Origin of the sequence: Streptomyces sp. NPDC053474, from assembly GCF_044544845.1 — a bacterium.
Classification (GTDB): Bacteria; Actinomycetota; Actinomycetes; order Streptomycetales; family Streptomycetaceae; genus Streptomyces.
Genome location: NZ_JBITXV010000007.1, coordinates 1 through 456,876, shown reverse-complemented (window position 1 = coordinate 456,876; position 456,876 = coordinate 1). Strand labels below are relative to the sequence as shown.

397 protein-coding genes, 6 tRNA genes, 2 pseudogenes and 2 riboswitches (1 of these 407 only partly in view) are annotated in these 456,876 nt (G+C 72.5%); of the genes and pseudogenes, 148 read left to right on the top strand and 257 right to left on the bottom strand.

What is annotated here, in order from left to right:
- The 10 genes from ACIG3E_RS19725 to rpsB form a co-directional block, all read right to left on the bottom strand.
- Positions 1-293, bottom strand: the 5' end (the start) of a protein-coding gene (locus ACIG3E_RS19725) for a maleylpyruvate isomerase family mycothiol-dependent enzyme (protein ID WP_399617698.1). The gene continues 487 nt to the left of window position 1, outside the view; 293 of the gene's 780 nt are visible here — the first part of the coding sequence; the start codon lies at positions 291-293; its stop codon lies off the left edge, out of view.
- A gap of 9 nt (positions 294-302) precedes the next feature.
- On the bottom strand, positions 303-1,382 hold the full coding sequence (locus ACIG3E_RS19720) for an ABC transporter ATP-binding protein (protein ID WP_399617695.1): 1,080 nt from the start codon (positions 1,380-1,382) through the stop codon (positions 303-305).
- Complete coding sequence (locus ACIG3E_RS19715) at positions 1,382-3,079, bottom strand: ABC transporter permease (RefSeq protein ID WP_399617692.1); 1,698 nt, start codon at positions 3,077-3,079, stop codon at positions 1,382-1,384. The genes ACIG3E_RS19720 and ACIG3E_RS19715 overlap by 1 nt, the downstream gene beginning before the upstream one ends.
- Positions 3,055-4,143 carry a thiamine ABC transporter substrate binding subunit gene (locus ACIG3E_RS19710; RefSeq protein ID WP_399617689.1) on the bottom strand — a complete coding sequence of 363 codons (1,089 nt, stop codon included), beginning with the start codon at positions 4,141-4,143 and terminating at the stop codon, positions 3,055-3,057. Before ACIG3E_RS19710 ends, ACIG3E_RS19715 begins: the two co-directional genes overlap by 25 nt.
- An 82-nt stretch (positions 4,144-4,225) precedes the next feature.
- Positions 4,226-4,342: riboswitch (TPP riboswitch) on the bottom strand.
- A 26-nt stretch (positions 4,343-4,368) separates the two neighbouring features.
- Positions 4,369-5,475, bottom strand: coding sequence for a 23S rRNA (adenine(2503)-C(2))-methyltransferase RlmN (gene rlmN / locus ACIG3E_RS19705; RefSeq protein ID WP_399617685.1), 1,107 nt, complete (start codon positions 5,473-5,475; stop codon positions 4,369-4,371).
- A gap of 146 nt (positions 5,476-5,621) precedes the next feature.
- Positions 5,622-6,764 carry a phosphatidate cytidylyltransferase gene (locus ACIG3E_RS19700; RefSeq protein ID WP_399617682.1) on the bottom strand — a complete coding sequence of 381 codons (1,143 nt, stop codon included), beginning with the start codon at positions 6,762-6,764 and terminating at the stop codon, positions 5,622-5,624.
- A gap of 57 nt (positions 6,765-6,821) precedes the next feature.
- Positions 6,822-7,379: a ribosome recycling factor gene (frr, locus tag ACIG3E_RS19695; RefSeq protein ID WP_399617679.1), complete on the bottom strand. Its 558-nt coding sequence runs from the start codon at positions 7,377-7,379 to the stop codon at positions 6,822-6,824.
- 187 nt (positions 7,380-7,566) lie between these two features.
- A complete protein-coding gene (gene pyrH, locus ACIG3E_RS19690) occupies positions 7,567-8,325 on the bottom strand; it encodes a UMP kinase (protein ID WP_242724292.1) in 759 nt (252 codons plus the stop codon).
- Between the two features lie 234 nt (positions 8,326-8,559).
- Complete coding sequence (gene tsf, locus ACIG3E_RS19685) at positions 8,560-9,396, bottom strand: translation elongation factor Ts (RefSeq protein ID WP_399617674.1); 837 nt, start codon at positions 9,394-9,396, stop codon at positions 8,560-8,562.
- Between the two features lie 98 nt (positions 9,397-9,494).
- Complete coding sequence (gene rpsB, locus ACIG3E_RS19680) at positions 9,495-10,385, bottom strand: 30S ribosomal protein S2 (protein WP_399617671.1); 891 nt, start codon at positions 10,383-10,385, stop codon at positions 9,495-9,497.
- Between the two features lie 268 nt (positions 10,386-10,653).
- On the opposite strand from rpsB, the pseudogene ACIG3E_RS19675 reads away from it, so the two are divergent.
- Positions 10,654-11,190, top strand: a pseudogene (locus tag ACIG3E_RS19675) (murein hydrolase activator EnvC family protein); the annotation flags it as partial.
- 187 nt (positions 11,191-11,377) lie between these two features.
- Here the strand turns inward: ACIG3E_RS19675 and ACIG3E_RS19670 are convergent.
- The 18 genes from ACIG3E_RS19670 to proS form a co-directional block, all read right to left on the bottom strand.
- Positions 11,378-11,935, bottom strand: coding sequence for a TetR/AcrR family transcriptional regulator (locus ACIG3E_RS19670; protein ID WP_399617863.1), 558 nt, complete (start codon positions 11,933-11,935; stop codon positions 11,378-11,380).
- A 174-nt stretch (positions 11,936-12,109) separates the two neighbouring features.
- Positions 12,110-12,955, bottom strand: coding sequence for an RNA polymerase sigma factor WhiG (whiG, locus tag ACIG3E_RS19665; RefSeq protein ID WP_138962076.1), 846 nt, complete (start codon positions 12,953-12,955; stop codon positions 12,110-12,112).
- Positions 12,956-13,266: 311 nt separating this feature from the next.
- The gene (gene dprA, locus ACIG3E_RS19660; RefSeq protein WP_399617667.1) at positions 13,267-14,448 is read right to left on the bottom strand and encodes a DNA-processing protein DprA; all 1,182 of its coding nucleotides are present in this window, start codon (positions 14,446-14,448) and stop codon (positions 13,267-13,269) included.
- A gap of 179 nt (positions 14,449-14,627) precedes the next feature.
- A complete protein-coding gene (locus ACIG3E_RS19655) occupies positions 14,628-16,253 on the bottom strand; it encodes a YifB family Mg chelatase-like AAA ATPase (protein ID WP_399617664.1) in 1,626 nt (541 codons plus the stop codon).
- A complete protein-coding gene (locus ACIG3E_RS19650) occupies positions 16,253-16,615 on the bottom strand; it encodes a YraN family protein (protein WP_399617660.1) in 363 nt (120 codons plus the stop codon). The genes ACIG3E_RS19655 and ACIG3E_RS19650 overlap by 1 nt, the downstream gene beginning before the upstream one ends.
- Before the next feature lie 204 nt (positions 16,616-16,819).
- Positions 16,820-17,128: a DUF2469 domain-containing protein gene (locus ACIG3E_RS19645; RefSeq protein WP_003965949.1), complete on the bottom strand. Its 309-nt coding sequence runs from the start codon at positions 17,126-17,128 to the stop codon at positions 16,820-16,822.
- Positions 17,129-17,183: 55 nt separating this feature from the next.
- Positions 17,184-17,693, bottom strand: a complete 510-nt coding sequence (locus ACIG3E_RS19640; RefSeq protein WP_399617657.1) for an NUDIX hydrolase — start codon at positions 17,691-17,693, stop codon at positions 17,184-17,186.
- On the bottom strand, positions 17,683-18,429 hold the full coding sequence (lepB, locus tag ACIG3E_RS19635) for a signal peptidase I (RefSeq protein WP_399617654.1): 747 nt from the start codon (positions 18,427-18,429) through the stop codon (positions 17,683-17,685). The genes ACIG3E_RS19640 and lepB (ACIG3E_RS19635) overlap by 11 nt, the downstream gene beginning before the upstream one ends.
- Before the next feature lie 168 nt (positions 18,430-18,597).
- Complete coding sequence (lepB, locus tag ACIG3E_RS19630) at positions 18,598-19,611, bottom strand: signal peptidase I (protein WP_399617651.1); 1,014 nt, start codon at positions 19,609-19,611, stop codon at positions 18,598-18,600.
- Entirely contained in the window at positions 19,496-20,578 is a 1,083-nt protein-coding gene (gene lepB / locus ACIG3E_RS19625; RefSeq protein ID WP_399617648.1) for a signal peptidase I, read from the bottom strand. Before lepB (ACIG3E_RS19625) ends, lepB (ACIG3E_RS19630) begins: the two co-directional genes overlap by 116 nt.
- Positions 20,571-21,293, bottom strand: a complete 723-nt coding sequence (lepB, locus tag ACIG3E_RS19620; RefSeq protein ID WP_399617645.1) for a signal peptidase I — start codon at positions 21,291-21,293, stop codon at positions 20,571-20,573. Before lepB (ACIG3E_RS19620) ends, lepB (ACIG3E_RS19625) begins: the two co-directional genes overlap by 8 nt.
- Positions 21,294-21,338: 45 nt before the next feature.
- Complete coding sequence (gene rplS, locus ACIG3E_RS19615; RefSeq protein WP_399617642.1) at positions 21,339-21,689, bottom strand: 50S ribosomal protein L19; 351 nt, start codon at positions 21,687-21,689, stop codon at positions 21,339-21,341.
- A gap of 178 nt (positions 21,690-21,867) precedes the next feature.
- Positions 21,868-22,689 carry a tRNA (guanosine(37)-N1)-methyltransferase TrmD gene (trmD, locus tag ACIG3E_RS19610; protein ID WP_399617640.1) on the bottom strand — a complete coding sequence of 274 codons (822 nt, stop codon included), beginning with the start codon at positions 22,687-22,689 and terminating at the stop codon, positions 21,868-21,870.
- Positions 22,689-23,312 (bottom strand): ribosome maturation factor RimM, encoded by a 624-nt coding sequence (gene rimM, locus ACIG3E_RS19605; protein ID WP_399617637.1) that lies wholly within the window; start codon positions 23,310-23,312, stop codon positions 22,689-22,691. The genes trmD and rimM overlap by 1 nt, the downstream gene beginning before the upstream one ends.
- 109 nt (positions 23,313-23,421) lie before the next feature.
- Positions 23,422-23,661, bottom strand: coding sequence for an RNA-binding protein (locus ACIG3E_RS19600; protein ID WP_138962065.1), 240 nt, complete (start codon positions 23,659-23,661; stop codon positions 23,422-23,424).
- A gap of 2 nt (positions 23,662-23,663) precedes the next feature.
- The gene (rpsP, locus tag ACIG3E_RS19595; RefSeq protein ID WP_399617633.1) at positions 23,664-24,092 is read right to left on the bottom strand and encodes a 30S ribosomal protein S16; all 429 of its coding nucleotides are present in this window, start codon (positions 24,090-24,092) and stop codon (positions 23,664-23,666) included.
- A 314-nt stretch (positions 24,093-24,406) separates the two neighbouring features.
- Positions 24,407-25,039: a hypothetical protein gene (locus tag ACIG3E_RS19590; protein ID WP_138962063.1), complete on the bottom strand. Its 633-nt coding sequence runs from the start codon at positions 25,037-25,039 to the stop codon at positions 24,407-24,409.
- Positions 25,040-25,282: 243 nt separating this feature from the next.
- Positions 25,283-26,698 carry a proline--tRNA ligase gene (gene proS / locus ACIG3E_RS19585; protein ID WP_399617630.1) on the bottom strand — a complete coding sequence of 472 codons (1,416 nt, stop codon included), beginning with the start codon at positions 26,696-26,698 and terminating at the stop codon, positions 25,283-25,285.
- Between the two features lie 214 nt (positions 26,699-26,912).
- Here proS and ACIG3E_RS19580 point away from each other — a divergent pair, with 214 nt between their 5' ends.
- On the top strand, positions 26,913-27,767 hold the full coding sequence (locus tag ACIG3E_RS19580; RefSeq protein ID WP_399617628.1) for an SAM-dependent methyltransferase: 855 nt from the start codon (positions 26,913-26,915) through the stop codon (positions 27,765-27,767).
- 178 nt (positions 27,768-27,945) lie between these two features.
- Here ACIG3E_RS19580 and ftsH read toward each other — a convergent pair whose 3' ends face one another.
- From ftsH to ACIG3E_RS19550, 6 genes are all read right to left on the bottom strand, one after another.
- Complete coding sequence (ftsH, locus tag ACIG3E_RS19575; protein ID WP_399617625.1) at positions 27,946-29,877, bottom strand: ATP-dependent zinc metalloprotease FtsH; 1,932 nt, start codon at positions 29,875-29,877, stop codon at positions 27,946-27,948.
- 128 nt (positions 29,878-30,005) lie between these two features.
- Positions 30,006-31,565 carry a signal recognition particle protein gene (gene ffh / locus ACIG3E_RS19570; protein ID WP_399617622.1) on the bottom strand — a complete coding sequence of 520 codons (1,560 nt, stop codon included), beginning with the start codon at positions 31,563-31,565 and terminating at the stop codon, positions 30,006-30,008.
- Between the two features lie 225 nt (positions 31,566-31,790).
- Entirely contained in the window at positions 31,791-34,241 is a 2,451-nt protein-coding gene (locus tag ACIG3E_RS19565) for a [protein-PII] uridylyltransferase (RefSeq protein WP_399617619.1), read from the bottom strand.
- An 82-nt stretch (positions 34,242-34,323) separates the two neighbouring features.
- On the bottom strand, positions 34,324-34,662 hold the full coding sequence (locus tag ACIG3E_RS19560; protein ID WP_138962057.1) for a P-II family nitrogen regulator: 339 nt from the start codon (positions 34,660-34,662) through the stop codon (positions 34,324-34,326).
- On the bottom strand, positions 34,659-36,029 hold the full coding sequence (locus tag ACIG3E_RS19555) for an ammonium transporter (protein ID WP_399617616.1): 1,371 nt from the start codon (positions 36,027-36,029) through the stop codon (positions 34,659-34,661). Before ACIG3E_RS19555 ends, ACIG3E_RS19560 begins: the two co-directional genes overlap by 4 nt.
- Before the next feature lie 376 nt (positions 36,030-36,405).
- Complete coding sequence (locus tag ACIG3E_RS19550) at positions 36,406-37,890, bottom strand: hypothetical protein (protein ID WP_399617612.1); 1,485 nt, start codon at positions 37,888-37,890, stop codon at positions 36,406-36,408.
- 509 nt (positions 37,891-38,399) lie between these two features.
- On the opposite strand from ACIG3E_RS19550, the gene ACIG3E_RS19545 reads away from it, so the two are divergent.
- Positions 38,400-39,182: a bifunctional DNA primase/polymerase gene (locus tag ACIG3E_RS19545; protein ID WP_399617609.1), complete on the top strand. Its 783-nt coding sequence runs from the start codon at positions 38,400-38,402 to the stop codon at positions 39,180-39,182.
- Positions 39,183-39,404: 222 nt separating this feature from the next.
- Here ACIG3E_RS19545 and ftsY read toward each other — a convergent pair whose 3' ends face one another.
- Positions 39,405-40,634, bottom strand: coding sequence for a signal recognition particle-docking protein FtsY (ftsY, locus tag ACIG3E_RS19540; protein WP_399617606.1), 1,230 nt, complete (start codon positions 40,632-40,634; stop codon positions 39,405-39,407).
- Positions 40,635-40,837: 203 nt separating this feature from the next.
- Between ftsY and ACIG3E_RS19535 the strand changes: the two genes are divergently transcribed.
- From ACIG3E_RS19535 to ACIG3E_RS19525, 3 genes are all read left to right on the top strand, one after another.
- Positions 40,838-42,289 (top strand): purine-cytosine permease family protein, encoded by a 1,452-nt coding sequence (locus tag ACIG3E_RS19535; protein WP_399617603.1) that lies wholly within the window; start codon positions 40,838-40,840, stop codon positions 42,287-42,289.
- A gap of 300 nt (positions 42,290-42,589) precedes the next feature.
- Complete coding sequence (locus ACIG3E_RS19530; protein WP_399617600.1) at positions 42,590-42,946, top strand: hypothetical protein; 357 nt, start codon at positions 42,590-42,592, stop codon at positions 42,944-42,946.
- 126 nt (positions 42,947-43,072) lie between these two features.
- On the top strand, positions 43,073-44,101 hold the full coding sequence (locus ACIG3E_RS19525) for an LLM class flavin-dependent oxidoreductase (protein ID WP_399617597.1): 1,029 nt from the start codon (positions 43,073-43,075) through the stop codon (positions 44,099-44,101).
- Here the strand turns inward: ACIG3E_RS19525 and ACIG3E_RS19520 are convergent.
- The 4 genes from ACIG3E_RS19520 to ACIG3E_RS19505 form a co-directional block, all read right to left on the bottom strand.
- Positions 44,098-45,525 (bottom strand): sugar porter family MFS transporter, encoded by a 1,428-nt coding sequence (locus ACIG3E_RS19520; protein WP_399617594.1) that lies wholly within the window; start codon positions 45,523-45,525, stop codon positions 44,098-44,100. The two genes, ACIG3E_RS19525 and ACIG3E_RS19520, sit on opposite strands and share 4 nt — an antisense overlap.
- 218 nt (positions 45,526-45,743) lie before the next feature.
- Complete coding sequence (gene smc, locus ACIG3E_RS19515) at positions 45,744-49,304, bottom strand: chromosome segregation protein SMC (RefSeq protein WP_399617860.1); 3,561 nt, start codon at positions 49,302-49,304, stop codon at positions 45,744-45,746.
- Positions 49,305-49,699: 395 nt separating this feature from the next.
- Positions 49,700-49,903, bottom strand: a complete 204-nt coding sequence (locus ACIG3E_RS19510) for a hypothetical protein (RefSeq protein ID WP_399617592.1) — start codon at positions 49,901-49,903, stop codon at positions 49,700-49,702.
- A gap of 394 nt (positions 49,904-50,297) precedes the next feature.
- Positions 50,298-50,579: an acylphosphatase gene (locus ACIG3E_RS19505; RefSeq protein WP_399617589.1), complete on the bottom strand. Its 282-nt coding sequence runs from the start codon at positions 50,577-50,579 to the stop codon at positions 50,298-50,300.
- A gap of 160 nt (positions 50,580-50,739) precedes the next feature.
- On the opposite strand from ACIG3E_RS19505, the gene ACIG3E_RS19500 reads away from it, so the two are divergent.
- Positions 50,740-51,753, top strand: a complete 1,014-nt coding sequence (locus tag ACIG3E_RS19500; protein ID WP_399617586.1) for a CAP domain-containing protein — start codon at positions 50,740-50,742, stop codon at positions 51,751-51,753.
- Between the two features lie 61 nt (positions 51,754-51,814).
- Here the strand turns inward: ACIG3E_RS19500 and ACIG3E_RS19495 are convergent, their stop codons facing one another.
- The gene (locus ACIG3E_RS19495; RefSeq protein WP_399617583.1) at positions 51,815-52,405 is read right to left on the bottom strand and encodes a flavodoxin family protein; all 591 of its coding nucleotides are present in this window, start codon (positions 52,403-52,405) and stop codon (positions 51,815-51,817) included.
- A gap of 132 nt (positions 52,406-52,537) precedes the next feature.
- On the opposite strand from ACIG3E_RS19495, the gene ACIG3E_RS19490 reads away from it, so the two are divergent.
- Entirely contained in the window at positions 52,538-52,951 is a 414-nt protein-coding gene (locus ACIG3E_RS19490) for a winged helix-turn-helix transcriptional regulator (RefSeq protein ID WP_399617580.1), read from the top strand.
- On the opposite strand, the gene mutM is transcribed toward ACIG3E_RS19490, so the two are convergent.
- The 9 genes from mutM to ACIG3E_RS19445 all read right to left on the bottom strand — a co-directional run bounded on the left by mutM (position 52,918) and on the right by ACIG3E_RS19445 (position 62,252).
- Entirely contained in the window at positions 52,918-53,784 is an 867-nt protein-coding gene (gene mutM, locus ACIG3E_RS19485; protein ID WP_399617577.1) for a bifunctional DNA-formamidopyrimidine glycosylase/DNA-(apurinic or apyrimidinic site) lyase, read from the bottom strand. The two genes, ACIG3E_RS19490 and mutM, sit on opposite strands and share 34 nt — an antisense overlap.
- A 133-nt stretch (positions 53,785-53,917) precedes the next feature.
- A complete protein-coding gene (rnc, locus tag ACIG3E_RS19480) occupies positions 53,918-54,745 on the bottom strand; it encodes a ribonuclease III (protein WP_242724188.1) in 828 nt (275 codons plus the stop codon).
- Positions 54,746-54,752: 7 nt separating this feature from the next.
- Positions 54,753-54,926: a 50S ribosomal protein L32 gene (gene rpmF / locus ACIG3E_RS19475; protein ID WP_030676011.1), complete on the bottom strand. Its 174-nt coding sequence runs from the start codon at positions 54,924-54,926 to the stop codon at positions 54,753-54,755.
- 2 nt (positions 54,927-54,928) lie between these two features.
- Positions 54,929-55,603 carry a YceD family protein gene (locus tag ACIG3E_RS19470; protein ID WP_399617857.1) on the bottom strand — a complete coding sequence of 225 codons (675 nt, stop codon included), beginning with the start codon at positions 55,601-55,603 and terminating at the stop codon, positions 54,929-54,931.
- Between the two features lie 165 nt (positions 55,604-55,768).
- Positions 55,769-56,869, bottom strand: a complete 1,101-nt coding sequence (locus ACIG3E_RS19465; RefSeq protein ID WP_399617572.1) for a cell division initiation protein — start codon at positions 56,867-56,869, stop codon at positions 55,769-55,771.
- 60 nt (positions 56,870-56,929) lie between these two features.
- Positions 56,930-57,409, bottom strand: coding sequence for a pantetheine-phosphate adenylyltransferase (gene coaD, locus ACIG3E_RS19460; protein ID WP_212767913.1), 480 nt, complete (start codon positions 57,407-57,409; stop codon positions 56,930-56,932).
- A gap of 26 nt (positions 57,410-57,435) precedes the next feature.
- Positions 57,436-58,029, bottom strand: coding sequence for a 16S rRNA (guanine(966)-N(2))-methyltransferase RsmD (gene rsmD / locus ACIG3E_RS19455; protein ID WP_399617569.1), 594 nt, complete (start codon positions 58,027-58,029; stop codon positions 57,436-57,438).
- A gap of 156 nt (positions 58,030-58,185) precedes the next feature.
- The gene (recG, locus tag ACIG3E_RS19450; protein ID WP_399617567.1) at positions 58,186-60,405 is read right to left on the bottom strand and encodes an ATP-dependent DNA helicase RecG; all 2,220 of its coding nucleotides are present in this window, start codon (positions 60,403-60,405) and stop codon (positions 58,186-58,188) included.
- A gap of 104 nt (positions 60,406-60,509) precedes the next feature.
- Entirely contained in the window at positions 60,510-62,252 is a 1,743-nt protein-coding gene (locus ACIG3E_RS19445; protein ID WP_399617564.1) for a DAK2 domain-containing protein, read from the bottom strand.
- 258 nt (positions 62,253-62,510) lie between these two features.
- Here ACIG3E_RS19445 and rpmB point away from each other — a divergent pair, with 258 nt between their 5' ends.
- Positions 62,511-62,696, top strand: a complete 186-nt coding sequence (gene rpmB, locus ACIG3E_RS19440) for a 50S ribosomal protein L28 (protein ID WP_030195073.1) — start codon at positions 62,511-62,513, stop codon at positions 62,694-62,696.
- Positions 62,697-62,859: 163 nt separating this feature from the next.
- Here the strand turns inward: rpmB and thiD are convergent, their stop codons facing one another.
- Both thiD and ACIG3E_RS19430 read right to left on the bottom strand, forming a co-directional pair.
- A complete protein-coding gene (gene thiD / locus ACIG3E_RS19435; RefSeq protein ID WP_399617561.1) occupies positions 62,860-63,708 on the bottom strand; it encodes a bifunctional hydroxymethylpyrimidine kinase/phosphomethylpyrimidine kinase in 849 nt (282 codons plus the stop codon).
- Positions 63,708-64,676 carry a thiamine-phosphate kinase gene (locus ACIG3E_RS19430; protein WP_138962034.1) on the bottom strand — a complete coding sequence of 323 codons (969 nt, stop codon included), beginning with the start codon at positions 64,674-64,676 and terminating at the stop codon, positions 63,708-63,710. The genes thiD and ACIG3E_RS19430 overlap by 1 nt, the downstream gene beginning before the upstream one ends.
- 206 nt (positions 64,677-64,882) lie before the next feature.
- On the opposite strand from ACIG3E_RS19430, the gene ACIG3E_RS19425 reads away from it, so the two are divergent.
- Positions 64,883-65,116 carry an Lrp/AsnC family transcriptional regulator gene (locus tag ACIG3E_RS19425; protein WP_016642988.1) on the top strand — a complete coding sequence of 78 codons (234 nt, stop codon included), beginning with the start codon at positions 64,883-64,885 and terminating at the stop codon, positions 65,114-65,116.
- A gap of 20 nt (positions 65,117-65,136) precedes the next feature.
- Positions 65,137-65,622, top strand: a complete 486-nt coding sequence (locus tag ACIG3E_RS19420) for a DUF3515 domain-containing protein (protein WP_399617556.1) — start codon at positions 65,137-65,139, stop codon at positions 65,620-65,622.
- Between the two features lie 127 nt (positions 65,623-65,749).
- Here the strand turns inward: ACIG3E_RS19420 and ACIG3E_RS19415 are convergent, their stop codons facing one another.
- From ACIG3E_RS19415 to ACIG3E_RS19405, 3 genes are all read right to left on the bottom strand, one after another.
- Positions 65,750-66,928: a D-alanine--D-alanine ligase family protein gene (locus ACIG3E_RS19415; RefSeq protein ID WP_399617553.1), complete on the bottom strand. Its 1,179-nt coding sequence runs from the start codon at positions 66,926-66,928 to the stop codon at positions 65,750-65,752.
- A gap of 99 nt (positions 66,929-67,027) precedes the next feature.
- The gene (locus tag ACIG3E_RS19410; protein ID WP_399617550.1) at positions 67,028-68,035 is read right to left on the bottom strand and encodes an NAD(P)H-dependent glycerol-3-phosphate dehydrogenase; all 1,008 of its coding nucleotides are present in this window, start codon (positions 68,033-68,035) and stop codon (positions 67,028-67,030) included.
- Entirely contained in the window at positions 68,032-68,841 is an 810-nt protein-coding gene (locus ACIG3E_RS19405; protein WP_399617547.1) for a lysophospholipid acyltransferase family protein, read from the bottom strand. The genes ACIG3E_RS19410 and ACIG3E_RS19405 overlap by 4 nt, the downstream gene beginning before the upstream one ends.
- 208 nt (positions 68,842-69,049) lie before the next feature.
- Here ACIG3E_RS19405 and cofC point away from each other — a divergent pair, with 208 nt between their 5' ends.
- Both cofC and ACIG3E_RS19395 read left to right on the top strand, forming a co-directional pair.
- Positions 69,050-69,685: a 2-phospho-L-lactate guanylyltransferase gene (gene cofC / locus ACIG3E_RS19400; protein WP_399617544.1), complete on the top strand. Its 636-nt coding sequence runs from the start codon at positions 69,050-69,052 to the stop codon at positions 69,683-69,685.
- A 14-nt stretch (positions 69,686-69,699) separates the two neighbouring features.
- Entirely contained in the window at positions 69,700-69,903 is a 204-nt protein-coding gene (locus ACIG3E_RS19395) for a hypothetical protein (RefSeq protein WP_242724107.1), read from the top strand.
- 171 nt (positions 69,904-70,074) lie between these two features.
- Here ACIG3E_RS19395 and ACIG3E_RS19390 read toward each other — a convergent pair whose 3' ends face one another.
- From ACIG3E_RS19390 to leuC, 4 genes are all read right to left on the bottom strand, one after another.
- Positions 70,075-70,779, bottom strand: a complete 705-nt coding sequence (locus tag ACIG3E_RS19390; RefSeq protein WP_399617539.1) for an HU family DNA-binding protein — start codon at positions 70,777-70,779, stop codon at positions 70,075-70,077.
- A gap of 162 nt (positions 70,780-70,941) precedes the next feature.
- Positions 70,942-71,178 carry a hypothetical protein gene (locus ACIG3E_RS19385; protein WP_138962026.1) on the bottom strand — a complete coding sequence of 79 codons (237 nt, stop codon included), beginning with the start codon at positions 71,176-71,178 and terminating at the stop codon, positions 70,942-70,944.
- Positions 71,179-71,449: 271 nt separating this feature from the next.
- A complete protein-coding gene (gene leuD, locus ACIG3E_RS19380) occupies positions 71,450-72,043 on the bottom strand; it encodes a 3-isopropylmalate dehydratase small subunit (RefSeq protein WP_399617536.1) in 594 nt (197 codons plus the stop codon).
- 6 nt (positions 72,044-72,049) lie between these two features.
- A complete protein-coding gene (gene leuC, locus ACIG3E_RS19375) occupies positions 72,050-73,474 on the bottom strand; it encodes a 3-isopropylmalate dehydratase large subunit (RefSeq protein ID WP_399617533.1) in 1,425 nt (474 codons plus the stop codon).
- Between the two features lie 187 nt (positions 73,475-73,661).
- Between leuC and ndgR the strand changes: the two genes are divergently transcribed.
- Positions 73,662-74,378: an IclR family transcriptional regulator NdgR gene (gene ndgR / locus ACIG3E_RS19370; RefSeq protein WP_138962023.1), complete on the top strand. Its 717-nt coding sequence runs from the start codon at positions 73,662-73,664 to the stop codon at positions 74,376-74,378.
- A gap of 126 nt (positions 74,379-74,504) precedes the next feature.
- Here ndgR and ACIG3E_RS19365 read toward each other — a convergent pair whose 3' ends face one another.
- Complete coding sequence (locus tag ACIG3E_RS19365) at positions 74,505-75,005, bottom strand: DUF4188 domain-containing protein (RefSeq protein ID WP_399617528.1); 501 nt, start codon at positions 75,003-75,005, stop codon at positions 74,505-74,507.
- Positions 75,006-75,091: 86 nt separating this feature from the next.
- On the opposite strand from ACIG3E_RS19365, the gene ACIG3E_RS19360 reads away from it, so the two are divergent.
- Positions 75,092-75,736: a MerR family transcriptional regulator gene (locus ACIG3E_RS19360; protein ID WP_399617525.1), complete on the top strand. Its 645-nt coding sequence runs from the start codon at positions 75,092-75,094 to the stop codon at positions 75,734-75,736.
- 91 nt (positions 75,737-75,827) lie between these two features.
- On the opposite strand, the gene ACIG3E_RS19355 is transcribed toward ACIG3E_RS19360, so the two are convergent.
- From ACIG3E_RS19355 to ACIG3E_RS19315, 9 genes are all read right to left on the bottom strand, one after another.
- Positions 75,828-75,900, bottom strand: a tRNA-Glu gene (locus ACIG3E_RS19355).
- Between the two features lie 38 nt (positions 75,901-75,938).
- Positions 75,939-76,010: transfer RNA gene (locus ACIG3E_RS19350), tRNA-Gln, on the bottom strand.
- A gap of 21 nt (positions 76,011-76,031) precedes the next feature.
- Positions 76,032-76,104: transfer RNA gene (locus tag ACIG3E_RS19345), tRNA-Glu, on the bottom strand.
- Positions 76,105-76,166: 62 nt separating this feature from the next.
- A tRNA-Glu gene (locus ACIG3E_RS19340) sits at positions 76,167-76,239 on the bottom strand.
- A 21-nt stretch (positions 76,240-76,260) separates the two neighbouring features.
- Positions 76,261-76,332: transfer RNA gene (locus ACIG3E_RS19335), tRNA-Gln, on the bottom strand.
- Between the two features lie 87 nt (positions 76,333-76,419).
- Positions 76,420-77,181: an HAD family hydrolase gene (locus tag ACIG3E_RS19330; protein ID WP_399617523.1), complete on the bottom strand. Its 762-nt coding sequence runs from the start codon at positions 77,179-77,181 to the stop codon at positions 76,420-76,422.
- A gap of 127 nt (positions 77,182-77,308) precedes the next feature.
- Positions 77,309-78,787: a glutamate--tRNA ligase gene (gene gltX, locus ACIG3E_RS19325; RefSeq protein WP_399617520.1), complete on the bottom strand. Its 1,479-nt coding sequence runs from the start codon at positions 78,785-78,787 to the stop codon at positions 77,309-77,311.
- Positions 78,780-79,556, bottom strand: a complete 777-nt coding sequence (locus ACIG3E_RS19320; protein ID WP_399617517.1) for a fumarylacetoacetate hydrolase family protein — start codon at positions 79,554-79,556, stop codon at positions 78,780-78,782. Before ACIG3E_RS19320 ends, gltX begins: the two co-directional genes overlap by 8 nt.
- A 120-nt stretch (positions 79,557-79,676) precedes the next feature.
- Positions 79,677-79,832 (bottom strand): hypothetical protein, encoded by a 156-nt coding sequence (locus ACIG3E_RS19315; protein WP_399617866.1) that lies wholly within the window; start codon positions 79,830-79,832, stop codon positions 79,677-79,679.
- A gap of 586 nt (positions 79,833-80,418) precedes the next feature.
- Here ACIG3E_RS19315 and ACIG3E_RS19310 point away from each other — a divergent pair.
- The 8 genes from ACIG3E_RS19310 (at position 80,419) to ACIG3E_RS19275 (ending at position 91,356) form a co-directional block, all read left to right on the top strand.
- Entirely contained in the window at positions 80,419-84,438 is a 4,020-nt protein-coding gene (locus tag ACIG3E_RS19310) for a nitrate- and nitrite sensing domain-containing protein (protein WP_399617514.1), read from the top strand.
- Positions 84,439-84,447: 9 nt separating this feature from the next.
- Positions 84,448-84,861 (top strand): roadblock/LC7 domain-containing protein, encoded by a 414-nt coding sequence (locus ACIG3E_RS19305; RefSeq protein ID WP_030676095.1) that lies wholly within the window; start codon positions 84,448-84,450, stop codon positions 84,859-84,861.
- Positions 84,862-85,019: 158 nt separating this feature from the next.
- Positions 85,020-85,424, top strand: a complete 405-nt coding sequence (locus ACIG3E_RS19300; protein WP_030676098.1) for a DUF742 domain-containing protein — start codon at positions 85,020-85,022, stop codon at positions 85,422-85,424.
- The gene (locus ACIG3E_RS19295; RefSeq protein WP_366790039.1) at positions 85,405-86,007 is read left to right on the top strand and encodes an ATP/GTP-binding protein; all 603 of its coding nucleotides are present in this window, start codon (positions 85,405-85,407) and stop codon (positions 86,005-86,007) included. The genes ACIG3E_RS19300 and ACIG3E_RS19295 overlap by 20 nt, the downstream gene beginning before the upstream one ends.
- A gap of 341 nt (positions 86,008-86,348) precedes the next feature.
- Positions 86,349-89,636 carry a nitrate- and nitrite sensing domain-containing protein gene (locus ACIG3E_RS19290; RefSeq protein WP_399617509.1) on the top strand — a complete coding sequence of 1,096 codons (3,288 nt, stop codon included), beginning with the start codon at positions 86,349-86,351 and terminating at the stop codon, positions 89,634-89,636.
- Between the two features lie 10 nt (positions 89,637-89,646).
- Positions 89,647-90,060: a roadblock/LC7 domain-containing protein gene (locus ACIG3E_RS19285; RefSeq protein WP_030676106.1), complete on the top strand. Its 414-nt coding sequence runs from the start codon at positions 89,647-89,649 to the stop codon at positions 90,058-90,060.
- Positions 90,061-90,122: 62 nt separating this feature from the next.
- Positions 90,123-90,791 (top strand): DUF742 domain-containing protein, encoded by a 669-nt coding sequence (locus ACIG3E_RS19280; RefSeq protein ID WP_399617506.1) that lies wholly within the window; start codon positions 90,123-90,125, stop codon positions 90,789-90,791.
- Positions 90,772-91,356: an ATP/GTP-binding protein gene (locus ACIG3E_RS19275; RefSeq protein WP_030361923.1), complete on the top strand. Its 585-nt coding sequence runs from the start codon at positions 90,772-90,774 to the stop codon at positions 91,354-91,356. The genes ACIG3E_RS19280 and ACIG3E_RS19275 overlap by 20 nt, the downstream gene beginning before the upstream one ends.
- Positions 91,357-91,444: 88 nt before the next feature.
- Here the strand turns inward: ACIG3E_RS19275 and ACIG3E_RS19270 are convergent, their stop codons facing one another.
- The 4 genes from ACIG3E_RS19270 to ACIG3E_RS19255 all read right to left on the bottom strand — a co-directional run bounded on the left by ACIG3E_RS19270 (position 91,445) and on the right by ACIG3E_RS19255 (position 95,074).
- Entirely contained in the window at positions 91,445-91,642 is a 198-nt protein-coding gene (locus tag ACIG3E_RS19270) for an acyl-CoA carboxylase subunit epsilon (RefSeq protein WP_138962012.1), read from the bottom strand.
- A gap of 44 nt (positions 91,643-91,686) precedes the next feature.
- Positions 91,687-93,279, bottom strand: a complete 1,593-nt coding sequence (locus tag ACIG3E_RS19265; protein WP_138962011.1) for an acyl-CoA carboxylase subunit beta — start codon at positions 93,277-93,279, stop codon at positions 91,687-91,689.
- A 342-nt stretch (positions 93,280-93,621) separates the two neighbouring features.
- Positions 93,622-94,461, bottom strand: coding sequence for a DUF4097 family beta strand repeat-containing protein (locus ACIG3E_RS19260; protein WP_399617502.1), 840 nt, complete (start codon positions 94,459-94,461; stop codon positions 93,622-93,624).
- A gap of 85 nt (positions 94,462-94,546) precedes the next feature.
- Positions 94,547-95,074 (bottom strand): toxin-antitoxin system HicB family antitoxin, encoded by a 528-nt coding sequence (locus ACIG3E_RS19255; protein WP_172382179.1) that lies wholly within the window; start codon positions 95,072-95,074, stop codon positions 94,547-94,549.
- Between the two features lie 352 nt (positions 95,075-95,426).
- On the opposite strand from ACIG3E_RS19255, the gene ACIG3E_RS19250 reads away from it, so the two are divergent.
- Positions 95,427-96,038 carry a YceI family protein gene (locus ACIG3E_RS19250; protein WP_399617497.1) on the top strand — a complete coding sequence of 204 codons (612 nt, stop codon included), beginning with the start codon at positions 95,427-95,429 and terminating at the stop codon, positions 96,036-96,038.
- A gap of 97 nt (positions 96,039-96,135) precedes the next feature.
- Here ACIG3E_RS19250 and ACIG3E_RS19245 read toward each other — a convergent pair whose 3' ends face one another.
- The 11 genes from ACIG3E_RS19245 to ACIG3E_RS19195 all read right to left on the bottom strand — a co-directional run bounded on the left by ACIG3E_RS19245 (position 96,136) and on the right by ACIG3E_RS19195 (position 109,856).
- Positions 96,136-97,461 (bottom strand): hypothetical protein, encoded by a 1,326-nt coding sequence (locus ACIG3E_RS19245; protein WP_399617494.1) that lies wholly within the window; start codon positions 97,459-97,461, stop codon positions 96,136-96,138.
- Positions 97,462-97,503: 42 nt separating this feature from the next.
- Positions 97,504-99,111, bottom strand: a complete 1,608-nt coding sequence (gene cimA, locus ACIG3E_RS19240) for a citramalate synthase (protein ID WP_399617492.1) — start codon at positions 99,109-99,111, stop codon at positions 97,504-97,506.
- Positions 99,112-99,420: 309 nt separating this feature from the next.
- Positions 99,421-100,674 carry a TolB family protein gene (locus tag ACIG3E_RS19235; protein ID WP_399617490.1) on the bottom strand — a complete coding sequence of 418 codons (1,254 nt, stop codon included), beginning with the start codon at positions 100,672-100,674 and terminating at the stop codon, positions 99,421-99,423.
- 183 nt (positions 100,675-100,857) lie between these two features.
- Positions 100,858-101,952: a hypothetical protein gene (locus ACIG3E_RS19230; protein ID WP_399617488.1), complete on the bottom strand. Its 1,095-nt coding sequence runs from the start codon at positions 101,950-101,952 to the stop codon at positions 100,858-100,860.
- 26 nt (positions 101,953-101,978) lie between these two features.
- Positions 101,979-103,058 (bottom strand): TolB family protein, encoded by a 1,080-nt coding sequence (locus tag ACIG3E_RS19225; protein ID WP_399617485.1) that lies wholly within the window; start codon positions 103,056-103,058, stop codon positions 101,979-101,981.
- A gap of 178 nt (positions 103,059-103,236) precedes the next feature.
- Positions 103,237-104,490, bottom strand: a complete 1,254-nt coding sequence (locus tag ACIG3E_RS19220; RefSeq protein WP_399617482.1) for a TolB family protein — start codon at positions 104,488-104,490, stop codon at positions 103,237-103,239.
- A 114-nt stretch (positions 104,491-104,604) separates the two neighbouring features.
- On the bottom strand, positions 104,605-105,162 hold the full coding sequence (locus tag ACIG3E_RS19215) for a TetR/AcrR family transcriptional regulator (protein ID WP_399617852.1): 558 nt from the start codon (positions 105,160-105,162) through the stop codon (positions 104,605-104,607).
- 87 nt (positions 105,163-105,249) lie between these two features.
- Positions 105,250-106,275, bottom strand: coding sequence for an agmatine/peptidylarginine deiminase (locus ACIG3E_RS19210; RefSeq protein WP_399617479.1), 1,026 nt, complete (start codon positions 106,273-106,275; stop codon positions 105,250-105,252).
- 26 nt (positions 106,276-106,301) lie between these two features.
- Positions 106,302-107,990 carry an urease subunit alpha gene (locus ACIG3E_RS19205; RefSeq protein WP_399617477.1) on the bottom strand — a complete coding sequence of 563 codons (1,689 nt, stop codon included), beginning with the start codon at positions 107,988-107,990 and terminating at the stop codon, positions 106,302-106,304.
- Positions 107,987-108,706: an urease subunit gamma gene (gene ureA, locus ACIG3E_RS19200; protein ID WP_399617474.1), complete on the bottom strand. Its 720-nt coding sequence runs from the start codon at positions 108,704-108,706 to the stop codon at positions 107,987-107,989. Before ureA ends, ACIG3E_RS19205 begins: the two co-directional genes overlap by 4 nt.
- Before the next feature lie 217 nt (positions 108,707-108,923).
- Entirely contained in the window at positions 108,924-109,856 is a 933-nt protein-coding gene (locus ACIG3E_RS19195; protein WP_399617471.1) for a zinc-binding dehydrogenase, read from the bottom strand.
- A gap of 99 nt (positions 109,857-109,955) precedes the next feature.
- On the opposite strand from ACIG3E_RS19195, the gene ACIG3E_RS19190 reads away from it, so the two are divergent.
- Positions 109,956-110,618 carry a TetR/AcrR family transcriptional regulator gene (locus ACIG3E_RS19190; protein ID WP_399617468.1) on the top strand — a complete coding sequence of 221 codons (663 nt, stop codon included), beginning with the start codon at positions 109,956-109,958 and terminating at the stop codon, positions 110,616-110,618.
- A gap of 79 nt (positions 110,619-110,697) precedes the next feature.
- On the opposite strand, the gene ACIG3E_RS19185 is transcribed toward ACIG3E_RS19190, so the two are convergent.
- Both ACIG3E_RS19185 and ACIG3E_RS19180 read right to left on the bottom strand, forming a co-directional pair.
- Positions 110,698-111,786, bottom strand: coding sequence for a branched-chain amino acid aminotransferase (locus tag ACIG3E_RS19185; RefSeq protein ID WP_399617465.1), 1,089 nt, complete (start codon positions 111,784-111,786; stop codon positions 110,698-110,700).
- Positions 111,787-112,064: 278 nt separating this feature from the next.
- Positions 112,065-113,105, bottom strand: coding sequence for a 3-isopropylmalate dehydrogenase (locus tag ACIG3E_RS19180; protein WP_399617461.1), 1,041 nt, complete (start codon positions 113,103-113,105; stop codon positions 112,065-112,067).
- A gap of 151 nt (positions 113,106-113,256) precedes the next feature.
- Between ACIG3E_RS19180 and ACIG3E_RS19175 the strand changes: the two genes are divergently transcribed.
- The gene (locus tag ACIG3E_RS19175; RefSeq protein WP_399617457.1) at positions 113,257-114,834 is read left to right on the top strand and encodes a purple acid phosphatase family protein; all 1,578 of its coding nucleotides are present in this window, start codon (positions 113,257-113,259) and stop codon (positions 114,832-114,834) included.
- Between the two features lie 11 nt (positions 114,835-114,845).
- Here ACIG3E_RS19175 and ACIG3E_RS19170 read toward each other — a convergent pair whose 3' ends face one another.
- Both ACIG3E_RS19170 and ACIG3E_RS19165 read right to left on the bottom strand, forming a co-directional pair.
- Complete coding sequence (locus tag ACIG3E_RS19170) at positions 114,846-114,974, bottom strand: hypothetical protein (RefSeq protein WP_278194243.1); 129 nt, start codon at positions 114,972-114,974, stop codon at positions 114,846-114,848.
- A 188-nt stretch (positions 114,975-115,162) separates the two neighbouring features.
- Positions 115,163-116,083 (bottom strand): LysR family transcriptional regulator, encoded by a 921-nt coding sequence (locus ACIG3E_RS19165; RefSeq protein WP_399617453.1) that lies wholly within the window; start codon positions 116,081-116,083, stop codon positions 115,163-115,165.
- 130 nt (positions 116,084-116,213) lie between these two features.
- Here ACIG3E_RS19165 and ACIG3E_RS19160 point away from each other — a divergent pair, with 130 nt between their 5' ends.
- Positions 116,214-117,221 (top strand): NADP-dependent oxidoreductase, encoded by a 1,008-nt coding sequence (locus tag ACIG3E_RS19160; protein WP_399617450.1) that lies wholly within the window; start codon positions 116,214-116,216, stop codon positions 117,219-117,221.
- Between the two features lie 30 nt (positions 117,222-117,251).
- On the opposite strand, the gene ACIG3E_RS19155 is transcribed toward ACIG3E_RS19160, so the two are convergent.
- Entirely contained in the window at positions 117,252-117,812 is a 561-nt protein-coding gene (locus tag ACIG3E_RS19155; protein WP_399617447.1) for a GNAT family N-acetyltransferase, read from the bottom strand.
- 52 nt (positions 117,813-117,864) lie between these two features.
- On the opposite strand from ACIG3E_RS19155, the gene ACIG3E_RS19150 reads away from it, so the two are divergent.
- The 4 genes from ACIG3E_RS19150 to ACIG3E_RS19135 all read left to right on the top strand — a co-directional run bounded on the left by ACIG3E_RS19150 (position 117,865) and on the right by ACIG3E_RS19135 (position 121,519).
- A complete protein-coding gene (locus tag ACIG3E_RS19150) occupies positions 117,865-118,467 on the top strand; it encodes a CDP-alcohol phosphatidyltransferase family protein (protein WP_399617444.1) in 603 nt (200 codons plus the stop codon).
- The gene (locus ACIG3E_RS19145) at positions 118,464-119,327 is read left to right on the top strand and encodes a phosphatidate cytidylyltransferase (protein WP_399617441.1); all 864 of its coding nucleotides are present in this window, start codon (positions 118,464-118,466) and stop codon (positions 119,325-119,327) included. The genes ACIG3E_RS19150 and ACIG3E_RS19145 overlap by 4 nt, the downstream gene beginning before the upstream one ends.
- Before the next feature lie 114 nt (positions 119,328-119,441).
- Positions 119,442-120,707: a lysophospholipid acyltransferase family protein gene (locus ACIG3E_RS19140; protein WP_399617438.1), complete on the top strand. Its 1,266-nt coding sequence runs from the start codon at positions 119,442-119,444 to the stop codon at positions 120,705-120,707.
- An 80-nt stretch (positions 120,708-120,787) separates the two neighbouring features.
- A complete protein-coding gene (locus ACIG3E_RS19135) occupies positions 120,788-121,519 on the top strand; it encodes a nitroreductase family protein (RefSeq protein WP_399617435.1) in 732 nt (243 codons plus the stop codon).
- On the opposite strand, the gene ACIG3E_RS19130 is transcribed toward ACIG3E_RS19135, so the two are convergent.
- The gene (locus ACIG3E_RS19130; protein ID WP_399617432.1) at positions 121,498-122,625 is read right to left on the bottom strand and encodes an alkene reductase; all 1,128 of its coding nucleotides are present in this window, start codon (positions 122,623-122,625) and stop codon (positions 121,498-121,500) included. The two genes, ACIG3E_RS19135 and ACIG3E_RS19130, sit on opposite strands and share 22 nt — an antisense overlap.
- A 166-nt stretch (positions 122,626-122,791) precedes the next feature.
- Here ACIG3E_RS19130 and ACIG3E_RS19125 point away from each other — a divergent pair, with 166 nt between their 5' ends.
- Positions 122,792-123,667 carry an alpha/beta fold hydrolase gene (locus ACIG3E_RS19125; protein WP_399617429.1) on the top strand — a complete coding sequence of 292 codons (876 nt, stop codon included), beginning with the start codon at positions 122,792-122,794 and terminating at the stop codon, positions 123,665-123,667.
- A gap of 80 nt (positions 123,668-123,747) precedes the next feature.
- Here the strand turns inward: ACIG3E_RS19125 and pruA are convergent, their stop codons facing one another.
- Both pruA and ACIG3E_RS19115 read right to left on the bottom strand, forming a co-directional pair.
- Positions 123,748-125,379, bottom strand: coding sequence for an L-glutamate gamma-semialdehyde dehydrogenase (pruA, locus tag ACIG3E_RS19120; protein ID WP_399617426.1), 1,632 nt, complete (start codon positions 125,377-125,379; stop codon positions 123,748-123,750).
- 54 nt (positions 125,380-125,433) lie between these two features.
- Complete coding sequence (locus ACIG3E_RS19115) at positions 125,434-126,360, bottom strand: proline dehydrogenase family protein (protein WP_399617423.1); 927 nt, start codon at positions 126,358-126,360, stop codon at positions 125,434-125,436.
- Between the two features lie 259 nt (positions 126,361-126,619).
- On the opposite strand from ACIG3E_RS19115, the gene ACIG3E_RS19110 reads away from it, so the two are divergent.
- Entirely contained in the window at positions 126,620-127,789 is a 1,170-nt protein-coding gene (locus ACIG3E_RS19110; RefSeq protein ID WP_399617420.1) for a PucR family transcriptional regulator, read from the top strand.
- Here ACIG3E_RS19110 and ACIG3E_RS19105 read toward each other — a convergent pair.
- Positions 127,775-128,371 carry a TetR/AcrR family transcriptional regulator gene (locus tag ACIG3E_RS19105; protein WP_399617417.1) on the bottom strand — a complete coding sequence of 199 codons (597 nt, stop codon included), beginning with the start codon at positions 128,369-128,371 and terminating at the stop codon, positions 127,775-127,777. The two genes, ACIG3E_RS19110 and ACIG3E_RS19105, sit on opposite strands and share 15 nt — an antisense overlap.
- Before the next feature lie 97 nt (positions 128,372-128,468).
- On the opposite strand from ACIG3E_RS19105, the gene ACIG3E_RS19100 reads away from it, so the two are divergent.
- Positions 128,469-129,971 (top strand): MFS transporter, encoded by a 1,503-nt coding sequence (locus ACIG3E_RS19100; protein ID WP_399617414.1) that lies wholly within the window; start codon positions 128,469-128,471, stop codon positions 129,969-129,971.
- A gap of 105 nt (positions 129,972-130,076) precedes the next feature.
- On the opposite strand, the gene serA is transcribed toward ACIG3E_RS19100, so the two are convergent.
- From serA to ACIG3E_RS19070, 6 genes are all read right to left on the bottom strand, one after another.
- On the bottom strand, positions 130,077-131,681 hold the full coding sequence (serA, locus tag ACIG3E_RS19095) for a phosphoglycerate dehydrogenase (protein WP_242724014.1): 1,605 nt from the start codon (positions 131,679-131,681) through the stop codon (positions 130,077-130,079).
- Between the two features lie 311 nt (positions 131,682-131,992).
- A complete protein-coding gene (gene ilvC / locus ACIG3E_RS19090) occupies positions 131,993-132,991 on the bottom strand; it encodes a ketol-acid reductoisomerase (RefSeq protein ID WP_399617410.1) in 999 nt (332 codons plus the stop codon).
- Positions 132,992-133,077: 86 nt separating this feature from the next.
- Entirely contained in the window at positions 133,078-133,602 is a 525-nt protein-coding gene (gene ilvN / locus ACIG3E_RS19085) for an acetolactate synthase small subunit (protein WP_242724007.1), read from the bottom strand.
- A 35-nt stretch (positions 133,603-133,637) separates the two neighbouring features.
- Positions 133,638-135,500, bottom strand: a complete 1,863-nt coding sequence (locus ACIG3E_RS19080; protein WP_399617407.1) for an acetolactate synthase large subunit — start codon at positions 135,498-135,500, stop codon at positions 133,638-133,640.
- A 264-nt stretch (positions 135,501-135,764) separates the two neighbouring features.
- Positions 135,765-138,839, bottom strand: coding sequence for a putative bifunctional diguanylate cyclase/phosphodiesterase (locus ACIG3E_RS19075; RefSeq protein WP_399617848.1), 3,075 nt, complete (start codon positions 138,837-138,839; stop codon positions 135,765-135,767).
- A 768-nt stretch (positions 138,840-139,607) separates the two neighbouring features.
- Entirely contained in the window at positions 139,608-140,558 is a 951-nt protein-coding gene (locus tag ACIG3E_RS19070) for a 2-hydroxyacid dehydrogenase (protein WP_399617404.1), read from the bottom strand.
- A gap of 126 nt (positions 140,559-140,684) precedes the next feature.
- On the opposite strand from ACIG3E_RS19070, the gene ACIG3E_RS19065 reads away from it, so the two are divergent.
- Entirely contained in the window at positions 140,685-141,677 is a 993-nt protein-coding gene (locus ACIG3E_RS19065; RefSeq protein WP_399617401.1) for an aldo/keto reductase, read from the top strand.
- Between the two features lie 353 nt (positions 141,678-142,030).
- Positions 142,031-143,170 carry a PQQ-dependent sugar dehydrogenase gene (locus ACIG3E_RS19060; RefSeq protein ID WP_399617398.1) on the top strand — a complete coding sequence of 380 codons (1,140 nt, stop codon included), beginning with the start codon at positions 142,031-142,033 and terminating at the stop codon, positions 143,168-143,170.
- 107 nt (positions 143,171-143,277) lie between these two features.
- On the opposite strand, the gene ACIG3E_RS19055 is transcribed toward ACIG3E_RS19060, so the two are convergent.
- The 11 genes from ACIG3E_RS19055 to gatC all read right to left on the bottom strand — a co-directional run bounded on the left by ACIG3E_RS19055 (position 143,278) and on the right by gatC (position 156,853).
- The gene (locus ACIG3E_RS19055; RefSeq protein ID WP_399617395.1) at positions 143,278-143,580 is read right to left on the bottom strand and encodes a DUF6191 domain-containing protein; all 303 of its coding nucleotides are present in this window, start codon (positions 143,578-143,580) and stop codon (positions 143,278-143,280) included.
- A 73-nt stretch (positions 143,581-143,653) separates the two neighbouring features.
- Complete coding sequence (locus ACIG3E_RS19050; RefSeq protein ID WP_399617392.1) at positions 143,654-146,782, bottom strand: AAA family ATPase; 3,129 nt, start codon at positions 146,780-146,782, stop codon at positions 143,654-143,656.
- A 22-nt stretch (positions 146,783-146,804) separates the two neighbouring features.
- Complete coding sequence (locus ACIG3E_RS19045) at positions 146,805-147,002, bottom strand: hypothetical protein (RefSeq protein ID WP_399617389.1); 198 nt, start codon at positions 147,000-147,002, stop codon at positions 146,805-146,807.
- Between the two features lie 174 nt (positions 147,003-147,176).
- Positions 147,177-147,752, bottom strand: coding sequence for a hypothetical protein (locus tag ACIG3E_RS19040; RefSeq protein WP_399617386.1), 576 nt, complete (start codon positions 147,750-147,752; stop codon positions 147,177-147,179).
- Positions 147,753-147,787: 35 nt separating this feature from the next.
- Positions 147,788-148,345: a GNAT family N-acetyltransferase gene (locus ACIG3E_RS19035; RefSeq protein ID WP_399617383.1), complete on the bottom strand. Its 558-nt coding sequence runs from the start codon at positions 148,343-148,345 to the stop codon at positions 147,788-147,790.
- A 26-nt stretch (positions 148,346-148,371) separates the two neighbouring features.
- Entirely contained in the window at positions 148,372-150,591 is a 2,220-nt protein-coding gene (locus ACIG3E_RS19030; RefSeq protein WP_399617380.1) for an MMPL family transporter, read from the bottom strand.
- 326 nt (positions 150,592-150,917) lie between these two features.
- Entirely contained in the window at positions 150,918-153,002 is a 2,085-nt protein-coding gene (locus tag ACIG3E_RS19025; protein WP_399617845.1) for a phosphocholine-specific phospholipase C, read from the bottom strand.
- Positions 153,003-153,278: 276 nt separating this feature from the next.
- Complete coding sequence (gene gatB / locus ACIG3E_RS19020; protein ID WP_399617377.1) at positions 153,279-154,796, bottom strand: Asp-tRNA(Asn)/Glu-tRNA(Gln) amidotransferase subunit GatB; 1,518 nt, start codon at positions 154,794-154,796, stop codon at positions 153,279-153,281.
- Between the two features lie 18 nt (positions 154,797-154,814).
- Positions 154,815-155,060 carry a hypothetical protein gene (locus ACIG3E_RS19015; RefSeq protein ID WP_144321085.1) on the bottom strand — a complete coding sequence of 82 codons (246 nt, stop codon included), beginning with the start codon at positions 155,058-155,060 and terminating at the stop codon, positions 154,815-154,817.
- Positions 155,057-156,550, bottom strand: a complete 1,494-nt coding sequence (gene gatA / locus ACIG3E_RS19010) for an Asp-tRNA(Asn)/Glu-tRNA(Gln) amidotransferase subunit GatA (RefSeq protein ID WP_399617373.1) — start codon at positions 156,548-156,550, stop codon at positions 155,057-155,059. The genes ACIG3E_RS19015 and gatA overlap by 4 nt, the downstream gene beginning before the upstream one ends.
- Positions 156,551-156,556: 6 nt before the next feature.
- Positions 156,557-156,853 carry an Asp-tRNA(Asn)/Glu-tRNA(Gln) amidotransferase subunit GatC gene (gene gatC / locus ACIG3E_RS19005; protein WP_016642027.1) on the bottom strand — a complete coding sequence of 99 codons (297 nt, stop codon included), beginning with the start codon at positions 156,851-156,853 and terminating at the stop codon, positions 156,557-156,559.
- A gap of 488 nt (positions 156,854-157,341) precedes the next feature.
- Between gatC and ACIG3E_RS19000 the strand changes: the two genes are divergently transcribed.
- A complete protein-coding gene (locus tag ACIG3E_RS19000; RefSeq protein ID WP_399617368.1) occupies positions 157,342-158,679 on the top strand; it encodes a glycosyltransferase 87 family protein in 1,338 nt (445 codons plus the stop codon).
- Between the two features lie 21 nt (positions 158,680-158,700).
- Here ACIG3E_RS19000 and ACIG3E_RS18995 read toward each other — a convergent pair whose 3' ends face one another.
- The 5 genes from ACIG3E_RS18995 to ACIG3E_RS18975 form a co-directional block, all read right to left on the bottom strand.
- Positions 158,701-160,782 carry a putative bifunctional diguanylate cyclase/phosphodiesterase gene (locus tag ACIG3E_RS18995; RefSeq protein ID WP_399617842.1) on the bottom strand — a complete coding sequence of 694 codons (2,082 nt, stop codon included), beginning with the start codon at positions 160,780-160,782 and terminating at the stop codon, positions 158,701-158,703.
- Positions 160,783-161,762: 980 nt separating this feature from the next.
- On the bottom strand, positions 161,763-163,946 hold the full coding sequence (gene ligA, locus ACIG3E_RS18990; protein ID WP_399617365.1) for an NAD-dependent DNA ligase LigA: 2,184 nt from the start codon (positions 163,944-163,946) through the stop codon (positions 161,763-161,765).
- Positions 163,947-163,977: 31 nt separating this feature from the next.
- Positions 163,978-164,994, bottom strand: a complete 1,017-nt coding sequence (locus ACIG3E_RS18985) for a methionine synthase (RefSeq protein WP_399617362.1) — start codon at positions 164,992-164,994, stop codon at positions 163,978-163,980.
- 8 nt (positions 164,995-165,002) lie between these two features.
- Complete coding sequence (locus ACIG3E_RS18980; protein ID WP_399617359.1) at positions 165,003-165,692, bottom strand: SDR family oxidoreductase; 690 nt, start codon at positions 165,690-165,692, stop codon at positions 165,003-165,005.
- Between the two features lie 168 nt (positions 165,693-165,860).
- On the bottom strand, positions 165,861-166,400 hold the full coding sequence (locus ACIG3E_RS18975; protein WP_399617356.1) for a TIGR00730 family Rossman fold protein: 540 nt from the start codon (positions 166,398-166,400) through the stop codon (positions 165,861-165,863).
- Between the two features lie 113 nt (positions 166,401-166,513).
- On the opposite strand from ACIG3E_RS18975, the gene ACIG3E_RS18970 reads away from it, so the two are divergent.
- Positions 166,514-166,855 (top strand): DUF427 domain-containing protein, encoded by a 342-nt coding sequence (locus ACIG3E_RS18970; RefSeq protein WP_399617353.1) that lies wholly within the window; start codon positions 166,514-166,516, stop codon positions 166,853-166,855.
- Here ACIG3E_RS18970 and ACIG3E_RS18965 read toward each other — a convergent pair.
- Positions 166,822-167,841 (bottom strand): GlxA family transcriptional regulator, encoded by a 1,020-nt coding sequence (locus ACIG3E_RS18965; protein ID WP_399617350.1) that lies wholly within the window; start codon positions 167,839-167,841, stop codon positions 166,822-166,824. The two genes, ACIG3E_RS18970 and ACIG3E_RS18965, sit on opposite strands and share 34 nt — an antisense overlap.
- A 116-nt stretch (positions 167,842-167,957) precedes the next feature.
- Between ACIG3E_RS18965 and ACIG3E_RS18960 the strand changes: the two genes are divergently transcribed.
- Complete coding sequence (locus tag ACIG3E_RS18960) at positions 167,958-168,929, top strand: NADP-dependent oxidoreductase (protein WP_399617347.1); 972 nt, start codon at positions 167,958-167,960, stop codon at positions 168,927-168,929.
- A gap of 35 nt (positions 168,930-168,964) precedes the next feature.
- Here ACIG3E_RS18960 and ACIG3E_RS18955 read toward each other — a convergent pair whose 3' ends face one another.
- The 3 genes from ACIG3E_RS18955 to mnmA form a co-directional block, all read right to left on the bottom strand.
- Complete coding sequence (locus ACIG3E_RS18955; protein ID WP_399617344.1) at positions 168,965-169,699, bottom strand: hypothetical protein; 735 nt, start codon at positions 169,697-169,699, stop codon at positions 168,965-168,967.
- Positions 169,693-170,424, bottom strand: coding sequence for a hypothetical protein (locus tag ACIG3E_RS18950; RefSeq protein WP_399617341.1), 732 nt, complete (start codon positions 170,422-170,424; stop codon positions 169,693-169,695). The genes ACIG3E_RS18955 and ACIG3E_RS18950 overlap by 7 nt, the downstream gene beginning before the upstream one ends.
- 119 nt (positions 170,425-170,543) lie before the next feature.
- On the bottom strand, positions 170,544-171,680 hold the full coding sequence (mnmA, locus tag ACIG3E_RS18945) for a tRNA 2-thiouridine(34) synthase MnmA (protein WP_399617338.1): 1,137 nt from the start codon (positions 171,678-171,680) through the stop codon (positions 170,544-170,546).
- A 61-nt stretch (positions 171,681-171,741) separates the two neighbouring features.
- On the opposite strand from mnmA, the gene ACIG3E_RS18940 reads away from it, so the two are divergent.
- Positions 171,742-172,479 carry an N-acetylmuramoyl-L-alanine amidase gene (locus ACIG3E_RS18940; protein ID WP_399617335.1) on the top strand — a complete coding sequence of 246 codons (738 nt, stop codon included), beginning with the start codon at positions 171,742-171,744 and terminating at the stop codon, positions 172,477-172,479.
- Positions 172,480-172,507: 28 nt separating this feature from the next.
- Here the strand turns inward: ACIG3E_RS18940 and ACIG3E_RS18935 are convergent, their stop codons facing one another.
- The 3 genes from ACIG3E_RS18935 to ACIG3E_RS18925 form a co-directional block, all read right to left on the bottom strand.
- A complete protein-coding gene (locus tag ACIG3E_RS18935; RefSeq protein WP_399617332.1) occupies positions 172,508-173,677 on the bottom strand; it encodes a cysteine desulfurase family protein in 1,170 nt (389 codons plus the stop codon).
- An 85-nt stretch (positions 173,678-173,762) separates the two neighbouring features.
- Positions 173,763-173,981: a DUF4190 domain-containing protein gene (locus ACIG3E_RS18930; protein ID WP_399617839.1), complete on the bottom strand. Its 219-nt coding sequence runs from the start codon at positions 173,979-173,981 to the stop codon at positions 173,763-173,765.
- 211 nt (positions 173,982-174,192) lie between these two features.
- The gene (locus tag ACIG3E_RS18925; RefSeq protein WP_366790096.1) at positions 174,193-174,345 is read right to left on the bottom strand and encodes a hypothetical protein; all 153 of its coding nucleotides are present in this window, start codon (positions 174,343-174,345) and stop codon (positions 174,193-174,195) included.
- Positions 174,346-174,455: 110 nt separating this feature from the next.
- On the opposite strand from ACIG3E_RS18925, the gene ACIG3E_RS18920 reads away from it, so the two are divergent.
- Positions 174,456-175,100, top strand: a complete 645-nt coding sequence (locus tag ACIG3E_RS18920; RefSeq protein WP_399617328.1) for a TetR family transcriptional regulator — start codon at positions 174,456-174,458, stop codon at positions 175,098-175,100.
- Between the two features lie 168 nt (positions 175,101-175,268).
- A complete protein-coding gene (locus ACIG3E_RS18915) occupies positions 175,269-176,135 on the top strand; it encodes an alpha/beta fold hydrolase (RefSeq protein ID WP_399617325.1) in 867 nt (288 codons plus the stop codon).
- On the opposite strand, the gene ACIG3E_RS18910 is transcribed toward ACIG3E_RS18915, so the two are convergent.
- Positions 176,129-177,097 (bottom strand): helix-turn-helix transcriptional regulator, encoded by a 969-nt coding sequence (locus ACIG3E_RS18910; protein WP_399617322.1) that lies wholly within the window; start codon positions 177,095-177,097, stop codon positions 176,129-176,131. The two genes, ACIG3E_RS18915 and ACIG3E_RS18910, sit on opposite strands and share 7 nt — an antisense overlap.
- Before the next feature lie 190 nt (positions 177,098-177,287).
- Here ACIG3E_RS18910 and ACIG3E_RS18905 point away from each other — a divergent pair, with 190 nt between their 5' ends.
- The 3 genes from ACIG3E_RS18905 to ACIG3E_RS18895 all read left to right on the top strand — a co-directional run bounded on the left by ACIG3E_RS18905 (position 177,288) and on the right by ACIG3E_RS18895 (position 179,919).
- Positions 177,288-178,193, top strand: coding sequence for a LysR family transcriptional regulator (locus tag ACIG3E_RS18905; protein WP_138961946.1), 906 nt, complete (start codon positions 177,288-177,290; stop codon positions 178,191-178,193).
- Between the two features lie 104 nt (positions 178,194-178,297).
- Complete coding sequence (locus ACIG3E_RS18900; RefSeq protein WP_399617318.1) at positions 178,298-178,873, top strand: cysteine dioxygenase; 576 nt, start codon at positions 178,298-178,300, stop codon at positions 178,871-178,873.
- Positions 178,873-179,919: a YeiH family protein gene (locus ACIG3E_RS18895; protein ID WP_399617315.1), complete on the top strand. Its 1,047-nt coding sequence runs from the start codon at positions 178,873-178,875 to the stop codon at positions 179,917-179,919. Before ACIG3E_RS18900 ends, ACIG3E_RS18895 begins: the two co-directional genes overlap by 1 nt.
- A gap of 43 nt (positions 179,920-179,962) precedes the next feature.
- Here ACIG3E_RS18895 and ACIG3E_RS18890 read toward each other — a convergent pair whose 3' ends face one another.
- The 10 genes from ACIG3E_RS18890 to ACIG3E_RS18845 all read right to left on the bottom strand — a co-directional run bounded on the left by ACIG3E_RS18890 (position 179,963) and on the right by ACIG3E_RS18845 (position 191,208).
- Entirely contained in the window at positions 179,963-180,823 is an 861-nt protein-coding gene (locus tag ACIG3E_RS18890; protein WP_399617312.1) for a thioesterase family protein, read from the bottom strand.
- 87 nt (positions 180,824-180,910) lie between these two features.
- Entirely contained in the window at positions 180,911-181,573 is a 663-nt protein-coding gene (locus ACIG3E_RS18885) for a trimeric intracellular cation channel family protein (RefSeq protein WP_242723937.1), read from the bottom strand.
- A gap of 210 nt (positions 181,574-181,783) precedes the next feature.
- Complete coding sequence (locus tag ACIG3E_RS18880) at positions 181,784-182,989, bottom strand: ABC transporter ATP-binding protein (protein WP_399617837.1); 1,206 nt, start codon at positions 182,987-182,989, stop codon at positions 181,784-181,786.
- 56 nt (positions 182,990-183,045) lie between these two features.
- Positions 183,046-184,143 (bottom strand): ABC transporter ATP-binding protein, encoded by a 1,098-nt coding sequence (locus ACIG3E_RS18875; RefSeq protein WP_366790107.1) that lies wholly within the window; start codon positions 184,141-184,143, stop codon positions 183,046-183,048.
- Complete coding sequence (locus tag ACIG3E_RS18870; protein ID WP_399617306.1) at positions 184,140-185,141, bottom strand: ABC transporter permease; 1,002 nt, start codon at positions 185,139-185,141, stop codon at positions 184,140-184,142. Before ACIG3E_RS18870 ends, ACIG3E_RS18875 begins: the two co-directional genes overlap by 4 nt.
- Before the next feature lie 162 nt (positions 185,142-185,303).
- Positions 185,304-187,076, bottom strand: coding sequence for an ABC transporter substrate-binding protein (locus tag ACIG3E_RS18865; RefSeq protein ID WP_399617303.1), 1,773 nt, complete (start codon positions 187,074-187,076; stop codon positions 185,304-185,306).
- 101 nt (positions 187,077-187,177) lie between these two features.
- A complete protein-coding gene (locus tag ACIG3E_RS18860; RefSeq protein ID WP_399617300.1) occupies positions 187,178-188,182 on the bottom strand; it encodes an ABC transporter permease in 1,005 nt (334 codons plus the stop codon).
- 391 nt (positions 188,183-188,573) lie between these two features.
- On the bottom strand, positions 188,574-189,350 hold the full coding sequence (locus ACIG3E_RS18855) for an enhanced serine sensitivity protein SseB C-terminal domain-containing protein (RefSeq protein ID WP_399617297.1): 777 nt from the start codon (positions 189,348-189,350) through the stop codon (positions 188,574-188,576).
- A 237-nt stretch (positions 189,351-189,587) separates the two neighbouring features.
- A complete protein-coding gene (locus ACIG3E_RS18850) occupies positions 189,588-190,373 on the bottom strand; it encodes an enhanced serine sensitivity protein SseB (protein WP_399617294.1) in 786 nt (261 codons plus the stop codon).
- Between the two features lie 70 nt (positions 190,374-190,443).
- The gene (locus tag ACIG3E_RS18845) at positions 190,444-191,208 is read right to left on the bottom strand and encodes an AAA family ATPase (RefSeq protein WP_399617291.1); all 765 of its coding nucleotides are present in this window, start codon (positions 191,206-191,208) and stop codon (positions 190,444-190,446) included.
- A gap of 134 nt (positions 191,209-191,342) precedes the next feature.
- Positions 191,343-191,445, top strand: a riboswitch (glycine riboswitch).
- 150 nt (positions 191,446-191,595) lie between these two features.
- Between ACIG3E_RS18845 and gcvT the strand changes: the two genes are divergently transcribed.
- The 4 genes from gcvT (at position 191,596) to ACIG3E_RS18825 (ending at position 196,061) form a co-directional block, all read left to right on the top strand.
- Positions 191,596-192,720, top strand: a complete 1,125-nt coding sequence (gcvT, locus tag ACIG3E_RS18840) for a glycine cleavage system aminomethyltransferase GcvT (protein WP_399617290.1) — start codon at positions 191,596-191,598, stop codon at positions 192,718-192,720.
- A gap of 110 nt (positions 192,721-192,830) precedes the next feature.
- Entirely contained in the window at positions 192,831-193,208 is a 378-nt protein-coding gene (gcvH, locus tag ACIG3E_RS18835; protein WP_399617288.1) for a glycine cleavage system protein GcvH, read from the top strand.
- Between the two features lie 25 nt (positions 193,209-193,233).
- Positions 193,234-194,496 (top strand): serine hydroxymethyltransferase, encoded by a 1,263-nt coding sequence (glyA, locus tag ACIG3E_RS18830; protein WP_399617286.1) that lies wholly within the window; start codon positions 193,234-193,236, stop codon positions 194,494-194,496.
- Between the two features lie 194 nt (positions 194,497-194,690).
- Positions 194,691-196,061, top strand: coding sequence for an L-serine ammonia-lyase (locus ACIG3E_RS18825; protein WP_399617282.1), 1,371 nt, complete (start codon positions 194,691-194,693; stop codon positions 196,059-196,061).
- Positions 196,062-196,170: 109 nt separating this feature from the next.
- Here the strand turns inward: ACIG3E_RS18825 and ACIG3E_RS18820 are convergent, their stop codons facing one another.
- Complete coding sequence (locus ACIG3E_RS18820; RefSeq protein WP_399617279.1) at positions 196,171-197,046, bottom strand: phosphatidylinositol-specific phospholipase C; 876 nt, start codon at positions 197,044-197,046, stop codon at positions 196,171-196,173.
- A 183-nt stretch (positions 197,047-197,229) separates the two neighbouring features.
- On the opposite strand from ACIG3E_RS18820, the gene ACIG3E_RS18815 reads away from it, so the two are divergent.
- Positions 197,230-197,781: a glycoside hydrolase family 25 protein gene (locus ACIG3E_RS18815; RefSeq protein ID WP_399617276.1), complete on the top strand. Its 552-nt coding sequence runs from the start codon at positions 197,230-197,232 to the stop codon at positions 197,779-197,781.
- 21 nt (positions 197,782-197,802) lie between these two features.
- Here the strand turns inward: ACIG3E_RS18815 and ACIG3E_RS18810 are convergent, their stop codons facing one another.
- Positions 197,803-198,804, bottom strand: a complete 1,002-nt coding sequence (locus ACIG3E_RS18810; protein ID WP_399617273.1) for a zinc-dependent alcohol dehydrogenase family protein — start codon at positions 198,802-198,804, stop codon at positions 197,803-197,805.
- Positions 198,805-198,905: 101 nt separating this feature from the next.
- Between ACIG3E_RS18810 and ACIG3E_RS18805 the strand changes: the two genes are divergently transcribed.
- Positions 198,906-199,850, top strand: a complete 945-nt coding sequence (locus ACIG3E_RS18805; protein ID WP_399617271.1) for an AraC family transcriptional regulator — start codon at positions 198,906-198,908, stop codon at positions 199,848-199,850.
- A 60-nt stretch (positions 199,851-199,910) separates the two neighbouring features.
- On the opposite strand, the gene ACIG3E_RS18800 is transcribed toward ACIG3E_RS18805, so the two are convergent.
- Positions 199,911-200,570, bottom strand: a complete 660-nt coding sequence (locus tag ACIG3E_RS18800) for a GNAT family N-acetyltransferase (RefSeq protein ID WP_399617268.1) — start codon at positions 200,568-200,570, stop codon at positions 199,911-199,913.
- Between the two features lie 81 nt (positions 200,571-200,651).
- Here ACIG3E_RS18800 and ACIG3E_RS18795 point away from each other — a divergent pair, with 81 nt between their 5' ends.
- Positions 200,652-200,867 (top strand): EF-hand domain-containing protein, encoded by a 216-nt coding sequence (locus tag ACIG3E_RS18795; protein ID WP_242723917.1) that lies wholly within the window; start codon positions 200,652-200,654, stop codon positions 200,865-200,867.
- 52 nt (positions 200,868-200,919) lie between these two features.
- Here the strand turns inward: ACIG3E_RS18795 and ACIG3E_RS18790 are convergent, their stop codons facing one another.
- Together ACIG3E_RS18790 and leuA are read right to left on the bottom strand one after the other, a co-directional pair.
- The gene (locus ACIG3E_RS18790) at positions 200,920-201,771 is read right to left on the bottom strand and encodes an ABC transporter ATP-binding protein (RefSeq protein ID WP_399617264.1); all 852 of its coding nucleotides are present in this window, start codon (positions 201,769-201,771) and stop codon (positions 200,920-200,922) included.
- Entirely contained in the window at positions 201,768-203,513 is a 1,746-nt protein-coding gene (leuA, locus tag ACIG3E_RS18785; RefSeq protein WP_399617834.1) for a 2-isopropylmalate synthase, read from the bottom strand. Before leuA ends, ACIG3E_RS18790 begins: the two co-directional genes overlap by 4 nt.
- Positions 203,514-203,643: 130 nt before the next feature.
- Between leuA and ACIG3E_RS18780 the strand changes: the two genes are divergently transcribed.
- Positions 203,644-204,345, top strand: coding sequence for a FadR/GntR family transcriptional regulator (locus ACIG3E_RS18780; RefSeq protein ID WP_399617831.1), 702 nt, complete (start codon positions 203,644-203,646; stop codon positions 204,343-204,345).
- On the opposite strand, the gene ACIG3E_RS18775 is transcribed toward ACIG3E_RS18780, so the two are convergent.
- The 6 genes from ACIG3E_RS18775 to ACIG3E_RS18750 all read right to left on the bottom strand — a co-directional run bounded on the left by ACIG3E_RS18775 (position 204,342) and on the right by ACIG3E_RS18750 (position 211,107).
- A complete protein-coding gene (locus tag ACIG3E_RS18775; RefSeq protein WP_399617261.1) occupies positions 204,342-205,529 on the bottom strand; it encodes a YncE family protein in 1,188 nt (395 codons plus the stop codon). The genes ACIG3E_RS18780 and ACIG3E_RS18775 overlap by 4 nt on opposite strands.
- On the bottom strand, positions 205,529-206,281 hold the full coding sequence (locus ACIG3E_RS18770; RefSeq protein WP_399617259.1) for a polysaccharide deacetylase family protein: 753 nt from the start codon (positions 206,279-206,281) through the stop codon (positions 205,529-205,531). Before ACIG3E_RS18770 ends, ACIG3E_RS18775 begins: the two co-directional genes overlap by 1 nt.
- A gap of 554 nt (positions 206,282-206,835) precedes the next feature.
- Positions 206,836-207,339 (bottom strand): ATP-binding protein, encoded by a 504-nt coding sequence (locus ACIG3E_RS18765; RefSeq protein ID WP_399617255.1) that lies wholly within the window; start codon positions 207,337-207,339, stop codon positions 206,836-206,838.
- A gap of 264 nt (positions 207,340-207,603) precedes the next feature.
- Positions 207,604-208,374, bottom strand: coding sequence for an enoyl-CoA hydratase/isomerase family protein (locus ACIG3E_RS18760; protein ID WP_399617254.1), 771 nt, complete (start codon positions 208,372-208,374; stop codon positions 207,604-207,606).
- Positions 208,375-208,464: 90 nt separating this feature from the next.
- On the bottom strand, positions 208,465-209,706 hold the full coding sequence (locus tag ACIG3E_RS18755; RefSeq protein ID WP_399617251.1) for an Ig-like domain-containing protein: 1,242 nt from the start codon (positions 209,704-209,706) through the stop codon (positions 208,465-208,467).
- A 177-nt stretch (positions 209,707-209,883) separates the two neighbouring features.
- On the bottom strand, positions 209,884-211,107 hold the full coding sequence (locus tag ACIG3E_RS18750; protein ID WP_399617248.1) for an Ig-like domain-containing protein: 1,224 nt from the start codon (positions 211,105-211,107) through the stop codon (positions 209,884-209,886).
- Between the two features lie 208 nt (positions 211,108-211,315).
- On the opposite strand from ACIG3E_RS18750, the gene glgX reads away from it, so the two are divergent.
- The 7 genes from glgX to ACIG3E_RS18715 all read left to right on the top strand — a co-directional run bounded on the left by glgX (position 211,316) and on the right by ACIG3E_RS18715 (position 224,272).
- Positions 211,316-213,652: a glycogen debranching protein GlgX gene (gene glgX / locus ACIG3E_RS18745; RefSeq protein WP_399617245.1), complete on the top strand. Its 2,337-nt coding sequence runs from the start codon at positions 211,316-211,318 to the stop codon at positions 213,650-213,652.
- A gap of 55 nt (positions 213,653-213,707) precedes the next feature.
- Positions 213,708-214,661 (top strand): LysR family transcriptional regulator, encoded by a 954-nt coding sequence (locus ACIG3E_RS18740; protein ID WP_399617243.1) that lies wholly within the window; start codon positions 213,708-213,710, stop codon positions 214,659-214,661.
- A 197-nt stretch (positions 214,662-214,858) separates the two neighbouring features.
- Positions 214,859-216,244 (top strand): carbohydrate-binding protein, encoded by a 1,386-nt coding sequence (locus tag ACIG3E_RS18735; RefSeq protein WP_399617240.1) that lies wholly within the window; start codon positions 214,859-214,861, stop codon positions 216,242-216,244.
- A gap of 351 nt (positions 216,245-216,595) precedes the next feature.
- Positions 216,596-218,440 (top strand): ABC transporter ATP-binding protein, encoded by a 1,845-nt coding sequence (locus tag ACIG3E_RS18730; protein WP_399617237.1) that lies wholly within the window; start codon positions 216,596-216,598, stop codon positions 218,438-218,440.
- On the top strand, positions 218,437-220,251 hold the full coding sequence (locus tag ACIG3E_RS18725) for an ABC transporter ATP-binding protein (RefSeq protein WP_399617233.1): 1,815 nt from the start codon (positions 218,437-218,439) through the stop codon (positions 220,249-220,251). Before ACIG3E_RS18730 ends, ACIG3E_RS18725 begins: the two co-directional genes overlap by 4 nt.
- Before the next feature lie 416 nt (positions 220,252-220,667).
- On the top strand, positions 220,668-222,344 hold the full coding sequence (locus ACIG3E_RS18720; RefSeq protein WP_399617231.1) for a M4 family metallopeptidase: 1,677 nt from the start codon (positions 220,668-220,670) through the stop codon (positions 222,342-222,344).
- A 287-nt stretch (positions 222,345-222,631) separates the two neighbouring features.
- Entirely contained in the window at positions 222,632-224,272 is a 1,641-nt protein-coding gene (locus ACIG3E_RS18715) for a M4 family metallopeptidase (RefSeq protein WP_399617228.1), read from the top strand.
- Between the two features lie 60 nt (positions 224,273-224,332).
- On the opposite strand, the gene glgP is transcribed toward ACIG3E_RS18715, so the two are convergent.
- The 5 genes from glgP to ACIG3E_RS18690 form a co-directional block, all read right to left on the bottom strand.
- A complete protein-coding gene (glgP, locus tag ACIG3E_RS18710) occupies positions 224,333-226,975 on the bottom strand; it encodes an alpha-glucan family phosphorylase (protein ID WP_399617225.1) in 2,643 nt (880 codons plus the stop codon).
- Positions 226,976-227,101: 126 nt separating this feature from the next.
- A complete protein-coding gene (locus tag ACIG3E_RS18705) occupies positions 227,102-229,450 on the bottom strand; it encodes a protein kinase (protein WP_399617222.1) in 2,349 nt (782 codons plus the stop codon).
- Positions 229,451-229,518: 68 nt separating this feature from the next.
- Positions 229,519-232,185, bottom strand: a complete 2,667-nt coding sequence (locus ACIG3E_RS18700; protein WP_399617219.1) for a protein kinase — start codon at positions 232,183-232,185, stop codon at positions 229,519-229,521.
- Positions 232,186-232,324: 139 nt separating this feature from the next.
- Complete coding sequence (locus ACIG3E_RS18695; protein ID WP_399617217.1) at positions 232,325-232,840, bottom strand: hemerythrin domain-containing protein; 516 nt, start codon at positions 232,838-232,840, stop codon at positions 232,325-232,327.
- Positions 232,841-233,232: 392 nt separating this feature from the next.
- Positions 233,233-233,703, bottom strand: coding sequence for a nuclear transport factor 2 family protein (locus tag ACIG3E_RS18690; RefSeq protein ID WP_399617215.1), 471 nt, complete (start codon positions 233,701-233,703; stop codon positions 233,233-233,235).
- A gap of 670 nt (positions 233,704-234,373) precedes the next feature.
- On the opposite strand from ACIG3E_RS18690, the gene ACIG3E_RS18685 reads away from it, so the two are divergent.
- From ACIG3E_RS18685 to glgB, 6 genes and pseudogenes are all read left to right on the top strand, one after another.
- A complete protein-coding gene (locus tag ACIG3E_RS18685) occupies positions 234,374-235,570 on the top strand; it encodes a S8 family peptidase (RefSeq protein WP_399617213.1) in 1,197 nt (398 codons plus the stop codon).
- 309 nt (positions 235,571-235,879) lie between these two features.
- Complete coding sequence (locus tag ACIG3E_RS18680) at positions 235,880-237,049, top strand: S8 family peptidase (RefSeq protein WP_399617211.1); 1,170 nt, start codon at positions 235,880-235,882, stop codon at positions 237,047-237,049.
- Positions 237,050-237,348: 299 nt separating this feature from the next.
- Positions 237,349-239,387 (top strand): annotated as a pseudogene (locus ACIG3E_RS18675) (alpha-1,4-glucan--maltose-1-phosphate maltosyltransferase); the annotation flags it as partial.
- Position 239,388: 1 nt separating this feature from the next.
- Positions 239,389-241,116 carry a maltose alpha-D-glucosyltransferase gene (treS, locus tag ACIG3E_RS18670; protein ID WP_399617209.1) on the top strand — a complete coding sequence of 576 codons (1,728 nt, stop codon included), beginning with the start codon at positions 239,389-239,391 and terminating at the stop codon, positions 241,114-241,116.
- A 145-nt stretch (positions 241,117-241,261) separates the two neighbouring features.
- Complete coding sequence (locus ACIG3E_RS18665) at positions 241,262-242,692, top strand: maltokinase (RefSeq protein ID WP_399617206.1); 1,431 nt, start codon at positions 241,262-241,264, stop codon at positions 242,690-242,692.
- Between the two features lie 50 nt (positions 242,693-242,742).
- Positions 242,743-245,181, top strand: coding sequence for a 1,4-alpha-glucan branching enzyme (gene glgB, locus ACIG3E_RS18660; protein ID WP_399617203.1), 2,439 nt, complete (start codon positions 242,743-242,745; stop codon positions 245,179-245,181).
- 9 nt (positions 245,182-245,190) lie between these two features.
- On the opposite strand, the gene ACIG3E_RS18655 is transcribed toward glgB, so the two are convergent.
- From ACIG3E_RS18655 to ACIG3E_RS18625, 7 genes are all read right to left on the bottom strand, one after another.
- Positions 245,191-247,443, bottom strand: a complete 2,253-nt coding sequence (locus ACIG3E_RS18655; RefSeq protein WP_399617201.1) for a HelD family protein — start codon at positions 247,441-247,443, stop codon at positions 245,191-245,193.
- Positions 247,444-247,631: 188 nt separating this feature from the next.
- Positions 247,632-247,976, bottom strand: coding sequence for a thioredoxin family protein (locus tag ACIG3E_RS18650; RefSeq protein ID WP_399617198.1), 345 nt, complete (start codon positions 247,974-247,976; stop codon positions 247,632-247,634).
- Positions 247,973-248,410 (bottom strand): MerR family transcriptional regulator, encoded by a 438-nt coding sequence (locus tag ACIG3E_RS18645; protein ID WP_399617196.1) that lies wholly within the window; start codon positions 248,408-248,410, stop codon positions 247,973-247,975. Before ACIG3E_RS18645 ends, ACIG3E_RS18650 begins: the two co-directional genes overlap by 4 nt.
- Before the next feature lie 54 nt (positions 248,411-248,464).
- The gene (locus ACIG3E_RS18640; RefSeq protein WP_399617193.1) at positions 248,465-249,349 is read right to left on the bottom strand and encodes an NAD(P)-dependent oxidoreductase; all 885 of its coding nucleotides are present in this window, start codon (positions 249,347-249,349) and stop codon (positions 248,465-248,467) included.
- 86 nt (positions 249,350-249,435) lie between these two features.
- Positions 249,436-251,079, bottom strand: coding sequence for an AAA family ATPase (locus ACIG3E_RS18635; protein ID WP_399617191.1), 1,644 nt, complete (start codon positions 251,077-251,079; stop codon positions 249,436-249,438).
- A 91-nt stretch (positions 251,080-251,170) separates the two neighbouring features.
- Positions 251,171-253,588, bottom strand: a complete 2,418-nt coding sequence (locus tag ACIG3E_RS18630) for a hypothetical protein (RefSeq protein WP_399617189.1) — start codon at positions 253,586-253,588, stop codon at positions 251,171-251,173.
- Between the two features lie 67 nt (positions 253,589-253,655).
- Positions 253,656-255,332: an MFS transporter gene (locus ACIG3E_RS18625; RefSeq protein WP_399617186.1), complete on the bottom strand. Its 1,677-nt coding sequence runs from the start codon at positions 255,330-255,332 to the stop codon at positions 253,656-253,658.
- Positions 255,333-255,471: 139 nt separating this feature from the next.
- Here ACIG3E_RS18625 and ACIG3E_RS18620 point away from each other — a divergent pair, with 139 nt between their 5' ends.
- Positions 255,472-256,149 carry a TetR/AcrR family transcriptional regulator gene (locus tag ACIG3E_RS18620; protein ID WP_399617184.1) on the top strand — a complete coding sequence of 226 codons (678 nt, stop codon included), beginning with the start codon at positions 255,472-255,474 and terminating at the stop codon, positions 256,147-256,149.
- Here the strand turns inward: ACIG3E_RS18620 and ACIG3E_RS18615 are convergent.
- Entirely contained in the window at positions 256,146-256,508 is a 363-nt protein-coding gene (locus ACIG3E_RS18615; RefSeq protein WP_399617181.1) for an ATP-binding protein, read from the bottom strand. The genes ACIG3E_RS18620 and ACIG3E_RS18615 overlap by 4 nt on opposite strands.
- A 255-nt stretch (positions 256,509-256,763) precedes the next feature.
- Here ACIG3E_RS18615 and ACIG3E_RS18610 point away from each other — a divergent pair, with 255 nt between their 5' ends.
- Together ACIG3E_RS18610 and ACIG3E_RS18605 are read left to right on the top strand one after the other, a co-directional pair.
- On the top strand, positions 256,764-257,645 hold the full coding sequence (locus ACIG3E_RS18610) for a helix-turn-helix domain-containing protein (protein WP_399617178.1): 882 nt from the start codon (positions 256,764-256,766) through the stop codon (positions 257,643-257,645).
- 4 nt (positions 257,646-257,649) lie between these two features.
- Positions 257,650-257,883, top strand: a complete 234-nt coding sequence (locus tag ACIG3E_RS18605; RefSeq protein WP_399617176.1) for a DUF397 domain-containing protein — start codon at positions 257,650-257,652, stop codon at positions 257,881-257,883.
- Here the strand turns inward: ACIG3E_RS18605 and ACIG3E_RS18600 are convergent.
- Together ACIG3E_RS18600 and ACIG3E_RS18595 are read right to left on the bottom strand one after the other, a co-directional pair.
- A complete protein-coding gene (locus ACIG3E_RS18600) occupies positions 257,854-258,078 on the bottom strand; it encodes a hypothetical protein (RefSeq protein ID WP_399617174.1) in 225 nt (74 codons plus the stop codon). The genes ACIG3E_RS18605 and ACIG3E_RS18600 overlap by 30 nt on opposite strands.
- A gap of 91 nt (positions 258,079-258,169) precedes the next feature.
- A complete protein-coding gene (locus tag ACIG3E_RS18595; RefSeq protein WP_399617170.1) occupies positions 258,170-259,603 on the bottom strand; it encodes a cation:dicarboxylate symporter family transporter in 1,434 nt (477 codons plus the stop codon).
- A 185-nt stretch (positions 259,604-259,788) separates the two neighbouring features.
- On the opposite strand from ACIG3E_RS18595, the gene ACIG3E_RS18590 reads away from it, so the two are divergent.
- From ACIG3E_RS18590 to ACIG3E_RS18565, 6 genes are all read left to right on the top strand, one after another.
- Positions 259,789-261,438, top strand: coding sequence for an ATP-binding protein (locus ACIG3E_RS18590; protein ID WP_399617167.1), 1,650 nt, complete (start codon positions 259,789-259,791; stop codon positions 261,436-261,438).
- Complete coding sequence (locus ACIG3E_RS18585; protein WP_399617165.1) at positions 261,435-262,130, top strand: response regulator; 696 nt, start codon at positions 261,435-261,437, stop codon at positions 262,128-262,130. Before ACIG3E_RS18590 ends, ACIG3E_RS18585 begins: the two co-directional genes overlap by 4 nt.
- 139 nt (positions 262,131-262,269) lie before the next feature.
- Positions 262,270-263,628: an extracellular solute-binding protein gene (locus ACIG3E_RS18580; RefSeq protein ID WP_399617163.1), complete on the top strand. Its 1,359-nt coding sequence runs from the start codon at positions 262,270-262,272 to the stop codon at positions 263,626-263,628.
- A gap of 98 nt (positions 263,629-263,726) precedes the next feature.
- Positions 263,727-264,533 (top strand): carbohydrate ABC transporter permease, encoded by an 807-nt coding sequence (locus ACIG3E_RS18575; protein ID WP_399617829.1) that lies wholly within the window; start codon positions 263,727-263,729, stop codon positions 264,531-264,533.
- A complete protein-coding gene (locus tag ACIG3E_RS18570) occupies positions 264,533-265,363 on the top strand; it encodes a carbohydrate ABC transporter permease (protein WP_399617160.1) in 831 nt (276 codons plus the stop codon). Before ACIG3E_RS18575 ends, ACIG3E_RS18570 begins: the two co-directional genes overlap by 1 nt.
- Positions 265,364-265,555: 192 nt before the next feature.
- A complete protein-coding gene (locus tag ACIG3E_RS18565) occupies positions 265,556-266,182 on the top strand; it encodes an XRE family transcriptional regulator (protein ID WP_399617826.1) in 627 nt (208 codons plus the stop codon).
- A 102-nt stretch (positions 266,183-266,284) separates the two neighbouring features.
- On the opposite strand, the gene ACIG3E_RS18560 is transcribed toward ACIG3E_RS18565, so the two are convergent.
- Positions 266,285-267,310: an ATP-dependent 6-phosphofructokinase gene (locus ACIG3E_RS18560; protein WP_138961886.1), complete on the bottom strand. Its 1,026-nt coding sequence runs from the start codon at positions 267,308-267,310 to the stop codon at positions 266,285-266,287.
- A gap of 199 nt (positions 267,311-267,509) precedes the next feature.
- On the opposite strand from ACIG3E_RS18560, the gene pta reads away from it, so the two are divergent.
- The 3 genes from pta (at position 267,510) to pyk (ending at position 272,319) form a co-directional block, all read left to right on the top strand.
- Positions 267,510-269,609: a phosphate acetyltransferase gene (pta, locus tag ACIG3E_RS18555; protein ID WP_399617157.1), complete on the top strand. Its 2,100-nt coding sequence runs from the start codon at positions 267,510-267,512 to the stop codon at positions 269,607-269,609.
- The gene (locus ACIG3E_RS18550; RefSeq protein ID WP_399617155.1) at positions 269,606-270,814 is read left to right on the top strand and encodes an acetate kinase; all 1,209 of its coding nucleotides are present in this window, start codon (positions 269,606-269,608) and stop codon (positions 270,812-270,814) included. The genes pta and ACIG3E_RS18550 overlap by 4 nt, the downstream gene beginning before the upstream one ends.
- A 74-nt stretch (positions 270,815-270,888) precedes the next feature.
- A complete protein-coding gene (gene pyk / locus ACIG3E_RS18545) occupies positions 270,889-272,319 on the top strand; it encodes a pyruvate kinase (protein ID WP_399617152.1) in 1,431 nt (476 codons plus the stop codon).
- A gap of 65 nt (positions 272,320-272,384) precedes the next feature.
- Here the strand turns inward: pyk and ACIG3E_RS18540 are convergent, their stop codons facing one another.
- The 4 genes from ACIG3E_RS18540 to ACIG3E_RS18525 all read right to left on the bottom strand — a co-directional run bounded on the left by ACIG3E_RS18540 (position 272,385) and on the right by ACIG3E_RS18525 (position 276,860).
- Positions 272,385-273,782 carry a hypothetical protein gene (locus ACIG3E_RS18540; protein WP_399617149.1) on the bottom strand — a complete coding sequence of 466 codons (1,398 nt, stop codon included), beginning with the start codon at positions 273,780-273,782 and terminating at the stop codon, positions 272,385-272,387.
- A complete protein-coding gene (locus ACIG3E_RS18535; RefSeq protein WP_399617147.1) occupies positions 273,772-274,347 on the bottom strand; it encodes a DUF6114 domain-containing protein in 576 nt (191 codons plus the stop codon). The genes ACIG3E_RS18540 and ACIG3E_RS18535 overlap by 11 nt, the downstream gene beginning before the upstream one ends.
- Before the next feature lie 209 nt (positions 274,348-274,556).
- Positions 274,557-275,186: a DUF6230 family protein gene (locus tag ACIG3E_RS18530; RefSeq protein ID WP_399617144.1), complete on the bottom strand. Its 630-nt coding sequence runs from the start codon at positions 275,184-275,186 to the stop codon at positions 274,557-274,559.
- 705 nt (positions 275,187-275,891) lie between these two features.
- Positions 275,892-276,860: a tetratricopeptide repeat protein gene (locus tag ACIG3E_RS18525; RefSeq protein ID WP_399617142.1), complete on the bottom strand. Its 969-nt coding sequence runs from the start codon at positions 276,858-276,860 to the stop codon at positions 275,892-275,894.
- A gap of 391 nt (positions 276,861-277,251) precedes the next feature.
- Here ACIG3E_RS18525 and ACIG3E_RS18520 point away from each other — a divergent pair, with 391 nt between their 5' ends.
- Entirely contained in the window at positions 277,252-277,896 is a 645-nt protein-coding gene (locus ACIG3E_RS18520) for a TetR/AcrR family transcriptional regulator (protein WP_399617139.1), read from the top strand.
- Positions 277,897-278,085: 189 nt separating this feature from the next.
- Here the strand turns inward: ACIG3E_RS18520 and ACIG3E_RS18515 are convergent, their stop codons facing one another.
- Entirely contained in the window at positions 278,086-279,081 is a 996-nt protein-coding gene (locus tag ACIG3E_RS18515; protein ID WP_399617137.1) for a GDP-mannose 4,6-dehydratase, read from the bottom strand.
- A complete protein-coding gene (locus ACIG3E_RS18510) occupies positions 279,078-280,286 on the bottom strand; it encodes a UDP-N-acetylglucosamine--N-acetylmuramyl-(pentapeptide) pyrophosphoryl-undecaprenol N-acetylglucosamine transferase (protein ID WP_399617135.1) in 1,209 nt (402 codons plus the stop codon). The genes ACIG3E_RS18515 and ACIG3E_RS18510 overlap by 4 nt, the downstream gene beginning before the upstream one ends.
- A 64-nt stretch (positions 280,287-280,350) precedes the next feature.
- Here ACIG3E_RS18510 and ACIG3E_RS18505 point away from each other — a divergent pair, with 64 nt between their 5' ends.
- The gene (locus ACIG3E_RS18505; protein ID WP_399617132.1) at positions 280,351-281,103 is read left to right on the top strand and encodes a response regulator transcription factor; all 753 of its coding nucleotides are present in this window, start codon (positions 280,351-280,353) and stop codon (positions 281,101-281,103) included.
- Positions 281,100-282,500: a sensor histidine kinase gene (locus ACIG3E_RS18500; RefSeq protein ID WP_399617129.1), complete on the top strand. Its 1,401-nt coding sequence runs from the start codon at positions 281,100-281,102 to the stop codon at positions 282,498-282,500. The genes ACIG3E_RS18505 and ACIG3E_RS18500 overlap by 4 nt, the downstream gene beginning before the upstream one ends.
- A gap of 199 nt (positions 282,501-282,699) precedes the next feature.
- On the opposite strand, the gene ACIG3E_RS18495 is transcribed toward ACIG3E_RS18500, so the two are convergent.
- The 3 genes from ACIG3E_RS18495 to ACIG3E_RS18485 form a co-directional block, all read right to left on the bottom strand.
- On the bottom strand, positions 282,700-284,400 hold the full coding sequence (locus ACIG3E_RS18495) for a methylmalonyl-CoA mutase (protein WP_399617126.1): 1,701 nt from the start codon (positions 284,398-284,400) through the stop codon (positions 282,700-282,702).
- Positions 284,401-284,472: 72 nt separating this feature from the next.
- Entirely contained in the window at positions 284,473-284,805 is a 333-nt protein-coding gene (locus tag ACIG3E_RS18490) for a DUF3817 domain-containing protein (RefSeq protein ID WP_399617123.1), read from the bottom strand.
- 66 nt (positions 284,806-284,871) lie between these two features.
- The gene (locus ACIG3E_RS18485) at positions 284,872-285,381 is read right to left on the bottom strand and encodes a MarR family winged helix-turn-helix transcriptional regulator (RefSeq protein ID WP_138961873.1); all 510 of its coding nucleotides are present in this window, start codon (positions 285,379-285,381) and stop codon (positions 284,872-284,874) included.
- Positions 285,382-285,762: 381 nt separating this feature from the next.
- Here ACIG3E_RS18485 and ACIG3E_RS18480 point away from each other — a divergent pair, with 381 nt between their 5' ends.
- Both ACIG3E_RS18480 and ACIG3E_RS18475 read left to right on the top strand, forming a co-directional pair.
- A complete protein-coding gene (locus tag ACIG3E_RS18480; RefSeq protein WP_399617120.1) occupies positions 285,763-286,788 on the top strand; it encodes a glycoside hydrolase family 6 protein in 1,026 nt (341 codons plus the stop codon).
- Positions 286,789-286,843: 55 nt separating this feature from the next.
- Positions 286,844-287,596 carry a 2-phosphosulfolactate phosphatase gene (locus tag ACIG3E_RS18475; protein WP_399617118.1) on the top strand — a complete coding sequence of 251 codons (753 nt, stop codon included), beginning with the start codon at positions 286,844-286,846 and terminating at the stop codon, positions 287,594-287,596.
- Between the two features lie 18 nt (positions 287,597-287,614).
- On the opposite strand, the gene ACIG3E_RS18470 is transcribed toward ACIG3E_RS18475, so the two are convergent.
- From ACIG3E_RS18470 to ACIG3E_RS18430, 9 genes are all read right to left on the bottom strand, one after another.
- Positions 287,615-289,594, bottom strand: coding sequence for a galactose oxidase-like domain-containing protein (locus tag ACIG3E_RS18470; protein WP_399617115.1), 1,980 nt, complete (start codon positions 289,592-289,594; stop codon positions 287,615-287,617).
- Positions 289,595-289,598: 4 nt separating this feature from the next.
- The gene (locus tag ACIG3E_RS18465) at positions 289,599-291,374 is read right to left on the bottom strand and encodes a glycosyltransferase family 2 protein (protein ID WP_399617823.1); all 1,776 of its coding nucleotides are present in this window, start codon (positions 291,372-291,374) and stop codon (positions 289,599-289,601) included.
- A 314-nt stretch (positions 291,375-291,688) separates the two neighbouring features.
- Entirely contained in the window at positions 291,689-292,996 is a 1,308-nt protein-coding gene (locus ACIG3E_RS18460) for an MFS transporter (RefSeq protein ID WP_399617113.1), read from the bottom strand.
- 284 nt (positions 292,997-293,280) lie between these two features.
- Positions 293,281-296,280 carry a BTAD domain-containing putative transcriptional regulator gene (locus ACIG3E_RS18455; protein WP_399617111.1) on the bottom strand — a complete coding sequence of 1,000 codons (3,000 nt, stop codon included), beginning with the start codon at positions 296,278-296,280 and terminating at the stop codon, positions 293,281-293,283.
- Positions 296,281-296,746: 466 nt separating this feature from the next.
- Positions 296,747-297,379: a TetR/AcrR family transcriptional regulator gene (locus ACIG3E_RS18450; protein ID WP_399617109.1), complete on the bottom strand. Its 633-nt coding sequence runs from the start codon at positions 297,377-297,379 to the stop codon at positions 296,747-296,749.
- A complete protein-coding gene (locus ACIG3E_RS18445; RefSeq protein WP_399617106.1) occupies positions 297,376-298,056 on the bottom strand; it encodes a DUF4166 domain-containing protein in 681 nt (226 codons plus the stop codon). The genes ACIG3E_RS18450 and ACIG3E_RS18445 overlap by 4 nt, the downstream gene beginning before the upstream one ends.
- Positions 298,053-298,775 (bottom strand): hypothetical protein, encoded by a 723-nt coding sequence (locus ACIG3E_RS18440; protein ID WP_399617104.1) that lies wholly within the window; start codon positions 298,773-298,775, stop codon positions 298,053-298,055. Before ACIG3E_RS18440 ends, ACIG3E_RS18445 begins: the two co-directional genes overlap by 4 nt.
- A 184-nt stretch (positions 298,776-298,959) precedes the next feature.
- Positions 298,960-299,256: an MTH1187 family thiamine-binding protein gene (locus ACIG3E_RS18435; protein ID WP_138961865.1), complete on the bottom strand. Its 297-nt coding sequence runs from the start codon at positions 299,254-299,256 to the stop codon at positions 298,960-298,962.
- Positions 299,253-299,597 (bottom strand): DUF3817 domain-containing protein, encoded by a 345-nt coding sequence (locus ACIG3E_RS18430; RefSeq protein ID WP_399617101.1) that lies wholly within the window; start codon positions 299,595-299,597, stop codon positions 299,253-299,255. The genes ACIG3E_RS18435 and ACIG3E_RS18430 overlap by 4 nt, the downstream gene beginning before the upstream one ends.
- Before the next feature lie 145 nt (positions 299,598-299,742).
- Here ACIG3E_RS18430 and ACIG3E_RS18425 point away from each other — a divergent pair, with 145 nt between their 5' ends.
- The 4 genes from ACIG3E_RS18425 (at position 299,743) to ACIG3E_RS18410 (ending at position 302,452) form a co-directional block, all read left to right on the top strand.
- The gene (locus ACIG3E_RS18425; protein ID WP_399617098.1) at positions 299,743-300,381 is read left to right on the top strand and encodes an AIM24 family protein; all 639 of its coding nucleotides are present in this window, start codon (positions 299,743-299,745) and stop codon (positions 300,379-300,381) included.
- Between the two features lies 1 nt (position 300,382).
- Positions 300,383-301,033, top strand: coding sequence for an AIM24 family protein (locus tag ACIG3E_RS18420; protein ID WP_366790192.1), 651 nt, complete (start codon positions 300,383-300,385; stop codon positions 301,031-301,033).
- Entirely contained in the window at positions 301,030-301,857 is an 828-nt protein-coding gene (locus ACIG3E_RS18415) for an AIM24 family protein (RefSeq protein ID WP_242723223.1), read from the top strand. The genes ACIG3E_RS18420 and ACIG3E_RS18415 overlap by 4 nt, the downstream gene beginning before the upstream one ends.
- Positions 301,858-301,975: 118 nt before the next feature.
- Positions 301,976-302,452: a MarR family winged helix-turn-helix transcriptional regulator gene (locus ACIG3E_RS18410; protein ID WP_399617095.1), complete on the top strand. Its 477-nt coding sequence runs from the start codon at positions 301,976-301,978 to the stop codon at positions 302,450-302,452.
- 50 nt (positions 302,453-302,502) lie between these two features.
- Here ACIG3E_RS18410 and ACIG3E_RS18405 read toward each other — a convergent pair whose 3' ends face one another.
- Positions 302,503-304,146: a sensor histidine kinase gene (locus tag ACIG3E_RS18405; RefSeq protein WP_399617093.1), complete on the bottom strand. Its 1,644-nt coding sequence runs from the start codon at positions 304,144-304,146 to the stop codon at positions 302,503-302,505.
- A complete protein-coding gene (locus tag ACIG3E_RS18400; protein WP_399617091.1) occupies positions 304,143-304,817 on the bottom strand; it encodes a response regulator transcription factor in 675 nt (224 codons plus the stop codon). The genes ACIG3E_RS18405 and ACIG3E_RS18400 overlap by 4 nt, the downstream gene beginning before the upstream one ends.
- A gap of 138 nt (positions 304,818-304,955) precedes the next feature.
- Here ACIG3E_RS18400 and ACIG3E_RS18395 point away from each other — a divergent pair, with 138 nt between their 5' ends.
- Positions 304,956-305,678, top strand: coding sequence for a PepSY domain-containing protein (locus ACIG3E_RS18395; RefSeq protein ID WP_399617088.1), 723 nt, complete (start codon positions 304,956-304,958; stop codon positions 305,676-305,678).
- A gap of 285 nt (positions 305,679-305,963) precedes the next feature.
- On the opposite strand, the gene meaB is transcribed toward ACIG3E_RS18395, so the two are convergent.
- Positions 305,964-306,920, bottom strand: coding sequence for a methylmalonyl Co-A mutase-associated GTPase MeaB (gene meaB, locus ACIG3E_RS18390; protein WP_242723199.1), 957 nt, complete (start codon positions 306,918-306,920; stop codon positions 305,964-305,966).
- Between the two features lie 86 nt (positions 306,921-307,006).
- On the bottom strand, positions 307,007-308,209 hold the full coding sequence (locus ACIG3E_RS18385; protein WP_399617084.1) for an acetyl-CoA C-acetyltransferase: 1,203 nt from the start codon (positions 308,207-308,209) through the stop codon (positions 307,007-307,009).
- 148 nt (positions 308,210-308,357) lie between these two features.
- On the opposite strand from ACIG3E_RS18385, the gene mce reads away from it, so the two are divergent.
- The 7 genes from mce to ACIG3E_RS18350 all read left to right on the top strand — a co-directional run bounded on the left by mce (position 308,358) and on the right by ACIG3E_RS18350 (position 318,718).
- Positions 308,358-308,798, top strand: coding sequence for a methylmalonyl-CoA epimerase (mce, locus tag ACIG3E_RS18380; protein ID WP_030688367.1), 441 nt, complete (start codon positions 308,358-308,360; stop codon positions 308,796-308,798).
- 249 nt (positions 308,799-309,047) lie between these two features.
- Entirely contained in the window at positions 309,048-313,097 is a 4,050-nt protein-coding gene (gene scy, locus ACIG3E_RS18375; RefSeq protein ID WP_399617082.1) for a polarized growth protein Scy, read from the top strand.
- A 183-nt stretch (positions 313,098-313,280) separates the two neighbouring features.
- Entirely contained in the window at positions 313,281-314,216 is a 936-nt protein-coding gene (locus ACIG3E_RS18370; RefSeq protein WP_144320964.1) for a cellulose-binding protein, read from the top strand.
- Between the two features lie 123 nt (positions 314,217-314,339).
- Positions 314,340-315,317, top strand: coding sequence for an ABC transporter ATP-binding protein (locus tag ACIG3E_RS18365; protein ID WP_399617820.1), 978 nt, complete (start codon positions 314,340-314,342; stop codon positions 315,315-315,317).
- A 6-nt stretch (positions 315,318-315,323) separates the two neighbouring features.
- Positions 315,324-316,094 carry an ABC transporter permease gene (locus tag ACIG3E_RS18360; RefSeq protein ID WP_399617079.1) on the top strand — a complete coding sequence of 257 codons (771 nt, stop codon included), beginning with the start codon at positions 315,324-315,326 and terminating at the stop codon, positions 316,092-316,094.
- A 432-nt stretch (positions 316,095-316,526) separates the two neighbouring features.
- Entirely contained in the window at positions 316,527-317,693 is a 1,167-nt protein-coding gene (locus ACIG3E_RS18355) for an ATP-binding cassette domain-containing protein (RefSeq protein ID WP_399617077.1), read from the top strand.
- A gap of 182 nt (positions 317,694-317,875) precedes the next feature.
- A complete protein-coding gene (locus tag ACIG3E_RS18350) occupies positions 317,876-318,718 on the top strand; it encodes an ABC transporter permease (protein ID WP_399617817.1) in 843 nt (280 codons plus the stop codon).
- Positions 318,719-318,859: 141 nt separating this feature from the next.
- Here ACIG3E_RS18350 and ACIG3E_RS18345 read toward each other — a convergent pair whose 3' ends face one another.
- Positions 318,860-319,192: an ATP/GTP-binding protein gene (locus tag ACIG3E_RS18345; RefSeq protein WP_399617075.1), complete on the bottom strand. Its 333-nt coding sequence runs from the start codon at positions 319,190-319,192 to the stop codon at positions 318,860-318,862.
- A 212-nt stretch (positions 319,193-319,404) separates the two neighbouring features.
- Between ACIG3E_RS18345 and ACIG3E_RS18340 the strand changes: the two genes are divergently transcribed.
- Positions 319,405-320,454 carry an LLM class flavin-dependent oxidoreductase gene (locus tag ACIG3E_RS18340; protein ID WP_399617073.1) on the top strand — a complete coding sequence of 350 codons (1,050 nt, stop codon included), beginning with the start codon at positions 319,405-319,407 and terminating at the stop codon, positions 320,452-320,454.
- Between the two features lie 183 nt (positions 320,455-320,637).
- On the opposite strand, the gene ACIG3E_RS18335 is transcribed toward ACIG3E_RS18340, so the two are convergent.
- Entirely contained in the window at positions 320,638-321,030 is a 393-nt protein-coding gene (locus tag ACIG3E_RS18335) for an SCO5389 family protein (RefSeq protein ID WP_030685118.1), read from the bottom strand.
- A 255-nt stretch (positions 321,031-321,285) separates the two neighbouring features.
- On the opposite strand from ACIG3E_RS18335, the gene nucS reads away from it, so the two are divergent.
- Entirely contained in the window at positions 321,286-321,957 is a 672-nt protein-coding gene (gene nucS, locus ACIG3E_RS18330) for an endonuclease NucS (RefSeq protein WP_399617070.1), read from the top strand.
- 66 nt (positions 321,958-322,023) lie between these two features.
- Here the strand turns inward: nucS and ACIG3E_RS18325 are convergent, their stop codons facing one another.
- The 4 genes from ACIG3E_RS18325 to ACIG3E_RS18310 form a co-directional block, all read right to left on the bottom strand.
- Positions 322,024-324,717 (bottom strand): ATP-binding protein, encoded by a 2,694-nt coding sequence (locus ACIG3E_RS18325; RefSeq protein ID WP_399617067.1) that lies wholly within the window; start codon positions 324,715-324,717, stop codon positions 322,024-322,026.
- A gap of 297 nt (positions 324,718-325,014) precedes the next feature.
- Positions 325,015-325,338 (bottom strand): STAS domain-containing protein, encoded by a 324-nt coding sequence (locus ACIG3E_RS18320; RefSeq protein WP_030361223.1) that lies wholly within the window; start codon positions 325,336-325,338, stop codon positions 325,015-325,017.
- Between the two features lie 172 nt (positions 325,339-325,510).
- Complete coding sequence (locus ACIG3E_RS18315) at positions 325,511-326,359, bottom strand: 3-hydroxyacyl-CoA dehydrogenase family protein (RefSeq protein ID WP_399617064.1); 849 nt, start codon at positions 326,357-326,359, stop codon at positions 325,511-325,513.
- Positions 326,360-326,530: 171 nt separating this feature from the next.
- The gene (locus ACIG3E_RS18310) at positions 326,531-327,166 is read right to left on the bottom strand and encodes a TetR/AcrR family transcriptional regulator (protein WP_399617062.1); all 636 of its coding nucleotides are present in this window, start codon (positions 327,164-327,166) and stop codon (positions 326,531-326,533) included.
- An 84-nt stretch (positions 327,167-327,250) separates the two neighbouring features.
- On the opposite strand from ACIG3E_RS18310, the gene ACIG3E_RS18305 reads away from it, so the two are divergent.
- Genes ACIG3E_RS18305 through ACIG3E_RS18295 form a run of 3 tightly spaced genes read left to right on the top strand, consistent with a single transcriptional unit; the run spans position 327,251 to position 329,463 of the window.
- Complete coding sequence (locus ACIG3E_RS18305) at positions 327,251-328,033, top strand: ABC transporter ATP-binding protein (RefSeq protein ID WP_399617059.1); 783 nt, start codon at positions 327,251-327,253, stop codon at positions 328,031-328,033.
- A gap of 59 nt (positions 328,034-328,092) precedes the next feature.
- Positions 328,093-328,842: an ABC transporter permease gene (locus ACIG3E_RS18300; protein ID WP_399617056.1), complete on the top strand. Its 750-nt coding sequence runs from the start codon at positions 328,093-328,095 to the stop codon at positions 328,840-328,842.
- A 48-nt stretch (positions 328,843-328,890) separates the two neighbouring features.
- A complete protein-coding gene (locus ACIG3E_RS18295) occupies positions 328,891-329,463 on the top strand; it encodes a cob(I)yrinic acid a,c-diamide adenosyltransferase (RefSeq protein WP_399617054.1) in 573 nt (190 codons plus the stop codon).
- Here the strand turns inward: ACIG3E_RS18295 and ACIG3E_RS18290 are convergent.
- Positions 329,460-330,092, bottom strand: coding sequence for a hypothetical protein (locus tag ACIG3E_RS18290; RefSeq protein ID WP_399617051.1), 633 nt, complete (start codon positions 330,090-330,092; stop codon positions 329,460-329,462). The genes ACIG3E_RS18295 and ACIG3E_RS18290 overlap by 4 nt on opposite strands.
- 170 nt (positions 330,093-330,262) lie before the next feature.
- Here ACIG3E_RS18290 and ACIG3E_RS18285 point away from each other — a divergent pair, with 170 nt between their 5' ends.
- The 3 genes from ACIG3E_RS18285 to ACIG3E_RS18275 all read left to right on the top strand — a co-directional run bounded on the left by ACIG3E_RS18285 (position 330,263) and on the right by ACIG3E_RS18275 (position 334,224).
- Positions 330,263-331,474, top strand: coding sequence for a sensor histidine kinase (locus ACIG3E_RS18285; RefSeq protein WP_399617049.1), 1,212 nt, complete (start codon positions 330,263-330,265; stop codon positions 331,472-331,474).
- On the top strand, positions 331,471-332,118 hold the full coding sequence (locus tag ACIG3E_RS18280) for a response regulator (protein WP_399617046.1): 648 nt from the start codon (positions 331,471-331,473) through the stop codon (positions 332,116-332,118). Before ACIG3E_RS18285 ends, ACIG3E_RS18280 begins: the two co-directional genes overlap by 4 nt.
- Positions 332,119-332,367: 249 nt before the next feature.
- Entirely contained in the window at positions 332,368-334,224 is a 1,857-nt protein-coding gene (locus ACIG3E_RS18275) for a glycosyl hydrolase family 18 protein (RefSeq protein ID WP_399617044.1), read from the top strand.
- A gap of 133 nt (positions 334,225-334,357) precedes the next feature.
- On the opposite strand, the gene ACIG3E_RS18270 is transcribed toward ACIG3E_RS18275, so the two are convergent.
- Complete coding sequence (locus ACIG3E_RS18270; protein WP_399617041.1) at positions 334,358-336,655, bottom strand: MMPL family transporter; 2,298 nt, start codon at positions 336,653-336,655, stop codon at positions 334,358-334,360.
- A gap of 243 nt (positions 336,656-336,898) precedes the next feature.
- Here ACIG3E_RS18270 and ACIG3E_RS18265 point away from each other — a divergent pair, with 243 nt between their 5' ends.
- Positions 336,899-338,083, top strand: coding sequence for a sensor histidine kinase (locus ACIG3E_RS18265; RefSeq protein ID WP_399617038.1), 1,185 nt, complete (start codon positions 336,899-336,901; stop codon positions 338,081-338,083).
- Positions 338,080-338,751, top strand: coding sequence for a response regulator (locus tag ACIG3E_RS18260; protein WP_399617035.1), 672 nt, complete (start codon positions 338,080-338,082; stop codon positions 338,749-338,751). Before ACIG3E_RS18265 ends, ACIG3E_RS18260 begins: the two co-directional genes overlap by 4 nt.
- A gap of 150 nt (positions 338,752-338,901) precedes the next feature.
- Here ACIG3E_RS18260 and ACIG3E_RS18255 read toward each other — a convergent pair whose 3' ends face one another.
- From ACIG3E_RS18255 to ACIG3E_RS18130, 26 genes are all read right to left on the bottom strand, one after another.
- Positions 338,902-339,360, bottom strand: coding sequence for a DUF2550 domain-containing protein (locus ACIG3E_RS18255; RefSeq protein ID WP_138961836.1), 459 nt, complete (start codon positions 339,358-339,360; stop codon positions 338,902-338,904).
- Positions 339,361-339,519: 159 nt separating this feature from the next.
- Positions 339,520-339,894, bottom strand: a complete 375-nt coding sequence (locus tag ACIG3E_RS18250) for a F0F1 ATP synthase subunit epsilon (protein WP_399617031.1) — start codon at positions 339,892-339,894, stop codon at positions 339,520-339,522.
- 131 nt (positions 339,895-340,025) lie between these two features.
- Complete coding sequence (gene atpD / locus ACIG3E_RS18245) at positions 340,026-341,462, bottom strand: F0F1 ATP synthase subunit beta (RefSeq protein WP_399617029.1); 1,437 nt, start codon at positions 341,460-341,462, stop codon at positions 340,026-340,028.
- Positions 341,462-342,379 carry a F0F1 ATP synthase subunit gamma gene (locus ACIG3E_RS18240; RefSeq protein WP_399617027.1) on the bottom strand — a complete coding sequence of 306 codons (918 nt, stop codon included), beginning with the start codon at positions 342,377-342,379 and terminating at the stop codon, positions 341,462-341,464. The genes atpD and ACIG3E_RS18240 overlap by 1 nt, the downstream gene beginning before the upstream one ends.
- Positions 342,380-342,401: 22 nt before the next feature.
- Positions 342,402-343,991 carry a F0F1 ATP synthase subunit alpha gene (gene atpA / locus ACIG3E_RS18235; RefSeq protein WP_399617024.1) on the bottom strand — a complete coding sequence of 530 codons (1,590 nt, stop codon included), beginning with the start codon at positions 343,989-343,991 and terminating at the stop codon, positions 342,402-342,404.
- Between the two features lie 124 nt (positions 343,992-344,115).
- On the bottom strand, positions 344,116-344,937 hold the full coding sequence (locus ACIG3E_RS18230; protein WP_399617021.1) for a F0F1 ATP synthase subunit delta: 822 nt from the start codon (positions 344,935-344,937) through the stop codon (positions 344,116-344,118).
- Positions 344,934-345,491 (bottom strand): F0F1 ATP synthase subunit B, encoded by a 558-nt coding sequence (locus tag ACIG3E_RS18225; protein WP_399617019.1) that lies wholly within the window; start codon positions 345,489-345,491, stop codon positions 344,934-344,936. Before ACIG3E_RS18225 ends, ACIG3E_RS18230 begins: the two co-directional genes overlap by 4 nt.
- Before the next feature lie 38 nt (positions 345,492-345,529).
- Positions 345,530-345,772, bottom strand: coding sequence for an ATP synthase F0 subunit C (gene atpE, locus ACIG3E_RS18220; RefSeq protein ID WP_040248304.1), 243 nt, complete (start codon positions 345,770-345,772; stop codon positions 345,530-345,532).
- 79 nt (positions 345,773-345,851) lie between these two features.
- Positions 345,852-346,622, bottom strand: coding sequence for a F0F1 ATP synthase subunit A (atpB, locus tag ACIG3E_RS18215; protein ID WP_399617814.1), 771 nt, complete (start codon positions 346,620-346,622; stop codon positions 345,852-345,854).
- 276 nt (positions 346,623-346,898) lie between these two features.
- Positions 346,899-347,360, bottom strand: coding sequence for a hypothetical protein (locus ACIG3E_RS18210; RefSeq protein WP_399617015.1), 462 nt, complete (start codon positions 347,358-347,360; stop codon positions 346,899-346,901).
- A gap of 261 nt (positions 347,361-347,621) precedes the next feature.
- Entirely contained in the window at positions 347,622-348,992 is a 1,371-nt protein-coding gene (locus ACIG3E_RS18205; protein WP_399617013.1) for an MraY family glycosyltransferase, read from the bottom strand.
- Between the two features lie 102 nt (positions 348,993-349,094).
- Positions 349,095-350,369: a serine hydroxymethyltransferase gene (glyA, locus tag ACIG3E_RS18200; RefSeq protein WP_399617010.1), complete on the bottom strand. Its 1,275-nt coding sequence runs from the start codon at positions 350,367-350,369 to the stop codon at positions 349,095-349,097.
- Between the two features lie 242 nt (positions 350,370-350,611).
- Complete coding sequence (locus tag ACIG3E_RS18195; RefSeq protein WP_399617007.1) at positions 350,612-351,310, bottom strand: protein-tyrosine-phosphatase; 699 nt, start codon at positions 351,308-351,310, stop codon at positions 350,612-350,614.
- A complete protein-coding gene (locus ACIG3E_RS18190) occupies positions 351,307-351,954 on the bottom strand; it encodes an L-threonylcarbamoyladenylate synthase (protein ID WP_399617004.1) in 648 nt (215 codons plus the stop codon). The genes ACIG3E_RS18195 and ACIG3E_RS18190 overlap by 4 nt, the downstream gene beginning before the upstream one ends.
- A 107-nt stretch (positions 351,955-352,061) precedes the next feature.
- Positions 352,062-352,901, bottom strand: coding sequence for a peptide chain release factor N(5)-glutamine methyltransferase (prmC, locus tag ACIG3E_RS18185; protein ID WP_399617001.1), 840 nt, complete (start codon positions 352,899-352,901; stop codon positions 352,062-352,064).
- A gap of 81 nt (positions 352,902-352,982) precedes the next feature.
- A complete protein-coding gene (prfA, locus tag ACIG3E_RS18180; protein WP_242723059.1) occupies positions 352,983-354,059 on the bottom strand; it encodes a peptide chain release factor 1 in 1,077 nt (358 codons plus the stop codon).
- 135 nt (positions 354,060-354,194) lie between these two features.
- Positions 354,195-354,419: a 50S ribosomal protein L31 gene (gene rpmE / locus ACIG3E_RS18175; protein WP_138961823.1), complete on the bottom strand. Its 225-nt coding sequence runs from the start codon at positions 354,417-354,419 to the stop codon at positions 354,195-354,197.
- A gap of 171 nt (positions 354,420-354,590) precedes the next feature.
- A complete protein-coding gene (locus ACIG3E_RS18170) occupies positions 354,591-355,715 on the bottom strand; it encodes an LCP family protein (RefSeq protein WP_399616997.1) in 1,125 nt (374 codons plus the stop codon).
- A gap of 350 nt (positions 355,716-356,065) precedes the next feature.
- Entirely contained in the window at positions 356,066-358,102 is a 2,037-nt protein-coding gene (gene rho, locus ACIG3E_RS18165; RefSeq protein WP_399616994.1) for a transcription termination factor Rho, read from the bottom strand.
- Positions 358,103-358,489: 387 nt separating this feature from the next.
- The gene (gene thrB / locus ACIG3E_RS18160) at positions 358,490-359,407 is read right to left on the bottom strand and encodes a homoserine kinase (protein WP_144320931.1); all 918 of its coding nucleotides are present in this window, start codon (positions 359,405-359,407) and stop codon (positions 358,490-358,492) included.
- A 311-nt stretch (positions 359,408-359,718) separates the two neighbouring features.
- Entirely contained in the window at positions 359,719-360,777 is a 1,059-nt protein-coding gene (gene thrC, locus ACIG3E_RS18155; protein ID WP_399616991.1) for a threonine synthase, read from the bottom strand.
- 6 nt (positions 360,778-360,783) lie between these two features.
- A complete protein-coding gene (locus ACIG3E_RS18150) occupies positions 360,784-362,073 on the bottom strand; it encodes a homoserine dehydrogenase (protein ID WP_399617811.1) in 1,290 nt (429 codons plus the stop codon).
- Between the two features lie 141 nt (positions 362,074-362,214).
- Positions 362,215-363,606 carry a diaminopimelate decarboxylase gene (gene lysA, locus ACIG3E_RS18145; protein WP_399616988.1) on the bottom strand — a complete coding sequence of 464 codons (1,392 nt, stop codon included), beginning with the start codon at positions 363,604-363,606 and terminating at the stop codon, positions 362,215-362,217.
- 22 nt (positions 363,607-363,628) lie between these two features.
- Positions 363,629-364,726, bottom strand: coding sequence for an ArgS-related anticodon-binding protein NrtL (gene nrtL / locus ACIG3E_RS18140; RefSeq protein ID WP_399616986.1), 1,098 nt, complete (start codon positions 364,724-364,726; stop codon positions 363,629-363,631).
- 160 nt (positions 364,727-364,886) lie between these two features.
- A complete protein-coding gene (locus ACIG3E_RS18135; RefSeq protein WP_399616983.1) occupies positions 364,887-365,387 on the bottom strand; it encodes a response regulator in 501 nt (166 codons plus the stop codon).
- An 82-nt stretch (positions 365,388-365,469) separates the two neighbouring features.
- Positions 365,470-366,117, bottom strand: a complete 648-nt coding sequence (locus tag ACIG3E_RS18130) for a TetR/AcrR family transcriptional regulator (protein WP_399617808.1) — start codon at positions 366,115-366,117, stop codon at positions 365,470-365,472.
- A gap of 605 nt (positions 366,118-366,722) precedes the next feature.
- Here ACIG3E_RS18130 and ACIG3E_RS18125 point away from each other — a divergent pair.
- The 3 genes from ACIG3E_RS18125 to ACIG3E_RS18115 all read left to right on the top strand — a co-directional run bounded on the left by ACIG3E_RS18125 (position 366,723) and on the right by ACIG3E_RS18115 (position 370,082).
- The gene (locus tag ACIG3E_RS18125; protein WP_399616981.1) at positions 366,723-367,709 is read left to right on the top strand and encodes an isopenicillin N synthase family dioxygenase; all 987 of its coding nucleotides are present in this window, start codon (positions 366,723-366,725) and stop codon (positions 367,707-367,709) included.
- Between the two features lie 278 nt (positions 367,710-367,987).
- On the top strand, positions 367,988-369,373 hold the full coding sequence (gene pcaB / locus ACIG3E_RS18120; protein WP_399617804.1) for a 3-carboxy-cis,cis-muconate cycloisomerase: 1,386 nt from the start codon (positions 367,988-367,990) through the stop codon (positions 369,371-369,373).
- A gap of 493 nt (positions 369,374-369,866) precedes the next feature.
- Positions 369,867-370,082, top strand: a complete 216-nt coding sequence (locus ACIG3E_RS18115) for a hypothetical protein (RefSeq protein ID WP_399616978.1) — start codon at positions 369,867-369,869, stop codon at positions 370,080-370,082.
- A 59-nt stretch (positions 370,083-370,141) separates the two neighbouring features.
- Here the strand turns inward: ACIG3E_RS18115 and ACIG3E_RS18110 are convergent, their stop codons facing one another.
- The 3 genes from ACIG3E_RS18110 to ACIG3E_RS18100 form a co-directional block, all read right to left on the bottom strand.
- Positions 370,142-370,561 carry an NUDIX domain-containing protein gene (locus ACIG3E_RS18110; RefSeq protein ID WP_399616975.1) on the bottom strand — a complete coding sequence of 140 codons (420 nt, stop codon included), beginning with the start codon at positions 370,559-370,561 and terminating at the stop codon, positions 370,142-370,144.
- Between the two features lie 188 nt (positions 370,562-370,749).
- Complete coding sequence (locus tag ACIG3E_RS18105; RefSeq protein ID WP_399616972.1) at positions 370,750-371,142, bottom strand: hypothetical protein; 393 nt, start codon at positions 371,140-371,142, stop codon at positions 370,750-370,752.
- Between the two features lie 33 nt (positions 371,143-371,175).
- On the bottom strand, positions 371,176-371,496 hold the full coding sequence (locus ACIG3E_RS18100; protein ID WP_399616969.1) for a hypothetical protein: 321 nt from the start codon (positions 371,494-371,496) through the stop codon (positions 371,176-371,178).
- A 117-nt stretch (positions 371,497-371,613) separates the two neighbouring features.
- Here ACIG3E_RS18100 and ACIG3E_RS18095 point away from each other — a divergent pair, with 117 nt between their 5' ends.
- Positions 371,614-371,754, top strand: a complete 141-nt coding sequence (locus ACIG3E_RS18095) for a hypothetical protein (RefSeq protein WP_399616967.1) — start codon at positions 371,614-371,616, stop codon at positions 371,752-371,754.
- 141 nt (positions 371,755-371,895) lie between these two features.
- On the opposite strand, the gene ACIG3E_RS18090 is transcribed toward ACIG3E_RS18095, so the two are convergent.
- Together ACIG3E_RS18090 and ACIG3E_RS18085 are read right to left on the bottom strand one after the other, a co-directional pair.
- Positions 371,896-371,967, bottom strand: a tRNA-Arg gene (locus ACIG3E_RS18090).
- Between the two features lie 114 nt (positions 371,968-372,081).
- The gene (locus ACIG3E_RS18085; protein WP_399616964.1) at positions 372,082-372,900 is read right to left on the bottom strand and encodes an SAM-dependent methyltransferase; all 819 of its coding nucleotides are present in this window, start codon (positions 372,898-372,900) and stop codon (positions 372,082-372,084) included.
- A 255-nt stretch (positions 372,901-373,155) separates the two neighbouring features.
- Between ACIG3E_RS18085 and ACIG3E_RS18080 the strand changes: the two genes are divergently transcribed.
- Complete coding sequence (locus ACIG3E_RS18080; protein WP_399616961.1) at positions 373,156-373,950, top strand: class I SAM-dependent methyltransferase family protein; 795 nt, start codon at positions 373,156-373,158, stop codon at positions 373,948-373,950.
- A 100-nt stretch (positions 373,951-374,050) separates the two neighbouring features.
- On the opposite strand, the gene ACIG3E_RS18075 is transcribed toward ACIG3E_RS18080, so the two are convergent.
- The gene (locus tag ACIG3E_RS18075; protein WP_399616958.1) at positions 374,051-375,115 is read right to left on the bottom strand and encodes a Ku protein; all 1,065 of its coding nucleotides are present in this window, start codon (positions 375,113-375,115) and stop codon (positions 374,051-374,053) included.
- A gap of 50 nt (positions 375,116-375,165) precedes the next feature.
- Here ACIG3E_RS18075 and ligD point away from each other — a divergent pair, with 50 nt between their 5' ends.
- Positions 375,166-376,059, top strand: a complete 894-nt coding sequence (gene ligD, locus ACIG3E_RS18070; protein WP_399616955.1) for a non-homologous end-joining DNA ligase — start codon at positions 375,166-375,168, stop codon at positions 376,057-376,059.
- A gap of 186 nt (positions 376,060-376,245) precedes the next feature.
- On the opposite strand, the gene ACIG3E_RS18065 is transcribed toward ligD, so the two are convergent.
- Positions 376,246-377,049: a nuclease-related domain-containing protein gene (locus ACIG3E_RS18065; RefSeq protein ID WP_399616953.1), complete on the bottom strand. Its 804-nt coding sequence runs from the start codon at positions 377,047-377,049 to the stop codon at positions 376,246-376,248.
- 275 nt (positions 377,050-377,324) lie between these two features.
- Between ACIG3E_RS18065 and ACIG3E_RS18060 the strand changes: the two genes are divergently transcribed.
- The 7 genes from ACIG3E_RS18060 (at position 377,325) to ACIG3E_RS18030 (ending at position 383,832) form a co-directional block, all read left to right on the top strand.
- Positions 377,325-377,603, top strand: a complete 279-nt coding sequence (locus ACIG3E_RS18060; RefSeq protein WP_399616950.1) for a hypothetical protein — start codon at positions 377,325-377,327, stop codon at positions 377,601-377,603.
- A 50-nt stretch (positions 377,604-377,653) separates the two neighbouring features.
- Positions 377,654-378,301, top strand: coding sequence for a class F sortase (locus ACIG3E_RS18055; RefSeq protein ID WP_399616948.1), 648 nt, complete (start codon positions 377,654-377,656; stop codon positions 378,299-378,301).
- Between the two features lie 57 nt (positions 378,302-378,358).
- Positions 378,359-379,141 carry a hypothetical protein gene (locus ACIG3E_RS18050; RefSeq protein ID WP_399616946.1) on the top strand — a complete coding sequence of 261 codons (783 nt, stop codon included), beginning with the start codon at positions 378,359-378,361 and terminating at the stop codon, positions 379,139-379,141.
- Positions 379,138-380,463: an ATP-binding protein gene (locus ACIG3E_RS18045; protein WP_399616943.1), complete on the top strand. Its 1,326-nt coding sequence runs from the start codon at positions 379,138-379,140 to the stop codon at positions 380,461-380,463. The genes ACIG3E_RS18050 and ACIG3E_RS18045 overlap by 4 nt, the downstream gene beginning before the upstream one ends.
- 107 nt (positions 380,464-380,570) lie before the next feature.
- A complete protein-coding gene (locus ACIG3E_RS18040; protein ID WP_399616940.1) occupies positions 380,571-380,927 on the top strand; it encodes an SH3 domain-containing protein in 357 nt (118 codons plus the stop codon).
- A gap of 98 nt (positions 380,928-381,025) precedes the next feature.
- Positions 381,026-382,378 carry an FtsW/RodA/SpoVE family cell cycle protein gene (locus ACIG3E_RS18035; RefSeq protein ID WP_399616937.1) on the top strand — a complete coding sequence of 451 codons (1,353 nt, stop codon included), beginning with the start codon at positions 381,026-381,028 and terminating at the stop codon, positions 382,376-382,378.
- Positions 382,375-383,832, top strand: coding sequence for a penicillin-binding transpeptidase domain-containing protein (locus tag ACIG3E_RS18030; protein WP_399616934.1), 1,458 nt, complete (start codon positions 382,375-382,377; stop codon positions 383,830-383,832). The genes ACIG3E_RS18035 and ACIG3E_RS18030 overlap by 4 nt, the downstream gene beginning before the upstream one ends.
- An 82-nt stretch (positions 383,833-383,914) precedes the next feature.
- On the opposite strand, the gene ACIG3E_RS18025 is transcribed toward ACIG3E_RS18030, so the two are convergent.
- From ACIG3E_RS18025 to ACIG3E_RS17985, 9 genes are all read right to left on the bottom strand, one after another.
- Positions 383,915-385,072 (bottom strand): C40 family peptidase, encoded by a 1,158-nt coding sequence (locus ACIG3E_RS18025; RefSeq protein WP_399616932.1) that lies wholly within the window; start codon positions 385,070-385,072, stop codon positions 383,915-383,917.
- A gap of 154 nt (positions 385,073-385,226) precedes the next feature.
- Positions 385,227-385,517: a hypothetical protein gene (locus ACIG3E_RS18020; RefSeq protein ID WP_399616929.1), complete on the bottom strand. Its 291-nt coding sequence runs from the start codon at positions 385,515-385,517 to the stop codon at positions 385,227-385,229.
- Between the two features lie 37 nt (positions 385,518-385,554).
- Positions 385,555-386,286, bottom strand: a complete 732-nt coding sequence (locus ACIG3E_RS18015) for a TetR/AcrR family transcriptional regulator (RefSeq protein WP_399616926.1) — start codon at positions 386,284-386,286, stop codon at positions 385,555-385,557.
- Positions 386,287-386,397: 111 nt separating this feature from the next.
- Positions 386,398-387,336, bottom strand: coding sequence for a diiron oxygenase (locus tag ACIG3E_RS18010; protein WP_399616924.1), 939 nt, complete (start codon positions 387,334-387,336; stop codon positions 386,398-386,400).
- 185 nt (positions 387,337-387,521) lie between these two features.
- Positions 387,522-388,757 carry a styrene monooxygenase/indole monooxygenase family protein gene (locus ACIG3E_RS18005; RefSeq protein ID WP_399616921.1) on the bottom strand — a complete coding sequence of 412 codons (1,236 nt, stop codon included), beginning with the start codon at positions 388,755-388,757 and terminating at the stop codon, positions 387,522-387,524.
- A 61-nt stretch (positions 388,758-388,818) separates the two neighbouring features.
- Positions 388,819-389,451, bottom strand: coding sequence for a GTP-binding protein (locus ACIG3E_RS18000; RefSeq protein WP_399616918.1), 633 nt, complete (start codon positions 389,449-389,451; stop codon positions 388,819-388,821).
- Positions 389,432-389,869 carry a DUF742 domain-containing protein gene (locus ACIG3E_RS17995; protein WP_399616915.1) on the bottom strand — a complete coding sequence of 146 codons (438 nt, stop codon included), beginning with the start codon at positions 389,867-389,869 and terminating at the stop codon, positions 389,432-389,434. The genes ACIG3E_RS18000 and ACIG3E_RS17995 overlap by 20 nt, the downstream gene beginning before the upstream one ends.
- Positions 389,869-390,471: a roadblock/LC7 domain-containing protein gene (locus tag ACIG3E_RS17990; protein ID WP_399616912.1), complete on the bottom strand. Its 603-nt coding sequence runs from the start codon at positions 390,469-390,471 to the stop codon at positions 389,869-389,871. The genes ACIG3E_RS17995 and ACIG3E_RS17990 overlap by 1 nt, the downstream gene beginning before the upstream one ends.
- Before the next feature lie 8 nt (positions 390,472-390,479).
- A complete protein-coding gene (locus ACIG3E_RS17985; RefSeq protein WP_399617801.1) occupies positions 390,480-393,233 on the bottom strand; it encodes a nitrate- and nitrite sensing domain-containing protein in 2,754 nt (917 codons plus the stop codon).
- Positions 393,234-394,645: 1,412 nt separating this feature from the next.
- Here ACIG3E_RS17985 and ACIG3E_RS17980 point away from each other — a divergent pair.
- The gene (locus ACIG3E_RS17980) at positions 394,646-395,491 is read left to right on the top strand and encodes a hypothetical protein (RefSeq protein WP_399616910.1); all 846 of its coding nucleotides are present in this window, start codon (positions 394,646-394,648) and stop codon (positions 395,489-395,491) included.
- A 169-nt stretch (positions 395,492-395,660) separates the two neighbouring features.
- Here the strand turns inward: ACIG3E_RS17980 and ACIG3E_RS17975 are convergent, their stop codons facing one another.
- Entirely contained in the window at positions 395,661-396,155 is a 495-nt protein-coding gene (locus ACIG3E_RS17975) for a MarR family winged helix-turn-helix transcriptional regulator (protein ID WP_399616908.1), read from the bottom strand.
- A 316-nt stretch (positions 396,156-396,471) separates the two neighbouring features.
- On the opposite strand from ACIG3E_RS17975, the gene ACIG3E_RS17970 reads away from it, so the two are divergent.
- Entirely contained in the window at positions 396,472-397,311 is an 840-nt protein-coding gene (locus ACIG3E_RS17970) for a lysozyme (RefSeq protein WP_399616904.1), read from the top strand.
- Positions 397,312-397,393: 82 nt separating this feature from the next.
- Here ACIG3E_RS17970 and lon read toward each other — a convergent pair whose 3' ends face one another.
- Positions 397,394-399,811: an endopeptidase La gene (gene lon, locus ACIG3E_RS17965; protein ID WP_399616901.1), complete on the bottom strand. Its 2,418-nt coding sequence runs from the start codon at positions 399,809-399,811 to the stop codon at positions 397,394-397,396.
- A 266-nt stretch (positions 399,812-400,077) separates the two neighbouring features.
- Between lon and ACIG3E_RS17960 the strand changes: the two genes are divergently transcribed.
- Positions 400,078-400,743: a GNAT family N-acetyltransferase gene (locus tag ACIG3E_RS17960; protein WP_399616899.1), complete on the top strand. Its 666-nt coding sequence runs from the start codon at positions 400,078-400,080 to the stop codon at positions 400,741-400,743.
- 433 nt (positions 400,744-401,176) lie between these two features.
- Here ACIG3E_RS17960 and ACIG3E_RS17955 read toward each other — a convergent pair whose 3' ends face one another.
- The 3 genes from ACIG3E_RS17955 to ACIG3E_RS17945 all read right to left on the bottom strand — a co-directional run bounded on the left by ACIG3E_RS17955 (position 401,177) and on the right by ACIG3E_RS17945 (position 403,696).
- A complete protein-coding gene (locus ACIG3E_RS17955) occupies positions 401,177-401,962 on the bottom strand; it encodes a hypothetical protein (RefSeq protein ID WP_399616897.1) in 786 nt (261 codons plus the stop codon).
- Between the two features lie 41 nt (positions 401,963-402,003).
- A complete protein-coding gene (locus ACIG3E_RS17950) occupies positions 402,004-402,354 on the bottom strand; it encodes a PadR family transcriptional regulator (RefSeq protein ID WP_242722899.1) in 351 nt (116 codons plus the stop codon).
- 424 nt (positions 402,355-402,778) lie between these two features.
- Positions 402,779-403,696 carry a rhomboid-like protein gene (locus ACIG3E_RS17945; RefSeq protein WP_399617798.1) on the bottom strand — a complete coding sequence of 306 codons (918 nt, stop codon included), beginning with the start codon at positions 403,694-403,696 and terminating at the stop codon, positions 402,779-402,781.
- A 512-nt stretch (positions 403,697-404,208) separates the two neighbouring features.
- On the opposite strand from ACIG3E_RS17945, the gene ACIG3E_RS17940 reads away from it, so the two are divergent.
- From ACIG3E_RS17940 to erm, 6 genes are all read left to right on the top strand, one after another.
- Entirely contained in the window at positions 404,209-404,958 is a 750-nt protein-coding gene (locus ACIG3E_RS17940; RefSeq protein WP_399616893.1) for a spermidine synthase, read from the top strand.
- Between the two features lie 66 nt (positions 404,959-405,024).
- Positions 405,025-405,765: a response regulator transcription factor gene (locus ACIG3E_RS17935; protein WP_016641312.1), complete on the top strand. Its 741-nt coding sequence runs from the start codon at positions 405,025-405,027 to the stop codon at positions 405,763-405,765.
- Positions 405,766-405,932: 167 nt separating this feature from the next.
- The gene (locus tag ACIG3E_RS17930) at positions 405,933-407,003 is read left to right on the top strand and encodes a HAMP domain-containing sensor histidine kinase (RefSeq protein WP_172383865.1); all 1,071 of its coding nucleotides are present in this window, start codon (positions 405,933-405,935) and stop codon (positions 407,001-407,003) included.
- 277 nt (positions 407,004-407,280) lie between these two features.
- Positions 407,281-411,048 carry a multifunctional oxoglutarate decarboxylase/oxoglutarate dehydrogenase thiamine pyrophosphate-binding subunit/dihydrolipoyllysine-residue succinyltransferase subunit gene (locus tag ACIG3E_RS17925; RefSeq protein WP_399616889.1) on the top strand — a complete coding sequence of 1,256 codons (3,768 nt, stop codon included), beginning with the start codon at positions 407,281-407,283 and terminating at the stop codon, positions 411,046-411,048.
- Positions 411,049-411,167: 119 nt separating this feature from the next.
- A complete protein-coding gene (locus tag ACIG3E_RS17920; protein ID WP_003961784.1) occupies positions 411,168-411,350 on the top strand; it encodes a DUF6104 family protein in 183 nt (60 codons plus the stop codon).
- A 436-nt stretch (positions 411,351-411,786) separates the two neighbouring features.
- Positions 411,787-412,590, top strand: a complete 804-nt coding sequence (erm, locus tag ACIG3E_RS17915) for a 23S ribosomal RNA methyltransferase Erm (protein WP_399616887.1) — start codon at positions 411,787-411,789, stop codon at positions 412,588-412,590.
- On the opposite strand, the gene ACIG3E_RS17910 is transcribed toward erm, so the two are convergent.
- On the bottom strand, positions 412,564-413,493 hold the full coding sequence (locus ACIG3E_RS17910; RefSeq protein ID WP_399616885.1) for a TIGR03620 family F420-dependent LLM class oxidoreductase: 930 nt from the start codon (positions 413,491-413,493) through the stop codon (positions 412,564-412,566). The genes erm and ACIG3E_RS17910 overlap by 27 nt on opposite strands.
- A 104-nt stretch (positions 413,494-413,597) precedes the next feature.
- Between ACIG3E_RS17910 and ACIG3E_RS17905 the strand changes: the two genes are divergently transcribed.
- Positions 413,598-414,224, top strand: coding sequence for a TetR/AcrR family transcriptional regulator (locus tag ACIG3E_RS17905; protein ID WP_399616882.1), 627 nt, complete (start codon positions 413,598-413,600; stop codon positions 414,222-414,224).
- Positions 414,225-414,274: 50 nt separating this feature from the next.
- On the opposite strand, the gene ACIG3E_RS17900 is transcribed toward ACIG3E_RS17905, so the two are convergent.
- Positions 414,275-415,126: a hypothetical protein gene (locus tag ACIG3E_RS17900; RefSeq protein ID WP_399616880.1), complete on the bottom strand. Its 852-nt coding sequence runs from the start codon at positions 415,124-415,126 to the stop codon at positions 414,275-414,277.
- A 207-nt stretch (positions 415,127-415,333) separates the two neighbouring features.
- On the opposite strand from ACIG3E_RS17900, the gene ACIG3E_RS17895 reads away from it, so the two are divergent.
- Both ACIG3E_RS17895 and ACIG3E_RS17890 read left to right on the top strand, forming a co-directional pair.
- Positions 415,334-416,299: a DUF4097 family beta strand repeat-containing protein gene (locus ACIG3E_RS17895; RefSeq protein ID WP_399616878.1), complete on the top strand. Its 966-nt coding sequence runs from the start codon at positions 415,334-415,336 to the stop codon at positions 416,297-416,299.
- Position 416,300: 1 nt separating this feature from the next.
- Positions 416,301-417,509: a helix-turn-helix transcriptional regulator gene (locus ACIG3E_RS17890; protein WP_399616875.1), complete on the top strand. Its 1,209-nt coding sequence runs from the start codon at positions 416,301-416,303 to the stop codon at positions 417,507-417,509.
- Positions 417,510-417,867: 358 nt separating this feature from the next.
- Here the strand turns inward: ACIG3E_RS17890 and ACIG3E_RS17885 are convergent, their stop codons facing one another.
- The 4 genes from ACIG3E_RS17885 to ACIG3E_RS17870 all read right to left on the bottom strand — a co-directional run bounded on the left by ACIG3E_RS17885 (position 417,868) and on the right by ACIG3E_RS17870 (position 421,431).
- On the bottom strand, positions 417,868-418,422 hold the full coding sequence (locus ACIG3E_RS17885) for a Clp protease N-terminal domain-containing protein (RefSeq protein WP_399616873.1): 555 nt from the start codon (positions 418,420-418,422) through the stop codon (positions 417,868-417,870).
- Entirely contained in the window at positions 418,422-418,631 is a 210-nt protein-coding gene (locus tag ACIG3E_RS17880) for a helix-turn-helix domain-containing protein (protein ID WP_030687611.1), read from the bottom strand. Before ACIG3E_RS17880 ends, ACIG3E_RS17885 begins: the two co-directional genes overlap by 1 nt.
- A gap of 82 nt (positions 418,632-418,713) precedes the next feature.
- The gene (locus ACIG3E_RS17875) at positions 418,714-419,676 is read right to left on the bottom strand and encodes a zinc-binding dehydrogenase (protein WP_138961753.1); all 963 of its coding nucleotides are present in this window, start codon (positions 419,674-419,676) and stop codon (positions 418,714-418,716) included.
- A 534-nt stretch (positions 419,677-420,210) separates the two neighbouring features.
- Positions 420,211-421,431 (bottom strand): NADP-dependent malic enzyme, encoded by a 1,221-nt coding sequence (locus ACIG3E_RS17870; RefSeq protein WP_399616868.1) that lies wholly within the window; start codon positions 421,429-421,431, stop codon positions 420,211-420,213.
- A 586-nt stretch (positions 421,432-422,017) separates the two neighbouring features.
- On the opposite strand from ACIG3E_RS17870, the gene ACIG3E_RS17865 reads away from it, so the two are divergent.
- The 3 genes from ACIG3E_RS17865 to ACIG3E_RS17855 all read left to right on the top strand — a co-directional run bounded on the left by ACIG3E_RS17865 (position 422,018) and on the right by ACIG3E_RS17855 (position 425,013).
- Complete coding sequence (locus ACIG3E_RS17865) at positions 422,018-422,983, top strand: ABC transporter substrate-binding protein (RefSeq protein ID WP_399616865.1); 966 nt, start codon at positions 422,018-422,020, stop codon at positions 422,981-422,983.
- Positions 422,984-423,307: 324 nt separating this feature from the next.
- Positions 423,308-424,252 (top strand): amino acid ABC transporter permease, encoded by a 945-nt coding sequence (locus tag ACIG3E_RS17860; RefSeq protein ID WP_138961750.1) that lies wholly within the window; start codon positions 423,308-423,310, stop codon positions 424,250-424,252.
- Positions 424,252-425,013, top strand: coding sequence for an amino acid ABC transporter ATP-binding protein (locus ACIG3E_RS17855; protein WP_399616862.1), 762 nt, complete (start codon positions 424,252-424,254; stop codon positions 425,011-425,013). Before ACIG3E_RS17860 ends, ACIG3E_RS17855 begins: the two co-directional genes overlap by 1 nt.
- A 99-nt stretch (positions 425,014-425,112) precedes the next feature.
- On the opposite strand, the gene ACIG3E_RS17850 is transcribed toward ACIG3E_RS17855, so the two are convergent.
- Positions 425,113-425,886 carry a class I SAM-dependent methyltransferase gene (locus ACIG3E_RS17850; protein ID WP_399616859.1) on the bottom strand — a complete coding sequence of 258 codons (774 nt, stop codon included), beginning with the start codon at positions 425,884-425,886 and terminating at the stop codon, positions 425,113-425,115.
- Positions 425,887-426,003: 117 nt separating this feature from the next.
- On the opposite strand from ACIG3E_RS17850, the gene ACIG3E_RS17845 reads away from it, so the two are divergent.
- Positions 426,004-426,633 (top strand): CGNR zinc finger domain-containing protein, encoded by a 630-nt coding sequence (locus tag ACIG3E_RS17845; RefSeq protein ID WP_399616857.1) that lies wholly within the window; start codon positions 426,004-426,006, stop codon positions 426,631-426,633.
- Here ACIG3E_RS17845 and sodX read toward each other — a convergent pair.
- Positions 426,537-426,998, bottom strand: coding sequence for a nickel-type superoxide dismutase maturation protease (gene sodX / locus ACIG3E_RS17840; RefSeq protein ID WP_138961747.1), 462 nt, complete (start codon positions 426,996-426,998; stop codon positions 426,537-426,539). The two genes, ACIG3E_RS17845 and sodX, sit on opposite strands and share 97 nt — an antisense overlap.
- Before the next feature lie 143 nt (positions 426,999-427,141).
- Between sodX and sodN the strand changes: the two genes are divergently transcribed.
- The gene (gene sodN, locus ACIG3E_RS17835) at positions 427,142-427,537 is read left to right on the top strand and encodes a superoxide dismutase, Ni (RefSeq protein WP_144320877.1); all 396 of its coding nucleotides are present in this window, start codon (positions 427,142-427,144) and stop codon (positions 427,535-427,537) included.
- Between the two features lie 326 nt (positions 427,538-427,863).
- Positions 427,864-429,870 carry a GTP-binding protein gene (locus tag ACIG3E_RS17830; protein ID WP_399617793.1) on the top strand — a complete coding sequence of 669 codons (2,007 nt, stop codon included), beginning with the start codon at positions 427,864-427,866 and terminating at the stop codon, positions 429,868-429,870.
- 37 nt (positions 429,871-429,907) lie between these two features.
- On the opposite strand, the gene ACIG3E_RS17825 is transcribed toward ACIG3E_RS17830, so the two are convergent.
- The 3 genes from ACIG3E_RS17825 to ACIG3E_RS17815 all read right to left on the bottom strand — a co-directional run bounded on the left by ACIG3E_RS17825 (position 429,908) and on the right by ACIG3E_RS17815 (position 433,080).
- A complete protein-coding gene (locus ACIG3E_RS17825; protein WP_399616852.1) occupies positions 429,908-430,834 on the bottom strand; it encodes a sigma-70 family RNA polymerase sigma factor in 927 nt (308 codons plus the stop codon).
- 286 nt (positions 430,835-431,120) lie between these two features.
- Entirely contained in the window at positions 431,121-431,783 is a 663-nt protein-coding gene (locus tag ACIG3E_RS17820; protein WP_399616849.1) for an HAD-IA family hydrolase, read from the bottom strand.
- A gap of 103 nt (positions 431,784-431,886) precedes the next feature.
- Positions 431,887-433,080: an EamA family transporter gene (locus ACIG3E_RS17815; RefSeq protein ID WP_399616845.1), complete on the bottom strand. Its 1,194-nt coding sequence runs from the start codon at positions 433,078-433,080 to the stop codon at positions 431,887-431,889.
- A gap of 25 nt (positions 433,081-433,105) precedes the next feature.
- On the opposite strand from ACIG3E_RS17815, the gene ACIG3E_RS17810 reads away from it, so the two are divergent.
- Positions 433,106-433,846 (top strand): CGNR zinc finger domain-containing protein, encoded by a 741-nt coding sequence (locus ACIG3E_RS17810; protein ID WP_399616842.1) that lies wholly within the window; start codon positions 433,106-433,108, stop codon positions 433,844-433,846.
- A 7-nt stretch (positions 433,847-433,853) separates the two neighbouring features.
- On the opposite strand, the gene ACIG3E_RS17805 is transcribed toward ACIG3E_RS17810, so the two are convergent.
- The 5 genes from ACIG3E_RS17805 to ACIG3E_RS17785 all read right to left on the bottom strand — a co-directional run bounded on the left by ACIG3E_RS17805 (position 433,854) and on the right by ACIG3E_RS17785 (position 439,378).
- On the bottom strand, positions 433,854-434,828 hold the full coding sequence (locus ACIG3E_RS17805; RefSeq protein ID WP_399616840.1) for a hypothetical protein: 975 nt from the start codon (positions 434,826-434,828) through the stop codon (positions 433,854-433,856).
- Between the two features lie 497 nt (positions 434,829-435,325).
- Positions 435,326-435,922: a dihydrofolate reductase family protein gene (locus ACIG3E_RS17800; protein ID WP_399616837.1), complete on the bottom strand. Its 597-nt coding sequence runs from the start codon at positions 435,920-435,922 to the stop codon at positions 435,326-435,328.
- A 56-nt stretch (positions 435,923-435,978) separates the two neighbouring features.
- On the bottom strand, positions 435,979-436,584 hold the full coding sequence (locus ACIG3E_RS17795; RefSeq protein WP_399616834.1) for a GNAT family N-acetyltransferase: 606 nt from the start codon (positions 436,582-436,584) through the stop codon (positions 435,979-435,981).
- Between the two features lie 181 nt (positions 436,585-436,765).
- Positions 436,766-437,842 carry a family 2 encapsulin nanocompartment cargo protein polyprenyl transferase gene (locus ACIG3E_RS17790; RefSeq protein WP_399616831.1) on the bottom strand — a complete coding sequence of 359 codons (1,077 nt, stop codon included), beginning with the start codon at positions 437,840-437,842 and terminating at the stop codon, positions 436,766-436,768.
- A 129-nt stretch (positions 437,843-437,971) separates the two neighbouring features.
- Complete coding sequence (locus ACIG3E_RS17785; protein WP_399616828.1) at positions 437,972-439,378, bottom strand: family 2B encapsulin nanocompartment shell protein; 1,407 nt, start codon at positions 439,376-439,378, stop codon at positions 437,972-437,974.
- Between the two features lie 230 nt (positions 439,379-439,608).
- Here ACIG3E_RS17785 and ACIG3E_RS17780 point away from each other — a divergent pair, with 230 nt between their 5' ends.
- The 4 genes from ACIG3E_RS17780 to ACIG3E_RS17765 all read left to right on the top strand — a co-directional run bounded on the left by ACIG3E_RS17780 (position 439,609) and on the right by ACIG3E_RS17765 (position 444,244).
- Complete coding sequence (locus ACIG3E_RS17780) at positions 439,609-442,206, top strand: phosphatidylglycerol lysyltransferase domain-containing protein (protein ID WP_399616825.1); 2,598 nt, start codon at positions 439,609-439,611, stop codon at positions 442,204-442,206.
- 84 nt (positions 442,207-442,290) lie between these two features.
- Complete coding sequence (locus tag ACIG3E_RS17775) at positions 442,291-442,524, top strand: hypothetical protein (RefSeq protein WP_242722809.1); 234 nt, start codon at positions 442,291-442,293, stop codon at positions 442,522-442,524.
- 162 nt (positions 442,525-442,686) lie between these two features.
- Positions 442,687-443,277 carry an N-acetylmuramoyl-L-alanine amidase gene (locus ACIG3E_RS17770; RefSeq protein ID WP_399616821.1) on the top strand — a complete coding sequence of 197 codons (591 nt, stop codon included), beginning with the start codon at positions 442,687-442,689 and terminating at the stop codon, positions 443,275-443,277.
- A gap of 31 nt (positions 443,278-443,308) precedes the next feature.
- Positions 443,309-444,244 carry a 1-aminocyclopropane-1-carboxylate deaminase/D-cysteine desulfhydrase gene (locus ACIG3E_RS17765; protein WP_399616819.1) on the top strand — a complete coding sequence of 312 codons (936 nt, stop codon included), beginning with the start codon at positions 443,309-443,311 and terminating at the stop codon, positions 444,242-444,244.
- On the opposite strand, the gene ACIG3E_RS17760 is transcribed toward ACIG3E_RS17765, so the two are convergent.
- Complete coding sequence (locus tag ACIG3E_RS17760) at positions 444,223-445,821, bottom strand: Na+/H+ antiporter (RefSeq protein WP_399616817.1); 1,599 nt, start codon at positions 445,819-445,821, stop codon at positions 444,223-444,225. The genes ACIG3E_RS17765 and ACIG3E_RS17760 overlap by 22 nt on opposite strands.
- Before the next feature lie 45 nt (positions 445,822-445,866).
- Between ACIG3E_RS17760 and ACIG3E_RS17755 the strand changes: the two genes are divergently transcribed.
- The 3 genes from ACIG3E_RS17755 to ACIG3E_RS17745 all read left to right on the top strand — a co-directional run bounded on the left by ACIG3E_RS17755 (position 445,867) and on the right by ACIG3E_RS17745 (position 447,962).
- Complete coding sequence (locus tag ACIG3E_RS17755) at positions 445,867-446,127, top strand: UBP-type zinc finger domain-containing protein (RefSeq protein ID WP_399616815.1); 261 nt, start codon at positions 445,867-445,869, stop codon at positions 446,125-446,127.
- 243 nt (positions 446,128-446,370) lie between these two features.
- A complete protein-coding gene (locus ACIG3E_RS17750) occupies positions 446,371-446,784 on the top strand; it encodes an anti-sigma regulatory factor (protein WP_138961726.1) in 414 nt (137 codons plus the stop codon).
- The gene (locus tag ACIG3E_RS17745; RefSeq protein WP_399616812.1) at positions 446,781-447,962 is read left to right on the top strand and encodes an RNA polymerase sigma factor SigF; all 1,182 of its coding nucleotides are present in this window, start codon (positions 446,781-446,783) and stop codon (positions 447,960-447,962) included. Before ACIG3E_RS17750 ends, ACIG3E_RS17745 begins: the two co-directional genes overlap by 4 nt.
- A gap of 69 nt (positions 447,963-448,031) precedes the next feature.
- Here the strand turns inward: ACIG3E_RS17745 and ACIG3E_RS17740 are convergent, their stop codons facing one another.
- Entirely contained in the window at positions 448,032-448,484 is a 453-nt protein-coding gene (locus ACIG3E_RS17740) for a hypothetical protein (protein ID WP_138961724.1), read from the bottom strand.
- A 104-nt stretch (positions 448,485-448,588) separates the two neighbouring features.
- On the opposite strand from ACIG3E_RS17740, the gene ACIG3E_RS17735 reads away from it, so the two are divergent.
- On the top strand, positions 448,589-449,557 hold the full coding sequence (locus tag ACIG3E_RS17735; RefSeq protein ID WP_399616810.1) for a diacylglycerol/lipid kinase family protein: 969 nt from the start codon (positions 448,589-448,591) through the stop codon (positions 449,555-449,557).
- Between the two features lie 320 nt (positions 449,558-449,877).
- Positions 449,878-450,135 carry a WhiB family transcriptional regulator gene (locus ACIG3E_RS17730; RefSeq protein ID WP_003992873.1) on the top strand — a complete coding sequence of 86 codons (258 nt, stop codon included), beginning with the start codon at positions 449,878-449,880 and terminating at the stop codon, positions 450,133-450,135.
- A 231-nt stretch (positions 450,136-450,366) separates the two neighbouring features.
- Here the strand turns inward: ACIG3E_RS17730 and ACIG3E_RS17725 are convergent, their stop codons facing one another.
- Both ACIG3E_RS17725 and ACIG3E_RS17720 read right to left on the bottom strand, forming a co-directional pair.
- Positions 450,367-451,833, bottom strand: a complete 1,467-nt coding sequence (locus ACIG3E_RS17725) for a sensor histidine kinase (protein WP_399617790.1) — start codon at positions 451,831-451,833, stop codon at positions 450,367-450,369.
- 443 nt (positions 451,834-452,276) lie between these two features.
- A complete protein-coding gene (locus ACIG3E_RS17720; RefSeq protein ID WP_399616808.1) occupies positions 452,277-452,894 on the bottom strand; it encodes a TetR/AcrR family transcriptional regulator in 618 nt (205 codons plus the stop codon).
- A gap of 95 nt (positions 452,895-452,989) precedes the next feature.
- Between ACIG3E_RS17720 and ACIG3E_RS17715 the strand changes: the two genes are divergently transcribed.
- Positions 452,990-453,856: an SDR family oxidoreductase gene (locus tag ACIG3E_RS17715; protein WP_399616805.1), complete on the top strand. Its 867-nt coding sequence runs from the start codon at positions 452,990-452,992 to the stop codon at positions 453,854-453,856.
- A gap of 66 nt (positions 453,857-453,922) precedes the next feature.
- On the opposite strand, the gene ACIG3E_RS17710 is transcribed toward ACIG3E_RS17715, so the two are convergent.
- Positions 453,923-454,993, bottom strand: coding sequence for an SIS domain-containing protein (locus ACIG3E_RS17710; protein WP_399616802.1), 1,071 nt, complete (start codon positions 454,991-454,993; stop codon positions 453,923-453,925).
- A gap of 920 nt (positions 454,994-455,913) precedes the next feature.
- On the opposite strand from ACIG3E_RS17710, the gene nagB reads away from it, so the two are divergent.
- Positions 455,914-456,699, top strand: a complete 786-nt coding sequence (gene nagB / locus ACIG3E_RS17705) for a glucosamine-6-phosphate deaminase (protein WP_399616799.1) — start codon at positions 455,914-455,916, stop codon at positions 456,697-456,699.
- Positions 456,700-456,876 lie beyond the last annotated feature (177 nt).

Genomic DNA, 456,876 nt, shown 5'->3' with positions numbered 1-456,876 from the left:
TCGAACATCTCCGCCGACTCGGCCAGCCACGCGTCGAGCGCGGCCACGCCCCCGCCCTCGGGCCCGTCGAAACCGGGCACCCGCGCGTCGGGGATGTGCTCCGTCGCCCGGGTCCGCACGTGCAGCTCGACCCAGCGCACGGCACCGCCCGTGTGCCGTACGAGCCGGTCGAGGGTCCAGTCGGGGCAGGTGGGGACGGTCACCGACAGATCGGCGCCGTCCAGGGTCGCCCGCAGACTCTCCAGCTGCGCGGCGACCTGGTCGCGGTAACGCTCGTACGGAAGGCTGGTCATGGGCCGAGCCTAGGCCGTCGCTCCCCGCCGCAGCACGACGATTTCCTCCACCGCGAAGCGCACGCCCACGCGCGCGCCCGGCTCCGGCGCGTCGCGCAGTCCGCACGCGGCCTCCAGACGGGGCGCGCCCTCACCGCCGACCGGCTCCAGGCGCACGGCGACGTGCGTGCCCCGGAACGTCCGCCCCGTCACCACGCACGCGAGCCCGTCGTCCGCCCCCACGAGCCGCACTCCGGCGGGGCGTACGAGCAGTCGGCAGGGGCCGTCCGCCGTGCCGTCCGGCACCGGCACCTTGCCCCACACGGTCGCGGCGGCCGGTCCCGTGACCGTCGCGTCGACCACGTTGTCGAAGCCGAGGAAGCGCGCCACGAACTCGTCGGCGGGCCTGCGCCACACCTCAAGAGGCGTACCGGACTGGGCGATCCGGCCGTCCCGCATCACCACGACCCGGTCGGCGAGCGCGAACGCCTCGCCCTGGTCGTGCGTGACAGCGAGCACCGTCGTCCCCAACTCCTGGAACAGCTCCCGCAGTTCGGCGACCAGGCGCTCCCGAAGGGACCGGTCGAGCTGGCCGAGCGGCTCGTCCAGCATCAGCAGGCGCGGCCGGGGCGCGAGCGCCCGCGCGAGCGCGACCCGCTGCTGCTCACCGCCCGACAGCGAGGCGACCGCCCGCTTCTGCGCCCCCGGCAGGCCCACCAGATCGAGGAGTTCCGCCACCCGCAGCGCCTGCTCGGCGCGCGGGACACCGCGCATGCGCAGGCCGAAGGCCACGTTGCCCGCCACGTCGCGCTGCGGGAAGAGCTGGTGGTCCTGGAACATCAGGCCGACGCCCCGCTTGTGCGCGGGCACCCCGGTCTGGTCGCGGCCGCCGAGCACGACCCGCCCGGAGTCGAGCGCCTGGAGCCCGGCGACCACCCGCAGCAGGGTGGACTTGCCGCTGCCGCTCGGCCCGAGCACGCACACGATCTCGTGCTCGGCGACATCGAGGCCGACCCCGTCAAGGGCGGTGTGCGCGCCGAAGCGCACGGTCGCCTCGTCGAGCCGCAGCAGCGCGCCCGGCACGGCGTCCACGGAGGCCGTGGCGGTCATCAGAACTCTCCCGTCGTACGGTCCGTGCGCAGCCGCTCCAGGAGCAGGAGCGACACCGCGCACACCACCATGAGAATCGTCGAAAGGGCCATGGCCTGCCCGTAGTTGAGGTCACCGGGGCGACCGAACAGGGTGGCCACCGCGACCGGCAGGGTCGGGTTGTCCGGCCGCGCGATGAACACCGTCGCGCCGAACTCGCCGAGCGACACCGCGAAGGCGAACCCGGCCGCGATGAGCAGCGCCCGGCGCACCAGCGGCAGGTCGACCTCCCGCCAGGCCCGCAGCGGCGAGGCCCCGAGCACGGCCGCCGCCTCGCGCAGCCGCTCGTCCACGGCGCGCAGCACGGGCAGCATCGTACGGACCACGAACGGCACGCCCACCAGGGCCTGGGCGAGCGGCACCAGGAACCAGGACGCCCGCAGGTCGAGCGGCGGTTCGTCCAGGGCGATGAGGAAGCCGAAGCCGACCGTCACGGCGGACACGCCGAGCGGCAGCATCAGGAGCGCGTCGAAGCCGCGCACGAGGCGGCCCGCGCGCCGGGTCAGCGCGGTGGCCGCGAGCCCCCCGACGACCAGGGCGATGACGGTGGCCACGGCCGCGTACGTCAGGGAGTTCCCGATCGCCTCGACGGGCGGCACCAGGAAGGCCCCGCCCTCCGTCGAGGTCAGCTGCCGGTAGTACGCGAAGCCGTACCCCTGTGGGCCGTCGAGGGAGCGCTGCACCAGGACGCCGAGCGGCAGCACGATCAGCACGGCCACGGTGAGCAGCACGAAGCCGAGCAGCCCCCACTGCCCGGCCCCGCGCGGCCTGCGCGCCGTGGTCGCGGCGTCGACGAGGCGGAGCGTGCTCTCGCGCCGGCGCACGGTCCAGGCGTGCACGGCCAGGACCCCGCCCACCGCCGCGAACTGCACGAGGGTGAGGACGGCGGCCGTCGGCAGGTCGAGCAGGTTGGCCGTCTGCCGGTAGATCTCCACTTCGAGCGTCGCGTACGTGGGTCCGCCGAGGATCTGCACGACGCCGAAGGACGTGAACGTGAACAGGAAGACCATCAGCGCGGCGGCCGCCACGGCGGGCGCGAGCGCGGGCAGCGTCACCGTGCGCCACGCGCGCGTGCGCGAGGCCCCGAGCATCCGCGCGGCCTCCTCCTGGCGCGGGTCGAGCTGGGCCCACAGCCCGCCGACGGTGCGCACGACGACGGCGTAGTTGAAGAAGACGTGAGCGAGCAGGATCGCCCACACCGTGGTGTCCAGACGGACGCCCCACAGCTCGTCGACGAGCCCGCCGCGCCCGATCAGCGCGAGGAAGGCGGTGCCCACGACGACGGTCGGAAGGACGAACGGCACGGTGACGACGGCCCGCAGCACCTGTTTGCCCCGGAAGTCGAAGCGCGCGAAGACGTACGCGCCGGGGAGCGCGAACAGCAGGGTGAGCGCCGTCGACGCGAGCGCCTGCCAGGTGGTGAACCACAGCACGTGCTGGATGTCGGACTGCCCGAGCACGTCCGCGATCCGCCCGAACTGCCAGGCGCCGTCCACCTTCAGGCCGCGCGCGACGATCGCGGCGACCGGATAGGCGAAGAAGACGGCGAAGAACGCGACGGGCAGGGCCATGAGCCCGAGCCGCGCCGCGCCTCCCCGCGACGGCCGCCAGCCCTTACGGGCCGGGGCCTTCGCTACTTCAGTACGAGCGAGGTCCACGACTTGACCCACGGCTCACGGTTGTCGGCGATCTTCTTGGGGGCCATGGTCCGGGGGGCGGCGACCTCGACGCCGTGCTCCTGGAAGAGCTTCGGCACCCGCGCGCCCTCCCGCACGGGGTTCACGAACATCTGGAGCGGCATGTCCTCCTGGAACTCCTTGCCGGACAGGAAGTCGAGCAGGGCCTTGCCGCCCTTGGCGTTCTTGGCGTTGCTGAGCAGGCCCGCGTACTCGGTCTGCCGGAAGCAGGTGCCGGTCGCGACACCGGTCGGGGCCTGCTTCGGCTGCGGCTTGGCGTACAGGACCTCGACGGGCGGCGAGGAGGCGTACGACACGACGAGCGGCCGGTCGCCCTTGGCCTTCCTGCCGCCCGCGGAGCCGGAGAACTCCTGGTTGTAGGCCTGGTCCCAGCCGTCGACGACCTTGACGCCGTTGTCCTTGAGCTTCTTCCAGTAGCCCTGCCAGCCGTCGTCACCGTACGCGGCCGCGGTGCCGAGCAGGAAGCCGAGGCCGGGCGAGGACGTGGAGGCGTTCTCGGTGACCAGGAGGTTCTTGTACGCGGGCTTGACCAGATCGGCGAAGGTCTTCGGCGGCGCGAGCTTCTTGTCGGCGAAGTACTTCTTGTCGTAGTTCACGCAGATGTCGCCGCTGTCGACGGGCGTCACGCGGCGCTCGCCCTTCGCGAGCCGGTACTCCGGCTTCACCAGGCCCGCGTCCTTGGCCTCGTACGGCTGGAAGAGGCCGTTGTCGAGGGCGCGCGAGAGCAGGGTGTTGTCGACGCCGAAGAAGACGTCGCCCTGGGGGTTGCCCTTGGTGAGGATCGCCTTGTTGACGGCCTGGCCCGCGTCGCCGTCCTTGAGGACGCGGACCTTGTACCCGGAACGCTTCTCGAAGTCCTTCAGGACGTCCTTGGAGACGTTGAAGGAGCCGTGGCTGACCAGCGTGACGTCCTTGGACCCCGACGAGGAACCGCCGGAGTCGCCGCCGGAGCCGCACGCGGAGACGGCGACGAGCCCGAGGCCCACCGCGACCGCGGTGAGCGTGGCCTTCTTGGTGGTGCTCACGTGAGTTCATTCCTCCTGGAGTGACCAGGAGAAGACGCGGCCCTGCCCGCGGACCGGGCGGTTCGCGGGCAGGGCGCAACAGCTTGAGTGGTGACCGAACTTCCTACCCGGAATGACCCGGGCGAGGTTCAGAGGGTCTGCGGCCGGCCTGTGTCAGGTGCCGCACTCTCAGCGCTGTGGCGCTCCCCTGTCGGAATATGCAGATGTTCCGGCCAGCGTACCGCGCTAGCGTTCGGCAGCCGCGAGCTGTCCACAGGCGCCGTCGATCTCCTGACCTCGGGTGTCGCGGATGGTCACGGGCACGCCGTGGGCGGCGATGGCCTCGACGAAGGCCTTCTCGTCCTCGGGGCGCGAGGCCGTCCACTTCGAGCCCGGCGTGGGGTTCAGCGGGATCAGGTTGACGTGCACCGGCTTGCCCTTGAGGAGGCGGCCGAGGCGGTCACCGCGCCAGGCGTGGTCGTTGATGTCGCGGATCAGGGCGTACTCGATGGAGAGCCGCCGCCCGGACTTCGCGGCGTACTCCCAGCCCGCGTCCAGGACCTCGCGGACCTTCCACCGGGTGTTCACCGGGACGAGGGTGTCGCGCAGCTCGTCGTCGGGGGCGTGCAGGGAGATCGCCAGGCGGCACTTGAAGCCCTCGTCGGCGAAGCGGTGGATGGCGGGCACCAGGCCGACCGTCGAGACGGTGATGCCGCGCTGGGACAGGCCCACGCCGTCGGGCTCGGGGTCGGTGAGGCGGCGGATCGCGCCGACCACCCGGTTGTAGTTGGCCAGCGGCTCGCCCATGCCCATGAAGACGATGTTGCTCAGCCGCGCGGGGCCGCCCGGGATCTCGCCGTCGCGCAGGGCCCGCATGCCGTCCACGATCTGGTGCACGATCTCGGCCGTGGACAGGTTCCGGTCGAGGCCCGCCTGGCCCGTGGCGCAGAACGGGCAGTTCATGCCGCAGCCCGCCTGGGAGCTGATGCACATCGTCACCCGGTCGGGGTACCGCATGAGCACGGACTCGACGAGCGTGCCGTCGAAGAGGCGCCACAGGGTCTTGCGCGTGGTGTCGTCGTCACAGCTGATGTGCCGCACGACGCTCATCAGCTCGGGAAGCAGCGCCTCCTGGAGCTTGCCGCGAGCCCCGGCCGGGATGTCCGTCCACTGCTCGGGGTCGTGCGCGTACCGCGCGAAGTAGTGCTGCGAGAGCTGCTTGGCGCGGAACGGCTTCTCGCCGATGGCGGCGACGGCCTCCTTGCGCTCGGCGGGCGTGAGGTCGGCGAGATGCCGCGGCGGCTTCTTGGCTCCGCGGGGCGCGACGAAAGTGAGTTCTCCGGGCTTGGGCATGATGACTCCATTGTCCCAGAGATACGACAAGGAGCCCGCCGCCTGTGGACAACGGGCTCCTCACGCAAGAAACACCAGGTCAGCCGAGCTGGACCAGTGGGGTTGCGCCACCCCGGGGAGGCAGGGCCACCCCGGGAGGGCAGGGATCACCCCGACCCGACGAACACCACCAGCAGCAGCCACACCACCGGGGCCGTCGGCAGCAAGGAGTCGAGCCGGTCCATGATGCCCCCGTGGCCCGGCAGCAGCGTGCCCATGTCCTTGATGCCGAGGTCCCGCTTGATCATGGACTCGCCGAGGTCGCCGAGCGTCGCGCTCGCGGCCACCGCGAGGCCGATCAGGAGGCCCTGCCACCACGTGCCGTCGTCGATCATGAAGTGCATGCACAGCGCGCCCGCCGCCATGGCGAAGGCCACCGCGCCGAGCAGGCCCTCCCGGGTCTTTCCGGGGCTGATGCGCGGCGCCAGCTTGTGCTTGCCGAACCGCCAGCCGACCGCGTACGCCCCGGTGTCGCTGACCACGGTCAGGATCAGGAAGGTGAGCACCCGCTGCGGGCCGTCGTCGGCGGTGAGCATCAGCGCCACGAAGGTGGCGAGGAAGGGCACGTAGAAGGCCGCGAAGACGCCCGCGGTGACGTCCTTGAGATAGCCCTCCGGTGGCTCCGTCATACGCCAGACGAGTACCGCGAGCGCGGTGAGCGCCATCGCCACCCAGGCGCCCTCGGCGCCGCGCACGTACCCGGCGACGACCATCGCCGCGCCGCCCACGGCCAGCGGCACCAGCGGCGCCTTGATGGCCTTGCGCTCCTGCAGACGGGAGGTGAGCTCCCACAGGCCGACCACGACGGCGACCGCTATGACGCCGACGAAGACGGCCTTCTCGAAGAACAGCGACGCGAGGATGACGGCACCGAGGCCCACGCCGACCCCTATGGCCGCCCCGAGGTCGCGCCCCGCGCTCTTCTTCTGGGGTGCTGGGGCGGGCTGTGGTGCGCCGGTCATGGGCTCCTGCGGCTTCTGCGCGGGGTTCGAAGAGTGCGCCGCGTGCGCTGCGTGCGCGGTCTCGTCACGGAACAGGGGGCCGCTCGACTGAGCAGCCCCCCGGTCGTCGTCCTGGTGTCCGCCGCTCGCGGCTACGTCGGGAACGATGGGCATGGGCTGAGTCTCTGACGGATTCAGCGCGTGCGCATCGTGTGCGGGACCCACCGGGGCAGCACCCTGGAGCGGCCCCTGGTCGGGCGCCCCCCAGTACCCGGCTCTGGACGGCGCCCCCCAGGAAGTGTCGTTCACGGAATCGGATTCCTCAGACCTAGATCAGACGTCGCTCGACTCGGCAGACCCCACGGGTCAGACCTCGAGCAGCTCGGATTCCTTGTGCTTGAGCAGCTCGTCGACCTGGGCAACGTACTTGGCGGTGAGCTCGTCCAGCTCCTTCTCCGCGCGGCGGCCCTCGTCCTCGCCGATGTCGCCGTCCTTGATGGCCTTGTCGAGGGCCTCCTTGGCCTTGCGGCGCACGGAGCGGATCGACACCTTCGAGTCCTCGGCCTTGCCCTTGGCGACCTTGATGTAGTCGCGGCGGCGCTCCTCGGTGAGCTCGGGGAACGTCACCCGGATGATGTTGCCGTCGTTGCTCGGGTTGACGCCGAGGTCGGAGTCGCGGATCGCCTGCTCGATGTTGCGCAGCGCGGTCTTGTCGAACGGCGTCACGACCGCCATGCGCGGCTCCGGCACCGAGAACGAGGCGAGCTGGTTGATCGGCGTCAGCGCGCCGTAGTAGTCGGCCACGATCTTGTTGAACATCGCCGGGTGCGCACGGCCCGTGCGGATCGCGGCGAAGTCCTCCTTGGCGACCACGACGGCCTTCTCCATCTTCTCCTCGGCCTCGAGGAGGGTCTCTTCGATCACCACTTGCTCCTGCGTGTCTTGAGTGGGCCCGGCTTCCATGGATCGGCCGGCTGCGTCGCGTCTCTTTCCTGCACGGTGTCCGACCGGCAGGGCTTTGTCCATCCCTCAGCGGCGCCTCGGAGCCCCGTGGAACCCCGGGGAGCCCCCGGAGCCCGGTGGGGCCCCGTGCGGGACGGACGTCCTCGGCTCAGGCCCGGGAGTCCTGGTCGCCGACGAGCGTGCCGATCTTCTCACCCTTGACCGCCCGGGCGATATTGCCCTCGGCGAGCAGCTCGAAGACCAGGATGGGCAGCTTGTTGTCCCGGCACAGCGTGATGGCGGTGGCGTCGGCGACCTTCAGGTCGCGGGTGATGACCTCGCCGTAGCCGAGGGAGTCGAACTTCACCGCGTCCGGGTTCTTCTTGGGGTCGGAGTCGTAGACCCCGTCGACGCCGTTCTTGCCCATGAGCAGGGCCTCGGCGTCGATCTCCAGAGCGCGCTGGGCGGCGGTGGTGTCGGTGGAGAAGTACGGCATGCCCATGCCGGCGCCGAAGATCACGACGCGGCCCTTCTCCAGGTGGCGCACGGCGCGCAGCGGGATGTACGGCTCCGCGACCTGGCCCATGGTGATGGCGGTCTGGACGCGGCAGTCGATGCCTTCCTTCTCCAGGAAGTCCTGGAGGGCGAGGCAGTTCATGACCGTGCCGAGCATGCCCATGTAGTCGGAGCGGGCCCGGTCCATGCCGCGCTGCTGGAGCTCGGCGCCGCGGAAGAAGTTGCCGCCGCCGATGACGATGGCGATCTGCGCGCCGTCCCGCACGACGGCCGCGATCTCGCGGGCGATGTTGTGCACCACGTCGGGGTCGACGCCGAGGCCGCCGCCCCCGGCGAACGCCTCACCGGAGAGCTTCAGCAGGAAGCGCCCGGCCACTTTGCCGTCGTCAGTCTTGGTGTCGGCCTTGGTCATGGAGTTCTCCTAGTGGTGCACATACGAAGAGGCCATTGCCGGTGGGGTGGTGTTCATCCCATGCTCGGCAATGGCCTCCTCGTCAGATCTTGCGGTCGTCCGTCGCGTGCGAGGCGCACCGTCGCTCTCGGTACGGCCCTCGCGGTACGACGTCACGGCCGTCGCGCGCGCCGCTGCGCACGCGGGCGACCGCGGTAGACCCTAGCGGGGTCTACCGGCGATCGTGGTGCGGACTCAGATGCCGACCTTGATGCGCGAGAAGCGCTTCAGGGTGACACCGGCCTCCTGCAGGACCTTCTCGACGGACTTCTTGTTGTCGAGGGCGTAGGGCTGGCCCAGGAGGGTGGCGTCCTTGAAGAAGCCGTTGAGGCGACCCTCGACGATCTTCGGCAGGGCGGCCTCGGGCTTGCCCTCGGCGCGGGTGGTCTCCTCGGCGACGCGGCGCTCGGCCTCGACGACCTCGGCCGGGACGTCCTCCTTGGAGAGGTACTTCGGCGCGAAGGCGGCGATGTGCTGGGCGACGCCCCGGGCGACCTCGGCGTTCGGCTTGTCCAGCTCGACGAGGACACCGATCTGCGGGGGCAGGTCGGGCATCGTGCGGTGCATGTAGGCGGTGACGTAGCCGTCGGAGAACTGCGCGAAGCGGTCCAGGACGATCTTCTCGCCAAGGTTGGCGTTGGCCTCGTCGACGAACGCCTGGACGGTCTTGCCGGCCTCGATCTCGGAGGCGAGCAGCGCCTCGATGTCGGCCGGGTTCGTCTTGGCGACGTGCGCGGCGATCGCGGCGGCGACGGCCTGGAACTTCTCGCCCTTGGCGACAAAGTCCGTCTCGCACTTCAGCTCGACGATGACACCGGTGGAGTTGTCGTCGGCGATCAGGGAGACGATCGCGCCGTTCTCGGCGGAGCGGCCCTCGCGCTTGGCGACGCCCTTCTGGCCCTTGATGCGCAGCGCCTCGACGGCCTTGTCGACGTTGCCGTCGGCCTCGTCGAGCGCCTTCTTGCAGTCCATCATGCCGGCGCCGGTGAGCTCGCGGAGCTTCTTGACGTCAGCGGCGGTGTAGTTCGCCATGATTCTCTGAAGTCTTTCTCGAAGTCGAAGATCTACGGGTGAACGGCGGGGGCCGCGCTCGTGGCGCGGGCCCCCGCCGTCAGCATCCGATGCTGAGGTCAGGCCTGCTCGGCGGCGTCCGCGGCCGGAGCCTCGGCGGCCTTCTCCTCGGCCTTGGGGGCCTCATCAGCCTTGGGGGCCTCGGCGTCAGCGGCCTTCTCGTCGGCCTTCTTCTCGCCCTCGAGCAGGTCGCGCTCCCACTCGGCCAGCGGCTCGCCCGCGGCCTTCTCGCCCGGCTTCGAGTCGCCGGTGGCCACGCCGGAGCGGGCGATGAGGCCCTCGGCGACGGCGTCGGCGATCACGCGGGTGAGCAGGGTGACGGAGCGGATCGCGTCGTCGTTGCCCGGGATCTTGTAGTCGACCTCGTCGGGGTCGCAGTTGGTGTCGAGGATCGCGACGACCGGGATGTTCAGCTTCCGGGCCTCGCCAACCGCGATGTGCTCCTTCTTGGTGTCCACGATCCAGACGGCGCTGGGCACCTTCTGCATCTCGCGGATACCGCCGAGGGTCTTCTCCAGCTTGGCCTTCTCGCGGGAGAGGACCAGCAGCTCCTTCTTGGTGAGGCCGGAGGCGGCCACGTCCTCGAAGTCGATGGCCTCAAGCTCCTTGAGGCGCTGCAGGCGCTTGTAGACGGTCGAGAAGTTGGTGAGCATGCCGCCCAGCCAGCGCTGGTTGACGTAGGGCATGCCGACGCGGGTGGCCTGCTCGGCGATGGCCTCCTGCGCCTGCTTCTTCGTACCCACGAACATGACCGTGCCGCCGTGGGCGACGGTCTCCTTGACGAACTCGTAGGCGCGGTCGATGTACGACAGCGACTGGAGCAGGTCGATGATGTAGATGCCGTTGCGCTCCGTGAAGATGAAGCGCTTCATCTTCGGGTTCCAACGACGGGTCTGGTGACCGAAGTGGACGCCGCTTTCCAGCAGCTCCCGCATCGTGACGACGGCCATGGCCGTACTCCTTGGTTTTCTCGGTTGTGTCCTGACGCCCTGCGCGCGCCGTGCCACGCACTCGCGTGCGGGACCGAAAGGCGCTGACACCTGCGGCTCAAAGAGCCCGGTGCCGGGGCGTGCGAAGTCGACCCGGTGACCCGGATCGCCACATGAAGTGTACGGGACCCGCGAGGTGCTGGGTGACGCCGCTGTCCACAACCGGCTGGTAGTCCACAGTTCCCGGCCAAGATCCCTGCGGATCGCGGCGGCGCGGGACGGTTCTGGCATGTCACGTCTGCGACGCTTCCTGACCTCGGCCGTGCTCGTGCTCCTCGCCGCGCTGCCGCCCCCGGGCGCCCTGGCGGCCGCCGACCCGGTGCCCGCCGTGGGCGGCGCCTGGCCGGTGGGCGCGCGCCCCTGGATCGTCCGGGGCTGGGAGCCCCCGGCGACGGCGTACGGTCCCGGCCACCGGGGCGTGGACCTGGCCGCGCCCCCGGGCTCCCCCGTGCGGGCGGTGGCGCCGGGGCGGGTCTCCTACGCGGGCCGGGTGGCGGGCCGAGGCGTGCTCACGGTGGAGCTCACGGGCACGGGGGATCCCCCGCTGCGCACGACCTACGAGCCGGTACGGGCGTCGGTGCGCAAGGGCGCCGAGGTCTCCACCGGCGACCTCCTGGGCACGGTCGAGGTCTCGGCCCGCTCCCACTGCCCCATGGCGTGCCTGCACTGGGGCCTGCGCCGGGCCGAGGCGTATCTGAACCCCTTGGGCCTGCTGCCGCCGTGGCTGCTGGGCGGAGGGCCGTCACGACTGCTGCCGCTGACGGGCGCCGGGGTGCTGGCCGGGGCGCTGCTGCCGGTGTGGCCGCCCTGGCTGTGGGCGGCCGTGCCGCAGGGCGAGGGGCGCCTTCCCCGGCCGGGCGAGGCCGGGGCTTCGGGGAGGGGCGGGCACGGCCCACCGCCGCCGAGCGCCGCTGCGGCCCGGCCGGGCCTCGGCCGCCCGTCGGGCCCGGGGCTCAGCCCCGCACGCCCCGCAGGGCCATGGTCACCGCCGCTTCCGTGATGGCCTCGGGCTCCTCGGCCACACCGAGCTCGATGCGCCGCACCGCCGCGTCCACGACGCCCTGGAGCAGCATGGCCGCGAGCCGGGGCTCCTGATGCCCGAGGGCGTCGAGGGCCTCCACGATCATGGCCACCAGGCCCCCGTGCGCGGCCCGGATCTTCTCCCGCGCCCCGGCGTCCAGCTCGCTCGCGGAGATCGCGACCACGGCCCGGTGCCGCCGGTCCCCGACCAGCGCGAGCTGCTGGCGCACATAGGCCTCGACTTGCCCCTCGGGCGTTTCGGCCCGCTCCATCGCCGCCGAGACCTCCGCCGCCCAGACCGGGAAGTCGACCTCGCAGAGCTCTTCGACGACGGCCGCGCGGGAGCGGAAGTACTCATAGACGGACGAGCGCGCGAGTCCCGTGCGCTCGGCCAGCGCGGGGAACGTCAGCGCCTCCGTCCCGCCCTCGGACAGCAGGGTGCGCGCGGCGTCCAGCAGGGCGCCGCGCTGCATCGACCGGTGCTCGGCCACAGAGGCCGCTCGAATCCTTGGCACGCCTCCACTTTACGGACGCGCCCCGCGCCAGGGGAGGCCGCCAGGCAGGCACTCTTCCTGGCCGCGAGGGCGCGGCGAGGCACATCCGCGGCGCGGACGGAGGGAGCGAGCGGTGGAAAGCGCCGCCCAGGAAGGGACGATTCAGCTCACTCAGCGACCGAAACTGGCCAGCTTCGCCCGCAACTGGAGCACCGACTTGGTGTGGATCTGACTGACCCGGCTCTCGGTGACCCCGAGCACATTGCCGATCTCGGCCAGCGTGAGGCCCTCGTAGTAGTACAGCGTGACCACGGTCTTCTCGCGCTCCGGCAGCGTATTGATGGCGCGGGCGAGCAGCCGCCGCAGCTCGCGGTCCTCGGCGACCTCGACGGGGTTGTCGGCGGCGGTGTCCTCCAGGGTGTCCATCAGGCTCAGCCGGTCGCCGCCCTCGCCGCCGACGTGCAGCAGCTCCTCCAGGGCGACGACGTTGGCCAACGACAACTGGCTGAACACCGCGTGCAGTTCCTCCACCTGGATGCCCATCTCGGCGGCCACCTCGCCCTCCGAGGGCGTGCGCCTGAGCCGGGCCTCCAGGGTCGCGTAGGCCCGCTCCACATTGCGCGCCTTCTGCCGCACCGACCGGGGGATCCAGTCGAGCGCCCGCAGCTCGTCGATCATGGCTCCACGGATGCGGGTGATCGCGTACGTCTCGAACTTGATCGACCGCTCGATGTCGAACTTCTCGATCGCGTCGATGAGCCCGAAGACGCCGGAGGAGACGAAGTCGGCCTGCTCGACGTTGGACGGAAGGCCCACGCTGACGCGGCCCGCGACGTATTTCACCAGGGGTGAGTAGTGCAGGATCAGCTGCTCGCGCAGCCGCCCGTCGCCCGTCGACTTGTACGACCGCCACAGCTCGTCCAGCGACGAGGGCGCGGGAGGCCGCCGCTCCTGCTCGCCGCTACGGGCGGCTGGGGGAATGGCCGCCCGGTCGGACCCGGAGGTGTGCTGGGGCATGCGTCGCCTTGAGCCGTTCTGCCGTGGATCTGAGAGGTTGTCGGAACTGGTTCGGGTGGGGGTTTGCGTGAAGTGAATGAGGTTGTCCGTCTGATTGCCTGTCCGCACCGGATTCGTCGCGAGCGTAGCGTGACTGAAGTGTCGCGGTGAGCGAAGAGTATGGGATCGCGCGTACGCAGATACGTTCCGCTTTACGTCCGAGCGGTCTGCCGCCGTCGCTCTGTGTAATGGATCTAAGGCGCCAACTGCGCCGTTTCCCAAGGCCGTCAGGTGGACACCGCACCGTCATCCATCCGGCGGAATACGCACAGTCACGTATCACCCCCCTCGGGAAAGGCCGACAGAAACGCCTGGCGTGTCAACTGCCATCCGTCGCCCTCTCGTTCGACGAACCCCAGCGAGCGAAGTTCGTACAACCTGGCGACCGCGTCGTCCGCACTGGTGCCCGCACCCCGCGCCACCTCGGAGACCGCTGCCGCACCGCGGGCGGGCAGTGCCGCGAGCACCCGGGCCGCGCCGGGGGCGAGCAGGTCGCGCGGCACGACGGGGCCGCGCCGCCGCGGGGCGAGCTCGCCCATGTCCCCCACCAGCTCGGCGACTTCGGCGGCGTCGGTGACCAGGATCGCGTCCCCGCGCAGGAGTTCATGGACGCCCGCCGACAAGCCGCTGGTGGCGGGCCCCGGCACGCCCATCGTGAACCGCCCGAGCTCCCGCGCGGCCCGCGCCGTGACGAGCGCCCCGCTGCGATAGGCGGCCTCCACGACGACGGTGCCGCGGGTGAGGGCCGCGATCACGCGGTTCCGCAGGACGAATCTGCTCGGCGTCGGGTGGTCGCCCGGGGGCAACTCCCCCACCACGAGGCCCTGTTCCGCGATCCTGCCGATCAACTGGGTGTGGCCGCGCGGATAGGGTCGGTCGACCCCGCACGCGAGCACGGCCACGGTGGCGCCGCCCGCGCCCAGGGCGCCCCGATGCGCGGCGCCGTCCACGCCGTACGCACCGCCGGACACCACCACCCAGCCGCGCTCGGCGAGTCCCGCGCCGAGGCTCGCCGCCATGTGCGCTCCGTACTCCGTGCAGGCCCGCGCCCCCACGAGGGCCACCGAGCGCAGCGCCCAGATCCGCAGTGAGGGCCGCCCTCGCACCCAGAGCCCGACGGGCCGCGCGTCCCCCAGGTCGTCGAGCTGCGCAGGCCACTCCGCGTCCGCGGGCGTCACGAACCGCGCCCCTGCCGCGGCCGCGACCTCCAGGTCCCGCGCCGGCCGCACCCGCCCGGCCCGCGCCCGCAGCCCCTCCCAGCGCCGGGCGCTCACCCCGGGCAGCATCTCCTCGCCCTCCTCAAGGCGTCCCAGCACCGCCGCGGCGCCCCACTCGCGCAGCCACCACCCGCCCACGGGATCCCCCGGCTCAAGGACCCGCGTCAGGGCGACCCGGGCGAGCCGCTCCTCGTCCGGCACGGGGTCCCGGCCCGGGGAAGGCCCCTGGTCTGGCACGGGGCCCGGCCCCGGGGAGGGACCCTGGTCCGGCCCCGGGCCTGGGGAGGCGCCTGTGCCCGGGAGGGCGCCCCGGTGCGGGTCAGGCCCCGCGGACGGCTCCCCCGGTGCCGCCGGGCCCGAGGGCGATCCGGCCTGCGCCCCCGGGACGGCCTCCCGACCGCTGCCCCGCTCCGCGCTCACGTCCGGGCCCCGACCACCATGGGCACCCCGCGCGGCACCCCCGTGCGCAGCTGCAGCGCCAGGCCCACGTCGCCCTCGTCCGGGCGGTCGTGGCCCGCCAGGTCCGCGATGGTCCAGGCGACCCGCAGGACCCGGTCCAGGCCGCGCGCGGTCAGCAGTCCCCGCTCCAGGCTGTGCTCCGCCTCGCTCAGCGCGCCCGGCAGCGCGTGCCAGCGGGTGCGCAGCTCATGGCCGGGTACGTCGCTGTTCGTGCGCCACGGTGTGTCCTTGAACCGCGCGGCCGCCCGCTCACGGGCCGCTCGCACCCGCTCGGCCACCACGCGCGTGGTCTCGCCCCGCGCTCCCTGCGCCGTCAGCTCGGCGCGCGTCACGGGCTCCACCTCGACCCGCAGGTCGATCCGGTCGAGGAGCGGCCCGGAGAGCCGGGCCTGATAGCGGCGGACACTGCTGGGCGAGCAGTCGCAGGCATCACCGGTCAGGCTGAACCGGCCGCACGGGCACGGGTTCGCAGCGAGGAGCATGAGGAACCTCGACGGCAGCCGCACGACCCCGGCGCTCCGGGCGATCACGACGTGCCCGGACTCCAGCGGCTGCCGCAGGGCGTCGAGCGCGTGGGTGCTGAACTCCGGCGCCTCGTCCAAAAACAGGACGCCGCGGTGCGCCAGGGAGACCGCTCCGGGGCGGGCGACGCCTCGGCCGCCGCCGACGAGGGACTGCATGGTCGAGGAGTGGTGCGGCGCGCAGAACGGGGGGATGTCCACGAGGGGCTTGCCCGGCGGCAGCATGCCCGCGACCGAGTGGACCGCCGTCACCTCCAGGGACTCCGCCCTGGTCAGCCTGGGCATGATGGTCGGCAGCCGCTCGGCGAGCATCGTCTTGCCCGCGCCCGGTGATCCGTGGAGGAAGACGTGGTGCCCGCCCGCGGCGGCCACCTCCATCGCCGTGCGCGCCGACAACTGGCCCACCACGTCCGCCAGATCGTGCGCGTGGTCGTGGCCGTGCGCACCGACGCCGCCCACGTCCACACCGAGTCCGGCGCCCGGCAGGCTGAGACCGGCCATCAGCCGGTCCGGTCGCCCGGTGTCGTCCGGCGCCTCGTCCGGCACGGGCTCGTCGGTGAGCACCGCGATCAGCTGGCGCAGGCTGCGCACGCCGAGGACGGAGACGCCGGGCACGAGCGCGGCCTCCGCCGCCGTGCACTCGGGGACGACCACCTGCTCATACCCCGCGTCGGCGGCTGCGAGGACGGCGGGCAGTACGCCGCGCACCGGGCGCACCCGGCCGTCGAGGCCCAGTTCGCCGATCATCACGATGTCGGCGAGGACTCGTGGGTCGATGCGCTCCGCGGCGCCGAGGACCGCGCAGGCCACCGCCAGGTCGAAGCCGCTGCCGCCCTTGGGCACGGACGCGGGGCTCAGGCCCACCGTGAGCTTCTTCTGGGGCCACTCGCCGCCCGAGTTGACGACGGCCGCCCTGACCCGGTCACGGCTCTCCGTGAGGCTCTTGTCCGGGAGTCCCACCAGCGTGAACGCCGCGACACCCGGCTCCAGATCGGCCTGCACCTCTACCACGACGCCCTCCACCCCGACGAGGGCCACCGAGCACGTACGCGCGAATCCCATCAGGACACCCCCCGCACGTGCTCCACCACGGGTGCGCCGCGCTCGGGCAGCAGGACGCCGACCAGGTCGATCCGCACGCCGCCCGGTGGGGCTCCGCCGTGCTCCTGCACCCAGCGCTCGGCGAGCCCGCGAAGGCGCTCGGCCTTGGCGGGTGTCACCGCCGCCATCGGATGCTCGAAGGACACCGCCCTGCGGGTCTTCACCTCGCAGACCACCAGCACGTCGCCGTCACGGGCGACGATGTCGATCTCTCCGGTCCTGCCTCCGCGCCAGTTGCGCTCCAGGACCGTCATTCCGGCTTCGGCGAGCCGCCGGGCGGCCAGTTGTTCGCCGTACTTGCCGAGTGCGCCTCGTGCGTTCATGTCGGCACCACCTCCGACATCAACGGTCGCGAGGCGGGCCGCACGTTGTGGATCTTGGTGTGCTACCGACGGGTTGTGGACAACTTCGTCACCCACACGGGGAGCCACCCGCAAGGGAAGCCACATCCGCAGAGGGCCACACCGATGAGGCCGCACGCGCAGAGGGCCGCGCCCACGCCGAGCTCCGGCCACCCCGCCCCGGCATCAGCCGCCCGGCAGCTCCAGATCGCTCTTGTTGAGCTCCTCGATATTCACGTCCTTGAACGTGAGCACCCGTACCTGCTTGACGAAGCGGGCGGGTCTATACATGTCCCACACCCAGGCGTCCGCCATGGAGACCTCGAAGAACACCTCACCCTGGACCGAGTGCACCTGCATCTCGTAGTCGTTCGTGAGGTAGAAACGCCGCTCGGTCTCAATCACGTATTTGAACAGACCGACGACATCTCGGTACTCCCGGTAGAGCTTCAGCTCCATCTCGGTCTCGTACTTCTCGAGGTCCTCGGCGCTCATGGCATGTTCCCCTTCAGCCGTGCGTCCCCCTATTGTGCGCCAGCCCCGGAGGCCTCTACACGATTTCCGTGTCCAGGGTCTCGGGCCGTTGCGGAGGACCCTCGTCGAGCAGCTTGCGCAGCAGCTCGGCGAGCCTGGTCGGGTACACCGTCTCATGCGCCCGGGCCAGTTCCGGGCACGTCCACCAACGCGCTCCGGCGACGCTGCTCCGCTCCAGGTCGGTCAGGCCCGTCGCCCGGACCGCCGTCTGGGACGTCCGCCCCAGGTAGTACCACTCGTCCTGGTCCCAGCGCCGTCCGGCGAACGGGAAGGAGCACACGCGCCGCCACAGCACCGGGCCGAGCTCGACGTCCGTGATGCCGGTCTCCTCGGCGAGCTCCCGCAGCGCGGCCTGTTCGCGCGTCTCGTCGCCCTCCAGGCCGCCGCCCGGGGTGAACCACCAGTCGTCCGCCCGGTCGCCCGGCTCATGGCCGTGCAGCAGCAGGATCCGGTCGCGCTCGTCGAGCAGCACGACCCGGGCCACCTTCCGCAGCGGCCGCCCGGCCACCGCGTCCTCAGCCGACACCGGCGGTCTCCGTGACCCCGCTGCGGCCCCGGCCGCCCCGGCGCACCAGACCGGCGACGGGCCCGTACGCGGCCCCGCCGAGCACCAGTGCGGCACCGGCCACGACCGCCCCCACGAGGAGCCGCAGCGGGCCGGGCTCGGACGTGCCGCCCGGCAGGGCGTCGAAGCCGGTGGGCCGGTCGAGCATGCCGTCCAGCGGCCAGGCGACGGCGTCCACGCGGCCCTTCACGGCGCTGCGGGGCACGGAGCCGCTACCGGCCTCCTCCAGGTGGGCGGTGGAGTCCAGGGAGCCGTTGCGCTCGTCGCCGAGCAGGAACAGACGCCCCTTGGGGACGGTGGTGGACGGGATGGCGCTGTCCATGCCCCGGGAGAGATACGGTTCTGCGATCTGCTTGCCGTTGACGGTCAGCTTGCCGTCCGTGCAGCAGGCGACCTTGTCACCGCCGATGCCGACGACCCGCTTGACCATGGGCAGGTTGCCCCAGGACTTCTGCCGGAAGACGACGACGTCACCACGGCGCACGTCGTCCCCGTCGATCCGCTGGGCGAGCACCCGGTCGCCCGCGCCGATGGTTGGCGTCATGGAGCCGGTGGGCACGGTGTACGGCTGGTAGAGGACGGCGCCCCAGACGAAGCCGCCGAGGAAGAGGACGCAGCCGAGGGCCACGGCGACTCCCGACAGCACGCTGCCGAGCCGTCCGTGGCCCTCGTCCGTACGACGTGTCCTGCTGCTCATCCCAGTGCTCCCCCGGCTCGGAGACGACCCCGTCGCCCCGCCCCCGGCGGCGGACCGGCATACGGGGCCGACGGGCGCGCTGACGGGACCGGACCACGGAAGATCGGCGATCTGGGACGGCAGACTACCCGGCGGTACCCCCGCCAGAAACCCTGGTGCCGCCGGGTATCAGGCGGTGCGGGCCGTGCGGCGGCGGCGCCACAGCACCAGCGGCACGGCGCCCGCGAGGCCGAGGGCGGCGGGTGCCGCGCTCATCGCCTGGCTGATGCCGGGCTGGTCGAAGGTGTCCGGGACCGGCAGCGTTCCCCAGCGGGTGGGGGGCCAGGCGATGACGAAGGCGCGGCCGACGACGTTGCCGACGGGGACGGCGCCGCCGCCCGCCTGGTTCTGGTGGTAGCGGGAGTCCAGCGAGTTCTGCCGGTGGTCACCCATGACCCAGATTTTGCCCTTGGGCACCGTGATCTTGAACTGGCCGCCCTGGTCGTCGTCGGTGCAGGGGGTGTTGCCGGGGTAGACGTACGGCTCGTTCAACGCCTTGCCGTTGACCTTCAGGGGGCCGGTGCCCTTGCACTCCACGGTGTCACCGCCGACGCCGATGACGCGCTTGATGAGGTCCTTCTCGTCGGCGGACGGCATCAGGCCGATCCAGCCGAGCACCCGCTGCACGGCGTTCGGGTCGGGCGTGGGCTCGCCGTCCAGCCAGTGGCCGGGGTCCTTGAAGACGACGACCTCGCCGCGCTCGGGCTCGGAGCCGAACCACGGCGTCAGCTTGTCGACCAGGACCCGGTCGCCCTGCTGGAGCGTGTTCTGCATCGAGTCCGAGGGGATCGAGAAGGCCTGGACCAGGAAGGTCTTGATGATCAGGGCCAGGACCAGCGCGATGCCGATGAGGAGCGGCAGCTCCTTCCAGAAGGACTTGTGCTTCTTGGCCTTCGCGGGCTCGGGCGGCTTCGGCGGCTCGGCGCCCGCCGCACCGGGCTGCTGCTCCGGCGTCCCGGGCGCGGCGCCGGGGGGCGGGCCGGGCGTACCGGGCTCCGGCGCTCCGGCGTCCCCCGGGGCCGGGGTGTCAGGAGCGGCGTTCACGCCGCCCGCCGGTGGCGCGGGCGCGGGCTCCCCGGAGTGCCGCGGCCGCTCCTCGGGCCCATCGTGTCCGGATCGTGCGCCGACCGCCACATCCCCCACATCCACTCCTCAGTCCGTGCCGCTGCCTGCCCCGTATGCGACGCAGGCCCACCACTCCCATAACGAGCGGGAGTTCCGCAGGGGTCGGGAGCCCGGTCATTCCATTGCGATCGCCGGGGGCCACCCTATGCGACGTACCTGTGGCCGTGTCCGACCCGTCGGGCGCGTCGGGCACCGACGCGTACGTATCGGGTTCCTCCAGTTTGCGCCAGTGGCCGAACGGCCAGGCGATGACGAGCGCACGGCCGACGACCTCGTCCTCGGAGACGGTGCCGCTGAACTTCTCGTTGCGGTGGAAGCGGGAGTCGGCGGAGTCCGCGCGGTGGTCGCCCATGACGAACAAGCGCCCCTTGGGGACCTTCACTTCGAAGGCGAAGTCGGACGGCTTGTTGCCCGGGTGCAGATACGGCTCGTCGAGCGGGACGCCGTTGACGGTGACCTTGTCGTTCTTGTCACAGCACTTCACGGTGTCGCCGCCGACGCCCACGACGCGCTTGATCAGGTCGCGCTCGTCGTCGGACGGGAGCAGGCCGATGAAGGTCAGGCCCTGTTTGACCTGCTTGACCACCACGGGGTCGTCCTGCTTCTTGCCCCGCTCCTCCTCCAGCCAGTTGCCGGGGTCCTTGAAGACGACGACGTCGCCGCGCTCGGGCTTGTTGCCGAACCACGGGGTGAGCTTGTCCACCAGGACGCGGTCCCCGATGCGGATCGTCTGCTCCATGGAGCCCGAGGGGATCACGAAGGCCTGCACCAGGAAGGTCTTCAGGACCAGGGCTATGAGCAGGGCGACGCCTATGAGGAGGGGTATCTCCTTGATCGCGGAGCGCTGTCTGCGGCGCTTGACCTTCTTGGCCAGTTTGCGCCGCTCGGCCCGGCCGGGCAGTACGGGGCCGCTGGTTGGGCGGGTGCCGGTGGGCAGGCCGGTGTCGTCCTGCTGGGGGGACTTCGCCCGGCCGCGGCTACCCATGGGCGCCGCCGGGTGCGGGCACGCGCGCGTACACGTCGGGGCGCTTCAGCGAGGTCCAGCGGCCGAGCGGCCAGGCGATCCAGTCGGCTCTGCCGATGACGTCGTCCACGGGGATCATCCCGCCGCCCGGGGACCCCAGGTGGTCGCGGGAGTCGCTGGAGTCGCTGCGGTGGTCGCCGAGGACGAAGATCCTGCCGTCGGGCACGACGACGTCGAAGGCCACCGTGGAGGGCTTGTCCCCCGGGAAGAGGTAGGGCTCGTCGACCGGCTGGCCGTTCACCTTGATCCTCCCCCGCTTGTCGCAGCAGACCACCCGGTCACCACCGACGCCCGCGACCCGCTTCACGTAGTCGGCGTCTCCGAAGTAGCCGCTGCCGTCGAAGACGACCGCGTCACCGCGCTGCGGTCCGGATCCGAAACGGTACGCCAACTTGTTGACGAGTATCCGGTCGCCGACCCGGAACGTGGGCTCCATGGAGCCGCTCGGGATCTCGTAGGGCTGCACCACGAAGGTGGTGACGAGCAGCAGGACGGCCACGCTGAACAGCGCGCCCAGGGTGAGGCGGCCGCCGGGCAGCCAGGCCACGAAGGACGCGAAAGCGGAGCGCGACCGCTCCTCCGTGCCCTCCGTGTCCGCTGCGCCCGCGCTCGCGGGGGTGGACTCGGGGGGTGTGGAGGAGCGGTCGCGCTCCGCGTCCTGTGCTTCGGTGTCCATCGGGGCCAGATGCTATCCGGCCCCGCTGTGGACCCGCGCCAGAGCTCAGCTCTCGCGCTTCTCCTTGATCTTCGCGGCCTTGCCGCGCAGGTCGCGCAGGTAGTACAGCTTGGCGCGACGCACGTCACCGCGGGTGATGAGCTCGATCTTCTCGACGATCGGGGTGTGCACCGGGAAGGTGCGCTCGACGCCGACGGAGAAGGAGACCTTGCGGACCGTGAAGGTCTCGCGGACACCGGCGCCCTGGCGGCGGATGACTACGCCCTTGAACTGCTGCACACGGGAGCGGTTGCCCTCGATGACGCGGACGTGGACGTTGACGGTGTCACCCGGGCGGAAGGCCGGGATGTCGCTGCGCAGCGACGCGGAGTCGACGGAGTCGAGCAGGTGAGACATGATCGTCTGCTTCCTCGCTGATGCCACAGGTCATCAGCGGTATGTCGGGATGAGTTCGGGGTGCTTCCGTACGCGCATGCGTTTCCGGGGAAACTCGCGGCACGGAGGCCGCTGGACGCGTCGGGCGAGCGTCGTGTCCCCCTGTGGCAGGGGCGCACGCTGGACGCACAGCAGCTGCCTATTCTTCCACGTCCTGGGCCTTGCGCCAAAATCGGCCGCCGGGCTCGGGCTCCCAGCCCAGGATGGAGAGCATCTCCCGGTCCTTCTTGTCGAAGGCGGAAGGCTCGCAGCGCTCGATCAGGTCGGGCCGGTGGGCGGTGGTGCGGCGCAGCGCCTCGTCCCTGCGCCAGCGCGCGATCTTGCCATGGTGGCCGCTGAGCAGGACGTCCGGGATGCCGCGGCCGCGCCACTCGGGGGGCTTGGTGTAGACGGGGCCCTCCAGGAGGTTGGCCATGGCCCCGGGGGCGAAGGAGTCGTCGCGGTGGGACTCGGCGTTGCCGAGCACGCCCGGCAAGAGGCGGGCCACGGCCTCGGTGACGACCAGGACGGCGGCCTCGCCGCCCGCGAGGACGTAGTCGCCGATGGAGACCTCGTAGACGGGCATCCGGGTCGCGTACTCGTCGATGACGCGGCGGTCGATGCCTTCGTAGCGCGCGGGCGTGAAGACCAGCCAGGGGCGCTCGGACAGCTCGACGGCGAGTTCCTGGGTGAAGGGGCGCCCGCTGGGCGTCGGGACGACCAGGGCGGGCTGTGAGCGGCCCGCCTCGTAACCGTCGGCGAGGACCTGGTCGAGGGCGTCGCCCCAGGGCTCGGTCTTCATGACCATGCCGGGACCGCCGCCGTAGGGGGTGTCGTCGACCGTGTTGTGCCGGTCGTACGTCCACTCCCTGAGGTCGTGCACGTGGACGTCGAGGCTGCCACGCGCGCGTGCCTTGCCGACGAGCGAGACGTTCAGGGGTTCCAGGTACTCGGGGAAGATCGTGACGACGTCGAGCCGCATCAGGCGTCGCCCTCGCTCCGGGCGTCCCGCTCGGCCGCGGAGCCCTCGCGCGCGTCACCCTCGGAGGCGTCCTCCGGGGTGCTCTCGGCGTCCCTGCTGGAGGCGATCTCGGCGCGGTCGTCGATGAGGCCGGGCGGCGGGTCGATGACGGCCCGCTGCTCCTCCAGGTCGATCTCGGTGACGATGGACTCGACGAACGGGATCATCACCTCGCTGCCGTCGGGCCGCTCGACGATGAAGAGGTCCTGCGAGGGCAGGTGCGAGATCTCCGTGATCCGGCCGACCTCGGTGCCGTCCGTGGTGACGACGTCGAGGTCCATGAGCTGGTGGTCGTAGAACTCGTCCTCGTCCTCGGGCAGCTCTTCCGGGTCGACCTCGGCGATGAGGAGGGTGTTGCGCAGCGCCTCGGCGCCGGTGCGGTCGCTGACGCCCGCGAAGCGCAGCAGCAGCCGGCCGCTGTGCACCCGGCCGCTCTCGATGGTCAGCGGTCCCCGGGCGGCGGGGTCGGTGGCGAGCACGGCGCCGGGGCCGAGCCGCAGCTCCGGCTCGTCGGTGCGCACCTCGACGGTGACCTCGCCCTTGATGCCGTGGGCGCGGCCGATCCGCGCGACTACGAGCTGCACTGGTGTCTCTCCTGTCCCTACCTGCGACTGGGGCCGGGGCCCGGAACGAGCTCGGGCCGGGGAGGGCTGCAGAGCCCTCCCCGGCCCGAGCCGGTGCTACGTGCGGTTATCAGCGAACCTGATCCACGTCGACGAGGTCGACGCGGACACCACGGCCGCCGATGGCACCCACGACGGTGCGCAGGGCGCGTGCGGTGCGGCCGTTGCGGCCGATCACCTTGCCCAGGTCGTCCGGGTGGACCCGGACTTCGAGGACGCGCCCGCGGCGCAGGTTGCGCGAGGCGACCCGCACGTCGTCGGGGTTGTCGACGATGCCCTTCACGAGGTGCTCGAGAGCCTCCTCGAGCATGCTCAGGCCTCGGTCGACTCGGCGGAGTCGGCCTTGGCCTCGTCCGCCTTCTTGTCGGCCTTCTTGGCCTTCTGGGTGATGGCCTCACCCTTGGGCTCGTCCTCGGCGCTGACGGCCTCGAAGGACGGGCGCGCGGACTTGACCTCGGGCTGCAGCAGCGGCGCCGGGGCGGGCTCGCCCTTGAACTTCTGCCAGTCGCCGGTCTTCTTCAGGATGGCGAGAACGGGCTCGGTCGGCTGGGCGCCGACGGAGAGCCAGTACGCCACGCGCTCGGCGTTGACCTCGATGCGCGACGGGTTCTGCACCGGGTGGTACAGACCGATCTCCTCGATGGCCCGGCCGTCACGGCGGGTACGGGAGTCGGCGACGACGATGCGGTAGTGAGGCGAACGGATCTTGCCCAGACGCTTCAGCTTGATCTTGACTGCCACGGGAGTGGGTTCTCCTGGTTTGACGTGGGTGGGCACAACGAGATGCCGCGTGGGGTTGCGGTACCCGAGTGGCCCGATGGACGCGTCAGCCGGAGGAGAGAGGGGTCCTGTGCGGCTGTCGAGTACAGCTAGCCATTGTGCCACACGCTGGCGTGGGCGCCCTCAGCCGACCGCGCCCCCCGCCCCCGGCTGCTTCCAGCCCGTCCGGCGTTCGAGGACGGGGCCGAAGGCCGATTCGGGTGCCGCACGGGCAGGGGCACCCCCGGGGCACGGGGCCCACCCCGGGGGAAGGAGACCACCCTCTGCACAGGGGGTCACCCCGCGCCCACGCCCACCACTTCCGGGATGCGGAAGGGCTTCCCGCAGCCACCGCACATGATGGGGGCTTGGGCGAGCACCGACGGCACGACGCGGACGTTGCGCCCGCAGTCGCAGACGGCCTTCACGCGCACTCCGCCTCCGGAGGAGCCGTGCCGGGCGGCCGGGCCGCGGAAGGTGCGGGTGGTGTCCGCCGTGGTCGCGGCCGTGTGCGCCTTGAGGGCGCGCTGGAGCCGGTCCATCGTCGGGCGGTAGCGCTTCTTCGCCTCGGGGTTGAGCGTGACCAGGGAGAAGCCGCTGCTCGGATGCGGCTCCTCGGGATGGTCGAGGCCCATCTCCTCGGCGATCGCAAGGAATCTGCGGTTGTGGTAGCGGCCCGCGCGTGAGGTGTCGCGCACACCGCGGGCTGCGGCGATGCCGTGGACTGCTTCATGCAGCAGTCGCTCGAAGGAGAGCTCGGCGCCACAGGCGGACGACGACTCTCCGATCAGGGATTCGGGCGCGGCTAGGTCCGGCAGCTCAGGGTGGTGCCGCTGAATATCGGCCCACGCCTGTGCCAGCTCTGCGGCGAGAACAGGTGGTGTCGTGCTCACGTCGTGACAACGAGCCGAGGTGCCTCCGGGTTCCATTCCGGGGCATCTCAAATATTTTGCACTTACCCGTCAGTTGCCGTTGATGCGTCCGGACGAGGGCGGGTGCGCTGATCTGCGGAGAAGCCTCACAGCTCGCATCAATCCTGTACGTAGCGGCGCGTACGCCCCGGCGCTCGGGTCAACTCCGCGCGCCGGGGCGCCTGTTGCGCAGGACGCAAGGCGTCGCCCAGGAGAAGCCCCGAAGGCGCCTCGACGGCAGCCCGACCGGAACCCCAAGTCTCAATAGGCGCGCGCTACGAGGGCGACGTTACCGGGTGTCTCATCGGCGTCCGGCACCGCCCCGTCCTCCGTGACCAGACACCGTACGGTCACGCCGCGCTCGGCGAGCCGGGCCTCGCCGTCGGGGCCGAGCGCGGACCACGGAACACGCGCCCAGCCGCCCGCCGACGCCACCTCCACGGCCTCCTCCACGCCGGTCACCTCGCTCGTACGGGACTCGCGGCGCTCCCGGGCCCGGGTCAGGAGCAGGTCCTGGTCCTCCTCCAGGACCGTGGGCAGCAGCGCGGCGAGGGCGTCCAGGGCCACGGGCTGCTTGCCGCCCGCGATGCGGCGCACGAGCATCGCGGTGCCGCCCGCCAGATCGCGCGGGCCGACCTCCACGCGCACCGGCACCCCCTTGAGCTCCCAGTCGACCGCGCGGCGCCCGAACGGCACGTCCGTACGGTCGTCGACCTGGACGCGCACACCCGCCGCCGTCAGCCGCTCGCCGACCTCGCGAACCTTCGCGAGCACGGCCTCGTCGTCCTTCACGGCGAGCACGACGACCTGCACGGGCGCGAGGCGCGGCGGCACGCACAGCCCGTCGTCGTCGCCGTGCATCATCACCAGAGCGCCCACCAGACGCGTCGTGGCGCCCCAGGAGGTCTGCCAGACGAGTTCCTGCGTGCCCTCCTTGGACAGGTACTGGGTCTGGAAGGCACGCGCGAAGTTCTGGCCGAGTTCGTGGCTGGTGCCGAGCTGGAGGGCCTTGCCGTCGCCCATCATCCCTTCGAGCGTGAGGGTGTTGATCGCCCCGGCGAAGCGCTCCTTGGCGGTCTTGCGGCCGAGCACGAAGTCCATCGCGAGGACGTCCCGCATGAAGGCCCCGTAGACGTCCCGGTGGACGCGGGCGGCGAAGTCCCGTGCGTCCTCGTACGTCGCGTGGGCGGTGTGCCCCTCCTGCCACAGGAACTCCGAGGTGCGCAGGAACAGCCGGGGGCGCAGCTCCCAGCGGACCACGTTGGCCCACTGGTTGATCAGCAGGGGCAGGTCGCGGTAGCTCTGCACCCACTTGGAGAAGTACTCGTTGACGATGGTCTCCGAGGTGGGCCGGACGACGACCGGCTCCTCCAGCTCCTTGCCGCCGCCGTGCGTGACGACGGCGAGCTCCGGGGCGAAGCCCTCGACGTGCTCGGCCTCCCGCGTCAGATACGACTGCGGGATGAGCAGCGGGAAGTACGCGTTCTGCGCACCAGTGCCCTTGATGCGCGCGTCCAGCTCCTGCTGCATCCGCTCCCACAGGCCGTAGCCGTACGGGCGGATGACCATGGTGCCGCGCACCGGGCCGTTGTCGGCCAGCTCCGCCTTGCTGATCAGGTCCTGGTACCAGCGGGGGAAGTCGTCCCCGCGGGGCGTGAGTACGGGTGCCTTTGCCATGGCGCGCATGGTACGTCCGAGCCGTCTGAAGGGTCCGGAAATATCGCTGCGCGGGGGCGCACGACGGGGGCACACAAGCATTGCCTGACAACCCCTGGACGCCACGACGGAAGCGGAGTTCCCTGGCATACGGGGGAGAGCGAACGCACGTCCTGGGGGCGGACGCATCGTAAGGAATCAGCTGGACAACTCTCAGCGGATTGGGGCGCTTTCGATGACACCTACGCTCGTGCACCCACACCTCCCGCGCGCGGGTGCACCCCCACGTGTGGACCGGTGCGCACGCGCGCGTGACTGGGCGGAGATCCAGGAGCGGATGCTGGTCCCCCTCGTGGACGCGGTGTACCGACGACTCGAAGTGGGCGCGGGCACCCGCCTGCTCGACCTGGGCTGCGGCTCCGGGCTCGCCCTGCTGATGGCCGCCTCGCGCGGCGCGACGGTGACCGGCGTCGAGCCATCGGCGCCCGAACGGCTCGCCCTGGCCCGCGAACGCCTCGCGCCCGAGGGGCCGTTCGCCGCGCGCGCCGGCACCCGCCTCCTCCAGGGCTCCCCCGGGGACGCCGCCGCGCCGGACGTGCCCGCGTACACCGTGGTGACCGCGTTCCAGCCGATCGGGTGCAGGGCGGGCGACGCCGACGACCTGGCGGCCCTGCTCGACGCCGCGGCGCCGCTCGTCGAGCGCGGCGCGCCGGTGGTCCTGGTGGGCTGGGGCCCGCCGGAGCGCTGCACGACCTCGTCGGTGCTCCGGGTGGCGACGAAGCTCGCCGACCCCCTGCGCGGTTCCGTCGGCTGGCGCGCCGCCCGCCGGGACGACCTGGAGGACGTCGCGCAGCGCGCGGGCCTCCGCCCCGACGGCTCGGGCCGCGTGGCCTGCCCCTTCGGCTACGCCGACATGGACAGCGCCGTCCGCGGACTCCTGTCCACGGGCCTGTTCGACGCGGCGGTCGGCGCGACGGACCAGGCGCAGGTCGACAAGGAGCTGACCGAGGCGCTCCACCCGCACCGGCGCCGCGACGGCACGATATGGATGCCGAACGTCTTCCGCTACCTCATCGCCCGAACGCCATAACCGTCGTCTCCATAGACACACCCGTCATCCCCGTAGACCACGACTCGTCTCCGTAGACCATGACCTGTCTCCGTAGGCCACGACCCGTCCTCGTGAACCACGACCCGTCTCCGTAGGCCACGACCCGTCTCCGTAGACCACGGCTGGCCCGCACACCGTCGTGGCTGCCCCCGCGGCCTCAACCGTCCTTCGTGAGGCGGGTGATCCCGGCCACCCGGTAGGCGTCCGCCTCCTCCAGGGTCTCGTTCTCCAGCAGGGCGTCGGCCAGGGCGTCCAATTGGCCGCGGTGGTCGCGCAGTTGGCGGCAGGCGCTCTCGTAGCACTCGTCCACGATGCGGCGCATCTCGCCGTCGATGGTGTCGAGGGTCTCCGGAGCGGCGGCGAGGCCGTACGCCTGCTGGGCGTCGTTCGGCAAGGCCGAGAGTCGGCCGACGCGCTCGCTCATGCCCCAGCGGGCGACCATCCCGCGCGCGATGGTGGTGACCTGCTCCAGGTCGTTCTCGGCGCCCGTGGTGACGACCCCGTAGACGACGTGTTCGGCCGCCATGCCGCCGAGCGCGCCGATGATGCGGCCGCGCAGATACTCCTCCGTGTACGCGTACCTGTCGGAGTCCGGAGTGGAGAGCGTGACGCCGAGGGCACGGCCGCGCGGCACGATGGTGATCTTGCGGACGGGGTCGGCGCCCGGCTGCAACATGCCGAGCAGGGCGTGCCCGCTCTCGTGGTACGCCGTGCGGCGCCGCTCCTCGTCCGGCATGACCAGCGGCCGCTCGGCACCCAGCTGGACCTTCTCCAGGGCCTCGGAGAGGTCGGACTGGGTGACGGCGGACTGCTTGCGCTTCACCGCGAGGAGAGCCGCCTCGTTGGCGAGGTTCGCCAGGTCCGCGCCGGTCATCCCCGGTGTGGTGCGGGCCACCTGGGCCAGGTCGACGCCCTCCGCCAGCGGGATCGCCCGCGTATGGATCTTGAGGATGGCCTCGCGGCCGCCCCGGTCGGGCGGCGAGACGTTCACGATCCGGTCGAAGCGGCCGGGGCGGGTCAGGGCCGGATCGAGGATGTCGGCCCGGTTCGTGGCCGCGATGACGATGACGCCCTCCGAGCCGGAGAAGCCGTCCATCTCGGTCAGGATCTGGTTGAGCGTCTGCTCGCGCTCGTCGTGGCCGCCCATGCCGCTGCCGCCGCCGCGCGCCCGCCCGATGGTGTCGATCTCGTCGATGAAGATGATCGCGGGCGCGACCTTGCGGGCCTCCGCGAACAGCTCACGCACCCGCGAGGCGCCGACGCCCACGATCATCTCGATGAACTCGGAGGCCGACGCCGAGAAGAACGGCACCCCCGCCTCCCCCGCCACCGCCCGCGCGAGCAGCGTCTTGCCCGTGCCAGGCGGCCCGGCGAGCAGCACGCCGCCGGGCATCCGGGCGCCCATCTTCCGGTACTCGTCGGGGTTGCGCAGGAAGTCGACGACGTCGTTCAGCTCGCCCTCGACCTCGTCGATGCCCGCGACGTCCGCGAACGTGGTGCGCTTCCTGCCCGGCTCCAGCTCCACCGGCTTCGGCGGCTGCTTGCGCCCGAGCATCCCGCCCGCACCGCCCATGCCGGACGCCATCCGCCGCGCGATGAAGATCCACAGCGCCACCAGGAGCAGCATCGGCGCCAGCGAGATCAGCAGGTTCGACAGGAAGCTGCGCTCCTGCACCACCGGCTCGGCCGTGACCGTGACCTTGTGCTTGGTCAGGTCCTGCCACAGCTTGTCGTCCGCGAACGCGGGCCGCTGGGTCGTGAACTTCGTGTAGTTCCCGTCGCCGCCTGGGTCCTTCCGCTCCTTCTTGAGCTGCCCCTGGATCGCGTCGCCCTTGGAGTAGATCTTCGACACGTTGCCGTCGTCGACCTGCTTGCTGAATTCGGTGTACGAGATGGTCGGCTCGTCGCCGTCGTTGAAGAAGGAAAGGACGAGGTTGGCGATCAGGTACACGATCAGGGCCGTGAGGATGAGCCCGCCCCAGCCGCCCGGCATCTTCCGCTTGGGCGGCGGTGCGGGCGGCGGCTCCGGAGCGCCCTCGGAGCGCCAGGGCTGCTCGGGCTTCTGGCGCGGCGGCACGGGGTTGCTCATAAGCGGACGTTACGTCACAAAAACCTGCACGGCACCCGCGCGGACACCCGCGAATCCGCCGCCGAACGCGCCCGGGGCGCCCCTCCTCACGAAGGGGCGCCCCAGCGCACTGTCACGGCGAGTCAGGCTCAGCCCATGAACTTCTTGAACTCGTCCGGCAGCTCGAAGTCCTTGCCGCCCTGCCCGGCCGGCAGGCCGAACGCACCGCCCGCGGCGGCCCCCTCGGCCGCGGCCCGGCGCGCTGCGGCCTCGTCCTCCTGCTGCTTGCGCTTCATCGGGTTGCCCGAGCGCTGCTTGCCCTTGGCCTGCTTCTGCTTCTTCTTCTGCCGACCGGGGCCGCCACCCATGCCCGGCATCCCGGGCATCCCCGGCATGCCGCCGCCCTGGGCCATGCGGGACATCATCTTGCGGGCCTCGAAGAACCGCTCGACCAGGCCCTTCACCGCGCTGACCTCGACGCCGGAGCCCTTGGCGATACGGGCGCGACGCGAGCCGTTGATGATCGTCGGGTCCTGGCGCTCGCCCGGCGTCATCGACTTGATGATCGCGGCCGTGCGGTCGACGTCCCGCTCGTCCAGGTTGTTGATCTGGTCCTTGATCTGGCCCATGCCGGGCAGCATGCCGAGAAGCTTGGAGATCGACCCCATCTTCCTGACCTGCTCCATCTGCGCCAGGAAGTCGTCGAGCGTGAAGTCCTGGCCCTTCTTGGAGGCCAGCTTCGAGGCCATCTTCTCGGCCTCTTGCTGCGAGAAGGTCTGCTCGGCCTTCTCGATCAGCGTGAGCATGTCGCCCATGCCGAGGATGCGGGACGCCATGCGGTCCGGGTGGAACGCGTCGAAGTCGTCCAGCTTCTCGCCGTTCGACGCGAACATGATCTGGCGGCCGGTGACGTGCGCGATCGACAGGGCCGCACCACCGCGGGCGTCGCCGTCGAGCTTGGAGAGCACCACGCCGTCGAAGCCGACGCCGTCGCGGAAGGCCTCGGCCGTGTTGACCGCGTCCTGACCGATCATGGCGTCGACGACGAACAGGACCTCGTCCGGGCTGACGGCGTCGCGGATGTCCGCGGCCTGCTGCATCAGCTCCTGGTCGATGCCGAGGCGACCGGCGGTGTCGACGATGACGACGTCGTGCACCTTGGTCTTCGCGTACTCGATGGAGTCCTTGGCGACCTGCACCGGGTCGCCCACGCCGTTGCCCGGCTGCGGGGCGTACACGGCGACGCCCGCGCGCTCGGCGACGACGCTCAGCTGGTTCACGGCGTTCGGGCGCTGGAGGTCACAGGCCACGAGCAGCGGCGAGTGGCCCTGCGACTTCAGCCAGTGGCCGAGCTTTCCGGCGAGCGTGGTCTTACCGGCGCCCTGGAGACCGGCGAGCATGATGACCGTCGGCCCCTGCTTGGCGAAGCGCAGGCGGCGGGTCTCGCCGCCGAGGATCGCGACCAGTTCCTCGTTGACGATCTTGATGACCTGTTGGGCGGGATTCAGGGCCTGCGAGACCTCGGCCCCGACCGCGCGCTCCTTGACCTGCTTGATGAAGGCACGGACGACGGGCAGCGCCACGTCGGCTTCCAGCAGGGCGATACGGATCTCGCGCGCCGTGACGTCGATGTCCGCCTCGGACAGCCTGCCCTTGCCCCGAAGGGTTTTGAAGGTGGCTGCGAGGCGATCGGAGAGAGTATCGAACACGGCGGAGTCGGTCCTCAGGGTCGGCGATGGTAAGCGTTGCACCCCAGGGTATCGGGCCCGGCAAGCCACGCGTCCCTGCCTGCCGTCACCCGACGGACGAAGTGCCGTCGGGCGCCGGATGGAGTGGCGCCGGGCGCCGGGTGGAGTGGCGCCGGGCGCCGGGCGCAGGCGGAGCCCGGGACGGCGCGGAGGCCGCCCCAGCCGCGCAGCACCCCTGTCGCCACCTCAGCCCCGCAGCGCTCCCTCCACCCCCCGCGCCACCTCGACCGCCCGCTCCCCCGCCAGCGGCCCCCCGTCGGCCCCGGTCACGTAGAACGCGTCCACCGCGTTCGACCCGAGCGTCGACACGTGCGCGCTGCGCACCCGCACCCCGGCCGCCTCCAGGGCAAGGCCGATCCGGTGCAGCAGGCCAGGCGCGTCCTGGGCCCGGACCTCGATGACGGTGGCACGCCGTGAGCCCGCCGACGCGACGGTCACGCGCGGCGGCGGGGCGGGCACCCCGCGCCGCCGGGGGTAGGCCGCGTCGCGTTCGGCGAGGCGACCGGCGATGTCCAGGGAGCCGTCGAGGGCCCGTACGAGGTCGGCGCGGAGCCGGGCGGCCTGCGGCAGGGAGCCGTACTCGGCGGCCACCCGCCAGTCGAGCAGCAGCACCGAGCCCCCGACCTCCGCGGGCAGTTCCAGGACGCGCAGCTCGGCCGTGCGGACGGTCAGGCGGTGGGTGGCGAGCACCCCGGCGGCGGCCGCGAGGATCCCGGGCCGCTCCGGCACGGCGATGAGCAGCTCCACGCCGAGGCCTTCGGCGGGCCCGTCCGGGTCCGGCTCGGCCCGGGAGCACAGCGCCAGGACGGGCCCGCCGGTGCGGAACGCCTCCAGGGCGAGCCGCTCCTGCTCGGCCGACGCGGGCGGCTCGGCGCGCTGGAGCGGCTCGTTCCCGGCCAGGACCGCGTCGACGCGGCGGACGAGGTCCGCGACCAGGGAGCCGCGCCAGGAGGACCAGGCGGCGGGCCCGGTGGCCAGGGCGTCGGCCTCGGTGAGCGCGTGCAGCAGCTCCAGGGTGCTGCGGGTGCCGACGGCTTCGGCCACCGTCTTCACGGTGGCGGGGTCGTCGAGGTCGCGCCGGGTCGCGGTCTCGACGAGCAGCAGATGGTGGCGGACGAGGCGGGCGAGTACGGCGGCGTCGCCCTTCTCGAAGCCGATCCGGGTCGCCACGTCACGGGCGATGATCTCCCCGGCGACGGAGTGGTCGCCGGGCCAGCCCTTGCCGATGTCGTGCAGGAGCCCGGCCATGAGCAGCAGATCGGGCCGCCCGACGCGGCGGGTGAGCGCGGAGGCCCGTACGGCGGTCTCGACGAGGTGGCGGTCCACGGTCCAGGTGTGCACGGCGTTGCGCTGCGGCCTGCACCGCACCCGCTCCCAGTCCGGCAGGAGCCGGGTGATCAGGCCTTCCGCCTCCAGGGCCTCCCACACCTGGACGGTGGGGCGGCCGGCGCCGAGCAGGGTGACGAGCTGTTCGCGGGCTTCGGCGGGCCAGGGTGTCGGCAGCGGCCGGGCCGTGGCGGCGAGGCGGCGCACGGCGTGCAGGGAGAGCGGCAGGCCCGCCTGGGCGGCGGCCGCGGCGGCGCGCAGCGGGAGCACGGGGTCGCGCTCGGGGCGCGCGGCCCGGGCGAGGACGACCTCGCCGTCCTGCTCCACGACGCCCTCGGCGAGCGGTGAGCGCTCGGCCGCGGTGGTCCGCGCGCCGCCGAGCAGGCCGCGAAGGCGTGGCCGGGCGGCGCGTGACCGCAGCACGCGGGAGACCTCGCGCCAGGTGACGTCGCCCGCGTAGGCGATGGTGCGGGCGGCCTCGTAGACCTGGCGCAGCAGCGTGTCGGCGTCGAGGAGGCCCAGGTCGGCGGCGACCTGGGCCTGCTCCTGGAGGGCGAGCCGGTCGGTGGCGCGGCCGGTGGTCAGATGCAGTGCGTCGCGTACGTCGAGCAGGGTGCGGCGCGCCGCGTCGAGGCCTTCGCGGGGCGCGTCGGCGAGCCAGGAGGCGGCGACGGCGCGCAGGGCGGTGGTGTCCCTCAGGCCGCCGCGCGCCTCCTTCAGGTCGGGTTCGAGGAGGTGGCTCAACTCGCCCTGGCGCTCGGCCCGTTCGTCGCACAGCTCGCGCAGCTCGGGGAGGCGCTTGGGCGCCTGGTTGCGCCAGTCGGCGAGGATCGTGGCGCGCAGGGCCGTGGTGAGGCCGAGGTCCCCCGCGACGTGCCGGGCGTCGAGGAGGCCGAGCTGGACCTTGAGGTCGTCGGCGGCCGTCCGGCGGGCTTCGGCGGGGGTGCGGACGGAGTGGTCGAGGGAGAGCCCGAGGTCCCAGACGGGGTACCAGATGCGGTCGGCGAGGGCCGCGAGGGCGCCGGGCTCGGCGCTGCCGTCGTGCAGGAGCAGCAGGTCGAGGTCGCTGCGCGGGGACAGTTCGCCGCGGCCGTAGCCGCCGACGGCGACGAGGGCGGCCCCGCGCGGCGCCGCGAGGTCGGCGGTGCCCGCGGCGAGGAGGCCGCCGAGCCAGCCGTCGGTCAGCTCGGCGAGGGCCGAACGGCGCGGCGGCCCGGACTGCGCCTCCTGGTGCAGGAGGCGCAGCCGGGCCGCCGCGTAGCCGCTGGGTCCGGAGTCTTCGGTCTCGGTTCGTACGTCCACACTCGTCACCCGGCGGCTCCTGTTCTCCACGGTGTCCAGGGCGGTTACGGCACGGTGTCCAGGGGCGCCGCCGACCCGGCGCCCGTGGGGGTTAGAGCGCGTCGGGGCCGCGTTCGCCGGTCCGGACGCGGACGGCGGTCTCGACGGGCAGCGTCCACACCTTGCCGTCGCCGATCTTGCCGGTGCGGGCGGCCTTCACGATGACGTCGACGAGCTGCTCGGCGTCGCCGTCCTCGACGAGGACCTCGATGCGGATCTTGGGGACGAGGTCGACGGTGTACTCCGCGCCGCGGTAGACCTCGGTGTGGCCGCGCTGGCGTCCGTAGCCGCTGGCCTCGGTGACGGTCAGGCCCTGGACGCCGAAGGCCTGGAGGGCTTCCTTGATCTCGTCGAGCCGGTGCGGCTTGACCACCGCGGTGATGAGCTTCATGCGTCCACCTTCTTGTTCTTCGGCTCCGCCGCGGCGGAGGCGGCGGTCTGCGCTACCGGGCCCGGCACGGCGGCGGTGCGCGGCGCCGTGCCGCCGCCCGCGCCGCTGAAGTCGTACGCCGTCTCGGCGTGCTGGACCTGGTCAATGCCGCTGATCTCCTCGTCCTCGCTGACGCGCATGCCGATCGTCTTGTCGATGAGGAGGGCGAGCACGGCGGAGGCGAGGAAGGAGTACGCGAGGACGGCGCCGACCCCCGCGGCCTGCTTGCCGAGCTGGTCGAGGTTACCGCCGTAGAAGAGGCCCTTGGCGTCGGACTGGCCGCCGCCGGTGGCGAAGAGGCCGACGAGGAGGGAGCCCGTGATGCCGCCGACGAGGTGGACGCCGACGACGTCGAGGGAGTCGTCGAAGCCGAACCTGAACTTCAGGCCGACGGCCATGGCGCACAGCAGTCCGGCCACAGCACCGATGGCGAGGGCGCCGAGCGGGGAGCAGGAACCCCCGGAAGGAGTGATGGCGACGAGGCCCGCGACGGCGCCGGAGGCGGCGCCGAGCGTGGTGAACGCGCCGTGCCGCAGCTTCTCGTAGACGAGCCAGGCCAGCATGGCGGCGGCGGTGGCGACCTGGGTGTTGAGGAACATCAGGGCGCCGACGCCGTCGTCGTTGCCGAGCCAGGACCCGGCGTTGAAGCCGAACCAGCCGAACCACAGCAGACCGGCACCGAGCATCACGAGCGGCAGGCTGTGCGGGCGCATGGGGTCCTTCTTGAAGCCGACGCGCTTGCCGATGACGAGGATGACGCCGAGGGCCGCGGCGCCCGCGTTGATGTGCACGGCGGTGCCGCCCGCGAAGTCGATCACGCCGAGTTCGAAGGCCCAGCCGCCGGTGCCCCACACCCAGTGGGCGACGGGGAAGTACACGAGCGTGGCCCACAGCGTGACGAACAGGGCCCAGGCGGTGAACTTCACGCGGTCCGCGAGGGCGCCGCTGATCAGGGCGGGCGTGATGATCGCGAACATGAGCTGGAAGACCGCGAAGACGTAGACGGGGACGGTGTAGCCGTCCCAGAGCTCGGTGAGGCCGATTCCGCTGAGCCCCACGTAGTCGGCGTCCCAGGCGATGAGGCTGCCGTGGTCGCTGCCGAAGGCGAGGGAGAAGCCGTAGAGCACCCACAGGAGGGTGACGATCCCCAGGCTGATGAAGCTCATCATCAGCATGTTCAGGGTGCTCTTGACGCGGACCATGCCTCCGTAGAAGAAGGCGAGACCCGGCGTCATGAGCATCACCAGGGCGGAGCAGATGAGCATGAACCCGGTGTTGGCGGCAGACAGCTCCGGGGCGTCTGCGGCAAGCCGGATGCCTGGGGGCATCGCAGTCTCCTCGTCGTCGGATGCGGCCCGTGCGGTCCGGCCTCTGCGGGGCGAGGACGGTGGACCGGTGATGCGGCACGAGGTTGGCGCAGCGCGGTTTCGGCCAGTGCCGCTCGATGTTTCGCGCCAGTGACGAAGAGGTCGGGCGTGTTACGCGTGCATGAATTCGACGGTGTGGACAGGGGCGCGGTCCTACCCTGCCGGACCGCCGCGGCACCCGTACGGGGGAACCGTCGGGGCACGGCCAACCGGCCGCGGCGCCATCCGGATGACCTGGCATGGGGGAGCCGAGTCGGGCTGTTCGGGATGGGCTGCCGCGACCGGAGTCCTGGGGCGTCGGGCCGGGGCCCTGGAGGGTCGGCGGGTCCGCGGACCGTCAGACGGCCTCCGCGGTTTCCGGCATCTCCTGGGCGAGCTGCTCGGTGAAGTGGACGACCTCCGGGACGTCGCCGAAGTCCCGCACGGCGTTGGCGACGGTCTTGCGCAGCCGGGTGTTGACCCGCTCGGAGCGGACCTTCTTGGCGATGTCCAGGGTGTTCCTGGCGAGGAGCATGCTCTGCTCGGGCTCCTTCTGGAGCAGGTGGACGGTGGCCATGCCGATGAGGTTCAGCGCGTACGACCGCTGGTGTTCGGGGTCCTTGCGGAAGAGCTCGACGGCGCGCTCCATGACGGGCTCGGAGAGGGAGGCGTAGGTCGGGCTGCGGCCCGCGACGTAGGCGAGGTCGCGGAAGGAGTGGGCGTTCTCGCCGTTGAGCTCGGCTTCGGAGAAGAAGCGGATCCAGTCCGGCTCGGGCTCGTCCCAGTCGTCCGCGTCGGTGAAGGTGTCCTCGGCCATGCGCACCGCCCGTTTACAGCGGCCCGGTTGGCCCATTCCGGCGTAGGCGCGGGCCTCCATCGCATACAGCATCGCCTGGGTGCGCGGGCTCGCGCAGTCGCGGCTGCCGTACTGGGCGAGGTGGATGAGCTCCAGGGCGTCGTCGGGACGGCCGAGGTGGATCATCTGGCGGCTCATGCTGGAGAGGATGTACGAGCCAAGCGGCTTCTCGCCCGCTTCCTTGGCGGCGTGCAGGGCGAGGACGAAGTACTTCTGGGCGGTCGGCTGGAGCCCCACGTCATAGCTCATCCAGCCCGCGAGCTCGGCCAGTTCACCGGCGACCTTGAACAGGCGCTTGGCGGTGGACTCGGGCTGGGGCTCCTGGAGCAGGTCGGTCACCTCGTGCAGCTGGCCGACGACGGCTTTGCGGCGCAGGCCGCCGCCGCACTGGGCGTCCCACTGGCGGAACATCACCGTGGTGGACTCCAGGAGGTCCATCTCCGGCTTGGAGAGGCGGCCGGGGCGCCTGCTGGGGTACTGCTGGGGCTCGGGCTCCGCCACCACCTGGGCGGTGGAGGGGCCCGGCACCAGCCAGCGCTGCATGGGCTCGATCAGGGCGGGGCCCGCGGACAGGGCGAGCGAGGCGCCGAGGAAGCCGCGCCGGGCGAGCATCAGGTCGCTGCGGCTGAACTCGCTGATGAGCGCGACCGTCTGCGGCCCGGTCCAGGGCAGGTCGACGCCGGAGACGGAGGGCGACTGGTGGGCGGCGCGCAGGCCGAGGTCCTCGACGGCGACGACGCAGCCGAAGCGCTCCGAGAACAGCTCGGAGAGGATGCGCGGAATGGGCTCGCGCGGATTCTCCCCGTCCAGCCAGCGCCGGACGCGGGAGGTGTCCGTGGAGATGTGATGAGCGCCCAACTGCCTGGCTCTGCGGTTCACTTGGCGCGCCAGCTCGCCCTTCGACCAGCCACTGCGCACGAACCAGGAGCTGAGCATCTCGTTCGGGCGCTTCTCGGCGTTAGTACCGCCACCGCTACTGCCGCCCACTGGAACGCCCCCATCCCTCAAGACACTTGTACGCGGTCCTCGGTCAAGCCCTAACAGAATGCCGCGTGTCGCGGCCGCCCGTCCGGAGAATGTCACCCATCGAACGGGAAGCCGACTTGCCTCCGGCATACCCGCGAGCGCGCACCGCTCCCGACTCCATGCACTGAAAGTAATCCTACGATCACCCCTCCGGCGAGGGCGATCCCAGAAACGCCACCATTCGCCACCCCTTCGAATGAACTCCCAGACCGCCGCACGCGATTCACTTGACACAGAACAACCGAGAGTCGGCGGAACGGAGCACACAGGGGCGCGGGCCGCGGGGCACACCACCCCCGAATCCCCCGAGCGCCGCGAGCACGCGGCGGCGGAAGTCGGCGAAAGTCAGCGAAAGTCGGCTTGAGACGTCCAAACAGCGACGCCGGGCGACTCCCAAGACAGCTTAAGACAGAGAGTCACGATCCGATTCCGTCACGTAACCACGGCGCACTCGACCCGTTGGAGGGGGCATGGGCTTCACGATCGGCGGCATCCGGGGGACCAAAGAGCCCCGTTCCGGTGACCGCGGAACAAAGGATTCGGGACTCCCGGAGGCGAAGGACACGGGCGGGAAGGACCGGGGCGCGGGCGACCGTGAGCCCGGCCGCGCGAAGGAGCCCAAGGAGCCGCGTGCCACGTCGCGGCGGCGGGGCCGCGCCGCGTCCGACTGCACGGCGGTGGCGGAGTACACGGGCCTGTGGGGCTGGGCCGTGGTGCCCGGGGCGCGCGCCCAGGACGGCCGCTGCTCCTGCGGCGCCGCCGGGTGTCCGGCCCCCGGCGCACACCCCCTCGACTTCGCGCCGGAGGTTCCGGCGGGCGCCACCCTCGACGAAGTGACCGACGCCTGGGGGCAGTTCCCCGGGGCGGCCGTGATGCTGCCGGTCGGCCGCGCGTTCGACGTCATCGAGGTCGCGGAGACCGCCGGGCGCCGGGCCCTGGTGCGCCTGGAGCGGATGGGCCTGCCGCTCGGCCCGGTGGCGGCCACGCCCGACGGCCGCACGCACTTCCTGGTCGCGCCCGGCGCTGCCGCCGAACTCCCCCAGCTGCTCTACCGCATGGGCTGGGACGACGCGGCACTCGACCTGCACGGCATCGGCCCCGGCAGCCACATCACCGCGCCGCCCTCCGACCGCGGCGGGCTCGGCCCGGTCCGCTGGCTGCGCGCCCCCGACCCGGACTCGGCGACGAGCCCCCCGCACGCCCGGCTCGTGCTCGGCACGCTGGCGTACGTGGCCCACCGCTCACCGGCGTAGCGCCCCGCTCGCGCGCGGGGGCGCACTCCCCGCGCGGGACGCCGCATACGGAAGGGCCCCACCCCCGGCTGCACCCCGGGAGGCGGGGCCCTTCCTCGCGTACGCGCGCGCCTACGGCAGTGTCCCGGGGGCGCCCCGAAGGGGCGCGGGGAACTGCGCGCCCAGCCACGACGCAGTCACAGATGGACGACGGCACGGCGCGGCACCCGCCCTGCGGAGCGCTCAGTCGCCGATAAGGGCATCGACGAAGGCCTCGGGCTCGAAGGGCGCGAGGTCGTCCGCGCCCTCGCCCAGGCCCACCAGCTTGACCGGCACGCCCAGCTCGCGCTGGACGGCGACGACGATGCCGCCCTTGGCGGTGCCGTCGAGCTTGGTGAGGACGATGCCGGTGATGTCGACGACCTCGGCGAAGACCCGGGCCTGCACCAGGCCGTTCTGGCCGGTGGTGGCGTCCAGGACGAGCAGCACCTCGTCGAGCGGGGCGTGCTTCTCGACAACGCGCTTGACCTTGCCGAGCTCGTCCATCAGGCCGGTCTTGGTGTGCAGGCGGCCCGCGGTGTCGATGAGCACGACGTCGGCGCCCTCGGCGATGCCCTCCTTGACGGCGTCGAAGGCGATGGAGGCCGGGTCGCCGCCCTCGGGTCCGCGCACGGTGCGGGCGCCGACGCGGTCGCCCCACGTCTGGAGCTGGTCGGCGGCGGCGGCGCGGAAGGTGTCGGCGGCGCCGAGGACGACCGAGCGGCCGTCGGCGACGAGGACGCGGGCGAGCTTGCCGGTGGTGGTGGTCTTGCCGGTGCCGTTCACGCCGACGACCATCACGATGCCCGGGGTCTCCAGGCCGGACTCGGTCTTCACGGCGCGGTCGAAGTCCGTGCCGACGAGCTGCAGGAGCTCCTCGCGCAGCAGGGTGCGCAGCTCCTGCGGGGTGCGGGTGCCGAGCACCTTCACGCGCTCGCGCAGCCGCTCGACCAGCTCCTGGGTGGGGGCGACGCCGACGTCGGCGGTGAGGAGCGTGTCCTCGATCTCCTCCCAGGTGTCGTCGTCGAGGTGCTCGCGGGAGAGCAGGGTCAGCAGGCCCTTGCCGAGCGCGTTCTGCGAGCGGGACAGGCGGGCGCGCAGCCGCACCAGGCGGCCCGCGGTGGGCTCCGGGGTCTCGATCTCCGGGGCTTCGGGGGCCTCGGGAGCCGGGGGCTCCTCGACCACGACGGGGGCGGACGCCGACGGCTCGGCGACCGGCAGGTCCACCTCCTCGATGGTGCGGCGCGGCTCGTCGCGCGGCGTCTCGGCCTCGTCGCCGACGTGCGGCTCGGCGGGGGGTGCGGTGATGGTGGGCGTGCTCGACGGGGCCTGGGACGGCGGCAGCTGCTTCTTCTTGCGGCTGCCGACGACGAGCCCGCCGATCGCGCCGACCACGACCACGGCGATGACTACAGCGAGGATGACGATTTCCATAACCCACCCAGTATCAGTCATGGCCCGCCAACGGGCCCCCCTTGTGGCTTCCTCCAAAAGACATAGGCCACTAGCCGGGATTACTCGGACTAAAGTACGATGGAAGAGGCTGCGTCAACGCGCGTAGAGTCCATCCGACGAAAACCCCCACCGGCTGCGACAACGTCGACGCAGGCCGAGCGAGAGGCACGGAACTCCCCCTCATGAGCACCACCGCCCAGCCCTCCACGGACGGCGCACCCACCCGTGAAAGCACGCTCGAGGTACGCGGTATCGAGCCCGTTCCCGATCATGAACGACACGGCCAGGTCAGGGAGCTGTTCCCGACGTGGGTAGCCGCGAACATCAGCGTGCTACTGCTCACCATGGGGGCTGCTCTTGCCGTCAACAACGGCCTGAACTTCTGGCAGATCTTGATCTGCGCCGCAGTTGCATCAGTCATCGCCTTCGGGATGGTCGGCGTGCTGTCGGTCTCGGGCAAATGGGGCGGCGCACCCGGAGCACTGCTCTCACGCGCCACCTTCGGCGTTCGGGGCAACTACTTCCCAGGAGCGATTCTGTGGGTGGCTCGATTCGGCTGGGAAACGATCAACGCCGTCACTGGCGCCTACGCCATCCTGACCATTCTGGACCTGCTGTTCGACGTCAAGAGCAACAACGTCCTCATCGTGGTCACCTTGCTGGCCTTTGTCGCAGTTACGTTTCTTGTGAGCGGCATGGGCCGCAAGGTGCTCAACATCTGCAACAAGTGGTCCACCTACCTATTCGGCCTGTTCAGCGTGCTGGTGCTGATCTACCTAATCGCCAACGTGGACTGGAGCTCGGTCTTCGACAAAAAGCCCGGAAGCATCGCGCTGCTGATCGCAGGCATCGGCACCATCGCAGCGGGCGGCATCAGCTGGGTGCCCACCGGCCCTGACTTCGCCCGCTACCTCCCGCACTCCGCATCTGGCCGGAAGATCGTCTCCACGACGGTGTCCGGGGCAGCACTCGTCCTGGTGCCCATGGTGCTGATGGGCGGCGTCATGGCCGCATCCAACCCGAAACTGGCCAGCCAGAACACGGATCCCATGTCCTTCCTGGGCGGCATGCTGCCGACCTGGCTCGCAGTGCCATATCTCATCACCGCGTTGGTAGGCATGCTGTTGATCAATAGCCTGTCGATGTACTCTGCGGGCTTCACGGCTCAAACCATGGGAGTGAAGCTGCCACGCGCGATGGCCGTGTCCATCAATGCGGCCATCAGTCTGATCGGCGGCCTCTTCATGATGCTGGTGGCCAAGGACTTCATTGGTCAGTTCATCACGTTCCTGACCCTGCTCGCCGTCTCGTTCTCCGCGTGGATCGGGGTGTACGGGGTCGACATGGCCCGCCGCTCCCGCCGCACTGTCCGGTATCACGCCGAGGACCTCATGAACACCAGCCGCACAAGCCGCTACTGGTACACCGGTGGCTTCTGCTGGCAGGCAATGGCGGCCTGGGCCGCAGCCCTGGCCGTGGGCCTTTGCCTCACCAAGGTTCAGTGGTTCACTGGGCCGCTCGCTACTACCTGGGTCGGACGCCACGGCCTGGGCTGGGCAGCGACGATTGCCGTATCGGCCACACTCTTCGCCCTGCTGCCGACACCACGCGAGGCTGGCCGCGAAGGGCTTTGATCGTGACGTGAAGCTGTCGCCCAACGGCGGCGAATCACCAACCTTCAGGTCACGCAGCCCCTGTTGGACATGTCCACGATGCGGGACATAGGGTCCTTTATGATCATGGATCTACAAGACCAGAAGGGCGCCAGCATGTCGACCAGGAGCGTTTCACGGATCACCGCGATAGGCGCAGCAGCTGCCAGTTGCCTCCTCCTGACCCCCGCATCGGCGCATGCCGCAGCCGGGACACCCAAGACGGTTCCACACAAGAGCATCTTCAAGGACTGTCCGAACTCTGGTCGCATTTTGGCGTGGATGACCACGATGACCATTGGCACCTGTTCTTCGCTCTCAAACGGCAAGCTCTACTTCTCCATGGCGCAGGTCCTGGAATCAGGGCGACCCCAGAAGCTCACCACCACGTACGACAAGCGCGGTGGCAGCAAGGCGAAGATCGCCTTGGGCTACAAGCAGAACAACAAGCTGCACTGGACAAAGGCCCGTTGGGTTAAGAAGGGCCAGGCCGTGGAGTTCTCTTGGAAGAACAGCCGTGACAAGTTCCAGCCGAGCCGTGGGTACCTGAAGATGTACACCAGCTCCGGGACCAAGGTCTACAAGACGCCTCTCTTTAAGTGCGACGGCCCGGCTGGATGCGGAGCCGTCGGACACTGATCGGACAGCTACACGCCTCACTGGCTGCACGTAGCAGTACCTATCTGACATCAGGTCAGGTACCGTCCCCCTTCGCCGCCCACGGCCCGCCACCGAGGCGGGCTCCGGTGAAGGGGGACGTCGCGCATGCCCGTCACAGTCGTCCGCTTCAACCTCGTCGACCCGGCGTCGCGGGAGCTCGGCGCGCGCTACCGGGCCGCCGTGGAGATGGCCGCCTACGCCGACGCCCGCGGGGTCAGCACGGTCCAGACCGAGGAGCACCACGGCGCGGCCGACAACTGGCTGCCCTCGCCGCTGACCTTCGCGGGCGCGGTGTTCGGCGCCACCCGGCGCGTCCTCGTCACCGTCTCGGCCGCCATCGGTCCCCTGTACGACCCGCTGCGGCTCGCCGAGGACATCGCCGTGCTCGACCTGCTCAGCGGCGGCCGCCTGGTCACGGTGGCGGGCATCGGCTACCGGCCCGAGGAGTACGCGGCCCTCGGCGTCGACTTCTCGCGGCGCGGCGCGCTCCAGGACGAGCTCCTTGAGACCCTGCTGCGGGCCTGGACCGGCGAGGAGTTCACCTTCCGCGGGCGCAGGGTCCGCGTCACGCCGCGCCCCGGCACCCGGCCCCATCCGCTGCTCCTGGTGGGCGGCTCCTCGCGGGCGGCGGCGCGCCGCGCGGCCCGGCTCGGCCTGCCCTTCTTCCCGAGCGCGCACCTGCCGGACCTTGAGGCGTACTACCGGCACAAGCTCACGGAGTACGGCACCGAGGGCTGGACCACGATGCCCGCGGCGAAGACCCCGCTGCTGCACCTCGCCGAGGATCCGGACCGCGCCTGGGCGACGTACGGCGAGCACGTCCTGCACGAGGCGCGCGCCTACGCGTCCTGGCAGTCGGGCGGCGTCCGCTCGGCCGTGCGGTCGACGGCCACGACGGTCGAGGAGCTGCGCGCGGAGGGCGTGTACCGCATCCTCACGCCGGAGGAGTGCGTGGCGCTCGCGGCGGGCGGCGCGCCGAGTCTCGTGCTGCATCCGCTGGTCGGCGGGATGCCGGTGGAGGAGGGCTGGCGCGGCCTGCGCCTGTTCGGCGAACGCGTACTACCCCGGCTCCAGGACGTCGGGTCCGGGAGCCGGGGCAGCTTTCCGCAGGAGGAGGGGGCAGCGGGGTCTTAGCCCATCTCCTCCAGGGTCTTGCCCTTCGTCTCCTTGACGAACTTCAGGACGAAGGGGATCGAGAGGGCCGCGAAGGCGCCGTAGATGATGTACGAGCCGCTCAGGGACCACTCGGACATGCTCGGGAAGGTCTTGGTGATGGCGAAGTTGGCCAGCCACTGGGCGGAGGCGGCCACGCCGAGACCGGCGGCGCGGATGCGGTTGGGGAAGATCTCGCCGAGGAGCACCCAGACCACCACGCCCCAGGAGAAGGCGAAGAAGAGCACGAAGGCGTTGGCGGCGATGATCGCGACCAGGCCCTGCGCGTGCGGCAGCGAGACGTCGTCACCGGAGCCGCTGCGGTAGGAGAACGCCCACGCCATCGTGAACAGGGCCGTCGCCATGCCCGCGGAGCCGACCAGGGCCAGCGGCTTGCGGCCGATGCGGTCGACCAGGACCATCGCGATCACCGTACCGACGATGTTCACGATCGAGGTCTCGAAGGAGTACAGGAACGAGCTGGACGGGTCCTTGCCGATCGACTGCCACAGCTGGTTCGAGTAGTAGAAGATCACGTTGATGCCGACGAGCTGCTGGAAGACCGAGAGCCCGATGCCGATCCAGATGATCGGCAGGAAGCCGGCCTTGCCGCCGAGCAGGTCCTTGAACGTGGACTTGTGCTCGCTGCGCATGCCCATGTGGATCTGCGCGATGCGCTGGTCCAGGTTGACGTCCTTGCCCTCGACGTCGGCGAGCACCTTGCGGGCCTCGGCGTCGCGGCCCACGGAGATCAAGAAGCGCGGCGACTCGGGGATCGCGAGGGACAGCAGGCCGTAGAGGACGGCCGGGACGACCATGACGCCGAGCATCCACTGCCAGGCCTCCAGGCCCGCGAGCTTGCCGCGCTGATCGCCGTCGGCCATGTTCAGGATGCCCCAGTTGACCAGCTGCGACACGGCGATGCCGATGACGATGGCGGCCTGCTGGAAGGAGGCGAGACGGCCCCGGTAGGCGGGCGGCGCGACCTCGGCGATGTAGGCCGGGCCGATCACGGAGGCCATGCCGATGCCGATGCCGCCGATGAGGCGCCACATCGTCAGGTCCCAGGCCGCGAAGGGCAGCGCCGAGCCGACGGCGCTGGCGGCGAAGAGCACGGCGGCGATCTGCATGCAGCGGATGCGGCCGATGCGGTCGGCGATGCGACCGGCGACCGCGGCGCCGACGGCACAGCCGAGCAGCGCGGTGGCGATGATCCAGCCGAGCAGGTTGGCGTCCACGTCGAACCGGTGCTGAATGGCCACCGTGGCGCCGTTGATCACGGAACTGTCGTAACCGAAGAGGAATCCGCCCATCGCGGCTGCCGCCGTGATGAAGATGACATGGCCGAGATGGTCCGGGTGGGCCTCCCGGGCCCGTGGTGTCGGCGGCTGCGCTGTGCTGGTCACGTGTACTCCTCGGGCCACCGGCGTCACTGCCGGGGTGGGGGCGAGCTCTTCAAGTGGCGCACAACTTCACGCCGCCCACCACCTGAAGGTAAAAGCAACGTTGCAGAGACTATGCCTTCAAGTTTCGAAGTCAATAGCTCGCAGAGAACCAGTTGAATCCGCACTGGTCACAGTTTGACTTCAAGAGTTGAAGAAGAATGAAGTTGATCAAGAAAGGCTCAGCGGAGCCGCTGACTGATCACCTTGGAGACGCCGTCGCCCTGCATCGAGACGCCGTACAGCGCGTCGGCGACCTCCATCGTGCGCTTCTGGTGCGTGATCACGATGAGCTGCGAGGCCTCCTGGAGCTCCTGCATGATGCGGATGAGCCGCTGGAGGTTGGTGTCGTCGAGCGCCGCCTCGACCTCGTCCATCACGTAGAACGGGCTGGGCCGCGCCTTGAAGATCGACACCAGGAGCGCCACGGCCGTCAGCGACCGCTCGCCGCCGGAGAGCAGCGAGAGCCGCTTGACCTTCTTGCCGGGCGGACGGGCCTCGACGTCGACGCCCGTGGCCAGCATGTTGTCGGGATCGGTCAGGATCAGCCGTCCCTCACCGCCCGGGAAGAGCCTGCTGAAGACGCCCTCGAACTCCCGGGCCGTGTCCCGGTAGGCCTCGGTGAAGACCTGCTCGACGCGCTCGTCGACCTCCTTCACCACCTGGAGGAGGTCGGCGCGGGTCTTCTTCAGGTCCTCCAGCTGCTCGGAGAGGAACTTGTGGCGCTCCTCCAAGGCCGCGAACTCCTCAAGGGCGAGCGGATTGACCTTCCCCAGCTGCTGGTACGCCCGTTCGGCTGACCTCAGCCGCTTCTCCTGCTCCGCGCGGACGTACGGCCGCGGCTGGTTGCGCGGATGTCCGGGGTCCTCCGGCAGCTCCTCGCCCTCGGCGGGGGGCGAGGGCGGCACGAGCTGATCGGGCCCGTAGTCGGCCACGAGCCCCGCCGGTTCCACACCGAGCTCCTCCAGCGCCTTGGTCTCCAGCTGCTCGATCCGCAGCCGCTTCTCCGCGCCGAGTACCTCGCCCCGGTGAACCGAATCCGTCAGTTTGTCGAGCTCCGCCTTGAGGTCGCGCCCCTGGTTCCGCGCGGCGGCGAGGTCCCGCTCGCGCGCCTCCCTGGCCCGCTCGGCCGCCACCCGCTCCTGATCGGCCCGGACCAGGGAGACCTCGACGTGCGCGAGCAGCTGGCGGGCGCCGGAGGCGACGGCCCCGGCGACCGCGGCCTCGTGCCGCAGCCTGGCCCGGTGCCGCTCCGCACGCGCGCGTGCCTCGCGCTCGGCGCGGGCGGCCCGGTCGAGCGATTCGGCCCGCCCGGCGAGCCCCTTCACCCGCTCCTCGTGCGTACGGACCTGGAGACGGGCCTCCATCTCGGTCTGGCGCGCGTTGGCGCCGTCGGCCGCGAGGCGGTCCCGCGCCCCGGTGTCCGGCTCCTCGTCCGCGGGCATCTCCTCGGCCACGGCGAGCCGCTCGGCCAGCTCCTCGACCTCCCACCGCGCCTTCTCCAGGGCCTCCTGGGCCTGGGCGGCGGCCGCGGCGGACCGCTCGGCCTCACCGGCGGCGCCGCGCGCCTGGCCCGCGAGGCTGCCGAGCCGCTGCGCGACGGCGGACTTCTCCCGGTCGGCGGCGCGCCGCCGCTCCCCCAGCTCCTCGACGAGCGCGGCGCACTCCCGGCGCCGCTCGTCGGCGGCCCGCTGCTCCCGCGTCAACTCCTCGCACCGCACGCCGAGTTCTTCGAGCTCGGCGGCGGCCTCGGCCACCGAGGCCTGCACCTCAAGGAGGCTGGGCGCGCCCGCGGAGCCGCCCTGCGCGAAGTGCGCCCCGAGCAGGTCGCCCTCGGCGGTGACCGCGGTCAGCTCCGGGTGCGCGTACACCAGGTCCTCGGCGTCTTCGAGGGTGCCGACGACGACGATGCCGCGCAGCAGCCGCCGCACGGCGGGCAGCAGTTCGGCGGGGCCGCGCACGAGGTCGGCGGCGCGGGGCGGCCCGTCCCCCGCAGCCTCGGGGGCGGGCCCCTCGGTGTCGGCGGCCCCCGCGAGCAGCAGCGCGGCCCGGCCCGCGTCCTGCTTGCGCAGCAGGCGGATCGCTTCTGCGGCGGACGCCGGTGTCGTGACGGCGATGGCGTCGGCGGCCGCGCCGAACGCCGCCGCCACCGGCACCTCGAAGCCCGGCGCGACGGAGAGGAGTTCGGCCGCGGGACCGAGCAGGCCCGCGAGCCGGTCCCGCGCGGCGAGCAGCGCGCCCGAGCCGTCCTTGCGGCGGAGCCCGAGCGCGAGCGCCTCGTGCCGGGCGGCGACGGCGGCCCGCTTCCGCTCGGCGGCGGTGGCCGCTTCCCGGGCCGCCGTCAGCGCGGCCTCTGCTTCGGCGAGGGCCCGGCGGGCCTCCTCGTGCCGCTCACCGAGCTCGGCGTCGCCCGCGTCGAGCCCGTCGACCTCGGCCTTGAGCTGCTCGTACTCCTCCTGCGCGGCCCTGGCCCGCTCCTGGGCCTCGTCGCGCGCCAGGGCGAGCCGGTCGATCTCGGCCTGGGCGGAAGCGGCCCGCGAGCGCGCCGCGTTGACCTGGCCGCCGAGGCGCGCGAGGCCTTCGCGCCGGTCGGCGATGGCCCGGGCCACGTCCTTCAGGCGCCGCTCCTCGGCGGCGAGGTCCCGCTCCAGGTCCGCCCGGTGCGCGACGGTGTCGTCGAGGGCGTGCTGCGCGGCCTCCAGGGCGGCGGCCAGCTCGGCCTCCTGCTCGCGGATGCGGGCGGCCTCGCGCTCCAGGTCCTCCGGGTCGCGGCCGCGCCGCTCCTCCGCGGGCGCGGAGGTGGCGCTGGTGACCCGGGCGTCGGCGAGCGAGATGGTGCCGCGCACCCGCTCGGCCAGCTGCGACAGCTCGTACCAGGTCTGCTGGGCGCGCTGGAGGCGCGGCGTGAGCTGCCGCACTTCGTCCTCCAGCTGGGCCTCCCGGGTCAGCGCGGCCTTCAGCTCCGTCTCGGCGGCGTCCCTGCGGGCCTTGAGCGCGGCCTCGTCGGCGACCTCCGTGTTCAGGGCCTCGCGCAGACCGACCAGGTCGTCGGCGAGCAGCCGGAGGCGGGCGTCGCGCAGATCGGCCTGGATGACGGCGGCGCGGCGCGCGACGGCGGCCTGCCGCCCGAGCGGCTTGAGCTGGCGGCGCAGCTCGTCGGTGAGGTCCTGCACCCGCGCGAGGTTGGCCTGCATCGCGTCCAGCTTCCGCAGCGCCTTCTCCTTGCGCTTGCGGTGTTTGAGGACGCCCGCGGCCTCCTCGATGAAGGCCCTGCGGCCCATGGGGTCGGCGTGCAGCACCGAGTCGAGCTGGCCCTGGCCGACGATGACGTGCATCTCACGGCCGATGCCGGAGTCGGAGAGCAGCTCCTGGATGTCGAGAAGGCGGCAGGTGTCGCCGTTGATCTGGTACTCGCTGCCGCCGTTGCGGAACATGATCCGCGTGATCGTGACCTCGGCGTACTCGATGGGCAGCGCGCCGTCGGAGTTGTCGATGGTGAGGGAGACCTCGGCGCGGCCCAGCGGCGGGCGGCCGGTGGTGCCCGCGAAGATCACGTCCTCCATCTTGCCGCCGCGCAGCGACTTGGCGCCCTGCTCCCCCATGACCCAGCTCAGCGCGTCCACGACGTTGGACTTGCCGGAGCCGTTGGGTCCGACGACGCAGGTGATGCCCGGCTCGAACTTCAGCGTCGTGGCGGACGCGAAGGACTTGAAGCCGCGCAGGGTGAGGGCCTTGAGGTGCACGCCGCTGGACTCTACCTTTCGCCGAGAGTTCACCGAGGGAACGTACGGGCCGTTTCACGGAGGAAGGTGCAGGGCACATCAGAGTCAGGAAACGACCTCGCACCGGGGCATGGACAGCCAAGTTCTGGGCACGGCTTGACCGTTCGGCGTCCCCCTCCTGATCGCCCCCCCCGCACGGCGCGCCCAGTACGACACGGCGGACGACAAAAGAAGAAGGGACGCCGAAGCGTCCCTTGCAGATCTCTTGAAGCAGAGCTCTTGGGTCAAGCGGTTGATACGGGCATCTTGACCACGTCGCACCGAGCACGCGGCCGCTCTGGCATTCCCGCGTACGTGGCCATACGCGGGAGTACGTCACAGGGACGCACGGGGTGCCGGGCCCGGGGTGGCGTGGGTCAGGTGAGCGCAGGCTCCGCCTGGGGTACGTCGATGCTCTCCAGGAGCGATTCGCGAGAAGCGGCGACGGTCAGCGCGTCGTTCTCCGCCTGGATCCTGACCAGCTCGGATTCCAGGTCCTGGACGCGCTGCTGGAGCCGTCGCATCTCGGCGAGAAGTCGCGGGTCGCTGCCGCCGACGTAACCGAGAAGCGCCTTTGCCATGATGGATGGTCCTCCACACTGAGTGACCGACCGAATCGGTGTGGGTCGTGAGGGAATCGCACCCGCGGTGCCTGGCACTCTTCTGTTCTTGCTGGGTCTTACTTGGCCGTTCTCACATGCCAAACAGCGAGGATGCGCGGGGCTTCCAGCGTCTCACCAAAAAGTTTGACGGTCAACACGATCACACCCCGTATTGACGGGCAGCCCGGGGGCACACGGCGGTCGAATCCGCTGCGGTGCCGCTCCTTCGGGGCCCTGGGGGTGTGGAGATCATCCTTACCCGCGGAGCCTGCCAGGGCAAGGGCTTCTTGGCAATCACCAGGCCTTTTTTGCCCCAGGGGGCCGTCGCGCCCCCAGCAGGACCACGCGTGCGCCGGCTCCCGGGGGCGCGGCGTCAGCGAATCGCGAACGAGTCGTAGCCGCCCCGCGGCGTGTCCCAGATCTCAGTCACACCGTCGACCCGGCCGGGAGTGTCGCCCCTCTCGAGCCAGTCCAGGAGCGCCTCGCACCCCGCCCGGGGGCCCTCGGCGACCACTTGTACGCGGCCGTCGTCGAGATTGAGAGCAAAACCACTCAGGCCGCCGATCTCCAGGGCCCTGGCCCGCGTGAACCAGCGGAATCCCACGCCTTGCACACGGCCGCGCACCCAGGCGGTGAGCCGGACTTCTTCGTTCATAAGGTGCACGCTAACCGGCCAATTGCACAGGGAGCACTTCGCCCCCTTGTGCCATCGCGTACAGTCGCGACTCGACGCGCCTCACCCGTACGGGCGAGCCACGTGGACCGTCAGGACGACGCCGGGGCACATGACCGGGCGTCTCGACGAAAGGCCAGACATGGGACGCCACCGACGCTCCGCCGCCGGCCGCGCCGCCACCGGCCGCGCCGATCACGCGAACCCGTCCGACTCCGCCGGAAGCCCTGCTTTCCCCGATACCCCGGTGGGGCCGTTCCACACCCCCGGCCCCGACACCACCTCGGGCACCGGGCCCCGGCCGCGCTCGCACCGCCGCAAGGCCCGTGCGGCCACGCCGGTGCGCACCGGGCTCCTCGGGGTCTCCGCCGCCGTCGCCATGGGTGCCGTCGCGGTCGCCTCGGGGCTGCTGCCCGGCGGCGACACCTACACCTTCGGCGGGAGCGACGGCGCGGGCGCCATGAGCTCCGCCAGCTCCCCCTCCGGCCTGGACCCGCAGGGCGGCGACTCCGGCACCGCCGAGCGCGGCCCGGCGCCGACGCCCGGCACGGGCCGCGCCGAGCCCTCGGCCCCGACGCCCGCGCCGACCAGCGACAAGCCGTCCGCGAAGCCGTCGAAGAAGCCCACGGCCGAGCCGTCCAAGAGCGCGGAGCGCGGCGACGCCGACCGGGCCGACCGCGACGAGGCCCCGGAGGGGCAGACGAAGAAGCCCGCCCCGCCGCGCGCCGACGAGCCGAAGCCCACCCCGCCCGCGCCCCGGCCCGAGCCGTCCACGGGGGACAGCTCCGCCGAGGCCCAGGTGCTCGCGCTGGTCAACGAGGAGCGCGCCAAGGTGGGCTGCCGCCCCGTGAGCGCGGACGGCAGGCTGGCCGCGCTGGCCGAGGGGTTCAGCGCGGACATGGCCGAGCGCGGCTTCTTCTCGCACACCGACCCGGACGGCGCGACCCCGTGGGACCGCGCCGAGAAGGCCGGGATCAAGGACCTCGGCGGGGAGAACATCGCCCGTGGCCAGGCCGACGCGCAGGCCGTGATGGACGCCTGGATGAACAGCCCGGGCCACCGGGCGAACATCCTCAACTGCGACTACAAGACCCTCGGCGTCGGCGCGCACTTCGCGCCGGGCGGCCCGTGGTGGACGCAGGACTTCGGCTTCTGAGGTCCCGCGCCGCTGGTGGCCCGCCGCACCCGGGCGGGCGGCGGCCCTGACAGGCGGCGGCTCAGGCCGCGACGGCCGCCCGGCCCGCGACGAAGGCGCGCGCGGTCTCCGTGACGCGGCGGCCGAGGTGCTCGGCCGTGGCGATGTCCGCCTTGTGGACGGCCTCCGGGCCCTCGTCCGAGTTGGTCTGGGCGGCGGCGCCCGAGAAGAAGCCGAGGCGGTTGAGGTCGTTCTCGGAGCCCGTGGAGGAGTTCCAGCCCGGGAACAGGCCGAGGTTCACCCAGTGCATGCCCTGCTGCGCGGCGAGCGTCTGGAAGTACTGGAGCGTGTGCAGCTTGTCGCCGCTCTTGGACGCCGAGTTGGTGAAGCCCGCGGCGATCTTGTCCTGCCAGGCGCGGGTGAACCAGCGCTTGGAGGAGGCCTCCGCGAAGACGTGGAAGGCGCCCGACGCGGTGCCCATGTAGGTGGGCGAGCCGAAGACGATCGCGTCGGCGGCGTCCAGGAGCTCCCACTGGGCCTCGGTGATCTCGTCGACCTTGATCAGGTGCACGGTGGCACCGGCGTCGGCGGCACCGGCGCGCACGGCCTCGGCGACGACAGCGGTGTGGCCGAAGCCGGAGTGGTAGGCGATGGCGACGACGGGGCTGGTCATGGGGGTGCTCCTTGGATGGGCGCGTTCGGGGACGACGGCGGCACCCAGGTGCTCACCGCTGCACCAAGGAAAGCACTAACTTCTAGTTAGCGCAATCTCCTGGCTAGCGCTGCGTCCGAGTACGCTTGTGGTATGGACTCCACCGCACCCGCCGAGAAGGCCTCCGATCCGGAGCTGGCGTACGACGTGTTCGCCCGGGACTGTCCCTCGCGGACCACGCTGGAACACGTGACGGGACGCTGGGGCGCGCTGACGCTCGGCGCGCTGCACGACAGCACGTTCCGGTTCAACGAACTGCGCCGCCGCGTCGACGGCGTGAGCGAGAAGATGCTGTCGCAGACGCTGCACGCCCTGGAGCGGGACGGCCTGGTGCACCGTGAGGCCCAGCCCACCAACCCGCCGCGCGTGGACTACCGGCTCACCCCGCTCGGACGGCAGATCTCCGAGCGCCTGCTCGCGCTCATCCACTTCGTGGAGGGCGCCCAGGACGCCGTCGGCGAGGCCCAGCGGGCCTATGACAGCCGCGACGGCCTGGGCGGCCGCTGACAGCGCGGGCAGAAGTAGCTGGAGCGGTTCATCCAGGGCCGCCGGCGCATGAGCGTGCCGCACCGGCGGCACGGCTCGCCCTCGCGGCCGTACGCGTCCAGGGACCGGTCGAAGTACCCCGACTCCCCGTTCACGTTCACATAGAGGCTGTCGAAGCTGGTGCCGCCGACGGCGAGCGCCGCGTTCATCACGTCCCGTACGTGGCCGAGGAGTTCCAGCGTGCGCGGGCGGGTGAAGGTGGCGGTGGGGCGCTCGTAGTGCAGCCGGGCGCGCCAGAGCGCCTCGTCCGCGTAGATGTTGCCGACGCCGCTGATCAGCGACTGGTTCAGGAGCGCGCGCTTGATGGTCGTACGGCTGCGGCGCAGCGCCTCGTGGAAGACGTCGGCGTCGAAGTGCTCGTCCAGCGGATCGCGGGCGATGTGCGCGATGACGTCGGGCAGCCCCTCCGCGGCGGTGTCGTGCAGCGAGAGGCCGCCGAAGGTGCGCTGGTCGACGAAGCGCAGCTCCGTGCCCACGTCGTCGGCGAAGCGGACCCGGATCCTCAAGTGCTTCTCGTCCGGGGCCTCTTGGGTCTTCACGAGCAGCTGCCCGCTCATGCCCAGATGGGCGAGGACGGCACTGCCGGTGTCCTCGACGGGGAGCCAGAGATATTTGCCCCGGCGGCTCGGGGCGCCGATGCGCTGCCCCTTCAGGCGGTGCGCGAAGTCGTCCGCGCCCGCGATGTGCCGCCGCACGGCACGTGGGTGCAGCACCTCTACGTCGGCGACGGTCCGGTGCGCCACCCAGCGCGCGAGGCCCCGCCGCACGACCTCTACCTCGGGCAGCTCGGGCACGGCTCTCCTCGGGTGGGACGCGCTGATGGTTCCGGCAGCGTACCGCGCGGGCGCGGGGCCGCCGCCGCGGGATCCCACGACAGAGCGCACCCCCGCGGGACCTAAGTCCTACGGGGGTGTGCTGAGCCTGTGGTCAGGCGGTCGCGGCGCCCGGGGACGACGAGCCGTCGTCCTCGTCCGGCTTGCCGCTCTCGGCGGCCTTGGCACGCTCGTCCGCGGCCGAGCGGATCGCACGCCACGCGGACTCCGCGGCCTGCTGCTCCGCTTCCTTCTTGCTGCGGCCGGTGCCGGTGCCGTACGAGACGCCTCCGACGCGGGCGGCAGCAGTGAAGGTCTTCTCGTGATCCGGTCCGCTCTCCGAGACGAGGTACTCGGGCACGCCGAGGCTCTCCATCGCGGTGAGCTCCTGGAGGCTGGTCTTCCAGTCCAGGCCGGCTCCGAGGTTCGAGGACTTCTCGATCAGCGGGTCGAAGAGCCGGTGCACCAGCTCGCTCGCCGCGTCGAGGCCCTGATCCAGATAGACCGCGCCGATCACCGCTTCCAGGGTGTCGGCGAGGATGGAGGCCTTGTCCCGGCCGCCCGTGCCCTCTTCGCCCCGGCCGAGCCGGATGAAGGAGCCCAGGTCGAGCCCGCGGCCCACCTCCGCAAGCGCACGCGAGTTGACCACCGCGGCCCGCAACTTGGCCAGCTGGCCTTCGGGCAGGTCGGGGTGGGTGCGGTACAGCGTGTCCGTGACGACGAGGCCGAGCACGGAGTCCCCGAGGAACTCCAGACGCTCGTTCGTCGGCAGACCGCCGTTCTCGTACGCGTACGAGCGGTGGGTCAGTGCGCGCACCAGAAGGGCGGACTCGAGTCGGTACCCGAGCCGCCCTTCCAGAAGCGTGTGGGACGAGGCCGCGTTGTTGCTGTCTGCCATCTTGGCGTCTTCCGCCTTCTTAGGGCTAGACACAGCGCCTCTCACCAGCCGCTCAGACCTCGAGGACCTGGCGCTTGTTGTAGGTGCCGCAGCTCGGGCACGCGATGTGCTGCTGCTTCGGCTCCTGGCAACGCTCACACGAAACCAGGGGGGTGACCGCAGCCTTCCACTGCGACCGGCGGTGGCGCGTGTTGCTGCGCGACATCTTCCGCTTCGGAACAGCCACGGCTACTTCTCCTGCTTCTCGTCGGCGTGCGCTGATCGAGGCGCGCCGCCGCTCATCTCGTCCTTCTCGCCGCCCTTGATGGAATCGGCGAGTCCCTGCAGTGCCGCCCAACGGATGTCGACGGCATCGTGGTGGTGGTCCGGGTCGTCCGTGAGCCGCGCTCCGCATTCGGAGCACAGACCCGCACAGTCTTCCTGGCACACCGGCTGCATCGGCAGTGCGAGCACCACCGCATCACGCAGCACGGGCTCGAGGTCGAACATGCCGTCCTCGATGAAGAGCCTGTCCTCGTCTTCCTCGGCGTCGTCGGCCGGTTCCGCTGCGCGGCCCCGGTCGTCGGCGTCAGGGTACGAGAACATCTCCTGGAAGTCCGCGTCGAGCTCCAGCTCGAGCGGCTCCAGACACCTTACGCACTCCCCCTTGGCCGATGCACGGGCGGTGCCTGTGACAAGCACCCCTTCCATGACCGACTCCAGGCGGATCTCCAGCTCCACCGGAGCGCCCTCGGGCACTCCGACGACACCCTCGACACCGAACGGCGCCGGGGCGCCGGGAGCGTCGATGGTGCGGGTCAGCCGCTGCATGGCACCGGGACGCCGACCCAGCTCGTGCGTGTCGAACACGAGGGGGTTGCGGTGGTCGAGGCGCGTACTCAGGGCTTTTCCTGCTTTCGAGATCCTGGGATGGGGCAAGGGGGCCACCACGCGGACGCCCCGGAACCGGGGCCTGAGCGGGCAGCGCTGATCGCGGACATAGCGCGACCGAAGAGCCAGGATACTGGACCATTCGCTCTCGTCCCAATCCGGCCCCGGCGAACCGGCCGGACCCGGGCGCGAGGGGCCCTAGCGTCCCTGCTCGTACTGGCGCAGCTGCTCCGCGCTGATCATGGTGGTGTCGAAGAGGCTGGTCTCGTCGAGCACCGCGGGGGCCTGGCTCTGCTGGCCGTAGCCCTGCGCCTGCTGCGGGGCGTACTCCTGCCGCTGGTAGCCGTACGGGTCCTGTGGATAGCCGTACGGATCCTGCTGGCCGTAGGGCTGCTGGTAGGCGTACGGGTCCTGCCCGCCGTACTGGTCCTGGTGACCGTACTGACCCTGCTGGTCGTAGGCGTACGGATCGGGCTGGTGGTCGGGGCGCGGCGGGGCGTACGGCTCCTGGGCGGGGACGCGGGGTGCGGAAGGGGCGCCCGAGGCCGCCGGTGCGCTCCCCGCGCGCGGGGAGTCGGGGGTCTCGGCGAGGTCCGCGAGGTAGTCGGCGTCGGAGGTGTGGCCCGTGCGCCCGGCTTCGGCGTGCGCGCCGAGCTCGCTCAGCTCGTCCGCGGGGGCGCGGCCCTGGAGCTTCTGACGGCCCCGGCCGACGGCCTCCAGGGTCTTGGCCAGGACCGCCTCGAAGGCGCCGAGCTTGGCGTCCACGTACGCGTCGGCGTCGCGGCGCAGCGTCTGCGGGTCGTGGCTGCGCTCGGGGGCGTCCTCGTCCGCGAAGCCGTGCTCGTCCAGGCCGGGGCCCGTGCCGAGCAGCTTCTCGCGGCCGCGGCCGACGGAGCCGAGGGTCTTGGTGAGGACGACCTCGAAGTTGGCGAGCTTGGAGTCCACGTAGTCGTCGGCCTCGGCGCGGATCTCCTCGGCCTCCCTGCGGGCCTCGGTGACGATGCGGTCGGCCTCGCCCTGGGAGCGGCGCGCGACCTCCGTGTCGGAGATCAGCGAGCCGCGCTCCGCGTGCGCGGACTCGATGATCCGGTCCGCCTCCTGCCGGGCCCGCTCGACGAGCTGCTCGCGGCCGCCGATCAGCTCCTGGGCCTGGGCGAGGGAGCCCGGCAGGGCCTGGCGCACCTCCTCCAGCATCGACAGGAGCTGCGCGCGGTTGACCACGCAGGAGGCCGACATGGGCATGGACTTGGCGCTGCCGACCGCCTCGGCGATCTCGTCGATCTTCTTCTGCACGTCCACCGCGGGCTCGCCACTCTCTACAGCTTGTTGGGAGACGGACGGGACGACTGTAGCCGCTGATCAGCCCTTGGCGAGGCGCTTGTTGAGGGCTTCGAGCACGACCGGGGGAACGAGGTGCGCGATGTCGCCGCCCCAGGACGCGACCTCCTTGACGAGCGAGGAGGAGAGGAAGCTGTAGGCCGGGTTGGTGGGCACGAACAGCGTCTCGACGCCGGAGAGGCCGTTGTTCATCTGGGCCATCTGCAGCTCGTAGTCGAAGTCGCTGACCGCGCGCAGGCCCTTGACGATGGCCGGGATGTCGCGCTCCTTGCAGAAGTCCACCAACAGGCCGTGGAACGACTCCACTTCCACGTTGCCGAACTCGCGGGTGACCTGACGGATCAGGTCGATGCGCTCCTCGATCTCGAAGAGGCCCTTCTTCGACATATTGATCATCACCGCGACGTGCACGACGTCGTACAGCTTGGAGGCGCGGGCGATGATGTCCAGGTGTCCATTGGTGATGGGGTCGAATGACCCCGGACAGACGGCGCGGCGCAACGGAAGTCCCTCGCTCTCCGGTCGGGTCATGGCGCGATTTCTTGTTCGTCGCACGTAGAGGCGGCGCGACCGTACCAAAACGTGCCTTCGCCGTAGCGACGGGACCTCAGTGCCTCGAAGCCGTCGGGCCAGTCGAAGACTCCGCCTCTCGTACTGCGTTCAACGGTGACGAGCGCGTCGTCCGCGAGCCAGCTTCCCGAGCGGAGTGTGAGCAGGATCTCCCGGAGATCGTCATCTCCCACGGCATAGGGGGGGTCGAGGAACACCAGGTCGTAGGGGGCACTAGGGGTGCTTTCCCGGATGACGTGAGCGGCTTTGCCTGCTCGGACGTCGGCGCCGGGCAGGCCGATCGCCCGGACGTTCTCCCGGATCGTGCGCACCGCGCGGGCGTCGGTCTCGACGAGCAGGGCGTGCGCGGAGCCCCGGGACAGCGCCTCCAGGCCGACGGCGCCGGAGCCCGCGTAGAGGTCGAGGACGCGGGTGCCGTCGAGCGTGCCCAGGAGGGCCTGCCAGGTCGAGAACAGGCCTTCGCGGGCGCGGTCCGAGGTGGGCCGGGTGCCGTTGCCCGGCGGAACGGAAAGGCGGCGCCCGCCGGCCGTACCGGCGATCACGCGGGTCATCTGGGTCTCTGCGTCCTTCGGCTGCGAGGGGAGCCCGGGGCGGGGCCCGGGAGCGGGCCCCGGAGCCGCTGGCGGGCTCCGCGGCGGAGCCCGGGGGCGGGCCCTGCCGGGGGCCCCGGGGCGGGGCCTGCCTTCACGATAGGTCGTTTCGGCGCGTCACCCCTTGTCGAGGTACTGCTCGCGCTCCTCGTCCAGGAGGGCGTCCAGGGTCATGCGGAGCTCGGGCAGGTGCTCCAGGTCGGGGTCGCGGGAGACCACGGCGGTCGCCTCCTCGCGGGCCGCCGCGATGATCTCCTCGTCGTCGATGACGGCGAGCATCCGCAGCGAGGAGCGGACGCCGGACTGCGCCTGGCCGAGCACGTCGCCCTCCCGGCGCTGCTCCAGGTCGATGCGGGAGAGCTCGAAGCCGTCCAGGGTCGCCGCCACCGCGTTCAGCCGGGCGCGGGCCGGGCTGGCCTCCGGCATCTCGGTGACGAGCAGGCACAGGCCGGGGGCGGATCCCCGGCCGACGCGGCCGCGGAGCTGGTGCAGCTGGGAGACGCCGAAGCGGTCGGCGTCCATGATCACCATCGCCGTCGCGTTCGGCACGTTCACCCCCACCTCGATCACCGTGGTGGCGACCAGGACGTGGGTCTCGCCCGCGGCGAAGCGGCGCATCACCGCGTCCTTGTCGTCGGGCTGCATGCGGCCGTGCAGGACCTCGACCCGCAGGCCCCGCAACGGGCCGCGGGCGAGCTGCTCGGCTACGTCCAGGACGGCGAGTGGCGGCCGCTTCTCGGCCTCCGCCGCCTCGTCCGCCGCGGACTTCTTCTTGCCCCTCTTCGCGCCCGCTTCCTTCTCGTCCTCGTCGTCGCCGATGCGGGGGCAGACCACGTACGCCTGGTGGCCGTTCTCCACCTCCTCGCGGACGCGCTCCCACGCGCGGGCGAGGAAGTGCGGCTTGTCCTGGGCCGGGACGACATGGCTGGAGATCGGCGAGCGCCCGGCGGGCAGCTGGTCGAGCACGGAGGTCTCCAGATCGCCGAAGACCGTCATCGCGACCGTGCGCGGGATGGGCGTGGCCGTCATCACCAGCAGGTGCGGGGGCTGCTTGCCCTTGCCGCGCAGGGCGTCGCGCTGCTCCACGCCGAAGCGGTGCTGCTCGTCGACCACGACCAGGCCCAGGTCGTGGAACTGCACCTTGTCCTCGATCAGCGCGTGCGTCCCGATGACGATCCCGGCCTCGCCGGTGACCAGGTCGAGCAGCGCCTGCCGCCGCGCGGCCGCGCCCATGGACCCGGTGAGCAGCGTGACCTTGGTGGCGTGCTCACAGCCGCCGAGCATGCCGCCCTCGGCCAGCTCCCCCATCATCTCGGTGATCGACCGGTGGTGCTGCTGCGCGAGCACCTCCGTGGGCGCGAGCATCGCGGCCTGGCCCCCGGCGTCCACGACGGCGAGCATGGCGCGCAGGGCGACCATCGTCTTGCCGGAACCGACCTCTCCCTGGAGGAGGCGGTGCATCGGGTGTTCCGTGGCGAGGTCGGTGAAGATCTCGGTGGTGACGCGGCGCTGGCCGTCCGTGAGCTCGAAGGGGAGCTTGGCGTCGAAGGCGTCCAGGAGGCCGTCCGGGCGGGGGGTGCGGGCGACGGCGGGCAGTTGGGAGTCCGCGAAGCGGCGGCGGGCCAGGGCGACCTGGAGGACGAAGGCCTCGTCCCACTTCAGGCGGTCGCGAGCCGTCGCGACGTCCGCCTTCGCGTGCGGCCGGTGGATCTTGAGGAGGGCCTCGGGGAGCGGGATGAGACCGCGGCCCTCGCGCAGGGCGGGCGGCAGCGGGTCCAGGGCCTCCCGGGCGCTCGGCAGCACCGCGTCGATCGACTTGGCGATCTTCCACGACTCCAGCTTCGCGGTGGCCGGGTAGATCGGGATGAGCGCGCCCGCCCAGGAGTCCACCGCCTCGGCGGCGGACTCGCCGTCGGCCCGCAGCAGCTCGTACGCGGGGTGGGCGAGCTGCATCTTGTGGTTGAACACGGAGACCTTGCCCGCGAACATCGCGCGCGTGCCGGGGAGCAGGTCCTTGTGCGGCTTGTGGATGCCACGGCCGAAGAAGACCAGCTGGAGCTGGCCGCTGCCGTCCGTGATCGTCACCTCAAGGCGCTGGCCGCGCCCCGCGTTGAACTTCAGGACGCGGGCGCTCGCCACCTGGGCCACGACCGTGACGTGCTCGTCCAGCGGGAGGTCGGAGAGGCGGGTGAGCTCGCCCCGCTCGGCATAGCGGCGGGGGTAGTGGTGCAGGAGGTCGCCCACCGTGTGCAGGTCGAGGTGCTCGGCCATGACCTTGGCGGTGGCTTGGCCGAGGGCGTTCTTCAGCGGTTCTTGGAGCGCGTGCACGAGATCCATTGCACACCACGCCACTGACATTCCGGGGCCGGGCCCGCAAACCCGGGCCCCGCTTGGGCGTGGGGCGGCTCCGGGGCTACTCCACGCCGACGACGGCCCCGGGGCTACTCCACGCCGATGAGGAGGAGGGCCGACTGCGGGCCGCCCCGGTACAGGACCGTGTCCACGGCGAGGTGGCCGTCGCGCACGTGCTTCTGGAGGCGCTCGGCCACGTCGTCCGGGACCTCCTCGCCCAGGACCAGCGTGACCATCTCGCCGCCCGCCGCCAGCATCCGGTCCAGGACGACCTCGGCCGTGGCCGGGACCTCCGTCCCGATGACCGCCACGTCGCCGTCGATGAGGCCGAGGACGTCCCCGGCCTGGCAGATGCCCGCGGTCGTCCACGACTGGCGCTCGGCGATGGCCAGTTCCGCGTACCGGGTGGCCCCGGCCGCCGCCGTCATCGCGACGACGTCCTCGTCGAAGCGCCGGTCCGGCTCGTGCACGGCGAGCGCCGCGATGCCCTGCACCGGGGAGCGGGTCGGGATCAGGGCGACGCGCACGCCTTCGGAGCGGGCCTGTTCGGCGGCCGCGGCCGCGGTGTGCCGCAGCTCGGCGTCGTTGGGCAGCAGCACCACCTCGCGCGCGTGGGCGCGGCGGACTGCCTGGACCAGCTCGCCGCTCGCGGGCGGCTCCCCCGCGCGCGCGACGGTGGTCGCGCCCGCCTCCGCGTACAGGCCTCCCAGGCCCTCGCCGCGGACGACGGCCACGATGCCGCGCTGGGCGCGCTCGCGCGGCGGCTGCGCGGCCCGGACGGCGTGGGCGTCGCCGAGGCCGAAGTGCGTGATGCGGATGCGGTACGGCCTGCCCGCCTCGACCCCCGCCTCGACGGCCGCGCCCGCGTCGTCCACATGCACGTGCACGTTCCACAGCCCGTCGCCGCCGACGACGACGAGGGAGTCGCCGAGGGCGTCGAGCCGCGTCCGCAGCCGGGCGACGGCGTCGTCGTCCGCCTCCAGGAGGTAGATCACCTCGAAGGCGGGACCGGAATCGGCGCCTTCGGCGCACTCGGCGGCTGGGGCAGCCGTGCCGTCCGCGCCCTCCGCGCCCTCTACGCGCGCGTGGCCGTCCGTCCGCGGCCCGCTGTTCGCGGAGGTCCAGGCGTTCCAGGCGGCGGGGTTCCGGGTGCCCACGTGCTCCCCCGACAGGGCGCCGACGAGCGCCCCGAGCACCGCCACGAGCCCGCGGCCCCCGGCGTCCACGACGCCCGCGCGGCCGAGCACCGCCAGCTGGTCCGGCGTCGCGGCCAGGGCCGCGCGGGCGCCGTCGTAGGCCGCGCGGGCCACCGTGGCGCAGTCGTCCGCAGGCTGCCCCGCGGGCCGCCCGGCCCCGGCCGCCTCCGCGGCCGCCCTGGCGACCGTCAGGACCGTCCCCTCCACGGGGTGGGCGACCGCCTGGTACGCGGACTGGGCCGCGCGCCGCAGCGCCAGCGCCAGGCGCTCCCCGTCCGCGTGAGGTGCGTCACCCGCGGGGCCCGGCGCGCGCTCGTCGTCGGCCAGCACCTGCGCCATGCCCCGCAGCAGCTGCGCGAGGATCGTGCCCGAGTTGCCGCGGGCCCCGATCAGGGCCCCGTGCGCCAGCGCGCGCACGGCCTCGGCCCGGGTGGGCCCGGCGGGCTCCAGGCCCGTGAAGACGGCGTCGACCGCCCGGGTCGCCGACTCCATGGTCAAGTAGAGGTTGGTCCCGGTGTCCGCGTCCGCGACCGGATAGACGTTGATCGCGTCGATCTCCTCGCGGGCCTGCCCCAGCGCGTCCAGAGCCAGTGCGCTCCAGGCGCGGATCGCGACCGCGTCGAGGTCCTGCGGCAACTGTCGCCTCCTAGAGAGCGTCCGGAACGGCCGGTTCAGCGGGATGAGACGCAGCGTAGACCCGGTGCGGGAGGGGAGCGCGGGGCGGGCCCCGGGCGAGACATGGTAGTTTCGTTGTACCGAAGCAGTCGTTGTATGCTGCTCCGGTTGCCCGATACACATCGGGACATTCCCCTGGCACCGCCACCCAGATCATTCGCTCTGATCCCGGCATGCCGGGTTTAACCGTAAGTGCATCTGAAGTCTTTGGAGTGACCCGTGGCTGCCAACTGCGACGTCTGCGGCAAGGGGCCGGGCTTCGGCAACAACATCTCGCACTCGCACCGCCGTACGCCCCGTCGCTGGAACCCGAACATCCAGCGCGTGCGTGCCGTGGTCGGCGGGACGCCGAAGCGGCTCAATGCCTGCACCTCGTGCATCAAGGCCGGCAAGGTCTCGCGCTGACGCTAGTTCTGCGCGGCCACCTGGCCGGTTACCGGAAGGCCGGTCCCCTCGGGGGCCGGCTTTTTCGCGCGCCGACGTCAGTACTTCCCGTACGCGCACCAGCACGCTCCGTGCGCACAGGGCGCGGGCGGCGCTGGTGTGCGCGCACGTCCTCGTGGGTGGCTCAGGAGCCGTCCCGGAATCGCCAGCCGTGATCCACGGGGCCGATGCCGTCGCCGAGGGCGAACCCGGCGGCGATCGCCCCGGTGACGTACTCCTTGGCGGCCCGCGCGGCCTCGGGCACGGAGCGGCCCTGGGCGAGGTGGGCCGCGAGGGCGCTGGCGAGGGTGCAGCCGGTGCCGTGCGTGTGGCGGTTGTCGTGGCGCGCGGACCGCAGCCAGTGCTCCTCGGAGCCGTCGGTGAGCAGGTCCACGGCGTCCTGGCCGCCGGGCAGGTGGCCGCCCTTGACGAGCACCCACCGGGGCCCGTACGCGAGTAGGGCCGCGGCGGCCCGCCGCATGTCGCCCTCGGACTCCACGCGCAGGCCCGTGAGTTGCGCCACTTCGTCCAGGTTCGGCGTGGCGACCGTGGCGACGGGGAGCAGCTTCGTGCGGACGGAGTCCAGGGCGGAGGCGGCGAGCAGCGCGTCGCCGTGCTTGGAGACGCCGACGGGGTCGACGACGGCCGGGGCGTCGGTGCCCGCGAGCAACTCGGCGACCGCCTCGACCAGTTCGGCCGAGGCCAGCATGCCGGTCTTCACGGCCTGTACGCCGATGTCGTCGACGACGCTGCGGTACTGGGCGCGCACCGCCTCGACGGGCAGCTCCCAGGCTCCCTGGACGCCCAGGGAGTTCTGCGCGGTCACGGCGGTGAGCACGCTCATGCCATGGGTGCCGAGCGCCAGCATGGTCTTCAGATCGGCCTGGATCCCGGCCCCGCCGCCGGAGTCGGAGCCCGCGACGGTCAGCACCCGGGGCGGCGCGAGGCCCGGCCGCCTCGGCGACTCCCCCCGGGGCTCGCTCAGCGGCTCCATCAGTCGTGGCCTCCGTTGTCCCCGAAGTGGTCCCAGCCCTTGCTGGTCCACGGCGCGCCGTCCACGGTCACCTGCGGCATCGCCGAGGGGTTGAGGACCTCGCCGATGACCTTCCAGCGGGCGGGCAGCTTCACGTCGGAGGGGAACGTGGCGACGATCGCGTGGTCCTCGCCGCCGTTGAGCACCCACTGGAGCGGGTCGATGCCGACCGCCTGGGCGATGTCGTTCATCTGCGAGGGCACGTCCACGTCCCCGGAGCGGACGTCGATGCGCACCTTGCTGGCCTCCGCGATGTGGCCGAGGTCGGCGATCAGGCCGTCGCTGACGTCCGTCATGGCGGTGGCGCCGAGCCCGGCGGCCGCGGGGCCCGCGTGGTACGGCGGTTCGGGCCTGCGGTGGGCCTCCACGAAGGCGCGCGGCGAGCGGAAGCCCCGGGAGAGCACCGCGTGGCCCGCGGCGGACCAGCCGAGCCAGCCCGTGACGGCGACCGTGTCGCCGGGCTGCGCGCCCGCGCGCGTGACGGGTTCGTGGTTGCGCAGATCGCCGAGGGCGGTGATCGAGACGGTGATGGTGTCGCCGCGCACGACGTCGCCGCCGACGACGGCGGCGCCCGCCACCTGGCACTCGTCGCGCAGGCCGTCCATGAGCTCGGTGGGCCAGCTCGCGGGGAGTTCGGCGGGGACGACGAGGCCGAGCAGGATCGCGGTCGGCACGGCGCCCATGGCGGCGATGTCCGCGAGGTTCTGGGCGGCGGCCTTGCGGCCCACGTCGTACGCCGTGGACCAGTCGCGGCGGAAGTGCCGTCCCTCCAGGAGGATGTCGGTGCTCGCCACGACCCTGCGGTCCGGGGCGGCCACGACCGCGGCGTCGTCACCGGGGCCGAGGCGTACGGCCGGAGTGGAGGTGAGCCGCGAGGTGAGCTCCTTGATGAGCCCGAACTCCCCCAACTCGCCGACGGTGCCCTTCATGCGCGTGCTGCTCCTTCTGCCGCGGTCCGCTTGCGGTCGCGAGCCGTCCCTGTCGTCGGTACGGTCGACGTGACCGTCAACCTCTGTTGTCCGTCCGCCGTGATGTGCGCGGCGCGGCTCCCCCGGGTCTCCCCGTGACGAGCGGCGACGCGGTACCGTGGCGTCCCTTCTCCCCACATGATCCTCGTGGCCGCCCTGGAGGTTCCGTGGTACAGGCGTACATCCTGATCCAGACCGAGGTCGGCAAGGCGTCGACCGTCGCCGAGCTGATCGGCAAGATCCCGGGAGTGATCCAGGCCGAGGACGTGACCGGTCCCTACGATGTCATCGTGCGCGCCCAGGCGGACACGGTGGACGAACTCGGCCGCATGGTGGTCGCCAAGGTCCAGCAAGTGGACGGCATCACCCGCACCCTGACCTGCCCGGTCGTGCACTTGTAGCCCCCGTCTACCCTTGGCCGGTGAACGTTTCCCGCCGGCTCCGCCTCCCGCTCGGGCTGTCCGCCCTCGCACTGCTGATCGCATGCGCGGGCTGCTCCTCAACGGACGACGGGGGGACGGCCGCGGTTCCCTCGCCGGGCGCCGGCGTCACCGAGCTGTGCCGGAACTTGGACGAGCGACTGCCGCGCGAGGTGGACGGGCTCGACCGGCGTGACCCGAAGCCCGCGTCGCCGCTCACCGCAGGGTGGGGGGACCCGGCGATCATACTGCGCTGCGGGGTGCCGCGACCGGCGAAGATGAACGATCCCGAAGCCGACGGCGTGACCGTGAACGGCGTGGGCTGGCTGCTGGAGAAGCAGACGGACGGTTCGTTCCGCTTCACCACGACGCTGCGCAAGGCCTACGTCGAGGTGACCATCCCCGAGCAGCGGACGGGGGCCGGCGTGAGCCCCCTCACGGACTTCGCCGCCCCCATCAAGAAGTCAATCCCGGAAGGAATCGCGTAGCAAGGGCACTCTCCTACGGGAAGGCGCCCGGTACAGGAGCGCCCCCGAAGGGGCGCGGGGAACTGCGCGCCAAGCCCGAGACGGCCCGCAGTCGCCCCGAGAGGCGAGCCGCCCCCGACGCCGCGCGCTAGCGCAACCCCGTGGAGCGCCGCAGCGCCGCCTGAATCAACCGATCCACGAGTTCCTCGTAGGAGACCCCGCTCTTCTCCCACATCTGCGGATACATGGAGATCGGCGTGAAGCCAGGCATCGTGTTGATCTCGTTGATCACGAACCGGCCGTCCTCGGTGAGGAAGAAGTCGGCGCGCACCAGCCCCTCGCAGGAGGCGGCCTCGAAGGCCTCGACCGCGAGCCGCTGGACCTCGGCGGTCTCCTCGGGCGTCAGCGGGGCGGGCACGATGCCGGGCGTCGAGTCGATGTACTTCGCCTCGAAGTCGTAGTAGTCGTGCGCCTGGACCGGCGGGATCTCGGCGGGCACGCTGGCGCGCGGTCCTTCCTCGAACTCCAGGACGCCGCACTCGATCTCGCGGCCGCGGAGCAGGGCCTCCACGATGATCTTCGGGTCGTGGCGCTGGGCCTCCGCGATCGCCTCGTCGAGGCCCTCGAAGGAATCGACCTTGGTGATGCCGATCGAGGAGCCCGCGCGCGCGGGCTTGATGAACAGGGGCCAGCCGTGCTCGCCCGCGAAGTCCGCGATCCGCGCGCGGGCGCCCTTCTCGTCGCTCTCCCACTCGCGCGGCCGGATCACCAGGTACGGGCCGACGGACAGGCCGAAGGAGGTGAAGACGCGCTTCATGTACTCCTTGTCCTGGCCGACGGCCGAGGCGAGCACGCCCGCGCCCACGTACGGCACGCCGGACAGTTCGAGCAGGCCCTGGAGGGTGCCGTCCTCGCCGTAGGGTCCGTGCAGCATCGGGAAGACGACGTCCACCTCGCCGAGCGCCTTGGGCACGGAGCCGGGCTCGCTGTAGACGACCTCGCGGTTGCCGGGGTCCAGCGGCAGGACCACGCCGCCGTCGGCGGACTCGGCCAGGTCGGCGACGTTGGGCACCTTGCGGTCGGTGATGGCCATCCGCTCGGGCTCGTCGGCGGTCAGCGCCCAGCGGCCGTCCGTGGTGATGCCGATGGGGAGCACGTCGTACTTGCCGCGGTCGATGGCGCGCAGGACGGCACCGGCGGTGACGACGGAGATGCCGTGCTCCGAGCTGCGGCCGCCGAACACGACGGCGACGCGCGGCTTCCGGGTCGGCTCGGCGCCCGGCTCGGGGCTCCGCTGAGGGCTCTGGGGGAGGTTCTCGCTGCTCATATCGCGTTGAGCGTACCCGCTGCCCCAGGCAACGTGAGCGCGCCGCCCACGGCATGCGCCCCGAAGGGGCGCGGGCCCGGCGCCGCTCAGGCACAGCGCTCAGCGCTCCGGTTTGGCGCTGCGCGCCATCAGCTCCTTGAGCGCGACCATCGGCGGGGTGCCCTCGTGCACGATGCCCACGACGGTCTCCGTGATGGGCATGTCGACGCCGTGCCTGCGGGCCAGGTCCAGCACGGACTCGCAGGACTTGACGCCCTCGGCGGTCTGCTTGGTGACCGCGATGGTCTCCTCCAGGGTCATGCCCTTGCCGAGGTTGGTGCCGAAGGTGTGGTTGCGCGACAGGGGCGAGGAGCAGGTGGCCACCAGGTCGCCGAGGCCCGCGAGCCCGGCGAAGGTCAGCGGGTCCGCGCCCATCGCGAGGCCGAGCCGGGTGGTCTCGGCGAGCCCGCGCGTGATGAGGGAGCCCTTGGTGTTGTCGCCGAGCCCCATGCCGTCGGCGATGCCCACGGCGAGCCCGATGACGTTCTTCACGGCGCCGCCCAGCTCGCAGCCGACCACGTCGGTGTTGGTGTACGGCCGGAAGTAGGGGGTGTGGCAGGCGGCCTGGAGCCGCTGGGCCACGGCTTCGTCGCGGCAGGCGACGACGGACGCGGCGGGCTGCCGGGCGGCGATCTCGCGGGCGAGGTTCGGCCCGGTGACGACCGCGACGCGCTCGGCGGCGGCCTTGGTGACGTCCTCGATGACCTCGCTCATCCGCATGGCGGAGCCGAGTTCGACGCCCTTCATCAGGGAGACGAGGACGGTGTCGGGCGCGAGCAGCGGCGTCCAGGCGGCGAGGTTGGCGCGCAGCGTCTGCGAGGGCACGGCGAGCACGGTGAAGTCCGCGCCGTCGGCGGCCTCGGCGGGGTCGGTGGTGGCGCGCAGGTTCCGCGGCAGTTCGACGCCGGGGAGGTAGTCCGGGTTCGTGCGGGTGGAGTTGACCGCGTCGGCCAGTCCGGCGCGGCGGCCCCACAGGGTGACGTCGCAGCCCGCGTCGGCGAGGACCATGCCGAAGGCCGTCCCCCACGACCCCGAGCCGAAGACGGCGGCCTTCAGGGATCGGGTCACTTGCTCTCCTCCGCGCTGCCCTGCTGTGAACTGCCCTGCTCCGTAAGGCCGCTGGGGCCCTGCCCGGCGTCGGCGCCCCGGGCCTTGCGGCGCTGCGCGATCCGCGCCTCGCGCGGGTCGTAGCGCTTCTGCGGGGCCTTCTCGCCGCGCAGTTCCTCCAGGAGGGCGGTGATGTCCGTCATGATGGCCTCCGTGGCCTCCTTCAGGAGGTCGGGGGTCATCTCCTTGTCGTAGAAGCGCGCCAGGTCCACCGGCTCGCCGACGAGGACCTGGTGCGTCTTGCGCGGCAGGAGCCGGGGCTTCTTGGCGTACGGCGGCAGGACGTGGTTGGCGCCCCACTGGGCGATGGGGATGACCGGACGCTTCGTCTGGAGGGCGACGCGTGCCACACCCGTCTTGCCCGTCATGGGCCACAGGTCCGGGTCGCGGGTGAGGGTGCCCTCGGGGTAGAAGGCGACGCACTCGCCGCGCTCGACGGCGTCGATCGCGGCCCGGAAGGCGCTGAGCGCGTTGGTGGTCTCGCGGTAGACCGGGATCTGGCCCGTGCCGCGCATGACCGCCCCGACGAACCCCTTCTTGAAGAGGCCGTGCTTGGCGAGGAAACGCGGGACCCGCCCGGTGTTGTACTGAAAGTGGGCGTAGACCAACGGGTCCAGATACGAATTGTGGTTCACGGCGGTGATAAAACCGCCATCGGCCGGGATGTTCTGCATTCCCCGCCAGTCCCGCTTGAACAGAACCAGCAGCGGCGGTTTACAGATCACGGCCGCCAGGCGGTACCAGAAGCCGATTCTGCGGCGGGACACTCGGACACCTTCCTCCATGAGCCTGGTCGGCCGCACAAGTGTCGCCCCAGGCTGCCGTCCTGTCGAGAACACCGTACGCCCACCCGTCCGCCGCCACCGCCTCCACGCCGCCCCGGCACCTCGCTGACCGGCCATTTCGTCGACCCCGGCCCCTGGCGCCGCACTCCCGGCAGGCCACAATGGGCGCGACGCGAAGGACGGAGCGCCCGTGCACTGGACCCTGGTGATACCGCTCAAACCCCTGGCACGGGCCAAGAGCAGGCTCACTCCCGCCGCGGGCGAGGGGCTGCGGCCCGCGCTCGCCCTGGCCTTCGCCGAGGACACGGTGGCGGCCGCCCTCGCCAGTACGGCGGTAAGGGATGTGGTGGTCGTCACTGATGACGCCAGGGCGGGCCGTGAACTGGCCGCACTCGGCGCCCGCATCGCCCCCGACACTCCGGGAACGGGGCTCAACGCCGCCCTCGACCACGGCACCGCGGTGGTCCGCGCGGCCCGGCCCGATGCCCCCGTGGCGGCCCTGAACGCCGATCTGCCCGCCCTGCGCCCCGCCGAATTGACCCGCGCCCTCGACCGTGCCACCGCTTTTCCCCGCGCGTTTCTCCCCGATGCCGCGGGAATCGGCACCACGCTCCTGTGCGGATCCCCCGGCACGGAATTGCGGCCCCTTTTCGGCCCGGATTCCCGGGCCCGGCACACGGCGTCGGGGGCCGTGGAACTGGCGCTCGCCGACGTGGATTCCGTACGCCAGGACGTGGACACCGGAGGCGACCTGCGGGCCGCGCTCGCGCTCGGCGTGGGCCCGCGCACGGCCGCGGCGGCGGCCGGGCTGCTCATCGCGGACTGAGTACGCTTCTGCTCATGCAGGCCACCGCGTACACGTACGACTCCGACACCCGCACCGGCAGCGTGCTGCTCGACGACGGCACTCCGGTGCCCTTCGACGCCCCGGCCTTCGACGCGGGCGGGCTGCGCCTGCTGCGCGCGGGGCAGCGGGTGCGGATCGAGGTGACCGGCGAGGGCGAGGCCCGCCGGATCACGCTGGTCACGCTCCAGACGTTCTGAGCCACGGCCCGGAACGCCGCGCTTCGTAGACGCCGCGCTTCATAGGCGCCGCACTTCGTAGACGCCGTACTTCGTAGGCGCCACACTTCGTATACGTTCGCCGCTGTGCACGCGCCGCGGGCCGGGCTCCCCAGCGGGAGCCCGGCCCGGCGCGTGAGTACCCCAGTGCCCCTAGCGCTTGCGGGCAGTGGTCTTCTTGGCGGTGGTCTTGCGCGCCGTGGACTTCTTGGCGGGCGCCTTCTTGGCCGTGGCCTTCTTGGCGGGGGCCTTCTTCGCCGCGGCCTTCTTGGCGGTGGTGGCCTTCTTGGCCGGGGCCGCCTTCTTCGCGGTCGTGGCGGCCTTCTTGGCCGGGGTCGCCTTCTTGGCCGTGGTGGCCTTCTTCGTGGCCGTCGCCTTCTTGGCCGTCGTGGCCTTCTTGGCGGTGGTGGTCTTCTTCGCCGCCGTCGCCTTCTTGGCCGTGGTGGTCTTCTTCGCCGCCGTGGCCTTCTTGGCGGTGGTGGCCTTCTTCGCGGCGGCCTTCTTGACCGTCGACTTGGTGCTGCCGCCGGACAGGCTGCCCTTCGGGGCCTTCTTGACCGCGACGTCGTTCTTCGGGAGCTTCTTCGAGCCGCTCACCAGGTCCTTGAAGCCCTGGCCCGCGCGGAAGCGCGGCACCGAGGTCTTCTTGACCCGCACGCGCTCACCGGTCTGCGGGTTGCGGGCGTACCGGGCCGGGCGGTCGACCTTCTCGAACGAGCCGAAGCCGGTGACCGAAACCCGGTCTCCGCCGACCACGGCACGGACGATGGCGTCCAGAACCGCGTCCACGGCGTCGGCGGCCTGCTGACGGCCACCGACCTTGTCGGCAATCGCTTCTACGAGCTGCGCCTTGTTCACGTCTTCCCCTTCGGAGACATTGCCTGAAGCGAATGCGCCAGGCTTTTTCGCACGTTAGGCAGATATATACCGCAAATCAAACACGAAACGGGCTAATCACCCTTGTGCCGCAACGTTCTGGACTCTCGAGGAGTTCCTCGAAGGTCCGTTGAGGCTTGACGCTCAGTCGTCTTCGGGGATTCGGCCCTCGTCGCCCTCGTCGAGGTACGCCATCAATCGCTCCAGACGCCTTGCCGCATCGGCGAGATCGTGTTTGGCCGCGGCCGTAATGACCAGCAGCTTCCGGGTCAGCGCCATCCGTACGCCCTCCGGGACTTGCAGTGCGCGCACTCGGGAGTGCGCTTCCTTCAGCCGGTCCGCGACGAGTCCGTAGAGCTCGAGTTGGTCGTCGCGTCCCATGCACCGATTGTGCCATCTGGGGCGAGTTGTCGCCTCCGCAGGGGGTAACTACCCCCGCCCGGCGCCTTCCTGAGGATACCCGCACCCACGGTGTGCAAGGGGATTTCCAGCCTCTTCTTCCCTTCGCTTCAAGGCAGTTGAGACCACCCGTTCAGGTCATCGGGGGTCAAAGGGGACCGGAAAGGGGCCGGACACGGATGTACCCCCAACCGTCCACGATTGGGGGTACATCGGGTGGGTCGCGGCCCGCGCGGCCGTCGGCGAGGGGGTGTCAGACCCGCGCGGTGCTCGGCTTGTGGGTGGGGCGGAGGGCTTCGTAGGCCGCGATGTCCGCCTCGTTCTGGAGCGTGATGCTGATGTCGTCCAGGCCGTTGAGCAGCCGCCAGCGGGCGTTCTCGTCGAGCTCGAAGTCCGCCGTGATCCCGGGGGCCCGAACCTGGCGATCCCGCAGGTCAACGGTGATCTCGACGGCGGGATCCGCCTCCGTCAGGGCCCACAGGGCGTCCACGGTCTCCTGCTCGAGGACCACCGTGAGCAGCCCGTTCTTGAGCGAGTTGCCCCGGAAGATGTCGGCGAAGCGGGAGGAGATGACGGTCTTGAAGCCGTAGTTCTGGAGCGCCCAGACGGCGTGCTCGCGGGAGGATCCGGTGCCGAAGTCGGGGCCCGCGACCAGGACGGTGGCTCCCTGGCGCTCCGGCTGGTTGAGGACGAAGTCGTCACTCTTGCGCCAGGCCTCGAAGAGCCCGTCCTCGAAGCCGTCGCGGGTGACCTTCTTCAGCCAGTGGGCGGGGATGATCTGGTCGGTGTCGACATTGCTGCGGCGCAGCGGGACGGCCCGGCCGGTGTGGGTGGTGAAGGCTTCCATGGCTGATCAGACTCCGGCGGTCGCGGGGGTGTCGGTGAGGTCGGCGGGCGCGGCCAGACGGCCGGTCACCGCGGTGGCGGCGGCCACCTGGGGCGACACCAGGTGGGTGCGGCCGCCCTTGCCCTGCCTGCCCTCGAAGTTGCGGTTGGAGGTGGAGGCGGAGCGCTCGCCGGGCGCGAGTTGGTCGGGGTTCATGCCCAGGCACATCGAGCAGCCCGCGTGCCGCCATTCGGCGCCCGCCGCGGTGAAGACCTTGTCCAGGCCCTCGTCGACGGCCTGCAGGGCGACCCGCACCGAGCCGGGCACGACCAGCATCCGTACGCCGTCGGCGACTTTGCGCCCCTCGATCACGGCGGCCGCCGAGCGCAGGTCCTCGATGCGCCCGTTGGTGCAGGAGCCTACGAAGACGGTGTCGACCTCGATGTCCCGCAGCCGCTGCCCTGCGCTCAACCCCATGTACTCCAGGGCCTTTTCGGCGGCGAGGCGCTCCGAAGCGTCCTCGTACGAAGCCGGGTCGGGGACGCTCGCGGACAGCGGCAGGCCCTGGCCCGGGTTGGTGCCCCAGGTGACGAACGGCGCCAGGGAGGCGGCGTCGATACGGACCTCGGCGTCGAAGACGGCGTCGTCGTCGCTCCGCAGGGTCTTCCAGTACGCCACGGCGGCGTCCCAGTCCGCGCCCTGCGGGGCGTGGGCGCGGCCCTGGATGTAGGCGAAGGTCGTCTCGTCCGGGGCGATCATGCCGGCGCGGGCACCCGCCTCGATGGACATGTTGCAGATGGTCATGCGGGCTTCCATCGACAGCTTCTCGATGGCGGAGCCGCGGTACTCGATGACGTAGCCCTGGCCGCCGCCGGTGCCGATCTTCGCGATGATGGCGAGGATGAGGTCCTTGGCCGTGACGCCCTCGGGCAGTTCGCCGTCGACGGTGATGGCCATCGTCTTGGGGCGGGCCATCGGCAGGGTCTGGGTGGCGAGCACGTGCTCGACCTGGGAGGTGCCGATGCCGAACGCGAGGGCGCCGAAGGCGCCGTGGGTGGAGGTGTGGGAGTCGCCGCAGACCACCGTGGTGCCGGGCTGGGTCAGGCCCAGCTGCGGTCCCACCACGTGGACGACGCCCTGCTCGACGTCGCCCAGCGGGTGCAGGCGCACCCCGAACTCGGCGCAGTTCTTGCGCAGGGTCTCCAGCTGGGCGCGCGAGACCGGGTCCGCGATGGGCTTGTCGATGTCGAGGGTGGGGGTGTTGTGGTCCTCGGTCGCGATGGTGAGGTCGAGCCGCCGCACCTTGCGGCCCGCCTGCCGCAGGCCGTCGAAGGCCTGGGGGCTGGTCACCTCGTGCAGCAGGTGCAGATCGATGAAGAGGAGGTCGGGCTCGCCTTCGGCGCGCCGGACGACGTGGTCGTCCCAGACCTTCTCCGCGAGTGTCCTACCCATCGCTTTCCCTCCGACCGGCGTCGTGCGCCGGCCCAACTAGAGAATGAGTTCGCCGCCGCCGGCTCCCTCTTCACGCATGCCGGACGTCGGTCGCGGATCCGTTGGTCGGCGGATCGCTCCTCCAGGGTGGCGGGTTCCTGGGAATTTTGAACTTGCGTTTCACAGAGTGAGACGCAAGTATCGTTTCATGGACAACTCTAGCGGCGTAGGCGTCCTGGACAAGGCAGCCCTTGTCCTGGGCGCTCTGGAGTCCGGTCCGGCCACCCTCGCGGGGCTGGTCGCGGCCACCGGACTCGCACGACCCACGGCGCACCGGCTCGCCGTGGCTCTGGAACACCACCGGATGGTGGCGCGGGACATGCAGGGCCGGTTCATCCTCGGCCCGCGCCTGGCCGAGCTGGCTGCGGCGGCGGGCGAGGACCGGCTGCTCGCCACGGCGGGCCCGGTGCTCACGCATCTGCGCGACGTCACGGGCGAGAGCGCCCAGCTCTATCGCCGCCAGGGCGACATGCGCATCTGCGTGGCGGCGGCCGAGCGCCTCTCGGGCCTCAGGGACACCGTCCCGGTCGGCTCGACGCTCACCATGAAGGCGGGCTCGTCCGCGCAGATCCTGATGGCCTGGGAGGAGCCGGAGCGGCTGCACCGGGGCCTGCAGGGCGCGCGCTTCACGGCGACGGCCCTGTCCGGGGTGCGCCGCAGGGGCTGGGCCCAGTCGATCGGTGAGCGGGAGCCGGGCGTCGCCTCGGTGTCCGCGCCGGTGCGGGGCCCTTCGAACCGCGTGGTGGCGGCGGTCTCCGTCTCGGGCCCCATCGAGCGCCTGACCCGGCACCCGGGCCGCATGCACGCCCAGGCCGTCATCGACGCGGCCGGCCGCCTCTCCGAGGCCCTGCGCCGCACCAACTGAGCCGCGCGACCGTCGTACGACCTCAGGGAGAGGGCCCGCCTCAACGCCGCGGCGGGCCCTCTCCCCTTTTCACGACACCGTCAGCACAAGGCCCGTACAGCACGCCGTCAGCTCTGCGGCACGCCGTCAGCCCGACCGGTACGCGAGCCGGTCCTTCGCCTGCCGCCCGCGCCGCTCCACCGGCACCTGCCCGTGCGCCGCCGCGAGGCCGAAGGCGGGCATGTCCATATAGATCGCCTCGTACGCGCCCTCCGGCACGATGTACGTCTCGTGCCACAGGCCCACGTGCCCACGCGCCTTTCCCGCCCGCTCCTTGCGGTTGGCGATCGCCCAGGCCTTGTGGTGGAACATCCGCGGCGAGTGCGCGTACGCGTACAGCTGCTCCTTCGACTCCCAGTACTGGACGACGTAGTACGTACGGGGCGACGCGGTGAGCAGGACGTGCCGCAGCAGCCCCAGGCTCTTGTCCCGGCCCAGCTCGCGCAGCATGCGGACCATCGCGAGGAACACGGGGCCCCAGTGGTGCACGGCCCAGAAGCGGTTGACGCGCATGCCGATCAGGAGCACCACCACCTCCCCCCGGGCGTCAGCGGTGGTGCGTCCCGCGGTGACGGACCTGCCTGGCATGGCTCCCCCTGAGACCTGTTGGTGAGCGGCACTATCCGACCGGCTCATGCTTGGATAGTGCCACTACCCGATAGGAGGCGCAAGAGATGCGGCTGGCCGAGCTGAGCGAGCGCAGCGGTGTGTCCACCGCGACGATCAAGTACTACCTGCGTGAGGGCCTGTTGCCGCCCGGCCGTCAGGTCAACGCGACGACGGCGGAGTACGACGACGAGCACCTGCGCAGGCTGCGTCTGGTGCGGGCGCTCATCCAGGTGGGCCGGGTGCCGGTGGCGACCGCGAAGGAGGTCCTCGGGCACGTCGACGACGAGTCCCTGGGGCGCACGATCCGCATGGGCGCGGCCCTGTGGGCGCTGCCGCAGGGCCCGGAGCCGGACGAGGCCGATCCGACCGTGGCCGGGGCGCGCGCCGAGGTGGACCTGCTGCTGCGGCGGCTCGGCTGGGAGACCTCGCGGGAGCTCGCCGAGCTCTCCCCCGTGCACCGCTCCCTGGTCGCGGCGGTGGCGACGCTGAACCGCCTCGGCTACGCCTGGGACGCCGAACGCCTGGCGCCGTACGCGGAGTTGATGCACGCGGCGGCGAAGCTGGATCTCGACTTCCTGGAGACGCACGGCTCGGAGGCGGAGCGGGTCGAGACGGCGGTGGCGGCGGCGGTCCTGTGCGAGCCGGTGCTGCGGGCGCTGCACCGGCTCGCACAGGAGGAGGAGTCGGCGCGGCGGTACGGCATCGAGTAGGCGCGGCCCGGCCCCACGGCCGGGCTCCGGCGGGCCGGGGCCCCGGGAACGCCGAAGGGCCCCCACCGTGGTGGAGGCCCTTCGGTCTCTGTACCCCCGACCGGATTCGAACCGGCGCTACCGCCTTGAGAGGGCGGCGTGCTAGGCCGCTACACAACGGGGGCGAGGATCTTGCAAGCGTTGATACCGCCGCAGATCCGAGCTGGTCTACCAGGACTCGAACCTAGACTAACTGAACCAGAATCAGTCGTGCTGCCAATTACACCATAGACCAATGATGGTTTAGACCAGTTTGTACCCCCGACCGGATTCGAACCGGCGCTACCGCCTTGAGAGGGCGGCGTGCTAGGCCGCTACACAACGGGGGCCCTAGCGATCCTGCATCAAGGTCGGTGGGAGCTACCCATACCGTCCTCGCGGGAAGGATCTGTACCCCCGACCGGATTCGAACCGGCGCTACTGCCTTGAGAGGGCAGCGTGCTAGGCCGCTACACAACGGGGGCTTTGCAGATGAGCTCTGCGAGCTGGCCTACCTGGACTCGAACCAAGACTAACTGAACCAGAATCAGTCGTGCTGCCAATTACACCATAGGCCACTGGAACGCAACCCCCGGGAGGGGTTCTGTTCCGGTTGCGCTTTCCGGCCGGACCTTTCGGCCCTCTCGGGCGGCGCAGGAAGAACATTACCCGAAGGTGGACGGCGCTCCAAAACGGGTATCCGAGCGCAGCAGCGCGGGGAGCTCCGTGAGGCTCGTGATGCGGTGGACTCCCGACGGGCCGTCCCCCCGCGCGCCGTTGCGGTCGAGCCAGATGCCGAGCAGGCCCGCGTCGCGGGCGCCGCGCGCGTCGATGTCCGGTTCGTCGCCGACGTAGGCGATCTCCCCGGGGGCGAGGGCGAGCGCCTCGCACACCGCCCGGAAGGCCTCCGGGGCCGGTTTGGCGACGCCGAGGTCGGCGGCGCACAGGACGGCCTCGAAGCGGTCGCGCACGCCGAGCGCGCTGAGCTTGTACTCCTGCACGGAGAGCGCCGAGTTGGACAGGACCGCGTGGCGGTAGTCCCCGGCGAGGGCGTCCAGGGTGGGCACGGTGTCCGGGAAGAGGGCCCAGGCGGCCTCGTAGTGCCCCAGGTAGCGGCCGAACCAGGCGTCGGCCTCCGCGTCGTCGAGGGCGGCGCCGAGGAAGTCGCGGACGCGGTCCCTGCGCTGCGCGTAGTACTCCACCTCACCGGCGCCGAAGCGGGCCCAGTGCCGGTCCGTGACCTCCTTCCACAGGGCCAGGGCGCGATCGGCGCTGTCGTACCGGGCGAGGAGGCCCTCGGCGGCGAGGTGGGCCCGCATGCCCGCCAGATCGGCGGACGCGTAGTCGAAGAGGGTGTCGTCGACGTCCCAGACGACGGCCCTGACCGGTCCGGCGGCGCGCTGCGGCTCAACGGCGTTGATCGGCATGTTCCGAACGTACGCGAAAGGGCCCGGAAGCCGTGATGGCTTCCGGGCCCTTTCGTCCGGACCGTACGGGCCGTGCGCGCGGGCCGCCACGCGCCGTGCGCGCGCCGGTGCGCGGGGTCACGCGGCGTTACGCGCCGAGCTTCGCCAGCGCCGCGTCGATGCGGGCCAGGGCGCGGTCCTTGCCGAGGATCTCCAGGGACTCGAAGAGGGGCAGGCCGACCGTGCGGCCGGTGACGGCGACGCGGACGGGGGCCTGGGCCTTGCCGAGCTTGAGGCCGTGCTCCTCACCGGCGGCCAGGACGGCCTCCTTGAGGGCCTCGGGGGACGACCAGTCGGCCGCCTCCAGCTTGGCGCGGGCGGTGGTCAGGAGCGCGTCGGAGCCCTCCTTCATGGCCTTGGTCCAGGAGGCCTCGTCGAAGACCGGCTCCGGCAGGAACAGGAAGTCGACGTTGTCCGTGATCTCCGAGAGGACCTTGAGCCGGGTCTGGGCGTGCGGGGCGATCGCCTCCCAGACGGCCGCGTCGAAGTCCTCGGGCGCCCACGGGGCGTGCGGGGCGCGCAGCCACGGCTCGCAGGCCGCGGCGAACGCCTTCACGTCCAGCATGCGGATGTGGTCGGCGTTGATGGCCTCGGCCTTCTTCAGGTCGAAGCGGGCCGGGTTGGAGTTCACGTCGGCGAGGTCGAACTTCGCGACCATCTCGTCGATCGAGAAGACGTCCTGGTCGGCGGAGAAGGACCAGCCGAGCAGGGAGAGGTAGTTGAGCAGGCCCTCGGGCAGGAAGCCGCGCTCGCGGTAGAGGTTCAGGCTCGCCTGCGGGTCGCGCTTGGAGAGCTTCTTGTTGCCCTCGCCCATGACGTACGGCAGGTGGCCGAACTGCGGGATCGTCTGGGCGATGCCCAGCTCGATCAGCGCCTTGTAGAGCGCGATCTGGCGCGGGGTCGAGGAGAGCAGGTCCTCGCCGCGCAGGACGTGGGTGATCTCCATCAGGGCGTCGTCGACCGGGTTGACCAGCGTGTACAGCGGGGCGCCGTTCGCGCGGACGATGCCGTAGTCGGTGACGTTCTCGGCCTGGACGGTGATCTCGCCGCGGACCAGGTCGGTGAAGGTGGTGGCCTCGTCCGGCATCCGGAAGCGGACGATGTGGCTGCGGCCCTCGGCCTCGTACGCCTGCTTCTGCTCGGCGGTGAGGTCGCGGCAGTGGCCGTCGTAGCCCGACGGCTTGCCGGCGGCGCGGGCGGCCTCGCGGCGGGCGTCCAGCTCCTCGGTGGTGCAGTAGCACGGGTAGGCGTGCCCGGCGGCGAGGAGCTTCTCGGCGACGTCCCGGTAGATGTCCATGCGCTGCGACTGGCGGTACGGCGCGTGCGGGCCGCCGACCTCGGGGCCCTCGTCCCAGTCGAAGCCCAGCCAGCGCATGGAGTCCAGGAGCTGCTCGTAGGACTCCTCGGAGTCGCGGGCGGCGTCCGTGTCCTCGATGCGGAAGACCAGGGTGCCCTCGTTGTGCCGGGCGTAGGCCCAGTTGAACAGGGCGGTGCGGACCAGGCCCACGTGCGGGTTGCCGGTCGGGGAGGGACAGAAACGTACGCGTACGTTCGTCGCGTTAGCCACGCTTGATCACCTTGTTGGTGAGAGTGCCGATGCCTTCGATGGTGACGGCGACCTCGTCGCCGACGTTGAGGGGGCCAACCCCCTCGGGGGTGCCGGTGAGGATGACGTCGCCGGGCAGCAGCGTCATGGCCTCGGAGATGTTCACGACCAGGTCCTCGATGGAGTGCACCATCTCGGAGGTGCGGCCGAGCTGGCGCTGCTGGCCGTTGACCGTGCACTGGATCGTGAGGTCGCTCGGGTCGAGCTCCGTCTCCACCCAGGGGCCGAGCGGGCAGGACGTGTCGAAGCCCTTGGCCCGGGCCCACTGCTTCTCGCGCTTCTGCACGTCGCGGGCGGTGACGTCGTTGGCGCAGGTGTAGCCGAAGATCACGTCCTTGACGCGCTCGCGCGGGACCTCGCGGCACATGCGGCCGATGACGACGGCCAGCTCCGCCTCGTGGTGCAGTTCCTCGGAGAACGGCGGGTACTGGATGGCGTCGCCGGATCCGATCATCGAGGTGGCGGGCTTGAAGAAGGCGAACGGGGCCTCCGGCACCTCGTGGCCGAGCTCCTTGGCGTGCGCCGCGTAGTTCCGCCCGAAGGCCACGATCTTGTGGCCGATGACGGGGGCGAGGAGGCGGACCTTGCTCAGCGGGACCTTGACGCCGCTCAGCTCGAAGTCGCCGTACGGGCTGCCCTTGATGATGTCGACGACGAGCTCGTCCGGCTTGTCGCCCTCGACCGCGCCGAAGGCGACGTTGCCGTCGATGGAGAACCTGGCGATACGCACGTGGACGGTGCCCTTTGCTTGTGCGGGTGATCTGGGTGGGCCCAGTCTATGGGGCTTCGCCCCGCTTCCCCTTTTCGCCGCTTCGCGGCTCGTCCTCAGTCGCCGACGGGCTGTGTACGCCTACGGGGCTTCCATGAGGATCGTGCGCTTGGGGTTGGCGGTCTGCGTGGGGAGCTCTACCGCGTGCTCCGGCTGCTCCGCCGCGGGCTTCAGCTCCTCGGCGTCCTTGAGGTGCGCGAGGGTGGTGCGGCGGGGGTTGGCTATGTTGCGGAACATCAGCGTGGACTTCATCTGCCGTTGTGGCCCTGTCGATCGGGGCGCCGCCGAGTGGACGCCGATTGTCGGATTCCCCATCCCTGTAAAGCGTCAGGCTAAACATGCAATTCCCGCGCAATGTCGAGAAGAGGCCATGATCTTCATGTGAGTTTGCTCACGAGGGGATGGATAAATGGGTCAATTCCGGCTGCCCATACGGCCCTTGAAAACGGACATTGCCCCCCTGAAGCTCCCATTCCGCTCCTGATCATGAAGACTGGGACACCGACTCCGGCCTCGCGTCTCGTACGGGAAAGTCCCATTTGGGCGGATTGAGTTTCTACGTCTCGTGACGCGGTCCTCACGTGCTGTCACAGGGAGGTCGGCCTGGACCACGGGCCTTGTTGGAGATCCTGCACTGTGCTGGAATTCCCGGGACCGCCGCGGGATCGAACCGGCGCACAGGGGCGCAACGCAGCGCCGAGGGCGGCGGGAAGGGGGAGCAGCGCCGGTCTCACGACCACCATGGGGTGCCTGACGCCCCGAGACGCCGACACCGTCCCGCCGTCCACGCGGCAGGACGCCTGGTCCAGAGGTTGCGACGCTAGTGCAGGGACGTTTCAAGAGGGATGGCAGCGCTGCGGCGGAGCCGGAGCGCGGCGGAAGTGACCGCGGCTCCTCGGCCCAGCACGCCCAGAACCCCGCATCGGTACAGTCCGGCGACGGCCCCGGAGCCGCGCGTACGGGCGCGCCGGGCGGCGGTACGCCCGCCGACGAGACAAAGGCGAAGGGCGCCAAGACACCCCCCGGTCCCGGCCCCCGAATAGCCCTGCGCAACTGGCGCATCTCGACGCGTCTGGTCTCGCTCCTCGCGCTCCCCGTCATCACGGCGACCTCGCTGGGCGCGCTGCGCATCAACTCGTCGATGGACGAGATCCAGCAGCTCGACAACATGAAGCTGCTGACCGATCTGACGGAGGACGCCACCCGCCTCGCCGTCGCCCTCCAGGAGGAGCGCGACCAGTCGGCGGGCCCGCTCTCGCACGGCGCCAGCGACACCGACTTCACCGTCAAGAGCGTGCGGGAGAAGACGGACCGCGCCTACAAGAACTTCCTGTCGGGCACCCAGAACGTCGACGACAGCGACGGCGACAAGGGCTTCCTCGGCATCCGGCAGAACACGGTCCAGATCACCCGACAGCTCCAGAAGATCAAGGACGTCCGCCGGGACGCGTACCAGAAGAACGTCCCGTCCTCGCAGACGGTCGACGGCTACAGCCAGCTGATCCAGCAGCTCCTCGCGCTCTCCGAGGACATGGCGCAGGCGACCAGCAACCCGGACATGATCCAGCGCACCCGCGCCCTGGCGGCCTTCTCCTCCGCCAAGGAGTTCGCGTCCGTCCAGCGGGCCGTCATCGCGGCCGCGCTCCCGGCGAACAACCGCGAGTTCGGCAAGCTCTCCGACCTCGACCGCCGCTACGCCCTCACGGCGCTCGAGAAGGAGACGGACGAGCTCCAGTCCTTCAACCGGATCTACGTCGGCAACGGCGCGAAGCTGCTCGCTCCCATCAGCCGCGGCAACCAGACGATCCAGGGGGCCGACGCCTACGCCCAGCGCGTGCTCGAACAGCCCAACGGCATCAAGCTCCGCGGCAAGCGCTCCTACAAGGACTGGGTGGACGCCGACTCCACCAAGATCTCGGAGATGGGCAAGATCGAGCTGACGCTGCTCGACGAGATGGAGCAGAAGGCCCGCTCGCTGCGGAACGAGTCCGAGCAGCAGGCGATCCTCAACGGTGCGCTCATCCTGCTGGTGCTCGGCGTCTCGCTCGTCGGCGCCTTCGTCGTGGCCCGGTCCATGATCCGCTCGCTGCGCCGGCTCCAGGACACCGCCACCAAGGTCGCCCAGGACCGCCTGCCCGAGCTGGTCAAGCAGCTCTCCGAGTCCGACCCGCAGGACGTCGACACGTCCGTGGAGTCCGTCGGTGTGCACTCCCGGGACGAGATCGGCCAGGTGGCCGCGGCCTTCGACGACGTGCACCGCGAGGCCGTCCGCCTCGCCGCCGAGCAGGCCCTCCTGCGGGGCAACGTCAACGCGATGTTCACCAACCTCTCGCGCCGCTCCCAGGGCCTCATCCAGCGCCAGCTCTCGCTCATCTCCGAGCTGGAGTCCCGCGAGGCCGACCCGGACCAGCTGTCGTCGCTGTTCAAGCTCGACCACCTCGCGACCCGCATGCGCCGTAACGGCGAGAACCTCCTCGTGCTCGCCGGTGAGGAGCCCGGCCGCCGCTGGACGCGGCCCGTGCCGCTCGTCGACGTCCTGCGTGCCGCCGCCTCCGAGGTGGAGCAGTACGAGCGCATCGAGCTGTCCTCGGTGCCCGCCACCGACGTCGCGGGCCGCGTCGTCAACGACCTCGTGCACCTCCTCGCCGAGCTGCTCGAGAACGCGACCTCGTTCTCCTCGCCGCAGACCAAGGTCAAGGTGACCGGTCACGCGCTGCCCGACGGCCGCGTGCTCATCGAGATCCACGACACCGGCATCGGCCTCTCCCCCGAGGACCTCGCCGCGATCAACGAGCGGCTCGCGTCGCCGCCCACCGTGGACGTCTCCGTCTCCCGCCGCATGGGCCTGTTCGTGGTCGGCCGCCTCTCGCAGCGCCACGGCATCCGCATCCAGCTGCGGCCCTCGGACTCCGGCGGTACGACCGCGCTCGTCATGCTGCCCGTCGACGTCGCCCAGGGCGGCAAGAAGGGCCCGGGCCAGCCCGGCGCCCCGGCGCCGACCGGCGGTCCCGCCGCGGCCCAGGCCGCCGCGGGTGCCGCAGCCGCGCGCCGCGGAGGCGGTGTGGCGGCCGGTCTGAGCGGCGCGGCCCGCGCCCGCCAGAACAACCAGGTCGGCCCCGCCGCCGGTGCCCAGCGCGGCCAGGTCGCGGGCTCGGGCCCGCGGGCGGCGCTGCCCTCGCGCGGCAACGGCCAGGGCGCGCCCTCGGCCGGGTCCCCGGTGGCGCCGGGCGGCCTCGCGAGCGGTCCCGGTGCCTTCGGCCAGGGCCAGGGCGGCAACCGTGCCGGGGCGGGCAGCATGCCGCAGCCTCCGGTGCCTCAGCAGCGGACGAACGACGCGGGTCAGGCCGTCGGGTCCGGCCCGGGCGCGGGCTCTGGCGCGGGCTCCGGCCCGGGTGAGCAGGACCGCAGGCCGCAGCTGCCGCCGCGCGGCGGCCCTCGGGCCGAGCTGCCCGGTGGCAGCCCGCAGCAGCCCCGCGTGCCCAGCTGGAGCGACGAGAACGCGCAGCCGCAGGTCTCGCGCGAGCCCTTCGACGCTCCGCGCGGCCACGAGGAGCCCGAGTCCACCGGCCAGTTCGCGCAGCCCGCGGGGATCGCCGACGACCTCCAGGGCCCGGGCTCGACCGCGCAGTTCGACCGCCCCGACTTCGACGGGCCGCCGCCCGGCACGCAGGGGGCCGCGCAGAGCGGCGCCACCGGCGAGTTCGTGCGCTCCGACGTCTTCGGCGGCCCCGCGGGCCCGGCCCCGCAGGCGCCCCAGCCGCCGCAGGCGGGCCAGTCGCCGCAGGCGGGCCAGTCGCCGCAGGCGCCCCAGTCGCCGCACGCCACCGGTGAGTTCTCGGTGCCGCGGCCGCCCGCGCCCCGCCGCGAGCAGGCCCCGCGCGCCGATCTGGACCAGGGCGGGCAGCAGGCGCAGCGCCCCCAGGCCCAGCTTCCGCAGGCGCCCGAGCCGCAGCAGACCGAGCCGGAGGCCCTGCCGCCCGCGTCCGGTCCGCTGGACGGCCGTACGCCGCTGTACGACACGCTGGAGACCAACTGGTTCTCGCAGCAGGCGCAGGCGCAGGCCGAACAGGAGCAGCGGGCCCAGCAGGAGCGCGCCGAGCAGGAGCGCCAGGCCCGGGCCGAGCAGGAGCGCCAGCAGGCCGAGCGCACCCGGCAGGGCGAGCAGGGCCACCGCCCCGAGCTGCCGCAGCGCGGCCAGGAGCCGGGGGGCCGCCGCCCGGACGCCGGTGCGCCGCAGGCCCAGCAGCCCCAGCAGTCTCAGCAGCTTCCGCAGCGCGGGGCCCGGCTGCCCCGCCGGGAGCCGCAGCTCCCGCAGCGCGAGCCGCAGCGGCCGCTCGACGGCACGCGTCCCCAGGGCGCCCGCCCGCAGGGCGCGCGTCCGCCGCAGCAGTCCCCCGGGACCCCGCCGCCGTCCCCGCGTCCGGGCGGCTTCCAGGCCCCGGGCCCGCAGGGGCAGCAGCACGCCCAGCCCGGCCAGAGCGGCCCGGGCGCCCCCCAGAACCAGCAGAACGCGCAGCACCAGCAGCACCCGAACAGCACCACCGGCAACACCGCTTGGCGCGCCACGCCGAACGACGAGCTGGGCCGCCAGGCCGAGCGCGTCCGGCAGCCCTCCGCGGGCGGCGTCACCACCTCCGGCCTCCCGCGCCGCGTGCCACGGGCGAACCTCGTGGCGGGCACCGCACAGCAGGCGCAGGACAGCTCGGGTCCGCAGGTCTCGCGCGCGCCCGACGACGTGCGCGGCCGGCTGACCAATCTCCGTCGGGGCATTCAGCAGGGTCGCCAGGCCGGTACCGGCCAGACCGGCAGTTTCCCTCGCCCCACTCACCAGCAGGAGCGTTAGTTGAGTCCGATGAGCCAGGCGGCACAGAACCTGAACTGGTTGATCACCAACTTCGTGGAGAACACCCCCGGGGTGTCCCACACGGTCGTGGTCTCCGCCGACGGCCTGCTTCTCGCGATGTCCGAGGGCTTTCCGCGCGACCGCGCCGACCAGCTCGCGGCCGTCGCCTCCGGCCTGACCTCCCTCACCGCCGGGGCCTCCCGGATCTTCGAGGGCGGGGCGGTCACGCAGACCGTCGTGGAGATGGAGCGCGGCTTCCTGTTCCTCATGTCCATCTCCGACGGCTCGTCCCTGGCGGTGCTCGCGCACCCGGAGTGCGACATCGGCCTCGTCGGGTACGAGATGGCGCTGCTCGTCGACCGTGCGGGCACCGTCCTCACCCCGGACCTGCGCGCCGAGCTCCAGGGCAGCCTGCTGCACTAGCCGGCGCGCGGGCCAGGCCCGCCGCAGCCCCCGGCCACCCCACAGGCCGGGGACGTCCGATCCGTACCCAACCACCCACCGTCCGGCCGCCACTCATGCCCCCACCAGGCTGGTGTCAGACGGAACGCAGACGAACTGCTGTCCCGCCCGGAGGATCCATGAACCCGCCCACCGCCTCTCATGACCCGTACGGCGCCCAAGCCGGATACGGCTACGAGGGCGACCAGCCGCTGGTGCGCCCGTACGCGATGACCGGTGGCCGGACCAGGCCCCGCTACCAGCTCGCGATCGAGGCGCTGGTCAGCACCACGGCGGACCCGGCCCAGCTGATGGGGCTGCTCCCCGAGCACCAGCGGATCTGCCACCTGTGCCGCGAGGTCAAGTCGGTGGCCGAGGTGTCCGCGCTGCTCTCGATGCCGCTCGGCGTCGCCCGCATCCTGGTGGCCGACCTGGCCGAGGCCGGGCTCGTCGCGATCCACCAGCCCGGCGGTGACGAGAACACCGGTGGCCAGCCAGACGTGACTCTGCTCGAAAGGGTGCTCAGTGGACTTCGCAAGCTCTAGCGCGGGCGGCTTCGCGGACTCCGCCGCCGCGGGCCGGTCCACCACGTCGGCCAAGATCGTGGTGGCGGGCGGCTTCGGCGTGGGCAAGACCACGTTCGTCGGCGCGGTCTCGGAGATCAATCCGCTGCGCACCGAAGCGGTGATGACGTCCGCGTCAGCGGGCATTGACGACCTCACGCATACCGGTGACAAGACCACCACCACGGTGGCGATGGATTTCGGCCGCATCACCCTTGACCAGGATCTGATCCTGTATCTGTTCGGCACCCCGGGCCAGGACCGCTTCTGGTTCATGTGGGACGACCTGGTGCGCGGCGCGATCGGTGCCATCGTCCTGGTCGACACCCGGCGCCTGGCCGACTGCTTTCCCGCTGTGGACTACTTCGAGAACTCCGGGCTGCCCTTCGTCATCGCCCTCAACGGCTTCGACGGCCAGCAGCCCTACACTCCAGACGAGGTCCGCGAAGCGCTGCAGCTCGGCCCGGACACCCCCATCATCACGACAGATGCCCGACAGCGTGCGGAAGCAAAGAGTGGCCTGATCACGCTGGTCGAGCACGCGCTCATGGCACGACTCAAGTAGGCGGGACCATACGGAAGTTGCCGTACATCGCACGGAACGATCTGTGTCCTTTGACACGGACGGCTGCCGTGTTCATAACGTTTCGACAGAGAATTCCGCCGACGCGGCCACACATCGCGGTCGGCCGGTATCACTGTGCTCACAAGGGCCCCGCCTTTTGGCGGGGCTCGCTCTTTATGACCGATTTATCTGAGGCTTGCACCACTCGGATCGCCGCGCTCCTACTGTTTGGAGGAGCACCACCTGACGTGCTGGAATGCGCTGAACTGCCCAGTAGCACGGGCCTTTGGAGACGACAGCGGCACCAGCGCGGGAGCCGCCGCCGAGAGGTTGTTGGTCGAGTGAGGCGAAGCAAGACGAGCCCCGCACCCCCGGACCGGGACACGCGGGGCAACTTCACCCCGCCCCCGCGAGCGGCGACGCCGTCGTCGTCCGCGGACGTACCCGGCGGCGAGCCACAGCCCGCCTCCGGCGGGCGGCTCTCGCCCCGGAACTGGCGCGTGCCGACCCGCCTCAACGCGATCCTCCTCATACCCGTGCTCGTGGGTCTCGTCATGGGCGGCTTCCAGGTCAAGGGCGCCATCGACACCTGGGACGAGGCCCGCGACGCCGAGGCCACGGCCCGTCTGGTGCGCGCTTCGCTGGACTACGGCAACCGCCTCATCGAGGAGCGCGACGTCTCCGCCGCGCCCCTGCTGGGCGGCAAGAAGAACGACCCGGACGTGGCCAAGGCCCGCAAGGCCACCGACCGGGCCGCCGCCGTCTTCGCCGACGCCGCCGAGGACATGCCGCACAAGGAGGGCCTGGAGCGCCGGCTCGCCACCTTCAAGAAGGTCGAGCCCAAGCTGGAGGGCCTGCGCCAGGCCGCGTACACCAGCAAGCTGCCCGGTGTGCGGACCGAAGAGGGCTACGTCGCCATCCAGCACCCGCTGATGGAGTTCGCCAACGAACTCGGCCTCGGCACCGGCAACATCACCTCCTACGGCCGCACCGTCTACGCGGTGTCCCTGGCCAAGGCCGCGCTCTCGCTGCAGCGCTCCATCGGCACCCACCTGCTGGAGAAGCCGGGCCCGACCCAGGGCGACTTCACCAAGCAGAAGGTCTCCTTCTCCTCGTACGCCTACCTCGAGCGCATCGCCATCGAGGAGTACACCGGCGGCGGCACGCCCTCGGACGTGCGGAAGCTGGAGGAGGCCAGGAAGCGGCTGATCGCCGACGCCGCCAAGCAGGCCGAGCAGAGGGCCGCCGAGGCGCGCGCCGCGGGCAAGAAGTACGTCCCGCCGCCGCAGGGCGAGAAGATGCTCGAGCTCATCCTGAGCATGCCGGACACCCGGCCGAGCTCGCGGGTCGAGCTTGCGGGCAAGGGCGTCGACAGCAAGGTGCTGTGGGCGGCCACCACCGCCAAGTTCGGCGCGTACCGCGCCATCGAGGCGGACCTCACCGACAAGGCCGTGAGCGAGGCCTCCGGCATCGCCGACGACGCCAAGACCGACGCCTTCATCACCGGTGCCGCCGTCGTCGTCGCCCTGCTCGCCGCCTTCGTCCTCGCCGGGCTCATGGCCCGCCAGATGAGCCGCTCGATGCGCTCCCTGCGCACGGCCGCCTTCGGCATCGCCGAGCAGCGCCTGCCGATGCTGGTCGACCAGCTCTCGCGCACCGACCCGGGCCGCGTGGACACCCGCGTCCAGCCGATCCCGATCACCACCACGGACGAGATCGGCGAGGTCGCCCGCGCCTTCGACCAGGTGCACCGCGAAGCCGTCCGGCTCGCCTCCGAGCAGGCCCTGCTCCGCGGCAACATCAACGCGATCTTCACCAACCTCTCGCGTCGCAACCAGTCGCTGATCGAGGGCCAGCTGACCCTCATCACCGACCTGGAGAACAACGAGGCCGACCCGGACCAGCTGGAGAGCCTCTTCCGCCTGGACCACCTGGCGACCCGCATGCGGCGCAACGGCGAGAACCTCCTCGTGCTGTCCGGCGAGGAGCCGGGCCGCCGCTGGGACCAGCCGGTGCCGCTCGTGGACGTGCTGCGCGCCGCCTCCTCCGAGGTGGAGCAGTACGAGCGCATCGAGCTGTCGGGCGTCCCGGAGGCCGAGATCCACGGCCTGGCCGTGACCGACCTCGTGCACCTGCTCGCCGAGCTCCTGGAGAACGCCACCACGTTCTCCTCGCCGCAGACCAAGGTCAGGGTCACCGCGACCCGGCTCCCCGACGGCCGCGTGATGGTCGAGATCCACGACAAGGGCATCGGCCTGACCGCCGAGGACTTCGCGGACATCAACCACCGGCTCGCCAACCCGCCGACCGTGGACGCCGCGATCTCGCAGCGCATGGGCCTGTTCGTGGTCGGCCGCCTGGCGGACCGGCACGGCATCCGGGTCCAGCTGCGCCCCTCGGGCGAGCAGGCGGGCACCACCTCGCTCGTCATGCTGCCGGAGGTCATCACGCACGGTGGCGGCGGCGAACTCCACCCGCAGGACAACGAGTTCACGGTCTCCTCGATCATCCCCGAGCAGCAGGCGCAGGCGGCCGAGCCGCTGCGCACGGCCGCCGAGCTGGGCTTCGACGACACCGCCTACCACGGCGAGGGCGCCGAGGGGCAGGGCGGCCAGCTCGACCCGGTGGGCCGTTCCCTGATGCGCGAGGAGCGTCGCGCGGCCCTGGAGGCACAGGCCCAGTCCGGCCGCCCGCTGTACCCCGAAGAGCCACAGGGTGGCCAGGAGGCGTACGGGCAGCCCCAGGCGTACCAGGACCAGGGCGCGTACGAGACGCCCCGGACCGGTTACGAGGAGCAGTACGACCCCCAGCAGGCGTACGACGGCGCGCAGGCGTCCGGCTACGACCAGGGCCAGGGCGGTTACGACACCGGCTACGACGGACAGCCGACGTACGACCAGGGCCAGGCCGCGCAGCCCGCACAGGCCGGGTACGACGACGCGTACTACACGACGCAGGACGGCTACCAGGACGGCGCGTATGCGGAGCCCGGTCAGGGCGGCCACGAGGCCGCCGCGGGGGGCAAGGAGGAGCCCTTCGCCACCTACCCGGCCCGTTCCCACCAGGACGACTGGCCGCTGCGTGACAGCTACCAGGAGCCCTACCAGGGCGAGTACGCTCCCGAAGCGGAATCGGCTCCGGCGGCTGCCGCGGCCGAGCCGGAGCACGTAGGCTTCGACCGTCCGGGCCCCGCCCAGACGCCCCCCTCGGCCGGTCACGAGCTGACCGACGCGGGCCTGCCGCGCCGGGGCGGCACCGCGGCGAACGGCAACGGCAGCGCCCCCGCCGCGCAGGACGAGGAGGGCCGCGAGGGCGAGAGCCCGGACGGTGAGCCGAACAGCTGGCGCACGGCCAACGACGAGCGCTGGCACCGCGCCGAGCAGCTGCGGGAGCCCAAGGCGGGCGGGGTCACCCCGTCCGGTCTTCCGCGGCGGGTGCCCAAGGCCAACCTGGTCGAGGGCACGGCGGAGCAGACCCCGCAGGGCGGCCCCCAGGTCTCCCGCGACCCCGAGGAAGTACGCGGCAGGCTGAGCAACCTGCGCCGCGGCGTCCAGCGGGGCCGCAGCGCGGGCAGTGACACGAATGGCCAGGGCTTCAGCCCTGATAGCACCTACAACCAGGAGCGTTAGTGTGAGCCCGATGAGCCAGGCGGCGCAGAACCTGAACTGGTTGATCACCAACTTCGTGGAGAACACCCCCGGGGTGTCCCACACCGTGGTGGTCTCCGCCGACGGACTCCTTCTGGCGATGTCCGAGGGTTTCCCGCGCGACCGAGCCGATCAGCTCGCCGCGGTCGCGTCGGGTCTCACCTCCCTCACGGCCGGGGCCTCCCGGATCTTCGAGGGCGGCTCGGTGACCCAGACCGTTGTGGAGATGGAGCGAGGATTTCTCTTCATCATGTCCATCTCCGACGGGTCCTCCCTTGCCGTACTCGCCCACCCAGAAGCGGACATCGGCCTCATTGGGTACGAGATGGCACTTCTCGTCGACCGCGCCGGGACCGTCCTCACTCCGGACCTGCGCGCGGAGCTTCAGGGGAGCTTGCTCAACTAACAGACAGACGGTGCGTATTCGCGTCCCGGGGCCGTAAGGTTTCGGGACGCGGCTCCACAGCGATGGCGCCGGGCACAGTTTCGGAGGAGGAGTACGTGGCTGCAACACCCCCAGACGGTTCGTCTTCGGCCAACTGGCCTTCGGGCCGTGGCCAGGGCCAGGGTGACGGTTCGCAGAACCGGTACAACTTCCCCTCCGCGCCCAGCCACCGCCGCCAGGCGCCGTACCGGCAGCCCGGCCCGTACGACCAGCCCGCTCCGGGCGCGTACGAACAGCCGGGTCCTTACCACCAGCCCGCCCCGGGCGCGTACGACCAGCAGCGGCCGTACGCGCCGCGCGTCCAGCCCGCGCCGTCGCAGCGCCGCTCCCCGGAGCGGGCGCCCGTGGCCAGCAACCCGCTGGTGCGTCCATACGCCATGACCGGCGGCCGCACCAGGCCGCGGTACCAGCTCGCCATCGAGGCGCTGGTGCACACCACCGCACAACCGCATCAGTTGCAGGGCCAGTTGCCCGAGCATCAGCGCATCTGCAACCTGTGCCGCGAGATCAAGTCGGTCGCCGAGATCTCGGCACTGCTCTCCATCCCCCTCGGCGTAGCCCGGATCCTCGTCGCCGACCTGGCGGAGGCCGGTCTCGTCGCCATCCATCAGCCCGGCGGGGACGAGTCCGCCGGCGGTCAGCCAGACGTGACACTGCTCGAAAGGGTGCTCAGTGGACTTCGCAAGCTCTAGCGGAGGAGCAACAGCCCGCTCCACCACCAGCGCGAAAATCGTGGTGGCGGGCGGCTTCGGTGTGGGCAAGACCACATTCGTCGGGGCCGTCTCGGAGATCAACCCGCTGCGCACCGAAGCCGTGATGACGTCCGCGTCGGCAGGCATCGACGACCTGACGCACACCGGCGACAAGACGACCACGACGGTCGCCATGGACTTCGGCCGCATCACGCTCGACCAGGACCTGATCCTGTATCTCTTCGGCACCCCGGGCCAGGACCGCTTCTGGTTCATGTGGGACGACCTGGTGCGCGGCGCCATCGGAGCGGTCGTCCTGGTCGACACGAGGCGGCTCGCCGACTGCTTCCCCGCCGTCGACTACTTCGAGAACTCCGGGCTGCCCTTCGTCATCGCCCTCAACGGCTTCGACGGGCACCAGCCGTACACCCCGGACGAGGTCCGCGAGGCCCTGCAGATCGGCCCGGACACGCCCATCATCACGACGGACGCGCGCCACCGCGCCGACGCGAAGTCCGCGCTGATCACCCTGGTCGAGCACGCCCTGATGGCCCGCCTCCGCTAGGCCCCCGCACTGACGCCCGTGGGCCCCGTACTCGCTGGAGTACGGGGCCCACGGGCTTGTCGGTGGCCGGGAAGGCGAGCGGCGGGGCTCAGCCCTGCCAGCTGTGCGGGGCGCGGAAGCCCGGCGTGCGCTCCAGGCGGCGCCACCCGGCCTTGTCGCGGCCGAAGCCCACGGAGGGCACGGCGGCGGGCTGAGCGGCGGCACGGGCCAGCAGGATCGCCGTGAGGGCGGCGACCTCTTCGGGCTCGGCGTGGCCCTTCTCGACGCGGATGTCGGGAGTAGTCATGTGCGGCGTTCTCCTTGTGGGAAAGCGAAGGGGGCGGCGCGGCGCTACTGCGGCGGGTTGCCGTGCTTGCGCGAGGGCAGGTCGGCGTGCTTGTTGCGCAGCATCGCGAGCGAGTTGATCAGCACGGACCGGGTCTCGGCCGGGTCGATCACGTCGTCGACGAGCCCGCGCTCGGCGGCGTAGTACGGGTGCATCAGCTCGGCCTTGTACTCCTTGACCATGCGGGCGCGCATGGCCTCGGGGTCCTCGGCGGCGGCGATCTGGCGGCGGAAGATGACGTTGGCCGCGCCCTCGGCGCCCATGACCGCGATCTCGTTCGTCGGCCAGGCGTAGGTGAGGTCGGCGCCGATGGACTGGCTGTCCATCACGATGTACGCGCCGCCGTACGCCTTGCGCAGGATGAGGGAGATGCGGGGCACGGTCGCGTTGCAGTACGCGTACAGGAGCTTCGCGCCGTGGCGGATGATGCCGCCGTGCTCCTGGTCGACGCCGGGCAGGAAGCCGGGCACGTCGAGCAGGGTGACGATCGGGATGTTGAAGGCGTCGCACATCTGGACGAAGCGCGCGGCCTTTTCGGAGGCCTCGATGTCGAGGACGCCCGCGAGGGTCTGCGGCTGGTTGGCGACGATGCCGACGACCTGGCCGTCGAGGCGGGCCAGGGCGCAGATGATGTTGCGCGCCCAGCGCTCGTGGACCTCCAGGTAGTCGCCGTCGTCGACGAGCTCCTCGATGACCTTCGTCATGTCGTACGGCCGGTTCCCGTCGGCGGGGACGAGGTCGAGCAGCACGTCGGAGCGGCGGTCGGCCGGGTCGTCGCAGGCGGCGACGGGCGGGTTCTCGCGGTTGTTCTGCGGGAGCATCGCGATGAGGTAGCGCACCTCGGCGAGGCAGGTCTCCTCGTCGTCGTACGCGAAGTGGCAGACGCCGGAGGTCTCGGCGTGCACGTCGGCGCCGCCCAGGCCGTTCTGGGAGATCTCCTCGCCGGTCACCGCGCGGACCACGTCGGGCCCGGTGATGAACATCTGCGAGGTGTCGCGGACCATGAAGACGAAGTCGGTGAGGGCGGGGCTGTACGCCGCGCCGCCCGCGCACGGGCCGAGCATCACGCTGATCTGCGGGATGACGCCGGAGGCCTTGGTGTTGCGCTGGAAGATGCCGCCGTAGCCCGCGAGGGCGGAGACGCCCTCCTGGATGCGGGCGCCCGCGCCGTCGTTGAGGGAGACCAGCGGCGCGCCCGCCGCGATGGCCATGTCCATGATCTTGTGGATCTTCGTGGCGTGCGCCTCGCCGAGGGCGCCTCCGAAGATCCGGAAGTCGTGGGCGTACACGAAGACCGTGCGGCCCTCGACGGTGCCCCAGCCGGTGATGACGCCGTCGGTGTAGGGCTTCTTCGCCTCCAGGCCGAAGCCGGTCGCCCGGTGCCGGCGCAGCTGCTCGACCTCCTGGAACGAACCCTCGTCGAGGAGAAGCGCGATCCGCTCGCGTGCCGTCAGCTTGCCCTTGGCGTGCTGGGCCTCGGTCGCCTTCTCGCTCGGTCCCGCCAGGGCCTGCGCGCGGATCCCGGCCAATTCGGCCACTCGGCCCCGCGCGTCGGTGGGCTCACCCGCTGAAGATCCAGCTTCGTCCAAAACGGTCATGCTCTCGACCTTACGAAGTACACGCGCGAAAACGGACCGTCGACTCTGAACAGTCTCGGGACCGTTTTCCTGGCACCCCCGGACAGAAGTTCTGTGCGGTGCGGGCGAAGCCACTGCTCAGGGCCCCATCCGGCTGTAGGGATTCCACAAGGTGCCCAATGAGACTCGGATCACATTCCGGCCCCGGAATGGGTGATTCCGGGCGGAGCCCTCACGTCCGGCGCGGGGTGGCGCGGGCGCCCGGAGCGGGGCGGAATTAGTGGGGGCCGACAATGCCCCACCGCGATTCCAGCCAGCGAGGGACGGGGCCGGACGGCCCGCTCCCGGGCCTTGCCGCGGGTCTCAGGCGCGGTGGATCACGATGTCGCCGAGGCCGGTGCGCGCGCGCACCTTCACCGTCTCCCCGGAGTCGCCCGGGCCCGCCGACGAGCCGAGCGACTGGCGCACGGAGCCGTACTTGGTCTGGACGTCGAGCCAGGCGGCGGTGCCCTCGCTGATGCCGATGTCGACCCGGCCGGTGCCGGTCTCCAGGACGGCGGTGCCGCGCGTCACCTCGCCGATCTCGATGGCGCCGGTCGCGGTCCTCGCGGTGACGTCGGCGCGGGCCCGGGTCACGACGATGGCCCCGTTGGCGGAGCGGACCCGCAGCTCGCCGGCGACCTCGCCGATCTCGGTCGACCCGTTGGAGTTCTTGACGACGGCCGCGCCGCCGATGGCGCCGAGCCGCACCTCGCCGGAGGCCGTGGTGACGTCGGCCGGGCCGTCCGTCCGGTCCACGTAGACCCGGCCGTGTCCGGTGTCGAGGCGCACCGAGGTCGCGCGGACGACCCGGATCTCGCCCATGGACGTCTTGACCTCGCACTCGCCGACGCGGCCCTCGACGGTGCAGTCGGCCATGGAGGTGGTGACGTGCACGTGCGAACCCTCGGGCAGCGCGACCTCCACGTCGACCGAGGAGCCCCGGCCGAAGAGCGAGCGCTCCTTGGGGCCCTTCACCAGGAGTCTGCCGGTGGCGTACTCCACCCGGGTCCGCTCGGCGGCGCGGACGTCGGCGGCGCGGGTCTCGCTGGTCGGGCGCACGTCGACGACGGTCTCGGCGCGGTCGCCCGCGATGATCCGCACCGTCCCGCTCTCGATGGTCACTGAGGCGTTGATGGGCTTGGCGGTGTCGAAGGTTGGCATGGCTGTCCTCGTCGTCGTGGTCCCGGTCCTGCTGATGGTGGAGTCCGCTGCCGCGGGGGCGCCGCGCCGCCCCGTCGGGCAGGCCCTAGCGGGCCCAGCCGGTGAAGCTGTTCCCCACGCCCTCGCCGCGGGCGAGGGGCTGCGGGCTCTCGCTGGGCCTGAGGGCCTCGGCGACGGTGCGGACCAGCCAGGCGTTGACCGACAGGCTCTCGGCGGCGGCGGCCTCCTCGGCCTGGGACTTGAGGTGCATCGGCAGCCGGAGGTTGATGCGGGCGGTGCCGCCCTCCTCGGCCTCGGGAACGGGCGCGGGGGCGGGCGCGGAGCGCGTCACGGGCGCCTCCATGACCGGCGCCTCGAACGCGTCGGCCAGGGGCGGCGGCGTCACCACGAAGTCCGGGTCGCCCCCGCGCAGGCGCACGTCGACCGAGCCGGGGGCGAGGTCTCGGGTAACCTCGTCCATGGCCGCGGACAGCACGTTCAGCAACGTGAGCCGGGTGGCCGACTCGAGCGGGGCGATCAGGCGCTCGGCGACCGCGCGAGCCTCCTCACCACCGGCCTCGGCGGCGACCGCGAGCTCCTGACGGAGTTGGTCGACATACGGCGTGAGATTCATGGCATCACTATGGCACCACAATGGCGCCATGGCAAGTTCCTAGCGCACCTCCACGCCCCGGATTCCCGGATTCTCAGCAGGTCGGGCCGCCCCCTTCGCCATCACTACCCCCTCGCGCCCCGGCGCAGCGCACACCTCGCCCACCCCGCCGGGCACCACACCCTTCCCCTCTCATGGCGCCACACATGGCACCACTCCCCCACACGCCCACACCTGGCGTAATCGAGCCACCACGGAACGATCACGGTTGAACATTGAACCGACCAGCGCTACAGTCGATGTTGTTGAACATTAAACCGCTCATGGTTGCGTCTCCCCCGTGGTCCGCAGCCCGCCCCCCAAGGAGCACGTCATGGGTCTCTTCGGCCGCAAGAACGACAACGCCACCCCCGCCGCCGCGCCCGCCTCCGTCAGCCCTGAACTCGCCGCGGTGACCGGCGACTACGAGCTGGACCCCGCGCACAGCAGCATCGGCTTCGTCGCCCGGCACGCGATGGTCACGAACGTCAAGGGTTCCTTCCTCGACTTCAGCGGCTCGCTGCACCTCGACGGCACCGATCCGGCCAAGTCGACGGCCGTCATCGACGTGACGATGGACAGCATCGACACCGGCAACGCGGACCGCGACGGCCACCTCAAGAGCGCGGACTTCTTCAAGACCGAGGAGTTCCCGAAGATGACCTTCCGCTCCACCAAGGCCGAGGCGCTCGGCGGCGACGACTACCGCGTCACCGGCGACCTGACCATCCTCGGCACCACCCGGCCGCTCACCATCGACCTGGAGTTCAACGGCGCGGCCACCGACCCGTTCGGCAACCAGCGCGTCGGCTTCGAGGGCAAGGCCGAGCTGCTGCGCTCGGAGTGGGGCCTGACGTGGAACGCGGCCCTGGAGACGGGCGGCGTGCTGGTCTCCGACAAGATCAAGCTCACCTTCGACATCTCGGCGATCAAGAGCGCCTCGTAAGGACCCGTTCGAGGCGGGCGGGCGGCCCGCGCCGCCCCCGCCGCCCTGGGACCCGCCGCCCGGGGATCCGCCGCCCTGGGACCCGCCGCCCGCCGTCCTAGAACCCGCCGCCGAAGTCGCCGCCCCCGCCGAAGTCCCCGCCGCCCCCGAAGTCGCCGCCGCCGAAGTCGCCCGCGTCGAAGTCCGCGCCCGTGACGTCGCCGCCGTCGGCCGCGGGGACGCCCGCCGACGCGGCGTACGCCGGGGACGACAGGGCCGAGCCGAGCAGGGTGCCGACGAGGAGGCCGGGGAGCAGGCCGCCGCCGAAGTAGCCGCCCGCCCAGGGGCCGTAGGCCGGGCCCGCCTCCCAGTAGGGGCGGCGGTCGCCGGTGTCGGTGGTGACCGTGCGGGTCATGGGCGCCTCGCCGTCGGCGAGGCGCACCGCGTCGGCCGCGCACACCGGCACCTCGCGGGGCGCGCCGCCCGCGGGGGTCCACTCGGCGTCCTTCACGGAGGGGCCGTGCCGGGGGTCGAAGAAGCACGGCGGCCGCCGCTCGGGCAGCGCGCGGCCCTCGCGGCGCGCGGCGAGCAGGGCGAGCGAGAAGCGGCCGTCCTCCAGGGCCTGAGTGACGGCCCGGACCTGCTCGGGCCGCTCGGCCGCGGCCATGAAGGACTTCGCCTTCTCGTACGCGTCCAGCGCCCGCTCGTAGTCGGCGCGCATGGCGTCGTCGGCACCGGCCTCCGCGGGGTGGAAGTCGAGCCGGTCCAGCTCCTCGCCGAAGGCGGTGATGTCCTCGTCGACGACGACACGCAGCTTCTCCAGGGCCGCGCGCTCCTCCTCGGCGCGCTTGCGGCGGCGGCTCCGGGCCACCGCGTAGGCGCCCGCGCCGCCCGCGACGACCACCGCGCCGACGCCGATCAGCGCCCCGACGGGCGCGCCGTCGTCGCCGGTGTCGCCCCAGGAGGCGGGCGCGCTGCCCGACGTCTCGGCGACGGCCCGGTCCACGAAGTCGTTGAGCTGCTGCTTCGCGGGCTCGCCCCGGACGAGCGTGGTCAGGTTCCGCACGGCGTTGGGCGACAGGGCCGCGCTGTCGGCCTTCGCGTCGAAGGCGTCGCCGAGGCGGATCGCGTACACGCCCGTGACTCCCGTCGCCGTCCGCAGGTTCCGGAACAGGTCCTGCTTCGGGAACGACTCCGGGAGCACGGCGACGAAGACCGGCTTGTCGGCCTTCTTGATCTTGTCGGCGAGGGCGTCGGCGTCGGCGCGGGAGAGCTGGGACGCCGCCGCCCCGTCGACGTACACCGGGTTCTCGCGCAAGGCGTCGGCCACCGTCGTGACGTCCGTGGCGGCCCGGGCCGGGGGCGCGAGCGTGGCGCCCAGGGCCAGGAGCAGTCCGGACAGGATGACGGTCAGCCGCGACGCCGCCTGCCTGGTGGGCCTCATACTTCACGCTAACCCAGGCCGGGCGCGAACGTGCCCCCGCGGCTACTCGGCGGGCTCGACCCCGGCCCTGAGCAGGCCATAGGTGACCGCGTCCTCCAGCGCCTGCCAGGACGCGGCGATCACGTTGTCCGCGACGCCGACGGTCGACCACTCGCCGTCGCCGTCCGTGGTGGAGACGAGCACGCGGGTGGTGGAGGACGTGCCGTGCTTGCCCTCCAGGATGCGGACCTTGTAGTCCACCAGCTCCAGCTTGGCCAGCTCCGGGTACATCCGCTCCAGGCCGACGCGCAGGGCCCGGTCGAGGGCGTTGACGGGGCCGTTGCCCTCCGCCGTCGCCACGATGCGCTCGCCCTTGGCCCACACCTTCACGGTGGCCTCGTTGGCGTGCGAGCCGTCGGGCCGGTCCTCGACGATCGCGCGCCAGGACTCGGTGCGGAAGTAGCGCCGGGCGCGCCCCTCGGCCTCGGCCCGCAGGAGCAGCTCGAAGGAGGCGTCGGCCGCCTCGTACGTGTAGCCCTTGAGCTCGCGCTCCTTGACGCGCTCCACGACGCGGCCGACCAGTTCGCGGTCGCCGCCGAGGTCGACGCCCAGCTCCTTGCCCTTGAGCTCGATGGAGGCGCGGCCCGCCATGTCGGAGACCAGCATGCGGATGCGGTTGCCGACGAGCTCGGGGTCGATGTGCTGGTAGAGGTCCGGGTCGACCTTGATCGCGGAGGCGTGCAGGCCCGCCTTGTGCGCGAAGGCCGAGACGCCGACGTAGGGCTGGTGGGTGGCCGGGGTGAGGTTGACGACCTCGGCGATGGCGTGCGAGACCCGGGTCATCTCGCGCAACGCGCCCTCGGGCAGGACCCGTTTGCCGTACTTCAGCTCCAGGGCGGCGACGACCGGGAAGAGGTTGGCGTTGCCCACGCGCTCGCCGTAGCCGTTGGCGGTGCACTGGACGTGGGTGGCGCCCGCGTCGACGGCGGCGAGGGTGTTGGCGACCGCGCAGCCGGTGTCGTCCTGGGCGTGGATGCCGAGCCGGGCGCCGGTGTCGGCCAGGACGGTGGCGACGACGGCCTGCACCTGGGCGGGAAGCATGCCGCCGTTGGTGTCGCACAGGACCACGACGTCCGCGCCCGCCTCGTGCGCGGCCCGCACGACGGCCTTCGCGTACTCGGGGTTGGCGCGGTAGCCGTCGAAGAAGTGCTCGCAGTCGACGAAGACGCGGCGGCCCTGCTCGCGCAGGTGGGAGACGGTGTCGCGGACCATCTCCACGTTCTCGTCGAGCGTGGTGCGCAGGGCGAGTTCGACGTGCCGGTCGTGCGCCTTGGCGACCAGCGTGATCACCGGGGCGCCGGACTCCAGGAGCGCCTTGACCTGGGGGTCATCGGCGGCTCTGGCGCCCGCGCGCCGGGTGGCGCCGAACGCGACGAGCTGCGCGTTCTTGAAGGTGATCTCTTCCTTGGCGCGGGCGAAGAACTCGGTGTCGCGCGGGTTGGCGCCGGGCCAGCCGCCCTCGATGAAGCCCACGCCGAAGTCGTCCAGATGCCGGGCGATGGTCAGCTTGTCCGCGACGGTCAGATTGATGCCCTCGCGCTGCGCGCCGTCGCGCAGCGTGGTGTCGAACACGTGGAACGAATCGTCGGGGCTGCTGGTTTCCGTCGTCATCTCTCTGGCTCCTGTGTCGGATCTCGGTCTACCGGATGACCGGCTCCACCACCCTCATGATCCCCCGCGCCCTGGTCCTCCGGCCGGGGTGGGCCGGAAAACGAAAAGACCCCTCGCGGGTGCGAGAGGTCTGCGCGCGGGTCGAGGACGGTGCCGCCCCGTACGGTCCGTACGGGCGCGGTCACTGCGGACCGGCGCGCCTGCTGCCCATAATCACGGCGGTAAGCATGGAGGCAGCCTGCCACACGCCGCGCCGCGTCGGAACGGTCGTCTCACCATGCGGGCGACCGTTCCCACGCGGCGCCGCCGTCAGCGCAGGTAGCGCACGAACGCGTCGTAGCCGTCGTTCGTGTCGCCGCGCAGCAGGCCCGCGTCCGCCGACAGGAAGGCGACGCGCCTGCCGTTCGCCGAGATCGCGCCCGGGGCCACCTTGGCGGACGCGGTGCCGCCCGTGGCGTCGGGGGTGACGAGGGCGGCCTTGCCGGTCTTCAGGTCCCGTACGTAGACGGGCCATTCGGTGCCGTACTGGCTGCCGGGCTCCTTCACCTCCGTCACGTAGGTGAGGCGGCGGCCGTCGGCGCTGATGGCGGGGGCGCGGGTGTAGGCCGCGCCGGGGCCGCCCTGGGTGCCGTGGACGCGCTGGTTCTTGCCGGTGGCGAGGTCGTGGACGAAGACGTTCCAGGCCTTGTCGTCGTCGTTCGGCACGAGGTGGGTGTCGCGGGACTCGAAGACGACCGTGCGGCCGTCGCCGCTGAGGGACGGCTCCAGGGACTCCTTCTCCGTCGTGGAGCCGTCGTGGGAGCGGTCGACCTGGGTCAGGCGTCCGGTGGCGCGGTCGCGCAGCCAGACGTCGCTCCAGTCGTCGCCCCGCGGGCCGTTGGTGTAGTTGTGCGCGTAGACGACCTTGCGGCCGTCGTCGCTGACCGTCGGGGTGTGCGCGGAGCGCGGCTCCCAGCCGGGGTTGGGGTGGCTGATCCGCTCGGTGGTCTTCTTCACCCGGTCGCGCAGGAACACGACCTGGCCGTCGGAGCCCTCGCGCTGCCGGGTGTCGAAGACGGCGTAGCGGGCGTCCGGGGTGAGGGCGACGGTGCCCGCGCCCTTGCCGTCGAAGCCGCTCGGCAGCTCCACGTCCAGGCGCTGGAACTTCTTCGTCCTGCGGTCGTAGAGGCGGACGTCGGACGCGCCGTAGTCGTCGGCCGGGGCGGTGATGACGGCGACGTAGCGGCCGTCGCCGCTGAGCGCGGGACTGCGGAGCTGGCGACCCGGGAGGGCGACGCGCTCCGTGCGTCCGGTGGCCAGGGTGCGGACGAACACGTCGGAGCGGCCATTGGTGTCCCCGGCCACCAGGTCGCTCGCCTCCGAGTCGAAGGCGACGACCTTGCCGTCGCGGCTGATCACCGCGGCCGCGGCGGGCGCGTTGCCCGCCGTGCCGCCGGGCGTGACGCTCACGCCGACCGTGCGGGGCGCGGCGGGCGCCGCGGCGGCCGCGGGCAGGGCGGTCGCCGTGACCGCCGCGACGACGGCCGCGGCGGCCAGGGCGGCGCGCTGGGTGCTGTGGCGCATGGTTCGGTTCCCCCGTGTGGTGAGTGGTGCGGATCCGGCAGTCCTTAAGGGCACCGGTGTCGGTGTCCGTGTCGGTGAGGACTGCCGTACGGGCGCTGATGGTTGCCGACACGACTGTTCGCCCCGGGGGCGCGCGGGGGCACGTCCGACACGCCGTTCACGTCCCCCTCACCGGATCGGGCGTCAGCGGACGCGGCGCACGAACACGTCGGACGTGCCGTTGGTGTCGCCCGGCACCAGGTCGGAGGCCGTCGACGTGAAGACGGCGGCGCGGCCGCCGGAGGTCACGGTGACCGCACCGGCGCGGGTCTCGCCGGGGCCGAGCGCCGTGCGGCGGCCCGTGCGGACGTCGAGCAGGACGAGCCGCTCGCCGCCGGTGCCCTCCTGGGGGAGGACGGCGTACCGCGCGTCCCTGCTCGCGGACCGCGCGGGCGTGTCGGCGACCTGCCGGGCCGTGCCCCCGCGCACGTCGTACGCGTACGTCCTGCCTTCGGCGGCGAACAGGACGCGGCGGCCGTCCCCGCTGATCCGGACGAACTCCGCGTCGCTGTCCCCGAGTCCCCCGTCGGCCCGCGCGGTGGTGCCGGTGGCGCGGTCCTCGACGAAGACGTCGCCGCCCTCGGGCCCGGATCCCGTCTTCTGGTAGGCCACGAACCTGCCGTCCGCGCTGAGCGAGGCGGCACCGAAGCGGGTGGTGGTCGCGTCGCCCTCGATCCGCTCGGCGGTGCCGGTGGCCATGTCCCGTACGTACACGTACCGGTCGGTGACGAAGCGGTCGTCGCCACAGGTGTAGAGGACGTACCGGCCGTCGGGCGTGAGGTCCTGGATCCGGGCGGCCGACGCCACGGGGGTGCTCTCGCCCGTCGCCAGGTCGTCGACGCGGGCCGAGGGGCCCTTGGTGCCCTCGGTGTAGCCGACGTAGCGGCCGTCGCCACTGAGCACAGGCGGGCCCCAGTCGAATCCGCCGCCGTGCGCGATCCGGGTGAGCCTGCCGGTGTCCCGGTCCTTCACGGCGAGGCACACGTACGTCTGCTGCTCGCAGCCCGGGAACCCCGGAGGCACGGACGTCTTCGTGGAGAACGCCACGTACCGTCCGTCGTCGCTGATGGCCGCGTGCCGCGACGCCCGCTCCAGCTGCGCCCCGTCGCTCGCCGTGCTCACGCGCTCGGTGAGCGGCTTGCCCGGCCGCGCGTCGGCCGCCGCGGCGGGCAGCGTCGTCGCGCCGAGTGCGGCGGCGAGAACCGCCGCCGCCAGGCCGCGTGGGGTGCGTCCGCGCATGGTGCGTGCCCCTTACGTGGGTCGGGTCATCGGGTGTGGCGTACGAAGACGTCGGCCTCGCCATTGGTGTCGCCCGGGACGAGGTCGGGCGCCGCCGAACCGAACGCGACCGCGCGGCCCTTGGCGGCCACCGCGCCGTGGCCCGCCTGGGCGTCGGGCGGGCCGACGGCTGTGTCACGGCCGGTGCGCAGGTCGAGCAGGTGCAGGCCGTCGGCCCGGGAGAGCACGACGTGCCGGGCGCCCGCGGTGGCCGCCCTGGCGCGGCCCTCGGCGACGCGCGCGGTCGTGCCGGTGCGCGCGTCGTGGACGTAGAGGCCGCCTCGGGCGTTGAAGAGGACCCGGTGGCCGTCGGCGCTGATGCGGACCAGTTCGGCCGTGCCGAGGCCGGTGTCGAGCTGGACGCGCCCGCCCGCGCCGCGCGCCTTGAGGAACACGTCCGCCGTGTCCTCGGGGCCCTCGCTGTAGCCGCCGGTCTGGTAGGCGACGCGGGTGCCGTCGCCGTTCACGGACGCCGCGCCCTTCCAGCCCTCCTCCGGGGGCGAGATCAGCTCGTCGGTGCCGGTGGCGGTGGAGCGGACGTAGAGGAGCCGGGAGCCCTGGGTGCCGTGGCGGTTGCCGATGGTGTACGCGACGTGCGTGCCGTCGGGGCTCAGGGACTGCACCGCGCCCAGCTCGTTGGAGCCGGGCGGGTTCTCGGGCCACAGGCGCCGCGTGGTGCCGGTGGCGGTGTCGTGGAGGTAGGGCGTCGCGAAGCGCGCGCCCGCCGTGAAGGCGACGCGGGTGCCGTCCGCGCTGAGCAGGGGCGAGCTGTAGAGGTGGCCACCGCCGAGGTCGATGCCGGTCAGGGCGCCGGTGGCCAGGTCCTTGACCTTCAGGCAGGGCAGGTACCGCGCGCAGCCGAGGCCCGGCGCCCGGGTCACGAACGCGACGCGGCGGCCGTCGCCGCTGAGCGCGGCGTCGCCGGAGGGCCCGTCGAGCTGGCCGCCGTCGGCCGCGGTGCTGACGCGTTCGGTCCGCGGTGCCCGCGGGGCGGCGTCAGCGGGGGTCGCGCCGAGCACGGCGACGAGGGCCGCGCTCAGCAGGGCTGTCGTGGGGCGGTGTCTCACCGGTTCTCCTGAGCGGTCGTGTGGCAGCGCCCCGAAGGGGCGCGGGGCTGTTCCGATATGCGGCTCCGCCGCGAAGGGGGTCCCCCCTGTTCGAGCGAAGCCGAGAACTTGGGGGAGCGACCAGCCACGACGGTCCGCAGGCGATCGACGGCCCATCGCGGCAACTCCAGCGAAGCGCTTAGCGCGGCGCGCGGACGAACACGTCCGGGACGCCGTTGGTGTCGCCCGGCACGAAGTCCTCGTCGTCGAAGCCGGTGAAGACGACGGTCCGCGCGCGGGCGTCCATGCGGGCGTCCACGGCGTTGGCGGGCCTGCCGTCCTTGTCCGGTGACACCAGGGCGTTGGCCCCCGTGTGCAGGTCGCGGACGAACTCGGCGTCGTCGGCGGTGCGGACCGGCCAGGTGTCGAGCAGCAGCTTCGAGCCGTGGGCGGAGACCGCGTCGACGGACAGCACGCCTTCGGGGCCGGGCAGGACCGCGTCGACGCGGGTGACCTCGCCGGTGCGCAGGTCACGGACGAACGGGTTGACGCTGTCGTTGGGGTCCGGGCCCGGGACGAGGTTGGCGGCGCTCGAGGTGAAGGCGAGCGTGGTGCCGTCCGCACTGAGCAGCGGGCCGGTGGCGGCCCCGTCCGCGGGGCTGCCGTCGTGGGTGGTGTCGGCCTGGGTCTCGCCGCCGGTGTCGCGGTCGTGGACGTAGACGTCGGACCAGTCGCCGCGCGGCGGGGTGCCGCGCACCGCCTGGTAGGCCACCCTGCGGCCGTCGGCGCTGATCGTCGGGGCGCGGAACCCACGGAAGCCCTCGTCCCCGTCGACGGGGAAGCTGACGCGCTCGGTGCGCTGGGCACGCAGGTCGCGCACGTAGACGGCCTGAGCCCCGGTGGTGGTGGAGTCGGTGTCGTCGACGGTGAAGGCGACGGTGCGGCCGTCGGCGGAGAGCGCGGGCGCGGAGCCGTTCTCGAACGGCATGGGCAGGTCGACGTCGGCGCGCTCGGTCGCGCCCGTACGCAGGTCACGGACCACCACGGCGGTCGTGTCGCCGTCCTGCGCGGTGTAGGCGAGGTAGCGGCCGTCCTTGCTGAGGGCCGGTGCGGCGAGCTCGCCGCCGGGGTCCGCGATCCGCTGGGTCCTGCCGTGGCGCAGGTCCCGTACGAACAGGTCCGCCCGGTCGTTGGTGTCGCCGCGCACGAGGTTGCTCGCCTGTGAGGTGAAGGCGGCGACGCGGCCGTCGGCGCTCACGACCGGGTTGCCGGAGGGGCCGTTCGCCGCGCCGCCGTCGAGGGCGGCGCTGATCAGCCGCGTGGTCCCGGCGGGACCCGCCGGTGCCCGCGGCGCCGGTGCGGCGACGGCCGCGGGCAGGGCCGCGGCCGCGAGCAGGAGGGCCAGGGCGCTCCCGGCCGCGCCGCGTCTCTTCTTCCGCTGGTCTGTGGCCATGCGTTCCCCCGGAAGGCAGGGGTCCCCGGCCCGGTGCCAGGGGCCCACCGGGGATGCAAGCGCACGCCGGGCGCGGGGGCAATCAGCCGTAACGCGTACAACCTGGACGGGGCGTCAAGCGTCCGCGACCGGCCCCGGGCCCACCGTCTGGTCGGTGAACTCCCGCGCGTGGTCGAGGACTTGGGGCCGGTCCGTGCCGCGCAGGCCGATCGCCAGATGGATGCTCAGACCGTCGAGGAGCGCCCGCAGGCGGGTCGCGACCCGGTCGGGGTCGACGGCGCGGAACTCGCCGCGCGAGACGCCCTCGGCGAGCAGCGCCACCAGGTCGCGGTGCCAGGCGCCCTCGATGGCGGCCTGCCGGTCGCGGCCGCCCGCGTCGGCGTTGAGCGAGCGGTTCCACACCTCAAGCCAGAGCGTCCAGTGCGGATCGCGGTGGCCCTCGGGGACGTACAGGTCGATGTACGCGTCCAGGCGCTCGCGGGCCGTGGTGTCCTGGGCGAGGAGCTGCCGCCGCCGGGCGCCGAGCCGTCCCTCGCTCCACTCCAAGGTGCGCAGCAGCAGTTCGTCCTTGGAGCCGAAGTAGTAGAGGAGGTGGCCGCTGCTCATGCCGACCTGGCGGCCGAGCGCGGCCATGGTGAGCTGCTCCAGGCCGCGCTCGGCGATCATCTCCATGGCCGCGGCGAGGACGTCCTCGCGCGGGGGCGCGTTCCTGCGCGCGCCGCGCGCGGGGCTCGCTCCGTCCACGTGGTGCTCCTGCCGCTAGATCCTTGGCTGCTGCTGGGTGACGCAGTGAATGCCGCCGCCTCCGGCAAAGATCGTACGGGCGTCGACGAGCGTGACCGTGCGGCGCGGGAAGAGGCGGCGGAAGAGGCCCGCGGCGAGCTCGTCGCGCGGGTCGTCGAAGCCGCACAGGACGACGCCGTCGTTGCACAGGTAGTGGTTGATATACGAGTAGTCGACCCAGCCCTCGTCGTCGGCGAGGACGGTGGGCGCGGGCACCTCGACGACCTCCAGGGCGCGGCCGCGCGCGTCGGTCCGTCCGCGCAGCAGGCCCGCGACCTCCTTGCTGACCTCGAAGTCGGGGTGCGCCGGGTCCCGCTGGCTGTGCACGAGGACCACGCCGGGCGCGGCGAAGGCGGCCACGATGTCGACGTGGCCGAGGGTGCCGAAGCCGTGGCCGGGGTAGTCGGCGGTGAGGCCGCGCGGCAGCCAGAGGGCCTTGGTGGTGCCGAGGCGGGCGTGGACCTCGGCCTCGACCTGCTCCCTGGTCCAGCCGGGGTTGCGCTCGGGGCCGAGCTGCACGGTCTCGGTGAGCAGGACGGTGCCCTCGCCGTCGACGTGGATGCCGCCGCCCTCGTTGACGAGCGGGGAGGCGTGCACCGGGGCGCCCACGAGGTCCGCGACGTGCCGGGCGATCTTCGCGTCGTGCTCCCAGGCGGCCCACTCCTGGGCGCCCCAGCCGTTGAACACCCAGTCGACGGCGGCGAGGCCCCCGGTGGCGGTGTCGCGCACGAAGGTGGGGCCGATGTCCCGCATCCAGGCGTCGTCAAGCTCCCGCTCGACGAGGTCCACGTCCGGGCCGAGGAGCGCGCGGGCGGACGCGCTCTGGCCGGGGCCGCACACCAGAGTGACGGGCTCGAAGCGGCGTACGGCACGGGCGACGGCGGCCCAGGCCCGGCGCGCCGCGTCCAGGTCCGCCGGGTCCTGGAAGGTGGTGTTGGGCCCGGGCCAGGCCATCCAGGTGCGGTCGTGCGGGGCCCACTCCGGGGGCATGTACAGCGTCATGGCGGGTCCTTGGCGGTGGGTGGGGCTCAGAGGAAGTACAGGCGGTTGAGGGACACCGAGTCGGCGGGCGCGGAGCGCAGCGGGTCGCCGTCGAGGGTGACGAGGCCGGTGCGCTGGTCCACGTCGACGGCGCCCGTACGGGAGTTCAGGCGCAGGTCGGCGGGGCCGATGCCGCGGGTGCCGCGCACGGCGACGCGGCGGCGGCGCGTGGGCATGAGGTCGTTGCCCTGGTCCACCGCGGCCCGGGCGACGAAGGCGACGGAGAGGTCGGCGGCGGTCGCGCCGTACGCCCCGAACTGCGGGCCGAGGACGAGGGGTTCGCAGGTGTCGGTCGCGGCGTTCGGGTCGCCGACGACACCGTAGGCGGGGAATCCGGCCTTCAGCACGAGCTGCGGCTTGGCGCCGAAGAACTCGGGCCGCCACAGCACGACGTCGGCGAGCTTGCCGGTCTCGATCGAGCCGACCTCGTGGGCGAGGCCGTGCGCGATGGCGGGGTTGAGGGTGAGCTTGGCGATATAGCGCAGGACGCGCGCGTTGTCGTCGCCGGGGCCGTCGCCTTCCATGGGGCCGAGCTCGGCCTTCATCTTCCCGGCCATGGCGAAGGTGCGGCGCACGGTCTCGCCCGCGCGGCCCATGCCCTGGGCGTCGGACGAGGTGATGCCGATGGCACCGAGGTCGTGCAGCACGTCCTCGGCCCCCATGGTCCCGGCGCGGATGCGGTCGCGGGCCAGGGCGGCGTCGCCGGGCAGGTCGGTCTTCAGGTCGTGGACGGAGACGATCATCCCGTAGTGCTCGGCCACGGCGTCGCGGCCGAAGGGCAGGGTGGGGTTGGTGGAGGACCCGATGACGTTCGGCACGCCCGCCATCTTCAGGACGTTCGGTACGTGGCCGCCGCCGCACCCCTCGATGTGGAAGGCGTGGATGGTGCGCCCCTGGAGGACCTTGAGGGTGTCCTCGACCGACAGGCACTCGTTCAGGCCGTCGCTGTGCAGGGCGACCTGGACGTCGTGCTCCTCGGCGACGCGCAGCGCGGTGTCGAGGGCGCGGGTGTGGGCGCCCATGTCCTCGTGCACCTTGAAGCCGGACGCCCCGCCCTCGGCGAGCGCCTCCACCAGCGGCGCCGGGTCCGAGGACGAACCCCGGGCCAGGAAGCCGATGTTGACGGGCCAGGCGTCGAAGGCGTTGAAGGCGTGCCGCAGCGCCCAGGGCGAGTTGACGCCCACGCCCCACACGGGCCCGAACTCCTGGCCGATGACCGTCGTGACGCCGGACGCGAGGGAGGCCTCCATGACGCGCGGCGAAAGGAGGTGGACGTGGGTGTCCACGGCCCCGGCGGTGGCGATGAGCCCCTCGCCGGACACGATGGACGTGCCGGTGCCGACGACGACGTCCACGCCGTCGAGGGTGTCGGGGTTCCCGGCCCGGCCGATGGCGGCGATCCGGCCCTCCCGGATCCCGATGGACACCTTCCTGATGCCCTGGACCGCGTCGATGACGAGGACGTTGCTGATCACGACGTCGCACGTGGCGCGGACGGCGGCGGCCTTGAGGTGCAGTCCGTCGCGGGCGGTCTTGCCGAATCCGGCGAGGAACTCGTCGCCGTACTTCTGCGCGTCGGACTCGACGCGGACGGTCAGGCCACTGTCGCCGAGCCGGACCCGGTCCCCGGCGCGGGGGCCGTGCGTGGCGGCGTACGCGTACGGGTCGACGCTCATGCGGTCGCTCCCAGGTAGCCGCAGGCGGCGGCCCTGCGCAGGGCCTCTGCCTTCGCGCCCGGCGCGTCGAGGGCGCCGTCGACCAGGCCCGCGAAGCCGATCGCGACGCGGTCGCCGCCGATCGGCAGGAGGCCGACCTCGACGCGCTCGCCGGGCCCGAAGCGCACGGAGGACCCGGCCGGGACGGCGAGCCGCATGCCGTACGCGGCGGCGCGGTCGAAGTCGAGCCGGGGGTTGGCCTCGAAGAAGTGGAAGTGCGAGGTCACCGAGACGGGGACGGTGGCGGTGTTGCGCACGGAGAGCTCCACGACCGGCGCGGGGTCGCTGTGCGCTGGCCCCGGGAGCAGGGCCCCCGGCGCCCGGTGGCCCGCGCCCTCGCCGTCTCTTTCGCCGCCGCCTTCGCCGTCTCCTTCGCCGCCGAGCGGCCGGGACACCACGGCGAGCCGGGAGCCGTCGTCGAAGACGGCCTCCACGTGCACCTCGGTCACCACGTCCGCGACGCCCGGGAGCACGTCGTCCGGGCCGAGCACGGCCCTGGCCCGCTCGACCGCCTCGGCGAGCCGGGCGCCGTCGCGCGCCGCCTCGCACACGGTGTCGGCGATGAGCGCGGTCGCCTCGGGCACGTTGAGCCGCAGCCCGCGTGCCCTGCGGGCCCGGGCGAGCTCGGCCGCGCCGAAGAGCAGCAGCCGGTCGCGCTCGGTGGGGGTCAGTCGCATGCCAGGCACCTCATATCCCTGCCGCATATTTGAACGACACTCTAAGCAAGGATTCGAGATCGCGGAAGCTTCCCCCATTGACGTGGCGGTGCGGCGTAGCCCACATTGAACGCCACTCAAACGCTATAAGGTCTTCAACCGCCGCGCGCGGGGCGGGGACGACGGTGGACCGGCCCGCGGCCTCGCCCCCGAACGCCCGACGGGCCCGACGTCCCGCTCACGCCAGGTCCAGGACCGCCTTGCCGTGCAGGCGCCGCTCGCGCAGGGCCTTCGCCGCCCGGGCCGCCTCGGCCCAGGGGCCGCGCCACGCCACCCCGGCGTCGAGCGCGCCGGAGGCCACCCGAGCGGCCAGCCAGGCCAGGTCCCGCCCCAGCGGGGCGCCGCCGCCCAGCAGGAAGAAGCTGACGACCGCCCGGTCGTGCCGCCCCAGGTTTCCGTAGAGCGCGCCGTACGGGAAGTGCTCGCCGTCGCCGCCCGCGTGCCCCACGGACACCAGCGTCCCCCCGGCCGCCAAGGTGCCGTACGCGGCGACGAGCTGGCGCCCGCCCACCAGGTCCACCACCCCGTCCACGTCAGGACCGGCGTCGGCGGGGTCGGCGAGGACCTCGTGCGCGCCGAGCTCCCGCAGCCGCTCCCCGTGCACCTCCGGGTTCCCCGTCGTGGCCACGACGTGCGCGCCGCCCTGCCGGGCGAGCTGCACCGCGTACCGCCCGACGCCGCCCGTCGCCCCGGTGACCAGGACGCGCCGCCCGAGCAGGGGCCCGATCCGGTGCAGGGCCCGCAGGGCGCTGGCCCCGGCGACGGGCACCGTGCTGAGGGCGCCGAGGTCCGCGCCCTCGGGCACGACGCCGAGCGAACCGGTGTCCACCGCCCGCAGTTCGGCCCATCCTCCGGCCTCCCCCACCGTCACCACCGGGGTGCCCGCCGCGGGCCCCGAGCCGTCGGCGGCCGCCCGCTCCACATACCCGGCCGCGTCCCAGCCGGGCACGGCGCCCGGCTCCGCGCCGGGCACGACATCGCTGACCTCGCCGTGGTTCAGGGAGGTCGCGGTCACCCGGACCAGGGCCTGGTGGGCGGCGGGCTCGGGGTCGGGGGCGGTGCCGAGGCGCAGCCCGGCGGGGGCGGAAGGGTCGACGAGCAGAGCGCGCACGAGGGCACCTCTTTCCAGTACGGGAGTGCGACGCGGCCATAGTGCCACTGAGTGGCATAAGCCATCAAGGGGCATTGGCTACCGGACTACACTTCCGTCATGGAAACCGCCCGGGCCGACGCCCCCCTCTCCCTGCGCGAGCGCAAGAAGCTCCGCACCCGGCAGGCGCTCGTCGACACGGCCCTGGAGCTGTTCACGGAGCGCGGCTTCGACCACGTCACGCTCGACGAGCTGTGCGAGGCCGTCGAGGTGTCCAAGCGGACCTTCTTCCGCACCTTCACCAGCAAGGAGGACGTGGCGACAGCACCGCTCCACGACCTGTGGACGGCGTTCCTCGACGAGTTGGAGGGGGCTGGGCCCGACGGCGGTCCGCTGAGCGAGCTCCTGCGCGACGCGCTGCTCGCCGCCCTCGGCCGGATGCCCGGCGAACAGTGGGCGCACCGCGCGCTGCTCAGCCGCCGCCTCGCCGCCCGCAACCCGTCGATGGACGCGCACGGCCTCGCCTTCTGCGACCGCACGGGGCGGGCCGCCCTGGACCTGGTCGTCCGCCGGTTCGACCTCGGCGGCGCCGCGCACGAGCCGGACCAGCTCCGCGCACACCTGGCCATCGACCTGCTGGTGGCCGCCTGGCACCGCGGCCTGGAGGCCTGGACGGCCGAGCCGGGCACGCCCGATCGCGCCGGTCTCGCCGCCGCCTTCCGCCGCGCCTGGGCGGCCCTGCCCGAGAGCCTGACGCTCACCGCGGGCCCCAAGTCGGCCTAGCGGGCCCGGACGCACCGAGGGCCGGGCCCGGCAGGGGTGCCGGGTCCGGCCCTCGGGGCGGACGGGTTCAGAGCGGGGCTCAGCCCAGGCGGTGCATCCAGCCGTGCTGGTCCTCGCGCACGCCGCGCTGGATGTCGAGCAGCGCCTCGCGGAGCTTCATGGTGACCTCACCGGGGCGGCCACCGCTCTGCTCCCACTCGCCGCGCCGCGACTTGACGGTGCCGACGGGCGTGATCACGGCGGCCGTGCCGCAGGCGAAGACCTCCGTGAGCGTGCCGTTCTCCGTGTCGGCCTGCCACTGGTCGATGGAGACGCGGGCCTCCTCGGAGGTGTAGCCGAGGTCGCGGGCGACGCTCAGGAGGGAGTCGCGGGTGATGCCCTCCAGGATGGAGCCGGAGAGGGACGGGGTCACGATCTTGTCCCCGTACACGAAGTACAGGTTCATGCCGCCCAGTTCCTCGACCCACTTGTGCTCGACGGCGTCGAGGTAGGCGACCTGGTCGCAGCCCTTCTCGGCGGCCTCGGCCTGGGCGAGCAGCGACGCGGCGTAGTTGCCGCCGGTCTTGGCGTCGCCCATGCCGCCGGGGACGGCGCGCACGCGGTCCTCGGAGAGCCAGATGGAGACGGGCTTGACGCCGCCGGGGAAGTAGGCGCCCGCCGGGGAGGCGATGACCACGAAGAGGTACTCGTTGGCGGGCTTCACGCCGAGGCCCACCTCGGTCGCGATCATGAAGGGGCGCAGATAGAGGGACTCCTCGCCGCCGTGGCCCGGCACCCAGTCGATGTCCTGGCGCACGAGGGCGTCGCAGGCCTCGATGAAGGTCTCGACGGGCAGCTCCGGCATGGCGAGGCGGCGCGCGGAGGACTGGAAGCGGCGGGCGTTGGCCTCGGGGCGGAACAGGGCGACCGAACCGTCGGGCTGGCGGTAGGCCTTCATGCCCTCGAAGATCTCCTGCGCGTAGTGCAGGACGTTCGTCGCCGGGTCGAGCGAGAGCGGGCCGTAGGGCACGAGCTGGCCGTCGTGCCAGCCGCGGCCCTCGGTCCAGCGGATCGTCACCATGTGGTCGGTGAAGTGGCGGCCGAACCCGGGGTTGGCAAGGACCGCCTCGCGCTCCGCGGCCTGGGCCGGGGTCGAGGAGGGCTTCAGCTCGATCGTGGGCGTCGTCATGGTTGCGTGTCCTTCACCGGTTTCGTGTGTGACGGACCGCGCTCACTTACGCCGTACGCGCGTGGTGCTCACGTCGTACGGGTGTGCGCCACTTCGCGGCCCCACGTCCGATTATCGCTCGTGGGGTTCCGTGGACGAAACGGCGGGATCTGCGGCCCCTGGGATCCGATGGTGACACCCGGCCCCCAGTGACGAGAAGCCGCCGGGTGCCCACGGGGACCCGGCGGCTTCAAAGAAACCTCACTCAGACTCGGGAAGGGCGGACACCCGCCGACGGATCAGCCCGCCACCCGTACGGCGAGCGCGTCGCCGATCTCGTCGGTGCTGCGGACGGAGGTCCCGCGGGCGCCGAGGTCGGCGGAGACGGCCTCCTCGACCCGGGCCGCCTCGGCGTCGTACCCGAGGTGGCGCAGGAGCAGGGCGACGGAGAGCACGGTGGCGCTGGGGTCGGCCTTGCCCTGGCCCGCGATGTCGGGCGCCGAGCCGTGCACCGGCTCGAACATCGACGGGAAGGCGCGGGCGGGGTTGATGTTGCCGGAGGCGGCGACGCCGATGCCGCCGGAGACGGCCGCGGCGAGGTCGGTGATGATGTCGCCGAAGAGGTTGTCGGTGACGATCACGTCGAAGCGCTCGGGCTGGGTGACGAGGTAGATCGTCGCCGCGTCCACGTGCATGTACTCGGTGGTGACGTCCGGGAACTCGGCGGCCACCCGGTTGAACACGTTCGTCCACAGGTGCCCGGCGAAGGCAAGCACGTTGTTCTTGTGGATCAGCGCGAGCTTCTTGCGCGGCCGGGCCTGGGCGCGGGCGAAGGCGTCGCGCACCACGCGCTCCACGCCGAAGGCCGTGTTGACGGACACCTCGGTGGCGACCTCGTGCTCGGTGCCCTGGCGGATGGTGCCGCCGTTGCCCGTGTAGGGGCCCTCGGTGCCTTCGCGGACGACGACGAAGTCGATCTCGGGCTGCCCGGCGAGCGGGGTGGCGACGCCCGGCAGGAGCTTGCTCGGGCGCAGGTTCACGTGGTGGTCGAAGGCGAAGCGGAGCTTGAGCAGGAAGCCGCGCTCCAGGACGCCGGAGGGTACGGACGGGTCGCCGATGGCGCCGAGCAGGATCGCGTCGTGCCGCTTCAGGTCGGCGAGGTCGGCGTCGGTGAGGGTCTCCCCGGTGGCGTGGTAGCGCCGGGCGCCGAAGTCGTACTCCTTGGTCTCCAGCTTCACATCCTGCGGGAGGACGGCGTTGAGGACCTTGAGCCCCTGGGCCACGACTTCCGGGCCGATCCCATCTCCGGGGATCACTGCGAGATTGATGCTGCGAGACATGTCGGCACCTTACCGTTCGTCCCATCCAATGACATGGCCCGTCCGGGATGTGGACACCCCGGGGTCGTCCGCGCGTACGCCACCCCACGGACACGCTCTCTTCACCCGCGGGTAGGGCGGGAGTTGGGCGTCGCTGGGAAGTTCCCAGGTCATGGACACCCCCAACGTCGGCATTCCCGAGCCGCTCGCGCGGCGGCTGAGCATGGCCGAGCAGCACGCGTACCTGCGCGCGAAGCTCTCCCGGCGCAAGGTGCTCGCCGGTTCCTTCGCGACCGCGGGCACCGCGGGCGGCCTCGGCCTGCTCGCGGGCAGTTCGGGCAGCGCGTACGCGGGCCGCCCTGCACCGGCGCGGCCGCCCGCGCCGGCGAAGGTGGACGGCAGGCACGTCGCGCCCTTCGGCCGTCATCTGGCCTTCGGGGCCGAGCCGAGGACGCAGATGCGGATCTCCTGGCAGGTGCCGTTCGCCGTCGACAACCCGTACGTGCGCGTGGGCCTGAGGCCCTGGGAGCTCAGCCAGAAGATCCCGGCGGAGGTGCGGGACCTGCGCACGCCCTCGCTGTCGAGGAAGCTGCCCGAGGTCGAGCAGTACTACCTGCACGCGGCGCTCGACCGCCTCGAACCCGGCACCACGTACTACTACGGCGTCGGCCACGACGGCTTCGACCCGGCATCGCCCGGACACGCGGGCACGGTCGGCACGTTCCGCACCGCCCCGGCCCGGCCGGAGGGCTTCGTCTTCACGGCCTTCGGCGACCAGGGCGTGAGCTATCACGCCCTGGCCAACGACCAGTTGATCCTGGGGCAGAACCCGTCGTTCCACCTGCACGCCGGGGACATCTGCTACGCGGACACCACCGGGCACGGCAAGGACACGGACACGTACGACGCCCGCGTCTGGGACACCTTCCTCGCGCAGACGGAGTCGGTGGCGAAGTCCGTGCCGTGGATGGTGACGACCGGCAACCACGACATGGAGGCCTGGTACTCGCCGAACGGCTACGGCGGCCAGTCGGCCCGCTGGTCGCTGCCCGAGAACGGCTTCGACCCCCAGGGCGCGCCCGGCGTCTACTCGTTCCGCTACGGCAACGTGGGCGTGGTGGCGCTCGACGCCAACGACGTGTCGTACGAGATACCCGCCAACAAGGGCTACTCGGACGGCAAGCAGACCGCGTGGCTCGACCGGCGCCTGGGCGAGCTGCGCGCGCACGCCGACGTCGACTTCGTCGTCGTCTTCTTCCACCACTGCGCCTACTCGACGGCGACGCACGGCTCCGACGGCGGGGTGCGCGACGCCTGGCTGCCGCTGTTCGCCAAGCACCAGGTGGACCTAGTCGTCAACGGCCACAACCACGTGTACGAACGGACCGACGCCATCAAGGGCGGCGAGGTCGGCAGGCCCGTGCCCGTCGGCGCGTCGACGGATCCGACGCGCGACGGCATCGTGTACGTCACCGCGGGCGGCGCGGGCAAGGACCTCTACAGCTTCCCGGCCGGGGTGAAGGACAGCTACGAGGGCCACGTGCAGGACCGCGACGCGGTCCACACCTTCCACTGGACGAAGTCGCGCCTGCCCGACCCGGACACGGTCGCGTGGTCACGCGTGCGCTACACCGGCTTCTCGTTCCTCGCGGTGGAGGTGACGGCCGGGGCGCGGCCGAGGCTGACGGTCTCCGCGCTCGCCGAGAGCGGCGAGCGCGTCGACCACTTCGAGATCGAGCGCGCAAGGTAGCGCGGGGCGGCTCAGTGCCCGGTGGCGCCGCCGTTGTCCCGGCGGTCGAGGGCCCGCTGGAGGGCGGCGGCGGCGTTCTTGCGCTCGGCGTCGCTGGTGCGGAGGCTGCGGCGGACTCGTCGGACGGTCGTCTCGGCCATGGGTGTTCGACTCCTTCGGTCCAGGCATCCGGAGAACAGGGGGATGCGCGGGGTTACGAGACGCCGGAAAGGGCGGGGAGCGGGGCCGCAGGGTTCGCCTGCGCGGGGCCGGGCTCACATCCGCCGTTCGCTTGATCGAGCGAGACGTTCGGCTCCTACAAAGCTAAGACAGCTTCCGCTTTCTGTCTCTACAAATACTCGGGCTTCCTACTATTTGAGACGGCAGCCTCCGCGGCGACCGCTCTCAGCTCCCGGATCAGCGCTCTGACCACGTGTGTCGCGGCCAGTTCGGGCGTGGTGACGTAGCCCACGGAGCGGGTCGGGCGGCCCGGGCCGAGGTCGGTGACCGTCACGCTCGGCGGCGCCCCCGTCAGCGACAGGGCGGGCATGACCGCCATGGCGTGCCCGGCGCTCACCATCGCGAGGACCGCGCCGTCGTCCTCGGTCCGCGTGGTGGCCCGCGGCAGCCAGTCCTGCCGCGCCCACCAGTCGCGGGTGTACGAGGTGCAGTTCTCCGCCCAGTCCACGAGCGGCAGCGAGCGCGGGTCCGGGTGCCCGGCCGGGTGCACGAACGCGTAGGGCTCCTCCACGAGCACGTCGCCGACGAGCCCGCGCGGCACCGGCGAGGTCGTGCCGAGGGTGGCGATGCCGAGGTCGGCGCGGCCGTCGGCGACCTCACCGGCGGTGCCGCGCCCCAGCTCCCGCACGACGCGGACCTCGGGCTCGACGCCGGGGTGGCGGGCGCGCAGGCCCGCGAGCGCGGCCGGGAGCAGATGCAGGGCGGCGCTGCGGAACGCGGCGACGCGCAGCGGCCCGGTGACCTCCCCGCCCCCGTCGGCGGCGCCGCGCGCCTCTGCGGCGAGGGTCTCCAGGAGCCGCAGCACGCGCCGGGCGTGGGCGACGGCGCGCTCACCCGCCGGGGTCGGCGCGGCGCCCCCGCGGCCCCGGTCGAAGAGCACCGCGCCGATCTTCTGCTCCGTGCCGCGCACCGAGTGCGAGACGGCCGACTGGGTCAGGCCGAGGGCCGCGGCGGCGCCGGAGAAGCTGCGGGCCTGCTCGACGGCCACGATGATCCGCAGCTCGTGCGGGGCGAGGTCTGGTCCGGCCATCGGTTCCCACTCGTCCTTCCGGCCCGCAAGGGCGTGTCACCTGCGTCCATGAGGAGCTCTCATGGTTCGTCGCGTTCCATGAGCCGAACCCTCTGCCCCGCGCCCGCATTCCCGCCGTACGGTGCCGGACATGAGCAGCGACACGGCCCTGACCGTCCACCAGACCGCCCGCCCGCACGGCTTCCCCACCCCCGCGCACTTCGCGTTCGTGGAGTCGGCGCTGCCCGGGCCCGTGCCCGGCTCGGCGCTCGTGGAGAACCTCTACTGGTCGGTGGACCCGTACCACCGCGAGATGATGGACGGCGACTTCGCGCTCGACGCGCCGCTGGAGGGCCGCACCCTCGGGCGGGTGATCGCCTCGCGCGAGCCGTCCCTGCCGGAGGGCGCGCTCGTCTTCCACCGCAAGGGCTGGCGCACGCACGCGGTGCTCACGCCGCAGGAGGCCCGCGTCCTGCCGGACTTCGCGGGGGTGCCGCTCTCCGCGCACCTGAGCATCCTGGGCGGCACCGGTCTGACCGCGTACGTGGGCCTGACCCGGATCACGCCGGTGCGCGCGGGCGACGACCTGTTCGTGTCGGCCGCGGCGGGCGGCGTCGGCACGGCCACCGGGCGGCTCGCACGGCTCCTCGGCGCGGGCCGGATCGTCGGCAGCGCGGGCTCGGCGGCGAAGGTCGCGTACCTCAAGGAGCACGTCGGCTACGACGAGGCCTTCGACTACCACGACGGACCCGCCGCGGACCTGCTCGCGAAGGCGGCGCCGGACGGCGTGGACCTCTACGTCGACAACGTCGGCGGCGAGCAGCTGGAGGCGGCGATCGAGGGCCTGCGCGACCGCGGCCGCATCCTCCGCGTCGGCACGGTCGCGCAGTACAACAGCACCCGGGCCCTGGCCGCGCCCCGCAACCTCTCCGAGATCGTGGAGAAGAGCCTGCGCATGGAGGGCTTCCTCGTGCGCGACTACTACGACGTGCAGGAGGAGTTGTACGAGTTCGTCGTCCCGCGGCTGCGCGACGGCCGGATCGGTCTCGACGAGACGGTGGTGGACGGCTTCGACCGGATCGTCGACGCCTTCCTGGGGATGCTGCGGGGCGACAACGTGGGGAAGATGATCGTGCGGGCCACGGGGGCACCGGCGTAGCCGAGCCGCCCGCCCGTCCGTGGAGGCGGCTCAGAACACGTCGCCGTCGCGCCAGTCGATGAGCAGCGTGTGCGCCGGGTCGAGGTCCCCGCCCCAGATCATGGGCGCGTCCTCGTCGGGCATCTCCTCCACGCCCCGTGGGCCGAGGGTGCCGACCGGGCCGGTCCAGGTCTGCCAGCCGTGCGCGCGGTACAGCTTCTCGCCCTCCTCGGACGGCGAGAGCACGCCCAGGTCGTAGGCCCGCTCGACGACGTCCTCCAGGGCGCCCATGACCTGCCCGCCGAGCCCCTGCCGCTGCCGGTCGGGGCGGGTGGCGACGGCTTCCACATAACCGACGCGCAGCGAACGGCCGTTGTGCAGGACGCGCCGCTGGACGACGGAGCCGTGCGCGAGCAGCTCGCCCTCGGCGTCGTGGACGAGGGCGTGCACACCGCCGAGGCCGTGGTCCCAGTCCTCGTCGGAGAAGTCCCCGTCGAAGGCGAGGTCCATGAGGGCGCGGGCGGCCGCGAGCTCGGTGGGCGTGAGGTCGGCGGTGTGTGCCGTGCGCAGGGTGGTCACAGGGGTCACGCGCCCACGGTACTCAGGCGGCATCTGAGTACGCATCCCGATTCGCGCGGGCCCGGGCGGCGGCAGAGTCGACGGCATGAACGGTTCCTCCGGCTCCCACGGCCTCGGCCTGTACGCCCTCAAGCCCTGGTACGCCCGGAAGTTGTCGGGCGTGCGCGGCGCGCTGGCCCGCCGCGCGGTGTCGCCGGACGCGCTGACGGCGGCGGGCGTGGTGTGCGCCGCGGGCGCGGCGGCGGCCCTCGCGTGGCTGCCCGCGCCGCTGGCCGCGCTCCCGGTGGCGGCGCTGCTCGCGGCCCGCCTGGCGTGCGCGAACCTGGACGGCGCGCTCGCCCGGGACACCGGCCGCAGCACGCGCCGCGGCGCCCTGCTCAACGAACTCGGCGACCGGGCGGCGGACTTGGTGATGCTCGCGGGCTTCCTGCCGCTGGCCCCGCTGTGGCTGGTGGCGACGGCGGCCCTGGCCGCGACGCTCCCGTCCTGGGTGTCCCTCGCGGGCGCCGCGGCGGGCGCCGGGCGCCTGAACGGCGGCCCGGTGGGCAAGACGGAGCGCTGTGCCCTCGTGGTGGTGGCCGCCGCGTCCGCCTGGGCGGCACCCGTGCTCGCGGTGATCGCCGCGGGCTCCGCGCTGACGGCGGCCGTCCGGTGCGGGCGGCTGTGGGGGGAGTTGGGCACCCGATGAGCGTCGCGTTCCTGGCGGGGGAGACGGCCGCGCGGGCCGTGCCGGTGGTGGCCGGGGCGCTCGGCGCGGGCGGCGTCGCCGTCGCCGCGCTGCCGTCCCGGCTGCGGATGCGGGCGGAGCTGCGCAGGCGCTGGCGGACCTGGGCGCTCGCGGCGCCGCTGTTCCTCGGCGCGCTCTGGGCGGGCGGGGCGGGGGCGTTCGCCCTGGCGGCCGGGCTCGGCGCGGTCGCCGTGGCGGAGTACGCCCGCATGGCCCACCTGGCGCGCGGCGAGCGGGCGGTGCTCGGCGTCGCGGCGGTCCTGCTCCCGGCGGCGGCGTGGCTGGCGCCCGACGCCCTCGGCCTCCGCGCGGCCGCGGCCCTGCTGGTCGTGTCGGCCCTGCCCGCGCTCCTGACCGGCGACACCGAGCACGGCTTCACGCGGGCGTGCCGCACGCTCTTCGGCGTGCTCTGGATCCCGGCCTCGCTCACCGGCCTGGTCCTCCTGGACGGCACGGCGGTGGCGGTGGGCGTGGCGGTGGCCTTCGGCGACGTCGGCGCGTGGTGCGCGGGCACGGCCCTGGGCCGCACGGGCCCGCTGGCCCACCGCCTCTCGCCGCTGTCCCCGAACAAGACGTGGGCCGGGGTCCTGGGCACCGCGGCGGCGACGGCCCTGGCCCTGGCGGCGGTCGGCGCCCTCACAGTCCCGCTGTGGGCGGCGGTCCTCGCGGGCTGCGTCCTGGGCGACCTCCTGGAGTCCATGGTGAAGCGCGAGGCGGGCGTCAAGGACGCTGGCACCTGGCTCCCCGGCTTCGGCGGCCTCCTGGACCGCGTGGACTCCTTGCTCCTGGCCCTGCTCCTGACGATGGCGGTGGGACTGTGAAGACGGAGAGCAGACACATCAAGCCCGTCCGGCGCTTGAGGACGGCGGTGGCCACGTGACGACAAAGAGCAAGCCCATCAAGCCCGTCCGGCGCTTGAGGACGGCGGTGGCCACGTGACGACGAAGAGCAAGCCCATCAAGCCCGTCCGGCGTTTGAGGACGAGGCGCGAAGCGCCAAAAGGGCGGGGGCCCGGGGGCGGCAGCCCCCGGTTCGGGAAGGGGCGGGCCTGGGGCGCCCCCGCGAGGGCAACCCTGTGGCGCACCCTGCTCACCCTCACCGGCGGCATCACCCGCAAGGGCACCCTGCCGGAGGGCGGCTGCGTGGTCGTGGCCAACCACTCCTCGCACGCCGACACCGCGGCCCTGCTCGCGGCCCTCGACGCACGCCACTCCCCCACCATCGCCGCGGCCGCCGACTACTGGTTCGCCTCGCCCTGGCGCCGCCGCGTCTGCGCCCGCCTGGCCGCGGGCTTCCCCGTACGCCGCACGGGCGGCGGCATGGAGGACCTCCTTGCCAGGGCGGACGCGCTGCGCGCGGGCCACGCGGTGGTGCTGTTCCCGGAGGGCACCCGCGCCCGCCGGGGCGAGCTCGGCACGTTCCACAAGGGCGCCCTGGTCCTGGCCAGGGAGGCGGACGTACCGGTCGTCCCCGTGGGCATCGCGGGCACGGACCGCCTGCTCCCGAAGCACGGCAGGCTGCGCCCGTCCCTGGTGCGCGTGACGATCGGCGAGCCGCTGCCGCCGACGGTGACGGCCGAGGAGGCGCGCGCGGCGGTGGCCGAGCTGCACCGGCGCACGGCCGCCGAGCCGCTGCGGGACTCCCGCGTCCGGAGGCGGGTCGCGGCGGCGGTCGGCTCCCGCTGGGGCCTGCCGCTGGCGTTCGCGTGGGCGTGCGCGGAGGCGCTGAGCTGGCCGCTGATGCCGGAGCTGTTCCTCGCGGTCGCGTGCGTGGCCCTGCCCCGCAGGTCCCTGAAGCTGGCCCTGACGGCTCTGGGCGGCAGCCTCACCGGCGGCCTCCTCGCCCTGCACCTGGCCGCGTCGGGCGTACAGGTGCCGCACCCACTCACCACCGACCGGATGCGCGCGGAAGTGCGCCAGGAGCTGGCGGCCGAGGGCGCGGCGGCGGTCCGCCACCAGCCGTGGAACGGCGTCCCGTTCAAGGTGTACGCGGCCGAGGCGGGCCGCGCGGAGGTCGCGGCCCCCGACTGGCTGGCCCGGGCGGCGCTCTCGCGCGGCTCGCGCACCCTCACCGTGGGCCTGGGCTTCGGGGCCTTCGGCTTCCTCGCGCATCGGCTCCGCCGCCACTACGGCGCCTATCTGGCCCTGCTGGGCGGCGGGTTCGCGACGGGCCTCGGCCTGATCATGGCGGGCTGGAGCTGACGGGCCCCGGCGGGCACGTCACGCGCATCGCATTGGTACGCACCATGGCGCGCAGGCGCCGCCGGTCCCAGAATCGAGGCATGCCTGATACCGAACAGCACGAGCCGGAGACCGGACACCCCGCCGCGCCCTGGACGCCCATCCACGGACAGCCGTACCGCTCCGTGCCGTACCGTCCCGCCCGCATGCCCGCGGCCGAATCCCTCACGCACGCGGCCGAGTTGAGGCAGCGGATGCAGCAGCGGCGCACGGTGCGGCAGTTCTCGTCGGACCCGGTGCCGCCGCAGGTCGTCCGGGACGCCGTCGCGTGCGCGGCGACCGCGCCGTCGGGCGCGCACCAGCAGCCGTGGACGTTCGTCCTCGTCCAGGACCCCGAGGTGCGCCGCCGCATCCGCGAGGCCGCCGAGCACGAGGAGCGGATCTCGTACGACGGGCGGCTCGGCGAGGAGTGGCTGGCCGCGCTGCGCCCGCTGGGCACCGACGAGGTGAAGCCGCACCTGACGGACGCGCCCGCCCTGATCGTCGTGTTCCAGCAGCGCTACTGGCTGGGCGAGGACGGCACCAAGCACAAGCACTACTACGTCGACGAGTCGGTCGGCATCGCGGTCGGCATGCTGCTTTCCGCGCTGCACCTGTCGGGGCTCGCCGCGCTCGTGCACACGCCGAGCCCGATGCGGTTCCTGTCCGAGGTGCTCGGGCGGCCGGAGAACGAGAAGGCGTTCGCGGTGATACCCGTCGGCTATCCGGCGCCGGACTGCCAGGTGCCCGACCTGGTGCGCAAGTCCCTCGATCAGGTGCTCGTGGAGGTCTGAAGCACCCGGGCCTCCGCCGCTTCCGGGGCGTCCAGGAAGGGGTAGTCGGTGTACCCCTCGGGGCCGCTCGTGTACAGGTGCGCCGCGTCGAAGTCGTTCAGCGGCGCGCCCACGGCGAAGCGGTGCGGCAGGTCCGGGGTGGTGAGGAACGCCCTGCCGTAGGAGACGAGGTCGGCGCGGCCGTCGGCGATGACGGCCTCGCCCGCCTCCTTCGTCGTCGGGTCGCCGTTCTCGCCGACGTTGGCGATGAGGGTGCCGCTCCAGTGCGGGCGCAGCTCGGCCAGGGCCGGGTAGCGGTCGTTGTCGGTGAGGTGCAGATAGGCGAGGCCGAGGCCGTCGAGCTCGTCGAGCAGGGCGCGGTAGACCGGCCCGGGGTCGGCCTCCTCCATGCCGAACTGCGGGTTGCCCGGGGAGAGCCGCAGCCCGAGCCGCTCGGCTCCGATGGCGTCGGCGACCGCGCGCACCACCTCCACCGCGAACCGGATGCGGTTCTCGACCGATCCCCTGCCGTACGCGTCGTCGCGGAGGTTCGTGTTGTCCGCGAGGAACTGGTGGATCAAGTAGCTGTTGGCGCCGTGCAGTTCGACGCCGTCGAAGCCCGCCGCGACGGCGTTGCGGGCGGCGGCCACGTGGTCGTCGACGGCGGTGCGGATGTCGTCGAGGGTCATCACGCGCGGGGTCACCGGCTCGGCCTTGCCGCCGTCGCGCACGTGCACCAGCTCGGGCGAGACCACGGCCGACGGGGCGGCGGGCGCGTCGCCGTCGATGCGGGACAGCGGGTGGCCGTGTCGGCCGCCGTGCATGAGCTGGGCGTAGATCCGCCCGCCCGCGGCGTGCACGGCGTCGGTGACCCGCCGCCAGCCCGCGACGTGGGCCGCCGTCTCCAGGCCGGGGATGCGCCAGCCGCTCTGGCCGCGGCTGCTGGGCCAGATGCCCTCGGTGACGATGAGCCCGGCACTGGCCCGCTGGGCGTAGTAGTCGGCGACGATCGGCTGCGGGGTGCCGTCCTCCTCGCCGCGGAAGCGGGTCATGGGGGCCATGACCATGCGGTTGGGCAGGTGGCCGAAGGGGGCGGAGTACGGGGTGAGGAGCGTGTGCTGCGTCATGCAGGAACGGTAGAAGCTGACACAGGTGTCAGTTTCAAGTCCTCCCGACTCAAGCCCCCCCCGGGATCCCACCTAACTGCTAAATATCCCTTGACTGGTTAGAGGCGGGCATGGTCCACTCGTCGTGCCGCGCCAACCGCCAAAGACGCCATGAGGGGTTAGAGGGATGAGCACCCAGGTCCACTACCGCACCACCACCGTCCGCGGGCACGAGGTCTTCTACCGCGAGGCGGGGCCCGCCGACGCCCCCGTGCTGCTCCTGCTGCACGGCTTCCCGTCCAGCTCGCACATGTTCCGGGACCTCATCCCGCGGCTCGCCCACCGCTACCGCGTCATCGCCCCCGACCACATCGGCTTCGGGCGCTCGGCGACGCCCGCCGCCGACGCCTTCCCGTACACCTTCGCCGAACTGGCCGATGTCACCGCCGAGTTCACCGAGCGGATCGGCCTGACCCGGTTCGCGCTGTACGTCCAGGACTACGGCGCGCCGATCGGCCTGCGCCTCGCGCTCGCCCACCCCGGGCGGATCACGGCGATCGTCACGCAGAACGGCAACGCGTACGAGGAGGGCCTCGGCGCCGCGGCCTGGGCGCCCGTGTTCGCGTACATCAAGGAGCCGAGCGAAGAGACGGCCGCGCCCGTGCGGGAGATCCGCTCCCCGGAGGGCGTGAAGTGGCAGTACACGCACGGCGTCCCCGCGCGCTACCGCGATCTGATCAGCCCCGACGCGTGGGAGCACGACGCCGCCTCCATGGCGCGCGAGGGACAGGCGGAGATCCAGCTCGCGCTCATCGGTGACTACGGCAGCAACATCGCGCTGTACCCGGACTTCCAGGCGTACTTCCGCGAGAGCCAGGTGCCGGTGCTCGCGGTGTGGGGCGCGCACGACGAGATCTTCGTGCGCGACGGCGCCACCGCCTTCCAGCGGGACCTGCCCGACGCCGAGGTGCACCTGCTGCCGACGGGGCACTTCGCCCTGGAGACGCACGCCGGGCAGATCGCCGGGCTGATCGAGGACTTCCTCGACCGCCGGGCGCGCTGAGCGGGGCGGGTGCGGGTACGACACCGCCCCCGGCTGGGGTGGGGCCCGAGCCGGGGGCGGGGATCACGAGGGGGCCGAGGTCAGCCCATGTGCGGGTAGCCGTACTCGGTCGGCGCGACCAGGGTCTCCTTGATGGCGCGGGTCAGGGTCCAGCGCATCAGGTTCTGCGGGGCGCCCGCCTTGTCGTTGGTGCCGGAGGCACGGCCGCCGCCGAAGGGCTGCTGGCCGACGACGGCGCCGGTCGACTTGTCGTTGATGTAGAAGTTGCCCGCGGCGTAGCGGAGCTTCTCCATCGTGTACGCGGCCGCGGCGCGGTCGCCCGCGATGACCGAGCCGGTGAGCGCGTAGGCCGAGACCGACTCCATCTGGGTCAGCATCTCGTCGTACTTCTCGTCCTCGTAGACGTAGACGGCCAGGAACGGGCCGAAGTACTCGTCCTTGAAGACCTCGTTGTCCGGGTCGGTGCACTCGACGACGGTCGGGCGCACGAAGTAGCCCTCGGAGTCGTCGTAGCTGCCGCCCGCGACGATCGTGCAGGTCTCGTCGGCCTTGGCGCGGTCGATCGCCGCCTTGTTCTTGGCGAACGCGCGGTCGTCGATGACGGCGCCGATGAAGTTCGACAGATCGGTGACGTCACCCATCTTGATGCCGTCGACCTCGGCCGCGAACTCCTCCTTGAACCCGTCGTTCCAGATGGACGCCGGGATGTAGGCGCGCGAGGTGGCCGAGCACTTCTGGCCCTGGAACTCGAAGGCGCCGCGGGTCAGCGCGGTCTTCAGGACGGCGCGGTCGGCGCTGGGGTGCGCCACCACGAAGTCCTTGCCGCCCGTCTCGCCCACGATGCGCGGGTAGGAACGGTACTTCTCGATGTTGGCGCCGACGGTCTTCCACAGGTACTGGAAGGTCTTCGTCGAACCCGTGAAGTGGATGCCCGCGAGGTCGCGGTGGTTCAGGGCCACCTCGGAGACGGCGATGCCGTCGCCGGTCACCAGGTTGATGACGCCCTTGGGCAGGCCCGCCTCCTCCAGGAGCTGCATGAGCAGCACCGCGGCGTGCGTCTGCGTCGGGGACGGCTTCCACACGACCACGTTGCCCATCAGGGCCGGGGCGGTCGGCAGGTTGCCCGCGATGGCCGTGAAGTTGAACGGGGTGATCGCGTAGACGAAGCCCTCCAGCGGGCGGTGGTCCAGGCGGTTCCACACGCCGGTGGAGTTCGCCGGGGGCTGCTCGGCGAGCAGGTCACGGGCGTACTTCACGTTGAAGCGCCAGAAGTCGACGAGCTCGCAGGGGGTGTCGATCTCGGCCTGCTGGGCGGTCTTGGACTGGCCGAGCATGGTGGAGGCGGCCAGCGTCTCGCGCCACGTCGTGGACAGCAGCTCGGCGGCGCGCAGGATGATCGCGGCGCGGTCGTCGAAGGACATCGCGCGCCAGGCCGGGGCGGCGGCCAGCGCGGCGTCGATCGCGTCCTGCGCGTCCTGCTGCGTGGCGCCGCGGCCGGTGCCGATGACGGCCTTGTGGTTGTGCGGCTGGACGACCTCGAACGGCTCGCCGCCGCCCAGGCGCTTCTCGCCGCCGATGGTCATCGGCAGCTCGATCGGGTTCTCGGACAGCTCCTTGAGCTTGGCCTCGAGCCGGGCGCGCTCCGGGGAACCCGGGGCGTAGCCGTGTACCGGCTCGTTGACCGGGGCGGGGACCTGGGTCACAGCGTCCATGAGTTCCTTGGCTCCTTTGTGTGCGGGGGCTCTGTACGGGAGGGTGCGGGCGGCTCAGCCCTTGGTGAGGATGGAACGGCCGAAGAACAGCAGGTTCGCCGGCTTCTCCGCGAGACGGCGCATGAAATAGCCGTACCAGTCGGTGCCGTAGGCGGTGTAGACGCGCATCCGGTGGCCCTCGGCCGCGAGCCGCAGGTGCTCCTCGCTGCGGATGCCGTACAGCATCTGGAATTCGTACTCGTCCAGTTTGCGCCCGGCGCGCCGGGCCAGCTCCTGGGTGATGGCTATCAGCCGCGGGTCGTGGGACCCGATCATCGGGTACCCCTTGCCGTTCATCAGGATCTTCAGGATGCGGACGTACGCCTTGTCGATCTCCGCCTTGTCCTGGTACGCGACCTCGACGGGCTCCTTGTACGCGCCCTTCACGATGCGCACGCGGCTGCCGTTCTCGGCCAGGCGGCGGGCGTCGTCCTCGGTGCGGAAGAGGTAGGCCTGGATGACGCAGCCGGTCTGCGGGAAGTCCTTCCGCAGCTCCTCGTGGATGGCGAACATCGAGTCGAGCGTCGTGTGGTCCTCGGCGTCGAGGGTCACGGTGGTGCCGATGGCGGCGGCGGCCTCGACGACCGGGCGGACGTTGGCGAGGGCCAGCTCGTGGCCGCCCTCCAGCGCCTGGCCGAACATGGAGAGCTTCACGGACATCTCGGCCTTCTCGCCGAAGCCCAGCTCCTTGAGGCGCTCGATGAGCTCCAGGTAGGCGTCGCGCGCGGCGTAGGACTGCTCGACGGTGGTGATGTCCTCACCGACGACGTCCAGGGTGACCTCCAGGCCCTTGCCGACGGCGTCCTCGACGATCGGGACGACCTGGTCGACGGTCTCACCGGCGATGAAGCGGTCGACGACCTGCTTGGTGCCCGGCGCCGCCGACACGAGACGGCGCATCTTGTCACTGCGCGACGCGGCAAGGATCACGGGAGCCAGCACGGGGCACCTCCACAGGAGTACGAACGAAGCCGCACCGACGTCATTTTTGCGACAAAACTGGTACGGCACGGAGAACCACCGTGAAACCTAAGGATCCCTCCGATCCTGTGCTATCGACACCTGTCACGCATCCGTGGGCTGGATCTCAGACAGATGTCTGAGCCCGGCCCGGGACTGCGCGAGAATGGCTTTCGAAAGCATTGACGACGAGGTATCCGGGTAAGGGCGACAGCCCGCACGGAGCGAAGGAAGGGCACGGGTGAAGGGCGACTATCAGGAACTGGTCGACGAGATCTCGGCCCTCCTCGGCGCGCCCGCGACCCTGGAGAACCGCGACTTCGAGCTGATCGCCTTCGGCGCGCACGACGGCGGCGACGGCTTCGAGGCGGCCGACCTCGACCCGGTCCGCACCCGCTCGATCCTCACCCGCCGCTCCACGGCGGCGGTCCGGACCTGGTTCGAGAGCTTCGGCATCACGCGCGCCACCGCGCCGGTCCGCATCCCGCCGACCCCGGAGGCGGGCGTGCACCGCGGCCGCATCTGCCTTCCGGTACGCCACCGGGGGTACGCCCTCGGCTATGTGTGGCTGCTCGACGACGAGCCGGGCCCCTCGGACGCGCGGCTGGGCGCCGCCATGGAGGTGGCCGCCCGCATCGGCACGCTGCTCGCCGACGAGGCCCAGGCGGGCGCCGACCTGACCCGCGAGTTCCGGTCGGTCCTGACCGCGGAGCGGGGCTGGCAGCGGGACATGGCGGTGGCCGCGCTGCGCACGGCGCTCGGGCCGCGCGGCGAGGGCCTGCACGCGGTGGTGTGCGTGGCGCCCTGGCCCGCGGCGGGCCCCGAGGACGCGCCCGCGCTGCGGACCGTGCCGGGGGCGACGGCCCTGTGCACGGTGCCGTGGAGCACGGCGGGCGCCGCGGGGCAGTCGCTCGCGGTGCTGGTGCGGCTGCGCTCGGCGGACGCCCTGACCCCCGCGGTCACGACGGCCTCCCGGCTCGCGGAGGCGGCGGGCGGCGGCGCGACGGCCGGGGTCGCGGGCGCCCGCCGCGGCCTGGAGGACCTGGGCGCGGCCTGGGCGGAGGCCTCGGCGGCGGCCCGCGCGGCGCTCGCCGAGCCGCGCTTCGGCCCGCTCGCCCGCTGGTCGGACATCGGCCCCTACCGCCTGCTCACCGCGCTGCCCGCGGAGGCCGCGCAGGACGCGGTGGCCCGCGCGCTGCTGACCCCCGCGCACCGCGAACTGGCCCGCACCGCCGAGGTGTTCCTCGACTGCGCGGGCCAGGCGGGCCGCGCGGCGGCGGAGCTGGGCATCCACCGCCAGACGCTGTACTACCGCCTCTCGCGCGTGGAGCAGCTCACGAAGCTGGACCTGGACGAGGGCGAGGACCGGCTGCTCCTGCACATGACCCTGAAGGCGTCACGGCTGCGGTAGCCGCTCGGCCTCGGCGGCCCGCGCCGCGATCCGCCGCAGCCCCTCGGTGAGCTGGGCGGCCGTGGTGGCCGATTCCGGGTCGAAGAGCCACTGGACCATGAGGCCGTTGAGCAGGGTGGTGTAGAGCCGCCCCTCGGTGTCCACGACGTCCTGCGGCAGGGCGGCCTCGTCGAGGTCGAGGAAGAGCGCGGCGAGGCCCGCGCGCCCCTGCTCCTGGGCCTTGACCATGATGTCCCGCACCCCGGCGAGCCGCTCGCCCTGCGTGACGAACTCAAGGGTCAGCAGCCAGATCCCGCGCGCCTGCGGGAACGACCGGACGACGTTCCCCCACACCTTCTCGAACCGTTCGATCGAGCCGCCCGCCCCGGCGTCTTCCGGCGGCGCCCCGAAGCCGTCGCCGATGTCCTCGATGAGCGAGATGTAGGCCTCGGCGAGCAGCGCGTCCTTCGAGCCGTAGTGGTAGCCGATCGACGCGAGATTCGTGCCCGACTCCTTGACGACGTCGCGGGCCGTCGTGCGCACGAAGCCCTTCTCCAGCAGGCAGCGCCTGGCCCCTGCGAGCAGATCCTCACGGTGTCCCATGCGTGCACCCTACGTCCGCCCCAGACAGCCGTACAAGACAAACGTCTTACACAATCGTTCTAGACAAGCGTCTTATACGCCCGTACAGTCCTGCTCCATGACCACGACAACCACACAGCCGTCCTCCCCCGCCACCGAGCGCGCGGGCCGCAAGGAATGGACCGCCCTGGCCGTCCTGATGCTGCCGCTGCTGCTCGTGTCGATGGACGTGTCGGTCCTCTACTTCGCGGTCCCCGCGATAAACGCCGACCTGGAGCCCAGCGGCACCCAGCAGCTGTGGATCTTCGACATCTACGCGTTCGTGCTCGCGGGCCTGCTGATGACCATGGGCTCGCTCGGCGACCGCATCGGCCGCCGCAAGCTCCTGCTGTTCGGCGCGGCCGCCTTCGGCGCGGCGTCCCTCACCGCCGCCTACGCCACCAGTCCGGGCATGCTCATCGCCGCCCGCGCGGTCCTCGGCATCGGCGGCGCGACCCTGATGCCGTCCACGATGGCGCTGGTCCGCACGCTGTTCCGCGACCCCGAGCAGCGGGCCAAGGCGATCGGCATCTGGTCCGGCGTCATGGTCGGCGGGGTCGCGCTCGGCTCGGTGCTCAGCGGCGTCCTGGTCGAGTTCTTCTGGTGGGGCTCGGTGTTCCTGGTCAACCTGCCCGCGATGGTGCTGCTCCTGCTCCTCGCGCCCGCCCTCATCCCCGAGTCCAAGGACCCGCACCCGGGCCGCTTCGACCTGCTGAGCGTGCCGCTCTCGATGGCCGCGGTGCTGCCCGCCGTCTACGGCCTCAAGGAGATGCCGTCCGAAGGCGTGCGGTGGCCGTACGTCGCGTCGCTCGTGGTCGGCGCCCTGTTCGCCGTGCTTTTCGTACGCCGTCAGCTCACGGCGTCCTCACCGCTGATCTCCCCCGCCCTGTTCCGCGGCGGCCGGGGCTTCGGCGCCGCCGTCGCGCTGAACCTCATCTCGTCCTTCGCGATGCTCGGCTCGGCGTACTTCACGACGCAGTACCTCCAGTCGGTGCTCGGCAAGAGCGCCCTGGAGGCCGCCCTGTGGGCGCTGCTCCCCTCGGTCCTCATCGGCTTCGCCGCGCCCCTCGCCACGGCGGCGGTGCGCGCGGGCGTGGCCAGGGCCCGGGTCGTCGCGGGCGGCTTCGTGCTCTCCGCCTGCGGCTACGGCCTGCTGTTCCTCGCCGGTACGGACGCGATGTGGACGGTGCTCGCCGGGGCCGGGGTGCTCGCCTGCGGGGCGGTGGTCGTGGGCTCCCAGCTGACGGACCTGGCGCTCGGCGCGGCCCCCGCGGAGAAGGCGGGCGCGGCCTCCTCCCTCCTGGAGACGGGCCAGGAGTTCGGCGGCGCCCTCGGGATGGCGGTCCTGGGCTCCATCGGCTCGGCGGTGTTCCGCCACGACATGCCGGACACGGCTCCGGGCGCGGCCCGCGAGACCCTGGGCGGCGCGGTGGCGGTCGCCTCAGACCTGCCGCCCACGGCGGCGGACGCCCTGACCGAGGCGGCCCGCGCCGCCTTCACCAGCGGCATGCACATCGCGGCCGTGGCGGGTGCCCTCGTCCTGCTCGCGGCGGCGGCCCTGGCGGCGAAGGCGCTCCGCTGAGCGGAGCACAGGCGAACGCCGGACGGGCTGGAGGAGTTCCAGCCCGTCCGGCGTTCGAGGACGAGGCAGCGGGCCGATCACCCGCGCCGACCCACCGAACAGGCCCTAGTCCGCCAGGTTCACCGAGCGGGCCGAGGTGGCGCCGATCTCGGCGGCGACCTCCGCGAGCACCGCGGGCGGCACGGTGTCGTCGACGGTGAGGACGGCCAGCGCCTCCCCGCCCACGTCGGCGCGAGCGACCTGCATCCCGGCGATGTTGATCCCGGCCTCCCCGAGGACGCGCCCGACGGTGCCCACGACGCCCGGCCGGTCCGCGTACCGCAGCACGGCCATGTGGTCGGCGAGCGCCAGGTCCACGTCGTACTCGCCGACCGCGACGATCTTCTGGTGGTTCTTGGGACCGGCGAGCGTGCCGGACACCGCGACCTCCTCGCCGTCGCCGAGCGTGCCGCGCACGGTGACCACGTTCCGGTGGTCCGGCGACTCGGAGGAGGTGGTGAGCCGCACCTCGACGCCGCGCTCCTGGGCGAACAGCGGCGCGTTCACGTACGAGACGGTCTCGTCGACCACGTCCTCGAACACGCCCTTGAGGGCGGACAGTTCGAGCACCTTCACGTCGTGCTGGGTGATCTCGCCGTACACCTCGACGTCGAGCCGCACCGCGACCTCGCCCGCGAGGGCGGTGAAGATCCGGCCGAGCTTCTCGGCGAGCGGCAGGCCGGGCCGGACGTCCTCGGCGATGACGCCACCCTGGACGTTCACGGCGTCCGGCACCAACTCGCCCGCGAGGGCCAGCCGTACGGACTTGGCGACGGAGATGCCCGCCTTCTCCTGGGCCTCGTCGGTGGACGCGCCGAGGTGCGGGGTGCACACGACCTGGTCGAGCTCGAAGAGCGGGGAGTCGGTGCACGGCTCCTTCGCGTACACGTCGAGGCCCGCGCCCGCGACGCGGCCCTCCTTGAGCGCCGAGTACAGCGCCTCCTCGTCGACGATGCCGCCGCGGGCGGCGTTCACGATCCGCACCGCGGGCTTGACCTTGTGCAGCGCCTCGTCACCGATGAGGCCCACGGTCTCGGGCGTCTTCGGCAGGTGCACGGTGATGAAGTCGGAGACTTCGAGCAGCTCGTCGAGCGAGAGCACCTTCACGCCCATCTGCGCGGCGCGCGCGGGCTGCACGTACGGGTCGTAGGCGACGACCTTCATGCCGAACGCGGACATCCGCTGCGCCACGAGCGCGCCGATGCGGCCGAGGCCGACGACGCCGAGGGTCTTCTCGGCCAGCTCGACACCGGTGTACTTGGAGCGCTTCCACTCGCCGTTCTTCAGGGCCGTGTTGGCCTGCGGGATGTTGCGGGCGGTGGCGAGGATCAGACCGCAGGCCAGCTCGGCGGCGGTCACGATGTTCGAGGTGGGCGCGTTCACCACCATGACGCCCGCCTTGGTGGCGGCGGAGACGTCGACGTTGTCGAGGCCGACGCCCGCGCGGGCGACGACCCGCAGCTTGCGGGCGGCGGCGATGGCCTCGGCGTCGACCTTGGTCGCGGAGCGGACCAGGATGGCGTCGACGTCGGCGATGGCGGGCAGCAGCTCCGCGCGGTCCGCGCCGTTGCAGCGCCGGATCTCGAAGTCCGGGCCCAGGGCTTCGACGGTCGCGGGCGACAGCTCTTCAGCGATGAGTACGACCGGTTTGCCGTTGGCAGCAGTGCTCACGTGAGTCCTCACAAGTCCAATGCGGACGGCCGTCCCGACGGCCGCAGGCGGTGGAGGTGGCTAGCCGCGTGGAAGACGCACGACGCTGTGGGCCTGACGCGAATGTGGTTTGCAGTGTAGTGGCGCCCGCGGGGCCCATATGCGCCTGACTGGAAGGATCACCCGGACGAGGCTGGACACCGCGGACAAGCACGGAGGGGCTGGGAAGATCCAGCCCCTCCGGCGTTTGAGGAGCGGGGTCCGGGGCGGAGCCCCGTGTCCTCACGCCTGGGGGGCCGGGGCGATGCACCCCGGCCCCGCAGGCATACGCCCTACTCGTCGTCGTTGACCCAAGACATGAGCTTGCGCAGCTCCTTGCCGGTGGTCTCCAGGAGGTGGTCCTGGTCCTGCTGCTTGTACTCGTTGTACTTCTTCAGGCCGCCGTGGTACTCGTCCATCCAGTTCTTGGCGAACGTGCCGTCCTGGATCTCGGCGAGGACCTTCGTCATCTCGGCCTTGGTGGCGTCCGTGATGATGCGCGGGCCCGTGACGTAGTCGCCCCACTCGGCGGTCTCGGAGACCGACCAGCGCATCTTCTCCAGGCCGCCCTCGTACATGAGGTCGACGATCAGCTTCAGCTCGTGCAGGCACTCGAAGTAGGCGATCTCCGGCTGGTAGCCCGCCTCGACGAGGGTCTCGAAGCCCGCCTTGACCAGCGCGGCGGTGCCGCCGCAGAGCACGGCCTGCTCACCGAACAGGTCGGTCTCGGTCTCCTCGGTGAAGGTCGTCTTGATGACGCCCGCGCGGGTGCCGCCGATGCCCTTGGCGTACGACAGGGCGAGCTCGAAGCCCTTGCCGGTGGCGTCCTGCTCGACGGCCGCGATGCACGGGACGCCGCGGCCCTCCTCGTACTGACGGCGCACCAGGTGGCCCGGGCCCTTGGGGGCGACCATGCAGACGTCGACGCCCGCCGGGGGCTTGATGAAGCCGAAGCGGATGTTCAGGCCGTGGCCGAAGAACAGCGCGTCGCCCTCCTTGAGGTGCGGGGCGATGGACTCCTCGTAGACCTGGGCCTGGATGGGGTCCGGGACCAGGACCATGATGACGTCGGCCTCTTCGGAGGCCTCGGCGGGCGTGACCACGCGCAGGCCCTGCTCCTCGGCCTTGGCCTTCGACGTGGAGCCCTCGTGCAGACCGACCCGGACGTCCACACCGGAGTCGCGCAGCGAAAGGGCGTGGGCGTGTCCCTGGCTGCCGTAGCCGATGACCGCGACCTTGCGGCCCTGGATGATGGACAGGTCGGCGTCGGCGTCGTAGAACAGCTCGGCCACTGGGAAACTCCTCTGTGTGCTGATGTTGCGTCCCACCGTACGGCGGGCTCGGACAGGAAGGTCGGGCGGTTCCGGCATGCGGAACGTCAGGCGGTGCGGTCAAGGGCACGCAGGCTGCGGTCCGTGATCGAGCGCGAGCCGCGGCCGATCGCGATGGTGCCGGACTGCACCAGCTCCTTGATGCCGAAGGGTTCGAGCATCTTGAGCATGGCCTCCAGCTTGTCGCTCGACCCGGTGGCCTCGATGGTCACGGCCTCGGGCGAGACGTCCACGGTCTTGGCGCGGAACAGCTGGACGATCTCGACGATCTGGGAGCGGGTCTCGTTGTCGGCGCGCACCTTCACGAGGACGAGTTCGCGCTGAACGGCCGAGCCCGGCTCCAGTTCGACGATCTTCAGGACGTTCACCAGCTTGTTGAGCTGCTTCGTGACCTGTTCGAGCGGCAGGTCCTCGACGTTCACGACAATGGTGATGCGTGAGATGTCGGGGTGCTCGGTGACGCCGACGGCCAGGGAGTCGATGTTGAAGCCGCGGCGGGAGAAAAGGGCGGCGATCCTGGCGAGGATGCCGGGGGTGTTCTCGACGAGGACCGAGAGCGTGTGCTTGGACATGACGGTCATGGCGGTCGTACCTCTTCCTGGTGCTCTCAGTCGTCTTCGCCGTCGCCGAAGTCGGGGCGCACGCCCCGGGCGGCCATGACCTCGTCGTTCGAGGTGCCCGCCGCGACCATCGGCCAGACCTGGGCGTCCTCGTGGACGATGAAGTCGATGACGACGGGCCGGTCGTTGATGGCGTTGGCCTCTTCGATGGCCTTGTCGAGGTCGGCCGGGTCCTCGCAGCGGATCGCGTAGCAGCCCATCGCCTCGGACAGCTTGACGAAGTCCGGGACGCGGGTGCCGGCGCTCGGCTGCTTGCCGTCCGCGCCCGGGCCGCTGTGCAGGACTGTGTTGGAGTAGCGCTGGTTGTAGAACAGCGCCTGCCACTGGCGGACCATCCCGAGGGCGCCGTTGTTGATGATGGCGACCTTGATCGGGATGTTGTTCAGGGCGCAGGTGGTGAGTTCCTGGTTGGTCATCTGGAAGCAGCCGTCGCCGTCGATCGCCCAGACGGTGTTGTCGGGGCGGCCCGCCTTGGCGCCCATCGCGGCCGGGACGGCGTAGCCCATCGTCCCGGCGCCGCCGGAGTTGAGCCAGGTCGCGGGCTGCTCGTACTGGATGAAGTGCGCGGCCCACATCTGGTGCTGGCCGACGCCCGCGGCGAAGACCGTGCCTTCGGGGGCCAGTTGACCGATGCGCTCGATGACCTGCTGCGGCGAGAGCTGGCCGTTGTCGGGGTGGTCGTAGCCGAGCGGGTAGGTCTCGCGCCAGCGGTTCAGATCGGCCCACCAGGCGGTGTAGTCGCCGGTGTGGCCCGCGGTGTGCTCGGCCTGCAGGGCCTGGACGAGGTCGGCGATGACCTCGCGGGCGTCGCCGACGATCGGCACGTCGGCGGCGCGGTTCTTGCCGATCTCGGCCGGGTCGATGTCGGCGTGCACGACCTTCGCGTGCGGCGCGAAGCTGTCCAGCTTGCCGGTGACGCGGTCGTCGAAGCGGGCGCCGAGGGCGACGATCAGGTCGGCCTTCTGCAGCGCGGTGACGGCGGTGACCGCACCGTGCATGCCCGGCATCCCCACGTGCAGCGGGTGGCTGTCGGGGAACGCGCCGAGCGCCATCAGGGTGGTGGTGACGGGCGCGCCGGTGAGCTCGGCCAGGACCTTCAGCTCGGCGGTGGCACCGGCCTTGATGACGCCGCCGCCGACGTACAGGACGGGGCGCTTCGCGGCGGTGATGAGCTTGGCCGCCTCGCGGATCTGCTTGGCGTGCGGCTTGGTCACCGGGCGGTAGCCGGGCAGCTCCTGCTGCGGCGGCCAGGAGAACGTGGTGCGCGCCTGGAGGGCGTCCTTGGCGATGTCGACGAGGACGGGGCCCGGGCGGCCCGTGGAGGCGATGTGGAAGGCCTCCGCGATCGTGCGCGGGATGTCCTCGGCCTTGGTGACCAGGAAGTTGTGCTTGGTGATCGGCATGGTGATGCCGACGATGTCCGCTTCCTGGAAGGCGTCGGTGCCGATGGCCTTGGAGGAGACCTGCCCGGTGATGGCGACGAGCGGCACCGAGTCCATGTGGGCGTCGGCGATGGGCGTGACCAGATTGGTGGCGCCGGGGCCCGAGGTGGCCATGCAGACGCCGACCCTGCCGGTGGCCTGGGCGTAGCCGGTGGCCGCGTGACCCGCGCCCTGCTCGTGGCGGACGAGGATGTGACGGACGCGCGTGGAGTCCATCATCGGGTCGTACGCCGGGAGGATCGCGCCTCCGGGAATGCCGAATACGGTGTCGGCCCCGACTTCCTCGAGCGAACGGATCAGGGACTGCGCACCCGTGACGTGCTCGACGGGCGCGGACTGCTGCTGTCCAGAGGATCGGGGCCGCGGCTGCGGATGGCTGGCCCCGGTGGCCTGCTCGGTCATCGGCATTCTCTTCTCGATGCTGAGGGTTTTCGCTGAGGTTCCGCCCCGACGTCGGGCGGAGATTTAGCGGGGTTTTTGCCTGGGTTTGGCAGTGCTGGTGCAACAAAAAACCCCTCGTGCCGTGGGGCAAGCGAGGGGAGCGCGCCGGGTGCGGTCGCTGGGTCTCTCCGGTGTCAGGAACCGGACTTCCCAGCTTCAGCCGACGCGCTTTCCAAGTACGAGAATTCGGGTGCGCATGGCACTGACCCTCCCCCCGGCGCGCCACACCTGTCAAGTAGGTGGGACGGGCGTCTCAGCATGTGAGCGGCTGAACGGGGTGGACCCGGCCACCGTCCCGGCCGCGTAGGCCGCGCCCGCGCCGCCGAAGGCGGCCGGGGGCGCCACGGCGGGGCCGCCCACGCACACCGGCTCCACGGGGCCGCGCGGCACCGGGTACTCCCCCATGGCGAGCGCCCGGCGCAGCCGGTACTCGTCGAGCGGGCCGGAGAACGCCATGCCCTGGCCGTGGGTGCAGCCCATCGCGCGCAGCGCCACGACCTGCTCGGGGTGGTCCACGCCGTCGGCGACGGAGTCCAGGCCGAGGTCGGTGGCGATGCGCAGGAGACCGGCCGTGATCTTGTGCAGGCGGGCGGACTCCACGACGCCCTCGACGAGCCCGCGGTCCAGCTTCAGCACGTCGACGGGGAGGCGCCGCAGGGCCGTGATCGCCGCGCAGCCGCTGCCGAAGCCGTCGAGCGCCACGCGGACGCCGAGGCGGCGCAGGGAGGTGAGGCGGCGCTCCAGCTCGTCGAGGGGGACCCGCGGGTCGCTGTCCGTGAGCTCGATGACGAGCGCGCCGGAGGGCAGACCGTGCCGGGTGAGCAGGGCCTCCAGGGAGCCGAGCGGCAGGGAGCGGTCGACCAGGCGGCGCGCGCCGATCCGCACGGAGACGGGCATCGCGTGCCCGGCGATGCCGCGCTCCGCGGCCTGCTCGACGGCCTCCTGGAGCAGCCAGCGGCCCAGCTCGGCGGTGCGGTCGCCGTCCTCGGCGGTGCGCAGGAACTCGGCGGGCGTGAACAGGATGCCCTGGGCCGAGCGCCACCGCGCCTGGGCGGCGACCGAGGTGATCCGGCCGCTGTCGAGGGCCACCACGGGCTGGTGCAGGAGCACGAACTCGCCCTCGTGCAGGGCGCTGCGCAGGCGCGTGGCGAGCTCGGCCTTGCGGGCGACGTCGGCCTGCATCTGGGGGGCGTACAGCTCCACGCGGCCCTTGCCCGCGGCCTTCGCGCGGTACATCGCCAGGTCGGCGTTGCGCAGCAGCTCGCCCGCGCCGACGCCCGGCTCGGCGAAGGCGACGCCGATGGACGCGGCGACCCGGACATCGTTGCCGCCGATGTCGTAGGGCTGCGAGAGTCTGAGCCGCAGCCGGTCGGCGAGCTCCATGATGTGCTTCTCGCGGGCGGACTGGTCGCGGGTGCCGTCGCCGACGATGAGGGCGGCGAACTCGTCGCCGCCGAGGCGCGAGGCGGTGTCCGACGCGCGGACGGCCTCCTGGAGGCGCTGGGCGGCCATCACGAGGAGTTCGTCGCCCGCCTGGTGGCCGATGGTGTCGTTGACGGCCTTGAAGCCGTCGAGGTCGATGAAGAGCACGGCCGTGCCTCGGTCGGTGACTCTGCGACCGCCGAGCGCTTGCGCGACTCGGCGGGTGAAGAGTGCCCGGTTGGGCAGGTCGGTGAGCGGATCGTGCTCGGCGTTGTGCTGCAACTGCGCCTGGAGGCGCACCCTTTCGGTCACGTCCCGGCTGTTGAAGATGAGACCGCCGTGGTGGCGGTTGACGGTGGACTCCACGTTCAGCCACTCGCCGCTGCCGGACTTGAAGCGGCATTCGATCCGCGTCGTGGGCTCCTCCACGGGGTTGGCGGCGAGGAAGCGGCGCACCTCGTGGACCACACGGCCGAGGTCCTCGGGGTGCATGAGCGTGGCCAGCTCCGAGCCGACGAGGTCGTCGGCCTCGCGGCCGTAGACCCCGGCGGCGGCCGGGCTGACGTAGCGCAGGATGCCGCTCGGGGCGGCGATCATGATGACGTCGCTCGACCCCTGGACCAGGGAGCGGAAGTGGTTCTCCTTCTGGGCCAGTTCCTGGGTCAGCGTGATGTTGTCGAGCAGCATGATGCCCTGGCGCACGACGAGCGCGAGCACGACGGTGCCCGCGGTGAAGAGCACGACCTCGTCGACGCTGCGCCCGTTCAGGACGTTGTAGAGGATGCCGAGCGTGCAGACCGCCGCGGCCAGGTACGGCGTGAGGGCGGCGAGCGAACCGGCGATGGGCCGCGTCGTCGCGTACCGTCCGTCGTCGCCCCGCTCGTGGTCGCGGGGGTCGCGCCCGTCGTGGGGAGCGAGCCCGCCCTGTGGATCGCGTACGTCCCGTGGATCGCGTACGTCGTGGAAGCCGCGGGCGCCCCGCACGTCGTGGAAGTCGCGGGCTCCTCGTACGTCGTGCACGCCCGCGACGCGCGTCCTGCCGTACGGGCGGTGGACCGCGCGCGGGGGGTCCGGTTCGACGCGTCCCTGCCGGGGTGCCGCCCACGGGGCGTACGCGAGGAGCAGGGAGCCCGCGAACCAGCCCGCGTCGAGCAGCTGGCCGGAACGGTAACTGGCGTGCAGCAGCGGCGAGGTGAACAGGGCGTCGCACATCACGGTCAGCGCGAGGGCCCCGATGGCGGTGTTCACGGCGGTGCGGTTCGCCGACGAGCGCCTGAAGTGCAGCGCAAGGACCATGCTGACGAGGGCGATGTCCAGGAGCGGATACGCGAGCGACAGCGCGGCGTGCGCGACGCCGGGCCCGTCGAACTGCGCGGTGTGCGCGAGGGCGAGGCTCCAGGAGAGCGTGAGCAGCGAGCCGCCGATGAGCCAGGCGTCGAGCCCGAGGCACACCCATCCGGCCTTGGTGACCGGGCGCTTGGCGAGCACGAGCAGCCCGATGATGGCGGGCGGCGCGAAGCAGAGGAAGAACAGGTCCGCGAAGCCGCGCTCGGGCACGGGCTGCCGCAGGACGACCTCGTGCCATCCCCACACCGCGTTTCCGCAGGCCGCCATCGCGGAGGAGAGCGCGAACAGCAGCCACGCGGGTCGAAAGCGGCTGCGCCGGGTGCGGGAGTAGAAGAAGCAGGAGACGGCGGCGGCCGCGGCGGCGGCGCTGAGGCCGAAGTCGCCCATGATGAGCGCGAGCCGGTCCGAGCCCCAGCCGAGGGCGGACCCGGTCGCATAGCCGCCGCAGATCAGCAGCAGGAAGACCTGGGAAAGCAGGCCCGTGCCGCCGCCGCTCGGCGCGGGGCGGCGGGCCATGGGCGCGCCCGGCGAGGCCATGGGGGCACCGAGGCCGCCTTCCAGGACGGACGCGGAGGCCGTCTGCCCGCTCACCGGGCCACCCCGCTGCGCGCGCCGGTGCCACGGCCACGGGGGCCGCGCCCACGCGCCGCGCGCGGGAGGCCCTTCGTGGCACCACGGGTTCCACCCGGCGCCGGGGCGCAGCACCCCGGTCCCGTCGACGGGACAGGCGGGGTACAGGGGCCCTGTCGCTGTCCGCCGGGGGGCGCCGGGTCCGTGGACCGGCGGCCGCTCGTCCGCCTTGATGGCTGCCATGCGCCGACCTCCGACCGCTGTGGACGGCGCCTGGCGGCGCGGTGCGGGTGCCGGTGCCGCCGGGCGCGGTGCCGACGGCAGCGGGCCGGTGTACGCGAGAGTCGCGGGCGGTGGTCCCGCCGCTTCGGATCGTTCGCCCATAGGCCGTGCATCGCCCGTCGCCCCCCTCGCAGTCTCGGTACTCGATCCCCGGCGCCGAACGGTGCACGGCGCAGCCCCTGTCGGGACGATACACCAGCCTCGTCACTCAGGGACAGGTCTGCTCTACGCTGCGTGACTGCGCCCGTCAATATGGACACGCGGCGCACACGAGTGAGTGCGGAGCGTGCAGAGAAGGCGCAACGCCGGTTCCAGGCGGTCACGGCACGCCGGATATCGACCGATCCTGACCGACTTGTGAAGCCGCCGCAGGCGGGAGGGGTGCGCTCCAAAGCCCTGAATATTGGGATTGCGACGGGTTACGACACCCTTGGGCTCACGAGGTCATCGGGGTCACGAGGTCGTCAGAACGACGTTGGCCAGCGGCTCCCCGGTGACGTACCGCCGCAGCTGGGCGGTCAACAGGCGCCGGGCGCGCGGCGCGAACGCGGACGACGAACCGCCCACGTGCGGGCTGATCAGCACCCCCGGGCTCCGCCACAGCGGGTGACCGGCGGGCAGCGGCTCGGGGTCGGTGACGTCCAGGGCCGCGGTGAGGCGGCCGCTCTCCAGCTCGGGGAGCAGGGCCTTGGTGTCGACCACCGGGCCGCGGGCCACGTTCACGAGCAGCGCGCCGTCCTTCATCCGCGCCAGGAAGTCGGCGTCCACCAGGCCGCGGGTGCCCTCCGTGAGGGGCGTGGACAGCACCACGACGTCTGCTTCAGGAAGCAGTCGGGGCAGTTCGTCGAGCGGGTGCACCACACCGCGCGCCGTGGTGCGCTCGGTGCGCGCGACGCGCGCCACCCGCGCGCACTCAAACGGCGCGAGCCGGTCCTCGATCGCGGCGCCGATCGACCCGTAGCCGACGATGAGGACGGACTTGTCGGCGAGCGCCGGATAGAACCCCGAGCGCCACTCCCGCACCCGCTGCCCCTCCACGAACCGTGGAACACCCCGCAGGGAGGCGAGGATCAGGGTCAGCGCGAGCTCGGCCGTGCTGGCCTCGTGCACGCCGCGCGCGTTGCACAGCTGGACACCGGGCCGCAGGAACCTCAGCCCTGGCTCCAGGGCGTCGATGCCCGCCGTCAGCGTCTGTACGACCCGGAGCGACGCCATGGCGGCCATCGGGGGCACCACGATGTCGGTGCTCTTCATGTACGGCACTACGTAGAACGCGCAGTCGGCCGGATCGGCGGGGTAGTCCGGACCGCCGTCCCAGTAGCGGTACGTCAGACCCGCCTCGGACGCGGCGGGCAGACCCTCGACGTCGGTCTCTTCGAACGGCAGCCATACGTCAGTTGTCATGGTCAGGAGGCTAGTGCGCACAGGGCGCACGCCGCGTGCCGGGACGCAGAGGTTACGTTTGGTGCCGCCCGGACGGAAGATCACGGACAGTCGAGGGATCACGGGACAGCGGGAGGGTTCGACCAGGTGGAGCGCAGGACGATCGGCGCCGGGGCGCTCGGGGTGGGCGCCGTCGGACTCGGCTGCATGCCGATGAGCTGGGCGTACTCCGGCTCGCGACAGCGCGGTGACGCCTCGATGCGGACCGTGCACGCGGCGCTCGACCACGGCACGACGCTCCTCGACACCGCCGACATGTACGGCCCGTTCACCAACGAACTGCTCGTCGGCCGGGTGCTCAAGGAGCGGCGCGGCGAGGCCTTCGTGTCGACGAAGTGCGGGCTGCTCGTGGGCGACCAGCACATCGTCGCCAACGGCCGCCCCGGCTATGTGAAGCGCGCCTGCGACGCGTCGCTGCGACGGCTCCAGACGGACGTCATCGACCTCTACCAGCTGCACCGCGCCGACCCCGAGGTGCCGATCGAGGAGACCTGGGGCGCGATGGCCGACCTGGTCACGGCCGGGAAGGTGCGGGCGCTCGGCCTGTGCGCGGTCGGGGCGCGGGCCCGGCGGCGGTCCGGCGCGGGGATGCACGACACCACGATCCGCCAGCTCGAACGGATCCAGCAGGTCTTCCCCGTGACGGCGGTGGAGGCCGAGCTCTCGCTGTGGTCGCCCGAGGCCCTCGACGCGCTGCTCCCGTGGTGCGCGGTGCGGGGCGTGGGCTTCCTGGCCGCGATGCCGCTGGGCAACGGCTTCCTCACGGGCACGCTGACGCCGGGGCAGGGCTTCGAACGGGACGACCTGCGGGCCCGGCACCCGCGCTTCACCGCCGAGATGATGGCCGCCAACCAGCCCCTGGTGGTGGGCCTGCGCCGGGTCGCGGCGCGCCACGGCGCGACGCCCGCGCAGGCGGCCCTCGCGTGGGTCCTCGCGCAGGGTGCCCAGGTGGTGCCCATCCCCGGCGCGAAGCGGGACCGCTGGGCGCGGGAGAACGCCGGGGCCGCGCGGCTCCGCCTCTCCCCCCAGGACCTGGCCGACCTGGCAGCCCTCCCCCCGGCCCAGGGCTCCTGGGACTGAGCCCACCTGGCCCCTGCCGGGGGCTCTCCCCCAATCCCGCCCCTTCCCGAAACCGGGGGCTCCGCCCCCGGACCCCCGTATCGCCGCTCCGCGGCTCGTCCTCAAACGCCGGACGGGCTACAAGGATCTCGGCTGCGGTCCGACGGACCCTTCCAGCCCGTCCGGCGTTTGAGGACGAGGCCGAAGGCCGATCAGGCGGGGTGGCCAGGGGCGGCAGCCCATGGTTTCGGGAAGGGGCGGGATTGGGGAGCCCCCGGCAGGGGCGTGGGAACCCCTGGGGCCCGGGCGGTGTATGAACAGGAGAAGCGCCGCGCCGAAGGGATCCCACCGTGCCGAGTCCTCAACGTTTCGCCGTGACAGCCACCTTGGCCACCACCCTCCTCCTGGCCACCGCCTGCTCGTCGGACGACGGCACCCCGGACGGCGGCAAGCGCACCGACCCCAGCGCGACCCGGTCGCACGACGGCGCGACACCACCCCCCGAGAAGGGCGCGGCCGAGGTCACCAAGACCCTGGCCACGGGCCTGAAGTCCCCGTGGGGCCTTGCCGCGCTCCCCGGCGGCGACCTGCTCGTCTCGTCGCGCGACGAGGGCACGATCACCCATGTCGACACCACCTCCGGCAAGAAGACCGAGGTCGGCACGGTGCCCGGCGTGGACCCCGGCGGCGAGGGCGGCCTGATGGGCCTCGCCCTGTCCCCGACGTACGCTTCGGACCACTTCGTGTACGCGTACTTCACGACGGCCTCCGACAACCGCGTGGCCCGGATGCTGTACGACGAGGCGAAGCCCACCGGCCAGCGCCTGGGAGCCCCCGACACGATCTTCAAGGGCATCCCCAAGGGCACGATCCACAACGGCGGCCGGATCGCCTTCGGCCCCGACAAACTGCTGTACGTGGGCACGGGAGAGACCGGCGACACCGGCCTCGCCCAGGACAAGAAGTCCCTCGGCGGCAAGATCCTCCGCCTGACCCCGGAGGGCGATCCGGCCCCGGGCAACCCCTTCGAGGACTCCCCGGTGTACTCGTACGGCCACCGGAACGTGCAGGGGCTGGCCTGGGACGAGCACAAGCGCCTGTGGGCCTCGGAGTTCGGCCAGGACACCTGGGACGAACTGAACGAGATCAAGGCGGGGGACAACTACGGCTGGCCCGAGGTGGAGGGCAAGGGCGACGAAGACGACGAGGGCGCCGAGGGCTTCCACGCCCCGGTGGCCCAGTGGAAGACGTCCGAGGCCTCCCCCAGCGGCGTCGCCTATGCCGAGGGCTCGGTCTGGATGGCGGGCCTGCGCGGCCAGCGGCTGTGGCGCATCCCGGTGCGCGGGGTGGACGGCGAGCCGAAGACGGAGGCGTTCCTCACCGAGGAGCACGGCAGGCTGCGCACGGTGCTCGCGGCGGGCGGCGACAAGCTGTGGCTGGTGACGAGCGAGACGGATTCACGGGGCACCCCGGAGAAGGGGGACGACAAGATCCTGGAGGTGCGGGTGAAGTAGCGGGGGAGGGCGCGGCCAGGACCGGAGGAGAACCGGAGGCACGCCCGGGCGGCAAGCGGAACCGGGGCCCGAGCCGGAGCCGAGCCGCACCGGAACCGGAGCCGGGCTCAGGCGGCGGGCGGGGCCTCGTCCGGAGCCGGAGCCGGGGCCGAGGTCGGGGTCGGGGTCGAGCTGGAATCGGGGGCTGTGGCCGGAGCCGAAGCCGGGGGCGAGCTGGAATTGGGGGCCGGGTGGGGCTCCTCCGTGCTCTGTTGGGGCACGCGGACGACCACCTTGCCGGAGGACAGGTCTATGGGCCCCCGGCCCGGGTCCCCGTCGTCCACGTCGACGCGCGACAGCTCAAGGCGCTTCTTCTCGTCGTCGGTGTGCTTGCGCCCGGGAGCGAAGAGCTGCTCGAACACGTTGAACACGGTGCCTCCCGAGGGCTGACGGCGGTCCTGTTCCCCAGGGTAAGCGAGCGCCCGGGAAGCGGGCCGGGGCCGGTCACCCGGCGGCCACGGGCTCCTCGTCCGCGGTGAAGAGGCGCAGCCGGTGCGCGAGGGCCGCCGCCTCGCCGCGGCCCGCGACGCCCAGCTTGGCGAGGATGTTGGAGACGTGGACGCTCGCCGTCTTCGGGGAGATGAAGAGCTCCTCGGCGATCTGGCGGTTGCTGCGGCCCGCGGCGACCAGGCGGAGCACGCCACGCTCGCGGGTGGTCAGACCGAGCTCCTCGGCGGGGTCGGCCGGAGTGGTGGCCGCCGCCCCCGTCAGGGAGAGCCGGGCCCGCTGGGCGAGGTGCGTGACGGCCTCGACGAGGGGGCGGGCGCTCAGGTGCTCGGCCACCGCGGCGGCCTGCCGCAGGAGTTCGGCGGCCCGGTCCCGGTCGGTGTCGCCGGTGGCGGAGGTCCTGCCGCCCGGGGCCCCGGCCGTGAGCAGCGCCTCCGCGAGGCGGTGGCGGACGCGGGCGAGGTCGTAGGGCCGCTCCAGCGGGGCGATCGCGGTGAGGACCTCCAGCCAGTCCTCGGCGCTCGCGCGGCCCTCGGCGCGCAGGAGTTCGGCGCGGACCCAGCGTTCGTACGCCTGCCAGACGGGCACGCGGGCGGCCAGGGACTTCATGGTGGTGCGGATCAGGTGCAGGTGCTCGTCGCGGCCCGGCGCGGCGATCGCGAGGCCGCGGGCGTCCGCCTCGGCGGTGGCGGCGGCGAGGAGCAGCGGCCAGCCGTACCGCTGGGTGCCGGGCGGCAGGCCGTCGGCGGCGGCCTGGCGGAGCTCGGCGCGGGCGTCGAGGATGCGGCCCTCGCCCGCGGCGATGCCGAGGGCGATGCGGGCCAGGGGCAGGGTGTTCTGCGGTATGGAGTCGTGCGTGCCGAAGTGGCGGCGGGCCTCGGCGTGGTGGTGGGCGGCCTCGGCCATGTCGCCGCGGGCGAGCGCGAAGTGGGCGAGGCGCACTCCGGCGCCGCCGCGCGGCTTGGCGCTCAGGACGGCGCGGCTCGCCGAGTCGACGGCCTCGTCCCAGCGGCCGAGCGAGTAGAGGGACTCGGAGCGGTTGGCCCACATCCAGGCCTCGGACTCGCGCAGGCCGTACCGCTGGGCGTGCTTGATGCCCTCGTCGAGGAGGGCGAGGGACTCGCGGTGGCGGCCGATGCCTTCGAGGACGGAGGGCAGGTTGATGTAGCAGCGGCAGAGCACACCGACGATCTCCTCGGCGGTGACCCGGTCCCTGACGGCGTACATCTCGGTGAGCCCGGCGTCGATGTCGCCGGTGTCGACGATCAGGCCGCCCAGGGTGAGCCGGGCGTTCAGCTCGATCTCGTGGGCGCCGACCATGCGGGCGTACTCGACGGCCCGCTCGGCGGCGGCGAGGCTGTCGGGGCCCGGCTGGTGCAGCATCTGCCACCCCGCGACCAGGGCGAACACCTCGGCGTGCACCTCCGACGGCGGATGGCCGCTGAGGAGCTCCTGCGCGGTGGCGAGTTCCTTCCAGCCGTCGCCGCGGGCGAGGCTCTGCACGAGGCGGGAGCGCTGCACCCAGAACCAGGCGGAGCGCAGCGGGTCCTGCTCCTCCTCCAGGAGGCGCAGGGCGCGCTTGGTGATCTTCAGGGCGCGTTCGCGTTCGCCGCACAGGCGGCCCGCGACGGCCGCCTCGGCCATCAGGTCCAGATAGCGCAGCGGCATGGTGGCGGGGTCGCAGCCGCAGGGCGGATAGACCTCGGTGTAGTCGACGGGGCGCAGCAGCGCGCGTACGTCGTCGGGGGCCGCGTCCCACAGCTCCATCGCGCGCTCAAGGAGGCGCAGTTGCTCGGCGTAGGCGTGCCGTCGGCGGGCCTCGACGGAGGCGTTGAGGACGGCGGGCAGCGCCTTCGCGGCGTCGTGGGCGTGGTACCAGTAGCTGGCGAGGCGGGTGGTGCGCTGGTCGGCGGCGACCAGGGAGGGGTCGGCCTCCAGGACGGTGGCGAAGCGGCGGTTGATGCGGGAGCGCTCGCCGGGCAGCAGGTCGTCGCCGACGGCCTCGCGCACCAGGGAGTGCCGGAAGCGGTAGCCGTCGCCGCCGGGCGAGGCGAGCAGGATGTTGGCGCCGACGGCGGCTCGCAGCGCGTCGATCAGGTCGTCCTCGGAGAGGTCGGCGACCGCGGCGAGCAGGTCGTACTCGACGGTCGAGCCGCCCTCGGCGACGATCCGCGCCACCTTCTGGGCGTCGTCGGGCAGGTCCTCGACGCGGACGAGGAGCAGGTCGCGCAGCGAGTCGGTGAGGGCGGCGCAGGTGCCGCCGTGGGAGGCGACGGCGAGTTCCTCGACGAAGAAGGCGTTGCCGTCGGAGCGCTCGAAGACGTCGTCGACCAGCTTGGGGCTGGGCTCGGCGGCGAGGATCCCGGCCATCTGCCGGGCCACTTCGTCCCGGCTGAAACGGGCGAGTTCGATGCGGCGGACCGTGCGGAGCCGGTCCAGCTCGGCGAGCAGCGGGCGCAGCGGGTGACGGCGGTGGATGTCGTCGGCGCGGTAGCTGGCGAGGACGACGAGGCGGCCGCTGCGCAGCGTGCGGAAGAGGTACGAGAGCAGGTGGCGGGTGGAGGCGTCCGCCCAGTGCAGGTCCTCCAGGACCAGGACGACGGTCCGGTCGGCGGCCACGTGCTCCAGGAGGCGCGCGGTGATCTCGAAGAGCCGCGCCATGGCCTCCTCGCCTGCCCTGCCGCCGGAGGACCGCGGGCCCTTGGCGCCTTCGCACAACTCCGGGAGCAGCCGCGCCAGTTCCTCCTCCTGGCCCGCGGCGGCCGCCGCGAACTCGGCGGGCAGCTGCTCGCGCACGATGCGCAGGGCGGCGGAGAAGGGGGCGAAGGGCAGTCCGTCGGCGCCGATCTCCACACAGCCGCCGACCGCCACGAGCGCGCCCGCGGCGATGGCCGCGGCCTCGAACTCCTCCAGGAGCCGGGTCTTGCCGACGCCCGCCTCGCCGCCGAGCAGCAGCGCCTGCGGCTCGCCCGCGGCGGGTGCGGCGGCACGGGCGAGCGCGTCGTTCAGGACGCGCAGTTCGTCGGCTCGGCCGACGAAGACGGGGCTGACGGACTTGGTCTCCACAGCGGTGAGCATCGCACAGAGCTGCGGTTTTGTGGGAGTGGGTTTCGCTGTGCGCGACATGGGCGGGTGGGCCGCAGCCCGGTCAGGCGGCCCGGGCGAAGCGGTCGGCCTTGCGGGCCGTGCCGGTGCGCTCGGCCGTCAGCCGGGCTTCGGCCTCTTCCCGGCCGAGCACCTGGCGGCGGGGCTTCACGGCCTTGAGCGCCTCCCGTACGAGGCGGTGGTGGGCGGCCTGGTGGGCGAGCTCGGCGGCGCGGAACTGGTGGAGTTCGTAGTCGAACATCTTCTTCTCCCCCTGGGTGGTGGTGTCTCGCTCTCTGCGATGACTCCACTTTCGTTTCCCAGGGGGGTCCGCCACATCGGGAAGGTTCCGCATCTTCCGGGGGTGGGGGGCCTTAGGTGTGAGGGGGTGCCTTATCCCCGACCCCGCCCCTTCCCTAAACCGGGGGTGCTGGCCCTAGCTCGTCGACGGCAAGCCCAGGAGCAGGTCCGTGTACTTGGCCACGGCCAGGATCAGGCCGAGGGTGCCGAGGGCGACGCCCGCCCAGGCGACCGACTTGATCCAGGGGGCCTGGACGCGGTCGGGGGCGCCGAAGGCCGGGCGCAGCAGGGTGGCGGCGCCGACCACCAGGGCGGCGAGGGCGAACGCGCCCGCCACCAGGGCCGTCGTCTTCCAGGAGTCGCCGTAGACCTCCTGGACCTGGCGGGCCACCCCCGCGCCCTGGGAGGTGTTGAGCTGGCCGATCAGGGACTCGCGGGCCGAGGCGACCGTGCCGAGCCACCCTCCGGAGAGGCCGATCAGGCCGAGCGCGGCGGCGACGAGGGCGGCCGCCCCCTGGCCGACGCCCGACGGCGCGGCGGCGGGTTCGCCCTCGACGAGCACGTCCTCGGGGGCCTCGTCCTCGGAGTCGTCTGCCTCGGGCTCGTGGGCCTCGGTAAGGGCCTTAGACGGCTCCGGGGTCTGAGGCGCCTCCTTAGGCGCCTCGTCCGTCGCTTCCGTGTCGTCCGTCTCGTTGGCGGTCTTCGTTCCCATGCTCCGCACCGTACGGACGGAGTCTGAGAAGGCCCTTAACGCGCGGTGCGGGCCGCTCGCCACTCGGGCGCGAGCACCGACCAGACCTCCATGTCGTGGCGGATGCCCTGCCAGGGGAAGCTCTCCCGCAGCACGCCGTCGCGGACGAAGCCGAGGCGTTCGGCGAGGGCCTTGCTGCGGTCGTTGCGGGAGGACACCAGCCACTCCACGCGGTGCATGCCGCGCTGGTCGACGGCCCAGTCGATGAGGACGCGGGCGGCGTTGGTGATGAGGCCGCGCCCGGTGGCGGAGGGTTCGAGCCAGACGCCGACCTCGCAGGTCTCGGTCGCGGTGTCGAAGACGCGGAAGAGGACGCCGCCGACGAGCTTTCCGTCGAGCCAGACGCCGTACAGGCGGCCGGTGTCCGAGGCCAGTTTGTCGACGTACCGCTGCAGGAGCTCCCGGGCGGACTCCAGGTCCTTGGCGATGACCGTCGCCGGCACCCAGGGGCCCGCGAACTCCCGGGCCCGGTCGACGTGTTCCAGGAACTCCTCGGCGTTCCACGGCTCCAGGGGCCGCAGTTCGGCCCCCTCCCCCACGGGTATGGCGAACATCCGGATCTCCCTCGGCGGCAGCGCGGCTAGCGCTTCTCCAGCGGTGCGTACGCGATCTCGTCGCGCGCGCGGTGTCCGGGGATCCTCGCACGTGTGCGGTGTTCGGGCACCTCAATACTGATCCGCGGCAGCCAGCGGTCCAGGCTGCGCGGCAGCCACCAGTTGGCCCCGCCGAGCAGGTGCATGAGGGCGGGCACGAGCAGCGTGCGCAGCACGAACGCGTCGAGCGCGACGGCCGCCGCGAGGGCGATGCCGAACATCGCGATCACCCGGTCCCCGCTGAGTACGAAGGCGAGGAACACCGAGATCATGATGACGGCCGCGGAGTTGATGACGCGGCTGGTCTCGGCGAGGCCGACGCGGACGGCCACGCGGTTGTCGCCGGTCTCCAGCCACTCCTCGTACATCCGGCTGACCAGGAAGACCTGGTAGTCCATGGAGAGGCCGAAGAGGACCGAGACCATGATGACCGGCAGGAAGGGCTCGATGGGGCCCGCGCGTCCCAGGCCCATCAGTTCGCTGCCCCAGCCCCACTGGAAGACCGCGACCACGACGCCGAAGGCGGCCGCGACCGCCGCGACGTTCATGACGGCGGCCTTCAGCGGTATGCCGACCGAGCGGAAGGCGAGGAGCAGCAGGACGCAGCCCAGGCCGATGACGACGCCCACGAACAGCGGCAGCTTGCCGACGATGATCTCCGCGAAGTCGTCGTAGCCCGCCGTGACGCCGCCGACGTGGAGGTCGAGGGCGGTGCCGCTCTCGGCGCGCGGCAGGACCTCGCCGCGGAGCCGGTCGACGAGGTCGCTGGTGGCCTCCGACTGGGGCGCGGAGTCCGGTACGACGGTGAGGAAGGCCGCGTCACCGCCGTCGGCGTAGGTGACGGGGCTCACGGAGGCGACGCCCGGGGTGGACTCCAGGGTCGTGCCGAGGTTGTCGAGGGCGAGCCGGTCGGGGGCGCCGCGGACGTCCGTGACGAGGGTGAGCGGGCCGTTCACGCCGGGGCCGAAGCCGTCGGCGAGCAGGTCGTAGGCCTGCCGCGTGGTGGCCGTCGCGGGGTTGTTGCCCTGGTCGGAGGTGCCGAGGCGGAGCGAGAGCGTCGGCACGGCGAGCACCGCGATGACCACGACCGCGAGGGCGCCGAGCAGCTTGGGGTGGCGCTCCACGAACGCCGACCAGCGGGCGGCGAGCCCGGTGGGCACCTCCGGCTCGGGCCCGCGCTCGGCGAGCCTGCGCCGCTCGCGGCGGCTGAGGGCGCGCGGCCCTATGAACGAGAGCAGCGCGGGCAGCAGCGTCACGGACGCGGCGACGGTGAGGACGACGGTCAGGGAGGCGGCGATGGCGACGCCGTTGAGGAAGCTCAGGCGCAGGATCAGCATGCCGAGCAGCGCGATGCAGACGGTGGCGCCCGCGAAGACGACGGCGCGGCCGGTGGTGGCGACGGCCCGCTCGGCGGCCTCGGCGACCGGCAGGCCGCGTTTGAGGCCCTTGCGGTGGCGCGTGACGATGAACAGGGCGTAGTCGATGCCGACGCCGAGCCCGATCAGGGTGCCGAGCATGGGTGCGAAGTCGGCGACCGTCATGACGTGGCCGAGCAGCACTATGCCCGCGTACGCCGTGCCGACGGAGACGACCGCCGTGGCGATGGGCAGGGCCGAGGCGGCGAGCGAGCCGAAGGCGAGGAACAGCACGACGGCGGCGACGGCCACGCCGACGATCTCGGCGGTCTTGGCGCTCTTGGCCTCCGTGAGGCCGACGGCGCCGCCGCCGAGGGCCACGTCCAGGCCCTTGGTCGCGGCGGCCTCCGCGGTCTCGACGACGGCGCGCGCCTCGCCGGGGGCGACGGATTCGAGCTGGTCGCGGAAGGTGACCGTGGCGTACGCGGTGTGGCCGTCCGCGCTGATCTGGGTGGCGCCGCGCTCGGTGTAGGGGCTGGTGACGGAGGCCACACCCGGCAGCTCGGCGATCTCGTCGAGCGTCTCGGTCATCGTCTGCTCGACGGCGGCGGCCCGCACGGACTGGTCGCCGCCGGTGTGCCAGACGACGGTGTCGCTGTCGCCGCCGAGGCTCGGGAAGCTGTCCTTGAGGAGCTGGCTCGCGCGGTTGGACTCGGTGCCGGGCACCTCGTAGTCGTTGGAGTACGCCGATCCGACGGCGGCGGCAGCGGTCGCCGTGCCGCCGAGTGCGAGGAGCCAGAGCAGTACGGCGACGAGGCGGTGCTGGACGCACCACCGGGCGAGTGCTGCCACTGACTGGCTCCCTGAGTGACTCGTGGATCCTCGTCGGGGCAGCCGGGAAGCATCGGAATTGACCCGAAAAGAACACGTCTACTTGCTTGAAGTACTACATGATCGGCATGGGCAGATGAAGATCATGTGGCCGCTTGTGCGGCGACATGACCGGGATGGGCCATGCGGGAGCCACTCTGACAGCCACCGGAGATCCTTAGTCCGTTTCGTGTCCAGCCTCACAGCGGCTCAGGGAAGTCCGCCCGGGCGCCCGGCGGCGCACCCGACACGCGGGGACACACGGGCCACACCCGTATGCCCCCGCACCACGCTCACCGGCCCGTCGGTCAGCCCGAGACGCTGGCGCGGCCGTTCTCGATGTGGCCCATCAGCCGCCGCCGGAAGGCCTTGTCGCCCGCGGCCGTCACCTCGACGTCGTACCAGCCGCGCTCGTCCGCCGTCCGCCAGGCGACGGTGCGGCTGCTGCCCGGCCGCACGCGCACGGTCCGGGTGCGCCGCCGGACCTCGTCCGCGTCCACGTAGCCGAGCGGCCTGACGGTGAAGACCAGCGGCTCCCTGCCCCGGTTGGCGACGGTGAGGTGCAGCTCGCGCCGGGTGATCGCCGAGGAGAGGGCGGCGGCGCCGTCCTTGCCGCCCGCGAACTCGCGGCGGAAGCCGTTCGGCCCGGTGACCGTGAAGCGGTAGGCGTCCCCGCGCAGCGGCACGGACCAGCGGCCCTCGTGCCGCACGTCCTGGTGCTGCGGTATCGGGAACTCCCCGGCGTACGGGTACAGCGCGAAGTGCGCGCTGCGCCGGCCGCCGTTGCGCAGCCGCACCGCGAGCGTGCCGTCCTTGGCGAGCCGGGCGTCGGCGTCCGGCTGGTACGGCAGCGGGCGGGCCCGGCGCACGCCCGGCTCCTGGCGGGGCATCGACTGCTGGACGGGCGGCTGCGGCTGCCAGCGGCCGCTGAACGGCGGGATCGCGCCGGGCTGCGCCACCTCCGGCTGCCGGTGGCCGCGGTCGAAGTCGAAGGCGCCGGTCAGATCGCCGGTGACCCGGCGGCGCCAGGCGCTGATGTTGGGCTCGCGCACCCCGGTCCAGCGCTCCAGGAAGCGGACCACGGAGGTGTGGTCGAAGACCTCGGAGGACACGTACCCGCCGACGCTCCAGGGCGACACGACGAGCATCGGCACGCGGGCGCCGAGCCCGGTCGGCAGGCCCTGCCAGCGCTCCTCGGCGCCGTCGGGGTCGTCGGCGGCGGGCACGGGCGGCGGCACGTGGTCGAAGAAGCCGTCGTTCTCGTCGTAGTTGATGAACACGGCGGTGCGCCGCCACACCTCAGGGTGCGAGGCGAGCGCGTCCAGGACCTTGTAGACGATGGTGGCGCTGTGGATCGGCGAGGAGACCGAAGGGTGCTCGGAGTCGACGGCGGACGGCACCAGGTAGCTGACCTTCGCCAGCTTGCCCCGGGCGACGTCCCGCGCGAAGGTCTCGGCGAGCTTGCCGGTCGGCACCCGCCTGAGGCCCCGCTCGAAGAGCGACCGCTCGCGCCGGGTCAGCGACGCCACGCCCTCGTCGAGCGCGGCGAGCAGCCGGGCCCGCTCCGTCTCGTCCGCGGCGTCGCGGACCTTCGCGTAGAAGGCCTCCATGAAGGTGAACCCGGTCGTGGCGAGCGCCTTGCGGGCGATGGCCTTGAAGGTGGTGAAGAACTCGATCTGGTTGTCGGTGAAGTTCTCCCACTCGGTGTACGTCTGCCAGCTCACGCCCGCCTTCTCCAGGCGCTCGGCGTACGTCCCCCAGTCGTAGCCCGGGTGCCGTCCCTCGTCGTACGCGTCGTTGTCGACGGCCCGCTTGCCGGACGCCTCGAAGCCCGTCTTGCCGCTCCACAGGTGGTTGCGGTTGGGGCTGGTGGAGGTGTGGATGGACGAGTGGTAGGCGTCGCAGACCGTGAAGGTGTCGGCGAGTTCGTAGTGCAGCGGGATGTCCTGGCGCGTGTAGTACGCCATCGTGGCGGCGGTCTTGGCCGTCACCCAGCCGTCCATCCAGCCGTCGTGCCAGGCCTTGGCGCCGCCGCTCCAGGAGTGGTCGAGGGCGCCGATGTACTGGAGGTCCTTCGCTTGCGTGGCGGCGGCCTCGCGCACCGGGAACGGCAGCACGGACCGCCCGGCGCCGGGCTGCTCGAACACGCTCTTGCCGCTGGGCAGTTGGACGGCGTTGCGGTCGCCGAAGCCGCGGACGCCGCGCAGGGAGCCGAAGTAGTGGTCGAAGGAGCGGTTCTCCTGCATCAGGATGACCACGTGCTCGATGGCGTCGAGCCCGCCCTTCGGCGGCTCCTTGGCGAGCGCCTCCTGAAGGGACGGCGGCAGGAAGGAACCGACCGTGGCGGCGCCGAGCGCGCCGCCGCCCACTGCCATCAACCGTCTGCGCGAGATCTCCGCTGCCACGCCCAACCTCCAGTCGACACCCAATGGTTGTCCGGTGATCCATTGGTCTGCTGAGCTGGGACGGTAGTGACTCCCGGTGGCAGAGGGAAGGCCACGGGCCTAAGTTGCAGTGAACGTCGTTGCCCGCGTCTGTCGTCTGCGGGTTTCGTTGTGGCTGAGCGCGCGGTTCCCCGCGCCCCTTGCGGGGCGCCACACCACTACGCAGAGAGGGGCGCCGCACCCTTGCCGGATGCGGCGCCCCTCTCTTGCGCGAAAGCCCTGGCGTCAGCCCTCGACGCCCAGCTTCTCCAGGATGAGCTCCTTGACGCGGGCCGCGTCGGCCTGGCCACGGGTGGCCTTCATGACCGCGCCGACCAACGCCCCGGCCGCGGCCACCTTGCCGCCGCGGATCTTGTCCGCGACGCCCGGGTTGCCCGCGATGGCCTCCTCGACGGCCGCCGACAGGGCGCCGTCGTCCGAGACGACCTTCAGGCCGCGCTTCTCGACGACCTGGTCGGGGTCGCCCTCGCCCTTGAGCACGCCGTCGATGACCTGACGGGCCAGCTTGTCGTTCAGGTCACCGGCGGCGACCAGCTCGCTCACCCGGGCGACCTGCTCCGGCGTGATGGGCAGGGCGCCGAGCTCGACGCCCTGCTCGTTCGCGTTGCGCGCGAGCTCGCCCATCCACCACTTGCGGGCGGACACCGCGTCCGCGCCCGCGTTGATGGTGGCGACGATCGGGCCGATCGCACCGGCGTTGAGGATCGCCTGCATGTCGTGGGCGGAGACGCCCCACTCCTCGCGCAGCCGGTTGCGCTGCGCCAGCGGAAGCTCCGGCAGCTCGGCGCGGAGCGCCTCGACCCACTCGCGGGACGGGGCGACCGGTACCAGGTCGGGCTCCGGGAAGTAGCGGTAGTCCTCCGCCTCCTCCTTCACCCGGCCCGAGGTGGTGGAGCCGTCGTCCTCGTGGAAGTGCCGGGTCTCCTGGACGATCGTGCCGCCGGAGGAGAGCACGGCCGCGTGCCGCTGGATCTCGTAGCGCGCGGCGCGCTCCACGGACCGCAGCGAGTTCACGTTCTTCGTCTCGGAGCGGGTGCCGAACTTGTCCCGGCCGTGCGGGCGCAGCGAGAGGTTCACGTCGCAGCGCATCTGGCCCTGCTCCATGCGCGCCTCGGAGACGCCGAGCGCCTTGATGAGCTCGCGCAGCTCGGCGACGTACGCCTTGGCGACCTCGGGGGCGCGCGCCCCGGCACCGACGATCGGCTTGGTGACGATCTCGATGAGCGGGATGCCCGCGCGGTTGTAGTCGAGCAGGGAGTGGGACGCGCCGTGGATGCGGCCCGTGGCGCCGCCGACGTGCGTCGACTTGCCGGTGTCCTCCTCCATGTGGGCGCGCTCGATCTCCACGCGGAAGATTTCGCCGTCCTCCAGCTGGACGTCCAGATAGCCGTTGAAGGCGATCGGCTCGTCGTACTGGGAGGTCTGGAAGTTCTTCGGCATGTCCGGATAGAAGTAGTTCTTCCGGGCGAAGCGGCACCACTCGGCGATCTCGCAGTGCAGCGCCAGACCGATCCTGATCGCGGACTCGACGCCGACGGCGTTGACCACGGGCAGCGCGCCGGGCAGGCCGAGGCAGGTCGGGCAGGTCTGCGAGTTGGCGTCCTGCTTGAGCTCGGTGGAGCAGCCGCAGAACATCTTCGTCTTGGTGCCGAGCTCGACGTGGACCTCAAGGCCCATGACGGGGTCGTACGACGCGAGCGCGTCCTCGTACGGCACCAGGTCGGGGGTGGTCGTGACAGTCACGGTGTTGGAACTTCCCTCTCAGCCGAGCAGAACGTCGTCGTCACCGATGCGCTTGAGCTCGCGCACCAGGATGGCGATGCCGGTGACGATGGCGGCCGCGGAGACGACGGCGTCGACGAGCTGCAGCGCGTCGTGCTCGGCACGGGCCTTCTTGACCTGCTTGAGCGTGCTGATCGCGCCGAAGGCGGTGGTGCCGATGGACAGATACGTGCCGGTCCTGGACTTCTTGAAGCCCTTGGCCTTGGCCAGCGTCTTGTTGCTCACAGCGACGGTGCCTCCTCAAGCAGCGGGTGGCCCCACCTTTCCACGAAGGCGGCCTCGACGGCTGCCCCCACCTTGTACAGGCGGTCGTCCTTCATGGCGGGAGCGATGATCTGCAGACCGACCGGAAGGCCGTCCTCCGGCGCGAGGCCGCAGGGCAGCGACATGGCGGCGTTGCCCGCCAGGTTGGTCGGGATGGTGCACAGGTCGGCCAGGTACATCGCCATCGGGTCGTCGGCGCGCTCGCCGATCGGGAAGGCGGTGGTCGGCGTGGTCGGCGACACGATGACGTCGACCTGCTCGAAGGCCTTCTCGAAGTCCCGCGTGATCAGCGTGCGGACCTTCTGCGCGGAGCCGTAGTACGCGTCGTAGTAGCCGGAGCTGAGCGCGTACGTGCCGAGCATGACGCGGCGCTTGACCTCGTCGCCGAAGCCCGCCTCGCGGGTCAGCGCGGTGACCTCCTCGGCGGACTTCGTGCCGTCGTCACCGACGCGCAGGCCGTAGCGCATGGCGTCGAAGCGCGCGAGGTTCGAGGAGCACTCGGACGGCGCGATCAGGTAGTACGCCGACAGGCCCAGGTCGAAGGACGGGCAGTCCAGCTCGACGACGGTGGCGCCGAGCGACTTCAGCAGCTCGACGGACTCGTTGAAGCGCTGGACGACACCGGCCTGGTAGCCCTCGCCGGAGAACTGCTTGACGACGCCGACGCGCATGCCCGCCACCGAGCCGTTGCGCGCGGCCTCGACGACCGCGGGGACCGGGGCGTCGATGGAGGTGGAGTCGAGCGGGTCGTGCCCGGCGATGGCCTCGTGCAGCAGCGCCGCGTCGAGGACGGTGCGGGCGCAGGGGCCGCCCTGGTCCAGGGAGCTGGAGAAGGCCACCATGCCGTAGCGCGAGACGCCGCCGTACGTCGGCTTGACGCCGACCGTGCCGGTGACGGCCGCGGGCTGGCGGATGGAGCCGCCGGTGTCCGTGCCGATGGCGAGCGGGGCCTCGTACGCGGCGAGGGCCGCGCTGGAGCCGCCGCCGGAGCCGCCGGGGATCCGGGTCAGGTCCCACGGGTTGCCGGTCGGTCCGTACGCGCTGTTCTCGGTGGAGGACCCCATGGCGAACTCGTCCATGTTGGTCTTGCCGAGGATGACGACCCCGGCTTCCTTGAGGCGCCTCGTCACCGTGGCGTCGTACGGCGGGATCCAGCCTTCGAGGATCTTCGAGCCGACGGTCGTCGGGACGCCCTCGGTGGTGAAGATGTCCTTGAGCGCGAGCGGCACACCGGCCAGCGGGCCGAGCTTCTCGCCCCTGGCGCGCTTCTCGTCCACGGCGCGGGCCTGCGCGAGCGCGCCCTCGCGGTCGACGTGCAGGAAGGCGTGCACCTTCTCGTCGACGGCCTCGATGCGGGCCAGGTGGGCCTCGGTGACCTCGACCGCGGTGAGCTCGCCGGAGGCGATCCTCGCGGCGATCTCGGCGGCGGTGAGCTTGATGATGTCCGTCATGTTCGGTTAGTCCTCCCCCAGGATCTGCGGCACCTTGAAACGCTGCTGCTCCTGGGCCGGGGCGCCCGAGAGCGCCTGCTCGGGGGTGAGCGACGGACGGACCTCGTCCGCGCGCATGACGTTCGTCAGCGGCAGCGGGTGCGAGGTCGGCGGTACGTCTTGGTCGGCGACCTCCGAGACGCGGGCGACCGCGCCGATGATGTCGTCGAGCTGTCCGGCGAAGTGGTCGAGCTCTTCGTCCTTCAACTCCAGACGTGCAAGGCGGGCGAGGTGAGCGACCTCCTCGCGCGTGATGCCAGGCATGCAGCGATCCTCTGGGGTGAGCGTGATGGATTTGGACCCAATCCTATGGGGCGCGCACAGCTGACCGCGAAACGCTTTCCTCTCGCGGGGGCGCGCTCGACGGATAAGGCCCGGGACTACCGCCCCGGACCGGGCGTCGCTCCGCAGGGTTTTTCCCACCCGCCCGCCCCTTCCACCGCGCTGACGCGCTTGTCCTCAAACGCCGGACGGGCTGGATGGTTGCCGGTGCGGGCCGGATCCCGTCTGCGGATCGCGTCTCGGCTGCCACCCGCAGACGGGATCCGGCCCGCACCGGGGACTTTCAGCCCGTCCGGCGTTTGAGGACGAGGCGCGGAGCGCCGATGAGGGCGGGGGCCCGGGGGCGGGCAGCCCCCGGTTCGGGAAGGGGCGGGTCTGGGGCGCCCCGCGAGGGATGTCGCGGTACGACAATTGCCCGGCCCCGGTGCGCTGCCCCAGCACCGGCCCCGCGGCAGCGCAGCATGCGCGGCATGCGCATGCACTTCCCCGGGGCGAAAGGCCCCTGGCCAGGCCCGGTGGCACTGGGAGCCGGGGCCCTCGCCCTGGCCCTGTCGCTCACCGCGTGGTGGACCCTGATCAACGACCCGACGTACGCGGCGCACCGCACCCCCGCCGACCTCAGCGTCTACCTGGACGCGGCAACCGCCCCGGAGCACGAGCTGTACGGCGGCAGGTTCGGCGTCCACTCCCTGCCGTACCTCTATCCGCCCGTCGCCCTGCTCCCCTTCCGCGCCCTGAGCGAGCTGGACCTGACCGTCGCAGCCCGGCTGATGGCGGGCCTCTCCCTCGCGGCGATGGCGCTCTCCGCCTGGGCCGCGGCCCGCATGGCGGGGCGGCGCCCGGGCCCGGCCACCGCCGGGTGCGCGCTCGCGGTGTGCGGCCTCGCGCTGTGGACCGAGCCGGTGCTGCAGAACCTGGACTTCGGGCAGGTCAACCTGGTCCTGCTCGCCCTCGTCCTCACCGATCTGGCCACGCCCGACCGCCGCCCGTGGAAGGGCGTGGGCATCGGCGTCGCGGCGGGCCTGAAGCTCACCCCGGGCCTGTTCGTGGTGTATCTGCTGCTCACCCGCCGGTACCGGGCCGCGGGCGTGGCCACGGCCGTCTTCGCCGGGACGGTCGCGGCGGGCTGGTGGGCGCTGCCCCAGGCGTCGGCGGACTTCTGGGGCGGCGCGTTCGCGGGCAGCGCGGGCGGCCGCGAGTATCTGGCGAACCAGTCCCTGAACGGGCTCTTCGTCCGCTTCGGCCTCGGCGCCGACGGCGTCGGCGGGCCCGTGTGGGGAGCGGTGTGCGGGGTACTCGCCGTGGCGGGCCTCGGCGCGGCGGCGCGGGCCTCGCGGCGGGGCCGGGAGCTGGTCGCGGTGTGCGTGGTGGGCGCCCTGACGCTGGTCTGCTCGCCGCTGTCGTGGACCCATCACTGGGTGTGGATCGTGCCCGGGTTCGTCCTGGCGGCGGACGCGGCGCTGCGGCGGCGCACGGCGTCGGCGTGGCTGTGGACGGCTGGCCTGTTCGCGCTGTTCGCGGCGTGGCCGATCCGTATCGATGGCTTCGGCACCTGGGATCCGTCCCGCCCGCTCCTGCCGTACGGCCTGCTCTGGTACGTGCCGCACTGGCAGCGCGAGCTCCAGTGGGATCCCTTCCACGTGGTCGTGGGCAACGCGTACGTGTGGCTGGGTGTCGGCTTCGTGGTGTGGGCCGCCGTGGCGTTCCGGCTGCGGTCGGTCCGGCCGGTCCCGGGCGGACGGACGAGCCGCGAAGCGGTGGCGGCCCCAGCGGGCCCGGTCCTTGAGGACGAGCGCGCGGCGCGCTGAACGCGGCCCGCGCCCGCCGGGTCACTGCACCGCGCGGCTGGGCGAGGGCGGCGCCGGGTCGGGCGCGGCGGGCCCGGGTGCCGGGTCGACGGGCCGGTGCGTGGCGCCCTCGCCGCGGGCGCGCAGCCAGGCCGTGGTCTCGCTGGGCGGCATCGCCGCGGCGACGAGCCACCCCTGCACCGCGTCGCAGCCGAGGTCCCGCAGGCGCTCCCAGGTCTCGTCGTCCTCGACGCCCTCGGCGACGACGAGCAGCCCCAGCGAGTGGGCGAGGTCGACGGTGCAGCGCACGATCTCGGCGTCCTCGGTGTCGACGGCGAGCCGCGCCACGAAGGAGCGGTCGATCTTCAGCTCGCTCACCGGCAGGCGGCGCAGGTGCACGAGGGAGGAGTACCCGGTGCCGAAGTCGTCGAGGGACATCTTCACGCCGTGCCCGGTGAGCCCGGCGAGGGTGTCCGCGGCGCGCTGCGGGTCCTCCAGGAGCACGTGTTCCGTTATCTCCAGCTGGAGCGCGCCCGCGGGCACCCCGTGGCGGGCCAGGCGCGCGGCGACGGCGCCCGCGAAGCCGGGGGTGTGCACGTCGCGCGGGGACACGTTCACCGCGACGGGCACGTTCAGGCCCTGGGAGCGCCAGCGGGCGACCTGGGCGAGGGCCGACTCCAGGACGTACTCGGTCAGGTGCGGCATGAGGCCCGACGACTCGGCGATGGCGATGAACTCGTCCGGCGGCACCTTGCCGCGCTCGGGGTGCACCCAGCGCACCAGCGCCTCCAGGCCCGCCACCTCGCCGTCGAAGCGGACCTTCGGCTGGTAGTGCAGCTCCACGTCGCCCGCGTCGAGGGCGCGGCGCAGATCGCCCAACAGGCCCAGGCGGTCAGGGGTGTTGGAGTCGCGCTTGGACTCGTACACCTCCACGCCCGTACGGTCCCGCTTGGCCTGGTACATCGCGACGTCCGCGCGGCGCAGCAGGCCCTCCGCGTCGAGCGCGTGGTCGGGGAAGACGGCGAGTCCGGCGCTGGCCTCCAGGACCAGGGTGAGGCCGTCGAGGTCCAGCGGGGAGCCGAGCGCGCCGACGAGCTGGCGGGCGACGCGCTGCGCGGACGTGGTGGAGTCGGCGACGGGCAGCAGCACCGCGAACTCGTCGCCGCCGAGCCGGGCCGCCTCCGCGCCGCGCGGCAGCGCGAGCCGGAGGCGGTCGGCGATCTGGAGCAGCAGTCGGTCGCCCGCGAGGTGCCCGAGGGTGTCGTTGACCGAGCGGAAGCGGTCCATGTCGATCAGCACCAGGGCGGCGCGGGCACCGATGCGCTCGGCGTCGTCCAGGGCCGTCCAGGTCCGCTCCAGGAGCCACTGCCGGTTGGGAAGGCCGGTGAGCGGGTCGCGCAGCTGCTCCTCCGCTCTGGCGCGGGCGATCCACAGCGTGGAGTCGAGCGCGACGAGCGGGATCGTGAACAGCGGCAGGAGCAGCGGAAGGGACATCGCGACGACGCAGATCAGCGGGGCGATGCCGAGCAGGGCCACGCCGAGCAGGCCCTGGCGGACCAGCGCGGTGCGGGTGACGGTGGGCAGCGCGCCGGTGCGCGGGGCGTGCACGTACCAGAGCAGGACGCGGGTGACGGCCAGGTACGCGACGGCGACGAGGCCCACCTCGGGGGCCGTGTACAGGTCCCAACTCTCGGGATTCCAGGGCGTGTCGGCGGCCGGTGCGGTGCCGAAGGCGGCCAGCGTGAGGGCGCCCGCGCCGATGCCCAGGATGTCGACGGCGCCGTGCAGCACCCCCTGGCGCCAGCGGTGGCGGCGCGCGACCCCGACGAGGACGACGACGGTGAGGCTGACCATGCCCGCGGGCATCCAGCCGTACAGCAGCAGGACCGCGACGGTGAGCGCGCCGCCGGAGCCGGTGCCGCCCCACCAGCGGTCGCGGCCGAGCGCGACGAGGTGGCCGACGATGAGGCCGGTGAGGACGGCGAGCGACCAGCCGACCGTGCCGGAGGGGAACAGCGGGTGGCCGCCGGTGAAGGCGTGGAAGAAGCCGGTGCCGAGGACGATCGCGGCGGCCGCGACGACGGCCATGGGCAGCAGCTGCCAGCCGCGGCCGTCGTGCTCCATGCCGTCGAGGCCGTCGATGCCGTCCAGGCCGTCCGGCTGGTCGGCGGCCCGCTCGTGCGCGCCGCGCCCGCCGCGCCACCGGCCGCGCCGTCCGGCCGTGCTCCCTCGCGCGGCGCCGGACCCGCCCGCGGCCGCGCTCACCGCGCCCCGCACCCCGGAAGGACCGGCGGCGGGCCCGCCTGCCGCGGTCCGCGCTCCCGGGGCGCCCGCACCCGTCGCACCGCGCACGGCGGGGGCGCCGTTCGTGCCACCCGCCACGTCCCGCGCGGGGGAAGGGCCCGCGGCGCCACCGGCCGCACTCCGCCGCGCGTCTTCGGCACTCGCCGTCACACCAGCCTCCGCCGGGCCTGACGTTCCTCGACCTCCGCCGCCCCGCCCGGGCGCGTCCCGCCCGCCTGCTTCCGGTCCCTCACCAACTGCCGTACCCCGAATGCCCGTTACTCCCCCCTGTACGGCACCAGCTGGGCCGGAAAAGCCCGTTCCGCAGCCGGGAGACGACCCCCAGGCCGCTGGAGCGCCGTCGTCGAGGAGGGTGCCGCCGTGGGTCCACGCCCGGTCCCTGGGGCGGATCTCGGGGGCCTGGGCGGGCCGTTCGGCCCGCTCGTCGGTGTCGGCGTGGGCGCCCGCGGCCGACCGGGCGGCGCGGCGGCCCCGCCACCCGCCGAGCCCGCGCCGCAGGCGCGACCGCAGCCATGAGTCCGGGGCGACGCTCTCGGTCGGTTCCATTCCCGTCCCTCTCACAGCCGGCGGTGCCCACGCCACGCGGACTCACGTCCTGACAGCCGCGTCCGAAAACCCTTCCCCCGGCTCTCCACGACACGAGCAGGGGAACACCCCGTCCGCATGCGGGGCACGGCAGGCGCACACCTCAACAGTAGGCCGCAGAAGGCTTCCACGGGCAGCGGTCGTCTACGGTTGCCCGAATGCGACCCGGCCACCCGTATGCATCTGGTATGCGCTGAACGGGTGGCCTTCAACCGCTATTCTTCGGTCGGAAGCGCGGCTTCCCGGGCGGCGTCCGCCCCTTGTTCCAGCAGGACCGCGAAGCCGTCCTCATCGAGGACGGGAACCTTCACTTGCATGGCCTTGTCGTACTTCGAGCCGGGGTTGTCCCCCACCACGACGAATCCGGTCTTCTTTGAAACGGAACCGGTGACTTTGGCTCCGCGGCTCTGGAGCGCCTCTTTCGCGCCATCCCGTGTGTAGTTCCGCAGCGTTCCGGTGACGACGACGGTGAGGCCTTCGAGGGGGCGCGGGCCCTCGTCCTCGCCGCCGCCCTCCTCCTCCATGCGGACGCCCGCGGCCCGCCACTTGCGAATGATCTCCTGGTGCCAGTCCTCGGCGAACCACTCCTTGAGCGAGGCGGCGATGGTCGGGCCGACTCCCTCGACGGCGGCCAGCTCCTCCTCCGTGGCCTGCTCGATGCGGTCGATGGAGCGGAACTCGCGGGCGAGCGCCTCGGCGGCGACGGGGCCCACGTGGCGGATGGACAGGCCGGTGAGGATCCGGGCCAGCGGACGCTCCTTGGCGGCCTGGATGTTCTCCAGCATGGCGAGGGTGTTCTTCTTCGGCTCGCCCTTCTGGTTGGCGAAGAAGGTCACGACCTTCTCCTCGCCGGTCTTCGGGTCCCGCTTGGGCAGGCCCGAGTCCTGGTCGAGGACGTGCGACTTGATGGGGAGCAGCTCCTCGACCTTCAGGTCGAAGATGTCGCCCTCGTCGAGGATCGGGGGCGTCGCGGGCTCCAGGGGGCGGGTGAGCGCGGCGGCGGCCACATAGCCGAAGTTCTCGATGTCCAGGCACTTGCGGCCCGCGAGGTAGAAGAGGCGCTCGCGCAGCTGGGCGGGGCAGGTCTGGCCGTTCGGGCAGCGGAGGTCGATGTCGCCCTCCTTCATGGCCCGCAGGGCCGTGCCGCACTCGGGGCACTCGGCGGGCATGACGAACTCGCGCTCGCTGCCGTCGCGCAGGTCGACGACGGGGCCGAGGATCTCCGGGATGACGTCGCCCGCCTTGCGGATCACGACCGTGTCGCCGATGAGGACGCCCTTGGCCTTGACCACGTCCTGGTTGTGCAGCGTGGCGAACTCGACCTCCGAGCCCGCGACGGTGACGGGCTCGACCTGGGCGTAGGGCGTGACGCGGCCCGTGCGGCCGACGCCGACCCTGATGTCGATCAGCTTGGTGTTGACCTCCTCCGGCGCGTACTTCCACGCGATGGCCCAGCGCGGGGCGCGCGAGGTGGAGCCGAGGCGGCCCTGGAGCGGGATCTCGTCGAGCTTGACGACGACGCCGTCGATCTCGTGCTCCACGGAGTGGCGGTTCTCCCCGAAGTACGTGATGAACTCGCGCACGCCGTCGAGGCCTTCGACGACCTTGTTGTGCCGGGCGGTGGGCAGGCCCCACTCGCGCAGCAGGTCGTACGCCTGCGAGAGGCGGTCGATGTCGAGGCCCTCGCGGGCGCCGATGCCGTGCACCACCATGTGCAGCGGGCGCGTGGCGGTGACGCGGGGGTCCTTCTGGCGCAGCGAACCCGCCGCCGCGTTGCGCGGGTTGGCGAAGGGCTTGTCGCCCGCCGCGACCAGGCGGGCGTTGAGCTCCTGGAACTTCTCCATGGGGAAGAAGACCTCGCCGCGGATCTCCACGAGGGCCGGGACGCGGTCTCCCTGGAGGCGGTCGGGGATGTCGGCGATGGTGCGCACGTTCGGCGTGATGTCCTCGCCGGTGCGGCCGTCGCCGCGGGTGGCGGCGCGGGTGAGCCTGCCCTGCTCGTACGTCAGGTTGACCGCGAGGCCGTCGACCTTCAGCTCGCACAGCAGGTGGTAGTCCGGGGAGCCGACGTCCTTGGCCACGCGGTCGGCCCAGGCGGCCAGCTCCTCGTCGTCGAAGGCGTTGTCCAGGGAGAGCATGCGCTCACGGTGCTCGACGGAGGCGAAGTCCGTCTCGTACGCACCGGCGACCTTCTGGGTCGGCGAGTCCGGGGTGCGCAGCTCCGGGTGCTGCTCCTCCAAGGCTTCCAGCGAGCGCAGGAGCTTGTCGAACTCGGCGTCGCTGATGACCGGCTGGTCCTTCACGTAGTACCGGAAGCGGTGCTCCTCGATCCGCTCGGCCAGCTGGGCATGCTGCTCGCGCGCCTTCGCGGGCACCGCGCCTTCCTGTTCGACAGCCACCGTCTCGTCCTCCCGTTACCTTCAGACCCAGTTACTCAGGGTTGTCCGCGAGTGATCTCGCCGCCCGGACGCAGTGCGCGAGCGCCGCCCGGGCATATGCGGGCGAAGCACCCGCGAGACCGCACGACGGCGTGACCGTGACCGACTCCGCGAGCGACCCCGGATTCAGCCCCAGCCTGCGCCAGAGCGTCCTGACACCCATGACGCTACCGGCAGGGTCTGACAATGGTCCTTCCGTGCCCGGCACGACACCGGCGAACAGCTTCGTCCCGGCCTCGACGGCCTCGCCCAGGACCTCGTCGTCACGCTCGGTGAGAAGCGAGAAGTCGAACGACAGGCCGTGCGCGCCCGCCCTGCGCAGCAGCGCGAAGGGAACGTCCGGCGCGCAGGAGTGCACGACGACCGGGCCGTCGTGCACGGCCATGACCTCGCGCAGGGCGCTCTCCACGACCTGGCGGTCCACGGCGCGGTGGGTGCGGTACTCGCTGGCGGTCTTGATCCGGCCGCGCAGCACGGCGGTCAGCGACGGCTCGTCGAGCTGGAGCACGAGCCGGGCGCCCGGCACCCGCTTGCGCACCTGCGCGAGGTGGGCGCGCAGCCCCTCGGCGAGGGACCCGGCCAGGTCCCGGCAGGCGCCAGGGTCGGAGACCATCGCCTCGCCGTTCCTCAGCTCCAGGGCGGCGGCGAGCGTCCACGGGCCGACCGCCTGGACCTTCAGGGGGCCTTCGTAGCCCTGGGTGAACTCCTCCAGGGCGTCGAGGTCCTCACCCAGCCAGGACACCGCGCGCCGCGTGTCCCGGCCCGGCCGGTCGCCGACCCGCCAGCCGCTGGGCTCCACGCGCGCGTAGAGCTCGACGAGCAGCCCCGCGGTGCGGCCGATCATGTCGGCGCCGGGGCCGCGCGCGGGCAGCTCCGGCAGGTGCGGGATGCCCTGCTCGGGGGTCTCGAAGGTGCCGGTGACGGTCTTCGCGGCCTCCCGGGCGTCGCCGCCGGGCATCGAGCCGACGCCGGTGGCCGGGCCCAGGGTCCAGGTGTCCTCGGTGCTCACCGCCGTGCTCACCGTCCGGGCCGCACCGTCAGGTCGTTGACCTCCGCGTCGCGCGGCAGGTCGAGGGCCATCAGGATCGTCGTCGCCACGGACTCGGGGTCGATCCACCGCGCGGCGTCGTACTCCTTGCCCTCCTGCTGGTGCACCTTGACCTGCATCGGGCTCGCGGTGCGGCCGGGGTACACGGAGGTGACGCGGACGCCGTTGCCGTGCTCCTCCTGGCGCAGGGAGTCCGCGAGGGCCTTCAGGCCGTGCTTGGAGGCGGCGTACGCGGACCACTCGGCGCCCGCGTGCAGGCCCGCGCCGGAGTTCACGAAGAGCACGTGGCCCTGGGAGACGCGGAGTTGGGGCAGGAAGTGCCGGGTCAGCTCGGCGGGCGCGATCAGGTTCACGTTCAGCTGGTGGCGCCAGGCCTTGGGGGTGAGGTCGCCGACCGGGCCGAGGTCGACGACGCCCGCGATGTGGAGCAGGGAGTCCACGCGGTCGGGGAGCGTCTGGTGGGAGAAGGCCCAGGAGAGCTTGTCCGGGTCGTTCAGGTCGCCGACGAGGGTGCTCGCGCCCGGGTACTCGGCGGCGAGCTCCTTGGCGCGGCCCGCGTCGCGCGCGTGCAGGACGAGGGCGTCCCCGCGCGCGTGGAGACGGCGGGCCACTGCGGCCCCGATGCCGGAGCCCGCCCCGGTGATCACATGAGTTGCCATGCGCTTATGGTCGCATTCCGGCCGCGCGCTCCCGGATGCGAGCCGGGGCGGGGCGCCCGGCGGCGGGGCGCGGCGGGCGGCCGGGAGCGAGCCGGTGGCAGCGGGCCGCTCCCGCCGGGCCCGCGTGCCCGTGTGCGCCGTCCGCGCCGCCCCGGGGCCCCCGGCGCCTCAGCGCACTCCCAGCGACTCCTCCAGGTACGCCAGGGCGCCCACCGGCTCCTCCGCGAAGAAGACCAGGTCGGTCAGCGGCACCGGCAGGAAGCCCTCGTCCTCCATTCGACGGAACTGCTCCTTCAATCCGTCGTAGAACCCCGCCGTGTTGAGCAGGACGACCGGCTTGGTGGTGCGGCCGTGCTTCTTCAGCTCCAGGATCTCCGTGGCCTCGTCGAGGGTGCCGGTGCCGCCGACCATGATCACGACCGCGTCGGCCCGCTCCAGGAGCAGCGCCTTCCGCTCGGCGAGGTCCTTGGCTATGACCATGTCGTCGACGCCGGGCCTGACCTTGGCGGCGAGGAAGTCCACCGACACGCCGGTGAGGCGGCCGCCCGTCTCGTGCACGCCGTCCGCCACGACCTTCATCAGGCCCGTGTCGGAGCCGCCCCACACCAGGGTGTGGCCGCCCTTGCCGAGCAGTTCGGCGAACTCGCGGGCCGGTCGGGTGTAGGTCTCGGACAGGTCGGCGGCGGAGAGGAAGACGCAGATGTTCATGCGCCCTACCGTACGTTCCGCCACGGACACCCCGGGGGCGGCGGAAGAAGTCCGCCGCCCCGCGTGCTGTACGAGGCGACCCCGGCACAGACGAGGCGACCCCGGCGAAAGGGATGACCGTGACCGCAGGACATCGCATCACCATCGAGCAGGGCACCCAGCACGTGCGCGTGGAGCACGACGGACAGGTCGTGGCGGAGAGCAAGCGCCCCCTGGTGCTGCGCGAGACGGGCTGTCCGGTGCGCTACTACCTGCCCCCGGAGGACGTGCGCACCGATCTGCTCACGCCGTCAGGCACGCACACGTACTGCCCGTTCAAGGGCACGGCCTCCTACTGGTCGCTGCCCGGCGGCGAGGACCAGGTGTGGGCGTATCCGGAGCCCAAGGCCGAGGTGGCCGAGATCAAGGACCACCTGTGCTTCTACGCGACCGAGGAGGTGGCGAAGGCCTCCTGAGGGACGGCCGCGAACGTCCTGCGGTACGCCGCCGGTGACACGCCGAGCACGGACCGCATGTGCTGGCGCAGGGAGTTGGCGGTGCCGAAGCCCGCGCGGTGGGCCACCAGGTCGATGGACAGGTCGCTGCTCTCCAGGAGGTGGCGGGCCACCTCGATGCGCTGGGCCGTGAGCCAGCGGCCCGGTGTGGTGCCCACCTCGTCGCGGAACCGGCGCGTGAACGTGCGCAGGCTCATGCGGGCGTGGTCCGCCATCTCGCCGAGCGTCAGCGGCTCCTGGAGGCGTTCGAGCACCCACGCGCGCGTGGGCGCCGTGGTGGCGACCGTGGGCTCCGGGACGGGCCGTTCGATGTACTGCGCCTGTCCGCCGTCGCGCCACGGCGGGACCACGCAGCGCCGGGCCACGTGGTTGGCGACGGCGCTGCCGTGGTCGCGGCGCACCAGGTGCAGGCAGAGGTCCACCCCGGCGGCGACGCCCGCGGAGGTGAGGATGTCGCCGTCGTCCACGAAGAGCACGTCCTCGTCGAGCCGCACGCGCGGGAACGCGCGCCGGAACTGCTCGGCGACCTGCCAGTGCGTGGTCGCGGGCCGCCCGTCCAGGAGACCGGCGGCCGCGAGGACGAACGAGGCGCTGCAGAACGACACCAGGCGCGTGCCCGGGCGCACCCGGTCGAGCGCGGCGGCCAGCGGCGCGGAGAGGCCGCCGGTGGCCGACGCCCCCTCGCGCGGGGGGATGGGCGGGATCACCACGGTGTCGGCGTCGTCGAGCACCTCGGGGCCGTGCTCGACGACCACGGAGAAGCCCGCGTCGGTCCGCACCGGGTGCCCGTCCACCGTGCACACCACGACCTCGTACAGCGGCCGTCCCGACGCGTCCTCCGCGTTGCCGAAGACGCGTGAGGGAATGCCCAGCTCGAAGGCGTAGACGCCGTCCAGGGCGAGGACGGCGACGCGGTGGGGGCGGTCGGGTGCGGAGAACGCGCTCATGGCCAGATCCTGTCACATGATGGCCAGACTGCCAGCACTGCGGCGGGCCGCGGGGCCGCACGCTGGTGGGCATCCGCCGGAACTCCGGCGTCCGTTCACCGCGAAGGACACGTTCAATGAGCTCGCCCAGCGACCGCCCGACCCGCCCGACCATGCGCGCCGTCAGCCCGCGCGCGTGGGGCGCCCCCGACGTCCTGGTCCCCGTGGAGGTGGACCGCCCCGTGCCCGGCCTGACCGAGATCCTGGTCAAGGTGCACGCGGCCGGGGTGAACCCCGTCGACTGGAAGACGCGGGCCGCGGGCGAGTTCGGCACCTGGGGCGACACGCCGATCCTCGGCTACGACGTCTCGGGGACCGTCGAGGCCGTGGGCCCCGGGGTGACCCTCTTCGCGCCCGGCGACGAGGTGTTCGGCATGCCGCGCTTCCCGGAGCAGGCGGGCGGCTACGCCGAGTACGTGAGCGCGCCCGCGCGCCGCTTCACGCGCAAGCCCGCCGCCGTCGACCACGTCCAGGCGGCCGCCCTGCCGCTGGCCGCGCTGACCGCCTGGCAGGGCCTGGTGGAGACGGCGGGCCTGCGCGCCGGGCAGCGGGTCCTGATCCACGCGGCCGCGGGCGGCGTGGGCCACCTGGCCGTGCAGATCGCCAAGGCGCACGGCGCGTACGTCATCGGCACGGCGCGGGCCGACAAGCACGACTTCCTGCGGGGCCTGGGCGCGGACGAGCTGATCGACTACACGACGACGGACTTCGCGGCGGCGGTGCGGGACGTGGACGTCGTCCTGGACGGCGTCGGCGGCGAGTACGGCCCCCGGTCGCTGCCGGTGCTGCGCAGGGGCGGCCACCTGGTCACCCTCCCCGACCCGGGCGGGCTCCCCGACGCCGCGCGGGCCGAGGCCCTGGGCGTGCACACCGGCTGGACGGTCGTCGAGCCCGACCGCCACGGCATGCTGGAGATCGCCCGCCTGGTGGAGCAGGGCAAGCTGCGCGCGGAGATCGCGAAGGTCCTGCCCCTGAAGGACGCGGCCGAGGCCCACGCCTACGGGGAGCGCGGCCGCACCCAGGGCAAGATCGTGCTCCAGGTGACCTGACCGGCCGCGCCCCCCTTCAGGCGGCGCTCAGCGGCTCAGCAGGGGCGCGACGAGGGGCCGTCGTAGCGCGCCCAGAGCGCCCGCCAGTCGCGGTCGTACAGGACCATGTTGCTGTCTTCCTGGATGCGCAGCCAGGCGCCCCGGCTGCCGCACCCGTGCGTCCCCAGGGACCACAGGGGGTTGCCCTGGCCGTCGTAGACGACGACGTTGCCGTCCCGCTGCATCCACAGCGACACGTTCCAGCCGCGGGTGTCGGTCTCCCAGATCGGGGTGTACAGGCCGAGGGAGTGGCTGTAGAGGACGACGTTGCCGTCGTCCTGGGCCCACAGCTCGTACCAGTGCCCGACGTTCTTCGTGACGTGGACGGCGATGTACTTGTTCTGGGTCAGGCACTCACCGGGCTTGAGGTAGTCGTGGTAGCCCCAGCCCTGCGGCGGCGTGGCGCAGCCGGAGTCAGGGAAGGCGAGCGGCTTCACCGCGCCCTTGGGGCGCACCGGTCCCGAGAGGAGCCCCTTCTTCCTGGCCTCCTGGAGGGTGGGGAGCCCCTTCAGGGGTGCCGACGGCAGCGTGGGGACCTTGTCGCCCTTCTTCGGGCGGACGGACTTCGGCGGAATCGGACGGGGCGCCGTGGGCGCGCTCGCCCGGGTGGCGTCGGGGTGCGGCTGGGCCGTGGCGGCGGGAGCCAGGGTCCCCAGGGCGAGGACGGCGGCGAGGGCCGTGGTGATCAGGGTGGTGCGGCGGTTCATGGGGATGTCGGCTTTCGTCAGCACGGGCGGGTGGAGGGGCCGTCGAAGCGCGCCCAGAGGGGGCCCCAGTTGCGGTCGTAGAGGACGAGGTTGGCGTCCGCCTGGACCCGCAGCCACGCTCCCCAGTCGCCGCATCCGTGCGTCCCCAGGGACCACAGGGGGTTGCCCTGGCCGTCGTAGACGACGACGTTGCCGTCCCGCTGCATCCACAGCGACACGTTCCAGCCGCGGGTCCTGGTCTGCCAGACCGGCCGGTAGCCCGAGTCGTTCTTGTAGAGCACGACGTTGCCGTCCTCCTGGACCCACAGCTCGTACCACATCAGGGTGTGGATGTAGGCGGCGATGAACTTGCCCTGGGTCAGGCACTCACCGGGCTTGAGGTAGTCGTGGTAGCCCCAGCCCTGCGGCGGTTCGGAGCAGTTCGCGTCGGGGAAGGCCAGCGGCTTCACCCCGCCCTTGGAGCGCACCGGCCCCGAGACGAGGCCCTTCTTCTTGGCCTCCTGGAGGGTGGGGAGCCCCTTCAGGGGTGCCGACGGCAGCGTGGGGACCTTGCTGCCCTTCTTCGGCTGGACGGACTGGGGAGGGCCCGGGTGGGGCGGCCTGGGCGCGGACGGCGACGCGGCGTCCGGGCGCGGGGCGGCCGCGGCGCCGGTCGCCAGCGGGCCGAAGGCGATGGTGGCGGCGAGGGCCGCGGCGAACAGGGACGCTGCGCGCCCGGCGGCACCCGCCGAGGTTCTGCTGAAGATCATGCGGTCATGTCACCGCATAGGGATCCACGGCCGGTCAACGCGCGATAAACGCGGCCCTCAGGGGTCAGACGGCCACCGCGGCCGCCAGGGGGTCAGACAGCCGCCGCCCCCAGGGTGGGTCAGACGGCCGCCGCCGCCCGGTCCGTCGTGGCGATCGTCGCCGAGCCGACCACGCGCGTGCCGTCGTACAGGACGATCGCCTGGCCAGGGGCGACGCCGCGGACCGGCTCGGTGAAGGAGACCCGCAGCTCGCCGTCGGGCGTCAGCTCCGCCGTGACCGGCGTCTCGTCGCCGTGGGCGCGCAGCTGGGCGGTGTACGCCCCCGCTCCGGTGGGGGCCGTGCCGCACCAGCGGGGCTTGAGGGCCGTGAGGGCGGTCACGTCGAGGGCGGCGGCGGGGCCGACCGTCACCGTGTTGTTCACGGGCGAGATGTCCAGGACGTAGCGCGGCTTGCCGTCGGGGGCGGGGGTGCCGATCCTGAGGCCCTTGCGCTGGCCGATGGTGAAGCCGTACGCGCCCTCGTGGGTGCCGAGGACGGCGCCGGACTCGTCGACGATGTCGCCCTCCGCCTTGCCGAGGCGGCTCGCGAGGAAGCCCTGGGTGTCGCCGTCGGCGATGAAGCAGATGTCGTGGGAGTCCGGCTTCTTGGCGACCGCGAGGCCCCGGCGCTCGGCCTCCGCGCGGATCTCGTCCTTGGTGGTGACCGTGTCGCCGAGCGGGAACAGGGCGTGCGCGAGCTGCCGGTCGTCCAGGACGCCGAGGACGTACGACTGGTCCTTGGCCATGTCGGAGGCGCGGTGCAGCTCGCGGGTGCCGTCCTCGCGCACGATCACCTGCGCGTAGTGGCCGGTGCAGACCGCGTCGAAGCCGAGGGCGAGCGCCTTGTCCAGGAGCGCGGCGAACTTGATCTTCTCGTTGCAGCGCAGGCACGGGTTGGGCGTGCGGCCCGCCTCGTACTCGGCGATGAAGTCCTCGACCACGTCCTCGCGGAACCGCTCGGCGAGGTCCCACACGTAGAACGGGATGCCGATGACGTCCGCGGCGCGGCGCGCGTCGCGGGAGTCCTCGATGGTGCAGCACCCGCGCGCGCCGGTCCGGAACGACTGCGGGTTCGCCGAGAGCGCCAGGTGCACTCCGGTCACGTCGTGCCCGGCTTCGGCGGCGCGGGCGGCGGCGACGGCGGAGTCCACGCCGCCGGACATGGCGGCGAGGACGCGGAGCGGGCGGCTGGTGCGCTGCGGGGTCTGCGAAGTCATAGCCCTAACAGGGTACGGGGCGGCGGGAACCTCTCGCCCGTGCGTATCCGTTCACGATCACATGGGGGACGTGAGCGAGAAGGACGAGAGCGGGACTGCGGAGCCGTCGTCGGAGCCCGGGCGCGGATCGCCCCGGCGCGCGCTGCTCATCGGCGGCGCCGCGGTGGGCATCGGCGCGGCCTTCCTGGCCCGCGACGAGCTCGGCCGCCTGTGGTGGCGCCTGCCCGGGGTCGTGAAGAAGCGCAGGGAGGGCGAGGTGGACGCGCCCGGCGCGCAGTGGATAGCGGCCTCCAGTGCGAACTGGCGGCGCGCCGACCGCCCCTCGGACTACACGATCGACCGCGTGGTGATCCACGTGGTGCAGGGCGGGTACGCCTCGGCGCTGAGGGTCTTCAAGGACCCCGGCCACGGCGCCGCCGCGCACTACGTGATCCGCAAGGACGGCCACGTCGCCCAGATGATCCGCGAGCTCGACGTGGCCTACCACGCGGGCAACAGGGACATGAACGAGCGCAGCGTGGGCATCGAGCACGAGGGCTTCGTCGACCAGAAGGCGTCGTTCACCGCCGCCATGTACGCGTCCTCGGCGCGGCTCACCGCCGGAATCTGCGAGCGGTACGACATCCCGGTGGACCGGAAGCACATCATCGGCCACGTGGAGGTCGAGGGCACGGACCACACCGACCCGGGCCCGCACTGGGACTGGGACCGGTATCTGCGCCTGGTGCGCGCGGCCCGCGACGCCCCGCGAAGACGGCCGGGGACAGACCGGACGCAGAGCCCGTCGGACAGGCCCTAGCCCAGGCCCTGGCTCAGGAGCTCAGGCCCTAGCTCAGGCCCGCCGACCGCGCCCGCCGCACCGCCGGGCCGATCGCCGCCGCCACCGCGTCCACGTCCGCCTTCGTCGACGTGTGGCCGAGCGAGAAGCGCAGCGTCCCGCGCGCGAGGTCGGGGTCGGTGCCGGTGGCGAGCAGGACGTGGCTGGGCTGGGCGACGCCCGCGGTGCAGGCCGAGCCGGTCGAGCACTCGATGCCCTGCGCGTCTAGGAGCAGCAGGAGCGAGTCGCCCTCGCAGCCGGGGAAGGTGAAGTGGGCGTTGGCGGGCAGTCGGCCCGCGGGGTCCGGGTCCCCGCCGAGGACGGCGTCGGGCACGGCGGCGCGGACGGCGTCGACCAGGTCGTCGCGGAGCGCCCCGACCTCGCGGGCGAACCACTCGCGGCGCTCGGCGGCGAGCCGCCCGGCCACGGCGAAGGCGGCGACGGCGGGCACGTCGAGCGTGCCGGAGCGCACGTGCCGCTCCTGGCCGCCGCCGTGCAGCACGGGCACGGGGCTGTAGGCGCGCCCGAGCAGCAGCGCGCCGATGCCGTAGGGGCCGCCGATCTTGTGGCCGGAGACGGTCATCGCGGCGAGCCCGGAGGCGCCGAAGTCGACGGGCACCTGGCCGAAGGCCTGGACGGCGTCGGCGTGCAGCGGCACGTCGAAGTCGGCGCAGACGTCGGCCAGTTCGCGCACCGGCTGGAGGGTGCCGATCTCGTTGTTGGCCCACATGACGGTGGCGAGGGCGACGCTGCCGGGGTCGCGGGCGATGGCCTCGCGGAGCGCTTCGGGGTGCACGCGCCCGTGCGCGTCGACGGGGAGGTACTCGACGGTGGCGCCCTCGTGCTCCCCGAGCCAGTCGACGGCGTCGAGGACGGCGTGGTGCTCGACGGGGCTGGCGAGGACGCGGGTGCGGGCCGGGTCGGCGGCGCGGCGCGCCCAGTACAGGCCCTTCACCGCGAGGTTGTCGGCCTCCGTGCCGCCGGAGGTGAACACCACCTCGCTGGGGCGGGCGCCGAGCGCGTCGGCGAGGGTCTCGCGGGACTCCTCGACGGTGCGCCGCGCCCGGCGGCCGGCCGCGTGCAGCGAGGAGGCGTTACCGGTGACGGCGAGCTGCGCGGTCAGCGCCGCGATCGCCTCCGGAAGCATGGGCGTGGTCGCGGCGTGGTCGAGGTAGGCCATGGTGGGCACGATTCTACGAGCCGCGCCCGGGCGCCCGGACCCCGGTGGCCCCTGCCCGGCCGGGATCCGCCGCGCTCAGGCCGGGTCAGCCCGCCAGGCTCCAGGAGACGGTGCCGTCCAGGGAGACGAGCGCGGCGAGAACCACGAGGTCGGCGACGCCGAGCCCGAGTCCGAGCAGAGCGCGGCCGCGCCGGGCGGTGCCCCGCCACAGCGCGACGCAGGCGAGCGCGATCGCGACGGGGCCGAGCACGATGTTCAACACGAGCAGCCCGAGCAGCCCGAGGACGAAGGAGGCGACGGCCATGCCGTCGGTGTCCCGGCGCCCGACGGGCCGCGTGCCGGACGGCTCAGCGGCCGCCGCCGCGAAGGCGTCGTCGGACGGGTCCGCCGCGGGCTCCTCGTACGGCTTCGCGGACGGCTTCAGCGCGGTGAGGTGCATGGTGTGCGACTCCTCAGAGTGAGGCGGATGTCGTACGGGGCAGAGGACGGGGCCGGGGGCCGGGGCGCGCACCGCGTCAGCGCGGGCGCGCGCGGCGCTCGCGCACCGCGAAGACCACGAGCCACAGCCCGATGACCGCGGCCAGGACGAGCGTGACGGACAGCGGGACGTGCGCCACGGTGCCCATGGCGACGCCGAGCAGCAGCAGTGCGGCGACGAGGAACAGCATGAGGAACGCCTCCCTTCGGTGAACGCTTGTGGTTACAACTGTTCACTGACTCCTGAGTCTACTCGCCTCCCGGCTTCCGAAACTGGGAGAACAGTTGTTAACTGCATGGCATGGCTCACATCCCCGGCGACCACCCCGTCGGCATCCGGCAGGCGCAGAAGCAGAAGACCCGGCAGGCCCTCCTGGACGCCGCCCTGCGCCTGCTGGAGGAGCAGAGCCTGTCCAGCCTGGGCCTGCGCGAGGTCACACGCGCCGTGGGCGTGGCGCCCACCGCCTTCTACCGGCACTTCCGCGACACCGCCGACCTGGGCGTGGCGCTCGTCGAGGAGGCCCTCGGCAGCCTGCACACGACGCTCGCGGCGATGCTCGCGGCCACCGGCGACGGCGAGGAACGCATCGCGGGCGCCGTCGAGTTGATCGCCTCCTACGTCCGCGCGTACCCCGCGCACGTGCGCTTCATCGCGCGCGAGCGGCACGGCGGCGTACGGGCCGTGCGGGAGGCCATCGGGGGCCAGCTCGCGCTGTTCGCGCGGGAGGTGGCGGCGCAGTTCGCCCGCGAGCCGGAGGCGGCGGGCTGGAGCGGGGACGACCTCCTGATGCTCGCGCGGATGTACGTGGACCACATGGTGATGACGGCCTCCGCGCTCCTGGAGACCGAGGACGAGGGCGAGGTCACCGCCACGGCCCGCAGCCAGCTGCGCCTGGTGGGCCTCGGCCGCCGCCACTGGCTCGACGCACCGGCGGAGGGCGCCTGAGCCGGGCGCACGCCGCGCACGCCGCGCACGCCCCTCACACCTCGCACACCCCACACGCCTCGTGCGCCTCTCATTCATCGCATGCCCCTCACACCCCACACGCCTCGTACGCCTCTCCCACCCCTCACGCCTCGACACACCGGTAAGGGGCAACTAGCCTCAACACCCATGACGCACACGCACGCCGACTGGGCCCTCGACCGGACCTTCGCCTCCTCGTCCGGCGCCGTCCGCTGGGCCGCGCTCGGGCCCGAGGGCGCGAGCCCCGTCGTCCTCGTCCACGGCACGCCCTTCTCCTCGTACGTGTGGCGGGGCGTCGCCCGGGCCCTCGCGCGCGACCACCGCGTGTACGTGTGGGACCTGCCCGGGTACGGCGCCTCCCAGATGCGCGCGGGGCAGGACGTGTCGCTCGCCGCGCAGGGCCGCGTCCTCACCGAACTGCTCGCCCACTGGGGCCTGGACGGCGAGCGGCGCCCGGCCGTCGTCGCCCACGACTTCGGCGGCTGCGTCGCGCTGCGCGCCCACCTCCTGCACGGCGCCCGCTACGCCCGGCTCGCCCTCGTCGACCCGGTGGCGCTCGCGCCCTGGGGCTCGCCCACGTACCGGCTGCTCGGCGCGCACGCCGAGGTGTTCGGGCAGCTGCCGCCCGCGCTGCACGAGGCCCTTGTGCGGGAGTACGTCGGCTCCGCGAGCCACCGCGGGCTGCACCCGGCCGTCCTGGACCGGCTCGTCGCGCCCTGGTGCACCGAGGCGGGCAGGCCCGCGTTCTACCGGCAGATCGAGCAGAACGACCAGCGCTTCACCGACGAGATCCAGGGCCGGTACGGCGAGGTGGAGCCGCCCGTGCTCATCTGCTGGGGCACCGAGGACACCTGGATCCCGGTGGCGCGCGGGCACGGGCTCGCCGGGCTCATGCCGGGCGCCGAGCTGCGCCTCATCGAGGGCGCGGGGCATCTCGTACAGGAGGACGCTCCGGCGGAACTCACCGGGGAGCTCGGTCGTTTCCTGGGTGCGGGCCTCTCCGGAGCTCACTGACGGTAGAGGTCAGTGACGGCCGCGGCGGCCCGCGCCAAGTCCTCGCGCACCTCCGGGGGTGACACGACCTCCACGGAGGCGGCGAAGGGCAGCAGCATGCGGGCCGCGCCCACCGCCTCCAGCGTGAGCACGACGGTGACCCACTCCCCCGCGCCGTCGTCCTCGGCCACCCGCGTGAGCGCGCCGACCTGCATCCGCAGGAACTGCTCGTAGCGCTCGCGGCGCACCCGCACGGTCACCTCGATGCCGCCCGCGCGCCGCTCCACCCGCCGCTTCAGCTCCTCCCACACCTGCGCGAGCTCCACGCCCGCCCGGCGCCTGACCGGCTCGTCCGTCAGCCGCGCCGCGCGCACCCGGTCGGCGCGGAACAGCCGCGGCCTGCCGCCCCGGTCGGCCACCAGGTACCAGACGCCCGCCTTGGACACCAGGCCGTACGGATCGAGGGTGTACGTCCGCGGCTCGCTCGCGCCGCTGTGCCGGTAGCGCACCCGCAGCCGCCGGTCCGCGAGGACGGCGTCCTGGAGCACCCCCAGGTGGTCCACGGGCAGGCCCGCGCCCGGACCGCGCGTCCAGCGCTCGGCGTCCACCAGGATGCGGCGGCTCGTCAGCTCGGCGGCGGGCCGGTGCGGTTCGGGCAGCGCCGCCATCACCTTGCGCAGGGCCGAGCCGAGCGCGGCGTCCAGGCCGAGCGCCGCGTGCGCGCCCCCCGCGGCGAGCAGGAACAGCGCGCGGGACTCGTCGGCGGTCAGCCCCGTGACGTCCGTGCGGTAGCCGGGCAGCAGGGCGATGCCGCCGTGCCGCCCGCGCTCGGCGTACACCGGGACGCCGGAGGCGGACAGCGCCTCGACGTCGCGGTAGATGGTGCGGACGGACACCTCCAGGCGCTCGGCGAGCTCGGGCGCGGACACCCGCCCCCGGGTCTGGAGCAGCAGCAGGATCGACAGGAGCCGGTCGGACTTCACGGGCACAAGGATCGCGCAGCCCCCGCCGGGACCCCGCGCGCGGCCCCGCGTCCACGGCGCCCCTGCCCCCCGGGCCGCACGCCCCGCGTGCCCTCGGTCCGCCGCGCGCCCCACCCGGTTCCGCGCGCCGGATCCAGAAGCGACGAGAAGCAGTCCTCAGCTCTTCCCAAATTCTGCTTATGATTCGGGAGTGTTCGACTCCCGGCACATCAGGTCCTTCCACGAAGTGGTCCGCACCGGCTCGTACTCGGCGGCGGCCCGCTCGCTCGGCTATACGCAGCCCGCGATCACCCAGCAGATGAAAGCGCTCGAACGGTCCGTGGGCACGGTCCTGTTCACCCGCGTCGGCCGCCGCATGCGCCTGACCGAGGCGGGCGAGGCGCTGTCCCGGCACGCGGGAGTCATCCTCGGCAACATCGACGCCGCCCAGCAGCAGATGAACGCGATCACGCGCCTGCGCACCGGCCGCGTCCGGCTCTGCGCGTTCCCGAGCGCCACCGCCACGCTGATACCGGAGGCCCTCGCCCGGCTCGCCCGCGGCCACCGCGGCATCCGCGTCGAGCTCCAGGAGTACGAGCCGCCGGAGTCGCTCCAGCGCCTCGTGCACGGCGACGCCGACATCACGCTGGCCTTCACCTACCCCGGCCTGCGCGAGGACGTGCCGGACGAGGTCGTCGAAGTACCGCTGATGGAGGACCAGCTGACGGTCCTGCTGCCGACCGGGCACCCGCTGGCCAGGCGCCGCTCGGTGCGCCTGGCCGACCTGTCCGAGGAGCGCTGGATCGCCGGGTGCCTGCGCTGCCGGGCCAACTTCCTGCACGAGTGCGCCGAGCAGGGCTTCGCGCCCGACATCGCCTTCACCACCGACGACAACCTCGTCATCCAGAGCCTCGTCTCCGAGGGGCTCGGCATCGCGATGATGCCGGGGCTCGTCCTCAACTTCCTGTGCCACCGCTCCGTCACGGGCCGCCCCCTGGACCCGGCGTCGCGGCGGCAGGTGTCCGCGTACGTCCTGCGCGAGCACCTGAGGATCCCCGCGACGGCGCTCGTCCTGGACGAGCTGAAGGCGGTCGCGGCGAACCGGGTGGGCTGCTGACCCCGGAATCCAGCCACCGGCCCCGCCATCCATAAGTGGTTTTTAACCCAACGCGAAGAAACTGTCGTTGGACGTGATGGATGGTGCGGGTCGACGCTGCGAGTATGACCACCCCCACCGCGCACCACGCTCCGCCCGCCCGCACGACCGAGCGGACCGACGCGCTCGTCGCCGACATCCGCGAGGCCGTCGGCCGCGGTCTGCCGCCGGACCTGACCGCCTACCTCGTCGGCGAGCGGCTCGCGCCGCACCTCGGCGCGGACGACCTGCTCACCGACGAGCAGTGCGAGGGCGACCCCGACCGCTACCGGCAGCACCTCCTGCACGCCGAGGCCGACGGCAGCTTCTCCGTCGTCGCGCTCGTCTGGCTGCCCGGCCAGCGCACCTCCGTGCACGACCACGTCTCCTGGTGCGTGACCGGGGTGCACGAGGGCGAGGAGCACGAGCGGCGCTACCGGCTCGTGCCCGCGGCCGGGCCCGGCACCTCCGCGCGGCTCATCGCCACCGAGGACGTCGTCAACCCCACCGGCGCGGTGTGCGGCTTCGCGCCCCCCGGCGACATCCACCGGGTGTGGAACGCGGGCACGGGGCGCGCGATATCCCTGCACGTCTACGGCGCGGACATCTCCCGGCTCGGCACCAGCGTGCGGCGGGTCTACGACCTCCCGGCCGACCGCTGATGGCGCTGCTCGGACAGCGCCCGGCGAAGACCGCGCCCCCCGCCGCCGGGCCCGCGGCCGGGCCCGGTCCCTGGCCGGGGCTCGCCCTCGCCGCGGCCGCGGTGGCGCTCGCCTGGCTGACGCACCGGCTGCTGCCCGGCGTGCCGATGCTGACCGTCGCCATCGTGCTCGGTCTGGTCGCCGCGCACGTGCCCGGTACGCGGACGTGGGTGCGCGGGCCCGCCAAGGCCGGGCTCACCTTCGCGGCGAAGCGCCTGATGCGGGTGGGCGTGGTGCTCCTCGGCCTGAAGCTCAGCCTCGACGACGTGCTCGGCGTGGGCTGGCAGACCGTGGTGATGGTGCTCGTGACGGTGGCGGCCACGTTCTTCGGCACGTGGTGGCTCGGCCGCAGGCTCGGGCTCCCCGGCGACCAGCCCCTGCTGATCGCCACCGGCTACTCGATCTGCGGTGCCTCCGCGATCGGCGCGGTCGGCGACGTGTCCAAGAGCGAGGAGCGGGACACCGCCGTGTCCGTGGCCGTCGTCACGCTGTGCGGCACGCTCGCGATCGCCGTGCTCCCGCTGCTCCAGGGGCCCTTGGGGCTCACCGACGCGGAGTTCGGGCGGTGGGTCGGGGCCAGCGTGCACGACGTGGGGCAGGTGGTGGCGACCGCGCAGACCGCGGGGGGTGACGCGCTCGGCGAGGGCGTGCTCGTCAAGCTGATGCGGGTGGCCGTGCTCGCGCCGCTCGTCGCGGCGGTCGCGGTCTCCGTACGGGCCCGGGGCGCGGCCGCGCCCGGCGAGCGGCGGCCCGCGGTGGTGCCGCTCTTCGTCGCCGGGTTCCTGCTGATGGTGGGCCTGCGCAGTACGGACCTGCTGTCCGGGTCCGCCCTCGACGCGGCCGGGCTCGGCCAGGAGCTCCTGCTGGGGGCGGCGCTCTTCGGGCTCGGCAGCGCGGTGGACCTGCGGTCGCTGGCCCGTACGGGGGGCCGGGTGGCCCTGGTGGGGTTGTGCGCGTGGGTGGTGGTGGCCGGGGTCTCCTACGCGGGGGTGTGCCTGACGGCTTGAGCCCTTGACCGGGCCCTGCCTCCCCGGGGGGGGCAGGAACCCCTCAGAGCCGGGCCCTGGCCAGTTGGCGGGACTGGGCTACCAGGCGGTCTGCCGTGTCCCAGACCTCGGCGTCCTCCTCCAGGAAGCCCCCGGCCAGGTTGCGCGTGGTGATGGCGACCCGCAGCGGCCCCGGCGCGGGCCTGGCCCGGATGTGCGCGGTCAGCTCGATGGTCGGCACCCAGCCGGAGAGCCCCAGCTCGAACGCCGTCGGCGGCAGCGCGTCCACCGCGAGGAGCAGCGACAGCGGATCCGGGTCGCGCCCGTCCGCGAGGCCGAACCAGCCGCGCATCTCGCCCTTGCCGGAGGGCGCGCCCAGCGCCCACCCGAGCGTCGCCGGGTCGAGCTTCAGCCAGAGCCGGTCCGCGATCGCGGAGCTGCCGGGCAGCGCCCCGCGGTCCGGCGCGTCGTCGGGCCCGAAGCACTGCTCGACGGGCGGCAGGTCCGGCGGCAGCGCGGAGGTGCGCACGTCGTCGGGGAGCGCGTCGAGGTCGCCGTACGAGGCGACGACGCGCAGCCGCTCGACCTCGCGCCCGCCCTCCTCCTGGTAGAGGGAGGCCTGCCCGGTGGACAGGCCGCGCCCGGCGCGCACGACCTGCGTACGGACGATCGCGGGCCCCGGCTCGGACGCCGTCAGATAGTGCGCCGAGACCGTGAACGGGTCGGAGTGCGGCAGCGCGTGCGCGAGCGCGCGGCCGACGAGCGCGAGGAGGTAGCCGCCGTTGACGGCGCTGATGATGGTCCAGCCCGCCGAGAGCTCGGTGTCGTAGACGCCGGGTGCGCGCGCGAAGACCTCGGTGTCGCGGTCGAACTCGCTGTTGCCGATCGTCGCGCGCGGCGCGGGCGCCGCAGCTGTTTCCGCCATGCCGACAACGTACAACACGAAACTACTAAGCGGTAGCTTTTTGATGTTTCCCCGCGCCGCGCGCGGACGCGGGCCCGGGCGCCGCCCTCAGGCGCCGTCCTCCGCCGCCGAGGACCGCCGGTTCCAGGCCCGCGGCGCCCGCCAGTGGTAGCGCATCGCGAGCAGCCGAAGGACGAACGCCGTGACGATCGCGAGCCCGGTCGTGAAGCCGTTCAGGGCGTCGTAGCGCAGGCACAGGGCGACGATCGCCGCGCCCACGATCGCGGGCACCGCGTACAGGTCGCGGTCCCAGCGCACCAAGGACGGCACCTCGTTGGCGACGATGTCGCGCAGGACGCCGCCGCCCACCGCGGTGGCGAGGCCGAGGGCCGCGGACGCGGTGAGGCCGAGGCCGTAGTCGTACGCCTTGGCCGTTCCGGTGACGCAGAACAGGCCGAGGCCCGCCGCGTCGAAGACGTTCACGGCGAGCTGGGTGCGTTCGACCTCCGGGTGCAGGAAGAACACGAGCAGCGCGGCGAGCAGCGGGGTGAGGAAGTAGCCGAGGTCCGTGAACGCGGCGGGCGGCACCGCGCCGATCACCAGGTCCCTGAAGAGCCCGCCGCCGAGCGCGGTGACCTCGGCGAGGACGGCGATGCCGAAGACGTCGAAGTTCTTGCGGACGGCGAGGAGCGCGCCGGAGATCGCGAAGACGAAGATCCCGGCGATGTCCAGGGCGTGCTGGACGGAGGGGCTGAACAAATCGTGAAGCACGAGCCATTCTCACCCGTCGGGTGAGCTCCTCTCACCCGGCCGCGCCCGGGCTCCCGCTGCCCGCTCGGCCCGCTTCGCCGCGCCCCCGTCGCGCTGCGCGCTCGTCCTCAATCGCCGGACGGGCTCGAACTGCCGCCGTCGCTCCCCTCCAAGGCGACGCCCGCCCGCCCCGTGCGGGGGCGGACGGGCGGGGGAACCCAGCGCGGTGGATCACTCCGGGTCCGCTGCCTTCTCGGGCGCGGGGGCCTTTGTCGCGGCGTCGGCCTTCTGCGAAGGCGCGGGCTCTGCTTCCTGCGAAGGCGCGGCCTCGTCCGCGGCCGTCGTGACCGTCACCACGTCGATCGCCTCCCGGGCCACCGAGAGGAGCTTCGTGTCCTCGGGCGCCTGGTCGTCCGCGTTCTCCGGGTGGTGGCAGGCCACCTGGTGGCCGGGCTCCAGGGAGAGCAGCGGCGGCTCCTTGACCGCGCAGATCTCCGTCGCCTTCCAGCAGCGCGTGTGGAAGCGGCAGCCGGTGGGCGGGTCGATCGGCGAGGGCACGTCGCCGCGGAGCAGGATGCGCTCGCTCTTGGCACCGCGCCGCTTGGGGTCCGGCACCGGCACCGCGGAGAGCAGCGCCTTGGTGTACGGGTGCATCGGCTTGGCGTAGAGGTCCTTGCGGTCCGCGAGCTCGACCATCTTGCCGAGGTACATCACCGCGATCCGGTCGGACACGTGCCGGATGACCGACAGGTCGTGCGCGATGATCACATAGGTGAGCCCGAGCTCGTCCTGGAGGTCGTCGAGGAGGTTGACGACCTGCGCCTGGATGGAGACGTCGAGCGCGGAGACGGGCTCGTCGGCCACCACCAGCTTCGGCTTGAGCGCGAGCGCGCGGGCGATGCCGATGCGCTGGCGCTGGCCGCCGGAGAACTCGTGCGGATAGCGGTTGTAGTGCTCCGGGTTCAGGCCGACGCGCTCCAGCATCTCCTGGACGGTCTTCTTGATGCCGCCCTCGGGCTTGACGCCCTGGAGCTTGAACGGAGCGCCCACGATCGTGCCGATGGTGTGGCGCGGGTTCAGCGAGGAGTACGGGTCCTGGAAGATCATCTGGACGTCGCGGCGCAGCGGGCGCATCCGCGCGGTGCCCAGGTGCGTGATGTCCACGCCCTCGAACTCCACCCGCCCGCTGGTCGGTTCGAGCAGCCGGGTGATGAGCCGCCCCATGGTCGACTTGCCGCAACCGGACTCGCCCACGACGCCGAGGGTTTCGCCGGACCGCACGTCGAAGGTGAGGCCGTCCACGGCCTGCACGGCCGCGACCTGGCGCTGGAGCAGCCCCTTCTTGATGGGGAAGTGCTTGACCAGGCCCTCGACCTTGAGCAGCGCCTCCGCGGACTTCGCCGTCGACGACTTCTTCGTCTGCTCCGGGATCGTCATCTGTTCGGCTTTCTCCGGCACTGCGGCGTCGTCCCGCGCCGCGTCACGTTTCTCGGTCACAGCTTCGGCGCAATCTCTTCGGTCCAGATCCGGGTGCGCTCCTCGCGCGACATGTGGCAGGCCGAGAAGTGGCCGGAGCCGACCTCGGTCAGTTCGGGGCGCTCCGTCCGCGTGATGTTGTCCTTGGGCACGTCGGCGTAGGGGCACCGCGGGTTGAAGGCGCAGCCGCTCGGCAGGTTGATGAGGCTGGGCGGGGAGCCCTTGACCGGGATGAGGCGCTCGGTCTCCTCGCGGTCGATGCGCGGCATCGAGCCGAGCAGGCCCCAGGTGTAGGGGTGCTGGGGCTCGTAGAAGACCTCCTGGGCCGAGCCGCGCTCGACGCAGCGGCCGCCGTACATCACGAGGAGTTCGTCGGCCATCTCCGCCACGACGCCCAGGTCGTGGGTGATCATGATGACCGCGGAGCCGAACTCCTTCTGCAGGTCGCGGATCAGGTCCAGGATCTGGGCCTGGACCGTCACGTCGAGCGCCGTCGTGGGCTCGTCGGCGATCAGCAGCTCCGGGTTGTTGACCAGGGCCATCGCGATCATGGCGCGCTGGCGCATGCCGCCGGAGAACTCGTGCGGGTAGGAGTCCACCCGCTTGTCCGGCTGCGGGATGCCGACGCGGTCGAGCATCTCGATGGCGCGCTTGCGGGCGACCTTCTTGTCGACGTCGTGGTGGACCCGGTACGCCTCGGTGATCTGCTTGCCGATGGAGTAGTACGGGTGCAGCGCGGACAGCGGGTCCTGGAAGATCATCGCCATCTCGCGGCCGCGCAGCTTGCGCACCTGGTCCGGGGGCGCGCTGAGCAGCTCGGTGCCGTTCAGCCAGATCTCGCCGGACAGCTGCGGCTTGCGGCGGCCGTACTGCCCGGCCGTGTGCAGCCCGAGGATGCCGAGCGAGGTCACGGACTTGCCGGACCCGGACTCGCCGACGATGCCGAGGGTGCGGCCCTTCTCCAGGGAGAAGGTAAGGCCGTCGACGGACTTCACCAGGCCGTCGTCGGTGGGGAAGTGCACCTTGAGGTCGCGGACCTCGAGGAAGGCGGTGGGGGCCGCGGAGCCGGTGGTGGGCTCGCCCACCGCGGCGCCGCTCTTGCTCAGTTCGGTCATCCCAGCCTCACTCGCGGGTCAATGACGGCGTACAGAAGGTCCACGACGAGGTTGGCGACGGCGATGGCGAGGGCCGCGCACAGGGTGACGCCGAGGATCACGGGCAGGTCCTTGCTGCTGATGGCCCTGACCGCTTCGAGGCCGAGGCCCGGAAGGTTGAAGGTGGACTCGGTGAGCACGGCGCCGCCCATGAGGACGCCGAGGTCGAGTCCGAAGACGGTGAGGATCGGCGTCATCGCGGAGCGCAGGGCGTGTCTGCGGATGACGACGGACTCGCCGAGGCCCTTGGCCCGCGCGGTGCGGATGTAGTCCTCGCCGAGGACTTCCATCATGGTGGCGCGGGTGAGGCGCGCGTACATCGCGGCGTTGAGGAAGGCGAGCACGATCCACGGCAGGATCAGCGTCTGGAACCAGACGTCGATGCTGTCCTCCGTCGAGAGGCTGTCGGCGATCTTCACCCAGCCCAGGTTGTGGACGAAGATGCCCATCGCGACCATGCCGGTGAAGAAGACGGGCAGCGAGACGCCGCCGAGGGCGGTGGTCATCGCGGCGCGGTCCCAGATGGTGCCCCGCTTGAGCGCGGAGACCACACCGGTGGCGACACCGGCGGCGAGCCACAGCACACAGGCGCCGGCGGCGAGCGCGCCGGTCACGGGCAGGGCGTCCTTGAGGGTCTCCCAGACGGGCGCCTCGGTGCGGAAGGAGTAGCCGAAGCAGGGCGCCGGGCAGTGCGTGACGTCGCTGCCGTTGGCGTAGTCCCGGCCCATCGGGATGCCCTTGATGAAGTCCCAGAACTGGACGATCAGCGGGTCGTCGAGACCCAGCTTGGTCCGGATGCCGGCGAGCTGCTCGGCTCCGGCCTGCTTGCCGGCGAAGAGGACGGCGATGTCCTGTCCAGCCCACTTGGGCAGCATGAAGAAGACGGTGAAGGTCGCGAGCAGTACGACCAGCACCATGATGATGACGGCGATCAGGCGCCGGATGAGGTAAGCAAGCACTGTGCGCGGCCCGGCGGTGGTTCCGCGGCCCCCTCGTGAGGGGTGCGGGACCACCGCCCGGGGCCATCACCTGCCCTTCGGACTGGCGGATATCGGCGGCGTTGTGACGGTTGATCAACTACGGGTGCCACGGCGGGGGCCGCCCGCCGTGGCGGTGGGGCGCTACTTGCTGCTGACGCCGAGCGAGACGTAGTCGTACCGGCCGTTGTAGGCGTCGGACATGTAGGCGTTGGTCAGCCGCGGTCCGCGCCAGGTGATGTTCTTCTCGTACAGGAAGGGCATCCAGTCGGCCTGGTCGAGGATGCGCTTGTCGAGCTGCTTGTAGATCTCACCGGCCTTGACCGGGTCGGTCTCGGCGATCGCCTTGTCGAAGAGCCCGTCGATCTTCTTGTCCTTGATCTGCGACTCGTTGTAGTTGCCGTTCTCGACCAGGAAGCGGGAGTCGAACAGCGGCTGCGCGTAGCCCTGGCCGGACGGGAAGTCGGGGCCCCAGCCGGACATCTGCATGCTGTAGCCGCGCTTCTTCACCACGGAGGGCGAACCGGTGATGCTCGCGGAGTCGGCGCCGTCGAGGGACTCGACGTCGACGTTGATGTTGGCCTTCTTCAGCTGGGCCTGGAGCGCCTCGGCGGCGTCGACCTCACCCGGGTTGTTGTTGCGGGCGGTCAGCTTGGCGCTGAAGCCGTTCGGCTTGTCGCACTGCTTGAGCTCGTCCTTGGCCTTGGCCAGGTCCGGCTTGCCCTTGCGCTCGAGCACGCCGTACGGGTCGTAGTCGCTGTAGCCCGGGATCGCCTTGGGGAAGGTGCTGTTGGCGATGTCACCGGCGGCCAGCTTGCCACCGCGGGTCTGCTGCAGGCTCGCGAAGTCCGTGGCGTAGAAGACGGCCTTGCGGCAGTGGACGTTGTCGAACGGCTTCGCCGTGTGGATCAGGGCGACGTAGCGCACGAAGGACGTGTGCATGTTGTCGACGCTGTCGCGGTGCTTCTGGACGGCGGTGACGCGGCCCGACTGGGTCATGCCGGTGCCGTTGAGGTCGACGTCGTAGTCGCCCGCCATCAGGCGCTTGTCGTTCTCCTCCAGGTTGGCGGAGATGGTGACGTCGATCTTGTCCGGGAGCGCCGGGCGGATCGGGTCCGAGGCCTTCTTCCACTTGTCGTTGCGCACGAGCACGATCTTCTTGCCGGGCTTGTACGTGTCGAACTTGTACGGGCCCGAGGAGAACGGCCGCGAGGTGTACTTCGCCTTGGTGTCCTTCGCGGCCTTCACCGGGGAGCCAGAGGGCATCGCGAGGAACTGCTCGAAGTCACCGTTGCGCTTGGGCAGCTTGAAGATGATGGTCTTGTCGTTCGGCGTCTGGATCGCCTTCAGACCGAGCTTGTCCGCCGACTTGTCCTTGTACGGACCCGGGTACTCGCCCTTGGGGTCGAGCGCCTGGCGCAGATAGCCGGGGCCACCGGTGATGGTGTCCTTGGCCCAGATGCGCTCGATCCCGTACTTGATGTCCTTGGAGGTCAGCGGCGAGCCGTCCTCCCAGGTCAGGCCGTCACGCAGCTCGTACGTGTAGGTCTTGCCGTCGGCCGAGATCTTCGCCGTGGACTTGGCGAGGTCCGGCACCAGCTTCGTGCCCGCCTTGCCCGGCTTGGTGTCGTACGACACCAGCTGGCGCGTGTAGAAGCGCATGAAGTCCCAGGACATGCCGTAGTACGCGCGCTGCGGGTCGGCGGAGTCGAGGTCCTGCTTGCCGACCATGCGCAGGGTGCCGCCGGTCTTCTTGGACGCCTTGGCGACCTTGTTCAGAGCGGCGTTGTAGCCGGCTCCCTTGCCGTCGCCGTCGCCGTCACCGTCGCCGCTGCCGCAGGCCGTGGTGGTCACCAGGGCCGCGACGACGAGGGCCGCGCCCGCGGCGAGCCGCCTTTTCGGGGGGAGTGTGGGCATTTTCTCGCAACCTTCCAGATTCGCGGTCCCTGGCTTATCGCTGCCGAAGAACCATGGAAAGAGCCACCTGACCAGCGGCAGGGGCAAGTCGGTCGGGTCTGCTAACGGGTTCCCTTGGGGTCGAGCGCGTCGCGCAGACCGTCCCCGAAGAGGTTGAAGGCGAGCACCGTGATGAAGATCGTCACACCCGGGAAGACCATGAACATGGGGTCGTGCTCGTACGTTTCGAGGGCGTCGCGCAGCATGCCTCCCCAGGAGGCGGTCGGCGGCTTGACACCCGCGCCCAGGAAGCTGAGGGCGGCCTCCGTGAGGATGTTCGTGGGGATCATCAGCGTCGCGTAGACGGTGATGGGGGCCACGAGGTTCGGCAGGAGTTCGCGGAACAGGATGTGGCGCCGGCCGCCGCCGAGGCTCTTGGCGGCCTCCACGTACTCGCGCTCCCTGAGCGAGAGCGTCTGGCCGCGCACGATGCGCCCGATGTACGGCCAGCCGAAGAAGCCGATGACCAGGACGAGGATCGAGACGCGCACGCTCGTCCCTTCAAGTCCCAGGAAGTCGTCGGGAAGGACCGAGACCAGGGAGATGATGAAGAGCAGCTGCGGGAAGGAGAGCAGCACGTCCATCACGCGGCTGATCAGGGCGTCGATCCAGCCGCCGAAGTAGCCCGCGATGATCCCGAAGAGGGTGCCGAGGACCACGGCGACGATCGCGGCGAGGAAGGCCACGAGCAGCGAGATGCGTGCTCCGTAGACGATCCGGCTGAACACGTCGCGGCCCTTGTTGGGCTCGACTCCGAAGAGGTAGTCGCTGCTCACGCCGCCGAACGAGCCCGTGGGCAGGTTCGTCAGCGGGTCCAGCTTCTCCTGGTGGAAGTCGTTCGGCGGGTGTCCGAGCAGGCCGACGATCAGGGGCGCGAACACCGCCACGAGGACCAGGAGGACCACCGTGATGCCGCCCGCGAGGGCGACCTTGTCGCGCTTCAGCCGGTTCCAGGCGATCTGGGTGAGGGACCGCCCCTCGACCTTCTTCCCCCCTGCACCAGCTGCGGGGGCGACTTCCTCCGTGGGTTTCGCGTCCGCAGGTGTGTCATGCAATGGCGCCGTCATCGTGGCAGGGACCCCTCTCAACCGGCGGTGACCGGCCCGCACTTGCCGCTGTAGCGACGTGATCAGTCCGTCGTACACAGGGGCGAAGGCCCCTTGGAGCGGGAGTCTTCAACGGGGTCGTGATCTGTTACCAGACTTGTCGGGGAATGGATGCGCAACCGTGATGCTGATCGAGGTGTTCCGTTATCCGGACGTCACTGAACGCCGGGCGAACACGGGGCAGTTGGGGGCACAGGAGCCACACACGTCCATACGCGCACTCCTGCCCCACAAGGGGACATCGCGCACGTCGACGCTGATCAGCTCACCGACGGCAGACGGAATCCAGCCACCGTCCGGTTCGCCGCGAGGGGCGCACGGTGGGGTTGCTCCGTCTTTCGTACGAGATGTCTCAGTACTGTGCGGGATAGCCGTATCCGCCCGCGGCGGGAGCGGGAGCCCCCTGCGCGTCGCGGTCGTAGAACGGCCGGGCGTTGGCGCGCAGCCACAGCGCCACCGGGTCGTGCGGGTCGGCCATCGCGACGGTCGACACGGGCAGGCCCTCGGGGACGGCGCCGATGGACTGCTGCATCATCGCGCGCACCGCGTCGACGGACGCGGGCGAGGTGTCGTACACGTCCAGGCCGATGGCCAGATAGGGCGCGCCGAGCACCGGCTGCACCCAGGCGCGGCGCAGCGCGCGGACGGCCGGGGTGCGGTGGGCGTTCTGGGTCAACAGCGCGTAGAACTGCGGGAGTTCGATGGTCGGGTCGGTCAGCCGCAGCGGGCCCGCGGGCTGGGTGGCGAGGCCGCCCGCGATGCGCCGCAGATCGAGCCAGGGGACGCCGACGCCGCCGCCCGGGGCGTGCGGATTGAGCCACAGGCCGTAGTGGTCCGGGTACAGCGCGCGGGCCACGTCGAGGCCGCCGACGACTTCGTAGCCGCGGTTCCAGCCGCTGGCGGAGAGCTCCTGGGCGGAGGTCACGCACGGCGCGTAGCCGTACCCCTCCACCTCCATGTTGCCGTACTGGGCGTCGGGGGATCCGGCCTGGCCGTGCCAGAGCAGCATCCACACCTTGCCGTCGGCGAGGGCGTGCAGGAGCGCCTCGTACGCGTCATAGCGCCCCGGCGTCACCTGGCGCAGCATGTGCTCGACCTGTCCGGCCGCAGCGGTGCCCGACGCGCTCACCCTAACCGCCCCTTCGCGACGTGCCCTGCGCGGTCGTTGCGCCGACCGCGTCACCGGGCACCAGCTTAAGCGGGGCGTGGCTACTTAGCGCTTGAACAGGTGGGCCGTGCTGTGCCTTGTTGTGTCGTGCGGTGTCTGCGGGGCGTCCGTGGCTGGGCGCGCAGTTCCCCGCGCCCCTTTGGGGCGCTGGTCCCCGGGGCGCTGGCTACTTTGGGGCGCTGCCCCCGGGGCGCCCTTCTATCGCGTGGTGAAGAAGGGGCGGAGTCTGGTTTTCATCCAGTCGCCTACCGGGTCCTGGGCCACGTCCAGGAGGACCAGGTTGACCGGCCACGGCGGGGGGGTGTGGCCTAGGGCCCGGCCCAGGGCCGCCATGGGCAGGTCCCGGGCGTCGCCCTCCCAGGAGGACAGCTCGACGCCGATGAACAGGGTGGGGGCCTCGTCCTCGACCGTGGCGAGACAGCGCCGCGCGCTGAGCACCGCGCCCGTCGCCTCGAACTCCCGCGCCGCGGCGGACAGGAAGTCCACCGGGTCGTCCTGCCAGTCCGGCTCGTAGAGCCGCACCCGGCCGCCGCTCGCGGGCCCGTCCAGCTCCGTGCGCCCCACCCGGCACAGCGCGGCCACCGCGGCGGGCGGCAGCGGCACCGCCACCGTGCCCTCCGGGTTGAGCGCGATGCCGAGCTCCGGCGCCAGCCCGCGCGCGAACTCCACCGCGGGCGCCACCGTGCAGCTCATCCGCCCCCCGGTGGCCTGCTGGAACTCCTGCTCCGAGGTGAAGACGGGCACGTACGCCTGCCCGTGGAGCTCCAGCGTCGGCAGGTCGAGCGTGCCGCTCTCGGGCCCACCCCCGTTCGGCAGCGGGATCCACAGCCTGCTGCGGCCAAGGACCTCGACCAGGCGGGCGCCCGTCTCCTCGGACGGCGGCGCGCCGAGCGAGGCGGCGAGCACCTCCTCCAGTTCGTTGGCGGGCCAGCCGCCGTAGGGATGGGCGTGCGCCTGTGCCGGTACGTCCCCCGGAAAGTCCATTTGTCTCGACCTCTGCTCTGCGTGCTGTCTGCGGCCCGACCCTAACGCCGCCGGTCCCGCGCGCCCCGCCCTACCCGCCCTGGCCCTCGAAGCCCAGCGCGCGCAGCGCCCCCGCCGCCTCCCGGTCGAGCAGCACCGCCGAGCCGCAGCCGCGCGGCAGGCTCCCGCTCTCGGCGGCCCGGACCAGGCGGCCGACCGTCCTGCGGTGGCGCGCGAAGGCGTACCGGGAGACGCCGCGCCCCCGGGCGCGCTGGCCGTCGAGGGCGACGGGGGCGGGCACGTCGAGCAGCAGCAGGTGCAGCGTGGCCCCGCGCCGGGCCGCCGCGCGGGCGAGCCAGCGGCGCACCCACGGCTGGGTGCCGCAGTCGTGGACAACGACGCCGGTGCCCGCGCGCAGCGTCCGGCGCAGGTGGGCGTAGTGCGCGAGGCGGACGAGGGGGCGGTAGAGCGCGTACGGGATCCGGCGCGGCACCCGGGCCGCCCAGCGGTCGCGGGTGTCCTGGGAGTCCACGCGCGGGCCCGCCACGGCGCGCCGCATCAGCGTGGACTTGCCGCTGCCGGGCAGCCCGGAGACCACCACGACGTCCCCGGCGGCGAACACCAGGCGGCGCGGGCCATGGCCGGAGCGGCCCCTGAGGTCGCGCACGACGGCCCGGCGGGAACCGGCGACGGCCTCCCGCGCGGGCGGCGCGGGGGCGCCCGGCTGCGGGGGCAGGGCGACGCCCGCGCCGGGCAGCACCGCCCCCGCCCTGGGCAGCGAGACACCCGTGGTCGTCGCGTAAGCACTGCTCCTGCGCACCGTGATCGGCCTCCCCATGCTCGTCACGTCACTCATCCCCAGTACTTCTCCGTGGTATGTAAAGAGAAGGTAATGCCCTACGAAGACGACAACCGGGGACTCCCTGGTTGCGACTGTTGTGCGACGGGGGCGCGTGCAATGATGTGCGCGCCAACTCCATACCGGCCGCTTGAATCCGCGCGGGAGAGTCCCCGGTGACGCAGGAGCGTCGTGGGGCGCCGAAGGAGCAAGTTCCTCCCTTGAATCTCTCAGGCCCCGTACCGCGCGGGCGAGGCACATCTGAAAAGCGAGCCGCCCCGGTGGCTCCACCCAAGGTGCAAGTCATGCCCCGTGGTACGCGTGGGCCTGGTGAACCTCTCAGGTTTGATGACAGATGGGGAGGGACGACCTCGCCCGTCATGCCATGCCTGGGAGCCACTACTCATGAGCCCTACCCCGCGCAAGACCGCCCTCGACGCCCTGCATCGCTCGCTGGGCGCCACCATGACCGACTTCGCGGGCTGGGACATGCCGCTGCGGTACGGCAGTGAGCGCGACGAGCACAACGCCGTGCGCACCAAGGCCGGCCTCTTCGACCTCTCCCACATGGGCGAGATCACGGTCACCGGCGCCGGGGCCGTCGACCTGCTGAACTACGCGCTCGTCGGCAACATCGGCTCCGTCGGCGTCGGCCGCGCCCGCTACACCATGATCTGCCAGGCCGACGGCGGCATCGTCGACGACCTGATCGTCTACCGCCTCGGCGAGACCGAGTACATGGTCGTCGCCAACGCGGGGAACGCCCAGGTCGTCCTGGACGCCCTCACCGAGCGGGCCGCCGGGTTCGACGCCCAGGTGCGCGACGACCGGAACGCGTACGCGCTGGTCGCCGTCCAGGGCCCCGAGTCCCCCGGCATCCTCAAGGCAGTGACGGACGCCGACCTGGACGGCCTGAAGTACTACGCGGGCCTGCCCGGCACGGTCGCGGGCGTGCCCGCCCTGATCGCGCGCACCGGCTACACGGGCGAGGACGGCTTCGAGCTGTTCGTGGCGCCGGAGCACGCCGAGACGCTGTGGCGGGCGCTGACGGAGGCGGGCGCCCCCGTCGGCCTCGTGCCGTGCGGTCTCTCCTGCCGCGACACGCTCCGCCTGGAGGCGGGCATGCCGCTGTACGGCAACGAGCTGACCACCGGTCTCACCCCGTTCGACGCGGGCCTCGGCCGGGTCGTGAAGTTCGAGAAGACCTCGCACGCGGAGGACTTCGTGGGCCACGACGCCCTCAGGGCCGCCGCCGAGCGCGCCGAGTCCGCGCCGCCCCGCAAGCTCGTCGGCCTGGTCGCCGAGGGCCGCCGGGTGCCCCGCTCGGGCATGGACGTTGTCGCGGACGGCCAGGTCGTGGGCCAGGTCACCTCCGGCGCCCCCTCGCCCACCCTCGGCAAGCCGATCGCCATGGCCTACGTCGACGCCGCCCACGCCGAGCCCGGCACCCCCGGCGTCGCCGTGGACATCCGCGGCACCCACGAGCCCTACGAGGTCGTGGCGCTCCCGTTCTACAAGCGCCAGAAGTGACGCCAGCAGCACATCGGCACCGTACAAGCAACGGTACAAACCGTCTCATTCCGCAAGACGGCCCTTCTCACGTGCATCAGCACACGCCCGCGTACAGGAGAATTCACGCCATGAGCAACCCCCAGCAGCTGCGTTACAGCAAGGAGCACGAGTGGCTGTCGGCCACCGAGGACGGTGTGGCGACGGTCGGCATCACCGAGTTCGCGGCCAACGCGCTCGGTGACGTCGTCTTCGCCCAGCTCCCGGCGGTCGGCGACACGGTCACCGCGGGTGAGACCTGCGGCGAGCTGGAGTCGACGAAGTCGGTCAGCGACCTGTACTCCCCGGTTTCCGGTGAGGTCGTCGAGGCCAACCAGGACGTTGTGGACGACCCGTCCCTGGTGAACTCGGCCCCCTTCGAGGGCGGCTGGCTGTTCAAGGTGCGCGTCGCCGAGGAGCCGGGCGACCTGCTCTCCGCCGACGAGTACACCGAGTTCGCAGGCAGCTGACCACGGCGTAAGGACTGATCTTCCGATGTCGCTTCTGAACACCCCTCTCCACGAGCTCGACCCGGACGTCGCCGCGGCCGTCGACGCCGAGCTGAACCGCCAGCAGTCCACCCTGGAAATGATCGCCTCGGAGAACTTCGCTCCGGTCGCCGTCATGGAGGCCCAGGGCACGGTCCTCACCAACAAGTACGCCGAGGGCTACCCCGGTCGCCGCTACTACGGCGGCTGCGAGCACGTCGACGTGGCCGAGCAGATCGCGATCGACCGGGTCAAGGAGCTGTTCGGCGCCGAGTACGCCAACGTCCAGCCGCACTCCGGCGCCTCCGCCAACCAGGCCGCCCTCTTCGCCATCGCCAAGCCCGGCGACACGATCCTCGGCCTGGACCTGGCGCACGGCGGCCACCTCACCCACGGCATGCGCCTGAACTTCTCCGGCAAGCAGTTCAACGTGGTCCCGTACCACGTGGACGAGGCCGGTCTGGTCGACATGGCCGAGGTCGAGCGCCTGGCCAAGGAGAACAGGCCGAAGGTGATCATCGCGGGCTGGTCCGCCTACCCGCGCCAGCTCGACTTCGCCGAGTTCCGCCGGATCGCCGACGAGGTCGGCGCGTACCTGTGGGTCGACATGGCGCACTTCGCCGGTCTCGTCGCCGCGGGCCTGCACCCGAACCCGGTGCCGTTCGCGGACGTGGTGACCTCCACCACGCACAAGACGCTCGGCGGCCCGCGCGGCGGCATCATCCTGGCCCGTAACAAGGACTTCGCGAAGAAGCTGAACTCCGCGGTCTTCCCCGGCTTCCAGGGCGGCCCCCTGGAGCACGTGATCGCGGCGAAGGCCGTCTCCTTCAAGGTCGCGGCGTCCGAGGAGTTCAAGGAGCGCCAGCAGCGCACCCTGGACGGCGCCCGCATCCTGGCCGAGCGCCTGGTCCAGGACGACGCCAAGGCCGTCGGCGTGGACGTCCTCTCGGGCGGCACGGACGTGCACCTGGTCCTGGTCGACCTGCGCAACAGCGAGCTGGACGGCCAGCAGGCCGAGGACCGCCTCCACGAGGTCGGCATCACGGTCAACCGCAACGCCGTCCCGAACGACCCGCGCCCGCCGATGGTCACCTCGGGCCTGCGCATCGGCACCCCGGCCCTGGCCACCCGCGGCTTCGACGCCGAGGACTTCCGCGAGGTCGCCGACATCATCGCTGAGGCGCTGAAGCCCGGCTTCGACGCCGAGTCCCTGCGGGGCCGGGTGTCCGCTCTGGCCGCGAAGCACCCGCTGTACCCCGGCCTGAAGTAGTTTCGTACGCTTTTATTGGTACGGACTTCCGGGGCACCGCGCACACTGGACCTGAGGACGGTGTGCGCGGTGCCCCGCACCGCGTGCCCGACCAGCAGACCCGCAAGCCCGTGTAAGCCCGCCGAGCCCGCGCAGCACCGCCCTCGCACGACCGGCAGACAACGGCGTCTACCACCCACCATTGGAGTTCTCTCGTGGCCATCTCGGTCTTCGACCTGTTCTCGATCGGCATCGGCCCGTCCAGCTCCCACACGGTCGGCCCGATGCGCGCGGCGCGCATGTTCGCCCGCCGCCTCAAGAACGAGGGCCTGCTGGCCCACACCACGGCCCTACGCGCCGAGCTGTACGGCTCCCTCGGCGCCACCGGCCACGGCCACGGCACGCCCAAGGCCGTCCTCCTCGGCCTGGAGGGCGAGTCCCCGCGCACGGTGAACGTGGAGACGGCCGACGACCGCGTCGAGGAGATCAAGACCTCCGGCAGGCTGAACGTCCTCGGCATGCACGAGATCGACTTCGACTTCGACGAGGACCTGGTCCTGCACCGCCGCAAGGCGCTGCCGTACCACGCGAACGGCATGACGATCTTCGCGTACGACCGCGAGGGCGCCCTCGTCCTGGAGAAGACCTACTACTCGGTAGGCGGCGGCTTCGTCGTCGACGAGGCGGCCGTCGAGGGCCAGAGCCCGATCGTGCCCGACGACACGGTCCTGAAGTACCCCTTCCGCACCGGTGACGAGCTGCTCCGCCTCTCCGCCGAGACGGGCCTGTCCATCTCCGCGATGATGCTGGAGAACGAGAAGGCCTGGCGCACCGAGGAGGAGATCCGCGAGGGCCTGCTCGACATCTGGCGCGTCATGCAGGCCTGCGTCTCGCGCGGCATGTCCCGCGAGGGCATCCTGCCCGGCGGCCTGAAGGTCCGCCGCCGCGCCGCCCACTCCGCCCGCCAGCTGCGCGCCGAGGGCGACCCGCAGGCCCGCGCGATGGAGTGGATCACGCTGTACGCGATGGCGGTGAACGAGGAGAACGCCGCGGGCGGCCGCGTCGTGACCGCCCCGACGAACGGCGCCGCGGGCATCATCCCGGCCGTCCTGCACTACTACATGAACTTCGTGCCCGGCGCCGACGAGGAGGGCGTGGTCCGCTTCCTCCTGGCCGCCGGCGCCATCGGCATGCTCTTCAAGGAGAACGCGTCGATCTCCGGCGCCGAGGTCGGCTGCCAGGGCGAGGTCGGCTCCGCCTGCTCGATGGCGGCGGGCGCCCTCGCCGAGGTCCTCGGCGGCTCCCCGGAGCAGGTGGAGAACGCCGCCGAGATCGGCATGGAGCACAACCTCGGCCTGACCTGCGACCCGGTCGGCGGCCTCGTGCAGATCCCGTGCATCGAGCGCAACGGCATGGCCGCGGTGAAGGCCGTCACCGCCGCCCGCATGGCCATGCGCGGCGACGGCTCCCACAAGGTGTCCCTCGACAAGGTCATCAAGACCATGAAGGAGACCGGCGCCGACATGAGCGTGAAGTACAAGGAGACGGCGCGCGGGGGTCTTGCCGTCAACATCATCGAGTGCTGACCGCGTCGCGCGGAAATCTGCGGGCCGTGGGTGGCTGGTCGCGCCCGCGCGGCGGAGCCGCATTTGAGCACAGCCCCGCGCCGCTTCGGGGCGCTCCCCCGCTGCCCGCTCAGTTGTGCGCGATCAACGACTGCACAAGGCCTGACCGCGTGTTCGGGTAGTCCATCGGGACGATCCCGAGCCCGCGCCAGGCCCGGCCCTCGGTGCCGTCGATCAGGGCGTGCACCCGGGGGTTCAGGTCGTCGGAGTTCCAGCGCGGGGGCAGCCCGGCCGCCGTGCTCACGAAGTTGACGTACTGCTTGCCGGGCTGGGCCACCGCCTTGCGGAAGTGCGCCTCGACCTTCGGGTACTTCGCCCCCGGGGCGGCGTTCCAGTCGTCCTGGAGGTCGAAGGTCGCGCTGTCGCCCCACCGGATGCCGCCCGGCAGGCCGCCGTTGTCGGCGATGAGGACGACGCGGCCGCGCACGTCGCCGAGGCGCGGCCAGGCCTGCCCGATGTGGAAGAGGGACCGCCATCCGCGCCGGTCCAGATAGTCGTCGAAGATCGCGCCGAACGCGCTGTCACCCTCCTGCGAGTACTCCTGCTTGACCCGCATGAGGACGGTCTCCGACGGCCTCGCGGCCAGCAGGTCCCGGCAGGCGCCGAGCACGTCGTCGAAGTTCAGGTTCTGGTAGAACGCCGCGTGGTGGATGGTGAAGGAGCCCTCGAAGGCCCGGCACCGGATGTCCAGGAACCGTATGCCGGAGGCCAGTTGCTGCCCGAGCGTGGTGTTCTGGCACTCCACCCACCAGCCGCCGAAGCGGGCCCCGGAGTCGTGCGTACCGGGAATCGTGAGGCGCTGGAGGGGAGTCGAGGAGTCGATCCCCGCCAGCCAGCCACGGCCGTCGAGGGGGCGGGCGACGGCCCGGGTCGCTGACGTACCGACGAGGGCGGCGGACGCGGTGGCACCGGCGGCGGCGAGGAAGGTGCGACGGCTGAGGGCCATGTGGGTTCCTGTGGGGGTGGGGGGCGTGGGAAGGGCCCTCAGTATGGATGGGAACGCCTGTCGTGGGGAACGGTCAATCCACAGTCAGCAGTTCACGTTTCACCGACCGCCGGGGCGAACCCCCCACCCCCCGTTCCCCGGCCGCGATCCGCTTCCCTCCCCCCCCACCTCCGGAGGCCATCCATGCTGCGCGGCATCGACGTCAGTTCCCACCAGTCGTCCTTCTCGACCGACGGCGTCTCCTTCGTCATCGTCAAGGCCACCGAGGGCCGCTCCTACATCAATCCACGCCTGTCGGCCCAGACGGAACGGGCCCGCGACGCCGACTGCGTCCTGGGCTTCTACCACTTCCTGTGGCCCGGCAACATCACCGCCCAGGCGGAGTACTTCGTGGCGAAGGCCCCGGAGCGGGCGGGCGACTTCCTGGCCGTCGACTGGGAGTGGACGGGCGACCACACGGCGGCGACGAACGCGGAGAAGGACCGCTTCATCAAGGAGGTGAAGCGGCTCCGCCCGAACCTGCGGACGCTCCTGTACACCAACCGCGACTTCTGGCTGAACCGGGACACGACGTCGTACGCGGGCGACGGCCTGTGGATCGCCGACTACGTGACGGCGGGCAAGCCCCGCATCCGGGCCGAGTGGCGCATCCACCAGTACACGTCGACGCCCCTGGACAAGAACGTGGCGGACTTCCCCGACAAGGACGCGATGCGGGACTGGGCCACGCCGTAGCCCGGTCCCGCGCGCCCCGCGCTAGGGCCGCACCACGATCTTGCCGGTGTGGGTGGTGGACTCCATCAGGCGGTGGGCCTGCGGCATCCGGTCCAGGCCGTCGAAGACCTCGGCGACCTCGGGCCGGAGGGTGCCGTCGAGCAGGCCCGAGGCCAGATAGGCCGCGGCGCGGCGGCGGGCCTCCGGTGTCGCGAAGACCGCCATGTTGGCGTAGCCGTGGACGGTCAGGGGCCAGTTCGTCGGCAGGACCGTGGGGCGGCCGTCGAGCCAGCCGTAGCTGACCAGGGTGCCGCCCGGGGCGGCGGCCGCGCCGAGGTCCTTGAAGCCGGGGCCGCCGATCGCGTCCAGGACGATCTCGGCGCCGCGTCCGGACGTCAGGCGCCTGGTCTCCCCCGCCACGTCCTTCTCGGAGTCCGTCACGACGACGTGCGCGGCGCCGAGGTCGAGCAGCCGCTGCCGCTTGGCCTCGGTGCGGGTGGTGGCGATCGGGACGGCGCCCGCGCGGCGCACCACCTGGATCGCCGCCGTGCCCACGCCGCTGGACGCGCCGGTGATCAGGACGTGGTCGCCGGGCCGCATCCCCGCGACCAGGTCGAGGGCTCCGTGGGCGGTGGTGTACGTGACCCACGCGGCGGCCGCCGTGACCGCGTCCACCTCGGCGGGGCGGGGCACGACCATGGCCTCGGGCAGCACCACGCGGTCCGCGTACACGCCGTGGGCGCTCAGGTGGAAGTCGGCGGCCACCAGGACGGGGTCGCCGGGCGCGAGGTCCGTGACGCCCTCGCCGACGGCCTCGACGACGCCCGCGGCCTCGTAGCCGTTGCGGGAGGCGGGCAGGGTCGGCTGGTAGTAGTACGCGCCGGAACGCAGCAGGGCCTCGGCCCGGTTGAGGCCGAGCGCCTCGACCTTCAGCTGGATCTCGCCCGGCCCCGGAGCGGGCAGTTCCAGGTCCTGTACGCGCAGGACCTCGGGCCCGCCGATCTCGTCGAAGAGCACGGTGCGGGCGGTGGTTGATGTCGTCATGCCCGAAACGCTATGCGGGGCACACCGATACGAACTATGCCTGTGGATCTTCCTTGTATATCTGTGCGTCTCATGACTGCGGCGCACGCTACCGTTCGGACATGGACGTACTCAGTGACGCGGTGGCCGCCATGCGGCTCGGGCGGCCGCACTCGGCGATCTGGGACAAGTACGGGGCGTGGGGCGTCCACTTCGGGACGCACGGCGGCGCCGGGTTCCACGTGCTGTTGCAGGGCTCGGCCTGGCTGCTTCCCGGCGGCGCGGACGCGGCGCCGCTCGCGCTCGCGCCCGGCGACATCGTCTTCCTCGCGCACGGCTGCGGGCACGCGCTCGCCAGTGCGCCCGGCGCGCCCCTGGAGCGGTTCGAGCTGAACCCGGACGGGAGCTGGCCCGCGCCGCCGCCGCGGGTGCCGCGCGCGGAGTCCGGCCCGGCGCCGTCCGCGGTGCTCCTGTGCGGGGCCTACCAGGTGGACCGGGCGCGGGCCCATCCGCTGCTCTCCGAGCTGCCCGACGTGGTGCACCTGCCCGCACGGGTGGGCGCCCACCGCTCCCTGCGCACCACCGTGGAGCTGCTGGGCGCCGAGCTTCAGGAACCGCAGCCCGGCTCCGACACCATCGTCCCCGCGCTCTTGGACACGATGCTCCTGTATCTGCTGCGCGCCTGGTGGCTGGGCGAGCGGCACGGTACGGAGCATCCGACGGGGTGGGCTGCGGCGCTCGCCGACCCCGGGGTCGCGGCGGCGCTCCGCGCGCTGCACGCGGACCCCGCGCGGGCCTGGACCGTGGCGGAGCTCGGGGCGCTCGGCGGGCTCTCCCGGGCGGCGTTCGCGCGGCGGTTCGCGGGGTCGGTGGGGGTGCCGCCGCTGGCGTATCTGACGTGGTGGCGCATGACGGTCGCGGGGCGGGCCCTGCGCGCGGGCGACGCGCCCCTGCGCGTGGTCGCGCAGCAGGCCGGGTACACCTCGGAGTTCGCCTTCGCCAAGGCCTTCAAACGCGAGTTCGGCGTGGCGCCGGGGCGCTACCGGAGGCTGGGCGCGACGGGGTAGCGCCGCGCGGCCCGTCCCGGAGGGCGGGTGTCGGCCCGCCCGGCTGCCCGGGGTGCCCCGCTACCGGGCGAAGAACAGGGCCTCCGCGCCCACGGGACGGAACCCCGCCGCCTGGAAGGCCCGGACGCTGCGGGCGTTGCCCGGGGCCTGCTGGGCCCACAGCGTGGCGCCGCCCGGCACGAGGGCCCGGGCCGCCGAGGCGAGCGCCCGCCCGAGCCCCCGGTGGCGTGCCGACTCGTCGACCTCCACGGACACCTCCCAGCGCCCCGCGACCCCGCGCCCGAGGACGACGACGCCGCCCGCGCCGGACGTCCACACCCGTACGTCGTCGCGCCGCTTGAGGGCCCGGGCCACGCGGGGGTGGTCGGGGTCGTCGAGGGCCCGCAGGCCGAGGGCCGGGTCCGGTGGTCCGGGCACGGCGGACGCCACGGTGACCAGGTCGATGGTGTCGACCGCGAGGCCGGTCCGCTGCCCGAAGGCGGTGAGGAAGCCCGGGTTCATCGTCGCGGCCAGCGGGTCGCAGCCGGTGCCCGCCACGGTGGCGCGCACCCACTCCGGGTCCTCGTCGGTGAAGACGACGGTGTGGGCCGTGAACGACATGACCCCGGCGTCGCGCGGCGACGGCTGCGGCACGACGGTGGTGGAGCCGTCGGGGGCGGGGAACTCCCCGCGCGCGGCGGCGGTGAGAACGGCGTCGAGCGACGCCGGTGCGCTGGCCATGGCCGTACTCCTTGCAATCGTCACCCGGACCGGCCGTTACCCTAACCCCCGTCAGTAGGACACGAAGAAGGGGCGGACCCGGTGGCGGACATCGAGGAAGCACGCAAGCAGTTCGACCGGTTCGACGCGGACGGCGACGGCTACATCACGGCGGCGGAGTACAAGACCGCCATGGCACAGATGGGGGACTGGAACGTCACCGAGTCGGTGGCCGAGGCCATCATCAAGTCCAAGGACCAGAACGGCGACAAGCTGCTCTCCTTCGACGAGTTCTGGGCCAGCCTGAACAAGGCCTGAGCAGACCTCGCACCCCTGGACGGGCCAGGACTCCCCTGGCCCGTCCGACGTTTCACACCCCGCGCCCACCGCCGCGCACGGACCACCGCCCCGCGCGCCGCTCCACCCGCACCGGGTGGTCGAAGCACGCGCTGACCAGCTCCGTCGTCACCACGTCCGGTACGGCACCCGAGGCGAACACCCGCCCCTCCCGCAGCAGCACCGCGTGGGTGGTACCGGCGGGCAGCTCCTCCAGGTGGTGGGTGACCAGGACCGTGGCCAGCCGGGGGTGCGCGGCCCGCAGCGCGTCGAGGCTGTCGAGGAGCCGCTCGCGCCCCGGCAGGTCGAGCCCGGTGGCGGGCTCGTCGAGGAGCAGGAGCCGCGGGTCCGGCATGAGCGCGCGGGCGATCAGGGCCCGGCCGCGCTCGCCCTGCGACAGGGTGGGCCAGGGGGCGTCGGCGCGGGCGGCCAGGCCCAAGGCCTCGATCAGCCGCTCGGCCCGCTCGCGCTGGGCCCGCGACGGCTGCCGGTGCGGCACGCGGGCCACGCTGTTGGTCAGGCCGGTGAGCACGACCTCGCGCACGGGCAGCGGGGAGCGCAGCGGGTGACGGGGGTCGACGTGCCCCAGGTAGGTGCGCAGCTCCCGCAGGTCGACGGTGCCGAGGCGGCGGCCGAGGACGTCCACCGTGCCGTGCGTGGGGTGCGTCAGGGCGCCGAGCAGGCTCAGGAGGGTGGACTTGCCCGCGCCGTTGGCGCCGAGCAGGGCCCAGTGCTCCCCCGCCCCGACGGTAAGCGAGACGTCGTCGAGGATGCGGCGGCCGTCGCGGACGACGGCGACAGCCGCGGCGCGCAGGAGCGGAACGGGGCCGTCCGCCACCGGGGCGGCGCCCGGGGCGGCGAGCGTGCCCCGGCCCGTCGCCGTCATGCCGTCGCCGCCGCGGGGTGCTGCGGCGGCCGGGGCTCCAGGCCGCGGTTCACCGCCGCCACCACGGCCTGCACCGACGCGGTGAGCAGCGAGGTGTCCACGCCCGCGCCCCAGACGTCGGCGCCGCCGACGCGGCAGCGCGCGTAGGCCGCCGCCTCGCTGGTGCCGCCCGCGGCGAGGGCGTGTTCGCTGTAGTCGAGGACGTCGACGGCGAGGCCCGCCGCACCGAGGGCGGCGACGAAGGCCGACAGCGGGCCGTTGCCGACGCCCTCGAAGTCCCCGGGGCGGCCGTGCACGTCGAGGGTGCACACGCAGCGGTGCAGGCCGTCGGGGGTGGTGTCCGCGGCCCAGGCCAGGACCGCGACCGGGCCGCCGGAGCCCGCCCGGCCCGGGGCGAGGTACGTGGTGCGGAACAGCTCGTACAGCTCGTCCGGGCCTGCCTCCCGGCCGCTGCCGTCGGTCGTCTCCTGCACGACGCGGGCCATGTCGGGCCGCATGCCCGCGGGCAGGTCGAGCCCGTGGTGCGTCCGCAGCAGATACGCGGTGCCGCCCTTGCCCGACTGGGAGTTGACCCGGATCACGGCCTCGTACGAACGCCCCACGTCGGCCGGGTCGATCGGCAGGTACGGCACGCGCCAGGGCGCGTCGCCCGGCTCGACGCCGAGCTCCGCGGCCCGCTTGGCGTGGTGGGCCAGGCCCTTGGCGATGGCGTCCTGGTGGGTGCCGGAGAACGCGGTGTGCACGAGGTCGCCCGCGTACGGGTGGCGCGGGTGCACGGGCAGGCGGTTGCAGTGCTCGGCGACCTCGCGGACGGCGTCGATGTCGGACAGGTCCAGCATGGGGTCGACGCCCTGCGCGTAGAGGTTGAGCGCGAGCGTCACCAGGTCGACGTTGCCGGTGCGCTCGCCGTTGCCGAACAGGCAGCCCTCGACGCGCTGTGCCCCGGCGAGCAGCGCGAGTTCGGCGCAGGCGACGCCGGTGCCGCGGTCGTTGTGCGGGTGCACGGACAGGATGACGCTGTCGCGCCGGGCCAGGTGGCGGTGCATGTACTCGATCTGGTCGGCGTACACGTTCGGCGTGGCTATCTCGACGGTCGCCGGGAGGTTGTGGGTGACGGGCCGGTCCGGGCTCGCGTCCCACAGCTCGGTGAGGGAGTCGCACAGCTGAAGGACGTAGTCGGGCTCGGTGAGGTTGAAGGTCTCCGGCGCGAACTGGAAGCGGATGTCGGCCCCGGGGCACGCCTCGGCGAGGCGGGCCATGCGGGTGGCGGCCGCCAGGGCGGTGGCCGAGACGGCGGCGCGGTCCCGGCCGAGCACGACCTCGCGCCACACCGGCGAGGTGGCGATGTACAGGTGGACCACGGCCCGCGGCAGCCCCTCGACGGCCTCGAAGGTGCGGTCGATGAGCTCGGGGCGGGCCGGGGTGAAGACGACGGGCGTGACGTCGTCCGGCACGGCTCCGGAGCGCACGAGCTCCACCAGGTGCCGGACGAAGTCGAAGTCCGCCCGGCTCGCCGACGGATAGCCGACCTCGATCTCCTTGAACCCCAGGGACACGAGCAGGTCGAAGAAGCGGCGCTTGCGCGCGGTGTCCATCGGCTCGGCCAGGGCCTGGTTGCCGTCGCGCAGGTCGACGGGGACCCAGAGGGGGGCGCGGGTGAGCCTGGCCGCGGGCCAGCTCCGGTCCTGCGGGCGCGGGACGTCGACCCGGTCTTCGTACGGGAGATAGCGGTGCGCGGGCATGGGGCTGGGGCGCTGCGGATTCCAGGGGTACGAGATCACGCCGCCACCCTAGGCAGACCTCAGGTCCTCAGACAAGTACTCCTCAGACATGCACTCCTCAGACACGTACACTCGCGAGGTGACCTCTCGCATGCCGCGCCCGGCCCTCGGCGCCCTCCGCCCCAGCCCCCTCGTCGAACAGGCCACGGAGCGGCTGCGCGACCAGATCACCGGGGGCGGCTGGCCGGTCGGCACGAAGCTGCCCGGGGAGACGACCCTCGCCAAGGAGCTGGGGGTCGGCCGCTCCACGGTCCGCGAGGCGCTGCGCGCGCTGGCCGGGGCGGGGCTCGTCCAGGCGCGGCAGGGCGCCGGGGTCTTCGTCACCGCCACCGAGCCGGTCGAGGACTGGCCGACGCGGCTGCGGGCGGCCGCGATCGGCGACGTGTACGAGGTGCGGGCGCTCGTCGAGGTGCAGGCCGCCCGGCTCGCGGCCGCCCGCCGCACGCCCGAGGACGTCACGGCGCTGCGGGCCGCGCTCGCGGCGCGGCGGGCGGCGGCGGGCGGCGGCGACGCCGCGTTCGTCGACGCCGACATCGCGCTGCACGCCGCCGTGGTGGGGGCCGCGCACAACCCCGTCCTCACCGACCTGTTCGCCCAGTTCGTGCCCGCGCTGCGGCAGGGGCTCATCGACCTGCTCGACCTCATCGACGTGCGCCGGGAGGAGGCCGACCACGGGGACGAGGCGCATGCCGCGCTCGTGCGGGCGGTCGTGGACGGGGACGCGGCGGCCGCGGAGCGCCTGGCCCGGGCGGAGCTGGAGGTGACGCTGGGGCGCCTGGTCGACAGGCCCTAGCGGAAGATGCCGGTGTGGCCCAGGGAGTAGCGGCCCGGCTGTGGGTACACCGCCAGGCCGTGGGGGCCGCCGCCGACGGGGACGCGGGCCACCTGGACGCCGGTGCGGGTGTCGATGGCGTAGACCTCCGAGTCGTACCGGCCGGAGAGCCACAGCGTGTGGCCGTCGGCCGAGACGCCGCCCATGTCCGGGCTCCCGCCGTCCGGCAGGCGCCACTTCTTGGTGAGCCCGTCCCGGTGGAAGTCGAAGACGGAGACCGTGCCCTCGCCCCGGTTCGACACGTACATCTCGCGGGAGTCGCGGCTGACGTACAGGCCGTGGCAGCCCTTGCCGGTGGGCAGGAGCCTCGGCTTGCCGAAGGTGTCGCCGTCGAGGACCCACATGCCGTCGGCCATCATGTCGGCGACGTAGAACTTCTTGCCGTCGGGGGACACCTTCACGTCCTGCGGCATGGCGCCCTTGAACGGCAGCTTCTGCTGGCCGACGACCTTCATCCGCTCGGTGTCGACCTTCAACAGCTCGCCGCTGAACTCGCAGGAGACGATGAAGTAGCGGCCGTCGAGGGAGAAGTCGGCGTGGTTGACGCCGTAGCAGCTGACCGGGACGGTCTTCTTCCGCTCCATGGTGTGCGGGTCGCGGAAGACCAGCTCGCGGTCGAGGGACGCCATGACGACGGCGTACTTGCCGTTGGGCGTGAAGTACAGGTTGTACGGGTCGTGGACCTCGACCGGCTTGCCCGCGCGGCCGGTCTTCGGGTCGATGGGCGTGAGGGTGTGGCCACGGTTGTTGTTGACCCAGAGCGTCTTCATGTCCCAGGACGGGACGACGTGCTGGGGCTGGACGCCGACGGGGATCGTGTCGATGACCTTGTACGTCGCCGGGTCGATGACGGAGACCGTGTTGGAGTTGGTGTTGGGGACGTACACGCGGGACGGGAAGTCCTTGACCACCGGGGAGAGCTTGTTCGGGCGGTCGGCGGCGTAGACGTCCTTGCGGTCGAGGACGGGCGGCATCCCGGGCAGGCCCTTGACCTGCTTCGGCTCGGCGGGCTTGACGGGCGCCTTGGTCGCGAGGGCCTTGTTCTCGCGGTCCCCGCGCTCGGTGCCGCAGCCCGCGAGGGCGGTGAGGACGGCCGCGCTTGCGAGCAGGGCGGCGGCGCGCGTGGCCAGGGTCAGGTTGCGCATCAGGTGAGCAGCTCCGTGGTCGTGACGGCGCGCAGGCCGCGGCGGTGGAGGTCGTCCAGGACGGCGGGGAGCGCGGCGACCGTGTCCGCGTACCCGAAGTGCAGGCTCACCACGGAGCCCGCACGGACCTCGGCGGCGACCTTGCGGGTGACGGCCGGGGCGCCGGGCGAGGTGAAGTCGAGGGAGTCGACGTCGTAGGAGAGGACGTGCGGATAGCCCGCGCGCCGGGCCAGGCGGGCGACGAGCGGCGTCGCGCGCTCGGCCCGCGAGGGGCGGAACCAGCTGCCGATGCCGCCGGTGAGGCGGCGCAGCCGGTCCGCGCAGCCGGTGATCTCGGCGTAGGCCTCGGCTTCGGGGAGGCTGTTGACGGCGCGGTGGTTCAGGGTGTGGTTGCCCAGGTCGTGGCCCCCGTCGAGGACGCGCCGGGCCAGGGCGGGGTGCTCGTCGAGCCAGGTGCCGACGGCGAGGACGGTGACGCGGGCGCCCGCCCGCTCGGCCTCGCCGAGCAGCGCGCGGGCGGTGGCCGGGTCGCCCTGGCCGTGGAAGGTGAGCGCGACCTCGCGCCGCCCGCGCGGGCTGCGCGCGATCTGCACCGGCAGGCCGGGGAAGGCGCGGGGGCCCGGCGCGGGCCCGCGGTGCGGCGTGCGCGCGGGGCGCGGCTCGCGGCCTGGCGCCGTGGCGCAGCCCGCGAGGGGGGTGAGGGCGAGCCCAGTGCCGATGCGCAGCGCGCCGCGCCGGTCGGTCGAAGTCACGCGACCCATTTATAGGGCGGCGGGCCCCGAAAGCCGCTGATCGACATGAGGAACGGTCCGGACCAAGAGGTTCCGCTGAGGCTCGCGATAACCCCTCACAGGAGCTGTTTAGCCATCGTTTACAAGGTGCGTGCTCTATCTCACCAAGGATTCACCTCTAAACTGTCATGTTATGTCCATGAATGACCGAATAGGGACTTTTGGATCAGAGGCCCCCGTCTGCCATAGTCGACGAAGCGACCCTCATTGACCCGAGCTACGTCGCCTTACGGGCCGCGGACCACACCCACACCGGTCCCGGCCCCGCTCGAAGGCCCCCGACAGCGCCGCCACCCACGGCCCCGGGGGCTTTCGCGCACCCGGACGCGCGCGGTCTTATGGAAGTGCGGTGAGGTTCGGCAGCGCCCCAAAGGGGCGCGGGGCTGTGCCGATATGCGGCTCCGCCGCGAAGGGGGTCCCCCCTGTTCGAGCGAAGCCGAGAACTTGGGGGCCCGACCAGCCACGACGGACCCGCAGGCGATCGACGGCCCATCGCGGCAATTCCAGCGAAGCGCTTAGCGGTCGGTGACGCGCACCTCGAACCACGTCATCTTGCCGCGCGGCAGCAGGTCCACGCCCCAGCGGTCGGCGAGCTTGTCGACGAGGAACAGGCCGCGGCCGCTGATGTCGAGCTCGTGGACGGGCATCAGACACGGCAGGCCGCGCGAGGGGTCGCGGACCTCGACCCGGATCCAGCCGCGCCGCCGGTGGGTGCGCAGGCCGAAGACGCGGGCGCCGGTGTGCCGCACGGCGTTGCCGACGAGCTCCGAGACGAGGAGCACGACGTCCTCGGTGACCTTGGGCGACAGGCCCCAGTGGCGCAGGACGACGACCTGGGCGAGGCGGCGGGCGATGGCGGCGGACTCGGGGCGGGACGGGAGCTGGACCTCGGCGTCGGTGGGGTTGCCGAACAACTCCAGTGCCTTCAGGGCGTGTTCGTCCTCCACCGCCGGAGACCAGCGCGCCGCGGTGGCGCCCGCGCGCCGCCGCGACTGTTCAAAGCCCTCCTGCCCCGCCATGCCCCCCATCATGGCCGCCCACGGCCCGCATTGGGGCCGTTCCGGCGGAATGAGCCCCCCGGAAGCTTCCGTTCCAGGGGGCGGGCACGTCATATGCCATGGGCAGTTAGAGGTCCGGCACAGCCATCCTGACCTGCGATGACCGCTCGCTCACCGGAGATCGCAGAGCGCCTTGAACGCGCCGGGCTTAAGGCTCTCTTAAGCCTGTGACAATCCGCCCCTTCGGGGGAAACTTTGGCTGACGGGACCTCAACTGGCCGGATCTCAGAGGAACTTAGCCTTGCCTGGCCCGTCCTCCACGAAGCTGCGCATGCCGCGCTCGCGGTCCTCGGTCGCGAAGAGGCCCGCGAACCAGGTGCGCTCCACGGCGAGCCCGGTGTCGATGTCCGCCTCCAGGCCCTGGTCGACGGCCTCCTTCGCGGCGCGCAGCGCGAGCGCCGGGCCGCGGGCGAGCCGCGCCGCCCACGCGTGGGCCTCGGTGTACACGTCGGCGGCGGGCACCACCCGGTCCACCAGGCCGATGGCGAGGGCCTCGTCGGCCTTGACCTGGCGGCCGGTGAAGATGAGGTCCTTGGCCTTGGACGGGCCGATCAGGCGCGGCAGGCGCTGGGTGCCGCCGGCGCCCGGGATCAGGCCGAGCAGGATCTCCGGCTGGCCGAGCTTGGCGTTGTCGCCCGCGATGCGGAAGTCCGCGCAGAGCGCGAGCTCGCAGCCGCCGCCGAGGGCGTAGCCGGTGACGGCGGCGACGACGGGCTTGGGGATGCGGGCGACCGCGGTGAAGGCGTCCTGCAGGGCCCGGGAGCGCAGCACCATGTCCCGGTGGTCCATGTTCTGCATCTCCTTGATGTCCGCGCCCGCCGCGAACACCTTCTCGCCGCCGTAGATCACGACGGCCCGCACGTCGTCGCGGTCGGTGGCCTCCGCCGCGAGGTCCTTCAGGCGGTCCTGGAGCGCGATGTCCAGGGCGTTCATGGGCGGGCGGTCGAGGCGGAGCGTACCGACGCCCTCGGCGACTTCGAGATGCACAGATGTCATGACGGGCACGTTAGCGGCCGTTAGCGCGGAAGGGCCCGGTGCACTTGGTCACACTGTGCGCCGGGCCCTTCGAGGAGTATCGCGGGGGCGCTACGCCTTCCACTTCTCCCAGGACATGTTCCAGCCGTTGTAGCCGTTGTCCGGGGCGATGACCTTGTCGTTGGAGTTCTTGACGACCACCACGTCGCCGACCATCGAGCGGTCGAAGAACCAGGCCGCGGAGACGTTCTTGTCGTAGCCGCCGCGCACGTCGCGCAGGCCGATGCAGCCGTGCGAGGCGTTGTAGTTGCCGAAGGCGCCGCCGCCCCAGTAGTTGCCGTGGATGAAGGTGCCGGAGGTGGACAGGCGCTGGGCGTGCGGCACGTCCTTGATGTCGTACTCGCCGCCGTAGCCGACGGTCTCGCCGTTCATGCGCGTGACCTTGAGGCGCTCGCTGATGACCATCTGGCCGTTCCACGTCTCGTACCCGGGCTTGCCGGTGGTGACGGGGATCTTCTTGATGACCTTGCCGTCACGCTTGACGGTCATCTGCTTGGTCTTGACGTCGACGACGGAGACCTGGCTGCGGCCGATCTCGAAGCGGAGCGTCTTGACCTGCTTGCCGTAGACGCCCGGGCGGCCCTCGACGCCGTCCAGGTTCATCCGGACGGTGACCTTGGTGCCCGGCTTCCAGTACTTCTCCGGGCGGAAGTCCAGGCGGTCGTTGCCGAACCAGTGGCCCTCGACCGGCACCGACGGCTCGGTCGTGATGTCGATCGCCTTCTCGACGGCGTCCGGCGCGGTGATGCCCCGCGTGAAGCGCACCGAGAACGGCATGCCGACGCCGACCTTCGTGCCGTCCTCCGGCGCGAACTGGCCGACGAAGGTGTTCTTCGGCACGAGCGTCGTGAACGACGAGTCCCTGGCCGCGACGCGGCCGTCGGAGTCCTTGGCGATCGCGTGGACCTTGTACTTGGTGCCGGAGGCGAGGTGCCGCTCGGGGGACCATTTCGCGCCATCCGCGACGATCTTCCCGGGCACCGGCTTGCCCTTGGAGTCCTTGACCGTGACCTCGGTCAGCTTGCCCTTGGCGGCCGATATCCGCAGCGCCCCGTCGGTCGCCACGGCGTTCGCGCCGTCCTTGGGGGCGATGGTCACCACGGCCCGGGACGGCTTGTCCGGGTCCACCTTGTCCTTGCCGCCACCCCCGTCCCCCGAGTCCGAGCCGCCCCCGCACGCGGCCACGAGCAGCAGCGTCGCCCCCGACACCACCGCGGTCAGTCCCCTGGCGCCCCGCCGCCCCGCGCGCTTTCGCGCATGGGCCGACGCCCCCGATATCGGTCGCCCGTTCACGATGCTTCTCCCCTCGCACGGCCCCGACAGGCCCGCACTCATCCGTCGCCGCGCGACCGGGAATGACCATCCGTCTCGCGCACTGCGCTAGATAACCACACGGCCCGCACCGATGACTCCCCGCCAAATGTCACCGTTCCGTTCCAACTGCGACCTTCGTGCGGGCCGGTGGTGGCATCAGCGGCTGGAGCGCTCCTTCTTGTCCCCCTTGGTGGACTTATGTGCCTGTCCTGACTTCTTCCCGGTCCGCCACTCCTCCCAATCCATGTTCCAGCCCCCGAGGCCGTTGTCAGGAGCCACTTTCTTGTCATGGCTGTTGACGACCTCGACGACGTCACCGATGAGGCTGCGGTCGAAGAACCAGCCCGCCGGGGTCTTGGAGCTGCCGCCCTTCACATCGCGCAGGCCCACGCAGCCGTGGCTGACATTGCTGTTCCCCGGCGCGTCCGGCGCCCAGTAGTTGCCGTGCAGGAAGGTCCCCGAGGTGGTCAGGCGCATGGCGTGCGGCACGTCCGGGATGTCGTACTCCCCGCCGAAGCCGACCGTGCGGCTGTTCATGCGGGTCACCTCCAGCATCTCGGTGATCACCATCTTGCCGTTGTACGTCGTCGTCTTCGGGGCGCCCGCGGTGATCGGGACGGTGGTGTCCGGCTCCCCGTCGCGGCGCACCCGCATGGTGTGCGCGGCGGCGTCGACGAGGCTGACCTGGCTGCGGCCGACGGTGAAGGAGAAGGACTTCTCCTGGAGGCCGTAGACGCCGGGCGCGGCCTCCACGTCGCGCAGCCGCAGGTCCACGGTGACCTTGGTGCCGGGCTTCCAGTAGTGCTCGGGGCGGAAGTCGACGCGGGTGCTGCCGAACCAGTGCGGGCGGATCTCCACGGCGGGCTCGGCCGTGACGCGGATGGCGCGCTGCACGGCGGCCCGGTCGGTGATCTCGCGGTTGAACTCAAGGGAGACGATCATGCCGGTGCCGACCGTGGCGCGGTGCTCCGGCGTGACGTACCCGATGAAGCGCTCCTCGGGGACGTACGTGGTGAACGTGGTGTGGCGCGCGGAGCGGCGGCCGTGGCCGTCGAGCGCGACCGCGTCCACGGTGTACTTGGCGGCGAGCGCCAGCTTCTCCTGCCCGCCCCGCGCCAGGGGGCGCCAGCTCATGCCGTCGGCGGACACGCGTCCCTTCACCTCGGTCTCCTGGGCGTCCTGGGACCGGACGACGCGCACCGACTCCAGGCGTCCGTCCGGCACCTCCACCCTCAGCCGCCGCTCGGGCCGCACGCCCTTCTGGCCGTCGCCGGGCGTGACCCGGATCGCGTCGGCGGGCGAGCGGGGGCGGCCGAGCACCCCGTCGAGCGCCGTACCGGAGCAGCCCGACGCCGCGAGCACCAGTCCCGTCCATGCCACCGCGAGCCTCAGCGCGGTCCGTGCGCGCCGAGCGCGCCTCGTTGCCTGTCTCACGTCGGGCCCAACGAGGCTGCCCCGCCCCGGGAAACGTGAGTGCGACGCGCCCGCTGGGCAGAACAGGGGGAAGGACGTCGGGCGGGCAGCCGCGGCCGGGACGCCGCATGCCCCGACCGCACGCCGACGGGGCCGAGCCGCGGGAGGCTGACAGGTGTCGAGTGCACCCGAGCAGGGGGCGGTCAAGGGGGCGCGTGCCGTGGACCGGGTCGGGCCCGGCGGCACGGCGGCCGAGCGCAACGGCGGGCGCGGCGGCACGGTCCGCCCCGCCCGCACGCGCCCGGTGTGGCCGGGGGCGCCGACGCCGCTCGGCGCCCGCTTCCGGGTGGGCCCGGACGGGGTGGCGGGCACGAACTTCGCGCTGTGGGCGGGCGGCGCCGAGGCCGTGGACCTGTGCCTGTTCGAGGCGGACGGCACGGAGACGCGCTGCCCGCTGACCGAGCTGACGCACGAGATCTGGCACGGCTTCGTGCCCGGCGTGCTCCCCGGGCAGCGCTACGGCTACCGCGTGCACGGCCGCTGGGACCCCTGGACCGGCGCCCGCTTCAACCCGGCGAAGCTGCTCCTTGACCCGTACGCGCGCGCGGTCGACGCGGGGCCCGGGCGGGACTACGGCTCGCTGCCGCCGGAGGTGTACGGCCACGTGCGGGACTGGCCGCAGCAGCACGTGGCGGACACCGTGCGCGACGACCGGGACTCGGCGCCCTTCGTGCCGAAGGGCGTCGTCGTGCACGACGACGCGCCGGACGACGAGTGGGCCGACGACCGCCGCCCCAAGACCCCGTGGGCCGACTCCGTCATCTACGAACTGCACGTGCGCGGCTTCACCATGCGCCACCCGGACGTGCCCGAGCCGCTGCGCGGCACGTACGCGGGGCTCGCGCACCCGGCCGCCATAGACCACCTCGTACGCCTCGGGGTGACGGCGGTCGAGCTGCTCCCGGTGCACCAGTTCGCGCACGAGGACCATCTGCTGCGGCGGGGCCTGCGCAACTACTGGGGGTACAACTCGATCGGCTACTTCGCGCCGCACGCGGCGTACGCGGCGTCCGGCACCACCGGGCAGCAGGTCGGGGAGTTCCGGCGGATGGTGCGGGCGCTGCACGCGGCCGGGATCGAGGTGATCCTCGACGTCGTCTACAACCACACGGCGGAGGCCGGGGAGCTGGGCCCGACGCTGTCGTTGAAGGGCGTCGACAACCACGCCTACTACCACCTCCAGCAGGACGCCCGGCGGTACGCCGACTACACGGGCTGCGGCAACACCCTGCACGTGGTGCGCCCGCAGGTCCTCAGGCTCATCACGGACTCGCTGCGCTACTGGGTGAGCGAGATGGGCGTGGACGGCTTCCGCTTCGACCTGGCGGCGGCCCTCGCGCGCTCCTTCCACGACGTCGACATGCTCTCGCCGTTCCTCGCGGTGATCGCGCAGGACCCGGTGCTGCGGCGCGTGAAGCTGATCGCCGAGCCGTGGGACGTGGGCTCGGGCGGCTACCAGGTGGGGGCGTTCCCCCCGCTGTGGACCGAGTGGAACGACCGCTACCGCGACGCGGTGCGGGACTTCTGGCGGGGCGCCCTGCCGGACGTGCGGGACCTGGGCTACCGCCTGTCCGGGTCGAGCGACCTGTACGCGTGGGGCGGGCGGCGCCCGTACGCGTCGGTGAACTTCGTGACCGCCCACGACGGCTTCACGCTCCGGGACCTGGTGAGCTACGAGCGCAAGCACAACGAGGCCAACGGCGAGGGCAACCGGGACGGCGCGGACGACAACCGCGCCTGGAACTGCGGCGCCGAGGGCGAGACCGACGACCCCGAGGTGAATGCGCTGCGCCGGCGCCAGCTGCGCAACCTGCTGACCACGCTGCTGCTCTCCACCGGGGTGCCGATGCTGGTCGCGGGCGACGAGATGGGCCGCACGCAGGGCGGCAACAACAACGCGTACTGCCAGGACAACGAGATCAGCTGGGTGGACTGGGGCCTGCGCGACGACCCCGGCTGGGGCGGGCTGCTCGCGCTCGCCCGGCGGCTGATCGCGCTGCGCCACCGGCACCCGGTGCTGCGGCGCCGCGCCTTCTTCTCCGGGCGCGCCCACTCGGCGGACGGCCTGCGGGACCTGGCGTGGTTCACCGCGCGCGGCACGGAGATGACGGAGGCCGACTGGTACGCGCCCGCCGCGACGCTCGGCATGTATCTGTCGGGGCGCGACATACCGGGCCGGGACGCGCGCGGCGCGCAGGTGACCGACGACAGCTTCCTTGCGGTCCTGCACGGCGCCGACCGGGCGGTGGGCTTCACGCTGCCGGGGCCGCCGTGGGCCGACGCGTACGAGGTCGTGGTCGACACCGCGGGCGAGGAGCAGGGGGAGGCTCCGGGGACGCTGCTCGCCGCGGGGGCGGAGGTGACCGTGGAGGCACGGTCGGCGCTGCTGCTCAGGGCGGTGCCCGCGCCCGGGGCCCCCGGGGTTCCCGGGGGCGAGGCGCCGCGCCGGTGATTCAGGTCCGTACCAAGGTATTGCCCCAGGCCCGGAGGCCGACGAAGCTCACGGCATGGACCTGGAGTTGCGGCACCTGAAGACGATCCGGGCGATCGCCGACGCGGGCAGCCTGACGAAGGCGGCCACGGCGCTCGGCCTCGCTCAGCCCGCGCTCAGCGCCCAGCTGAAGCGGATCGAACGGGTCCTGGGGGGCCAGCTGTTCGAGCGCGGCAGGTCCGGGGTGCGGCCCACTCCGCTGGGCGAGTTCGTGCTCGCCCGCGCCCGGATCGTGCTGCCCGCCGTCAGCGAACTCCAGGAGGAGGCCGAGCGGTTCACGCGCGGCTGGCAGGACCGGCGCGGCTTCCGGCTCGGCGGCACCCACGGGCCGCTGCTCGGCGGCCTGGTCGACCGGCTCGCCGCCGCGCATCCCGAGCAGTCCGTGTCCACGTACACCTCCTGGTCGGAGCGGGAGATCGCGGCGCAGGTCGCCGACGGGCGGCTCGACTTCGCGCTCGTCGGCACGTGCGGGGCGGCCGCGCCGCCGGAGCGCGAGCGGCTCGTGTGGCGCGAGGTGGCGCGGGACCCGGTGTTCGTCATGCTCGCCACGGGGCACCGGCTCGCCGGGGAGCCGCAGATCGAGCTCGGGGACCTCGCGGCCGAGGCGTGGACGGACGTGCCGGGCGACGGGTGCTTCGGGGACTGCTTCACCGCCGCGTGCGCGCGGGCGGGGTTCACGCCGTCGTCCGTGTACGAGACCGACACCGCGTCGTGCGTGCATCTGGTGCAGGTGGGGCGGGCGGTGGGGCTGTGCCGCGCGACGTTTCCGCCGACGGGCGGGATCGTGACCCGGCCGCTCGCGGGCACGCCCCTGTACTGGCGGCATCTGCTGGGGTGGCACCCCGAGACGTACGCGCACGACACCGCGGCGGGGGTGTTCGCGCACGCGCGGGCCGCGCACGCGGAGGCGGCCGCCCGCAGCGAGAGCTACTCGGCGTGGCTGGCGTCGCCGGGGGCGGACGTGGGCTAGTGCTTGTGCGAGGGGCGAGGGGTCGGCGCGGATGAACGGCCGGTGGCGGGGGCCATAACACGGGACCAGGGGGGTAACTGGCATCTACTGAGCGGCTGTTGAGGCTTCTACGGTATGGGCGACCGGAGAGAGGGCGGATCCCCGCTTCCCCGCTCTGCGGATCCCCCCCTCCCCGATGACACACCGAGGAGACCCCCATGCAGTCCAGAGATGCCTCCCCGTTCCTCAGGAAATGTACCGACCGCCGCGGCCTCGCCGCGGCCGGCGCCGCGTTCGTGGCCGCCGGTGCCCTCGTCTTCGCCTCGATCCCCGGCTCCGCCCACGCCGACTCCCCGTCCCCCGCCGACACCGCCGCCGTGGCCAAGACGTCGCCCGCGGTGCTCAAGGCCATGCAGCGCGACCTCGGCCTCACCCCCACGCAGGCCGAGGCGCGCCTCGTCAACGAGGCGGAGGCGGGCGCCGTCGCGGGCTCGCTGCGCAACGCGCTCGGCCGTGACTTCGCGGGCGCCTGGGTCCAGGGCGCCACCTCGGGCACGCTCACGGTCGCGACCACCGACCCCAAGGACGTCCCCGCCATCACGGTCAAGGGCGCGCAGGCCCGGGTCGTCGAGCACACCGTGGCCCGGCTCGACGCGGCCAAGGCGGCGCTCGACCGGGCCGCGAAGAAGACGAAGACGCTGGACGCCCCGGTCTGGTACGTCGACGTCAAGGCCAACGCGGTCGTCGTGGGCGCCGTGCGGACCGCCGCCGCCCACCGGCTCGTGGCCGCCGCGGGCGTGGACCGCGACCTGGTGCGCGTGGTGCGGACCAAGGACCGGCCGCGGCCGCTGTACGACCTCGTCGGCGGCGACGCGTACTACATGGGCGGCCGCTGCTCCGTCGGGTTCCCGATCACGCAGGGGGCCACGCAGGGCTTCGCCACGGCGGGCCACTGCGGCCGCGTGGGCACGGCCACGCAGGGCTACAACCGGGTCGCCCAGGGCACCTTCCGCGGCTCGATCTTCCCGGGCCGCGACATGGCGTGGGTGGCTGCGAACTCACAGTGGACGTCGACCCCGTACGTCAAGGGCCAGGGCGGCACGCGCGTGGGTGTCGCGGGCTCGACGCAGTCGCCGGTGGGTGCCTCCATCTGCCGCTCCGGGTCGACCACCGGATGGCACTGCGGCACGATCTCGCAGCACAACACCAGCGTCACCTACCCCGAGGGCACCATCAACGGCGTGACCCGCACGACGGTGTGCGCCGAGCCCGGCGACTCCGGCGGCTCGTACATCTCCGGCAGCCAGGCGCAGGGCGTCACCTCGGGCGGCTCGGGCAACTGCAGCTCCGGCGGCACGACGTTCTACCAGCCGATCAATCCGCTCCTCCAGCAGTTCCAGCTGACGCTGAAGACCACGGGCGGCGAGGACCCGGGGCCAGGGCCCGGCCCCGGTGACCCGAGCGGCACCTGGGCGGCGGGCTCCGTCTACGCGGCCGGTGACACGGTCACGTACGGCGGCGAGACCTTCCGCTGCCTCCAGCCGCACCAGGCACAGGAGGGCTGGGAGCCCCCCAACACCCCCGCGTTGTGGGAGCGCGGGTAAGGACCCAGGGCTGAGCGGGCCGCGCCCCGGGGGGTGCGCGGTCCGCGAGGGCCGGATTCCGGTCTCGGCTGGACCACCGCGCCACGGGGGGTCGGCCGAGGACGCCGCGGCGGTACGCCTCCGATACGGCCGCGGCCCGGTCCTGACGTCCAACTTGCCGTACGCATGGGTGAGATGGGTCTTGTGCCCCCGGTGACGAGTACGAGCGCTTCCCGTTCGCGGGAGCGCGGCGGCTCGTCGCCGGGGGCACGCGCGCGTAACCCCCCGGGCGGGACCTAGGACCAGCGGACGACGGCGTACGGGACGAAACCCAGTGGGCGCTGTCAGTGGTGAAACGTAGGCTCACCCCTGATGTCCACCTCACTCGAATCCGCCGGAGGCGGCCGGTCGGCCGTCCGGACGCTCACGCGCCTGTGGCCGTACGTCCGACCTGTCCGAAAGCGCCTGTCCTGGGCCGCTCTTGTCGCCGTCGTGGCGTCCTGTATGAGCCTGGTCTTCCCGCTCGTCCTGAAGTGGATGGTGGACGGCCCGGTGGCCGACGGGGACACCGCGGGGGTCTGGCTCGGGGCGCTGCTCCTGCTCGGCCTCGGCGTCGCGGAGGCGCTGCTCTTCGGCTTCCGGCGGTGGCTGGTGGCGCGGCCGCTCGCGGGGGTCGAGGCGTCGATGCGGGCGGACCTGTTCCAGCACCTCCAGCGGATGCCAGTGGCCTTCCACGACCGCTGGGCCTCGGGCCAGCTGCTCTCGCGCGGCACGACGGACCTGATGCTGATCCGCCTCTTCCTCGCCTTCCCCCTGACCTTCATGGTGGTGAACGGCGCGACGATCCTGGTCGGCGTGGTCCTCCTCCTCGCCCAGGACTGGACGCTCGGCCTGGTGCTGCTCGCCCCGGTGGTGCCGCTGGTGGTCGTCGTGTCGTACTTCGAGGCGCGGTTCGCCGACGTGGCGCGGCGCGCGCAGGACCAGGTGGGCGATCTGACGACGGTCGTCGAGGAGAGCGTGCTCGGCATCCGCATCATCAAGGGCTTCGGGCGCCACCGCAGCCAGGCGCGGGCGTTCCGCGACCTGTCGCGGACCCTGCGCGGCACGGAGCTGGCCAAGGCCCGGCTGCTCGCCGCGATCTGGGGCGTCATCACGACGCTGCCGGAGCTGGCCATCGGGGCGGCGCTCGTGCTCGGCTCCGTGCGGGTCGCCGACGGCGACCTGTCGGCGGGCACCCTGGTGGCGTTCCTGTCCACGGCGCTCGCGCTGCGCTGGCCGGTGGAGTCGATGGGCTTCCTGCTCGCGATGAGCCAGGAGGCGGCGACGGCCACGGAGCGCTACTTCGAAGTGCTCGACGCGGAGCCTGAGTCCGACGCGGAGCCTGAGTCCGGCGCGGAGCCTGAGTCCGACGCGGAGCCTGAGTCCGACGCGGAGCCTGAGTCCGACGCGGGCGCCGTCGCCGGGAGCGCGCCACAGGCCGCCGACGGGATGCGCTTCGAAGGGGTCTCCTTCCGCTATCCGGACGCGGACGACGACACCCCGCCGGTCCTGTCCCACATCGACCTGCACGTCCGTACGGGCGAGACGATGGCCCTGGTGGGCGCCACCGGCAGCGGCAAGACCACGCTCACCGCCCTCGTGCCCCGGCTGCACGACGTCAGCGGCGGCCGCATCACGCTCGACGGCGAGGACATCGCGGCCCTCCCCCGGCAGCGGGTGCGGGAGCTGGTGTCGGTGGCCTTCGAGGAGCCCACCCTGTTCTCGGCGTCCGTCGGCGAGAACGTCCTCATGGGGGCCGGTCCGGGCGCCGGGGAGCGCGACCTCGGGCACGCCCTGTCGGTCGCGCAGGCCGACTTCGTGCACGAGCTGCCGCAGGGCGCCGACACCCAGGTCGGCGAGCAGGGCCTGAGCCTGTCCGGCGGCCAGCGGCAGCGGCTCGCGCTGGCCCGCGCGGTCGTGGGGCGGCCGAGGTTCCTGGTCCTCGACGACCCGCTGTCGGCGCTCGACGTCCACACCGAGGCGCTGGTCGAGGCGGCGCTGCGGCGCGTTCTGAAGGACACCACCGCCCTGGTGGTGGCCCACCGCCCGTCGACGGTGCTGCTCGCGGACCGCGTCGCCCTGCTCTCCGGCGGCCGCATAGCCGCCGTGGGCACCCATCAGGAACTGCTGCGGGACAACGCCGAGTACGCGTGGCTGATGTCGGGGGGATCCCAGTGAGTGCGCAAGGACCGGACGACTTCGACCAGGACACGCTGCCCGCGCCGCCCGGCGCGACCGGGCGGCTGCTGCGGTCGCTGCTCGCGCCGCGGCGCGGCCGGGTCGCGCTGGCCGCGGTGTTGCTCCTCCTCCAGCAGGCCGCCGTCCAGGCGGGCCCGCTGCTCGTGGCGTACGCCATCGACTCGGCGGTGCCCGCCGTGCGCGAGGACGACTACGGCCCGCTGATCGCCGTCGGCGTCGGCTACGGCCTGTCCGCGGCGCTCTCCGGCGCCCTCCAGTACGCCTTCATCCTGGCCTCGGCGCGGGTGAACCAGGACGTGCTGCTCGATCTGCGCGGGCGGATCTTCCGGCACGCGCAGGCCCTCAGCGTGGACTTCCACGAGCGGTACACGTCCGGGCGGCTGATCTCCCGGTCCACGACGGACGTCGAGTCGCTGCGCGAACTGCTCAGCGAGGGCCTCCAGGAGCTGCTCACGGTCGTCCTGTCCTTCGTCTACATCGCGGCGCTGCTGCTCTGGCTCGACCTCGGCCTCGGCGCGGTCGCGGTGGCCTCGTTCGTGCCGCTGTACCTGCTGATCCGGCTCTTCCAGCACCGCGCGGCCAAGGTGTACCGGGTCCGCTCCACGGCGATCGCCGCCGTGATCGTGAAGTTCACGGAGACGATGAACGGCATCCGGCCGGTACGGGCCTTCCGGCGCGAGCGGGCCAACGACGAGCGGTTCGCCGCCCTGAACCGTGAGCACGAGCGCGTGAACGGCGACGCGATCCTGGAGATGGCCCGGTACGTGGTGGGCTCGCGGCTCGTCGCCAACACCTCGGTGGCCGGAATCGTCCTGTGGGGCGCCTACCGCGTCGCCGAGGGCACCCTCGCCCTCGGTGTCCTCGCGGCGGCCGTGCTGTATCTGCGGCGCCTGTACGACCCGATCGACCGGCTCGGGATGTTCCTCAACTCCTACCAGTCGGCCGCGGCGTCCCTGGAGAAGATCGCGGGGCTGCTCGCGCAGGCGCCGACCGTGCCGGAGCCGGAGCAGTCGGCCGCGCGCCCGCTGCCCGAGCTCGCCTCCGCGCACCCGGGCCGCACGGTCGTGTTCGACGGCGTGCGGTTCGCGTACCGGACGGGCGGCGAGGTCCTGCCGCGCTTCGACCTCACGCTGCCCGCCGGGCAGACCGTCGCCGTCGTCGGCTCCACGGGCGCGGGCAAGTCGACGCTCGCCAAGCTCCTCGCCCGGTTCTACGACCCCACCGAGGGCCAGGTCCTGCTCGACGGCGTCGACCTGCGCGAGCTGGCGACGGCCGACCTCAGACGCGGTGTCGTGATGGTCACCCAGGAGGCGTTCCTGTTCTCCGGCACGGTCGCGGAGAACATCGCGATCGGCCGCCCGGAGGCCACCCGCGAGGAGGTCGAACGCGCCGCGAAGGCGATCGGCGCCCACGACTTCATCGCGGCCCTGCCCGACGGCTACGACACGGACGTGCGCAAGCGGGGCGGCCGCATCTCGGCCGGGCAGCGCCAGCTCGTGGCGTTCGCCCGCGCGCTGCTCGCGGACCCGGCGGTCCTGATCCTCGACGAGGCCACCAGCTCCCTGGACATCCCCGGTGAGCGGGCCGTGCAGCGGGCGATGGACACGGTCCTGCGCGGCCGCACGGCGGTCGTGATCGCCCACCGCCTGTCCACGGTGGAGATCGCCGACCGCGTCCTGGTCATGGAACACGGCCGCGTAGTCGAGGACGGCACCCCCACCGAACTCATCGCGTCCACGGGCCCCTTCGCCCAACTCCACAAGGCCTGGCGAGAGAGCGTGGTGGGCTGAAGCGCCCCAAAGGGGCACGGGGCCGTGCCGATGTGCGGCTCCGCCGCGTGGGCGCGCCCGGCACAGGCGCGCCCCGAAGGGGCGCGGGGAACTGCGCGCCCAGCCACAAAGAACCGGCAGCGAACGGCCAAGGGCAACCCCCCGATGCGCCGCATAACGGACGCCCGAACCCCCGCACCGGACGTATTCCAGCCAAAGTACGCCAACTGAATGACATGTACCTGTCTCGAATGGCACTCTTCCCCTCACCAGTCGCACAGGCGCTCACGCCCCGGCGGCTCCCGCGCGCGACGCGTCCCCCCAAGCGGCGCGGCGCGCGCCAGGCACCACGTACTGCCCTGCTCTGCCCGGCCGGTCACCCGCCGCCGGGTCGCCTTAGGCCACGCACCCCCGTGGCCGCGCAGAAGGAGTCCGTGTTGAGCACATCCCCCACATCCCGCAGAACCCCCTCCCACCGGCGCGCCACCGCCATCGGCGCGTTCGTCGCCGCCGCCGCCCTGCTCGGCGTGACCGTCCAGGCCACCACCGCGTCGGCCGACCAGGCGTCCGGCACCAAGGCCAACGCCGGTGCCGCGCCGCAGCAGCTCTCCCCGTCGCAGCGGGCCGAGCTGATCCGCGCGGCGGACGCCTCGACCGCCGCCACCGCCGAGCGCATCGGCCTCGGCGCGAAGGAGAAGCTGGTCGTCCGCGACGTCATCAAGGACCGCGACGGCACCACGCACACCCGCTACGAGCGGACCTACGCCGGACTCCCCGTGCTCGGCGGCGACCTCGTCGTCGCCACCGCCAAGTCGGGCGCGGTCAAGGACGTCAACCGCGCCTCGAAGGCCCGCCTCACGGGCCTTCGCACGAACGCCGACGTCAAGGCGGCGAGCGCCGAGAAGCAAGCCCTCGGCGCCTCGAAGGCGGACGGCTCCACCAAGCTCAAGGCGTCCCAGAAGCCGCGCAAGGTCATCTGGCTCGCGGACCCCAAGGGCGGCGCCCCGAAGCTCGCCTACGAGACGGTGGTCGGCGGCTTCCAGAAGGACGGCACGCCGAACGAGCTGCACGTGGTGACCGACGCCAGGACCGGCAAGAAGCTCGGCGAGTGGCAGGGCGTCCACGAGGGCACCGGCAACACGCAGTACAGCGGCCAGGTCCAGCTCACCACGCAGCAGTCGGGCTCGCAGTACACGCTCACCGACACCGCGCGCGGCAACCACAAGACGACCAACCTCAACCGCGGTACGTCCGGCACCGGCACCCTGTTCTCCGGGCCCGACGACATCTGGGGCAACGGCCAGGCATCCAACGCCGAGACCGCGGGCGCGGACGCCCACTACGGCGCGGCCCTGACCTGGGACTACTACAAGAACGTGCACGGCCGCAACGGCATCAAGAACGACGGCCGCGGTGCCACCTCACGCGTGCACTACGGCAACAACTACGTCAACGCGTTCTGGCAGGACTCCTGCTTCTGCATGACGTACGGCGACGGCTCGGGCAACGCCAAGCCGCTCACGTCCATCGACGTGGCCGCCCACGAGATGACCCACGGCGTCACCTCCGCGACCGGCAACATGACGTACAGCCGTGAGCCCGGCGGTCTGAACGAGGCGACCAGCGATATCTTCGCGGCCGCCGTCGAGTTCAACGCCAAGAACGCCTCGGACGTCGGCGACTACCTGGTTGGCGAGAAGATCGACATCCGCGGCAACGGCACCCCGCTGCGCTACATGGACAAGCCCTCCAAGGACGGCTCGTCGCTGGACTACTGGCGCAGCACCGCCGGGAACGTGGACGTCCACTACTCCTCCGGCATCGCCAACCACTTCTTCTACCTGCTGAGCGAGGGCAGCGGCGCGAAGGTCATCAACGGCGTCTCGTACAACTCGCCGACGTATGACAACAAGCCCGTGACCGGAATTGGCATCGACAAGGCCGCCAAGATCTGGTTCAGGGCACTCACCACGAAGTTCACCACGACCACCAACTACGCGGCGGCGCGCACCGGCACGCTGGCCGCCGCCGGTGAGCTCTACGGCACGTCGAGCGCCGAGTACACCGCGGTCGCCAACGCCTGGGCGGCCGTCAACGTCGGCGCACGCCCCTAGCCGACGCGGTCGGCGCCGCTCCGGGGAGCCCGGAACCACCAACCCTCCGGAGCGGCGCCGCAGTTCACCGCGTGATCGGCACCGGCGGTCCGTTCACGCGGTGTTCGCATGACGGACCTTGACCATCGGCCAACGGACACGATCTGGCCAACATTCAGTCAAGGTCATGACATGTACCTGGCTCAAATGGCACGCTGCTCACGCACGGCACACCAGTTCATCCGCACAGCACCAGTTCGGCCCGGGTGGTCCCCCATGCCATCCGGGCCTTCACACAAGGAGCATGCGTGACCCCCCACATAACGAAGCGTTCCACTCTGGCCATCGCCACCGCCGTCGCCGCCGGAGCGCTGCTCACCGCCGGAATGACCACCGGCGCCTCCGCACAGCCCGACACCGCAAGAGCCGCCGCCCCGGCCCCCGCCGCCGCGCCCGCCGCGCTCTCCGCCACCGCCCGCGCCGACCTGCTCCAGGGCGCCGAGGACAAGGCCGCGGCCACCGCCGACCGCATCGGCCTCGGGGCGAAGGAGAAGCTGGTCGTCCGCGACGTCGTCAAGGACCGCGACGGCACCACGCACACCCGCTACGAGCGCACCTACGCCGGACTGCCCGTCCTCGGCGGCGACCTCGTCGTCCACACCGCGAAGGACGGCTCGGTCAAGGGCGTCAGCAAGGCGACCAAGGCCACCATCAAGGTCGCGTCCACCGACGCGAAGCTGGCCCCGAAGTCCGTGGCCGCCGCCGCCAAGTCGACGGCCTCCAAGACCGGCGACACCGCGAAGGCCGACCCGCGCGCGCCGCGCAAGGTCATCTGGGCCGCCGAGGGCACGCCCACGCTCGCCTACGAGACGGTCGTCACCGGCGTGCAGAAGGACGGCACGCCGAGCGAGCTGCACGTCATCACCGACGCGGTCACCGGCAAGAAGCTGTACCAGCACCAGGCCATCGAGACCGGCACCGGCAACAGCCAGTACAGCGGCAAGGTCACGGTCGGCTCCGTCAAGAGCGGCAGCACCTTCCAGCTGACCGACTCCGGGCGGGGCAGCCACAAGACGTACGACCTGAACCACGGCTCCAGCGGCGGCAAGCTCTACACCGACGCCGACGACGTCTGGGGCACCGGCAAGCCCTCCAACACCCAGACCGCCGCCGTCGACGCCGCCTACGGCGCGGGCCTCACCTGGGACTACTACAAGAACGTGCACGGCCGCAGCGGCATCAAGGGCGACGGCAAGGGCGCCACGTCCCGCGTGCACTACGGCAACGCCTACGTCAACGCGTTCTGGCAGGACTCCTGCTTCTGCATGACCTACGGCGACGGCGAGGGCAACGCCAAGCCCCTCACCTCCATCGACGTGGCCGCCCACGAGATGACCCACGGCGTCACCTCCTCGACCGGCAACATGGAGTACAGCGGCGAGTCCGGCGGCCTGAACGAGGCCACCAGCGATATCTTCGCCGCCGCCGTCGAGTTCAAGGCCAACAACAGCCTGGACAAGGGCGACTACCTCGTCGGCGAGAAGATCGACATCAACGGCGACGGCACCCCGCTGCGCTACATGGACAAGCCCTCCAAGGACGGCTCGTCGCTCGACTACTGGAGCAGCAACGCCGGGAACGTGGACGTCCACTACTCCTCCGGCATCGCCAACCACTTCTTCTACCTGCTGAGCGAGGGCAGCGGCCAGAAGACGATCAACGGTGTGGCGTACGACAGCCCGACCAAGGACGGCTCCAAGGTCACGGGCATCGGGCGTGACAAGGCCGAGAAGATCTGGTTCAAGGCCCTGACGACGTACTTCACGTCCACGACGGACTACGCGCAGGCCCGTAAGGACACCCTGAAGGCCGCGGGTGACCTCTATGGCGCCACCTCTGCCGAGGCGAAGGCCGTTGCTGCCGCCTGGGCCGGTGTGAACGTCAAGTAACCCTCTGAGCCGGGCGGCACTCGGGGAGACCCCCTGGGTGCCGCCCGTACCATTTTCGCGCTAGCGCATCAAGACGCCCGCCGCCTCCCCCGTCGCCTCCGACGGGACCGCCACCAGGCCGAGTTCCGCGCCGTTCGCCAGGAGGGGGTGGGAGGGGAGGATGCGGACCGTGTAGCCGAAGGGGCCGGTGCGGTCCAGGGCCAGGGGGCCCTCGTACAGCAGACGGCCCTCGGCGTCGGGGGTGCCGGTGGGCTTCAGTGGTACCGGGGTGGCGTCGGCGATGTGGTCCTCGGGGTCGACGCGGCCCGCGAGGGCCTGCACCTCGACGTCGTCGCAGGACAGCTCGCCGAGCCGGACGCGCACCCGCAGCGCGAGGGTCGCGCCGAGCTCCGCGGTGGTGCCCACGGCCGTGGCCTCGACGTGGTCGACGGCGACGCCCGGCCAGGCCGCGCGGACGCGGTTCTTCCACGCGGCGAACCCGGTGGCGGCGTCCGCGTCGAGCACGCGGTGAGCGCGCGCGGCGGGCACGTACAGGCGCTCCACGTACTCGCGCACCATGCGCCCGGCGAGGACCTTCGGGCCGAGCCGGGTCAGGGTCCGCCGCACCATCTCGATCCAGCGGTCGGGCAGTCCTTCGGGCCCGTGCTCGTAGAAGCGGGGGGTGATCCGCCGCTCCAGGAGGTCGTACAGGGCGGCCGCCTCCAGGTCGTCGCGGCGGTGGTCGTCGGTGGCCGCGCCGTCGGCGGTGGGGATCGCCCAGCCGAAGTCGGGCTCGAACCATTCGTCCCACCAGCCGTCCAGGACCGACAGGTTGAGGCAGCCGTTGAGCGCGGCCTTCATGCCGGAGGTGCCGCAGGCCTCCAGGGGGCGCAGCGGGTTGTTCAGCCACACGTCGCAGCCCGCGTACAGCTTCTGCGCCATCGCCATGCCGTAGTCGGGCAGGAAGACGACGCGGTGGCGCACCCGCGGGTCGTCGGTGAAGCGCACCAGGTCCTGGATGAGCCGCTTGCCGCCGTCGTCGGCCGGGTGCGCCTTGCCCGCGACGACGATCTGCACGGGCCGCTCGGGGTGCCTGAGCAGTTCCAGGAGCCGGTCCTGGTCGCGCAGCATCAGCGTCAGCCGCTTGTACGAGGGGACGCGCCGGGCGAAGCCGATGGTGAGGACGTCGGGGTCGAGGACCTCGTCGATCCAGCCGAGCTCGGCGGTGGCGGCGCCGCGCTGCCGCCAGGACACGTGCAGTCGGCGGCGCACCTCGTCCACGAGCTGGGCGCGCAGGGCGCGGCGCAGCTGCCAGATGTCGGCGTCCTGGATGTCGGCGACGGCGTCCCAGCGCTCGGAGCCGCCGACGGACAGGGCGTGGTCGGTGCGGCGCGCGCCGATCTGCCGGGCGCCGAGCCTGAGCACCTCGGGGGCCACCCAGGTGGGCGCGTGCACGCCGTTGGTGACGGAGGTGATCGGCACCTCCTCGGGGTCGAAGCCGGGCCACAGGCCCTGGAACATCTCCCGGCTGACCTTGCCGTGCAGCGTGGAGACGCCGTTGGCGCCGCGGGCCAGGCGCAGCCCCATCACGGCCATGTTGAACACGTTGGCGTCGCCGCCCGGATAGGTCTCCATGCCCAGGCGCAGTATCAACTCGACGTCGATGCCCGGCAGTTCGGCGTCGGGCCCGAAGTGGTGGGCGACCAGCTCGCGGTCGAAGCGGTCGATCCCGGCGGGCACCGGCGTGTGGGTGGTGAAGACGGTGCCGCCGCGCACCGACTCCAGGGCGCCCTCGAAGGCGAGCCCGCCCTGAACCAGTTCGTGGACGCGCTCCAGGCCCAGGAAGCCCGCGTGGCCCTCGTTGGTGTGGAAGACCTCGGGCGCGGGGTGCCCGGTGAGGCGGCAGTAGGTGCGCACCGCCCGGACGCCGCCGATGCCGAGCAGCATCTCCTGGAGCAGCCGGTGCTCGCTGCCGCCGCCGTAGAGCCGGTCGGTGACCTCGCGGGCGCCGGGGTCGTTCTCCTCGACGTCGGAGTCCAGCATCAGCAGCGGCACGCGGCCGATCTGCGCCTGCCAGACGTGGGCGCGCAGGGCCCGGCCGCCGGGCAGCGCGAGGCGCACCAGGGCGGGGGTGCCGTCGGGCTCGCGCAGCAGGGTCAGGGGCATCTCGTTCGGGTCGAGCAGGGGGTAGTGCTCCTGCTGCCAGCCGTCGCGGGTGAGGGACTGCCGGAAGTAGCCGTGCCGGTAGAGCAGTCCGACGCCGATGAGGGGCACGCCGAGGTCGCTGGCCGCCTTCAGGTGGTCGCCCGCGAGGATGCCTAGGCCTCCGGAGTACTGCGGGAGCGCGGCCGTGACGCCGAACTCCGGCGAGAAGTAGGCGACGGCGGCGGGCAGCTCGGATCCGGGCGGGCCGGGCGGCTCGGCCTGCCGCTCCTGGTACCAGCGGCGGCCGGTGACGTACTCGCGCAGGTCCTCGGCGCTCTCGCCGAGGCGGCGCAGGAAGTCCTCGTCGGCGGCGAGCTCGGCGAGGCGGGTCGCGGGCACGGAGCCGAGCAGGCGCACCGGGTCGCCGCCCGAGGCGTCCCACAGGGCCGGGTCGACGTCACGGAAGAGGTCACGGGTCCCGGTGTGCCAGGACCAGCGCAGATTGCGGGCGAGTTCGCTGAGCGGGGCGAGGGCGGCGGGCAGGACGGGACGTACGGTGATGCGACGGATGGCTTTCACGGCGGCACCTCTGTCGGAGGACGTACGTGACCCATCGACGGTAGGGGGTCGGGCCGCCCCGCCACCACGGGGCCGTGAACTTGCCTGGGACAAAGGCAAGTTGTGGCCGCCCCGGGGGTGCGGGGGTCAGGGCGCGTTCCCGGAGACGACCTTCCCCTCCGCGGTCGTGGCGAAGACGGCGCCGCCCGCGTACAGCGGATGCCGGAACGTGGCGAAGGGGCTCGTCCCTCCCGTGGGCCCCGCCTTCGGGATCTCCTTGGTGCGCAGGGTGTCGACGTCGCCGTCGAGGCGCAGGCCGCGGATCTCGTACGCGCCCACGGACAGCACCCGGTCGCCCGCGAGCGCCAGTGTGACCAGGTCGTTCGGGGCGCCGTACCGCCAGCGGCGCTGGCCGGTGCGCCAGTCGTAGGCGCTCAGCTCGTGCTCGATGACGGCGTCCGGTTCGGGGTTGTCGCTCGCCACGACGAGCACGCCCGCGGGGCCGAGCACCGGGCGCGGACCGGAGGGGCGCACGCCGGGCGCGAGGACGCGTCGGGTGCGCAGGGTCGCGGGGTCGAGCTCGCGCACGCCCGCGCGCCCCTGGCTCCAGCACACCAGCGACGACCGGTCGCGCAGCATCAGGTCGTCGCAGGGCACGGACGCGGTGCGGGCCGTGGCGCCGGTCCGCGCGTCCAGGCGGACGACGCCGCCCTTCTCCAGGGCCGTGAACACCCGCCCGCCGTCGACGACCAGCGGCCCCGCCGTCTTGGGCAGCGGCTTCGACCGCCACAGCTCGCGGCCGTCGGACGCGGCACGGGCCCGGACGACGCCGGTGCCGGGCGCGTCGCCCGGAGCGCCGCCGCCGAGGCGGAACTCGACGGCGTAGACGACGTCCTTCGCGTACGCGAGCCCGAGGATCCCCGAGCCCGTGGGCGCCGCCTTGCGCCAGCGTTCCGTGCCGGACGCCACGTCGACCTTGGTGACGCCGAGTTCGCTCGGTACGTAGACGGCGCGGCCGGTGGGGTCGGCCTCGGGCGGCACCGCCTGGACGCCGGTCAGCTCGTCGGCGCGGCCGGGGAAGCCGCGCGTCGTCCACCGGTGGTGCCCGTTCGCCGCGTCGAAGCCCGCGGCCGCGCCCTTGCCGTCGCGGCACACCAGGGTCGCGTCGGCCAGGACGCAGCCGTCGCCCCGGTCGTCCAGGCCCGCGGGGCGCGCCACGGACCAGGGCTTCCAGCCCTGGGGCCGGGCGGCGGCGCGCAGGCCGCCGGGGTCGTGGTCGCCGGTGCGGTGCGCGTTGCCGTACTCGGACACGACGACCGGGCCCCGCTTGCCGCCCCCGGACGGACCGGCCGGGGAGCCGGAGGCACCGGCTTCGCGGCCGCCGTCGCCACCGCCTCCCGGCAGGAGTACGGCGGCGAGCGTCACGGCGGACACGGTCAGCGCGGCGGCGGCGATCCACACCCCCCGGCGGCGCGCGGGCCCGGGCGCCGGGGGGCCGGGGAGGCGCGCGGGAGCGACCGGCGGGGCCTGCGGCGCGGGCGCGCGGCCCGCCCCCGCGCCGCCTCCGGTCACCGTGTCGGCCGCCGCGAACTCCCCCTCCGCCGCGGCTCGTTCGCACCGCTCCACGGCCTCGCGGTGCTCGGCGAACAGGGACAGGACCTCGGCGGGCCAGGGCACCGCCGCCGACGGCACCGCGAGGCGGGCCGCGAGCTCCGCGGCGGTCGGGCGGTCCTCGGGCGCGGGTGCCAGACAGGCCGCCACGGTCTCCCGGAGGCCGTCGACCTCGGGCACCCCGGACAGGTCGGCGTCGCCCTGGGTGATGCGGAAGATGACGGAGGCGATCTCCTGGTCGTCGAAGGGGCCGCGCCCGCTCGCCGCGTACGCGAGGACGGCCCCGAGGGCGAACACGTCGGACGCGGGCACCACCGCGTGGCTGCCCAGGAGCTGTTCGGGCGCCAGATAGCCGGGCGTGCCCACGATCACGCCCGCGGTGGTGAGCGCCGTCGCGTCGAAGGCCTGCGCGATGCCGAAGTCGATGAGCCGCGGCCCGTCCGGGGCGAGCAGGACGTTGCCGGGCTTGAGGTCGCGGTGCAGGACCTGCGCGAGGTGCACGGCGCCCAGGGCCTGCGCGAGCCGGGTGCCGAGCGCGCGCACCGCGCCGACGGGCAGCGGGCCGCAGCGCCGCACGGCCTGCCCGAGGGCGGGCCCGGCCACGTACTCCGTGGCGAGCCAGGGCACTTCGGCGTCCGCGTCGCCGTCCAGGAGCGCGGCGGTGCCGGGTCCGGACACGGCCCGGGCGGCGGCCATCTCCCGGCGGAAGCGGACCCGGAACTCGTGGTCGATGTCGAGGTCGGAGCGCACGGTCTTCACGGCGACGAGCGGCGTGCCCGGCCGGGACCGCGCGAGGAAGACCTCCCCCATGCCGCCCGCGCCGACGCGGGCGAGCAGCCGGTACGGGCCGACGTGGCGCGGCGGCCCGGTCAGCGGTGCGAGCACGGGGTCTCCTCGGGGTCAGGTCTGGGGGACGGGGGCGGCCCTAGCGGGTCCCGGTGGCAGGCGGGTGCTCAGGACGGGATGCGCACGGAGACGACCGTGCCCTGGTCGTACACGATGGTCGCGACCCCGCCGAGCGGCAGGACCGTCGGCGCCCGCAGCTGGTCGGCGATGACCGTGCCGAGGTCGCTGCTCCGCTTCGGCGCGCGGTCGCCCGGCGCGCCCGGCACCCGCAGGGTCCGTACCGCTCCGGACGCGGTGAGCGGCACCGTGCGCAGGGTGGTGTTGTCGGCGACGAGCGCGCGGTCGCCGAGGAGCAGCGGCGCCGAGGAGATCATCCGTGTGATCCGGTCCTCGGCGACGGTCAGGGACTCCTTGCGGGTGACCCGGCCCTTGGCCGTCTCGGCGACGAGGAGCTTCGCCCCTTCCGTGTCGTACGCGAGGGCGCTGCCGGGCCCGACGGCGGTGACGACGACGTCCGGCGGCACCGTTCCGTCCGGCCGCACCTTCGGGGCCTTGAAGGCGAACGCGCCCTCGGTGGCCAGGGTTTCGGCGTCGAGCCGGGTCACGCGGGTGCCCGTCTCCTCGGTGGCGTCGGCGAAGTCGGAGCTGCCGGTCACCACGGCCGGGCACAGGATCTGCTCGCCCACGGCCATCACGCCGCGGCACGAGCCGTCGTAGGCCTTGCCCCGGCGGGCGCCCGTCCTCGCGTCGAGGGCGACCAGACCCTGTGCGGCCGAGGCGTAGACCCGGCCGTGTCGGGCGACCTCCGCGCCGTACATGCCGTTCTGCTCGGCGCCGGACAGCTCTTCGGTGCTGAGCGGCGCGGTCCACCGGGGCGCGCCGCCGCCCAGCGGGTACGCGAGGAGCGTCGCGCCCTCGGGGCCGCCGTCGGCGTACGGCTTGGCCTCGGCGGTGACCAGGAGCAGGCCGTCGCCGAGCAGGGCGCGGGTGAAGTGCCTGCCCTCCGGCGGGCGCGCGGACCAGCGCACGGCTCCGGACGCGGAGTCGCGCACCTGGAGGCGTCCCTTACGGGCGATGACGGAGGTCCCGCCGCGCACGACGGGCGCCAGGCGGTCGCCCTGCATGAACAGCTTCCCGGACGGGCTCAGATAGGCCTCGCCCCCGGCGTCTCCCGCGCTCCCCGCACGGCCGTCGGAGGTCCACAGGCGCTTGCCGTTCGCCGCGCCGACGGCTTCGTACGTACCGTCGGTGAGCAGGCAGACGACGGCGCGGGTGTCGGCGGCGCAGTTCATCGGCGCGTGCGAGAAGGAGCCGCGCCACGGCTTCCAGCCCTTGGGGCGCTGCTGCGGGTACTGCGGGACCAGGCCGCTGCGGTCGTCGGTGCCCTTCTGGTCCACGCCCGCTGCGGCGATCAGCCGGGCGGGCGGCAGGGTGCTGGACGGGGCGGCGCCGGGGCGGGCCGCGCCGCCCTTCGCGCCGCCGTCGCCGTCGCCGCCGGAGTCGGGGCCGAACAGGGCGAGCAGGGCCCCGGCGGCGCCCCCGGCCACGGCGACGGCCGCGATGACGGCGAACGCGGTACGGCGGCCGCGCCGCCGGGGCACGCCCGGCGCGGTAGGCGCCGAGGGCGCGGCGGCGCCCATGGTGGGCAGCTCGTGGGCGGCCGGGGCGCCGGGCCCGGCCGGGGTGTTCGCCGGGGTGTTCAGGGCAGTGGGCGTCCACGTGGGCGTGGGCTCCCCGCCGGGCGGGGCGGCGGGTGGGGCGTCCGGCGGGGCGGGCAGGGGCAGCAGCGGCCGCCCGGTGGCGCAGAGTTGCTCGACGTCGCGCCGCGCCTCCGCGATGGCCGCCGCCACGGGCGCGGGCCACGCGAAGCCGGGGCCGTCCGCCCCGGCGAGGCCCGCGAGGCGCCCGGCGAGCTCCTCGGGGCCCGGCCGCGCGGCCGCGTCCACGACCAGGCAGGCGGCGAGGGCGGCACGCAACTCCTCGGGCACGGCGTCGAGTTCGGCCTCGGCGCGCGACACCCGGTACAGGACGGCAGCCACGGGCCCGTCGCCGAACGGGTCGCGCCCCACGGCCGCGTACACGAGGACGGAGGCGAGGCAGAAGACGTCGGACGCGGCCACCACGTGCCGCCCGCCCGCGACGTGTTCGGGCGACATGAAGCCGGGGGTGCCGACGAGCAGCCCGGTGGCGGTCATCGTGGTCGCGCCGGGGGTGCGGGCGACGCCGAAGTCGATGAGCTTCGGCCCGTCCGGGCCGATGACGACGTTGGCGGGCTTCAGGTCGCGGTGCAGCGCCCCGGCGGCGTGCACGGCGGAAAGGGCCCGGGCCATGGCGGTGCCGAGCGCGGCGACGGCGGGCACGGGCAGCGGGCCGTGCCGCCGCACCGCCTCGGCGAGGGTCGGCCCGGCCACGTACTCGGTGGCGAGCCAGGGCTGTTCGGCGTCGGCGTCGCCGTCGACGAGCCGGGCGACGTACGGGCTGGTGACGGAGCGGGCGACCGCGATCTCGCGCCGGAAGCGGGCCCGGAAGGCGGGCTCCTCCGCGAGGTCCCGCCGGACGGCCTTGACGGCGACGAGCTGGTCCGGGTCGTAGGGGGCGCGGGGGCCGCCCGGGGCGGCGGAATCCGGGACCGCGGCGGAGTCCGGGACCGCGGCGGAGTCCGCGGCCCCGGGGGCGTCCTGCGGCGCGCCCAGGAACACCTCGCCCATGCCGCCCGCGCCGAGCCGGGCGACGATCTCGTACGGACCCGTCCGGCGCGGGGAGGTGTCCCTCAACTGACCGATCATTCCGCCCCGTCCCCCTGTGCCCCTGTTGCCCGGTCGCTGTCGCGTCCGCGCTCGGCACGGGCGGTCGCACCGCCGTCACCTCACGAAACGCCCCGGCAGATTACTCGGTTCACCGGGGCACCGGCAGTCAGGAGGGCGGACCGGGCGGGAACGGCACGTCCGCGAGGACCGGCACGACCCAGCTCTCCTCGTGGTCCAGGTGGGCGGTGAGGAGCCGCGCCAGGGTGTCGAACTCCGCGAGGAACGCCTCGGGCTCCGCGGTCGTCACGTCGTCGAGCAGCGCGAGGAGGCGTTCCTTGAGGCGGGCGATCTCGCGGTGTTCGGCACCGAGCCGGGCGAGGGGTTCGCGCAGGTCGGGATGGTGTTCGAGGACCCCGGGGAAGACGTGCTCGTCCTCGGCGGTGTGGTGGAAGGTGAGCGCGTCGCAGAACTCCAGGCAGCGCTGACGGATCTGCAGGCCGAGGCCGGGCACGGGCGGTGTGCCGGGGCCCTGGTGGGCGGCGCGGGCGGCGAGGTGCGCCGCGGCCTCGGCCCGGAGGTGGCCGAGCTGCTCGCGCAGCCAGTCGTGGACCTCGAGAAGCTTGTCGGCGAGGGTGCGGACCTCGCGGGGGCGCGGGGCGCCGGTGGGCGTGGACGTGGACATGCGGAAGTGATCTCCAGACAGGGTGGCGCGTCCGCGCGTGCGTGACGGAACTGACGCAGCTGACGGACGCGGTGAAGAGAAGAAGGGGGAAGGGGGCGCGCGGGCGCACCGGGGCCCGGGCAACGGGCGCGGGTACGCGGTCGCGACTACGTCGGATGCCGTGCCGGGTACGCCGCTTCTCTCGGATACGGCGCCGCGCGGCTACGTCAGCCGCAGCGCGGCGACGCGATACGAAGTGAACGCAAGGTCATGTCCCTTGGTGCAGGTGCTCGCCCGGTCCAGGGCCCGCCCACTGCTCTTCGGCCCAGGCCACGCGGCACGCGCACCATTACAGACACCGGTCCCGCGCCCTGTCAACGCTGGACCGGTGTGCGCGGCAGGCGTCCGCGCGCTCAGCGGCAGGCCGCCGCGATCGCCGCCGTGTCCCAGTAGAACGGCCGCACCTCGCGGATCCTGCCCTCCTCCACGGTGATGGCCTGGAGGATCGGGAAGGCGACGGCGCGGCCGGTGGCCCGGGCGCGGGCGCGGATGTCGCTGTGCACGCAGACCGTCCGGTGCGCTCCGGTGCCGCCTTCCGCGAGGAACTCCTGCCGCACGAGGGCGAACTCCGCCCAGGTGTCGGCCATCGCGAGGAAGAACCGCTCCAGGCCCTCGTGCCCCCGCCAGGTGCCGCCGTACGGCAGGCCGTCGGCCTGGTGCAGGACGACGTCGGGCGCGAAGTGGGGTGCGAGCGGTGCGAAGGAGGCGCGGCCGGGGCCGCCCGCGGCCAGATAGCGGGTCTCGGCGGCGTACATGGCGGTCAGTACGGAGCGGGCGTCGGCGGGTGCCGCGGCGGCGGGCGTGGTGGGTGGCGTGGTGGTCATGGGGCGAGGGTGCCCCGCGGCCGCGCCGCACGCTGGCGGTCCCCGGACACGCACCTCGACCAGGGCACCTCGGCCAGGCACCTCGGAGACGCCTCCCGACCGCGCACCTCGCACACGCCTCGCGACCGAGTACGTCGCCCACGCGCCTCAGCCAGGCACCTCGGACACGCCCCTCGGCCAAGCGCCTCGGACACGCCTCCCGGCCAGGCACCTCCCACACGCACCTCGACCAGGCACCTCGAAGACGCCTCCCGGCCGGGTACGTCGCCCACGCACCTCGGCCGGTTCCGAGGCACCCGCACCTCAGCCAAGCCCGAGGCACCCGCGCCTCAGCGCGGGGGGCCCACGCGCCCATGGGTGGGTCGGCACCCGCCCGCCCTGGCCGGATTCCGGACTCCGGCCAGGGCGGGGCGGGTTGCCGCCCTGGGCCCTCACTGATCATCGGGGAGACGAAAAACCCAAGTCAATCCTCGGATTTACTACCATGCACCCAAGACTCAGCTTGGGTTGAGCCGTAACCAGCCACATCACGGGCGATATGACCGATTCCGCCCCGCTCTCCGGCTTGTAGCGGATCAGCCGCACACGAGACGCTCCCAGCACGCCTGCGCCCGACGCAGCGCGCACAGGGCGTCGTCATCAGCCGTTTCCAGGGGAGGGAACGCACCACATGGACATGCATCACGCCAGACCCCGGCGCAGGGCGGGGGCCGTCGCGGCCGTCGCCGCGGTGGGCCTGCTGGCCGCCGCGACCCCGCCGTCGCACGCCGCTTCGGACACCGGGGGCGGGAGCCGGAGCAGCACGTACATCGTGACGCTCGAGCCCGGCACGAAGTCCACGTCCGGCGCGGGCAAGAGCCTCGCCGAGAAGTACGACGCGCGCATCCAGCACACCTACAGCGCGGCGCTCAACGGCTACGCCGTGCGCGCCACCGCCGCCGAGGCGCGCAAGCTCGCGGCCGACCCGTCGGTCACCGGTGTCGTCGCCGACCGGAAGGTCCACGTGGACCTGGGGGCGCGGGCCGCGGCCCGGCAGCCGAACCCGCCGTCGTGGGGCCTGGACCGCATCGACCAGAAGAGCCTGCCGCTCGACAAGTCCTACACCGCGCCGCGGTCGAAGGGCGCGGGCGTCACCGTCTACGTCATCGACACCGGCGTGCGCACCGCGCACAAGGACTTCGGCGGACGGGCCCGCTCCGGCTGGGACTTCATCGGCAACGACCCCGTCGCCCAGGACGCCCACGGGCACGGCACGCACGTGGCCGGAACCGTCGCGGGCACGAAGTACGGCGTCGCCAAGAAGGCCAAGATCGTGGCCGTGCGCGTGCTCGACGCGGAGGGCGGCGGCACCCTCGGCGGCATCATCGCGGGCGTCGACTGGGTGACCAGGAACGCGCGCAAGCCCGCCGTCGCCAACATGAGCATCGGCACCCCGGCCTTCGCCCCGCTGGACGCGGCGGTGCGCAAGTCCATCGCGTCCGGCGTCACCTACTCGGTGGCGGCGGGCAACGAGAGCGAGTCCGCGACGCGCTCCTCGCCCGCCCGGGTCAAGGAGGCCCTGACGGTCGGGGCGTCCGACCGGCGCGACAAGCGGCCCTCGTTCTCCAACTACGGCTCGCGCCTCGACCTGTTCGCCCCGGGCGTGGCGATCAAGTCCGCGTCCAACGCGAGCAACACGGCCACGGCGACGTACTCCGGCACGTCGATGGCGGCGCCGCACGTCGCCGGAGCGGCCGCGCTGTACCTCGCCGACCACCGCACGGCCAAGCCCGCCAAGGTCGGCAAGTGGCTCACCGACCGCTCGGCCAAGAACAAGCTGTCGGGCATCGGCGGGGGCTCGCCGAACCGACTGCTCCAAGTTAAGTAGCCCCGACCGGCGGCCCCCGGCAGGAATCCTCACCCCCTGCCGGGGGTCGGGGTCGTCACTCTGCGCGACCCGGCACCCAAGCCGCCCCTTGGCCCTTGGCCGCCCCTCCAGGGTTCCGCTCAAGTTGCACGTGTACGCCTACGGCAGGGCTCGGCGTGTACCCGAACCGAGACATCCCCCTGCTCGTACAGGCTTGTTGTGCTTCACCCGGACAGTCCACGCTTCAGGGACTCGCGACCTGACGCGGCCCGGACACGTGGCCGCCGCCCAGGGGAGGGAAGGTCGCGTCCAAGGGGAGGGAACCAGCACATGCAGTCGTCACACACGCGTCGTATACGGCGGGTCTCGGCCGTCACGGTCGTCGCTCTCGTCGGCGGCTTCGCCGCCGTCGCCCCGTCGTCGCAGGCCGCGCCCGACACCGCCGAGCACGGCTACGTCGTGACCCTGAAGTCGGACACCCGCGCGGCGTCCGCGGAGGGCAGGGACATCGCGGACGAGTACGGCGTGAAGATCAGCCGCACCTACCGCTCGGCGCTCAACGGCTTCGCCGTCAAGGCCAGCGCCGCCGAGGCCCAGCGGCTCGCCGCCGACCCGTCGGTCAGCGCGGTCAGCCCGGACATCACGCTCCACACGGACGCGCGCCAGATCAACCCGCCGTCCTGGGGCGAGGACCGCATCGACCAGCCCAAGCTGCCGCTCGACCGGACGTTCCGCTACCCGAACTCGGCGGGCGCGGGCGTCACCGTCTACGTCATCGACACCGGCGTACGCACCACGCACCGCGAGTTCGGCGGGCGCGCCCGCTCCGGCTTCGACTTCGTCGACAACGACCCGATCGCCGAGGACGGCAACGGCCACGGCACGCACGTGGCCGGGACCATCGCGGGCACGAGGTACGGCGTCGCCAAGAAGGCCCGGGTCGTGGGCGTGCGCGTGCTCAACAACCAGGGCTCGGGCACGCTGTCCGGCGTCATCGCGGGCATCGACTTCGTGACCCGCAACGCCCGCAAGCCCGCCGTGGCGAACATGAGCCTCGGCGGCTCCGCCAACGCCCAGCTCGACCAGGCCGTGCGCAACTCCATCGCGTCCGGCGTCACCTACTCCGTGGCGGCCGGGAACTCGGGCCAGCCCGCGAGCGGCACCTCGCCCGCGCGCGTCGCCGAGGCGCTCACGATCGGGGCCACCGACCGCGGCGACACCCGGCCCGCGTTCTCCAACTACGGCCTGAGCGTGGACATGTTCGCGCCCGGCGTGGGCATCACGTCGGCGTCCAACCTCAACGACAACGCCACCGCGACGCTCTCCGGCACGTCGATGGCGGCACCGCACGTCGCGGGGGCCGCGGCCCTGTACCTCGCCGACCGGCGCGGCGCGGCGCCGTCCGAGGTGATGCGGATGCTCGTCAACCGCACCGCGAAGAACCGGCTCATCAACGTGGGCCCCGGCTCGCCCAACCGACTGCTCCAGGTCAAGTCGTGACCGCCGGGTAGTCGGCGGCGCACACCGCCGCACCGTGGCCCCCGGCAGGCGCACCCGCCTGCCGGGGGTCCGTCGTTGCCGCGGTGGGGCGGCCGGGTCGCCCGGTCCCCCCGTGACCGGTCTTGTGGATGCCGTTACGCGCGAGTAGTTAACAAGGCGCCGGATTGCCCACCCGAGAAGCGTGGGAAGGCTCCACCGGTACGCGCGTGCACGCGTCCGCCGCAGCGGACGCCCGCGCGCACCCGCGGAACCCCTCCACAGCCGGAATCCGCCCACGCGCACGCGGAACAGGAGCGGTCATGCCCGAACCCCGCAAGGACGTAGAGGAGTTCACCTCCGTGCCGGTCACCGGAAGGATCCCCATCCTCGCCGTCGAGCCCGTGGTGCTCGGCGGCCGACGCCCCGCCAAGGCCGTCGTCGGCGAGACGTTCCAGGTCAGCGCCACCGTCTTCCGCGAAGGCCACGACGCGGTCGCCGCGAACGTGGTGCTGCGGGACCCGGCAGGGCGCGCGGGCCCCTGGACCCCGATGCGCGAGCTGGCGCCGGGCACCGACCGCTGGGGCGCCGACGTCACGCCCGACGCGCCCGGCGACTGGACGTTCGCCGTGCAGGCGTGGAGCGACCCCCTGGCGACCTGGCGGCACCACGCGGAGATCAAGATACCCGCGGGCATCGACACCGGCCTGGTCCTCCTGGAGGGCGCCCTGCTCTACGAGCGCGCCGCCGCCGGGGCGCCCCCCGAGCTGCGCGCACCCCTGCTAGCCGCCGTCGAGGCGCTGCGCGACACCACGCGCGCGCCCTCCGCCCGCCTCGCCGGGGCGCTGACCCCCCAGGCGGACGCCGTGCTCGCCGCCCACCCGCTGCGCGAACTCATCACCACCAGCGCGGAGTTCCCCCTGCGGGTGGACCGCGAGCGCGCGCTCTTCGGCTCCTGGTACGAGTTCTTCCCCCGCTCGGAGGGCGCGGTGGTGCGCCCGGGCCAGCCGCCCGTGTCCGGGACGTTCCGCACGGCCGCGCGGCGGCTCCCGGCGATCGCGGACATGGGCTTCGACATCGTCTATCTGCCGCCCATCCACCCCATCGGCACGACCTTCCGCAAGGGCGCCAACAACTCCCTGTCGGCCGGGCCGCACGACGTCGGCGTGCCCTGGGGCATCGGCTCCCCCGCGGGGGGCCACGACGCCGTGCACCCGGACCTGGGCACGCTCGACGACTTCGACGCGTTCGTGCGCGAGGCGGGCCGCCTCGGGCTTGAGGTCGCCCTGGACTTCGCCCTCCAGTGCTCGCCCGACCACCCGTGGGTGGAGAAGCACCCCGAGTGGTTCGCCCACCGCGCGGACGGCTCCATCGCGTACGCGGAGAACCCGCCGAAGAAGTACCAGGACATCTACCCCCTCCACTTCGACCGGGACCGGGCGGGCATCACCGCGGAGACGATCCGGCTGCTGCGCTTCTGGATGGGGCACGGCGTGCGTGTCTTCCGCGTGGACAATCCGCACACCAAGCCCGTCGCGTTCTGGGAGGAGGTCCTCGCCGACATCCACCGCACGGATCCGGACGTCCTCTTCCTCGCCGAGGCGTTCACGCGGCCCGCGATGCTGCGGACCCTCGCCGCGATCGGCTTCCACCAGTCGTACACGTACTTCACCTGGCGCAACGACAAGCGGGAGCTGACCGACTACCTCACCGAGCTGTCCACCGAGACCGCGCACTACCTGCGGCCCAACTTCTTCGTGAACACGCCGGACATCCTGCACGCCTACCTCCAGCACGGCGGGCCGCCCGCCTTCGCGGTGCGCGCCGTGCTCGCCGCCACGCTGTCCCCCACCTGGGGCGTGTACAGCGGCTTCGAGCTGTACGAGAACACTCCGCTGCGCCCCGGCAGCGAGGAGTACCTGCACTCGGAGAAGTACGAGCTGCGCCCGCGCGACTGGGCCGCGGCCGAGCGCGAGGGCCGCACCCTCGCGCCCCTCATCACCCGGCTCAACGCGGCACGGCGCGCCAACGCGGCCCTCGCCCGGCTGCGCGGCCTGCACTTCCACGAGGCGGACAACGACGCGGTGCTCGCGTACTCCAAGACCGTGCGGCACCCCGGCGGCTCGAACACGGTTCTGGTGGTCGTGAACCTCGACCCCCACCACACCCAGGAAGCCACGGTGTCGTTGAACATGCCACAGCTCGGCCTCGACTGGCACGAGTCCGTGCCGGTGCGCGACGAGCTCACCGGCGAGACCTACCACTGGGGCAGGGCCAACTACGTGCGCCTGGATCCGGGCGTCACGCCCGCGCACGTACTCGTCCTGCGACCGTCCTACCGCTGATCGGAGGGTCACCCACACATGATCGTCAACGAGCCCGTCCCGGACACCTTCGAGGACACCCCCGCGAAGGACCGCGATCCGGAGTGGTTCAAGCGCGCCGTCTTCTACGAGGTCCTGGTCCGCTCCTTCCAGGACAGCAACGGCGACGGCATCGGGGACCTCAAGGGCCTCACCGCCAAACTCGACTACCTCCAGTGGCTGGGCGTGGACTGCCTGTGGCTGCCGCCGTTCTTCAAATCGCCCCTGCGCGACGGCGGTTACGACGTCTCGGACTACACGGCGGTCCTGCCCGAGTTCGGCGACCTCGCGGACTTCGTGGAGTTCGTGGACTGCGCCCACCAGCGGGGCATGCGCGTGATCATCGACTTCGTCATGAACCACACCAGCGACCAGCACCCGTGGTTCCAGGCCTCGCGCAACGACCCCGAGGGCCCCTACGGCGACTACTACGTCTGGGCGGACGACGACAAGCAGTACCAGGACGCCCGGATCATCTTCGTCGACACCGAGGCCTCCAACTGGACCTTCGACCCGGTGCGCAAGCAGTACTACTGGCACCGCTTCTTCTCCCACCAGCCGGACCTCAACTTCGAGAACCCGGCCGTGCAGGAGGAGATCATCTCCGCCCTGCGGTTCTGGCTCGACCTCGGCATCGACGGCTTCCGGCTCGACGCGGTGCCGTACCTGTACGCGGAGGAGGGCACCAACTGCGAGAACCTCCCCCGCACCCACCACCTCCTCAAGCGGGTGCGCGCCGAGATCGACGCCCACTACCCGGACACCGTGCTCCTCGCCGAGGCCAACCAGTGGCCCGAGGACGTCGTGGACTACTTCGGCGACTTCGAGCACGGCGGCGACGAGTGCCACATGGCGTTCCACTTCCCGGTGATGCCGCGCATCTTCATGGCCGTCCGCCGCGAGTCGCGCTACCCCGTCTCGGAGATCCTCGCCAAGACCCCGCGCATCCCCTCGGGCTGTCAGTGGGGCATCTTCCTGCGCAACCACGACGAGCTGACCCTGGAGATGGTCACCGACGAGGAGCGCGACTACATGTACGCGGAGTACGCCAAGGACCCGCGCATGCGCGCCAACATCGGCATCCGCCGCCGCCTCGCGCCCCTCCTCGACAACGACCGCAACCAGATCGAGCTGTTCACCGCGCTGCTGCTCTCCCTGCCCGGCTCGCCGATCCTCTACTACGGCGACGAGATCGGCATGGGCGACAACATCTGGCTCGGCGACCGCGACGCCGTGCGCACCCCCATGCAGTGGACGCCCGACCGCAACGCGGGCTTCTCCTCCTGCGACCCCGGCCGCCTCTATCTGCCCACGATCATGGATCCGGTCTACGGCTACCAGGTCACGAACGTCGAGGCGTCCATGTCCTCGCCGTCCTCGCTCCTGCACTGGACCCGCCGGATGATCGAGATCCGCAAGCAGAACCCGGCCTTCGGCCTCGGCTCGTACACCGAACTGCCCTCGTCGAATCCGGCCGTTCTCGCCTTCCTGCGGGAGGCGCCGTCCACCGGCGCGGACGGCGGCGACGGCGACGACCTCGTCCTGTGCGTGCACAACTTCTCCCGCTTCGCCCAGCCGACCGAGCTCGACCTGCGGGTCTTCAACGGCCGCCATCCGGTCGAGCTGATCGGCGGAGTGCGCTTTCCGGCCATCGGCGAACTGCCGTACCTGCTCACCCTGGCGGGGCACGGCTTCTACTGGTTCCGGCTGCGCGAGGACCCGGCGTAAGGTCGCCGTGACAGTGCTGTGAACCCGCCCGCGGCAGGCGTGAGGCACGCCGTACCGGGCACTCGCCCACGGCACGCCCTTGCCCGGCACCCCCGGCACCTCCCCTTGACACCCCCCGTCGAGGGCGCGGAAAGGACACGACGCCATGTCGGAAGCCGCCACCCGCCCCAGTGCCCACGCCGGCGCGCTGATCGCGTCGCTCGACCCGCTGCTGCGCGGCTGGCTGCCGCGCCAGCGGTGGTTCGCGGGCAAGGGCCGCCCCGTCACCGGCTTCGAGCTCGTGTCGGCGGTGGAACTCCTGCCGCCGGGGGCGGACATCGGCCTCCTCCACCTGCTGATCCGGGTGCGCCAACCACTGCTCGCGGGCCCGGACGCGGCGGTCGAGCACGAACTGCCCGCCGACTGCTACCAGCTCCTGATAGGAGTGCGGGCCGAGCTGCCGCCGCCGCTCGCGCCCGCGCTCATCGGCCACGTCACCGAGGGCGCCCTCGCGGGCCTGACCGTGTACGAGGCGCTGCTCGACCCGCGCCTGACCGGGCTGCTCCTGGAGCGCCTGCGGATGCCGGGGCGGCTCGGCGTGCTGCGCTTCGCGCGCGCCGAGCACAGCGACATACCGCCCGGGCTCGCCCCGCGCACGTGCCGCGTCGAGCAGTCCAACTCCTCGCTCGTGTACGGCGACGCGTTCATCCTGAAGCTGTTCCGCCGGGTGGTGCCCGGCGTCAACCCCGACCTGGAGCTGCCGCTCGCCCTGGCCCGGCAGGGCTGCGCCCGCGTGCCCGCGCCCGCCGCCTGGCTGACGGCCGAGGGCGCCGACGAGCCGCTGGTGCTCGGCGTCCTCCAGCCCTATGTGCGCGGCGCGGGCGACGGCTGGGAGCTGGCCCTGAAGGCCCTCGCCAAGGGTGAGGACTTCGGCGCCGAGGCCCGGGCGCTCGGCCGCGCCACCGCCGAGGTGCACGCGGCCCTCGCCGCGGCCCTGCCCACCGTCTCGCTCGGCCGCGCCCAGGTGGAGTCGCTCGCCCGGGGCATGACGGAGCGCCTGGAGGCGGCCGCCCGCGCGGTGCCCGCCCTGCGCCCGTACGAGCCCGCGCTGCGCACCGCGTACCAGGCGCTCGCCGACCTCGGCACGCACGGCGGCACCGCGTGGACGGCCCAGCGCGTCCACGGCGACCTGCACCTCGGCCAGTGCCTGCGGGCGCCGTCCGGCGCCTGGTCCCTCATCGACTTCGAGGGCGAGCCCGCGCGGCCGCTCGCCGAGCGCCGCATGCCGCAGCCCACCGCCCGCGACGTCGCGGGCATGCTGCGCTCCTTCGACTACGCCGCCCGCTCCCACCGTCCGTGGTCCCCCCGCTGGGCGGACGCCTGCCGGGCCGCGTACTGCACCGGCTACGCCGACGTCTGCGGGCGTGACCCGCGCACCGAGCCGGTGCTCCTGCGCGCCCACGAGACCGACAAGGCGGTCTACGAGGCGGTGTACGAGGCCCGCCACCGCCCCGACTGGCTGCCGGTCCCCCTTGCCGCCCTCGACCAGCTCGCCGCGGACGCCGCGGGCCCGCGCCGCTCCGGCGACGTCCGCTGACCCCCGATCACCACGCCCTTCGCCCGCCCTTCGGACAGGAGGCCGCCTCCGTGACCCGCCGTCCCCGCTCCTCCGCCCCGCAGAACGAACCCGAGCCGGAGGTCACACCCCCGCGCAAGCAGGCCGCCAAGCGGGCCAAGCCGTCGAAGACGCCGCAGGCGGCGAAACCCGCCCGGCCGAAGAAGACGGCCGCCGCGAAGACGAAGGCCCCGGCGAAGCCGTCGGCGAAGGCCGTGGCGCGGCCCCCGGAGCAGCCCTCGCGGGCACCAAAGCCCCCGGCCCCCGCGGACCCACCGGCCCCCTCCCCCGTGCCCGATGCCGACCGCGTCCGGCTCCTGACCGGCACGCACCACGACCCGCACGGGGTGCTCGGCGCGCACGCCGTGCCCGGCGGGGTGGCGTTCCGCGCCCTGCGGCCGTACGCGCGCGCCGTGACCGCCGTGGTCGGGGACCTGCGCGCCGAACTGCTCGACGACGGCGACGGCTTCTTCTCGGCCGTGCTCCCGCTGCGCGAGGTCCCCGAGGAGTACCGCCTGCACATCACGTACGACGAGAGCGAGTGGGACACCCACGACGCGTACCGGTTCCTGCCCGCGCTCGGCGAGTTCGACCTGCACCTGATCGGCGAGGGGCGGCACGAGCAGCTGTGGGAGGCGCTCGGGGCGCACCCGATGACGCACCAGGGCGTCATCGGCACCCGCTTCACGGTGTGGGCGCCGAACGCGCTCGGCGTGCGCGTCGTCGGGAACTTCAACTACTGGGACGGCACCGGCTTCCCCATGCGCTCGCTCGGCGGCAGCGGCGTGTGGGAGCTGTTCGTGCCCTCGGTCGGCGAGGGCGAGCTGTACAAGTTCCAGATCACCCGGCCCGACGGCAGCATGACCTTCCGCGCCGACCCGCTGGCCCGCCGCACGGAGGCGCCCCCGGCGAACTCCTCCGTCGTGCACACCTCGCACCACGTGTGGCGGGACGAGGAGTGGCTGCGCCGCCGCCAGGAGACACCGGCGCACCGGGCGCCGTTCTCCGTGTACGAGGTGCACCTGCCGTCCTGGCGCCCGGGCCTCACCTACCGCCAGCTGGCCGAGCAGCTCCCCGCCTACGTCAGCGACCTGGGCTTCACGCACGTGGAGCTGATGCCGGTCGCCGAGCACCCCTTCGGCGGGTCCTGGGGCTACCAGGTCACCGGCTTCTACGCGCCGACGGCCCGGCTCGGCACCCCCGACGACTTCAAGTACCTGGTGGACGCGTTGCACCGGGCCGGGATCGGCGTGCTCATGGACTGGGTGCCCGCCCACTTCCCGCGCGACGACTGGGCGCTCGCGGAGTTCGACGGGCGGCCGCTGTACGAGCACGAGGACCCGGCGCGGGCCGCCCACCCCGACTGGGGCACCCTCGAATTCGACTACGGCCGGGCGGAGGTGCGCAACTTCCTGGTGGCCAACGCCAGTTACTGGTGCGAGGAGTTCCACATCGACGGCCTGCGCGTGGACGCCGTCGCCTCCATGCTCTATCTCGACTACTCGCGCGAGCACGGCCAGTGGACGCCGAACGTGCACGGCGGCCGCGAGAACCTGGACGCGGTGGCCTTCCTCCAGGAGATGAACGCCACCGTCTACCGCCGCTCGCCCGGCGTGGTCACCATCGCCGAGGAGTCCACGGCGTGGGACGGCGTGACCCGCGCGACCCACCACGTCGGCCCCGGCGGCTTCGGCGGCCTCGGCTTCGGCCTGAAGTGGAACATGGGCTGGATGCACGACTCGCTGGGCTACATGGCGAAGGACCCCGTCCACCGCAAGCACCACCACCACGAGATGACGTTCTCGATGGTGTACGCGTACAGCGAGAACTACGTGCTGCCCATCTCGCACGACGAGGTCGTGCACGGCAAGCGGTCCCTGGTGTCGAAGATGCCGGGCGACTGGTGGCGGCAGCGGGCGAACCACCGGGCGTACCTGGGCTTCATGTGGGCCCACCCCGGCAAGCAGCTCCTCTTCATGGGGCAGGAGTTCGCCCAGGGCGCGGAGTGGTCGGAGAGCCACGGCCCCGACTGGTGGCTGCTCGATCCCGCGTACGGGGCGGAGGCGGACCACCGGGGCGTACGGGACCTGGTCCGCGACCTCAACACCCGCTACCGGGCCGAGCCCGCCCTGTGGCAGCGGGACACCGAGCCGGGCGGCTTCGCCTGGGTCCTCGGCGACGCCGCCGAGGACAACGTCTTCGCCTTCCTGAGGCACGGGGCCGAGGGCACCTCGCCCCTGCTGTCCGTCTCCCACTTCTCCCCCGTGGTCCGGCACGCGTACCGGATCGGGGTGCCGGAGGACGTCACCGCGTGGGTGGAGGTCCTGAACACCGACGCGGAGGCGTACGGAGGCTCCCACACCCTCAACCCCGACCCCCTGAAACCCACCCCCGACCCGGCCCACGGCCACCCCGCCTCCCTGCTCCTCACCCTCCCGCCCCTGTCCACGATCTGGCTGCGCCCGGCCTGACGACGGCCGTCAGCCCGTGGCCAGGCCCGGGGGCAGGGTGTCCGGCAGGTCGGTCGTGTGGAGCAGGGCCAGGCGCTGGGTGGGGCGGGTCAGGGCCACGTACAGGTCGCTGGCGTCGAAGCGGGACGGCTCGACCACGAACACCGTGTCGAACTCCAGGCCCTTGGCCTGCCTCGGGTCGAGGAGGACGAGGGGCCGGGTGAGGTCAGGGGCCTCCCCCGCGGTCACGCCGGGCAGCTTCAGGGCGAGCTCCTCGTGGAGGTCACGGGGGGCGATGACCGCGAGCCGTCCCTCGGCGGGGGCCGCTGCGACGGCCTGGGCGACGGCGGCCGCGAGCTCGCCGTCGGGCACGCGCCGCGCCCAGGGCTCCACGCCGGTGGCCCGGACGGACCGGGGCGGCTCGAAGCCGGACCGCCCGGCCCTGCGGGGGACCTCCGCCGCGAGGGCCATGATCTCCGCGGGCGTGCGGTAGTTGACGCCGAGGCGCGTGAACTCCCACCGGTCCTCGACGTAGGGCGCGAGGATGTCCGCCCAGGAGCCGACTCCCCCGGCCTCCGCCGTCTGCGCGGGGTCGCCGACGAGCGTCATGGACCGCGTCGGGCAGCGCCGCATGAGCAGCCGCCAGGCCATCGCCGACAGCTCCTGCGCCTCGTCGACGATGATGTGCCCGAAGGCCCAGGTCCGGTCGGCGGCGGCCCGCTCGGCCGCGCTGCGGTGGTCGGCCTCCTCGTGCCGCTCGGCCATCCGCTCGGCGTCGATGATGTCGTGCGCGAGCAGGACCTCGGCGTCCTCCTCGTCCTTGTCCTCGAACTCGTACGTACGGGACGCGTACGACACGTCGAGCACGCCCTGCGCGTAGGCGACCTGCCGCTGCCGCTCCGCCTCCGCGCGGGCCAGGGCCGCGCTGTCGTCCTTGCCGAGCAGCTCGGCGGCCTCGTCGAGCAGCGGCACGTCGGCGGGCGTCCAGGCCGCGCCGGGGGCCCGGCGCACGGCGGCGGCGTCCGCGTCGGACAGGTGGACGGGCTCCTCCAGATAGTCGGTGACGAACCGCTGCGGGGTGAGCGCGGGCCACAGCTCCTCGATCGCCGCGTGCACCTCGGCGCTGGCCGCGATGCCCTTGCCGAGCTGGGCGATGTCGTCGGGCCCGAGGAAGTTGGGCCCGCCGTACGGGTCGTGGCCGATGCGCTCGGCGAGCTGCGCGGTGAGCGCGTCGATGATGTGGAAGGCGAACGTGGGCCGCGCGAGGTTGTGCGGCAGGTCGGCCTCGCGGGCCGCCGCGCGCGCCTCGTAGGCGATCTCCCAGTCCAGGACGAGGTCGCCGTCGTCGTGCTCGATGATCAGCGGCGCCCCGGGCTCGGGCAGCCGCTGGCGGTCCTCCAGGGCCCGCTTGAGCACGTCGGCCATGGCGGCGCGGCCCTTGACCTCGGCCGCGGCGGGCGTGTCCGTGCCGGTCGCCGTCACCCCGGGGAACAGCTCGCCGAGCGAGGCGAGCAGCACCCCGGTCTCGCCGAGCGCGGGCAGCACGTCGCTGATGTAGCCGAGGAAGGCCGGGTTGGGCCCGACGATCAGGACGGCCCGCTTGGCGAGCAGCTCCCGGTGCGCGTACAGCAGGTACGCGGCGCGGTGCAGCGCGACGACGGTCTTGCCGGTGCCGGGGCCGCCCTCGACGACCAGGACACCCCGGTGCGGGGCGCGGATGACGCGGTCCTGCTCCGCCTGGATGGTCTGCACGATGTCCTGCATGCGGCCGGTGCGCGCGGAGCTGAGCGCGGCGAGCAGCACCTCGTCGGCGTCGGCGCTCTCGTGCCCGGTGCGCGTGGTGTCGTCGAGGTCGAGGATCTCGTCGTGCAGGTCGGTGACCTCGCGGCCCCGGGTGGTGATGTGCCGCCGTCTGCGCAGCCCCATCGGGGTGTGCCCGGTGGCGAGGTAGAAGGGGCGCGCGACGTCCGCGCGCCAGTCGATGACGAGCGGCGTGCGCTCCGTGTCGGAGGCGCGGATGCCGATCCGCCCGATGTGGTGGTCGCGGCCGTCGCGGAACGCGAGCCGCCCGAAGCACAGCCCGTTCTCGCTGGAGTCGAGCGCGGCGAGCAGCCCGGACCGCTCGGCCACCAGGACGTCGCGCTCCAGGCGCGCCTGGAGGCCGTTGCCGACCTGTTGGAGCGACGCGCTCACGGCGGACTCGGCCTCCGCGCGCAGCGCGTCGAGGCGCGCGTACAGCCCGGAGACGAATTGCTGCTCTTCCCGCAATTCCTCGGTTGACAATTCAGCCCCTCGCCAGATACAGTGCCGTTATAAAGATTCCCGCAGTACTCGTGCGTCCAAATGCGCAGGGCAATGCGAAAGAATCCACTATACGCAGAGAAAAGCCCCGGACGTCAATGACGCCCGGGGCTTTTCTCCTGTTCAGGCACCGACTCCGGCAGGTCGGCCGCGTCCGGCCGCCGCAGGGCTCAGAGCACGCCCGCCCCCGCCAGCTCCGCCACCAGCTTCCGCTTCGCCCGGGCCCCGACGGACTGCCACACCGGCTCGCCGTCGCGGAACACCATCAGCGTCGGCGTGGACAGCACGCCATAAGCGACCGTCGTCTCCGGATTGCGGTCCACATCGATCTGCACCACCTTCAGACGCTCCGCCTCCTCCGCGGCCAGCGCGCCGAGCACCGGCGTCAGCTGCCGGCACGGCCCGCACCACTCGGCCGTGAACTGCACGAGCACCGGCCGCTCACCGCTCAGCACCTCGAATCCGAAATCTCCGTCCGTCACCTCGGCCACGCCTTCGGCCCGCACACCGCTCATGTCCGTCCACCCCTCACGTCGCTCAGTTCGCACCGCGGCTCCGGACCGCCCGGAGCCTTTGCGTCGGCGGCCAGCTCCGCCAGCGCGCGCTCGGCCCGCGCCAGCTGCGCGCCGACCTGCGCGCGCACCGCGCCCAACTCCCCGATCAGGGCGTCGAGTTCGGCCAGCTTGCTGCGGTACACCGCGACCGACGCCGGACAGGAGTCCCCCGCCGGGTGCCCGGACCGCAGGCACTCCACGAACGGCCGGGTCTCCTCCAGGTCGAAGCCGAAGTCCTGGAGCGTCCTGATCTGCTCCAGGAGCCGGACGTCGGCCTCGTCGTAGGTGCGGTGGCCGTGGCCGTCGCGCCGCGCGGGCAGCAGCCCGCGCGACTCGTAGTACCGCAGGGTCCGCGTGGTCGTTCCCACGCGGGACGCCAGTTCGCCGATGCGCATGCCGCGACCGTAACCCTTGACGTCGGGGTCAAGGCCAGCCCTGGTGGCCGGACCTCAGGGCTTGCGGACCGCCTCCACCGTGGCCGTCCAGTTGTCGGCGCCGTGGCCGAGGTCGACGCCGCGCCGGGCCACCCCGTTCACGGCGCGCAGCACCGAGACGTCGAGGCCGCGGCGCTCGGCGGCGTGCACGATGTGGTCGATGCCCGCCACCTCCATCGCGAGGTTCGCCTCCGCGCCCGGATAGCTGCCCGAGTCGATCTGCTCCGCCATGTCGTCCACGAGGGACGTGACGAGACCGGCGTTGGCCTTGATGAAGGGGGCGATCGCGGCGGCCGGGACGCCGTCCGCCGCCGCCAGCGCGAAGGCGTGCACGGCGCCGGACATCGTGGTCCAGAAGTAGTCGAGCAGCGACAGGTCGTAGACGGCGGCGAGGCCGTGGTCATCGCCGACGTACGTCGTGTGCCCGCCGAGCGCCTTGAGCGCCGCCTCGTGCTTGTCGTACGTGGCGCGCGGGCCCGCGTGGAAGAGCAGCGCGTCCGGCGTGCCGATGACGGGCGTGGGCACCATGACCGCGCCGTCCAGATAGTCGATGCCCGCCGCGGCGGCCCAGGCCGCGGTGGCGCGGGCACGCTCCGGAGTGTCGGAGGTGAGGTTCACCAGGGTGCGCCCGGCGAGCTCGGCGGCGAGGGGTTCGAGGACGGCCGCCGAGGCGTCGTAGTCGACGACGCACACGACGACCAGGTCGCTCGCGCGCACGGCGTCGGCGGCGCTCGCCGCGCGCACCGCGCCCCGGGCCACGAGGTCCTCGCCCTTGCCCGCGGAGCGGTTCCAGACGGTCGTCGGGTGACCGGCGTCGAGGAAGGCACCGGCGAGGGCCCGGCCCATGGCGCCGAGGCCGATGACGGTGACGGGGGTCTTGGGGTGGGTGTCGTTCTGCATGCCTCCATGCTTGGTGAGTACGGAGGGCACCACAAGTACTGACTATTTCGTGCGGTACTCACCAACTGGTAAGCATGGAGGGCGTGTCAGCGCAGCGGGCGGTACGACGCCCTGGTGAAGAAGGCGCCGCCGTTGTCGCCGAGGCGCCCCGGGCCGGGGAGGCGGTCGGGCAGGTCCCTGGCGCTGAGACCGGGGCCGCCGTCGTCATCGTCGTCGTCATCGTCGTCGCCCCCGTACCCGTCGTCGTACCCATCGTCCTCGTCGTCGTCCTCGTCGTCGCCCGGTACGCCGAGCAGGCGGCGCGTCAACAGGTCGCGGTCCGAGAGGAGTTCGTCCAGGGCGGTGCGGACGTCGTCCACCTCCGTGCGCGGCGCGTCGCGCTCGGCGGCGATGAGGACCGCCCGCCGGACGAGCTCCTTGGTGAAGGACGCCGTGGTGCCCGCCATGCGCTCGACGATCTCCTCGGTGACCGCGTCGTCCAGGCCGAGCCCGCCGCCGTACAGCGCGAGGAGCCTGCGGCGGCCCTCCGCGTCGGGCAGCGGGATCTCCACCGCGAGGTCGACGCGGCCCGGGCGCTGCACGAGCGCGGGCTCCAGGAGGTCGGCGCGGTTGGTGGTGAGCAGGAAGGCCACGTCGGCGTCGTCGCCGAGGCCGTCCATCTCGTTCAGGACCTGGAAGAGCAGGGGCTGTTCGCCGTCCCCGTAGTCCCGGGCCTCGGCGATCAGGTCGCAGTCCTCCAGGACGACGAGGGCGGGCTGGAGCATGCGGGCGAGCGCGCAGGCCGGGCCGATCGCCCTGATCGTGACGCCGGAGAGCAGGACGACGGTGAAGTCGGGCATGCCGGAGAGCAGATACCGGACGGTGTGGGTCTTGCCCGTCCCCGGCGGCCCGTACAGGAGTAGACCGCGCCGCAGGTGCTGGCCCGCGGCGAGCAGCCGCTCGCGCTGCCGGGCCACGCCCACGACGTGCCGCTCGACGCGGTCGAGGAGCCCGTCGGGCAGGACGATGCCCTCGCGGTCCAGGTCCGGGCGCCGGTGGAAGCGGAACGGGCCGAGGCCGTCGCTGAAGTCACCGCCTTCGAAGGACAGGACCTGGCCCCGCAGCACGTTGAGCTCGCGCACCAGGTCGTCGATCCCGGCGAGCAGCCGCTTGGCGGTGTCGCGGTCCTCCGCGAGGACTTCGAGCTGGACCTTCTCGTTGCCGTACTCGTCGCTCGGGCCGCGCAGGAGCACGACGCAGCGCTCCTCGCGGCCGTCCTCGGTGCGCTCGGTGCCGAGGTAGAACCCGAAGGACACACAGGCGAGTTCGGCGTCCGGGGAGACGGGCAGGTGCGCGTAGTCGACGGCGCCGATCACGAACCTGTCGTAGCGGCTCGCGGATTCGAGGATCTCGGAGAGCGTGTAGTGACCGCGCTGGTCGGCGCCGGTCATGCCGATCAGTTCGTACGCGCGCGACTCGGCGGCGAACCAGCGCTCCAGGGCGAGGTGCACGTTCGGATGGTCGTAGGGCGCGTAGGCGGCCTTCACGACCGGGGTCTGGCCCGGCTCGACGCCGAGGTGGGCGCGCAGGCGCGCGGTGAGGTCGCGCTCGCCGCCGCGCGCGTCGCGCGGGCGCCGCGCCACCGCCTCGACGAACTGCGTGAACAGCTCGCCGACCCGCTCCAGTTCGGCCTGTTCCCTCCCCGGCGCGCCCTCGTCGCCGGGGCCGCTGGAGACGATCCGTGTGGTCATGGGTGCACTCCCCCGTCGCGCCACGGCCGCTGGTCGGGCGGCCCGGTGACGCTCAGCGTGGCCGCGCCCGCTCGCCGCCGTCAACGCGATTTCAGGGGCGGGGGGCGCGGGGGTTGCGTACCAGCCACGCGTGCAGCTCGCTGTGGCGGAACTGGTAGTCGCCGCCGACGATGCGCAGGAGACCGGCGTGGTAGGCCCAGGTGGTGAAGGCGTCGGTGCGCGGCGGGATGCGCCCCAGGAGCGCGGCGGCGAGCCACACCAGAAGGACGTCGAGCAGCGTGCCCGCGCTCGCCGCCACCCAGATCACGGCCACGCCGACGACACCGGCGAACCCGAGGAGACCCTCCCCCGCCACGCCCACGGCGTACGGGACGACCACCATGGCGAGCCACCCGGGCAGCCGCAGCACGCGCCCGACGCGCCGCACCCCGCGCCAGATCCGCCCCGCGGAGCCCGACCCGAGGAACAGACAGCCGAGGACGCAGTAGGCGATAAACCCCACCGCGGCGCCGCCCCACGGCCCGCCGCCGGGCCCGATGCTCTCGGGCACCGTCGCCACCAGGTACATGCCGAACCCCGCCGTGAGGGCGAAGCCCGTGGTGCCGGTCGAGTCCCACAGGAAGGCCCCGACGATCCAGATGCCGATGAGGGAGGCGATGAGCACCGGCGGGTCCTGGACCTCCTCCGACACGAACCCCATCGACCAGCCGACCAGGGGCAGCAGCACGCATCCGGCGAGGCTCCGGACGTCCGTGTGGGCGACCGTGTTCTCGCTCCCCGCGAGGGCCACGCAGGAGCCGAAGCAGACGACGGCACCCGCCACGTACGACGTGGGCTCGGGGGCCCACGCCAGCCAGCCCGCGACCGGGCTCGCGGCGCCGACGACGAGCAGGACCGGCAGCAGGAGGGTCCAGGACGCTATCTCTCCCCACAGCGCGGTGAACTGCCAAAGGCGTCTGCCCAGGCCCAGGTGCGCGCCGCGCACCCGCTCCGGCGGAGTGAAGATCAGCGCGTCGGTCACCGCCGCCACGAACAGGGCTCCGGCGAGCGCTCCCACCACCCCGGCGACCACCGTGGACACCACGACGCCGTGTGGGTGGTCCCACCAGCGGGCGGGGAAGAGCCCTTCCGTCAACCGCCCCCACACGAGCGCCGACCCGAGCGCCAGCGTCATGACCACGCCTCCGAGCACCCGCGCCCGCGCCACCCCGAGCGCCTCGCCGATCGACGAGAGCTTCCCTTCCTCCCCGGCCATGTGGTGCAGCCACTGGTGCACGCGGGCGGGCTCGTACTCCGCCTGACGGCCCCAGGGCGACTCCGTCGCGACGACCCGCTGCCGGGCCTGGCGCGCCGCCGTGTTCGCGGCCCGCGTGGCCGCCGGGATGTAGTGGGCCAGGAGGTGCTCGCGGACCTCGTCCGCCGTCGCGAGGTGCGCAAGGGGCTGCGCCTGGCCCTGGGCGGCCTCCCCGTACACGGCGTACGCGAGCCCCAGGTAGAAGGGCGAGCTGAGCGCCTGGGCCACGGCCTCGCCCGCGCCGTCGAGCAGCGCGTCCAGCGGCGAGCCCCGGCCGTCGGACCGCTTCTCGACGTAGGAGCGGGCCTCGTCGACGTCGACGCCCGCGATGCGCAGCAGCGCCGACTGCCGCAGCCAGGCGTAGCGCTCGGACAGCTCCGTGTACCGCTGGGCGCGGCAGGTCAGTACGACGGGCGCGCTGCCGTCCACGGACTCGTAGGCGTTCAGCTCCTCCAGGGCCCGCTGCGCGCGGCCCGGCTCCGGCCCGGTGACGTCCGCGTCCATCTCGTCGAGCCCGTCGAGTACGGGGATGACGAGGCGGCGCGCGACGAGGTCGGCGGCGGTGCGCTCGCGCAGGCCGTACACCTTCACCAGGCTGTCCGTCAGCCAGCGTTCGAAGCCGCCCACGGTCCGCCAGCGGCCCCACCAGCGCCGGTGGGTGCGCGGTGCGGGCAGGTCCCCGATGGCAAGGCGCACGGGCACCGCGTCGGCGGGCCCGCGCGCGGCGAGCAGCCGGACCACGAGGTGCACGGCGAAGACCGTCTTCCCCGCGCCGGGCGCCCCGGTGACGACCAGGCGGCCCGGCGCGGCGCAGTACCAGGCCGCCACGTCGGAGAGCCGCTGCGGCCCCGGCGGTTCGGCGCCGCCCTGCCGGGGTGTCACCTCGACGCGCAGGTCGATCAGGTGGGCGCCGCCGCCGAGCATGTGCGCGCGCTCGGCGACCTCGATCTCGCGCACCGCCGCGGCGAGGGAGTCGAGCGCGGCGGCCCGGGCGTCCGTCGCCTGCTGGAGGCGGAGCGCGCTGAGGCTGACGGCCGCGCCGACGAGGATGCCCAGGATGCCGACGGGAAGCCCCAACACCCCGGAGACGTCCTGGGGTTGGAGCCCGCCGCGGGCCACGGACAAGCCCGCCCAGACGCAGCCCGCGAGCAGGACCACGACGCCGCCGCCGAGCAGCAGGCGGATGCCCGCGGGACCGGGCCTTCCCGTTTCCATGGGTCAGCATCATGGCAAGGCGCTGATCGCCGGGCCACCGGTTCGACGAGGTCGCGCGGCCCCGGTGTCAGGCCTGTGACACGGGTTCCTTCGCGGGGTCGGGCGCGGGCACGGGCTCCGCGGGCGTGCGCCGCTTCCCCGGCAGGAGCACCGCCACGATCAGCGTGCCGACGCCGAGGACGACCGCGCCGACGAGGCTGGTGTGGGCCACCGCGTCGGAGAACGAGGTGCCCACGGCGTGCTTCATCTGCTCGGCCCCTTGGGCGAGTTCGGCGGCCTGGGCCTTCAGTTCGGCGGCCTTCCGCGGGGAGCTGGTGCCCGCGGCCTGCTCGGCGAGGCGCCGCGCCTGCTGCCCGATCGCCTGGGCGACGCCGCCGCCCGCGCCGACGGAGTCCTGGGCCTGCGCCAGGGCGGACGCCGGGAGCTTGCTGCCCGCCGTCTCGTCGGCGAGGCCGTCGGCGTACGAGGTGCCGAGGACCGAGCCGAGGACGGCGATGCCGAGGGAGCCGCCCAGTTCGAGCGAGGTGTCGTTGACGGCGCCGCCGACGCCGAGCTCCGCCTCGGGGAAGGCGCCCATGATGGCGTCCGTGCAGGGCGAGACCGCGAGCCCCATCGACAGGCCGAGCACCACGAGGGGCAGCACGAAGTCCCCGTACGTGGAGGCCGCGTCGGTGGCCGTGAGCAGGGCCATGGCCGTGGTGCCGCCGACCATGCCCGTGGTGACCATCACCTTCGCGCCGAGCCTCGGCGTGAGGAAGCCGGTGAGCGCGGAGCCGACGAAGACCGCGCCCGCGAGCGGCAGCATGCGCACGCCCGTCTCCAGCGGGTCGTACTCCAGGACGAACTGGAGGTGCTGGGTGAGGAAGTAGAAGGCGCCGAAGGCGGCCACGAAGAACAGGCCCACGGCGAGGTTGGAGCCGGAGAAGCCGCGCCGGGCGAACTTGCGGACGTCCAGGACGGGGCGCGGGTGGCGCAGCTCCCAGGCGACGAAGACGACGAGCCCGACGGCGGCGACCACGGCCGCGGTGACGGCACCGGCGCCCCAGCCGAAGCCGGGCCCCTCGATGATCATGTAGATGAGCGCGCCGATCCAGACGACGGACAGCAGCCCGCCCACGTAGTCAATGCGTCCCACCGCCGAGGACTTCGACGGCGGTACGAGGACGAAGGCTCCGGCGATCGCGACGGCCGCCACGGGGACGTCGATGAGGAAGGTCGACGCCCAGCCGTAGTGCCGCAGGAGCACGCCCGCGATCAGCGGGCCCGCCGCGATGGCGATGCCGGAGGTGGCCGCCCACAGCGTGATCGCCTTGGCCCGCTCCTCGCGCGGGAACGTCGAGGCGAGCAGCGAGAGCGTCGCGGGCATGATCATCGCCGCGCCCACGCCCATCGCGCCGCGCGCGACGATGACGGCCGTCGAGCTGTCGGCGAGCGCGCCCGCCGCCGCGCCCGCGCTGAGCACGAACAGCCCGAGCACGAGCGCGCCGCGCCGGCTGTACTTGTCGCCGATGGCGCCGAAGAGCAGCATCAGGGCGGCGTACGGAACGGTGTACGCGTCGATGACCCATTGCAGGTCGGAGCTGCTGAGGTCGAGGTCGCGGGTCATGTCGGGCGCCGCCACCGTCAGGGCGGTGTTCGCCATGACGGCGATCAGCAGGCTCAGACACAGCACGAGCAGCGCCCACCAGCGGCGGGCGTAGGGCCGGTCCATCCGCTCCACCGGCTCATTGATCAACAAGGGCATCGGGGTCACCCCTCGGGGTACGTCGGGCACAGGAACTTGCACACCACTGTGTAATTGCACGTCGCTGTGCAATGTAGCCCATGAGCAGCCTTCTTGCACAGCGGTGTGCAGTTCGATGAAACGGCGGCACAATGGCGCCATGAGCCGTACGAAGCCGACGCCGCCGCGCACCGGGGCCGCCGGGCCCGCCGCCACGGGCACCGTGACCGCCGCCACGGCCCGCGCCGACGCCAACCGCCGCCGCATCCTCGACGTCGCCCACACCGAGCTGACCCGGGACCCGGACGCGTCCATGGACCAGATCGCCCGGGGCGCCGGGGTGGTGCGCCGCACGGTCTACGGCCACTTCCCGAGCCGCGAGGCGCTGGTCACCGCCCTCCTCGACGAGGCCGTCGAAGCGGTGATGGCCGCGCACTCGGCCGCCTACGCGGACGCCGACGACCCGGCCCGCGCCGTCGCCGCCGCGATGCTCGGCGTCTGGCGCGTCACCGACCGCTACCGCCTGCTGCTCTCGCTGGCCCAGCGCGCGGTGACCATGGACGGCATCCGCGAACGGCTGGCCCCCATGCACGCGGCGGGCGTCGCGATGTTCCAACGCGCCCTGGACGAGGGCCGGTTCACCACCACGGTGCCGCCGCGCGCCCTGGTCTACGTCCTGGAGAGCATCGTCTTCGGCCTGATGGAGGCGGTGAACGACGGCGCGATCGACTCAACCGAGGCGGGCCGCGCGGCCCCCATCACGTTCCTGACAGCAGCGGGCCTACCCCACGAGGAGGCCACGGCCCTGGTGAACGAGCTGGCCTCGGACCTCTCCTAGCCCCTGCGGAGCAGCAGCGCGCGGACCGTCTTGCCGTGGTTTTGGCGGGGGAACCAGCCCAGTTCCTCGGCCAGTTGGCGTACGACGAGCAGCCCCCGACCGCCCTCCCCCTGCGGGGCCGCCGACTCGAAGCCGGGGAACTCCCCCACCGGGTCGGACACGTCGACGACCAGCCCGCCGTTCGCCGTCACGGCGAGCCGCAGCCACAGGTGGTGACCCGTGACGTGCCCGTGCCGGGCGGCGTTGGCGACCAGCTCGGACACGACGAGCACGGCGTCGTCGACGTCCCCGCCCCATCCCCATGCAGCGAGCCACCCCCGCGTGCCCTTTCGGGCGAGGGCTGCGGCTGTGGGGGTCATGGGGTAGCTCGTGGACCAGGTGTGGAGCGGGTGCGCGGATGGTGGGTGCGAGGAGGGAGGTGCCGTGGGGTTGGTCATGCCGATTACGGTTGCGCCCCGCCGCGTTCGACTGCAATCGAAAGCCCAATGAATATCCAGCGGAGGAACATTGGACTATGCCTGGATCCGCGCAAGCGCCTGCGCGGGCGCGACAGCGAGTGCCACACTCGCCGCACGGCAACCACTGGCACACACAGCGCGACGAGAGCGAGCAGCATGGCGGCGAAGCGCGGGCGCACCAGTCAGCGCCTGGAATTGGGCCTACAGCTAAGGCAGTTGCGCGAGAGCTGCGGGCAGAGCGAGAGTGGCGGCGGACTCACCCGGAAGCAAGCCGTCCAGGGCTTGAAGATCTCCGAGACCTCACTGCAACGGATCGAGACGGGCGCCCTCAACTTCCGGAACGTGGGCGACTTGCGCAGGCTGCTGACCAAGTACGGCGTCACCGACGAGGAGGTCATCAACTCCCTCATCAACCTCAACCGGGAGTCATCCACGCAGGATTGGCTTACGCAGTACCGGGGCCCCATGCCGCCCGAGTTGCCTGCCTTCGTCGGCCTCGAGCCGGAGTCGCGCAGCATGAAGGCGTATCACCCCACGCTGGTGCACGGGCTCCTCCAAACCGAGCGGTACGCCACCGCGCTGCACGAGGTGCAGAAGCCCGTCGAGGAGACGCCGTCGGACCTCATCCGAAGTAGCGTGGAACTGCGTATGAAACGCCAGGAGATCCTCACCCGCGAGAACCCGGTCAAGTTGCACGCCATCCTCGGCGAAGCCGCCCTGCGATATCCGGTCGGGGGCGCTGACGCGATGCGCGAGCAGTACGCGAAGCTGGTGGAGGTGTCGGCTCTGGAACACGTGACGCTCCAGGTCCTGCCGTTCCGGTGGGGATACCGCACCACCAACGACTTCGCGATCCTCGATCTGGGCGACCGCATCCCGCCCCGGGTGCAGATCGACAGCGCCTGGAACGCCGTCTCCACCTCGGACAAGCCCCGCGAAGTCGCCCGCTTCACACGGCGGTTCGACGCGATGGTCGCCTCGGCACTGCCCCCCGAGGACACCGCCGACTTTCTGCACCGACTAGAGCGAGAGCTGTGACCCCATGAACGCTTGCTTCAACGCACCGGACCTCGCCCCCGAAGGGGGCTGGTTCAAGTCGTCGTACAGCGACGGCACGCCCAGCAGCTGCCTAGAGGTCGCCGACCTCACCCGCCAAGCCCGCGGCAGCGCGGGGGTCGGCATACGTGACTCCAAGGACCCCGCAGGGCCCGCCCTGCTGCTCGGGCTCCCCGCCTGGAAGGCGTTTCTAGCGGGGCTCGCCCCCAGCGCGGGGTGACCGCGGGCGGTGCAGGTGGGGCGGCAGGTCGTCCCACTGCGGCCCCAGGCGGTAGCCGGAGGTGTGGACGCAGTCCGGGCACACGTACTGCGTGCACCAGCTGCCGCCCCGGCAGCGGACCTCGCCCACGGGTATCGGGGCGGTGGTCCAGTGGCCGCAGACGCCGAGCACTCGGTCGGGGAGAGCAGTACGCATGAGGGTGGTCAGCTCCTCTGAAGTCGTATCGGCAGCCCCGGACCGCGGTCGGGGGCTGCCGCGCGTCGCCGGGGGCACCGCCCGTGCGGGCCTAGGCGGGCGCCTTCTCCAGCGGCACCTGCTCGGGCACGGCCTCCGCCGCCGGAGGCGCCCCGTGCTCGTCGTCGACGAGTGTCCGCTCGTCGAAGGGCAGCTTGCCGTCGAGGACGAGGGCGACCCGCTCCCGGTCGACCTCCTTGGTCCACGTACCGATGAGGAGCGTGGCCACCGCGTTGCCCGCGAAGTTGGTGAGGGCGCGGGCCTCGCTCATGAAGCGGTCGACGCCGATGATGAGGCCGACGCCGTCGACGAGGCCGGGCTTGTGGGACTGCAGGCCGCTGGCGAGGACGGCGATGCCGGAGCCGGAGACGCCCGCGGCGCCCTTGGAGGCGATCATCATGAAGAGGAGGAGGGAGATCTGCTCGCCGACGCCCAGCGGCTGGTCCATGGCGTCGGCGATGAAGAGGGAGGCCATGGTCAGATAGATCATGGTGCCGTCGAGGTTGAAGGAGTACCCGGTCGGCACGGTGATGCCGACGACGGGGCGGCTCACGCCCAGGTGCTCCATCTTCGCGATGAGCCGCGGCAGCGCGGACTCCGAGGACGACGTGGAGAGGATGAGCAGGAACTCCCGGCCCAGATACCTGAGCAGCTTGAAGAGGTTGACCCCGGTGGCCAGGCGCAGCAGCGTGCCGAGGACGAGCACGATGAAGAGCGCGCAGGTGACGTAGAAGCCGATCATGATGGTGGCCAGGGCCTTGAGCGCGTCCGTGCCGGTCTCGCCGATGACGGCGGCCATCGCGCCGAACGCGCCGATGGGCGCGGCCCACATGATCATGCCGAGGATGCGGAAGACCAGCTTCTGGATGTGCCCCACGCCGCGGAGGATCGGCTCGCCGGTGCGGCCCATGGCCTGGAGGGCGAAGCCGACGAGGAGCGCGATCAGCAGGGTCTGGAGGACCTCGCCCTGGGTGAAGGCGGAGACCATCGTCTTCGGGATGATGCCGAGCGCGAAGTCGACGAGGCCCTTGTCCGCCTCGTCGGCCGCGTCGTGGCCCGCGGCCTTGTCCGACGAGGTCAGGTCCATGCCGGAGCCGGGGTGCAGGATGTTGCCGACAACCAGGCCGATGGCCAGGGCGACCACGGACATGGCGACGAAGTAGGCGAGCGCGAGCCCGCCGACCTTGCCGACCTTCGCGGCCTGCCGGACCGAGCCCACGCCGAGCACGATCGTGCAGAAGATGATCGGCGAGATCATCATCTTGATCAGGTTCACGAAGCCGGTGCCGAGGGGCTTGAGCTCCTTGGCGAAGTCCGGCGCGGCGAAACCGACCGCGATGCCGATGAGCACGGCCGCGATGACGGCGATGTAGAGGTAGTGGGTGCGATCCCGCTTCGCGCGGGGCGCGGGCGGGGTGCCCGTCCCCGCCGCGGGCGGTACCGCTCCGGTCCCGGCGGCGCCCGCCGCCGTCCTGTCCTCTGCCACGGTTGCCTCCTTGGGCGACTACGACCACTGTGTCCTCGCGAGTCGTGCGGCTCACGTCCTGGCGATTCCGGGTGACTATCTCCCGGAGTGTGAGGGCGGTCACCCTTGCGTTCATTGAGTTCGCGCCGTGGACCACCGCCGACGTTCCTTTAGGTCAGGCGCGTGCGGCGAGGCAGACTTGCACCATGCCCCAGGCCTCCCGACCGCCCCGCCGACCGCGCGCCCCGCGCAGCCTCGCCGGTCAGCTCTTCGCCATGCAGGTGGTCCTGGTGGCGGTGGTGGTCGCGGGCTGCGCCCTGTTCACGTACCTCAGTGACCGGCACCAGGCGGAGGAGGCGGCCCGGCGCCAGGCCACGGCGGCGGCGCGCGCGGTCGCGGACGCCCCGTCCGTGCGCGAGGCGATCCGCGGGCAGGACCCGTCCCGCGCGCTCCAGCCGTACGCGTCGAAGGTCCAGCGGGACACCGGTGTCGCCTTCGTGACGATCATGGACCGGCGCGGCATCCGCTGGACCCACCCCGACCCGGCCCGCATCGGGCAGCGCTTCCTCGGCCACACGGCGGAGGCGCTGCGCGGGCAGACCTTCACCGAGACGTACACCGGCACCCTCGGGGCCTCCGTGCGCGTGGTCACGCCCATCCACGACGGCGGCCGGATCGTCGGCCTGGTCAGCGCGGGCATCACCATCGACGAGATCACCGCGAAGGCGCGCGGCCAGCTCGTGGCGCTCCTCGGCGTCGCGGCCGCGGCCCTGGTGCTCGGCGCCGTCGGTACGTACGTCATCAACGCGCGGCTGCGCCGCAGCACCCACGGGATGAACGCGGCCGAGCTGAGCCGCATGCACGACTACCACGAGGCCGCCCTGCACGCCGTGCGCGAGGGGCTGCTCATGCTCGACGGGCGGCGGCGCGTGGCGCTCATCAACGACGCCGCGCGCGACCTGCTCGGCGCGGACGAGGGCGTCGTCGGCGCCTACGTCACCGACCTGGGCCTGCCCGCGCCGCTCACCGGCGCGCTGCTCGACGCCGCGCCGCGCGTGGACGAGGTGCATCTGACGGCGGACCGCGTCCTCGTCGTGAACACCTCGCCGGTCTCCGGCGGCGACCGCAAGGGCACCGTGGTCACCCTCCGCGACCACACCGAGCTCCAGGCCCTCACCGGCGAGCTGACCTCCGAGCGCGGCTTCACCCGCGCGCTGCGCTCCCAGGCCCACGAGGCCGCGAACCGGCTGCACACCGTGGTGTCCCTGATCGAACTGGGCCGCGCCGACGAGGCGGTGGAGTTCGCCACGGCCGAGCTTGAGCTGGCCCAGGCCCTCACCGACCAGGTCGTCGCGGCCGTCAACGAGCCGGTGCTCGCGGCCCTGCTCCTCGGCAAGGCCGCCCAGGCCAACGAGCGCGGCGTCGAGCTGGTCATCTCGGACGACACCAGCGTCGACGACGGCGAGCTGCCGCGCACGCCCGCCGCGCGCGACCTCGTCACCATCCTCGGCAACCTCATCGACAACGCCGTCGACGCGGCGCAAGGCTCCCCGTCCGCCCGCGTCACGGTGACCGTCCGCGCCCGGCCCGACACCCTGCTGCTCCGCGTCGCGGACACCGGCCCCGGCATCCCCGAGGCCCACCGCGAGGCGGTCTTCACCCGGGGCTGGTCCACCAAGTCGCCCGACGGCCGGGGCCTCGGCCTCTCCCTGGCCCACCAGGCGGCCACGCGCAACGGCGGGACGCTGGCGGTGGCGGAATCCCCCGCGGGCGGCGCGGAGTTCACGGCCGTGCTGCCGCTCACCACCGCGGCGACACCCCCTGCCGCCGCGCGTCGAGAAGGGGCCCAGAGATGACCGAGCCCGCGCCCGCCCCCATCCGCGTCCTCGTCGTCGAGGACGACCCCGTCGCCGCCGACGCCCACGTCCTGTACGTCAACCGGGTGCCGGGCTTCGAGGCCACCGCGACCGCCCACACCGCCGCCGAGGCGCGCCGCGCGCTCGACCGGGGGCCCGTCGACCTGATCCTCCTCGACCTGAACCTCCCCGACGGGCACGGCCTGTCCCTGGCCCGCAGCCTGCGCGCCGCCGGGCACAAGGCGGACGTCATCGCCGTCACCTCCGCCCGCGACCTCGCCGTCGTCCGCGAAGGCGTCTCCCTCGGCGTCGTCCAGTACGTCCTGAAGCCCTTCACCTTCGCCACCCTGCGCGACCGGCTCACGCGCTATGCCGAGTTCCGCAGCGCGGCGGGCGAGGCCACCGGGCAGGACGAGGTCGACCGCGCCCTCGCGACGCTGCGCGCCCCGGCGCCCGCCACCCTGCCCAAGGGCCTCAGCGGCCCCACCCTGGAGCGCGTCACCCGCACCCTGCGCGACGCCCCGCCCGAGGGCCTGACCGCCGCGACCGCCGCCGACCTCACGGGCCTGTCCCGCATCACGGCCCGCCGCTACCTGGAGCACCTGGTCGACACGGGCCGCGCGGCCCGCAACCCCCAGTACGGCCAGGTGGGCCGCCCGGAACTGGTCTACCGCTGGCTGCCGCCGTCCTGAGCGACCCAGGCGCCCCACACGGGCCCGGCACGCCGCTGCACGGGCATTGACCTTGCTTCCAGCAAGCGCTTACGTTCACCGGGCGGCGGCCGTGCGCGGCAGGCAGTGCGGCCGCGCCGGACCGTAGGAGGTCGTGCCCGTGCGCCCCACCGCTTCCGTTCCTCTCCTCCTCGCGACCGTCCTGGCCGCCGGTTCCCTCACCGCGTGCGGCGGCGGCTCCGGTGACGACCCGGACACCGTGAAGGTGGCGTACAAGCAGTCCATGGACAACCAGATCCGGGTGATGGACAACTACCTGGAGGCCATGAAGAAGCAGTTCGAGAAGGCGCACCCGGGCAAGAAGGTGAAGCTGGTGCCGATCAAGGCGCCGGACGCCGAGTACTACACGAAGGTGCAGCAGATGCTGCGCTCCCCGAAGACCGCGCCCGACCTCGTCTACGAGGACACCTTCCTCATCAACTCCGACATCACCAGCGGGTACTTGAGGCCCCTCGACCCGTATCTGGAGAAGTGGAAGGAGTGGCCGAAGTTCATCGACACGGCCAAGGCGGCGGCGCGGGCGGAGGACGGCAAGACGTACGGCGTGCCGGACGGGACGGACACGCGCGGGCTGTGGTTCAGCAGGGACATCTTCAAGAAGGCGGGCCTGCCGCAGGACTGGCGGCCGAGGAACTGGGACGAGGTCCTGGACGCGGCCCGCACCGTCAAGGAGAAGGTGCCCGGTGTCGTGCCGCTGAACGTGTACACCGGCAAGCCCGGCGGCGAGACCTCCTCCATGCAGGGTCTCGAAATGCTCCTGTACGGGACGGGCAAGGACCCGGTGTACGACCCGAAGGCGAAGAAGTGGGTCGTGGGCAGCAAGGGCTTCAAGGACGCCCTCAGGTTCGTCGAGACCGTGTACAAGGAGAAGCTCGGTCCGGACGTCGAGGACGCGCTCGACCCGAACATGGCCACGCGCGTGCGCGGCGAGTTCCTCCCCAAGGGCAAGCTCGCCATCAACCTCGACGGCTCCTGGCTGCCGCAGGACTGGCTGAAGGGCTCCGGGCACGAATGGCCCGAGTGGTCCAAGGAGTTGGGCCTCGCCGCCATGCCCACGCAGTCCGGTCAGGCACCCGGCAAGGTCAGCATGTCCGGCGGCTGGACCTGGGCCGTCCCGGCGAAGGCGGACAACCCCGACCTCGCCTTCGAGTTCATCAAGACGATGCAGACGCCCAAGAACGCCAAGCGGTGGTACATCGCCAACTCCGGGATCTCCGTACGCGAGGACGTCGCCAAGGACCCCGAGTACGTGAAGGCGCAGCCCGGCATCCGCTTCTTCACCGACCTGGTCGCCGCCACCCACTACCGGCCCGCCTACCCCGCGTACCCGAAGGTCTCCACGGCGATGCAGGAGGCCATGGAGAAGGTCACCACCGGTGACGACTCCGTGGACGACGCGGCGAGCGGCTACGACGACGAGGTCAGGTCGGCCACGGACGGCAAGGTGATCGAGAGGTGAGGGCCCTGGCGACGGCCCCGCGCGAGGCCCCGCCGCGCCGTCGGCGCCTCGTCCGCTCCCTGGGCCGCGCCCTGCCGGTCTCGCCCGCCGTCGTCCTGATGGCGCTGTTCCTCGCGGGCCCCATCGGCTACTGCGCGTACATCGCCTTCACCGACCTCCAGCTGACCGGCCAGGCGCACGAGAGCTTCGTCGGCTTCGAGAACTTCCGCACGGCCTTCGGCGACGAGGACTTCCTCAACGCGGTGTGGCTGACGCTCGTCTTCACGTTCCTGTCCTCGGTCCTCGGGCAGAACACGCTCGGCCTGGCGCTCGCCGTCCTGATGCGGCGGGCCTCCAAGCCGGTGCGCACCGTCACGGGGGCCGTCGTCGTCACGGCGTGGGTGCTGCCCGAGGTCGTCGCGGGCTTCCTCCTGTACGCCTTCTTCCGCCGCGACGGCACCCTCAACGCGGTCCTCGACGTCCTCCATCTGCCGCCCCAGAACTGGCTGTTCACCCTGCCGATCCTGGCGGTGTCGTTCGCCAACATGTGGCGCGGCACGGCCTTCTCGATGCTCGTCTACTCGGCGGCGCTGAGCGAGATCCCCCGGGAGGTCACCGAGGCCGCGGAGGTCGACGGCGCGGGCGGCTGGCGCCGGATGTGGCACATCACGCTGCCGATGATCCGTCGCTCCATCGGCACGAACCTGATGCTCAACACCCTCCAGACGCTGTCCGTCTTCGGGCTGATCTGGGTGATGACGCGCGGCGGCCCCGGCAACCGCAGCCAGACGCTGCCGCTGTTCATGTACGAGCAGGCCTTCCAGAAGAGCATGATCGGCTACGGCACGGCGGTGGCCCTGCTGCTGCTCCTCGTCGGGTCCCTGTTCTCCCTGGTCTACCTGCGCCTGCTGCGCACGGAGGTCTGATGTCCGCACGCCGCGCCCGCAGCCGCCGCCTCGCCGCCGACATCGGCCTGCTGACGGTGGCCGCGGCCTTCGCCGTGCCGCTCGCCTGGGTACTGCTCTCCGCCGTCGACCCCAAGGCCGACGTGGGCGTGAAGAGCCCGGACGGCTTCACCCTCGACCACTTCGACGCCGTCCTCACCGACGAGATCACCTTCACGCCGATGCTGAACAGCCTGCTGCTGTGCGGCGGCGGCACGCTCCTGACGGTGGTGAGCGCCGCCCTCGCGGCCTACCCGCTGTCGCGCTACTCCTCCCGCCTCAACCGGCCCTTCATGCTGACCATCCTGTTCGCGACGAGCCTGCCCATCACCGCCATCATGGTTCCGGTGTACGCGCTGTTCGTCCGCGTCGACCTCATCGACACCCTCCAGGGCACGATCTTCTTCTTCGCCGCGTCCCAACTGCCGTTCGCCATCTGGCTGATGAAGAACTTCATGGACGGCGTACCCAAGGAGCTGGAGGAGGCCGCCTGGACGGACGGCGCCTCGCCGCTGCAGTCCCTCATCCGCGTCGTGCTGCCCCTGATGGGGCCGGGCGTCGCCGTCGTGACCGTCTTCTCCTTCGTCCTGATGTGGGGCAACTTCTTCGTCCCCTTCATGCTGTTGCTCTCCCCCGACCAGATGCCCGCGGCGGTCAGCATCAACGACTTCTTCGGCAGCAAGGGCGCCATCGTCTACGGCCAGCTCGCGGCGTTCTCGCTCATCTACTCCACGCCGGTGATCCTGCTGTACGTCCTGATCGCCCGGCGTCTGGGGGGAGGTTTCGCCCTGGGCGGCGCGGTGAAGGGCTGAGCCCCGCGCCCGGCGCGCGGGAGCCCGCCACGGGCGCCCCCGTCGGATGTGGCTTCGTCCGAGCCCCAGCCTCGTAGGAACGCACCGTAGTCGTCCGACTCCGGTGCCCCTACCGTGTGCCCCGTGCAAGCAAGGCAGCCCCCACCGCTCTTCGACTTCCCCGCCGCGCGCCGGCTGCGCGAGGCGCTGGGCATGGCGCCCGGGCACGTCGCCCACGACATGCGGGCCAGCTACGGCCTCGCCCATGTCACCGCGGACACCGTCAGCGCGTGGGAGCGGGGCCTCGCCACGCCGAACGCCGCCGAACTCGCCGCGCTCGCGGCCACCTTGTGGTGCTCGCCCGGCGAACTGATGGGCGCCGCGCGGACGTTGCGGGAGCACCGCCTGGCGCGCGCCCTCGCCCCGGAGGACGTGGCGCGCGGCGCGGGCGTGGAGCTCCAGGCCTACCTGCGGATGGAGGAGACCGACCAGTGGCGCGGCAGCGAACGGCAGTCCGCCGCCCTCGCGCACACGCTCCGGCTCTCGCTGCCGGACTTCATCGCGGTCACCGGCCGCTCCGAGCAGCTCGCGGAGCTGCTGCGCAGCGCGGTGACGACCCGCTGGCAGGGGTACGTACGCCCGGTCAGCAAGCTCCTGGCCCTCGACAAGCGCACCGTGGAGGGCCCGCTGCGGCGGCTGCACGAGGAGTACCAGTCGCGGATGGTCCGCACGCTGAGCTGGGGCGGCGGCACGGGCGCGGACGCCTCGGGCCACGCGGGCCGCGACTTCCTGGACCGGGTCCTCGACCACTTCTGGCCCCTGGTCCCGGGCCCGTCCTGAGACGGCCCGGGACCCGGCCCGAGGCCTGCGCCGTTATCTGTTTCCGCTCTGGATAGAACGTTCTAGAAAGTCGAGAGATAGATACCCGGAGACCCGGAAGCCCTAGAAGACGGACTCCGCCTCGTCCATCCGGTCCTTCGGGACCGTCTTGAGCTCCGTCACGGCCTCGGCGAGCGGCACCATCTCGATGTCCGTGCCGCGCAGCGCGGTCATGCGGCCGTAGTCGCCGCGGTGCACGGCCTCGACGGCGTGCCAGCCGAAGCGGGTGGCGAGGACGCGGTCGTACGCGGTGGGCGTGCCGCCGCGCTGGACGTGGCCGAGGATGACCGGCTTGGCCTCCTTGCCGAGCCGCTTCTCCAGCTCGTAGGCGAGGGCCGTGCCGATGCCCTGGAAGCGCTCGTGGCCGAACTGGTCGATGGCGCCCTTGCCGTAGTCCATGGTGCCGTCGGCGGGGTGCGCGCCCTCGGCGACGCAGATCACCGCGAACTTCTTGCCGCGCGCGAACCGCTCCTCGACCATCTTGACCAGGTCGGCCGGGTCGAAGGGCCGCTCGGGCAGGCAGATGCCGTGGGCGCCGCCCGCCATGCCGGACTCCAGGGCGATCCAGCCCGCGTGCCGCCCCATGACCTCGACGACCATCACGCGCTGGTGGGACTCGGCGGTGGTCTTCAGCCGGTCCATGGCCTCGGTGGCCACGCCGACGGCCGTGTCGAAGCCGAAGGTGCGGTCCGTGGAGGAGATGTCGTTGTCGATGGTCTTGGGCACGCCGACGACCGGCACCCCGGCTTCGTGGAGCATCTTCGCCGCGGTCAGCGTGCCCTCGCCGCCGATCGGGATGAGCGCGTCGAAGCCGCTCTTCTCGATCAGGTCCTTGGCGTTGTCGCAGGCGGCGCGGAAGCGGGCGCGCTCCAGACGGGAGGAGCCGAGGATCGTTCCGCCGCGGGAGAGGATGCCGCTCACCGCGTTGAGGTCCAGTGTCCGGTAACGCCCGTCGAGCAGACCCGCGTAGCCGTCCTCGAAGCCGATGACCTCGTCGCCGTAGTTGGTGACCGCTCGGTGCACGACCGACCGGATCACTGCGTTCAGGCCCGGGCAGTCGCCGCCCGCGGTGAGAATTCCGATACGCATCGCGCTGAGTCTCCTGCTCGCTGTTGCTTCGTGTGAGCCGGTCCGATTGTTCCACGGCGCTCGGCCAGCCTGCGACTTAGCCAGCCCCAGAGGTATTGTCAAGAGGGCACGACCAACAATATCGGGTGTTTTTCCGGCGCTGCCGGAGCTGCCCTCCCCCTCCTCACCAGGGAAGACCGAGAAGAAACGGAGAGCACGCGTGACGCGCAGCGTGTACGTGACCGGGATCGACCGGGGCGACGGCCGTCAGGTCGTCGAGCTGGGAGTCATGGAGCTCCTGACCCGCCAGGTGGACCGCGTGGGCGTCTTCCGCCCGCTCGTCCACGACGGACCGGACCGGCTGTTCGAGCTCCTGCGCGCCCGCTACCGGCTCTCGCAGGACCCGGCGTCCGTGTACGGCATGGACTACCACGAGGCGTCCGCGCTCCAGGCCGAGAAGGGCACCGACGAGCTGGTCTCCCAGCTCGTCGACCGCTTCCACGAGGTCGCGCGCGCGTACGACGTGGTCCTGGTCCTCGGCACCGACTTCGCGGCCACCCAGCTGCCCGACGAGCTGTCGCTCAACGCCCGGCTCGCGAACGAGTTCGGCGCCTCCGTCCTCGCAGTCGTCGGCGGCAAGAACCAGACCGCCGAGTCGGTGCGCGCCGAGACCCGCAACGCCTACCGCGCCTACGAGGCCCTGGGCTGCGACGTCCTCGCGATGGTCACCAACCGCGTGGCCCCCGCCGACCGCGCCGAGATCCAGGAGCGCCTCGCCGCGAGCCTGCCGGTGCCCTGCTACGTGCTGCCCGACGAGCCCGCCCTGGCCGCGCCGACCGTCGCGCAGATCACCCACGCGCTCGGCGGCCGGGTCCTCCTCGGCGACGACTCGGGCCTGGCCCGGGACGCCCTCGACTTCGTCTTCGGCGGCGCGATGCTGCCGACCTTCCTGAACGCCCTGACCCCGGGCTGCATGGTCGTCACCCCCGGCGACCGCGCCGACCTGGTCGTCGGCGCGCTCGCGGCGCACAGCGCGGGCACCCCGCCGATAGCGGGCGTCCTGCTCACCCTGAACGAGCAGCCGGGCCCGGAGATCCTGCGCCTGGCCGACCGGCTCGCGCCCGGCACGCCCGTGATCGCCGTCGCCGGGGGCTCCTTCCCGACGGCGGGCGAGCTGTTCGCCCTGGAGGGCAAGCTCAACGCGGCCACGCCGCGCAAGGCGGAGACCGCCCTCGGCGTCTTCGAGCGGCACATCGACACCGCCGAGCTCCTGGCCCGCCTGTCGGTGTCCGGCAGCGACCGCGTCACGCCGATGATGTTCGAGCACAAGCTCCTGGAGCGGGCCCGCGCCGACCGCCGCCGCGTCGTCCTGCCCGAGGGCACCGAGGAACGCGTGCTGCGCGCCGCCGACGTCCTGCTGCGCCGCGGCGTGTGCGACCTGACGCTGCTCGGCCCCGCGGAGACCATCCGCAAGAAGGCCGCCGACCTCGGCGTGGACCTCGCGGACTCCCAGCTCGTCGACCCGCAGACCTCCGAGCTGCGCCAGGGCTTCGCCGAGGAGTACGCGCGCCTGCGCGCCCACAAGGGCGTGACCGTGGAGCTGGCGTACGACGTCGTGGCCGACGTGAACTACTTCGGCACGCTGATGGTGCAGGGCGGCCTCGCCGACGGCATGGTGTCCGGCTCCGTGCACTCCACGGCCGCGACCATCCGCCCCGCTTTCGAGATCATCAAGACCAAGCCGGACGCGTCGATCGTGTCGTCGGTGTTCTTCATGTGCCTGGCCGACAAGGTCCTCGTGTACGGCGACTGCGCCGTCAACCCCGACCCGAACGCCACGCAGCTCGCGGACATCGCCGTCCAGTCGGCGGGCACGGCCGCGCAGTTCGGCGTCGAGCCGCGCATCGCGATGCTGTCGTACTCCACCGGCACCTCCGGCTCGGGCGCCGACGTCGACAAGGTCCGCGAGGCCACCGAGCTGGTCCGCGGCCAGCGCCCGGACCTGAAGATCGAGGGTCCGATCCAGTACGACGCCGCCGTCGAGCCGTCGGTGGCCGCCACCAAGCTGCCCGGCTCCGACGTCGCGGGCCAGGCCAGCGTCCTGGTCTTCCCCGACCTGAACACCGGCAACAACACCTACAAGGCCGTGCAGCGCTCGGCCGGCGCGATCGCCGTCGGCCCGGTGCTCCAGGGCCTGCGCAAGCCGGTCAACGACCTGTCCCGCGGCGCGCTCGTCCAGGACATCGTGAACACCGTCGCCATCACGGCGATCCAGGCCCAGACCCCCACCCAGTCCCCCACCGAGAAGGCCCCCCAGTGAGCGCCACCCGCGTCCTCGTCCTCAACTCCGGCTCGTCGTCGGTCAAGTACCAGCTGCTCGACATGGCGGACTCAACGCGCCTGGCCATGGGCCTCGTCGAGCGCATCGGCGAGGAGACCTCGCGGCTCAAGCACACCCCGCTGACCGGCGGCGGTGAGCGCGAGCACACCGGGCCGATCGCCGACCACGAGGCCGCGCTGAAGGCCGTCGCCGAGGAGCTGGCGGCGGACGGGCTCGGCCTGGACTCGCCCGAGCTGGCCGCGATCGGCCACCGGGTCGTGCACGGCGGGCTGAAGTTCACCGAGCCCACGGTCATCGACGACGCGGTGCTCGCCGAGATCGAGCGCCTGGTGCCGGTGGCCCCGCTGCACAACCCCGCCAACATCACCGGCATCCGCACGGCCCAGGCGCTGCGCCCCGACCTGCCCCAGGTCGCGGTCTTCGACACCGCCTTCCACACGACGATGCCGGAGTCGGCCGCCCGCTACGCGATGGACGTGGCCACGGCGGACGCGCACCGCGTGCGCCGGTACGGCTTCCACGGCACCTCGCACGCGTATGTGTCGCGGGCGACCGCGAAGCTGCTCGGCAAGGCCCCCGAGGACGTCAACGTCATCGTGCTGCACCTCGGCAACGGCGCCTCGGCGTCCGCCGTGCGCGGCGGCCGGTGCGTGGACACCTCCATGGGTCTGACGCCTTTGGAGGGGCTCGTGATGGGTACGCGCTCCGGGGACATGGATCCCGCCGTGATCTTCCATCTGGCGCGGGTCGGCGGCCTTTCCATCGACGAAATCGACACGCTCCTCAACAAGAAGAGCGGCCTTATCGGCCTGTGCGGCGACAACGACATGCGGGAGATCCGCCGCCGGATCGACGAGGGCGACGAAGAGGCGCGGCTCGCCTTCGACATCTACATTCACCGTCTGAAGAAGTACATCGGCGCGTATTACGCGGTTCTCGGCACGGTGGACGCCATCGCCTTCACGGCGGGTGTCGGCGAGAACGCGGCGCCGGTGCGCGAGGCCGCCGTGGCGGGCCTGGAGGAACTGGGCCTCGCCGTGGACGGCGACCTCAACGCGGTGCGCGGCGACGAGCCCCGGCTGATCTCCCCCGAGTACGCCCGGGTGAAGGTCGCGGTCGTACCGACCGACGAAGAACTGGAAATCGCCACGCAGACTTATGCACTGGCAGGAAAGAACAGCTGAGCACCCCCGCGCCCATTTGTATCTTCCGCCAGACGGAATATTCCGCAGCGAAACAAACCGATAGGATCGCCCTCATGCGCCGTTCCAAAATCGTCTGCACCCTGGGTCCCGCCGTCGACTCCGAGGACCAGCTCGTCTCGCTGATCGAGGCCGGCATGAACGTGGCCCGCTTCAACTTCAGCCACGGCACGCACGCCGAGCACCAGGGGCGGTACGACCGCGTCCGGGCCGCGGCGGAGCGCACCGGTCGCGCCATCGGCGTCCTCGCCGACCTCCAGGGCCCGAAGATCCGCCTGGAGACCTTCGCCGAGGGCCCCGTCGAGCTGGTGCGCGGTGACGAGTTCACCATCACCGCCGAGGACGTGCCCGGCGACAAGTCGATCTGCGGGACGACGTACAAGGGCCTGCCCGGCGACGTCGCCAAGGGCGACCAGATCCTCATCAACGACGGCAACGTCGAGCTGAAGGTCGTCGAGATCGACGGCCCGCGCGTCAAGACGATCGTCGTCGAGGGCGGTGTCATCTCGGACCACAAGGGCATCAACCTGCCCGGCGCGGCCGTGAACGTCCCCGCGCTCTCCGAGAAGGACATCGACGACCTGCGCTTCGCCCTGAAGATGGGCTGCGACATGGTCGCCCTGTCCTTCGTGCGCGACGCGAACGACGTGAAGGACGTCCACAAGGTGATGGACGAGGAGGGCCGCCGGGTCCCCGTCATCGCCAAGGTGGAGAAGCCGCAGGCCGTCGAGAACATGGCGGACGTCGTGGCGGCGTTCGACGGCGTCATGGTCGCGCGCGGCGACCTGGCCGTCGAGTACCCGCTGGAGAAGGTCCCGATGGTGCAGAAGCGCCTCGTGGAGATGTGCCGCCGCAACGCCAAGCCGGTGATCGTCGCGACCCAGATGATGGAGTCGATGATCACCAACTCCCGCCCCACGCGCGCCGAGGCGTCCGACGTCGCCAACGCGATCCTGGACGGCGCGGACGCGGTCATGCTGTCGGCCGAGTCCAGCGTGGGCGCGTACCCGATCGAGACGGTCAAGACCATGTCGAAGATCGTCGCGGCGGCGGAGGAGGAGCTCCTCTCCAAGGGCCTGCAGCCGCTGGTGCCCGGCAAGAAGCCGCGGACGCAGGGCGGTTCGGTGGCCCGTGCCGCCTGCGAGATCGCGGACTTCCTCAACGGCAAGGCGCTGGTGGCCTTCACCAAGTCCGGTGACACCGCCCGCCGTCTGTCCCGCTACCGCGCGGCCCAGCCGATCCTGGCCTTCACCACGGACCAGGAGACCCGCAACCAGCTCGCGCTGAGCTGGGGCGTGGAGTCCTTCGTCGTCCCGCACGTCGACAACACGGACGCGATGGTCGAGCTCGTGGACGCCGAGCTGCTCAAGCTCAAGCGCTACAACGAGGGCGACACCATGGTCATCACCGCGGGCTCGCCCCCCGGCGTCCCCGGCACCACGAACATGGTCCGGGTGCACCACCTGGGCAACGGCTGCCGCGACTGACGTCGTTTCGACCGTACGAGGAGGGCGCCCCCGGCCGGGGGCGCCCTCCTCGCGTTCCGGGCGGTTCAGTCGGTGATCGACTGGTGCAGGCCGGGGATGGTGAGGTCGCCGCCGAACTGGCCCGCCTGCTGGACCTTCACGTCGGTGAAATAGATCAGCGGCAGGTTCAGGGGCGGCGGGTGCTCCGGGTCGAAGGTGACCGGGATCAGGCCGAACAGATTGCCCGAGATGCGTTCGGTGTACATCGTCGTGTCGCCGTTGCGGATCGTGGACATGGAGCCCTTGGCGGCCTGGACGTGGTACTTCTTGCCGCCCGGGCCGTCGACGATCTGGTGCAGGTCTCCGATGTCCGTGCCGCCGCTGATGATGTACTTCAGCGCCTGCTTGGTCTCGCCGTTGGGCATCTTCAGGTTCACGACGCCCTTGTAGTCGGCCCCCTTGAGCAGCAGGGAACTGGCCTCAAGGTGCCACGGCTGGTTCGGAATCGGCGCGGGCGACTGCTCGTCGTCGCCGTCCACCTTCTTCTCCACGACGCACGGGAACGGCTTCTTGCCGTTCTCGTCGGGAGCCATGGGGTCCTTCGACTCCTCCGGGTCGGCTTCGTCCTTCTTGCCGTCGGCGCCGTCGTCGGCCTTGTCCTTGGCCTTGTCGTCGGCCTTGCCGTCGGCCTTGTCGTCTGCCTCGTTCCCGGCCTCGTCCTTGGCCTTGTCGACGGTGTCCTCGACGGGCTTGGTGGCCCTGCCGTCGCGGCTGCCGTCGCCCTTGACCTCCTGGGCGACCTTGTCGTCGGCGCCGTCCTTGTCGTCCTCGCTCTGCGGGGACTCCTTCTCCGGCTCGTCCGGGGTCAGAAGGTCCTTGAGGGCGTCGCCGACGCCCAGCGGGTCCAGGGGGTTGGTGGGCTTGGACGGCTCCGACTCGGGGGCCTTGGTGTCGGCCTCGTCGCGCTTGTCCGTACCGGCGGACGGTGACGGCTCCCCCCGCTCGGGAGTCTCCGCGGACGGCGAAGGCGACGGCTTGTCCACGTCACCCTTCTCCTCGCCCTTCTTCTTCGCGTCCTCGGCCCGCTTCCGCGCGTCCTCGACCTGCTTCTTGCGCGCGGCCTCACGCTCGGCCTTCTCCGCGGCGGCCTTGTCGGCAGCGGCCTTGTCGGCAGCGGCCTTGTCGGCAGCGGCCTTGTCCCCGGCGTCCTTCTCGGCCTTCTCGGCGTCCTTGGACGGCTCGTCGGGGACCGTCACGCACGGCCCGTCCTGGAAGGGGTTCTCGGGCACGCCGGGCTTCGCCTGTGCAAGCTGCGGCGTCAGCCCCATCCCCATGAGGACGGCGGTGGGCATGGCCGCGAGGGCGATCGCCTTGCCGACGGGTACACGAGTCAACAGCGGCTTCTTGGGGGCCGCGTGGCGCGGCCCCGTTCTCACACGGGACGTGACCGCATCGGTCCCGCGGCGCACCTCGTCAGTCGGCACGGTGCCTCCCGTTCGTCCCGTTGCTCGGGCTCGTTCCTGACAAGTCATCGGTCGTGCCGCCCGCCCCGGGCGCCGCCTCGTGCGCGGCCCCCGCCGCCGCCTGAGGGACGCCACCGGCGAAGTTCCCGGTGCCCGGCGCCTTCGCGCGCCGTCTCACGGGCTTCTGTGGCTTCTCGTGCACCCAGGCCACGCCGAGCGCGCCGCCGACGAGGGCGAGCATGAAGCCCATGACGAAGCCGCCGAAGTTGGACACCACCAGGGAGACCAGGGCGAGCAGGATCGCCGCGACGCCCGCGAACACGCGGGACTGCGGCTGGAACCACATGGTCAGGCCGAGCACGACCAACAGCACGCCGATGATCAGCGATCCGGCCCCGGCGGTGGTCGCCATCCGGATGGTCAGTGTGCCGAGCGTGAGGTTCGCGTACGGGAAGTACATGATCGGGATGCCGCCGAGCAGCGTCAGCAGGCCACCCCAGAACGGGCGCTGACCGCGCCACCCTCGGAAACCCCGGCGCATCCGGCCAAGCTTGCTACCAAGGCCCACTTGCGCTTCGGCGCTCATGTCGTACAGCTCCTCGGGTATGGCGTTTGGTTCTGTGTGTCGGATGCGGGCACGGGGACCGCAGCTCGAAGAGGTGCGGCGCCCCCGCGCCCGGCGGTTCGGGGCGACGAGTGCGACTCAGACGGCACGTGCCTCGGCAGTGGCCTCAACTGCGGCTCGGTGAAGCGAAGCGGAAGAGTGAGGCTGGGGAGACCGAGGCGGCAACCGCCTCAGTAGCACTCGTGCTTGCCCTTCTTGACCGACATGTGCAGGCCGGAGAGCTTGAAGGTACCGGCGCTGGTGGCCCACGCGCGCTGCTTCACATCGGTGAAGCGCACCTTCTCGGCCTGCTGCGCGAACGAGTCCGGGACGTACTGCTTGCCCGGCTTGTCCTGCGGGTTCGGGCCGGGACCCTTCGTCGTGCGGTCGACCGAGACACCGATGTCGACGTTGGTGAACGTCGCGTTGGCGTGCAGGTCGTCGGCGTCGATGAAGAGGTTCTTGGCCCGGACGGGGTCACTGCCCTCGCCACCGGCCTTGAGCGTCATCGACACGTTGCCGAAGAGCGGGACCGGGACGACGACGGACTGGCAGAGATTGGTGATCTTCGCCGATTCCATGCCCACGACGGCGACCGGGTGCTTGCCCGAGTTGCCGACGTCCATCGCCCCGTACTGGACGAATCCCTTGCCCCTGAGGTCCTTGGCGGTCACCTTGAACTGCTGACCGGACACACTGAACGATGCCGCGAGCGCACCCTGTGAGAGGGCCACGCCTATCGCGGCGGTCGCCGCGACGCTCGGCACCATGACCACGGCGAACCGCTTCCATCTGGTTCCGCCACGAGCCACGGACTCCATGACTTTCCTCCTTCTCGGACGTACATCTCCGTCCCACTGGTCCCGAGGGGTCGGTTCAGCGGAGCGGGGATGGGAGAAGTGCTACGTCCTCGGTCAGGAGAGCGCCCGTGTCGCCAGGCACGCAGCGCGCCTGGGGCACCGGCGATCGCCCCCGAGCGACAACCACTGGTCGCGCCTGACTCATCACGCACAACCCTGCCGGGACAGGCCCTGCCGCAGCCAAGGGCAGAGACCCCCCTGTCCCAGACCGGCGACGGCGCCGCCGGCCTACTCGGTGGGGACCCAGAAAACCCGTCTCCCGACTGGCCGTCGGGCTGCGGGCAATGGACCGAGCGTGGCCGATCGTGGTGCATTCTCGGCGCCCGCACAAGGGGGTTCATTACTCGCCGGTAACGGTCGGATAACCGAAGCCTGACGGCCTGGCGTCGATCAACGACACACGGTGGTTTCAACAGACCGGAATGATCCGGATATTGACGAACAGAAGTGGACAGAATTCCACCTCGGACTTACTCCAAGTAACAGTGGCCGCGTTTGCCAAGATTTGGCAAAACGCGGCCACTGCGGCACGACGGGGACTGACTTTTCACTTGGACACCACGAGCCCCGGCCCGAGGTGACCGGTCAGCGGACGGATCGCCGGGCAGGCCGGGGCAAATCCGGCGGAATACCGGACTCCGGGCACCTCCGCGCCCGGAGCGCGGCTCAGAAGAGCACGCGGGCGAGCGCCGTGCGCGCCGCCGTCACGCGCGGGTCGTCCGCGCCCACCACCTCGAAGAGTTCGAGCAGCCGCACCCGGGCGGCGTCCCGCTCCTCGCCCGCCGTGCGCCGGACCGTCTCGACGAGCCGCCCGAAGGCGTCCTCGACGTGCCCGCCGACCAGGTCGAGGTCGGCCGCCGCGATCTGCGCGCGGGCGTCGCCCGGCTTCTCGGCGGCGTCCTTGCGGACGGCCGCCGGGTCCATGTCCTGGACGCGGAGCAGGAGTTGGGCCTGGGCGAGGCCGAGCTTGGCCTCGGTGTTGGCGGGGTCGTCGCTCAGCACGTTCTCGTACGCCCGGACGGCTCCGCCCAGGTCGCCCGCGTCCAGGGCCTGGACGGCGGCCGCGAGCGCGGCGTCGTGCGGCCCCGCGGGCACGGGCGCGGGCCGCGCGTCTTCGGAGGCGTCCGCGTCGACGGTCAGGCCGGTGAGCCCGAAGCGCTCCTCCGCGACCTGCACCAGCTGGTCCAGGGTCTGGCGGATCTGCGCCTCGGGGGCCGCGCCCTGGAACAGCGGCAGGGCCTGGCCCGCGACCACCGCGAACACCGCGGGGATGCCCTGCACGCCGAACTGCTGCATCAGCATCTGGTTCGCGTCGACGTCGATCTTCGCGAGCAGGAAGCGGCCGTTGTACTCCTGCGTCAGCCGCTCCAGGAGCGGGCTGAGCTGCTTGCACGGCTCGCACCACTCGGCCCAGAAGTCGATGACGACGGGCACTTCGGTGGACCGCTGCAGTACCTCGCGCTCGAAACCCGCCTCGTCGACGTCGATGACGAGACTCGCGGGGGTGACGGCCCCGCCGCCGCCCTGCCGCGCCGCTTCGGCGCGCGCCTGCTCCGCCTTCGCCTTGGCCTCCTGGGCCGCCTTCACCGCGGCGAGGTCGACGACTCCGCTCATGGACATGTTCCGTGGCTGCATGAGTACATCCTCCCCCAAGCCGTGCGGGAACCGCGCCCGCCCGTCTTCCGCCACCGCGCTTCCAGGGAAGTCGCTTCGCTCCCTCATCCGCTCGCGGTCCCCCGCCGGATTGCGGGGCCGACCGGACGGACCCGGGCGCGGGTCCCGAGGAGGACCGTTCGTACCGTGTGTCGCGCGGGGTCCCCACCCCGTGCTCGTGGTTGCCGCCCTGGGGCGGTAGAGGTTCGCTCGCAGCGCCTCGCCGCCGGACGTGGCCGTACGGCCTCCGTGCGCGGCTTTCGCTACGGGTCGTAGCGTAACTGCATCCGGTCCGGCCCGGCACGGGGCCCCGAGTGATCTCCCTCACTCCCGGCTGGCCGCCGTGGTCGTACTGGCCGGTATGGTCGCGGGCATGCAGAGCCGCAGTACACCGTCCGCACGCTCCGGAGGCCGCCCGCGCAGCGCCGAGGCGGACGCCGCCATCCTCGAAGCGACCCGTGAGGCCCTGATCGACCTCGGCTGGACGAAGCTGACCCTCGGGGACGTGGCGACGCGGGCCGGGGTCGCCAAGACGACCCTCTACCGGCGCTGGGCGGGCAAGAGCGAGCTGGTCGTGGACGCGGTGGCGGAGCTCTTCGACGAGCTCGAACTGCCGGACAGCGGCAGCCTCGCCACGGACATCGAGAGCGTGGTCCTGCAGTTCGCGGCGCTGCTCGGGCGGCCCGAGACGAAGACGGCCCTGATGGCGGTGGTCGCGGAGTCCACGACGGACGCCCCGTTGCGGGAACGGGTCCGGGGCTCCATCGTCGAGCGGCAGAAGCGGCTCGTGCTCGAGGGGAGGCAGCGGGCGCAGGCCCGGGGCGAGTTGCCCGTCGAGCCCGACGCGATGGCTGCCGCCCGCACCGCCGATCTCATCTTCGACGTCATCGCCGGGGCCGTGGTGCACCGGGCGCTCGTCAGCGCCGAGCCGGTCGATACGGCCTGGGCCCACCGCTTCACCCTCCTCCTCCTGGGCGGCCTCTCCGCGACGTCTGGCCGGGGGCCTGACACGCCCTAGCCGCGGCCCGGCCCTGGCTCCCCCACTCAAAGGACCGCGCTACCGCGCTCGTCCTCAAACGCCGGACGGGCTCCAAAATGACGAACGACGGCGTGAGAGCCGCTAGGTCGGGGCCCGGCCAGGTCGCTGGGGCAGGTACGGGGGGAGTGGGTGGGTACAGACCCGCCGCGGCAGCGGCGGAGCCCGGGGTCAGACCTGGTAGCGGGATGGGGCGAAGAGGGCGAGGTTGGCCTCGACCCAGGCTGAGGTGTGGCGGAGGCCCTCCTTGAGGGAGACCTCCGGCGTCCAGCCGACCCACTCCCGGGCCCGGGAGTTGTCGGAGACGAGCCGCTCCACCTCGCTCCCGGCGGGCCGAAGCCGCGCGGGATCGACCACGACCCGAGCCACCCGCCCGCTCGCGGCGACCAGCGCGTCCGCCAGCTCCCCGATGGATATCTCCCGCCCGACCCCGAGGTTCACCACGTGCCCGAGCGCCCGCTCGCTCTCGGCCACGGCGAGGAACCCGCGCGCGGTGTCGGTCACGTACGTGAAGTCCCGCGTCGGCGTGAGGGAGCCGAGCTTGATCTCCCGCGCCCCGGAGTGCAGCTGCGCGAGGATCGTGGGGATCACGGCCCGCGCGGACTGCCGCGGCCCGTACGTGTTGAAGGGCCGCACGACCGCCACCGGCAGCTCGAAGGCGTGCCAGTGCGAGAGCACCGCCATGTCGGCGCCGATCTTCGAGGCGGAGTACGGGGACTGCGGCTGCAGCGGGTGGCTCTCGCTGATCGGCACCGCCCGCGCGGTCCCGTACACCTCGCTCGTGGACGTGTGGACGAGCCGCCGCACCGCGTGCCTGCGGCAGGCCTCCGCGACGTTCTCGGTGCCGACGACGTTCGTCTGCACGTACGCGCCCGGAGAGTCGTACGAGTACGGGATGCCGATGAGGGCCGCGAGGTGGAAGACGGTGTCGCAGCCGGCGACGGCGTCGGACACGCGCCCGGGGTCGCGGACGTCACCGGCGAGGAACTCGACCCTCGGGTCGCCGAGCAGATGGGCCAGGTTCCCCTTCTCCCCGTACGGCTTGTAGTGCACGAAGGCGCGGACGCGCGCGCCGCGCTCCAGGAGCAGGTCGACGAGGGTGGAGCCGATGAAGCCCTCGGCGCCGGTGACGAGGACGGTGCGGTCATGCCAGTCGAAGGAGGTCATGCGGCGTTCTCCCAGTGGGTGGAGGGGCGGTGGGCGGAGGGGTCCGCCCGGTGGGCGAGGTCGAGGACGCGCGCCGCGAGCAGGTCGGCGGCGCGGGCGTGCGGCCCCGGGTCGGCGGCTTCGCTCATCGCGGCGAGCCGGGCCGGGTCGTCGAGGAGCGGCCCGGTGAGGTCGGCGAGCCGGTCGGCGGTCACCTCCGCGTCGGGCAGGAGGAGGCCCGCGCCCGCGTCGGACAGGACCCGGGCGTTGTGGGTCTGGTGGTCGCCGGGCGCGTGCGGATAGGGCACGAGGACGGCGGGCACCCCGGTGCTGGCCAGTTCGGCGACGGTCGCCGAACCCGCGCGGCACACCACCAGGTCGGCGGCGGCGTACGCGAGGTCCATCCGGTCCAGATAGGGCACGGCGCGGGCGACGGCGTCGCCACCGTCGTACGCGAGCCGCGCCCGCGCCTCGTCGAGCGCGGCGGGCCCGGTCTTGATCAGCAGCTGGACGTCGGCGCGGTGGCGCCAGCGCGCGGCGAGCGCGAGCGCGGCCCCGGTGAGGCGGGCCGCGCCCAGGCTGCCGCCGTTGAAGAGGAGCAGCCGCGCCCCGTCCGGCACCCCGAGCGCGCGGCGGGCGTCGGCGCGCAGCGCGGCCCGGTCCAGGCGGGCCAGGGCGGCGGCGATGGGCATGCCGGTGGTGTGGGCGCGGTGGCCGCCGGGCAGGTGGGCGCGGCTGCGGTCGAAGGCGACGGCGATGTGCGGGGTGAGGCGCGCGGCGAAGCGGTTGGCGCGGCCGGGGACGGCGTTGGACTCGTGGATGAGGCTGGGCAGGCCCGCCATCCGGGCGCCGACGACGACGGGGGCGCTCGGGTAGCCGCCCATGCCGACGGCGACGTGGGCGCCCTGCTCGCGCAGGATGGCCCGGCACTGGGCGCCGGACTTCAGGAGGGCCGCGGGCAGCAGGTAGCGCTTGGCTCCGAGCGCGGGGTCGAAGGGGATCATGTCGACGGTGTGCAGGCGGTATCCGGCCTCGGGGATGAGCCGGGTCTCCAGGCCCCGCTCGGTGCCCACGAACGAGACCACGGCGTCCGGCACGGCCCGGCGCAGGGCGTCGGCGAGGGCGAGGCCGGGGTAGATGTGCCCGCCGGTGCCGCCCGCGCCGATCACGACGGACAGGGGCCCGGGCGGCCTTGGCACGGTGGCGGAGGTGACGGTTGGCTTCATGCCGACTCACCGTCCACGCCCGCTCTAAGAGGGTTTTAAGAGCCGTGTTTGGCACCTTGGGTGCATGAACGAGATCAGGCAGAGAGCGGAGGCGGGGCGCCCGGGGGCCGCGCCGCGCGGACCGGCCGCCAAGGTGCTCGTCGTCGACGACGACCCCGAGGTGCGGGCCGCCGTGGAGGACGCGCTCACCGTCGAGGGCTATCGGGTCCGCGGGGCCGGGGACGGCCAGCAGGCGCTGGCCGCCGTGGCCCGGTGGGAGCCGGGTCTGGTGGTGCTCGACGTGATGATGCCCGTCATGGACGGGCTCGCCGTCTGCCGTCAGCTGCGGGCGGCGGGCGACCGCACCCCGGTCCTTGTCCTGACCGCCCTGGACGCGGTGAGCGACCGGGTCGACGGGCTCGACGCGGGCGCCGACGACTACCTGGTCAAGCCCTTCGCCCTGGACGAGCTGGCGGCCCGGGTGCGCGCGCTCCTTCGCCGCGCGGCGGCGGAGGCGGGCGATCCCGGCGGCGCCGGGGACGAGCTGACGTACGGGGACCTGACCCTGGACCCGCGCACCCGCACCGGCCTGCGCGGCGGGCGCCGCGTCGAGTTCAGCCGCACGGAGGCCACGCTCCTCGAACTCCTGCTGCGCAACGCGGGCCAGGTCCTGCCGCGCGAGCTGATCCACGAGGCGGTGTGGGGGCGCGACTTCGGGCCCGACTCCAACTCCCTCGCGGTGTACGTCGGCTATCTGCGCCGCAAGCTGGAGTGCGGCGGCGAGACCCGTCTCGTGCACACCGTGCACGGCGTCGGCTACCGGCTCGGCTCGCCGTGAGCGCGGCCCGGCGCGCCCGCCGTGCCCTCGGGGCCCGCTGGCGGCGGCGCCGTCCGCTGCGCACCCGGCTCGCGGTGGCCGCGTCCGCCGCGGTGGCGCTGGTCGCGATCTGCGTGTGCACCGCGTCGTTCTTCGTACTCCGCTACAAGCTGTACCAGCAGCTCGACCAGAACCTGGCCCAGTCCGCGACCCTGGCCGCGCAGCAGCACCGCGCCGAGGACCGCAACTACGGCGTCCTCGCGGGCGAGTGCCGCTACCTGGGCGCTCCGGCCTGCGCCCAGGTCGTCCCCGCCGCCCAGGCCGACGACCCGAAGAAGCCGTACCTGCTCCCCGTGAACCGCTCCACGCGCCGGGTCGCGGCAGGCCAACTTCCCGCGTACTACTCGAACTTCACCCTCCCAGGCGGCAAGCCGGGGCGGATGCTCACCACCCCGCACGGCAAGGGCACCGCCGTGCAGGTCGCCCTGCGCGCCGACATCGCCGAGCGCGGGGTGCGGCAGACCGCCGCGATCCTGTCCGCGGTGGGCGGCGCGGGCGTCCTGCTCTCCGCGCTCGGCGGCTACTGGGTCTCGCGGACCGGCCTCGCGCCGGTCGCCCGGCTCACCGCGACCGCCGAGCGCATCGCGGCGACCCGGGACGCCCGGCACCGCATCGAGCTGCCGCCGGGGCCGCCGGGCCGCGAGGACGAGGTGACGCGCCTGGCCGCCACGTTCAACACGATGCTCGCCGAGCTGGAGGAGTCCGTCGCGGCCCGCCGCCGCCTCGTCGCCGACGCCTCGCACGAGCTGCGCACCCCGCTCACCGCGCTGCGCACGAACGCCGAACTGCTCGCCCGGGCCGATCTGTTGAACGCGGCCCAGCGGGACCGGGCCTCGGGCGCGCTCGCCCGTCAGCTGCGCGAGGTGACCGGGCTCGTCAACGACCTCATCGAGCTGGCCCGGGACGAGGAGCCGCGGCCGCTCCTGGAGGAGGTGCGGATCGCGCCCCTGGTCGAGCATGTCGTGAGCGCGGCGCGCGAGCACTGGCCCGCGATCGTCTTCACGTACGACACCGCTCCCGGCGCGGCCGCCCTCACCCTGCCCGGAGTCCCCTCCCGGCTCGCCCGCCTGGTCACCAACCTCCTGGACAACGCGGCGAAGTTCAGCCCGCCCGGGGCGGCCGTCGAGGTCTCCCTCTCCCCCACCGAACTGGCCGTCCGCGACCACGGTCCCGGCATCGCTCCGGAGGACCTCCCCCACGTCTTCGACCGCTTCTACCGCGCCGAGAAGGCCCGCGCCCTCCCCGGCTCCGGCCTCGGCCTGGCCATGGCCCGCCAGATCGCCCACGCCCACGGAGCCGACCTCCACGCGGAAGCGGCCCCTGGCGGAGGCGCCCTCTTCCGCCTGACGTGGCCGTAGCCCTCGCGGTGCGCCCCAGACCCGCCCCTTCCCGATCCGGGGGCTGCGCCCCCGTGCCCCCGTTTGTCGGCGCTCCGCGCCTCGTCCTCAAACGCCGGACGGGCTACAAGTAGCCCCTCCGGCGTTTGAGGAGCGGGGGTCTGGGGGCGGAGCCCCCAGGAATCGGGAAGGGGCGGGCCTGGGGCGCCACCCGCGAGGGTCAGAAGCCCGCAGGCTCCGTATACACCCCCCACTCCTCCCGGAGGACCCCGCAGATCTCCCCAAGCGTGGCCTCGGCCCGCACCGCGTCCAGCATGGGCCCGATCATGTTGGACCCGTCCCGCGCGGCAGCGATCATCGCGTCCAAGGAGGCCCGCACCTTCGCGTCGTCCCGGAGCCCCTTGCGGTCCGCGAGGACACGCACCTGCTCCCGCTCCACCTCGTGGCTGACGCGCAGGATCTCCAGGTCCCCGGTCACGGACCCGTGGTGGACGTTGACGCCGACGACCCGCTTGTCGCCCTTCTCCAGGGACTGCTGGTAGCGGAAGGCGGACTCGGCGATCTCGCCGGTGAACCAGCCGTCCTCGATGCCGCGCAGGATGCCGGAGGTGATGGGCCCGATGGGGTGCTGCCCGTCCGGGTGGGCGCGCAGCCCCCGCTCCTTGATCTGCTCGAAGATCTTCTCGGCGTCGGCCTCGATGCGGTCGGTGAGCTGCTCCACGTACCAGGAACCGCCCAGCGGGTCCGCGACGTTGGCGACGCCGGTCTCCTCCATCAGGACCTGCTGGGTGCGCAGCGCGATCTCCGCGGCCTGCTCGCTGGGCAGCGCGAGGGTCTCGTCGAGGGCGTTGGTGTGCAGGGAGTTGGTGCCGCCGAGCACGGCGGCGAGGGCCTCGACGGCCGTGCGCACGACGTTGTTGTACGGCTGCTGGGCCGTCAGGGAGACGCCCGCGGTCTGCGTGTGGAAGCGCAGCCACTGCGCCTTGTCGGTCCTGGCGCCGTACACCTCCTTCATCCAGCGGGCCCAGATCCGGCGCGCGGCGCGGAACTTGGCGATCTCCTCGAAGAAGTCGACGTGGGCGTCGAAGAAGAAGGACAGGCCGGGCGCGAAGACGTCCACGTCGAGCCCGCGGCTGAGGCCGAGCTCCACGTACCCGAAGCCGTCGGCCAGCGTGTACGCCAGCTCCTGCGCGGCCGTCGCGCCCGCCTCGCGGATGTGGTAGCCGGAGACGGAGAGCGGCTTGTACGCGGGGATCTCGCGGGCGCAGTGCTCCATGAGGTCGCCGATGAGGCGCAGGTGGGGCTCGGGCTCGAAGAGCCACTCCTTCTGGGCGATGTACTCCTTGAAGATGTCGGTCTGGAGCGTGCCGTTCAGCACGCTCGGGTCGACACCCTGGCGCTCGGCGGCGACCAGGTACATGCAGAAGGCGGGGACGGCGGGGCCGGAGATCGTCATCGACGTCGTGACGTCGCCGAGCGGGATGTCCTTGAACAGGACCTCCATGTCGGCGGCCGAGTCGATGGCGACGCCGCAGTGGCCGACCTCGCCGAGGGAGCGCGGGTCGTCGGAGTCGCGGCCCATCAGCGTCGGCATGTCGAAGGCGACGGAGAGGCCGCCGCCGCCCGCGGCGAGGATCATCTTGTACCGCTCGTTCGTCTGCTCGGCGTTGCCGAAGCCGGCGAACTGGCGGATGGTCCAGGTGCGGCCCCGGTACCCCGTCGGATAGAGGCCGCGCGTGAACGGATATTCGCCCGGCCATCCGATCCGTTCGAAGCCCTCGTACGTGTCTCCGGGCCGGGGCCCGTAGGCAGGCTCGACCGGGTCACCGGAGAGCGTCGTGAAATCGGCGTCGCGCTTCTTCGCGGCGTCGTACCGGGCCTGCCAGCGACGGCGGCCCTCCTCGATGGCGTGAGCGTCCATGCGTCCAATTTACTTGGACGTCCTAGTAAATGTCGATGGCTGACCGCCACGGGACGCCCCGTGGCGGTGCGGTTACGCCTTGGCGATGACGGGCGACCCGTCGCTGAGCAGCGGCTCCACCTCGCGCACGACCTTGCGCTCGACGAAGAACGCCGCCGTCGGGATGGTGCCGGACACCAGGATCCACAGCAGCTTGCCGAACGGCCACTTCGCCTTGGAGCCCAGGTCGAAGGCGAAGATCAGATAGATGATGTAGAGGACGCCGTGGACCTGCGAGACGACGAGCGTCAGGTCCTCGCCCTTCTCGAAGCCGTACTTCGCCACCATGCAGGCGCAGAGGATGAGGAGCATGACGGCGGTGACGTAGGCCATCACCCGGTAGCGGGTCAGCACGCTGCGTTTCATGGCTATGAGCGTAACCGTCCGGTTTACGCGATCTTCGGCCGCCCTACGGGGTGCCGCGCCCCGCGCTCACTCGTCCGCGAAGTCCTGCGCGGCGACGCGCAGCGGCCGCAGCATCGCGAAGATCTCGCCGCACTCCTCGGCGTCGTACACACCGAGGCCGAAGTCCATGGCCATCAGCTCGCGGGTGGCCTCGTCGACGACCTCGCGGCCCTTGTCCGTGATGGAGGCGAGGGTGCCGCGGCCGTCCTTGGGGTTCGGGCGCTTGTCGACCAGGCCGGAGCGGACCAGGCGGTCGACGGTGTTGGTGACGGAGGTGGGGTGCACCATGAGGCGCTCGCCGATCTTGGACATCGGCAGCTCGCCCGCCTTGGAGAAGGAGAGCAGCACCAGGGCCTCGTAGCGCGCGAAGGTCAGTCCGTACGGCTTGACGACCGCGTCGACCTCGGCGAGCAGGATCTGCTGGGCGCGCATGATGGAGGTGATCGCGCCCATGGCGGGCACGGACCCCCAGCGCTGCTTCCAGAGCTCGTCGGCGCGGGCGATCGGATCGAAGGGGAGACTGAGCGGCTTCGGCACAGCGTCGACCTTAGCCGCCGGGCCCAGGCCGGTCAGCCCCAGTCTCACGATGCGGCAGCGCGTTCGCTTTCCGGGCCGCGCGCCCCGGTCAGAGGGCGCCCGGACACCTCCGGCGCACCCGGCGCGCTGCCCCGGACCTCCCCACACAGCAGACCACCCCGAGCCCCGGGCCCGGCTCCTCGGCCGGGGCCGCGCCGCTGTCGTCACCGCGCACGCCGCTCGGTATCGCGCTAGCCCAGGGCGGCTGACGCGTCGGGGGTCCCACGGGCGGCTGACGCCCGGGGGCGTCGGCGGTGTCGCGCGCCCGGGCGATTAATCCCTTATGTCACGATTGCCGCGCGCCCACCCGTACGTCACGTCACCGTCGCCCTAGGGGGCTGGATGCACCGGCTGCTCCGTACGTTCACGGCACTCACGGCCGTCGCCGCCTTCGGGCTCGCGGCGGGGTGCTCGTCCGGGCCGGGCTCCGGCGGCTCCGGCGGCTCCGGCAAGAAGGAGGCCGCGCCCCCTACGGGCGCGAAGGCCGCCTCGCACTCCTTCTGGGTGGACCCGCAGAGCGCGGCCGCCCGGCAGGTGCGCCGGTGGACGGAGGAAGGCCGCACCCGGGACGCCGAGGCGCTGAAGCGGATCGCCGAGCAGCCGATGGCGGTGTGGCCCGCGGGCGACGACCCGGCCCCGGACATCCGCGAGGCCACCGCGGGCGCCGCCCGGGAGGGGCGCACGGCCGTGCTCGTGGCGTACAACATCCCGCACCGCGACTGCGGACAGCACTCCGCGGGCGGCGCGCCCGACGCCGGGTACTACCGGCAGTGGCTCGGCTCCTTCGCCGCCGCCATCGGGGAGAGCCCGGCCCTGGTGATCCTGGAGCCGGACGCGATCCCGCACATCGTGGACGGCTGCACGCCGGGCCAGTACCACGAGGAGCGCTACCAGCTGCTCTCCGAGGCGATCCAGCGGCTCAAGCGGCAGCCGCGCGTCAAGGTCTACCTGGACGCGGGCAACCCCGGCTGGATCGCCGACGCCCGCAAGCTGACGCAGCCGCTGCGGCAGGCCGGTGTCGACGCGGCCGACGGCGTCTCGCTCAACGTCTCCAACTTCCAGAGCGACGAGACCACCAAGGCCTACGGCCGCACGCTGTCCGGAACCATCGGCGGCAAGCACTTCGTCATGGACACCAGCCGCAACGGCCGGGGCCCGCTCGCGGGCGACCGCCAGGACGCCTGGTGCAACCCGCCGGGCCGCGGCCTCGGCACCCCGCCCACCGACAGGACCGGCGACCCGCTGCTCGACGCCTACCTGTGGATCAAGCGGCCCGGTGACTCCGACGGCCCGTGCCGTGGCGGCCCCGCGGCCGGGCAGTGGTGGCCCGACTACGCGCTCGGGCTCGTCCGCAACGCGAAGGCCTAGCCCGCCCGCTGATCACTCTGGCCAAAGTGCCCCGGGGCTGGCAGCCTCGGGGCACATGCGCGAGGACTTGTCGCAAGCGGGCTACGGCATTCGGTTCGAGTGGGGCCCGGCCGGGGCGAAGCAGCTGGCACCGGCCGTGTCCTACCTGGTGGTCGTCGACGTACTGTCCTTCACCACGTCGGTGTCGGTCGCGGTGGAGGCCGGGGCGCGGGTCTTCCCCTACGCATGGCGGGACGAGAGCGCCACGGCGTTCGCCCGGCAGCTGGACGCGAGCCTGGCGGTCGGGCGGCGCGCGGTGACCGCGGCGACCCCGTGGTCGCTGTCCCCCGCGGCCCTGCGGCGCGCCCCGTTCACCGAGCGCCTGGTGCTGCCGTCCCCGAACGGCTCGGCGATCGCCGCCGCCGCGGGCGGCGCGGACGTGGCCGCCGGGTCGCTGCGCAACGGCTCCGCCGTGGGGCGCTGGCTCGCCGGGCAGGGCCTCGGCACCGCCGAGCGGCCCGTCGGGGTGATCGCGGCGGGCGAGCGGTGGCCGGACGGCACCCTGCGGCCCGCCGTCGAGGACCTGCTCGGCGCGGGCGCCGTGATCGCGGCCCTGCGCGAGCACGGCGGCACCGGGCTCTCGCCGGAGGCCGCCGCGGCCGCGGCCGCGTTCGCCTCGGCCGTGGACGTCGGGGCGGCCGTCGCGGACAGCTCCTCCGGCCGGGAGCTGGCCGACGACGGCTTCGCCGACGACGTGGCCGTCGCGACGGAGCTGAACGCGAGCACCCAGGTCCCCGTCCTGCGGCACGGGGCGTTCGTGCCCGCGTGAACCTCCGCCGCGCGTCGGCTACTTGACGTGCACCCACTTGGCCTCGGAGGAGGCCCCGTCCGCGTCCGTCACGAACAGCATGTACCAGCCGGGCGGCACGAGCGCCGCGTCGCCGCGCGGCACCTCCACCGTCACCGAGCCCTCGCCCTTCGTCAGGCCGAGCGCGATGGAGCGCTGCTCGACGTCCGTGGTGTGCGTGACCGCGCTCGGGCGCATGAGCCGGGCCGAGGCGAGCTTCTCGGGGTGCGGCGTACGGAAGGTGGCCCGGCCGTCCGCGGGCAGGGTCTCGGGGCCCTCACCGAGGACGGGGCGGTCCTTGCCCGCCTTGTGCAGCGCGGGCGGGGTGAAGATCTCCATGCGCTGCTCGAAGTGGCCCAGCTTGGTGTTCTGTTCGTTGTCGAAGAGCGGGTCGGAGCCGAAGGTGGCCACGCGCCCGTCGGGGAGCAGCAGCGCCTCGGAGTGGTAGTTGCGGCCCACCGTGGGCTCGGCCGCGGTGCGGAAGGCGCCGCGCCCGGCGTCGGCCTTGGGGTCGTAGAACTGCGCCTTGAGGATGTTGCTGCCGCTGCGGCCGCGGTAGTCGGACGAGCCGTTGGTGGTGAACACGGAGTCGTCCGGCATGATCACGCTGTTCAGGTAGCGGGTGCCCTGCGGCAGCCGCGGCCCGGTCTTGAAGGAGGGGTTGGCCTCCTTCAGGTCGATGACGGCCGTGCGGCGCGTGGCCTTGTCCGACTCGCCGACGCCGCCCCCGCCGAGGATCATCACCTTCTGGTCCTGGGCGGGCGGAAGCAGCACGGACGCGGACGTCTCGGTCTGGTCGAGGTCGGTGAGCCCCGGCACCTTGGTGAAGGTGTTGGTCTCCAGGTCCCACAGGCCCGGCTTGCGCCCCTTGTCGGCGGGCCCGTACCCGGCGTTGGACGCGGGGTAGAAGAGCTTGCCGCCCTTGGTGAGGAACAGCGCCGGATAGCTCGGGAAGTAGCGCTTGGGCCCGTCGGTCCACTTCTTGGTCTTCGGGTCGTAGATCTCGTTGTCGCCGGGGTCGATGACACCGACGTCGTCGAGCCCGGACACCGCGAGGACCCGGCCGTCGTCGAGGCCGACGAGCGTCGGGTACCAGCGCGCCTTGTCCATCGGCTCCACGGCCACGTACCGCTCGGCCACCGGGTCGAACTCGTACGCCGCCTTGATGCCCTGGAAGTCCTGCTTGTCCATGGTGAGCTTCTCGGCGATGCCGTACGTGTTGTCGGCCTCCTTGCCGGTGAGGCCCTCGATCTCGTACTGCGCGGCCTTCTCGGTGACCGCCTCCTTGCCCTCCTGCGCGGCCTCCACGAAGACCCGGGCCTCGCTCGCGGTGACCTTCGTCTTCCAGGGCTGCATCACCCCGGACTTGGAGTACGTGATCTGGAAGTCCCGCTTGGCCTTGGGGACTTCGACGTCGAACTTGCTGACGTACTCGACGCCGGACGGCGAGCGGAACCTGGTGCCCTTCTTCAGGACGACCTTTTTGTCCGGGTTCTCGTTCTTCACGCGCATGCCGCCGCCCGCGCGCTCCACCTCGCCGTCGAGCAGCTCGTACCGGGCGGTGCCCCCGGCGACGAGCAGCCGTCCGTCGGGCAGCTGGGCGTGCCCGGCGCAGAAGAAGTCCACCGGGGTCGGCACCTTCTTGAAGGTGTTCTTCTTCGGGTCCCACAGGATCGTGTCGAAGGACCCGGCGTCGAATTTCTTCTGCTCGTTGCCGGAGCCCGCGACGATCAGCACCTTGCCGGTGTGCAGGAGCGCCGCGTGAATGGCGTTCGTACGGAACTCCTTGGGGATGCCGACCTGCTGCCACGAGCCGTACTTCTTCTTGTAGCCGGGCCGGGAGATCTTGTACGCGTGGTACTTCTCCTCGGCGAAGGAGACGGCGGCGGGGGCGTTGAGGCCGATGAGCAGCGCGCCCGCGCCGGCGCCGAACGCGATCTTCTTGGAACGCTGGGAGAGCTTCGTGAGGCGCAGGGCCATGGCGTCAGTTACCTCCAGTGGTCGTGCCGGTGGCGAAGGCGGGCTCCGGCTCGCCGTCGGGGCCGCGCTCCGCGAGCCGCTGCCGCGCCGCCTTGCGGGCCCGGCGCTCCCTGACGGCGGTGACGCCCCACACCGTCACCGGCGCGAGCGAGATGGCCATGGCGAGGACGGCCCAGGTGCGCATCGCCACATGGGTGTGGCCGAGGACGAACGAGGCGACGAGCGAACTGGCGAGCACCGCGGCCCAGAACAGATGGATGCGGAAGGTCAGCAGCCGGTCGGACGTGGCGCCACAGCCCTTGGGCGTGACGACGAAGCGGCTCGGGCGGCGAAGCAGCGCGGCGCCGAGCGACTTGGCGTAGATGGGCGCGGAGAGCGCGGACATCGCCATGCCCGCGAGGCCGCCCGAGCCCTCGGGTTCGTGCGGCGAGACGTTGTGCCGCCGGTTCCAGAGGTAGAGGCCGATCTGGAGGGCCGCGGCGTCGCTGTAGAGCATGAGCCACACGGACGCGGCGACCTGCGTGCCCGAGGCCCCGAACCACAGGAACAGGACGCAGCTGAGGATGCCCAGGAGCCAGTTGACGGCCGTCATCGGGTAGTAGACGAGCATCAGGGTGTACGAGAACAGGCGCCCGGGCGGCATCGTGAACGGCGCCTTCCAGTACTGCTTGAACAGCGTCTCGTAGGTGCCGCGCGACCAGCGCGTCTGCTGGGTGAAGAAGTCCGTCCAGGACGCCGGTCCCTCGCCGACGGCGAGCACGTCCGGGGTGTACACCGACCGCCAGTGCCGCCGGGTCTCGGGGTTGCGGTGCCGGTGCAGCTCGAAGCCGGTGGCCATGTCCTCGGTGATGGAGTCGTAGAGGCCGCCGACCTGCCGCAGGGCGGCGATCCGCACCACGTTGTTGGTGCCGACGAACATGGGCGCCCGGTAGCGGTTCCCGGCCCGCTGGATCAGCGCGTGGAACAGGAACTGCTGCGACTCGGCGGCCTTGGTGACGGGCGAGACGTAGTTGCCGTACACCTGCGGGCCGACGACGAACGCGACGTCCGGGTCCCGGAAGAAGCCCATCATCCGCTCCAGGAAGTTCGGCAGCGGGACGTGGTCGGTGTCGACGGAGGCGAAGAATTCGTAGGCGTCGCCGTGCATCGCGAGCCAGGCGTTGTAGTTCCCGTGCTTGGTGCGGGTCTTGTGCGGGCCCTTCTTGCGGTTCCACTCCGGGACGCCGTTGCGGGTGAAGTGCCGCACGCCGAGCTCCGCGCACAGGGCCTTCGCCTCGTCGTCGTCGCCCTCGTCGAGCAGCCACACGTCGAGCGGTCCCGTGTGGTGTATCCGCACGGCGCCCTCCAGCGTGGCGCGGACCATGGACAGCGGCTCCTTGCCCGGAACGTACGTCGTCAGGAACGCGACGCGGGTGCCCGGCTCGGGCACGACCGGCACGGGGTCGCGGGCCACCATCGTCGCGTGCGCGATCGACACGACGTTGACCAGCATGAACAGCTCGATCAGCCCGATCGCGACGAGCATCGTCACATCGAGGCCGACCAGCCAGCGGTCGCCGCCCTCGCGCTCGGTCCAGTGCGTGGGCCAGACGAGGTACACCAGCAGGACGCCGGTGAGCAGCGGGGCGAGCGTCATCAGCAGGACGGCGCGTATTCGGCGGGGCTCGCCGGCGAGGAGCGACCTGTACTGGACCCGGTAGCCGTGGCGGCCCTCCTCGGGCTGCGTGAGCGGTCCGGCCAGCCGGCTGTGGGTGTCGTAGTCGTAGCCCTCCGGCCGCACGGTGCCCTCCTGGTGATCGACGTGAACGAACGGGTCGATACCCACACACAAAGGGACAACTGGCGGCGTGTCGAATGGGGCGCGTCCGAGTGAGTGCCCTTACGCTGCCGACTTCGCCTCGGCGGCCCCCCTCCCACCCGCCCACCCGTTACTGGCTTCCCAGGGGGTAGGGGTCTCTCGTGGGGGTCACTCGTGGGGGTCACTCGCCGTCAGCGGCCGCGGCTCCGCCGCATCGGCGAAGGCAACCCACAGCCGCCAACGGCGACCAGCCCCCACCGGAGACGCTCGCCCCACGTGAGAGCGGGAGGCGAGGGTCAGGGCGGGGTGGGGCGGGTGCGCTCGGCCCAGGCGGCCACCGCCGGGGTGGCGAGCCCGGCGAGGGCGAGCAGCGCGCCGAGGAGGACCCATCCAGGTCGGCCCCAGCTGAGGCAGGCGAGCGTCACCACGGAGGGACCGACCGTCGTGGCGGCCGTGAGCGCGGTCTGGGACAGCCCCAGGTACTGACCCTTGGCGTGCTCGGGCGCCAAGGTCATGGTGAGTTCCATCTCGGCGGAGACCGTGAGCAGTTCGGCCACGATCGAGGCGAGCAGGGCGATCACGAGCACGATGACGGCCGGGAGGAGGGCCCGTCCGGAGGCCAGGGCCGTCAGCAGGCAGAAGACCCCCGCGAAGACGCCCCCGACCGCCATGGCACGGCCTGCCTTGCGGGGTGTGTTCACTCTGCGCGCGGTCCTGGTGAGCAGGCAGGCGATGGACAGGGTGTTGGCCACGCCGAACACGGCGACGAGCCAGCCGGGCCCGGCGGTGCGCAGGGTGATCCACAGGGGCAGGGCCACGGTCACCACGGTTTCGAGCAGGACGAGGGTGGCGTAGATGAGGCAGATGCTCAGGTAGGGCAGGTCGGTGAGGGCTTCCCAGCGTGACCCGGCGCGGCCCGCCTCAACGCCGGGTCCGTCCGGGGCGGGGGCGGAGTCCTTGGCCGCCGGGGCCGCCAGGCCCACCGGCAGGGCCAGGAACAGCAGGCCCTGGCCCGCGGTCAGGACGCAGCAGACGACGATGGCGGCGCGGTACGCGGTGGCCGAACCGGCCGCGATGACCAGGCCGCTCGCCGCCATGCCGACCATCATGGCCAGGTTGGAACGGGCCGTGACCTTGGCCCGGAAGACCGAGGCGCGCGGCCCGCCGAGCCGGGCCACGATCGTCTGCCGCATGGTCGCCGCGGTCATCTGGAAGCCCGCGGCGGCGACAAGGACGCCCACCAGCGCGGCGTAGGAGTCCACGAGCAGGATGCAGACCTCGGTCGCGGCGAGGAGCAGATAGGACAGCGCGGCACCGAGCCGGGGCGGGACGGTGGTGTCGGCGAGGCGCCCCGCCGGGACACCGAGCAGCATCGCGCAGGCCCCGGCGACGGTGAGGGCCAGGCCGATCCGGGAGGCGGCCAGGTGCAGGTGGGTGCTGAAGTACAGGACGGTGAGGGTGGACAGCAGGCCGTACCCGGCGTTGCCCGTCATCGAGGCACCGATGACGATTCGCTGTGCCCGCGCGTCGGAGGGGTCGGGACGGTCCGCGGCGGGGTCGGGGGCCGGGGGTGACGTGGCGGGGGAGGCGATGGTGTCGGTCATGGCGGCAGCCTCGCGGCCCTGGGTCTACCCGCTCTCTGCGCCGCGTCTGCGGCCCGAGGCCCGGCCCGGCCCGGCCCGGCCCGGCCCCGGCAACGCGAAGCACCCGGCCTCCCGCACGGACGACGGACGGGGTGGGAAACCGGGTGCGGGGGGGCGCCTGCCGGGCGCGGCTACTGCTCGCTGGTGCGCTTCTGCACGGCCGCTCCTTCCGTCGTTCCCTTACTCAGTGGTTCCGTGCGGAATCCGGCAGGAACGACGCTGTCGGTGCGCGGTCTCCCCGCTCTCTACGGCGTGTCCACGGAGGCCAGGATGCCGGAGACGCGGTCGGCGTCCTGCGCCATGGCCAGGCTGGTGTAGAGGGCGAGGGCGGAGCGCAGGTGGGTCCGGGCTGCCGCCTCCCGGCCGGCTCTGACGAGTGCTCTGCCCATGGCCTGGTGGGCGCGGGCCGTGATGAGCTCCTCGTCGCACAACACAGCGCCTTCCACGGCCGCTTCGGCATGGGCGAGCGCGCGCCGCAGCAGTGCGTCCCGGGGGCCGGAGGCAGCGGCCGTGTACGTCTCGGCGGCCCGGTAGTGGCAGATCGTCTCGATCGTGCTCCGTTCGAACGCGCGGGCGATGGCCGCCGCCCGCTCGTAGACCTCGGCTGCCTCCACGGACCGTTCGCCTCGGTGGTACGCGTCTCCGGCGATGATCAGGTGGCTGATCTGCATGTCACGCTTCCCCGCCCGTTCGAACCAGGCCGCCGATTCCAGTGACCGCGCCGCGATGGTGGCCAGGTCCATCTCCCGGTCGGGGGCACGCGTCTCGACCTGGAGCGCCGTGGCGTACTGCTGGCGCACCAGGGCCTCGTGGCCGGTCAGGGACGCCGCTTCGGTGCTCAGCCGGGCATGGGGGCGTGCGGCCCGGTAGTCGCCCAGCTGGTGCAGGATCACGGCGGCCCCTTCGTGGGCGTTGCTGAGCAGGTAGTGCGTTCGCGGGTCGTCGGCGGGGCTGTTGTCGGCGTACCGGATCGCCTCCTGGAACGCGCTGAGGGAGGTGGCGGGCTGTGGTCCGCCGAGGCGGAGGGCCCCCAGTGCACAGCAGGCCGCGCCGTGGACGAGGTCGTCGGAGTGGGCGCGGCCGCCGGGAGCCGTCGCGACGGCCAGTAGCTCAGCGGCCTCCAGCACGGGGCCCATGGGCACGGCGTCCTTCCAGCAGCTGAGCAGGCCGAGGAGAGCCACAGTGTGGGCGGCGGCGTGCCGGTCGCCCTCGGCCGCCACCTGGACGGACAGGGTCACCAGGGCGGGCAGTTGCGCGCGTATCCAGGCCAACGCGGTTGCGTTGTCGACGATGTCGGGGGCGCCGGGGCTCACGGTGGGGACGTCGCCGTCGGGACCGAGGTACGGGATGACGCCCGAGGCCGCGAGCCGCAGGGCGGTGCGGACGCTGGCGTGGCAGAAGTCCGTGGCGCGGGTGAGGGCGGCGATGCGTTCCTCGTCGGCGAGCCGGTGGACTGCCTTGTCGCGGGCGTAGGCGACGACCAGGTCGTGGAAGGCGTAGTGGCCGGGCTCGGGTGAGGTCAGCAGCGCGGTGTCGACCAGCTCCTCCAGAACCGTTTCTGCTCGGTCTTCGGGGAGGTCGAGCACCGTGGCCGCGGCGGCCAGGCTCCAGTCGTGCACCTTGGGGACGGCCAGGGTGACGAAGGCGGTGGCCTGGTCCGGGGTGAGCTGGTCGAAGGAGAGCGCGAAGGCGCGGTCGACGCTCAGGTCCCCGGTGCGCAGCTCGCCGAGGAGCCGGTCCTCGCTGGACAGCCGGTCGACCATGGACCGCACGCTCCAGCGAGGGCGCTGGGCGAGACGGGTCGCCATGATGCGCAGTGCCAGGGGCAGGTGCCCGCAGGCCGCCGCGAGGGCGGCCACGTCGGCCGGTTCGGCCTGGGCGCGCTGCTCGCCGATGATCGCCGTGATGAGCCTCTGGGCCTCGCTCCGCTCCATCCCGTCGAGGACGACCGCTGTGCTCACCGCGGTGGTCACGCGGGTGCGGGAGGTGATGAGGGCCGCGCTGCGGGGAGCGGGCGGAAGCAGCGGGGTGAGCTGGGTGGCGTCGGCGGCGTCGTCCAGAACCACGAGGATCCGCTTGTCGGCCGTAACGCTCCGATACAGGGCGGCGCGCTCCCGCGTGCCCTCGGGCAGCCGCTCCGGGGCGACGCCGAGCGCGAGCAGGAAGTCGGCCAGGATGTCGCCGGCCTTGGCGGGCGCGTCGGAGGCTCCGTGCAGGGAGGCCCACAGGCGTCCGTCGGGGAAGTCCTCCACGACGGCGTGGGCGACCAGGGTGGCCAGCGTGCTCTTCCCCTCGCCGCCCATGCCGGTGATGAGGCCCACCGCGTGGTCGGTGGTGCGGAGCGTCCCGGCAAGGCGTGCCACGTGTTCGTGGCGTCCGGTGGCGTCCGCCGGGGGTGCCGGAAGCTGGTGCGGCACGATCTTCGGCGGTGCGGGCGGGGAGAGCGGTGCGGGCGTGGGCGCGGGCGGTGCGGCGGGTGCGGGAGCGGCGGGCCGGGGTACGGCGAAAGGGGGGCCCGGGTCGTCGCCGCGCAGGATGGCGTCGTGGACGTGGGTCAGTTCCTGGCCGGGGTCGATGCCGAGTTCCTCGGCGAGCGTGTGGCGCACCTGACGGTAGACCTGGAGTGCCTCGGCCTGCCGCCCGCTGCGCAGCAGTGCGCGCATGTGGGCGGCGTGCAGGTGCTCGGCGTAGGGGTGGTCGGCGCAGGCGCCGGCGATGTCCGACAGGGCCTCCGCGTGCTGCCCCAGGGCTAGGCGCTGGTCGAACCAGCGCTGGCGGACGCCCTCGCGCAGCACGGTCAGGGACTCGCGCTGCCGCGCGCACCAAGGGCCGGGCAGTCCGGCAAGGGCGATGCGCCCGGACCACAGGTCGAGGGCGGCGGACAGCCGTGCCGCTTCCGCCTGCGGGTCGTCCAGGGCCGGTGTGTTGGCCGCCCGGAGGAACGCGGTGGCGTCCACGTCGGCGGGGTCGGCGTCAAGGAGATAGCCCGCCGGGGTGCGGACGATCAACGACGGTGCCAGCGCCTTGCGGAGCCTCAGCACGTAATTGGTGATCACGTTGGTGGCGCTGGCGGGCGGCTCGTCGTCGTACAGGCCGTCGATGATCTCTTCCGCCCCGACCGGCGTGCCGGCCCGCAGGGCCAGAGCGGCGAGTACCGCCATTTGCTGCGGTGGCATCGTCAGGGCCGGACCGCCGTTGTACGACACGGTCGGTGGTCCGAGCAGCACGAACCGGTACGAGTCCATGGTCCCCCCTGTGACGCCCCCCTGTCCGGCCCCCGCCGGACAGGGCACTCTAAGTCACCGCGAGAGGGGCGGCGGAGTGTTCTCCGGGCGTGTCGGCACGGGGGAATCCGCAGGCGGTCGCAGGTGAGATGCCCCGGGAGCGCGGGGCGGGTTCGTGCGCGTTGACTTTCTGTAGACCCCGCGTTGGCCACAGGTAGCGATGCTTCTTCTGCGACCGGGTCCACCGGAAGCGCAGCCGCACCGGCTGAACCAGGAGAAGGAGGTGACCGACATGAAGAAGATCTCCCGACGGGGTACCCGATACAACATCCGGTAATGCCACCCAGGCCGCCGGGCTTCGCGTCTCCGCGAGGCCCGGCGGCCTGGCCGTGTCCTGCCACGAACCCACAGCCGCCGACGGCGCCCGGCCCCCGCAAGAGGCGCCCACCCCGCGTGCGACTGGCAGCGGGCGGGCGGGAGGTCCAGGTCAGAGCCGCCGCACCGTGCGGAGCCGGTGGCGCACGGCCCGCTGCCCCACCACCCCGAGCCCCTCCACCACCGCGACCAACTCCCCAAGCCCCTCCAGCGCGTCCAACGCCCGCTCGGCCCCCTGGGGATCCACCCCCTCGTACAGTTCGAGCCCCACGAACGACGACGCCACGGCCCGCGCGAGCCCCACCGTGTCCACGAACTCCCCGAGCGGCGACGCCCCGAGCACCCGGGTGAGGACCTGCTCGACCTCCTCGATCCACAGGGAGAGCCCGGCGGCGGTCGCCGCGGCGAGCCGCGGCTGGGTCTGCGCCCCGGCGAGCAGCTGCCCGAGCACGGCCACGGCCCCCGCCGCCCGCTCCTCCTCGTGCATCCGCCGCCCGAACTCCAGGAGCTCCCCGAGCGTGGAGATCGCGGCGAGGGCGTCCCGGTAGCGGGCGACCCGCTGCTCCGTGCCGTACCGGCAGGCTTCCGAGAGCAGTTCGTCGACCGACCCGAAGTGGTAGAAGACGAGCGCCTGGTTCACCCCGGCGGCAGCCGCCACGCTGCGCGCGGACGTCTTGGCGATGCCCTGCTCGGTGAGCGTGCGCAGCGCCCCTTCGAGCAGCTTCTCGCGGGTCTCCGCGCTCACGCGCGCACCTCCTCGCGCACGGGCCGCAGGCCGGGCCGCACCCCGCACTCCCGCACGTCCCGGTACGCGGCCCGGAACCGGCCCTCGTACCCGAACAGCGGCCCCACGTACCGGTTGGCGACCCGGACCCGGACGCGGAAGCACCCGGCGGCGTCGTCGTACGACTCGCGCACCTCGGCGTCGCCGCCGACGAGGTCCGGCACGCGGACGTCCACCGGCCCCTCCCGGAACCGGTGCTCTCCGGAGCGGATGAGGAGCGAGCCGTCCGGCTCGGCCGTGAGGTGGAGGTCGCTGGCGAGGTGCTGGTGCGTGCCGAGGTAGTCGAGCACGCGGTCGCCCTCGGGGGCGAGGACCATCTGGGCGTCGAAGCGCCGGGCCCGCCCGGGGAAGTGGAAGGTGCGCACGAAGCTCACCGTCTCACGGCCGAAGGTGTCGGCGTACGGCACGTTCTCGATGGTGAACGGGACGTTCCGACCGGTGCGCGGGACGAGGATGTGCCGGGTCGCGCCGACCGCGAGGAACGGCTTCACGAAGCCGCGGCCGTGCCAGATCCGGTCCATCACGCCGTAGCCGACGCAGGCCTCGCCGCTGTCGAGCCCGACGGAGAACCGCCGCCGCAGCTGGGGGTGCAGCCGCTCGAAGTCGGCGCCGAGGACGGTACGGAAGATCGAGGTCATGCGGGCTTCTCCTGCGGGTCGAGGGGCGCGGCGGCGGACAGGCGGTCGAGGACGCGGGGCGCCCGGGTGCGCCGCGGGGGCCTGCGCAGACAGCGCCGCGCGGCGGGCGTGCCGGGCAGCGGCGGCACCAGGAGCGCCACCAGGGCGGCGCCGAGCGCGGCCACCGGCCCGCCGCACAGCCCCGCCGCGGCCACGGCCAGGCCGCGCGCCCCGGTGTCGGCGGCCGCGTGCGCGAGGGCGCGCTCCGGGGTGATGCCGCGCTCCAGCCAGAGCCGGAGCCGGTCGAACGACCACGCCGTGGCCCAGCCCATGAGCGGGCGGAAGAGCAGCCGGTCGGCGGCCGCGCCGGGGCGGCCCCAGCGCGGCCGGTAGTCGTAGCCCGTGAGGAAGCGGACGCCGTCGCCGGTGGGCACGTAGCGCCAGTAGCCGCTGCCCTCGGCGAGCAGCGAGAGCGGATGCGGCGAGGCGAACCGGAGCGCCGAGGTCCGGGTGCCGTCGGGCCTGCGCTTCTCGCCCGCGCTGACGCCGGTCCCGGCGACGGTGAGGAAGGGCAGCACGCGCGTGGCGTACCGGAAGTGCTGCGGTTCGCCCTCCCTGGCGGGCAGATAGTCGATCTCCGTGAACCGGAGGTCCCACCGCTGGTGCGCGGCGGGCTCCTGGGTGTGCGCCCACAGGTCGTCGATGTCGGCGCGGATCAACGCTTCGATGTACAGGCTCACTGGAAACCCCCACGTCAGCACGGTTTGAGCGACCGCTTTGAGCACTCGCTCAACTTCGGCTGTCGCAACGTAGCAGGCATTTGAGCGATCGCTCAACTCCTCCGGGATGGCGGATGAGGACAGCGAAAGGCCCCCGCCGGTGCTCGGCGGGGGCCTTTCGGAAGGGTGACGTCAGCCCTGGCTGTCAGCCCTGGGAGAGGTGTCGTTCCACGGTCTCGACCTTGGAGGTCAGGCCGTCGGTCACACCGGGGCGGACGTCGGCCTTCAGGACGAGGGAGACGCGGGGAGCACGGGCCTCGACCGCGGCGACGGCGCGCTTGACCACGTCCATCACCTCGTCCCACTCCCCCTCGACGGAGGTGAACATCGCGTCGGTGCGGTTCGGCAGGCCCGACTCGCGCACCACGCGGACGGCGTCGGCGACGTACTCCCCCACGTCCTCGCCGACGCCGAGCGGCGTCACGGAGAAGGCGACGATCACGCGTTCACGACCCCCTCGCGGCGGGCGCGCGAGGCGATGACCGCGGCCTCGGCCTCACGCTTGAGCTTGCGGTCGGCGAAGAAGCCTCCCGTCGGCAGGACGGAGAGCACGAAGTACAGGGCGGCCGTCTTCAGGCTCCACTTGGTGCGGTTCCAGGCGTCGGCCCAGAACAGCACGTAGAGCACGAAGAGCACGCCGTGGATCATGCCCATCGCCGGCACGGCGTTGAAGTCCGTGGTCCGCTTGAGCACCGAGCAGACGATCAGGAGGAGGAAGGACACGGCCTCCGGAACGGAGATCAGACGGAGGCGGCGGAGTGCGGAAGCGGTGTTGATGTCCACGAGTCACCTTCGGGGGCGGGGATCGACGTCGATCTTGTGAACGGATGCACAAGCGTCCCCCATTGTGGCATCAGGGATCAACCGGGGTGCGTTCAGGGTCGGTCACCCTGTCGCCGCGCACCGCGCTGCGGATACCTTCGCTGTCGTGGCTACGTTCCGAGTGCAAGGCAGCAGAGTGCTCGCCGTCGACATGACAGGCGACTCGGTCAAGGCGAAGAACGGCTCGATGGTCGCCTATGACGGCACGATGAACTTCAAGAAACTGACGGGGGGCGGCGAAGGCATCCGAGGCATGGTCACCCGTCGTCTGACCAATGAGCAGATGACGGTGATGGAGGTGAAGGGCCACGGCACGTGCTGGTTCGCCGACCGTGCGGCGGAGATCAGCCTGGTCGCCCTCCAGAGCGAGAAGCTGTACGTGGAGGCCAGCAATCTGCTGTGCACGGACGCGAGCCTGCGCACCGGCACCACGTTCACGGGCCTGCGCGGCGCCAGCCAGGGGAACGGCGTCTTCACGACGACCGTGGAGGGCACCGGCCAGGCGGCGATCATCTCGGACGGCCCGGCGGTCGTCCTGCGCGTGACGAAGCAGTACCCGCTCCATGTCGACCCGGGCGCCTATGTGGCACACCAGGGCAATCTCAAGCAGAGCTTCCAGTCCGGCGTCACCTTCCGCCATCTGTTCGGCGAGGGCGGCGGCGAGGCCTTCCAAATCCGCTTCGAGGGCGAGGGCCTGGTGTACGTCCAGCCCAGCGAGCGCGAAACGATCGCGGGAGACGTGTGACATGCCGTTCCGTGAAGTCACTCCGAAGATGGTCGAGGCGACCGTGCAGCCGGGCGTGAAGCTGTTCAGCCAGCGGGGCGCGATGCTCGCCTACAAGGGAGACGTCTCCTTCACCCCGAACCTCACCGGCGGCCAGGGCGGCCTGATGTCCATGATCGGGCGCCGCCTCGCCGACGAGGACGTCCCGCTGATGACCGTCGAGGGCAGCGGCACCGTCATGTTCGGGCACGGCGGCCACCACGTCCATGTGATCACCCTGACCGGCGACACCCTGTACGTGGAGTCGGACCGCCTGCTCGCCTTCGACGGCACCCTCCAGCAAGGCACCGTCTTCCTCGGCTCGCAGGGTGGCGTGATGGGCATGGTGCGCGGCCAGATCTCGGGCCAGGGCCTGTTCACCACGTCCCTCAAGGGCCAGGGCGCGGTCGCCGTGATGGCCCACGGCGGCGTCGTCGAGCTGCCCATCACCCCCCAGCGCCCGGTCCACGTGGACCCGCAGGCCTATGTGGCGCACCACGGCGACGTACGCAACAAGCTGTCCACGGCCCTCGGTTGGCGCGACATGGTGGGCCGCGGCTCCGGCGAGGCGTTCCAGCTGGAGCTCAGCGGCAACGGCGTGGTGTACGTCCAAGGTTCGGAGGAAAAGCTGTGAGCACGCCCGTGATCTTCGACCCGGCGACGCTACCGAGCGACGACAACGTCAACGCGTACACCTTCTGCGTGGAGCTGCGCGGCAGCCAGTGGTTCCTGCAGAAGGGCAAGATGATCGCCTACTACGGGCGCATCGACTTCAACGGCATCGGCCACGGCCGCCTCGACCGCCTCCTGCGCACGTCCTTCCACTCCCCGCTGCACGCGAGCGACTGGGTGGTGGCCGAGGGCGAGGGCAAGATGCTGCTCGCCGACCGCGCCTTCGACGCGAACTCGTACGACCTCGAGGACGGCAACCTGACGATCCGCGCGGGGAACCTCCTCGCTTTTCAGCCAAGTCTCTCGCTGAAGCAGTCCATCGTCCCGGGCTTTCTGACCCTGATCGGCACGGGCAAGTTCGTGGCGGTCTCCAGCGGTCCCGTGGTGTTCATGGAGCCGCCGATCCGCGTGGATCCGCAGGCCCTCGTCGGCTGGGCGGACTGCCCGTCCCCCTGCCACCACTACGACCACGGGTACATGACGGGGGTGCTCGGCGGCCTGCGCGCACTGACCGGCATCGGCGGCACATCGGGCGAGGAGCACCAGTTCGAGTTCGTGGGCGCGGGCACGGTCCTGCTCCAGTCCTCGGAGTCCCTGATGGACGGCGTCGACACCGGCGCGCTCCCGCAGCAGGCCGGGGTGCCGGGCGCGGCGGGCACCGGCGGCGGCTCGGGCGGACACGGCTCCTCCGGCCAGGGCGGCCAACATGGCCAACGTGGACAGCAGCCGCTCGGACCGCGCCTTCCCGGACAACTAGGCAGCCTCCAGCGTCGCTTCGGCCTGTGAGCGGTAGTCTGCGGAGTGTGACGGCGAACGCCTGTGCCCCTCGGTCTCCCGAGGGGTGCGAGCCGCCTCACACCCCTTCACTCGTTCATCATTCAACTTCTTAGGTAGAATCGATTCCATGGAGACCGAGACGGCCCCGCAGTGGCTGACCAACGAGGAACAGTGCGCCTGGCGCACCCACGTGGAGGTCAACAGGATGCTGACGTACCAGCTGGAGAAGGATCTCCAGCCGTTCAACCTGACCATGAACGACTACGACATCCTCGTACATCTCTCCGAGTCCGAAGACCTGCGCATGCGCATGAGCGACCTCGCGACCGCCACCCTGCAGTCCAAGAGCCGCCTGTCGCACCAGATCACACGCATGGAGAACGCGGGCCTGGTCCGGCGCGAGAACTGCGAGTCCGACCGACGCGGCCTGTTCACCGTGCTCACCGACGAGGGCCTGGAGACGATGAAGCGCGTCGCGCCGCACCACGTGTCGTCCGTGCGCCAGCACTTCGTCGACCTCATCTCGCCGGAGGCCCTCGGTGATCTGCACAAGGCACTGACACCGATCGCGGAGCATCTGCGCGGCCTGCGCGGCAAGCCGTGACGCTGCCGCTGTGCCTTGGCGGATCCAGGGGGGCTTGGCTCGGGTGTCGCTCAGTGCCGGTGGTCGTCGGCTGAGCGCGCAGTTCCCCGCGCCCCTTCAGGGCGCGCTTGCGGCAGGCGCAGGACGAACCGGGCGCCGCCGCCAGGGGCCTCGTCGGCCGTGAGGGTGCCGCCGTGGCGCGCGGCCACGTCGCGTGCGATGGCGAGACCGAGGCCCGCACCGCCCTCGTCCCGGCTCCGCGCGTCATCCAGGCGCACGAACCGCTCGAAGATCCGCTCGCGCTCCGCCGCCGGCACCCCGCTCCCGTCGTCGGCCACCTCCAGGACCGCCCAGGCCCCCTCGGTCCGGGTGGCGACCGTGATCCGCGCCCTGGCGTGCCGCTGGGCGTTGGTCACCAGATTGCCGAGGACGCGGGCCAACTGCCCACGGGATCCGGCCACTTCGACGCTCTCCAGCGCCGTCGTGACCGGGACGCGGTCCGCCGGGCGCTGCGACAGCTCCTCACGGGCCAGGGCCGCGAGCTCCACCCGGCCCTGCCCCGGCTTCTCCCCGGCGTCCAGACGGGCGAGCAGCAGCAGGTCGGCGGCCAGCTCCTGGAGCCGCACGGTGTCCTCGACGGCGCCCGCCACGTCCAGCAACTCCGGGTGCGCGGCGCCCACTTCGAGCTGGGTGCGCAGCGAGGCGATGGGGCTGCGCAGCTCGTGCGAGGCGTCGGCGACGAAGCGGCGCTGCCGCTCCACGGAGGCCTGGAGGGCGGCGAGCGTCTCGTTGGTGGTGCGGGCCAGGCGCGCGATCTCGTCGTGCGTGTCCGGCTCGGGCACCCGCCGCGCCAGGTCCTCGGACGCGGTGATGGCGGCCATCTCCCCGCGGATCGCGTCGACCGGCCGCAGCGCGCGGCGCGTGACCAGCCAGGTCACGGCCGCGATCACCGCGAGAAGCACGGGGAAGCCGATCAGCATCGCGGTCAGCGCGGTGGTGACGGCGCTGCGTTCGGTGGTCAACGGGGCACCCGCGTCGACGGTCAGCTCACCCTTCGACTCCGTGTTCACGCGGACGGCGGCGAAGCGGTACTCCGTCGTGTCGCCGTCGACGGTCGCGGAGCGCTCGGTGACGCGGGTCTCGTCGTCGATCTCACCGGGCTTGAGGGAGTCGTCGTCGGAACGGTCGTCCGAGCCGTCGTCGGAGTCCTCGGAGCCCTTCGCCTTCTCGGCGGCGTCCTCGGCGGCCTCCTCCGCGGCCTCTTCCTTGTCCTCCGCGGCGTCGTCCGGATCGTCTGAGTCATCCAGGTCGTCCGAGTCATCCGGGTCATCCGAGCCGTCCGGGTCGTCGGAGTCCTTGGAGCCGGGCGCGGTGGAAGGGGCCTTCGGCTCGGGCCGCACGTCCCTGACGCGCTCGCCGGACAGCCGCTCCAGGTCCTCGGTGTGCGCGACGACCCGCCCGTCCGCGTCCAGGACCCGTACGGGACGGTCGTCGTCGGACAGGTCGAGCTTGTCGTACGACAGGCCCGTGGCCAGCTCGGACGCCACCTTCCGGGCGGCGGACTCGGCCTGCGCGTCGGTCTGGTCGACGAGGCTGGACCGGAGCGCGAGCAGCACGGCGGCGCCCGCGGCGACCAGGGCGAGGGCCACGACGACCGTCGCCCCCGCGGTCGCGCGGGCGCGCACCGAGGCGAAGGGGCGGAAGCGGCGGCTCATCGCGGGGCCTCCAGGCGGTAGCCGGCGCCGCGGACCGTCTTGATCAGCGGTGCGCCCAGCTTGCGGCGCAGCGTGCTGACGTACACCTCGACGATGTTCGGATCGCCCTCGTACGCGAAGTCCCAGACGTGCTCCAGGATCTCCGCCTTGGACACCACCTGGCCCGGGCGCAGCACCAGCTGCTCCAGGACCGCGAACTCCTTCGCCGTCAGGGCGACCTCGGTGCTCCCGGCCGCCCCCTCGCGGACGACGCGGCGCGCGGCCGTGTCGATCCGCAGCTCGCCGATCCGGTGCACGGGCGACGGGGCCGCGGCGCGGCGGCGCAGCAGCGCCTTCACGCGGGCGACCAGGACGACGTAGCTGAAGGGCTTGGTGAGGTAGTCATCCGCGCCCGTGTCCAGGCCCTCGGCCTCGTCGTACTCGCCGTCCTTGGCGGTCAGCATCAGGATCGGTACGTCGTTGCCCGCGGCGCGCAGGGCGGAGCAGACCCGGTAGCCGTTCATGCCCGGCAGCATGATGTCCAGGATGACCAGGTCGTACGTGCCCTCCGTGGCGCGGTGCAGACCGTCGGCGCCGTCGTGGACGACGTCGACGGCGTAGCCCTCGGCGGTCAGGCCCTTGGCCAGGGACAGGGCCAGACGCTTCTCGTCCTCGACGATCAACAGACGCATGCCCTCAGGATGCCGGAGCCCGGCTGAAGAAATCTTCAGGTGTCTTCAGGAGGGCTTCAGGAACGTTCAGGCAGCGTGTTTCCCATCGGAACGGACGGCCCCGGTACGGCGGGGCCAGCCACTCGGGAGGACACCCTCATGAAGCGCAACATCGTCATCGCCACCGTCGCGGCCGCCGCACTCATCGGCGGCGGGACGGCCACGACCTTCGCGCTCAGCGGCGACGGCGAGGGCTCCTCGGCGTCGTCGGCGCGGAAGTCGAGCGTCCAGCTGAAGGACGACGGCGGGGCGCGGGGCACGGAGGTCCGGGGCGACGACCGATACGACGACGACCGTTACGACGACGACACGGACGACAGGGACGACCGGGACTACAGGGACGACCGGGACGACCGGGACGAGGACGCTCGCGACGCCGCCGAGGCCAAGGCCGCCAAGGTGAGCGCCGCTGACGCGATCGCCGCCGCGCTCAGGTCCGCGAGCGGCACCGCCGTCTCCGCCGAGCTGGACTCCGACGACGGCGGCCTGGTCTGGGACGTCGACGTCCTCGGCAAGGACGGCTCCACCTGGCACAGCGTGCACGTCGACCCGGGTACGGGCAAGGTGCTCGGCTCCCACACCGAGAAGGACGCCGAGGACGGAGCCGAGGCCGAGGCCGCGCTGAAGGGCTCCTCGGTCTCCGCGGCCGACGCGGCGAAGGCCGCCGCGGGCAAGGGCACGGTGACGTCGGTGGACCTGGAGGACGAGGCCCGCGGCAAGGGTGCCTGGGAGGTGGAGACGGTCTCCGCCAAGGGCGCCGAGACCCACTGGCTCGTGGACCTCAGCTCCGCCAAGGTCACCCCCGGCCCCCTGGACGACTGACCCCCCGGCGCGGAGCCCCGCGCCGCACACACCACCCCGCCGTCCCCCGCGGCGGGGTTCCCCTCCCCCGGCCCAAGCCCCCTAACGGCCCCGGGACTAAGCGCTTCGCTGGAATTGCCGCGATGTGCCGTTGATCGCCCGCGAGTCCGTCGTGGCTGGTCGCTCACCCAAGTTCTCGGCTTCGCTCGAACAGGGGGGACCCCCTTCGCGGCGGAGCCGCATATCAGCACAGCCCCGCGCCCCTTCGGGGCGCTGCCGAACCGCACCACACTTCCACAAGACCGCTTAGCCCGCCGTCAGGCCCTCCACCAGGGAGTCCGCGGCCGCGTACGGGTCGAGGTCACCCGCGACGATCCGCTCCGCGAGCGCACCGAGGCGCACGTCCCCGTGCAGATCCGCGATCCGCTCCCGCAGCGCCGTGACGGCGATCGTCTCGATCTCGCGGGCCGCCCGCGCGACCCGCCGCGAGGTGAGGACCCCCCGCTCCTCCATCCACGCCCGGTGCTTCTCCAGCGCCTCGACGACCTCGTCGGTCCCCTCGCCGCGCGCGGCGACGGTCTTGACGATGGGCGGCCGCCAGTCCCCCGGCGTGCGCGCCTCCCCGAGGCCCAGCATGTGGTTGAGCTCGCGCGCGGTCGCGTCCGCGCCGTCGCGGTCGGCCTTGTTGACCACGTACACGTCGCCGATCTCCAGGATCCCGGCCTTCGCGGCCTGGATGCCGTCGCCCATCCCAGGCGCGAGGAGGACCACGGAGGTGTCGGCCTGCGAGGCGATCTCGACCTCGGACTGGCCCACGCCGACCGTCTCGACGAGCACCACGTCGCAGCCCGCGGCGTCGAGCACCCGGATGGCCTGGGGCGCGGCCCAGGCGAGCCCGCCCAGATGCCCCCGGGTCGCCATGGAGCGGATGTAGACGCCGGGGTCGGACGCGTGCTCGGACATGCGGACGCGGTCGCCGAGCAGCGCGCCGCCGGAGAACGGCGACGAGGGGTCGACGGCGAGGACCCCCACCCGCTTCCCGGCCCGCCGGTACGCGCTCACCAGCGCGGAGGTCGACGTGGACTTGCCGACGCCCGGCGACCCGGTCAGTCCCACCACGTACGCGTGCCCGGCCAGCGGCGCGAGGGCCGCCATCACTTCGCGCAGCTGCGGAGACGCCCCCTCCACCAGCGAGATCAGCCGGGCCACGGCCCGCGGCCTGCCCTCGCGGGCCTGCGCCACCAGGGAGGGGACGTCTTGCATTGCGGCTCCGTTCCGTACGTACGTCTCCGAGGACACGAGGGGATGCGAAAGGGATACGACGAGGATGTGCCGGGGGCGCGCGGGCCTCAGCTCTTGGAGACCTTCAGGATGAGCGCGTCGCCCTGCCCGCCGCCGCCGCACAGCGCGGCCGCGCCGACGCCGCCGCCGCGCCGCTTGAGCTCCAGGGCCAGGTGCAGGACGAGCCGCGCGCCGGACATCCCGATCGGGTGCCCCAGGGCAATGGCGCCGCCGTTGACGTTCACCCTTTCCGTGGACACCCCGAGGTCCTTCATTGACTGGACCGCGACGGCCGCGAACGCCTCGTTGATCTCGATGAGGTCGAGGTCGTCGACGCCCAGGCCCTCCTTCTTCAGGGCGTGCAGGATCGCGTTGGACGGCTGGGACTGCAGGGAGTTGTCCGGCCCGGCCACGTTGCCGTGTGCCCCGATCTCGGCGATCCACGCGAGGCCGAGCTCCTCGGCCTTGGCCTTGCTCATGACGACGACGGCCGCGGCGCCGTCGGAGATCTGCGAGGCGGTGCCCGCCGTGATCGTGCCGTCCTTGCCGAAGGCGGGGCGCAGCTTGCCGAGCGTCTCGACGGTGGTCTCGGCCCGGATGCCCTCGTCCTTGGCGACGAGCACCGGGTCGCCCTTGCGCTGCGGCACCTCGACGGGCGTGATCTCGGCGTCGAACACGCCGTTCTTCTGGGCGGCGGCCGCGCGCTGGTGCGACAGGGCGCCGATCTCGTCCTGCTCGGGGCGCCGGATGCCGAGGCGGGTGTTGTGCTTCTCGGTCGACTCGCCCATGGCGATGGACTCGAAGGGGTCGGTGAGGCCGTCGTGCGCCATCGCGTCGAGCATCTCGATCGCGCCGTACTTGTGGCCCTCGCGCGACTTGGGGAGCAGGTGCGGGGCGTTGGTCATCGACTCCTGGCCGCCCGCGACCACGATGTCGAACTCACCGGCGCGGATCAGCTGGTCCGCGAGCGCGATGGCGTCGAGACCGGAGAGGCACACCTTGTTCACGGTGAGCGCGGGGACGTTCATGGGGATGCCCGCCTTGACCGCGGCCTGGCGCGCCGGGATCTGCCCCGCCCCGGCCTGCAGGACCTGCCCCATGATCACGTACTGCACCTGGTCGCCGCCGATGCCCGCCCGGTCGAGGGCCGCCTTGATCGCGAATCCGCCCAGGTCGGCGCCGGTGAAGGACTTGAGAGAGCCGAGCAGTCGCCCCATGGGCGTGCGCGCGCCCGCGACGATCACTGAGGTGGTTCCGGTCGTTCCAGACATGTGGCACGGCCCCTTCCAGCTGGGGAGCTGAGGAGATGTGAACGAGGGTTTACCTGAATGTACTGAGCGGTACGGCGCCCGTCACCGGGAGGCGGGTGTGATCGCGCGCACGTTGCGTAATCACGGCCGCAGGCGCTGCACTTGAACCATGCTGACGCGAATTGATCACATCGGGATCGCCTGCAAGGACCTCGACGCGACGGTCGAGTTCTATCGCGCGACGTACGGCTTCGAGGTGTTCCACACCGAGGTCAACGAGGAACAGGGGGTGCGCGAGGCCATGCTGAAGATCAACGAGACCTCGGACGGCGGCGCCTCCTACCTCCAGCTCCTGGAGCCGATCCGGGAGGACTCGGCGGTCGGCAAGTGGCTGGCCAAGAACGGCGAGGGCGTGCACCACATCGCCTTCGGCACCGCCGACGTCGACGGCGACGCGGAGGCCATCCGCGACAAGGGCGTGCGCGTGCTGTACGAGCAGCCGCGCATCGGTTCGATGGGGTCGCGCATCACTTTCCTGCACCCCAAGGACTGCCACGGCGTCCTCACCGAACTCGTCACGTCCGCGCCCGCCGAACAGCCGGAGCACTGACCTCCCGTTACTCGGGGCCGGTAGGGTGAGGGGCGGCCGTCCGAACCTTGGGCGGTCGCTTGCCGGGGTCCGGGTTTCGGGGGACGAGCGTCGGGGCAGCAGCCCAAGCTCCGCTGTTGATCTGACACCATTCCCTGGGGGCCTCGTTCGCGGGACGGGCGAGGCTCGTACGTCTAAGACTTGCGACCAGGAGTGGGGCGTCCCCTGCTCGAGCGCAGCCGAGAGCTCGGGGAAGGATGGGACCGCGCAGTGCGGGGCTACGAGAGCCAGGACAGCCGACGACCGGCTGAGGCCGACCATCTCTCACGGTTCGAAGCCGAGATGGACCGGCTGAAGACCGACCGGGAGAAGGCCGTCCAGCACGCCGAGGACCTCGGCTACCAGGTCGAGGTGTTGCGCGCCAAGCTGCACGAGGCGCGCCGCAACCTCGCGTCCCGCCCTGCCTACGACAGCGCGGACATGGGCTATCAGGCCGAGCAGCTGCTGCGGAACGCCCAGATCCAGGCCGAGCAGCTGCGCGCCGACGCCGAGCGCGAGCTGCGCGAGGCCCGCGCCCAGACGCAGCGCATCCTCCAGGAGCACGCCGAGCAGCAGGCCCGGCTCCAGGCCGAGCTGCACACGGAGGCCGTCTCCCGGCGCCAGCAGCTCGACCAGGAGCTGAACGAGCGCCGCCAGACCGTCGAGTCCCACGTCAACGAGAACGTGGCGTGGGCCGAGCAGCTGCGCGCCCGCAGCGAGCAGCAGGCCCGCCGCCTGCTCGACGAGTCCCGTGCCGAGGCCGACCAGGCGCTCGCCGCCGCCCGCGCCGAGACCGAGCGGCTCGCCGAGGCCGCTCGGCAGCGCCTCGCCGCGGACGCCGAGAGCGCCCGCGCGGAAGCCGAAGCGCTGCTGCGCCGGGCCCGCGCCGACGCCGAGCGCCTACTGAACGCCGCGTCGGCACAGGCCCAGGAGGCCGCCGACCACGCGGAGGCGCTGCGCTCGTCCACCGCCGCCGAGTCCGACCAGGCGCGCCGCCAGGCCACCGAGCTGAGCCGGGCCGCCGAGCAGCGCATGGCCGAGGCCGAGGCCGCCCTGCGCGAGGCGCGGGCCGAGTCGGACAAGCTCGTCGCCGGGGCCAAGGAGGCCGCGGCCAAGCAGCTCGCCGCCGCCGAGGCCGCGGGCGAGCAGCGCACGCGGACGGCCAAGGAGCAGGTCGCCCGCCTCGTCGGCGAGGCCACGAAGGAGGCCGAGGCCGCCAAGGCGGAGGCCGAGCAGAAGCTGGCGGACGCCGCGGCCGAGGCCGAGAAGCTGATCGCGGAGGCCGCCGAGAAGGCCCGCTCGATCACCGCCGAGGAGACCGCGTCCGAGATCGCGAAGGCCGCGCGGACCGCCGAGGAGGTCCTGACCAAGGCCTCCGAGGAGGCGACCGCGACCACGCGCGCCGCCGCCGAGGAGGCCGAGCGGGTCCGCGCCGAGGCCGAGGCCGAGGCGGACCGCCTGCGCAGCGAGGCGCACGACATCGCCGAGCAGCTCAAGGGCGCGGCGAAGGACGACACCAAGGAGTACCGCGCCAAGACCGTCGAGCTCCAGGAGGAGGCGCGCCGGCTGCGCGGCGAGGCCGAGCAGCTGCGGGCCGACGCGGTCGCCGAGGGCGAGAAGATCCGCGGCGAGGCGCGGCGCGAGGCCGTCCAGCAGATCGAGGAGGCGGCCCGGTCCGCCGAGGAGCTGCTGACCAAGGCCAAGGCGGACGCGGCCGAGGCGCGCCAGTCCGCGACCGCGGAGGCCGAGCGGGTCCGCGCCGAGGCCGTCGAGCGCGCCACGTCCCTGCGCCAGCAGGCCGAGGAGACCCTGGAGCGCACCCGCGCGGAGGCCGAGCGGCACCGCACGGAGGTCAACGAACAGGCCGAGGCCGTCAAGGCCGAGGCGGAGACGGTCGCGCGGGAGCTGCGCGAGGAGGCCGAGCGCGCCGTCGCGGCCCGCACGGCCGAGGCCGAGGCGGAGCTGGCCCGGCTGCGGGCGGAGGCCGACGACAAGCTCACGGCGGCCGAGCGGACGCTGACCGAGGCGCGCGCGGACGCCGAGCTGATGCGCCGCGAGGCCGCCGAGGAGACCGAGCGGCAGCGCACGGAGGCCGCCGAGCGCGTCCGCACCCTCCAGTCGCAGGCCGAGGCCGAGGCCGAGCGGCTGCGGGACGAGGCCGCGGCGGACGCCTCGCAGGCGCGCGCCGAGGGCGAGGCCGTCGCGGTGCGCCTGCGCTCCGAGGCCGCCGCCGAGGCGGAGCGCCTCAAGACGGAGGCCCAGGAGACCGCGGACCGGGTGCGCGCGGAGGCGGCGGCCGCCGCCGAGCGCGTCGCCGCCGAGGCCGCCGAGGCCCTCGCGGCCGCGCAGGAGGAGGCGGCCCGGCGCCGCCGCGAGGCCGAGGAGACGCTCGGCGGCGCGCGTGCGGAGGCCGACCAGGAGCGGGAGCGGGCCCGCGAGCAGAGCGAGGAGCTGCTCGCCGCGGCGCGCAAGCGCGTGGAGGAGGCCGACGCCGAGGCGCACCGCCTGGCCGAGGAGGCCGAGGCGCGCGCCACGGAGCTGGTGTCGGCCGCCGAGCAGCAGGCCCAGTCCGTACGGGACTCCGTGGCCGGTCTGCACGAGCAGGCCCAGGAGGAGATCACGGGCCTGCGCTCGGCCGCCGAGCACGCGGCGGAGCGCACCCGCACCGAGGCGCAGGAGGAGGCGGACCGCGTCCGCGCCGACGCGTACGCCGAGCGGGAGCGCGCCAGTGAGGACGCGAGCCGTACGCGGCGGGAGTCCGCCGAGGCGGCGGAGGCCGCCAAGGCGCTCGCCGAGCACACCGTCGCGGAGGCGATCGCCGAGGCCGACCGGATGCGCTCCGACGCCGCCGAGCACGCCCAGCGGGTGCGCACGGAGGCCTCGGACACCATCGCGCAGGCCGACCAGGACGCCGCCCGCACCCGCGCCGACGCCCGCGAGGACGCCAACCGCATCCGCGGTGACGCCGCGAACCAGGCGGACACGCTGATCGGCGAGGCCCGCAGCGAGGCCGAGCGCCTCACCACCGAGACGGCCGCCGAGGCCGAGCGCGTACGCACCGAGGCGATCGCCGAGGCGGAACGCCTCACCACGGAGACCGCCGCCGAGGCGGAGCGCGTACGCGCCGAGGCCATCGCCGAGGCCGAGCGCCTCACCACGGAGACCGCCGCCGAGGCGGAGCGCGTCCGCAGCGAGTCGGTGGCGGCGGCCGAGCGGCTCACGTCGGAGACGGCGGCCGAGGCCGAGCGCGTGCGCGCCGAGGCGGTGGCCGCGGCCGAGCGGCTGATCTCGGACGCGACCGGCGACGCCGAGCGGCTGCGCGCCGAGGCGGCCGAGACCGTGGGCTCCGCGCAGCAGCACGCCGAGCGCATCCGCACGGAGGCGGAGCGCGTCAAGCAGGAGGCGCGGGCCGAGGCCGAGCGGACGCTGAGCGAGGCGCGCGCGGAGGCCGAGCGCACCCTGGACGAGGCGCGTCAGGCCGCCAACAAGCGGCGTACGGAAGCCGCGGAGCAGGTCGACACGCTCATCTCCGAGGCCACCTCCGAGGCCGAGAAGCTGATCGCGGACGCCCAGGAGAAGGCACTCAAGGCGACGACGGACGCCGAGACGCAGGCGGACACGATGGTCGGCGCGGCCCGCAAGGAGGCCGAGCGGATCGTCGCCGAGGCCACGGTCGAGGGCAACACGCTGGTGGAGAAGTCGCGTACGGACGCCGACGAGCTGCTCGTCGGCGCGCGCCGGGACGCCACCGCGATAAGGGAGCGCTCCGAGGAGCACCGCAGCCGCGTCACGACGGAGATCGAGGAGCTGCACGAGCGGGCCCGGCGCGAGTCGGCGGAGGCCATGAAGTCGGCGGGCGAGCGCTGCGACGCCCTGGTGAAGGCCGCCGAGGAGCAGCTGGCCGAGGCGAAGGCGAAGTCCGAGGAGCTGGTGTCGGACGCCAACTCCGAGGCGAGCAAGGTGCGCATCGCGGCGGTGAAGAAGGCCGAGGGGCTGCTGAAGGAGGCCGAGCAGAAGAAGGCCGAGCTGGTGCGCGAGGGCGAGCGGATCCACGCCGAGGCGCGGGCCGAGGCGGAGCGCGTGGTCGACGAGGGCAAGCGCGAGCTGGAGGTCCTCGTCCGGCGGCGCGCGGACATCAATGCGGAGATCTCCCGTGTCCAGGACGTGCTCGAGGCGTTGGAATCGTTTGAGGCCCCACAGGGCGGCGGCAAGGACGCGGGCGTCAAGGCGGGGGCCGCGGCGGGGGCTACACGTTCGGGTGGCAAGCAGTCAGAGGGCTAGCCACGCAGGCCTTTCCGTGCTGGGCCGGGACCTTCGGCCCTGCCGCTGGCAAGCGCTCTGCCGGTTAGCCACTCAAAAGGGGTGTCATTCTCCAGATCAAACGGGCATACGCTCGATGACACGCCGCAACGCCCCCTAGGATTCCCTCTATCACCTCACCCGGTCTCATTCGACAGGAACCCCATGAGCGACACTTCCCCCTACGGCTTCGAGCTTGTGCGGCGTGGGTACGACCGCGCTCAGGTGGACGAACGTATCTCCAAGCTCGTCTCCGACCGAGACTCCGCTCTCACCCGAATCACTGCTCTGGAAAAGCGCATCGAGGAGCTCCACCTCGAAACGCAGAACGCCCAGGCCCAGGTCGCCGACGCCGAGCCGTCGTACGCCGGGCTCGGGGCCCGCGTCGAGAAGATCCTGCGCCTCGCCGAGGAAGAGGCGAAGGACCTGCGCGAGGAGGCCCGGCGCGCGGCCGAACAGCACCGCGAGCTCGCCGAGTCGGCCGCCCAGCAGGTGCGTAACGACGCCGAGTCGTTCGCCGCCGAGCGCAAGGCGAAGGCCGAGGACGAGGGCGTCCGCATCGTCGAGAAGGCCAAGGGCGAGGCGAACGCGCTGCGTGCCGAGGCGCAGAAGGACGCGCAGTCCAAGCGCGAGGAGGCGGACGCCCTCTTCGAGGAGACCCGCGCCAAGGCCGCCCAGGCCGCCGCCGACTTCGAGACGAACCTCGCCAAGCGGCGCGACCAGTCCGAGCGCGACCTGGCCTCGCGCCAGGCCAAGGCCGAGAAGCGCCTCGCGGAGATCGAGCACCGCGCGGAGCAGCTGCGCCTTGAGGCCGAGAAGCTGCGCACCGACGCCGAGCGCCGCGCCCGCCAGACGGTGGAGACCGCGCAGCGCCAGGCCGAGGACATCGTCGCGGACGCGAACGCCAAGGCGGACCGCATCCGCAGCGAGTCCGAGCGCGAGCTCGCGGCGCTCACCAACCGCCGCGACTCCATCAACGCCCAGCTGACGAACGTCCGCGAGATGCTCGCGACGCTCACCGGCGCCGCCGTGGCCGCGGCGGGCACGCCCACCGAGGACGAGCCGATCTCGCGGGGGGTTCCGGCACAGCAGAGCCGCTGAAGCGGATAGGAGCAACCACGGGGTGAACGCGATGGAGCCCCCTGCCACCTCGAGTGGCAGGGGGCTCCATCGCGTTTTAGCGTGTCGGCATGATCGGGTTCCGTGCGTGATCGAGGTGGCGGCGTGATCGAGCTCGAAGGGCTGACCAAGCGGTACGGCGAGAAAGTGGCGGTCGACAACCTCACCTTCACCGTCAGACCGGGTCTCGTCACGGGCTTCCTCGGGCCGAACGGCGCGGGCAAGTCCACGACCATGCGGATGATGCTGGGCCTCGACAACCCCACCGCGGGCGACGTACGCATCGACGGCAAGCACTACGCGCAGCTGAAGGACCCGCTCACCTACATCGGCGCGCTCCTGGACGCCAAGGCCATGCACGGCGGCCGCAGCGCCTTCAACCACCTGCTGTGCCTGGCGCAGTCCAACGGCATCCCGCGCTCGCGCGTCCACGAGGTCCTGGACACCGTGGGCCTCACGGCCGTGGCCCGGAAGAAGGCCAAGGGCTTCTCGCTCGGCATGGGCCAGCGGCTCGGCATCGCGGGCGCGCTGCTCGGCGACCCCGAGATCCTGATGTTCGACGAGCCGGTCAACGGCCTCGACCCCGAGGGCATCCACTGGATCCGGAACCTGATGAAATCCCTCGCCGCCCAGGGCCGCACGGTCTTCGTCTCCTCGCACCTGATGAGCGAGATGGCGCTGACCGCCGAGCACCTCGTCGTCATCGGCCAAGGCCGCCTCCTCGCCGACACCTCGATGGCGGACTTCATCCGCGACAACTCCCGGTCGTACGTACGTCTGCGCTCACCCCAGCGCGAACGCCTCCTCGACGTGCTGCACGAGGCCGGGATCACCACCGTCGAGGCGGGCAACGGCACCCTCGAAGTGGACGGCGCGAGCTCCGAGCAGCTCGGCGAACTGGCCGCCGAGCACCATCTCGTACTCCATGAACTCAGCCCCCAGCAGGCCTCGTTGGAGGAGGCCTTCATGCAGCTCACCGCCGAGTCGGTGGAGTACCACGCGCACGCCGACCACCAAGGGGCCCCGGCGCCCGGCGGCCCCGGCTGGGGCGAGGGCTGGCAGCCGCGCCCGAAGGGAGAGTGAGACCGCATGGCAGCGACGCAGGTCCTGAAGTCCGAGTGGACCAAGATCCGCTCGGTGGCGTCGACCGTGTGGACGCTGAGCCTCTCGGTCGTCGTCACGATCGCCCTCGGCATGCTCATCAGCGCCCTGTCCAAGAACGACTTCGACAACCTCAGCCGCGACGACAAGCTCACCTTCGACCCGACCTTCATCAGCTTCGCCGGGATGTCGCTCGGCCAGCTCGCCATGATCGTCTTCGGTGTCCTCGTCGTCTCCAATGAGTACAGCACCGGCATGATCCGCACCTCGCTCGCGGCGGTCCCGCAGCGCGCCACGTTCCTCTTCAGCAAGGTCGCGGTGGCGGCGCTGCTCGCCTTCGCCGTCGGGATCGCCACCAGCTTCCTCGCCTTCTTCACCGGGCAGGCGATGCTCGGCGAGCACCGGGCCCACCTCGGGGATCCCGGGGTGCTGCGCGCCGTCATCGGCGGTGGCCTCTACATGACGCTCATCGCGATGTTCTCCATGGGCGTGGCCGCGATGCTGCGCAGTCCGATGCTGTCCCTCGGCATCCTGATGCCCTTCTTCTTCCTGATCTCCAGCATCCTCGGCAACGTGTCCGCCACGAAGAAGGTCGGCCGGTTCCTGCCCGACCAGGCCGGAAGCAAGATCATGCAGGTCAAGTCCCCCTTCGACGACGACACCCCCTACGGGCCCTGGGGCGGCCTCGCCATCATGGTGGCGTGGACGGCGGCGGCGCTGCTGGGTGGGTACGTGCTGCTCAAGCGCCGCGACGCCTGACCTCACGCGGTCGCCTGGGCCGCGCTGCTCCCCGGCCCTCTCCACCCCGAGCCTGCCCCGCTCCCTCCCGGCCCCCGCCCCAACTCCGGCTCTCTCCCCCACCCACCCGCCCTCCCGTCGCCCTGCCCGCTCGCCTCAGCCGTCGCCGATCTCAACGCACCGCGCTAACGCGCTTGTCCTCAATCGCCGGACGGGCTGAGAAGCCCGCCCACGCGGGACAGCAGGACGACGGCGGGCAAGCCGCCAGGTCGGGGCCGGGCCCGGTCGCCGGGCAGGAACGGGTGGGCGGGTGGGCCGGACACCCGTCGAGGGCGACCACGCCAGGGCATCGTTTTACTTGCTCTTGGCCGGAACCGTCAGTCCACAGATATCCTCCTAACCCTTACGGGGGCGTGTGCCCCGACGTCCTGAACCATTCGATGGGTGCGGAGAATGATCGAGGCAGTCGGCCTGACGAAGCGCTACGGCGCCAAGACAGCCGTGTACAACCTTTCCTTCCAGGTGCGGCCCGGCACCGTGACCGGCTTCCTGGGCCCGAACGGCTCCGGCAAGTCGACGACGATGCGCATGATCCTCGGCCTCGACGCCCCCTCGGCGGGGCAGGTGACGATCGGCGGCTACCCGTACCGCAAGCTGCCGAACGCGCCCCGCCAGGTCGGCGCCCTCCTCGACGCGAAGGCGGTGCACGGCGGCCGGCACGCCCGCAACCACCTGCTCTGCCTCGCGCAGCTCTCCGGCATCCCGGCCCGCCGGGTGGACGAGGTGCTCGGCGTGGTCGGCCTGCAGGACGTGGCCAGGAAGCGCTCCAAGGGCTTCTCGCTCGGCATGGGCCAGCGCCTGGGCATCGCCGCCGCGCTGCTCGGCGACCCGCAGGTGCTGCTCTTCGACGAGCCGGTCAACGGCCTCGACCCCGAGGGCATCCTCTGGGTGCGCAACCTGATGAAGTCGCTCGCCGCCGAGGGCCGTACGGTCTTCGTCTCCTCGCACCTGATGAGCGAGATGGCGCTGACCGCCGAGCACCTCATCGTGATCGGCCGCGGCCAGCTGCTCGCCGACATGAGCGTCACGGACTTCATCTCGGCGAACTCGGCCGACTTCGCCCGGGTCCGCACCCCGGACACCGACCCGCAGCAGCGCGAGAAGCTGTCCGGCGCGCTCACCGAGGCCGGCGGCCAGGTGCTGCCCGAGCCGGACGGCGCGCTGCGCGTCACCGGTCTGCCGCTGCCCCGCATCAGCGACCTCGCGCACCAGGCGGACGTCCGCCTGTGGGAGCTGTCGCCGCACCAGGCCTCCCTGGAGGAGGCGTACATGCGCATGACGCAGGGCGCCGTGGACTACCGCTCGACGATCGACCAGCGCGCGGGCCTCCAGGAGCAGCTGCCGCCCGGCGCGCAGCCGCAGCCGCCGATGCCGGTGCCGGGGCAGGGCCAGCCGGGCTGGTACGCCCCGCCGCCGCCCCAGCAGGGCGGCCAGCCCTTCGCGATGCCGCAGGGCGCGCCCGGCGTGCCGCCCGCGGGCGCGCAGCCGAACCCGTACGCCGCCCCGCAGGCCCCCGCCTCCCCCGAGATGACCAAGCGCGACAGCGAGGAAGCCCGATGACCACGCCTGAGACTCCGCAGCAGCCGCAGGCGCAGCCGCCCCAGCAGCCCCCGGCCCCGCAGCAGGCCCCGACCGTCCCGCAGGCCCCCGCGCCGCAGGCACCGGCCCCGGCCCCGCAGCCCACGGCCGTCGCCACCGCCCCGCAGCCACCGCACGGCGCCCCGCCGCACGGCCTGACGCCGATGGCCCCGGCCCCCGCCGCGCCCGCGCCGCCCTCCGCCTGGCAGCAGGCGATGAACAACGCGTACACCTCGCCGATCCCGATCAAGAAGACCAACCTCGGCCACGCCCTCACCTCGGAGTGGACGAAGATCAAGTCGGTCCGCTCCACGATGTGGACGCTCGGCGTCTTCCTGCTCCTGGTCATCGGCATCGGCCTGCTCGCGGTCGCGCAGACGGACGACGCCGACTACGTGGACGTGCCGTACACCATCCCGGCGTTCTTCGGCCTGATCCTCGGCCAGATCTGCCTGATCACCCTGGGCGTCCTGGTCACCTCGTCCGAGTACGGCACGGGCATGATCCGTACGACGTTCACCGCGTCGCCGCAGCGCTCCCGGGTCCTCGCGGCGAAGGCCCTGGTCTTCTTCGTGCTCGCCTTCGTCGTCTCGGCGGGCTCCATCTTCTTCGTGGGCCTGGTGGCCTCGGGCGCGCACAGCGGCCCGGGCGTCGGCGAGGTCTCGTGGGTGGACACGGTCTTCAAGGGCGGTCTGTACGTCTCGCTGCTCGGCGTGCTCGCGCTCGCCGTCGGCTCGATGCTGCGCCACTCCGCCGGTGCGATCACCACGATGCTCGGCCTGGTCCTCGTCCCCGCGATCATGCCGGCGTTCCTCGGCATCTGGTCGAGCACCGAGAAGCTGGGCGAGAAGATGGAGAAGTACAACGCCATCAGCTCGCTCGCCGAGATCTTCAAGATCGACTCCAGCCTCGAAGGCGGTGGCGGCGGGCAGCTGCTGCTGCTCGTCGTCATCACGGCGGGCGCGCTCGCGGGCGCCTTCGCCCTCCTGGAGAAGCGCGACGTCTGACCTGGTACACAAACAAGCCACGGCGCCCCGACCAGCAAGGTCGGGGCGCCGTGGCGTTGTAGCAGCCCCCTGCGGGAGCGCCCGAAGGGGCGCGGGGAACTGCGCGCCCAGCCACGGACGGCCCGCAGACGAAAGCGAACCTCAGTACCGCGGCGCGTTCCGCGAGCGGCGGACCTGGGTGCGGCGCCGGTCCTTCGCGCTCCAGCACCCCGTGTGCCAGTGCCGCCGCTCGTCCACGCCGGAGTACGCGGGCCACGCGACCACGTGCGCGAGGCCGGACGGGATCTCCTGGTCGCAGCCCGGACAGCGGTACGTCTTGCCCGCCGCGCTCGCCCCCGCGACCCGGCGCACCTTCCAGTCCTCGCCCTGCCAGTCCTCGGTGCGCTCGAAGCCGCCGTAACGCCCGGACGGCTCCGCGTCCGGACCCGGCATGGACTCTCCGGCGCCCTTGGGGCGGTTGCGACGCGGCGACACGGGACACCTCACGGGTTGCACAGGGGGCGGGGCCCATCCAGCCTACGCGCCGCGGGACCGGGTACGTGTCCTTCACCAAGCCCCGCGAACCCGCCCGGGGACACGTAGAAAATCTGCCAATCCGCCCGCCAAGCCGTGCCCTTGGCACGTGTCACGCGTTGTTGCCGGTGGGAGGGAGTGCCCGCGTCGGCGCCAAGGAGGCAGGAAGTTCGATGCGCTTAGGAAGCTTTGTGCTGGCCGCTCAGTTCCCCGGCCAGGGCCATGGGGAGGCACTGCACCGCGCGGTGCGCTCCGCGGAGATGGCCGAGGAGGCGGGCCTCGACAGCGTCTGGCTCGCCGAGCACCACTTCGTGCCGTACGGCACATGTCCGTCCGCCATCACCCTCGCGGCCCTGCTCCTCGGCCGGACCCGGCGCCTGCGCGTCGGCACCGCCGTGACCGTGCTGCCCACCGCTCATCCGGTGGCGCTCGGCGAGCAGGCCGCGCTGCTGCACCTCACCACCGGCGGCCGCTTCACGCTCGGCGTGGGGCGCGGCGGCCCCTGGGTCGACCTGGAGGTCTTCGGCTCCGGCCTCGCCGCGTACGAACAGGGGTTCCCGGAGTCGCTCGACCTGCTGCTCCGCTGGCTGAGCGGCGAGCCGCGGGTCGGCGGCCCCGGCGGCCGCTTCGACTTCCGTGACGTCGCCGTGGTCCCGCGGCTCCCGCGCGCCGTCGCGTCCGCCGGAGTGCCGGACCCGCCGCGCGCCCCCGAGATCGTCGTGGCCTGCACCTCGCCGTCGAGCGTCCGCCTCGCCGCGGCCCGCGGACTGCCGATGCTGCTCGGCATGCACGTGGGCGACGAGGAGAAGGCCGAAATGGTGGCGCTGTGGAACCGGCACGCGCGTGCCGCCGGGCACACGCCGGACGAGGTCGCGGCCGCCGCGCACGTCTCGGCGGGTGTCGTCCAGGTCGCCGACCACCGCGTGGAGGCCGCCGAGATCCTCAAGAAGGCGATGCCCGGCTGGCTGCGCCAGGGCCTCGAGGCCCACGTCACGGTGGACGGCCGGGTCCGCGCCATGCGCGACCCGCTCGCGTACACGGAACTGCTGTGCGCCCTCCATCCCGTGGGCACGCCCCAGGTGTGCGTCGACCGCATCACCGCCACCGCGGAGCGCACGGGCATCACCCGCTTCGCCCTCCTCGTCGAGGGCTCGGGCGACCTGACAACCACAGAGGAAAACATCCGCCGCCTAGGCACCGAGGTCCTCCCCCACCTACCGTAGACCGCCCCAAACGAGAGCGCCCCAAAGGGGCGCGGGGAACTGCGCGCCCAGCCAGAACGAACCCGCAGACAAAGAGAAAGCCCAACCCACCAAGAGCCCACCCGTTCAAGGCGCCCCCGCCAGCAAAAGGCTGCCGCTCCGGTACTGAAACACCTCCCGCGTACGGAGCGGCAGCAACAGTCGTCAGCAGTCCCGCAGTTCGGGCGACTGGTTCAGCAGCTGGCCGCGGATCGAAGTGAACTTGGCCAGCCTGTCGTCCGCCGAGGCGTCCAGGGGGAACACCGCCACCCGGTGGCAGTTCTGGAACGCCAGACGTACCCCGAAGTGGCGCTGCAGGGCGCCGCGGATCGCGTCACTCGCGAGCGCGCGCAGCAACTGGCCGCGCGCCTGCTCGTCCGGCGGCGGCGTCTGGTTGTCGGCGAACTCACCGCCGTCGACCTTGAGCTGGGCCACCAGGGAGCTGATCATCTCCCATGCGTAAGGCAGGGAGGTCCGGACGCAGTCGACGAAGGCAGCTTCGTCGACCTCGCCTCGCTCGGCCTGTTCCAACAGTGCCGGTGAGACGTCGAGCGACATGGGTTCTCCTCTCGCACCCCCGAGCAGCAGGGGCTTACGGGCAGGGAAGGAGTCCGCATACGCAGCGTGCACGCGTGACGACCTCCTGCTTATACGGTAGGCAACGCCCGTGGCGGGCACCAGGAGATTGGGCGGATAACTGGCCAGGTTCGAACGGGTCCATCGCCGGACAAGTGGTGCGGCCCACAGCCCTCGCGCGGGCGCGGGGGCGCGCGATTCGCAGGACCGTCCCGCTGTCGAGTAGCGTTGCCGACCATGCGTCTCGTCATCGCCCGCTGCTCCGTGGACTACGCGGGCCGGCTCACCGCCCACCTCCCGTCGGCCCCCCGCCTGATCCTCGTCAAGGCGGACGGCAGCGTCTCCATCCACGCTGACGACCGGGCCTACAAGCCCCTCAACTGGATGTCGCCGCCGTGCACCCTCAAGGAGGGCACGGGCGACGAGTCCCATCTGTGGACCGTCACCAACAAGGCGGGCGAGAAGCTCATCATCACCATGGAGGAAGTGCTGCACGACTCCACGCACGAACTGGGCGTGGATCCCGGCCTCATCAAGGACGGCGTGGAAGCACACCTTCAGGAACTGCTCGCCGATCGGATCGAGACACTGGGCGAGGGTTACTCGCTGATCCGCCGCGAGTACATGACGGCGATCGGGCCCGTCGACATCCTGTGCCGCGACGCCGACGGCGGGACCGTCGCCGTCGAGATCAAGCGCCGCGGCGAGATCGACGGCGTGGAGCAACTCACCCGCTATCTGGAGCTGTTGAACCGCGACCCGCACCTCGCGCCGGTCAAGGGCGTCTTCGCCGCCCAGGAGATCAAGCCGCAGGCCCGCGTCCTGGCCACGGACCGGGGCATCAGCTGCACCGTCCTCGACTACGACGCGCTGCGCGGCATCGAGGACGACAAGCTGCGGCTGTTCTGACACCCACCGCCGTAAAACGTACGAGGGGGCGGACCCGGCCGGGTCCGCCCCCTCTCGCGTGCGCGCTCAGGCGGTCGACGGGCCCGGGGCCGTGTCGGAGGCCGAGCTGAAGCTGCTCGCCGGGGCCGAGGACGTCACCGGGCCGCTCGCCGAGTTCGAGGTGTTCGGCGAGGACGGCGCCGTCGGGGGCTGGGACGTGGGCGGCTGCGACGTCGGAGGCCGCGTGGTCGGCGGCCTGGACGTCGGAGGGCGGGACGTCGGCGGGCGCGTGGTCGGCGGCCTGGACGTGGGCGGCTGCGTCGTCGGCCGGTCGGTGGGCCGGTCCGACGGCTTGCCGCTGGGCTTGCCGGAGGGGCTCTTCGTCCCCGCGCCGTCGCCGCCGGTGGGCGACGGGGCGCCGCTGCCGCCGCGCTGCGTCGGGCCGCCGGAGGTGCCCGGTACGCCGTTCCCGCCCGGGTCGGCGGGGCGGTGCGAGGAGCCGTCGCCCGGCTTGTCGGCGCCCATGCCGTCGCCGTCGTCGTCCGCGCTCGCGGACTGGTCGGTACGGACCTTGTCGTGCCGCCCGCCGTCGTTGTTGTTGTCGGAGGTCGCGCCGAGCGTCACCACCGTGCCGAGCACGGCGACCAGCAGGGCGCCCGCCCCGGCCGCGACCAGGTTGCGGCGCGTGCCGCGCAGGATGGCACGGCGGGTGGGCGCGGGCCCGGGCACCGGCGCGGGCCCCGGCGCGGCCTGCCGCGTGACCACCGTCTCGGCCTCGTCCGGCGAGGCCGTCGGCGTGGGCGGCACGGGGAGCACGGGCGGCACGAAGGCGGTGGGCACCCCGCCGGGCGGCGAAGCGGACTCCTCGGACCGGGCGTCCGGCACCTCCTCGCCCGCCGCGGTACGGCCCCCGGGCAGCACCCCGCCGGAGCGGTCGGCGACCAGGGCGAGGGCCCGGCGGCCCGCGATCATGCCGCGCTTGTCGGCGAGGGCGCCGCGCAGGCCGATGGAGGCCTCCAGTTCGGCGCGGGCCCGGTCGAGCCGCCCGCCGCAGAGCGCGAGGATGCCCAACTCGTGGTGGAAGTAGGCCTCTTCGGCGACCTCACCGGCGGTGCGGGAGGCCTCCTGGCCCGCGCGCAGGGCCCGCTCCCAGGCGCCCCAGTCGAGCCCGGCGGCGAAGGCGGGCGCGGCGGTGCGGGCGAGCAGCACCGCGGCGGACGGCTCGTCGGCGACGGCGCCCGGGGCGGCGGGCGCCCCGCCGCGGGCCGTGACGAGGGCGGTGAGCGCCGCGAGCACCGCGTCCGCCTCGGCGGCGACGCGCTCGGCGGCGACCGAGGGGTGCCCGGACCACCAGGCGTAGTGCTGGGCCGCGGACTGCGCGTGCGCGGCGGCGTCGTCGGCGTATCCGGCGCTCTCCAGCTGGACGCGGACTCCGGCGGCGAGCCGGTAGTGCCCGCCGACCGGGGTCACCAGGGCGCAGTCGACGAGCTCGGCGAGGGCCGCGTCGGCGTGGGTGTCGCCGACGAGCGCGGGCAGGTGGGCCGGGTGCGGCAGCTCCCCGCCGAGCGCGACGGCGAACCGCAGCGCGGCGCGCGCGGACGGGCTGAGCCGGGAGGCGAGCAGGGCCGCGGGCGCGGCGGCGTCGGCGAGCGCGGGCAGGGGCACGTCGTCCCCGGGCGCCGCCGCGTCCGGGGCGTCGTACGCGGCGAAGTCCTGGAAGGCGGCGGGGTCGGCGCGCAGCCGGTCGCGCTGCCGCAGCAGGGCCCCGGCCTGCACGAAGCGCAGCGGCAGGCCTTCGGACTCGAACCGCAGGTCGCCCGCCCAGTCGGCCTCGTCGTCGGTGAGGACGCGGCCGACGGCGCGCTCCAGGAGCTCCAGGGCGGCGCCGCGGCCGAGGCCGCCGAGGAAGACCTCTTCGAGGTGCGACTCGGGGGCGGGCGCGGCGACGTCGGGGGTCGCGGCGACGAGGAAGGCGCACTCGGGGGTGGCGTCGAGGAGCTCTTCGAGCGCGGCGCCGCCGAACTCCAGGTCGTCGAGGACCACGACGGCGCCTATCTCGCCGACGAGTTCGGCGAGCAGGGCCCGGTCGGGGCGGTACTGCCGGATGTCGTGGACGGCGGCGCACAGGTCGTACAGGAGGTCCGTCGGCGTCCGGTGGTAGCCGGAGAGGCGGACCACGCCGTCGGGGGCGAGGTCCGCGCAGTCCTCGGCGACGGCGTCGAGCAGCGCGGTGCGCCCGGAGCCCGCGGGTCCGGTCAGGCGCACGGAGCGGCCGCGGGCGAGCAGCCGCACCAGGCGCTCGCGCTCCTCCTGGCGTTCGAGGAGCGGGGTGCGGGTCCTGGCGGGGCCCGCGGGCACGGGCGGCAGGGCGGCCCTGCGGCGTTCGGCGCGCTCGGCGGCGGTGTACTTGCGGGGGCGGTCGGGGTGCTCGCCCGGCGGGCAGGGTTCTATCTCGCTGCCGTCTATGGGGTTGACGGTGAGCAGGAAGTCGCCGGAGAAGAGCTGGACGGCGCGCACGGGCGCGGGTGCGGGGGTGCCGAGGCCTGGGGTGCCGGGCCCGTGCGCGCTCGCGGGGCCCGTCGACGCGTCGTGCCGCGGCGGGTGGTTCTCCCGCGCGGCGCCGCTGTCGTGGGCCTCGGGCGCGTCGGCGTCGTAGCCGTCCCGGCCGTCGGGGCCTTCATAGCCCTCGCGGCCCTCGTATCCGTCGTGGCCTTCGTGGTCGGCACGGCCCGCGTAGCCGTCGCGGCCGTGCTCCTCCGGTCCCCGGTTCGTCGGGTCCATGGTCCAAGCCCCCCAGATGCGTCGTGTGCGAAGCCCCCTCCGGCCTTGGGCACACCGCGCTGTCGCTACTGGTCCGGTGCCCCCGTGTGGGTTCGTCAATCGTCGGGCGGACCGAACCCTAAACCGTCTTCAGTATCTCCGCGGAGGGCGGGGTACCGCCCCGCCCGAGACGTCACAGTCTCGTGAGGATTGCGCGAGTGATGCCGTCCCGCACCGCTCGCGCCGCTTGTCCGCGTGTCAGGTACGAAGGCGACGTGTCACGTACGAGAACGGCAGGTCACGCGTGTGGGCCGCGGGTCACACGCGGGGAAGCGATTCGACGCCGATGCCGCCCTCGATGGCGAGGATGCGGTGCAGTCGGGTGGCGACGAGCAGGCGCTGCATCTGCGGGGGCACGCCGCGCAGGACGAGCCTGCGTCCGCACCGCCCGGCGCGCCGGTGCGCGCCCATGATGACGCCGAGTCCCGTGGCGTCCCACGAGTCGAGTTCGGAGAGGTCGAGCACCAGGTCACCGGCCCCGTCGTCGACGGCCGAGTGCAGGACCGTACGGGCGTCCGCCGCGCTGCGTACGTCGAGGCGTCCCCCGACGACCAGCTGGGCCTGGTCGCCCCTGATGTGCATATGCGCTCCCCGAGAGTGCCGTGTCGTGTGTGACGCCCGTGCCGCGGGGCGTCTGCGTATGTCACAGCAACTGACTGTCACGTGGGTGAGGAAGTTGCCGTCTGTAAGCGAACCGATACCGAAATCACTCCGAGGGGTGACCCTCGGAGTGACAGCACGGCCGTGTTCGTGCTCAGTGCTTGTAGAAGCCCTGCCCGCTCTTGCGGCCGATGTCACCGGCGTCAACCATCCGGCGCATCAGCTCGGGGGCGGCGAACTTCTCGTCCTGCGACTCGGTGTAGATGTTGTCGGTGGCGTGCAGCAGGATGTCGACGCCGGTGAGGTCCGCGGTGGCGAGCGGGCCCATGGCGTGGCCGAAGCCGAGCTTGCAGGCGATGTCGATGTCCTCGGCGGTCGCGACGCCCGACTCGTAGAGCTTGGCGGCCTCGACGACGAGGGCGGAGATGAGGCGGGTGGTCACGAAGCCCGCGACGTCGCGGTTGACGACGATGCAGGTCTTGCCGACGGACTCGGCGAACTCGCGGGTGGTGGCGAGGGTTTCGTCGCTGGTCTTGTGGCCGCGGACGAGCTCGCACAGCTGCATCATGGGCACCGGCGAGAAGAAGTGGGCGCCGACGACCCGCTCGGGCCGCTCGGTGACGGCCGCGATCTTGGTGATCGGGATGGCGGAGGTGTTGGAGGCGAGCACGGCCTCGTCCCGCACGAGCTTGTCGAGCGTGCGGAAGATCTCGTGCTTGACCTCCAGCTTCTCGAAGACGGCCTCGACGACGACGTCCGCGTCGGCGACGGCGTCCAGGTCGGTGGTGGTCGTGATGCGGCCGAGCGCCGCCTCGGCGTCCGCGGCGTCGAGCTTGCCCTTGCTCACGAACTTCTCGTACGAGGCCTTGATGCCGTCGGTGCCCCGGGTCAGCGCCTCGTCGGTGACGTCGCGCAGGACCACGTCCCAGCCCGCCTGGGCGGAGACCTGGGCGATGCCGGACCCCATGAGTCCGGCTCCGATGACGGCGAGCTTTCGTGCCACGTTACGACTCCCCTTGCCTGGCGTATGACGGAGCGCTTACACGCTGTTTACGTATCGCTCTCCAGCGGACACTAGCGCTCGTGAGCTGCCGTGGGGCGGTGAAGAGACGCACGCCACGTGCGGTTTGACGGACATCACACCGGGGCGGGCCGCGCGGGGGGCCGCGGGGGGTCAGGAGGCCTCGCGGACGGCGTAGTTGAGGACCCGTTCGCCGAGGAGGTCCTCCATCTCGTCGATGAGGACGAGCGCCTCGCGGGAGACCTCGCGGGGGTCGCGGCGCTCGGCCATCTCGGCGCCGATCCAGGCCAGGACACCGGCGTGCAGCCAGTGGAGCTGGCCCGCGACGAGGTCGGGCAGATGGCCGCCGGGGCCCGCCTCCGCGCGCAGGGTGGTCTCCAGGTCGCGCAGGCTCTCCTGCTGGAAGGCCCAGAGCCGCGAGCGCAGGGCGGGCGAGTCGGTGATGACCCGCATGAAGTCGGCGTAGCCAGCGAAGAGTCCGATGGTGGGCGAGACGCCCTCGACGAGCCCGCGCAGCTCACGCAGGACGGCGTCGGCGGCGGACTCGCCGACGCGGCGGCCGCGCACCCAGCGCGAGAGCCGGTCGGCCATGTCCGCGCCCCGGTCGAGGAAGAGGTCCTCCTTGGCCGGGAAGTAGTTGTAGACGGTGTTGACGGAGACGTCCGCCGCCTCGGCGACGTCGGCGACGGTCACGGCGGCGAAGCCCCGCTCCAAGAAGAGCCCGGTGGCGATGTCCGAGATCCGCTGCTTGGTCTGCCGCTTCTTGCGCTCCCTGAGTCCCTCTGCCATGGCCTCATCCTAGGCGCCGTTCTGGGGGTCCATGAAAAATTGGTGGCATTGCAAAATTTCAGTGGCTCTGTTTTTGTGGTCTCCATGGCAATCATCAGTACGGCCGGGCTCGCCCGGACCTTCGCCGCCAAGAGCGGTCCCGTGGAGGCCGTGCGCGGCATCGACCTGACCGTCGAGCCCGGCGAGATCCTCGGCTTCCTGGGGCCGAACGGCGCGGGCAAGACCACCACCCTGCGGATGCTCACCACGCTCCTGCCGCCCACCGGCGGCGCCGCCACCGTCGCGGGCCACGACCTGCTGCGGGACCCGGCGGGCGTGCGCGCGAGGATCGGCTACGTGGCCCAGTCCGGCGGCGTCGACCCGCAGGAGACCGTGCGCGACGAGCTCGTCCTCCAGGGGCGGCTCTACCACCTGACCAAGGCCAAAGCGGCCGCCCGCGCCGAGGAGTTGGCGGCCGACCTCGGCCTCACCGAGCTGCTCGGCCGCAAGACCGCCGCGCTCTCCGGGGGCCAGCGGCGCAGGCTCGACCTCGCGCTCGGGCTCGTCCACCGGCCCGCCGTGCTGTTCCTGGACGAGCCGACCACGGGGCTCGACCCGGCGAGCCGCGCCAACCTGTGGACACTGGTGCGCCGACTGCGCGCCGAGCACGGCACCACGGTCTTCCTCACCACGCACTACTTGGACGAGGCCGACGCCCTCGCGGACCGGATCGTCGTGGTGGACCGGGGCGTGGTCGTCGCCGAGGGCACCCCGGCCGCGCTCAAGGAGCGCCACGCGGGCTCACCCGACGCCACGCTCCAGGACGCGTTCCTCGCCATCACCGGGCGCGGCCCGGCCCCGGTGGACACCGCGCCGGTCGCGGTCTGAGCCCCCGCCTCCCCCTCCCCAGTCCGCCGCCACCGGCCCGTCGAATCCCGGATACCGCCATGCTTGTGCACGACACCGCGCTGCTGTTTCGCCGCTATGCCCGCCAGACCCTGAACTCCCGCTTCCAGATGCTCTTCGGGGTGCTGATGCCCCTGCTGTACCTGCTGTTCTTCGGCCCGCTCCTCACCGATCTGCCGCTGGCCGCCGACGGCGACTCCTGGCAGGTCCTCGTGCCGGGCCTGCTGCTTCAACTCAGCCTGTTCGGCGCCTCGTTCAGCGGCTTCGCGCTCATCCTGGAGAACAGCTGGGGCGTGGTCGAGCGGATGCGCGTGACACCGGCCAGCAGGCTCGCGCTACTGCTCGGGCGGCTCCTGCGGGACGCCGCGCTCTTCGTCTTCCAGGCGGTACTGCTCGTCCTCGCCGCCCTGGTGATGGGGTTGCGGGCGCCGCTCGCCGGGATCCTGATCGGCTTCGCGTTCGTGGCCCTGCTGACCGTCGCGCTCGCCGCCCTGTCGTACGCGCTCGCCCTCAAGGTCCGCACCCCGCAGGAGTTCGGCCCGACGGTCAACGGCCTCGCCATGCCGTCCATGCTGCTCTCCGGCCTGATGCTGCCGATGACGCTCGGCCCCGGCTGGCTGGACGTGCTCTCGCACTTCACGCCGTTCCGCTACCTCGTGGACGCGGTCCGCGACGCGTACGTCGGCGACTACGCGAGCGCGCCCATGCTGTACGGCGTCCTGGTCGCCGTCGGCTTCGCGCTCGCCGCCGTGACGGTCGGCACCCGGGTCGTCCGCTCCGCCGGGTCCTAGGGCCCTAGCGCCCGCCCGGCCCGTGGCGGGCTCACCTACCCTGGCCGCATGGTCAATCTGACGCGCATCTACACCCGTACCGGCGACCAGGGCACCACCGCCCTCGGTGACATGAGCAGGACCGCCAAGACCGACCTGCGGATCTCCGCGTACGCCGACGCGAACGAGGCCAACGCGGTCATCGGCACGGCCATCGCGCTCGGCGGCCTCGACGCGGAGGTCGTGGCGGTCCTCACCCGGGTCCAGAACGACCTCTTCGACGTGGGCGCCGATCTGTGCACCCCCGTCGTCGAGGACCCGAAGTACCCGCCGCTGCGCGTCGAGCAGGGGTACGTCGACAAGCTGGAGGCGGACTGCGACCGCTTCAACGAGGACCTGGAGAAGCTGCGCAGCTTCATCCTGCCGGGCGGCACGCCGGGCGCGGCGCTCCTGCACCAGGCGTGCACGGTGGTGCGGCGGGCCGAGCGCTCCACGTGGGCCGCCCTCGAAGCGCACGGCGCGACGATGAACGCGCTGACCGCCACCTATCTCAACCGCCTCTCCGACCTTCTGTTCATCCTCGCGAGGACGGCGAACAAGGAGGTCGGGGACGTGCTGTGGGTGCCGGGTGGCGAGCGCTAGTCGCTTCGCTGGAGGGGCCGGGCCGGGGCGTCGCTCGCCTGCGGGTCCGTTGTGGCTGGTCGCGCAGTTCCCCGCGCCCCTTCCGGGCCGGGGCCGGGGGCCGGGATTCGCTTCGGGAACAGGGTGTAGCTGCCCGCGATGATCAGGTTGATGCCGATGACCCAGAGCATCTTCTGCTGCCACATCCGCAGCGACCCGGTCTCGCCGTCGGAGCCGACGTACCAGATCGCGCCCTGGAGCAGGCCCATGGCGATCACCGCGGCGAGCACCCAGCGGGCGGCTAGCTTCCACTCGTGCAGCGCGCGCGGCCACCCGTACTTCGGCGTGACCGGCTTCGGGCCGCCCGCGAAGCGGTGGGCGACGCGGGCGTCCACCCACGTGATCGTGTAGTGGCCGAGCGCGACCGAGTAGCCGATGTAGACGGCGGCCAGGCCGTGCTTCCAGTCCGGCTCGGCGCCGTTCTTCAGGTCGATCGCCGTGACGACGAACAGGACGACCTCCAGGAGCGGCTCGCAGAGCAGCACCGCCACACTGGCGCGGGGCATCTTCGCCCAGTACCGCAGGGCGAGGCCTCCGGCGAGCAACACCCAGAAGCCCACTTCGCACAGGACGATCAGAGTGACGATCACGGCTCGGTCCTCCTGGGAGCGCTGTTCTTCCCTGTCACCTCTCCAGGCTCCCGGCCGCACGCCCCGCGCTCGTCGTCGTCAGTGACGAAGTGCGGGTGCATCCTTCGATGTACCCGGGCCTCACCCGGCATAGGGAGGCCGGGGCTCCGCAGGCCGTGTTGGATGGAGTCATGCCGCTGCCGCTCCCCCGCCCCGACGTCGTCGACGTGCGCATCGCCGTCGCCAGCCTCGTCGCCGGGATCACGCTGTGGTCGCTGGGGCTGCACATGCAAATGGACCGGCCCCTCGGCTACGGGTGGACGCTGGTGCCGCTGTTCGCCATGGCGGGCCTGGAGCTGCTGCGCCGGACGGCGCCGCAGACCGCCCTGGTCTGCGGCACCCTCGCGCTGATCGCCGACCAGTTCACCCCGGGCAATCTGGCGACGGTCGTGATGTTCACCGACCTGGTGTACGCGGCCGTCCTGTACGGCACCCCGGCGGCGGCCCGGCGCATCCCGATCACCACGGGGCTGATCACCGTGGCGATGACGATCGGCTTCCTGGCCTGGTTCCGGGAGGCGGAGGCGCTGCTCGTCGGTGCCGTCACCGCCCTGGTGTCGTTCGCACCCGCGACGACCGGCGTCCTCGTCCGCAGCCATCGGGAGGCCGCCGAGATGGCCCGGCTGCGCGCCGAGCAGACCGCGCTGCTCGCCGAGATGGACCGCACCCAGGCGGTGACCGCCGAGCGCGCCCGGATGGCCCGCGAGCTGCACGACATGGTCGCGGGCCATCTGTCGGCCATCGCCATCCACTCCACGGCCGCGCTGTCCCTCGACGACCCGCGCACCACCCGGGACGCGCTCACCGTCATCCGGGAGAACAGCGTCGAGGGCCTCGCGGAGATGCGCCGCCTCATCGGCATCCTGCGGGACTCCAGCGGAGACCTGGAGCCCGCGGCGGCGCCCACCCTGGACGGGCTCGGCTCCCTCGTCGAGAGCGCGCGCGCCAACGGCCTGGACGTCACCCTCGACGACACCCGCGCCCCGGACGCCGAGACCCCGCCCGCCCCGGTCGGTCTCGCCGCGTACCGCATCGTGCAGGAGTCGCTGACCAACGCGCTCAAGCACGCGGCCCCCGGACCGGTCACCGTGACCCTCACCCAGCCGCGGGGCGCCCTGTGCGTGCTGGTCACGAGCCCGTACGGGGACACGCCGGGGCCGCGCGCGCCGGGCTCGGGCGCCGGGCTCGTCGGCATGCAGGAACGCGCCGCGCTGCTCGGCGGCACGTTCGCGGCGGGCCCGGAGGCGGACCCGGAGGCCGACCCCGACGGGCCCGCAGGCAAGGTGTGGCGGGTGGCCGCCCGGCTGCCCGTGGATCCCGCAGACCAAGAGGTGACCGAATGATCCGTGTCCTCGTCGCCGAGGACCAGTCCGCCGTGCGGGCGGGCCTCGTCCTGATCCTGCGCAGCGCGCCCGACATCGAGGTCGTCGGCGAGGCCGCGGACGGCGAGCGGGCCGTGGCGCTCGCCCGCGAGCTGCGGCCCGACCTCGTCCTGATGGACGTGCAGATGCCACGCCTGGACGGCGTGTCGGCCACGCGCCAGGTGGTCGCCGAGCAGCTGGCCGACGTGCTCGTCCTGACGACGTTCGACCTGGACGAGTACGTCTTCGGGGCGCTGCGCGCGGGCGCGTCGGGCTTCCTGCTGAAGAACACGGAGGCGAAGGCGCTGCTGGAGGCGGTGCGCACGGTGGCGCGCGGCGAGGGCCTGATCGCGCCCGCCGTCACCCGCCGGCTGATCGCCGAGTTCGCCGCGCCCCGCCCGGTGCGCTCCGCGAACGCGCCCGACCCGGCGGTCCTCGACGCCCTGACGCGGCGCGAGCGCGAGGTCCTGTCGTGCCTGGGCGAGGGCATGTCCAACGCGGAGATCGCCCGCCGCCTCGACATGGCGGAGGCCACGGTGAAGACGCATGTGAGCCGCCTGCTCGGCAAGCTGGAGCTGCGCAGCCGGGTGCAGGCGGCCGTGCTCGCCCAGGAGCTGGGAGTCTGATCGCCCCGCAGGCCCGTCCGGACCCGCCCCGCGGACCCGTCCTGCAGGCCCGTCCGGTCCCGCCGGGCGGGCCCTTCCGTCCCAACTGCCCTCTTTCGGCCAGTGGTTGAACCCCTTGACCGTTGGTCCAGACCTTTCTATTCTCGCCGCACTGCGGTGGGCACAGAACGTGCACAACGTGCTCATGGGCGTCGCAGGGTTCCACCAGTTCCATCACTCCCAGCGAGGAACTACCCCCAGGAGCACACCTTGCGCGTCAAACTCAGGTCCAGACACCGGCTGACAGCGGGGCTCACCACCCTGCTGCTGCCGTTCGCCACCCTGGTCGCCCTCGGCGGCTCTGCCCAGGCCTCCCCCGCAGCCGCGCCGAAAGCCGCCGCCGGGGCCACCGCCACGTACCAGAAGACCCAGGACTGGGGCGCCGGCTTCGAGGGCAAGTGGACGATCAAGAACACCGGCACCGCCTCGATCAGCGGCTGGACCGTCGAGTGGGACTTCCCCGCCGGAACCCGCGTCACCTCCGGCTGGGACGCCACCATCACCAACTCCGCCGACCACTGGACCGCCAAGAACCTCGGCTGGAACGGGACGCTCGCCCCCGGCGCCTCGGTCTCCTTCGGCTTCAACGGCAGCGGCAGCGGCAACCCCTCCGGCTGCAAGCTGAACGGCGAGAGCTGCGACGGCGGCGGCCAGCCCGGCGACGCCCCGCCCTCGGCCCCCGGCACCCCGACCGCCTCCGGCGTCACCGACACCTCGGTGAAGCTGGACTGGAAGGCCGCCACCGACGACAAGGGCGTCAAGAACTACGACGTGCTGCGCGACGGCTCCAAGGTCGCCACCGTCACCGGCACCACGTACGCCGACTCCGGCCTGACCGCGGGGACCGACTACTCCTACAGCGTCCAGGCCCGTGACACCGCCGACCAGACGGGACCGGTCAGCGCCGCGGTGAAGGTCCGCACCACCGGCGGCGGCCCCGGCCCCGACCCGGGCGCCAAGGTGAAGATGGGCTACTTCACCAACTGGGGCATCTACCAGCGCAACTACAACGTCAAGGACATCGTGACCTCCGGCTCGGCCGAGAAGATCACGCACATCAACTACGCCTTCGGCAACGTCCAGGGCGGCAAGTGCACGATCGGCGACTCCTACGCGGACTACGACAAGGCCGTCCCGGCCAACCTGTCGGTGGACGGGGTCGGCGACACCTGGGACCAGCCGCTGCGCGGCAACTTCAACCAGCTGCGCAAGCTCAAGGCCAAGTACCCGCACATCAAGGTGCTGTGGTCGTTCGGCGGCTGGACCTGGTCCGGCGGCTTCACCGACGCCATGAAGAACCCGGCGGCGTTCGCCGACTCCTGCTACAAGCTGGTCGAGGACCCGCGCTGGGCCGACGTCTTCGACGGCATCGACCTGGACTGGGAGTACCCCAACGCGTGCGGCCTGAGCTGCGACACCTCGGGCCCGGCCGTGATGAAGACGATGATGCAGGCCTTCCGCGCCAAGTTCGGCGCCAACAACCTCGTCACCGCCGCCATCACCGCCGACGCCTCGCCCGGCGGCAAGATCGACTCCGCCGACTACGGCGGCGCCGCCGAGTACGCCGACTGGTACAACGTGATGACGTACGATTTCTTCGGCGCCTGGGACGCCAAGGGCCCCACGGCCCCGCACTCCCCGCTCACCGACTACCCGGGCATCCCCAAGGAGGGCTTCAACTCGGCCGCGGCGATCGCCAAGCTCAAGGCCAAGGGCATACCGGCCAAGAAGCTCCTGCTCGGCATCGGCTTCTACGGCCGCGGCTGGACCGGCGTCACGCAGAAGGAGCCGGGCGGCACCGCCACCGGCCCCGCCCAGGGCGCGTACGAGCAGGGCATCGAGGACTACAAGGTCCTCAAGAACTCCTGCCCCTCCAACGGCACCGTGGCGGGCACGGCCTACGCCCACTGCGGCACCAACTGGTGGTCGTACGACACCCCGGCGACCATCCGGGCCAAGATGGCCTGGGCCAAGGAGCAGTCCCTGGGCGGCGCCTTCTTCTGGGAGTTCAGCGGCGACACCACCAGTGGCGAGCTGGTGAACGCCCTCCACGAGGGCCTGAAGTAAACCCTCCCCCGAGAACCCGAGGCACCCCCTCGGCGACCCCGGCCGTGCTCCGCCCCCTGACACGGCCGGGGCCATGACGAAGCCGGGGAGGCGGGAACGCCCCCCGCCTCCCCGGCTTCTTCGCGCCCGCCCGTCAGCGGCGGGCCTGCGAGCCGTACTCCTGCTGCTGGTAGGGGTCCGCGTACGTCCCGTACGTCCCGTACGTCCCGTACGGCGCGGGGGCGGGCGCGGGCGCGGCCGCCCGGTGACCGCTGCCGTGCGCGCCGCCGGAGCCGCGGCCCGACCGCGAGGGCCACCACGTCGCCCGGCCGAGCATCGCCACCACCGCGGGCACCAGGACGATCGAGAGCACCAGCGACGACAGGCCGATGCCGAGCGCGGTCACGAGGCCGATCTCCTGCGTGGCCGGGGACGGGTTCACGGCGAGGCTCGCGAAGGAGCCCGCGAGGACGACACCGGCGGTGACGATGGCCGGGGCCGTGTGCCGCACCGCGGCCGCCACCGCCTGCCGGGCCGAGCCCGGTCGGCCCATCTCCTCCCGGATGCGGTCGCTGATCAGGATGTTGTAGTCGGTGCCGAGGGCGACGACGAACAGGAACAGCACGAGCGGGAGCGTGAAGGACACGCCGGGCCGGTCGAGGAGGTGCTGGAAGACCAGGACGCCGGACCCGAGCGTCGCCGTGAAGCCCAGCCCGATGGCGAGCATGAGCACCAGCGGCGCGAGCAGGCTGCGCAACAGGGCCACCAGGATCAGGGCGATCAGCGCCGCGGCCACCGGGAAGACCACCTTCAGGTCCTTCGACACCGCCTCGGAGATGTCGGAGAAGATCGCGGCCTGGCCCGACACATGGGCCTCGGTGCCGGGCGGCGCCGCCTTGGCGACGACCGGCCGCACCTCGTCGGAGACGACGTCACGGGCCCGCTGCGACTGCACGTCCACGGACAGGTAGAAGTCCACCTTCGCGGCCGTGTGCTCCTTGTTGAGCACCGGCTGCGCCACGCGGCCGACGCCCTTGACGGCCTTCAGGTCCTTGGTGAGGCCGTCGAGTCCCGCCCGGTCGATCCTGGCCTTCCTCGCCCCGTCGCCGTCGGCCGCCACGTACACGGTGTGCGGGCTGTCCACGCCGCCGGGCAGCGCCTTGGATATCTCCTTGGCCGTCACCGCCGCGGGGGTGTCGTCCGGGCCCGGGTCCGTGCCGTAGTCCATCTTCATGCCGAGCACGCCCGCGCTCAGCGCGACCAGGAGGCCGACGCTGGCGGCCACGAAGAGGAACGGGCGCCGGGCGACGCGCTCCCCGAGCCGCGCGCTCATCCCGGGGCGCGGCTCCTTGCGCAGCGCCCGCGACGGCCAGAACATCTTGCGCCCGGACACCGCGAGCAGCGCGGGCATGAAGGTGAGGCTGGCGACGAGCATCACCAGGACGCACACCGCGATGGCCGGGCCGAGCACCTTGAACTGCCCGAAGCTCGCGATGCCCAGGGTGGCGAACGCGGCCACGATGGTGAGCGCCGCCGACGCGATGGCCGCGCCGACCCGGCCCGCGCACTCCCCCGCCACGTCCCGGGGGCGCGCCGCCGGATCGGCCCGAAGCAGCTCGCGGAACCGGAACAGCAGGAACAGGAAGTAGTCGATCCCGATGCCGAGCAGCACCACGGTGATCAGCGACGGCGTCGACGGGTCGAGCTTGAAGTCGAACAGCAGGGCCGTGCCGACCACCGCGCCGGTCGCGGCGCCGCCGATGATGACCACGGCGAGCAGCGGCAGGATGGCGGCGAGGACACTGCGGAAGGCCAGCACGTTCAGGAGCACGATCAGCCCGAAGGTGAGCAGCCCGACCAGCTTCTCGGTGTCCTCCTGGTCCTCCGCCGTGTCGGCGAGGTCCGCGATCCCGCCGGTGTACCCGGTGCGCAGGTCCGCCCGGCCGAACTCCTTCTCCGCGTGTTCGCGGAAGTCACGGAAGACCTCCTGGAGCGCGGGGTCGTTCTGGTTGCCCTTGAGCGAGACGGAGACGAGGCGGAACGATTTGTCCGGCGCGTTTGCCAGCGGCCTGACGACCGGCGTCTGGGAGTGGTCCGTCAGCATGAACGACGGCACGTCGTCGGGATTGGCCATCTTCAGGCGCTGCTTGCCGAGCCCGGCCGCGATCCTGTCGATGCGCGCGCTGTCGCCCGCGGCGAGCTTGCGCCCGTCCTCACGGGCGACGAGCACCGTGACGGCGTTGCCGTCGGGCTTGGCACCGAACTCGTCCTCGGCGATCTTCAGGGCGGCCGCCGAGTCGTAGGACTTCGGCAGGAAGCCCGCGATGTCGGGCTCGGTGACGCTGTTCAGCTTGGCCTGGCCGACGAGGGTCAGCGCGATGCCGACCAACGACCAGAGCAGGATGAACTTCCAGGCATGGCGTGTGGTGCACGCCGTCAGGGATCTGATCACGGTTCCGGTTCCTCCGGCAGGTGGGGTGGGGCCCGGTCCCACCGGGCCCTTCCAGAAGATCACCGGCAGCCCCGCGATCACCTCGACCGCCGCGACGAAACCGCCCCGGGACCAGGGCCACGGCCCCCCGGCCCGACCAGGACCCTGCTCCTAGCCGCGCACTCCGCCCCGAGGATGACGCCCCCGCCGATCCCGCAGACTGGAATGGACCCACACGTCCCCCCGGCAAGGAGTCAGTACGGCATGCACGCGCGCAGCCACCCGCCACGGCCCGGCGCCCGGTGGCCGAGCCGCCGGGACGTCCAGGTGGCGCTCGGCGCCGCGGTCCTCGACCTCACCGCCTACACGCTGAACGTGGGCACCAACGGCGTGAACTGGAGCGCGGGCGTCTTCGCGCTCCACTTCCTGTTCCCCGTCCTCCTGGTCTGGCACCGGCGCCGCCCCCTGACCGCCCTGGCCGCCGTCCTCGTCAACCTGACCGTCATCAGCTGCTTCGCCGTCAACGCGTACGGCCTGTCCATCTCCCTCGTCGTCGCCCTGTTCTCGGTGGCCCTGGAACGGCCGCCGCGCGTCGCGGTGGCCGCGGGCGCCGTGACCCTCGTCGCGCTCCAGGTGCCCGGCATCGGCGAGGACGAGGAGCTGGTGCGCGCGGTCGTCGCGGACGTGGTGGGCGTCGGCATGGCGGTCACCGCCGGCTTCGTCGCCCGCCAGTGGCAGCGGCAGCTCGCCGCCCACCGCGAGCTGCTCGCCGCGGGCGCGGTCGCCGCCGAGCGCCGCCGCATCGCCCGCGAGCTGCACGACGTCGTCGCGCACCACATCACCGCCATGCAGCTGATGGCGGGCGGCGCGCGCAAGGTCGTCCAGCACGACGTGGCCCTGGCCCAGGACGCCCTGAAGTCCCTGGAGGACTCCGGCCGCCTCGCGCTCAGCGAGATGCGCCAGCTCCTGGACGTGCTGCGCACCGACGACGACGCGGAGGGCACTCCGGCCGCGCCCCAGCCGGGCGTCGCCGACCTGCCCCGCGTGGTCGCCGAGTCACGTCAGGCAGGTGTGGCCACGGAGCTGCTCGTCGAGGGCGCGGACCAGGAGCTCTCGCCCACCCTGGGCCTCACCGTGTTCCGGATCGTCCAGGAAGCCCTCACCAACATCCGCAAGCACGCGCGCGGCGCCCGGGCCACGGTGCGCCTCGACTACGGGCCCGAGCTGCTCACCGTCGAGATCCGCGACGACGGCTCCGGCACCACCACCGCCGCGCGCAAGGGCCGCGCCGGGCACGGCCTCGTCGGCATGCGCGAACGCGTGGCCCTGCACGGCGGCGCCCTGGAGACCGGACCCCGGCCCGAGGGCGGCTTCCGGGTCCTTGCGACACTGCCCCTGCCCGCGCGTGAGCAGGCCCCCACGTCCCACGAGAGAGCGACGGTCCGTTGACAGCGTCCGAAGAGCCCCTGACCGTCCTGATAGCCGACGACCAGCCGCTGGTCCGCAGGGGCATCGCGCTCATCTTCCACGCCGACCCCGGCGTGCGCGTCGTCGGCGAGGCCGGGGACGGCCGCGAGGCCGTGGACCTGGCGCTCGAGGTCCGCCCCGACGTGGTCCTCATGGACATCCGCATGCCCCGCCTCGACGGCGTCGAGGCCACCGCGGCCCTCGCCACCGCCCTGCCGGAGTGCCGCGTCCTCGCCCTGAGCACCTTCGACATGGACGAGTACGTGGTCGGCGCGCTCCGCGCGGGCGCCGCGGGCTTCCTCCCCAAGGACGTCTCGCCCGAGGAGCTGGTGGCCGCCGTCCACACCGTGAGCCGCGGCGAGGCGGCGGTGGCCCCGCGGCTGCTCACCCGGCTGATCTCCGCGTACGTCACCACGCCCGCGCCCCGGGCGGCCCAGCGCGTGCGCCCCGACCTCACGTCCCGGGAGACGGACGTCTGGACCCTCATGGCCAGGGGCTACGACAACACGGAGATAGCCGAGGCGCTCCGGATCAGCCCCTCCACGGTGAAGAACCACGTCACCGCCGTCTTCGCCAAACTGGGCGCCCGCGACCGCGCCCAGGCGGTCATAGCGGCCTACGAGTCGGGCCTGATCACAGCGGGCCAGTAGGAGACTTTCAGCCCGTCGAGGGGGTACCCCCTGCTCCTTAAGAGCTTGGGGGAGTTTGAGGACGAGCGCGCCAGCGCGACAAAGGGCGGGGTGCCAGGGGCAGCCAGCCCCTGGTTCGGGAAGGGGCGGGTCTGGGGCGCCCCGCGAGGGCTACGCCACGTTCACCCGTTGGCCGGGCGGCGCCGCCTCCAGCCACGCCAGGAAACCGGTCAGCGCGTCCTCGCTCATCGCGAGCTCAAGACGCACTCCCCGGTGCAGACAGCCGAGCACCACCGCGTCGGAGAGCAGCGCGAGCTCCTCCTCGCCGTCGGGCGCGCGCCGGTCCACGACCTCGATCGCCGACCGTTCGAGGACGCGCCGCGGCCTGGGAGCGTAGGAGAAGACACGGAACCACTCGATCCGGTCCCCGTTGTAGCGGGCCACCCCGTAGCCCCAGCCCTTGCCGGAGGTGTCGGGGGCCTCGTCGGGAGCGGGCGCGTGCCAGCGCAGGCTGCAGTCGAAGGTGCCGCCGGACCGCTGGATGAGTCTGCGGCGCAGGCCGAAGACGAAGAGCCCCAGCAACACCAGCGCGATCAACGCAAGTCCGCACACGAGCAGAACGAGGATCATCGGCACCGACCTCCTCGCCTCACTACAGTCTCAACACGACTTCCCGAAACGGACCGAACTACCGCACCCGAAAAAGCACCCGCATTGCCGCAGCCGCGACCCGGTCCGGAAGATTCCGGACCCGGCCGCGGCTGAGTCACGTTACGCCGCGCGCTGGGGTCAGCGCGTCGCCACCGCACGCAGTCGGACGTCGGCGCGCCGCTCGGCGGAGGCGTCGGCCTCCGACTTGGCACGCTCGAGCGCCCGCTCCGCACGCTGGACGTCGATCTCGTCGGAGAGCTCGGCGATCTCGGCGAGCAGCGACAGCTTGTTGTCCGCGAACGAGATGAATCCGCCGTGCACCGCGGCGACGACGGTGCCGCCCTCGCGCGTACGGATGGTCACCGGGCCCGACTCCAGCACACCGAGCAGCGGCTGGTGACCGGGCATGACGCCGATGTCGCCGGACGTGGTGCGCGCGACGACCAGGGTGGCCTCGCCGGACCAGACGCTGCGGTCCGCGGCGACCAGCTCGACATGCAGCTCAGCAGCCAAGGGTGGCTCCTCGGGTCACCACCCGGCGGTTCAGCCGGGTGTTGGGTCAAATTCTACGTGGCGTGCGGGGAGGGGCGGGACACGGTCCCCGCGAGGGCCGTGCCCGCCCCTCCCCCGAGAGTCACCGGGACTCAGGAGACGCCGAGCTCCTTGGCGTTGGCCTTGAGGTCCTCGAGGCCACCGCACATGAAGAACGCCTGCTCGGGGAAGTGGTCGTACTCGCCGTCGCAGATCGCGTTGAAGGCCGCGATCGACTCGTCGAGGGGCACGTCCGAACCGTCGACGCCGGTGAACTGCTTGGCGACGTGGGTGTTCTGGGACAGGAAGCGCTCCACGCGACGGGCACGGGAGACGACCAGCTTGTCCTCCTCGCCGAGCTCGTCGATGCCGAGGATGGCGATGATGTCCTGGAGGTCCTTGTACTTCTGCAGGATGTTCTTGACCCGCATGGCGGTGTCGTAGTGGTCCTGCGCGATGTACCGCGGGTCCAGGATGCGGGACGTGGAGTCCAGCGGGTCCACGGCCGGGTAGATGCCCTTCTCGGAGATCGGACGGGAGAGCACCGTCGTCGCGTCGAGGTGGGCGAAGGTGGTGGCCGGGGCCGGGTCGGTCAGGTCGTCCGCGGGGACGTAGATCGCCTGCATCGAGGTGATCGAGTGACCACGGGTCGAGGTGATGCGCTCCTGGAGGAGACCCATCTCGTCGGCCAGGTTCGGCTGGTAGCCCACCGCGGAGGGCATGCGGCCGAGCAGGGTCGACACCTCGGAACCGGCCTGGGTGAAGCGGAAGATGTTGTCGATGAAGAACAGCACGTCCTGCTTCTGCACATCGCGGAAGTACTCCGCCATGGTCAGACCGGCGAGGGCCACGCGCAGACGGGTGCCCGGGGGCTCGTCCATCTGGCCGAAGACGAGGGCGGTCTTGTCGATGACGCCCGAGTCCGACATCTCCTCGATGAGGTCGTTGCCCTCACGGGTGCGCTCGCCGACACCGGCGAACACGGAGACACCGTCGTGGTTGTTGGCGACGCGGTAGATCATCTCCTGGATGAGCACCGTCTTGCCGACACCGGCGCCGCCGAACAGACCGATCTTTCCACCCTTGACGTACGGGGTGAGGAGGTCGATGACCTTGACGCCGGTCTCGAACATCTCGGTCTTCGACTCGAGCTCGTCGAAGTTCGGGGCCTTGCGGTGGATGCCCCAGCGCTCGCCCGTGTACTGCTCGTCGACGTTCAGGACCTCACCGAGGGTGTTGAACACCTTGCCCTTGGTGAAGTCGCCCACGGGCACCGTGATGGAGGCACCGGTGTCCGTGACCGCGGCCTGGCGGACCAGACCGTCGGTGGGCTGCATCGAGATGGCGCGGACCAGGCCGTCGCCCAGGTGCTGGGCGACCTCGAGGGTCAGCGTCTTCTTCTCGCCGTCCTTGGCCGGGTCGGCCACCTCGACGTGAAGGGCGTTGTAGATGTCCGGCATGGCGTCGACGGGGAACTCCACGTCGACGACCGGGCCGATGACCCGGGCGACGCGGCCCGTGGCCGTCGCGGTCTCAACAGTGGTCGTCATTACTTGTCACTCCCCGCGTTCGCGTCGGCCAGGGCGCTGGCGCCACCGACGATCTCGCTGATTTCCTGGGTGATTTCGGCCTGGCGGGCCGCGTTGGCAAGCCGGGACAGGTTCTGGATGAGGTCCCCGGCGTTGTCGGTCGCCGACTTCATCGCGCGGCGCGTGGCGGCGTGCTTGGAGGCAGCCGACTGCAGCAGCGCGTTGTAGATGCGGCTCTCGACGTAGCGCGGCAGGAGGGCGTCGAGGACGTCCTCCGCCGACGGCTCGAAGTCGAACAGGGGCAGGATCTCGCCCTTGCCGGACGACTCCTCGGCCACCTCTTCGAGGCTGAGCGGCAGCAGGCGGCTGTCGATGGCCGTCTGCGTCATCATCGAGACGAACTCGGTGTAGACGATGTGGAGCTCGTCCACGCCGCCCTCGGCCGTGTCCTTCTCGATCGCCTCGATCAGCGGTCCCGCGACCGCCTTGGCGTCCGCGTACTCCGGCTGGTCGGTGAAGCCCGTCCACTGCTTCGCGATGCTGCGCTCGCGGAAGTTGTAGTGGGCGACACCACGGCGGCCGACGATGTACGAGTCGACCTCCTTGCCCTCCGCCTCCAGGCGCGCGGTCAGCTGCTCCGCGGCCTTGATGGAGTTGGAGTTGAAGGCGCCGGCCAGACCACGGTCGCTGGTCAGCAGGAGCACGGCGGCTCGCGTCGCCGTCTCCGGCTCCGTCGTCAGCGGGTGCTTGGTGTTCGAGCCGGTGCCCACCGCCGTGACCGCGCGGGTGAGCTCGGTCGCGTACGGCGTGGAGGCCGCCACCTTGCGCTGCGCCTTGACGACGCGCGAGGCGGCGATCATCTCCATCGCCTTGGTGATCTTCTTGGTCGCCGAGACGGATCGGATGCGACGCTTGTAGACCCGGAGCTGAGCTCCCATGAGTCAGGTCCCTTCCTTACGTCTACTTGGCCGCGGCCGGAGCGTCCTCGCCGAGAAGCTTGCCGTCCGAGGTCTCGAACTGCTTCTTGAACTCGGCCACGGCGTCACCGATCGCGGTGATCGTGTCGTCGGACATCTTGGCGCCCTCCTTGATGGAGGTGAGCAGGCCCTGCTCCTTGCGGTGCAGGTAGTCCAGGAGCTCGCGCTCGAAGCGACGGATGTCGGCGACGGGCACGTCGTCCATCTTGCCGGTGGTACCGGCCCAGATGGAGACGACCTGGTCCTCGGTGGCCATCGGCTGGTACTGGGGCTGCTTGAGCAGCTCGACCATGCGCTGACCGCGCTCCAGCTGCGCCTTCGACGCGGCGTCCAGGTCGGAACCGAAGGCGGCGAACGCCTCCAGCTCACGGAACTGGGCGAGGTCCACGCGCAGTCGGCCGGAGACCTGACGGATCGCCTTGTGCTGCGCGGAACCACCGACTCGGGAGACGGAGATGCCGACGTTCAGGGCGGGGCGCTGACCGGCGTTGAAGAGGTCCGACTCCAGGAAGCACTGGCCGTCGGTGATGGAGATGACGTTGGTCGGGATGAACGCCGACACGTCGTTCGCCTTTGTCTCGACGATCGGCAGACCGGTCATCGAGCCCTTGCCCATCTCGTCCGAGAGCTTCGCGCAGCGCTCGAGCAGACGGGAGTGCAGGTAGAAGACGTCGCCCGGGTAGGCCTCGCGCCCCGGCGGGCGGCGGAGCAGCAGGGACACGGCGCGGTAGGCGTCGGCCTGCTTCGAGAGGTCGTCGAAGATGATGAGGACGTGCTTGCCCTCGTACATCCACTGCTGGCCGATGGCCGAACCGGTGTAGGGGGCCAGGTACTTGAAGCCCGCCGGGTCGGACGCCGGGGCGGCGACGATGGTCGTGTACTCCAGCGCGCCGGCCTCTTCGAGGGCACCACGCACGGAGGCGATGGTCGAGCCCTTCTGACCGATGGCGACGTAGATGCAGCGGACCTGCTTGTTCACGTCGCCCGAGCGCCAGTTGTCGCGCTGGTTGATGATCGTGTCGACGGCCAGGGCGGTCTTGCCGGTCTGGCGGTCACCGATGATCAGCTGACGCTGGCCACGGCCGATCGGGGTCATCGCGTCGACGGCCTTGTAGCCCGTCTCCATCGGCTCGTGCACCGACTTGCGCTCCATGACCGTGGGGGCCTGCAGCTCAAGGGCACGACGTCCGCTGGTCTCGATCTCGCCGAGGCCGTCGATCGGGTGGCCGAGCGGGTCGACGACGCGGCCGAGGTAGCCCTCGCCCACCGCGACCGACAGGACCTCGCCGGTGCGCTGCACCGACTGACCCTCCTCGATGCCGCTGAACTCACCGAGAACGATCGAACCGATCTCGCGCTCTTCCAGGTTCAGCGCGAGACCGAGCGTGCCGTCCTCGAACTTCAGCAGTTCGTTGGCCATGGCCGAGGGCAGGCCCTCGACCTTCGCGATGCCATCGCCGGCCAGGGTGACCGTACCGACCTCCTCGCGCGAGGCCGCGTCCGGCTTGTACGCCTGGACAAAGTTCTCCAGCGCGTCCCGGATCTCCTCCGGCCGGATCGTGAGCTCCGCCATCTGGGTTCCCTGCTCTCCTTGTTGGGCCCGAAGTTTCACTTGGGGGGGATGGGGACTCCCCCCAGGAAGAGGTGAATCCTCTGCACGGCCCAACTCGGGCCGTTCGGTCTTGCTTGTTGAGTTGCTAGCCCGCCATGCGGCGGTGCGCGTCCTCGATGCGGTCCGCGATGGAGCCGTTGATGACTTCGTCGCCCACCTGCACCCGGATCCCGCCCAGGACCTCGGGGTCCACGTCGAGGTTCAGGTGCATCTGACGCCCGTAGATCTTGGCGAGCGCCGCGCCGAGCCGCTGCTTCTGCGGGTCCGACAGCGGTACGGCCGACGTGACGACGGCGACCATGCGCTCCCGGCGGTCCGCGGCCAGCTTGGAGAGGGACTCGAGTCCCGACTCCAGGCTACGTCCACGGGGCGCGGTCACAAGGCGCTCGACGAGACGCTCCGTGGTCGCTGCCGCCTTGCCCCCGAGCAGGCTGCGCAGCAGCTCGCTCTTGGCCGTGGCGGTGGCGGCGCGGTCGGTCAGGGCCGCCCGCAGCTCGGTGCTGGAGGCGACGATCCGGCCGAAGCGGAACAGCTCGTCCTCGACCGTGTCCAGCGCGCCGGACTTCTGCGCGGCGGTCAGGTCGGCGACGTCCGCCAGCTCCTCGAGGGCGTCCACCAGGTCGCGCGAGGCGGACCAGCGGGAGCGGACCATGCCGGCCACGAGGTCAGCGGTCTCGCCGCCGACCTTGCCGCCGAGCAGGCGCCCGGCCAGCTCGGCCTTGGCCTCGCCGGCCTGCGCCGGGTCGGTCAGGACCCGACGCAGCGAGACCTCCCGGTCGAGCAGCGCGGTGACGGCGGCCAGCTCGTCCGCGAGGTGCCCCGCGTCCACTCCGGTGTTGTCCGTCAGCGCGTCGAGGCGCTCGCGCGCGGCGCTCAGCGCCTCGCGGCTCGCTCCATGCGCTGTCATCGAGTCGCCTCGGCCTTCGTCGCCTTCTCGTCGAGCTCGTCGAGAAAGCGGTCGATGGTGCGGCTCTGGCGGGCGTGGTCCTCGAGGGACTCGCCGACGAGCTTGCCGGCCAGTTCGGTGGCCAGCTGGCCCACGTCCTGACGCAGCGCCTGCGCGGCGGCCTTGCGGTCGGCCTCGATCTGGGAGTGACCGGCGGCGACGATCTCCTCGCGCTGCCGCTGGCCCTCGGCCCGCATCTCGGCGATGAGCTGGGCGCCCTGCTCCTGCGCCTCCTGGCGCAGTCGCGCGGCCTCGTGCCTGGCCTCGGCGAGCTGAGCCTTGTACTGCTCGAGCACGCTCTGGGCCTCGGTCTGGGCGGCCTCGGCCTTCTCGATACCGCCTTCGATCGCCTCCCGGCGCTCTTCCAGAACCTTGTTGATGTTCGGGAGGAGCTTCTTCCAGAAGAAGAAGAAAACGATGGCGAAGGCAATGGCGCCGACAAGCAGCTCGGGGCCCGGAGGAACGAGCGGGTTCTGCTCTTCCTCGGCCGCCAGCTGAACCAGGTTGGCGATCACATCAGTGCCTTTCGTCGAAAAGTGTCAGTAAGAAGCGATTACTTACCGAACACGAACGGCATAACGATGCCGATGAGGGCGAGAGCCTCACAGAAGGCGAAGCCCAGGATCTGGTTGGCGCGGATCAGACCGGCGGCCTCGGGCTGGCGAGCCAGGGCCTCGGTGCCCTTACCGAAGACGATGCCGACACCGATACCGGGGCCGATGGCCGCGAGGCCGTAACCGATGGAACCGAGGGAGCCGGTGACGCCTTCGGCGGCGAGGGTCTGGAGAGCGGACATGCCGGTTCTTCCTTCTCTTTCATGGGCCGGTGGGGGTTGGCCACCGGACGATCGGGGGGTCTTGCGGGGCAGGGTTGGCTCAGTGGTGCTCGGCGAGAGCGCCCTGAATATAGGTGCAGGCGAGGAGTACGAAGACGTACGCCTGGACGGCCTGCACGAAGAGCTCGAAGACGATCATGGCCATCGTCATTGCGAAGGAGACACCGGCGGCCGGGATCATCCAGCTGTTCAGCAGGTACCAGGAGGCGACGGTGAACATCACCAGCATCAGGTGACCGGCGAACATGTTGGCGAAGAGTCGCACCGCGTGCGTGAACGGACGCACCAGCAGGTTCGAGAAGAACTCGATGAACGACACCAGCCACTTGATGGGGCCGAGCGAGTTGTCGTAGCCGGTGATGTTCTTCCAACCACCGACGAAGCCGTGGCGCTTGAAGGTCAGCGGCACCCAGATCAGGTAGGTCACCAGAGCGAGGATGATCGGGTACGCGATCACCGAGGAGACCGGGAACTGGGCCAGCGGGATCACGGACCAGATGTTCATGATCCAGATGAAGAAGAACATCGAGACCATGAGGGGGACGTACTTCTCGCCCTCCTTCTTGCCAAGGGTCTCGTAGACGATCCCGCGGCGCACGAAGTCGTAACCCGCCTCGCCGACCATCTGGAGCTTGCCCGGAACGACCTTGGCCTTGCCGAAGGCGGCGTAGAAGAAGGTGATCACGATCAGCGTCGTGAGCAGGGCGAGCAGCATCACCTTGTTGAACTCGAACCCGCCGACCTCGAAGATCGGCTTGAAGAGGAACGAGTGCAGACCCGGGGAGGGGAAGCCACAGCCGTTGTCGGACATGATCCGACAGCTCCAGTCAAAGGCGAGCTCAGTTTGTTCAGCACTCACCGCGGGCTCCTTCGGCGTGAAGCATGGGTACGGCAACCTCGTTGTCGAGTCGGCGCGGCACGCGGCCGCGGATCGGCACCGGACTGGTGTTTCGGAAGTGTGAGCGGCGGTCAGGCATCGAGCCTCGCGATGGTGCAGGCGTCAGCTCAGATGCCCGCGCCTGCAGTGCCGCAGTTGGCACCGGACGATAGCAGTATCTCGAACGGGCATTTATCCCGGCCCTACCTCTCACGTCTCCGACCCCGGCTTCTCCGGCTTGTCGCTCTTCTGGGAGGCGGCAACCGAGGAAGGTTCGGGTTCGGGTTCGACGTAGAGGATCTTGGCCTTCATGTGCGCGCGAGCCTGCGACGCCATCCAGGCGACGGTGGCGATGACGAGAGCGAGCGCGAAGGACTTCGGGTTGAACGCGGTGGTGTCCTTGAACAGACCCACGAAGATGAGAAGCAGCAGCAGCTGGGCGACGTAGAGCATCATGCCCATCGCCTGGAAGAGCTGCGGAAGCGATTTTGCCGTCCGCTGCAGGACGAACAGGCCGAGCCCCATGAAGGCGATGACCACAGCCGTGCCGATGACGGCGCCGAGCGCCCCCTTGCCGCCCGCGACGACACCACTGACCACGGCGGTGATCGCACCGACGACGGCAGTGGGGACGGCGGACTGCAGGAGAGTCCGGGTGTCTTGAGACGGCATGGCGGCAACTCCGCTTACTGATGGGGGCAGGGTGTCGTCATGGACGAGCGTAGACCCGGTCCGAGCGGGGTCCTCGGGCCAAGGGACCGTCGCACTACGGTCCTTCGGCTCTGTCGCCGGGTCTCGTGAACCGTATCACAAACTATTTGATGAGGTCTTTACCTGTCTGGTGTGCTCGCTGTCACACATGAGAAGTAATCCGCGCGTCTGTGCATGCGAGCCGCCAATTTGTCTGCTAAAGGGCGGCTTTGCCGGTCGGCGTCAACGTGACGACCCCGCCTTGCGCCGGTCCAGGAAGCGCGGGCGGGTGCCCAGCGCGGTCGCTCCGTTGACGCCCGCGCCGACGGTCGGCCGGTCTTCGGAAGCCTCCCCCGGCCCGTCCGCCCCGTCCGCCCCGTACGCCTCCGCCGGGGCGGCCCCGTCGGCGCGCTCAGTGGCCGCCGTACCGGCCGGGGAGCGCCGCTCGCGCCGGTACCGCGGCGGCACGAAGTTCTCCGCCCAGCGGGGCGCGTGCGGGGTGAAGCGGGGCAGCAGGAGCAGCACCAGGCCCACGGCGCTGAGGGCGACGATCAGGAGCAGGATCCACATGTTCGTCGAGTGGACCGAGTACGCGACGGTGCCGAAGGCGATGAGGGCCGACCAGAAGTACATGATCAGCACCGCGCGGCTGTGCGAGTGCCCGACGTCCAGGAGCCGGTGGTGCAGATGCCCCCGGTCGGCGGCGAACGGCGACTGCCCCTTCCAGGTGCGGCGCGCGATGGCCAGCACCAGGTCGCCGAACGGGATCGCGATGATCGTCAGCGGCATCAGGAGCGGGATGAAGACCGGGAGCATCGCGTGCGTGGCGTCGCGGGCGCTGCCGCCGAGGTTCAGCTTCATGGCGTCCGGGTCGACCTGCCCGGTGATGGAGATGGCACCGGCGGCGAGCACGAGCCCGATGAGCATGGAGCCCGAGTCGCCCATGAAGATCCTGGCCGGGTGCATGTTGTGCGGCAGGAAGCCGAGGCACATGCCCATCAGGATGGCCGCGAAGAGGGTCGCGGGGGCGGCGGCCTCGATGCCGTAGCCGTACCAGATGCGGTACGCGTACATGAAGAACGCGGTGGCGGCGATGCACACCATGCCCGCGGCGAGGCCGTCGAGGCCGTCGACGAAGTTCACGGCGTTGATGGTGATGACGACGAGGGCGACCGTCAGGAGGGTGCCCTGCCACTGGGTCAGCGAGAGCGTGCCGTAGCCCGGGATGGGCAGCCACAGGATCGTCAGGCCCTGCACGACCATGACGCCCGCGGCGATCATCTGGCCGCCGAGCTTGATCAGCGCGTCGATCTCGAACTTGTCGTCCAGGACGCCGATGAGCCAGATCAGGGCGGCACCGGACAGCAGCGCGCGCGGCTCGTTCGACTTCGTGAACACCTCGTTGAGGTTGGGCAGGTGGTCGGCCACCAGGAGGCCCGCGCACAGGCCGAAGAACATCGCGATACCGCCGAGCCGGGGCGTCGGCTCCCGGTGCACGTCGCGCGCGCGGATCTCCGGCATGGCACCGGCCACGATCGCGAACTTCCGCACCGGGCCGGTCAGCAGATAGGTCACCGCGGCCGTGATGCAGAGCGTCAGCAGATATTCACGCACGGGCTTCCCCACAGGTATCGCTGGCCATCTCAGCACCACACCCTAGCTTTGCGCGCATGAGGTTGGGCACTTCCGGGTAGCGACGATCGTTGCACAACTCCGCTACAGCGCCGTGATCCCGCCGCTCCCCCGGCCCGGATAGGGGGGAAACCGGGCCGCGAGGTCCCGGACCGCCGCCCTGACGTCGTCCTCCTCCCTGACGGCCGCCGCGAACAGCGCGGCGACGCGCGCCATCTCCGCCTCCCGCATCCCCTGTGTGGTCACGGCCGCCGTGCCCAGGCGCAGGCCGCGGCCGTCGCCGTGGGGCAGCGCGCAGGTGTCCAGAACCAGCCCCGCCGCGGCGAGCCTGCCCCGCGCCGTCCGGGCGTCCACGCCGTGCGGGGCGGGGTCGGCGAGCACCAGGTGGGTGTCCGTGCCCCCGGTGCTGACGGCGAACCCCTCCCCCGCCAGGGCCTCGGCCAACACCCTTGCGTTCGCCACGACTTGATGGGCGTACGCGGTGAAGGCGGGGGTCGCCGCCTCGCCGAAGGCCACCGCCTTGGCGGCGATGGTGTGCATCTGCGCGCCGCCCTGGGTGAAGGGGAACACCGCCCGGTCCATGCGCTCGGCGAGGCCCGCGCCGCACAGGATCAAGCCACCGCGCGGGCCGCGGAGCACCTTGTGGGTGGTGGCGCACACGACGTCCGCGTACGGCACCGGGCTGGGCGCCGCGCCGCCCGCGACCAGGCCGATGGGGTGGGCGGCGTCGGCGATCAGATAGGCGCCCACGTCGTCGGCGACCTCGCGGAAGGCCGCGTAGTCGATGTGGCGCGGATAGGCGATGGAGCCGCACACGACGGCCTTCGGCCGCCTCTCGCGGGCCAGGGCGCGCACCTGCGCGTAGTCGATGAGGCCGGTCTCCGGGTCGAGGCCGTACCCGACGAAGTCGAACCACCTGCCCGAGAAGTTCGACGGCGAGCCGTGGGTGAGATGTCCTCCGTACGGGAGACCCATCGCGAGGACGGTGTCCCCCGGGCGCAGGAGTGCGGCATAGGCGGCGAGGACGGCGGAGGAGCCCGAGTGCGCCTGCACGTTGGCGTGCTCGGCGCCGAAGAGGGCCTTGGCGCGGTCCACGGCGAGGCGCTCCGCGACGTCCACGAACTCGCAGCCGCCGTGGTGGCGGGCGCCGGGGTAGCCCTCGGCGTACTTGTTCGCGAGCGGGGAGCCCAGGGCCGTCAGGACGGCCTCGGAGGTGTAGTTCTCGGCGGCGATGAGCTGGAGCGAGGTGGACTGCCGGCTCGTCTCGCCGAGCAGGACCTCGGCGAGCTCGGGGTCCTGGCGGCGCAGCGCGGCGTACGCCGCGGGGGCGGCGGAGCGCCTTGGGCTGGCCGTCGTCATCTCTCCAATGTAGGCGCGCCCCTGCCGATGTGCGCGGCGGTGCCCTCGCGGGGCGCCCCAGGCCCGCCCCTTCCCGCTTCCTGGGGCTCCGCCCCAGACCCCGCTCCTCAAACGCCGGAGAGGCTGGAAAATCCAGCCCGTCCGGCGTTTGAGGACGAGGCGCGAAGCGCCGAAAAGCGGGGGCACGGGGGCGGCAGCCCCCGGATCGGGAAGGGGCGGGTCTGGGGCGCACCCGCGAGGGCCTACGCCTGGGGGACGCCCGTCAGGGCTGTGACGACCGGGTCCAGGGCCTGCTGGATCTCGCCGCCGACGGAGCGGAAGAAGGGCAGGGGCGCGCCGTAGGGGTCGTAGACCTCGTCGGCCTCCACGCTGGGGGCAAGCAGCCACCCGCGCAACGCGGCCGCGGCCCGCACCAGCGCCCGGGCCCGCTCGACCACACCGTCGGCCCCCTCCGGGTCCGGCAGCGTCGCGGGGTCTATGGCCCGCACGAGCCGGGTGAACTCCTTCAGGGTGAAGGTCCGCAGCCCGGCCGAGTGCCCCATGGAGATGACCTGGGCCCGGTGGTCCCGGGTCGCGGTGAGGACGAGGTCGGCCCGGATGACGTGGTCGTCGAGGAGCTCGCGGCCCACGAAGCCGGTGGCGTCCGCCCCGAAGTCGGCGAGGACCGTCTCGGCGTGGGTCTCCATGGGCGCGCCCTCGTGGCCCCAGGTGCCCGCGCTCTCCACGATGAGCCCGCCGGTGCCGGGGTCGCCGAGCCGGTCGGCGAGGGCATGCCGGGTGAGCCGCTCGGTGATCGGCGAGCGGCAGACGTTGCCGGTGCTGACGTGGAGGATGCGGAAGGTGCCGGGGGCCTTGAGGGACCGCGGGCCCCCCTCGTCCCCGGCGGGGTCCAGGAAGCCCGGGAGGCCCGCTATGCCACGCCCCGTCTCAGGGGCTGTCAATTGGCCACCTCGAGGTCGGGTACGACCTTGCGGAGCTCGTCCGCGTCGAGCGCTCCGGCCCGCAGCAGGACCGGGACCTTGCCGGTGACGTCCACGATGGAGGAGGGCACGATGCCCGGGGTGGGGCCGCCGTCCAGGTAGACCGAGATGGAGTCGCCCAGCATCTCCTGGGCGGCGTCGCAGTCCTCGGGCGCCGGGTGTCCGGTGAGGTTCGCCGAGGACACCGCCATGGGGCCGACCTCGGTGAGGAGCTCGATCGCGACGGGGTGCAGCGGCATGCGGATGGCGACGGTGCCCCGGGCGTCCCCGAGATCCCACTGGAGCGAGGGCTGCTGCTTGGCGACGAGGGTGAGGGCCCCGGGCCAGAAGGCGTCGACGAGTTCCCAGGCGGACTCGGAGAAGTCCGTGACGAGGCCGTGGAGGGTGTTCGGGGAGCCGATGAGGACGGGCGTCGGCATGTTCCGCCCGCGCCCCTTGGCGTCGAGGAGGTCGGCGACGGCTTCCGGGCTGAAGGCGTCCGCGCCCACGCCGTACACCGTGTCCGTCGGCAGCACCACCAGTTCGCCGCGGCGGACGGCGGACGCGGCCTCGCGCAGACCGGTCGTACGGTCGGTCGCGTCGTTGGTGTCGTATCGCCGTGCCATCTAGCGGGCCTCCTCGTACACGTTCTGGTCCACGTACTCGTCGTGCTCGTACGCGTCCGGCGCCTCGGCGTCGGTCACGTACCTCGTCTTCTGCGTCGCCGCCGTGCTCACGGCATCGCCTTGCGGGCGGTCGCGAACCGCGGCCGGTTGTTCAGGTCGGGGTGGTCGGCCGCGTCGGCCCAGCCACGCTCCTCGGTGAAGATCCACGGCACCAGACCGCCCTGGGTGTCGGCGTGCTCCACGACGACGACGCCGCCCGGCCGCAGCAGCCGGTGCGCGGTGCGCTCGATGCCGCGGATCAGGTCGAGGCCGTCCTCGCCGGAGAACAGGGCGAGTTCGGGATCGTAGTCCCGGGCCTCCGGCGCAACGTACTCCCACTCCGTGAGCGGGATGTACGGGGGGTTGGAGACGACGAGGTCGACCTGGCCGTCGAGCTCCGGCAGGGCCGTGCGCGCGTCACCCGCGTGCAGGGTGACCCGGGAGCCCTCGACGTTCTTGCGGGTCCAGTTCAGGGCGTCCTCGGACAGCTCCACGGCGTGCACGCGCGAGCGCGGCACCTCCTGGGCCAGGGCGAGGGCGATGGCGCCGCTGCCGGTGCACAGGTCGACGATGAGCGGCTCGACGACATCCATCGCGCGGACCGCGTCTATGGCCCAGCCGACGACCGACTCGGTCTCCGGGCGCGGGACGAAGACGCCGGGGCCGACCTGGAGCTCCAGATAGCGGAAGAACGCGCGGCCCGTGATGTGCTGGAGCGGCTCGCGGGCCTCACGGCGGGCGATGACCTCCCAGTAGCGGGCGTCGAAGTCGGCGTCCTTGACGGAGTGCAGCTCGCCCCGCTTCACCCCGTGCACGAAGGCGGCGAGCTCCTCCGCGTCGTTGCGCGGCGAGGGCACGCCGGCGTCGGCCAGCCGCTGGGTGGCCTGGGCCACTTCCGCTAGCAGCACGCCGCGGGGGTTTGGGGGTCGCCCCCCAATATGTTGCTGCACGCTGGTCCTCCGGGACGGTCGTACGACGGGGTGGTGGGCTTAGGCGGCGGCGAGCTTCGCGGCGGAGTCCGCGTCGACACAGGCCTGGATGACCGCGTCGAGCTCGCCGTCGAGCACCTGGTCCAAGTTGTACGCCTTGAAGCCCACGCGGTGGTCGGAGATGCGGTTTTCCGGGAAGTTGTACGTGCGGATCTTCTCGGAGCGGTCGACGGTGCGGACCTGGCTGCGGCGGGCGTCCGCGGCCTCCTTCTCCGCCTCTTCCTGGGCCGCCGCGAGCAGCCGGGAGCGCAGGATGCGCAGGGCCTGCTCCTTGTTCTGGAGCTGGCTCTTCTCGTTCTGGCAGGAGGCGACGACACCGGTCGGGATGTGCGTGATGCGCACGGCCGAGTCGGTGGTGTTGACGGACTGGCCGCCGGGGCCCGAGGAGCGGTAGACGTCGATGCGCAGGTCGTTCATGTTGATCTCGACGTCGACCTCCTCCGCCTCGGGCGTGACGAGCACGCCGGCCGCGGAGGTGTGGATGCGGCCCTGCGACTCGGTCGCGGGCACGCGCTGCACGCGGTGCACGCCGCCCTCGTACTTCAGCCGGGCCCAGACGCCCTGGCCGGGCTCGGTGGCGCCGTTGCCGCCCTTGGTCTTCACGGCGACCTGGACGTCCTTGTAGCCGCCGAGCTCGGACTCGGTGGAGTCGATGATCTCGGTCTTCCAGCCGACGCGCTCGGCGTACCGCAGGTACATGCGCAGGAGGTCGCCCGCGAACAGGGCCGACTCGTCGCCGCCCGCGCCCGCCTTGATCTCCAGGATGACGTCCTTGTCGTCGCTGGGGTCACGGGGCACGAGCAGCAGCCGCAGCTTCTCGGTGACCGCCTCGCGGCTCTCGGTGAGGTCCTTGACCTCGGCGGCGAAGTCGGGGTCCTCGGCCGCCAGCTCGCGCGCGGTGTCGATGTCGTCACCGAGCTGCTTCCAGGTGCGGTACGTGGCGACGATCGGGGTCAGCTCGGCGTAGCGCTTGTTGAGCTTGCGCGCGTTGGCCTGGTCGGCGTGGACCGACGGGTCGGCGAGCTTCTGCTCCAGATCGGCGTGCTCGCCGATCAGTTCCTCGACCGCCTCGAACATCTCGGGCTCCTGGGTTCTTCGGTACGCGAGCGGGGCTCGCGCAGGGCTGCGTGGCTGCTTCTGCGACAGACGGCAAACGCCGGTCCCGGCCACCCCCGCGAACGAGGGCGGCCGGAGACCGGCGCAGGTGGCTCGCTACTTCTTGGCGGAGCCGGCAGCCTTGCCGAAGCGGGCCTCGAAGCGGGCCACACGGCCACCGGTGTCGAGGATCTTCTGCTTGCCCGTGTAGAACGGGTGGCACTCGGAGCAGACCTCGGCGCGGATGGCGCCGCCGGAGATCGTGCTACGGGTGGTGAACGACGCGCCACAGGTGCAGCTGACCTGCGTCTCGACGTACTCGGGGTGGATGTCGCGCTTCAAGGTGTCTCCTAGTTTCGGGAGGGCTCCGGGTCGCAAGCGCGGGATGCGGGTGCGTGAACCGGGGCCGACGGACCAGTTTGCCAGGACCGGCCGCATCTGCCCAAACCGGGGTGGGCCCGGAAGTATTCCCGGAGCCCTCCCGCAGGCCGGTCCGCCGGTCGTCCGACGGGCTTATTCGCTGGTCACGACCTTGCCGGCGGCGCCCTTGTCGCCCGCGGACTTGTCGGTGGCCGACTTCGGGATCGGCTTGTCCGCCCTGAGGGCGTCCCAGACCTGCCGGTCGGCCTCTTCGAGGGGGATGACGCGGTTGCGGTCGGCCGGGTCGTACTCGACGGGCATCGTGACCATCTTCATGTCGCCCGAGCCGATGCCCTTGAGGCCGTTCGCGAAGCTCGCGAGGTCCTTGACCGTGTCCAGGTCGGAGTCGGTGGTGACGGCGCTGGTCGAGGCGTCCGCGAGGTCCCAGAGCTTCTTCGGGTTGCCGAACAGGTCGATGTCCTTGACCCGGTTGATCAGCGCCTTGATGAAGGCCTGCTGGAGCTGGATGCGGCCGAGGTCGCTGCCGTCGCCGACGCCGTGCCGGGTGCGGACGAGACCGAGGGCCTGCTCTCCGCCCAGCTTGTGGTCGCCCGCCGGCAGGTCGAGGTGACTGTCCTTGTCCTTGATCGCCTGCTTGGTGGTGATCTCCACGCCGCCGAGGGTGTCGATGAGCTTCTTGAAGCCCGTGAAGTCGACCTCGACGTAGTGGTCCATGCGGATGCCGGACATCTTCTCGACGGTCTTGACCGCGCAGGCCGGGCCGCCCACCTCGTACGCCGTGTTGAACATCTGGCGCTCGCCGCCCGGGTCGGTCTTGCCGTCGCCGTCCTTGACGGCGCACTCGGGCCGGGTGATGAGGGTGTCGCGGGGGATGGAGACCACGCTGGCCTTCTTGTGGCCCTTGTAGACGTGGACGATCATCGCGGTGTCGGAGCGGGCCGCGCCCTCGTCCTTGCCGTACTTGCCGTTGTCGCCGGAGCGCGAGTCGGAGCCGAGGACCAGGATGTCCTGGGAGCCGTTGTCGACGTCCAGGGGGCGGTCGGTGCCGAGCGCGGCGTTGATGTCGACGCCCTTGATGTTGCCGTTGAGCTTGAAGTAGACGTAGCCGAGGCCGGTGCCGCCGAGGACCACCACACCCGCGGCGGTCCAGGCGGATATGACGAGGGCCTTCTTGCGCGTGCTGCGCGGTTTGCGGCGTCGGCCGCGCTTGCCGCGGTGCTTCGGCTTCGCGTCGGCGGGCCTGCTCTCGTCGGTCATGCGCTCCTCAGTCCTCGTCCGTTCGGCTACCCCCTGCTTTCAGGGTCAGGCGTGGCTTTCCGTCACTTGTCAGACGTGGAAACCGAAAGAAGGGTTGCATAGCGGCCTGTGTGCGCCCCGGGGTCCACCTGTTACTCAGTGTTCCTGCCGTGTCGTACTTTCGGCCCCCCACCTGCGCTTTCGCGCGGGGCGGCACTACCGCGCGTGACCGTGAGAATCTCTTATGCGTGTGGTCAAGGTCTCTTGGCCGAAACCCGATGGCCGCTTGTCGTCGCTGGTCCTCCGCATGCGGAAGGGCCGGTCCCGTCGGATGACGGGACCGGCCCTTCCGGTCAGCCTGCGCGCGGCGGTCAGTCGTTGCCGTTGCCCGGCGCCGGGGTCGTCTTCTGGATCTGGAGCAGGAACTCGGCGTTCGACTTCGTCTGCTTCATCTTGTCCAGGAGCAGCTCGATGGCCTGCTGCTGGTCGAGCGCGTGCAGCACCCGGCGCAGCTTCCAGGTGATGGCGAGCTCGTCGCTGCCGAGCAGGATCTCTTCCTTGCGGGTGCCGGACGCGTCGACGTCCACCGCGGGGAAGATGCGCTTGTCGGCGAGCTTGCGGTCGAGCTTGAGCTCGGCGTTGCCGGTGCCCTTGAACTCCTCGAAGATGACCTCGTCCATGCGGGACCCGGTGTCCACCAGGGCGGTGGCGAGGATGGTCAGCGAGCCGCCGTCCTCGATGTTGCGGGCCGCACCGAAGAAGCGCTTCGGCGGGTACAGGGCGGTCGAGTCGACACCACCGGACAGGATGCGGCCGGAGGCCGGGGCGGCGAGGTTGTACGCACGGCCCAGACGCGTGATCGAGTCGAGCAGGACGACGACGTCGTGGCCCAGCTCCACAAGGCGCTTGGCGCGCTCGATGGCGAGCTCGGCGACCGTGGTGTGGTCCTCGGCGGGACGGTCGAAGGTCGAGGAGATGACCTCGCCCTTCACCGACCGCTGCATGTCGGTGACCTCTTCCGGACGCTCGTCGACCAGGACGACCATCAGGTGGCACTCGGGGTTGTTGTGCGTGATCGCGTTGGCGATCGCCTGCATGATCATGGTCTTGCCGGTCTTCGGCGGGGCCACGATCAGACCGCGCTGGCCCTTGCCGATGGGCGCGACCAGGTCGATGATGCGGGTGGTCAGCACGCCCGGGTCGGTCTCCAGGCGGAGCCGGTCCTGCGGGTAAAGGGGCGTCAGCTTGTTGAACTCCGGCCGCCCGCGGCCGTGTTCGGGCGCCATGCCGTTGACCGAGTCCAGGCGCACCAGGGCGTTGAACTTCTCGCGGCGCTCGCCGTCCTTGGGCTGGCGCACGGCACCGGTGACGTGGTCGCCCTTGCGCAGGCCGTTCTTGCGGACCTGGGCGAGGGAGACGTACACGTCGTTGGGGCCGGGGAGGTAGCCCGACGTACGGATGAACGCGTAGTTGTCGAGGATGTCCAGGATGCCCGCGACCGGGATCAGGACGTCGTCCTCGGACACCTGCGGCTCGCCCGCGAAGTCCTCGCGGCCACGACGGCCACGGCGGTCGCGGTAGCGGCCGCGACGGCCGCGACGGCCGCCGTCGTCGTCGAAGTCGTCCTGCTCCTTGCGGTCCTGACGGCCGCCCTGGTCCTTGCGGTTGCCGCCCTGCTGGTCGTCGCCCTTGTTGCCACGGCGGTCGCCGCGGTCACCGCGGTCCTGGCGGTCACCGCGGTCGCCCCGCTCGCCGCGGTCACGGTCGCGGCCACGGCCCTGGCGGTCGCGGCGGCCCTGGCGGCCCTCGCCCTGCTGGTCGTCGCCCTTGTCGGCGCGCTCGGCGCGGTCGGACTTCGCCTCGGACTGCTCGGCCCGGGGGGCCTCGGCCTTCGCCTCGCCCTGGCCCTTGGCCTCGGCGGAGACGGTCTCGGGGCTGCCGGCCTCGGCGGTGACGCGGCGGCGGCCGCGGCCCGGCTTGTCGTCACTCGCGGGCTGGCCGGGGATGTCGATCTGCTGCTGGGCCGGGGCCTTCGGCTGCTCGGCCGGAGCGTCGTCGGACTTGGCGGCCTTCTCGGCGGCCTCGCCGGTGCGCGCCTTGGAGGTGGCGCGGCGCTTCGGCTTGGCCGGGGCCTGAGCCGTGTCGGCGCCCGCGGCGGCCTTGGCCGGGGCTCCCCCCGCGGCCTGTGCCTCCTTGATGACCTCGATCAGCTGGCTCTTGCGCATCCGCGCGGTGCCCTTGATTCCGAGGCCCGATGCGACCTGCTGCAGTTCCGCCAGCACCATGCCCTCGAGGCCGGTGCCGCGGCGCCGCCGGGACCCGGCCGAAGCACCGGTGGCAGGCGCCGCAGAGGCGTCCGTGGCGGGCGTGTCGGCAGTCACGCCCATCAGATCGGTGGTGTCGCTCACGAAGGGTCCTTCCCTGGAGCGGACGTCGGCCTGTCTGGCTCGGCGACCGGTTGTGCTGTCCGGCGGTCCTTGGTGTGTGGACCGTGCCGGGGCGGTGGTCCGCCAACGCGGCGGAAGAGTTCACAGATGTGGCGCTTCCCGATGCCGGGCCACTGAGGTGCGGTGGTCACTCGGCTCGGTCACGCCGGTTCCGGAGCGTGCTCGGCACTGCTCAGTGCGAAGCACAGAGCAGTTTGGGAGGCTCCCGGAAGGATGGATGTCCCGGACGGGGACACAAAGCACCTCGCCATGGTGAGGTCGGGTGCAGACTTGAGGTTAACACTACCGGATCCAACAAACATTCCCCCTCTCCAAATCCGGACACCCCGAGTGCGCTGTCCTCCCGGGTCAGGGAGCCAGTGGCAGCACACTCGCGCCCGCCGGGTCGAGTGCCAGGCGGTTCGCCGCCCAGCCCTCGCCCGCCAGGCGTGCGACCTTGTCGGCCGCACTGTCGTCGACCAGCGCGAGGACCGTGGGTCCCGCGCCGGAGATCACCGCGGGTACGCCGTCGGCGCGCAGGCTCTCCACCAGGGCGGCGCTCTCCGGCATGGCCGGGGCGCGGTACTCCTGGTGCAGGCGGTCCTCGGTGGCGGGCAGCAGCAGCTCGGGGCGCCTGGTCAGGGCCTCGACGAGCAGGGCCGCCCGGCCCGCGTTGGCGGCCGCGTCCACGTGCGGGACGGTGCGCGGCAGCAGTCCGCGGGCGGTTTCGGTGAGCACGGGCTTTCCGGGTACGAAAACCACCGGAACGATGGAATCGACGGGGTCCATCCTGATGGCGCGGGCCGCGGAGCCGTCCATCCAGGAGGCCGTGAAGCCGCCGAGCAGGCAAGCCGCGACGTTGTCGGGGTGGCCTTCGATCTCGGTGGCCAGCTCCAGGAGCGCGGCGTCGTCGAGGCGGGCCTCGCCGCCTATGGTCACCGCGCGGGCGGCGACGATCCCGGCGCAGATCGCGGCGGACGAGGAGCCGAGGCCGCGCCCGTGCGGGATGCGGTTGGCGCAGACGACCTCCAGGCCGCGCGGCTGCCCGCCGAGCAGGTCGAAGGCGGTGCGCAGGGAGCGTACGAGCAGGTGCGACTCGTCGCGCGGGAGGGTGTCGCTGCCCTCGCCTGCGATGTCGACGTGCAGGCCGGAGTCGGCGACGCGGACGACCACGTCGTCGTAGAGCCCCAGCGACAGGCCGAGGGCGTCGAAGCCCGGGCCCAGGTTGGCGCTGGTGGCGGGGACGCGCACCCTGACGGCGGCGGCGCGGAACGCGGGACCGGCCATCGCTCGATGACTCTCCTTGAGCTCTGTTGTCTGGAGGACTTGCCGCCGCGGCGGGCCTCGACCGGCTTCGACCGGCCGCGACCTGTGACGGACGGCAGCACCCGAAGGCCGCTTCGGCGAGCGGCACCGCGGCATATGCGGCGGGGCGGGTTCGCTACAGCCTATCGAAGGAAGGTTCTGTGGCGACATAGGGCGCACAGGAGGCGCACGATGCGTGTCGCGAGCCCCCTGTGCACCCCCTGTGGGGAGTTGAGAGGTTTGCCCCGGGCTGAGTCCGGCGTTCCGTCGGGGTCGCCGCCCGGAGCGCGGGGTTACGCCAGGCCCAGGCGCTCCGCGGCGGCCGCCGCGTCCACCGGGACGGTGACCGGCTGCGGGGCGCCCGCGACCGCCCAGTCCGGGTCCTTCAGGCCGTTGCCGGTGACCGTGCAGACGATGCGCTGGCCCTTGTCGACCTTGCCCTGCTCGGCGGCCTTCAGCAGTCCGGCGACGGACGCGGCGGACGCGGGCTCGACGAAGACGCCCTCCTGGGAGGCCAACAGCTTGTAGGCGCGCAGGATCTCACGGTCCGTCACCTCGTCGATGAAGCCGCCCGACTCGTCGCGCGCGGCGAGCGCGTGCTGCCACGACGCGGGGTTGCCGATGCGAATCGCGGTGGCGATCGTCGAGGGGTCCTTGACGATCTCGCCGCGCACGATGGGCGCCGAGCCGGAGGCCTGGAAGCCCCACATGCGCGGGGTGCTCGTGGCCACCTGGTCGGCGGCGTACTCCTGGTAGCCCTTCCAGTAGGCCGTGATGTTGCCCGCGTTGCCGACCGGCAGGACGTGGATGTCCGGGGCGGCGCCCAGGGCGTCCACGATCTCGAACGAGGCGGTCTTCTGGCCCTCGATGCGGTACGGGTTGACCGAGTTGACCAGGGCCACCGGGTAGTTCTCGGACAGGCCGCGGGCCAGATTCAGACAGTCGTCGAAGTTGCCGTCGACCTGGAGGATCTTCGAGCCGTAGACGAGCGCCTGGCCCATCTTGCCCAGGGCGATCTTGCCCTGCGGCACCAGGACCGCGCAGACCATGCCCGCGCGGACGGCGTAGGCGGCGGCCGACGCCGAGGTGTTGCCGGTGGAGGCGCAGATGACGGCCTGGGCGCCGTCCTCCTTGGCCTTGGTGATCGCCATGGTCATGCCGCGGTCCTTGAAGGACCCCGTCGGGTTCGCGCCCTCGACCTTGAGGTGGACCTCGCAGCCGGTGCGCTCGGAGAGCACCTGCGCGGGCACGAGCGGCGTACCACCCTCACGGAGCGTCACGACCGGCGTGGTGTCGGAGACGGGGAGACGGTCCCGGTACTCCTCGATGATTCCGCGCCACTGGTGGGTCATTGCTGCTTACTCCCCTTCAACCCGCATGATGCTGGCGACACCACGCACGGTGTCGAGATTGCGCAGCGCCTCGACGGTGCCGCTGAGGGCGGCGTCGGGCGCGCGGTGCGTGACGACGACGAGGGAGGCCTCGCCGTCCTTGACCGTCTGGCGGACGGTGTCGATGGAGACACCGTGCTCGGCGAAGACCGTGGCCACCTGGGCGAGCACGCCCGGCTTGTCGGCCACGTCGAGGCTGATGTGGAACCGCGTGACGACCTCGCCCATGGAGCTCACGGGCAGCTGGGTGTAGGCGGAGTCACCGGGTCCGGTGGACTCGCCGAGCTTGTTGCGGCACACGGCGACCAGGTCGCCGAGGACGGCGGAGGCGGTCGGCGCGCCGCCCGCGCCGGGGCCGTAGAACATGAGCTGACCGGCGGCCTCGGCCTCCACGAAGACCGCGTTGTACGCCTCGCGGACGCTCGCCAGCGGGTGGCTGAGCGGAATCATCGCGGGGTGCACGCGGGCGGTGACGGAGCCGCCGTCGGTGGCCCGCTCGCAGATGGCGAGCAGCTTGATGGTGCAGCCCATGCGCTTCGCGGACGCGAAGTCGGCGGCGGTCACCTCGGTCATGCCCTCGCGGTGCACGTCGTCGAGGCGCACCCGGGTGTGGAAGGCGATCCCGGCGAGGATCGCGGCCTTGGCGGCGGCGTCGAAGCCCTCCACGTCGGCGGTCGGGTCGGCCTCCGCGTACCCGAGGGCGGTGGCCTCGTCCAGGGCTTCCTGGTAGCCCGCGCCCGTGGTGTCCATCTTGTCGAGGATGAAGTTGGTCGTGCCGTTCACGATGCCGAGGACGCGGTTGACCTTGTCACCGGCGAGCGACTCGCGCAGCGGCCTGATCAGCGGGATCGCGCCCGCGACGGCCGCCTCGTAGTAGAGGTCGCGCCCGTGCTGCTCGGCGGCGGCGTGCAGGGCCGCGCCGTCCTGGGCGATGAGCGCCTTGTTCGCCGAGACCACGGAGGCGCCGTGCTCGAAGGCGGTGGTGATGAGGGTGCGGGCGGGCTCGATGCCGCCGATGACCTCGACGACGACGTCGATGTCCCCGCGTTTGACGAGCGCGGTGGCGTCCGTCGTCACGAGCGCCGGGTCGATGCCCGCACGCACCTTGGAGGGGCGCCGGACGGCGACCCCGGCGAGCTCCACCGGGGCGCCGATCCTGGCTGTGAGGTCGTCGGCGTGCGTCGTCATGATGCGCGCCACCTCTGAGCCGACAACCCCACAGCCCAGCAGCGCCACCTTCAGCGGACGCGTACGCATCATCCGACCTCGTTTCCTTCTCCAAGTACGGTGGGTCCAGTCTCACCCACCGGAACGGTGTTTCTAACCAAAGTCCGGATCGTGAGACATCCATTTCACGCACCGGTTGTATCGGGCCCGCCCGTCACCGGCGGGGACGGCTCACCCGACGTCGAGTCGCATCAGGTCGTCCTCCGTCTCCCGGCGCACGATGACCCGGCCCGCGCCGTCCGCCACGGCGACGACCGGCGGGCGCGGCGCGTGGTTGTAGTTGCTGGCCATGGAGCGGCAGTAGGCGCCGGTCGCGGGGACGGCGATGAGGTCGCCGGGCGCGAGGTCGGCGGGCAGGAAGGCGTCGCGGACGACGATGTCGCCGCTCTCGCAGTGCTTGCCGACGACGCGGACGAGCATCGGCTCGGCGTCGGAGGAGCGGGACACGAGCGCGACGCTGTACTCGGCGTCGTACAGCGCGGTGCGGATGTTGTCGGACATGCCGCCGTCCACGGAGACGTACGTCCGCAGGCCCTCGAGGGGCTTGATGGTGCCGACCTCGTACAGCGTGAAGGCGGTCGGGCCGACGACGGCGCGGCCCGGCTCGACGGAGAGCCGGGGCACGCGCAGGCCCGCGCGCTCGCACTCGCGGGTGACGATCTCGCGCAGGGCGGTGGCGATCTCGTGCGGCTCGCGCGGGTCGTCGGCCGGGGTGTAGGCGATGCCGAGGCCGCCGCCGAGGTCGATCTCGGGCAGTTCGAGGCCGTGCTCGTCGCGGATGTCCTTCAGCAGGCCCACGACGCGGTGGGCGGCCACCTCGAAGCCGGACGTGTCGAAGATCTGCGAGCCGATGTGGCTGTGGATGCCGATGAGGTCGAGCCCGTCGAGCTTGAGGGCGCGCCGCACGGCTTCGGCGGCCTGTCCCCCGGCCAGCGGGATGCCGAACTTCTGGTCCTCGTGGGCGGTGGCGATGAACTCGTGCGTGTGGGCCTCGACGCCCACGGTCACGCGGATCTGCACGCGCTGGCGGACGCCCAGGCCCTCGGCGATGTGGGCGACGCGCACGATCTCCTGGAAGGAGTCGAGCACGATGCGGCCGACGCCGGCGCGGACGGCGCGCTCGATCTCCGCGGCGCTCTTGTTGTTGCCGTGGAAGGCGATGCGGTCGGCGGGCATGCCCGCGTCCAGGGCGGTGGCCAGCTCGATGCCGGAGCACACGTCCAGGTTGAGCCCTTCCTCGTGCAGCCACCGGACGACGGCGCGGGAGAGGAAGGCCTTGCCCGCGTAGAACACGTCGGCGTCGGGCCCGAAGGCGTCGCGCCAGGCCTGGCAGCGGGCGCGGAAGTCGGCCTCGTCGAGGACGTAGGCGGGGGTGCCGAACTCCTCGGCGAGCCGGAGGACGTCGATGCCGCCCACGCTGACGACGCCGTCGGCGCCGCGGGTGACGGTCTTCGACCAGACCTTGGGGTCGAGGGCGTTGAGGTCGGTGGGCGGCGGGGAGTAGTGCCCCTCGGGCAGGACGTCTCCGTGCCGGGGTCCTGCGGGGTGGGCGGAACGGCTCATGGCTCTTTCGACTCTTCTCGTCTCACAGGTACGCGGGCGCGCTGATGCCGAGCAGGGACAGGCCGCCGGCGAGCACCGTCCCGGCGGCTTCGGCGAGCGCCAGCCGGGCGCGGTGGGCGGCCGAGGGTTTCTCGTCACCGAGCGGCAGCACGGTGTGGGCCCGCGCCAGGAAGGCGTCAGCGGTACGGACGAGGTGCCGGGCGAGCCGGTCGGGCGCGCGGTGGCGGGCGGCGGCGGCGAGGACGGCGGGGTGGTCGCCGAGGGCGCCGAGCAGCGAGTGTCCGTCGTCCTCGGCCGCGTGCGCCACTGCGTTTTCCGCGTCGTGTACGTCGGGGGCGTCGCGGACGTCTCCGGGGGCGGCACTGAAGCCGAGCTGCGCGGCGTTGCGGGTGAGGGCGCGGGCGCGGGAGTGGGCGTACTGGACGCGGAACAGGGGGTTGGTCTCGCGCTGGGCGAGGTGGTCGTCGCCGGTGTGGGGGCGGTCGTGGAGGGCGGGCAGGAGCAGGGCCCAGCGGGCCGCGTCGCGGCCGAGGCGCAGCGGGTCCGGCTCGGCCGGGGCGGGGGCCGGGCGGAGGGTGGGCAGCGGGGCCGGGGGGTGTCCGTGTGCGTCCACGCGTACGCCGAGGACCTCGGCCCAGGCGGGGTCGGGAGCCGCCTCGCAGGTGACGCGGACGCGGGCGCCCTGGGAGCGCAGGATGCGGCGCGCGCTGTCGGCGACGACGGCGGCGCGGAGCTCGTGCGGGATGTGCAGCTGGACGATGTCCCCGGTGTCCGGAGTGAGGTGGCCGTACCGCTCGCCGCGGGCGAGGATCTCGGCGACGAGCCGGGCGCCGGGGTCGCCGTCGAGGGTGATGCTGAGGAAGCCGGGCCCGGTGACGTCGGCACGGGCGATGCCGGGCTCGGCGGCGAGGCGCGCGGAGAGGATCTCGGCGACGCGGCGCGGGGGCGCGCCCGCTTCCCGGGCGATCCGCAGGGCGAGGTTGCTGGCGTAGTCGCCTCGGCCGCCGGGGCGCGGCCGCTCCACGTGCGCCTGCTCGGGCACGGTGGCGCTGAGCTCTCCGGCGGCCACGGCGGCGCGCAGGGCGCGCAGCACGGTGCGGGAGAGCTCGACGGGGGTCACGGGACAAGGGTAGGGGAGACGGGGGGTCGCTGGCGTGCGCGGGGGCACGGGCCCTGGCGCTTGCGCCGTGACCGTTTCCGGGGGCTCGGCCGGGAGGGGCGCGGCCCGGGGAGGGGTGCCGCGTAGGCCGGGGGCCGGTCAGCCCCTGCGGAGGTGCCGGTCAGGGGTGGCCCGCCCGCTCCGGGCCGGTGCCGGGGCAGCGGGTGCCGAGGGGGGTGTCGCCGCAGTCGCCGCGGGCCATCAACTGGCGTACGACGCTGACGAGTTCCGCGGGCTCGAAGGGCTTGGCCATGAACGCGTCGACGCCGACCTCCAGGCCCGCCTCCACCTCGTACTGCGTACAGGCGCTGACCACGACGAGGGGCACGCCCTGGGTGCGCGGGTCGGCGCGCAGCCTGGCGGCGGTGCGCAGGCCGTCGAGGCGGGGCATGACCACGTCCAGGGTCACGACGTCGGGCCGGACCTGATGCACGACGTCCAGGCACTCGGCACCGTCGGCCGCGGTCACGACCTCGAAGCCCTCCAGCTCGAGATTGACCCTGATCAGTTGCCGGATGACCTTGTTGTCGTCCACAACAAGCACACGGCCGGGCACGCCTGGCACAACTTGAGAGTAGGTCGACACCCGCCGTCGCGTCCGGGTTTTCCCTACTTCCGCCACTTGCGAGGGAGCCTTGGCGGACCCGCCGAGGGGGCCTCGGTGGACCCGCCGAGGGAGCCTTGGCGGGCCCGTGGGACCGCTGTCAGCTCCGCGTCTGCGCCTCGATCCCGTCGAGCAGGAAGGCGAGGCCGAGGGCGAAGTTCGTGTCCCAGTCGTCGTCGGAGATGTACTGGTTCGCGGCGACCGTCGGGTACTGCTCGCGGCGGCTCTCCAGGTACTCCTGGCCCCTCCGGGCCTCCTCCGCGGAAAGCCGCAGACTGGACTGCGTGGCGGTGGCACCCATCACGTGGTTGTACAGCGCCCACGTCGCCGCGTTGAGCCGCTTGTCCGTGAGTCCGGCGTGCACCAGGGCGGACTGCAGGAACTCCATCCAGGTCAGGAAGTTGGGCCCGATCAGGGGCCGTTGCCTGGCGGGCCCGGTGGCCACCCAGGGGTGCCGCAGCATGGCCCGCCGCCAGTCGCCGACCAGGGTGGCGATGTCCTGCCGGGGGTCGTCGCCGTGCCGGTCGGGGACCGGCGTCTCGCCGAAGACCGCGTCGACGGCGAGGTCGATGACGTCGCCCTTCGTCTTCACGTGCCAGTACAGGGTGGTGGCACCGGCCTGCAGCCGCTCGGCCAGGCGGCGCATGGTCAGGCGCTCCATCCCCTCCTCGTCCAGGAGGTCGACGGCCGCGCGGACGATGCGGGCGCGGGTGAGCGGCGGCTCCCCCTTGTCGCGCGGGGGGCGCAGCCAGACGTTGCCGACTCCGGAGCCGCCCGCGCCGCCCGGGCCGGGCTGGCCGGGCTGGCCGGGCTGGCCGGGCTGGCCGGGCTGGCCGGGCTGGCCGCGGTGGCTGGGCTCGCCGGGCTGGCTCTTCGTGCGTTCTTCGCCTGCGATGACACTCACCTCCACAGTCACGCGGCTCACTACGGGCGCGGCGCGCGGCGCCGAGTGTTCGCGGGCTGAGTCTTCCACGGCGGGATGGCCGGTCCGGGGCCGGGTCGCTCCGGCTGCCGCGGACTTTTTTCACTTCCTCAACTCCCCTGGTGGCGCGGGCAGTTGAGGCCCCCGGAGCGTGCTTTCCGGCGGGGCCCGGCGGGCGGAGCCGTAGTACAGTCACGGCTCACTAGACCAACGTTCTAGTCACCCGAACGCTGTGCGAGTTGATGTGACGGACTTGGGGGGTCGGCGCGTGGGGCTGGGCCCGCCGGACGCCACCACGCAGAGCCGGGCCGAGTCGTACGCAAGTGAGCCCGGCCGAGTCGTACGAGACCCACCGCGGTCACCCCGTACACACACCCGCACAGAGTCGATTCGATCCGTACGCACCCGAACCCGAACAGGAGTGGAACCGCATGCAGGATGACCAGGTGGCGGCAGCCGCCGACGGCTTCGTCCCCGTGATCGACCTGTCCGTCAGGGACACCGCTCGGGGGCGCGCCGCCGTCGCCGCGGCGATCGACCGGGCGTGCGGGAGCTCCGGATTCTTCGTCGTGGTCGGTCACGGCGTGCCCCGGACGCTCATCGACCGCATGTTCGCGGTGACCGGCTCCTTCTTCGCCCTCCCCCGGGAGGAGAAGGAGCTGGTCGCCCACCGGCCCGGGGTCTCGGGCTTCCGGCGCTCGGGCGGGTCGACCGCCCGGAGCCTGGGCCAGGAGTCGCCGCCCGACCTGTGCGAGTCCTTCGCCGCGCACGCGACGGGAGAGCTGGACGAGGAGGAGCGGAGCAGGCTCGGAGACGAGTGGGCGACCTGGACGCTGGCCAACGTCTGGCCCGCGAACCCGCCCGGCTTCAAGGCGGTGTGGCAGGAGTACCTGGCGGCCATGGCCGACCTCGCGGCGGACCTGATGCGGCTCTTCGCCCGCGCGCTCGACCTGGACGAGGAGTTCTTCGCGGACAAGTTCGACCGCCACGGCTCGTCCATCGCCGTCAACTACTACCCGCCGCAGCTGGAGCCCCCGCTGCCCGGCCAGCTCCGCCGCGGCCCGCACACCGACTTCGGCAGCCTCACCATCCTCCACCAGGAGGCCGACCGCGGCGGACTGCAGGTCCTGCGGAACGGGGACACCTGGCGCGACGTCCCGCCGGTCCCGGGCGGCTTCGTCGTCAACATCGGCGACCTCATGAGCCTGTGGACCGGCGGGCGTTGGGTCTCGACCATGCACCGCGTGGTCAACCCGCCGGACGGGGACACCTCGTCCCGGCTCACCGTCCCGTTCTTCTACCTCCCCAACCACGACGCCACGATCGAGCCGCTGCGCGCGGGCGGGGGCGGCACACCGGTGATCGCCGGAGAGTGGATGTCGAACAAGATCCGCAAGGTGTTCGCCGGGCCGTCGTAACGACGGTTCGCCGGGGCGTCGTCACGACGACGGGCGCGGCCGGGCGTTGCCAGCCCTCCGCCACCGCCGTCAGGATCGAACCGTGTTCTGGGAGGAAGGGGGCTCAGTTTGAACGCGACCGTGCACGGGCCGGGGGCACAGCGGGAGCACACCGGGGCCGCCGTATGAACGCGCCCCGGGATCCCGGGCACCGGCAGGCCGCCGAGCGGGACGTGCCCTTCGCCGCGGCGGACGGCGCCGACGCGGATCCGTACGCCGTGGACGCGGATCCGTACGTCGTGGACGCGGACCCGTACGCCGTGGACGCGGATCCCTACGCCGTGGACGCCGGGCTTCTCTCCCCCGTGCGCGCCGGGACCCCCGTGGAGCGGGCGGTGTCCGACCTGGCCTGGTTGCAGGCGATGCTGGACGCCGAGGCCGCGCTGGCCCGCGCGCAGGCCGCGGTCGGCGTGGTGCCACCCGGGGCGGCGCGGGCCATCACCGCGGCCGCGCGGGCCGACCGGTTCGACCTGCGGGCGCTCGCGGTGCACGCGCGCGAGAGCGGGAACCCGGTGGTGGGCCTGGTCCGCGCGCTGACCGGCGCGGTGGCGGCGGTGGACCCGGAGGCCGCCGAGTACGTCCACCGGGGCTCGACGAGCCAGGACGTCCTCGACACCGCGGCGATGCTGGTGGCCAGGGGCGCGCTCGGGCTGGTGCGGGCGGACCTGGGGCGTGTCGGGCGGGCCCTGGCCGGGCTCGCCCGCACCCACCGCGACACGGTCGTCGCGGGGCGCACCCTGGGGCAGCACGCCGTGCCCACCACGTTCGGGCTCAAGGCGGCCGGGTGGCGGGAGCTGGTGCTCGCCGCGGACGCCCGCGTGGCCGTCGTACTGGACGCCCTGCCAGTCTCGCTCGGCGGCGCGGCGGGCACGCTCGCGGGGTACGGCGCCGACGCCGAACGCCTGGTGACGGCGTTCGCCGCCGAGACGGGGCTGCGGGCGCCGGTGCTGCCCTGGCACACGCTGCGTACGCCGATCGCCGACCTGGGCGCCGCGCTCGCGCACACCGCCGGGGCCCTCGGCAAGCTGGCGGTGGACGTGCAGTCGCTGAGCCGCACCGAGGTCGGGGAGGTCGGCGAGCCGCACGTGCCCGGGCGCGGTGGCTCCTCGGCGATGCCGCAGAAGCGCAACCCGGTGCTCACCACCCTGATCCGCAGCGCGGCACTCCAAGTCCCCTCTTTGGCAAGCATCCTGACGCAGTGCCTGCTCTCCGAGGACGAGCGTTCGGCAGGCGCGTGGCACGCGGAGTGGCAGCCGCTGCGCGAGTGCCTGCGCCTGACGGGCGGCGCCGCGCACACCGCGGTGGAACTCACGGAGGGCCTCGTCGTACACCCGGCCCGCATGCGCGCGAACCTCGCCCTCACCGGCGGCCAACTCGTCGCCGAACGCCTCGTCGCGGAGCTGACCCCCCTCCTGGGCAGAGCGCCCGCGCGGGACCTCCTGACCACCACCACGGAGGCCGCGACCCGCGACGGCCGCCCCCTGGCCACCCACCTCGCGGAGTCCCCGGCCCTCACCGGCCGCGTCACCCGGGAGGAACTGGACCGCTGGTGCGATCCGGCGGGGTATGTGGGGGCGGCGGGGGCGCTGACGGAGGGGGCGCTCGCACCCCGGGAGGAACGCTGAGGCCCTGTGCGGGGCCCCGGGCGCGGGAGGCCTTCGGCCGCCCTCCGCACATCCGCGAAGCCGCTGGTGGCGGCATCTATAGACCCTTCACGCGAAGCACCCCAGCAGGATTCGAACCACGCCCACGACTCCGGAGCCCAGGCCCCTAGAATCCGAAGCACCGCTTCAACTCGCCCTCGGGGTGAAATGCCCGTTCCTTCGGAAGTGGACGGAATCGGGGGCCTGCCCCGTTGATGTGCTTGGCCAGCTCCTGTGGTCCCTGCGCGTGCGGGGGTGGTCCCTTGATCACGGCGGGAACGAGGAAGCCCCACTGGTGGTCCCCGCGCGTGCGGGGGTGGTCCAAGGATCCAGAAACGCCATTGGGTAGCCGAGGAGCTGATCCGGCCTCAGATGAGCGCTTTGTCGTCAACCACAGGCATCCGAGTCGCCGAGTCACACGGCTCGGGCTACACAGGAAAGTTGGGACGTTCCTGCCTGGGGGAAGGACCGACCGTTGAAACTGACGATCAACTTGGCAGTTCTGCTCGCTGTCATCCTCGTCGTGCTCGTACGTCGACGTGTACAGGCCAGAAGTCGAGTCGACCAGACGATGGTCCTGGCCATAGCGGTGTCCTTCGGGGTGCTGATCGCTCCCACCGACTTCGGCCAAGGCATCCTGCGTACCGTGACTGACCTCGCGCAGAGCGTTTCAGATGCGGGCACTCCATGAACTCGGGAACGGCCCCGCGGACACCCAAGGCCTGACTCGGGCCCCTACCGCTCTGGATGCTAACCGCGCTCCAGGTAGGCCACCTGGCCCTCACTACGGGCGATCACAACAGCCCGGCCCGAGCGAGCGAGGCGTGGGATTGTCAGGGAGTCGAAGTCGTCGAGGCTGTGGAAGGCGTACGCCTTGATCTCGGAACGCTGCAACTGGATCTGCGCCTCAAGCTGCGCCGGTAGAGCTCCACCATCGAAGAGGTAAAGCACCTTGTCGCGTTCAGCAGGGCTCGCGTCCCAGTCGACGGCCAGCGGACGACCGATCCCGGGCATGATGCCCAGCGCCTCGCGGACCTCCCGCACACATGCCTGCAACGGGGACTCGCCAGCATCGACGTACCCGCCCGGGATATCCCGGTACTCCCTGTACATCGGCTCCAAGACCATGACGTGACCCTGCGCGTCAAAGAACAGCACGCCCGCAGCCATGCACAGACGCGCCATCTTCGACCTCGTGTTCGTTCCCGGCCTCGCCTACGTGGCCGCGCCGAATCACCTCAGACAACGCGAAGCCTGTCGGTCAGACGCACCACGAACCTGCTCGGGTACGAGCGGTTCCGCTTCGAGGACGACGGTGAGTGCTTCGGCGGCGCGGTTTCGGGCGGTGAGCGCGCTCGCTACTGCGAGGTCGTGGCGTACCCGGCGCTCGACAGGCAGGCCGCCCGTATCGATCTGTGGGCGGCGGTCGGAGACGAGCTGACAGTCCCCGAGTTCCCTGGCCGTGGCCACCTTGTGGATGGCGACGTCGGTGGGCCGAAGGCGGTCGACATGTGGTTGGCCTCGGTACCGAGCCGCGTTGCCGTCGCTTCCGCCTCGCGTAGGAAGGCCTGGGTCGTCGCGCGGTCCTCCGCGCGGGCGGCCGCCATCGCCCCGGCCAGGAACAAGGTCCCGTAGACGGACAGGAACGAGGGCGTCGCCTCACTGAGCCCTGGTTCCAGGAATCCGGCCGCGTCGCCCACGAGCTGCGCGGCGGTCTCGTACCGCCCGGTCGACAGCAGGAAGTGAGTCACGGAACGGAAGCACCATCGCCGCACCCTGGTACCTCAGCGCCAGCAGGGCGTTGGCTCTCTCACGCTCTGCCCCCGCGTACGCACGGGCAGCCAGTAGGGGGCATCGGTCAGGAGAAGCGGCAACTGCCGCGTGGCGAAGCCGAAGCGCGATGCCTGGTAGGCGTCCCGCACCTCGCCGATGTCGGCTCCAAGGTTCGCAGGGGCGGGGGCTCGCCGTCGGCGGGGCGGGCTCGGGAGCGGGTTCAACTGGCGGTAGCCCATGAGGGTTTTGCGCAGGGCGGCGACGGTGCGCCGACCGTTGTCGTTAAATGACTCCAGGAGGGTGAGCTCGCGGATGAGATCTCCGACAGACACGTCCGAGGCAAGAAGCCCGACGTACGCCTTCCCTCCATCCAAGATGCATTCCTGACCAAGAAGCCGTATGACGGCCGCGCCAAGTGCATCACGGACTGGCTCTGCGCCAGCCTCCCCGTGGCAGAGGTGGCGCGGCGCGCCGGTACCTCCCCTGAGGTCATCGACCGCCACTACGCCGGGCTCATCGACAACAGCGAGGAGGAGGACAACAAGAAGATCGAGAAGACGATGGGGTGGGCGTCGTCGGACGCGGAATGAGCCGTGCGTGGCTCACGCACTCCTCACGCACAACCGGTGGGGGACAACGAGAAACGGCCGGAGCCAGTGAGACTGACTTCGGCCGTTTCATCAAGGCATCCGCGCTGGTCAGGCCATGGTTTCTGGCCTCTGACTGGCGAGTGCCCCCGGCAGGATTCGAACCTGCGCACACGGCTCCGGAGGCCGTTGCTCTATCCCCTGAGCTACGGGGGCGTGTCGGTCGCGGTGTTCGCGGTGACGGGTAGAACCCTACCAGCTCTTCGGGGGTCCTCTGGAATGGGTTTGCGGGCGGCGCCCGGGAGGTCGGGGCGGGCGCCGCTTCGCAGGTCAGGGCTTGCGGGCCACGCCGGCGTAGGCGTCGACCTCCGTGGTGGTGTCGGTGGTGGGCTCGGGGCGCCAGCGGGTGACCTGGGTGACGCCGGGGTCGACCAGGGTGAGGCCGTCGAAGAAGCCGGTGATCTCCTCGACGCTGCGGACGTAGTACGGGATCGCGCCGCTCTCGTTGTAGGCGTTCGACGCCGCGATCATGCCCTCGCTGGTGGCGGTGGAGTCGCTGATCACCAGGTAGCTGCCGGAGGGGAGCCCGGCCATCACGCGGCCGACCAGGTCGCGGGCCTGCTCGTAGTCGGCGACGTGGCCCAGGGTGTTCAGGATCATCAGCGCGACCGGCTGGGAGAGGTCCAGGGTCTTGGCGGCCTCGGTGAGGATCGCCTCCGGCTCGTACATGTTGGCGTCGATGTACGCCGTCTCGCCCTCGGGCGTGCTGGTGAGCAGGGCCCGGGCGTGGGCGAGGACCAGCGGGTCGTTGTCCACGTACACGATGCGGGAGTCGGGGGCGACGCGCTGGGCGACCTCGTGGGTGTTGTCGGCGGTCGGGAGGCCCGTGCCGATGTCGAGGAACTGGCGGACGCCCTGCTCCCCCGCCAGGTGGCGGACCGCGCGGCCGAGGAAGAGGCGGCTGGTGCGGGCCACGTCGACGAGGCCGGGGAAGATCTCCTTGATCTGGTCGCCGAGCTCGCGGTCCTTCTCGTAGTTGTCCTTGCCGCCCACGAAGTAGTTCCAGAAGCGTGCCGAGTGGGGCTTGCTCGTGTCGATCCGGGCGCGTATCTCCGCGGACGAGTCGAGTCTGGGGTCGGAGCCGGTCACGGGGGACCTCCTGCGGTGCGTGGGCCTGTCGATCGCTTGCCGATCGATCGATGTCGATCGATGCTGCGGCACATCCTCACATCGTTGCCGGTCGCATCAATTGAATCGTGGATCAAAATCGTGGATCAAGGTAGCAACTGTGCCGTGAGCCGCCGTCGTTGCCTTCCCCGTCCGCCGCGCCGCGCGGGCTACTCAGGGCCGTCCGAGTAGGCGTACGGATGTCCGGCGCGCGGCGCGGCCGGGACGCTTGCGGGCATGACGAAACCTCTGCGGAACCTCAAGTGGGCGGTGCTCCGGGGCCTGTTGCGCACGGTCGGGCAGACCTCCGCGGGCATCCGCATCGGCTACCGGCACGGCTTCGACAGCGGCACGATGCTCGACTACGTGTACGTGAACCGGGCGCGCGGCACGCTCGGCGTCGGCCGCCTCGTCGACCGCGTCTACCTCGACGCCGTCGGCTGGCGCGCCATCCGCGCCCGCCGGGACCTCCTCCAGCGCGTGCTGCGCGAGCAGGTCGAACGGCGCCCCGGCCGCCCGGTCCGCGTCCTCGACGTGGCCGCGGGGCCCGGCCGCTACCTGCACGACCTGGCCGCGGCCTACGGGCCCGAGCGGGTGCGGGTGGTCTGCCGCGACCTCGCGGAGGCCGGGCTGCGCCAGGGCGAGTCGCTGGCGCGGGCCCGCGGCCTGACGAACGTCTCGTACGAGACCGGGGACGCCTTCGACCCCGAGCCGCCGCGGGCCGGGGCGCCGGACGTCATCGTGGTCTCCGGCCTGTACGAGCTGCTCCTCGAGGACGACACCGTCCGTACGTCCCTCAAGCGGCTGCGCGGGCTGCTCGCGCCGGGCGGCGTCCTCGTCTGCACCACCCAGACCCGCCACCCCCAGCTGGACTTCATCGCGAACGTGCTGCCCAACCGGGAGGGGCGGCCGTGGATCATGAAGTGCCGCAACGCGGCCCTGACGGAGGGCTGGGCCCGGGAGGCGGGGTTCGAGAACGTACGGAGCCGACGGGAGGAGGTGGGGCTCTTCGCCGTGACCGTGTGCGAATAGGCCCTGCGGTCCCGGGTGACCCGGGCGCCCCGGGTGACCCGGGTGCCCCGGGTTGGCCCGGGTGCCCCGGGTTGGCCCGGGTGACCCGCTGGTCGGCGGTCTACGACGCCCGGCGCTTGGCCGATGTCTTCTTGGCCGTGGCCGCCTTCTTCTTCGTCGGCGCCTTCTTCGCGGTGGTGGCGGTGGATCTGGCCGTGGACTTCGTCGCGGACTTGGCGGTCGTCTTCTTCGTGGCGGTCTTCGCCGTGGACTTCTTCGGGGCCGCCGCCGTGGTCTTCTTCGCGGTCGTCGACTTCTTGCCGCCCACCTGCTTGGGGGTCGTACGCGCGGAGCGGCGCGTCGGCAGCTCGGTGACCTCGGCCTCCTTGCCGCCGTCCGCCTCGCCGCGGGCCGTGCGGGCGGCGCGGACGCTGTTCTCCAGGGCGGCCATCAGGTCGATGACCTTGCCGCCGCCCGGCTCGGCCGCGGGCTCGGGGGCGGTGGTCGTACCGCCCTCGACCTTGGCGGCGATCATCTCCTCGACGGCGGTGCGGTAGTCGTCGTGCAGCGAGTCGAGGTCGACCTCGCCGAGGGTGTCCATGAGGGCGTCCGCGAGGTCGAGTTCGGCGTCGCGGACGGTGACGCTCGCGTCCGGGGCGACGCTGTCGGTGGCGCGGATCTCGTCCGGCCAGAGCAGGCCGTGCATGGCGATCACGTCGTCGACGACGCGCAGCATGCCGAGCCGTTCGCGGCCGCGCAGCGCGAACTTGGCGATGGCCACGCGGTCGCTGCGCTTGAGCGCCTCGCGCAACAGGGTGTACGGCTTGGCGGCGGGCACTCCGTTGGCCGACAGGTAGTACGCCGTGTCCATCTGGAGCGGGTCGATGCGGTCCGCCGGTACGAACGAGACGATCTCGATGGTCTTCGCGGTCGGGATCGGCAGCGAGGCGAGGTCGTCCTCGGTGATCGGGATGACCGAGCCGTCGGCGTCCTCGTACCCCTTGCCGATCTCGGCGGTCGGGACCTCGCGGTCCTCCAGCTCGCAGACCTTGCGGTAGCGGATGCGGCCGCCGTCCTCCGTGTGGATCTGGCGGAAGGAGATCGAGTGGCTCTCCGTGGCGTTCACCAGCTTGATCGGGATGCTGACCAGGCCGAAGGAGATGGCGCCGTTCCATATGGAGCGCATGCGGTGCACCTTTCACCACGCTTTGCCGGGATTCGTGGGATTCTCATCGTATGACGCCCATCACGGAGGTGGAGGGGCGGCGGCTCGCGCTCAGCAACCTCGACAAGGTGCTGTACCCGGCGAGCGGCTTCACGAAGGGTGAGGTCCTGCACTACTACGCGACCGTCGCGGACGTGCTGCTCCCCGAGCTGCGCGACCGGCCGGTGTCGTTCCTCCGCTTCCCGGACGGGCCGGAGGGGCAGCGCTTCTTCACCAAGAACGTGCTGCCCGGTACGCCCGCCTGGGTGCGGACGGCCGAGGTGCCGCGCTCGGAGGGGCCCGCGCGGCAGATCCTCGTCCAGGACCTGCCGACGCTGATGTGGGCGGCGAACCTGGTGACGGAGTTCCACACGCCGCAGTGGCGGGCGGACGCGCCGGGGCTCGCGGACCGGCTCGTGCTCGACCTCGACCCCGGGCCGCCCGCGACCGTGGTGGAGGCGTGCGCGGTGGCGCTGTGGCTGCGGGAGCGGCTGGTCGCCGACGGGTTCTCGGTGTACGTGAAGACGTCGGGGAGCAAGGGGCTGCACGTGCTCGCGCCGCTGGTGCCGGTCGCGTCCGCGCGGGTCTCCGCGTACGCGAAGGAGCTGGCCGTGGAGGCGGAGCGGGCGCTGCCGTCGCTCGTGGTGCATCGGATGACGCGGAGTCTGCGGGTGGGGAAGGTGTTCGTGGACTTCAGTCAGAACGCGGCGGCGAAGACGACGGCTACGGCGTACACGGTGCGGGCGCGGGGGGAGCCGACGGTTTCGGCGCCGCTGGCCTGGGGCGAGGTGGAGCGTTGCGGGGGCGCGGGGGCGCTGGTCTTTCGGGCGCCGGATATGGCTGCGCGGCTGGGGCGGGTGGGGGACCTGTTCGCGGGGCTGCGGGACCCTGCGCGGGCGGCGGGGCTTCCCGGGGGCGGGGCCTGAGCCCACGCCGGGGCTGGACCCCAGTTGCACGGTTGCTCGGCACCTAAGGCTGTGCCCACCCGTCCCGCCCTGCGGGACGATTGCCCACAGCGGTCGGGGGAAGCGCGGCACCGCCCGCGGCGGGGGCGGCAACACCCCCGGGGCGGGCCCGCCCGCCGCCCCCCCCGGGCGGGAAGACCCCGGGCCCTAGACGCGGTGCCAGACGTGGCGGTCGCGGGCCAGCGCGTGCAGCGCCTCCACGTCCGCCGGCTTGAGCACGCCCCCCGCCCGCGCCAGACCCGCCAGGTCCGCCTCGGTCAGCACATGGACCTCGCGTGGCTCCGCGGTGACCTCGACGGAGGCCGCGCCGACGGGCACGAGGACGGCGCGGACCTCGGCGGTGAGGGCGAAGGAGGCCCGCGCGGCGTCGGCGCGCAGCTCCCGCAGGAGCGGGGTGGGCCGGGCGCGGCCGACCGCCACCAGGGGGTCGGTGACGCGCACCCGCTGCCGCCGCGCGGGCACCGCGTGGACGCAGAAGAGCCCCCCGGGCCCGATCAGGAGGTGGTGGATGCGGGCGCCGCCGGGCAGGCCGACGGAGTGCAGCGTGTGCCAGCCCACGGCGTCGAGCCGGTCGAGGGCCTCGCCGACGACGACCTCGGCGGCGAGGGCCCGGCTGCGCGGGTCGGAGCGCAGCCTGCGCGCCGAGGGCGGATCGCGTTCGAGCTGGACGCGCAGCGCCTCGCCGGGCCGGTTCGGGGCGAGGTCGTCGTCGGGGTGGAGGGAGAGCCTGGCCAGCTCGGCGGGGGTGGGCACGGGGGGCGGCCCGACCGCCACGTTCCCGGTGAGGAAGGGGGCGAGGACGTGCAGGACGTCCTCCTCCTCGGCCGCGCTGAGCAGGTTCACCCGGGCGGTCTCACGGTCGTACCAGGCCACGTTCCTGCCGTCCGCCCGGCACACGTAGAGCCGCTCCTGACCGTGCCGGAACGCCGGTACGACACGCAGTCCGCTCATCCCCATCACCCCACCGACCATGGGAACAGCCCGGACGCGCCCGCGGCAAGAAGCTGACGGGGCCGCACGGAAGTTCATGCCTGTTCGCCCGGGGTTCGCCCCGCTGGGCCCGGTCCGTGCGCCGTGCTCCCCGGTTCCGTAACGGCACCGCTCGCACAGCTATGGCGCGCTGTTACACACTCGCCGAACCGCCGCAACGGCGGCCGCCTAGCGTCGTAGCCGTCATCGCACCCACCGGGCCCCGGGCCCCGCCGCACGAGCGCAAGGACCGCACCGTGAGCCATCCCCGCCGCCGCACCGCCGCCCTCCGGACCGCCGCCGTCGCCGCGCTCGCGGGCGGCGCGCTCCTCACCCCCGCCACCGGCGCGTTCGCCGCCGCGCCCGCCCCCTCGGCCTCCCACACCACCACGCCGCAGGGCGGCGTCCGCGCGGGCACCGAGGGGCTGCGCGACAGCGGGAACCCCGCGTTCCTCGCGGCGGGCGGCGCCATGGCCGCCGCCGGTGCCGCGGGCCTCGGCTTTGCGATGCTGCGCCGCGGCCGTACCGACGGCTGATCCGGGCCGCCCCCCTTCTCGACGACTCCCCCGCAAGACCAGGAGCGCCCATGACCACGCAGCCCCAGGAAGACGCCGCCGCCCCCGCCCGCCGCCGCACGGGACGCATCGCCGCGGCCGCCGCCCTCACCGCCGCCGTCGGCGTCGGGCTCATCGCCTGCGGTCAGGGCGGCCAGAGCGCCGCCGCACCCGATGTGACCGTGAAGAACGCGGCGACCACGCAGGCCAGACAGGCCCCGGCGCCCCTGGCGGAGTCGAAGCCGACCGGCCTGCGGATCCCGGCGGCCGGTGTCGACGCCTCGCAGATGCTGGACCTCGGCATCGGCGCGGACGGCGAGCTGGAGGTGCCGCCGGTCGCGAAGGCGGAGGTCCCGGGCTGGTGGACGGGCGGCGTCACGCCCGGTCAGAAGGGCGCGGCCGTGCTCGTCGCGCACTACGACACCGTGAAGGGACCGGCGCTGATGCGGAACGTGGCCCGGGTGAAGGTCGGCGACGCCATCATGGTGCCGCGCGCGGACGGCAGCACGGCGAGGTTCCGGGTGCGCGAGATCCAGCAGGTCGACAAGGAAGACTTTCCAACCCATAAGGTGTACGGGACGACCGACCGGCCGGAGCTGCGCCTGCTGACATGCGGCGGCCCGATCAGGAACGGACACCGCGCCGACAACATCATCCTCTACGCCGACCTCGTGCGGTGACCAGGCTCCCCCGGTTCCTGGCCCCGCGCGCCTCACCCCCGTCCCTGGCCCGCAGGAGTGCCGTTGAACCGCAGCCGCCGCAGCGCGCTCGCCGCAGCCGCCGTCGCGCTGCTGGCGGGCGCGTTCGCCGCGGGCTGCGGCGACCCGGGCGACCTGCGCAGCTCGGGCGCGACCCCCACGGCCGTCGGCCCCACCCGGCTCTGGCCCGACCTGCCGCCCGCGTCCTCGCCGATCGGTGACTACGGCACGGCGGACACCGAGGAGGTCACGGGCGTGCGGGTGCCCGGCGGCGACCTCCACAAGGTGAGCCCCGTCGCCATCGTGAAGGCGCAGGCGGCCGCGCACCCCGACGACTACAGCGGCCCGTCCGCGCTCTACAAGGAGACCGCGGACGCCCTGAAGAACTGCGGCAAGAAGGACCGGGAGTGCCCGGTCCTCAAGGCGTACTACCGCGACTTCACCGGTGACGGGAAGGACGACATGGTCATCGGCATCCGCATGCCCGAGGAGCAGCTGGCCATCCGTGTCTACGCGATGGACAAGGGCCATCTGACGCAGATCATGGGCACGTCCGACGCCGTGCTCGGCGTGGAGCTGGCCGGGCGCGACCTGGTGCTCCGCGCGGCCTCCGACATCCCCGGCTACGAGTACCGCACGGCCTGGTCCTGGGACCGCCACCAGCGGGCGATGCTGCCGACCCGCGACGAGTTCCTGCGCTCCACCGACGCGCCGCGGCCCAAGGGCGCGCGCAGCCCGGCGCCCGAGATGACCGAGATCCCCGCCGAGGAGGCCCCGGCCCCAGGTCCGAGCTCCGGCGAGCACCCGGACGCGGGCGAATGACCGGCCCGAACGGGCCGCGCCGCCCCCGGCTCCCGCTGCGCCTGCCCGCCTGGACGGCGACCCTGACGTGGAAGGCCGCAGTCTTCATCGTCGTGATGTGCTGCGCCCTCGCGGCCCTGCTCGGCGTGCTCGTGCACGTGGCGGTGACGAACCAGACCGTGGGCCAGGCCCGCGAGCGCGCCCTGTCCCGGCTCGACGACGCCACCAAGCAGTACGAGGCGGGCGGCCGCCTCGGCCCGGGCGCGGGCATCGACCCGCCGGGCCTGCCGGGCCGCCTGCGCGACCTCGCCGTGGGCGGACAGCGCGGCACGATGGTCGGCGACCACGACCGGACGCCCACGGTGTGGGCGGCGGGGCCCGCGGACGGCGGCCGCGCGATCGCCGTGGAGGTCGACTACGCCCAGGGCGCCCGCACCATCGACGGCCTCGACCGGGCGATCCTGGGCTCGTCGGTGCTCGCGATCGGCGCGACCCTGCTGGTCGGGGCGTTCGCGGTGACGCGCGTGACGCGGCGCCTGCACCTGACGGCCCGGGTCGCGCGCCGCATCAGCGCGGGCGACCTGGACGCGCGCGTGCACGACCCGCGCACCCGCGACCCCGGCCGCCACCAGGACGAGGTGGCCACGGTCTCCGGAGCCCTGGACACCATGGCCTCCTCGCTCCAGGGCAAGCTCCTGAGCGAGCAGCGGTTCACCGCGGACGTGGCGCACGAGCTGCGCACCCCGCTGACCGGTCTGCACGCGGCGGCCGAGCTGCTGCCGCCGGGCCGCCCGACCGAGCTGGTCAGGGACCGGGTGGCCGCCCTGCGCACGCTCACCGAGGACCTCCTGGAGATCTCCCGGCTCGACACGCGCAACGAACGCGTGGACCTGGACGCGGTGCGGCTCGCTCCCCTGGCGGAGCGCGTGCTGCGCGCCTCGGGCGCCGAGGGCGCCGAGGTGGAACTGATCGTCGTACGCGACCTCGTGGTGGAGAGCGACGGGCGGCGCCTGGAGCGGGTGCTCGGCAACCTCGTGGCGAACGCCGTCAAGCACGGGGCGCCGCCGGTGTCCCTGACCGTGGACGGGCCGGTGATCACCGTGCGGGACCACGGCCCCGGCTTCCCCGACTACCTGGTGGAACACGGCCCGCAGCGCTTCCGCACCGAGGGCACCACCAAGGGCCACGGCCTCGGTCTGACCATCGCGCTCGGCCAGGCGCGGGTGGTCGGCGCGACCCTCACCTTCACCAATGTGGAGCAAGGGACGGGAGCGGTCGCCACGCTCACGCTGCCGGGCGCCGAGCGGCTCTCCGGGGACGAGCAGGACGAAGTCCGGGCCTGACGGGGACGTCTGACCGTACGTGACCCTTTGCGGTGGCCGGGTGTCGCTTTTAGCGTGAATCGCGGCCTATGGACCGGCCGTCCACCCACTCCCCCGAGGAGACCCTCATGGCCCTGCGCCCCCGCTCCCTCGCCGCCCGCCTCGGCATAGCCGTCGCCGGTGGCGCGCTCGCCGCCACCACGCTGGCCACCGCCCCGGCCCTCGCCGCCGAGGGCAACGAGCACCCCCGCAGCTACAAGGGCAAGGTCACCGCCAAGCCCGGACTGCTCCTGCGCGACCGGCCCACGCGGGGCAGCAAGGTCGTCCGGTACGAGCCGTACGGCAAGATCGTGCACATCTTCTGCAAGACGCGCGGCGAGCACATCCAGGGCAACGACCGCTGGTACCTCCTCACCGACGGCACCTGGGCCTGGGGCGCCGCGCACTACATCGCCAACATCGGGCCCGCCCCGCGCTGGTGCTGAGCCACGGGAGCCACGGGAGCCTCCGGAGCCACCGGAGCCACCGGAGTCCAGGCGGGGCATAACCGGACATTAAGCCCGGAGCTTGCTACGTTCCGGGCATGGAGGTCCGCGTCCCGCGGCGCCGGGGCACCGAACTCGCCCTGATCGTCGTCGCCGTCCTGCTCTCGGTCTACGGCTACTGCGACGTGGGCCTGGCCAGGACCGGCTCCGTCCCGCCCGGCGCCGCCGGCTACGGCGCCGGGCTCGGCGTGCTCGCGCTCCTCGCCCATCTGGCGGTACGCCTGCGCGCCCCGTACGCCGACCCGCTGCTCCTGCCGATCGCCGTGCTCCTCAACGGCCTGGGGCTCGTCCTCATCTACCGGCTCGACCTGGAGACGCCCGGCGACCGGGCCGCGCCGACCCAGCTGGTCTGGTCCACCATCGGCGTCGGCCTGTGCGTCGCGGTGGTGGTCCTGCTGCGCGACCACCGGCTGCTGCGGCGCTACGCGTACCTCTCCGTCGTCGCGGCGCTCGTGCTGATGATCGTGCCGATCTTCTTCCCGGCCGTGAACGGCGCCCGCATCTGGATCCGGGTCGGCGGGTTCTCCATCCAGCCGGGCGAGTTCGCGAAGATCCTGTTCGCGGTGTTCTTCGCCAGCTACCTCGCGGCCAACCGCACCGCCCTCGCCACCACCGGCCGCACCCTGGGGAGGTTCGTCCAGCTCCCCACCGGACGCGTGCTCGGCCCGGTCGTGGCGATCTGGCTGCTGAGCGTCGGCGTCCTGGTCCTGGAGCGGGACCTGGGGACCTCGCTGCTCTTCTTCGGGCTCTTCGTGGTCCTGCTGTACGTCGCCACGGGCCGCACCGGCTGGATCGCCGTCGGCCTGCTGCTCGCGGCGGCGGGCGCCTACGCGGTCGGCTCGCTCGAACCGCACGTGCACAGCCGCGTCGCGGACTGGCTGCACCCCTTCGCCTCCATCGAGGCGGGGCAGGGCCCCAACCAACTCGCCCAGTCGCTCTTCGCGTTCGCGGCGGGCGGGCTGCTCGGCACCGGGCTCGGGCTCGGCCACTCCATCCTCATCGGCTTCGCCGCGAAGTCGGACTTCGTCCTCGCCACGGCGGGCGAGGAGCTGGGCCTCGCCGGGCTCACGGCGATCTTCCTGCTCTACGCGCTGCTCGTGGAGCGCGGCTACCGCGCCGGGCTCGCGCTGCGCGACCCCTTCGGGCGGCTCCTGGCCGTCGGGCTCGCCTCGATCGTGGCGCTCCAGGTGTTCGTGATCGCGGGCGGCGTGACCGGGCTCATCCCGCTGACCGGCATGGCGATGCCGTTCCTCGCCCAGGGCGGCTCGTCCGTCGTCACCAACTGGATCATCGTGGCGCTGCTCATCCGGCTGAGCGACTCGGCCCGCGCCCACGCCCCGGCGGGCGAGGAATCCGCCGGAGCCCGGCCGGGGCAGGAGGCGTCCCCGTGACCCGGTACATCCGCCACGCCGCGGCGTTCTGCCTGCTGCTGCTCGTGGCGCTGCTCGTGAACGCCACCCGCGTACAGGTCTTCGACGCCGAGAAGTACGACGACAACCCCGCCAACCGCCGCCGGGCCATCGAGCGCTTCGCCGTGCCCCGCGGCGACATCCTGGTCGACGGCCGCCCGGTCACCGGCTCCAAGGACACCCACGAGCAGCTGCGCCACGAGCGGACGTACACGAACGGCCCGCTGTACGCGCCGGTGACGGGCTTCGCCTCGCAGGTGTACGGCACGACGTTCCTGGAGCACGCCGAGGACTCCGTGCTCTCCGGCACCGACCCGATGCTCGCGCCGCTGCCCCTGTGGCACGACCTCACCCGGTCGCGGAGCCCCGGCGGCGACGTCGTCACCACCGTCAGGGCCGCCGTGCAGCGGGCCGCGCACGCCGGGCTCGACGGCAAGAAGGGCGCCGTGGTCGCGCTCGAACCGGCCACCGGCAGGATCCTCGCGCTGGTCTCCACCCCGTCGTACGACCCCGAGCGGCTCTCCGGGACGAGCCGCTCGGTGGCGGACTCCTGGGCCCGGCTCAACGCCGACCCCGACAAGCCGATGCTGAACCGCGCGCTGCGCCAGACGTATCCGCCCGGCTCGACGTTCAAGGTGGTCACGGCGGCGGCCGCGCTCGACGCGGGCGAGGTCACCGACCTGGACGCGCCGACGAAGTCCCCCGACCCGTACACGCTCCCCGGCACCTCCACGCGCCTGTCGAACGAGGTCACCGGCTGCGCCGACGCGAGCCTGCGCTACGCCTTCCGGTGGTCGTGCAACACCGTGTTCGCCAAGCTGGGCGCCGACACGGGGCTCGACGCCCTGGTCGAGACGGCGGGGAAGTTCGGCTTCAACGACCCCGGGATCAAGGTGCCGTCGTCGGTGGCCGCCAGCACCTTCGACACGTCGATGGACCGGGCGCAGCTCGCCCTCTCGGCCATCGGCCAGTACGACACCCGGGCCACGCCGCTGCAGATGGCGATGGTGGCGGCGGCCGTCGCCAACGGCGGCTTCGTCAAGGCGCCGCACCTCGTGGAGCGGACCACCACCAGTTCCGGGACCACGGTGGACTCGACGGGCACGCGCACGCTCCACCAGGCCATGGGGCCGGGCACGGCGCTGCGCCTTCGGGAGCTGATGACGGAGGTCGTCGAGCAGGGCACCGGCACGAACGCGGCGATCCCCGGGGTGACCGTGGGCGGCAAGACCGGCACCGCGCAGCACGGGCTCGGCAACTCCGGTACGCCGTACGCCTGGTTCATCTCCTGGGCACAGAAGCCGGGGGACGGGGAGCCGTCGGTGGCGGTGGCGGTGGTCGTCGAGGACGCGGCCGCTGCGCGCGCGGACATCAGCGGTGGGGGGAGTGCCGCGCCCATCGCCCGGGCGGTCATGGAGGCCGCGCTGGCGGAGTGAGCGGTCGCGAGCGCCCTGAAGGGGCGCGGGGAACTGCGCGACCAGCCACGACGGCTCCGCAGGCGACCGACGGCCCGGTAGCTCAGGGCAGCTCCTGCCCCACCCCGGTGTCCGCGCCTGCCCGGGCCCCGGCGGGCAAGCGCGGTGGCTCGTAGTCCGACACCGGTGCCGCGCCCCGGTCGGGGCGGACCGCGCCGAGGAGGGGGTTGGCCGCGAGCGGGGAGACCTTCACCTTCGCCCCGGGCCGGGGCGCGTGTACCACGAGCCCGTCGCCCAGGTAGAGGCCGACGTGCGTGGCCTTGGGGAAGTAGACGACCAGGTCGCCGGGGCGCAGCTGCCGCAGCGGCACCCGGGGCAGGCGCGCCCACTGCTCCTGGCTGGTCCGCGGGATCTCCCGCCCGCCCGCGCCCCACGCCCGCTGCGTGAGCCCGGAGCAGTCGAACGTGGCGGGCCCCTCCGCGCCCCACTCGTACGGCTTGCCGATCTGCTCGACGGCGTACCGCACGGCCCGCTCGCCCCGGGCCGAAGGGGCCCGCCGGACGCCGGGCGCGCCGAGCGCCCCGGACGCGACGAGCTCGCGCTGGGCGGCGTCCGCGCCGGTGCGCTCGGCGCGGCCGACCGCGGCGAGCTCCTCGGTGCTGAGCGAGGCGAGCAGCTCCTCGACCTCGCGCAGCCGCGTCCGTACGCCGTCGCGGGCCCGCTCCTGGCGCCGGGCGAGGGACTCCTGCGCGGCCAGGGCGCGCTGGGCGGCGCGGGCGAGGGCGTCGGCCCGCTTCTCGCCGTCGGCGAGGCGGGCGACGGCCGCGGCCCGGTCGGCCGCGGCGCGGCGCAGCACGTGGCGCTGGTCGAGGGCGCCGCGCGGGCTGCGGGCGAGCAGCAGCCGGACGTAGGAGGAGATCTCCACGCTGTTGTTCTGGTACTGCTGACGGGCCAGGCGGCCCGCGGCGCCGCGGCCGTCGCGCGCGGCGGCCCGTGCCGCACCGAGGCGGCGGTCGAGGTCGGCGACCTTGCGGCGCTGCTCCTTGAGCTTCTCCTCGGTGGCGTTGTACGTCTCGGTGGACTCCTCGGCCCTGCGGTACAGGCGCTGAAGGTCCGTCAGCAGGGTGGCCACGGAGCGCTCGCCCGGGGCGGGGGCGGGCCTGGGGGCGGCGTGGGCCGGTGGCAGCACGGGGAGGGGCGCCGTCACCAGCGCGGAGAGCGCGGAGCCCGCGCAGGCCCAGCGCAGGAGCCTTCCTGACACGTCATCACCTCCGGTGCGCGACGGGCCTTCCGGCGCGCACCGCGAGCATCCGGCCGCCGGGCGGGGCCCGCCTCCCGGCGGTGGGCGCTTGGCGCAACGGGGTCACTCGTACCAGGGGTCCGCGGCGCGTCACCTTGCCCTGGCGGGGCGGGCCCTAGCCCCGAGGGGCCTGAGATTTGGACCAGGGCCACTTCAGGTCGCGCAGGCGGCCGCCGCAGGGGTCCGCGTCGGGGTCGTACTCGTACCGCCAGCCCGCGTGCAGCCCGAACCGCTTGGCGGACTCGGCGGCCACCCGGCGGTAGACGAGCACCGTGGGCTCGCCCCCCGCGTCGTCCGGCACCGGGACCCGGTACACCTTCGGCGGATGACCGGTCGGCCCGAGCAGGACCGGGAGCACGCGGCCGTCCAGCGGGCCGCCCACGAAGGGGGTGTCTTCACTCTTCACCGGCCCAGTGTCCGTCACCCCGCGCCCCGGGCGCCCGTCACACCAGGTGCGCGGCCTGCGCGACCACCGGCAGGATCCGCCGGACCAGCTCGCCCACCGGCCCCTCGGGGCTCTCCAGGGCGAGGGCGCGGCGCACCACGTCGGCGGTCTGCGGGTCCCGCCCCGCAGTGGCCGCGACCTGGGCCACGAACTGCTCGACGAGCAGCTCCCGCAGCTCGTCGAGCGGCGGCCGCTTGTCCTCGTCGAGCCAGATCAGGGAGGCCGCCTCCACCGCGGTGACCCACATCCGCACGGTGGCGCGCAGCCGCGGTCCGGCCGGTTCGGCGAGGTCCATGTGGGCGAGGATGTGCGTGACGGCGGAGCGCCGGACCTCGTCCACGATGGCGGTCGTCCGGGAGGTCTCCACGACGCTGCCGCCCTGGAGCAGGGCGCTGAACCCGGCGTCGTGCTCGTCCACGAACGCCAGGTACCGGTCGACGGCCCGGGACAGGCGCTGGGTGAGGGGGCCCTCCTGGGGCTCGGCGAAGCACTGCTCCAGGTCGTCGGCGGCCGACCGCAGCGCGGCCTCGTACAACTGCTGCTTGCCGCCGGGGAAGTAGCGGTAGACGAGGGGGCGCGAGACGCCCGCGGCCTCCGCCACGTCGTCGAGCGAGACCTCTTCGGGCGCGCGGTGCGCGAACAGCGAGAGGGCGGCGGCGAGCAGCTGGCTCCGGCGCGCTTCGACGCTGAGGCGTCGGTACGCAGGGGTGGGGCTGACGGCTGCGGTCATGCTCCGCAGGGTAACCGGGTTGTCGTACGAGTGGTGGGGCCTGGGACCGTGGACGCCTGCGGGCCGTCCGTGGCTGGTCGCGCAGTTCCCCGCGCCCCTTTGCCGGGGTGCTTAGGCGAGCAGGCCCGAGGACCTCCACAGCCTGCGGCCTACGCCGCGCAGGACCCCGATGTCGTCGAGGAAGTCGGTGAGGCGCTTCGCCCCGCTCTGCATGACCTCGCGGCGGTGGCCGCTCGCCTTGACCTGGGCGACGGCTTCGCGGCGGTCGAGGCCCACGTCCGTGTAGACCTGCGGGTTGACGAAGGCGATGGAGAAGACGCGGGCGGCCTCGCCGGAGCTGAGCCGGGTCAGCTCGCGCTCCCAGCGCGGGGCGGTCACCATCTGGCGGCGCAGCTCCTCGCGCGCGTAGCGGACGTGCCGGGCCTCCTCCACGACGTGGATGCGGGTCACGCCGCGCACCAGGGTCTGCACGCGCTCGTCCGGGAACGTCAGGCGCTGCATCCAGTCGAGGATCTCCTCGCCGAGCAGCGTGCAGGCGAACGAACCGGGCGTGGTCGAGACGGTCTTCAGGACGCGGGCGAGGTTGTGGTTGAGCCGCGTCACGGGGTACGTGGGCGCGTTGCCCTTCTGGATCATGCGGGCGAACATCATCGAGTGGCGGCACTCGTCGGCTATCTCGGTGAGCGCGTACCGCACGTGCGCGCTGGTCACGGACTTGTCGTAGATGTGCCGTACGAGCAGCTGCATCAGGATGATCTCGAACCAGATGCCGAGCGAGGCGAGCGAGGCCGCCTCGTGCCGGGCGAGGTCGAAGCGCTGCTCCTCGGACATCCGCTTCCACATCGGGGTGTCGTAGAGCGAGACGAGCTCCGGCGGCCAGAACCACTTGCCGTCCTCGACGGGGGCGTCCCAGTCGATCTCCCGGTCCGGGTCGAAGGAGTGCTTGGCGGAGGACTCCAGGAGCCGTACGGCGACTTGCTCGCGGTCCTTGAGCAGGCCGAGCGCGTCCCGCAGAACGGTGAGCTCGCCGTCTTCGGTCACGGTCGTCATGAGGTCTCCTGCTCTTCGGGGTGCTGTCTGAGGTGTCTGAAGCGGGTTACCTGCGGTCACCTCTTATAAGACTGCTTGTCAGCAAGACCGTCAATCCCCTGTGCGCAACGAGATCGCCGGAGGGGCCATGAACAGCCCCTCCGGCGTTTGAGAGCGGGGGTCCGGGGCGGAGCCCCCGGAATCGGCTACGCCCCGGCCACCTGTGCCAGATACGCCTCCGCGCGCGCGGCGTCGTAGAAGTACCCCTCGAAGTCCGCCGGATCGTCGAAGCCGTTGGCGAACCGGTCGGCCACGGGCTGGAGTTCGCCCGCCGCCCCGAGGAGGCCGATGACGTGCTCCGGCGGCGGCGCCAGCATCGCGTTGGTCCACTTCGTGACGTGCCGCGCGGTCTCCCAGTACCGCGCGAACGCGGCCTCCATCCAGGCCTCGTCGAAGGGCCGGTCCCCGTGCTCCACGATGGACGCCAGGTACGACGCCGCGCACTTGGAGGCGGAGTTGGACCCCTGCCCGGTGATCGGGTCGTTCGCGACGACCACGTCGGCGACGCCGAGGACGAGGCCGCCGGAGGGCAGCCGCCCGACGGGCTTGCGCACGGTGGGGGCGTACCGCCCGGCCAGCGTGCCGCCCGCGTCGGTCAGCTCGGCCTTCGTGGCGCGCGCGTACTCCCAGGGCAGGAACTTCTCCAGGAGTTCCAGGGTGAGGGCGAGGTGCTCGCCGGGGTCCTTCACCCCCTGGAAGACGTCGAGCGGGCCGCCCGGAACGCCCTCCCAGAAGACGATGTCCGCCCGCCCTGACGTGGTGAGCGTCGGCATCACGAACAGCTCGCCGACCCCCGGCACGAGGTTGCAGCGGACCGCGTCGAACTCGGGGTGCTCCGGGCGCGGCCCGAGGCCGTGGACGTAGGCGACCGCGAGCGCCCGCTGCGGCACGGCGTACGGCGACCGCCGCGGGTCGCGCTCGAACATCGACACCAGCTCGCCCTTGCCCGCGGAGACCAGGACCAGGTCGTAGGCGCGCGAGAAGTAGTCGAGGTCGCCGACGGCCGCGCCGTGGATGACGAGCTGGCCGCCGCGCTGGGCGAACGTCTCCATCCACCCGGCCATCTTCACGCGCTGGTCGACGGATTGCGCGTGGCCGTCGAGCCGCCCCACCCAGTCGATGACGCGGGCGGACTCGGGCCCGGCGACGGAGACGCCGACGCCCTCGATGTCCGGGGCCTGCGACTCCCAGAAGTTCAGCCCCAGATCGCGCTCGTGCTGGAGCGCGGTGGCGAACATGCACTGCGTCGACATGACCCGTCCCGAACGGATCTCGTCCGCCGTACGGTTGGACATCAGCGTGACCTCGTACCCCTGCGACTGGAGTCCGAGCGCGAGCTGGAGACCGGACTGACCGGCTCCGACGATGAGTATCTTGCGCATGCGGGTCCTTCCCTACCTCATGGAACGCGGCGGGCGCACGGGCGCGGGCACGCCCGAGCCGTCACTCGGGCGTTTCGTCCAGCGCGTGGCCCACCAGGGCGAGCAGCGATTCGATCACGGAGGGCCGCTGCCGCGCGTCCATGATCAGCACGGGTATCCGGTCGGCCACGGTGAGAGCCTCGCGGACGTCCTCCGCCTCGTAGCGCTCGGTGCCCTCGAAGTGGTTGACCGCCACGACGTACGGAAGCCCGCAGCTCTCGAAGTAGTCGAGCGCGGGGAAGCAGTCGGTGAGCCTGCGGGTGTCAGCGAGGACGACCGCGCCGATCGCGCCGCGCACCAGGTCGTCCCACATGAACCAGAAGCGCTGCTGCCCCGGCGTGCCGAACAGGTACAGGACGAGGTCGTCGGCCAGCGTGATGCGGCCGAAGTCCATGGCGACCGTGGTCGTGGTCTTGCCCGGGGTCGCGCTCAGATCGTCGGTGTCGGCGCTGGCCTGCGTCATCAGCGCCTCCGTCCGCAGGGGCGTGATCTCTGAGACGGCCGAGACGAGCGTGGTCTTGCCGACGCCGAAGCCGCCCGCCACCACGATCTTCGTGGCGATCGGCGCGCGCGTGCGGTCCAGCTGCCAGTCCTGTACGGCCTCTTCGCCGTCGAGCAGTTCCTGGACCCGGGTCTCAGATGCCGCGGAGCCCATGCAACACCCTTTCCAGCAGCGCGCGGTCCGGCCGCCCCGGGCCGTGGCCCGTCCCGTACACGCGGATCCTTCCCTGGTCGGCGAGGTCGCTGAGCAGCACGCGGACCACGCCGAGCGGTATCTTCAACAGCGCCGAGATCTCCGCGACCGTACGCATCCGGCGGCAGAGCTCCACGATCGCCAGGAGCTCCGGCATCACCCGGGCGCTCAGCGAGTCGCCCCGCCCCGGCTCGCCCCGCCCCAGCTCGCGCCGCTCCTCGGCCGCTTCGAGCGCGGGCTGCGCGGCCACGAAGGTCTCGACGAGCAGGACGTGCCCGAACCGGGTGCGGCCGCCGGTGAGCGAGTACGGCCGGACCCGCGCGGGCTTCCGGTCGGCGCCGCGCACCGGCAGGCGGGGCGCCGCCGCGCCCGCGCCCATCAGACGCTCTCCATCGACTGCCGCAGCTCGCTGCGGAGTTCGGGCGTCAGGACGTGCCCGGCCCGGCCGACGAACAGCGCCATGTGGTACGCCACGACCGTCATGTCGCAGTCGGGCGTCGCGTGCACCCCGAGCAGCGAGCCGTCGCTGATCGCCATCACGAAGAGGCTGCCCTCAGCCATGGCGACGACGGTCTGCTTGACCGATCCGCCGTCCATGAGCTGCGCCGCGCCGAGGGTGAGGCTGCCGAGCCCGGACACGATGGTGGCGAGGTCCGCGCTCGACCCCCGGGGCCCGGTGGGGCGGTGGGCGGGGCGGCGCTCGGCGTTGCGGTCGGGGTCGGAGGACAGCAGCAGGAGGCCGTCGGACGAGACGACGGCGACCGAGAGGATGCCGGTGACCTCCTCGACGAGGTTGGTCAGGAGCCAGTGCAGATTGCGGGCCTCGCTGCTCAGGCCGTGCACGGTGGGCCCGGCCTGCGCGGGCCGCGCGGCCGCGTCGGGCCGTCCGGGGTCCGTGCACTCCTCGGGGTCCGTGCGCCCCTCGGGCTCCGTGGACTCCTCGGGTTTCGTGGTCTGGGCGGAAGAACCGGGCGTGCGCATGGGCGCAGTCAACTGCTTGCCTCCTCGACTGGGTCCCCCGGAACATCTGCGGTCTCTGCTGTGCTCGTGTCCGCCGCCGCGCCGTGGGGCCCGGCGGTGCCCCGGCCGCGGGCCGCCTCTGTGGCGAGCTCCGCCGCCACGTCGCGCCGCCCGGTTATGGCGCCCCGCTGGAACCCTCCGAGCCTGCGCCGCAGCTCCTCGGCGTCGACACCGGTGGGGCGCGGCCGGGGCGTGAGTCCCCCGGCGATCGGGCTGACCTTCGGGGTCCGCTTGGGCAGGCCCTTGGCGGTGAAGACCTGGGGCGCGTCCTCGGGCGGGGTGTCCGCCTCGGGCTCGACGCGGCCGGGGTTTGCCGACGGCTCCTGGGGCCGGTCGGGGTGGTCGGTCCCGAAGGTCGGCGCCAGGAGTTCCAGGGTGGTCTCGGCGGCCGCGATCAGGGGGTCCCGCTCCCCCGCGCGCTGCGGCAGCTTGTGGGAGTCGGCCTCCGCGTCCTCCGCGTCGGAGCCGGGCGGGGACGCGGGGGGTTCCCCGTCCCGGGCGGCGGGCACGGCGACGGGCCCGGCGGCGGGCGGGGTCGGGGCCGACGGCACGGCGGTCGGCGGCGCGGCGTTCGGCGGAGGGGCGGCGAGCGGCGGGGCGGGCGGTTCGGTGAGTATGCCGTCGGGCAGCACCACGACGGCGGCCACGCCGCCCTGCTTCTGCTCGCGCAGGCGCACCCGCGCCCCGTGCCGGGCCGCGAGCCGGGCCACCACGTACAGGCCGAGCCCGAGCGCGTCACCGCTCTCGTGCTCGTACGCGTCCTCGGGGGAGAACGCGGCGTACTCGGCGAGCCGCGCGTTCAGCTCGCGCAGCCGCTCCACGCTCGCGCCGATGCCGTCGTCCTGGACGGAGAGCATCACCTCGCCGTTCTCCAGGAGCCAGCCGGACACCTCGACGGAGGAGTCGGGCGGCGAGAACGACGTCGCGTTCTCCAGGAGCTCCGCCACCAGGTGGCTGATGTCGTCCGCGGCGAACCCGGCGATGTGGGCGTGCGCGGGCAGCGTGGCGATGCGGACGCGCTCGTACCGCTCGATCTCGCTGACGGCGGCGCGTACGACGTCGACGAGCGGCACCGGGCCCGCGTGCTGGTGGCCGTGGTCGGCGCCCGCGAGGACGAGGAGGTTCTCGCTGTGGCGGCGCGTGACGGTGGCGAGGTGGTCGAGCTTGAACAGGGTGGCGAGCCGGTCGGGGTCCTGCTCGCGCTCCTCCAGGTTCTCGATGACGGCGAGCTGGCGCTCGACGAGGCCGAGCGTGCGCAGCGCGAGGTTCACGAACGTGCCCTGGATGCCGCGCCGCACCCGGTCCAGGTGCGTGGCGGCCTCGGCGAGTTCGGCGCGCAGCGCGTCGCGCTCGTCGGCCATCGCCTGGCGGGCGTCGGCCATCGTCTGGCGCTGCCCGATGAGGTGCTTGCGGTCGGCTTCGAGCGTGCCGAGGCGCTCCTGGACGGCGACGGCGTGGCCGTGCAGCGCGTTGACGGACCGGACGACGGCGGCGAACTCGTCGTCGCGGCCGGTGAACCGCACCGGCTCCGCCGTCGCGGGCGCCGCCGCCACCCGGGCCGCGCCGAGGCGGAGCACGGCGAGCGGGCGGGTGAGCGAGCGGGCCGTCGCCATGGCCACGCCGACGGCGAGGAGCAGCAGCGCGCCCACGAGCGCCACCCTGATCTCCAGGGCGGTGACGTCGTCGTCACGCAGCTCGGCGAGGCTCTTCGTACGGTCGGCGGCGAGCGCGTTCTCGGCGCCGCGCATGGCCTCGATGCGGGCGGAGAGGGCGGCGTTGACCTTGTCCCGGTCCAGGCGCTGGTCGGCGGCGGACAGCTTGCGCTCGTCGGTGAGCCGGTCCAGGTACTGCTCGGCCGTGGTCACCTCGGAGCCGGTGACCGTCGACTCGTAGGTGGCGCGGGCCTTGGCGGGCGCGGCGCCCTGGAAGTCGGCGAGCGCGGCGAGTTCGCGGACGTGCGCCTGCTGGGCAGCGGTGCTGAGGTCGTCGCGCTGCCCGGCCTCGGCGTCCGACGGGTCGGTCGCGGAGGTGGGCAGGCCGGTGACCGGGTCGACGGTGGCTCCTGTGGCGGCCGGGCGGGGCACGGACAGGGCGGCGAGCAGCAGGCCGCGGGTGGCGCCCGCCTGGTCGACGGCGTGGTCGAGGTCGGCGAGCGCGTAGGCGCCGGAGCCCGCGCGCGGCGGCAGCTTCTCGGCCAGTTCGCGGGTGAGGGCGTGGAGTTCGTCGATGGCCTTCGCGTACGCCTTGTGGGCGTCGAGGGCGCTGCTCCTGCCGGTGAGCGCGGAGCGCCGCACGGTGGCGAGCTCCGCGAGGTCCCGGCGGAGCCCGGCCGTGACGGAGCTGTTGGTGTTCGCGTCGGCGGCGGCCTCGCGCAGCTCCTCGATCCGCCGGTCCACGCGGGCGCTGCGGCTCTCGGACAGGCCCTTGCCGTCCGGGCGCCCGGCGGCGATGTAGGCGGTGACCTCGTCGCGCTCGTCGGCCAGCGAGTGGCTGAGCGTGATGGCCTGCTGGGTGAGCTCGGACAGCGTGACGAGGCTCTGCGAGTCGCTGAGGTCCCCGGAGGCGGCAATGATCGCGGGCGCCCCCGCTCCGGCGACGGCGGCGGCGACCACGGCGACCGCCGCGATGAGGCGGTTGCGGACTCGGGCCTTGGGCGCGGCCGCGGCTTGAGCGGAGCCTGGCTGCGCGGCCGGGGCCGGGGCAGGGCCCGGCTGCGCGGCCATGGCTTGAGCGGTGCTTGGCTGCGCGGCTGGGGCTTGGGCAGCGCCTGGCTGCGCGGCTGGGGCCTGCGGCGCCGGGGCCTGCGGGTCCGTGGGCTGGGCGGCAGCGGCCTGCTGCGGCACCGGCTGGGCCGGGCCGGACGTCGGCTCGGCGTCCGCCGGGGTGCTGGTGGCGGGGTGGAGCGTGGGCGAGGCGCCGGTGGCGTGCTGGGGCGCGGCCGAGGCGCTGCTCGGGCCCTGGGAGCCGCTCGGGCCCTGGACGCCGCTCGGGCCCTGGACGCCGCTCGGGCCCTGGACGCCGGTCGGGCCCTGGACGCCGGTCGGGCCCTGGACGCCGGTCGGGCCCTGGACGCCGGTCGGGCCCTGGACGCCGGTCGGGTGCTCGGGGCGGGGCTGGGCGCCGGTGGCGTGCTGGCTCCGGGGCGCGGGGTCGGAGGGGTGCTCGGCGTTCGCCGGGGTGCTGGTGTTGCGCTGGGGCGCGGGCGAGGTGCCGTTCGGGTGCTCGACGGACGCCGGGGTGCCGGTGCCGTGCTCGGCCCGGGGTGCTGTGCCGGTCGCGCGGTCGGCGCGGGCCCGGTCGCCGGTGGCGTGCTGGCTCCGGGGCGCGGCCTCGGACGGGCGCTCGGCGTTCGCCGGGGTGCTGGTGGCGTGCCGGGGCGCGGGCGAAGCGCCGTTCGGACGCTCGGCAGACGCCGGGGCGCCGGTGGCGTGCTGGCTCCGGGGCGCGGCCTCGGACGGGCGCTCGGCGTCCGCCGAGGTGCTGGTGGCGTGCCGGGGCGCGGGCGAAGCGCCGGTCGGACGCTCGGCAGACGCCGGGGCGCCGGTGCCGCGCCGGGCGCTGGGCGAAGCCTCGCCCGGGCCTTCGGCACGGGCCAGGGGCTCCGTACGGGCCGCGGCCTCCGCGAACGCGTCGGCGGGGGTCTCCGCGTGGCCCTCGCGCCCCGCGGCGCCCTGGCCGGAGGGAGGGGTCGCGGCGCCCGGTCTGGCCCTTCCCGGGGCCTTCTGGCTGCCTTCGCGCCGAGGCCGCATCTCTTGCACCGGAGCTCGCATTCCTGTTTTCGTCTGCCCTAGGGCCCGGGTGACGATCCGTCAACGCGAGCGCTCCCGGCACGGACCCTGACCTTGCCAGACGATTCCAGTGCCGGTGCGCGGCAGTCTCGCATCGTCTGCCTGGCCACCTGAAGGAGTGAACATCGACTGGGAGTTGGCGAGCAAGTCACGCTGCGTGTCGTGCGGGCCGCGCGCGGTGCGCCGGTTGGACGTCCGAGGACGGCTTTGGCAGGATGCGCCGCCACACCCTTCGGAGCCGTCGATTCCGGCCGATTTCCCCTGCCCTGACCCCCGCCGCCGGGCCGCCCCAACGTCGGCGCGCGCCCTCCGGCCGGGCCCCGGCGCACCTCGGGCAGACTGACCCGATGCGCATCGAACTGGCCACCGAACCCGGCGCCCCCGACCGCCCCAACGAGGACTACGCCTCGGTCGCGCTGCCCGCGTCCGGACAGGGCGGATCACTGGTCCTGCTCGACGGCGTGACGCCCCCGGCCGAGGACGTCGGCTGTCTGCATTCCGTCCCCTGGTTCACCGCGCGCCTCGGCGGCGCACTGGGCGAACTGTCCGTTTCCCGACCGGATCTGACGCTCCCTGAGATCCTCGCGGCGGCCATCTCGCGCACCGCGGACACCCACCGTGACACCTGTGACCTTTCTCACCCGCGCACCCCGCAGGCGACGGTGGTCCTCGCCCGCTGGGACGCCGAGCGCGTCTCGTACCTCGTCCTGTCCGACTCGGCGCTGCTCCTCGCGGGACCCGACGGCGCGGTGGACGCGGTCCTCGACCGGCGCCTGGACGAGCTCCCGGCCGCCGTGCGCACCCTGCGCGACGCCGTACGGGCGCTGCCGCGCGGCTCCGCCGAACGGCGGGCGCTCGGCGGTGAGTACGCGGCCGCCGTCGAGGCGCTGCGGAACGCGGAGGGCGGCTTCCACACCGCCGCCGCCGACCCCGCCGTCGCCGCCCTCGCGGTCACCGGCGAACGGCCCCGCTCCGCCGTCACCGCCCTCGCCGCGCTCACGGACGGGGCCGGGCGCTGGGTCGAGACGTTCCGCGAGGGCGGCTGGGCCGACTGCTTCGCGCTGCTGCGCAAGGACGGCCCGCGGGGACTCGTCGAGCGCGTACGCGAGTTGGAGGAGGCGGACCCGGACGGCACGGCGTTCCCGCGCGGAAAGCGACACGACGACGCGGCCGTGGTGTACGCGGAGCTGTAGCCGCGGCCCCGGCACGCCCGCCCGTACGGGCACGGCCGCGGAGGGTCATGTGCCCACGTACGAAGCGGAATTGCACCAGCGGGTTACGTGCAGCGGAAGGGGACGCCGGTCCGAAGCCGGGCCAAAGCGGGGCCGGAGCCGGGCCGGAGCCGGGCCGGAGCGGCGCCGCCTAGAACTCGGCCCGCGCGTTGAGCTGCCGGAGCAGTCGGGCCAGCTCGGCCACCTCGGCCCGGTCCCACCCGGCGAGCTGCCGCACATACCGCTCCCGCCGCCCCCGGCGCACCGTACGGAACCGGTCCCGGCCCTCCTGGGTGAGCCGCACGAGCCAGGCCCTGCCGTCCGCGGGGTCCGGCTCCCGCGTGACCAGGCCGAGCTGCTCCAGGGCCCGCAGCTGACGGCTCATGGTGGCCTTGCCGACGCCGATGAAGGCGGCCAGGTCCGTGGCGCGCCGCGGCCCGGACTCGTCCAGGAAGGCGAGCAGCCCGTACGCGGCCGGTTCGAGATCCGGGTGGACCTGGCGGGCCATCTCGCCGGACGAGGCCCGGGCGCGGCGGAGCAGCAGCGTCAGCTCCCGCTCCAGGGCGAGGAACTCGTGGTCCACACCACCGCCCACCGCCGTCCCGTCCCCGCCCGAACCCCCGCCGTGGTGCGTGTCCTCACGCATGTCAGCACCCCTGCCGCACTTTCCCGATCCTGAAAGTTTTCGCCAGCCGCAGCCATCGCCGCAGCTCGCCCAGTATTTCGCAGGCGTAGACCAACGGCGGCCACGAGAGCCCCTTCCCTCCCGTTGTCTACGTGCGTAGCTTCATTGGTGGCATGTCCACACCAGAAGCCACGTGCCCCGGGTACCCGTGGCACGGAGTGTTCAGCGACATGTCGACAGGTCCCCCCACCGAGCCCGCCCGCCGCACCGGCGAAGCGCCACACCTTCGGCCACGCCCGCGCCGAACGGGCTCCACGAGGCCTTTCGGAGGCACGCCATGCCCGTGCACAGATCCCGTACGGCCCGCCGCGGACATCCCGTCGCGGGCGCTCTCCTCGCCGTCCTGTCCGCCCTCGCGCTCCTCGTCGCCCTGCCCGGCGCCGCGCAGTCCGCCGACGGTGACGACATCCCACCGCGCGGCAGCGCCCGCATGGGCCAGGGCGTCATCGAACACGACGGCCAGGGCGGCAGGCCCAGCGGCGGCGACGCCGCCCAGACGGAGGGCGTCGACGTCAGCAGCCACCAGGGCAACGTCAACTGGCAGGCTCTATGGGACAGCGGCGTCCGATGGGCCTACGTGAAGGCCACGGAGTCCACCTCCTACCGCAATCCGTACTTCGCGCAGCAGTACAACGGCTCGTACAACGTCGGCATGATCCGCGGCGCCTACCACTTCGCCACCCCCGACACCTCCAGCGGCGCCGCCCAGGCCAACTACTTCGTCGACAACGGCGGCGGCTGGTCCCCCGACGGCAGGACGCTGCCCGGCGCCCTCGACATCGAATGGAACCCCTACGGCGCCGCCTGCTTCGGCAAGTCCCAGAGCGGCATGGTCAGTTGGATCCAGGACTTCCTGGACACCTACCGCGCCCGCACCGGCCGCGACGCCGTGATCTACACGGCCACCACCTGGTGGAAGCAGTGCACGGGCAACTACGGCGGCTTCGCCTCCGCCCACCCGCTGTGGATCGCGCGCTACAACACCAGCCCCGGCGAACTCCCCGCCGGCTGGGGCTTCCACACCATGTGGCAGTACACGTCCTCCGGCCCGATCGTCGGCGACCACGACAAGTTCAACGGCGCCTACGACCGCGTGCAGGCCCTGGCCAACGGCTGACCGCCCGGCCTCGCCCTGAGAGCGGGTGCGGCAAGGTCCGGGGCCCTCACAGCCCCGGACCTTCACCGCCCCGCCGCGCCCGTCACGCCGCGGCGGGAACCTTCACCTCGGCCGGCGCCAGCGCCAGGTCGAGCACCTGCCGGACGTCCGTCACCGCGTGCACGTCGAGCTTCTCCAGGACCTCGGCGGGGACGTCGTCCAGGTCCGGCTCGTTCCGCTTCGGGATGATCACTGTGGTGATCCCGGCGCGGTGGGCCGCGAGCAGCTTCTGCTTGACGCCGCCGATCGGCAGCACCCGCCCGGTCAGCGAGACCTCACCGGTCATCGCCACGTCCGTGCGCACCAGACGGCCGCTGAGCAGCGACGCGAGCGCCGTCGTCATCGTGATGCCCGCGCTCGGCCCGTCCTTGGGCACCGCGCCCGCCGGGAAGTGGATGTGCGCGCCCCGGTCCTTCAGATCGCCGACGGGCAGCTCCAGCTCGGCGCCGTGGGAGCGCAGGAAGGACAGCGCGATCTGCGCGGACTCCTTCATCACGTCACCCAGCTGTCCGGTGAGCGTCAGACCGGCCGCGCCCGTCTCCGGGTCGGCGAGCGAGGCCTCGACGAACAGCACGTCGCCGCCCGCCCCGGTGACCGCGAGCCCCGTGGCCACGCCGGGCACCGCGGTGCGCCGCTCGGCCGGGTCCTGCGCCGACTCCGGCACGTGGTGCGGTCGCCCGATCAGACCGCGCAGCTCCTCCGCGCCGACCGTGAACGGCAGCTCCCGCTCGCCCAGCTCGTGCTGCGCCGCGACCTTCCGGAGCAGCCGGGCGATGGAACGCTCCAGATTGCGCACCCCCGCCTCGCGCGTGTACTCCCCGGCGAGCTTGCGCAGCGCGCTCTCATCGACCGTCACCTCGCCCTCGGCGAGTCCGGCCCGGTCGAGCTGGCGGGGCACCAGGTGGTCCCGGCCGATGACGACCTTCTCGTCCTCGGTGTAGCCGTCGAGGCGGACCAGCTCCATGCGGTCGAGCAGGGCCTCGGGGATGGCCTCCAGGACATTGGCCGTGGCCAGGAAGACCACGTCGCTCAGGTCCAGCTCCACTTCCAGGTAGTGGTCACGGAAGGTGTGGTTCTGCGCCGGGTCGAGCACTTCGAGGAGCGCGGCCGCCGGGTCGCCCCGGAAGTCCGAGCCCACCTTGTCGATCTCGTCGAGGAGCACCACCGGGTTCATCGAACCGGCCTCCTTGATGGCCCGCACGATCCGCCCCGGCAGGGCGCCCACATAGGTGCGCCGGTGGCCGCGGATCTCCGCCTCGTCCCGCACACCACCGAGCGCGACCCGCACGAACTTGCGCCCCATGGCGTGCGCCACCGACTCCCCGAGCGAGGTCTTGCCGACGCCGGGCGGCCCGACCAGCGCGAGCACCGCGCCGCCGCGCCGCCCGCCGATCACGCCCATGCCGCGGTCCGTGCGCCGCTTGCGCACCGCCAGGTACTCGGTGATCCGCTCCTTCACGTCCTCCAGACCCGCGTGCTCGGCGTCCAGGACCTGCTGCGCGCCCTTGATGTCGTACGCGTCCTCGGTCCGCTCGGTCCACGGCAGCTCCAGGACCGTGTCCAGCCAGGTGCGGATCCAGGAGCCCTCGGGAGACTGGTCGCTCGTGCGCTCCAGCTTCTCGACCTCTTTCAGGGCCGCTTCCCGCACGTGCTCGGGCAGGTCGGCGGCCTCGACCCGGGCGCGGTAGTCGTCGGACTCCTCCTCGCCCTCCTGGCCGTTCAGCTCGCGCAGCTCCTTGCGCACCGCCTCCAGCTGACGCCTCAGCAGGAACTCGCGCTGCTGCTTGTCCACGCCCTCCTGGACGTCCTTGGCGATCGACTCGGCGACGTCCTGCTCGGCCAGGTGCTCGCGCAGCTGCTCGGTGGCGAGCTTCAGACGGACCGTCGGGTCCTCGGTCTCCAGGAGCTTGACCTTCTGCTCGGTGGTGAGGAACGGCGAGTAACCGGAGTTGTCCGCGAGCGCCGCGACGTCCTCGATCTGCTGCACGCGGTCGACGACCTGCCAGGCCCCGCGCTTCTTCAACCAGCTCGTGGCCAGGGCCTTGTACTCCTTGACCAGCTCGGCCGTCACCCCGGGCAGCGGGTCCGGCACGGTCTCCTCGACCTGCGTACCCTCCACCCACAGCGCGGCGCCGGGGCCGGTGGTGCCCGCGCCGATGCGCACCCGGGCCCGCCCGCGGATCAGCGCACCGGGGTCACCGTCCGACAGCCGGCCCACCTGCTCGACGGTGCCGAGCACACCGGTGCCCGCGTACGTCCCGTCGATGCGCGGAACAAGCAGCACCTTCGGCTTGCTGCTACTCCCACTGGACCTCGCGGCGGCCTGTGCGGCCTCCACCGCGGCTCGTACGTCGGCGTCGGACAGGTCGAACGGCACCACCATGCCGGGCAGCACGACCTCGTCGTCGAGCGGCAGCACGGGCAGAGCGAGCGAGGTGTTAGCCGTGGACTCAGCAGCCATGATCTCCCCTTCGGCATTCAAGTTGAGCTATACCGACTCAATGCTTGTGAGCCCCTGATTGTTCCCAGGGGTTTGTTCGCTGTGAGCGATCACCTCTGCCACCACAGAGACGCGACTCAGTAACTTTCACCTAGCTAGTTCAACCATTACTCGTTATGACTGCACCTCTTGACTGTCCATTACATGGCCGGTCGACGTTGGGAGACGTACGGATGGAAGCGACGGGGGCTACGGCGGCCGCGGGGGCCATGGGGGCCTTGGAGGTCATGGGAGCGGACGAGGCGGTGCGCGCTTGGGTCGACGGCTGGGTCGCCTCCCGTGGCGCCGCTCCCCCGGCGGTGGAGCCGTGGGGCTACACGATCGACGTCGGCCTGGCCAAGCATCCGTCCCGGCACGTCTTCGGTGCGCCGCAGGGCGGTGTACAGGAGGCCGACGTGCGCAAGGTCGCGGCGTCGGTGTCCGGTGCGGACATCTGGCTGAAGGTCTTCGCCGAGCCGTCGCGGGTGGCGCAGTGGCTCGGCCCGGAGTGGTGGGTCGATCCGGAGGAGGGCTATCTGATGACGGTGGCCCTGTCCCCGGTGGCCCCGGATCGTCTGGTGGCACCGGAGGGTTACCGGCTGCGCACGTGGACGCGGGGCGGTGTCGTTCGGACGATGGTGACCGCGGCTGATGGCTCTTGGGCGGCGCGCGGCCAGATGGCGCCGACGGGCCGCACGGCGGTCGCGGACCAGATCGAGACCTCGCCGGAGCACCGCCGCCGCGGCCTGGGCAGCCTGGTCATGCGCACGCTTCAGGCCGCCGCGGCCGAGCAGGGCTGCGAGGTCGGCGTCCTGGCCGGGACCGTGGAGGGACGCGCCCTGTACGAGACGCTCGGCTGGCGGGTGGTGGCTTCGCTGACGAGCGCCCGCCGCAAGGGGTCGGACGAGTCTTGAGTGGCGGTGGGGCGGTGACTGGGTGCGGTAGGCCGCTGGCTGGGAGCGGTGAGGCGTTGGCTGGGCGCGGTGGGCTGGTGATGGGTGTGGTGGGCTGGTGACGGGCCGGGCGGGCGTTGGCTGTCGGGGTCGCCTGGCGTGGCGGGCTCGGCTCAGCCGCCCGGCACCTCACCAGCCCACCGCATAGGGCCTCGACTCAGCCGCCCGGCACCTCACCTCGGTGATCGCCTTGCCTGCCTCGCGGGTCGCTGCCTGCCGATGGGGCGGCTGTCGCCCGACTCGTCGGCTGCCGTCGGCCGTCGCAGGCGCTGGCCGTCACGGGCGTTGGCCATCCCGACAGCAGCTGGCGGCCCGACCTGTCGGCCGGTGCCCCGCCCCGGCCGCCCGCCGGTCCGCCGCCCGCCAGTCCGTCCCCTCGGCGGCGTCGGTCCCCTCAGCCCTCCGAAGGCTCGCCCTTTCTCGCGCGCATGTCCTTGACGGCGTACGGCAGGCCGGGCAGGAGGAACAGCAGCGTGCCCCATAGCGGCAGATGGAAGAGCGGGTCGTCACCTATGAGCCAGCCGGTGAGCGCCGCTACGGGCAACGCGGCCAGGCCGATGAGGGTCCAGCCTCTGAAGCCGAGGTTCCCTCGCCGCATTTCCCAGGTGACGGTGCCTGCTGCCAGCGCTCCATAGAAGGCGATCCGGGGCGCTTCTATCGACAGGGTCAGGGTCCGGTCGATGAGGTGGGTGAGCAGCAGCAGGGAGCCGACGACGAAGGGGATCAGGGCGCCCATGCGCAGGACGCGCAGCGGCAGGGGCGTGTGCGCGCGAGCCCAAGAGGCGGCGAACGCCTTCACGTCGGGCCCCACCACGTCCTGTGGGGTACGGCCCGCGGCGGCGGCCTCCTCCAGGTGGTGGGAGAGCTCGCCGAGCATGTCGCGCAGGGAGGCGTCGTCGATTCCGCGGTACTCCCAGTTGCTCCGGCAGATCGCTAGGACGCGCTCGCGGGTGAGGCCGGTGTCGCGCACGGTCTCGTCCAGCGGGTCGCCATCCGATGCGCGACCGCCCGGTGGAGGTGCCCCTCCGCCCTTCGCTTGGCGGGCCGTCGCCTCGCGGATCGTCGCCTCGCCGGTGGGCGTGCCGCCGGTGGCCGCGTCGTCGATCGTGGTTGCATCGGTCACCGTGGCGTTGGCCGCCGCTGCGCCAGCCACCGCTTCGTTCTTCGTTTCGTACGTCATGGCCTTCGTCCCCCCGTTGCGTGCTGTGTCGTGCGTCCTGGTCACGTCCCCAAGGTGCTGGAGACCGCGCCCGTGAAGGCGGTCCAGGTGGTGCGGCCGCTGGTCAGCTCGGCCGCGCCCGCCTCCGTGAGGCGGTAGTACTTGCGCGGCGCCCCGCCCGCCGCGGACGGGGCGCGATAGGAGTCGACCAGGCCAGCCCGCTCCATGCGCGCGAGCAGGGGATAGATGCTCCCCTCGCTCACCAGGTCGAGGCCGCTCTCGGTCAGGGCTTCCACGAACTCATAGCCATACCGAGGCCGCTCCGCGATGAGCGCGAGCAGGCACAGATCGAGCACCCCGCGCAGCAGCTGGCTACGGCGCTGGTCGTGCGACGCGGACAGCTCCTTTGTCATGCGGTACAAGATAGTCGCGCATTGCCTTGCGCCGCAAGAGTCTCGCGAGCATTGAATTCTGACGCCCTCACAGATTCCAGGAACCACGGCCAGGCCCACGGCAGCCGAGGCCCCCACCGCCGAAGCCACCGGCCAGCCAGCAGCGCAGCCCCGGCTCAAGCCCAGCCGCACCCAGCCCAAGGCCGCCGCCAGAGCCAAGCGCGCCACCAGAGACGGACGCGCCGCCAGAGCCAAGCGCGCCACCACAGACGAGCGCGCCGCCGGAACCAAGACCAGCACACGAGCCCAGCCCAGCGTCAGCGCCTACGCTTCCGCCGGGCCCGAACCCCCACCGCCAGCCCCGCCCAGGCACCGGGCACCGGGCACCGGGCACAAGACTCCAGACATCCGGCCACGCCCCAGGGCCCCAAGCCCCGGCAAACCCCTAAGCCGCAGCCCGCCCCACATCGCCCCGCAGCAGCGGCCACGTCGCCACGCCCACCGTGAGGGCGAGCAGATGACCCCAGTTCGTCATCGGGTCAGTGAACGCGATGAGGTCCTCGACGAGCATCCAGCCGAAGCCCGCCAGGACCGCCCAGCGCAGCCACGGCGCGAGGACGCCCGCGAGGGCGCCGACGCTCGCGGCGACGCCGAAGCTGATGCCGTAGTCGAGCCGGTGCAGCGACGTGCCGGGGAGGTGGCCGACGAGGACGGAGAGCCCCACCGGGATCTCCGTGGCCAGCGTCGCGACGACGTGCCCGAGCACGAAGACGGCGGCGGCGCGCAACGCGCCCACGCGCCGTTCGAGCGCGGTGAGGACGAACAGGAACCCGATGGCGTACGGCGACGCGATGCCGCCCGCGATCCACAGCGCGCTGGCGACGAGGACGAACACGGGCCGGTCCGCCAAATGGGCGACATCCGTGCTCGACCCCTGGTGCATCGAGGAGATCACCGACGGGTCGGCGTGCTCGGCGACCACCGAGGTGACCAGGAGGACCACCGCGTAGCAGAACGTGAAGGGCGTGCCCGTGGGAGTCGGCAGCAGCCGCCAGGGCCGCAGTCCACGGATCCCGGCCAGCGCGGCGGCGCCGAGGGAGACAGGCGCGGCAGGCGCGGTCACCGAAGCGACAGGGCCGGAGCCCGGCCCGCCCCCGGCCACAGCCAGACCGGCCTCGGCCAGACCGACCGCAGCAGAACCCGCCCCGAGCGAACCGGAACCCCATCCGGAACCGGAAGCGGAATCGGCACCAGGACCGACCGCGGCCCCAGCCCCGGCCCCGCCCCCGGAAGCCACCCCCTCAAGACCGCCCACCGCCCCCGCGAGCGCCCCGGCCGCGACCACCCGCCGCTGCCGCGGCATCGCGTCCAGCACGCCCTCGCGGGGTATCCCGTCCAGCAGGTCCCCGTCGGACGCCCCGCCCAGCACGTCTCCGCTGTCGGCCGCCTCGGGCCCGCCCGGGCCGGAAGCCCTGGAGCCCCGACCAGAAGCCGCACCGGCTCCCCCGCCAGACCTCGTGGACTCCGTAGGCCCCGTAGACCCCGTAGAAGCACCCTCGCCAGTACCCACAGAGGCGCCCATGCCAGAAATGGTCCGGTTCACGCTGAGGCGCTCCCTCCGTCACGGAACTTCACTAGGAACTTCCTACGCGACTGCATCACAAATCGATCACGTTCACTACATCACGAATCGATCACGTTCACGCTTCACTGATCGTCCCCGCGCTGTCTATGACCGACGCCACGTGCGACGCGATTCATAGGAACCCACAGCAACCCGACGCCATTCCGCGGCGTCCCACATGAGCCCGTCGAGACCCTCCTGGGAGCTCGAATTCCCTGGAGTCGGCGGGACGGGGACAGCAGGATGGGGGGATGCGCACTCCGTACCACCCCGATCCCCCCGTGGTCCTCGACAGGCGCGACGGCCCCTACGGCGAAGTCGTGCTGCGGCGCCACGGCGACCTGCTCCAGATCATCGCCAACGGCACGTTCCTCATGGACACCTCGGACGGCCGCTCCGAGCGCCTCCTGGTCGACGCCGCGTACGACGCGCTGGACGGGCGCCCGCGGCCCAGCGTCCTCATCGGCGGCCTGGGCGTCGGCTTCTCGCTCGCCCACGCGGCCGCGGACCCCCGCTGGGGCCGCATCACCGTGGTGGAGCGGGAGCAGGCCGTCATCGACTGGCATCGGGACGGACCCCTCGGGGAGCTCTCGGAGCAGGCGCTCGCCGACCCGCGCACGGAGATCCTGCACACCGACCTGATCGCATATGTCAGGGGCGCATTCGCAAGCGTCAACGAACCGGAATGCCCGCGTTCCGCCGCACCCCGGAACACCGGCGGCACGGTCCCCGCCACGTACGACGCCCTCTGCCTGGACATCGACAACGGACCCGACTGGACCGTCACCCAGGACAACGAGAGCCTCTACTCCCCCACCGGCCTCGCCGCCTGCCACGCCCTCCTCAACCCCGGCGGCGTCCTGGCCGTGTGGTCCGCGCAGCCGTCACCCGCTTTCGACTCCGCTTTGCGGAATGCCGGATTCCATCACGTACGTACGGAAGAGATCGCCGTTGCCCGGGGCGTACCGGACGTGGTCCATCTCGCGACAAGGGCTGCGTAGCCGAGGTGCCTCCGCGCCCCGTACTCTGCTGACCGGACACCAAGCGATCACGTCAGGGGCGGGGCGATGGAGCAGACACACACCTCCCACAACAGCGCCACGGCGGCGATGCCAGGAGCACAGCGCCGGGTCCTCGTGGTCGAGGACGACCCGACGATCGTGGACGCCATCGCCGCCCGTCTGCGCGCCGAGGGTTTCGTCGTGCAAACGGCGGCGGACGGCCCGGCGGCGGTGGACACCGCCCAGGCCTGGCAGCCCGATCTACTGATCCTCGACATCATGCTGCCGGGCTTCGACGGCCTGGAGGTCTGCCGCCGCGTGCAGGCCCAGCGCCCCGTACCGGTGCTGATGCTGACGGCGCGGGACGACGAGACGGACATGCTCGTCGGGCTCGGCGTCGGGGCGGACGACTACATGACCAAACCCTTCTCCATGCGCGAACTGGCCGCACGTGTCCACGTGCTGCTGCGCCGCGTGGAGCGGGCCGCGCTGGCCGCGACGACGCCGCGCAGCGGCATCCTCCGGCTCGGCGAGCTGGAGATCGACCACGCGCAGCGGCGGGTGCGGGTGCGCAGCGAGGACGTGCATCTGACACCCACGGAGTTCGACCTCCTGGTATGTCTGGCCAACACCCCGCGCGCGGTGCTCTCGCGCGAGCAGCTGCTCGCCGAGGTGTGGGACTGGGCGGACGCCTCCGGCACGCGCACGGTCGACAGCCACATCAAGGCGCTGCGGCGCAAGATCGGCGCGGAGCGCATCCGTACGGTGCACGGCGTCGGGTACGCCCTGGAGACCCCGACGCCATGACCGCGGACCCCGGCGCCGCCGACGGCCCGCCCCCAGGCGCCCTGAGCGGCACGACGCCCCGGAGCGCCGGGAGCGGTACGACGGCGCACGGCGCCGTGCGGGGTACGGCGGGCGGCACCCCGGGCATGGGTCTGAGGTGGCGCTGCGACCGGGGTGGAGGTGGGGGGATGAGCGGTCCCTTCGGCGGGCTCAGGCCGTTCTCCATCAAGACAAAGCTCGGGACGCTGGTCGTCGTCTCGGTGTTCATCACCACCGGGCTGCTGATGGTGGCCATGAAGACCGAGACCGAGCTGCGCTTCATCACGGTCTTCTCGGTGATCGCCACCCTGCTGATCACGCAGTTCGTGGCCCACGGCCTCACCGCGCCGCTGGACGAGATGAACTCGGTGGCCCGCGCGGTCTCGCACGGCGACTACACGCGCCGCGTACGCGGCGCCGACCGGCGCGACGAGCTCGGCGACGTGGCCACGACGATCAACCGCATGGCCGACGACCTGGAGGCCCAGGACCAGCAGCGCAAGGAGCTCGTCGCCAACGTCTCGCACGAGCTGCGCACCCCCATCGCGGCCCTGCGGGCCGTCCTGGAGAACGTCGTCGACGGGGTCTCGGCCGCCGACCCGGAGACGATGCGCACGGCCCTGAAGCAGACGGAGCGCCTGGGGCGCCTCGTGGACACCCTCCTTGACCTCTCCCGCCTGGACAACGGGGTCGTCCCCCTCAAAGCGCGCCGCTTCGAAGTGTGGCCCTATCTGTCGGGGGTCCTGAAGGAGGCCAATATGGTCGCCTCCGCGCGCAAAGGGATGCCGTCCGGCTCCGGCAGTCACACCCGTACGGACGTCCATCTGCACCTGGACGTGTCGCCTCCGGAGCTGACGGCTCACGCCGACGCCGAGCGTCTGCACCAGGTGGTCGCCAATCTGATCGACAACGCCGTGAAGCACAGCCCGCCGCACGGCCGCGTCACGGTGCGCGCCCGGCGCGGCCCCTATCCGGAATCGCTGGACCTGGAGGTCCTCGACGAGGGCCCCGGGATCCCCGAGTCGGAGTGGCACCGGGTCTTCGAGCGCTTCAACCGGGGCGCGCACGCCGGCGCACCGCCCGGCGGCGACGGCGGCACCGGCCTCGGCCTCGCCATCGCCCGCTGGGCCGTCGATCTTCACGGCGGTCACATCGGGGTGGCCGAATCGGCTCGCGGCTGCCGGATCCAGGTGAGCCTTCCGGGCCTGCTCGAAGACTGAAGTTGACGTAAGGTTCGAAGTGGAAGCGAGTCACGGGCGCGCAGGTCACGCGCCGGACGGGCCGCAACCGCGTGTCGACGTGCCCAAGGGGTCTCCACGCGGGGAAGCGTCGTAGGCAAACCTCGCTAGTTTCCCGCCATTTACCGCCCCGAAACTCGCAATCCAGTGTGACTTACGCGACGGATGACCGGCCCGGCCTGCACCTGGCGTCGATGGAGGCGTAGCCTTTATTTCCGCTGTCCATCACCTTGTGAAGCGGAAGAGGGCGGTTGCCGCCGTGTCGCCACAGTCCCCCAGTAACTCGAGCACTTCGACCGACCAAGAAGCGCAGGGCAAGAACCCTGCTGCCGCGTTCGGTCCCAATGAGTGGCTCGTCGACGAGATCTATCAGCAGTACCTCCAGGACCCGAATTCGGTCGACCGTGCCTGGTGGGACTTCTTCGCCGACTACAAGCCAGGGGTAGGCGCGTCCGTCGCGGCCGCTCCGGCCAAGCCGGCGGGTGACGCGGCCGCGGGGGCCGCGCCCACCACGTCCCCCGCCCCGGCCCCGGCCGCGCCCGCCGCGCAGCCCGCGCCCGCCGCGAAGGCCCCGGCCCCCGCCGCCAAGCCCGCCGCCGCGGCGAAGCCCGCAGCCGCGCAGCCCGCGGCCAAGGCCGCGCCCGCGACGGAGGCGCCCGCCGGTCCCGAGTACGTGACCCTGCGCGGCCCCTCGGCCGCCGTGGCGAAGAACATGAACGCCTCCCTGGAGGTGCCCACGGCCACGTCCGTGCGCGCGGTCCCGGTGAAGCTGCTGTTCGACAACCGCATCGTCATCAACAACCACCTCAAGCGCGCCCGCGGCGGGAAGATCTCCTTCACGCACCTCATCGGGTACGCGATGGTGCAGGCCATCAAGGCCATGCCGTCGATGAACTACTCCTTCGCGGAGAAGGACGGCAAGCCGACGCTGGTCAAGCCGGAGCACATCAACTTCGGCCTCGCCATCGACCTGGTGAAGCCCAACGGCGACCGCCAGCTGGTCGTCGCGGGCATCAAGAAGGCCGAGACCCTGAACTTCTTCGAGTTCTGGCAGGCCTACGAGGACATCGTCCGGCGCGCCCGCGACGGCAAGCTCGGCATGGACGACTTCACCGGCGTCACGGTCTCCCTGACCAACCCCGGCGGCCTCGGCACCGTCCACTCCGTGCCGCGCCTCATGCCCGGCCAGTCGGTCATCATGGGCGTCGGCTCCATGGACTACCCGGCCGAGTTCCAGGGCACCTCCCAGGACACCCTGAACAAGCTGGGCATCTCCAAGGTCATGACCCTGACCTCGACGTACGACCACCGGGTCATCCAGGGCGCCGCCTCCGGCGAGTTCCTGCGGATCGTCGCGAACCTCCTCCTCGGCGACGGCGGCTTCTACGACGAGATCTTCGAGGCGCTGCGCATCCCGTACGAGCCGGTCCGCTGGCTCAAGGACATCGACGCCTCGCACGACGACGACGTCACGAAGGCCGCCCGGGTCTTCGAGCTGATCCACTCCTACCGCGTCCGCGGCCACGTCATGGCCGACACGGACCCGCTGGAGTACAAGCAGCGCAAGCACCCGGACCTGGACATCACCGAGCACGGCCTGACGCTCTGGGACCTGGAGCGCGAGTTCGCCGTCGGCGGCTTCGCCGGCAAGTCGATGATGAAGCTCCGCGACATCCTCGGCGTCCTGCGCGACTCGTACTGCCGCACCACGGGCATCGAGTTCATGCACATCCAGGACCCGAAGCAGCGCAAGTGGCTCCAGGACCGCATCGAGCGCCCGCACGCCAAGCCGGAGCGCGAGGAGCAGCTGCGCATCCTGCGCCGGCTGAACGCGGCGGAGGCGTTCGAGACCTTCCTGCAGACGAAGTACGTCGGCCAGAAGCGCTTCTCCCTGGAGGGCGGCGAGTCCGTCATCCCGCTGCTCGACGCGGTCATCGACTCCGCGGCCGAGTCGCGCCTGGACGAGGTCGTCATCGGCATGGCCCACCGCGGCCGTCTGAACGTGCTCGCGAACATCGTCGGCAAGTCGTACGCGCAGATCTTCCGCGAGTTCGAGGGCAACCTCGACCCGAAGTCGATGCACGGCTCCGGTGACGTGAAGTACCACCTGGGCGCCGAGGGCACCTTCACGGGCCTGGACGGCGAGCAGATCAAGGTCTCCCTGGTCGCCAACCCCTCGCACCTGGAGGCGGTCGACCCGGTCCTGGAGGGCGTCGCCCGCGCCAAGCAGGACATCATCAACAAGGGGGGCACGGACTTCACCGTCCTGCCGGTCGCCCTCCACGGAGACGCGGCCTTCGCGGGCCAGGGCGTGGTCGCCGAGACGCTCAACATGTCGCAGCTGCGCGGCTACCGCACGGGCGGCACGGTCCACATCGTCATCAACAACCAGGTCGGCTTCACGGCCCCGCCGGAGTCCGCGCGCTCGTCGATGTACTCCACCGACGTGGCCCGCATGATCGAGGCGCCGATCTTCCACGTGAACGGCGACGACCCGGAGGCCGTGGTCCGCGTGGCCCGCCTGGCCTTCGAGTTCCGGCAGGCGTTCAACAAGGACGTGGTCATCGACCTGATCTGCTACCGCCGCCGCGGGCACAACGAGACCGACAACCCGTCGTTCACGAACCCGCAGATGTACAGCCTGATCGACAAGAAGCGCTCGGTGCGCAAGCTCTACACCGAGTCCCTGATCGGTCGCGGCGACATCACCCTGGAAGAGGCCGAGCAGGCCCTCCAGGACTTCCAGGGCCAGCTGGAGAAGGTCTTCACGGAGGTCCGCGAGGCCACCACGACCCCGGTTCCGGCCGAGGTCCCGGCCCCGCAGACCGAGTTCCCCGTGTCCGTGGACACCGCGGTCTCCCAGGAGATCGTCAAGCGGATCGCCGAGTCCCAGGTCAACATCCCCGACCGGATCACCGTGCACCCGCGCCTGCTGCCGCAGCTGCAGCGCCGTGCGGCCATGGTCGAGGACGGCACGATCGACTGGGGCATGGGCGAGACCCTCGCCATCGGCTCCCTGCTGATGGAGGGCACCCCGGTCCGCCTCGCGGGCCAGGACTCCCGGCGCGGCACCTTCGGCCAGCGGCACGGCGTCCTCGTGGACCAGACGACCGGCGAGGACTACACCCCGCTCCAGTACCTCTCCGAGGACCAGGCCCGCTACAACGTCTACGACTCGCTCCTGTCCGAGTACGCGGCGATGGGCTTCGAGTACGGCTACTCGCTGGCCCGCCCCGAGTCGCTCGTCATGTGGGAAGCGCAGTTCGGCGACTTCGTGAACGGCGCGCAGACCGTGGTGGACGAGTTCATCTCGTCGGCCGAGCAGAAGTGGGCGCAGACGTCCGGCGTCACGCTCCTCCTGCCGCACGGCTACGAGGGCCAGGGCCCCGACCACTCGTCGGCCCGCCCCGAGCGGTTCCTCCAGCTCTGCGCCCAGAACAACATGACGGTCGCGATGCCGACGCTCCCGTCGAACTACTTCCACCTCCTGCGGTGGCAGGTGCACAACCCGCACCACAAGCCGCTGGTGGTCTTCACGCCGAAGTCGATGCTGCGCCTCAAGGCCGCCGCCTCGAAGACGGAGGAGTTCACGACGGGCGGCTTCCGCCCCGTCATCGGCGACACCACGGTGGACCCGGCCGCGGTCCGCAAGGTCGTGTTCTGCGCGGGCAAGTTCTACTACGACCTGGAAGCCGAGCGGCAGAAGCGCGGCGCGACGGACATCGCGATCATCCGCATCGAGCGCCTGTACCCGCTGCCGGGTGCCGAGCTCCAGGCGGAGATCGCCAAGCACCCGAACGCCGAGAAGTACCTGTGGGCCCAGGAGGAACCGGCGAACCAGGGCGCGTGGCCGTTCATCGCCCTCAACCTGATCGACCACCTGGACCTGGCGGTCGGCGCCGACATCCCGCACGGCGAGCGCCTGCGCCGCATCTCGCGGCCGCACGGCTCCGCCCCGGCGGTCGGCTCCGCCAAGCGGCACCAGGCCGAGCAGGAGCAGCTGGTGCGCGAGGTGTTCGAGGCCTAGGCCCCGGCACGGTCGTACGGAAGGTGGGCCCGGCCCCGAGTTCTCGGACTCGGGGCCGGGCCCACCGGCGTCGCGGCCTACGATGAACGGGCACATCCCGTCTCGTCAGGAGCATGACTTTGTACTTCACCGACCGTGGCATCGAGGAGCTGGAGAAGCGGCGCGGCGAGGAGGAGGTCACCTTCGAGTGGCTGGCCGAGCAGCTCCGCACGTTCGTGGACCTCAACCCGGACTTCGAGGTGCCAGTAGAGCGCCTGGCGACATGGCTGGCCCGCCTGGACGACGAGGACGAGGACGAGTAGGGGTCCCGGGGCCGCGGCCTGGCAGCGCCCCGAAGGGGCGCGGGGCTGTGCCGATATGCGGCTCCGCCGCGCGAGCGCGACCGACCAGCGCCCCGAAGGGGCGCGGGGAACTGCGCGACGAGCCACGACGAACCGGCAGGCGACCAACAGCCGGGCGCGCCGGTTCCGGCGAGGCGCCCCGGGCCGCCCGGCTCCGAAAACCGTTTGCCGCCCGCCCCGCGAGCGGCCTACCGTGCGGGGCATGTGTGGAATCGCACCCAGCGCCGCCTGCGCGGTGACAAGGCACCGCCGCCCGTAGCGGCGGTCGACCTCTCCCGCGCCCCCGGACGCCCCGCGTCCCCGTGGCCATCAGGAACGGAACGCTCCGCCGCTTCAGCGCGTCAGCGCCGAGCGGCACCTCGTGCTGCCCGGCTCACCTCGAAGCCGCGGAGTCCCAGTGCGCACGCACCGCACCACCACCCCCTCGTACCACCACGGCCGTCATGAGCTCGGCCAGAACTTCCTCACCGACCGGGCCACGATCGACGCCTTCGTAGGCCTCGTGGCCCGCACCCGGGGGCCGATCGTCGAGATCGGCACGGGTGACGGCGCCCTCACGCTGCCCCTCCAGGAGCTCGGCCGGAGCCTGACGGGCATCGAGATCGACGCCCGTCGCGCCGCGCGCCTGGAGCGCCGCACGAACCGCTCGACGACGATCGTCGCCGCCGACTTCCTGCGCTACGCGACGCCGTCGACCCCGCACGTCCTGGTCGGGAACCTGCCCTTCCACGAGACGACGCCGATGCTCCGCCGCATCCTGCGCGCACCGGCCTGGACGGATGCCGTCCTGCTGGTCCAGTGGGAGGTCGCGCGCCGCCGGGCGGGCGTCGGCGGGGCCACGCTGATGACGGCCCAATGGTGGCCCTGGTACGCGTTCACGCTCGCGCGGCGGGTCCCCGCCGGGGCGTTCCGGCCGCGCCCGAACGTGGACGGCGGCCTGCTGACGATCGCCCGCCGCGACCGTCCGCTCATCGACCGCGCGGCCCTGAAGGCCTACCAGGACCTGGTGCACCGCGTCTTCACCGGCCGGGGCCGGGGCCTGCCCCGGATCGTCGCCACCGCCTGCCCAGAGCTCCCCAGGCGGGCCGTGAAGGAGTGGCTCGACCGCCACGGCATCGGCCCGGCGCGGCTGCCCAAGGACCTCACCGCGGAGCAGTGGGCGGAGCTGTACGCCCTAGGGGCGCGCGGGCACCGCCGTTAGCGCCGGCGCGAGCTCGCGCCACTCGCGCAGCGGGAACGCCCCGTCGGCCGTCAGGACCTGGACGCACACGTGGTCCGCCCCGGCGTCCAGGTGTTCCCGTACGCGCGCGTGGAGCACGTCGGCATCCCCGTAGGCGACGATCGCGTCGACGAGCCTGCGGCTCGGCCCGCCGGGCGGCAGGTCGTCGTCGTCGAACCCGAGCCGCCGCAGGCTCGCCACCTGGTGCGGCACGCGCGCGTACCCGGCGACGTGCTCCTCGGCCACGGCCCGCGCCCGTGCCCGGTCCGTGTCGAGGACGACGGCCTGCTCCACGGCGAGGAAGGCGTCCGGCCCGAGGGCCGCGCGGGCGCGCGCGGTGTGCTCCACGGGTACGAAGTACGTGTGCGCTCCCCCGGTGCGCTCCGCCGCGAGCCCCAGCATCTTCGGGCCCAGCGCGGCGAGGAGCCGACGGGGAGCGGAGTCCGGCACCGGCCCGTGCGCGGGTGCCGCGTCCATGGCGTCCAGATAGGCCCTCATGGTCGTCACCGCCCTCCCGCGCGCGGGGACGCGATAGCCGTCCACTTCGATGACGGTGCCGTCGACCCGGTGTCCGCCGAGCCCGAGGACGTACCGCCCGGGGAATGCCTCCCCGAGCGTCCGCTCGGCGTTGGCCATGGCGAGCGGCTCGCGGTAGGCGATGTTGGCGATCCCGGAGGCGACCGGGAGGTGCCGCGTGGCGGACAGCAGCAGCCAGGCCTGCCCCACCGTGTCGCGGCCGAACGCCTCCCCGTACCAGAGGGCCCCGTAGCCCAGTTCCTCGATCTCGGCGGCCGCTTCGCGCACCCGTCCGGCGGGCTGCCCTTCGAAGGCGAAGGTCCAGACACCGACCCGCCCGAGCCCGTCCGTTCCGCGGAGTCCTCGCACGTCGACACCTCCCACTCTTACCGGAGAACCTCTCCGGATAGCTGTGGAGGTACGATACGGAGAAGTTCTCCGGACAGCTACCCCGACCCCCCTGGAACGCAGAGATGACCGAGCCCCCAGGGCGGGCACCAGCCCCCCAGGCCGTCGCCCCGTCCCACGGCCGCGCCCCGCGCGCGGACGCCGTCCGCAATCGCGAGCGCATCGTCGCCGCCGCGCGGGAGGCCTTCGCCGAAGCGGGGCCCGAGGCGTCCCTCAACGACATCGCCCGCCGCGCGGGCGTCGGACCCGGCACGCTGTACCGCAACTTCTCCGGACGGCCCGAACTGCTGGCGGCCGTCCTGAAGGACCGCATCGACACTCTGTGCGGCCGTGCGCAGGACCTCCTGACGGCGGACTCCGCCTACGACGCCCTCGTGGAGTGGCTGCACGCGTTCCTCGTCCACGCGCGCGTGAACCACGGCCTCGGCGGCGCCCTGCTGGTCGAGCAGCTGGAGGAGTCGGGCGCCCTGGGCATCGACTGCCACCAGCGCCTCCACGACGCCGTGGCGGTGCTCCTCACCCGCGCTCAGCGAGCGGGCGCCGCACGCCCCGATCTGAGCCCCTCCGACCTGCTGCACCTGGTCGTCGGCATCGCCCTGTCGACGGCACGCACGGACGAGCGGACGCCCGAGGACCCGCAGCGCCCGGACCGGCTCCTCGGCCTGGTCCTCGACGCGGTACGGACACGCTGACGGGCGGCACGGCCCACTGAAGGCGCGCGAAGGCCGGGCCGGGGGCGCGGCTAGTCCCGCTCCCGCGCCCGGTCGTAGGCGAACCCCAGCGCCCCGTGCACCACGAGGACGAGGCCCGCCACCGCCCAGCCGCCACCGCCGCGCCGCCACAGGGACCAGGCGAGGAGCGGCACGCCCGCCGCGAGCTGGGCACCCGCGAGGGCCCGCGCCCGCGGCCCGCGCAGCCAGGGGCCCAGCGGGCCGCTCTCCACCGCGTCGAGCTCGGCGCGCACCGCGTCGCGCCAGCCCGACCACTCGACGTGCCGTACGCCGTCCAGGACGCGGGCCACTTCCCGTAGCCGGTCGGCCGACTCGCCGGGGCGCAGGCCGGGCGGCAGCTCGACCCCCACGCGCGTGAGGACAGCGATGAGACCGCGCAGCCGGGCCCGCGCGTCGGCCTCCGAGTCGGGGCGGGTCAGCGTGTCCAGGGCCTGCATGTCGAGCACCGGGTCGAGGCCGAGCCGGGCGGCGAACGTCCGCATCGCCTCGTCCTCGCCGACCGGGGTGCCGTTCGCCAGCCACACATAGCCGACCGTCCGCCTGAATCCCGCCGCGAGCGTGCAGCCGGAGCGGTCGGCGTCCCACCACAGCGCGAGAACCGGCCACGGCGAGCCGACGGCGAGCGCGGTCGCCCACCCGGCGAGCACACTGTCGACCGGCTCGCCGCCCTCCAGCCACGGCTTGCCCTCGGGCACGAGCACGCTCCACTCCGGACCCGCGGGCGCGAGCAGCATCCGCTCGCGCAGCAGTTGGGCGACCGTCTCCACGGAGTCCGGCCGGGCCCGGCAGAGCAGCAGCGCACCGGGAGAGGAGGCGGCGTCGGCGGCGTCCGTCGCGCGGGCGGGGGTCGACTCGGAGGACATGGCCCCACGCTAGGACAAACCCTGCCGTTTGGCGCTCGGGCCTGCGGCGTCCGATACCGCCGAGGCGCCGGGCGACGCCGCCGAACGGCGACCTCCCGTTTCCGGCGAAGAAGTACATCTTGACTTTCCGTATCCGCGATATATCGTGTCTAGTCAAGGATGCGATATGGCGCGTTGCGTTCGAGCCGCCCCAGGAGGTCAGTCACCATGCCGAAGTGGTCCGTCGATGAGCCCAGGAAGCTGACGTTCGACGCGCCGGTGAAGCGCCTGCGCGTCCGCGTCGTGAACGGCACGGTGAACGTGGTGGGCACGAGCGACGACACCGGAAGGCTTGAGGTGTCCGAGATCTCGGGTCCCCCACTCGTCGTGACGCACTCCGACGGCACCCTGTCCGTCGTGTACGAGGACCTGCCCTGGAAGGGCCTCCTGGGCTGGCTCACCCCCAAGGGCGCGCGCCGCAGCGCGGTGGTGTCGCTGGCCGTCCCGGCCGGGACCCAGGTCGAGGTGGGCGTGGTCGGCGCGGGCGCGGTGGTCACCGGGATCGAGGGCCGGGCGGAGGTGCGGAGCGTCTCGGGCGACTCCACCCTGGTCGGTCTGACCGGGCCGGTCCGGGCCGAGACGGTCTCGGGCGCCGTCGAGGCACAGGGCATCACCGGGGAGCTGCGGTTCAACTCGGTCTCGGGCGACCTGACGGTCGTCGACGGAGCAGGGTCCTCCGTTCGGGCCGAATCGGTGAGCGGCTCGATGATCCTGGATCTGGACCCGGTCGGCGGTCGTGCCGACGTCGGACTCAGCAGCGTCTCGGGTGAGATCGCCATCCGGCTGCCCCACCCGGGGCACGCGGACGTGGAGGCGGACACCACGAGCGGCTCGGTCTCCAGCGACTTCGAGGACCTCAGGATCACCGGCCACTGGGGCGCGAAGAAGATCACCGGCAGGCTCGGATCCGGCCGCGGCCAGCTCAAGGCGACGACGGTCTCCGGCTCGATCGCGCTTCTGCGCAGGCCGACGGTAGAGGAAGATCGGTACGAGACCGGCGAGCCCCCGCGGACTGCCGCCCCGACGGACGCCCCGCCCTCGGCTCCCCCGGCCGACGCCGGGCCCGAGACCCCGACCGGCACCCCGGAGGCGGACACCGCCGCCGACGCCCCGACCGACAAGAAGGTGCTCTGAGATGCCCCCCGTGTTCGCCCACGGCCGTCTGCGCCTGTATCTGCTCAAGCTCCTGGACGAGGCCCCGCGCCACGGCTATGAGGTGATCCGCCTCCTCGAAGAGCGCTTCCAGGGGCTGTACGCGCCATCGGCGGGCACCGTCTACCCCCGCCTGGCCAAGCTGGAGGCGGAGGGCCTGGTCACCCACACCACGGAGGGCGGCAGGAAGGTCTACTCGATCACGGACGCGGGCCGTGCCGAGCTCGCCAGCCGCAGCGGTGAGCTGGCCGATCTGGAGCTGGAGATCCGCGAGTCGGTCGCCGAGCTGGCCGCCGAGATCCGCGACGGCGTGCAGGGCGCGGCGGGCGAGCTGCGGCGCGAGATGCGGGCCGCGGCCCAGCAGGCCCGGACGGCGGGCAGGACCGGCGCGGGCCACTCGGGCCTCGGTGACCTCTTCGACGGCGCGTGGACGGACAGCGAGGGCTGGCGCCAGGCGAAGGAGGAGGTCCGCCGCGCCCGCCAGGAGTGGAAGGAGCAGGCGCGGCGCGCGAAGGACGAGAGCCGCCGGGCCCGCGAGGAGGCCCAGCGGGCCCGCCGCCAGGCCAAGGACGCACGGGAGCAGGCCCACGAGGAGGCGCGGGAGGAGTGGCAGCGCATGGCCCAGCGGGTGCAGGACCATGTGCAGGAGCACTTCGCGCGCGGCGACTGGCCCACCGGGGTGCGGGAAGGGCTCGCCGAGCTGGCCAAGGAGGTCGGCGACTTCGGCAGGGAGTTCGGCAAGGACTTCGTGGACTTCGGCTTCGGCGACCCGGAGGGCAAGCGCGCCAAGGCCCCCCGGCACGGCGAGGCCTCCGGCCAGGACACGGCGTCCGAGCCGGGCAGGGCCTCTGACACGAGCAAGGCCTCCGGGGCGGGCAAGGCCTCCGGCACGGCCACGGCATCAGGGCGAGAAGGGGCACCCGAGCAGGACGAGGCGTCCGCGCCGGGCCCCGTGTTCACGTCGCCGCAGGCCCAGGTGCCGGTGGAGTATCTGCCGGACTGGGCCCAGGAGGAGGCGACGGGCGCGGACCCCGCGCGCGACCTGGAGCGGCTCCTCGACCGCTTCCGCGACGACGTCCGAGACGCGGCCCGCGACCACGGGGTATCCCCGGACCAGCTCCGCGAGGCCCGCCGCCACCTCTCGGAAGCGGCGGCCCATGTCACGGCGATACTGCGGCTGCCCAAGCCCTGACGGGCGGCGGGCCCGGCCCGGGAGCGCCCGGGGCGCCCGGCGCACCCAGGCCACGCGGCGAACCGGGCCCGCCGAGTCCACACCCCTGGCCGCGCCACGGGCCCACGCTGCCGGGAGCGCTCGGCGGCACCCGAAGGCCGGGCCCGTCGAGCCCGCGCCCCGGACCACACCACCGGACCCACACCGCCGAGCCACGCCTCCGGCCCGCGCCGCCCGACCACACTGCCGAGCCTCCGGCCTGCGCCACCCGACCACACCACGGGGCCACCCTTGAGGACCCCGGCCCCCGGCCACACCACCGACCCACGCTCCAGGCCACGCCACCAACCCGCACCTCAGGACCGCGCCCCGCCCGCGCCTACGCCAGCACCCGGTCCAACGCCTCACGTGTCACGCCCCGGTCGCCGAGGACCTCCGCCACGATGCCGGGGCGGGTCGTCAGGGCGAGCAGGATGTGCTCGTCGCCGATGGTGCGCGCCCGGTTCGCGGTGGCGATCCGCAGGGCCCGCTCCAGGGTGTCCTTGGCATCCCGGGTGAAGCCGCGATGGCCGAGCCAGGCGCCGATCCCCTTGCGCGCCCGGCCCTCCCCGACGCTCGCGAGGACACCCGCCCCATGGGTCTCCTCGACCCGGGCGACGATCTCCTCGACGTCGATGCCGAGCCCGGCGAGCGCCTCGGTGTCCGCCTGGGTGAGACCGCCCCGGCGGCGGGCCTCGGCCAGCGCCTCGGCGATCTCCTTGCGCCGCCGGTCGGCCCCCAGCGCCGCCAGGGCGAAGGAGGCGCGGCTGCCCCGCCGGTCGAGCAGGGCCAACAGCAGATGGCTGTCGTCGATGGAATCGGCGCCCGTCCGCTCGGCGTGCTCGACCGCGCCGGTGACCACGGCCCGGGCACTTCTCGTGAATCGCTCGAACATCACTGCCTCCCGTACTTCTTGTGCACGGCCTGCCTGCTCACGCCGAGTTCGGCGGCGATCTCCTGCCACGACCAGCCCTGCTGGCGGGCGCTGCGCACCTGGACTGCCTCGAGCTGCTCCACGAGACGCCGCAGCGCGGTGACGGCACGCAGCCCGACCCGGGGATCGCGGTCGCCCGCGCGCTCGGCGAGATCCGTTGCTTCGGTCATGGATGTCAACGTAGGTTGACACCCCTCTTCGCGTCAACCCTGGTTGACATGAAGAGGGGTGGGCGGGGAGGCTCCGGGACGCTCAGACCGTCAGTACGATCTTGCCGAACTGGTCACCCGCCTCCAGGCGCGCGAAGCCCTCCCGGGCCCGGTCCAGCGGCAGGACCTCGTCGATGACGGGCCGCACGCCGGTGTTCGCGCAGAACGCGAGCAGGTCTTCGAGCTCGTCCTTCGTACCCATCGTGGAGCCGACGATGCGCAGCTCCAGGAAGAAGACCCGGGTCAGCTCGGCGTGCGAGGGGCGGTCGCCGCTGGTGGCGCCGGAGATCACCAGGGTGCCGCCGGGGCGGAGCGACTTGATCGAGTGCGACCAGGTGGCCGCGCCGACCGTCTCGATGACCGCGTCGACCCGCTGCGGCAGCCGCGCGCCCGCGGGCAGCGCCTCCACCGCGCCCAACTCCACGGCCCGCTTGCGCTTGGCCTCGTCGCGGCTGGTGGCGAAGACCTTGAGGCCCGCCGCCCGGCCGAGCACGATCGCGGCGGTCGCGACGCCGCCGCCCGCGCCCTGGACGAGGACCGAGTCGCCGGGACGTACGCCCGCGTTGGTGAACAGCATGCGGTAGGCGGTGAGCCAGGCCGTGGGCAGGCAGGCGGCCTCGGCGAAGGAGAGCCCCGCGGGCTTGGGCAGGACGTTCCAGGTGGGCACGGAGACCTGCTCGGCGAAGGTGCCCTGGTACTTCTCGGTGAGGATGGTGCGGCGCTCGTGCGGGCCGACGCCGTGGCCGGACTGGCCGATGACGGAGTGCAGGACGACGTCGTTGCCGTCCTCGTCGGTCCCGGCCGCGTCACAGCCGAGGATCATCGGGAGCTTGTCCTGATCGAGGCCGACCCCGCGCAGGGACCACAGGTCGTGGTGGTTGAGGGAGGCGGCCTTGACGTTCACGGTGGACCAGCCGGGGCGGGGCTCGGGGGCGGGTCGGTCACCCAGCTCAAGGCCGTTGAGGGGGTGCGTGGAGTCGATGCGGGCGGCGTAGGCAGCGAACATGGCGCCGACCGTAGTCCGGCCCCTGGACCTTGGGAACGGCCCACGGGTGTGACCCACACCGCGCCCACCCGGCCCCCACCCGGCCCGCGCCCCAGGCCCCACCGAGCCTCCGAAGCCCGCACCCCAGGCCCCCGCGCCCGGCCCCCTGTCCCCCGCCGCGCCTCCGGCCTCCGACCTCTGAGCCTTGGGAACGGCCCACGGGTGTGACCCACGGGTCTGACCCACGCCGCGCCCACCCGGCCCCCGGCCCCGCGCCTCCGGTCCCGGCCCCCGCGCCCGCACCCGGCCTCCGGCCCCCGCACCGCACCCTCCGGCCCCGCGCCCGAGGCCCCGGCTCCCCACTCCGCACCTCCAGCCCCCGCACCCAGGCCCCAAGCCGCCCGGGCCTCCGAAGCCCCCGGCCAAGCCTCCGTAGCCCGAAGCTCCCAGCCCAGGCCCCGAGCCCGGGCCACACCCCGCACAGGGCGCCGCGCCTGCGGCCCGCAGCCGGACAGCGCAAGGCCCCACCCCGCCCAGCGAGGTGGGGCCAAGGCGTCAGCGCCGGGCGACCCCTTCGGCCCGGGCCGCCGCGGCGACCGCCGCGGTGACCGCGGGGGCGACCCGCTCGTCGAACGGGGAGGGGATGACATACGCGGCGGAGAGCTCGTCCCCGACCACGTCGGCAAGCGCGTCGGCGGCCGCGATCTTCATGCCCTCGGTGATCCGGGAGGCCCGCACCTGGAGCGCGCCCGCGAAGATGCCGGGGAAGGCGAGGACGTTGTTGATCTGGTTCGGGTAGTCCGAACGGCCCGTCGCCACCACGGCGGCGTACTTGTGGGCGATGTCCGGGTGCACCTCGGGGTTCGGGTTGGCCATGGCGAACACGAACGAGTTCGGCGCCATCGAGGCCACCGCGGCCTCGGGGACCGTACCGCCGGAGACGCCGATGAACACGTCCGCACCGGCGAGCGCGCTCTCCAGGGAGCCGCTCAGGCCCGCCTTGTTCGTGAGCTCCGCGAGCTCCCGCTTGACCGGGGTGAGGTCGTCCCGGTCCCGGCTGACGATGCCCTTGCGGTCCGCGACCGCGACGTCGCCGAGCCCGGCTTCGAGGAGGAACTTCGCGATGGCGACGCCCGCCGCGCCCGCGCCCGAGATCACGGCGCGCAGGTCGCCGAGCGTCCGGTCGGTGAGCCGTGCCGCGTTGCGCAGCGCGGCGAGGGTGACGACCGCCGTGCCGTGCTGGTCGTCGTGGAAGACCGGGATGTCGAGCCGCTCCTGGAGGCGCCGCTCGATCTCGAAGCAGCGCGGCGCGGAGATGTCCTCCAGGTTCACCCCGCCGAAGGAGGGGGCGAGCCGCACCACGGTCTCGATGATCTCGTCCGTGTCGGTGGTGCCGAGGGCGATCGGCACGGCGTCGACGCCGCCGAACTGCTTGAAGAGGATGGCCTTGCCCTCCATCACCGGAAGGGAGGCCTCCGCCCCGATGTCCCCGAGGCCGAGCACGGCCGTGCCGTCGGTGACGACGGCGACGACGTTCGACTTCCAGGTGTAGTCGTGGACGAGCTCCGGCTGTTCCGCGATGGCGCTGCACACCTTCGCCACGCCGGGCGTGTACGCGAGGGACAGGTCGTCCTTGTTCCGCACCGGGACGGTTGCCTGCACGGCCATCTTGCCGCCGCGATGCAGGGCGAAGGCCGGATCGAAGGGCTCGTCGGCGCCTTCGTGACCGGTACTCGTACCGCTGTCGCTGCGAGGATTGACGATCTCCGCTGCCACTGTGTCTGACCCCTTAAGTGTTCATGGTTGAGGGTGGACCACTTCCTGGTGGAGAAGTGGGGCGGGAACCGCGTCCGCGCTGAGGCCCCGGGCCTCGCGGCCCGCGACCCTCCGCCTGTCGGCGAAGCGGTACGGGAGGTACGTAACGGACGCGTGGGCGCGCCGCACACGCGCCCTGGCCCCGGATGAGGGGTGTAACCGTCTTTTCTACCGGATGCCTCCCGCCGCCGACGAGCCATATCTGTCGCAGCCCCATGTGAACGGCGGGTTTCCGGCCCGGGACGGGCACGCGGAGGCCAGGGACTTATCCCGCTATGACGCAAAGGTCCGTTCGGCGGGTCCGCATAGCGAGATTGGGTGGTTATCCCGCGGTTGCCACCGCTTCGCCCCACCACGTCAATGAGCAAGGCGTACCGGCCCGTTGTGGTCGCCGGATCACCCGTTATCCGATTTTGACATCTCCGGCCCCCAGAATCGGACGGTCCGAATGGCAAGATGCACCATCACACGAGGTCGCGACGCCCGAAGGTGTGTGCACGACCCCATGTCAGACCCATGGCTACTCCCCATCCGCCGGAGGACCCCTATGACCGCAAGCACCACTTGTCGCACGACCGCCGCGAAGTCCGCGAAGTCCCGGATCGTCGCTGTCGGCGCGATCGCGGTCGCCGGCTCGCTGCTCCTGACGGGATGCGGCGACCAGCGGGACAACAAGAAGGGCGACGGCGGCAAGAAGGTCGTCGACGCGCCGCTGTCCGACATGCTGCCCGCGAGCATCCGCAACAAGGGCGTCATCAAGGTCGGCTCCGACATCGCCTACCCGCCGGTCGAGTTCAAGGACAAGAACGGCGACACGGTCGGCATCGACCCCGACATCGCCGAGGCCATGGGCAAGCAGCTCGGCGTGGAGTTCCAGTTCGACAACGGAACCTTCGACACGCTCCTCGGCGGTCTGCGCTCCAAGCGGTACGACATCGCGATGTCGGCGATGACGGACACCAAGAACCGCCAGGAGGGCGTCGACGAGGAGACCGGCAAGAAGGTCGGCAAGGGCGTCGACTTCGTCGACTACTTCATCGCGGGCGTCTCGATCTACACCAAGAAGGGCGAGGACCAGGGCATCAAGACCTGGTCCGACCTCTGCGGCAAGAAGATCGTGGTCCAGCGCGGCACCGTCTCGCACGACATGGCCAAGGCCGAGTCGAAGAAGTGCAAGGGCGGCAAGAAGATCTCCATCGAGTCCTTCGACAACGACCAGCAGGCCCAGACCCGGCTGCGCTCGGGCGGCGCGGACGCGGGCTCCTCGGACTTCCCGGTCGCGGCGTACGCGGTGAAGACCTCCGGCGGCGGCAAGGACTTCCAGCTCGTGGGCGAGCAGGTGGAAGCGGCCCCGTACGGCATCGCGATCTCCAAGGACAACACCAAGCTGCGCGACGCGATCAAGGCCGCGCTCGGCGCGATCATCGCGAACGGCCAGTACGAGAAGATCATCAAGGAGTGGGGCGTCGAGGCCGGCGCGGTCAAGGAAGCCAAGGTCAACGGCGGCAAGTGAGCGGCGCCTGACCGCCCGCCGCGGCCCGTCGACGGCCGCGGCCCCCGCGGCAGGCCCCCGTCGGGCCAGCGGCCACCGGTCGCCGGGCCCGAGCCACCGCAAGACCGACGGAAGCCGCCGGACGGCCGCAAGCGGGCCCCGGGGCCACCGGCACGCCGACGGCGCAGCCCGGCCTTCGGCGGCCGCGCTGCCGCCGAAGGCCCGCGCAGGGCCGAAGCCGCGGCAGGCCCGCGGCCACCGGAGGGCGGAAGCCGCCGGAGGCCCGCGGCAGGCACGCACCCTGCCGCACCCCTCGTCACACCTCGTCGCTGAAAGGCACCACCCGTGACAACGGACATCACCAAGTCGGGCTCGCCCGGCCCCAAGGACGAGCCGCCACGCTCCGCGCCGGAGGCCATCAAGGCCGTCCCGGTGCGGCACTACGGCCGCTACGTGGCGGGCGTGCTCGCCCTCGGCGTACTCGGCGCGATCATCTACGCCTTCTCCCAGGGCGACATCAACTGGGACGCCATCCCCGACAACTTCTTCGACGAGCGCATCCTCAAGGGTGTCCGCGAGACGCTGGTCCTCACGGTCCTCTCGATGCTCATCGGCGTCGTGGGCGGTGTGCTCCTGTCGGTGATGCGCCTGTCGAAGAACCCGGTGACCTCGTCGATCGCGTGGTTCTACATCTGGTTCTTCCGGGGCACGCCGGTCCTGGTCCAGCTCTTCGTCTGGTTCAACCTGGGCTTCGTCTTCGAGTACATCAACCTCGGGCCGATCTACCAGGACGAGTGGTCGGACTTCATGACGCCGTTCCTGACGGCGCTGCTGGGCCTCGGTCTGAACGAGGCCGCGTACATGGCGGAGATCTGCCGCGCCGGTCTGCTCTCGGTCGACGAGGGCCAGACGGAGGCCTCGCAGGCGCTCGGCATGAGCCACGGCAAGACGCTGCGGCGCATCATCATCCCGCAGGCGATGCGCGTGATCGTGCCGCCGACGGGCAACGAGGTCATCAACATGCTGAAGACGACCTCCCTCGTGGCGGCCGTCCAGTACTACGAGCTCCTGCGCTACGCCCAGGACATCGGCACCTCCTCGGGCGCCACGGTCGAGGCCCTGCTCCTCGCCGCCACCTGGTACCTGATCATGACGTCGATCCTCAGCGTCGGCCAGTTCTACCTGGAGCGGTACTACGCGCGCGGCTCCTCGCGCAGCCTGCCGGACACCCCCTGGCAGAAGATCAAGGCCAATATGGTTTCGCTGGGCAACCGCTCGGGAGTGCGCTGATGACCGCGATGGTGAAGGCCGAGAACGTCCACAAGTCGTTCGGCCACGTAGAGGTTCTCAAGGGCATCGACCTGGAGGTCAAGTCCGGCGAGGTGTTCTGCCTCATCGGCCCCTCCGGTTCCGGCAAGTCGACGTTCCTGCGCTGCATCAACCACCTGGAGAAGGTCAACGCCGGCCGTCTCTACGTCGACGGGGAGCTGGTCGGCTACCGGCAGAAGGGCGACAAGCTGTACGAGCTGAAGGACAGCGAAGTCGCCATGAAGCGCCGGGACATCGGCATGGTCTTCCAGCGCTTCAACCTCTTCCCGCACATGACGGCCCTGGAGAACGTCATGGAGGCGCCGATCCAGGTCAAGGGCCAGTCCAAGGCGGCGGCGCGGGAGCGCGCGGGGCAGCTCCTGGAGCGGGTCGGGCTCGCCGACAAGGCGAAGAACTACCCCTCGCAGCTGTCCGGCGGCCAGCAGCAGCGCGTGGCCATCGCCCGCGCCCTGGCGATGGACCCGAAGCTGATGCTGTTCGACGAGCCGACGTCGGCGCTCGACCCGGAGCTCGTCGGTGACGTGCTCGACGTGATGCGCGACCTCGCCGAGTCCGGCATGACGATGGTCGTCGTCACGCACGAGATGGGCTTCGCGCGCGAGGTCGGCGACAGCCTCGTCTTCATGGACGGCGGTGTGGTGGTCGAGTCCGGGAACCCGAGGGACGTCCTGACGGATCCGCAGCACGAGCGGACGAAGTCGTTCCTGTCGAAGGTGCTGTAGCCCTCGCGGGGTGCCGCAAGGGCCCTCGAAGCCGTGGAAGGGGCGGGTCCGGATCCTGGGGATCCGGCCCCGCCCCTTCCTGCCGAGCGCGCGAAGTCCCTACTTCAGCCCTAGGACCATCGCGTCCGACGGCGACGACCACACCGTGCGGGCCTCCGCGAAGCCCGCCTCGCGCAGGGTGCGGGCGTGCCACTCGGCGGGCGGGGTGTCGCCGTCCGCGTGCTCTCCGTAGATCTCGAAGCGCTTGGCGGTGGGCCCCGCGAGCACCGGGTCCTGCGCGGCGATCGCCCACCAGTCCGCCCAGTCGAGGGCGCCCGCGGCCCGGGCCGCGGCCTGGCGGGCGTGGCGCTGCTCGCGGTCGGCGGCGTTGAGACGCGGCGTCGTCGGGTCGGGCATGTGGTCGGCGTTGAGGAAGACGCCGCCGTCGCGGACGAGCCCGCCGAGCTGGTGGTACAGCGCGGCCAGCGGCTCGCTGAACAGCCAGTGCAGGGCGGTGGCGGTGAGCACGGCGTCGTAGGAGTCGTGCGGCAGCTGCGCGGCCCAGTCCGGGTCCTTCAGGTCCGCGGTCACGAAGGTGACCCGGTCGTCACCCGCGAAGGTGCCCTCGGCGATGGCGAGCAGGGCCGGGTCGAGGTCGACGCCGACGCTGGTGGCCCCGGGGAACCTGGCCAGGAGCCGGGCCGTGATGGTACCCGTGCCGCACGCGAGGTCCAGGACGCGCGGCTCGCGGCCGACCAGGGCCTCGACCATGTCGAGCATGACGCGGAACCGCTCCTCGCGGTCCGGCATGTACCACTCCTGCTGCCGGTCCCAGCTGTCCTGCCAGGCACGCCAGTCGGTTCCGAATCCCGTACCGCTAGCCGTTTCCGTCACCGGAAGCCCTCCGTCCCGTACTACCCTCGATTAACCTCGACAGGTAACACCCGCGATTGAATATCGACTGTTACCACGCCCGCAGACGAAGATAGCCCGCCCCGGTAAGGACTACAAGTGGAACTGGCCTATTACTCGGACTATGCCGTACGTCTGGTCAACACCGAGGAGCCGGCGCGCAACAAGGACACGCTGACGTCGGTCGAGGCGGTCCGCGAGCTGTTCGGAGCCAACCAGCAGGCGGCCCGGCGCGCCACGGACTCGGACGTGACGCGCTTCCGCTCGGTGCGGGCACGGCTCAGGTCGGTCTTCGAGGCGGCGGACGGCGGCGACGAGACCCTCGCCGTGGACCTGCTGAACTCCCTGCTCCTGGAGTTCCCGGTGAGCCCGCAGATCTCCGGCCACGACTACCGCGACGACGACGGCCGCCCGCTGTGGCACATGCACCTGGCCGACCACCCGTCCAACGTCACCGCCGGGTACGCGGCGATCGCGGCCATGGGCCTCGCCTTCCACCTCACCGAGCACGGCGTGGACCGGCTCGGCCTGTGCGAGGCGGCGCCGTGCCGCAACGCCTATCTGGACACCTCGACCAACCGCTCCCGGCGCTACTGCTCCGACCGCTGCGCGACTCGCGCGAACGTGGCGGCCTACCGCGCGCGCAAGCGCCTGGAGAGCGAGCGGTCGGCGAGCACGGGACGCACCGCGGAGAAGGTCCAGGAGACCAGCGCCGTCAGCGAGAGCTGACGCCGCCCCAGGGCCTCACGCTCCTCGCGGAACCTGCCGAGCGGCCGGAAGCGCCCCCGCACCCGGGCGAGCACCAGGTCCTCGGGCACCACTCCGTAGACGTTGCTGTCGCCGCCGGTGTTGTACGGGTTGTCGCCGAGCACCCACCAGCCGCCGTCCCGCCGCTCGACCGCGCGCTTGACCACCAACAGGTCCTGTTGCAGCGGATGCCGCAGGATCACCACGTCGCCGGGCCGCACCCGCGCGCCGTGCTGCACCAGCATCCAGTCCCCCGGATTCAGCGTGGGCACCATCGACGGTCCGTCGACCTCGATCAACTGGAACGGCACGCGTGTCTCCCGCCCGTCTGCCGTCATTTCCGGCATCAGACAACCTCCCGGTCCCATCCTCCACCAGTTCCAGTGTGACCCTGGACTTTTGTCCTAAGCCCATGGGGGCACTCGCGAAAACGCGTCTCTCACGGAGTAATGTCCCACCTGAGAAGACGATCACGAGGAAGGACAGCTGAATGCTTTCCCGCCTGTTTGCCCCCAAGGTCAAGGCCAGCGCCCACTGTGACCTGCCTTGCGGCGTGTACGACCCCGCCCAGGCCCGCATCGAGGCGGAGTCGGTCAAGGCCGTGCAGGAGAAGATGGCCGCGAACGACGACCCGCACTTCCAGGCCCGTGCCACGGTCATCAAGGAGCAGCGCGCCGAGCTCGCCAAGCACCACGTCTCGGTGCTGTGGAGCGACTACTTCAAGCCGCCGCACTTCGAGAAGTACCCGCAGCTGCACGTGCTGGTCAACGACACCCTGAAGGCCCTGTCGGCCGCCAAGGGGTCCACGGACCCGAAGACCGGCGAGAAGGCCCTTGAGCTCATCGCCGAGATCGACCGCATCTTCTGGGAGACCAAGAAGGCCTGATCCCAGGGCGGTTCACACGGTGGAGGGGCCCGGCCGGAGCGATCCGGCCGGGCCCCTTCGCCATGCCTCCGCCCTGCCGTGGCCCGGCTGCCCAGCGCCTCGGTGACCCGATCGGCGGCACGCTCGGCTCCCCCTTCAACGGCCCGGTCCGCGGCCGCGGAAATCGGTTGCCCTCTCGTCGCGCCCCCTGCTGCACTGGTCGTGTCCCGTCCGTACCTCCCCGACCAGGAGACCCCAGATGCGCCAGACGTCCATGTCCCACCGGAAAGGAATCGCCCCCCATCACGAGGACATGACGCCCTGTGCCATCGCACACCCCTTCACCCATCCTGAACTTGGGCATCCTGGCGCACGTAGACGCCGGTAAGACCAGCCTGACCGAGCGGCTCCTGCACGCCGCCGGTGTCGTCGACGAGCTCGGCAGCGTCGACGACGGCAGCACGCTCACCGACTCGCTCGCCCTGGAGCGGCGGCGCGGGATCACCATCAAGTCCGCCGTCGTGTCGTTCGCGCTCGACGACGTCACGGTCAACCTCATCGATACGCCCGGCCACCCCGATTTCATCGCCGAGGTGGAGCGCGTCCTGAGCGTGCTCGACGGCGCGGTGCTCGTGGTGTCGGCCGTCGAAGGCGTCCAGGCGCAGACCCGCGTGCTCATGCGCACGCTGCGGCGGCTCGCCCTCCCCACGCTCGTCTTCGTCAACAAGGTCGACCGCCGGGGCGCCGACATCGAGCGCGTACTCGCCGAGATCGGCCGGAAACTGACCCCGGCCGCCGTCGCCCTGGGCACGGTGCGCTCCCCCGGCACGCGGGGCGCGCGCGCCGTCCGGCACGCGCCCGAGGACGCCTGCTTCCGCGCCCGCCTCGCCGAGGCGCTCGCCGAGCGCGACGACGCGCTGCTCGCCGCCTACGTCGCGGACGACCACGCCGCCCTCACGTACGCGCGCCTGCGCGCGGCCCTGGCGGAGCAGACGCGGCGGGCCGAGGCGCACCCGGTGCTCTTCGGCTCGGCCATCACGGGCACCGGCCTCGACGCGCTGACCGACGCCGTCAAGGAACTGCTGCCCCGGGCCACCGGCAGCCCCGAGGGGCCGCTCGCGGGCACCGTCTTCAAGGTCGAGCGCGGCGCCGCTGGCGAGAAGGTGGCGTACGCGCGCCTGTACTCCGGCACGCTGCGGGTGCGCGACCGGGTGCCCTTCGGGGGCCGCGCGGAGCCCGGCAAGGTCACCGCGGTCGGCGTCTTCGAGCAGGGCGCGGCCGTGCGCCGCGAGGCCGCCGTCGCCGGGCAGATCGCCCGGGTGTGGGGGCTCGGCGACGTACGGATCGGGGACGTGCTCGGTGAGGTGCGCGCCGTACCGGAACGGCACGCGCCGCGGCGGCACTTCGCGCCGCCCACCCTCGAAACCGTCGTCGAGCCGCGCCGCCCGGGCGACAGGGGCGCGCTGCACGCCGCGCTCACCCGGCTCGCCGAGCAGGACCCGCTGATCGGCCTGCGCCAGGACCCGCTGCGCCAGGAGGTCTCCGTATCGCTGTACGGCGAGGTCCAGAAGGAGGTCATCGAGGCCACGCTCGCCGAGGAGTTCGGCGTCGGCGTCGGCTTCCGCGCGACCACGGCGCTGTGCGTGGAGCGGGTCGTCGGGACCGGCGCGCACGTCGAGGTCATCGACACGCACCCCAACCCGTTCCTCGCCACGGTGGGGCTGCGCGTGGAGCCCGCGCCGCCGGGGTCCGGGGTGGCGTTCCGGCTCGGCGTCGAGCTGGGCTCGATGCCGTACGCGTTCTTCGCGGCGGTCGAGGAGACCGTGCGGGAGACGCTGCGGCAGGGCCTGCACGGCTGGGAGGTCCCCGACTGCCTCGTCACCCTGACGCGCTCCGGGTACTGGCCGCGCCAGAGCCACGCGCACGCGGTCTTCGACAAGAGCATGTCGAGCACGGCCGGGGACTTCCGCCGACTGACGCCGCTCGTCCTCATGGCCGCGCTGCGGGCGGCGGGCACGCGGGTGTACGAGCCGGTGCACCGGTTCCGCCTCACCGTGCCCGCCGATGTGTTCGGCGCCCTGCTGCCCGTGCTCGGGCGGATCGGCGCGGTGCCGCACGCCCCGGAGGTGCACGGCTCGGCGTACGTACTCGACGGCGTGGTCCCGGCCGCGCGCGTGCACGAGCTGGAGCAGCTCCTGCCCGGACTCACGCGCGGCGAGGGCGAGATGGAGTCCGCCTTCGCGCGCTACGAGCCGGTGCGCGGGGTGCCGCCGGAGCGCCCGCGCACGGACCGCAACCCCCTGGACCGGAAGGAGTACGTCCAGCGGGTCACGCGGCGCACCCAGGTGGGCTGACGCCGTCCCCCGGGGCCGGGGGGGGGGACGGCTCCCGTCAGTCCGTGGCCTCCCCGGTGACGGCCGTGACCGTGGCGGGGTCCAGGAGGGCGGCGAGGCGGTCGTGGTCCGCCAGGATGTTGATCTCGACGATCCGGCCGTCGCGGACGGTGAACTCGCCGACGGAGAACGGCTTGCCGTCCACCACCGACATCTGCCCCACCCTGCCGTTGACGAGCACCAGGTGCGTGGCGAGCGCGACGGTGGCGAACGAACGCGCCCCCGCCACCACCGCCTGGGCGCCCCGCACCAGGCGGGAGAGGCCCGCGACCTCGCCGCCGTCGGCCCGCAGCACCACGTCCGGGTCCAGGAGTTCGAGCAGCGCGTCGAAGTCGCCGCCGCGCGCCGCCGCGAGGAACGCCTCGACGACCTCGCGCTGCTTGGCCCGGTCCGGGTCCGGCACCGGCGCCGCGTCGCGCACCCGGCGGCGGGCCCGGCTCGCCAGCTGCCGGGTCGCGGCCGGGGCCCGCTCCACGATGGGCGCGATGTCCTCGAACGGCACGGCGAACATGTCGTGCAGCACGAACGCCAGGCGCTCGGCCGGGCTGAGCGTGTCAAGGACGACAAGCAGCGCGAGCCCGACCGAGTCGGTGAGCAGCGCCTCCTCTTCGGGGTCGACCGTCTCGCGGCGCCCCGGCAGCGCGCTGACCTGTGGGTCCGGCACATAGGTGTCGGGCACGTCGAGCGACTGCTCACCGCGCTGCTGGCGGGCGCGCAACAGGTCCAGGCAGACGCGGCCCACGACGGTCGTCAGCCAGCCGCCCAGGTTCTGCACGGCGTCGCTGTCGGTGCGGCTGAGCTTGAGCCAGGCCTCCTGGACGGCGTCCTCGGCCTCGCTCAGGGAGCCCAGCATGCGGTACGCGACCGCCTTCAGGTGGGGCCGGTGCTCCTCGAAGCGCTCCGCAAGGAGATCTCTTCCGTCCATCTGTCACATTCCTTCGTCGCGATCCGTCAAAGCAGTGACACACCGAGAACGGCGGTGCGTCACCCGCCACGCGGCGGCGCCGACCAGAAGATCACGAAGCGGTACGTCCACGGTATCGATCCCCGCCCGAATGTGACATGGACCTGCGTGTGATGTGGAGGACAGACAGATGGACGCGCGTATGCCCCACCCGGACCGGAAAACCGGATGGCCCCGCTCCGGCGGACGGGCCTGGTGAGGGGGCCGCCGCGCGCGGCGGCGGGCGACACGGGGTGGGGCGCCCGGGTCAGCCGAGCAGCGGTGCGAGGGCCGCCCGCAGGTCGTCCGGCCCGCGGTACAGCACGCCCTTCATCCCGAGCGCGGTCGCCGCGGCCACGTTCTCCTCGCGGTCGTCCACGAACAGGCAGCGCGTGACGGCGGCTCCGACGCGGTCGGCGGCCAGTTCGTAGATCCGCCGGTCGGGCTTGGCCAGGCCGAGCGCGGCGCTGCCGACGACGTCGTCCACCAGGGCGGTCAGGCCGAGCCGCGCCAGGTCGTCGTCCAGCCAGGGCGTGGCGTTGGTGACGATCGACACCGGTACGTGGGCGCGGGCGCGGCCCAGCAGGTCCACGACCGTCCGGTCGGCCCAGAACGCCGACTCGGCCAGCGCGAGCCCCAGTTCGTGGCCGCGCGCCGCGTCGAGCCCCCGGCGTTCGGCGAGCCCGGCGGCGATCGCCGCCACCCACTCGTCCTTGCCGATCCGGCCGAGCATCAGCGGCAGATCGGTCTCGGGCGCGAAGGCGATCTCGGCGGTGGCCCCCTCGGGCAGCCCGGCCACGCGCTCAAGCTCCGTGAGGCGGGACATGTCGTAGAAGCGGATGACGCCGTCGAGATCGGTGAGCACGGCGTCGAAGGGGCGGGGGCGCGCGGGGTCGGCCGGGCGTATGAGGCCTGCCTGGGCGTCGGTCACCGGATGAGGCCTTCGAGTCGGGTCATGGGCCCATCATGCACACGGCCCCACCGACCGGTGAGCCCGTACGCGCGAGGGGCCCGGCCCCGCAACCGCCCCGGCCTCACTCCTGAGCACCACGGCCTTCGCTTGCGGCGGGGCGGCCTCCGGCCTCGGCACCACGGCCTCCGCTCCTGGCGGAGCGGCCTCCGGCGTCGGTGGCGCGGCCTCTGGCTTCCGTGGCGCGACCCTCGCTCCGGGCGGGGCGGCGGACGACCTCGGCGCGGTCATCGCCCGTCGCGGCACGGCCTCCGGCCTCGGTGGCGCGGCCTCCAGCTTCCGTGGCACGGCCCCCGGCGTCCGTGGCACGGCCCTCGCTCCGGGCCGGGCGGCGGACGACCTCGGCGCGGCCTTCGCCCGCCACGGCACGGCCTCCGGCCTCGGTGACGCGGCCCTCGCCCCTGGCCGTGCGGCCCCCGTCCCCCGACCACACCGCCCACGCGCAGGCCACCACCACGAGCGCCACCGCCCCGCACTGCCGGGCGTTCAGCCGCTCCCCGAGCGCGGCGAAGCCGACGGCCGCGCCCGCCGCGGGCCCGAGGGCCAGCAGGACGCCGAAGGCGCGGACGCCGATGCGACGCAGGGCGAGCAGGTCCAGCGAGTACGGGATCAGGGACGAGAGGAGCGCGACGAGGAGGCCGGTGGCGAGGACGCCCGGGTGCCGGGCGACGGCCGCGCCGTCGGTGAACGCCGCGACCGGCACCAGGAGCAGCGCGCCCACCGCCAGCGCCACCGTGAGCCCGGACCAGTCCGGGAAGAGCCGCCCCACGCGCCGGTTGAGCACCACGTACGCGGCCCGGCAACCCGCGGCGAGCGCGCCGAGCGCGAGCCCCGCGACCGGCAGCGCCCCGCCCGGCGCCGCGAGCAGCAGGACCCCCGCGAGGGCGAGGAGCCCCGCGCACAGCTGGGCCGGGCTGCGCGAGAGCACCAGGGCGAGCAGGAGCGGCCCGAGCAGTTCGAGGGTGGCGGCGACCCCGAGCGGCAGCTTCCCGATGGCCTGGAAGTACGCCGTGTTCATGGCAGCGAGCACCACGCCGAGCCCCACGGCGGCCCACCACCGCTCGGCCGTGAACCGCCGGGGCCGGGGCCGCACCACGCACCCCAGCACGAGGGCCGCGAACCCGAGCCGCATGCCCGCGAGAGCGGTCGGGCTCACCTGCCCGTACGCGGCCTTGGCGACCGCCGCGCCCGCCTGGAGGCTGACCACCTGCGCGAGCACCAGACCAAGGGCGCCGCGCGCGGCGCGAGTGTTCCCCATGGGCCCAGCGTGATGTCATGCCCTTATGCATTTCAACCATTACGGAGGCGAGGCCGCACTGCTCGCCGCGGACCTGGTGAACGCGTATGCGGGCCCGGGCGGCGCGGGCCCGGGCGGCGCGGGCCCGGGCGGCGCGAACCCGAGCGGCGCGAACCCGAGCGGCGCGGAGCTGGGTGGCGTGAGCCCGAGCAGCACGGGCCCCAGCAGCGCGGATCTGGGCGACGCAGGTCCGGATGGAGCAGGTCCGGGTGGCGCGGAGCCGGGCGACGCCAGCCCCGGCGACGCGGGGCCGAGAAGCGCAGCCCCCGGCGCCACGGCCCCGGCCGACGACCTGTCCGTCCTGCTTGCCGCGCACGGCGTCGTGGAGCACGCGCTCGGCCCCGCGCAGCGGCGGGACCTCCGCGCCTGGGCCCTCCGCCTCGCCGACTGCTTCGGCCCGCAGGACCTCGCGGAGCGCTGCGCCCGCGTCAACCGGCTCCTCGAAGAGGCGTCGAGCCGCCCGTACATCGCCCTGCACGACGGCACCCCGCACTTCCACTACAGCGCGCCCGGCGCCGACCCCGCGGCCCACGTCCGCGCCCTGACGGCGGCCGGTCTCGCGTACATCGTGTGCCACGCGGACGCGCGCCGCCTGGGCCGCTGCGCCCGCGCGGGCTGCGGCCGCGCCTTCGTGGACACCTCGCGCGCGGGTCGCCGCGCGTACTGCTCGGTGCGGTGTGCCAACAACGACGCGGTGGCCAGGCACCGGGCGCGCCGCCCGCGGTGACCGGCCGCTAGGCGAGTGCTCTCCGCACCGCCGCCCGCACCCGGTCCAGGTCAGCACGGACCTCGTCGTACGACGCCTTGTGCCGGGATATGTCGTACCGCTGCTTCTCGGCGGCCACGGTCCACCACACTCCCGCCGTGTTGTGCTCGCGCTTGCACTCGATGTCGGCGACGGCCGTGGCGCGCTCCCGGGGCGTGTGCCCGGTCCGCCCGTCGCCGCCGCGCCGCCACGCCTTGTCCCGGAAGGCGGCTTCCGGGCTGGCGTAGCGGGCGAAGCCCTTGTCCTCGACGCAGTCGGCCCAGACGTCGAGGGCACGTCGCATCCGCCGGTCCTTGGCGACGGCCTTGTCGAGAGCCGCGCGGCGCTTCGTGACGTACCAGGTCATGCGCGGCTCGTCCTTGACGTCGGCCCACAGCTGCCGCGCGCCGCGCTGGGAGCAGCCGCCGCTCGGCACCTTCCGGCCGTTGACCTTGAAACCGCCGCCGCTCGGGCCTGGGCCCACGCCGCGAAGGACCGCGTACTCGTCCTGTGTGACCAGGCGCCCCTTCGAGAGTCGCCGCTCGCGGTACTCCTTCAGGGCGTCGCCATCCACGCCGTACCCCAGACGCCGGGCCCGGTCCAGGTCGAGCGAGCCGGTGAGCGTGGTCGAGATGACCGCCCCGACGGCGACGCTGCCCAGGGTGGCATCGCGCTCGCGCCAGTGCAGGGGGAAGTCGGCGAAGCCGTAGGACTTCATGCAGACTTGGGTGAGGCGCAGGGTGGCGGCCTCCTGTCGGTCGTAGTCGCGCCGACTGAACTCGTAGCGGTCCAGCGGGAGTTCCGGAAGGTCACGCTCCGAGTCGACCTCGGGTGCTCCGGACAGCCGAGCGCCACGGGCCGACGCTCCGGCCCCGTCCCGGCCGTCGCCTCCGCCCCCACACCCGGCGAGGACCGCCACCGCCACGAGCACGGCGGCCCACCGCTTCCCCCACGTGACCTTCATGCCAAAGACCTTATCGGCGACCACTGACAATCGGCCGTCCGCGCAGGTCAGTTGGGGTGCGGCAGCTAGTTGTGGACCCAGCGGCCCCACCGGATTTCCCGGGGGCCGACGGCTCAGGCGCCGGGGTCCGGTTCCGTCTCCACGACCGACTTGGTGTCGGCCCCGGCGTCCCCGGGCGCCCGAGGGCGCGCCTTCTGCGGGGGAGCGCCCCGCCGCCTGCCCTTGTGGCCGCGTCGGCCCCGGTCCTCGGACTGTTCCTCGGTGACGCACGCGTCACACGCGGGGTTGTGGCACGGGGCCGGTCCCCAAACGGGGACGAAGACCCCGAGCACTTTGCGCCGCTTGACGGCCGTGCCGACCTGCCGTCCACAGCTGGGGCAAGCGTGCTCACCCTCGGGACGCGGGACGGACCGGCTCCCATCAGTGCCCATAAAGCCAGGATATGGCGATGTACGAGGGTCGCACAGCCTGAGGGACTCCTGCTTGCGGCTGGAGGGTCACCCGTCCGCGGGTCGGCGCGCGTAGGTCCGCACGACGACTCCGTTGCCGAAGACCCGGCACGAGGTCAGGGCGAAGCCGCTGACGGCGGACTCCACGCCCGCGAACATCGGCATGCCGGAGCCGAGCAGCACCGGATACGTCTTCAGAACGAGCTCGTCGATCTCGTCGCGCAGCAGGCCCGCGAGCTGCGAGCCTCCGCACAGCCAGATGTCGAGGTCGCTGTCCTCGGCCTTGAGTTCGCGGACCTTGCCGATGAGGTCATCGGCGATGACCTGCACGTTCGGGTCGGGCGCCGTGCCCAGGCTGCGCGAGGCGACGTACTCGCGCAGATGCGCGTACGGGCTGGGGATGCCCTCGTCCAGGCCGACCTGGTAGGTGTTCATGCCTTGGATGACGGTGTCGAACTTCTGGTTCGGCACTCCGTCGAAGCCGAGGACGCGACGACCGGCGACGGAGATCGTCTCCGGATACTCCGTCTTCAGGAACTCCAGGAACTCCTCGTCCACGTACGCCATGTAGGAGTTGGCGTCTCCACTCGGGTCACCGATGAAACCGTCGATCGAGACGGCGACGAAGTAGGTGAGCTTGCGCAAGCCAGAACCTTTCCAAGACGGCGGGTGAGCGCTCACGGAGGGCCGCTTCCGTAGGTTCAGGAGGCCTTCGGCTCGCGCCACATGGGCCACATCGTGGGCCCGTCCGGGAGGTCGAGCGCCTCCCCCAGATCGGTGAAGCCGAGGCGCAGATACAGCGCGCGGCTGCGCGCGTTGCTCGCCTCCAGGTACGCGTGCAGCCCGTCGCGGTCGCACCGTTCGAGTACGGAGGTGACGAGCGCCGTGCCGAGCCCCTGCCCCTGCCGGTCGGGCCGCACGGCGATCATGTGCAGATACTGGTGCGGCCGGTCGGTCGGATGGATGTCGGACGTCAACTGGCCGATCACCTCCACCCGTTCGTTCGCCGGGTCGACGGCCTCCCGGAGCCGCGCGGGCCCGTCCTCGGGCGCGCCGTCCCCGTGTCCCGCGCCCGCGGGAACCGACCACCACAGCGCCACCGCCGAGCCGTCCTCGGCGATGTCCACGTACCCCTCCGCGAACGCGAGATCGAGGAAGGCGCTCATCAGCGCGCCGTGCCTGCTCCGCCGACGCTCCTCGTCCGGGAACAGCCAGCTGCTCACCGGGTCCCGGTGGAACGACTCGTTCATCAGCCGGACGACGTCCGCCCGGTCACGCTCGACCGCTCTCCGTATCGCCACGCCCACGACCCCACCCCTTCACCGTCAACTCCTCCCCCCGCGCTGCCGGTTGCAGCCTAAGTGATCGTTTCGTACGGGGCGACGCGGCGGTACGGCGGTCCGAACGCCCGGCGGGCGGGGGGCCGCGGGCCGCATGGCGCGGCACGACGGACCCCCACCCACCGGGCACCCCCCCTCGGACCGGTCGTCAGTGGGATCGGCGGGTGACGAACTCCGCGAGCGTCAGCAGACCCCCCGCCCGCTCGGGGTCCGGGACCGCGCGGGCGACCTCCTGCAGCGCCCGGGACATCCGGTCGGCGGCCTGCGCCTGCGCCCAGTCCCGCCCTCCGGCGCCCTCGACCGCGCGGGCCATCCGGTCCAGGTCTCCCGCCCGCGCCCTCCGGCCGTACAGTGCGGCCAGAGCGGCGCCGTCCGGGGTGCCGGAGGCGAGCGCGGCGACCACCGGCAGCGACCTCCTGCGGGCCGCCAGGTCCGCCCACACGGGCCTGCCCGTCCGTGCGGGATCCCCCCAGATCCCGATCACGTCGTCGATGAGCCGGAAGGCGAGCCCGGCCTGCCTCCCGAACCCGTCGAGGGCATCGGCGGTCTCCACGCTCGCGCCCGCGTACACGGCCCCGATCGCGCAGGCGCAGCCGAGGAGCGCCCCGGTCCTGGCCTCGGCCAGGGCGAGGCACTCGGCGAGCGAGACCTCCCCGGGGGCACGCCGCTCCAGGGCGCAGTCCGCCTGCTGCCCGGCGCACAGCTCCACGACGCAGGCGGCCAGGCGGGCGGCCGCCACCGGGGCCCGCGGGTGGGGGTCCTCGGCGAGCAGCCGCTGTGCCAGGGCCTGGAGCGCGTCCCCCGCGAGGATCGCGTCGGCGTCGCCGAACACGGTCCACACGGTGGGGCGCTGTCTGCGGGTGGCGCCCCGGTCTGTCACGTCGTCGTGCAGCAGCGTGAAGTGGTGAGTCAACTCCACGGCTGCCGCCGCCCGGACGGCCGCGCGCGGATCGCCGCCCAGCGCCCGCACCGCGGCCAGGACGAGCGCGGGCCGGATGGCCTTGCCCGCGTCTCCCGTCGCGGGCGTGCCGTCCGCGCGCTCCCAGCCGAAGTGGTAGAGCGCGACGCGGCGCATCGAACCGGGCAGCGACTCGACGGCACGGCGCAGCTCCGGGTCGACGCACCCGCGGGCCACGGCGAGGAGGTCCGCCGCCTCGCCCCCTTCCGGAGGGCCGTGGCTCCGGGGTGCCCGCACGCGTTCCGTCACGTCCGTGGTGTCCGTCATGGACCTACTCCGGCGTGGAGGCGGACGGTGGCCGGTCCTTGGTCTCCGGGCGCGTGCGGGACGGGTGCGCCCGGCGCCGCTGCAAGGGACACGGACGGCGGCCCTGTCGCCACGGGCAGGGGCGGCGGGTCACCTCCAGCGGCCGATCTCGACGTTCTCCAAGACGCCGAGGGCGTCCGGGACCAGGACGGCGGCGGAGTAGTACGTCGAGACCAGGTAGGAGATGATCGCCTGCTCGCTGATGCCCATGAAGCGCACGGACAGGCTCGGCTCGATCTCGTCCGGGATGCCCGCCTGGTGCAGCCCGATGACGCCCTGCTCGTCCTCGCCCGTACGCATGCAGATGATCGAGGAGGTGCGGGCCTCGGTCACCGGGATCTTGTTGCACGGGAAGATCGGCACACCGCGCCAGGTGGGGATGCGGTGTCCGGACATGTCGATGGTCTCCGGGACGAGCCCGCGCTTGTTGCACTCGCGGCCGAACGCGGCGATCGCCCGGGGGTGGGCGAGGAACAGCTTGGATCCACGCCTGCGGCTGAGCAGTTCGTCCAGGTCGTCCGGGCTGGGTACGCCGTCGTGCGGCTGGATCCGCTGGTCGTACTCGCAGTTGTTGAGCAGTCCGAACTCGCGGTTGTTGATGAGCTCGTGCTCCTGGCGCTCCTTCAGCGCCTCCACGGTGAGGCGCAGCTGCTCCTCGGTCTGGTTCATCGGCTGGTTGTAGAGGTCCGCCACGCGCGTGTGGATGCGCAGGACCGTCTGGGCGACGCTCAGTTCGTACTCGCGCGGCCGCGCCTCGTAGTCCACGTAGGTGCCGGGCAGGACGGCCTCGCCGACGTGGCCCGCGGACAGGTCGATGGCCGCCTCTCCGTAGTCGTTGGTGCGCTGGGAGGGAATGGACCGCAGCCCCTGGAGGTGGGTGCGCAGGGCGTCGGAGCGCTCCGCGACCTGCTCCAGGTCCTGGCGCGGGAGCACGAGGACCGTGCACGCGGTCACCGCGCGGACGGTGTACTCCCAGATGGACTCCGCGTCAATCAGCGCGTGGTCACCGAAGTAGGCGCCGTCGGCAAGGGTGGCGAGGACCGTGTCGTCGCCATAGGGGCCGGTGCCGATCTGCTCGACCCGGCCGTGAGCCAGCAGGAACACCTCGTCCGCCTGGCTGCCGAAGGACGCGAGGACCGAGCCGGCCTCGAACTCCCGCTGCTGGCAGCGCTGTGCCAGCTCCGCGAGCACGTCCTGGTCCTCGAAGTCCCGCAGCACCGGCAGCTCGCCGAGCTCGGCCGGGATGACCTCGACCCGGTCCCCGGTCTTGATGAACGTGACCCGGCCGTCACCGACCGAGTAACTCGTCCTTCGGTTCACTCGGTACGTGCCGCCCTGCACCTGGACCCAGGGCAGCATCCGCAGCAGCCAGCGCGAGCTGATCTCCTGCATCTGCGGCGCGGACTTGGTGGTGGTGGCCAGATTCCGCGCGGCAGAAGTGCCGAGACTCTGCTGCGGCCTGCCTTCGTCCGTACGGATCTCTTCGCCTACCGACATGGACAATGCCCTCCCGATCCAGTAATGGCGTGCGTTCGTCAGCCTTTCAGCACGGCGAGTACGGGCGCCATTACACAAACGAGCGGGAATGGATCGGGGTGGACGGGGCACGCTGCCGTTTACCAGGTGCGATCCTTCGTACGTTCGTCCAAGGTCGGTGTCGGGGCGTTACTCACCCGTTCGGCTCAGCCCCGGATGTGCCCGCGGCGGCCTCCTGATGCGCTCGGTGAATGAGCACCCCCGAGGGCCCGGCGGGCGCCGCCGCCACGGAGCCGGCGCCGCGGCCACCGCTCGCGCCGCCGGGCGAGCGGGGGACCCTGCGCTGGTTGCGCGCCGCCAAACGCGCCTTCGCGCCGGTGAGCCACGCGCCCGTGACGGTGTTCCTCGTCGTGGCCCTGTGGGCCGTCGGTCTGTTCACCGGCAGCCTCGGCGGAGGGCCCGCTGACAGGCTGCTTTCCGATGTCGGCGTGGGCGTGCCCGCGCTCGCCGACGGCCGCTGGTGGACGCCCCTCACCTCGATCCTGTGGTGCTCGGGAATCGGCAACTACGTGGGGTCCACACTGCTGTTGCTGCTGATCGGCCCGGCCACCGAGGTCCGTTTGGGCTCCGTGCCCACCGCCGTGCTCCTCGTCGTCGGCCAGGTGCTCGGCTCGCTGCTCGGCACCGGCGCGGTCAAGGTCGGCGAGCTGGCGGACGACGACTGGCCGACCGCGCTCGCCCAGGAGCTCACCGCGACACCGGGCATCGCGGCCTGCGCGGTAGGCGCCTTCCTGAGCTTCCGGCTCAGCGCCCTGTGGCGGCGCAGGCTCCAGCTCGCGCTGATCGTGTTCCCGCTGATGCTCGCCCTCTACGTAGGACACCTCCAGGACGTGCTGCGGTTCGCGGGCACGGTCGTGGGCCTCGCCCTGGGCGCGCTCGCGCACCGGGACGCGCACCGGCTGCGCGTCCCCCACGCCTCGCACACCGAGGGCCGCGTCCTGGTGGCCCTCGTCGTCGCGGCCTCGGCCCTCGGCCCCCTGATCGCCACCCTCTACAGGGACGCGCTCGGCCCCTTCGACGTGCTCGACCTGTACGTCTCCGGAGGGCCGGGCCCGCAGGAGATCGCCGACGCCTGTGCCGGGCGCGGCCCCGACTGCGACCGCGTGCGCGCCCAGGACCACTTCTACGGCTCTCCGGCGATGCTCATGGGCGTCGCCATCCCCCTGCTGCTCCTCGTCCTCGCCGAAGGACTGCGCCGCGGGCTGCGGCCCGCCTGGCGGATCGCGGTGGCCGCGCACCTGGTGTGGCTGGGCCTCATGGCGTACCTCCTGAGCGACATCACCGCGCACCCCGGCCACTACGTCCTCGAAGGGAGCGACGCCGCCGACCGGAAGGCGGCGATGGTCCAGGCGGTGGTCGAGCAGGCGCTGCTCCCGCTGTTCGTGCTGGTGCTGCTCTTGGGGACCCGCCGACGCTTCGACCAGCGCCTCGGCCGCACCGCCGTGACGACGCTGACCGGGGTCATCGGCGGGACGCTGCTGCTCTGCTGCGCCGCCTACGTAGGCATCGGCTACGCGGTGCGCGACCAGTTCACCCCGGACGCCACCTTCGGGCGGCTCGTCGCGGGACTGCCCGCGCAGTTCCTGCCGCCCAGCTACGAACCGCTGTTCTTCAGGGGCAGCTCCCCGGTGCCGGTCGGCGGCACGGCACTGACCCTGTACGAGTACTGCGGCGTGGTCTTCTGGGCGGTCGCCCTGGTCGCCCTCTTCGTGGCGTTCCGACGGCCTTCGGTACACCACGACGCGGGCGCGGCGGCACGCGCGCGTGCCCTGCTTACCACGCAGGGCGGTGGCACGTTGTCGTACCTGGCGATGTGGGACGGCAACGACTACTGGTTCACCGACGACGGCAGGGCCGCGGTCGCCTACCGGGTGCGGTCCACGGTCGCGCTCACCACGGGTGACCCGTTCGGTGTGCCCTCCGCGCGCGGGGACGCGGTCGAGGGGTTCGCCGCCTTCTGCGACGAGCACGGCCTGACCCCGTGCTTCTACAGCGTCACCGCCACCACCAAGGCCCGCACGGACGCGTTCGGCTGGAGCGCGGTGCAGGTCGCCGAGGACACCGTCGTACCGCTGCCGGGCCTCACGTTCACCGGGAAGAAGTGGCAGGACGTGCGCACCGCCCTGAACAAGGCCAAGAAGCAGGGCATCACCGCCGAGTGGCACGTCTTCCCCGAGGCGCCCCTGGACCTCACGGACCAGATCCGCTCGATCTCCGAGGAGTGGGTCGCCGACAAGGGGCTGCCGGAGATGGGCTTCACGCTCGGGGGCCTCGCCGAACTCGACGATCCGCACGTGCGCTGTCTCCTGGCGGTCGACGAGGACCGCACGGTGCACGGCGTGACGAGCTGGATGCCCGTCCATGGAGCAAACGGGGCATACGATTCAGGCCAACCCGTGGGATGGACCCTTGACTTCATGCGGAGGCGGTCGGACGGGTTCCGGGGTGTGATGGAGTTCTTGATCGCGTCCGCCGCACTGGGGTTCCAGGAGGAAGGAGCCCAGTTCCTGAGCCTGTCGGGCGCTCCGCTCGCCCGCGCCGACGCCGCAAAGCCCACCGCCGCGCTGCAACGGCTCCTCGACCACGCGGGCCGCGCCCTGGAGCCCGTATACGGCTTCCGCTCCCTGCTCCACTTCAAGGCCAAGTTCCAGCCCGAGTACCACCCGATGTACATGTGCTACCCCGATCCCGCGGCGCTCCCGAGCATCACGCGCGCGATCGGCAAGGCATATCTGCCGCACCTGTCGGCAGCCCAAGGAGTCCGTCTGATGCGCAAGCTGGCCGCGTAGGACGGTGGGAGGGGAACTGCAAGATCCGCGCGCTCGTTGCACCACACGTACGCAGCGAGCGCACCAACCGTCAGGAGAAAGCACATGGCAGGCTTCCTGGACCGCGCAAGAGAACAGGTGCAGCAGGGGCTCAACCAAGGCAAGCAGAAGATCGACGAGGTCCAGGCCCAGCGCGCGGGCAACGACCTCTTGAAGCAGCTCGGCGCGGCGTACTACGCGGAGCGCCGCGGCAGCGGCACCCCCGACGCCACCCAGCAGGCCCTCACGGCCCTGGAGGCCCATATCGCGACCCACGGCGACGGCTTCCTGCGCGCCTGATCGTCTTCCGCGTAGAGCGGCGTCTCCGTAGCTGACCGAATCAGCTCGCACAGTGGCCCGAACAGCCGCCGAACAGGTAGTTCGGGCCTCTGCTGTTCGGTACAAGCTGCGTACGAGGCGGACCGCGACGGGCGGCCGTCGCGTTCCCCGAAGGAGGCGGCCATGGCCACACCCATGTCCGCGAACAGATTCCTGGACGCACTGCGCGACGAAGGCGTCACAGTCGTCGAAGTTGGCGACTGGCGCACGCACAACCGCAACCACAAGGGCCCCTGGGGGCCGGTGCACGGCGTGATGATCCACCACACGGTGACGTCCGGCGCCGAGAAGACCGTACGGATCTGCCGCGAGGGCTACGAGGGCCTGCCGGGCCCCCTGTGCCACGGCGTCATCACCAAGGACGGCACCGTCCACCTCATCGGCTACGGCCGCGCCAACCACGCGGGCCTCGGCGATGACGACGTGCTGCGCGCCGTCATCGCCGAGAAGGCCCTGCCTCCGGACAACGAGGCCAACACGGACGGCAACCGCCACTTCTACGGCTTCGAGTGCGAGAACCTCGGCGACGGCGAGGACCCCTGGACCGAGGCTCAGCTGGAGGCCGTCGAAAGGGTCTCCGCGGCGATCTGCCGCCACCACGAGTGGACGGCCCGCTCGGTCATCGGGCACCTGGAGTGGCAGCCTGGAAAGATAGACCCCAAGGGCTTCACGATGGACGCGATGCGGGCCCGCATCCACGAGCGTCTGAAGTAACCCCGAGGAGAGGCAGAGGGACAATGGCGGGGTGCCGCCCACCCCGCCCGCCCTCACGCCCCGGCTGCCCACCCCCCTCCAGCCGGTCACCGACCCCCGCTTCGCCGCGCACGGCGTCCGCCTCCTCCTCAAGCGCGACGACCGGATCCACCCGGCCCTGCCGGGCAACAAGTACCGCAAGCTCGTCCTGAACCTGGAGCGGGCGCGGACGGCGGGCCACGACACCCTGCTGACCTTCGGCGGGGCCTACTCCAACCATCTGCGGGCCACGGCCGCCGCGGGCCGACTGCTCGGCTTCGCCACCGTCGGCGTCGTCCGCGGCGAGGAGCTGGCGGGCCGCCCCCTCAACGCGTCACTCGCCCAGTGCGCGGCCGACGGCATGCGGCTGCACTTCGTCGACAGGTCGACGTACCGACGCAAGCACGAGCCCGCCGTCCTGGCCGCCCTCCAGCGCGCGACCGCCACGCAGGAGGCGTACGTCATCCCCGAAGGCGGCAGCAACGCCCTCGCCGTGCACGGTTGCGCGGCTCTGGGCGCGGAGCTGCGCGGGCACACGGACGTCGCGGCCGTGGCCTGCGGCACCGGCGGCACCCTCGCGGGCCTGGCGGCGGGCCTCGCCCCGGGGCAGCGCGCCCTCGGCATACCCGTCCTCAAGGGCGGCTTCCTGGGCGAGGAGATACGGCGGCTCCAGGACGCCGCCCTCGGCTCCCCCACACCCAACTGGAGCCTCGACGAGCGCTTCCACTGCGGCGGCTACGCCCGGGTCACCGACGCCCTCACCGCCTTCGCCGACGACTTCGAGGACCGGCACGGCCTCCCCGTGGAGCGCGTCTACGTGGCCAAGCTCCTGTACGCGCTGACCGCCCTCTCCGAAGAGGGCGCCTTCGCCCCCGGGACCACGGTCACGGCCGTCGTCACCGGCACGCCGCCCGTGCCGGGCCCGGCTCACTCCTCGACCTCCCGATAGGCCGCGGCCTCCTCCAGGTCCAGCTTCCGCAGCAGCGTCCGCAACAGCTCGTCGTCGATGCGCCGCTCGTCCCGCAGCCGGACGAACACCTCGCGCTCGGCGGCGATGGCCTCGCGCGCGAGCCTGCGATAGGTGTCGTCCGCGGTCTCGCCCGTCACGGGGTTGGGCTGGCCGAGCCGCTCCCACACGGAGTTGCGGCGCCGTTCCAGAACCGTGCGCAGACGGTCCTGGAGGGGCCCTGGGAGGCGGTTGCGCTCGTCCGCCATCAGTTCGTCCAGACGGGCCTCCGCGGCCTGTGAGGCGGCGTTCTGCGCCTGTGCCTCGGCGAGCGTCTGCGCCCGCGCGTCGGGGCCGGGCAGCCGCAGCACCCGGATCAGCCACGGCAGCGAGAGCCCCTGCACCACGAGGGTGCCGATGACGGTCGTGAAGGTCAGGAAGAGCACCAGGTTGCGGGCGGGGAAGGGCTCGCCGTCGTCCATGACGAGCGGGATGGAGAACGCGATCGCCAGCGACACGACACCTCGCATCCCGGCCCAGCTGACGACCAGCGGGCGCCGCCAGTCCGTCTCGCTCTCGCGCTCCCTGATCCGCGGCGACACCAGACGCGGCAGGTACGTCGCCGGATAGGACCACGCGAAGCGCACCACCACCACGAGGACGAAGACCCCCAGGGCGTACCAGACGGCCTGCCCCACGCTGTACTCCCCGAGGTCCCTGAGGACGATCGGGAGCTGGAGGCCGATGAGCGCGAACACCGCCGACTCCAGGAGGAAGCCGACGACCCGCCACACCGCGGCCTCCTGGAGCCGCGTCTCGAAGTCGACCTGCCAGGAGCGGTGCCCCAAGTAGAGGGCCACCACGACCACGGCGAGCACTCCGGAGGCGTGCACCTGCTCCGCGACGGCGTACGCCACGAAGGGGATGAGCAGCGACAGCGTGTTCTGCAGGAGCGCTTCCTTCAGGTGGGTGCGCAGCCAGTGGATCGGCACCATCAGAAGGAGGCCGACGCCGACGCCGCCCACCGCGGCCACCAGGAACTCCCGGATGCCGCCCGCCCAGCTCGCACCCTCGCCGACGGCCGCCGCGAGCGCCACCTTGTAGGCGGTGATCGCGGTCGCGTCGTTCACCAGGGACTCGCCCTGGAGGATCGTGGTGATGCGCGAGGGCAGCCCCACCCGCCGCGCGATCGCGGTGGCGGCGACGGCGTCCGGCGGCGCGATCACCGCCCCGAGGACGAGCGCGGCGGTCAGCGGAAGATCGGGGATCAGCAGGTACGCGAGCCAGCCGACGACGACCGTCGCGAACAGAACGTAACCGACGGACAGCAGCGCCACGGGCCGCACGTTGGCCCGCAGGTCCAGATACGAGCTCTCCAGGGCGGCCGTGTGCAACAGCGGCGGCAGCACGAGAGGCAGCACGATGTGCGGATCGAGGTGGTAGTCCGGCACCCCGGGCAGATAGGCCGCGATCAGTCCGACGCCCACCAGGAGCAGCGGTGCGGGCACCGGGGTGCGGCGCGCCGCACCCGCTACGGCGGCGCTCGCCGCGATCAACGCCACCAGTGGCAGTACGTCCATGGCAAGGCCCTCCGCCGTCCGCTCGCCCGTCGTAACCTGGCCATCATGAACGAGTGTCCGCACGTCAGCGCGCTGCCCCACCCCGAACCCGAGCCGCTGGGCGCAACCTGCCCGGAGTGCCTCGCGGCGGGCAGCCACCCCGTGCAACTGCGGCTGTGCCTGACGTGCGGGCACGTGGGGTGCTGCGACTCCTCCCCCTTCCAGCACGCGACGGCGCACTTCAAGGAGACCGGTCACCCCGTGATGCGGTCCTTCGAGCCGGGTGAAAGCTGGCGTTGGTGCTTTGTCGACGGTTCGATCGTCTGAGGCCTGGGTACGTCAACCCGACGCTCGTTCTTTCCAATTGGGCCCGCGAAACCCCTAGCCACTGTCCGTACCCGTAGGCTTACTATGAGTGACAGCAACGGGGCGGGGCCCCGGGACACGGAACTGAGCAGCGCGGTAGCGTCACCGCTGAAAGACGAGGTGCGTTACCCGAGTGACGCAGTCCGGGCCGCCGGAGAGCGGCCCCGGAGCCCCGAAAGTGCTTGTACCACCTTGGAGGTGAGGGTGTCCCAGATCGCAGGCGAGCCCGGGAATCAGGACTTCGTAGAGGTCCGCCTTCCGGCTGCGGGTGCCTACCTGTCGGTGCTGCGTACGGCCACGGCCGGCCTCGCGGCGCGCTTGGACTTCACCCTGGACGAGATCGAGGACCTCCGCATCGCGGTCGACGAGGCCTGCGCGATCCTGCTCCAGCAGGCCGTGCCCGGCTCCGTGCTCAGCTGCGTCTTCCGGCTCGTCGACGACTCGTTGGAGGTGACCGTGTCGGCCCCCACCACCGACGGCCGCGCTCCGGAGCGGGACACCTTCGCCTGGACTGTGCTCTCGGCCCTCGCGGGCAAGGTCGACTCCTCGGTCGGCGACGACAAAACCGTTTCGATCAGCCTCTACAAACAACGCGGCGCGGGACCCGGGCCGGCGTGAGGAACGGGGACGGGCCGGTGCGGGACGAAGAGCGCGGAACACCCGGCAAACACGGCACCCACGGCCTGCCCGGCCGCGGCAGGGGCGGCACGCGCCCGGTCGCGGGGCGCGGCGGTCCTACGGAGCCGGGGCCTGCCCCCGGAGGCATCCCCGAGCAGCAGGCGAGGCCCCACCCGCAGGACCCGGAGCAGCCGGGTCCGCTGACAGTGGCCGAGAAGACAGCGATGCCGGATGAGGCAGAGCCGACCGCCGAGGACGGGCTCCACGGGCCGTCCGGCCCGGGCGGGGGGCGAAAGGACCGAGTAGGCGCCGCACGCAGGGGGTCCCCCCGGGCGTCCAGCACTGGGGGCGCGACCCCAGAAGGGCGGCGGCTGGTGACGGGCGGGACGATGAGCGAGCACGAGCAGCACAGCCGGCACGATCCACAGGACCGCAGCGGCGCGCGGGCGATGTTCGTGGAACTGCGCGAGCTGACGGACGGCAGCCCGGAGTACGCGGAGCTGCGCAACCGGCTGGTCCGCATGCACCTGCCCCTCGTGGAGCACCTGGCCCGCCGCTTCCGCAACCGCGGCGAACCCCTGGACGACCTGACGCAGGTCGCCACGATCGGCCTGATCAAGTCCGTGGACCGCTTCGACCCGGACCGCGGCGTGGAGTTCTCGACGTACGCGACGCCGACGGTCGTCGGCGAGATCAAGCGCCACTTCCGCGACAAGGGCTGGGCCGTGCGCGTCCCGCGGCGGCTGCAGGAGCTGCGCCTGGCCCTGACGACGGCGACGGCCGAGCTCTCCCAGCTGCACGGCCGCTCCCCCACCGTGCACGAGCTGGCCGAGAAGCTGGCGATCTCCGAGGAGGAGGTCCTGGAGGGCCTGGAGTCGGCCAACGCGTACTCCACGCTGTCCCTGGACGTCCCGGACACGGACGACGAGTCCCCGGCCGTCGCGGACACCCTCGGCGCCGAGGACGAGGCCCTGGAGGGCGTCGAGTACCGCGAGTCCCTCAAGCCGCTCCTGGAGGACCTGCCGCCCCGGGAGAAGCGGATCCTGCTCCTGCGCTTCTTCGGCAACATGACGCAGTCGCAGATCGCCCAGGAGGTCGGCATCTCCCAGATGCACGTCTCCCGGCTGCTCGCCCGCACCCTGGCTCAGCTGCGGGAGAAGCTCCTCGTGGAGGAGTGACCGTCCCCGCGCGCGGGGACGCGCCGCACGCGGGGGCCGCGGCTCACCGCCCCGGCGAGGGGGCCGTGGCTACTTGCCGTCTTCCTGTACGGAGCCGGGCCCGCCGATGCCCAGCGCCTCGGTCGCCGCGGGGTTCACGAGGAGGACGAGCGTGGCGATCGCGATCGCCGCGAGCGCGATGCCGCCCGGGATCATCGCGCTGTCGGCCTGCAGCAGCTGCCAGGCCACCGGTAGCGCCATGATCTGCGTGATGATCGCGGGCCCCCGGGCCCACCGGCGCAGCCGCAGCAGGCCGCGCGCGGCGATCAGCGGCAGCAGCGCGAGGACGATCAGTGTGACCCCGCCGGTCGTGGCCTGCCGCGGGTTGTCGGGATCGCCCGCCAGGCCCATCACGAGCATGTACGCACCGCCGACGACGAGGGCCAGGCCCTCCAGCGCGGCGAGCGCCGCGGCGGCCGTCAGGCGCCCGGGACGCGGCCCTGTTTCCGGGGCTTCAGGGGTGGTCTTCGGCTCAGTGCTCACGCATCGAGGGTAGCCGCGGGCGGCGCCGAGGCGGGCACCGTGGGTGAGGCCCGGGCGAGACCTCGGTCTGGGCCGGGTAAAGACCGCTAGGTAGTCTGCTGCGCATGCGTGCTCTCCTCGTGGTCAATCCGGCGGCTACTACCACCAGTGCGCGCACGCGTGACGTACTGATCCACGCGCTGGCGAGCGAGATGAAGCTGGAAGCGGTGACTACGGAGTACCGCGGTCACGCCCGCGACCTCGGTCGGCAGGCCGCGGAGAGCGAGGACATCGAGCTGGTCGTCGCCCTCGGCGGCGACGGCACCGTCAACGAAGTCGTCAACGGTCTCCTGCACAACGGCCCCTCTCCGGAGGACCTGCCCCGCCTGGCCGTCGTCCCCGGGGGCTCGACCAATGTGTTCGCGCGCGCCCTGGGGCTGCCGAACGACGCCGTGGAGGCGACCGGCGCCATCCTGGACGCACTGCGTGAGGGAAGCGAACGGACGGTGAGCCTCGGCCGGGTCTCGGGCACTCCGGGGACCGAGGACGAGGCGGTCCCGGCGCGCTGGTTCACCTTCGCGGCCGGGCTCGGCTTCGACGCGGGCGTGGTCGGCCGCGTCGAACAGCACCGCGAGCGAGGCAAGAAATCGACGCACGCCCTTTACGTGCGCCAGGTGGTACGCCAGTTCCTCGGCGAGAGCGACCGCCGACACGGGGCGATCACCCTGGAGCGGGCGGGCGAGGAGCCGGTGACGGACCTCGTGATGTCCATAGTCTGCAACACCTCCCCCTGGTCCTACCTGGGCAATCGCCCCCTGTACGCCTCCCCGAAGGCGTCGTTCGACACCGGTCTCGACGTCCTCGGACTGAAGCGCCTTTCGACCGCTTCGGTGGCCCGTTACGGCGCCCAGCTGCTGCGCTCGACCCCCGAGCGGGGACCGCACGGGAAGAACGCGGTCTCGCTGCACGACCTGACGGACTTCACCTTGCATTCGAAGGCGCCTCTGCCCCTCCAGATGGACGGCGACCACCTGGGGCTGCGGACGAGCGTGACGTTCACAGGCGTACGCCGCGCACTGCGTGTGATTGTGTGAGTGGAAGGGCCTAAAGTCCTTTCACTCGAACGTTTAGGCCAGGATCCACCCCATGGAAGTACGGCTGTGACCCAGTCGACACTAAGGAATCAAAAAAAACTTTCCGGAAGGGGTTGTATCCGCCGCCGAGGTTTGCGAATCTCTAGGTGGCGATCGGGACGGCCCGCAACACCGGCCTCTACAGACCGCCAGAACCCCTCCTCTCACCACAAGGTCCACACCAGGCAACTGGGAGTCGGCCCTTCCCGCGCGGAGGGATTCGTGAAAGCGTTCACATTCACAAGCACCCTGCATGTAAGACCCAAGGAGAGGTAGCAGCCATGGACTGGCGTCACAACGCCGTTTGCCGCGAGGAAGACCCCGAGCTGTTCTTCCCCATCGGCAACACCGGTCCTGCGCTGCTGCAGATCGAGGAAGCCAAGGCCGTCTGCCGTCGCTGCCCTGTCATTGAGCAGTGCCTGCAGTGGGCGCTCGAGTCCGGCCAGGACTCCGGCGTCTGGGGTGGCCTCAGCGAGGACGAGCGCCGCGCGATGAAGCGCCGCGCCGCCCGCAACCGGGCGCGCCAGGCCAGCGCCTGACGCCCACGCCCCACGAGCCTGAGCCCGGCGGCGCGTACAGCGCGTACGCACCCCCCGCCCCCGAGCCGCAGCCGCGCAGTACCCCCGGTGCGCATCGCAACGTGAACGAGAAGCCCCGGACCCACACGGTCCGGGGCTTCTCGCTGTGCGCGCGGGCCGGGATTCCCGCCGCGCGCGGTGTCGGCTTCCGCAGTGGCGCTCCTTCGGGGGCTTTGCCGATGGGCCCCGGCGTCACTTGTCGGCGCGTACCGGAAGGTCCAGGACGACGCGCGTACCGCGCTCCGGGGCGCGGACCATGTCGAACGTGCCGCCCAGTTCGCCCTCGACAAGGGTGCGGACGATTTGCAGACCGAGATTGCCCGCACGATGCGGATCGAAGCCTTCCGGCAGGCCGACGCCATCGTCCTGGACGGTGATCAGCAGGCGGGCCTCCTTGGTGGTGCCGCCGCGCACCGCGGACACCTCGACGGTGCCGGTGTCGCCCTCGCGGAAACCGTGCTCCAGGGCGTTCTGCAGGACCTCGGTGAGGACCATCGACAGCGGAGTGGCGACCTCGGCGTCGAGGATGCCGAAGCGGCCCGTGCGGCGGCCCGTCACCTTGCCGGGCGAGATCTCCGCGACCATCGCGAGCACGCGGTCGGCGATGTCGTCGAACTCCACGCGCTCGTCCAGGTTCTGCGAGAGCGTCTCGTGGACGATGGCGATGGAGCCCACGCGGCGGACCGCCTCTTCGAGCGCCTCGCGGCCCGAGACGGAGTCGATGCGGCGCGCCTGGAGGCGCAGCAGGGCCGCGACCGTCTGGAGGTTGTTCTTCACCCGGTGGTGGATCTCCCGGATGGTGGCGTCCTTGGTGATCAACTCACGCTCGCGGCGGCGCAGTTCGGTGACGTCCCGCAGGAGCACGAGCGAACCGATGCGCGGGCCCTTGGGCTTGAGCGGGATGGCGCGCAGCTGGATCACGCCGTCGCCGCCCTCGATCTCGAACTCGCGGGGCGCCCAGCCGCTGGCGAGCTTGATCAGCGCCTCGTCCACCGGCCCCCGGGAGGGGGCGAGTTCGGCGGTCGCCTTGCCGAGGTGATGGCCCACGAGGTCGGCGGCGAGACCGAGGCGGTGGTACGCGGACAGGGCGTTCGGCGACGCGTACTGCACGATGCCGTCCGCGTCGAGGCGGATGAGACCGTCCCCCACGCGCGGGGAGGCGTCCATGTCGACCTGCTGGTCGGGGAACGGGAAGGAGCCCGCCGCGATCATCTGCGCCAGGTCGGAGGCCGACTGGAGGTAGGTGAGCTCCAGGCGTGAAGGGGTGCGCACCGTCAGCAGGTTGGTGTTGCGGGCGATGACCCCGAGGACGCGCCCTTCCCTGCGTACGGGGATGGACTCGACCCGCACGGGGACTTCCTCGCGCCACTCCGGGTCGCCCTCGCGCACGATGCGGCCCTCGTCGAGGGCGGCGTCCAGGAGCGGGCGGCGGCCGCGCGGGACGAGGTGGCCCACCATGTCGTCCTGGTAGGAGGTGGGGCCGGTGTTGGGCCGCATCTGCGCCACGGAGACATAGCGGGTGCCGTCGCGTGTGGGGACCCACAGGACGAGGTCGGCGAAGGACAGGTCGGAGAGCAGCTGCCACTCCGAGACCAGCAGGTGCAGCCACTCGAGGTCGGAGTCGCCGAGGGCTGTGTGCTGGCGTACGAGGTCGTTCATGGAGGGCACGTGTGCGAGCGTACCTGGCGGTCCGGGCGGGGCCCGGGGTCCGCTCCCCCGCGCGCGGGAGGGCGGCAGGGGCCCCGACGGGCCGCGGCGCCAGGGCGGGACCCTCAACCCGTCCCCAACACCGCAGCCCTTTGGTGCATCGACAGCCGGACTGTGCGGTAGCGGCCGCCGATTCGGGAGAAGCCGACGCGGTCAGGGCAGAGAGCGCCGGTTCCTCGGTCACCGCTCTCCTGTGCGGGGAGGGCGGAGCTTGTACCCCGCATTGTGGACTAGACCATTCTCGTCTGTCTACGTACGGGGAGATGTTTGTTGCCGTGCCGCGCGTGGGGGCCTGGGGCACGCGGTCCCGGCATGCGGAACGCGCCGAGTCGGTACGCGGAGCCCGACGGCTCAGCGCGCGGAAGCCGCCGACTCAGCGCGTGGAGGCCGCCGACTCAGCGCGTGGAGGCCGCCGCCTCGGGCACCGGCCAGGCCCGCATCGCCAGCTCCGCGACGGCCTCCAGCTCCTCGCGGGTGGCGCCGTCCCTCGACTGCTGGGACAGGCCCTGCAGGACGGCGCCCACATAGCGGGCGAGCGCCGCCGTGTCCGTGTCCCGGGGCAGCTCGCCGCTCGCGACGGCCGCCTTGATGCGGTCCTCGAACGAGGCGACGTTCGCGTTGCGCTGGTCGCGCAGGGTCTGCTCGACCTCGGGCGTCGCGCAGTTGACCGCGGCGTGGATGACGAGGCAGCCGTGCGGATGCGTCGGGTCCGTGTACTCCGCGGCCGCCTCGCGCAGCATGCGCTCGACGCCCGCGCGGACCGTCGACTCCTCCTCCAGGGCACGGGCGCCGAAGGCTCCGTACGAGACGGCGTAGCGCTGGAGGACCTCGGCGAACAGGGTCCGCTTGTCGCCGAAGGCCGCGTACAGGCTGGGCGCGCCGATGCCGAGCTCGCGGGTCAGGTCGGACACGGACGTCGTCTCGTACCCCTGCTCCCAGAACGTGCGCAGGGCTTTCTCCAGGGCCGTCTCACGGTCGAAGGAGCGGGGCCTGCCTCGCTGTTTCGTCGCCATGGGAAAAATTCTATAGCGGGCGCTAGAAAAGAGGGAGGGAGATCGGGTACGGTCTTTATGTAGCGACCGCTAGAGAAAGAGGGGGGCGCCTGGTCATGGGTGCGCTGAAGGGGAACGAGACGGGGACGGGTCTCGGGGAGACGGCGCCGGGGGCGAGCGGACCGGCAGGCACACCGGCAGGCACACCGCCGGGCACACCGGCGGCGGGACGGCTCGCGGGAAGGACCGCGCTCGTCACGGGCGGCAGCCGGGGCATCGGGCGGGGGATCGCCGAGCGGCTCGGCCGGGACGGCGCCCGCGTCGCCGTGCACTACGGCAGCAACGCGGCGGCCGCGAAGGAGACGGTGGCGGCGATCGAGCGGGCGGGCGGCTCGGCGTTCGCGATCGGCGCGCGGCTGGGGACGCCGGGAGACGCTCAGGCGCTGTGGTCGGCGTTCGACGCGCACGCCGACGGCCTCGACATCCTGGTGAACAACGCGGGGATCGGCACGTCGCGCCCCTTCGCGGACACCGACGAGGCGGAGTTCGACCGGCTCTTCGCGGTGAACGCCAAGGCGCCGTACTTCATCACGCAGCTCGGCACGGAGCGCCTGCGCGACGGCGGCCGGATCATCAACATCTCGTCCGGCGTCTCCCGCGCCGCCGTCATGCCGGACATCATGACGTACGCGATGACGAAGGGCGCCCTGGACGTCTTCACCCGGAACCTGTCGAAGGTCCTCGGCCCCCGGGGCATCACGGTGAACTCGGTCGCCCCGGGCGTCGTGGACACGGACGTCAACGCCGCCTGGCTGCGCGGCGAGGAGAACAAGGAGGCGTGGGCGGGTGCGGCGGCGCTGTCCGCCCTCGGCAAGGTCGGCACCGTGGAGGACATAGCCGACGTGGTCGCCTTCCTCGCCTCGCCGGACGGCCGCTGGGTGACGGGCCAGTGGCTCGACGCCACGGGGGGCTCGCTGGCCTGAGCGGCTCCGGCTCCAGCCCCAGCAGCGGTCCCGACCCGGTCTCGGTCTCGGCGGGGCCTCGGGCAGTCAGCGGGTCTCCGTCACCTTCGCCAGCGCCCTCGGCGCGTCGGGGTCCTGGCCGCGGGCGATGGTGACCTCGTAGGCGAGGAGTTGCAGGGGGATGATCTCCAGGATCGGCTGAAGCTCCTCGGCCACGTCCTCCGTCGGCAGGACGAATCCGGCGGACGCCTGCTCGACCTGGGCCTTGGGGCCGATGACCACCAGGTCGGCACCACGGCCGCGCAGCCGGTCGAGGACGGGCTGGAGCGCCTCCCCTCCCCTGCCGTCGGTCACCACCGCGATGACCGGCGAGATGTTGTCGACCATGGCGAGGGGGCCGTGCAGGAGGTCGGCGCCGGAGTAGGCGAGGGCGGGGATGTAGCTGGTCTCCATCAGCTTCAGGGCGGCTTCCTTGGCGGTGGGGTAGCCGTAGCCGCGAGAGGTGATCACCATGCGTTCGGCGAAGCGGTAGCGCGCGGCGAGGGTGCGGATCTCCTCCTGGCGCGCCAGGAGGTCCGCCGCGAGGCCGGGCAGGGCGCGGGCCTGGCCGCCGTCGCTCCCGCGCAGGCCCTCGACGAAGAGGTACAGGGCGAGCAGGGACGCCGTGTAGGTCTTCGTCGCCGGGAGGGCCTTCTCCGGGCCCGCGAGGATGTCGATGTGGTGCTCGGAGACGGCCGCCAGGGGCGAGTCCGGGTTGTTCGTGACGGCGAGGGTGACGGCCCCGGCCTCGCGGGCGGCCTGGGTGGAGGCCACCAGGTCCGGGGAGCCGCCCGACTGGCTCACGGTGATGACGAGGACGTCCCGGAGATCGGGCTTGGCGCTGTAGGCCGTGGTGGTGGACATGGAGGTCAGCCCGCAGGGCAGGCCGAGACGGACTTCGAGGAGGTACTTGGCGTAGAGCGCGGCGTGGTCGGAGGTGCCGCGGGCGGTGAGCAGCACGAAGCGGGGGCGCTTCGCCGCGACCTCCTCGGCGGTCCGGCGGATCCCGGTAGCGCCGACGTCGAGGATGCGCCGCAGCACGTCGGGCTGCTCGGCCATCTCCCGGGACATGATGCGGCCCGGCTGCTCGCTGTACGGGGAGGAGGGGGGCACGGTCATGCGTACCACTCTGCTCGCTCCCGGCCGGGAGCGCTCCTTGTTCGGGGGCTCGGGCAGGTGCCCTGGGGCCGGGCGGGCTCGGTGGGCGCAGGGCGTGGCGCCCTGGGGTCTGGGGGGCTCCAGCCCTGGGGGGCTCGGGCAGGTGCCCCGGGGCCCGGCGGGCTCGGGCGAGCTCCGGTGGGCTTGGGGCGCGGCTCCCTCGGGCCCCGGGGTGGCCCTAGTCCGGGGGGGGGCGGCCCAGCAGCCCCCGGCACGCCGCCCTCGGGCCCCGGCGAGCTTCGGGCACGCTGCCCCGGGCTCCGGGCAGGGCTCGGGCTCCGCTACCCGCCGCGCCCCTGTGGGCTTCAGGTGCGCTGCCCGAAGCCCCGCGGGCGGACTTCGGTGGGCTTGGGGCGCCGCGCCCTCGGGGCCGGAGGGGGGCTCCAGTCCGGGAGGGGCGGCCCAGCAGCCCCCGGCACGCCGCCCTCGGGCCCCGGCGAGCTTCGGGCACGCAGCCCCGGGCTCCGGGCAGGGCTCGGGCTCCGCTACCGCCGCGCCCCTGTGGGCTTCAGGTGCGCTGCCCCGAGACCCCGAGGCCCCAGGGGCCCCGGTGGGCCTGGGACGCGAAGCCCTCGGCCCGGGTGGGCTCCAGGCAAGCCACCCCCGCCCGGACGGAGGGCCCGGCGGGCTTCAAGGTCCGGCGCCCTCGGCCCGGGCAGGTCCAGACAAGCCCCCCCGCCCGGACGGGCCCCGGCTCCGCCGAGCCCAGCCAAGGCGGTCCGCTCTCGCCCCGGGGCGTCCCCGAAGGCGGGCCCCGTTCGCCGGGCGTGGTGGGTGGGGAGCCGGAAGCATGGGTGTGAGAGGGCTGCGCTCCCTGGGGGCAGCTCTGCTAGATTGGTCTATACCACACCGTCCCCCTTCTCCAGATCGGCAGGCCCAGCGTGGAAGTTGTCATCGTCCCGGACGCCAAGGCAGGCGGCGAGCTCATCGCGGAGGCCATGGCCGCCCTGGTGCGCCGCAAGCCTGACGCCCTGCTCGGTGTCGCCACCGGCTCGACCCCGCTGCCCATCTACGAGGCCCTGGCCGCCAAGGTCCGCGGCGGTGCCGTGGACGTGGCGCGGGCGCGGATCTGCCAGCTCGACGAATACGTCGGGCTTCCGGTCGGGCACCCGGAGTCGTACCGCTCGGTGGTGCTCCGGGAGGTCGTCGAGCCGCTCGGTCTGAGCGAGTCGGCCTTCATGGGTCCTGACGGCAGCGCCGAGGACGTCCAGGGCGCCTGCGAGGCGTACGACCGCGCTCTCGCCGAGGCGGGCGGGGTGGACCTCCAGCTGCTCGGGATCGGCACGGACGGGCACATCGGGTTCAACGAGCCCTGCTCGTCGCTGGCCTCGCGGACGCGGATCAAGACCCTGACCGAGCAGACCCGCGTGGACAACGCGCGGTTCTTCGACGGGGACATCGACCAGGTCCCGCACCACGTCATCACGCAGGGCATCGGCACGATCCTGGAGGCGCGGCACCTGGTGCTGCTCGCGACGGGCGAGGGCAAGGCGGACGCCGTGGCGGCCACGGTCGAGGGGCCGGTGGCGTCCGTCGTGCCCGCGTCGGCGCTGCAGCTGCACCCGCACGCGACAGTCGTGGTGGACGAGGCCGCGGCGTCCAAGCTGAAGCTGGCGGAGTACTTCCGGCACACGTACGCCAACAAGCCCGCGTGGCAGGGGCTCTAGGCCTCGGTCCCGGACTCGCGTAAGGCGTGGGGGGGCCCCCCCCCCGGGGGGGGGGGGGGGCGGGGGGGGGGGGGGGGGGGGGGGGGGGGGCCGGGGGGGGGGGGGGGGGGGGGGGCCGGGGGGGGGGTCTTTGCGCGCTGAGTGTGGTGGTCGCTGTCGGACTGCGGCCACAGCCAG

Coding starts and splice junctions, on each gene's coding strand:
- ACIG3E_RS19720 (WP_399617695.1), bottom strand. CDS start 1,382: ATGACCGCCACGGCCTCCGTGGACGCCGTGCCGGGCGCGCTGCTGCGG.
- rlmN (WP_399617685.1), bottom strand. CDS start 5,475: ATGCCCAAGCCCGGAGAACTCACTTTCGTCGCGCCCCGCGGAGCCAAG.
- pyrH (WP_242724292.1), bottom strand. CDS start 8,325: ATGACCAAGGCCGACACCAAGACTGACGACGGCAAAGTGGCCGGGCGC.
- tsf (WP_399617674.1), bottom strand. CDS start 9,396: ATGGCGAACTACACCGCCGCTGACGTCAAGAAGCTCCGCGAGCTCACC.
- rpsB (WP_399617671.1), bottom strand. CDS start 10,385: ATGGCCGTCGTCACGATGCGGGAGCTGCTGGAAAGCGGCGTCCACTTC.
- whiG (WP_138962076.1), bottom strand. CDS start 12,955: ATGCCCCAGCACACCTCCGGGTCCGACCGGGCGGCCATTCCCCCAGCC.
- ACIG3E_RS19655 (WP_399617664.1), bottom strand. CDS start 16,253: ATGGGATTCGCGCGTACGTGCTCGGTGGCCCTCGTCGGGGTGGAGGGC.
- ACIG3E_RS19650 (WP_399617660.1), bottom strand. CDS start 16,615: ATGAACGCACGAGGCGCACTCGGCAAGTACGGCGAACAACTGGCCGCC.
- ACIG3E_RS19645 (WP_003965949.1), bottom strand. CDS start 17,128: ATGAGCGCCGAGGACCTCGAGAAGTACGAGACCGAGATGGAGCTGAAG.
- lepB (WP_399617654.1), bottom strand. CDS start 18,429: ATGAGCAGCAGGACACGTCGTACGGACGAGGGCCACGGACGGCTCGGC.
- lepB (WP_399617648.1), bottom strand. CDS start 20,578: ATGGGTAGCCGCGGCCGGGCGAAGTCCCCCCAGCAGGACGACACCGGC.
- lepB (WP_399617645.1), bottom strand. CDS start 21,293: ATGGACACCGAAGCACAGGACGCGGAGCGCGACCGCTCCTCCACACCC.
- rplS (WP_399617642.1), bottom strand. CDS start 21,689: ATGTCTCACCTGCTCGACTCCGTCGACTCCGCGTCGCTGCGCAGCGAC.
- trmD (WP_399617640.1), bottom strand. CDS start 22,689: ATGCGGCTCGACGTCGTCACGATCTTCCCCGAGTACCTGGAACCCCTG.
- ACIG3E_RS19600 (WP_138962065.1), bottom strand. CDS start 23,661: ATGCTCGAGGAGGCTCTCGAGCACCTCGTGAAGGGCATCGTCGACAAC.
- ACIG3E_RS19590 (WP_138962063.1), bottom strand. CDS start 25,039: ATGGAACCCGGAGGCACCTCGGCTCGTTGTCACGACGTGAGCACGACA.
- proS (WP_399617630.1), bottom strand. CDS start 26,698: ATGGCAAAGGCACCCGTACTCACGCCCCGCGGGGACGACTTCCCCCGC.
- ACIG3E_RS19580 (WP_399617628.1), top strand. CDS start 26,913: ATGACACCTACGCTCGTGCACCCACACCTCCCGCGCGCGGGTGCACCC.
- ftsH (WP_399617625.1), bottom strand. CDS start 29,877: ATGAGCAACCCCGTGCCGCCGCGCCAGAAGCCCGAGCAGCCCTGGCGC.
- ACIG3E_RS19560 (WP_138962057.1), bottom strand. CDS start 34,662: ATGAAGCTCATCACCGCGGTGGTCAAGCCGCACCGGCTCGACGAGATC.
- ACIG3E_RS19555 (WP_399617616.1), bottom strand. CDS start 36,029: ATGCCCCCAGGCATCCGGCTTGCCGCAGACGCCCCGGAGCTGTCTGCC.
- ACIG3E_RS19545 (WP_399617609.1), top strand. CDS start 38,400: ATGGGCTTCACGATCGGCGGCATCCGGGGGACCAAAGAGCCCCGTTCC.
- ftsY (WP_399617606.1), bottom strand. CDS start 40,634: ATGGAAATCGTCATCCTCGCTGTAGTCATCGCCGTGGTCGTGGTCGGC.
- ACIG3E_RS19535 (WP_399617603.1), top strand. CDS start 40,838: ATGAGCACCACCGCCCAGCCCTCCACGGACGGCGCACCCACCCGTGAA.
- ACIG3E_RS19530 (WP_399617600.1), top strand. CDS start 42,590: ATGACCACGATGACCATTGGCACCTGTTCTTCGCTCTCAAACGGCAAG.
- ACIG3E_RS19525 (WP_399617597.1), top strand. CDS start 43,073: ATGCCCGTCACAGTCGTCCGCTTCAACCTCGTCGACCCGGCGTCGCGG.
- ACIG3E_RS19510 (WP_399617592.1), bottom strand. CDS start 49,903: ATGGCAAAGGCGCTTCTCGGTTACGTCGGCGGCAGCGACCCGCGACTT.
- ACIG3E_RS19505 (WP_399617589.1), bottom strand. CDS start 50,579: ATGAACGAAGAAGTCCGGCTCACCGCCTGGGTGCGCGGCCGTGTGCAA.
- ACIG3E_RS19500 (WP_399617586.1), top strand. CDS start 50,740: ATGGGACGCCACCGACGCTCCGCCGCCGGCCGCGCCGCCACCGGCCGC.
- ACIG3E_RS19495 (WP_399617583.1), bottom strand. CDS start 52,405: ATGACCAGCCCCGTCGTCGCCATCGCCTACCACTCCGGCTTCGGCCAC.
- ACIG3E_RS19490 (WP_399617580.1), top strand. CDS start 52,538: ATGGACTCCACCGCACCCGCCGAGAAGGCCTCCGATCCGGAGCTGGCG.
- rsmD (WP_399617569.1), bottom strand. CDS start 58,029: ATGACCCGCGTGATCGCCGGTACGGCCGGCGGGCGCCGCCTTTCCGTT.
- recG (WP_399617567.1), bottom strand. CDS start 60,405: ATGGATCTCGTGCACGCGCTCCAAGAACCGCTGAAGAACGCCCTCGGC.
- thiD (WP_399617561.1), bottom strand. CDS start 63,708: ATGGAGCCGCTGAGCGAGCCCCGGGGGGAGTCGCCGAGGCGGCCGGGC.
- ACIG3E_RS19430 (WP_138962034.1), bottom strand. CDS start 64,676: ATGAAGGGCACCGTCGGCGAGTTGGGGGAGTTCGGGCTCATCAAGGAG.
- ACIG3E_RS19415 (WP_399617553.1), bottom strand. CDS start 66,928: ATGAGCAGCGAGAACCTCCCCCAGAGCCCTCAGCGGAGCCCCGAGCCG.
- ACIG3E_RS19395 (WP_242724107.1), top strand. CDS start 69,700: ATGCAGGCCACCGCGTACACGTACGACTCCGACACCCGCACCGGCAGC.
- ACIG3E_RS19385 (WP_138962026.1), bottom strand. CDS start 71,178: ATGGGACGCGACGACCAACTCGAGCTCTACGGACTCGTCGCGGACCGG.
- leuD (WP_399617536.1), bottom strand. CDS start 72,043: ATGGAAGCCTTCACCACCCACACCGGCCGGGCCGTCCCGCTGCGCCGC.
- leuC (WP_399617533.1), bottom strand. CDS start 73,474: ATGGGTAGGACACTCGCGGAGAAGGTCTGGGACGACCACGTCGTCCGG.
- ndgR (WP_138962023.1), top strand. CDS start 73,662: ATGGACAACTCTAGCGGCGTAGGCGTCCTGGACAAGGCAGCCCTTGTC.
- ACIG3E_RS19365 (WP_399617528.1), bottom strand. CDS start 75,005: ATGCCAGGCAGGTCCGTCACCGCGGGACGCACCACCGCTGACGCCCGG.
- ACIG3E_RS19360 (WP_399617525.1), top strand. CDS start 75,092: ATGCGGCTGGCCGAGCTGAGCGAGCGCAGCGGTGTGTCCACCGCGACG.
- ACIG3E_RS19330 (WP_399617523.1), bottom strand. CDS start 77,181: ATGCCGATCAACGCCGTTGAGCCGCAGCGCGCCGCCGGACCGGTCAGG.
- ACIG3E_RS19315 (WP_399617866.1), bottom strand. CDS start 79,832: ATGTTCCGCAACATAGCCAACCCCCGCCGCACCACCCTCGCGCACCTC.
- ACIG3E_RS19305 (WP_030676095.1), top strand. CDS start 84,448: ATGAGCCAGGCGGCACAGAACCTGAACTGGTTGATCACCAACTTCGTG.
- ACIG3E_RS19300 (WP_030676098.1), top strand. CDS start 85,020: ATGAACCCGCCCACCGCCTCTCATGACCCGTACGGCGCCCAAGCCGGA.
- ACIG3E_RS19285 (WP_030676106.1), top strand. CDS start 89,647: ATGAGCCAGGCGGCGCAGAACCTGAACTGGTTGATCACCAACTTCGTG.
- ACIG3E_RS19280 (WP_399617506.1), top strand. CDS start 90,123: ATGGCGCCGGGCACAGTTTCGGAGGAGGAGTACGTGGCTGCAACACCC.
- ACIG3E_RS19270 (WP_138962012.1), bottom strand. CDS start 91,642: ATGACTACTCCCGACATCCGCGTCGAGAAGGGCCACGCCGAGCCCGAA.
- ACIG3E_RS19265 (WP_138962011.1), bottom strand. CDS start 93,279: ATGACCGTTTTGGACGAAGCTGGATCTTCAGCGGGTGAGCCCACCGAC.
- ACIG3E_RS19260 (WP_399617502.1), bottom strand. CDS start 94,461: ATGCCAACCTTCGACACCGCCAAGCCCATCAACGCCTCAGTGACCATC.
- ACIG3E_RS19255 (WP_172382179.1), bottom strand. CDS start 95,074: ATGAATCTCACGCCGTATGTCGACCAACTCCGTCAGGAGCTCGCGGTC.
- ACIG3E_RS19250 (WP_399617497.1), top strand. CDS start 95,427: ATGGGTCTCTTCGGCCGCAAGAACGACAACGCCACCCCCGCCGCCGCG.
- ACIG3E_RS19245 (WP_399617494.1), bottom strand. CDS start 97,461: ATGAGGCCCACCAGGCAGGCGGCGTCGCGGCTGACCGTCATCCTGTCC.
- cimA (WP_399617492.1), bottom strand. CDS start 99,111: ATGACGACGGAAACCAGCAGCCCCGACGATTCGTTCCACGTGTTCGAC.
- ACIG3E_RS19235 (WP_399617490.1), bottom strand. CDS start 100,674: ATGCGCCACAGCACCCAGCGCGCCGCCCTGGCCGCCGCGGCCGTCGTC.
- ACIG3E_RS19230 (WP_399617488.1), bottom strand. CDS start 101,952: ATGCGCGGACGCACCCCACGCGGCCTGGCGGCGGCGGTTCTCGCCGCC.
- ACIG3E_RS19220 (WP_399617482.1), bottom strand. CDS start 104,490: ATGGCCACAGACCAGCGGAAGAAGAGACGCGGCGCGGCCGGGAGCGCC.
- ACIG3E_RS19215 (WP_399617852.1), bottom strand. CDS start 105,162: ATGGAGATGATCGCCGAGCGCGGCCTGGAGCAGCTCACCATGGCCGCG.
- ACIG3E_RS19210 (WP_399617479.1), bottom strand. CDS start 106,275: ATGACGCTGTACATGCCCCCGGAGTGGGCCCCGCACGACCGCACCTGG.
- ACIG3E_RS19205 (WP_399617477.1), bottom strand. CDS start 107,990: ATGAGCGTCGACCCGTACGCGTACGCCGCCACGCACGGCCCCCGCGCC.
- ureA (WP_399617474.1), bottom strand. CDS start 108,706: ATGCGACTGACCCCCACCGAGCGCGACCGGCTGCTGCTCTTCGGCGCG.
- ACIG3E_RS19190 (WP_399617468.1), top strand. CDS start 109,956: ATGGAAACCGCCCGGGCCGACGCCCCCCTCTCCCTGCGCGAGCGCAAG.
- ACIG3E_RS19185 (WP_399617465.1), bottom strand. CDS start 111,786: ATGACGACGCCCACGATCGAGCTGAAGCCCTCCTCGACCCCGGCCCAG.
- ACIG3E_RS19180 (WP_399617461.1), bottom strand. CDS start 113,105: ATGTCTCGCAGCATCAATCTCGCAGTGATCCCCGGAGATGGGATCGGC.
- ACIG3E_RS19175 (WP_399617457.1), top strand. CDS start 113,257: ATGGACACCCCCAACGTCGGCATTCCCGAGCCGCTCGCGCGGCGGCTG.
- ACIG3E_RS19170 (WP_278194243.1), bottom strand. CDS start 114,974: ATGGCCGAGACGACCGTCCGACGAGTCCGCCGCAGCCTCCGCACCAGC.
- ACIG3E_RS19165 (WP_399617453.1), bottom strand. CDS start 116,083: ATGGCCGGACCAGACCTCGCCCCGCACGAGCTGCGGATCATCGTGGCC.
- ACIG3E_RS19160 (WP_399617450.1), top strand. CDS start 116,214: ATGAGCAGCGACACGGCCCTGACCGTCCACCAGACCGCCCGCCCGCAC.
- ACIG3E_RS19155 (WP_399617447.1), bottom strand. CDS start 117,812: ATGCCGCCTGAGTACCGTGGGCGCGTGACCCCTGTGACCACCCTGCGC.
- ACIG3E_RS19150 (WP_399617444.1), top strand. CDS start 117,865: ATGAACGGTTCCTCCGGCTCCCACGGCCTCGGCCTGTACGCCCTCAAG.
- ACIG3E_RS19145 (WP_399617441.1), top strand. CDS start 118,464: ATGAGCGTCGCGTTCCTGGCGGGGGAGACGGCCGCGCGGGCCGTGCCG.
- ACIG3E_RS19135 (WP_399617435.1), top strand. CDS start 120,788: ATGCCTGATACCGAACAGCACGAGCCGGAGACCGGACACCCCGCCGCG.
- ACIG3E_RS19130 (WP_399617432.1), bottom strand. CDS start 122,625: ATGACGCAGCACACGCTCCTCACCCCGTACTCCGCCCCCTTCGGCCAC.
- ACIG3E_RS19125 (WP_399617429.1), top strand. CDS start 122,792: ATGAGCACCCAGGTCCACTACCGCACCACCACCGTCCGCGGGCACGAG.
- pruA (WP_399617426.1), bottom strand. CDS start 125,379: ATGGACGCTGTGACCCAGGTCCCCGCCCCGGTCAACGAGCCGGTACAC.
- ACIG3E_RS19105 (WP_399617417.1), bottom strand. CDS start 128,371: ATGGGACACCGTGAGGATCTGCTCGCAGGGGCCAGGCGCTGCCTGCTG.
- ACIG3E_RS19100 (WP_399617414.1), top strand. CDS start 128,469: ATGACCACGACAACCACACAGCCGTCCTCCCCCGCCACCGAGCGCGCG.
- ilvN (WP_242724007.1), bottom strand. CDS start 133,602: ATGTCCAAGCACACGCTCTCGGTCCTCGTCGAGAACACCCCCGGCATC.
- ACIG3E_RS19080 (WP_399617407.1), bottom strand. CDS start 135,500: ATGCCGATGACCGAGCAGGCCACCGGGGCCAGCCATCCGCAGCCGCGG.
- ACIG3E_RS19075 (WP_399617848.1), bottom strand. CDS start 138,839: ATGGCCTCGCCGGGCGCGCCCATGGCCCGCCGCCCCGCGCCGAGCGGC.
- ACIG3E_RS19070 (WP_399617404.1), bottom strand. CDS start 140,558: ATGACAACTGACGTATGGCTGCCGTTCGAAGAGACCGACGTCGAGGGT.
- ACIG3E_RS19050 (WP_399617392.1), bottom strand. CDS start 146,782: ATGTCGCGCACAGCGAAACCCACTCCCACAAAACCGCAGCTCTGTGCG.
- ACIG3E_RS19045 (WP_399617389.1), bottom strand. CDS start 147,002: ATGTTCGACTACGAACTCCACCAGTTCCGCGCCGCCGAGCTCGCCCAC.
- ACIG3E_RS19040 (WP_399617386.1), bottom strand. CDS start 147,752: ATGGGAACGAAGACCGCCAACGAGACGGACGACACGGAAGCGACGGAC.
- ACIG3E_RS19035 (WP_399617383.1), bottom strand. CDS start 148,345: ATGTTCGCCATACCCGTGGGGGAGGGGGCCGAACTGCGGCCCCTGGAG.
- gatA (WP_399617373.1), bottom strand. CDS start 156,550: ATGACGGACATCATCAAGCTCACCGCCGCCGAGATCGCCGCGAGGATC.
- gatC (WP_016642027.1), bottom strand. CDS start 156,853: ATGCCTGGCATCACGCGCGAGGAGGTCGCTCACCTCGCCCGCCTTGCA.
- ACIG3E_RS19000 (WP_399617368.1), top strand. CDS start 157,342: ATGCGCATGCACTTCCCCGGGGCGAAAGGCCCCTGGCCAGGCCCGGTG.
- ACIG3E_RS18995 (WP_399617842.1), bottom strand. CDS start 160,782: ATGGAGCACGACGGCCGCGGCTGGCAGCTGCTGCCCATGGCCGTCGTC.
- ACIG3E_RS18980 (WP_399617359.1), bottom strand. CDS start 165,692: ATGGCAACTCATGTGATCACCGGGGCGGGCTCCGGCATCGGGGCCGCA.
- ACIG3E_RS18975 (WP_399617356.1), bottom strand. CDS start 166,400: ATGAACATCTGCGTCTTCCTCTCCGCCGCCGACCTGTCCGAGACCTAC.
- ACIG3E_RS18970 (WP_399617353.1), top strand. CDS start 166,514: ATGACCGTGACCGCAGGACATCGCATCACCATCGAGCAGGGCACCCAG.
- ACIG3E_RS18965 (WP_399617350.1), bottom strand. CDS start 167,841: ATGAGCGCGTTCTCCGCACCCGACCGCCCCCACCGCGTCGCCGTCCTC.
- ACIG3E_RS18960 (WP_399617347.1), top strand. CDS start 167,958: ATGAGCTCGCCCAGCGACCGCCCGACCCGCCCGACCATGCGCGCCGTC.
- ACIG3E_RS18950 (WP_399617341.1), bottom strand. CDS start 170,424: ATGATCTTCAGCAGAACCTCGGCGGGTGCCGCCGGGCGCGCAGCGTCC.
- mnmA (WP_399617338.1), bottom strand. CDS start 171,680: ATGACTTCGCAGACCCCGCAGCGCACCAGCCGCCCGCTCCGCGTCCTC.
- ACIG3E_RS18940 (WP_399617335.1), top strand. CDS start 171,742: ATGGGGGACGTGAGCGAGAAGGACGAGAGCGGGACTGCGGAGCCGTCG.
- ACIG3E_RS18935 (WP_399617332.1), bottom strand. CDS start 173,677: ATGGCCTACCTCGACCACGCCGCGACCACGCCCATGCTTCCGGAGGCG.
- ACIG3E_RS18930 (WP_399617839.1), bottom strand. CDS start 173,981: ATGGCCGTCGCCTCCTTCGTCCTCGGGCTGCTCGGGCTGCTCGTGTTG.
- ACIG3E_RS18925 (WP_366790096.1), bottom strand. CDS start 174,345: ATGCTGTTCCTCGTCGCCGCACTGCTGCTGCTCGGCGTCGCCATGGGC.
- ACIG3E_RS18920 (WP_399617328.1), top strand. CDS start 174,456: ATGGCTCACATCCCCGGCGACCACCCCGTCGGCATCCGGCAGGCGCAG.
- ACIG3E_RS18915 (WP_399617325.1), top strand. CDS start 175,269: ATGACGCACACGCACGCCGACTGGGCCCTCGACCGGACCTTCGCCTCC.
- ACIG3E_RS18900 (WP_399617318.1), top strand. CDS start 178,298: ATGACCACCCCCACCGCGCACCACGCTCCGCCCGCCCGCACGACCGAG.
- ACIG3E_RS18895 (WP_399617315.1), top strand. CDS start 178,873: ATGGCGCTGCTCGGACAGCGCCCGGCGAAGACCGCGCCCCCCGCCGCC.
- ACIG3E_RS18890 (WP_399617312.1), bottom strand. CDS start 180,823: ATGGCGGAAACAGCTGCGGCGCCCGCGCCGCGCGCGACGATCGGCAAC.
- ACIG3E_RS18880 (WP_399617837.1), bottom strand. CDS start 182,989: ATGACGATCCCGGAGCAGACGAAGAAGTCGTCGACGGCGAAGTCCGCG.
- ACIG3E_RS18875 (WP_366790107.1), bottom strand. CDS start 184,143: ATGACCGAACTGAGCAAGAGCGGCGCCGCGGTGGGCGAGCCCACCACC.
- ACIG3E_RS18865 (WP_399617303.1), bottom strand. CDS start 187,076: ATGCCCACACTCCCCCCGAAAAGGCGGCTCGCCGCGGGCGCGGCCCTC.
- ACIG3E_RS18860 (WP_399617300.1), bottom strand. CDS start 188,182: ATGACGGCGCCATTGCATGACACACCTGCGGACGCGAAACCCACGGAG.
- ACIG3E_RS18850 (WP_399617294.1), bottom strand. CDS start 190,373: ATGGACTTTCCGGGGGACGTACCGGCACAGGCGCACGCCCATCCCTAC.
- ACIG3E_RS18845 (WP_399617291.1), bottom strand. CDS start 191,208: ATGAGTGACGTGACGAGCATGGGGAGGCCGATCACGGTGCGCAGGAGC.
- gcvT (WP_399617290.1), top strand. CDS start 191,596: ATGAGCCCTACCCCGCGCAAGACCGCCCTCGACGCCCTGCATCGCTCG.
- gcvH (WP_399617288.1), top strand. CDS start 192,831: ATGAGCAACCCCCAGCAGCTGCGTTACAGCAAGGAGCACGAGTGGCTG.
- glyA (WP_399617286.1), top strand. CDS start 193,234: ATGTCGCTTCTGAACACCCCTCTCCACGAGCTCGACCCGGACGTCGCC.
- ACIG3E_RS18820 (WP_399617279.1), bottom strand. CDS start 197,046: ATGGCCCTCAGCCGTCGCACCTTCCTCGCCGCCGCCGGTGCCACCGCG.
- ACIG3E_RS18815 (WP_399617276.1), top strand. CDS start 197,230: ATGCTGCGCGGCATCGACGTCAGTTCCCACCAGTCGTCCTTCTCGACC.
- ACIG3E_RS18810 (WP_399617273.1), bottom strand. CDS start 198,804: ATGACGACATCAACCACCGCCCGCACCGTGCTCTTCGACGAGATCGGC.
- ACIG3E_RS18805 (WP_399617271.1), top strand. CDS start 198,906: ATGGACGTACTCAGTGACGCGGTGGCCGCCATGCGGCTCGGGCGGCCG.
- ACIG3E_RS18800 (WP_399617268.1), bottom strand. CDS start 200,570: ATGGCCAGCGCACCGGCGTCGCTCGACGCCGTTCTCACCGCCGCCGCG.
- ACIG3E_RS18790 (WP_399617264.1), bottom strand. CDS start 201,771: ATGACGGCGACGGGCCGGGGCACGCTCGCCGCCCCGGGCGCCGCCCCG.
- leuA (WP_399617834.1), bottom strand. CDS start 203,513: ATGCCCGCGCACCGCTATCTCCCGTACGAAGACCGGGTCGACGTCCCG.
- ACIG3E_RS18780 (WP_399617831.1), top strand. CDS start 203,644: ATGCCGCGCCCGGCCCTCGGCGCCCTCCGCCCCAGCCCCCTCGTCGAA.
- ACIG3E_RS18775 (WP_399617261.1), bottom strand. CDS start 205,529: ATGCGCAACCTGACCCTGGCCACGCGCGCCGCCGCCCTGCTCGCAAGC.
- ACIG3E_RS18765 (WP_399617255.1), bottom strand. CDS start 207,339: ATGGCGGGGCAGGAGGGCTTTGAACAGTCGCGGCGGCGCGCGGGCGCC.
- ACIG3E_RS18760 (WP_399617254.1), bottom strand. CDS start 208,374: ATGACATCTGTGCATCTCGAAGTCGCCGAGGGCGTCGGTACGCTCCGC.
- ACIG3E_RS18740 (WP_399617243.1), top strand. CDS start 213,708: ATGGACCTGGAGTTGCGGCACCTGAAGACGATCCGGGCGATCGCCGAC.
- ACIG3E_RS18735 (WP_399617240.1), top strand. CDS start 214,859: ATGCAGTCCAGAGATGCCTCCCCGTTCCTCAGGAAATGTACCGACCGC.
- ACIG3E_RS18730 (WP_399617237.1), top strand. CDS start 216,596: ATGTCCACCTCACTCGAATCCGCCGGAGGCGGCCGGTCGGCCGTCCGG.
- ACIG3E_RS18695 (WP_399617217.1), bottom strand. CDS start 232,840: ATGTCCACGTCCACGCCCACCGGCGCCCCGCGCCCCCGCGAGGTCCGC.
- ACIG3E_RS18690 (WP_399617215.1), bottom strand. CDS start 233,703: ATGACCACCACGCCACCCACCACGCCCGCCGCCGCGGCACCCGCCGAC.
- ACIG3E_RS18685 (WP_399617213.1), top strand. CDS start 234,374: ATGGACATGCATCACGCCAGACCCCGGCGCAGGGCGGGGGCCGTCGCG.
- ACIG3E_RS18680 (WP_399617211.1), top strand. CDS start 235,880: ATGCAGTCGTCACACACGCGTCGTATACGGCGGGTCTCGGCCGTCACG.
- treS (WP_399617209.1), top strand. CDS start 239,389: ATGATCGTCAACGAGCCCGTCCCGGACACCTTCGAGGACACCCCCGCG.
- ACIG3E_RS18665 (WP_399617206.1), top strand. CDS start 241,262: ATGTCGGAAGCCGCCACCCGCCCCAGTGCCCACGCCGGCGCGCTGATC.
- ACIG3E_RS18650 (WP_399617198.1), bottom strand. CDS start 247,976: ATGAGCGGTGTGCGGGCCGAAGGCGTGGCCGAGGTGACGGACGGAGAT.
- ACIG3E_RS18645 (WP_399617196.1), bottom strand. CDS start 248,410: ATGCGCATCGGCGAACTGGCGTCCCGCGTGGGAACGACCACGCGGACC.
- ACIG3E_RS18640 (WP_399617193.1), bottom strand. CDS start 249,349: ATGCAGAACGACACCCACCCCAAGACCCCCGTCACCGTCATCGGCCTC.
- ACIG3E_RS18635 (WP_399617191.1), bottom strand. CDS start 251,079: ATGACCACACGGATCGTCTCCAGCGGCCCCGGCGACGAGGGCGCGCCG.
- ACIG3E_RS18630 (WP_399617189.1), bottom strand. CDS start 253,588: ATGGAAACGGGAAGGCCCGGTCCCGCGGGCATCCGCCTGCTGCTCGGC.
- ACIG3E_RS18625 (WP_399617186.1), bottom strand. CDS start 255,332: ATGCCCTTGTTGATCAATGAGCCGGTGGAGCGGATGGACCGGCCCTAC.
- ACIG3E_RS18620 (WP_399617184.1), top strand. CDS start 255,472: ATGAGCCGTACGAAGCCGACGCCGCCGCGCACCGGGGCCGCCGGGCCC.
- ACIG3E_RS18615 (WP_399617181.1), bottom strand. CDS start 256,508: ATGACCCCCACAGCCGCAGCCCTCGCCCGAAAGGGCACGCGGGGGTGG.
- ACIG3E_RS18610 (WP_399617178.1), top strand. CDS start 256,764: ATGGCGGCGAAGCGCGGGCGCACCAGTCAGCGCCTGGAATTGGGCCTA.
- ACIG3E_RS18605 (WP_399617176.1), top strand. CDS start 257,650: ATGAACGCTTGCTTCAACGCACCGGACCTCGCCCCCGAAGGGGGCTGG.
- ACIG3E_RS18600 (WP_399617174.1), bottom strand. CDS start 258,078: ATGCGTACTGCTCTCCCCGACCGAGTGCTCGGCGTCTGCGGCCACTGG.
- ACIG3E_RS18590 (WP_399617167.1), top strand. CDS start 259,789: ATGCCCCAGGCCTCCCGACCGCCCCGCCGACCGCGCGCCCCGCGCAGC.
- ACIG3E_RS18585 (WP_399617165.1), top strand. CDS start 261,435: ATGACCGAGCCCGCGCCCGCCCCCATCCGCGTCCTCGTCGTCGAGGAC.
- ACIG3E_RS18575 (WP_399617829.1), top strand. CDS start 263,727: ATGGCGCTGTTCCTCGCGGGCCCCATCGGCTACTGCGCGTACATCGCC.
- ACIG3E_RS18570 (WP_399617160.1), top strand. CDS start 264,533: ATGTCCGCACGCCGCGCCCGCAGCCGCCGCCTCGCCGCCGACATCGGC.
- ACIG3E_RS18565 (WP_399617826.1), top strand. CDS start 265,556: ATGGCGCCCGGGCACGTCGCCCACGACATGCGGGCCAGCTACGGCCTC.
- ACIG3E_RS18560 (WP_138961886.1), bottom strand. CDS start 267,310: ATGCGTATCGGAATTCTCACCGCGGGCGGCGACTGCCCGGGCCTGAAC.
- pyk (WP_399617152.1), top strand. CDS start 270,889: ATGCGCCGTTCCAAAATCGTCTGCACCCTGGGTCCCGCCGTCGACTCC.
- ACIG3E_RS18535 (WP_399617147.1), bottom strand. CDS start 274,347: ATGAGCGCCGAAGCGCAAGTGGGCCTTGGTAGCAAGCTTGGCCGGATG.
- ACIG3E_RS18530 (WP_399617144.1), bottom strand. CDS start 275,186: ATGGAGTCCGTGGCTCGTGGCGGAACCAGATGGAAGCGGTTCGCCGTG.
- ACIG3E_RS18525 (WP_399617142.1), bottom strand. CDS start 276,860: ATGCAGCCACGGAACATGTCCATGAGCGGAGTCGTCGACCTCGCCGCG.
- ACIG3E_RS18520 (WP_399617139.1), top strand. CDS start 277,252: ATGCAGAGCCGCAGTACACCGTCCGCACGCTCCGGAGGCCGCCCGCGC.
- ACIG3E_RS18515 (WP_399617137.1), bottom strand. CDS start 279,081: ATGACCTCCTTCGACTGGCATGACCGCACCGTCCTCGTCACCGGCGCC.
- ACIG3E_RS18510 (WP_399617135.1), bottom strand. CDS start 280,286: ATGAAGCCAACCGTCACCTCCGCCACCGTGCCAAGGCCGCCCGGGCCC.
- ACIG3E_RS18505 (WP_399617132.1), top strand. CDS start 280,351: ATGAACGAGATCAGGCAGAGAGCGGAGGCGGGGCGCCCGGGGGCCGCG.
- ACIG3E_RS18495 (WP_399617126.1), bottom strand. CDS start 284,400: ATGGACGCTCACGCCATCGAGGAGGGCCGCCGTCGCTGGCAGGCCCGG.
- ACIG3E_RS18490 (WP_399617123.1), bottom strand. CDS start 284,805: ATGAAACGCAGCGTGCTGACCCGCTACCGGGTGATGGCCTACGTCACC.
- ACIG3E_RS18480 (WP_399617120.1), top strand. CDS start 285,763: ATGCACCGGCTGCTCCGTACGTTCACGGCACTCACGGCCGTCGCCGCC.
- ACIG3E_RS18475 (WP_399617118.1), top strand. CDS start 286,844: ATGCGCGAGGACTTGTCGCAAGCGGGCTACGGCATTCGGTTCGAGTGG.
- ACIG3E_RS18470 (WP_399617115.1), bottom strand. CDS start 289,594: ATGGCCCTGCGCCTCACGAAGCTCTCCCAGCGTTCCAAGAAGATCGCG.
- ACIG3E_RS18460 (WP_399617113.1), bottom strand. CDS start 292,996: ATGACCGACACCATCGCCTCCCCCGCCACGTCACCCCCGGCCCCCGAC.
- ACIG3E_RS18455 (WP_399617111.1), bottom strand. CDS start 296,280: ATGGACTCGTACCGGTTCGTGCTGCTCGGACCACCGACCGTGTCGTAC.
- ACIG3E_RS18445 (WP_399617106.1), bottom strand. CDS start 298,056: ATGACCTCGATCTTCCGTACCGTCCTCGGCGCCGACTTCGAGCGGCTG.
- ACIG3E_RS18420 (WP_366790192.1), top strand. CDS start 300,383: ATGCCGTTCCGTGAAGTCACTCCGAAGATGGTCGAGGCGACCGTGCAG.
- ACIG3E_RS18410 (WP_399617095.1), top strand. CDS start 301,976: ATGGAGACCGAGACGGCCCCGCAGTGGCTGACCAACGAGGAACAGTGC.
- ACIG3E_RS18405 (WP_399617093.1), bottom strand. CDS start 304,146: ATGAGCCGCCGCTTCCGCCCCTTCGCCTCGGTGCGCGCCCGCGCGACC.
- ACIG3E_RS18400 (WP_399617091.1), bottom strand. CDS start 304,817: ATGCGTCTGTTGATCGTCGAGGACGAGAAGCGTCTGGCCCTGTCCCTG.
- ACIG3E_RS18395 (WP_399617088.1), top strand. CDS start 304,956: ATGAAGCGCAACATCGTCATCGCCACCGTCGCGGCCGCCGCACTCATC.
- meaB (WP_242723199.1), bottom strand. CDS start 306,920: ATGCAAGACGTCCCCTCCCTGGTGGCGCAGGCCCGCGAGGGCAGGCCG.
- ACIG3E_RS18385 (WP_399617084.1), bottom strand. CDS start 308,209: ATGTCTGGAACGACCGGAACCACCTCAGTGATCGTCGCGGGCGCGCGC.
- mce (WP_030688367.1), top strand. CDS start 308,358: ATGCTGACGCGAATTGATCACATCGGGATCGCCTGCAAGGACCTCGAC.
- ACIG3E_RS18370 (WP_144320964.1), top strand. CDS start 313,281: ATGAGCGACACTTCCCCCTACGGCTTCGAGCTTGTGCGGCGTGGGTAC.
- ACIG3E_RS18360 (WP_399617079.1), top strand. CDS start 315,324: ATGGCAGCGACGCAGGTCCTGAAGTCCGAGTGGACCAAGATCCGCTCG.
- ACIG3E_RS18355 (WP_399617077.1), top strand. CDS start 316,527: ATGATCGAGGCAGTCGGCCTGACGAAGCGCTACGGCGCCAAGACAGCC.
- ACIG3E_RS18350 (WP_399617817.1), top strand. CDS start 317,876: ATGGCCCCGGCCCCCGCCGCGCCCGCGCCGCCCTCCGCCTGGCAGCAG.
- ACIG3E_RS18340 (WP_399617073.1), top strand. CDS start 319,405: ATGCGCTTAGGAAGCTTTGTGCTGGCCGCTCAGTTCCCCGGCCAGGGC.
- ACIG3E_RS18335 (WP_030685118.1), bottom strand. CDS start 321,030: ATGTCGCTCGACGTCTCACCGGCACTGTTGGAACAGGCCGAGCGAGGC.
- nucS (WP_399617070.1), top strand. CDS start 321,286: ATGCGTCTCGTCATCGCCCGCTGCTCCGTGGACTACGCGGGCCGGCTC.
- ACIG3E_RS18325 (WP_399617067.1), bottom strand. CDS start 324,717: ATGGACCCGACGAACCGGGGACCGGAGGAGCACGGCCGCGACGGCTAC.
- ACIG3E_RS18320 (WP_030361223.1), bottom strand. CDS start 325,338: ATGCACATCAGGGGCGACCAGGCCCAGCTGGTCGTCGGGGGACGCCTC.
- ACIG3E_RS18310 (WP_399617062.1), bottom strand. CDS start 327,166: ATGGCAGAGGGACTCAGGGAGCGCAAGAAGCGGCAGACCAAGCAGCGG.
- ACIG3E_RS18305 (WP_399617059.1), top strand. CDS start 327,251: ATGGCAATCATCAGTACGGCCGGGCTCGCCCGGACCTTCGCCGCCAAG.
- ACIG3E_RS18300 (WP_399617056.1), top strand. CDS start 328,093: ATGCTTGTGCACGACACCGCGCTGCTGTTTCGCCGCTATGCCCGCCAG.
- ACIG3E_RS18295 (WP_399617054.1), top strand. CDS start 328,891: ATGGTCAATCTGACGCGCATCTACACCCGTACCGGCGACCAGGGCACC.
- ACIG3E_RS18285 (WP_399617049.1), top strand. CDS start 330,263: ATGCCGCTGCCGCTCCCCCGCCCCGACGTCGTCGACGTGCGCATCGCC.
- ACIG3E_RS18280 (WP_399617046.1), top strand. CDS start 331,471: ATGATCCGTGTCCTCGTCGCCGAGGACCAGTCCGCCGTGCGGGCGGGC.
- ACIG3E_RS18265 (WP_399617038.1), top strand. CDS start 336,899: ATGCACGCGCGCAGCCACCCGCCACGGCCCGGCGCCCGGTGGCCGAGC.
- ACIG3E_RS18255 (WP_138961836.1), bottom strand. CDS start 339,360: ATGATCCTCGTTCTGCTCGTGTGCGGACTTGCGTTGATCGCGCTGGTG.
- atpD (WP_399617029.1), bottom strand. CDS start 341,462: ATGACGACCACTGTTGAGACCGCGACGGCCACGGGCCGCGTCGCCCGG.
- ACIG3E_RS18240 (WP_399617027.1), bottom strand. CDS start 342,379: ATGGGAGCTCAGCTCCGGGTCTACAAGCGTCGCATCCGATCCGTCTCG.
- atpA (WP_399617024.1), bottom strand. CDS start 343,991: ATGGCGGAGCTCACGATCCGGCCGGAGGAGATCCGGGACGCGCTGGAG.
- ACIG3E_RS18230 (WP_399617021.1), bottom strand. CDS start 344,937: ATGACAGCGCATGGAGCGAGCCGCGAGGCGCTGAGCGCCGCGCGCGAG.
- atpE (WP_040248304.1), bottom strand. CDS start 345,772: ATGTCCGCTCTCCAGACCCTCGCCGCCGAAGGCGTCACCGGCTCCCTC.
- atpB (WP_399617814.1), bottom strand. CDS start 346,622: ATGTCCGACAACGGCTGTGGCTTCCCCTCCCCGGGTCTGCACTCGTTC.
- ACIG3E_RS18210 (WP_399617015.1), bottom strand. CDS start 347,360: ATGCCGTCTCAAGACACCCGGACTCTCCTGCAGTCCGCCGTCCCCACT.
- glyA (WP_399617010.1), bottom strand. CDS start 350,369: ATGACGACGGCCAGCCCAAGGCGCTCCGCCGCCCCCGCGGCGTACGCC.
- ACIG3E_RS18190 (WP_399617004.1), bottom strand. CDS start 351,954: ATGGCACGGCGATACGACACCAACGACGCGACCGACCGTACGACCGGT.
- prfA (WP_242723059.1), bottom strand. CDS start 354,059: ATGTTCGAGGCGGTCGAGGAACTGATCGGCGAGCACGCCGATCTGGAG.
- ACIG3E_RS18170 (WP_399616997.1), bottom strand. CDS start 355,715: ATGACCGACGAGAGCAGGCCCGCCGACGCGAAGCCGAAGCACCGCGGC.
- thrB (WP_144320931.1), bottom strand. CDS start 359,407: ATGGCCGGTCCCGCGTTCCGCGCCGCCGCCGTCAGGGTGCGCGTCCCC.
- thrC (WP_399616991.1), bottom strand. CDS start 360,777: ATGACCCACCAGTGGCGCGGAATCATCGAGGAGTACCGGGACCGTCTC.
- ACIG3E_RS18150 (WP_399617811.1), bottom strand. CDS start 362,073: ATGCGTACGCGTCCGCTGAAGGTGGCGCTGCTGGGCTGTGGGGTTGTC.
- lysA (WP_399616988.1), bottom strand. CDS start 363,606: ATGAGCCGTTCCGCCCACCCCGCAGGACCCCGGCACGGAGACGTCCTG.
- ACIG3E_RS18125 (WP_399616981.1), top strand. CDS start 366,723: ATGCAGGATGACCAGGTGGCGGCAGCCGCCGACGGCTTCGTCCCCGTG.
- ACIG3E_RS18110 (WP_399616975.1), bottom strand. CDS start 370,561: ATGGCTGCGGGCGTGCTGTTCTTTGACGCGCAGGGTCACGTCATGGTC.
- ACIG3E_RS18080 (WP_399616961.1), top strand. CDS start 373,156: ATGACGAAACCTCTGCGGAACCTCAAGTGGGCGGTGCTCCGGGGCCTG.
- ACIG3E_RS18075 (WP_399616958.1), bottom strand. CDS start 375,115: ATGCGCTCCATATGGAACGGCGCCATCTCCTTCGGCCTGGTCAGCATC.
- ligD (WP_399616955.1), top strand. CDS start 375,166: ATGACGCCCATCACGGAGGTGGAGGGGCGGCGGCTCGCGCTCAGCAAC.
- ACIG3E_RS18065 (WP_399616953.1), bottom strand. CDS start 377,049: ATGAGCGGACTGCGTGTCGTACCGGCGTTCCGGCACGGTCAGGAGCGG.
- ACIG3E_RS18055 (WP_399616948.1), top strand. CDS start 377,654: ATGACCACGCAGCCCCAGGAAGACGCCGCCGCCCCCGCCCGCCGCCGC.
- ACIG3E_RS18045 (WP_399616943.1), top strand. CDS start 379,138: ATGACCGGCCCGAACGGGCCGCGCCGCCCCCGGCTCCCGCTGCGCCTG.
- ACIG3E_RS18040 (WP_399616940.1), top strand. CDS start 380,571: ATGGCCCTGCGCCCCCGCTCCCTCGCCGCCCGCCTCGGCATAGCCGTC.
- ACIG3E_RS18035 (WP_399616937.1), top strand. CDS start 381,026: ATGGAGGTCCGCGTCCCGCGGCGCCGGGGCACCGAACTCGCCCTGATC.
- ACIG3E_RS18015 (WP_399616926.1), bottom strand. CDS start 386,286: ATGACCGCAGCCGTCAGCCCCACCCCTGCGTACCGACGCCTCAGCGTC.
- ACIG3E_RS18010 (WP_399616924.1), bottom strand. CDS start 387,336: ATGACGACCGTGACCGAAGACGGCGAGCTCACCGTTCTGCGGGACGCG.
- ACIG3E_RS18005 (WP_399616921.1), bottom strand. CDS start 388,757: ATGCGCAAGATACTCATCGTCGGAGCCGGTCAGTCCGGTCTCCAGCTC.
- ACIG3E_RS18000 (WP_399616918.1), bottom strand. CDS start 389,451: ATGGGCTCCGCGGCATCTGAGACCCGGGTCCAGGAACTGCTCGACGGC.
- ACIG3E_RS17995 (WP_399616915.1), bottom strand. CDS start 389,869: ATGGGCGCGGGCGCGGCGGCGCCCCGCCTGCCGGTGCGCGGCGCCGAC.
- ACIG3E_RS17990 (WP_399616912.1), bottom strand. CDS start 390,471: ATGCGCACGCCCGGTTCTTCCGCCCAGACCACGAAACCCGAGGAGTCC.
- ACIG3E_RS17985 (WP_399617801.1), bottom strand. CDS start 393,233: ATGGCCGCGCAGCCGGGCCCTGCCCCGGCCCCGGCCGCGCAGCCAGGC.
- ACIG3E_RS17980 (WP_399616910.1), top strand. CDS start 394,646: ATGCGCATCGAACTGGCCACCGAACCCGGCGCCCCCGACCGCCCCAAC.
- ACIG3E_RS17975 (WP_399616908.1), bottom strand. CDS start 396,155: ATGCGTGAGGACACGCACCACGGCGGGGGTTCGGGCGGGGACGGGACG.
- ACIG3E_RS17970 (WP_399616904.1), top strand. CDS start 396,472: ATGCCCGTGCACAGATCCCGTACGGCCCGCCGCGGACATCCCGTCGCG.
- lon (WP_399616901.1), bottom strand. CDS start 399,811: ATGGCTGCTGAGTCCACGGCTAACACCTCGCTCGCTCTGCCCGTGCTG.
- ACIG3E_RS17960 (WP_399616899.1), top strand. CDS start 400,078: ATGGGAGCGGACGAGGCGGTGCGCGCTTGGGTCGACGGCTGGGTCGCC.
- ACIG3E_RS17955 (WP_399616897.1), bottom strand. CDS start 401,962: ATGACGTACGAAACGAAGAACGAAGCGGTGGCTGGCGCAGCGGCGGCC.
- ACIG3E_RS17950 (WP_242722899.1), bottom strand. CDS start 402,354: ATGACAAAGGAGCTGTCCGCGTCGCACGACCAGCGCCGTAGCCAGCTG.
- ACIG3E_RS17945 (WP_399617798.1), bottom strand. CDS start 403,696: ATGCCGCGGCAGCGGCGGGTGGTCGCGGCCGGGGCGCTCGCGGGGGCG.
- ACIG3E_RS17940 (WP_399616893.1), top strand. CDS start 404,209: ATGCGCACTCCGTACCACCCCGATCCCCCCGTGGTCCTCGACAGGCGC.
- ACIG3E_RS17935 (WP_016641312.1), top strand. CDS start 405,025: ATGGAGCAGACACACACCTCCCACAACAGCGCCACGGCGGCGATGCCA.
- ACIG3E_RS17930 (WP_172383865.1), top strand. CDS start 405,933: ATGAGCGGTCCCTTCGGCGGGCTCAGGCCGTTCTCCATCAAGACAAAG.
- ACIG3E_RS17905 (WP_399616882.1), top strand. CDS start 413,598: ATGACCGAGCCCCCAGGGCGGGCACCAGCCCCCCAGGCCGTCGCCCCG.
- ACIG3E_RS17900 (WP_399616880.1), bottom strand. CDS start 415,126: ATGTCCTCCGAGTCGACCCCCGCCCGCGCGACGGACGCCGCCGACGCC.
- ACIG3E_RS17895 (WP_399616878.1), top strand. CDS start 415,334: ATGCCGAAGTGGTCCGTCGATGAGCCCAGGAAGCTGACGTTCGACGCG.
- ACIG3E_RS17890 (WP_399616875.1), top strand. CDS start 416,301: ATGCCCCCCGTGTTCGCCCACGGCCGTCTGCGCCTGTATCTGCTCAAG.
- ACIG3E_RS17885 (WP_399616873.1), bottom strand. CDS start 418,422: ATGTTCGAGCGATTCACGAGAAGTGCCCGGGCCGTGGTCACCGGCGCG.
- ACIG3E_RS17880 (WP_030687611.1), bottom strand. CDS start 418,631: ATGACCGAAGCAACGGATCTCGCCGAGCGCGCGGGCGACCGCGATCCC.
- ACIG3E_RS17875 (WP_138961753.1), bottom strand. CDS start 419,676: ATGTTCGCTGCCTACGCCGCCCGCATCGACTCCACGCACCCCCTCAAC.
- ACIG3E_RS17865 (WP_399616865.1), top strand. CDS start 422,018: ATGACCGCAAGCACCACTTGTCGCACGACCGCCGCGAAGTCCGCGAAG.
- ACIG3E_RS17855 (WP_399616862.1), top strand. CDS start 424,252: ATGACCGCGATGGTGAAGGCCGAGAACGTCCACAAGTCGTTCGGCCAC.
- sodX (WP_138961747.1), bottom strand. CDS start 426,998: ATGCCGGAAATGACGGCAGACGGGCGGGAGACACGCGTGCCGTTCCAG.
- sodN (WP_144320877.1), top strand. CDS start 427,142: ATGCTTTCCCGCCTGTTTGCCCCCAAGGTCAAGGCCAGCGCCCACTGT.
- ACIG3E_RS17825 (WP_399616852.1), bottom strand. CDS start 430,834: ATGGACGGAAGAGATCTCCTTGCGGAGCGCTTCGAGGAGCACCGGCCC.
- ACIG3E_RS17815 (WP_399616845.1), bottom strand. CDS start 433,080: ATGGGGAACACTCGCGCCGCGCGCGGCGCCCTTGGTCTGGTGCTCGCG.
- ACIG3E_RS17810 (WP_399616842.1), top strand. CDS start 433,106: ATGCATTTCAACCATTACGGAGGCGAGGCCGCACTGCTCGCCGCGGAC.
- ACIG3E_RS17805 (WP_399616840.1), bottom strand. CDS start 434,828: ATGAAGGTCACGTGGGGGAAGCGGTGGGCCGCCGTGCTCGTGGCGGTG.
- ACIG3E_RS17790 (WP_399616831.1), bottom strand. CDS start 437,842: ATGACGGACACCACGGACGTGACGGAACGCGTGCGGGCACCCCGGAGC.
- ACIG3E_RS17785 (WP_399616828.1), bottom strand. CDS start 439,378: ATGTCGGTAGGCGAAGAGATCCGTACGGACGAAGGCAGGCCGCAGCAG.
- ACIG3E_RS17780 (WP_399616825.1), top strand. CDS start 439,609: ATGAGCACCCCCGAGGGCCCGGCGGGCGCCGCCGCCACGGAGCCGGCG.
- ACIG3E_RS17775 (WP_242722809.1), top strand. CDS start 442,291: ATGGCAGGCTTCCTGGACCGCGCAAGAGAACAGGTGCAGCAGGGGCTC.
- ACIG3E_RS17770 (WP_399616821.1), top strand. CDS start 442,687: ATGGCCACACCCATGTCCGCGAACAGATTCCTGGACGCACTGCGCGAC.
- ACIG3E_RS17760 (WP_399616817.1), bottom strand. CDS start 445,821: ATGGACGTACTGCCACTGGTGGCGTTGATCGCGGCGAGCGCCGCCGTA.
- ACIG3E_RS17755 (WP_399616815.1), top strand. CDS start 445,867: ATGAACGAGTGTCCGCACGTCAGCGCGCTGCCCCACCCCGAACCCGAG.
- ACIG3E_RS17735 (WP_399616810.1), top strand. CDS start 448,589: ATGCGTGCTCTCCTCGTGGTCAATCCGGCGGCTACTACCACCAGTGCG.
- ACIG3E_RS17730 (WP_003992873.1), top strand. CDS start 449,878: ATGGACTGGCGTCACAACGCCGTTTGCCGCGAGGAAGACCCCGAGCTG.
- ACIG3E_RS17725 (WP_399617790.1), bottom strand. CDS start 451,833: ATGAACGACCTCGTACGCCAGCACACAGCCCTCGGCGACTCCGACCTC.
- ACIG3E_RS17720 (WP_399616808.1), bottom strand. CDS start 452,894: ATGGCGACGAAACAGCGAGGCAGGCCCCGCTCCTTCGACCGTGAGACG.
- ACIG3E_RS17715 (WP_399616805.1), top strand. CDS start 452,990: ATGGGTGCGCTGAAGGGGAACGAGACGGGGACGGGTCTCGGGGAGACG.
- ACIG3E_RS17710 (WP_399616802.1), bottom strand. CDS start 454,993: ATGACCGTGCCCCCCTCCTCCCCGTACAGCGAGCAGCCGGGCCGCATC.